The organism is Labrys sp. F242 (genome assembly GCF_057813875.1).
The window spans coordinates 845,124-1,300,691 of sequence record NZ_JBVASG010000001.1 but is presented as its reverse complement, the minus strand read 5'-3'; the positions used below and the strand labels follow the sequence as shown (position 1 = coordinate 1,300,691).

Annotated in this window: 408 protein-coding genes, 9 tRNA genes, 1 pseudogene, 2 riboswitches and 1 other annotated feature (2 of these 421 running past the window's edge); of the genes and pseudogenes, 152 read left to right on the top strand and 266 right to left on the bottom strand. The window is 63.1% G+C overall.

What is annotated here, in order from left to right; all coding sequences use genetic code 11:
• The 3 genes from ACZYTC_RS06045 to ACZYTC_RS06035 all read right to left on the bottom strand — a co-directional run.
• A protein-coding gene (locus tag ACZYTC_RS06045; protein WP_068292206.1) for a hypothetical protein crosses the window boundary here: on the bottom strand, positions 1 to 323 show its 5' portion. It extends 109 nt beyond the left edge of the window; the window shows 323 of its 432 coding nt (coding positions 1–323); its start codon is at positions 321 to 323; its stop codon lies off the left edge, out of view.
• 102 nt (positions 324 to 425) lie between these two features.
• Positions 426 to 1,100: a Crp/Fnr family transcriptional regulator gene (locus ACZYTC_RS06040; RefSeq protein ID WP_434956941.1), complete on the bottom strand. Its 675-nt coding sequence runs from the start codon at positions 1,098 to 1,100 to the stop codon at positions 426 to 428.
• 159 nt (positions 1,101 to 1,259) lie between these two features.
• On the bottom strand, positions 1,260 to 3,275 hold the full coding sequence (locus ACZYTC_RS06035; protein WP_488989115.1) for an acetyl-CoA carboxylase biotin carboxylase subunit: 2,016 nt from the start codon (positions 3,273 to 3,275) through the stop codon (positions 1,260 to 1,262).
• 221 nt (positions 3,276 to 3,496) lie between these two features.
• On the opposite strand from ACZYTC_RS06035, the gene ACZYTC_RS06030 reads away from it, so the two are divergent.
• The gene (locus tag ACZYTC_RS06030) at positions 3,497 to 5,383 is read left to right on the top strand and encodes a caspase family protein (RefSeq protein ID WP_488989114.1); all 1,887 of its coding nucleotides are present in this window, start codon (positions 3,497 to 3,499) and stop codon (positions 5,381 to 5,383) included.
• A 339-nt stretch (positions 5,384 to 5,722) separates the two neighbouring features.
• On the opposite strand, the gene ACZYTC_RS06025 is transcribed toward ACZYTC_RS06030, so the two are convergent.
• The 4 genes from ACZYTC_RS06025 to ACZYTC_RS06010 all read right to left on the bottom strand — a co-directional run bounded on the left by ACZYTC_RS06025 (position 5,723) and on the right by ACZYTC_RS06010 (position 10,629).
• On the bottom strand, positions 5,723 to 6,481 hold the full coding sequence (locus ACZYTC_RS06025) for a hypothetical protein (RefSeq protein WP_441773420.1): 759 nt from the start codon (positions 6,479 to 6,481) through the stop codon (positions 5,723 to 5,725).
• Positions 6,482 to 7,002: 521 nt separating this feature from the next.
• A complete protein-coding gene (locus ACZYTC_RS06020) occupies positions 7,003 to 8,535 on the bottom strand; it encodes an acyl-CoA carboxylase subunit beta (protein ID WP_434956945.1) in 1,533 nt (510 codons plus the stop codon).
• 70 nt (positions 8,536 to 8,605) lie between these two features.
• A complete protein-coding gene (locus ACZYTC_RS06015; RefSeq protein ID WP_441773419.1) occupies positions 8,606 to 9,826 on the bottom strand; it encodes an MFS transporter in 1,221 nt (406 codons plus the stop codon).
• Positions 9,823 to 10,629: a GNAT family N-acetyltransferase gene (locus ACZYTC_RS06010; RefSeq protein WP_434956947.1), complete on the bottom strand. Its 807-nt coding sequence runs from the start codon at positions 10,627 to 10,629 to the stop codon at positions 9,823 to 9,825. The genes ACZYTC_RS06015 and ACZYTC_RS06010 overlap by 4 nt, the downstream gene beginning before the upstream one ends.
• 118 nt (positions 10,630 to 10,747) lie before the next feature.
• Here ACZYTC_RS06010 and ACZYTC_RS06005 point away from each other — a divergent pair, with 118 nt between their 5' ends.
• Complete coding sequence (locus ACZYTC_RS06005; protein WP_488989113.1) at positions 10,748 to 11,623, top strand: LysR family transcriptional regulator; 876 nt, start codon at positions 10,748 to 10,750, stop codon at positions 11,621 to 11,623.
• Between the two features lie 87 nt (positions 11,624 to 11,710).
• On the top strand, positions 11,711 to 12,988 hold the full coding sequence (locus ACZYTC_RS06000; RefSeq protein WP_488989112.1) for an aspartate aminotransferase type Ic: 1,278 nt from the start codon (positions 11,711 to 11,713) through the stop codon (positions 12,986 to 12,988).
• Between the two features lie 37 nt (positions 12,989 to 13,025).
• Here the strand turns inward: ACZYTC_RS06000 and ACZYTC_RS05995 are convergent, their stop codons facing one another.
• The 5 genes from ACZYTC_RS05995 to ACZYTC_RS05975 all read right to left on the bottom strand — a co-directional run bounded on the left by ACZYTC_RS05995 (position 13,026) and on the right by ACZYTC_RS05975 (position 16,303).
• Complete coding sequence (locus ACZYTC_RS05995; protein ID WP_434956950.1) at positions 13,026 to 13,811, bottom strand: ATP12 family chaperone protein; 786 nt, start codon at positions 13,809 to 13,811, stop codon at positions 13,026 to 13,028.
• Positions 13,808 to 14,485, bottom strand: coding sequence for an HAD-IA family hydrolase (locus tag ACZYTC_RS05990; protein WP_488989111.1), 678 nt, complete (start codon positions 14,483 to 14,485; stop codon positions 13,808 to 13,810). Before ACZYTC_RS05990 ends, ACZYTC_RS05995 begins: the two co-directional genes overlap by 4 nt.
• A 3-nt stretch (positions 14,486 to 14,488) precedes the next feature.
• Complete coding sequence (locus ACZYTC_RS05985) at positions 14,489 to 15,484, bottom strand: RluA family pseudouridine synthase (RefSeq protein ID WP_434956952.1); 996 nt, start codon at positions 15,482 to 15,484, stop codon at positions 14,489 to 14,491.
• 254 nt (positions 15,485 to 15,738) lie between these two features.
• Entirely contained in the window at positions 15,739 to 16,071 is a 333-nt protein-coding gene (locus ACZYTC_RS05980; protein ID WP_434956953.1) for an ArsR/SmtB family transcription factor, read from the bottom strand.
• Positions 16,046 to 16,303 carry a YjiS-like domain-containing protein gene (locus tag ACZYTC_RS05975; RefSeq protein ID WP_434956954.1) on the bottom strand — a complete coding sequence of 86 codons (258 nt, stop codon included), beginning with the start codon at positions 16,301 to 16,303 and terminating at the stop codon, positions 16,046 to 16,048. Before ACZYTC_RS05975 ends, ACZYTC_RS05980 begins: the two co-directional genes overlap by 26 nt.
• A 71-nt stretch (positions 16,304 to 16,374) precedes the next feature.
• On the opposite strand from ACZYTC_RS05975, the gene ACZYTC_RS05970 reads away from it, so the two are divergent.
• Positions 16,375 to 16,803, top strand: coding sequence for a GFA family protein (locus ACZYTC_RS05970; RefSeq protein WP_488989110.1), 429 nt, complete (start codon positions 16,375 to 16,377; stop codon positions 16,801 to 16,803).
• A 64-nt stretch (positions 16,804 to 16,867) separates the two neighbouring features.
• Positions 16,868 to 17,290, top strand: a complete 423-nt coding sequence (locus tag ACZYTC_RS05965; protein WP_488989109.1) for a GFA family protein — start codon at positions 16,868 to 16,870, stop codon at positions 17,288 to 17,290.
• Here the strand turns inward: ACZYTC_RS05965 and pdxR are convergent.
• A complete protein-coding gene (gene pdxR / locus ACZYTC_RS05960; RefSeq protein WP_488989108.1) occupies positions 17,285 to 18,673 on the bottom strand; it encodes a MocR-like pyridoxine biosynthesis transcription factor PdxR in 1,389 nt (462 codons plus the stop codon). The genes ACZYTC_RS05965 and pdxR overlap by 6 nt on opposite strands.
• Before the next feature lie 112 nt (positions 18,674 to 18,785).
• Between pdxR and ACZYTC_RS05955 the strand changes: the two genes are divergently transcribed.
• Positions 18,786 to 19,526: a pyridoxamine 5'-phosphate oxidase family protein gene (locus ACZYTC_RS05955; RefSeq protein ID WP_488989107.1), complete on the top strand. Its 741-nt coding sequence runs from the start codon at positions 18,786 to 18,788 to the stop codon at positions 19,524 to 19,526.
• Between the two features lie 163 nt (positions 19,527 to 19,689).
• Here the strand turns inward: ACZYTC_RS05955 and ACZYTC_RS05950 are convergent, their stop codons facing one another.
• The 37 genes from ACZYTC_RS05950 to rplJ all read right to left on the bottom strand — a co-directional run bounded on the left by ACZYTC_RS05950 (position 19,690) and on the right by rplJ (position 51,374).
• Positions 19,690 to 21,000 (bottom strand): replication-associated recombination protein A, encoded by a 1,311-nt coding sequence (locus ACZYTC_RS05950; RefSeq protein WP_434959655.1) that lies wholly within the window; start codon positions 20,998 to 21,000, stop codon positions 19,690 to 19,692.
• Positions 21,000 to 22,394 (bottom strand): Do family serine endopeptidase, encoded by a 1,395-nt coding sequence (locus tag ACZYTC_RS05945; RefSeq protein WP_488989106.1) that lies wholly within the window; start codon positions 22,392 to 22,394, stop codon positions 21,000 to 21,002. Before ACZYTC_RS05945 ends, ACZYTC_RS05950 begins: the two co-directional genes overlap by 1 nt.
• 196 nt (positions 22,395 to 22,590) lie before the next feature.
• Complete coding sequence (rplQ, locus tag ACZYTC_RS05940) at positions 22,591 to 23,007, bottom strand: 50S ribosomal protein L17 (RefSeq protein WP_434956960.1); 417 nt, start codon at positions 23,005 to 23,007, stop codon at positions 22,591 to 22,593.
• Positions 23,008 to 23,046: 39 nt separating this feature from the next.
• Positions 23,047 to 24,078, bottom strand: a complete 1,032-nt coding sequence (locus tag ACZYTC_RS05935; RefSeq protein ID WP_434956961.1) for a DNA-directed RNA polymerase subunit alpha — start codon at positions 24,076 to 24,078, stop codon at positions 23,047 to 23,049.
• A 67-nt stretch (positions 24,079 to 24,145) separates the two neighbouring features.
• Positions 24,146 to 24,538 carry a 30S ribosomal protein S11 gene (rpsK, locus tag ACZYTC_RS05930; RefSeq protein WP_068292125.1) on the bottom strand — a complete coding sequence of 131 codons (393 nt, stop codon included), beginning with the start codon at positions 24,536 to 24,538 and terminating at the stop codon, positions 24,146 to 24,148.
• 56 nt (positions 24,539 to 24,594) lie between these two features.
• On the bottom strand, positions 24,595 to 24,963 hold the full coding sequence (gene rpsM, locus ACZYTC_RS05925; protein WP_434956962.1) for a 30S ribosomal protein S13: 369 nt from the start codon (positions 24,961 to 24,963) through the stop codon (positions 24,595 to 24,597).
• Between the two features lie 218 nt (positions 24,964 to 25,181).
• The gene (locus ACZYTC_RS05920) at positions 25,182 to 25,772 is read right to left on the bottom strand and encodes an adenylate kinase (protein WP_434956963.1); all 591 of its coding nucleotides are present in this window, start codon (positions 25,770 to 25,772) and stop codon (positions 25,182 to 25,184) included.
• Positions 25,772 to 27,112: a preprotein translocase subunit SecY gene (gene secY, locus ACZYTC_RS05915; protein WP_434956964.1), complete on the bottom strand. Its 1,341-nt coding sequence runs from the start codon at positions 27,110 to 27,112 to the stop codon at positions 25,772 to 25,774. Before secY ends, ACZYTC_RS05920 begins: the two co-directional genes overlap by 1 nt.
• A 76-nt stretch (positions 27,113 to 27,188) precedes the next feature.
• Positions 27,189 to 27,668: a 50S ribosomal protein L15 gene (rplO, locus tag ACZYTC_RS05910; RefSeq protein WP_434956965.1), complete on the bottom strand. Its 480-nt coding sequence runs from the start codon at positions 27,666 to 27,668 to the stop codon at positions 27,189 to 27,191.
• A 12-nt stretch (positions 27,669 to 27,680) separates the two neighbouring features.
• Complete coding sequence (gene rpmD / locus ACZYTC_RS05905; RefSeq protein ID WP_068292106.1) at positions 27,681 to 27,872, bottom strand: 50S ribosomal protein L30; 192 nt, start codon at positions 27,870 to 27,872, stop codon at positions 27,681 to 27,683.
• A gap of 17 nt (positions 27,873 to 27,889) precedes the next feature.
• Positions 27,890 to 28,447, bottom strand: a complete 558-nt coding sequence (gene rpsE, locus ACZYTC_RS05900; protein WP_434956966.1) for a 30S ribosomal protein S5 — start codon at positions 28,445 to 28,447, stop codon at positions 27,890 to 27,892.
• Between the two features lie 12 nt (positions 28,448 to 28,459).
• Entirely contained in the window at positions 28,460 to 28,822 is a 363-nt protein-coding gene (gene rplR / locus ACZYTC_RS05895; RefSeq protein ID WP_434956967.1) for a 50S ribosomal protein L18, read from the bottom strand.
• A 12-nt stretch (positions 28,823 to 28,834) separates the two neighbouring features.
• Positions 28,835 to 29,368 carry a 50S ribosomal protein L6 gene (gene rplF / locus ACZYTC_RS05890; protein ID WP_434956968.1) on the bottom strand — a complete coding sequence of 178 codons (534 nt, stop codon included), beginning with the start codon at positions 29,366 to 29,368 and terminating at the stop codon, positions 28,835 to 28,837.
• Positions 29,369 to 29,385: 17 nt separating this feature from the next.
• Positions 29,386 to 29,784 carry a 30S ribosomal protein S8 gene (gene rpsH / locus ACZYTC_RS05885; RefSeq protein WP_068292097.1) on the bottom strand — a complete coding sequence of 133 codons (399 nt, stop codon included), beginning with the start codon at positions 29,782 to 29,784 and terminating at the stop codon, positions 29,386 to 29,388.
• Positions 29,785 to 29,796: 12 nt separating this feature from the next.
• Entirely contained in the window at positions 29,797 to 30,102 is a 306-nt protein-coding gene (gene rpsN / locus ACZYTC_RS05880) for a 30S ribosomal protein S14 (RefSeq protein WP_068292095.1), read from the bottom strand.
• Positions 30,103 to 30,144: 42 nt separating this feature from the next.
• Positions 30,145 to 30,732 (bottom strand): 50S ribosomal protein L5, encoded by a 588-nt coding sequence (gene rplE, locus ACZYTC_RS05875; protein WP_149254719.1) that lies wholly within the window; start codon positions 30,730 to 30,732, stop codon positions 30,145 to 30,147.
• Positions 30,725 to 31,042 (bottom strand): 50S ribosomal protein L24, encoded by a 318-nt coding sequence (gene rplX, locus ACZYTC_RS05870; RefSeq protein ID WP_149254718.1) that lies wholly within the window; start codon positions 31,040 to 31,042, stop codon positions 30,725 to 30,727. The genes rplE and rplX overlap by 8 nt, the downstream gene beginning before the upstream one ends.
• A gap of 1 nt (position 31,043) precedes the next feature.
• Positions 31,044 to 31,412, bottom strand: a complete 369-nt coding sequence (gene rplN, locus ACZYTC_RS05865; protein ID WP_149254717.1) for a 50S ribosomal protein L14 — start codon at positions 31,410 to 31,412, stop codon at positions 31,044 to 31,046.
• Between the two features lie 340 nt (positions 31,413 to 31,752).
• Positions 31,753 to 32,004: a 30S ribosomal protein S17 gene (rpsQ, locus tag ACZYTC_RS05860; protein ID WP_149254716.1), complete on the bottom strand. Its 252-nt coding sequence runs from the start codon at positions 32,002 to 32,004 to the stop codon at positions 31,753 to 31,755.
• A gap of 11 nt (positions 32,005 to 32,015) precedes the next feature.
• Complete coding sequence (rpmC, locus tag ACZYTC_RS05855) at positions 32,016 to 32,219, bottom strand: 50S ribosomal protein L29 (RefSeq protein ID WP_149254715.1); 204 nt, start codon at positions 32,217 to 32,219, stop codon at positions 32,016 to 32,018.
• Positions 32,220 to 32,229: 10 nt separating this feature from the next.
• The gene (gene rplP / locus ACZYTC_RS05850) at positions 32,230 to 32,643 is read right to left on the bottom strand and encodes a 50S ribosomal protein L16 (protein ID WP_149254714.1); all 414 of its coding nucleotides are present in this window, start codon (positions 32,641 to 32,643) and stop codon (positions 32,230 to 32,232) included.
• Positions 32,644 to 32,673: 30 nt separating this feature from the next.
• On the bottom strand, positions 32,674 to 33,384 hold the full coding sequence (gene rpsC / locus ACZYTC_RS05845) for a 30S ribosomal protein S3 (protein WP_149254713.1): 711 nt from the start codon (positions 33,382 to 33,384) through the stop codon (positions 32,674 to 32,676).
• 10 nt (positions 33,385 to 33,394) lie between these two features.
• The gene (gene rplV / locus ACZYTC_RS05840; RefSeq protein WP_068292065.1) at positions 33,395 to 33,775 is read right to left on the bottom strand and encodes a 50S ribosomal protein L22; all 381 of its coding nucleotides are present in this window, start codon (positions 33,773 to 33,775) and stop codon (positions 33,395 to 33,397) included.
• A 3-nt stretch (positions 33,776 to 33,778) separates the two neighbouring features.
• On the bottom strand, positions 33,779 to 34,057 hold the full coding sequence (gene rpsS / locus ACZYTC_RS05835) for a 30S ribosomal protein S19 (RefSeq protein ID WP_068292063.1): 279 nt from the start codon (positions 34,055 to 34,057) through the stop codon (positions 33,779 to 33,781).
• Positions 34,058 to 34,068: 11 nt separating this feature from the next.
• The gene (gene rplB / locus ACZYTC_RS05830; protein WP_149254712.1) at positions 34,069 to 34,902 is read right to left on the bottom strand and encodes a 50S ribosomal protein L2; all 834 of its coding nucleotides are present in this window, start codon (positions 34,900 to 34,902) and stop codon (positions 34,069 to 34,071) included.
• A 28-nt stretch (positions 34,903 to 34,930) separates the two neighbouring features.
• Positions 34,931 to 35,227, bottom strand: coding sequence for a 50S ribosomal protein L23 (locus tag ACZYTC_RS05825; RefSeq protein ID WP_434956969.1), 297 nt, complete (start codon positions 35,225 to 35,227; stop codon positions 34,931 to 34,933).
• Positions 35,224 to 35,844, bottom strand: coding sequence for a 50S ribosomal protein L4 (gene rplD / locus ACZYTC_RS05820; RefSeq protein ID WP_149254710.1), 621 nt, complete (start codon positions 35,842 to 35,844; stop codon positions 35,224 to 35,226). Before rplD ends, ACZYTC_RS05825 begins: the two co-directional genes overlap by 4 nt.
• Before the next feature lie 10 nt (positions 35,845 to 35,854).
• Complete coding sequence (rplC, locus tag ACZYTC_RS05815; protein ID WP_434956970.1) at positions 35,855 to 36,559, bottom strand: 50S ribosomal protein L3; 705 nt, start codon at positions 36,557 to 36,559, stop codon at positions 35,855 to 35,857.
• Positions 36,560 to 36,590: 31 nt separating this feature from the next.
• Positions 36,591 to 36,899 (bottom strand): 30S ribosomal protein S10, encoded by a 309-nt coding sequence (gene rpsJ / locus ACZYTC_RS05810; protein ID WP_068292049.1) that lies wholly within the window; start codon positions 36,897 to 36,899, stop codon positions 36,591 to 36,593.
• Between the two features lie 69 nt (positions 36,900 to 36,968).
• A complete protein-coding gene (gene tuf / locus ACZYTC_RS05805; RefSeq protein WP_434956980.1) occupies positions 36,969 to 38,159 on the bottom strand; it encodes an elongation factor Tu in 1,191 nt (396 codons plus the stop codon).
• 54 nt (positions 38,160 to 38,213) lie between these two features.
• A complete protein-coding gene (gene fusA / locus ACZYTC_RS05800) occupies positions 38,214 to 40,289 on the bottom strand; it encodes an elongation factor G (RefSeq protein ID WP_434956972.1) in 2,076 nt (691 codons plus the stop codon).
• A gap of 28 nt (positions 40,290 to 40,317) precedes the next feature.
• Positions 40,318 to 40,788, bottom strand: coding sequence for a 30S ribosomal protein S7 (rpsG, locus tag ACZYTC_RS05795; RefSeq protein WP_068299564.1), 471 nt, complete (start codon positions 40,786 to 40,788; stop codon positions 40,318 to 40,320).
• A 14-nt stretch (positions 40,789 to 40,802) separates the two neighbouring features.
• The gene (gene rpsL, locus ACZYTC_RS05790) at positions 40,803 to 41,174 is read right to left on the bottom strand and encodes a 30S ribosomal protein S12 (protein ID WP_068299562.1); all 372 of its coding nucleotides are present in this window, start codon (positions 41,172 to 41,174) and stop codon (positions 40,803 to 40,805) included.
• 481 nt (positions 41,175 to 41,655) lie between these two features.
• Positions 41,656 to 45,858 (bottom strand): DNA-directed RNA polymerase subunit beta', encoded by a 4,203-nt coding sequence (gene rpoC / locus ACZYTC_RS05785; protein ID WP_434956973.1) that lies wholly within the window; start codon positions 45,856 to 45,858, stop codon positions 41,656 to 41,658.
• Positions 45,859 to 45,992: 134 nt separating this feature from the next.
• The gene (gene rpoB / locus ACZYTC_RS05780; RefSeq protein ID WP_434956974.1) at positions 45,993 to 50,114 is read right to left on the bottom strand and encodes a DNA-directed RNA polymerase subunit beta; all 4,122 of its coding nucleotides are present in this window, start codon (positions 50,112 to 50,114) and stop codon (positions 45,993 to 45,995) included.
• 313 nt (positions 50,115 to 50,427) lie between these two features.
• On the bottom strand, positions 50,428 to 50,802 hold the full coding sequence (gene rplL / locus ACZYTC_RS05775) for a 50S ribosomal protein L7/L12 (protein ID WP_434956975.1): 375 nt from the start codon (positions 50,800 to 50,802) through the stop codon (positions 50,428 to 50,430).
• Positions 50,803 to 50,855: 53 nt separating this feature from the next.
• On the bottom strand, positions 50,856 to 51,374 hold the full coding sequence (gene rplJ / locus ACZYTC_RS05770; protein WP_434956976.1) for a 50S ribosomal protein L10: 519 nt from the start codon (positions 51,372 to 51,374) through the stop codon (positions 50,856 to 50,858).
• Between the two features lie 569 nt (positions 51,375 to 51,943).
• Between rplJ and ACZYTC_RS05765 the strand changes: the two genes are divergently transcribed.
• Positions 51,944 to 52,279 carry a hypothetical protein gene (locus ACZYTC_RS05765; RefSeq protein ID WP_488989105.1) on the top strand — a complete coding sequence of 112 codons (336 nt, stop codon included), beginning with the start codon at positions 51,944 to 51,946 and terminating at the stop codon, positions 52,277 to 52,279.
• Positions 52,280 to 52,335: 56 nt separating this feature from the next.
• Here the strand turns inward: ACZYTC_RS05765 and rplA are convergent, their stop codons facing one another.
• From rplA to ACZYTC_RS05720, 9 genes are all read right to left on the bottom strand, one after another.
• Positions 52,336 to 53,034 carry a 50S ribosomal protein L1 gene (rplA, locus tag ACZYTC_RS05760; RefSeq protein ID WP_434959656.1) on the bottom strand — a complete coding sequence of 233 codons (699 nt, stop codon included), beginning with the start codon at positions 53,032 to 53,034 and terminating at the stop codon, positions 52,336 to 52,338.
• A gap of 4 nt (positions 53,035 to 53,038) precedes the next feature.
• Positions 53,039 to 53,470, bottom strand: a complete 432-nt coding sequence (rplK, locus tag ACZYTC_RS05755; RefSeq protein ID WP_105865683.1) for a 50S ribosomal protein L11 — start codon at positions 53,468 to 53,470, stop codon at positions 53,039 to 53,041.
• 159 nt (positions 53,471 to 53,629) lie between these two features.
• Positions 53,630 to 54,163: a transcription termination/antitermination protein NusG gene (gene nusG, locus ACZYTC_RS05750; protein WP_434956978.1), complete on the bottom strand. Its 534-nt coding sequence runs from the start codon at positions 54,161 to 54,163 to the stop codon at positions 53,630 to 53,632.
• Between the two features lie 12 nt (positions 54,164 to 54,175).
• Positions 54,176 to 54,373: a preprotein translocase subunit SecE gene (gene secE / locus ACZYTC_RS05745; RefSeq protein WP_434956979.1), complete on the bottom strand. Its 198-nt coding sequence runs from the start codon at positions 54,371 to 54,373 to the stop codon at positions 54,176 to 54,178.
• Positions 54,374 to 54,657: 284 nt separating this feature from the next.
• Positions 54,658 to 54,733 (bottom strand) — tRNA-Trp (locus ACZYTC_RS05740).
• 167 nt (positions 54,734 to 54,900) lie between these two features.
• Positions 54,901 to 55,221, bottom strand: coding sequence for a YbjQ family protein (locus ACZYTC_RS05735; protein ID WP_105865681.1), 321 nt, complete (start codon positions 55,219 to 55,221; stop codon positions 54,901 to 54,903).
• Between the two features lie 159 nt (positions 55,222 to 55,380).
• Positions 55,381 to 56,571 carry an elongation factor Tu gene (gene tuf / locus ACZYTC_RS05730; RefSeq protein WP_434956980.1) on the bottom strand — a complete coding sequence of 397 codons (1,191 nt, stop codon included), beginning with the start codon at positions 56,569 to 56,571 and terminating at the stop codon, positions 55,381 to 55,383.
• A 139-nt stretch (positions 56,572 to 56,710) separates the two neighbouring features.
• Positions 56,711 to 56,784, bottom strand: a tRNA-Gly gene (locus ACZYTC_RS05725).
• Positions 56,785 to 56,811: 27 nt separating this feature from the next.
• Positions 56,812 to 56,896 (bottom strand) — tRNA-Tyr (locus ACZYTC_RS05720).
• A gap of 214 nt (positions 56,897 to 57,110) precedes the next feature.
• On the opposite strand from ACZYTC_RS05720, the gene ACZYTC_RS05715 reads away from it, so the two are divergent.
• The gene (locus tag ACZYTC_RS05715) at positions 57,111 to 57,884 is read left to right on the top strand and encodes a TrmH family RNA methyltransferase (RefSeq protein WP_434956981.1); all 774 of its coding nucleotides are present in this window, start codon (positions 57,111 to 57,113) and stop codon (positions 57,882 to 57,884) included.
• 51 nt (positions 57,885 to 57,935) lie between these two features.
• Here ACZYTC_RS05715 and ACZYTC_RS05710 read toward each other — a convergent pair whose 3' ends face one another.
• The 9 genes from ACZYTC_RS05710 to pyrE form a co-directional block, all read right to left on the bottom strand.
• Positions 57,936 to 58,457, bottom strand: coding sequence for a hypothetical protein (locus tag ACZYTC_RS05710; RefSeq protein WP_434956982.1), 522 nt, complete (start codon positions 58,455 to 58,457; stop codon positions 57,936 to 57,938).
• A gap of 65 nt (positions 58,458 to 58,522) precedes the next feature.
• Complete coding sequence (gene recO / locus ACZYTC_RS05705) at positions 58,523 to 59,254, bottom strand: DNA repair protein RecO (protein WP_434956983.1); 732 nt, start codon at positions 59,252 to 59,254, stop codon at positions 58,523 to 58,525.
• Positions 59,255 to 59,303: 49 nt separating this feature from the next.
• A complete protein-coding gene (gene era / locus ACZYTC_RS05700; RefSeq protein WP_441772277.1) occupies positions 59,304 to 60,218 on the bottom strand; it encodes a GTPase Era in 915 nt (304 codons plus the stop codon).
• A gap of 396 nt (positions 60,219 to 60,614) precedes the next feature.
• Entirely contained in the window at positions 60,615 to 61,328 is a 714-nt protein-coding gene (rnc, locus tag ACZYTC_RS05695; protein ID WP_434956985.1) for a ribonuclease III, read from the bottom strand.
• Positions 61,325 to 61,996: a signal peptidase I gene (gene lepB / locus ACZYTC_RS05690; protein ID WP_488989104.1), complete on the bottom strand. Its 672-nt coding sequence runs from the start codon at positions 61,994 to 61,996 to the stop codon at positions 61,325 to 61,327. Before lepB (ACZYTC_RS05690) ends, rnc begins: the two co-directional genes overlap by 4 nt.
• A complete protein-coding gene (lepB, locus tag ACZYTC_RS05685; RefSeq protein WP_434956987.1) occupies positions 61,996 to 62,796 on the bottom strand; it encodes a signal peptidase I in 801 nt (266 codons plus the stop codon). The genes lepB (ACZYTC_RS05690) and lepB (ACZYTC_RS05685) overlap by 1 nt, the downstream gene beginning before the upstream one ends.
• Positions 62,797 to 63,093: 297 nt before the next feature.
• On the bottom strand, positions 63,094 to 63,492 hold the full coding sequence (gene acpS / locus ACZYTC_RS05680) for a holo-ACP synthase (protein WP_434956988.1): 399 nt from the start codon (positions 63,490 to 63,492) through the stop codon (positions 63,094 to 63,096).
• Positions 63,489 to 64,256, bottom strand: coding sequence for a pyridoxine 5'-phosphate synthase (locus tag ACZYTC_RS05675; RefSeq protein WP_434956989.1), 768 nt, complete (start codon positions 64,254 to 64,256; stop codon positions 63,489 to 63,491). The genes acpS and ACZYTC_RS05675 overlap by 4 nt, the downstream gene beginning before the upstream one ends.
• Positions 64,257 to 64,258: 2 nt before the next feature.
• Positions 64,259 to 64,849: an orotate phosphoribosyltransferase gene (gene pyrE, locus ACZYTC_RS05670; RefSeq protein ID WP_434959657.1), complete on the bottom strand. Its 591-nt coding sequence runs from the start codon at positions 64,847 to 64,849 to the stop codon at positions 64,259 to 64,261.
• Positions 64,850 to 65,082: 233 nt separating this feature from the next.
• Between pyrE and ACZYTC_RS05665 the strand changes: the two genes are divergently transcribed.
• Entirely contained in the window at positions 65,083 to 65,427 is a 345-nt protein-coding gene (locus ACZYTC_RS05665) for a hypothetical protein (RefSeq protein WP_434956990.1), read from the top strand.
• 55 nt (positions 65,428 to 65,482) lie between these two features.
• Here ACZYTC_RS05665 and ACZYTC_RS05660 read toward each other — a convergent pair whose 3' ends face one another.
• On the bottom strand, positions 65,483 to 67,675 hold the full coding sequence (locus tag ACZYTC_RS05660; protein ID WP_434959658.1) for a RelA/SpoT family protein: 2,193 nt from the start codon (positions 67,673 to 67,675) through the stop codon (positions 65,483 to 65,485).
• A 177-nt stretch (positions 67,676 to 67,852) separates the two neighbouring features.
• A complete protein-coding gene (gene rpoZ / locus ACZYTC_RS05655; protein WP_434956991.1) occupies positions 67,853 to 68,230 on the bottom strand; it encodes a DNA-directed RNA polymerase subunit omega in 378 nt (125 codons plus the stop codon).
• Between the two features lie 433 nt (positions 68,231 to 68,663).
• Between rpoZ and ACZYTC_RS05650 the strand changes: the two genes are divergently transcribed.
• Both ACZYTC_RS05650 and ACZYTC_RS05645 read left to right on the top strand, forming a co-directional pair.
• Positions 68,664 to 69,332, top strand: a complete 669-nt coding sequence (locus ACZYTC_RS05650; protein ID WP_434956992.1) for a LabA-like NYN domain-containing protein — start codon at positions 68,664 to 68,666, stop codon at positions 69,330 to 69,332.
• Between the two features lie 212 nt (positions 69,333 to 69,544).
• Complete coding sequence (locus ACZYTC_RS05645) at positions 69,545 to 70,189, top strand: uracil-DNA glycosylase (protein WP_434956993.1); 645 nt, start codon at positions 69,545 to 69,547, stop codon at positions 70,187 to 70,189.
• A 32-nt stretch (positions 70,190 to 70,221) separates the two neighbouring features.
• Here the strand turns inward: ACZYTC_RS05645 and smpB are convergent, their stop codons facing one another.
• The gene (smpB, locus tag ACZYTC_RS05640; protein WP_488989103.1) at positions 70,222 to 70,695 is read right to left on the bottom strand and encodes an SsrA-binding protein SmpB; all 474 of its coding nucleotides are present in this window, start codon (positions 70,693 to 70,695) and stop codon (positions 70,222 to 70,224) included.
• A 134-nt stretch (positions 70,696 to 70,829) separates the two neighbouring features.
• Positions 70,830 to 71,720: a 4-hydroxy-tetrahydrodipicolinate synthase gene (gene dapA / locus ACZYTC_RS05635; RefSeq protein ID WP_441772283.1), complete on the bottom strand. Its 891-nt coding sequence runs from the start codon at positions 71,718 to 71,720 to the stop codon at positions 70,830 to 70,832.
• Between the two features lie 509 nt (positions 71,721 to 72,229).
• Here dapA and ACZYTC_RS05630 point away from each other — a divergent pair.
• Entirely contained in the window at positions 72,230 to 74,308 is a 2,079-nt protein-coding gene (locus ACZYTC_RS05630; RefSeq protein ID WP_488989102.1) for a lytic transglycosylase domain-containing protein, read from the top strand.
• 9 nt (positions 74,309 to 74,317) lie between these two features.
• Here the strand turns inward: ACZYTC_RS05630 and ACZYTC_RS05625 are convergent, their stop codons facing one another.
• On the bottom strand, positions 74,318 to 75,508 hold the full coding sequence (locus ACZYTC_RS05625) for a porin (RefSeq protein ID WP_488989101.1): 1,191 nt from the start codon (positions 75,506 to 75,508) through the stop codon (positions 74,318 to 74,320).
• A gap of 297 nt (positions 75,509 to 75,805) precedes the next feature.
• Here ACZYTC_RS05625 and ACZYTC_RS05620 point away from each other — a divergent pair, with 297 nt between their 5' ends.
• Complete coding sequence (locus ACZYTC_RS05620) at positions 75,806 to 77,476, top strand: ATP-grasp domain-containing protein (RefSeq protein ID WP_488989100.1); 1,671 nt, start codon at positions 75,806 to 75,808, stop codon at positions 77,474 to 77,476.
• A 265-nt stretch (positions 77,477 to 77,741) separates the two neighbouring features.
• Here ACZYTC_RS05620 and ACZYTC_RS05615 read toward each other — a convergent pair whose 3' ends face one another.
• The 3 genes from ACZYTC_RS05615 to ACZYTC_RS05605 all read right to left on the bottom strand — a co-directional run bounded on the left by ACZYTC_RS05615 (position 77,742) and on the right by ACZYTC_RS05605 (position 82,702).
• A complete protein-coding gene (locus tag ACZYTC_RS05615) occupies positions 77,742 to 79,085 on the bottom strand; it encodes a porin (RefSeq protein ID WP_488989099.1) in 1,344 nt (447 codons plus the stop codon).
• A gap of 958 nt (positions 79,086 to 80,043) precedes the next feature.
• Complete coding sequence (locus tag ACZYTC_RS05610) at positions 80,044 to 81,354, bottom strand: porin (RefSeq protein ID WP_488989098.1); 1,311 nt, start codon at positions 81,352 to 81,354, stop codon at positions 80,044 to 80,046.
• A gap of 796 nt (positions 81,355 to 82,150) precedes the next feature.
• Positions 82,151 to 82,702, bottom strand: coding sequence for a glycosyltransferase family 2 protein (locus ACZYTC_RS05605; protein ID WP_434957001.1), 552 nt, complete (start codon positions 82,700 to 82,702; stop codon positions 82,151 to 82,153).
• Positions 82,703 to 82,795: 93 nt separating this feature from the next.
• Between ACZYTC_RS05605 and ACZYTC_RS05600 the strand changes: the two genes are divergently transcribed.
• Positions 82,796 to 82,984 (top strand): hypothetical protein, encoded by a 189-nt coding sequence (locus ACZYTC_RS05600; RefSeq protein ID WP_488989097.1) that lies wholly within the window; start codon positions 82,796 to 82,798, stop codon positions 82,982 to 82,984.
• A gap of 261 nt (positions 82,985 to 83,245) precedes the next feature.
• Here the strand turns inward: ACZYTC_RS05600 and ACZYTC_RS05595 are convergent, their stop codons facing one another.
• The 6 genes from ACZYTC_RS05595 to ACZYTC_RS05570 form a co-directional block, all read right to left on the bottom strand.
• Positions 83,246 to 84,223 carry a phosphotransferase gene (locus ACZYTC_RS05595; protein ID WP_488989096.1) on the bottom strand — a complete coding sequence of 326 codons (978 nt, stop codon included), beginning with the start codon at positions 84,221 to 84,223 and terminating at the stop codon, positions 83,246 to 83,248.
• Between the two features lie 21 nt (positions 84,224 to 84,244).
• Positions 84,245 to 85,411, bottom strand: coding sequence for an iron-containing alcohol dehydrogenase (locus ACZYTC_RS05590; protein WP_441772290.1), 1,167 nt, complete (start codon positions 85,409 to 85,411; stop codon positions 84,245 to 84,247).
• 81 nt (positions 85,412 to 85,492) lie between these two features.
• The gene (locus tag ACZYTC_RS05585) at positions 85,493 to 86,878 is read right to left on the bottom strand and encodes an aldehyde dehydrogenase family protein (RefSeq protein ID WP_488989095.1); all 1,386 of its coding nucleotides are present in this window, start codon (positions 86,876 to 86,878) and stop codon (positions 85,493 to 85,495) included.
• Positions 86,879 to 87,073: 195 nt separating this feature from the next.
• Entirely contained in the window at positions 87,074 to 88,447 is a 1,374-nt protein-coding gene (locus tag ACZYTC_RS05580; RefSeq protein WP_434957006.1) for a glutamine synthetase family protein, read from the bottom strand.
• 98 nt (positions 88,448 to 88,545) lie between these two features.
• Positions 88,546 to 90,138: an amino acid permease gene (locus ACZYTC_RS05575; protein ID WP_434957007.1), complete on the bottom strand. Its 1,593-nt coding sequence runs from the start codon at positions 90,136 to 90,138 to the stop codon at positions 88,546 to 88,548.
• Positions 90,139 to 90,252: 114 nt separating this feature from the next.
• The gene (locus ACZYTC_RS05570) at positions 90,253 to 91,056 is read right to left on the bottom strand and encodes an N-formylglutamate amidohydrolase (protein WP_434957008.1); all 804 of its coding nucleotides are present in this window, start codon (positions 91,054 to 91,056) and stop codon (positions 90,253 to 90,255) included.
• A gap of 119 nt (positions 91,057 to 91,175) precedes the next feature.
• On the opposite strand from ACZYTC_RS05570, the gene ACZYTC_RS05565 reads away from it, so the two are divergent.
• Entirely contained in the window at positions 91,176 to 92,048 is an 873-nt protein-coding gene (locus ACZYTC_RS05565) for a MurR/RpiR family transcriptional regulator (RefSeq protein ID WP_434957009.1), read from the top strand.
• 20 nt (positions 92,049 to 92,068) lie between these two features.
• On the opposite strand, the gene ACZYTC_RS05560 is transcribed toward ACZYTC_RS05565, so the two are convergent.
• The 9 genes and pseudogenes from ACZYTC_RS05560 to ACZYTC_RS05520 form a co-directional block, all read right to left on the bottom strand.
• Positions 92,069 to 92,899, bottom strand: a complete 831-nt coding sequence (locus tag ACZYTC_RS05560; protein WP_434957010.1) for a carbohydrate ABC transporter permease — start codon at positions 92,897 to 92,899, stop codon at positions 92,069 to 92,071.
• A complete protein-coding gene (locus ACZYTC_RS05555; protein ID WP_488989094.1) occupies positions 92,896 to 93,759 on the bottom strand; it encodes a carbohydrate ABC transporter permease in 864 nt (287 codons plus the stop codon). Before ACZYTC_RS05555 ends, ACZYTC_RS05560 begins: the two co-directional genes overlap by 4 nt.
• A 155-nt stretch (positions 93,760 to 93,914) precedes the next feature.
• Positions 93,915 to 95,258 carry an extracellular solute-binding protein gene (locus ACZYTC_RS05550; protein ID WP_488989093.1) on the bottom strand — a complete coding sequence of 448 codons (1,344 nt, stop codon included), beginning with the start codon at positions 95,256 to 95,258 and terminating at the stop codon, positions 93,915 to 93,917.
• 25 nt (positions 95,259 to 95,283) lie between these two features.
• A pseudogene (locus ACZYTC_RS05545) lies at positions 95,284 to 96,761 on the bottom strand (putative N-acetylmannosamine-6-phosphate 2-epimerase).
• 159 nt (positions 96,762 to 96,920) lie between these two features.
• Positions 96,921 to 97,736, bottom strand: a complete 816-nt coding sequence (locus ACZYTC_RS05540; RefSeq protein WP_441772294.1) for a GntR family transcriptional regulator — start codon at positions 97,734 to 97,736, stop codon at positions 96,921 to 96,923.
• 71 nt (positions 97,737 to 97,807) lie between these two features.
• Entirely contained in the window at positions 97,808 to 97,951 is a 144-nt protein-coding gene (locus ACZYTC_RS05535) for a hypothetical protein (RefSeq protein ID WP_434957014.1), read from the bottom strand.
• 14 nt (positions 97,952 to 97,965) lie between these two features.
• Positions 97,966 to 99,117, bottom strand: a complete 1,152-nt coding sequence (locus ACZYTC_RS05530) for a LysM peptidoglycan-binding domain-containing protein (RefSeq protein WP_441772295.1) — start codon at positions 99,115 to 99,117, stop codon at positions 97,966 to 97,968.
• Positions 99,118 to 99,258: 141 nt separating this feature from the next.
• Positions 99,259 to 101,379, bottom strand: coding sequence for a penicillin-binding protein 1C (pbpC, locus tag ACZYTC_RS05525; protein WP_441772296.1), 2,121 nt, complete (start codon positions 101,377 to 101,379; stop codon positions 99,259 to 99,261).
• 11 nt (positions 101,380 to 101,390) lie between these two features.
• A complete protein-coding gene (locus ACZYTC_RS05520; RefSeq protein WP_441772297.1) occupies positions 101,391 to 106,616 on the bottom strand; it encodes an alpha-2-macroglobulin in 5,226 nt (1,741 codons plus the stop codon).
• Between the two features lie 352 nt (positions 106,617 to 106,968).
• Between ACZYTC_RS05520 and ACZYTC_RS05515 the strand changes: the two genes are divergently transcribed.
• Positions 106,969 to 107,044, top strand: a tRNA-Phe gene (locus ACZYTC_RS05515).
• A gap of 290 nt (positions 107,045 to 107,334) precedes the next feature.
• Here the strand turns inward: ACZYTC_RS05515 and ACZYTC_RS05510 are convergent.
• The 6 genes from ACZYTC_RS05510 to ACZYTC_RS05485 form a co-directional block, all read right to left on the bottom strand.
• The gene (locus tag ACZYTC_RS05510; RefSeq protein ID WP_441772298.1) at positions 107,335 to 108,093 is read right to left on the bottom strand and encodes a hypothetical protein; all 759 of its coding nucleotides are present in this window, start codon (positions 108,091 to 108,093) and stop codon (positions 107,335 to 107,337) included.
• 324 nt (positions 108,094 to 108,417) lie between these two features.
• Positions 108,418 to 109,467 carry an ABC transporter permease gene (locus tag ACZYTC_RS05505; protein WP_434957019.1) on the bottom strand — a complete coding sequence of 350 codons (1,050 nt, stop codon included), beginning with the start codon at positions 109,465 to 109,467 and terminating at the stop codon, positions 108,418 to 108,420.
• A 138-nt stretch (positions 109,468 to 109,605) separates the two neighbouring features.
• Positions 109,606 to 111,138: a sugar ABC transporter ATP-binding protein gene (locus ACZYTC_RS05500; RefSeq protein WP_441772299.1), complete on the bottom strand. Its 1,533-nt coding sequence runs from the start codon at positions 111,136 to 111,138 to the stop codon at positions 109,606 to 109,608.
• A gap of 142 nt (positions 111,139 to 111,280) precedes the next feature.
• Entirely contained in the window at positions 111,281 to 112,210 is a 930-nt protein-coding gene (locus ACZYTC_RS05495; RefSeq protein WP_434957021.1) for a sugar ABC transporter substrate-binding protein, read from the bottom strand.
• Positions 112,211 to 112,388: 178 nt separating this feature from the next.
• Positions 112,389 to 113,219 (bottom strand): TIM barrel protein, encoded by an 831-nt coding sequence (locus ACZYTC_RS05490; protein WP_434957022.1) that lies wholly within the window; start codon positions 113,217 to 113,219, stop codon positions 112,389 to 112,391.
• A gap of 291 nt (positions 113,220 to 113,510) precedes the next feature.
• A complete protein-coding gene (locus ACZYTC_RS05485; protein ID WP_441772301.1) occupies positions 113,511 to 114,536 on the bottom strand; it encodes a LacI family DNA-binding transcriptional regulator in 1,026 nt (341 codons plus the stop codon).
• Between the two features lie 155 nt (positions 114,537 to 114,691).
• Between ACZYTC_RS05485 and ACZYTC_RS05480 the strand changes: the two genes are divergently transcribed.
• The 4 genes from ACZYTC_RS05480 to ACZYTC_RS05465 are packed head-to-tail and all read left to right on the top strand — an operon-like array spanning position 114,692 to position 118,257.
• Positions 114,692 to 115,807 (top strand): fatty acid desaturase family protein, encoded by a 1,116-nt coding sequence (locus ACZYTC_RS05480; RefSeq protein ID WP_441772302.1) that lies wholly within the window; start codon positions 114,692 to 114,694, stop codon positions 115,805 to 115,807.
• Between the two features lie 36 nt (positions 115,808 to 115,843).
• A complete protein-coding gene (locus tag ACZYTC_RS05475) occupies positions 115,844 to 116,158 on the top strand; it encodes a MocE family 2Fe-2S type ferredoxin (RefSeq protein WP_434957025.1) in 315 nt (104 codons plus the stop codon).
• A 16-nt stretch (positions 116,159 to 116,174) separates the two neighbouring features.
• On the top strand, positions 116,175 to 117,398 hold the full coding sequence (locus tag ACZYTC_RS05470) for an NAD(P)/FAD-dependent oxidoreductase (protein ID WP_488989092.1): 1,224 nt from the start codon (positions 116,175 to 116,177) through the stop codon (positions 117,396 to 117,398).
• Positions 117,399 to 117,450: 52 nt separating this feature from the next.
• Positions 117,451 to 118,257: a 3-methyl-2-oxobutanoate hydroxymethyltransferase gene (locus ACZYTC_RS05465; protein WP_454814455.1), complete on the top strand. Its 807-nt coding sequence runs from the start codon at positions 117,451 to 117,453 to the stop codon at positions 118,255 to 118,257.
• A 255-nt stretch (positions 118,258 to 118,512) separates the two neighbouring features.
• Here ACZYTC_RS05465 and ACZYTC_RS05460 read toward each other — a convergent pair whose 3' ends face one another.
• The 6 genes from ACZYTC_RS05460 to ACZYTC_RS05435 all read right to left on the bottom strand — a co-directional run bounded on the left by ACZYTC_RS05460 (position 118,513) and on the right by ACZYTC_RS05435 (position 124,986).
• Positions 118,513 to 119,553 (bottom strand): Gfo/Idh/MocA family protein, encoded by a 1,041-nt coding sequence (locus ACZYTC_RS05460; RefSeq protein WP_488989981.1) that lies wholly within the window; start codon positions 119,551 to 119,553, stop codon positions 118,513 to 118,515.
• A 123-nt stretch (positions 119,554 to 119,676) separates the two neighbouring features.
• A complete protein-coding gene (locus tag ACZYTC_RS05455; protein WP_434957028.1) occupies positions 119,677 to 120,462 on the bottom strand; it encodes a ThuA domain-containing protein in 786 nt (261 codons plus the stop codon).
• 204 nt (positions 120,463 to 120,666) lie between these two features.
• On the bottom strand, positions 120,667 to 121,758 hold the full coding sequence (locus ACZYTC_RS05450) for an ABC transporter ATP-binding protein (protein ID WP_488989091.1): 1,092 nt from the start codon (positions 121,756 to 121,758) through the stop codon (positions 120,667 to 120,669).
• Between the two features lie 4 nt (positions 121,759 to 121,762).
• Positions 121,763 to 122,584 (bottom strand): carbohydrate ABC transporter permease, encoded by an 822-nt coding sequence (locus tag ACZYTC_RS05445; RefSeq protein ID WP_434957030.1) that lies wholly within the window; start codon positions 122,582 to 122,584, stop codon positions 121,763 to 121,765.
• Complete coding sequence (locus tag ACZYTC_RS05440; RefSeq protein WP_434957031.1) at positions 122,581 to 123,507, bottom strand: carbohydrate ABC transporter permease; 927 nt, start codon at positions 123,505 to 123,507, stop codon at positions 122,581 to 122,583. The genes ACZYTC_RS05445 and ACZYTC_RS05440 overlap by 4 nt, the downstream gene beginning before the upstream one ends.
• 219 nt (positions 123,508 to 123,726) lie before the next feature.
• Positions 123,727 to 124,986, bottom strand: coding sequence for an ABC transporter substrate-binding protein (locus tag ACZYTC_RS05435; protein WP_434957032.1), 1,260 nt, complete (start codon positions 124,984 to 124,986; stop codon positions 123,727 to 123,729).
• A gap of 564 nt (positions 124,987 to 125,550) precedes the next feature.
• Here ACZYTC_RS05435 and ACZYTC_RS05430 point away from each other — a divergent pair.
• Positions 125,551 to 126,567, top strand: a complete 1,017-nt coding sequence (locus tag ACZYTC_RS05430; RefSeq protein ID WP_434957033.1) for a substrate-binding domain-containing protein — start codon at positions 125,551 to 125,553, stop codon at positions 126,565 to 126,567.
• Here the strand turns inward: ACZYTC_RS05430 and ACZYTC_RS05425 are convergent, their stop codons facing one another.
• Entirely contained in the window at positions 126,568 to 127,461 is an 894-nt protein-coding gene (locus ACZYTC_RS05425) for a DMT family transporter (protein WP_488989090.1), read from the bottom strand. It abuts the gene before it with no gap.
• A 264-nt stretch (positions 127,462 to 127,725) separates the two neighbouring features.
• Entirely contained in the window at positions 127,726 to 128,373 is a 648-nt protein-coding gene (locus ACZYTC_RS05420) for a cyclic nucleotide-binding domain-containing protein (protein WP_441772305.1), read from the bottom strand.
• 478 nt (positions 128,374 to 128,851) lie between these two features.
• Here ACZYTC_RS05420 and ACZYTC_RS05415 point away from each other — a divergent pair, with 478 nt between their 5' ends.
• A complete protein-coding gene (locus tag ACZYTC_RS05415) occupies positions 128,852 to 129,748 on the top strand; it encodes a tyrosine-protein phosphatase (protein WP_488989089.1) in 897 nt (298 codons plus the stop codon).
• Between the two features lie 41 nt (positions 129,749 to 129,789).
• Here the strand turns inward: ACZYTC_RS05415 and ACZYTC_RS05410 are convergent.
• Positions 129,790 to 129,865: transfer RNA gene (locus ACZYTC_RS05410), tRNA-Ile, on the bottom strand.
• A 148-nt stretch (positions 129,866 to 130,013) separates the two neighbouring features.
• Between ACZYTC_RS05410 and ACZYTC_RS05405 the strand changes: the two genes are divergently transcribed.
• Together ACZYTC_RS05405 and ACZYTC_RS05400 are read left to right on the top strand one after the other, a co-directional pair.
• Positions 130,014 to 130,727, top strand: coding sequence for an SIMPL domain-containing protein (locus ACZYTC_RS05405; protein WP_488989088.1), 714 nt, complete (start codon positions 130,014 to 130,016; stop codon positions 130,725 to 130,727).
• 191 nt (positions 130,728 to 130,918) lie between these two features.
• A complete protein-coding gene (locus tag ACZYTC_RS05400; protein ID WP_434957038.1) occupies positions 130,919 to 131,404 on the top strand; it encodes an Lrp/AsnC family transcriptional regulator in 486 nt (161 codons plus the stop codon).
• A gap of 49 nt (positions 131,405 to 131,453) precedes the next feature.
• Here ACZYTC_RS05400 and ACZYTC_RS05395 read toward each other — a convergent pair whose 3' ends face one another.
• From ACZYTC_RS05395 to ACZYTC_RS05380, 4 genes are all read right to left on the bottom strand, one after another.
• The gene (locus ACZYTC_RS05395) at positions 131,454 to 131,939 is read right to left on the bottom strand and encodes a hypothetical protein (protein ID WP_434957039.1); all 486 of its coding nucleotides are present in this window, start codon (positions 131,937 to 131,939) and stop codon (positions 131,454 to 131,456) included.
• A 177-nt stretch (positions 131,940 to 132,116) separates the two neighbouring features.
• Positions 132,117 to 132,590 carry a transcription elongation factor GreA gene (greA, locus tag ACZYTC_RS05390; protein ID WP_149254640.1) on the bottom strand — a complete coding sequence of 158 codons (474 nt, stop codon included), beginning with the start codon at positions 132,588 to 132,590 and terminating at the stop codon, positions 132,117 to 132,119.
• A gap of 122 nt (positions 132,591 to 132,712) precedes the next feature.
• The gene (gene carB / locus ACZYTC_RS05385) at positions 132,713 to 136,018 is read right to left on the bottom strand and encodes a carbamoyl-phosphate synthase large subunit (RefSeq protein WP_488989087.1); all 3,306 of its coding nucleotides are present in this window, start codon (positions 136,016 to 136,018) and stop codon (positions 132,713 to 132,715) included.
• A gap of 235 nt (positions 136,019 to 136,253) precedes the next feature.
• Positions 136,254 to 136,478, bottom strand: a complete 225-nt coding sequence (locus ACZYTC_RS05380; protein ID WP_441772309.1) for a hypothetical protein — start codon at positions 136,476 to 136,478, stop codon at positions 136,254 to 136,256.
• A gap of 160 nt (positions 136,479 to 136,638) precedes the next feature.
• Here ACZYTC_RS05380 and ACZYTC_RS05375 point away from each other — a divergent pair, with 160 nt between their 5' ends.
• On the top strand, positions 136,639 to 137,088 hold the full coding sequence (locus tag ACZYTC_RS05375) for a hypothetical protein (protein WP_488989086.1): 450 nt from the start codon (positions 136,639 to 136,641) through the stop codon (positions 137,086 to 137,088).
• Between the two features lie 90 nt (positions 137,089 to 137,178).
• Here ACZYTC_RS05375 and ACZYTC_RS05370 read toward each other — a convergent pair whose 3' ends face one another.
• The 3 genes from ACZYTC_RS05370 to carA all read right to left on the bottom strand — a co-directional run bounded on the left by ACZYTC_RS05370 (position 137,179) and on the right by carA (position 140,772).
• The gene (locus ACZYTC_RS05370; protein ID WP_488989085.1) at positions 137,179 to 138,048 is read right to left on the bottom strand and encodes a LysR substrate-binding domain-containing protein; all 870 of its coding nucleotides are present in this window, start codon (positions 138,046 to 138,048) and stop codon (positions 137,179 to 137,181) included.
• Positions 138,049 to 138,487: 439 nt separating this feature from the next.
• Positions 138,488 to 139,552, bottom strand: coding sequence for an extensin-like domain-containing protein (locus ACZYTC_RS05365; RefSeq protein WP_434957044.1), 1,065 nt, complete (start codon positions 139,550 to 139,552; stop codon positions 138,488 to 138,490).
• Positions 139,553 to 139,572: 20 nt separating this feature from the next.
• Entirely contained in the window at positions 139,573 to 140,772 is a 1,200-nt protein-coding gene (carA, locus tag ACZYTC_RS05360) for a glutamine-hydrolyzing carbamoyl-phosphate synthase small subunit (RefSeq protein WP_454814474.1), read from the bottom strand.
• 245 nt (positions 140,773 to 141,017) lie between these two features.
• Here carA and ACZYTC_RS05355 point away from each other — a divergent pair, with 245 nt between their 5' ends.
• The gene (locus tag ACZYTC_RS05355; protein WP_434957046.1) at positions 141,018 to 141,479 is read left to right on the top strand and encodes a GatB/YqeY domain-containing protein; all 462 of its coding nucleotides are present in this window, start codon (positions 141,018 to 141,020) and stop codon (positions 141,477 to 141,479) included.
• A gap of 74 nt (positions 141,480 to 141,553) precedes the next feature.
• Positions 141,554 to 142,693, top strand: a complete 1,140-nt coding sequence (locus tag ACZYTC_RS05350) for an alpha/beta hydrolase (protein ID WP_434957047.1) — start codon at positions 141,554 to 141,556, stop codon at positions 142,691 to 142,693.
• A 3-nt stretch (positions 142,694 to 142,696) separates the two neighbouring features.
• On the opposite strand, the gene ACZYTC_RS05345 is transcribed toward ACZYTC_RS05350, so the two are convergent.
• Positions 142,697 to 143,623 carry an NAD-dependent epimerase/dehydratase family protein gene (locus tag ACZYTC_RS05345; protein WP_488989084.1) on the bottom strand — a complete coding sequence of 309 codons (927 nt, stop codon included), beginning with the start codon at positions 143,621 to 143,623 and terminating at the stop codon, positions 142,697 to 142,699.
• A 56-nt stretch (positions 143,624 to 143,679) separates the two neighbouring features.
• On the opposite strand from ACZYTC_RS05345, the gene ACZYTC_RS05340 reads away from it, so the two are divergent.
• The 4 genes from ACZYTC_RS05340 to rpoD all read left to right on the top strand — a co-directional run bounded on the left by ACZYTC_RS05340 (position 143,680) and on the right by rpoD (position 151,184).
• On the top strand, positions 143,680 to 144,618 hold the full coding sequence (locus tag ACZYTC_RS05340) for a LysR family transcriptional regulator (protein ID WP_488989083.1): 939 nt from the start codon (positions 143,680 to 143,682) through the stop codon (positions 144,616 to 144,618).
• 498 nt (positions 144,619 to 145,116) lie between these two features.
• Entirely contained in the window at positions 145,117 to 146,445 is a 1,329-nt protein-coding gene (locus ACZYTC_RS05335) for a porin (RefSeq protein WP_488989082.1), read from the top strand.
• 308 nt (positions 146,446 to 146,753) lie between these two features.
• A complete protein-coding gene (gene dnaG, locus ACZYTC_RS05330) occupies positions 146,754 to 148,661 on the top strand; it encodes a DNA primase (RefSeq protein ID WP_488989081.1) in 1,908 nt (635 codons plus the stop codon).
• A gap of 513 nt (positions 148,662 to 149,174) precedes the next feature.
• Positions 149,175 to 151,184: an RNA polymerase sigma factor RpoD gene (rpoD, locus tag ACZYTC_RS05325; RefSeq protein WP_488989080.1), complete on the top strand. Its 2,010-nt coding sequence runs from the start codon at positions 149,175 to 149,177 to the stop codon at positions 151,182 to 151,184.
• A gap of 317 nt (positions 151,185 to 151,501) precedes the next feature.
• Here the strand turns inward: rpoD and ACZYTC_RS05320 are convergent, their stop codons facing one another.
• The 3 genes from ACZYTC_RS05320 to ACZYTC_RS05310 all read right to left on the bottom strand — a co-directional run bounded on the left by ACZYTC_RS05320 (position 151,502) and on the right by ACZYTC_RS05310 (position 156,444).
• Positions 151,502 to 154,675, bottom strand: coding sequence for an efflux RND transporter permease subunit (locus ACZYTC_RS05320; RefSeq protein ID WP_488989079.1), 3,174 nt, complete (start codon positions 154,673 to 154,675; stop codon positions 151,502 to 151,504).
• Between the two features lie 11 nt (positions 154,676 to 154,686).
• Positions 154,687 to 155,838, bottom strand: coding sequence for an efflux RND transporter periplasmic adaptor subunit (locus tag ACZYTC_RS05315; protein ID WP_488989078.1), 1,152 nt, complete (start codon positions 155,836 to 155,838; stop codon positions 154,687 to 154,689).
• A 363-nt stretch (positions 155,839 to 156,201) separates the two neighbouring features.
• Entirely contained in the window at positions 156,202 to 156,444 is a 243-nt protein-coding gene (locus ACZYTC_RS05310; protein WP_434957055.1) for a hypothetical protein, read from the bottom strand.
• 196 nt (positions 156,445 to 156,640) lie between these two features.
• Between ACZYTC_RS05310 and ACZYTC_RS05305 the strand changes: the two genes are divergently transcribed.
• The 4 genes from ACZYTC_RS05305 to ACZYTC_RS05290 all read left to right on the top strand — a co-directional run bounded on the left by ACZYTC_RS05305 (position 156,641) and on the right by ACZYTC_RS05290 (position 159,853).
• Positions 156,641 to 156,940 (top strand): HlyU family transcriptional regulator, encoded by a 300-nt coding sequence (locus ACZYTC_RS05305; RefSeq protein ID WP_434957056.1) that lies wholly within the window; start codon positions 156,641 to 156,643, stop codon positions 156,938 to 156,940.
• 85 nt (positions 156,941 to 157,025) lie between these two features.
• A tRNA-Arg gene (locus ACZYTC_RS05300) sits at positions 157,026 to 157,102 on the top strand.
• Positions 157,103 to 157,332: 230 nt separating this feature from the next.
• Positions 157,333 to 158,955 carry an ABC-F family ATP-binding cassette domain-containing protein gene (locus ACZYTC_RS05295; RefSeq protein ID WP_481272491.1) on the top strand — a complete coding sequence of 541 codons (1,623 nt, stop codon included), beginning with the start codon at positions 157,333 to 157,335 and terminating at the stop codon, positions 158,953 to 158,955.
• Positions 158,956 to 159,094: 139 nt separating this feature from the next.
• Positions 159,095 to 159,853, top strand: a complete 759-nt coding sequence (locus tag ACZYTC_RS05290; protein WP_434957058.1) for a YbaY family lipoprotein — start codon at positions 159,095 to 159,097, stop codon at positions 159,851 to 159,853.
• A 13-nt stretch (positions 159,854 to 159,866) separates the two neighbouring features.
• Here ACZYTC_RS05290 and ACZYTC_RS05285 read toward each other — a convergent pair whose 3' ends face one another.
• Positions 159,867 to 160,757 carry a LysR family transcriptional regulator gene (locus ACZYTC_RS05285; protein WP_434957059.1) on the bottom strand — a complete coding sequence of 297 codons (891 nt, stop codon included), beginning with the start codon at positions 160,755 to 160,757 and terminating at the stop codon, positions 159,867 to 159,869.
• Between the two features lie 110 nt (positions 160,758 to 160,867).
• Between ACZYTC_RS05285 and ACZYTC_RS05280 the strand changes: the two genes are divergently transcribed.
• From ACZYTC_RS05280 to ACZYTC_RS05265, 4 genes are all read left to right on the top strand, one after another.
• Positions 160,868 to 161,542 carry a cysteine hydrolase family protein gene (locus ACZYTC_RS05280; RefSeq protein WP_434957060.1) on the top strand — a complete coding sequence of 225 codons (675 nt, stop codon included), beginning with the start codon at positions 160,868 to 160,870 and terminating at the stop codon, positions 161,540 to 161,542.
• Positions 161,539 to 161,874: a GYD domain-containing protein gene (locus ACZYTC_RS05275; protein ID WP_434957061.1), complete on the top strand. Its 336-nt coding sequence runs from the start codon at positions 161,539 to 161,541 to the stop codon at positions 161,872 to 161,874. The genes ACZYTC_RS05280 and ACZYTC_RS05275 overlap by 4 nt, the downstream gene beginning before the upstream one ends.
• 114 nt (positions 161,875 to 161,988) lie before the next feature.
• A complete protein-coding gene (locus tag ACZYTC_RS05270; protein ID WP_434957062.1) occupies positions 161,989 to 162,798 on the top strand; it encodes a transporter substrate-binding domain-containing protein in 810 nt (269 codons plus the stop codon).
• A 20-nt stretch (positions 162,799 to 162,818) separates the two neighbouring features.
• Positions 162,819 to 163,490 (top strand): amino acid ABC transporter permease, encoded by a 672-nt coding sequence (locus ACZYTC_RS05265; RefSeq protein ID WP_441772326.1) that lies wholly within the window; start codon positions 162,819 to 162,821, stop codon positions 163,488 to 163,490.
• Between the two features lie 4 nt (positions 163,491 to 163,494).
• Here ACZYTC_RS05265 and ACZYTC_RS05260 read toward each other — a convergent pair whose 3' ends face one another.
• Positions 163,495 to 163,962 (bottom strand): GNAT family N-acetyltransferase, encoded by a 468-nt coding sequence (locus ACZYTC_RS05260; RefSeq protein ID WP_454814509.1) that lies wholly within the window; start codon positions 163,960 to 163,962, stop codon positions 163,495 to 163,497.
• Between the two features lie 198 nt (positions 163,963 to 164,160).
• Between ACZYTC_RS05260 and ACZYTC_RS05255 the strand changes: the two genes are divergently transcribed.
• Positions 164,161 to 164,604 carry a VOC family protein gene (locus ACZYTC_RS05255; RefSeq protein ID WP_441772327.1) on the top strand — a complete coding sequence of 148 codons (444 nt, stop codon included), beginning with the start codon at positions 164,161 to 164,163 and terminating at the stop codon, positions 164,602 to 164,604.
• A gap of 6 nt (positions 164,605 to 164,610) precedes the next feature.
• On the opposite strand, the gene soxR is transcribed toward ACZYTC_RS05255, so the two are convergent.
• Positions 164,611 to 165,054, bottom strand: a complete 444-nt coding sequence (gene soxR, locus ACZYTC_RS05250; protein WP_434957066.1) for a redox-sensitive transcriptional activator SoxR — start codon at positions 165,052 to 165,054, stop codon at positions 164,611 to 164,613.
• Positions 165,055 to 165,175: 121 nt separating this feature from the next.
• Between soxR and ACZYTC_RS05245 the strand changes: the two genes are divergently transcribed.
• A complete protein-coding gene (locus ACZYTC_RS05245; RefSeq protein WP_488989077.1) occupies positions 165,176 to 166,609 on the top strand; it encodes an MFS transporter in 1,434 nt (477 codons plus the stop codon).
• Between the two features lie 59 nt (positions 166,610 to 166,668).
• On the opposite strand, the gene ACZYTC_RS05240 is transcribed toward ACZYTC_RS05245, so the two are convergent.
• The 5 genes from ACZYTC_RS05240 to ACZYTC_RS05220 form a co-directional block, all read right to left on the bottom strand.
• Positions 166,669 to 167,706 carry an NAD(P)-dependent alcohol dehydrogenase gene (locus tag ACZYTC_RS05240; RefSeq protein WP_454814515.1) on the bottom strand — a complete coding sequence of 346 codons (1,038 nt, stop codon included), beginning with the start codon at positions 167,704 to 167,706 and terminating at the stop codon, positions 166,669 to 166,671.
• 183 nt (positions 167,707 to 167,889) lie between these two features.
• Entirely contained in the window at positions 167,890 to 169,419 is a 1,530-nt protein-coding gene (locus ACZYTC_RS05235; RefSeq protein WP_488989076.1) for a sugar ABC transporter ATP-binding protein, read from the bottom strand.
• Between the two features lie 2 nt (positions 169,420 to 169,421).
• A complete protein-coding gene (locus tag ACZYTC_RS05230; protein ID WP_434957070.1) occupies positions 169,422 to 170,381 on the bottom strand; it encodes an ABC transporter permease in 960 nt (319 codons plus the stop codon).
• Positions 170,381 to 171,415 (bottom strand): ABC transporter permease, encoded by a 1,035-nt coding sequence (locus ACZYTC_RS05225; protein WP_488989075.1) that lies wholly within the window; start codon positions 171,413 to 171,415, stop codon positions 170,381 to 170,383. Before ACZYTC_RS05225 ends, ACZYTC_RS05230 begins: the two co-directional genes overlap by 1 nt.
• Before the next feature lie 109 nt (positions 171,416 to 171,524).
• Positions 171,525 to 172,550, bottom strand: a complete 1,026-nt coding sequence (locus tag ACZYTC_RS05220) for a sugar ABC transporter substrate-binding protein (protein WP_488989074.1) — start codon at positions 172,548 to 172,550, stop codon at positions 171,525 to 171,527.
• Between the two features lie 202 nt (positions 172,551 to 172,752).
• Between ACZYTC_RS05220 and ACZYTC_RS05215 the strand changes: the two genes are divergently transcribed.
• From ACZYTC_RS05215 to ACZYTC_RS05205, 3 genes are read left to right on the top strand one after another with little or no spacing between them, the layout of a single operon-like run.
• Positions 172,753 to 173,478 carry a GntR family transcriptional regulator gene (locus tag ACZYTC_RS05215; RefSeq protein WP_434957073.1) on the top strand — a complete coding sequence of 242 codons (726 nt, stop codon included), beginning with the start codon at positions 172,753 to 172,755 and terminating at the stop codon, positions 173,476 to 173,478.
• Between the two features lie 4 nt (positions 173,479 to 173,482).
• The gene (locus tag ACZYTC_RS05210; protein WP_441772334.1) at positions 173,483 to 174,952 is read left to right on the top strand and encodes a mannitol dehydrogenase family protein; all 1,470 of its coding nucleotides are present in this window, start codon (positions 173,483 to 173,485) and stop codon (positions 174,950 to 174,952) included.
• Complete coding sequence (locus tag ACZYTC_RS05205; RefSeq protein WP_488989073.1) at positions 174,949 to 175,959, top strand: zinc-binding alcohol dehydrogenase family protein; 1,011 nt, start codon at positions 174,949 to 174,951, stop codon at positions 175,957 to 175,959. The genes ACZYTC_RS05210 and ACZYTC_RS05205 overlap by 4 nt, the downstream gene beginning before the upstream one ends.
• A gap of 131 nt (positions 175,960 to 176,090) precedes the next feature.
• On the opposite strand, the gene ACZYTC_RS05200 is transcribed toward ACZYTC_RS05205, so the two are convergent.
• From ACZYTC_RS05200 to ACZYTC_RS05150, 11 genes are all read right to left on the bottom strand, one after another.
• On the bottom strand, positions 176,091 to 177,461 hold the full coding sequence (locus ACZYTC_RS05200; protein WP_441772336.1) for an FAD/NAD(P)-binding protein: 1,371 nt from the start codon (positions 177,459 to 177,461) through the stop codon (positions 176,091 to 176,093).
• Between the two features lie 115 nt (positions 177,462 to 177,576).
• Complete coding sequence (locus tag ACZYTC_RS05195) at positions 177,577 to 178,026, bottom strand: RrF2 family transcriptional regulator (protein ID WP_149254599.1); 450 nt, start codon at positions 178,024 to 178,026, stop codon at positions 177,577 to 177,579.
• A gap of 135 nt (positions 178,027 to 178,161) precedes the next feature.
• Positions 178,162 to 179,583 carry an LLM class flavin-dependent oxidoreductase gene (locus tag ACZYTC_RS05190; RefSeq protein ID WP_488989072.1) on the bottom strand — a complete coding sequence of 474 codons (1,422 nt, stop codon included), beginning with the start codon at positions 179,581 to 179,583 and terminating at the stop codon, positions 178,162 to 178,164.
• A gap of 100 nt (positions 179,584 to 179,683) precedes the next feature.
• Positions 179,684 to 180,877, bottom strand: coding sequence for an FMNH2-dependent alkanesulfonate monooxygenase (gene ssuD / locus ACZYTC_RS05185; RefSeq protein ID WP_434957078.1), 1,194 nt, complete (start codon positions 180,875 to 180,877; stop codon positions 179,684 to 179,686).
• Between the two features lie 191 nt (positions 180,878 to 181,068).
• Positions 181,069 to 182,328, bottom strand: coding sequence for an SfnB family sulfur acquisition oxidoreductase (locus ACZYTC_RS05180; RefSeq protein ID WP_488989071.1), 1,260 nt, complete (start codon positions 182,326 to 182,328; stop codon positions 181,069 to 181,071).
• Positions 182,329 to 182,429: 101 nt separating this feature from the next.
• On the bottom strand, positions 182,430 to 183,668 hold the full coding sequence (locus ACZYTC_RS05175; RefSeq protein ID WP_434957080.1) for an SfnB family sulfur acquisition oxidoreductase: 1,239 nt from the start codon (positions 183,666 to 183,668) through the stop codon (positions 182,430 to 182,432).
• Positions 183,669 to 183,689: 21 nt separating this feature from the next.
• A complete protein-coding gene (locus tag ACZYTC_RS05170; RefSeq protein ID WP_434957081.1) occupies positions 183,690 to 184,199 on the bottom strand; it encodes a flavin reductase family protein in 510 nt (169 codons plus the stop codon).
• A 258-nt stretch (positions 184,200 to 184,457) separates the two neighbouring features.
• Positions 184,458 to 185,270 (bottom strand): MetQ/NlpA family ABC transporter substrate-binding protein, encoded by an 813-nt coding sequence (locus tag ACZYTC_RS05165; protein WP_454814536.1) that lies wholly within the window; start codon positions 185,268 to 185,270, stop codon positions 184,458 to 184,460.
• 148 nt (positions 185,271 to 185,418) lie between these two features.
• Positions 185,419 to 186,084 (bottom strand): methionine ABC transporter permease, encoded by a 666-nt coding sequence (locus tag ACZYTC_RS05160; RefSeq protein ID WP_434957083.1) that lies wholly within the window; start codon positions 186,082 to 186,084, stop codon positions 185,419 to 185,421.
• The gene (locus ACZYTC_RS05155; RefSeq protein WP_434957084.1) at positions 186,074 to 187,177 is read right to left on the bottom strand and encodes a methionine ABC transporter ATP-binding protein; all 1,104 of its coding nucleotides are present in this window, start codon (positions 187,175 to 187,177) and stop codon (positions 186,074 to 186,076) included. Before ACZYTC_RS05155 ends, ACZYTC_RS05160 begins: the two co-directional genes overlap by 11 nt.
• Entirely contained in the window at positions 187,174 to 187,401 is a 228-nt protein-coding gene (locus ACZYTC_RS05150) for a hypothetical protein (RefSeq protein WP_488989070.1), read from the bottom strand. The genes ACZYTC_RS05155 and ACZYTC_RS05150 overlap by 4 nt, the downstream gene beginning before the upstream one ends.
• 44 nt (positions 187,402 to 187,445) lie before the next feature.
• Here ACZYTC_RS05150 and ACZYTC_RS05145 point away from each other — a divergent pair, with 44 nt between their 5' ends.
• Both ACZYTC_RS05145 and ACZYTC_RS05140 read left to right on the top strand, forming a co-directional pair.
• Positions 187,446 to 187,655: a hypothetical protein gene (locus ACZYTC_RS05145; RefSeq protein ID WP_441772342.1), complete on the top strand. Its 210-nt coding sequence runs from the start codon at positions 187,446 to 187,448 to the stop codon at positions 187,653 to 187,655.
• Between the two features lie 695 nt (positions 187,656 to 188,350).
• Positions 188,351 to 189,676, top strand: coding sequence for an NCS2 family permease (locus ACZYTC_RS05140; RefSeq protein ID WP_434959660.1), 1,326 nt, complete (start codon positions 188,351 to 188,353; stop codon positions 189,674 to 189,676).
• An 81-nt stretch (positions 189,677 to 189,757) separates the two neighbouring features.
• Here ACZYTC_RS05140 and ACZYTC_RS05135 read toward each other — a convergent pair whose 3' ends face one another.
• Genes ACZYTC_RS05135 through ACZYTC_RS05125 form a run of 3 tightly spaced genes read right to left on the bottom strand, consistent with a single transcriptional unit; the run spans position 189,758 to position 192,341 of the window.
• Entirely contained in the window at positions 189,758 to 190,603 is an 846-nt protein-coding gene (locus ACZYTC_RS05135; protein ID WP_488989069.1) for an ATP-binding cassette domain-containing protein, read from the bottom strand.
• Positions 190,558 to 191,370 carry an ABC transporter permease subunit gene (locus ACZYTC_RS05130; protein WP_488989068.1) on the bottom strand — a complete coding sequence of 271 codons (813 nt, stop codon included), beginning with the start codon at positions 191,368 to 191,370 and terminating at the stop codon, positions 190,558 to 190,560. The genes ACZYTC_RS05135 and ACZYTC_RS05130 overlap by 46 nt, the downstream gene beginning before the upstream one ends.
• A gap of 14 nt (positions 191,371 to 191,384) precedes the next feature.
• A complete protein-coding gene (locus tag ACZYTC_RS05125) occupies positions 191,385 to 192,341 on the bottom strand; it encodes a sulfonate ABC transporter substrate-binding protein (RefSeq protein WP_488989067.1) in 957 nt (318 codons plus the stop codon).
• 285 nt (positions 192,342 to 192,626) lie between these two features.
• Here ACZYTC_RS05125 and ACZYTC_RS05120 point away from each other — a divergent pair, with 285 nt between their 5' ends.
• The 17 genes from ACZYTC_RS05120 to ACZYTC_RS05040 all read left to right on the top strand — a co-directional run bounded on the left by ACZYTC_RS05120 (position 192,627) and on the right by ACZYTC_RS05040 (position 209,738).
• The gene (locus ACZYTC_RS05120; RefSeq protein ID WP_488989066.1) at positions 192,627 to 193,670 is read left to right on the top strand and encodes an isopenicillin N synthase family dioxygenase; all 1,044 of its coding nucleotides are present in this window, start codon (positions 192,627 to 192,629) and stop codon (positions 193,668 to 193,670) included.
• 43 nt (positions 193,671 to 193,713) lie between these two features.
• Positions 193,714 to 195,045 carry an O-acetylhomoserine aminocarboxypropyltransferase/cysteine synthase family protein gene (locus tag ACZYTC_RS05115; RefSeq protein ID WP_488989065.1) on the top strand — a complete coding sequence of 444 codons (1,332 nt, stop codon included), beginning with the start codon at positions 193,714 to 193,716 and terminating at the stop codon, positions 195,043 to 195,045.
• Positions 195,046 to 195,229: 184 nt separating this feature from the next.
• Entirely contained in the window at positions 195,230 to 196,249 is a 1,020-nt protein-coding gene (locus ACZYTC_RS05110) for an ABC transporter substrate-binding protein (protein ID WP_322431304.1), read from the top strand.
• Between the two features lie 9 nt (positions 196,250 to 196,258).
• Complete coding sequence (locus ACZYTC_RS05105) at positions 196,259 to 197,278, top strand: ABC transporter permease (RefSeq protein ID WP_441772347.1); 1,020 nt, start codon at positions 196,259 to 196,261, stop codon at positions 197,276 to 197,278.
• Positions 197,278 to 198,045 (top strand): ABC transporter ATP-binding protein, encoded by a 768-nt coding sequence (locus tag ACZYTC_RS05100; protein ID WP_434957094.1) that lies wholly within the window; start codon positions 197,278 to 197,280, stop codon positions 198,043 to 198,045. The genes ACZYTC_RS05105 and ACZYTC_RS05100 overlap by 1 nt, the downstream gene beginning before the upstream one ends.
• Entirely contained in the window at positions 198,042 to 198,335 is a 294-nt protein-coding gene (locus ACZYTC_RS05095) for a hypothetical protein (RefSeq protein ID WP_434957095.1), read from the top strand. Before ACZYTC_RS05100 ends, ACZYTC_RS05095 begins: the two co-directional genes overlap by 4 nt.
• Positions 198,336 to 198,553: 218 nt before the next feature.
• Positions 198,554 to 199,429 carry a glycine betaine ABC transporter substrate-binding protein OsmF gene (gene osmF, locus ACZYTC_RS05090; protein ID WP_434959661.1) on the top strand — a complete coding sequence of 292 codons (876 nt, stop codon included), beginning with the start codon at positions 198,554 to 198,556 and terminating at the stop codon, positions 199,427 to 199,429.
• A gap of 74 nt (positions 199,430 to 199,503) precedes the next feature.
• Positions 199,504 to 200,646: an ABC transporter permease gene (locus ACZYTC_RS05085; protein WP_488989980.1), complete on the top strand. Its 1,143-nt coding sequence runs from the start codon at positions 199,504 to 199,506 to the stop codon at positions 200,644 to 200,646.
• On the top strand, positions 200,643 to 201,605 hold the full coding sequence (locus ACZYTC_RS05080) for an ABC transporter ATP-binding protein (RefSeq protein WP_441772348.1): 963 nt from the start codon (positions 200,643 to 200,645) through the stop codon (positions 201,603 to 201,605). The genes ACZYTC_RS05085 and ACZYTC_RS05080 overlap by 4 nt, the downstream gene beginning before the upstream one ends.
• Positions 201,602 to 202,351, top strand: a complete 750-nt coding sequence (locus ACZYTC_RS05075) for an ABC transporter permease (protein ID WP_488989064.1) — start codon at positions 201,602 to 201,604, stop codon at positions 202,349 to 202,351. Before ACZYTC_RS05080 ends, ACZYTC_RS05075 begins: the two co-directional genes overlap by 4 nt.
• Positions 202,352 to 202,490: 139 nt before the next feature.
• On the top strand, positions 202,491 to 203,330 hold the full coding sequence (cysE, locus tag ACZYTC_RS05070; RefSeq protein WP_434957098.1) for a serine O-acetyltransferase: 840 nt from the start codon (positions 202,491 to 202,493) through the stop codon (positions 203,328 to 203,330).
• A gap of 275 nt (positions 203,331 to 203,605) precedes the next feature.
• Positions 203,606 to 204,649 (top strand): amino acid ABC transporter substrate-binding protein, encoded by a 1,044-nt coding sequence (locus ACZYTC_RS05065; protein WP_434957099.1) that lies wholly within the window; start codon positions 203,606 to 203,608, stop codon positions 204,647 to 204,649.
• A 48-nt stretch (positions 204,650 to 204,697) separates the two neighbouring features.
• Positions 204,698 to 205,888, top strand: a complete 1,191-nt coding sequence (locus ACZYTC_RS05060) for an amino acid ABC transporter permease (RefSeq protein ID WP_488989063.1) — start codon at positions 204,698 to 204,700, stop codon at positions 205,886 to 205,888.
• Positions 205,885 to 206,985 carry an amino acid ABC transporter permease gene (locus ACZYTC_RS05055; protein WP_488989062.1) on the top strand — a complete coding sequence of 367 codons (1,101 nt, stop codon included), beginning with the start codon at positions 205,885 to 205,887 and terminating at the stop codon, positions 206,983 to 206,985. The genes ACZYTC_RS05060 and ACZYTC_RS05055 overlap by 4 nt, the downstream gene beginning before the upstream one ends.
• Before the next feature lie 192 nt (positions 206,986 to 207,177).
• Positions 207,178 to 207,759 carry a TetR/AcrR family transcriptional regulator gene (locus ACZYTC_RS05050; protein WP_434957102.1) on the top strand — a complete coding sequence of 194 codons (582 nt, stop codon included), beginning with the start codon at positions 207,178 to 207,180 and terminating at the stop codon, positions 207,757 to 207,759.
• A gap of 96 nt (positions 207,760 to 207,855) precedes the next feature.
• Positions 207,856 to 209,340 (top strand): MFS transporter, encoded by a 1,485-nt coding sequence (locus ACZYTC_RS05045; RefSeq protein ID WP_434957103.1) that lies wholly within the window; start codon positions 207,856 to 207,858, stop codon positions 209,338 to 209,340.
• A gap of 14 nt (positions 209,341 to 209,354) precedes the next feature.
• Entirely contained in the window at positions 209,355 to 209,738 is a 384-nt protein-coding gene (locus tag ACZYTC_RS05040; RefSeq protein ID WP_488989061.1) for a DUF427 domain-containing protein, read from the top strand.
• A gap of 24 nt (positions 209,739 to 209,762) precedes the next feature.
• On the opposite strand, the gene ACZYTC_RS05035 is transcribed toward ACZYTC_RS05040, so the two are convergent.
• The 6 genes from ACZYTC_RS05035 to ACZYTC_RS05010 form a co-directional block, all read right to left on the bottom strand.
• A complete protein-coding gene (locus tag ACZYTC_RS05035; RefSeq protein WP_488989060.1) occupies positions 209,763 to 210,608 on the bottom strand; it encodes an ABC transporter permease subunit in 846 nt (281 codons plus the stop codon).
• Positions 210,605 to 211,387 (bottom strand): taurine ABC transporter ATP-binding protein, encoded by a 783-nt coding sequence (locus tag ACZYTC_RS05030; protein ID WP_488989059.1) that lies wholly within the window; start codon positions 211,385 to 211,387, stop codon positions 210,605 to 210,607. The genes ACZYTC_RS05035 and ACZYTC_RS05030 overlap by 4 nt, the downstream gene beginning before the upstream one ends.
• Positions 211,388 to 211,543: 156 nt before the next feature.
• Complete coding sequence (gene tauA / locus ACZYTC_RS05025) at positions 211,544 to 212,554, bottom strand: taurine ABC transporter substrate-binding protein (RefSeq protein ID WP_488989058.1); 1,011 nt, start codon at positions 212,552 to 212,554, stop codon at positions 211,544 to 211,546.
• Between the two features lie 383 nt (positions 212,555 to 212,937).
• A complete protein-coding gene (gene ndk, locus ACZYTC_RS05020) occupies positions 212,938 to 213,360 on the bottom strand; it encodes a nucleoside-diphosphate kinase (RefSeq protein WP_149254567.1) in 423 nt (140 codons plus the stop codon).
• Positions 213,361 to 213,575: 215 nt separating this feature from the next.
• Positions 213,576 to 214,283: an aquaporin Z gene (aqpZ, locus tag ACZYTC_RS05015; RefSeq protein WP_434957108.1), complete on the bottom strand. Its 708-nt coding sequence runs from the start codon at positions 214,281 to 214,283 to the stop codon at positions 213,576 to 213,578.
• Positions 214,284 to 214,647: 364 nt separating this feature from the next.
• Entirely contained in the window at positions 214,648 to 215,070 is a 423-nt protein-coding gene (locus ACZYTC_RS05010; RefSeq protein WP_441772358.1) for a VOC family protein, read from the bottom strand.
• Positions 215,071 to 215,229: 159 nt separating this feature from the next.
• Between ACZYTC_RS05010 and ACZYTC_RS05005 the strand changes: the two genes are divergently transcribed.
• Together ACZYTC_RS05005 and ACZYTC_RS05000 are read left to right on the top strand one after the other, a co-directional pair.
• Positions 215,230 to 217,089, top strand: coding sequence for an ABC-F family ATP-binding cassette domain-containing protein (locus ACZYTC_RS05005; RefSeq protein WP_488989057.1), 1,860 nt, complete (start codon positions 215,230 to 215,232; stop codon positions 217,087 to 217,089).
• 41 nt (positions 217,090 to 217,130) lie between these two features.
• Complete coding sequence (locus tag ACZYTC_RS05000) at positions 217,131 to 217,592, top strand: ester cyclase (RefSeq protein WP_454814577.1); 462 nt, start codon at positions 217,131 to 217,133, stop codon at positions 217,590 to 217,592.
• 36 nt (positions 217,593 to 217,628) lie between these two features.
• On the opposite strand, the gene ACZYTC_RS04995 is transcribed toward ACZYTC_RS05000, so the two are convergent.
• The 6 genes from ACZYTC_RS04995 to ACZYTC_RS04970 all read right to left on the bottom strand — a co-directional run bounded on the left by ACZYTC_RS04995 (position 217,629) and on the right by ACZYTC_RS04970 (position 223,202).
• On the bottom strand, positions 217,629 to 218,405 hold the full coding sequence (locus tag ACZYTC_RS04995) for an amino acid ABC transporter ATP-binding protein (protein WP_441772361.1): 777 nt from the start codon (positions 218,403 to 218,405) through the stop codon (positions 217,629 to 217,631).
• A 1-nt stretch (position 218,406) separates the two neighbouring features.
• Complete coding sequence (locus tag ACZYTC_RS04990) at positions 218,407 to 219,063, bottom strand: amino acid ABC transporter permease (RefSeq protein ID WP_434957113.1); 657 nt, start codon at positions 219,061 to 219,063, stop codon at positions 218,407 to 218,409.
• Positions 219,063 to 219,791: an amino acid ABC transporter permease gene (locus ACZYTC_RS04985; RefSeq protein ID WP_434957114.1), complete on the bottom strand. Its 729-nt coding sequence runs from the start codon at positions 219,789 to 219,791 to the stop codon at positions 219,063 to 219,065. The genes ACZYTC_RS04990 and ACZYTC_RS04985 overlap by 1 nt, the downstream gene beginning before the upstream one ends.
• A gap of 74 nt (positions 219,792 to 219,865) precedes the next feature.
• Positions 219,866 to 220,687: a transporter substrate-binding domain-containing protein gene (locus ACZYTC_RS04980; RefSeq protein ID WP_434957115.1), complete on the bottom strand. Its 822-nt coding sequence runs from the start codon at positions 220,685 to 220,687 to the stop codon at positions 219,866 to 219,868.
• A 236-nt stretch (positions 220,688 to 220,923) separates the two neighbouring features.
• The gene (locus ACZYTC_RS04975) at positions 220,924 to 222,057 is read right to left on the bottom strand and encodes an acyl-CoA dehydrogenase family protein (protein WP_488989056.1); all 1,134 of its coding nucleotides are present in this window, start codon (positions 222,055 to 222,057) and stop codon (positions 220,924 to 220,926) included.
• Positions 222,054 to 223,202, bottom strand: coding sequence for a CaiB/BaiF CoA transferase family protein (locus ACZYTC_RS04970; protein WP_488989055.1), 1,149 nt, complete (start codon positions 223,200 to 223,202; stop codon positions 222,054 to 222,056). Before ACZYTC_RS04970 ends, ACZYTC_RS04975 begins: the two co-directional genes overlap by 4 nt.
• A 90-nt stretch (positions 223,203 to 223,292) precedes the next feature.
• On the opposite strand from ACZYTC_RS04970, the gene ACZYTC_RS04965 reads away from it, so the two are divergent.
• Positions 223,293 to 224,222: a LysR family transcriptional regulator gene (locus ACZYTC_RS04965; protein ID WP_454814586.1), complete on the top strand. Its 930-nt coding sequence runs from the start codon at positions 223,293 to 223,295 to the stop codon at positions 224,220 to 224,222.
• Positions 224,223 to 224,350: 128 nt separating this feature from the next.
• On the opposite strand, the gene ACZYTC_RS04960 is transcribed toward ACZYTC_RS04965, so the two are convergent.
• The 3 genes from ACZYTC_RS04960 to ACZYTC_RS04950 are packed head-to-tail and all read right to left on the bottom strand — an operon-like array spanning position 224,351 to position 226,924.
• Positions 224,351 to 224,797, bottom strand: coding sequence for a DNA polymerase III subunit chi (locus ACZYTC_RS04960; protein ID WP_434959663.1), 447 nt, complete (start codon positions 224,795 to 224,797; stop codon positions 224,351 to 224,353).
• A 13-nt stretch (positions 224,798 to 224,810) separates the two neighbouring features.
• Positions 224,811 to 225,431 carry a glutathione S-transferase family protein gene (locus ACZYTC_RS04955; protein ID WP_434957119.1) on the bottom strand — a complete coding sequence of 207 codons (621 nt, stop codon included), beginning with the start codon at positions 225,429 to 225,431 and terminating at the stop codon, positions 224,811 to 224,813.
• Positions 225,428 to 226,924, bottom strand: a complete 1,497-nt coding sequence (locus ACZYTC_RS04950) for a leucyl aminopeptidase (protein ID WP_454814590.1) — start codon at positions 226,922 to 226,924, stop codon at positions 225,428 to 225,430. The genes ACZYTC_RS04955 and ACZYTC_RS04950 overlap by 4 nt, the downstream gene beginning before the upstream one ends.
• A gap of 176 nt (positions 226,925 to 227,100) precedes the next feature.
• On the opposite strand from ACZYTC_RS04950, the gene lptF reads away from it, so the two are divergent.
• The 5 genes from lptF to rsmA all read left to right on the top strand — a co-directional run bounded on the left by lptF (position 227,101) and on the right by rsmA (position 233,824).
• The gene (gene lptF, locus ACZYTC_RS04945; protein ID WP_434957121.1) at positions 227,101 to 228,267 is read left to right on the top strand and encodes an LPS export ABC transporter permease LptF; all 1,167 of its coding nucleotides are present in this window, start codon (positions 227,101 to 227,103) and stop codon (positions 228,265 to 228,267) included.
• Entirely contained in the window at positions 228,264 to 229,343 is a 1,080-nt protein-coding gene (gene lptG, locus ACZYTC_RS04940) for an LPS export ABC transporter permease LptG (protein ID WP_488989054.1), read from the top strand. The genes lptF and lptG overlap by 4 nt, the downstream gene beginning before the upstream one ends.
• Entirely contained in the window at positions 229,343 to 231,787 is a 2,445-nt protein-coding gene (locus ACZYTC_RS04935) for an LPS-assembly protein LptD (protein WP_454814594.1), read from the top strand. The genes lptG and ACZYTC_RS04935 overlap by 1 nt, the downstream gene beginning before the upstream one ends.
• A 27-nt stretch (positions 231,788 to 231,814) precedes the next feature.
• Positions 231,815 to 232,873, top strand: coding sequence for a 4-hydroxythreonine-4-phosphate dehydrogenase PdxA (gene pdxA / locus ACZYTC_RS04930; RefSeq protein ID WP_488989053.1), 1,059 nt, complete (start codon positions 231,815 to 231,817; stop codon positions 232,871 to 232,873).
• 108 nt (positions 232,874 to 232,981) lie between these two features.
• Complete coding sequence (rsmA, locus tag ACZYTC_RS04925; protein ID WP_488989052.1) at positions 232,982 to 233,824, top strand: 16S rRNA (adenine(1518)-N(6)/adenine(1519)-N(6))-dimethyltransferase RsmA; 843 nt, start codon at positions 232,982 to 232,984, stop codon at positions 233,822 to 233,824.
• A gap of 36 nt (positions 233,825 to 233,860) precedes the next feature.
• Here rsmA and gmk read toward each other — a convergent pair whose 3' ends face one another.
• The 15 genes from gmk to mobA form a co-directional block, all read right to left on the bottom strand.
• Positions 233,861 to 234,526, bottom strand: coding sequence for a guanylate kinase (gmk, locus tag ACZYTC_RS04920; protein WP_434957126.1), 666 nt, complete (start codon positions 234,524 to 234,526; stop codon positions 233,861 to 233,863).
• On the bottom strand, positions 234,523 to 235,410 hold the full coding sequence (locus tag ACZYTC_RS04915) for a YicC/YloC family endoribonuclease (protein ID WP_488989051.1): 888 nt from the start codon (positions 235,408 to 235,410) through the stop codon (positions 234,523 to 234,525). The genes gmk and ACZYTC_RS04915 overlap by 4 nt, the downstream gene beginning before the upstream one ends.
• Before the next feature lie 161 nt (positions 235,411 to 235,571).
• Complete coding sequence (gene mltG / locus ACZYTC_RS04910) at positions 235,572 to 237,014, bottom strand: endolytic transglycosylase MltG (RefSeq protein ID WP_488989050.1); 1,443 nt, start codon at positions 237,012 to 237,014, stop codon at positions 235,572 to 235,574.
• Between the two features lie 347 nt (positions 237,015 to 237,361).
• Positions 237,362 to 238,621, bottom strand: coding sequence for a beta-ketoacyl-ACP synthase II (gene fabF / locus ACZYTC_RS04905; RefSeq protein WP_434957129.1), 1,260 nt, complete (start codon positions 238,619 to 238,621; stop codon positions 237,362 to 237,364).
• Between the two features lie 255 nt (positions 238,622 to 238,876).
• Entirely contained in the window at positions 238,877 to 239,113 is a 237-nt protein-coding gene (locus tag ACZYTC_RS04900; RefSeq protein WP_068287214.1) for an acyl carrier protein, read from the bottom strand.
• A gap of 243 nt (positions 239,114 to 239,356) precedes the next feature.
• Positions 239,357 to 240,094 carry a 3-oxoacyl-[acyl-carrier-protein] reductase gene (gene fabG, locus ACZYTC_RS04895; protein ID WP_434957130.1) on the bottom strand — a complete coding sequence of 246 codons (738 nt, stop codon included), beginning with the start codon at positions 240,092 to 240,094 and terminating at the stop codon, positions 239,357 to 239,359.
• A 103-nt stretch (positions 240,095 to 240,197) separates the two neighbouring features.
• Positions 240,198 to 241,142 carry an ACP S-malonyltransferase gene (gene fabD, locus ACZYTC_RS04890; RefSeq protein ID WP_488989049.1) on the bottom strand — a complete coding sequence of 315 codons (945 nt, stop codon included), beginning with the start codon at positions 241,140 to 241,142 and terminating at the stop codon, positions 240,198 to 240,200.
• Positions 241,143 to 241,379: 237 nt separating this feature from the next.
• Positions 241,380 to 241,976, bottom strand: a complete 597-nt coding sequence (locus tag ACZYTC_RS04885) for an NAD(P)H-dependent oxidoreductase (RefSeq protein ID WP_434957132.1) — start codon at positions 241,974 to 241,976, stop codon at positions 241,380 to 241,382.
• A 186-nt stretch (positions 241,977 to 242,162) separates the two neighbouring features.
• Positions 242,163 to 243,866: an adenine deaminase gene (gene ade, locus ACZYTC_RS04880; RefSeq protein ID WP_488989048.1), complete on the bottom strand. Its 1,704-nt coding sequence runs from the start codon at positions 243,864 to 243,866 to the stop codon at positions 242,163 to 242,165.
• 154 nt (positions 243,867 to 244,020) lie between these two features.
• The gene (locus ACZYTC_RS04875; protein WP_434957134.1) at positions 244,021 to 244,653 is read right to left on the bottom strand and encodes a thiamine ABC transporter ATP-binding protein; all 633 of its coding nucleotides are present in this window, start codon (positions 244,651 to 244,653) and stop codon (positions 244,021 to 244,023) included.
• Entirely contained in the window at positions 244,637 to 246,193 is a 1,557-nt protein-coding gene (locus tag ACZYTC_RS04870; protein WP_488989047.1) for an ABC transporter permease subunit, read from the bottom strand. Before ACZYTC_RS04870 ends, ACZYTC_RS04875 begins: the two co-directional genes overlap by 17 nt.
• A 91-nt stretch (positions 246,194 to 246,284) precedes the next feature.
• Positions 246,285 to 247,286, bottom strand: a complete 1,002-nt coding sequence (gene thiB, locus ACZYTC_RS04865) for a thiamine ABC transporter substrate binding subunit (RefSeq protein ID WP_488989046.1) — start codon at positions 247,284 to 247,286, stop codon at positions 246,285 to 246,287.
• Between the two features lie 65 nt (positions 247,287 to 247,351).
• Positions 247,352 to 247,464, bottom strand: a riboswitch (TPP riboswitch).
• Positions 247,465 to 247,565: 101 nt separating this feature from the next.
• Positions 247,566 to 248,228, bottom strand: coding sequence for an HAD family hydrolase (locus ACZYTC_RS04860; RefSeq protein ID WP_488989045.1), 663 nt, complete (start codon positions 248,226 to 248,228; stop codon positions 247,566 to 247,568).
• Positions 248,225 to 250,030, bottom strand: coding sequence for an ABC transporter ATP-binding protein (locus ACZYTC_RS04855; protein WP_454814617.1), 1,806 nt, complete (start codon positions 250,028 to 250,030; stop codon positions 248,225 to 248,227). The genes ACZYTC_RS04860 and ACZYTC_RS04855 overlap by 4 nt, the downstream gene beginning before the upstream one ends.
• 132 nt (positions 250,031 to 250,162) lie before the next feature.
• A complete protein-coding gene (gene mobA / locus ACZYTC_RS04850; protein ID WP_488989044.1) occupies positions 250,163 to 250,795 on the bottom strand; it encodes a molybdenum cofactor guanylyltransferase MobA in 633 nt (210 codons plus the stop codon).
• Positions 250,796 to 251,117: 322 nt separating this feature from the next.
• On the opposite strand from mobA, the gene ACZYTC_RS04845 reads away from it, so the two are divergent.
• From ACZYTC_RS04845 to ACZYTC_RS04835, 3 genes are read left to right on the top strand one after another with little or no spacing between them, the layout of a single operon-like run.
• On the top strand, positions 251,118 to 251,420 hold the full coding sequence (locus ACZYTC_RS04845) for a sulfurtransferase TusA family protein (protein WP_488989043.1): 303 nt from the start codon (positions 251,118 to 251,120) through the stop codon (positions 251,418 to 251,420).
• The gene (gene mobB, locus ACZYTC_RS04840; RefSeq protein ID WP_434959664.1) at positions 251,420 to 251,938 is read left to right on the top strand and encodes a molybdopterin-guanine dinucleotide biosynthesis protein B; all 519 of its coding nucleotides are present in this window, start codon (positions 251,420 to 251,422) and stop codon (positions 251,936 to 251,938) included. The genes ACZYTC_RS04845 and mobB overlap by 1 nt, the downstream gene beginning before the upstream one ends.
• A gap of 60 nt (positions 251,939 to 251,998) precedes the next feature.
• The gene (locus ACZYTC_RS04835; protein ID WP_488989042.1) at positions 251,999 to 252,751 is read left to right on the top strand and encodes an SDR family oxidoreductase; all 753 of its coding nucleotides are present in this window, start codon (positions 251,999 to 252,001) and stop codon (positions 252,749 to 252,751) included.
• A 183-nt stretch (positions 252,752 to 252,934) separates the two neighbouring features.
• Here ACZYTC_RS04835 and ACZYTC_RS04830 read toward each other — a convergent pair whose 3' ends face one another.
• The 3 genes from ACZYTC_RS04830 to ACZYTC_RS04820 all read right to left on the bottom strand — a co-directional run bounded on the left by ACZYTC_RS04830 (position 252,935) and on the right by ACZYTC_RS04820 (position 260,797).
• Positions 252,935 to 257,239, bottom strand: a complete 4,305-nt coding sequence (locus ACZYTC_RS04830) for a translocation/assembly module TamB domain-containing protein (RefSeq protein WP_488989041.1) — start codon at positions 257,237 to 257,239, stop codon at positions 252,935 to 252,937.
• Positions 257,239 to 259,224, bottom strand: coding sequence for an autotransporter assembly complex protein TamA (locus tag ACZYTC_RS04825; protein WP_434957143.1), 1,986 nt, complete (start codon positions 259,222 to 259,224; stop codon positions 257,239 to 257,241). The genes ACZYTC_RS04830 and ACZYTC_RS04825 overlap by 1 nt, the downstream gene beginning before the upstream one ends.
• Before the next feature lie 475 nt (positions 259,225 to 259,699).
• A complete protein-coding gene (locus ACZYTC_RS04820) occupies positions 259,700 to 260,797 on the bottom strand; it encodes a TRAP transporter substrate-binding protein (RefSeq protein ID WP_454814629.1) in 1,098 nt (365 codons plus the stop codon).
• 215 nt (positions 260,798 to 261,012) lie between these two features.
• Between ACZYTC_RS04820 and ACZYTC_RS04815 the strand changes: the two genes are divergently transcribed.
• Positions 261,013 to 261,510 carry a hypothetical protein gene (locus ACZYTC_RS04815; RefSeq protein WP_488989040.1) on the top strand — a complete coding sequence of 166 codons (498 nt, stop codon included), beginning with the start codon at positions 261,013 to 261,015 and terminating at the stop codon, positions 261,508 to 261,510.
• Positions 261,511 to 261,525: 15 nt separating this feature from the next.
• Here ACZYTC_RS04815 and ACZYTC_RS04810 read toward each other — a convergent pair whose 3' ends face one another.
• From ACZYTC_RS04810 to ACZYTC_RS04800, 3 genes are all read right to left on the bottom strand, one after another.
• A complete protein-coding gene (locus ACZYTC_RS04810; RefSeq protein ID WP_488989039.1) occupies positions 261,526 to 263,481 on the bottom strand; it encodes an ABCB family ABC transporter ATP-binding protein/permease in 1,956 nt (651 codons plus the stop codon).
• A gap of 116 nt (positions 263,482 to 263,597) precedes the next feature.
• Positions 263,598 to 265,310, bottom strand: coding sequence for a LysM peptidoglycan-binding domain-containing protein (locus ACZYTC_RS04805; RefSeq protein ID WP_488989038.1), 1,713 nt, complete (start codon positions 265,308 to 265,310; stop codon positions 263,598 to 263,600).
• 42 nt (positions 265,311 to 265,352) lie between these two features.
• Positions 265,353 to 265,814 carry a hypothetical protein gene (locus tag ACZYTC_RS04800; RefSeq protein ID WP_488989037.1) on the bottom strand — a complete coding sequence of 154 codons (462 nt, stop codon included), beginning with the start codon at positions 265,812 to 265,814 and terminating at the stop codon, positions 265,353 to 265,355.
• A 196-nt stretch (positions 265,815 to 266,010) separates the two neighbouring features.
• Between ACZYTC_RS04800 and ACZYTC_RS04795 the strand changes: the two genes are divergently transcribed.
• From ACZYTC_RS04795 to ACZYTC_RS04785, 3 genes are all read left to right on the top strand, one after another.
• On the top strand, positions 266,011 to 266,820 hold the full coding sequence (locus ACZYTC_RS04795) for a hypothetical protein (protein WP_488989036.1): 810 nt from the start codon (positions 266,011 to 266,013) through the stop codon (positions 266,818 to 266,820).
• Between the two features lie 56 nt (positions 266,821 to 266,876).
• The gene (locus tag ACZYTC_RS04790; RefSeq protein ID WP_434957149.1) at positions 266,877 to 267,479 is read left to right on the top strand and encodes an LOG family protein; all 603 of its coding nucleotides are present in this window, start codon (positions 266,877 to 266,879) and stop codon (positions 267,477 to 267,479) included.
• A 90-nt stretch (positions 267,480 to 267,569) separates the two neighbouring features.
• Positions 267,570 to 268,154, top strand: a complete 585-nt coding sequence (locus ACZYTC_RS04785; RefSeq protein ID WP_488989035.1) for a YceI family protein — start codon at positions 267,570 to 267,572, stop codon at positions 268,152 to 268,154.
• Positions 268,155 to 268,187: 33 nt separating this feature from the next.
• Here the strand turns inward: ACZYTC_RS04785 and cimA are convergent, their stop codons facing one another.
• The 4 genes from cimA to ACZYTC_RS04765 all read right to left on the bottom strand — a co-directional run bounded on the left by cimA (position 268,188) and on the right by ACZYTC_RS04765 (position 273,095).
• A complete protein-coding gene (gene cimA, locus ACZYTC_RS04780) occupies positions 268,188 to 269,783 on the bottom strand; it encodes a citramalate synthase (RefSeq protein ID WP_441772387.1) in 1,596 nt (531 codons plus the stop codon).
• Positions 269,780 to 270,277, bottom strand: coding sequence for a GNAT family N-acetyltransferase (locus tag ACZYTC_RS04775; protein ID WP_488989034.1), 498 nt, complete (start codon positions 270,275 to 270,277; stop codon positions 269,780 to 269,782). The genes cimA and ACZYTC_RS04775 overlap by 4 nt, the downstream gene beginning before the upstream one ends.
• A 26-nt stretch (positions 270,278 to 270,303) precedes the next feature.
• Entirely contained in the window at positions 270,304 to 271,746 is a 1,443-nt protein-coding gene (gene cysS / locus ACZYTC_RS04770; protein WP_488989033.1) for a cysteine--tRNA ligase, read from the bottom strand.
• A gap of 320 nt (positions 271,747 to 272,066) precedes the next feature.
• Positions 272,067 to 273,095, bottom strand: a complete 1,029-nt coding sequence (locus ACZYTC_RS04765; protein ID WP_434957154.1) for an acyltransferase family protein — start codon at positions 273,093 to 273,095, stop codon at positions 272,067 to 272,069.
• 511 nt (positions 273,096 to 273,606) lie between these two features.
• On the opposite strand from ACZYTC_RS04765, the gene ACZYTC_RS04760 reads away from it, so the two are divergent.
• Positions 273,607 to 273,909, top strand: a complete 303-nt coding sequence (locus ACZYTC_RS04760) for a hypothetical protein (protein ID WP_434957155.1) — start codon at positions 273,607 to 273,609, stop codon at positions 273,907 to 273,909.
• A 67-nt stretch (positions 273,910 to 273,976) separates the two neighbouring features.
• Here the strand turns inward: ACZYTC_RS04760 and ACZYTC_RS04755 are convergent, their stop codons facing one another.
• Positions 273,977 to 274,492, bottom strand: coding sequence for a CreA family protein (locus ACZYTC_RS04755; RefSeq protein ID WP_434957156.1), 516 nt, complete (start codon positions 274,490 to 274,492; stop codon positions 273,977 to 273,979).
• A 111-nt stretch (positions 274,493 to 274,603) separates the two neighbouring features.
• Positions 274,604 to 275,929, bottom strand: coding sequence for a glutamate--tRNA ligase (gltX, locus tag ACZYTC_RS04750; RefSeq protein WP_488989032.1), 1,326 nt, complete (start codon positions 275,927 to 275,929; stop codon positions 274,604 to 274,606).
• A gap of 361 nt (positions 275,930 to 276,290) precedes the next feature.
• Here gltX and ACZYTC_RS04745 point away from each other — a divergent pair, with 361 nt between their 5' ends.
• Both ACZYTC_RS04745 and ACZYTC_RS04740 read left to right on the top strand, forming a co-directional pair.
• Entirely contained in the window at positions 276,291 to 277,124 is an 834-nt protein-coding gene (locus tag ACZYTC_RS04745; RefSeq protein WP_434957158.1) for a MipA/OmpV family protein, read from the top strand.
• Between the two features lie 143 nt (positions 277,125 to 277,267).
• A complete protein-coding gene (locus ACZYTC_RS04740) occupies positions 277,268 to 279,229 on the top strand; it encodes an oxidoreductase (protein WP_488989031.1) in 1,962 nt (653 codons plus the stop codon).
• Between the two features lie 52 nt (positions 279,230 to 279,281).
• Here the strand turns inward: ACZYTC_RS04740 and ACZYTC_RS04735 are convergent, their stop codons facing one another.
• The gene (locus tag ACZYTC_RS04735; protein ID WP_488989030.1) at positions 279,282 to 279,986 is read right to left on the bottom strand and encodes an SDR family oxidoreductase; all 705 of its coding nucleotides are present in this window, start codon (positions 279,984 to 279,986) and stop codon (positions 279,282 to 279,284) included.
• Positions 279,987 to 280,114: 128 nt separating this feature from the next.
• On the opposite strand from ACZYTC_RS04735, the gene gcvA reads away from it, so the two are divergent.
• Complete coding sequence (gcvA, locus tag ACZYTC_RS04730; protein WP_488989029.1) at positions 280,115 to 281,026, top strand: transcriptional regulator GcvA; 912 nt, start codon at positions 280,115 to 280,117, stop codon at positions 281,024 to 281,026.
• A 167-nt stretch (positions 281,027 to 281,193) separates the two neighbouring features.
• On the opposite strand, the gene ACZYTC_RS04725 is transcribed toward gcvA, so the two are convergent.
• Positions 281,194 to 282,930: an NAD+ synthase gene (locus tag ACZYTC_RS04725; RefSeq protein ID WP_434957162.1), complete on the bottom strand. Its 1,737-nt coding sequence runs from the start codon at positions 282,928 to 282,930 to the stop codon at positions 281,194 to 281,196.
• A gap of 34 nt (positions 282,931 to 282,964) precedes the next feature.
• A complete protein-coding gene (locus ACZYTC_RS04720; protein WP_434957163.1) occupies positions 282,965 to 283,312 on the bottom strand; it encodes a diacylglycerol kinase in 348 nt (115 codons plus the stop codon).
• A gap of 243 nt (positions 283,313 to 283,555) precedes the next feature.
• Here ACZYTC_RS04720 and ACZYTC_RS04715 point away from each other — a divergent pair, with 243 nt between their 5' ends.
• Positions 283,556 to 284,089 (top strand): hypothetical protein, encoded by a 534-nt coding sequence (locus ACZYTC_RS04715; protein WP_488989028.1) that lies wholly within the window; start codon positions 283,556 to 283,558, stop codon positions 284,087 to 284,089.
• A gap of 103 nt (positions 284,090 to 284,192) precedes the next feature.
• Here ACZYTC_RS04715 and mmsB (ACZYTC_RS04710) read toward each other — a convergent pair whose 3' ends face one another.
• The 17 genes from mmsB (ACZYTC_RS04710) to ACZYTC_RS04630 all read right to left on the bottom strand — a co-directional run bounded on the left by mmsB (ACZYTC_RS04710) (position 284,193) and on the right by ACZYTC_RS04630 (position 304,124).
• Positions 284,193 to 285,395 (bottom strand): multiple monosaccharide ABC transporter permease, encoded by a 1,203-nt coding sequence (gene mmsB, locus ACZYTC_RS04710; protein WP_434957165.1) that lies wholly within the window; start codon positions 285,393 to 285,395, stop codon positions 284,193 to 284,195.
• A gap of 2 nt (positions 285,396 to 285,397) precedes the next feature.
• Positions 285,398 to 286,975, bottom strand: coding sequence for a multiple monosaccharide ABC transporter ATP-binding protein (gene mmsA, locus ACZYTC_RS04705; RefSeq protein WP_434957166.1), 1,578 nt, complete (start codon positions 286,973 to 286,975; stop codon positions 285,398 to 285,400).
• Between the two features lie 121 nt (positions 286,976 to 287,096).
• Positions 287,097 to 288,116: a multiple monosaccharide ABC transporter substrate-binding protein gene (gene chvE / locus ACZYTC_RS04700; protein WP_210250091.1), complete on the bottom strand. Its 1,020-nt coding sequence runs from the start codon at positions 288,114 to 288,116 to the stop codon at positions 287,097 to 287,099.
• Positions 288,117 to 288,505: 389 nt separating this feature from the next.
• Positions 288,506 to 289,570, bottom strand: a complete 1,065-nt coding sequence (gene chvE, locus ACZYTC_RS04695) for a multiple monosaccharide ABC transporter substrate-binding protein (protein ID WP_488989027.1) — start codon at positions 289,568 to 289,570, stop codon at positions 288,506 to 288,508.
• Between the two features lie 175 nt (positions 289,571 to 289,745).
• On the bottom strand, positions 289,746 to 290,777 hold the full coding sequence (gene tdh, locus ACZYTC_RS04690) for an L-threonine 3-dehydrogenase (protein WP_434957168.1): 1,032 nt from the start codon (positions 290,775 to 290,777) through the stop codon (positions 289,746 to 289,748).
• Positions 290,778 to 290,780: 3 nt separating this feature from the next.
• Positions 290,781 to 291,125, bottom strand: coding sequence for a type II toxin-antitoxin system prevent-host-death family antitoxin (locus ACZYTC_RS04685; RefSeq protein WP_488989026.1), 345 nt, complete (start codon positions 291,123 to 291,125; stop codon positions 290,781 to 290,783).
• Positions 291,126 to 291,170: 45 nt separating this feature from the next.
• Positions 291,171 to 292,367 (bottom strand): glycine C-acetyltransferase, encoded by a 1,197-nt coding sequence (locus ACZYTC_RS04680; protein WP_454814666.1) that lies wholly within the window; start codon positions 292,365 to 292,367, stop codon positions 291,171 to 291,173.
• 175 nt (positions 292,368 to 292,542) lie between these two features.
• Positions 292,543 to 293,463: a polyphosphate kinase 2 gene (ppk2, locus tag ACZYTC_RS04675; RefSeq protein WP_434957171.1), complete on the bottom strand. Its 921-nt coding sequence runs from the start codon at positions 293,461 to 293,463 to the stop codon at positions 292,543 to 292,545.
• 141 nt (positions 293,464 to 293,604) lie between these two features.
• Positions 293,605 to 295,203: a GMC family oxidoreductase gene (locus ACZYTC_RS04670; protein WP_488989025.1), complete on the bottom strand. Its 1,599-nt coding sequence runs from the start codon at positions 295,201 to 295,203 to the stop codon at positions 293,605 to 293,607.
• A 183-nt stretch (positions 295,204 to 295,386) separates the two neighbouring features.
• Positions 295,387 to 296,238 (bottom strand): metallophosphoesterase, encoded by an 852-nt coding sequence (locus ACZYTC_RS04665; protein ID WP_488989024.1) that lies wholly within the window; start codon positions 296,236 to 296,238, stop codon positions 295,387 to 295,389.
• A 289-nt stretch (positions 296,239 to 296,527) separates the two neighbouring features.
• Positions 296,528 to 297,424, bottom strand: coding sequence for a metallophosphoesterase (locus ACZYTC_RS04660; RefSeq protein ID WP_488989023.1), 897 nt, complete (start codon positions 297,422 to 297,424; stop codon positions 296,528 to 296,530).
• A gap of 175 nt (positions 297,425 to 297,599) precedes the next feature.
• The gene (locus ACZYTC_RS04655) at positions 297,600 to 298,985 is read right to left on the bottom strand and encodes a class II 3-deoxy-7-phosphoheptulonate synthase (RefSeq protein ID WP_434957175.1); all 1,386 of its coding nucleotides are present in this window, start codon (positions 298,983 to 298,985) and stop codon (positions 297,600 to 297,602) included.
• A 251-nt stretch (positions 298,986 to 299,236) separates the two neighbouring features.
• Positions 299,237 to 300,439, bottom strand: coding sequence for a tetratricopeptide repeat protein (locus ACZYTC_RS04650; RefSeq protein ID WP_488989022.1), 1,203 nt, complete (start codon positions 300,437 to 300,439; stop codon positions 299,237 to 299,239).
• A gap of 207 nt (positions 300,440 to 300,646) precedes the next feature.
• Positions 300,647 to 302,008 carry a glutathione-disulfide reductase gene (gene gor / locus ACZYTC_RS04645; protein ID WP_488989021.1) on the bottom strand — a complete coding sequence of 454 codons (1,362 nt, stop codon included), beginning with the start codon at positions 302,006 to 302,008 and terminating at the stop codon, positions 300,647 to 300,649.
• Positions 302,009 to 302,252: 244 nt separating this feature from the next.
• Positions 302,253 to 302,897 (bottom strand): DUF2059 domain-containing protein, encoded by a 645-nt coding sequence (locus ACZYTC_RS04640; protein ID WP_434957178.1) that lies wholly within the window; start codon positions 302,895 to 302,897, stop codon positions 302,253 to 302,255.
• A gap of 17 nt (positions 302,898 to 302,914) precedes the next feature.
• Positions 302,915 to 303,613: a ribose-5-phosphate isomerase RpiA gene (gene rpiA / locus ACZYTC_RS04635; RefSeq protein ID WP_454814680.1), complete on the bottom strand. Its 699-nt coding sequence runs from the start codon at positions 303,611 to 303,613 to the stop codon at positions 302,915 to 302,917.
• A 157-nt stretch (positions 303,614 to 303,770) separates the two neighbouring features.
• Positions 303,771 to 304,124: a hypothetical protein gene (locus tag ACZYTC_RS04630; RefSeq protein ID WP_434957180.1), complete on the bottom strand. Its 354-nt coding sequence runs from the start codon at positions 304,122 to 304,124 to the stop codon at positions 303,771 to 303,773.
• A 197-nt stretch (positions 304,125 to 304,321) separates the two neighbouring features.
• Between ACZYTC_RS04630 and ACZYTC_RS04625 the strand changes: the two genes are divergently transcribed.
• From ACZYTC_RS04625 to ACZYTC_RS04615, 3 genes are all read left to right on the top strand, one after another.
• Positions 304,322 to 305,020 (top strand): HAD family hydrolase, encoded by a 699-nt coding sequence (locus tag ACZYTC_RS04625; protein WP_434957181.1) that lies wholly within the window; start codon positions 304,322 to 304,324, stop codon positions 305,018 to 305,020.
• 13 nt (positions 305,021 to 305,033) lie between these two features.
• Positions 305,034 to 305,108: transfer RNA gene (locus ACZYTC_RS04620), tRNA-Val, on the top strand.
• 193 nt (positions 305,109 to 305,301) lie between these two features.
• Entirely contained in the window at positions 305,302 to 305,577 is a 276-nt protein-coding gene (locus ACZYTC_RS04615) for a hypothetical protein (RefSeq protein WP_434957182.1), read from the top strand.
• Between the two features lie 134 nt (positions 305,578 to 305,711).
• Here ACZYTC_RS04615 and ACZYTC_RS04610 read toward each other — a convergent pair whose 3' ends face one another.
• Complete coding sequence (locus ACZYTC_RS04610; RefSeq protein ID WP_488989020.1) at positions 305,712 to 306,650, bottom strand: DMT family transporter; 939 nt, start codon at positions 306,648 to 306,650, stop codon at positions 305,712 to 305,714.
• Between the two features lie 97 nt (positions 306,651 to 306,747).
• On the opposite strand from ACZYTC_RS04610, the gene ACZYTC_RS04605 reads away from it, so the two are divergent.
• The 3 genes from ACZYTC_RS04605 (at position 306,748) to ACZYTC_RS04595 (ending at position 310,952) form a co-directional block, all read left to right on the top strand.
• Positions 306,748 to 307,371 carry a CGNR zinc finger domain-containing protein gene (locus tag ACZYTC_RS04605; protein ID WP_488989019.1) on the top strand — a complete coding sequence of 208 codons (624 nt, stop codon included), beginning with the start codon at positions 306,748 to 306,750 and terminating at the stop codon, positions 307,369 to 307,371.
• A gap of 174 nt (positions 307,372 to 307,545) precedes the next feature.
• A complete protein-coding gene (locus ACZYTC_RS04600; protein WP_488989018.1) occupies positions 307,546 to 308,835 on the top strand; it encodes a glycerate kinase type-2 family protein in 1,290 nt (429 codons plus the stop codon).
• Between the two features lie 257 nt (positions 308,836 to 309,092).
• Positions 309,093 to 310,952 (top strand): ABC transporter ATP-binding protein, encoded by a 1,860-nt coding sequence (locus ACZYTC_RS04595; RefSeq protein ID WP_488989017.1) that lies wholly within the window; start codon positions 309,093 to 309,095, stop codon positions 310,950 to 310,952.
• Between the two features lie 193 nt (positions 310,953 to 311,145).
• Here the strand turns inward: ACZYTC_RS04595 and ACZYTC_RS04590 are convergent, their stop codons facing one another.
• The 14 genes from ACZYTC_RS04590 to ACZYTC_RS04525 form a co-directional block, all read right to left on the bottom strand.
• Positions 311,146 to 313,389 carry an MGH1-like glycoside hydrolase domain-containing protein gene (locus ACZYTC_RS04590; RefSeq protein ID WP_488989016.1) on the bottom strand — a complete coding sequence of 748 codons (2,244 nt, stop codon included), beginning with the start codon at positions 313,387 to 313,389 and terminating at the stop codon, positions 311,146 to 311,148.
• A gap of 1 nt (position 313,390) precedes the next feature.
• Positions 313,391 to 314,446 carry an ABC transporter ATP-binding protein gene (locus ACZYTC_RS04585; protein WP_441771937.1) on the bottom strand — a complete coding sequence of 352 codons (1,056 nt, stop codon included), beginning with the start codon at positions 314,444 to 314,446 and terminating at the stop codon, positions 313,391 to 313,393.
• Entirely contained in the window at positions 314,433 to 315,212 is a 780-nt protein-coding gene (locus ACZYTC_RS04580; RefSeq protein ID WP_441771938.1) for an ABC transporter permease, read from the bottom strand. The genes ACZYTC_RS04585 and ACZYTC_RS04580 overlap by 14 nt, the downstream gene beginning before the upstream one ends.
• A gap of 9 nt (positions 315,213 to 315,221) precedes the next feature.
• Positions 315,222 to 315,989 carry an ABC transporter permease gene (locus ACZYTC_RS04575; protein ID WP_434959665.1) on the bottom strand — a complete coding sequence of 256 codons (768 nt, stop codon included), beginning with the start codon at positions 315,987 to 315,989 and terminating at the stop codon, positions 315,222 to 315,224.
• A gap of 349 nt (positions 315,990 to 316,338) precedes the next feature.
• Complete coding sequence (locus ACZYTC_RS04570) at positions 316,339 to 317,403, bottom strand: ABC transporter substrate-binding protein (protein ID WP_488989015.1); 1,065 nt, start codon at positions 317,401 to 317,403, stop codon at positions 316,339 to 316,341.
• Between the two features lie 87 nt (positions 317,404 to 317,490).
• Positions 317,491 to 318,462 (bottom strand): PfkB family carbohydrate kinase, encoded by a 972-nt coding sequence (locus ACZYTC_RS04565; RefSeq protein ID WP_488989014.1) that lies wholly within the window; start codon positions 318,460 to 318,462, stop codon positions 317,491 to 317,493.
• Complete coding sequence (locus ACZYTC_RS04560; RefSeq protein WP_488989013.1) at positions 318,459 to 319,505, bottom strand: ADP-ribosylglycohydrolase family protein; 1,047 nt, start codon at positions 319,503 to 319,505, stop codon at positions 318,459 to 318,461. Before ACZYTC_RS04560 ends, ACZYTC_RS04565 begins: the two co-directional genes overlap by 4 nt.
• 430 nt (positions 319,506 to 319,935) lie before the next feature.
• Positions 319,936 to 321,039 carry an autoinducer 2 ABC transporter substrate-binding protein gene (locus ACZYTC_RS04555; protein WP_434957193.1) on the bottom strand — a complete coding sequence of 368 codons (1,104 nt, stop codon included), beginning with the start codon at positions 321,037 to 321,039 and terminating at the stop codon, positions 319,936 to 319,938.
• A 160-nt stretch (positions 321,040 to 321,199) separates the two neighbouring features.
• Positions 321,200 to 322,168 carry an ABC transporter permease gene (locus ACZYTC_RS04550; protein WP_488989012.1) on the bottom strand — a complete coding sequence of 323 codons (969 nt, stop codon included), beginning with the start codon at positions 322,166 to 322,168 and terminating at the stop codon, positions 321,200 to 321,202.
• Positions 322,169 to 322,180: 12 nt separating this feature from the next.
• Positions 322,181 to 323,176 (bottom strand): ABC transporter permease, encoded by a 996-nt coding sequence (locus ACZYTC_RS04545; protein WP_488989011.1) that lies wholly within the window; start codon positions 323,174 to 323,176, stop codon positions 322,181 to 322,183.
• On the bottom strand, positions 323,176 to 324,684 hold the full coding sequence (locus ACZYTC_RS04540; protein WP_488989010.1) for a sugar ABC transporter ATP-binding protein: 1,509 nt from the start codon (positions 324,682 to 324,684) through the stop codon (positions 323,176 to 323,178). The genes ACZYTC_RS04545 and ACZYTC_RS04540 overlap by 1 nt, the downstream gene beginning before the upstream one ends.
• A 387-nt stretch (positions 324,685 to 325,071) precedes the next feature.
• Positions 325,072 to 325,854 (bottom strand): DeoR/GlpR family DNA-binding transcription regulator, encoded by a 783-nt coding sequence (locus ACZYTC_RS04535; RefSeq protein WP_454814708.1) that lies wholly within the window; start codon positions 325,852 to 325,854, stop codon positions 325,072 to 325,074.
• A 54-nt stretch (positions 325,855 to 325,908) separates the two neighbouring features.
• Complete coding sequence (locus tag ACZYTC_RS04530) at positions 325,909 to 326,496, bottom strand: class GN sortase (RefSeq protein ID WP_488989009.1); 588 nt, start codon at positions 326,494 to 326,496, stop codon at positions 325,909 to 325,911.
• Positions 326,497 to 326,669: 173 nt separating this feature from the next.
• Positions 326,670 to 328,946 carry a marine proteobacterial sortase target protein gene (locus ACZYTC_RS04525; RefSeq protein WP_488989008.1) on the bottom strand — a complete coding sequence of 759 codons (2,277 nt, stop codon included), beginning with the start codon at positions 328,944 to 328,946 and terminating at the stop codon, positions 326,670 to 326,672.
• Between the two features lie 227 nt (positions 328,947 to 329,173).
• On the opposite strand from ACZYTC_RS04525, the gene ACZYTC_RS04520 reads away from it, so the two are divergent.
• Positions 329,174 to 329,944 (top strand): helix-turn-helix domain-containing protein, encoded by a 771-nt coding sequence (locus tag ACZYTC_RS04520; RefSeq protein WP_488989007.1) that lies wholly within the window; start codon positions 329,174 to 329,176, stop codon positions 329,942 to 329,944.
• 86 nt (positions 329,945 to 330,030) lie between these two features.
• On the opposite strand, the gene ACZYTC_RS04515 is transcribed toward ACZYTC_RS04520, so the two are convergent.
• Positions 330,031 to 330,432: a rhodanese-like domain-containing protein gene (locus ACZYTC_RS04515; protein WP_488989006.1), complete on the bottom strand. Its 402-nt coding sequence runs from the start codon at positions 330,430 to 330,432 to the stop codon at positions 330,031 to 330,033.
• Between the two features lie 80 nt (positions 330,433 to 330,512).
• Positions 330,513 to 330,866 (bottom strand): ArsR/SmtB family transcription factor, encoded by a 354-nt coding sequence (locus ACZYTC_RS04510; RefSeq protein WP_441771949.1) that lies wholly within the window; start codon positions 330,864 to 330,866, stop codon positions 330,513 to 330,515.
• Between the two features lie 78 nt (positions 330,867 to 330,944).
• Between ACZYTC_RS04510 and ACZYTC_RS04505 the strand changes: the two genes are divergently transcribed.
• Together ACZYTC_RS04505 and ACZYTC_RS04500 are read left to right on the top strand one after the other, a co-directional pair.
• Positions 330,945 to 331,691 (top strand): SDR family oxidoreductase, encoded by a 747-nt coding sequence (locus ACZYTC_RS04505; RefSeq protein WP_488989979.1) that lies wholly within the window; start codon positions 330,945 to 330,947, stop codon positions 331,689 to 331,691.
• Between the two features lie 190 nt (positions 331,692 to 331,881).
• On the top strand, positions 331,882 to 332,466 hold the full coding sequence (locus tag ACZYTC_RS04500) for a L,D-transpeptidase (RefSeq protein WP_434957201.1): 585 nt from the start codon (positions 331,882 to 331,884) through the stop codon (positions 332,464 to 332,466).
• Between the two features lie 65 nt (positions 332,467 to 332,531).
• Here the strand turns inward: ACZYTC_RS04500 and ACZYTC_RS04495 are convergent, their stop codons facing one another.
• On the bottom strand, positions 332,532 to 333,320 hold the full coding sequence (locus ACZYTC_RS04495; protein WP_488989005.1) for a 3-hydroxybutyrate dehydrogenase: 789 nt from the start codon (positions 333,318 to 333,320) through the stop codon (positions 332,532 to 332,534).
• 182 nt (positions 333,321 to 333,502) lie between these two features.
• Here ACZYTC_RS04495 and ACZYTC_RS04490 point away from each other — a divergent pair, with 182 nt between their 5' ends.
• Positions 333,503 to 334,249 carry an acetoacetate decarboxylase gene (locus ACZYTC_RS04490; protein WP_488989004.1) on the top strand — a complete coding sequence of 249 codons (747 nt, stop codon included), beginning with the start codon at positions 333,503 to 333,505 and terminating at the stop codon, positions 334,247 to 334,249.
• 29 nt (positions 334,250 to 334,278) lie between these two features.
• On the top strand, positions 334,279 to 335,442 hold the full coding sequence (locus ACZYTC_RS04485) for a patatin-like phospholipase family protein (protein WP_454814721.1): 1,164 nt from the start codon (positions 334,279 to 334,281) through the stop codon (positions 335,440 to 335,442).
• Positions 335,443 to 335,536: 94 nt separating this feature from the next.
• Here the strand turns inward: ACZYTC_RS04485 and ACZYTC_RS04480 are convergent, their stop codons facing one another.
• Entirely contained in the window at positions 335,537 to 335,953 is a 417-nt protein-coding gene (locus tag ACZYTC_RS04480; RefSeq protein ID WP_488989003.1) for a gamma-butyrobetaine hydroxylase family protein, read from the bottom strand.
• 300 nt (positions 335,954 to 336,253) lie between these two features.
• Between ACZYTC_RS04480 and moaA the strand changes: the two genes are divergently transcribed.
• The 6 genes from moaA to ACZYTC_RS04450 all read left to right on the top strand — a co-directional run bounded on the left by moaA (position 336,254) and on the right by ACZYTC_RS04450 (position 341,681).
• Positions 336,254 to 337,261 carry a GTP 3',8-cyclase MoaA gene (gene moaA, locus ACZYTC_RS04475; RefSeq protein ID WP_488989978.1) on the top strand — a complete coding sequence of 336 codons (1,008 nt, stop codon included), beginning with the start codon at positions 336,254 to 336,256 and terminating at the stop codon, positions 337,259 to 337,261.
• A gap of 182 nt (positions 337,262 to 337,443) precedes the next feature.
• Positions 337,444 to 338,574, top strand: coding sequence for an N-methyl-L-tryptophan oxidase (gene solA, locus ACZYTC_RS04470; protein WP_488989002.1), 1,131 nt, complete (start codon positions 337,444 to 337,446; stop codon positions 338,572 to 338,574).
• 113 nt (positions 338,575 to 338,687) lie between these two features.
• Entirely contained in the window at positions 338,688 to 339,572 is an 885-nt protein-coding gene (locus tag ACZYTC_RS04465; RefSeq protein WP_434957207.1) for a DMT family transporter, read from the top strand.
• A complete protein-coding gene (locus tag ACZYTC_RS04460; RefSeq protein ID WP_434957208.1) occupies positions 339,572 to 340,501 on the top strand; it encodes a DMT family transporter in 930 nt (309 codons plus the stop codon). Before ACZYTC_RS04465 ends, ACZYTC_RS04460 begins: the two co-directional genes overlap by 1 nt.
• 14 nt (positions 340,502 to 340,515) lie before the next feature.
• Complete coding sequence (locus ACZYTC_RS04455) at positions 340,516 to 341,301, top strand: enoyl-CoA hydratase-related protein (protein WP_434957209.1); 786 nt, start codon at positions 340,516 to 340,518, stop codon at positions 341,299 to 341,301.
• A gap of 167 nt (positions 341,302 to 341,468) precedes the next feature.
• Positions 341,469 to 341,681, top strand: a complete 213-nt coding sequence (locus ACZYTC_RS04450; protein WP_149254465.1) for a hypothetical protein — start codon at positions 341,469 to 341,471, stop codon at positions 341,679 to 341,681.
• A 286-nt stretch (positions 341,682 to 341,967) separates the two neighbouring features.
• Here ACZYTC_RS04450 and cml read toward each other — a convergent pair whose 3' ends face one another.
• The 6 genes from cml to cobS form a co-directional block, all read right to left on the bottom strand.
• Positions 341,968 to 343,170, bottom strand: coding sequence for a CmlA/FloR family chloramphenicol efflux MFS transporter (gene cml, locus ACZYTC_RS04445; protein ID WP_488989001.1), 1,203 nt, complete (start codon positions 343,168 to 343,170; stop codon positions 341,968 to 341,970).
• 268 nt (positions 343,171 to 343,438) lie between these two features.
• Positions 343,439 to 343,774, bottom strand: coding sequence for a hypothetical protein (locus tag ACZYTC_RS04440; RefSeq protein ID WP_434957211.1), 336 nt, complete (start codon positions 343,772 to 343,774; stop codon positions 343,439 to 343,441).
• Between the two features lie 28 nt (positions 343,775 to 343,802).
• The gene (locus tag ACZYTC_RS04435; RefSeq protein WP_488989000.1) at positions 343,803 to 344,678 is read right to left on the bottom strand and encodes an NAD(P)-dependent oxidoreductase; all 876 of its coding nucleotides are present in this window, start codon (positions 344,676 to 344,678) and stop codon (positions 343,803 to 343,805) included.
• 42 nt (positions 344,679 to 344,720) lie between these two features.
• Complete coding sequence (locus tag ACZYTC_RS04430) at positions 344,721 to 345,506, bottom strand: transporter substrate-binding domain-containing protein (protein ID WP_488988999.1); 786 nt, start codon at positions 345,504 to 345,506, stop codon at positions 344,721 to 344,723.
• Positions 345,507 to 345,613: 107 nt separating this feature from the next.
• Positions 345,614 to 345,862 (bottom strand): DUF1289 domain-containing protein, encoded by a 249-nt coding sequence (locus ACZYTC_RS04425; protein WP_441771956.1) that lies wholly within the window; start codon positions 345,860 to 345,862, stop codon positions 345,614 to 345,616.
• A 36-nt stretch (positions 345,863 to 345,898) separates the two neighbouring features.
• Positions 345,899 to 346,705, bottom strand: coding sequence for an adenosylcobinamide-GDP ribazoletransferase (gene cobS / locus ACZYTC_RS04420; RefSeq protein ID WP_441771957.1), 807 nt, complete (start codon positions 346,703 to 346,705; stop codon positions 345,899 to 345,901).
• A gap of 183 nt (positions 346,706 to 346,888) precedes the next feature.
• Here cobS and cobT point away from each other — a divergent pair, with 183 nt between their 5' ends.
• The 3 genes from cobT (at position 346,889) to ACZYTC_RS04405 (ending at position 349,521) form a co-directional block, all read left to right on the top strand.
• Positions 346,889 to 347,914 (top strand): nicotinate-nucleotide--dimethylbenzimidazole phosphoribosyltransferase, encoded by a 1,026-nt coding sequence (gene cobT / locus ACZYTC_RS04415; RefSeq protein WP_434957216.1) that lies wholly within the window; start codon positions 346,889 to 346,891, stop codon positions 347,912 to 347,914.
• Positions 347,915 to 348,155: 241 nt separating this feature from the next.
• Positions 348,156 to 348,455 carry a porin gene (locus tag ACZYTC_RS04410; protein WP_434957217.1) on the top strand — a complete coding sequence of 100 codons (300 nt, stop codon included), beginning with the start codon at positions 348,156 to 348,158 and terminating at the stop codon, positions 348,453 to 348,455.
• 307 nt (positions 348,456 to 348,762) lie between these two features.
• Positions 348,763 to 349,521, top strand: coding sequence for an MBL fold metallo-hydrolase (locus tag ACZYTC_RS04405; protein WP_434957218.1), 759 nt, complete (start codon positions 348,763 to 348,765; stop codon positions 349,519 to 349,521).
• Positions 349,522 to 349,614: 93 nt separating this feature from the next.
• Here the strand turns inward: ACZYTC_RS04405 and ACZYTC_RS04400 are convergent, their stop codons facing one another.
• On the bottom strand, positions 349,615 to 350,217 hold the full coding sequence (locus ACZYTC_RS04400; RefSeq protein WP_454814747.1) for a hypothetical protein: 603 nt from the start codon (positions 350,215 to 350,217) through the stop codon (positions 349,615 to 349,617).
• Between the two features lie 110 nt (positions 350,218 to 350,327).
• A complete protein-coding gene (gene dusA / locus ACZYTC_RS04395; RefSeq protein ID WP_488988998.1) occupies positions 350,328 to 351,314 on the bottom strand; it encodes a tRNA dihydrouridine(20/20a) synthase DusA in 987 nt (328 codons plus the stop codon).
• A 509-nt stretch (positions 351,315 to 351,823) separates the two neighbouring features.
• On the opposite strand from dusA, the gene ACZYTC_RS04390 reads away from it, so the two are divergent.
• Positions 351,824 to 353,191, top strand: coding sequence for an outer membrane protein (locus ACZYTC_RS04390; RefSeq protein ID WP_441771960.1), 1,368 nt, complete (start codon positions 351,824 to 351,826; stop codon positions 353,189 to 353,191).
• A 273-nt stretch (positions 353,192 to 353,464) separates the two neighbouring features.
• Here ACZYTC_RS04390 and ACZYTC_RS04385 read toward each other — a convergent pair whose 3' ends face one another.
• Positions 353,465 to 354,403, bottom strand: a complete 939-nt coding sequence (locus tag ACZYTC_RS04385; protein ID WP_488988997.1) for a LysR family transcriptional regulator — start codon at positions 354,401 to 354,403, stop codon at positions 353,465 to 353,467.
• A 116-nt stretch (positions 354,404 to 354,519) separates the two neighbouring features.
• On the opposite strand from ACZYTC_RS04385, the gene ACZYTC_RS04380 reads away from it, so the two are divergent.
• From ACZYTC_RS04380 to ade (ACZYTC_RS04370), 3 genes are all read left to right on the top strand, one after another.
• On the top strand, positions 354,520 to 356,316 hold the full coding sequence (locus tag ACZYTC_RS04380) for an adenine deaminase (RefSeq protein WP_488988996.1): 1,797 nt from the start codon (positions 354,520 to 354,522) through the stop codon (positions 356,314 to 356,316).
• A 175-nt stretch (positions 356,317 to 356,491) separates the two neighbouring features.
• A complete protein-coding gene (locus tag ACZYTC_RS04375; RefSeq protein ID WP_434957224.1) occupies positions 356,492 to 357,895 on the top strand; it encodes an NCS2 family permease in 1,404 nt (467 codons plus the stop codon).
• Between the two features lie 66 nt (positions 357,896 to 357,961).
• Positions 357,962 to 359,752, top strand: coding sequence for an adenine deaminase (gene ade / locus ACZYTC_RS04370; RefSeq protein ID WP_488989977.1), 1,791 nt, complete (start codon positions 357,962 to 357,964; stop codon positions 359,750 to 359,752).
• A 24-nt stretch (positions 359,753 to 359,776) separates the two neighbouring features.
• On the opposite strand, the gene ACZYTC_RS04365 is transcribed toward ade (ACZYTC_RS04370), so the two are convergent.
• From ACZYTC_RS04365 to ACZYTC_RS04350, 4 genes are all read right to left on the bottom strand, one after another.
• Positions 359,777 to 360,424, bottom strand: coding sequence for a glutathione S-transferase family protein (locus ACZYTC_RS04365; RefSeq protein WP_488988995.1), 648 nt, complete (start codon positions 360,422 to 360,424; stop codon positions 359,777 to 359,779).
• 10 nt (positions 360,425 to 360,434) lie between these two features.
• Positions 360,435 to 362,201, bottom strand: a complete 1,767-nt coding sequence (locus tag ACZYTC_RS04360; RefSeq protein ID WP_488988994.1) for a PDR/VanB family oxidoreductase — start codon at positions 362,199 to 362,201, stop codon at positions 360,435 to 360,437.
• A 126-nt stretch (positions 362,202 to 362,327) separates the two neighbouring features.
• Positions 362,328 to 363,233, bottom strand: coding sequence for an aromatic ring-hydroxylating dioxygenase subunit alpha (locus tag ACZYTC_RS04355; RefSeq protein ID WP_434957227.1), 906 nt, complete (start codon positions 363,231 to 363,233; stop codon positions 362,328 to 362,330).
• A gap of 34 nt (positions 363,234 to 363,267) precedes the next feature.
• Positions 363,268 to 364,134 (bottom strand): aromatic ring-hydroxylating dioxygenase subunit alpha, encoded by an 867-nt coding sequence (locus ACZYTC_RS04350; protein WP_488988993.1) that lies wholly within the window; start codon positions 364,132 to 364,134, stop codon positions 363,268 to 363,270.
• A 195-nt stretch (positions 364,135 to 364,329) separates the two neighbouring features.
• On the opposite strand from ACZYTC_RS04350, the gene ACZYTC_RS04345 reads away from it, so the two are divergent.
• The 15 genes from ACZYTC_RS04345 (at position 364,330) to ACZYTC_RS04275 (ending at position 384,671) form a co-directional block, all read left to right on the top strand.
• Complete coding sequence (locus ACZYTC_RS04345) at positions 364,330 to 365,100, top strand: GntR family transcriptional regulator (protein WP_434957229.1); 771 nt, start codon at positions 364,330 to 364,332, stop codon at positions 365,098 to 365,100.
• Positions 365,101 to 365,163: 63 nt separating this feature from the next.
• Positions 365,164 to 366,258, top strand: coding sequence for a BMP family ABC transporter substrate-binding protein (locus ACZYTC_RS04340; RefSeq protein WP_488988992.1), 1,095 nt, complete (start codon positions 365,164 to 365,166; stop codon positions 366,256 to 366,258).
• A 92-nt stretch (positions 366,259 to 366,350) separates the two neighbouring features.
• Entirely contained in the window at positions 366,351 to 367,889 is a 1,539-nt protein-coding gene (locus ACZYTC_RS04335) for an ABC transporter ATP-binding protein (RefSeq protein WP_488988991.1), read from the top strand.
• The gene (locus tag ACZYTC_RS04330) at positions 367,873 to 368,940 is read left to right on the top strand and encodes an ABC transporter permease (protein ID WP_488988990.1); all 1,068 of its coding nucleotides are present in this window, start codon (positions 367,873 to 367,875) and stop codon (positions 368,938 to 368,940) included. The genes ACZYTC_RS04335 and ACZYTC_RS04330 overlap by 17 nt, the downstream gene beginning before the upstream one ends.
• Entirely contained in the window at positions 368,940 to 369,860 is a 921-nt protein-coding gene (locus ACZYTC_RS04325) for an ABC transporter permease (protein WP_488988989.1), read from the top strand. Before ACZYTC_RS04330 ends, ACZYTC_RS04325 begins: the two co-directional genes overlap by 1 nt.
• Before the next feature lie 95 nt (positions 369,861 to 369,955).
• Positions 369,956 to 371,251 carry an amidohydrolase family protein gene (locus ACZYTC_RS04320; protein WP_488988988.1) on the top strand — a complete coding sequence of 432 codons (1,296 nt, stop codon included), beginning with the start codon at positions 369,956 to 369,958 and terminating at the stop codon, positions 371,249 to 371,251.
• 161 nt (positions 371,252 to 371,412) lie between these two features.
• Entirely contained in the window at positions 371,413 to 372,447 is a 1,035-nt protein-coding gene (locus ACZYTC_RS04315) for a BMP family protein (RefSeq protein WP_434957235.1), read from the top strand.
• Between the two features lie 238 nt (positions 372,448 to 372,685).
• The gene (locus tag ACZYTC_RS04310; protein ID WP_488988987.1) at positions 372,686 to 374,197 is read left to right on the top strand and encodes an ABC transporter ATP-binding protein; all 1,512 of its coding nucleotides are present in this window, start codon (positions 372,686 to 372,688) and stop codon (positions 374,195 to 374,197) included.
• A 13-nt stretch (positions 374,198 to 374,210) separates the two neighbouring features.
• Positions 374,211 to 375,266, top strand: coding sequence for an ABC transporter permease (locus ACZYTC_RS04305; protein WP_488988986.1), 1,056 nt, complete (start codon positions 374,211 to 374,213; stop codon positions 375,264 to 375,266).
• On the top strand, positions 375,263 to 376,207 hold the full coding sequence (locus tag ACZYTC_RS04300; protein WP_434957238.1) for an ABC transporter permease: 945 nt from the start codon (positions 375,263 to 375,265) through the stop codon (positions 376,205 to 376,207). The genes ACZYTC_RS04305 and ACZYTC_RS04300 overlap by 4 nt, the downstream gene beginning before the upstream one ends.
• Positions 376,208 to 376,311: 104 nt before the next feature.
• Positions 376,312 to 376,367 (top strand) — a sequence feature (sul1 is cis-regulatory element that is thought to sense ions involved in sulfur or methionine metabolism; They are found in Alphaproteobacteria).
• Between the two features lie 69 nt (positions 376,368 to 376,436).
• Entirely contained in the window at positions 376,437 to 377,921 is a 1,485-nt protein-coding gene (locus tag ACZYTC_RS04295; RefSeq protein WP_434957239.1) for a SulP family inorganic anion transporter, read from the top strand.
• A 326-nt stretch (positions 377,922 to 378,247) separates the two neighbouring features.
• The gene (locus tag ACZYTC_RS04290; protein ID WP_488988985.1) at positions 378,248 to 378,970 is read left to right on the top strand and encodes an ImuA family protein; all 723 of its coding nucleotides are present in this window, start codon (positions 378,248 to 378,250) and stop codon (positions 378,968 to 378,970) included.
• Positions 378,885 to 380,603: a Y-family DNA polymerase gene (locus ACZYTC_RS04285; RefSeq protein WP_488988984.1), complete on the top strand. Its 1,719-nt coding sequence runs from the start codon at positions 378,885 to 378,887 to the stop codon at positions 380,601 to 380,603. Before ACZYTC_RS04290 ends, ACZYTC_RS04285 begins: the two co-directional genes overlap by 86 nt.
• Positions 380,600 to 383,926, top strand: a complete 3,327-nt coding sequence (locus ACZYTC_RS04280) for an error-prone DNA polymerase (RefSeq protein ID WP_434957242.1) — start codon at positions 380,600 to 380,602, stop codon at positions 383,924 to 383,926. Before ACZYTC_RS04285 ends, ACZYTC_RS04280 begins: the two co-directional genes overlap by 4 nt.
• A gap of 10 nt (positions 383,927 to 383,936) precedes the next feature.
• Positions 383,937 to 384,671, top strand: coding sequence for an endonuclease III domain-containing protein (locus ACZYTC_RS04275; RefSeq protein ID WP_488988983.1), 735 nt, complete (start codon positions 383,937 to 383,939; stop codon positions 384,669 to 384,671).
• A gap of 81 nt (positions 384,672 to 384,752) precedes the next feature.
• Here ACZYTC_RS04275 and ACZYTC_RS04270 read toward each other — a convergent pair whose 3' ends face one another.
• Together ACZYTC_RS04270 and pgi are read right to left on the bottom strand one after the other, a co-directional pair.
• Positions 384,753 to 385,835, bottom strand: a complete 1,083-nt coding sequence (locus ACZYTC_RS04270; protein WP_488988982.1) for a dipeptidase — start codon at positions 385,833 to 385,835, stop codon at positions 384,753 to 384,755.
• A gap of 161 nt (positions 385,836 to 385,996) precedes the next feature.
• The gene (pgi, locus tag ACZYTC_RS04265) at positions 385,997 to 387,634 is read right to left on the bottom strand and encodes a glucose-6-phosphate isomerase (RefSeq protein ID WP_488988981.1); all 1,638 of its coding nucleotides are present in this window, start codon (positions 387,632 to 387,634) and stop codon (positions 385,997 to 385,999) included.
• 98 nt (positions 387,635 to 387,732) lie between these two features.
• Between pgi and ACZYTC_RS04260 the strand changes: the two genes are divergently transcribed.
• The 3 genes from ACZYTC_RS04260 to ACZYTC_RS04250 are packed head-to-tail and all read left to right on the top strand — an operon-like array spanning position 387,733 to position 391,975.
• Positions 387,733 to 388,893, top strand: coding sequence for a M20 aminoacylase family protein (locus ACZYTC_RS04260; RefSeq protein WP_441771985.1), 1,161 nt, complete (start codon positions 387,733 to 387,735; stop codon positions 388,891 to 388,893).
• A 35-nt stretch (positions 388,894 to 388,928) separates the two neighbouring features.
• Positions 388,929 to 391,010 carry a prolyl oligopeptidase family serine peptidase gene (locus ACZYTC_RS04255; protein ID WP_488988980.1) on the top strand — a complete coding sequence of 694 codons (2,082 nt, stop codon included), beginning with the start codon at positions 388,929 to 388,931 and terminating at the stop codon, positions 391,008 to 391,010.
• Positions 391,007 to 391,975 carry a threo-3-hydroxy-L-aspartate ammonia-lyase gene (locus tag ACZYTC_RS04250; protein WP_488988979.1) on the top strand — a complete coding sequence of 323 codons (969 nt, stop codon included), beginning with the start codon at positions 391,007 to 391,009 and terminating at the stop codon, positions 391,973 to 391,975. The genes ACZYTC_RS04255 and ACZYTC_RS04250 overlap by 4 nt, the downstream gene beginning before the upstream one ends.
• A 12-nt stretch (positions 391,976 to 391,987) precedes the next feature.
• On the opposite strand, the gene ACZYTC_RS04245 is transcribed toward ACZYTC_RS04250, so the two are convergent.
• Positions 391,988 to 392,905 (bottom strand): LysR family transcriptional regulator, encoded by a 918-nt coding sequence (locus tag ACZYTC_RS04245; RefSeq protein WP_488988978.1) that lies wholly within the window; start codon positions 392,903 to 392,905, stop codon positions 391,988 to 391,990.
• Between the two features lie 143 nt (positions 392,906 to 393,048).
• Between ACZYTC_RS04245 and ACZYTC_RS04240 the strand changes: the two genes are divergently transcribed.
• The 3 genes from ACZYTC_RS04240 to ACZYTC_RS04230 all read left to right on the top strand — a co-directional run bounded on the left by ACZYTC_RS04240 (position 393,049) and on the right by ACZYTC_RS04230 (position 396,181).
• Entirely contained in the window at positions 393,049 to 394,035 is a 987-nt protein-coding gene (locus tag ACZYTC_RS04240) for an aldo/keto reductase (RefSeq protein WP_441771988.1), read from the top strand.
• Positions 394,036 to 394,178: 143 nt separating this feature from the next.
• Positions 394,179 to 395,369, top strand: a complete 1,191-nt coding sequence (locus tag ACZYTC_RS04235; protein WP_488988977.1) for a M23 family metallopeptidase — start codon at positions 394,179 to 394,181, stop codon at positions 395,367 to 395,369.
• Positions 395,370 to 395,392: 23 nt separating this feature from the next.
• Positions 395,393 to 396,181, top strand: a complete 789-nt coding sequence (locus ACZYTC_RS04230) for a bestrophin-like domain (RefSeq protein ID WP_488988976.1) — start codon at positions 395,393 to 395,395, stop codon at positions 396,179 to 396,181.
• Positions 396,182 to 396,205: 24 nt separating this feature from the next.
• Here ACZYTC_RS04230 and ACZYTC_RS04225 read toward each other — a convergent pair whose 3' ends face one another.
• The 9 genes from ACZYTC_RS04225 to ACZYTC_RS04185 all read right to left on the bottom strand — a co-directional run bounded on the left by ACZYTC_RS04225 (position 396,206) and on the right by ACZYTC_RS04185 (position 404,964).
• Positions 396,206 to 396,673 (bottom strand): YiiD C-terminal domain-containing protein, encoded by a 468-nt coding sequence (locus tag ACZYTC_RS04225; protein WP_441771991.1) that lies wholly within the window; start codon positions 396,671 to 396,673, stop codon positions 396,206 to 396,208.
• A gap of 9 nt (positions 396,674 to 396,682) precedes the next feature.
• Positions 396,683 to 397,291: an ASCH domain-containing protein gene (locus ACZYTC_RS04220; RefSeq protein WP_441771992.1), complete on the bottom strand. Its 609-nt coding sequence runs from the start codon at positions 397,289 to 397,291 to the stop codon at positions 396,683 to 396,685.
• A 40-nt stretch (positions 397,292 to 397,331) separates the two neighbouring features.
• Positions 397,332 to 398,573: a Zn-dependent hydrolase gene (locus ACZYTC_RS04215; RefSeq protein ID WP_441771993.1), complete on the bottom strand. Its 1,242-nt coding sequence runs from the start codon at positions 398,571 to 398,573 to the stop codon at positions 397,332 to 397,334.
• Positions 398,574 to 398,590: 17 nt separating this feature from the next.
• Positions 398,591 to 399,187, bottom strand: coding sequence for a DUF1349 domain-containing protein (locus ACZYTC_RS04210; protein ID WP_441771994.1), 597 nt, complete (start codon positions 399,185 to 399,187; stop codon positions 398,591 to 398,593).
• A gap of 261 nt (positions 399,188 to 399,448) precedes the next feature.
• On the bottom strand, positions 399,449 to 400,903 hold the full coding sequence (gene hydA / locus ACZYTC_RS04205) for a dihydropyrimidinase (protein ID WP_488988975.1): 1,455 nt from the start codon (positions 400,901 to 400,903) through the stop codon (positions 399,449 to 399,451).
• Between the two features lie 219 nt (positions 400,904 to 401,122).
• Positions 401,123 to 402,121 (bottom strand): ABC transporter substrate-binding protein, encoded by a 999-nt coding sequence (locus ACZYTC_RS04200; RefSeq protein ID WP_488988974.1) that lies wholly within the window; start codon positions 402,119 to 402,121, stop codon positions 401,123 to 401,125.
• A gap of 32 nt (positions 402,122 to 402,153) precedes the next feature.
• Complete coding sequence (locus ACZYTC_RS04195) at positions 402,154 to 403,278, bottom strand: ABC transporter permease (protein ID WP_488988973.1); 1,125 nt, start codon at positions 403,276 to 403,278, stop codon at positions 402,154 to 402,156.
• Positions 403,275 to 404,204: an ABC transporter permease gene (locus tag ACZYTC_RS04190; RefSeq protein WP_488988972.1), complete on the bottom strand. Its 930-nt coding sequence runs from the start codon at positions 404,202 to 404,204 to the stop codon at positions 403,275 to 403,277. Before ACZYTC_RS04190 ends, ACZYTC_RS04195 begins: the two co-directional genes overlap by 4 nt.
• Positions 404,194 to 404,964 (bottom strand): ABC transporter ATP-binding protein, encoded by a 771-nt coding sequence (locus ACZYTC_RS04185; protein WP_434959672.1) that lies wholly within the window; start codon positions 404,962 to 404,964, stop codon positions 404,194 to 404,196. The genes ACZYTC_RS04190 and ACZYTC_RS04185 overlap by 11 nt, the downstream gene beginning before the upstream one ends.
• A gap of 498 nt (positions 404,965 to 405,462) precedes the next feature.
• Between ACZYTC_RS04185 and ACZYTC_RS04180 the strand changes: the two genes are divergently transcribed.
• From ACZYTC_RS04180 to ACZYTC_RS04170, 3 genes are all read left to right on the top strand, one after another.
• Complete coding sequence (locus ACZYTC_RS04180; protein ID WP_434957260.1) at positions 405,463 to 406,182, top strand: GAD-like domain-containing protein; 720 nt, start codon at positions 405,463 to 405,465, stop codon at positions 406,180 to 406,182.
• Between the two features lie 142 nt (positions 406,183 to 406,324).
• The gene (locus ACZYTC_RS04175) at positions 406,325 to 406,984 is read left to right on the top strand and encodes a dihydrofolate reductase family protein (protein WP_434957261.1); all 660 of its coding nucleotides are present in this window, start codon (positions 406,325 to 406,327) and stop codon (positions 406,982 to 406,984) included.
• A 343-nt stretch (positions 406,985 to 407,327) separates the two neighbouring features.
• Positions 407,328 to 408,929: a phosphoenolpyruvate carboxykinase gene (locus ACZYTC_RS04170; protein ID WP_488988971.1), complete on the top strand. Its 1,602-nt coding sequence runs from the start codon at positions 407,328 to 407,330 to the stop codon at positions 408,927 to 408,929.
• Positions 408,930 to 409,038: 109 nt separating this feature from the next.
• Here the strand turns inward: ACZYTC_RS04170 and ACZYTC_RS04165 are convergent, their stop codons facing one another.
• Positions 409,039 to 410,454, bottom strand: coding sequence for an amidase (locus ACZYTC_RS04165; protein ID WP_488988970.1), 1,416 nt, complete (start codon positions 410,452 to 410,454; stop codon positions 409,039 to 409,041).
• A 95-nt stretch (positions 410,455 to 410,549) separates the two neighbouring features.
• On the opposite strand from ACZYTC_RS04165, the gene ACZYTC_RS04160 reads away from it, so the two are divergent.
• Positions 410,550 to 411,320: a helix-turn-helix transcriptional regulator gene (locus tag ACZYTC_RS04160; RefSeq protein WP_488988969.1), complete on the top strand. Its 771-nt coding sequence runs from the start codon at positions 410,550 to 410,552 to the stop codon at positions 411,318 to 411,320.
• Positions 411,321 to 411,332: 12 nt separating this feature from the next.
• Here ACZYTC_RS04160 and ACZYTC_RS04155 read toward each other — a convergent pair whose 3' ends face one another.
• Together ACZYTC_RS04155 and ACZYTC_RS04150 are read right to left on the bottom strand one after the other, a co-directional pair.
• A complete protein-coding gene (locus ACZYTC_RS04155; protein WP_434957265.1) occupies positions 411,333 to 412,670 on the bottom strand; it encodes an APC family permease in 1,338 nt (445 codons plus the stop codon).
• A gap of 134 nt (positions 412,671 to 412,804) precedes the next feature.
• Entirely contained in the window at positions 412,805 to 413,794 is a 990-nt protein-coding gene (locus ACZYTC_RS04150; protein ID WP_434957266.1) for an AraC family transcriptional regulator, read from the bottom strand.
• Positions 413,795 to 413,959: 165 nt separating this feature from the next.
• Here ACZYTC_RS04150 and ACZYTC_RS04145 point away from each other — a divergent pair, with 165 nt between their 5' ends.
• From ACZYTC_RS04145 to ACZYTC_RS04105, 9 genes are all read left to right on the top strand, one after another.
• The gene (locus ACZYTC_RS04145; protein ID WP_441772004.1) at positions 413,960 to 414,727 is read left to right on the top strand and encodes an SDR family NAD(P)-dependent oxidoreductase; all 768 of its coding nucleotides are present in this window, start codon (positions 413,960 to 413,962) and stop codon (positions 414,725 to 414,727) included.
• A 60-nt stretch (positions 414,728 to 414,787) separates the two neighbouring features.
• Positions 414,788 to 415,972, top strand: coding sequence for an acetyl-CoA C-acyltransferase (locus ACZYTC_RS04140; RefSeq protein ID WP_441772005.1), 1,185 nt, complete (start codon positions 414,788 to 414,790; stop codon positions 415,970 to 415,972).
• A gap of 88 nt (positions 415,973 to 416,060) precedes the next feature.
• Positions 416,061 to 417,782, top strand: coding sequence for an AMP-binding protein (locus ACZYTC_RS04135; RefSeq protein WP_441772006.1), 1,722 nt, complete (start codon positions 416,061 to 416,063; stop codon positions 417,780 to 417,782).
• A gap of 136 nt (positions 417,783 to 417,918) precedes the next feature.
• The gene (locus ACZYTC_RS04130; RefSeq protein WP_488988968.1) at positions 417,919 to 419,415 is read left to right on the top strand and encodes a CoA-acylating methylmalonate-semialdehyde dehydrogenase; all 1,497 of its coding nucleotides are present in this window, start codon (positions 417,919 to 417,921) and stop codon (positions 419,413 to 419,415) included.
• 180 nt (positions 419,416 to 419,595) lie between these two features.
• The gene (locus tag ACZYTC_RS04125; RefSeq protein ID WP_441772008.1) at positions 419,596 to 420,738 is read left to right on the top strand and encodes an isobutyryl-CoA dehydrogenase; all 1,143 of its coding nucleotides are present in this window, start codon (positions 419,596 to 419,598) and stop codon (positions 420,736 to 420,738) included.
• Positions 420,738 to 421,802 carry an enoyl-CoA hydratase/isomerase family protein gene (locus tag ACZYTC_RS04120; RefSeq protein WP_441772009.1) on the top strand — a complete coding sequence of 355 codons (1,065 nt, stop codon included), beginning with the start codon at positions 420,738 to 420,740 and terminating at the stop codon, positions 421,800 to 421,802. Before ACZYTC_RS04125 ends, ACZYTC_RS04120 begins: the two co-directional genes overlap by 1 nt.
• Positions 421,803 to 421,859: 57 nt before the next feature.
• A complete protein-coding gene (gene mmsB / locus ACZYTC_RS04115; protein WP_441772010.1) occupies positions 421,860 to 422,747 on the top strand; it encodes a 3-hydroxyisobutyrate dehydrogenase in 888 nt (295 codons plus the stop codon).
• 95 nt (positions 422,748 to 422,842) lie between these two features.
• On the top strand, positions 422,843 to 423,616 hold the full coding sequence (locus ACZYTC_RS04110; protein ID WP_441772011.1) for an enoyl-CoA hydratase: 774 nt from the start codon (positions 422,843 to 422,845) through the stop codon (positions 423,614 to 423,616).
• A 318-nt stretch (positions 423,617 to 423,934) separates the two neighbouring features.
• Positions 423,935 to 424,966: a lysozyme inhibitor LprI family protein gene (locus ACZYTC_RS04105; RefSeq protein ID WP_441772012.1), complete on the top strand. Its 1,032-nt coding sequence runs from the start codon at positions 423,935 to 423,937 to the stop codon at positions 424,964 to 424,966.
• 218 nt (positions 424,967 to 425,184) lie between these two features.
• On the opposite strand, the gene ACZYTC_RS04100 is transcribed toward ACZYTC_RS04105, so the two are convergent.
• Positions 425,185 to 426,681, bottom strand: coding sequence for a CoA-acylating methylmalonate-semialdehyde dehydrogenase (locus ACZYTC_RS04100; protein ID WP_434957276.1), 1,497 nt, complete (start codon positions 426,679 to 426,681; stop codon positions 425,185 to 425,187).
• 232 nt (positions 426,682 to 426,913) lie between these two features.
• Complete coding sequence (gene aptA, locus ACZYTC_RS04095; RefSeq protein ID WP_441772013.1) at positions 426,914 to 428,239, bottom strand: omega-aminotransferase AptA; 1,326 nt, start codon at positions 428,237 to 428,239, stop codon at positions 426,914 to 426,916.
• Between the two features lie 284 nt (positions 428,240 to 428,523).
• Here aptA and ACZYTC_RS04090 point away from each other — a divergent pair, with 284 nt between their 5' ends.
• From ACZYTC_RS04090 to ACZYTC_RS04065, 6 genes are all read left to right on the top strand, one after another.
• On the top strand, positions 428,524 to 429,075 hold the full coding sequence (locus ACZYTC_RS04090; RefSeq protein WP_434957278.1) for a cupin domain-containing protein: 552 nt from the start codon (positions 428,524 to 428,526) through the stop codon (positions 429,073 to 429,075).
• 38 nt (positions 429,076 to 429,113) lie between these two features.
• Entirely contained in the window at positions 429,114 to 429,758 is a 645-nt protein-coding gene (gene rutR / locus ACZYTC_RS04085; RefSeq protein ID WP_434957279.1) for an HTH-type transcriptional regulator RutR, read from the top strand.
• Between the two features lie 16 nt (positions 429,759 to 429,774).
• Complete coding sequence (locus ACZYTC_RS04080; RefSeq protein WP_434957280.1) at positions 429,775 to 430,338, top strand: hypothetical protein; 564 nt, start codon at positions 429,775 to 429,777, stop codon at positions 430,336 to 430,338.
• A gap of 374 nt (positions 430,339 to 430,712) precedes the next feature.
• Positions 430,713 to 430,781: transfer RNA gene (locus ACZYTC_RS04075), tRNA-OTHER, on the top strand.
• Between the two features lie 4 nt (positions 430,782 to 430,785).
• Positions 430,786 to 430,848 (top strand) — tRNA-Ile (locus ACZYTC_RS04070).
• A gap of 319 nt (positions 430,849 to 431,167) precedes the next feature.
• Entirely contained in the window at positions 431,168 to 432,328 is a 1,161-nt protein-coding gene (locus ACZYTC_RS04065) for a slipin family protein (RefSeq protein WP_488988967.1), read from the top strand.
• A 32-nt stretch (positions 432,329 to 432,360) separates the two neighbouring features.
• Here the strand turns inward: ACZYTC_RS04065 and ACZYTC_RS04060 are convergent, their stop codons facing one another.
• The 6 genes from ACZYTC_RS04060 to ACZYTC_RS04035 form a co-directional block, all read right to left on the bottom strand.
• Entirely contained in the window at positions 432,361 to 433,035 is a 675-nt protein-coding gene (locus ACZYTC_RS04060) for a hypothetical protein (protein WP_488988966.1), read from the bottom strand.
• A gap of 258 nt (positions 433,036 to 433,293) precedes the next feature.
• Positions 433,294 to 434,613, bottom strand: a complete 1,320-nt coding sequence (gene preA / locus ACZYTC_RS04055) for an NAD-dependent dihydropyrimidine dehydrogenase subunit PreA (protein WP_434957283.1) — start codon at positions 434,611 to 434,613, stop codon at positions 433,294 to 433,296.
• Positions 434,614 to 434,624: 11 nt separating this feature from the next.
• Positions 434,625 to 435,974 (bottom strand): NAD(P)-dependent oxidoreductase, encoded by a 1,350-nt coding sequence (locus ACZYTC_RS04050; RefSeq protein ID WP_488988965.1) that lies wholly within the window; start codon positions 435,972 to 435,974, stop codon positions 434,625 to 434,627.
• A gap of 203 nt (positions 435,975 to 436,177) precedes the next feature.
• Positions 436,178 to 437,011 (bottom strand): anti-sigma factor family protein, encoded by an 834-nt coding sequence (locus tag ACZYTC_RS04045; RefSeq protein ID WP_434957285.1) that lies wholly within the window; start codon positions 437,009 to 437,011, stop codon positions 436,178 to 436,180.
• Positions 437,008 to 437,535, bottom strand: a complete 528-nt coding sequence (locus ACZYTC_RS04040; RefSeq protein WP_441772017.1) for an RNA polymerase sigma factor — start codon at positions 437,533 to 437,535, stop codon at positions 437,008 to 437,010. Before ACZYTC_RS04040 ends, ACZYTC_RS04045 begins: the two co-directional genes overlap by 4 nt.
• 146 nt (positions 437,536 to 437,681) lie before the next feature.
• Positions 437,682 to 437,951 (bottom strand): (2Fe-2S)-binding protein, encoded by a 270-nt coding sequence (locus ACZYTC_RS04035; protein WP_434957287.1) that lies wholly within the window; start codon positions 437,949 to 437,951, stop codon positions 437,682 to 437,684.
• A gap of 273 nt (positions 437,952 to 438,224) precedes the next feature.
• Here ACZYTC_RS04035 and bfr point away from each other — a divergent pair, with 273 nt between their 5' ends.
• A complete protein-coding gene (gene bfr / locus ACZYTC_RS04030; protein ID WP_434957288.1) occupies positions 438,225 to 438,707 on the top strand; it encodes a bacterioferritin in 483 nt (160 codons plus the stop codon).
• Positions 438,708 to 438,789: 82 nt separating this feature from the next.
• Here bfr and ACZYTC_RS04025 read toward each other — a convergent pair whose 3' ends face one another.
• From ACZYTC_RS04025 to ACZYTC_RS03995, 7 genes are all read right to left on the bottom strand, one after another.
• Positions 438,790 to 439,281, bottom strand: coding sequence for a GreA/GreB family elongation factor (locus tag ACZYTC_RS04025; RefSeq protein WP_434957289.1), 492 nt, complete (start codon positions 439,279 to 439,281; stop codon positions 438,790 to 438,792).
• A 24-nt stretch (positions 439,282 to 439,305) separates the two neighbouring features.
• Positions 439,306 to 440,280, bottom strand: coding sequence for a transaldolase (gene tal / locus ACZYTC_RS04020; RefSeq protein ID WP_441772019.1), 975 nt, complete (start codon positions 440,278 to 440,280; stop codon positions 439,306 to 439,308).
• A gap of 349 nt (positions 440,281 to 440,629) precedes the next feature.
• On the bottom strand, positions 440,630 to 441,409 hold the full coding sequence (locus tag ACZYTC_RS04015) for a class I SAM-dependent methyltransferase (RefSeq protein WP_488988964.1): 780 nt from the start codon (positions 441,407 to 441,409) through the stop codon (positions 440,630 to 440,632).
• A 35-nt stretch (positions 441,410 to 441,444) separates the two neighbouring features.
• Complete coding sequence (locus ACZYTC_RS04010; RefSeq protein WP_488988963.1) at positions 441,445 to 442,248, bottom strand: ABC transporter ATP-binding protein; 804 nt, start codon at positions 442,246 to 442,248, stop codon at positions 441,445 to 441,447.
• A complete protein-coding gene (locus tag ACZYTC_RS04005; RefSeq protein WP_434957293.1) occupies positions 442,245 to 443,267 on the bottom strand; it encodes a FecCD family ABC transporter permease in 1,023 nt (340 codons plus the stop codon). The genes ACZYTC_RS04010 and ACZYTC_RS04005 overlap by 4 nt, the downstream gene beginning before the upstream one ends.
• 1 nt (position 443,268) lies before the next feature.
• Positions 443,269 to 444,312: an ABC transporter substrate-binding protein gene (locus ACZYTC_RS04000; protein ID WP_488988962.1), complete on the bottom strand. Its 1,044-nt coding sequence runs from the start codon at positions 444,310 to 444,312 to the stop codon at positions 443,269 to 443,271.
• Positions 444,313 to 444,503: 191 nt separating this feature from the next.
• A riboswitch (cobalamin riboswitch) is annotated at positions 444,504 to 444,734 on the bottom strand.
• A 108-nt stretch (positions 444,735 to 444,842) separates the two neighbouring features.
• Positions 444,843 to 445,811, bottom strand: a complete 969-nt coding sequence (locus ACZYTC_RS03995) for a CobW family GTP-binding protein (RefSeq protein WP_488988961.1) — start codon at positions 445,809 to 445,811, stop codon at positions 444,843 to 444,845.
• 289 nt (positions 445,812 to 446,100) lie between these two features.
• Between ACZYTC_RS03995 and recQ the strand changes: the two genes are divergently transcribed.
• The 3 genes from recQ (at position 446,101) to ACZYTC_RS03980 (ending at position 452,465) form a co-directional block, all read left to right on the top strand.
• Positions 446,101 to 447,957, top strand: coding sequence for a DNA helicase RecQ (gene recQ, locus ACZYTC_RS03990; RefSeq protein WP_434959673.1), 1,857 nt, complete (start codon positions 446,101 to 446,103; stop codon positions 447,955 to 447,957).
• 274 nt (positions 447,958 to 448,231) lie between these two features.
• The gene (locus ACZYTC_RS03985) at positions 448,232 to 451,906 is read left to right on the top strand and encodes an acyl-[ACP]--phospholipid O-acyltransferase (protein WP_488988960.1); all 3,675 of its coding nucleotides are present in this window, start codon (positions 448,232 to 448,234) and stop codon (positions 451,904 to 451,906) included.
• Entirely contained in the window at positions 451,899 to 452,465 is a 567-nt protein-coding gene (locus ACZYTC_RS03980; protein ID WP_488988959.1) for a TetR/AcrR family transcriptional regulator, read from the top strand. Before ACZYTC_RS03985 ends, ACZYTC_RS03980 begins: the two co-directional genes overlap by 8 nt.
• A gap of 50 nt (positions 452,466 to 452,515) precedes the next feature.
• Here ACZYTC_RS03980 and ACZYTC_RS03975 read toward each other — a convergent pair whose 3' ends face one another.
• Genes ACZYTC_RS03975 through ACZYTC_RS03965 form a run of 3 tightly spaced genes read right to left on the bottom strand, consistent with a single transcriptional unit; the run spans position 452,516 to position 455,163 of the window.
• The gene (locus tag ACZYTC_RS03975; RefSeq protein ID WP_488988958.1) at positions 452,516 to 453,853 is read right to left on the bottom strand and encodes a sensor histidine kinase; all 1,338 of its coding nucleotides are present in this window, start codon (positions 453,851 to 453,853) and stop codon (positions 452,516 to 452,518) included.
• Positions 453,850 to 454,527 carry a response regulator transcription factor gene (locus ACZYTC_RS03970; protein ID WP_434957300.1) on the bottom strand — a complete coding sequence of 226 codons (678 nt, stop codon included), beginning with the start codon at positions 454,525 to 454,527 and terminating at the stop codon, positions 453,850 to 453,852. Before ACZYTC_RS03970 ends, ACZYTC_RS03975 begins: the two co-directional genes overlap by 4 nt.
• A 33-nt stretch (positions 454,528 to 454,560) precedes the next feature.
• A complete protein-coding gene (locus ACZYTC_RS03965; protein WP_488988957.1) occupies positions 454,561 to 455,163 on the bottom strand; it encodes a class I SAM-dependent methyltransferase in 603 nt (200 codons plus the stop codon).
• Between the two features lie 184 nt (positions 455,164 to 455,347).
• Between ACZYTC_RS03965 and pepN the strand changes: the two genes are divergently transcribed.
• A protein-coding gene (gene pepN / locus ACZYTC_RS03960) for an aminopeptidase N (protein ID WP_488988956.1) crosses the window boundary here: on the top strand, positions 455,348 to 455,568 show its 5' end (the start). The gene runs 2,401 nt beyond the window's last position; 221 of the gene's 2,622 nt are visible here — the first part of the coding sequence; its start codon is at positions 455,348 to 455,350; its stop codon lies beyond the right edge, outside the window.

Sequence of the window (455,568 nt, the reverse complement as noted above, 5' to 3'; positions counted from 1 at the left end):
TGTTGCCAGGACGCCAGGGCACCCCGGTCGAGAAAGAAGATCGCGATCGCGACGGCCAGCAGATAGAGGCTCAGAAAGGCCGGGATCACCAGGCCGGACCAGCCGAAATCATGCAGGCGCTTGCGTGAAAGGCAAATGGCGGACCAGGCAATGGCCGCAACAAAGGCGAAGGAGCCCAAGCCATAGGGGCCGCTCCAGCCTTGCAGGGCATGGTGACCGCCGACCGTAAGCGCCGCCAGCAGCACGACACCGGCGGTGAAGGCAACGCGATCGATCGCCCCGGAAGGCGATAGCAGCAAACGCAAGATGACGACTGACAGCATTGTCCTGACAACGTACTGAACCCAAGCTGGATATGTCTGTAACATCCGGGGGTTAACGTCGCGTTTCGAAGTTTTGAGTCGACTTGCCGGCATCTTGCCTTGCTACAGCCGCCCCGTTGCCACCCGCATCTTGTCGGCCAGCCCGCCGCCGATTCGCCGATAGAGGGCGTGGGCAATCTGCTCGTCTCGCTTGCACAGCGCCTTGAGCTTGTCCTGGTCGAAGGCCAGCACGCGCACGGCATTTTCCGTGATCACCGTTGCGGTCGCCGGTACGCCGGTGGCAAAGGACACGTCCCCGACGAAAGCCCCGGCACCGACGTGGGCAACGAGTTGTTCGCGCACGCGCACCTCGGTCTGGCCTTCACAGATGAAAGTGAGCTCATGCACCGGATCGGCCTCGGTGGTCACCACCGAGCCCGGTTCCAAAGTGCGCCATTCGGCCGTCCGCAGAAGCTGGGCAATCTGCGCCTTGTCGAGATCGCCGACGATCGGCTTGATGAAAGCCTGTTCGTCGGCGGAGAGCTTGAGACTGAGACGGTCGCGCAGGAGAATGCCGAGCTGCACCAGATTGATCAGGATGAAGGCGCTGTCCCAGGCGATCGACGGCCAGACAGCCGAGCCGCTGAACAGGAAATAGACAACCTCCAGGGCAATGCCGACCACCGCCGCCAGCCGCAGCCAGAAGATGTTGGTCAGGAGATAGGAGATGGCGATGATGGCATAGGCGATGTGGCCAGGGAGCGCGCCCCAGCTGAAGAACTGGTCCCAGACGCTCAAACCCACTCTCCCTCGACCGCAAATGCCGGAATGACATACCAAGTCTCGAAAATGCTGACGCATCCGAGATGCAAACACCTGACGGTTTTCGAGACCAAATCAAAGATTTGGCGAAAACCATCAGATAGAACCAAGACGCATTGAAAATGCCTCTCGGTATCAGGCAAAATCCATGATCACCGCATCGACCGCCAGCGTATCACCCGGCTTGACGCGGATCTTCTTGACGGTGGCGTCGCGCTCGGCACGCAGAACGTTCTCCATCTTCATGGCCTCGACGACGCAGAGCGCCTCCCCGGCCTTGACCTCCTGCCCCTCGACGACCTCGATGGCCCGGACCAGTCCGGGCATCGGACACAGCAAGGCCGTCGTAAGCGCCGTGCTGTTCTTGACCGGCATCAGGCGGGCTAGTTCGGCTTCGCGCCGGGTGTAGATGCGGATATCGGCGGCGGTGCCGCGATGGGCCAGCACCACACCGTTGGGAATCGCCCGTACCAGCATGGACACCGGCTCGCCGTGGATGCGGCCCGACCATACTGGCTGGCCGGGCTTCCAGTCCGAGGTGAGTGTCACCAGGCGCTCCGGCGCCCCTTCCGGCGTGAGGAAGGTCACCTGCATCTCCCCGCGCGCCTCGTCCACCTCGACGGTAAAGGCGGTGTCGCCGAGAACCGCCATGCGGCGGCGCTCGAATACCACGGGCTTGCCGACCATCTGCCCACTGATGCTGCGCTTGCGTTGGTTCTGGATATGGTCGATTGCCGTCGCAACCGCCGCCAGCCTGTCAGCAACCGCCCCCTTGGGCGGGCTGACCGAAAATCCGCCGGGGAACTCTTCGGCGATGAAAGCGGTCGACAGCCGTCCTTCCTTCCAGCGTTCATGCTGCATGAGCGCCGAGAGGAAGGGAATATTGTGGCGAATGCCTTCGATGGCAAAGCCGTCGAGCGCATCCGACATGGCGGCGATCGCGCCGGCACGCGTCGGGGCATGCGTGCAGAGCTTGGCGATCATCGGGTCGTAGTGGAGCGAGATCTCGCCTCCCTCGAACACGCCGGTGTCGTTGCGAACCGTCACGCCCTTCTCGCGCCGTTCGGCCGGTGGGCAATACTGGGTCAGGCGGCCGATCGAGGGCAGGAAATTGCGCAGCGGGTCCTCGGCGTAGACGCGTGATTCCACGGCCCACCCGGAGAGCTTGATGTCGGACTGCTTCAGCGCGAGCTTTTCGCCGGCAGCGACGAGGAACATCTGCTCGACCAGATCGATACCCGTCACCAGTTCGGTCACTGGATGCTCAACCTGCAGACGAGTGTTCATCTCCAGGAAGTAGAAGCTCTTGTCCTGCCCGGCCACGAACTCGACGGTGCCGGCGGAATCATAATTGACCGCCTTGGCGAGCGCGACGGCCTGGGCCCCCATCAGTGCCCGCGTCTCTGCATCCAGCAGAGGCGACGGCGCTTCTTCGATCACTTTCTGGTTGCGGCGCTGGATCGAGCATTCACGCTCCCCCAGATGGATGACGTTGCCATGCTTATCGCCGAGCACCTGGATTTCGATGTGGCGGGGCTCGACGATGAACTTCTCGATGAAGACGCGGTCGTCGCCGAAGCTCGCTTTCGCTTCGGAACGCGCCAGGCGGAAGCCCTCCTCCACCTCCGCGGCCGAATGGGCGATGCGCATGCCCTTACCGCCGCCGCCGGCGGAGGCCTTGATCATCACAGGGTAGCCGATCTCCGTAGCGATGCGGATGGCAGCCGCGCTATCCTCGATGATGCCGAGATGGCCGGGTACGGTGGAAACGCCCGCCGCCGCCGCGGCCTTCTTGGATTCGATCTTGTCGCCCATCGCCGCGATGGCATGCGGATTGGGACCGACGAAAATGATGCCGGCCTCCTTGAGCGCCGTGGCAAAGGCCTCCCGCTCCGACAGGAAGCCGTAACCAGGATGCACTGCATCGGCGCCGGTCTGGCGGCAGGCCTCAATGATCTTCTCGATCTGGAGATAGGATTGAGCCGCGGCCGGCGGGCCGATATGGACGGCCTCGTCCGCCATCTCGACGTGCAGGGCATCGCGATCGGCATCGGAATAGACGGCGACCGTGGCGATGCCCATCCGGCGTGCCGTCTTGATGATGCGGCAGGCAATTTCTCCGCGATTGGCAATCAGAACTTTGGAAAACATGCCCGCAATCACCCAGGATGGCTCGAATGGGCTCGCTGCCCTTCATTAGGGCGTCTCATAGATTTCGGCCATACGCAATAAGTCGGCTTGGAGATTCAGGCGACGTACACCGCTGATCGCGGCATCGGGGTGCTTCCGGCCATATCCCTGTTCCCTCCACGCTTTACGCTCCCCGCCCCTTTGCTAAGATCCAGCCCGGCTTCAAGGGTGGTGGGGACCGCATGCATATGAGGATCGTCCTGGCGCTCGCGATATTCGTGGGCACGTGGTGCGCCGCCGGCGCGGCCCATGCCGACAAGCGCGTTGCCCTGCTGATCGGCAATGCTCGCTATCAGAACGCCACGGCACTGATCAATCCGCCCAATGACGTCAGTGGCATGAAGGCGGCGTTGAACCAGGCCGGCTTCACCGTGATCCAGCCCGAAAACGACCTCAGCCGTCAGGGCATGGTGCAGGCGCTGCGAGCGTTCGAAACGCGAGCTGCAACGGCGGACGTGGCCGTGATCTATTACTCGGGCCATGGCATGGAACTCAACGGCATCAATTATCTGCTGCCAGTGGATGCACGCCTTGCTACGGACCGGGACGTCGAGGATGAGGCGGTGACCCTCGACAGGGTGCTGCGCTCGCTCGAAGGAGCCTCCCGCCTCAAGCTGGTGATCCTGGATGCCTGTCGCAACAATCCCTTCCTGCCGCGCATGGGCCGCAGCAACAGCAATCGGGCGGTCTCGCGCGGCCTGGCTCGTGCCGAGCCGGCCAGCACCAACACGCTGATTGCCTATTCGGCAGCAGCCGGCACCGTGGCCGCCGACGGCAATGGCCTGAACAGCCCTTTCACCGCCTCGCTGATCAAGCGCATCATCGAGCCCGGCATCGATGTCCGCATCATGCTCGGCAATGTGCGCGACGATGTCATGGCCGATACCGGGAACCAGCAGCAGCCCTTCGTCAACGGATCGCTCGGCGGCGGCGTCCTGTCCCTGATGGCAGCACCGGCCCAAGCCGGCGCCCCTCCCGCCACGGACGCGCTTTTCGGCGAGGCTTCGCAGATCTGGCCGACGCTGCGGGGCAGCACGGATATGGGCGAGCTCGAAACTTTCCGCAGGCGCTATGCCAACACCTTCTTCGGCGAGTTGGCCGACAAGCGCATTAAGGAACTCTCGGCGCTGGCGACCACCAAGACCGTACCGTCCGTCATCCCACAGACAGCTCCCGAACCCGGCCCCGTGCAGAAGCAGGCGGCGGCCGTCCCCCCGGTGAGACCGGCAGTTCCACCGCCTGAAACCGAATGCGACAGGCTGGCCGCCAGCCCCCTGGATCCGGACCGGGTCGGCGCCGGCGTGCTGTTCGGGCAGATCGATGCCGCCCGGGCCGTCGCGGCCTGCAACGGCGGCCTGCAGCAATATCCCGGGACCAAGCGGCTGCTCTTTCAATATGGACGCGCCCTCGATGCCGCAAAGCGCCACGCCGAAGCCTTCGCCACCTATCAGCAGGCCTTTGCGGCCGGCAGTCTCGCCGCGGCCCACAATCTGGCCTTCCTCTATCGCGAGGGCACCGGTGTGCCGCGCGATTATGCCGAAGCCATGCGCTGGTTCCGCAAGGCGGCCGATGGCGGCTATGCCAATTCCTATGTCAGTATCGGCTATCTCTACGAGCTCGGGCTCGGCGTGCCGCGGGACTATGCCGAAGCCATGCGCTGGTATCGCCAGGGCGCCGACCGTGGCGATGTGGAAAGCCACGCCAACATCGCCTTGCTCTATGAGGGCGGCAAAGGCGTGAAACGCGACTTTGCCGAGGCTCTGCGCTGGTACCAGAAGGCTGCCGATCTCGGCGACACCAACAGCTTGGCCAGCCTCGCCTCCTATTACAACAACGGTCGTGGTACCGTGAAGAATCCGGTGGAAGCCGCCAACTACGCCTTCAAGGCCCTGGAGCGCGGTTCCGAGTTCGAGCTCAATGAGCTCTTGACCAACGCCAAGGCGTGGTCGCCGCGCTTCCACTCCGAGATGCTGCTCAAGCTCAAGGCCCGGGGCTATTACAACGGCCCGGTCACCTCCAGCTTCAACGAACAGGCCCGCTCCGCCCTGCGCAAGCTGGCGGGCCGGTGAAGCCTGGAGCGTTTTGCGATTTGGCGGAATCGCCTGGAATCGCAAAGACGCGTCGAAACGAAGCGTTAGAGCAAACGAGCGTTCCGTCATGAATGCGCTTTGCTCTAAGGATGAACAGCCTCATATCGAGAGTCATCCCTAAGCAGAGTTTCCTGACGAGGCCCACGGATGGGGCTCGTCAGGAAACTCTGCAAATATCTGAAATCCTGCAGATTCTTCCTGATCGTGCCCGTGGCCGGACCAGGAAGAATCTGCTTGGCAACCAACACCTTGCTGGAAAAGCAGAATGCCGGCCCTGGGGCCGGCATTCGATGACATCGGTTAATGGGCTCGAGCCGGTCAGATCATCTGGCTGATCGGCTTGTCCCAGCTGTTGGTCGCCGCCATCTGGCGCGGATCGACCAGGGCCAGCAGAGCCCGCTCCGCGCGGCTTACCCGGCCATCGTGCTGGATGCGCCGGTTCAGCCAGGCGCTGTCGCGATCGGCCAGAACCACGGGCGTGGTCAGCGAGCGGCCACCCGTATTGCCTGGCTGGTTGGTGGCCAGCAGATGCGCTTGAATGGTTTCGGCAAACAGTCCGTCCCAGGCCGGATCTTCACTGTTGCAGCCTTCGGCCATATCGAACAGCATCTCGGCTTCCTGGCGCGAGATGATACGGCGCTTGGCGCCCTTCTCCACCTGGAAAAGACGAGCCATGCTGGCGATATCCTGCGTGTCGATCACGCGGGAGAAATGGATGCGGCCCTTGGCGGCCGGTCCCTCGCCCGTCATCGCAGCGTGCTGGATTTGGTGCAGCGCGAAGCTGGCCAGTTCGTCGGGCACGCTGTCAGCCTGCTCGACCAGTCGGATCAGCAGACCGAGTTCGGCGGCATTGGCCACCAATCCCTCGCCGCCATCGAGCATCGAAAGGAGCCAGGCTCCCTGCTCCTTGGAAATGCTGCCCTTGGGTTCGTTACGATCCAGGACGAAAGCCGTCAGCATTTCCTCGAAGAGGGCGTTAAAATTCTTGTTGCGTCCTGCCAATACGCCCTGAAGCGCAAAGAGTGCGTCGGCATCGGCGGCCTGGAGCAGCGCGCCGTCCTGCCAACGCTGACGCATTTGCTGAACTTCGGAATCCTCGATCGAACCGCGCTCCAGAGCGGGCTCAACTAGAGTTGCGATAGGTGACGTCACCATGGGGTCGTGCCTTGCCTTGGTTTGCGCCTAACTCGCGGCGCCTCATGAAACCCAATTTGAGCCTGGATCACTCAAACTGGCGTTAATGAGTCTCACCCTAAGGGCCGCACATGGCCAAAGAATGTGCTGTTCGCCACAATCCTGTGGCAATGTCGGGCCGAAATCCGATCATTCACAGCTTTGAGCTTGGCGGCCGCCGAGGGTTCGACGAGAGAGCTGATGTAAAGAGGCCGATCCGATACACCCGATATCTATCTGATATCAAACCCTTTTCAGGGTTCAGCCATGCCGCATCCGCAGGCCTGCCCTGCGGGGTGCGCCTCGCCCAGCGGACATGCGGGAAACGCCGCTCGCGGGATTCACCATGTTTTGTTATTTTCCCCTACGGCAAGCAAAATAACCGGTGGAGCCATCCCGGTCAGTCTCAAGTTTGAGACTGACCGTTATAGCGGGATGTTGTCATGTTTCTTGCGCGGAGCCTCGACATGCTTGTTGCGCAACATGGCCAAGGCGCGTGCCACGCGTTTGCGCGTCTGCGAGGGCTGGACCACTTCGTCAATATAGCCGCGTTCGGCGGCGACGAAGGGGGAGAGGAATCGGTCCTCATAGCCCTTGACGTGCTTGGCGATCTTTTCCGGATCATCCATGTCCTGGCGGAAGATGATCTCCACGGCTCCCTTGGCGCCCATCACCGCGATCTGGGCGGTCGGCCAGGCATAGTTGACATCGGCCCCGACATGCTTGGAAGCCATGACGTCATAGGCGCCGCCATAGGCCTTGCGGGTGATCACGGTCACCAGTGGCACCGTGGCCTGCGAATAGGCGAACAGGAGCTTGGCACCGTGCTTGATCAACCCGCCATATTCCTGCGCCGTGCCGGGCAGGAAGCCGGGAACGTCGACCAGCGTGACGATCGGGATCTCGAAGGCGTTGCAGAAGCGCACGAAACGAGCAGCCTTGCGGCTGGCGTCGGAATCGAGCACGCCGGCCAGCACCATCGGCTGGTTGGCCACGATGCCGACGGTCCGCCCGGCAATGCGCGCGAAGCCCGTGATGATGTTGCGCGCGAACTTCTCCTGGATCTCGAAGAAGTCCCCCTCGTCCGCCAGCTTGGTGACAAGCTCCTTCATGTCATAGGGTTTGTTGGGATTGTCGGGCACCAGCGTGTCGAGCGAGGGTTCGAGCCGCTCGATATCGTCGAAGGACGGGATCTCCGGCGGCCCCTCGCAATTATTGGCCGGCAGGAAGTCGATCAGTCGTCTCATCTGAAGCAAGGCCTCGACATCGTTCTCATAGGCACCGTCGGCCACGGAGGAGCGTACGGCATGCACCGAAGCGCCGCCGAGTTCCTCGGCCGTCACCGTCTCGTTGGTCACCGTCTTGGTGACGTCGGGGCCGGTGACGAACATGTAGCTGGTGTCCTTCACCATGAAGATGAAGTCGGTCATCGCTGGCGAATAGACGTCGCCGCCGGCGCAAGGACCCATGATCAACGAGATCTGCGGGATCACGCCGGAGGCCAGCACATTGCGCCGGAACACCTCGCCATAACCACCGAGCGCAGCGACGCCCTCCTGGATACGGGCACCACCGGCGTCGAACAGACCGATGATCGGCGCCCGGTTCTTGAGTGCCATATCCTGGATCTTGTTGATCTTGGTGGCGTGGGTCTCCGACAGCGAGCCGCCGAACACCGTGAAGTCCTTGGCGAAGACGAAGACCTTGCGGCCATTCACCGTACCCCAGCCGGTGACGACGCCATCGCCAGAGATATGCGCACGGTCCATGCCGAAATCGACGGCGCGATGCTCGACGAAGGCATCGAATTCCTCGAAGGAACCGGCATCGAGCAGCAATTCCAGGCGCTCGCGTGCGGTAAGCTTGCCCTTGGCGTGCTGTGCTGCGATGCGTTTTTCGCCACCGCCCAGCAGGGCCTGGGTGCGGCGTGACTGGAGTTCGGCCAGGATATGCTTCATGAAGGGCGCTTCCCGCGGCTCTTGTTTGAACCTGCCGCGCCTTGTTCCATACAGCGATATCGCCCGGATTTCATCGTGCTCCGCCATTCCCCGGCGAAATTCCACAGGAACCGGCGCTTGCCGGCGCAAAACGCAGCTTGAGCAGGAAGGCCGCGGCCAGCGTGATGCCGGCCAGCGCCAGGGAGAGGACGAGCGCCCCCTCTTGGCCCCACCATTCGATCACGCGGGCATAGATGACAGGCGCTCCGGCCGAAACGACGAAGCTCGGCGCCAGCAAGCGGCCGGTGATGGCGCCATAGGCGCGATGGTCGAACAGAACGAGCGGGACCGTGCCCCGCGTAATCGTTGCGAGGCCGTTGCCGGCGCCATAGCCAAGGGCGAACAGCATGGCGGCCGCCAACGAGTAGCCACCGGCGAACCCTGCGGCAAAGGAGAGCGGCAGAAGAGAGCAGGCCAGGAGATTGAGCGCGAGCGGATGCAGGCGGGTGCCGAACAAGATCTCGGCAAGCCTCGCGGCGGACTGGCCGATGCCCCGCAGCGTCGCGACCCAGACCGCCGAGGTCTGAGCGAGGCCAAGCCCCGCCAGGATGGCGATCATGTGGGATGACATGCCGGCGTTCAGAAAATTCATGATGGTAGTGATCAGGGCGTAGAGCACGCCGGCAAGAAGGAGGCCGGAACCGGTTCCGCCGAACGTCGGCCGGGAGTCCTCCGCATTGGGTACCGGCCTGTCGCGATGACGAATTGCAGGTAACGCCAAAGCGAGCGGTGCCGTCGCCAGCATCAGGCCGGCATAGACGAGGACGGCTCCCCGCCAGCCTAGACTATCGGCCAGCGCCGTTCCCAACGGCCAGAACGCGGTGGAAGAAAGTCCGCCGGGCAGTGTGATCTGGGCCATCGCGCGGCGCGCATCGGCCCCACCGACGCGCGCCAGGGCGGCGAAGGCGGCATCGTAAAGCGTCAACCGCATGGCCACGCCCAACACCAGCCAAGCGGCGAAATAAGCCGGCAGGGAATGGCTGGTGGCCAGCCCCAAGCATCCCAAGGCGGCGAGCACCGATCCGGTCGTCATCATGCCGCGGCCGCCGTGACGATCGATCAGCCGCCCGCAGAGCGGCGAAACCAGTCCCATCACCAGCAGAGCCAGGGCAAAGCCGCCATAGACGATGTCGCGCGACCAGCCAAGGTCCTCGGCCATCCGCTCGCCGAAGCCGCCGACCAGATAATAGGTGGCGCCCCAGGCCACGAACTGGAAAAGGCCGAGACAAAGGACGGTACGACGCTCGATCACCGCCCGGCCTCGCTGTCGAGGGGCGGCGCGCCATTCCCGATCCCGAGGGAACGCTGCATCAGCACGGTATCGACCCAACGCCCGAGCTTGAAGCCGACCGATGTCAGCACGCCCGCCTCGGAAAAGCCCAGGCGCCGATGCAAGGCGATCGAACCGGTATTGCCGCTATTGCCGATGACGGCCAGCATCTGACGCCAGGGGCCGGCCTCGCAGCGGGCGATCAGTTCCTCCAACAGGAGGCGGCCGACGCCTCGCCCACCCATGTCCGGGGCGACATAGACGGAATCCTCGACGGTGTAGCGATAGGCCGGGCGTGGCCTGTAGGCCGTGGCGTAGCTGTAGCCCACCACGCGCCCTTCCGCCTCCGCCACGAGATAGGGCAGTCCCTGGGCGAGAACGCCGCGGCGGCGCGAAACCAGCTCATCCAGGCTTGGCGGCACTTCCTCGAAGCTCGCCAGCCCCTGCAGCACGTGGTGGGCATAGATCGGCTGCACCGCCGCCATGTCGCTCTCGCGGGCATCCCGCACGAGGATCGCAGCGGCGTTGGCGGTTGGATCCATCCGATTCGCTGTCATTGCCATCGCCTGATTGCATCCCTTCATAGCAGGATCGCTCCTCGTCGCCACGGGGTGACCGGCCAGCGCTCCCCGCCGGGTGACGCCGATATCGGCCAGCAACCGATCGTCGAGTTCTCGCAATGCCGCCCGCTGATGCAGGCGCGACCGGGGAGACAAAGCGAGATAGCGCCCCGTTCCCCTGACAGCTGCCATGAATGCCATCGGCAGCGACAGGTGCTCTGCCATCTCGCGTTCTTCCCGTTTCGTGAAACCGGCCGGATTGTTGCTCCTCGCTTGAAATAAATGAAGCTTTGGAAAATCATGCAAAGCATAAGGAAATTTTTGGTACGAGAATAACTCCGATATGAACAACCTCAATCTCGACCACCTCAAAGCCTTCGCCGATGTCGTCGAGCTCGGCAGTTTCTCGGCGGTGGCGGAACGGCTGAACCTGACGCAACCCGCCGTCAGCCTGCAGGTCCGTCAGTTGGAACGGCGCTTCGGCACCTTGTTGGTCGAGCGCGTTGGCCGCCGGACAAGACCGACGGCGGCCGGCGCAGACCTCCTGCTCCACGTCGCCCAAATCGATGCCGCAGTGCAGGCGGCGCTGGAAGCCGTGGCGCGCCATGACGGAAAGGTCATGGGAAAGGTACGCATCGGTACGGGCGCGACGGCTTGCATCTTCCTGTTGCCACCGGTTCTCAAGAAATTGCGGCAAGCCTTTCCGAACCTGGAAATTATCATCTCCACCGGCAATACGGCTGAGATCGCCAAGGCAGTCGAAGACAATCGCCTCGACATTGGCCTGGTCGCATTGCCGCTCTCCAGCCGTTCCCTGGAGATCGTTCCCGTGCTGGATGACCCCTTCCTGCTGATCGGCCCGCCGGGCATGACGCTCCCGCAGGAGGCGACGGCAGCAGTGGTCGCCGAGTTGCCGCTGCTGCTTTTCGAGCCAGGAGGCAATACCAGGCGCATCGGCGACGAATGGTTTGCTCAGGCAGGATTGTCTCCCAAACCGGTGATGTCGCTGGGCAGCGTCGAAGCGATCAAGGAACTGGTCAAGGCAGGGCTCGGATGCTCTATCCTGCCCGAAATGGCGGTTCGGGCAGAGGTAACGGCTTTCACCGTACGAAGCCTGACTCCCCTCCTGCATCGAACTCTGGCAGTGGTGCTCCGACGCGACAAGCCACTTCATCGCGGCCTGAAAGAAGTCTTTCGAGCCCTGCAGACCTTGGCGTGAGATGAGCGAGGAATTGAAACCAGCGCTTGAACCTTTCGCTGCAGCGCGTTAGTTCGACGTGCTCATCCTCATCGATAGGAAAAACCCATGTCGAGCCTGGCCGAACTGCGCCCCGATGCCCTCGCTGCCCTCCACGGCGAACTGACGCGCGAATATGAGGCCTTGAAAGACCGCAAACTCTCCCTCGACATGACGCGCGGCAAGCCGGCACCCGAACAGCTCGACCTTGCCGAAGGCATGCTCGCTCTGCCCGGCAACCGCGACCATCTCAGCGAAGCCGGTGAGGACACCCGCAACTATGGCGGCCTGCAGGGACTGGCCGAGGTGCGCAACCTGTTTGCGCCGGTGCTCGGCGCGCCCGCCGCCCAGGTCATCGTCGGCAACAATTCCAGTCTGGCATTGATGCATGACGTCCATGTCTATGCATTGCTGCGCGGTGTCCCCGGCGGGCAGAAGCCCTGGAGCAAGGAAGAGGAGATCGCCATCCTCTGCCCGGTGCCGGGCTATGACCGGCATTTCGCCTTGAGCGAATCCTTCGGCATCAAGCTCATCCCGGTGCCGCTCACCGGCGAAGGCCCCGACATGGACGAAGTCGAGCGCCTGGCCGCCGACCCGAAGGTCAAGGCGATCTGGTGCGTACCGCAATATTCCAACCCGAGCGGCGAGACCTATTCGGATGCCGTGGTCGAACGCCTGGCGCGCATGAAGACGGGAGCCGCGGACTTTCGCATCCTATGGGACAACGCCTATGCGCTGCATCATCTCGGTGACACCCGGCCGCATCTCGCCAACATCCTGGAGGCCTGCGCGGCAGCAGGCAATGCCGACAGGGCTGTTGTCTTCGCCTCGACCTCGAAGGTCACCATCGCCGGCGCGGGCCTTGCCTTTATTGCCGCCTCCCCCGTCAATGTGCGCTGGTATCTCGACAATGCGAGCAAGCGCACGATTGGCCCCGACAAGCTCAACCAATTGCGCCATGTCCGCTTCCTGCGCGATCTCGACGGCATCCACGCCCATATGGAAAAGCACCGTTCCTTGATCGCCCCGAAATTCGCGGCAGTCGAGGAAGCCTTCGAACGCCGGCTCGCCAGCCATGGCTTCGCGCGCTGGACCAGGCCTGCCGGCGGCTACTTCATCATTCTGGATGTGCTAGAGGGCACGGGCTCCCGCGTAGTGGCGCTCGCCAAGGCCGCCGGCCTGGCGCTTACCCCGGCCGGTTCCACGCATCCTTACGGCAGGGACCCTGAGGACCGGACCTTACGCATCGCGCCGACCTATCCGAGCCTCGCCGAGGTAAAGCTGGCCGCCGATGCCGTGGCACTCTGCACCTTGCTGGCGGCGTGTGAAAAGCGCATGGCTGCGTAAAGGATCTGGAGCGCGGACAGGATGTCCGCGCTCCAGATTACCGTCCCAGTGCCAGCAGGCGCGACGCCGCTTCCATCTCGCGCCAGCGCCAGGCGCGGCGTTTCTGAGCCTCTTCGTCCTGGCCCCAGAGCTCGGCCTGATAATCTTCGTCGACATGGGCCGCGGCCCAGGCCGCCTCCGGCTCCAGATAACCGTCTGCAACCGCCAGTGCCAGGATGACGGAACCGGTCAGCGTGGTGACCGCGTGGAGGCTGGCGAGGCCGTATTCGTCATGGCGGGCCACGGCCTCGGCAATGGCGGCCAGGGCTTCCGGGGATTGCTGCTTGTGCTGGATGCCGCGCGTGACGACGAGCTTGGCACCCAGATGACCGGCTGCCCAGGCCAGCACCGGATCCCAGGCTTCGTCCTGGCGCCGAACCAATTCTTCGGGCTGGTCCGCCCTGTAGCAGAGCGAATCCGAGCCGCCATATTTGGCGATCTCGTCGATCACGGCCTGCCGCGACGTGCGCACGCCATCGATCGCCGAGTTGGCGATACGGGTGATCGGCATGGAGAAGGGATCGATATGGCTTCCCTGCCCGTTCCACTCCGCTGCGGCAGCTTCTGCCATTTCAGGCCTGACAAAGGCCAGCAAGGCCTTGGCGGGGGTACGGGCGACCCGTCCGTCCAGTGCCACGGCATGCTGCCCTTCCCGCTCGACCACGCTCGCCTGACTGTAAAAGCGCTTGGGCAGTTCGGGCTTCATGCCCTTCTGGGCGGCATGCATCGGATCGGGCGTGGCGCCGTCGCGGAACCAGTCGCTATAGAAATCGCGGTCGCTCATTGTGGCTGAGGCACCCTGAAAGCTTCGACGAGCGGCAGCAATTGCCCGAAGTCGTCGATGATATTATCGGCCCCCGCCTCGGCGAGCTCAGAAACCGGGTGATTGCCCCAGCTGACGCCGATAGTGCGGGCACCGGCGCTGCGCCCCATCAAGATGTCGAAACTGGTATCGCCGATCATGATGGCATCCTCTGGGCGCAGGCCCACCTCGCCAGCCCCCTGCACGACCATGCCGGGATCGGGCTTGGAGGGCGCGGTATCGGCGGTCTGAATCGTGGCGAACAGCCCCTCCCAGCCGAAACTTTCGAGGATACGATCGACGCCGCGGCGTGACTTGCCGGTCGCCAGGCCCAGGATCACATCATCGCGCCGGCGCAACTCGGCCACCGCCTCCGCCGCACCCGGAAACAGCGGCGGCGCGAAGGCTGGGTCGTTGACGCGGGCGAGAAAGGCTTCGCGATAGAAGCCGGCAGCCTTTTCGATATCGCCGGTGCTGGTGTCGTCGCCGAACAGGCGCTGGATTGCAGGCACCAGCGAGAGCCCGACGATGCTTAGCATCTCCGCGCGCGGCAGCGGCTGGCGCCCCATGCCCTTGAAAGTCTCGACCAGGCAGGCGTGGATCAGGTGCTGGCTGTCGAGCAGCGTGCCGTCGACGTCAAACAGGACAAGTTTCACGTCTCAATCCTCCGGAGCGTCGACGATGGGATCATAGGCCGAGGTGTCGAAGCCCAAAATCTCGAAGCTCTGCTTCATATGCGGCGGCAAGGGTGCGGTGACGTCGAGCGTGCCGCCACGCGGATGTGGCAGGGTGATCCGGCGCGCATGGAGGTGCAGCTTCTTCGGCAGTTCCTCGGGAATGTTTTCCATGGCTTCCCCATATTTGGGGTCGCCGATAATGGGATGGCCGATATGGGCGGTATGGGCGCGCAGCTGATGGGTGCGGCCGGTCACAGGCTTGAGCGAGAGCCAGGACACCGAATTGGCAGCGCGATCGACCAGCGAATAATAGGTGATCGAATGCACGGCTTCTTCATCGCCATGCTTCATCACCCGGACCTTCTCGCCGTCCATGCCGAGCTGCTTGGACAGGAAGAGCGAGATACGGCCCTGCTTGGGCGCAGGCACGCCCTTGACCAGGGCCCAATAGATCTTGCGGGCCGAGCGGGTGCGGAAGATCGCGCCCAGATCGGAGGCCGCCTTGCGCGTCTTGGCCAGCACCAGCACGCCGGAAGTATCGCGATCGAGACGGTGAACGAGACGGGGCTTCTCGCCATCCGGCCCGGCCAGAGCCGCGAGCATGCCGTCGACATGACGCTCGGTGCCGGAACCGCCCTGGACGGACAGGCCATGCGGCTTGTTGATCACCAGGACGTCGCTATCCTCGTGCAGGATCAGGGAGCGGATGAAATCGGCGTCCTTCTGGTTCTGCGACGAGCGCTTGACGCTGGTGATCGCCGGATCGGAACGCGGCAGCGGCGGCACGCGAACAGTTTGATCCTTGCTGAGGCGGTCATTGGTCTTGACGCGCGCGCCGTCGACCCGGATCTGGCCGGAACGCAGCAATTTTTGCAGATGGCCGAAGGCGAGCTCCGGGAAATGCGTCTTGAACCAACGGTCGAGACGCATGCCGTCCTCATCGGCGGTGACAGTACGGGTTTCGACCAGAAAGGACATCAAGGTTCCGACAGTGATTAAGGGATCGCGTCCCTATAAAGCAGCGCGGCGCCGCTGTCTGCCGGAAATCTCCCAAAGGCGCGTCGCCTGCCTGTTGAACCTGCGAATGGGTCGACTTGCTAGGCTCGATGCAGTTCACCCGAGGGAGAAACGCTCCGATTTGTCATAGCCAGGCTCGGCCCAGCTATCCAGAAGCTCCCGCGCAACCGGGCAAGGCTGGATTGCCGGGTCATGCCCGGCAATGACAAGGGCCGCTAAGCCCCGACTTCCAGGCCCTCGATGCCCGGCAGCCCTTCACAGCAGTCGGCCACGAAGAAAGTCACGAAGGCGCTGGCCTTGCCGGCGGCGATGCGGCAGCGCTGTACCCGGCCCTGCCGCTCTTGCGTCATCAGGCCAACGGCCAATAATTGCGCGATATGATGGGCCAGCGTCGATTTGGGAATGCCAAGTTCCCTTTGGATGTCGCCGACAGCCAGGCCATCGTCTCCCGCCTTGATCAGCAGTTGAAAAATCTGAAGCCTGTGCGGGTGGCCGAGCTCAGCCAAACACCGCGCCGCATCGTCAAATGCCATATCCGCCAGCGCCATTGTGTTTTCGTGCGCCTCCAAAATGCTTCAAGATCGTCCAGGAATCGGCCAAGGACCGTCTGCGCCCCTGCCAGAAAGGATCAGCCCGGTCGAAAACTTTTTCAAGTTCGCTTCTCTCAATGCCGATATCACGCAACACCCGATCGCTCAGGCCATCGAAGTACTCGATATTGGCACGGCGCTGGCGCTCCGCAAGCAAATCCCCGAGAATGTCTTTGATCCAGCCAAACATGGTCGCCTCCTGAATAGCACCATAGTTCTAGAAATGTAGTCCTATTTTTCGAATTTACAAGGGGGCATGCGATGAAGCAGGAGGAGGACAAGCCGATACGGGCCAAGGGCGGCTGCCTGTGCGGATCGGTGCGTTATGTCGTCCGCGGTGCCCTGACGGACGTGAAGGCTTGCCATTGCCTGATATGCCGGCGTCTGCACGGCTATTGTTGCGCCTACACGGCCTGCGATGCCGCCGATCTCGAGATCCTGCCCTCAACGCGACTGCGTTGGCATCGCGCTTCCCCAATGGCCCGGCGTGGCTTCTGCTCCAAATGCGGAGCACAGCTTTTTTCGATCGGCACCGGCCGCAATCATGTCTCCCTGACGGCCTCGAGCCTTGACGAGCCCACAGGCCTCAAGCTCGCCAAGCATGTCTGCGTGAATCAGAAGGGAGATTATTACGAACTTGCCGACGGCCTACCCCAAGAGGGTGGACGAGACCCGGGAGGTGGGCATTGAAGGGCCGGCCAGTACCCCTCAACCCCATCTCCCCACGACAAGCGACAACAAAGGAAGATTGGTCATGTCCATAGGCCAGGAGCGTGCGATACGGGCGACGGGCGGCTGTCTGTGTGGTTCGGTGCGCTATACCATCCGCGGCGCCGTGCGAGACGTCTGGGCTTGTCACTGCATCTTATGCCGAAGGCTGCACAGCCATTTTGCGGCCTATGCGGCCTGCGATCCCGCCGATCTCGAAATCGCTCCGACGAACAAGCTGCGTTGGTACCGATCTTCGCCAACCGCCCGCCGCGGTTTCTGCTCCAAATGCGGTGCCCAGATCTTCTGGGATGGCAAGGGCAGCGACCACATATCCATTGCGGCCGGAACGCTCAACGAACCGACCGGCCTCAAACTGGTCAAGCATATCTGCGTGAATCAAAAGGGAGACTACTACGAGATTGGCGATGGCCTGCCGCAGGAAGGGCAAGAACGCGACTGTCTATGAACGCGCGGGCGTACCGGCTTTCAGAACATCGCCAATACGCCTGGCGGCGCTCGCCAGGACGTCCGCCTCAAATCCCGAAAAGCCGAGCACGAGGCCCTGACGGGCTGGGGCGTCCAAATACATGGGTGACAAGGCCCGCGCACCGACGCCTTCGGCGAGCAGTCGTTGGACCATGTCGCGATCACCCGCCGAAGCAGCCAGCGCCGCCACCAGATGGAGCCCATGCTCCGGCACGGCAAAGTCGAGTTCCCCTGCACAATGATGTTGGAGGGCGGTGACGAACCCATCCCGCGCGACCTGCACGCGGCGGCGGGCCCGGCGCAGATGGGCCGTGAAATGGCCATCGTTGAGGAAATCGGCGACGGCGCCCTGCACCAGGGTGGGCGGTTGGCGGTCGGACAGGGTTCTCAGGCGCAGCACCCTGTCGAGCAGGGCCGCAGGCAGCACCGCATAGCCGATGCGGATGCCGGGGAACAGGACCTTGGAGAACGTACCGAGATAGGCGACCCGATCGGCGCCGTCCATGCCCTGCAAGGCGGTGAGCGGCGGACCCGAGAACCGGAATTCGCTGTCATAGTCGTCCTCGACGATCCAGGCATCGTTGCGATCAGCCCAGTCGATGAGAGCCAGGCGGCGGCGCATGGTCATGGTGACGCCGAGCGGGAACTGGTGGGAGGGCGTGACATAGACGAGACGCCCCCCAGCTTCGAGCGTCTCGCCCCTGGCGGCGTCGACCCCTTCCGCGTCGACGGGAACACCAATCAGCCTGGCGCCCGCTGCCTCCAGCGTGGCCCTGGCCAGAGGGTAGCAAGGATCCTCGATCCAGGCGGCATCGCCCGGCTTGAGAATGGTGCGCACGACAAGATCGAGCCCATGCATGGTCCCGGTGGTGACGACGATCTGCTCGGCATCGCAGCGCACGCCCCGTGCTGCGCGAAGATAGGCCGCGATGGCCTCCCGCAGCTTGCTTCCACCGCGCGGATCGCCATAACGGAAATGCTCCGGCCCCGGCTGGGCGAGGTTTCGCGAGAGCAGGCTGCGAAAGACACGCATGGTCTTGTCGTCGATGGTGGCCACGCCTAGTTCACAGGGGAGTGCCGGCGAGGCCGAGGCCTGCCCAGGCTCGCCGCCGGGCCGCTCCGAGACTGCCGGCACCTGCGCCGCGACGAAGGTGCCCGCCCCGATGCGTGCCTCGGCGAAGCCGTCGGCGACGAGCATCTCGAAGGCGGCGACCGCGGCAGCCCGCGACAGGCCCAGCCGCTTGGCGAGATCGCGCGTGGTCGGCAGTTTGGCGCCCGGCCGTGCCAGGCCCGTCTCGATCAGTCTACGTATGGCGACATAGAGTTCGCGCCTGCGCGGCCCTCGGCCTGGCAACACTGGCATGAGGGTCGACCAATCGGGCAAATTGGTTCGAATATTTTTATCCAAATTGGATCTTTCTTGAACCAATGCGATGACGCACCTTGCCCATATTCATCTTTGAAAGCAAGGCACCATGAAAGAACAGGAAGCCACGCCGGAGCGCTTCGCCGTCAGCGCCCGCAATCGCCTGAAGCGGCGGCACGACCGCGGCCGCTATGATCACGAGGCGGTTTATGCCGTGCTCGATGCCGGCCTTCTGTGCCATGTCGCCTATGTGATCGACGGCCAGCCCTATTGCACGCCGACCATTCACTGGCGCGAGGATGACTGGCTCTATTGGCACGGTTCCTCGGCCAGCCGCATGCTGCGCAACCTCAAGGGCGGCGTCCCGGTCTGTCTCACGGTCTCGCATCTCGACGGGCTGGTGCTGGCGCGTAGCGGCTTCAATCATTCGGCAAATTATCGCTCGGCAATCTGCTTTGGCACCGCTCGTATCATCGACGATCCGGACGAAAAGGCGAAGGCGCTGCTCAGCGTGGTCGATCGCTTCTACCCCGGCCGTGCCGAGGAACTGCGCCAGACGCATGGGCAGGAGAGCAAGGCGACCATGGTGATCGGCATGCGCATCGAGGAGGCCTCGGCCAAAGTGCGCGCCGCCGGCGTCGGTGATGACGAGGAGGATTACGGCCACCCGGTATGGGCCGGCGTCATCCCGATCCAAACGGTGATTGGCGCCACCGAGGCCTGCCCTCGTCTATTGCCCGGCATGGCAAAAGGCGCTGGCCTGGCCGGCTATCGTGCCGGACGGCGGCTCGATGAGGCTTTGCTCGAAGCTCAACAGCTCTATGAAGGGGAAGAAGAGGTGGCAGCCTGACCCGGCGTTCCGGCACCGACTCGGGATCGGAGTGTCAATCTCCAGATTGACACTCTTAGAAACCGTCCCATTGCAGAAAGAGATGTCAATCGGGAGATTGACACTCCTATTTTCCGCGTCTTCGACCGCAAAGCTGACGCTCGCGGAAAGGCTTCCTCCCTGCCTACCCCTCGCCGCGCTCGCGCCGGATCTTGTCCCAATAGTCCAGACGCTTGCGGATCTCGCGCTCGAAGCCGCGCTCCACCGGTTCGTAGAACTGTCGCCGGCCAAGGGCATCCGGGAAGTAGTTCTGGCCGGAGAAGCCGTCCGGCTCGTCGTGATCGTAGCGATAGCCTTGGCCGTAGCTTTCGGCCTGCATCAGCTTGGTCGGCGCGTTGAGGATGATCTTGGGCGGCATCAGCGATCCCGCCTCCTTGGCGAGGCGCATGGCCGCCTTGTAGGCATTGTAGGCCGCGTTCGATTTCGGCGCCGTCGCCACATAGATCACCGCCTGGGCGATGGCGAGTTCTCCCTCCGGGCTGCCGAGGAAGTCATAGGCGTCCTTGGCAGCGTTGGCGACCACCAGGGCCTGCGGATCGGCGAGGCCGATATCCTCCACCGCCATGCGCACCACCCGCCGCGCGATGAACAGCGGATCCTCGCCGGCGTCGAACATCCGGGCGAGATAATAGAGCGCTGCGTCGGGATCGGAGCCGCGCACCGATTTGTGCAAGGCCGAGATCAGGTTGTAATGCCCGTCGGCCGACTTGTCGTAGATCGGCGCACGGCGCTGCAGCACCTGCTGCAGCTTGGCCGCGGTGAAGACCTCACCGGGCTTTGCCGCACGCCAGGCCTCCTCGGCCAGGGTCAGGCTGGCGCGGCCATCGCCATCGGCCATGCGCACCAGCGCCGCCCTCGCCTCATCGTCAACAGGCAGCTTCCTGCCCTCGACTTCCTCGGCATGATCGAGAAGACGCAGGATCGCCATGTCGTCCAGTGCATTGAACACCATGACGCGGGCGCGTGACAACAAGGCCGCGTTGAGCTCGAAAGACGGATTCTCCGTGGTCGCGCCGATCAGTGTCACGGTGCCGTCTTCCATCACCGGCAGAAAGCCATCCTGCTGCGCCCGGTTGAAGCGATGGATCTCGTCGACGAAAAGTAGTGTGCCGCGCCCCATCATGCGCCGCGAGCGCGCCGCCTCGAACACCTTCTTCAGATCGGCGACCCCGGTGAAGATCGCCGAAATCTGCTCGAAGGCGAGATCCGTTTCACCGGCCAGCAGGCGCGCCACCGTGGTCTTGCCGGTACCGGGCGGGCCCCAGAAGATCAGGCTGCCGACAGAGCCCGACGCCAGCAGCCGCGTCAGCGCTCCCTCGGGACCGACGAGATGATCCTGCCCGGCTACTTCTGAGAGGTGCTTGGGGCGCATCCTGTCGGCGAGCGGCCGTGGCGCCTCCTTCTCCAGACCCGCAGCGGAAAACAGATCCGACATCATCCCCCCAGGATCGTCGAAATTTGCTGGCCATCCCTGACGATGGTGATGCGCCACAGCCGGCGCGGTTCCTGCACCAAGGCGTCCAATGCCTTGGCATCATCGACCTTCTGGCCGTTGATGACCTGGATCACGTCCTTCTTCTGAAAGCCGAAATTGGCGGCGGCGCTATCGTCTTCGACATTGGTGATCACCACGCCATTGGTATCGAGCGGCATGCCGAGGGTTTCGGCTGTGGCGGGCGAGAGATTGGCGACCGTGGCACCGCTGAGCGGCGAGCGTCCCTGCAGCACCGTCTCGTCGCGCGGCGTGCTCTCGGGGGCGGCCGCAAGCTTGACCGAAACCTTCAGGCGCTCGCCCTTGCGCAACACCTCGAGCTGGGCTTCCCCTCCCAGGGGCTTGGTGGCGAAGCGATAGCCGAATTCGTCGGGGTCGGAGACCGCCACCCCGTCGACGGCCAGTACCACATCACCCGTCTGTAGCCCGCCTGCAGCCGCCGGCCCGTTCTTGGCGACCTCGGTCACCAGGGCACCAGCCGGCCGTTCCATCGACAGCGACTCGGCGATCTCGGACGAAACGTTCTGCATGCTGGCGCCGATCCAAGGGCGCAGGACCCGATCGGAACCGGCCTGGGCCGAAGCAACCACCACCTTGACCATGGCAGCGGGAATCGCAAAGCCGATACCGATATTACCGCCCGAACGCGAGACGATCGCGGTGTTGATGCCGACCAGCCTGCCGTTGAGATCGACCAAAGCGCCGCCGGAATTGCCCGGATTGATGGCTGCGTCCGTCTGAATGAAGGATTGAAAGTCGGACTGGCCGACCTGGCTGCGCGCCAGCGCCGAGACGATGCCGGAGGTCACCGTCTGCCCGACACCAAAGGGGTCACCGACGGCCAGAACCAGATCCCCCACCTGCACCTTGTCGGAATCGGCGAAATCAAGCGTGGCGAGATCAGCCTTCACGCCCTTGAGGCGGAGCACGGCAAGGTCGGCGCGCTGGTCCTTGAGAATGATATCGGCATCGAATTCCCGCTTGTCGGACAGGGCGACACGGACTTGCGTGGCATTGGCGATCACGTGGTAATTGGTGACGATCATGCCATCCTTGGCGACGATCACGCCCGAGCCGAGCGAGCGCTCCACCCGCTCGCGCGGCGCCGCTCCGCCGCCGAAGAACTGGCGGAAGAAGGGATCGTTGAACATCGGATTGGCCTGCGCCTTCTCGACATGCTGGGCATAGACGTTGACCACCGCGGCAGTCACGCTCTTGACCACTGGGGCAAAGGACAGCTTCACCTGCGCCGCGCTTTCGGGAACTACGCTTTCCTGAGCCTGCGCCGGCACGAGGCCTGCTAAGAGCACGAATGCGGCATAGGACAGTAGACGCATGGATGAACTCCGAGTGGGACAGTTTGATCGGCTTCGCAGATCCTTCTGAACCAGATCATGCGCAAAGCCAATGGTGCAAATGTGGTGATTGTCGCCGCAGATCACAGGTCTGACGCTAGATTTCCACGGCGTTTCAAAACGAAAAAGGGCGGTGCTTGCGCACCGCCCTTCAAATCTTGGATCCTGGATCGAAAGATCAGGCTGCTTCGGCCTGCTCATTGGCAACCGGGCCGGAGTCCTGGCCCTTTGCCGAGACGTCACGATCGACGAACTCGATCACGCCGATCGGCGCGGAATCGCCATGGCGGAAGCCGGCCTTCAGCACGCGGGTGTAGCCACCCTGACGGTCCTTGTAGCGGGTCGCCAGCACATCGAAGAGCTTCTTGACGATGGTCTCGTCCTGAAGCGTCGCAATGGCCTGGCGGCGGGCATGCAGGTCGCCACGCTTGCCGAGCGTGACCAGCTTCTCGACGATCGGACGCAGGTCCTTGGCCTTGGGAAGCGTGGTGACGATCTGCTCATGCTTGATGAGCGAGGCGGCCATGTTCTCGAACATCGCCTTGCGGTGTTCGGCGGTACGATTGAATTTGCGGTGAGCCTTGCCGTGACGCATTGCCCTGTTCCTTCAAGTTTGGCAGCGCGATGCGCCAGATCAATAATGTTCTTCGAAGCGCTTGGCGAGCTCTTCGATGTTTTCCGGCGGCCAGCCGGGCACTTCCATGCCCAGATGAAGACCCATCTGAGCCAGCACTTCCTTGATCTCGTTCAAGGACTTGCGGCCGAAGTTCGGCGTACGGAGCATTTCGGCTTCCGTCTTCTGGATCAGATCGCCGATATAGACGATATTGTCGTTCTTCAGGCAGTTTGCCGAACGGACCGACAGTTCCAGCTCGTCCACCTTCTTGAGCAGCGCCGGGTTGAAGGCGAGTTCCGGAATGGCCGGGGCCTCGGATTCCTTCTTCGGCTCCTCGAAGTTGACGAAGACTTCGAGCTGATCCTGGATGATGCGGGCCGCATAGGCGAGCGCGTCTTCCGGGGTGATCGCACCGTTGGTCTCGACCGTCAGCGTCAGCTTGTCGTAGTCGAGGATCTGGCCTTCACGGGTGTTCTCCACCTTGAAAGCCACCTTCTTCACCGGCGAATAAAGGCTGTCGACCGGGATGAGACCGATCGGAGCATCTTCAGGCCGATTGCGGTCAGCCGCAACGTAGCCCTTGCCGGTGTTGATGGTGAATTCCATGCGGATCTCCGCACCCTCGTCCAGCGTGCACAGCACGTGCTCGGGATTGAGGATCTGGATGTCGCCGGTGGTCTGGATATCGCCAGCGAAGACCTGACCCGGACCCTGCTTCTTCAGCACGATCCGCTTGGGTCCCTCGGCCGCCATCTTGACGGCGATCTCCTTGATGTTGAGGACGATATCGGTCACGTCCTCACGCACGCCGGGGATCGACGAGAACTCGTGCAACACGCCATCGATATGCACCGAGGTCACGGCCGCGCCCTGCAGGGACGACAGCAAGACACGGCGCAGCGCATTACCCAAAGTCACGCCAAAGCCACGCTCCAGCGGCTCGGCAACGGCAGTTGCCTGGCTCTTCGGATCTTCTCCCGGAGTCACTTCGAGCTTTTGGGGCTTGATAAGTTCCTGCCAGTTCTTCTGAATCACGACGACACCCTTCAATCGGTCTCGGTGCGGCCAATAAGCCCGGCACGCTCGAATAGCGGCCGGGCCATCTCAAATCGCGAAATTAGACGCGACGACGCTTGCGCGGGCGGCAACCATTATGCGGAATTGGCGTCACGTCGCGGATCGACGTGATCGTGAAGCCCGACGCCTGCAAGGCGCGCAGAGCCGATTCACGACCCGAACCCGGACCAGAAACTTCAACTTCCAACGTGCGCATGCCATGCTCGCTGGCCTTACGGCCGGCATCTTCGGCGGCCATCTGCGCAGCATAGGGGGTCGACTTACGCGAGCCCTTGAAACCCATCGTTCCCGAGGAGGACCAGGCAATCGTGTTGCCTTGGGCGTCGGTGATGGTGATCATGGTGTTGTTGAAGCTCGAATTGACGTGAGCAACGCCAGAAACGATATTCTTGCGTTCGCGACGGCGAACGCGACCAGCGGCTTCTTTTGCCATAGTATGGATCCTTCAAGCGCGCCCGTTGTACCAGGCGCTCGGGATTGAATAAAAACTTACTTCTTCTTGCCGGCGATCGGCTTTGCCTTGCCCTTGCGGGTACGGGCATTGGTATGGGTGCGCTGGCCACGAACCGGCAGGCTGCGGCGATGACGCAGACCGCGATAGCAGCCCAGATCCATCAGACGCTTGATGTTCATCGCGACGTCACGACGAAGATCACCTTCCACGATGTAATCGCGGTCGATCGCCTCACGGATCTGCAGGACCTCCTGGTCCGACAGCTGGTGGACACGGCGCTCAGGCGCGATGCCGACCTTGGCAACGATCTCCTTGGCCTTGGCGGAGCCAATGCCGTGGATATATTGCAGCGCGATCTCGACGCGCTTGGCGGTGGGAATGTTGACACCAGCGATGCGGGCCAATTTCCGGTCTCCAAATCTTTGATCCGGCGTGAGGCCGAATATCAGTTCAATCATCGCCGGCGAACCGGCAGCGCAAAAACGAGCCGTTCGCTCTAACCGAGCGATCGACCCGCGCGTCTTTGACGTGAGAGCCGTCTTCTAGAGATTCTCTGCGAAGACGTCAACTCGTAAAGACAAACTTCATGCATATCGCCTCACGGCATATGCGAAACGGCGAATCAGACCGAGACCGCCGACAGGGTAGCGTCGATCTCGCGAGTGACCTCGTCGATCGACTTCATCGCATCGACCGGACGAAGATCGCCGCTCTTGCGATAATAGTCAGACAGCGGCGCCGTCTGGGCACGATAAGCTTCAAGACGAGTCTTGAAAGCTTCCGCATTGTCGTCCGGGCGTACCTTCTCGCCACGAGCGACCGTCTCGGCAGCCCGCTTTTCGATACGCGACAGCAGCACCGACTCGTCGACCACGAACTCGATCACGGCGTCGAGACGCAAACCCTTCTCCGCCAACATCTTGTCGAGGGCCGAAGCCTGCGCCACGGTGCGCGGGAAACCATCGAGAATGAAGCCATTGGCCGCGTCCTTCTCCTCGATGCGGTCGGCGACGATGCCGACGACGATGTCATCCGACACCAGTCCGCCGGAATCCATGACGGCCTTGGCCTTAAGCCCAACCGGCGTACCGGCCTGCACGGCCGCGCGCAGCATGTCACCCGTCGAAAGCTGCGGAATGCCATGCTTTTCCGACAGTCTGACGGCCTGGGTTCCCTTGCCCGCCCCCGGCGGACCCAGCAGAATGAGCTTCATCAGCGACGGCTCCCCTTCAGCTTGGTCTTGCGTACCAGCCCTTCATACTGATGGGCAAGTAGATGGCCATGAATCTGGGCCAGCGTGTCCATCGAAACACTCACCGTAATGAGCAGCGAGGTACCGCCCAGCACGAAGGGAATCGAGGGGACCAGGTAATTCTGGATCTCCGGCACCATGCAGACCAGCGCAATATAGATCGCGCCGACCACGGTGATACGCGTGAGCACATAGTCGATGAACTTGGCGGTGTTCTCGCCCGGACGGATGCCGGGAATGAAGCCGCCGTGCTTCTTGAGATTGTCGGCCGTCTCGGTCGGGTTGAACACGATGGCCGTATAGAAGAAGCAGAAGAACACGATCAGCAGTGCGTACAGCACCATGAACAGCGGCTTGCCGTGATTGAGATAGATCGAGACATTCGCCAACCAGGAGTTGGGATTGCCCTGTGCCACGAAAGCGGCAGCCGTGGTCGGCAGCAGCAACAGCGACGAAGCGAAGATCGGCGGGATCACGCCCGACGTATTCAGCTTAAGCGGCAGATGAGAGGACTGGCCTTCATAGAGACGATTGCCGACCTGGCGTTTGGGATATTGGATCAGCAGGCGACGCTGTGCCCGCTCGAAGAACACGATGGCCAGCACCACGGCAACCGCGACGACGATCGACATCAGCAGCGTCACCGGCGACATGCCGCCCGTGCGCGCCAGATCGAGCATCTGGCCAAGATGAGCCGGGAACTCGGCGACGATGCCGGCCTGGATGATCAGGGACGTACCGTTGCCGATGCCGCGCGAGGTGATCTGCTCGCCGAGCCACAGCAGGAACATGGTGCCGCCGACCAGCGTGATGGTGGTCGAGATCTTGAAGAACAGCCCGGGCGCGAGCACGATGCCCCCCTGCCCGCCTTCCAGACCGATGGCAATGCCCCAGGCCTGCGCCGTCGCCAGCACCACCGTGAGGTAGCGCGTGTACTGGTTCATGATCTTGCGGCCGGCCTCGCCCTCTTTCTTGAGGGCCTCGAGCTGCGGCACGACAGTGGTCAGCAGCTGGATGATGATCGAGGCGGAAATGTAGGGCATGATCGCGAGCGCGAAGATCGCCATACGCGAAACGGCGCCGCCCGAGAACATGTTGAAGAGGCCGAGAATACCACCGGCCTGACCGTCGAAGGCAGACTTATAGGCATCGGGGTTGATTCCGGGCAGCGGGATATAGGTACCCAGCCGGTAGATGACCAACGCGCCAAGCGTAAACCAGATACGCTTCTTGAGTTCGTCAGCCTTGGAGAACGAACTCCAATTGATGCTCGCAGCAAGCTGCTCGGCCGCCGATGCCATGTGGTGCTCCGCCGTGTCGAAAGCGCGCCAAAAAAGGTGCGGCCCGCCAGACGAGGCGGGCCGCTTTCATATAGGATCAGGCTTCCGCCTTTGCCACAGCCTTCAGCACCTTGACCGAGCCGCCAGCCTTCTCGACCGCAGCCACGGCGCCTTTGGTCGCACCGGCGACTTCGAAGGCGAGCTTGGCCTTGATCTCGCCACGGCCCAGCAGGCGCACGCCGTCAAGAACACGACGGATCACGCCGGCCTGCACCAGAGCCTCGGCGGTGACCGGAGCCTTGGCGTCGAGCTTGCCGGCGTCGACGGCGACCTGGATACGGTCGAGGTTCACCTCGGCGAAGTCCAGGGCAAAGATGTTGTTGAAGCCACGCTTGGGCAGGCGGCGATGCAGCGGCATCTGACCACCTTCGAAGCCCTTGATGGCGACACCGGTGCGCGAGGTCTGACCCTTGACGCCACGGCCGCCGGTCTTGCCCTTGCCAGAGCCGATACCGCGTCCGACGCGCATACGGGCCTTGGTCGCGCCTTCATTGTCGCGAAGATCGTTGAGTTTCATCGTCGCGTCTCCTTACTCGGCCTCGACCACGCGGACGAGGTGGCCGAGCTTGGCGATCATGCCACGCACGGCCGGCGTATCTTCCAGCGTGCTCTTGCGGCGGATCTTGTTAAGGCCCAGGCCGACGAGGGTCGCGCGCTGGTCCGAGGTGCGGCGGATCGGGCTACCGATCTGCTCGACCGTAACGGTCTTGGTCTTAGCCATCGCTCATCCCTCTCCGATCAGTCCGTCGACTCGGCGTCGATACCCTGACGCCGGTTCTGGATCTGCGACACCTTGAGGCTGCGACGAGCTGCGACCGAACGCGGGCTGTCCTCATGCTTCAGGGCGTCGAAAGTGGCACGCACCAGGTTGTAGGGGTTGGACGACCCCAGCGACTTGGCGACGACGTCATGCATGCCGAGCGATTCGAACACAGCGCGCATCGGGCCGCCGGCGATGATGCCGGTACCGGCCGGTGCAGCGCGCAGAATGACCTTGCCGGCGCCATGACGACCATTGACGTCATGATGCAGGGTACGGCCTTCGCGCAGCGACACACGCACCAGACCACGCTTGGCCTGGTCGGTCGCCTTGCGGATGGCTTCCGGCACTTCGCGAGCCTTGCCATGGCCGAAGCCGACGCGGCCCTTCTGGTCACCAACGACGACGAGCGCCGCAAAACCGAAGCGCTTGCCGCCCTTCACCACCTTGGCAACGCGGTTAATGTGGACTAGGCGGTCCACGAACTCGCTGTCGCGCTCTTCGCGCTGACGATCACGTTCACGTTCACGAGCCATAGAATCCGTTCCTTAGAAGTTGAGGCCGCTTTCGCGGGCCGCATCGGCGAGCGCTTTGACACGCCCGTGGAAGATGTAGCCGCCGCGATCGAAAAAGACGTCCTTGACGCCCTTGGCAACCGCACGCTCACCGAGGAGCTTGCCGATTACCTTCGCGGCCTCGATGTCGGCACCCGTCTTCAAGCTGCCGCGCAGATCCTTTTCAAGCGTCGATGCGGAAACCAGCGTGCTGCCGTTTGCATCGTCGATGACCTGTGCGTAGATGTGCTTGGAAGAGCGGAAAACCGAGAGGCGCGGCCGTCCGTTCGCCACCGAGCGCAGCTGCCGGCGGACACGCGCCTTGCGGCGCTCAAGAGCTTGCCTTGCATTTGCCATTGATTGGCTCCGTTACTTCTTCTTGCCTTCCTTGCGGAAGATGAATTCGCCAGCATACTTGACACCCTTGCCCTTATAGGGCTCGGGGCCGCGATATTCGCGGATCTCAGCCGCGACCTGGCCGACCTTCTGCTTGTCGATACCCGACACGACGATTTCCGTCGGCTTGGGCGTCACCACGGTGATGCCTTCCGGAATCGGATAGTCGACGTCATGCGAATAGCCGAGCGACAGCTTGACGACCTTGCCAGCAACGGCGGCCTTGTAGCCGACGCCGTTGATCTCAAGACGCTTCTCGAAGCCCTGAGTCACGCCCACCAGGATGTTCGACACCATGGTGCGGGACATGCCCCACTGGGAGCGAGCGAGCTTGGAATCGTCCTTCGGGTCGACCTTGAATGCACCGTCCTTGAACTCAACCGAGATGAGATCGGGAACGGTGAAGCTGAGTTCGCCCTTCGGGCCCTTGGCCTTGACGGTCTGACCATCCAGGCTGGGGGTGACGCCGGCGGGAACGGCAACCGGCTTCTTACCGATACGAGACATACTATTTCTCCTCCGGCTCAGAATACGGTGCAGATCACTTCGCCGCCGACATTGGATTCACGGGCCTGATGATCGGCCATGACACCACGCGGGGTCGAAACGATGGACACGCCCAGTCCGTTGGCGACGCGCGGAATGTCCTTGACGGACACGTAGACGCGGCGGCCGGGCTTGGAGACGCGGGCGATCTCACGGATCACCGGTGCGCCATCATAATACTTCAACTCGATCTCGAATTCGCTGCGGCCGTTGCCGAAATCGGTAACGGTGTAGTTGCGGATATAGCCTTCCGCCTGCAGCACATCGAGAACGCGAGCGCGCTGGCCGGAACCGGGCGTCGAAACGCTGGTCTTGCGGCGCATCTGCGCGTTACGGATACGGGTCAGCATATCGCCGACAGGATCATTGATCGCCATGACGATATCTCCTCACCAGCTCGACTTCACGAGGCCGGGAACCAGCCCCTTGGAACCGAGTTCGCGCAAAGCAATACGCGACATCTTCAGCTTACGGTAAACGGCGCGCGGACGGCCGGTCACTTCGCAACGGTTGCGCACGCGTTCCTTGGCGGAGTTGCGCGGCAATTCCGAGAGCTTCAGACGAGCGGTGAAGCGCTCTTCCATCGACAACGATTCATCATTGGCGATGGCCTTCAAGCGGGAGCGACGGCCAGCGTACTGCTTGGCAAGCTTCTCGCGGCGCTTGTTCTTCTCAATCGAACTTTTCTTAGCCATGTAGGTCTCCAACGTTCCGCGTTTGAGGGCGGATCAACCGCCTCACTGCCGGAAGGGGAAGTTCATCAACTTCAGAAGCGCACGCGCCTCGTCATCGCTCTTGGCCGTGGTGCAGACGACGATGTCCATACCCCAAACCTGATCGACCTTGTCGTAGTTGATCTCGGGGAACACGATGTGTTCCTTGAAGCCCATGGCATAGTTGCCACGGCCATCGAAGCTCTTCGGGTTGAGGCCACGGAAGTCGCGAACGCGCGGCAGCGCGATCGTCACCAGGCGATCGAAGAACTCATACATGCGGGTCTTGCGAAGGGTCACCTTCGCGCCGATCGGCATGTTCTCACGCACCTTGAACTGCGAGATCGCCTTGCGAGCCCGCGTGATCACCGGCTTCTGACCCGCGATCAAAGCGAGGTCGGCGGCCGCAACGGTGACCTTCTTGGTATCGGCGGTGGCTTCGCCCACGCCCATGTTCAGCACGATCTTGGAGATCGTGGGAACTTCCATCGGGTTCTTGTAGCCGAACTGCTTGATCAGCTCAGGACGAACCACATCATTGTAATAGGCCTTCAGACGCGGCGAATAGGCATCGCCATTCGCGGTCTCGGCTGCGGCTGGGGACTTAGCCATCGATCTGCTCTCCCGAACGCTTGGCGACGCGAACCTTCTTGCCGCCATCGAGAACCTTGAAACCAACGCGGGTCGGCTTGCCATCCTTGGGATCGGCAATGGCAACATTCGACAGGTGGATCGGCGCTTCCTTCGAAATCACGCCGCCTTCCTGGCTCGCAGTCTGGCGCTGATGGCGACGGACGACGTTCACGCCGCGGATGATCGCACGGTTCTCTTCCGGGAAAACCTGGATCACTTCACCGACACGGCCCTTGGAACGGCCGGTCATGACGACGACCTTGTCGCCCTTCTTGATCTTAGCGGCCATGTTACAACACCTCCGGGGCCAAAGAGATGATCTTCATGTGGTTCTTGGCGCGCAGCTCGCGCGGAACCGGCCCGAAGATGCGGGTGCCGATCGGCTCTTTCTGATTGTTGATCAGCACGGCCGCATTGCGGTCGAAACGGATCACGGAGCCATCGGGACGACGGATGTCCTTGGCCGTACGTACGACCACGGCCTTCATCACATCACCCTTCTTGACGCGCCCGCGCGGAATGGCTTCCTTGATCGACACCACGATGATGTCGCCGACGGAGGCATATTTCCGCTTCGAGCCGCCCAAAACCTTGATGCACATCACGCGTCGGGCACCTGAATTGTCCGCGACGTCGAGATTCGATTGCATCTGAATCATGACGTACCCTCTTATTCTTCGCAGGCTGGTATCCGCTCACGGCGGACCCGGCCCAACCTCGGGTTTGGCGGCAGGATCGCAACCCAACCGCCGTGAAGTTCTCCACCTGCTCGGCTTTGAACCCACTTCGCCAACCTCACGGCCGGCAAATCATTTCACAAGCACGAAAGCGCGGCCAAGGCGGTGGAGACCTCCACCCCTTTCGCCAACGCTCCAGGAAAGCCGGTCTTCTAGCGATTCCTTCGTCCAACCACAAGCACAAAGCCGGCTTCCGCCGGCTTTTATTTTCACCGTGGTGGTGCGAAGGCGCAGAAAACGCCCCCCCTCCCCGGCCTGACGATCAGGCCTTGGCTGCTTCCGCCGCCTGGTCGACGACGACCCAGCGCTTCAGCTTGGACATCGGGCGACCTTCTTCGATCCACACGATATCACCGACCTTGTGGCCGTTGCCCTCGTCATGAGCATGGTAATTCTTGGTGCGACGCACCGTCTTCTTCAGCAGCGGATGGGTGAAGCGGCGCTCCACCTTCACCACAATCGTCTTATCGTTCTTGTCAGAGACGACGACGCCTTGCAGGACGCGCTTGGGCATAAACTATCTCCTCAAGCCTTGGCTTTGGTCGCGGCCTTCTGGCTCTGAACCGTCTTGATCTTGGCGATGGTGCGACGGACTTTGCGCACTTCTGCCGTGTTTTCGAGCTGACCGGTGGCCTTCTGGAAGCGCATGTTGAACTGCGACTTCTTCTGCTTGGCGAGTTCATCGGCAAGCTGGTCGTCGGACAGCACCCTGATGTCAGTGGTCTTCATGGTGTTTTCCTCACTCGGCGATGCGCTGGACGAAGCGGGTCTTGATCGGCAGCTTGGCGGCAGCGAGCGTCAGGGCGGAGCGAGCGATTTCCTCGCTCACGCCGTCCAGTTCGAACATGATGCGACCCGGCTTGACGCGGGCGACCCAATGATCGGGAGCACCCTTGCCTTTACCCATGCGCACCTCAGCCGGCTTCGCCGAAACCGGCACGTCCGGGAACATGCGGATCCACACGCGACCCTGACGCTTCATTTCGCGGGTGATCGCACGACGAGCGGCTTCGATCTGACGCGCGGTGATACGTTCGGGCTCAAGAGCCTTCAGGCCGAACTGGCCGAAGTTCAGGAGCGCGCCCGAGGAGGCCACACCGTGAATGCGGCCCTTGAACTGCTTACGGAATTTAGTGCGCTTGGGTTGCAACATGGTTCTATTCTCTCAGATCCCCGCAGCCGCTCAAGCAGCTTCGTGACGGGGGCGCGAAGACGAACGGCCGGTGTCGGCCTCCGCCAGGCGCTTGTCCTGGGCCATCGGATCATGCTCGAGGATTTCACCCTTGAAGATCCAGACCTTGATGCCGCACGTACCGAAGGTGGTGAACGCCGTCGCCGTGCCGTAATCGACATCGGCCCGCAGCGTATGCAGCGGCACGCGACCTTCGCGGTACCACTCCAGACGCGCGATTTCGGCGCCGCCCAGACGGCCCGAGCAATTGATACGAATGCCCTCGGCGCCCAGACGCATAGCCGACTGAACGGCACGCTTCATGGCACGACGGAAGGCAACGCGACGCTCGAGCTGCTGCGCGATGGAGTCGGCAACCAGGGTCGCATCCACTTCCGGCTTGCGCACTTCAACGATGTTGATGTGCACTTCCGAGGTGGTGAGCTTCGACACGGCCTTCTTCAGCTTGTCGATGTCAGCGCCCTTCTTGCCGATCACGATGCCCGGACGAGCCGAGTAGATCGTGACGCGGCACTTGCGGTGCGGACGCTCGATGACGATGCGCGACACCGCGGCCTGCTTCAGGAGCTTCATCAGCGCCTGACGGATCGCAATATCTTCGTGCAGCAGCTTGCCATATTCGCCCTTGTTGGCGAACCAGCGGGAATCCCAGGTCCGGTTGATGCCCAGACGCAGGCCGATCGGATTAACTTTCTGTCCCATCGCTTGCTCCTTACGCCTTGGCTTCGACCTGGCGGACAACGACCGTCAGGTTGGAGAAGGGCTTCTCGATGCGCCCTGCCCGGCCACGGGCACGAGCGTGGAAACGCTTGATGACGAAGGCCTTGCCGACATAGGCTTCGGAGACGATCAAATCGTCTACGTCGAGGCCATGATTGTTCTCGGCATTGGCGATGGCGCTCTGCAGCGTCTTCTTCACGTCGGTGGCGATACGCTTGCGCGAGAAGGTCAGGTCGGCCAGAGCCGAGTCCACCTTCTTGCCGCGGATCAGCGACGCGACGAGATTGAGCTTCTGCGGCGAAACGCGCAGCATGCGCGCAACCGCCTTCGCCTCGTTGTCAGGCAGGGCCCGTTCGGACTTCGGCTTGCCCATCGTTTACTTCCTCTTCGACTTCTTGTCCGCCGCGTGACCATAGAAGGTCCGGGTCGGAGCAAATTCGCCGAGCTTCATGCCAACCATGTCTTCGGTCACCTGAACCGGAACATGCTTCTGGCCGTTGTAGACGCCAAAAGTCACGCCGATGAAGTGCGGCAGAATGGTGGAGCGGCGGCTCCAGGTCTTGATGACTTCGCTACGGCCGGAGCCGCGCGCGGCATCCGCCTTTTTCAGGAGGTACCCGTCAACAAACGGGCCTTTCCAGACTGAGCGGGACACGTGTGGTCTCCTTACTTCTTCTTAGCGTGACGGGACGAGACGATGAACTTGTTCGTCGCCTTGTTCGAACGCGTCTTCTTGCCCTTGGTCGGCTTGCCCCAAGGCGTGACGGGGTGACGACCACCGGAGGTACGGCCTTCGCCGCCACCATGGGGATGGTCGATCGGGTTCATGGCAACGCCGCGGACGGACGGCTTGATGCCGAGCCAACGCGAACGACCCGCCTTACCGAGCGAGATGTTCATGTGGTCCGGGTTCGACACCGCACCCACCGTGGCAAAGCAGCTCGACAGAACCAGGCGCTGCTCGCCCGAGTTCAGGCGCAGGATGACATAGGCGCCATCGCGGCCGGCGATCTGGGCATAGCTGCCGGCGGAACGAGCCACCGAGCCACCACGGCCGAGCTTGAGCTCGACATTGTGGACGATGGTGCCGACCGGCATCGCAGACATCGGCATGGCATTGCCAGGCTTCACGTCGGCCGAAGCAGCCGCGATCACCTTGTCGCCGACAGCCAGACGCTGCGGAGCCAGGATGTAGGCCTTCTCGCCATCGGTATAGTCGATGAGCGCGATGAAGGCCGTGCGGTTGGGATCATACTCGATCCGCTCGACCGTACCCTCGACATCAAGCTTACGGCGCTTGAAATCGATGATGCGGTAGGCGCGCTTGTGCCCGCCCGACTTGCGGAACGAGGTGATGCGGCCCGTATTGTTGCGGCCACCCGACTTGGTCAGGCCTTCGGTCAAGGTTTTGACCGGTGCGCCCTTGTAGAGGGCGGAACGGTCGACCAGCACGAGCTGGCGCAGGCCCGGCGTAACCGGCTTGTATTTCCTGAGAGCCATTGGTCTCTCTCCCTTTCCGGCCCGCGCCTCAGAGGCCCGTCGTCACGTCGATCGTGTGGCCTTCGGCCAGGGTCACGATCGCACGCTTGACATCGCTCTGAGTGCCCAGAATGCCCTTGAAACGCTTGGTCTTGCCCTTGCGAACGAGCGTGTTGACGCCCATCACCTTGACATTGAACAGCTTTTCGACGGCGGCTTTGATCTGCGGCTTGGTCGCATCCGGAGAAACCCGGAACACCACCTGATTATGCTCTGAGTGAGCGGTCGCCTTCTCGGTGATCACCGGCGACACGATCACGTCGTAATGCCTGACATCGGTGCTCATTTGAAGCGCGCCTCCAGCGCATCGACAGCCGCCTTGGTCAGCACGAGGCTGTCACGGCGGAGAATGTCGTAGACGTTGATGCCCTGAACCGGCAGCACATCCACGTTTGGAATGTTGCGGGCGGCCAGCGCGAAGTTCTGGTCGAGTTCGGCGCCATCGATGATCAGCACATTGGCCAAGCCACGCTTGCCGAAGGTATCCTTCAGCGCCTTGGTCTTGATCACTTCGGCGACGGCCTTGTCGACGATGATCAGCTGCTGCGTTTTCGCTTTGGACGAAAGCGCATGCTTGAGGCCGAGAGCGCGAACCTTCTTGGGCAGGTCGTGGGCGTGGGAACGCACGACCGGACCGAAGGCGCGGCCACCGCCACGGAACTGCGGAGCCGAGGCTGCACCGTGACGAGCACCACCGGTGCCCTTCTGCTTGTACAGCTTCTTCTTGGTCCGGTTGATTTCGGACCGGCCCAGCGTCTTGTGCGTACCGGCCTGGCGCTTGGCCAGCTGCCAGCGCACGACGCGCTGCAGGATGTCGGTGCGCGGCTCGAGACCGAAGATCTCGTCCGACAGCGTGACAGAACCGGCTTCGGAGCCTTCGAGAGTGGTAATTGCGAGTTTCATCGGCTCCTCCTCACTCGCCAGCAGCTGCGGCTGCAGCTTCAGGCAAGCGGAATGCGCCGGGCTTCGGCGCTGCTTCCGGCAGCTGCTTCTTCACGGCGTCGCGCACCAGGATCCAGCCGCCCTTGGCGCCGGGAACGGCACCCTCGACCAGGATCAAGCCACGCTCGACGTCGGTGCGCACGACCTTGAGGTTCAAGGTGGTGATGCGCTCGTCACCCATGTGACCCGCCATCTTCTTGCCGGCGAACGTCTTGCCCGGATCCTGCCGCTGACCGGTCGAACCATGGGCACGATGCGTGATCGAGTTACCATGGCTGGCTCGGTGGCCGGCAAAGTTCCAGCGCTTCATCGAACCGGCAAAACCCTTGCCGATCGAAGTACCGGTGACGTCGACGAACTGGCCGGGGACGAAGTGGTCCGCGGTGATCGTTGCGCCAACCGGAATCAGGTCGCTTTCCGGTACGCGGAATTCGACGACCTTACGCTTGGGCTCCACGTTGGCAACAGCGAAGTGGCCGCGCTGCGCCCTGGTCGTGTTCTTGACCTTGGCGAGGCCGGCACCGAGCTGAAGCGCGGTATAGCCGTTCTTATCGTTAGTCCTGTGAGCGACGACCTGGCAATCGTCGATACGGAGAACCGTGACCGGGACATGCTCGCCAGCGTCGTTATAGACGCGGCTCATGCCGATCTTCTGTGCAATGACACCAGAACGCATGGCGTTCGTTCCTAAGCCTAGAGGAGCCTGATCAGAGCTTGATCTCGACGTCCACGCCTGCGGCGAGGTCGAGCTTCATGAGCGCGTCCACGGTCTGCGGGGTGGGGTCTACGATGTCGAGCAGGCGCTTATGGGTGCGCATCTCGAATTGCTCACGCGATTTCTTGTCCACGTGCGGCGAGCGGTTCACCGTGTATTTTTCGATCCGCGTTGGCAGCGGGATCGGTCCGCGGACGGCGGCGCCAGTGCGCTTGGCCGTCGATACGATCTCGCGGGTCGACGTATCGAGAATACGATGGTCGAACGCCTTGAGACGGATGCGGATGTTCTGGCCGTTCATTGCCCTGACTCCGAAAATTAAATGGCGCGCCGCTCAACGGCGCGCCGAAAGACGCGCTTTGATGAGCTCTTATTCGATGATTGCGGCGACGACGCCGGCGCCGACGGTACGACCGCCTTCACGGATGGCGAAGCGCAGCTTCTCTTCCATGGCGATCGGCACGATCAGGTTCACTTCCATGGCGATGTTGTCGCCAGGCATCACCATCTCCGTACCCTCAGGCAGCGTCACCACGCCCGTCACGTCCGTCGTGCGGAAGTAGAACTGCGGACGGTAGTTGCCGAAGAACGGCGTATGACGACCGCCCTCTTCCTTGGTCAGGATGTAGGCTTCGGCCTTGAACTTGGTGTGCGGCTTCACCGAACCGGGCTTGCACAGCACCTGCCCGCGCTCCACGTCCTCACGCTTGGTGCCGCGCAGCAGCGCGCCGATGTTGTCGCCAGCCTGGCCCTGGTCCAGAAGCTTGCGGAACATCTCGACGCCCGTCACCGTCGTCTTCTGCGTGGCGCGGATGCCGACGATCTCGACTTCCTCGCCAACCTTGACGATGCCGCGCTCGACACGGCCGGTCACGACCGTGCCACGGCCCGAGATCGAGAACACGTCTTCAACCGGCATCAGGAAGGGCTGGTCGATCGGACGCTCGGGCTGCGGGATGTAGTCGTCAACCGTCTGCATCAGCTTCAGCACCGCGTCATGACCAATCGCCGGGTTGACGTTGTCCAGAGCAGCCTTCGCAGAGCCCATCGTGATCGGAATGTCGTCGCCGGGGAACTCGTACTTCGACAAAAGCTCGCGAACTTCCATCTCAACCAGCTCAAGCAGCTCCGGATCGTCGACAAGGTCGACCTTGTTCAGGAACACGACCAGCGCCGGAACGCCGACCTGGCGGGCCAGCAGAATGTGCTCGCGCGTCTGAGGCATCGGGCCGTCCGCTGCCGAAACAACCAGGATCGCGCCGTCCATCTGCGCCGCGCCCGTGATCATGTTCTTAACATAGTCGGCATGCCCGGGGCAGTCGACGTGGGCGTAGTGACGGTTCTTCGTCTCATACTCCACATGCGCCGTCGAGATCGTGATGCCACGAGCCTTCTCTTCCGGTGCCTTGTCGATCTGGTCATACGCCGTGAACGTCGCACCGCCCGTCTCGGCAAGCACCTTCGTGATCGCCGCTGTCAGCGACGTCTTGCCATGGTCAACGTGACCAATCGTGCCGATGTTGCAGTGCGGCTTGTTGCGTTCAAATTTCTCTTTGGCCATCGGGGCCTCCTTCACCTGTCGCCGAAACGGCGGATGAAACTCAAATCAAGGGGATCAGGCGTACTTCGCCTGGATTTCAGCAGCGACGTTGGACGGCGCCTGTTCGTAATGATCGAACTGCATCGTGTAGCTGGCGCGGCCCTGGGTAAAGGAACGCAGCTGGTTGACGTAGCCGAACATGTTCATGAGCGGAACCATGGCGTTCACGACATTCGCGTTGCCGCGCATGTCCTGGCCCTGGATCTGTCCACGCCGGGAGTTGAGATCGCCGATGACCGAGCCGGTATATTCTTCCGGGGTAACGACTTCGACCTTCATGATCGGCTCGAGCAGGACCGAATGGCCCTTCTGCAAACCTTCACGAAGAGCGGCGCGCGAGGCGATTTCGAAGGCCAGAGCCGACGAGTCGACTTCGTGGAAGGCACCGTCGATCAGCGTGACCTTGACGTCGACAACCGGGAAGCCGGCGACGATGCCCGCACCCAGAACCGAGTTGAGGCCCTTTTCGACGCCGGGAATATATTCCTTGGGCACCGAACCGCCGATGATCTTCGATTCGAATTCGAAGCCCTTGCCGGGTTCGTTCGGCTCGACGACGAACTTGACGCGAGCGAACTGGCCGGTACCGCCGGTCTGCTTCTTGTGGGTGTAGTCGATCTCGGCCTTTTTGGTGATCTTCTCGCGGAAGGCCACCTGCGGCGCGCCGACATTGACCTCGACCTTGTGGGTACGACGCAGAATGTCGACCTTGATGTCGAGATGGAGTTCACCCATGCCCTTGATGATGGTCTGGCCGGATTCCTGATCGGTCGACACACGGAAGGACGGATCCTCCGAAGCGAGCTTGATCAGGGCCAAAGCCATCTTTTCCTGGTCCGCCTTGGTCTTGGGTTCCACGGCCATTTCGATGACGGGCTCGGGGAATTCCATGCGTTCCAGGATGACGGGCTTGTTGGGATCGCACAGGGTGTCGCCGGTGCGGGTGTCCTTGAGGCCAACCAAGGCGACGATGTCGCCAGCATAGGCTTCAGCGATTTCCTCGCGGTTGTTGGCATGCATGAGTACCATGCGGCCGACACGCTCGGTCTTCTCGCGGGAGGAGTTGAGCAGCGAGACGCCCTTCTCGAGCTTGCCCGAGTAGATGCGGCAGAAGGTCAGGACACCATACTGGTCGTCCATGATCTTGAAGCCGAGAAGAGAAAGAGGCTCGGAGTCCGAAGACTTGCGCTCGATTTCTTCTTCGGTCTCCGGGTCGATGCCCTTGATGGCCGGCACGTCGACAGGCGACGGCAGATAGTCGACCACGGCATCAAGAAGGGTCTGTACGCCCTTGTTCTTGAAGGCGGAACCAGCGAGAACCGGATAGAAGGCGCCCGTGAGGACGGCCTTGCGGATCAGACGCTTCAGCGTCGCTTCATCCGGCTCCTGGCCATCGAAGAAGGCAGCGAGAACCTCGTCATCGAGTTCCACAGCAGCTTCGATGAGCATGTTGCGGTACTCGACGGCCTTCTCGACCATGTCTTCCGGGATCGGCAGATCGGCGTCGAACTCGGCGCCCAGCGATTCACCCGACCAGATCACGGCCTTCATGCGAACGAGATCGATGATGCCCTTGAAGTTCGACTCCGAACCGATCGGCAGCTGAATGGCGATCGGCTTGGCGCCAAGGCGCTTCACGATGTCGTCGAGGCACTTGTAGAAGTCGGCGCCCGTCTTATCCATCTTGTTGGCGAAGACGATACGCGGAACCTTGTACTTGTCACCCTGGCGCCAGACGGTCTCGGTCTGAGGCTCGACGCCTTGGTTGGAGTCGAGCACGCAGACGGCACCGTCGAGCACGCGCAGCGAACGCTCGACTTCGATGGTGAAGTCGACGTGACCGGGGGTGTCGATGATGTTCAGGCGCTTGCCGGCCCACAGAGCGGTCGTCGCGGCGGACGTGATCGTGATGCCGCGCTCCTGCTCCTGGGTCATGAAGTCCATGGTGGCGGCGCCGTCATGGACTTCGCCGATCTTGTGGGACTTGCCGGTGTAGTAAAGGATCCGCTCGGTCGTCGTGGTCTTACCGGCGTCGATATGCGCCATAATACCAAAGTTGCGGTAGTCCTCGATCGCGTGGGTGCGGGCCATCGTGTGATCCTCAGTCCTGTCTTCCGGCTTACCAGCGGTAATGCGAGAAGGCGCGGTTGGCTTCCGCCATCCGGTGCGTGTCTTCGCGTTTCTTCACGGCGTTGCCGCGATTGTTGGAGGCGTCGAGCAGCTCGCCCGACAGCTTCTCTTCCATGGTCTTCTCGTTGCGGTTACGGGCCGCGCTGAGGATCCAACGGATGGCGAGAGCCTGGCGGCGCTCCGGACGAACTTCGACCGGGACCTGATAGGTCGCACCACCAACGCGGCGGGAGCGAACCTCGATCGCCGGGGCGACATTCGACAAGGCAGTCTGGAACACCGTGATCGGGCTCTGCTTGGCCTTGGCTTCGATGGTGTCGAAAGCGTCGTAGACGATCTTCTCGGCAACCGACTTCTTGCCATCATACATGATGGCATTCATGAACTTGGTCACGACGAGATCACCGAACTTCGGATCCGGAATGATCTCACGCTTTTCTGCACGATGGCGACGGGACATGGTGAAATCTTCCCTTACTTCGGACGCTTCGCGCCGTATTTCGAACGGCGCTGCTTACGGTTCTTGACACCCTGGGTATCGAGAACGCCGCGGAGAATGTGATAGCGGACGCCGGGCAAATCCTTCACGCGGCCGCCGCGGATCATGACCACGGAATGCTCCTGAAGGTTATGGCCTTCGCCGGGGATGTAGCCGATGACCTCGAAGCCATTGGTGAGACGCACCTTGGCAACCTTACGCAAAGCCGAGTTCGGCTTCTTCGGAGTCGTCGTATACACACGAGTGCACACACCGCGCTTCTGCGGGCATGCTTCCAGGTGGCGCGCCTTCTCGCGATACACTTTCGGTTCGCGCGGCTTGCGGATCAGCTGGCTAATGGTTGGCATCGTTCGCCCTTCAACATCGATTAGTACGCCCCTACGAACGCACTGCTTTGCCCTGCGTGAGCAATCACGCAAAACGAAACCGCGCCAGCTTCCCTATTAGGGGATGCAAGCGCGACACCCACAGAGGATCGCAACGCAGAGCGTACGATCATGACCGGAACTGTGTCTGGTAGCCCGGAGGCAGCGTTTAAGCGATCAGTTCCGCGTCTTGTCGACTGCAGGAACAATACGGCTTACGGCCCGCCCTGAAAGTGATGTGGTCTTTAACTGCCGACTCGCCTCTCGTCAAGCGCGAAGCGTGTCAAATTTACCAATAAATGAGGTTTTTGAGCCGATAGGGCCTTTCGCATAGCCCCTTTGCCGTTTTGCATGACTTCGGGCTTCGGGTCTGCCCCTCCCTCGTCATGATCACGGCTCCCTCAAAGACGAAAGGGCGGCTCTTACAAGCCGCCCTCCCATTCAACCGATCGGTTGAATTTTCTTACTCCGCCGCGGGCAATGCCACGACTTCGGCTTCGGCCGCCGGCGTAGCCGGAACACCGGCCTCGGCCTGCTTCTGCTGCAGGATGAGATCGTCGCGGCGCTTGGCGATCTCGCGGACCCGAGCAACCTGGGCACCAGTACCGGCCGGGATGAGGCGGCCGACGATGACGTTCTCCTTGAGGCCCTCCAGCGTATCCGACTTGCCGTTGACGGCAGCTTCGGTGAGCACGCGGGTGGTTTCCTGGAAGGAGGCCGCCGAGATGAACGAACGCGTCTGCAGCGAAGCCTTGGTGATGCCGAGCAGCACCGGATGGCCCACCGCGGGCTTCCTGCCCTCCTCGACCGCCTTGAGGTTGGCCTCTTCGAACTCGATGCGGTCGACCTGCTCGCTGGGTAGGAACTCGGTCTCACCGGCGTCGGTGACCTCGATCTTCTGCAGCATCTGCCGGACGATCACTTCGATGTGCTTGTCGTTAATCTGCACGCCCTGCAGGCGGTAGACTTCCTGGATTTCGTTGACCAGGTAGGCCGCCAGTTCCTCGACGCCCTTGACCGCCAGAATATCGTGCGGAGCCGGGTTACCATCGACGATGAAGTCACCCTTCTCGACGACGTCGCCGTCCTGGAGATGGATGTGCTTGCCCTTCGGGATCAGATATTCGACCGGCTCCTGATCAGCCTCATGCGGCTGGATCACGAGACGACGCTTGTTCTTGTAGTCGCGACCGAACTGGATCGTGCCGGTGATTTCGGCGATGATCGCCGCATCCTTCGGACGACGAGCCTCGAACAACTCGGCCACGCGCGGCAGACCGCCCGTGATGTCGCGGGTCTTGGCGCTCTCCAGCGGCACGCGGGCGATGACGTCGCCGGCATTCACCTTCGAGCCTGGATCGACCGAGATGACGGATTCGGCCGCCAGGAAGTAGCGGGCGTCGCCGCCGCGCGACAGCTTGGCGATCTTGCCGTCGCCGCCCTTGATCACCAAGGCCGGACGCAGATCCGCCGAGCGGCTCGACGTCCGCCAGTCGGAGACCACGCGCTTGGTGATGCCGGTCGACTCGTCGGCGCTCTCGTTAACCGAGATGCCGTCGACCAGATCCTCATAGCCGATCACACCGTCGAGTTCGGTGATCACCGGGCGGGTGTAGGGATCCCACTCGGCGATACGCTGGCCGCGCTTGATCTTGTCACCGTCATCGACCTTGATGCGGGCACCATAGGGGACGCGGTTGACCGAGCGCTCCGTGCCGTCATGGTCGAGGACCACGACAGCCAGGTTGCGGGCCATGGCAATCAACTCGCCGTCCGTGTTCCGCACCACGTTGCGGTTACGGATCTTGACCGTGCCCTCGAAGGTCGACTCGATGTTCGACTGCTCGTTGATCTGCGCCGCGCCACCGATGTGGAAGGTACGCATGGTGAGCTGCGTACCCGGCTCGCCGATCGACTGCGCCGCAATGACACCGACAGCCTCGCCCATATTGACGCGCGTGCCGCGTGCCAGGTCGCGACCATAGCAGGTGGCGCAGACGCCGTTCTTGGTCTCGCAGGTGAGCACCGAACGGATCTTGATCTCCTGCAGGCCCGAGGCACTGATCAGGTCGACTGCCTTCTCGTCGATCATCTCGCCCTTCGGCACGATGACGGTGCCGGTCGAGGGGTCGGTGATGTTCTGAGCCGCGGTACGACCGAGGACGCGAATGCCGAGCGAAGCCACGACCTGGCCCGCATCGACGATCGCACGAACACCGATGCCGCCTTCCGAGCCGCAATCGGTCTCGGTGATGATCGAGTCCTGGGCGACGTCGACGAGACGACGCGTCAGATAACCCGAGTTCGCCGTCTTCAAGGCGGTGTCGGCCAGACCCTTGCGGGCGCCGTGGGTCGAGTTGAAGTACTCGAGCACGGTGAGGCCTTCCTTGAAGTTCGAGATGATCGGCGTCTCGATGATTTCACCCGACGGCTTGGCCATCAGGCCGCGCATGGCGCCGAGCTGACGCATCTGGGCCGGCGAACCGCGGGCCGAGGAGTGCGCCATCATGTAGATGGAGTTGATCGGCTTGTCGCGGCCGCTCTCGTCCTTCTTCACGGCCGAAATGCGGTCCATCATCTCCTTTGCGAGACGATCGGCACACTTGGCCCAGGCATCGACGACCTTGTTGTACTTCTCACCCTGGGTGATCAGACCGTCATTGTACTGCTGCTCGTAATCCTTCGCGAGAGCGTCGGTCTCGGCCACGATCTTCCACTTGTTTTCCGGCACGACAATGTCGTCCTTGCCGAAGGAGATGCCCGCCTTGAAGGCGTTGGAGAAGCCGAGCGTCATGATGCGGTCGCAGAAGATGACCGCCTCCTTCTGACCCACGTTGCGATAGACGACGTCGATGAGGGCGGAGATTGCCTTCTTCGTCATCAGATTGTTGGCGGCCTCGAAGGAGATCTTGGGATTCTTCGGCAGCAGCTCGGCCAGCTTCACGCGGCCGGGCGTGGTGTCGTAGATCTTGGTGACCTCGTTGCCTTCGGCATCGATGCCCCTCCAGCGCCACTTGATCTTCGAGTGCAGCGTGACGACTCTGTTGTCGATCGCATGATCGAGTTCGCCGACGTTGCCGAACACCATGCCCTGCCCGGGCTCGCCGTCCGACATCAGCGTCACATAATACAGGCCGAGCACGACGTCCTGCGACGGTACGATGATCGGCTGACCATTGGCCGGATGCAGGATGTTGTTGGTCGACATCATCAGCACGCGCGCTTCCAGCTGCGCTTCGAGCGACAGCGGGACGTGCACGGCCATCTGGTCACCGTCGAAGTCCGCATTGAAGGCGGTGCAGACAAGCGGATGCAGCTGGATGGCCTTGCCTTCGATCAGCACCGGCTCGAAGGCCTGGATGCCAAGGCGATGCAGCGTCGGAGCACGGTTGAGCAGCACCGGATGCTCGCGGATGACCTCGTCGAGGATATCCCAGACTTCCGGCTTTTCCTTCTCGACCAACTTCTTGGCCTGCTTGACGGTCGCGGAGAGCCCCTTGGCGTCGAGACGCGAATAAATAAAGGGCTTGAACAGCTCCAGCGCCATCTTCTTGGGCAGGCCGCACTGATGCAGCTTCAGCTCAGGACCGACGACGATGACCGAACGGCCGGAATAGTCGACGCGCTTGCCGAGCAGGTTCTGGCGGAACCGGCCCTGCTTGCCCTTGAGCATGTCGGACAGCGACTTCAGCGGGCGCTTGTTGGCGCCGGTGATGACGCGGCCACGGCGGCCATTGTCGAACAGCGCGTCCACAGCTTCCTGCAGCATGCGCTTTTCGTTACGGATGATGATGTCAGGCGCACGCAGTTCGATCAGCCGCTTCAGACGATTGTTGCGGTTGATGACACGGCGATAGAGATCGTTGAGGTCCGAGGTCGCGAAGCGCCCACCGTCGAGCGGGACGAGCGGGCGCAGATCCGGCGGGATCACCGGCACGGCCGTCAGGATCATCCATTCAGGCTTGTTGCCCGACTGGACGAAGGCCTCGATGATCTTCAGGCGCTTGGCCAGTTTCTTAGGCTTGAGCTCCGAGGTGGACTCGGCGATCTCGACGCGCAGATCCGCCGCGATCTTCTCCAGATCCATGGAGCGCAGCATCTCGCGGATGGCCTCGGCGCCGATCATCGCGGTGAAGCTGTCCTCGCCATACTCGTCCTGAGCGCGCGCATACTCATCCTCAGAGAGGAGTTGACGCTCCTTCAAGGGGGTAAGGCCGGGCTCGATCACAACGTAATATTCGAAGTACAGGATGCGCTCGAGATCCTTGAGCGTCATATCCATCAAGAGGCCGATGCGGCTCGGCAGCGACTTCAGGAACCAGATATGGGCGACGGGCGCAGCGAGTTCGATATGGCCCATGCGCTCGCGGCGGACGCGCGACAGCGTGACTTCGACGCCGCACTTCTCGCAGATGACGCCCTTGTACTTCATGCGCTTGTACTTGCCGCACAAGCACTCGTAATCCTTGATGGGTCCGAAGATGCGCGCGCAGAACAAGCCGTCACGCTCGGGCTTGAACGTACGGTAGTTAATGGTCTCCGGCTTCTTGATCTCGCCGTAGGACCAGGAAAGAATCTTTTCCGGCGAAGCGATCGAGATCTTGATCTGATCGAAGGTCTGCGGCTGCGCTACCGGATTGAAGAGATTCATGACCTCTTGGTTCATGGCCGTCTCCAGGTTTGCGCTAAGGCGGGGCCAACGCCCCTGCCCGCGCGGATAAAAATGGGGGGCGGGTCTTCAGACCCGCCTCATTCGCGGCACGGTCACGGCGGGTCCGAAGACCCGCCTCCCGGGCAATGTCACTCGGCAGCTTCGGCCGGCGGCAGCATCTGGTCGGCGTTGCGCAGGCCGGTGAGCTCGACATTGAGGCCCAGCGAACGCATTTCCTTGACCAGCACGTTGAACGATTCCGGAATGCCCGCCTCGAAGGTGTCGTCGCCGCGCACGATGGCCTCGTAGACCTTGGTGCGGCCCGCCACGTCGTCCGACTTGACGGTGAGCATCTCCTGCAGCGTGTAGGCGGCGCCGTAGGCTTCCAGGGCCCACACCTCCATTTCGCCGAAGCGCTGACCGCCGAACTGCGCCTTGCCACCCAGCGGCTGCTGCGTGACCAGCGAGTACGGGCCGATCGAACGGGCATGGATCTTGTCGTCGACCAGATGGTGCAGCTTCAGCATGTAGATGTAGCCGACTGTCACCTTGCGGTCGAAGGGATTGCCCGTGCGCCCGTCATAGAGCTGCACCTGACCCGAGGCGTCATGCCCCGCCATCCTGAGGAAGTCGACGATGTCGCTTTCCTTGGCGCCGTCGAAGACCGGGGTCGCGATCGGCACGCCGCGGCGAAGCGTCGAGGACATGTCGACGAGCTCACGCTCGTCCATGGACTCGATCTCTTCATTTTTGCCGTAGATGCGGTCGAGCGTATCCTTGAGCTGCTTGGCCCCCTTGCCCCTCTTATAGGCGTCGATGGCATCGCCAACGAGTTTGCCGAGACCGGCAGCTGCCCAACCCATATGGGTTTCGAGAATCTGACCGACATTCATGCGGCTGGGAACGCCGAGCGGGTTGAGCACGATGTCGACCGGCGTGCCATCCTCGAGGAAAGGCATGTCTTCGATCGGCATGATGCGCGAAACCACGCCCTTGTTGCCGTGACGGCCGGCCATCTTGTCACCCGGCTGGATCTTGCGCTTCACGGCGACGAAGACCTTGACCATCTTCATCACGCCGGGCGGCAGTTCGTCGCCACGCTGCAGCTTCTCGACCTTGTCCAGGAAGCGCTGTTCAAGGCGCTTCTTGGATTCGTCGTACTGCTTGCGCATGGCCTCGACCTCGCTCATCAGAGCGTCGTCGGCCACGGCGAAGTTCCACCACTGCGAGCGCGGATACTCCTGCATCACGTCGGCAGTAAGCACCGTCTCCTTCTTGAAGCCCTTAGGCCCGCCAATCGCCGCCTTGCCCTCGAGCAATTCGACGAGACGCTGATAGACGTTGCGGTCGAGGATCGCCTGCTCGTCGTCACGGTCCTTGGCCAGGCGCTCGATCTCTTCGCGCTCGATCGCCTGGGCACGCTCGTCCTTGTCGACGCCGTGGCGGTTGAACACGCGCACTTCGACGATGGTGCCGGTGACGCCCGGGGGAACACGCAACGAGGTATCGCGCACGTCGGAGGCCTTTTCGCCGAAGATGGCGCGCAGGAGCTTTTCTTCCGGCGTCATCGGGCTCTCGCCCTTCGGCGTGATCTTGCCAACCAGGATGTCGCCGGCCTGCACCTCGGCGCCGATATAGACGATGCCAGCCTCGTCCAAGTTCTTCAGCGCCTCTTCCGAGACGTTCGGAATGTCGCGCGTGATTTCTTCCGGACCCAGCTTGGTATCGCGGGCCATCACTTCGAATTCGTCGATGTGGATCGAGGTGAACACGTCCTCCTTGGCGATGTTCTCGCTGAGCAGGATGGAGTCCTCGAAGTTGTAGCCGTTCCAGGGCATGAACGCGACGAGCACGTTACGGCCAAGCGCCAGCTCGCCGAGTTCGGTCGAGGGACCGTCGGCGATGATGTCACCCTTCTTCACGACGTCACCGACGCGGACCAGCGGCTTCTGCGTAATGCAGGTCGACTGGTTGGAGCGCTGGAACTTCATCAGGCGGTAGATGTCGACGCCCGACTGCGTCGGATCGAGATCGGCGGTGGCGCGGATAACGATACGCGTCGCGTCGATCTGGTCGACGATGCCGGTGCGGCGGGCGCCGATGGCAGCGCCGGAGTCACGGGCCACCACGCTTTCCATGCCGGTGCCGACGAACGGCGCATCGGCGCGCACCAGCGGCACGGCCTGGCGCTGCATGTTCGCTCCCATCAGCGCCCGGTTGGCGTCGTCATTCTCGATGAAGGGAATGAGCGCGGCGGCAACCGAAACCAGCTGCTTAGGCGACACGTCCATGTAGTCGACGCGGTCAGGCGTCACCATGACGTTTTCACCGGCATGACGGCAGACCACGAAGTCCTCGGTCAGCCGACCTTCCTGGTCGAGCGGGATGTTGGCCTGGGCGACGTAGTATTTGCCCTCTTCCATCGCCGACAGATAGACGACCTCGGGCGTGACCTTGCTGTCGCGGACGCGACGGTAGGGCGCCTCGATGAAGCCGTATTTGTTGACGCGAGCAAAGGTCGCCAGCGAGTTGATCAGACCGATATTCGGGCCTTCCGGCGTCTCGATCGGGCAGATGCGGCCGTAGTGGGTCGGATGCACGTCGCGCACTTCGAAGCCGGCACGCTCGCGGGTCAGACCACCCGGGCCAAGCGCCGACAGGCGACGCTTGTGGGTGATTTCCGACAGCGGGTTGGTCTGGTCCATGAACTGCGAGAGCTGCGAAGAGCCGAAGAACTCGCGCACGGCGGCAGCCGCCGGCTTGGCGTTGATCAGATCCTGCGGCATTACGGTGTCGACGTCGACCGAGGACATGCGCTCCTTGATGGCGCGCTCCATGCGCAGCAGGCCGACGCGATACTGATTTTCCATCAGCTCGCCGACCGAGCGCACGCGGCGGTTGCCGAGATGATCGATGTCGTCGATCTCGCCCTTGCCGTCGCGCAGGTCCACCAGCGTCTTGACCACGGCCAGGATGTCGTCCTTGCGCAGCACGCGGACGGTATCCTCGGCATCGAGGTCGAGGCGCATGTTCATCTTGACGCGGCCGACCGACGAGAGGTCGTAACGCTCGGAATCGAAGAACAGCGACTGGAACATCGCCTCGGCGGAGTCGATCGTCGGCGGCTCACCCGGACGCATCACGCGATAGATGTCGAACAAGGCCTCTTCGCGCGAGTTGTTCTTGTCGACCGCCAGCGTGTTGCGGATGTAGCCACCAACCGTGACGTGATCGATGTCGAGCACGGGAATCTCGTCGAAACCCTCGTCGCCGAGCAGCTTCAGGTTCTTCTCGCTGAGCTCGTCGCCAGCTTCCAGATAGACCTCGCCCGTGTTGAGATTGACGATGTCCTCGGCGACGTAACGGCCGATCAGATCCTCATCCGTGACGCGCAGGGCCTTGAGGCCCTTGTCGGCCAGCGCGCGGGCAGAACGCGCCGTCAGTTTCTTGCCGGCTTCAACCACGACTTCGCCGGTATCGGCGTCGATGAGATCGATGGTCGGCTTGACGCCCTTCAGACGGTTCCAGTCATAGGGAACGCGCCAGCCATCCTTGTCGCGGACATAGGTGATGGAGTTGTAGAAGGTACGCAGAATTTCTTCGCCATCCATGCCGAGGGCAAAGAGCAGCGAGGAGACCGGGATCTTGCGGCGGCGATCGATGCGCGCATGCACGATGTCCTTGGCATCGAACTCGATGTCGAGCCAGGAGCCGCGATAGGGAATGATGCGTGCGGCGAACAGGAGCTTGCCCGACGAGTGGGTCTTGCCCTTGTCGTGATCGAAGAACACGCCCGGCGAACGGTGCATCTGGGAGACGATGACGCGCTCGGTGCCGTTGACGATGAAGGTGCCGTTCGAGGTCATGAGCGGCATGTCGCCCATGTAGACGTCCTGCTCCTTGATGTCCTTCACGGAGCGGGCGCCGGTTTCCTCGTCGACATCGAACACGATCAGACGCAGTGTCACCTTGAGAGGCGCAGCAAAGGTCATGCCGCGCTGGCGGCACTCGTCGACGTCATATTTCGGCGCTTCGAATTCGTAGCGGACGAATTCGAGCATCGCCTTGTTGGAGAAGTCCGAGATCGGGAAGACCGACTTGAATACGGTCTGCAATCCCTCATCCGTCCGCCCGCTCTCGGGCTCCAAGACCTGGAGAAACTGGTCGTAGGAAGCCTTCTGAACCTCGATCAGGTTCGGCATCGTCGCGACTTCGCGGATCTTTCCGAAAAACCGGCGGACGCGCTTGCGGGCATTGGTCGTCTGAGCCATGTGGTCCTCGTCCTTTCAAGCAGGCCCGGCACCATTGCACCGATCCTGCAGGCATTTGAATCGCAGGGAAGATTGCCCTCCCCGCCCGGCACAGCGCCGCTGGTGCGGCCCGGTGCTGAAACTGTCGGCCGGATCACCGGCCCTCGCCATTCTCGTCACGGCAGACCGGAAAATCCCGAACGATCTCATCCAATTGGATCGAAATCTCGAAGATTCTCTGGTCCGCCGTTCCGGCATCTGGTGCGCAAGGCCCCAAAACGCCGAAAAGGCCCCGGGGGAAACCCCGGGGCCAAATCGCCTGAAGCAAGCTCGCTTACTTGAGCTCGACCTTGGCGCCGACCTTCTCGAGGGCAGCCTTGATCTTGTCGGCTTCTTCCTTGGCCACGGCTTCCTTGACGGGCTTCGGAGCAGCTTCGACCAGGTCCTTGGCTTCCTTGAGGCCGAGGCCGGTGATCGCGCGGACTTCCTTGATGACCTCGATCTTCTTGTCGCCAGCAGCAGCCAGAACAACGGTGAACTCGGTCTGAGCTTCAGCAGCCGGAGCGGCCGCAGCAGCCGGGCCAGCCGACACTGCAACAGCAGCAGCAGCCGAAACGCCCCACTTCTCTTCCAGGGCCTTGGCGAGGTCAGCGGCTTCCAGAACCGTCAGGCTCGAGAGGTCTTCAACGATCTTTTCAATCTTGGACATTGTCCGTAATCCTTAGTTTAGGTTCGTACCGGTTTATCGGGTTGCGAACGGCCTTACGCCGCTTCGTCTCGCTTGGCATAGGCTCCGAACACGCGAGCCAGCTTGGCAGCCGGTGCGTTGACGACCTGAGCGACCTTGGTAGCCGGGGCCTGGATAAGGCCGATAAGCTTGGCGCGCAGTTCGTCCAGAGACGGCAGAGACGCAAGCGCCTTGACACCATCCTGGTTCAGAGAGGTCTTGCCCATCGCGCCGCCGAGGATAACGAACTTGTCGTTGGCCTTGGCGAAGTCGACGGCGACCTTCGGAGCAGCCACAGGATCGCTGGAATAAGCGATCAAGGTCGGGCCCTTCATGAGGGGCGCGATGGAGGCCACATCCGTGCCATCGAGAGCGATCTTGGCGAGGCGGTTCTTAGCGACCTTCACGGTCGCACCAGCTGCCTTGGCCTGCTTGCGCAGGTTCTGCATCTGGGCGACGGTCAGGCCGGAATAGTGAGCTACGACGACGACGCCAGAAGCCTTGAAGACTTCCTGGAGAACGCCGATGAACTCCTGCTTTTCCGCTCTTTCCACGTTGCTCTCTCCGGTTGCAGCTTTCCCAAATTCAAAGGAAAGCCGACCGTTGCATTTGCCGCCTTAGGGATACCGGCGAACCGGAACCTTGAAAGGCGACGCTCGATTGCCTGTCCCTCGTTATCGGACGTGCGTCAAAATGACACATGCCATCACAACGAGCGAGTCGGATCGAACCAATTCACGAGGCAGCCGCGAGGCGGATACCGAAAACCGGTCTTCCCCGTCTATGCAGGCCAAAAGGAGCGCTTTTCAGGGCCTCTCCCGGCGATTAAGCAGGTTTCCCTGCGCCTGCAGTCTCGGACAGGACATGGCCGTCAAGGCTCGAAAACCCTTCCGACCAGCCTACCGTCCAAATTGCTTTGGACAGCAAAAATCCCGGGCTGTTTACACATCCCAGGGTCATGAACCTTTGATCAGTTCAGTGAGAAGCGCGATATAGTCCCTCTTGGCCGAATTGCCAAGGGGGAATTTGATCGTTACCCCAATTTTTCAAGACGCGATCGAAACACGTTGACCTGCCAATGTCGCAGCAGCTTGCTTGCCCCCAGGATACCAAGGCGACGGGGATGTACAAGTTGGAAATCTCGGGAGCGACGATCAATTGCCTCTTTACGGAAAGCCCGCAGAGGGGTGCTGCGCTGGGGTTGCTGGCACTGATGAGGGGTATCAGCGAGCAATGCTACTACGCCGGCTGGATGTCAGATCTGGAATATGACCTTTGGCAAATCGCCCGGGAGGCGCCATACGGCCATGGAACGATAACCGCAAGACAGGCGCAGCTCCTGCGCCTTCTCACCGAAGAGGCGGATGGTTGGTGTACCTACTCGGATGGTGACGATCCAGTCTTCCTGGATCTTGCGTCATGGCGCGAAAAAGCTGCCTCTAGACCAACTCGAACATAGAAAACCCCGCCGAAGCTGCTTCGGCGGGGTTTTCAAATCGTTCGATGCAAAACGGATCAGGCGCTGAGCACGCTGGCCGGATCGATCTTCACGCCGGGGCCCATGGTCGAAGACAGGGCGACGCGCTGGACATAGGTGCCCTTCGCGCCAGTCGGCTTGGCCTTGACCACGGCGTCGGCGAAAGCCTTGATGTTCTCGGCGAGCTTGTCGGCCGAGAACGAGGCCTTGCCGATGGCGCCATGCACGATGCCGGCCTTCTCGACACGGAACTCGACCGAACCACCCTTCGAAGCCTGCACGGCCGAGGTGACGTCCATGGTCACGGTACCGACCTTCGGGTTCGGCATCATGCCGCGCGGGCCGAGCACCTTACCCAGACGACCGACCAGCGGCATCATGTCCGGGGTGGCGATGCAGCGATCGAAATCGATCTTGCCGCCATTGACGATCTCGACGAGATCCTCTGCGCCCACCACATCGGCACCGGCAGCGCGGGCTTCGTCAGCCTTGGCGCCCCGGGCGAACACGGCCACGCGCAGCGTCCGGCCCGAACCGTTGGGCAGGTTGCAAACACCGCGGACCATCTGGTCGGCATGGCGAGGATCGACGCCCAGATTCATGGCGATCTCGACGGTTTCGTCGAACTTGGCCTTGGCGCGGTCCTTGATCAGGGCCACAGCCTCATCCAGGCCGTAGAGCTTGATGCGGTCAATGCCTTCCTTGGCCGCGCGAATACGCTTTCCTTGATGTGCCATCATATCACCCGACGATCTCGAGGCCCATCGACTGGGCGGAACCCTTCACCATGGCCATAGCGGCCTCGACCGTATCGCAGTTGAGGTCGGGCAGCTTCTTCTCGGCGATCTCACGGATCTGGGCGATCGTGATCTTGCCAGCCTTGGCGCCCTTGCCGGGGGTCTGTGAACCCGACTTGATGCCGGCAGCTTCCTTGACCCAGTAGGACACCGGGGGAAGCTTCAGTTCGAAGGTGAAGGAACGGTCCTGATAGGCCGTGATGATGACCGGGATCGGCATGCCCTTGGTCATCTGCGCGGTCTTCGCATTGAAAGCCTTGCAGAATTCCATGATGTTCAGGCCGCGCTGACCGAGCGCGGGGCCGATGGGCGGCGACGGGTTCGCGGCGCCGGCCGGAACCTGAAGCTTGACGTAGCCCGTAATTTTCTTCGCCATTTGTTGCTCCTATGCGGGTTGCCCCGCGGTTATCAGCCATCAAGAGGATGGCAGGCCATCGAGAGGATGGCAGGTGACCATCGAGATGGCCGGAGTTTCGCGGTTCGGTTTCATCGGGCGGCGATCGGCCCGATGTCTCCTCCCGCGTATGGAATCAGGTCAAACCTTCTCGACCTGCCCATATTCGAGTTCGACCGGGGTGGCCCGGCCGAAAATGGAAACCGCCACCTTGAGGCGGGCACGCCCCTCGTCGACTTCCTCGACGATGCCGTTGAAGGATGCGAACGGGCCGTCCGCGACCTTGACCTGCTCGCCGACCTCGAAGCTGACGGAGGGCTTGGGACGCTCGACGCCATCGGCGACCTGCCCCTTGATGCGCTCCGCCTCACGGTCGGGAATCGGCACGGGCTTGGCCTTGTCGGCACCCAGGAAGCCGGTGACCTTCGGCGTGTTCTTGATGAGGTGATGCACCTCGTCCGTCAGGTCGCACTTCACCAGCACATAGCCGGGGAAGAACTTGCGTTCGGTGTCGACCTTGCGGCCGCGGCGAACCTCGACGACCTTTTCGGTCGGCACCAGGATCTCTTCGAACAGATCGGAGAGCCCACGCTGGGCGATCTGCTCGCGAATCGACTGCGCGACCTTGTTCTCGAAGTTGGAATAGGCGTGAACGATGTACCAGCGCTTGGCCATTATGGATTTTCCCTAGCGGCCCAGATTCACGATGAAGGAGACGGCACGGATCAACACGGCATCCGTGATGGAGAAGAAGATGGCCATGGCGATGGTGAAGATGACGACCATGAGGGCCGTGATCATGGTTTCCCGGCGGGTGGGCCAGGTGACCTTGTTCGTTTCGTTGCGAACCTGTCGCAAGAACTCCATCGGAGTCGTCTTTGCCATCGTTCTACCGCCTTGACCGAAACAGGATTGTTCCGGCACTCATTTCGAAATCCTACCTTGCAAATGCAAGGCCGGGCCTGAGCGGAGCGTGGATGAAGCGGACATGATCCGGCCAGCCAGGCTCTGCGACGACTGTGAACCTCGCAGGGTCTGCGATCCCGCCCAGCGGGCTTGCAAATCCTGTCCGGCCGTTTTTGCCAACACAAAACCGAGGGTGCGGCCAAGCCCCATCCCCCGGCTTTCATGACAGAGCGAAAAAAGCTAAACGCCTCATCCGCGTAAATTGGCAGGGGCAGCAGGGATCGAACCTGCGACCTACGGTTTTGGAGACCGTCGCTCTACCAGCTGAGCTATACCCCTACGCGTTGCTCGCGCGGCGCCTACATAGCCGCGCAAATGATTTGGCGCAATCCCACAGATGGGGATCGCTGTGTAAATTTTCATCGCCGCCAGGGCAGAAGTGCGACGGACCTGCAGGCGCTCCGCATTTCATGGCAGTTTTCATACCCGGGCTGCCCCGGCCTCGCTTAGACCGGCTCGACGGCCACCGCGGTGCCATAGGCCAGCACCTCGGTGATTCCATCCATGATCTCATTGGCATCGTAGCGCATGGCGATGATGGCATTGGCGCCCAGTTCCTCGGCATGACGCACGAGAAGCTCATAGGCTTCCTGCCGGGCGGTTTCCGCCAGATTGGTATAGACCGACAGCTTGCCGCCGAACACCGACTGGATGGCGCCACCAATATTGCCGATCACGCTGCGCGAACGCACGGTGATGCCCCGCACCACGCCGAAATGCTTCACGACGCGGTAACCTGGGAGATCATTGGTAGTGACGACGATCATGACCTGTTCCTCGAATGCGGATAGAGCGTTTTTCAGAAAGGTTGATAGACTTTTCGATTAAGAAAACGCGTCAAAAACACTTTACGCAAAAGCCACCAATACAAACAAAAACGGCGCAGCCAAGGCTGCGCCGTTCCGAACTCAAGCTTTCGCCCGTTCTTATTCGATGATTGCGGCGACGACGCCGGCGCCGACGGTACGACCGCCTTCACGGATGGCGAAGCGCAGCTTCTCTTCCATGGCGATCGGCACGATCAGGTTCACTTCCATGGCGATGTTGTCGCCAGGCATCACCATCTCCGTACCCTCAGGCAGCGTCACCACGCCCGTCACGTCCGTCGTGCGGAAGTAGAACTGCGGACGGTAGTTGCCGAAGAACGGCGTATGACGACCGCCCTCTTCCTTGGTCAGGATGTAGGCTTCGGCCTTGAACTTGGTGTGCGGCTTCACCGAACCGGGCTTGCACAGCACCTGCCCGCGCTCCACGTCCTCACGCTTGGTGCCGCGCAGCAGCGCGCCGATGTTGTCGCCAGCCTGGCCCTGGTCCAGAAGCTTGCGGAACATCTCGACGCCCGTCACCGTCGTCTTCTGCGTGGCGCGGATGCCGACGATCTCGACTTCCTCGCCAACCTTGACGATGCCGCGCTCGACACGGCCGGTCACGACCGTGCCACGGCCCGAGATCGAGAACACGTCTTCAACCGGCATCAGGAAGGGCTGGTCGATCGGACGCTCGGGCTGCGGGATGTAGTCGTCAACCGTCTGCATCAGCTTCAGCACCGCGTCATGACCAATCGCCGGGTTGACGTTGTCCAGAGCAGCCTTCGCAGAGCCCATCGTGATCGGAATGTCGTCGCCGGGGAACTCGTACTTCGACAAAAGCTCGCGAACTTCCATCTCAACCAGCTCAAGCAGCTCCGGATCGTCGACAAGGTCGACCTTGTTCAGGAACACGACCAGCGCCGGAACGCCGACCTGGCGGGCCAGCAGAATGTGCTCGCGCGTCTGAGGCATCGGGCCGTCCGCTGCCGAAACAACCAGGATCGCGCCGTCCATCTGCGCCGCGCCCGTGATCATGTTCTTAACATAGTCGGCATGCCCGGGGCAGTCGACGTGGGCGTAGTGACGGTTCTTCGTCTCATACTCCACATGCGCCGTCGAGATCGTGATGCCACGAGCCTTCTCTTCCGGTGCCTTGTCGATCTGGTCATACGCCGTGAACGTCGCACCGCCCGTCTCGGCAAGCACCTTCGTGATCGCCGCTGTCAGCGACGTCTTGCCATGGTCAACGTGACCAATCGTGCCGATGTTGCAGTGCGGCTTGTTGCGTTCAAATTTCTCTTTGGCCATAGCCCCGTTTCCAGCATTGGAGGATTGGGTATTTCGCCGGTGCGAAATATCGGGCGGCTCGATAGGGGTTTTTGCGGCAACGCGCAAGAAGAGAATGGAGCACGGCGCGTGTGCGGCCCAAAATCCGACCGGAAGGGAGTGGAGCGGGTGAAGGGAATCGAACCCTCGTATTCAGCTTGGAAGGCTGCTGCTCTACCATTGAGCTACACCCGCGACCAAGCACAGTATTCTTTGGACGTTTGGTGGAGGGGGTTGGATTCGAACCAACGTAGGCTGAGCCAACGGATTTACAGTCCGTCCCCTTTAACCACTCGGGCACCCCTCCAAAACGTCCTTCCGCAACGCTGTGACACCGCTGCGAAATCGAAGCGGCCAAGTGGCGCGACCGCTTCGTTCAGAGGGCGCCGTTATGGTGAGGGGATCGGTGCCTGTCAACCTAAAAGGCGAAGATTGACGACGAGTTTTTACACTTAATCGCGGACGGGGCTTTTTTTGGCGCGCCGGGCATGTCATGGGCAGTCTCCGGAACGGAGAAAAACATGAAGGACAGGGACCGCAGAGGCCATCGCGGCCACCATCGGGGCTACGCTGGCGAAGCGACGCCGGAAACCGTGGTGATCTATGGCTGGCACCCGGTGCGTGAAGCGCTGCAGAACCCCAACCGCAAGCTCAAGCGGCTACTCGCCACCGAAAATGCCCTGAAAAGGCTGGCCGACGAGAAGGTCGAGACGAGAATCAAGCCAGAAACCGTCCGTCCCGGCGACATCGACCGTCTGCTCACGCCCGATTCGATTCACCAGGGCCTCTATCTGGAGGCGGCTCCCCTGCCCGCTCCCGCCTTCGGCGAGCTCGGCGCGCAAGATATCGTCCTGGTGCTCGACCAGATCACCGATCCCCATAATGTCGGCGCCATCATCCGCTCGGCCGCCGCCTTCAAGGTGGCTGCGATCATCACGACCGAGCGCCATTCACCAGCCGCCACCGGCGTGCTCGCCAAATCGGCCTCGGGCGGCCTCGAACATGTACCGGTCGTTTCCGTACGCAATCTCGGCGACACGCTGGATGAAATGGAAGCGAGCGGCGTGACGCGAATCGGTCTCGACTCGGAAGGACCGGCAACATTGGAAGGCACCGTGTTCGCCGGGCCGCTGGCCCTTGTGCTCGGCGCCGAGGGCAAGGGCCTGCGTCAGCGCACCCGTTCGCTCTGCGATGCCTTGGCCCGGCTCGACATGCCCGGCGAGATCAAAAGCCTCAACGTCTCGAATGCCGCCGCCCTCGCACTCTATGTGGCTCGAACGAAGATACCGGCCTGAACGCTTTTACTATTTGACCGATCACCGGGAGCCGTAAGGACGAGCGCTGTTCTATTTCGCGGGCTCGAAATCCATACTTTCGAGATTCGGCCGCGGCACCGGCAGGGCTCTTGCCTCCTGAACCGGCTCGGGGCGCGGTTTGGGCGCAGCAGCGAGCGGCAGAGTTTTGGCCGGTTCGAGCTTTTTCGGTGCAGACAGGGCTGCGCTGCGCGGTTTGGGCAGAGCCGGACGCGGCAGGCTTTGCGGCGTCCCGACAAGACGGCGGGGCGGCCGCAGCGGTCGCATCGCCGGGCCACGCTCCTCCGGCAGGACGTCATAGGGGGCGTCGAGATCCGGAGCATAGGCCGGCCCCCTCACCCACGGGCGCGGATAGAAGCTGCGGGTCTCGTAGCCTCCATCATCCTCGCGATAGATGGGCCGCGGGTGATAGGGGCGCATGGGCGCCTCGAACTCGCCGCCCCATCCTCCGTCGTCGTAAAAGGGAGCGTCACGCCAGCCCGCCTGGGCCTGTGTCATCGGCAGAGTAACGAGACAGAACGTAATCGCCAACAAGGAAACAGGACGGATCGTCACGGCGGCATCCTCGAGAACTTCATCCCGGCGGTCGTAGCCAACGACTTTGGCGGAATAAGGATTGGTTAACCTTTTTCTTTCGCCACCACCAGGTCTTCCAGCAGCACACGCCTACCCTCGGGCATGGCAAGACCGCGCGGCGCAAAGACATCGCGCTCCAGGAAATATTGGGTGAGGCGCAAGCCATCCGCGATGTCGCCAGCGCCAGGCACGCCTTCCTCTCCGCGCAGAAAGGCTGGCAAGCGCAACAGCCTGTCATGCCAGGGAGTTCCAGCTTCCCGGCAGACCGCCCGCCCACTCTTGGGCGAGACATAGATCAGGTCGTCCCGCCGGCCGGTGACGGCGCAGGCGGCCAGATCGAGGCCGAAGCCGAGGTCCGACAGGATTTCAAGTTCGAATCTTGCGATCAGCGCCGGCGCCAAGGCGGGGTCTCCAAGCACCTCTATGAGGTGGCCGAAGGCCTCGTGGAGCCCTGGATGTGGATCGCGCTCGGGCAGCAGGCGGACCAGGGCCGCCACATGGGTCATGGCGAACAAGGCCAGCCGGGAGGACAGGAACCGAGCAGCATGCAAGGTCAGTCCCTCGACGGCGAAATGACCGAGATGACCTTCGATCCGGGCGCGCCAGGTGAGTTGCACCTCGTTGCCAGGCTGCAGCACAGGCTGCAAAGTCCGCGAGCGCCCTCCCCGCACCATGCCGAGATGACGGCCGTGATCCCGGGTCATAGCCTCCAGGATCACGCTGGATTCGCCGTGGCGGCGCACGCCCAATATGTAACCGCTGTCGATCCATTCCATCGGGTTGGTATTTTCGTCAAATCGCAAAACGCATTGGAAGGCGCCTGCCTCAGGGTTTCTCCACCGGGAAGTCCAGGCCCATTTCACGATAGCGCTCGGGGTCGTCAGACCAGTTCTCGCGCACCTTCACGAACAGGAACAGATGCACCGGCGCCTCGGCCATGGCCGCGATTTCCTTGCGTGCCGCCATCGAGATCGCCTTGATGGTTTCGCCACCCTTGCCGATGACAATCTTCTTGTGTCCCTCGCGCGTGACATAGATCGTCTGCTCGATGCGGGCGGAACCATCCTTCATCGACGTCCACGCCGTGGTTTCCACCGTCGATTCGTAGGGCAGTTCATCATGCAGTCGCAGGAACAGCTTCTCGCGCGTGATCTCGGCCGCCAGCGAACGCAGGGGCGCATCCGAGATCTGGTCCTCGGGATAGAGCCAGGGTCCGGCTGGCATGATGGAGCCGAGATGACGGGTGAGATCTTCCACGCCGCTGCCGGTCAGCGCCGATAGCATGAAGGTCTGTTCGAAGGGCAGCCGCGCATTGACGGCCTGGGCAAGCTCCAGCAGCTTTTCGCGCTTCACCGCATCGATCTTGTTGAGGATGAGGATGCGCTTCTGCTTGGTTGCCGAAAGCTTTTGCAGGATGGCCTCATTGCCTTCGTCGAGCCCGCGCTGGGCATCGACCAGCAGGCAGACGGCATCGGCATCGGCCGCTCCGCTCCATGCGGTAGTGACCATGGCCCGATCGAGCCGGCGCCTGGGCTGGAAGATGCCAGGCGTGTCGACGAAGATGATCTGTGCTTCGCCTGTGATGGCGATGCCGCGCACGATCGCACGCGTCGTCTGCACCTTATGGGTCACGATCGACAGCTTGGCGCCGACGATGGCGTTCATCAGCGTGGACTTGCCGGCATTGGGTGCGCCGATCAGGGCGACGAAGCCGCATCTTGTTTGCGTAGTCTCGTTCATTTGCTCTTTCTAGGGAAAACTGCGATTTCTTCGCATCGCAATTTTCCCTAACTCTTTGTTTTAACGCATTTTCTCAATCGAACAGTCTATCGACTCTTCCGGAAAATGCTCTTGGATCAATCCGGCTCAAGCAGAATGTCCGAACGCGTCCGCGAGGAACGGGCTCGGACATTCTACCATTGTCGACGTTCTAGCAGACATTCGCGCTCCGAAATACGGCGCGATACGCCCTGGAACAAAGTTCGATTTTACCGAATCGCACTTTGCTCCAACTCATCGTTTCGACGCGTCTTTGTGGTTTGACCCGTTTCCGACAAACCACAAAACGCTCCGGGCCGCCGCAAGCCGGTTTTGTTCATGTCCCGGGCAGGCCAGTCGGCCATATCCGCCGAAAGTTCAGCTCCGCCGCCCCTCCAGAGAGATGCCTTCGCGTGCCATGAAGGCGGTGGCGGCGGCCTGCTCGGCCAGGCGCTTGGACTTGCCTTCGCCCTCGGCCGAGGCCAGCGTCTCGATATCGACGGCGATTACGAAACGTGGATTGTGATCGGGCCCGGTACGCGAAACCAAGCGATAGGTCGGGGCCTTCAACGCACGGCCCTGCGCCCATTCCTGCAAGGCGGTCTTGGCATCGCTCGGCGGCCTGACCGGAGCGTGAAGCCGCTCGCGCCAGGCGTTCTCGACCACGGCGCGCGCTTTATCATAGCCGGCGTCGACGAAGACGCCGCCGATCAAGGCCTCGCAGACATCGCCAAGCGTGGTGACACGCTTGCGCCCGCCCGAATGGGCCTCGCCAAGGCCGAGCTTGACATGCGGGCCTACCCCCCAGTCGTTTGCGACGGCAGCGCAGGTCTCCTTGCGCACGAGGTCGGAAAGCCGGCGCGACATTGCGCCCTCCTCGTCATCGGGGAAGACGCTGTAAAGCATGTCGGCAACCGCCAGCCCGAGCACACGGTCGCCGAGAAACTCCAGGCGCTGATAACTCTCCAGCCTAGCCGGCCCGTCGAGAAAGCTGATATGCGTCAACGCTCGCTCCAAGACAGAGCGATCGGCAAAGACATGGCCGAGCGCGGCTTCCAGAGTTTCAAGCGGAGGTTTCTTCTTCGAGCTCATTGTACGATCTTAAACAGGCGCATTTGTCCCTTGGCCGTCGAGAACAGGACCCGCCAGGGTTTGCCCACGAAATTCTCAAGCGGAATATAGCCGACACCGGCGAGATCGCGCGAGTCATCGGAATTGTCGCGATTGTCGCCCATCGTGAAATAATGGCCGGCCGGAACGACATATTCATCGGTATTGTCGTAAAAGCCAATGTCTTCACTGACCTCGATGACTTCATAATTCCGTCCGTTCGACAAGGTCTCCCGATATTTCGGCACCTGTTTGTCGACGCTAAACGCCATCTCCGCTTTGTAGCTGCCGGCCGGCTCGCGCGGCACCCTGCTTCCGTTGATGAACAGATGGCCATCGCGCATCTGGATGCGATCTCCCGGCAGGCCGATCACCCGCTTGATGAAATAGGTGGAGCGATCCTTGGGCAATCGGAATACCGCCATGTCGCCACGAGCGGGGGCCCCGACTAAAGGTCCCTCGCCGAAGGGCAACACCATCACGACGTCACCCACGAGCAGCGTAGGAATGTTGGAACCACTCGGCACCGAGAAATTGCGGCAAGAGGCGAGCAACAGCATAGCGCCACCAGCAAACAGCAATCTGTTGGAGCGGCTCGCATGAGGCCAAATTCGACGCAACACTCCGTCAGACGTGGTCTGATCCGCCATTATCGAATGAGCGAGAACAAACGGCTGCCGCGCACGGTCCACGGCCACTGCCAGAAAGCGAGAGGCGAGGCGTCATCGGCGACGGAGAAGAAGATGATCTGGCCCTTGCCGACGAAATTATCGAGCGGCACGTAACCGACGGCGGCAAGATCGCGCGAATCATCGGAATTGTCGCGGTTGTCACCCATCATGAAGTAGTTGCCCGGCGGCACGACATATTCATCGGTGTTGTCGTAATAACCGCTGTCGCCCTGGATTTCGATGACCTCGTGCTTCACGCCATTGGGCAGGGTTTCGATATACTTCGGCACCTGCTTGTCGCGCCCGAATTCGTCCTTGACCAGATAGGTGCCCGCCTGTTCGCGCTGAACCATGGTGCCGTTGATGAACAGTCGGCCCTGGCGCACCTGGATCCGATCGCCGGGCAGGCCGATGACGCGCTTGATGAAATCGGTCGAATTGTCCTTGGGCAGCTTGAACACGGCGATGTCGCCGCGCTTCGGCCCCTCGCCCGCCCACAAGCGGCCGGAGGGCAGGAAGCCGGAAATCACCGGCACCGAATAGCGCGACCAGCCATAGCTGTATTTCGAGACCATGACGTAGTCGCCGACCAGAAGCGTCGGGATCAGCGAACCGGACGGAATGTTGAACGGCTGGAACAGGGCCGTGCGGACCACCAGCGCAATGATAAGGGCGTGAATGATGATCTTGATCAGTTCGCCGATACCGCCATCCTTCGACGTCTTCTTGGCGGCGCCGCTGGTGTCGGGCGTCTTGTTCGGTTGGCTGGCCACGCTCATCGGTCTTCCATCTTTGGAGGCGGTCCTTGGCGGGACCGGAGCCTCGGAATATCGCTCCGGTCCAAGATTCCACAAGAACCTTGAAATTACGCAAAGCTTCCGGAGTCGGCCTTGAGGCAAGCTCCGGAAGCTTTGTAACGAAACAACTCTGTTGCGGCTGCTATAACCCCTGCGGATTGAGGGTGCAACGCCGGAGCCTGCCTTCGAGATGCCCTGACGAGGTCAATCATTCACAGGCCACGTCCGCCACAAACAGCATGATTTCGGCAATTGCGCGGCAAACGGCCAGCCCCGCGTTCAAACACGCAGTCGGGCCTCGATCACCACGAAGGCCTGCGCCAGAGGATGCTCGTCGGTCAGGCTAAGATGAATATGGGCTTCATGTCCTGCCGGCAGCAGGCTGTCGAGCAGTTGCAAAGCCGCGCCGGTCAGCCGCAATTCGGGCCGGCCGCTCTCCGCATTGAGGATTTCCATGTCATGCCAATGGATTCCGCTGATGCCGGTCCCCAGCGCTTTCGAGCATGCCTCCTTGGCAGCGAAGCGTTTGGCCAGCGTGCCGGCCTTGTCGGCACGGCCGGCCGCCTTGGCGCGCTCGGCCTCGGTGAAGCAGCGCTGTTGAAAACGCTCGCCATAGCGCGCGAGGGCAGCCTCGATCCGTCTGATGTCGCAAAGATCGCTGCCGATGCCGATGATCATCCGGCCCGGCTCCGTCCGGCCGCCATCGCCGCCTTGACGGTACGGATGCTCTCCGCGAGCCCGACGAATATAGCCTCTCCGATGAGGAAATGCCCGGTATTGAACTCGGCGAATTCGGGCACCGCAGCCAGGATTTCGGAGGTCTCGAAATCAAGCCCGTGCCCGGCATGCACTTCCAGCCCGAGCCCGGCAGCGATGGACGCACCAAGCTTCAGACGCTCGAACTCCGCGGCGGCGTGGCCGGTCTCCCCCGAGGCGACCGCCTCGCACCAGGTTCCCGTATGCAGTTCCACGATATCGGCACCCAGAGCGGCGCACGCCTCCAGCACCGCCCTGTCCGGTTCGACAAACAGGGAGACGCGGATGGCGCTTTCCTTGAGCTGTGGGATCGCCGCTCTCAGATTGGCTTCGGCGGCCCTGACGTCCAGTCCTCCCTCGGTGGTGCGCTCCTCACGCTTTTCCGGCACCAGGCAAACAGCGTGGGGCTTCACGTCCAGCGCGATTGCCAGCATTTCGTCGGTCACCGCCATTTCGAAATTCAGCGGTGCCTTCACCTCGGTGCGGATGCGGCGGATGTCGGCATCGCGGATATGGCGCCTATCCTCGCGCAGATGCGCGGTAATGCCGTCAGCGCCAGCCTCGACCGCCAGATGCGCGGCGCGGACGGGATCGGGCCAGGGGCCGCCGCGCGCATTGCGCACGGTGGCGACGTGGTCGACATTGACGCCGAGACGAAGAATCTTGGGCAGAGCGGCGGAGGTCATTTTCAAGCCTGTCCCGCAAGAGCGCGGCTGCCGGGCTTGACGGCCGGCTGGTTGGCGAGTTCCGGCGGCAGCTTGTCGGCCTCGAAGGTCGGGATGTCGAGGGTCGCCAGGGCCACCAAGGGTTTGCCGAGATCGGCCTTGCCGCCCGAGCGGTCGATCAGGCAGGCCGCGCCCACGATCTCGCCGGGCTGGTTGGCGATGGATGCCAGGCATTCGCGCGAGGACAGGCCGGTGGTGATGATGTCCTCCACCATCACAACGCGCGCACCCTTGGGAATGGCGAAGCCGCGCCGCAACTGGAATTGGCCGTTCTCGCGTTCCACGAACACCGTCTTGGCGCCGAGCGCACGCGCGGTCTCGTAGCCCGGCACGATGCCGCCCACGGCCGGCGACACCACCATGTCGATGGGCCCGAAGGCGGCACGGATGCGCTCGGCCAGGGCGCGGCACAGACGCTCGGTGCGGGGGGGATCCATGAAGACGAGATTCTTCTGCAGGTAGACCGCCGAATGGCGCCCCGACGTCAGGATGAAATGTCCTTCGAGCAATGCTCCCGCCGCCCGGAATTCCGCCAGCACCTCATCCTGCGTCATCATCATCTCCTGGTTTTTCCGGCTGTACGGGCTACGCTTCCAGGGCGTGCAGATCAATGGCCGATACTGGTCGGAGGGCGAAAATTTCGCGAAAAGTCAACAACGGTGCCCCGCCTTTCGGTTGCTGACGGGAGATCTTAGACATGGCTTTGCGATTCCGAGAGACTTCATCTAATCGCAACACGGTTTAGCCGCCAATTTCCCGTTTTCTCGAGGTATGGAGTGCGAGTGCTGTGAGAAAGTTGATCTTCTGCCTGTCGCTGCTGCTCAGCGGATGCGCGATCGGCGATGGCGGAATCCGGCCGCTGTTCTCGATGGGCTCGTCGGAACAGGCCTTCGTCGAGCGCTACGGCAAGCCGGATTTTCGCGCAGAGGAAGGTGGCACCATTCGTCTGGTCTATCTGGGCAATCGCCTCGACTTCCGCCAGCGCGGCGACACGCCACCCATCCCGCTGCCCGAGCAGAAGCGGATCCTGGCTCGCTACGGCCTTGCCTACGACCGCACCTGCGCCGTCCTCGTCAGCCTAATGTTCGGGCGCGTAATCGGGATGACCAGCATCGGTGGGCAATGCAGCTGATCGCGTAGCGCCGAACGCCCGCAGATGAAGGTCCCATCAAAGGTCGAGCCGGCCGTCAGATCACCCGTTGCACCTCGCTCACCACCTTGCGGGCCCGCAAGCCGTCGATGATGGCCAGCAGATGCTTGAGGTCGTAGACCTCGAGATCGATGATCATCTCGGTCATGTCGAAGGAGCGGCGCTGCATGGCGAGATTGTCGATGTTGCCGTCGGTCTCGGCGACAACCTGGGCGATCTGGGCAAGCGTGCCGGGCTCATTGATCGACACCACCTGGACCCGGGCGGGATAGCGCTCGGCGCGGGCCGCTTCCAGATCCCAACGCACGTCGAGCCAAAGCTCGGGCCTGTCTTCGAAATCGGCCAGCGCCTGCGACTGAATCGGATAGATGGTGATCGCCTCGCCCGGGGTGAGGATGGCCACGATACGGTCACCCGGCACCGCCCCGCCTTCGGCAAAACGCACCGGCAGATCACCCATCAGGCCACGCACGGGGATGGCGGCCTTGGCGGGATCACCGCCACCTTGCAGCTTGAAGCGCAGATTCTGTCCGCCCTGCAGGCCGAACCAGGTCTCGTCGAGCCCGGCAGCGGCATGGCTCGACTGTTCGAGCTTGAAGTCGGGGAACACCGCCCGCACCACATCCTGCGAACGCATTTCGCCACGGCCGACGGCTGTGAGCACATCGTCCACGCTTTTGCGGGCGAGGCGCTTGAGCGCTCCCTGCAAGGCATCGGGGCTGTAGGTCTTCTCCAACCGCTCGAAGGCGCGTTCGATGATGCGTTGGCCGAGCCCGGCATATTGCGCCCGCACCGCCGTGCGCGTGGCACGGCGAATGGCGGCGCGCGCCCGGCCCGTGACCACCAGCGTTTCCCAGGCCGCCGGGGGCGTCTGCTGCTTGGCGGTGATGATGGCGACCTCGTCGCCATTGTAGAGTTCGGAGACCAGCGGCGTAGTACGGCCGTTGACGCGGCAGCCCACCGCCGTGTTGCCGACGTCGGTATGCACGGCATAGGCGAAATCGATGGCATTGGCCCCGCGTGGCAAGGTGATCAGCTTGCCCTTCGGCGTGAAGCAGAACACCTGGTCCTGGAACAGCTCGAGTTTGGTATGCTCGAGGAATTCTTCGGGGTTGTCGCCCTCGGCAAGCATCGCCATGGTCCGGCGCAACCAGGCAAAGGCCCGGCTCTCTCCTTCCAGGCGCAGACTATCACCAGCCTTGTTCTCCTTGTAGAGCGCATGGGCGGCAATGCCGAGTTCGGCGATGCGGTGCATCTCCTCGGTTCGGATCTGCAACTCGACGCGCTGATGACCCGGGCCGATCACCGTGGTGTGCAGGGACCGGTAATCGTTCTGCTTGGGTGTGGAGATGTAGTCCTTGAAGCGCCCAGGCACGAGCGGCCATTTGGTGTGGACGAGCCCGAGGGCGCGATAGCAATCCTCCACCTTGTTCACCAGCACGCGGAAGGCAAAGATATCGGAGAGCTGCTCGAAGGCGACCTGCTTCTGCTCGGTCTTCTTGAAGATCGAATAGGGCCGCTTCTCCCGCCCTTTCACCGTCGCTTCGATGCCGCGTTCCTGCAGCCTCTCGCGCAGATCGTTCTCGATCTCGGCAATCAGCGCGCCATTGCGGCGCTTCAAGCCTTCCAAGCGGCGCACGATGGTTTCGTAATGGGCCGGTTGCAATTCGTGGAAGGACAGGTCCTCCAACTCCTCGCGCATATCCTGCATGCCCATGCGCCCGGCCAGCGGTGCATAAATGTCCAGCGTCTCCTGGGCAATGCGGGCGCGCTTTTCCGCCCTCATGAAGTTGAGCGTGCGCATGTTGTGCAAGCGATCCGCCAGCTTGACGAGGAGAACGCGAACGTCCTCGACGATGGCCAGCAAGAGCTTACGCAGGTTTTCGGCCTGCTTGGCTTCCTTGGAAACCAAATCGAGCTTCTTGATCTTGGTCAGCCCGTCGACGAGAGCCGCAATTTCCTTGCCGAAGCGACGTTCGATCTCGCCGCGCGTGGCATCGGTATCCTCGATGGTGTCATGCAACAAAGCGGCTGCGATGGTGGCATCGTCGAGCTTCAGATCGGTAAGAAGCGAGGCTACCTGAAGGGGATGGGAAAAATAGGGATCACCAGAGGCACGAAATTGCGCGCCGTGCTGCTGCATGGCGTAGACATAGGCAGCGTTGAGCAGATCCTCGTTAACAGCAGGGTTATACGCCCGCACCTTGTCCACGAGTTCATATTGCCGCATCAGGCGAAATGGCGCCGTCACTCACAGTCTCCCGCCGGCCGCCTTCAAGCGCCCGGCTTCATCATTGCCAGCTCCCGGCCAAACCGAAGCATGGCGCTATTCAATACGTCCGCGGCACAAAAGAAAAGCGGGCCGGCAATGCCGACCCGCTGAAATCTTCGGGATTGATGGAGGAGTTTATTCCTCGTCGTCCGAACCGTTGTTGGCTGGCGGAACCAGGCCTTCCAGGCCGCGCAGCAGATCCTCTTCCGACATGCGGTCAAAGGCGACGTTGTCGTCGGAATCACCGGAAGCAAGAGCCGCCGGATCCGATTCGGGCTCGTCCACCTCGACGTATTTCTGCATCGAGTGGATCAGGTCTTCCTTGAGGTCATCCGGGGTCAGGGTCTCGTCCGCGATCTCACGCAGAGCCACCACCGGGTTTTTGTCACGATCGCGATCAATTGTCAGTGCAGCGCCGCCGGCAATCATGCGGGCGCGATGGCTGGCCAGCAGAACCAGCTCGAAGCGGTTCTCGACCTTGTCGATGCAATCTTCCACCGTGACGCGGGCCATGGCGACGCCTTTCTGTACCGTGTTTTGGGATCAAGCGCGCCAACTACACCGCCAAGCGAGTTTGTGCAACCCTAAAAGACCGATCCGTGGTATCCTCCCGCCTCCGAGGCAGAGAGATTGACCGCAAGTTCTACCTCATTCGACTTACATATCGAGGCTGCTCGTCTCGATATTGCAATAATCCTGTAAACACTCTCATTGGAATACGCTCAATCTAATGATAATGCAGACGAACTTGACATTCTATACCGCGATGGGCACAAGCTAGTTGCATCGGACCTAAACTTGTCGTTGCTACCATTCCGCTGACGTTACACAGAGAGGCCCTTCTCGATGTGGTCCTTGGGATTAATATTAGACTGTAATTTAGACCGATTTCAATCGTATTCAAACAGACCGATCATCAGCAGAACGAACCCTAACTGGCAGAAGAATGAACAACACCCAGGAACGCATCGCTCTTTTTATTGATGGCGCCAATCTTTACGCAACGGCGAAAAGCTTGGGGTTTGATATCGACTATCGGAAAATGCTCAAGGAGTACCACAGCCGCGGCTATCTGGTGCGAGCGTTCTATTATACCGCCCTTGTGGAGGATCAGGAGTATTCCTCGATCCGCCCGCTGATCGACTGGCTGGATTATAACGGCTATGCCGTCGTCACCAAGCCGACCAAGGAATTCGTCGACTCCACCGGCCGCCGTAAGGTGAAGGGCAATATGGACATCGAGCTCGCCATCGATGCCATGGAGCTGGCCGATCACATCTCGCACATGATCCTGTTTTCCGGCGACGGTGATTTTCGCTCCCTGGTCGAAGCCATGCAGCGCAAGGGGGTGCGCGTTTCCGTCGTGTCCACCATATCGACCCAGCCTCCGATGGTCGCCGACGAATTGCGGCGCCAGGCGGATGAGTTCGTGGACCTCGTCACGCTTCAAAGCAAGATCGGCCGTGATCCGTCCGAACGCGCCGTGCGCTCGCAGGCCGGTGGCAACTTTCCGGCCGGTCCCGGGCCAACCCGCCAGCCGCCCCAGCAGGGTTTCGCCGGCCAAACCCCCGGCTTCATGTCGGCGAGCCCAAGCGGCCAGGCCGACGATCAATAGATCAAGAACGTTGCCTCGAACGATCGGGTCGTTCTATTGACGGAGCCTTCACGACAGCTCCGTCCGAACCACTTTTCGTTCCAAGCAGATTTCTGTTGATCGGGCCACGGGCATGATCAACAGAAATCTGCAGGATATCAAACATTTGCAGAGTTTCCCGGCGAAGCCCGTCCGTGGGACTCGCCAGAAAACTCTGCTTAGGCCCAATATTCATGATCGCCAGCCAATTCCAAGAACCCGGACGCGATTGCCCGCTTTGCGAGAGGCTCGTCGCCTTTCGCCTGCAGGCGCGCGCCAAGCATCCCGATTGGCACAATGCCCCGGTTTCCAGTTTCGGTCCGGCCTCGGCCCGCCTGCTGATCGGCGGCCTGGCGCCCGGGCTCCAAGGCGCCAATCGCACCGGCAGGCCTTTTACGGGCGATTGGGCCGGCGATCTGCTTTACGAAACATTGGGCGATTTCGGCTTCGCCACCGGCACCTATGACGAGCGCCCCGATGACGGTCTCGAACTCGTCGATTGCCGCATCACCAATGCGGTGCGCTGCGTACCGCCCGAGAACAAGCCTGTTGGCAGCGAGATCGCCGCTTGCCGCCCCTTCCTGGCCAACACCGTGAAGGAAATGCCGAATCTCAAGGTGATATTGGCGCTGGGCAAGATCGGGCATGACAGCGTGGTCACGGCCCTCGGCCGCAGGCCCGCCCACTATCCTTTCGCCCACCATGCGCGCCATGAAATCGGCGGCCTGACGCTCGTCGATAGCTACCACTGCTCGCGCTACAACACTAATACAGGCCGCCTGACCACACCGATGTTCCGGGCGGTCTTCCAGACGATCCGAGATATTCTCGACCGCTGAAACCCGCCTTGCGGGGGTTTATCTTGTAGGCGTCAGCCCTTGTCCCGCAGCAGACGACCTTTTTCGCGCTGCCAATCGCGCTTCTTTTCCGTGTCCCGTTTGTCGCCCAAAGTTTTGCCGCGGGCGAGAGCAAGCTCGATCTTGGCCCTGCCCTGCTCATTGAAATAGAGCTTGGTCGGCACGATCGTCAGGCCGTCGCGCTGCACGGCACCGATCAGCTTGCTGATCTGGCGTTTATGCAAAAGTAGTTTGCGCGGACGCTTACGCTCATGGTTGAAGCGGTTGGCCTGCAGATATTCGGGAATGTCCGCGTTGAACAGCAGCAACTCGTCGCCCGACGGCCCAGCATAGGATTCGCCGATCGTTGCCTTGCCCAGGCGCAGCGATTTCACCTCCGTTCCGGCCAGCACGATCCCGGCCTCGAAGGTATCGATCAATTCATAATTGAACCGAGCCTTGCGGTTGTCGGCAACCAGCTTGCGAGCACTGTCCTTCTTGTCCGCCACGTCATCACCCAAAGAGAGCCTTCGAGCGAAACACTCGAAGCAGACTCTACCTTCTTGTTTTCGAAGCGTTTCCTGAGACAGGCAAGATACCCGTGCTTCAGATGGAGAGGCTTTATCTCCCCCGCTTCAACGTTTCAATTGAGCAGCCCGGCATGCACCATCGCCTGCTGGATCTGCGTACGCGCCACGTCCGTCACCGGCAGCAGCGGCAGGCGCACCTCTTCCTTGAGGCGCCCGAGCATGGCCAGACCGCATTTTGCTCCGGCGAGCCCCGGCTCCAGGAAGGTTGCCCCATGAAGTGGGATCAGACGGTCCTGAATTTCAAGGGCCGAGGCATAATCTCCACGCAGCGTCGCTTCCTGCAAGTCCGCGCACAGGCGCGGTGCGATGTTGGAAACCACCGAGATGCAGCCCTGCCCGCCTGCGGCGTTGAAGGCGAGCGCCGTCATGTCTTCACCGGAGAGCTGGATGAAATCAGCCCCGAGTTGCTGGCGCTGCTGCGACACACGGGCGAGATTGCCGGTGGCATCCTTCACCCCGACGATGTTCTTGAGTTCGTAGAGGCGCTTCATCGTCTCCACCGACATGTCGACCACCGAGCGCGGCGGGATGTTGTAGATGAAGATCGGAATGCCGATGGCGTCGTTGACCGCCTTGAAGTGCTGGTAGAGGCCTTCCTGCGTCGGCTTGTTGTAATAGGGCGTCACCACCAGCACGGCATCGGCGCCCGCCTTCTCGGCATGAACAGCCAGATCGATCGCCTCGACGGTGTTGTTCGAGCCGGCACCGGCAATCACGGGAACCCGGCCATTGGCCTGGGAGATGCAGATCTCCACCGCCTTGTGATGCTCGGCATGGCTGAGCGTCGGGCTTTCACCGGTGGTCCCCACTGGTACCAGACCGCTCGTCCCTTCGGCGATCTGCCAGTCGATCAGATCACGAAAACCTTTCTCGTCGATGGCGCCGTCGCGGAACGGCGTCACCAAAGCGGTGAGCGACCCTCTGAACTTTGCCTTCGACATCATCTCAACTCCACGATCCCTGGAGCAAAGCGCGTTCTGGTGGAACCGCACTTTTGCTCTCGCTCTTTGGTTCCAAGCCAATCCGGCCGATTGGCTTGAGCATCTTTGCGTCTCTTGGTGATTCCACCAAATCGCAAAGCGCTTTGCCGGATGGCCGCCTCGGTGCACGCGGCAGCCGGGCGCCAGACATATACGAGCCACCCGGTCACGAAAAGAGCATCGACGGCGATTTGCGGCCGAAAACACCCCGTTTCAACGGGATGATCTTCGCATCGCTCTGGTTAATGGAATGAGTCGGGCCTTCATTGCCGCTTTTTAAGGCAGCAGCCGCGAATCCGCCGCCTTCGGGCCTTGAAAATCACCTTTTCCTCGTGCCTCACTGATGGCGAGAATGCGGCATTCCAACGTCGTCATTCACGCTTCGTCAATCAGAGGACGCGACAATCGCCAAACCGGATCACCTGGCAAATCAGGTCATCTGGATTGGCGTGGCGGCAATGCTCTTGCGGTTCATGACGGGTACATCCCTCTTCGTGGCGGTGCTGACCGGCGCTCTTGCCGCGCCGGTCACGCGCCCGGGCGATGCCACCCTCAAGCCTCCCTCCCGCACCGTGGCTCTGCGTACGGATGCCGATACCGCGACGACCTCGACGCGTTCCGACACGGAAATCACCGGCTCCATCATCGTCCCCTCGCCGCTGGTGAACCAGCTCGACACCCTGCGCCAGGCGATCACGGCCTATGAAAGCAGCGACCGCTCTGGCGGCGACAGCCTCGCCCGTTCGCTGACCGATCCGGCCAGCCAGGCCGCGGCGGAGTGGATCGCCATCCGCAGCGCCGCACGCCATATCGGCCTCACCCGAATCAAGGCCTTCCTCGCCGCTTATCCAAGTTGGCCCGGTAACGGCCTGATCCGCCGGCGCGGCGAAGAGGCTCTTTACAATGAGAAGGCCGACGCCGACACGGTGCGAGCCTTCTTTGCCTCGTCCCAGCCAGAGACCGACGAAGGCAAGGTCGCTCTTGCCGCCGTGCTGCAGCGCGACGGCAACCAGGACGGAGCCACAGCCCTCATTCGCGACGCCTATCGCAATGACAGCCTGTCGGGTCAGCTCGAAGGCGATATCCTGCGCGACTACGGCGCCCTTCTTTCACCAGCGGACCACAAATATCGGGCCGATCGTCTGATCTATGATGGCAATTATGACGATGGCTTGCGTGTCGCGGCCCGTGCCGATCCGGCTGCGGTGACGCTTGCCAAGCTGCGCATTGCCGTCGCCAGGCAACCCAAGAACGCCGGCGCCCTGCTGGCTGCCAACGTGTCGACCGACCCGGCCTACATCTTTGCCCGTATCTCCTATCTCAGGCGCCAGAAGAAGCCGCGCGATGCCGCCACCCTGTTGCTGAAAGCACCGCGCGACGCCGCTGCGCTGGTGCGCCCCGACCAGTGGTGGACGGAACGTCGCCTGGTGGCTCGCGCCTTGCTCGATCAAGGGGATGCGCGGACTGCCTATGCGGTCGTTGCCGGCTATACCGCCGAGAGCGATACGACCCGGATGGAAGCCGAGTTCCATTGCGGCTGGATCGCCCTGCGCTTCCTGAACGACCCTCGCAGTGCGGCCCGGCATTTTGCCAATCTGAGCGCCGAATCCCAGCGGCCGATTTCAGTTGCGCGCGGCGCCTATTGGCAGGGCCGCGCCGCCGAAACGGCCGGCGACAAGGCCGGGGCGACGGGGTTCTACCAGGCGGCCGCGCGCTATCCGATCACCTATTATGGCCAGATCGCCCGGGCGCGCCTGGGCATGCGTACGCTCGACCTGAACGCTCTGCCCGAAGCCACGCCGGCCAGCCGCGCAGCCTTCGACGAACTTCTGGCGGTGCGTGCCATCAATCAGCTCTACACGCTCGGCAAGCGAGACTACGCTCGCATCCTGGTTGCCGATATGGGCCGACAGCTCCAGGACAGCCAGCAATTGGCCCTGCTCGGCCAGATCGCTCTCGACAATCTCGATGCCAAGACGGCACTCACGGTCGGCAAGTCGGCGACGCAGCGCGGCCTGCCCCTCGATGCGATCGCCTTTCCGATCGGCGCCATTCCCGGCTTCGAGAGTTCCGGCACGGTCGAACGGGCTGTCGTTTACGGCATCGCCCGGCAGGAAAGCGAATTCGGCCATGAGGTGGTCAGCACGGCCGGCGCCCGCGGGCTGATGCAGGTGATGCCTTCGACCGCCAAGGCAACCGCGCGTTTGGCCGGAATCGCTTTCGACGCCAAGAAGCTGACCAGCGATCCGGTCTATAATGCGCGTTTGGGGGAGGCCCATCTGGGTGATCTGATCGGCCGCTTCCGGGGCTCCTACGTCATGACCTTCGCCGCCTATAATGCCGGCCCGGGCAAGGTGGCCGACTGGGTAAAGGCTTATGGCGATCCGCGCGACCCCAAGGTTGATCCGATCGACTGGGTGGAGCGCATCCCCTACACCGAGACACGCAACTACGTGCAGCGCGTGCTGGAGAATGTGCAGGTCTATCGCTCGCGCCTCGATACCAAGAGCATTTTGCTGATCGAAGCCGACATGCGCGGCAAGAGCCGTTAGGATCGAACCTCAAAAGGTGCGTCGAATTCGCATCACGCCCGTCCAGCCCCTCACCTCTTCCTCATAGGGGAAGAAATCCTGTCCGCCCTTGGCCCGATAGGATGAATAGAAGGCTTCCAGGCCAAAGGAGAGACCGCGGGTGACCGTGTAGACGGCATTGCCTCCGGCAATCCAGCCCCTGACATCGGGCGCCGCTGGATTGACAAAATCCCGCGTGGTCGCGCCGCTATAGTCGAGATAGGAACCGAGCAGATTCAACGTCAGCGCCGGGGTGACGTTCATGCCCACCTCGCCGGTAACAGTCCAGCCACGGCCGAGATCCTTGCGCCCGCTGAAATTCTCATAAGCGGCATCGATCTGCTGCCAGCCGAGATAAGAGGAAGCACCATCGGCATAGGTCCCCTCCACTACGACATGCGCACCGGAGCGTATCGGCAGGTTGAGACCGAATGCACCGCCGACGGCATAGCCATAGTCCGATCCGCTGATCTGCGGTGGCCCGGGATAGCGGATCTGATGGGCGGCGCCAAATACGGCCAGTGTGCCCCAATCGCGGTCGAGGCGGAGATTGCCGACGAAATCGGGCATTGCAGTTCCTCCCGCCGGGCGCCGATCGGGAAAACCGAAGAAGTTCAGCACATCGCTGCGCGTGCCGCGTGCATCCTCGAGCGCCAGTGTTGCCGAGAAACCGCCGCCGAATTCCTGCGTATAGGCGATGAGGTTGGTGGTGGCGGCATAGCCGAAATACGGCTGCAGGAGATCGTTGCCATAGTCGAGGTCATAGATGCCGAAGAAACTATGGGCATAGCCGGCCGTCAGCCCACCAAACTGCAGAAAGGCCTTGTCGACCACGAATTCCGTCTTCGCCCCCGGACCGACATAGGCATCCGTGAGGAAGAAAGAGCGCAGCAGGCCGTAATCGGTCTCGGTGCGGGCATCGAAGCCGATCTGGCCGCGCGTGGTGAATCCGGTGAAGTCATCCTCACGGGTTCTCTGACGGGTGATGACATAGTCCGCCCGCACTTCGCCGCTGATTTTGACGCAGGTATCGCTGCCCGGAAGTTGCCAGAAGCCCACGCCCATGGCGACACAGGCCTGAAGATAGCTGTCCGGCGCACCCTTGCCGGCCGGCAGATCCTGCGCATGGGCGATACAAGCCCCCATCAATGCGCCGGCAAGGCCAATCGCCGCTGCCTTCATCGCTCTCCCCCAAGGTGACGACTCCACGCTCCAGCCGCACAACCTTTGGCTGCAGAGTGCGGCAAAAGCCGAGGCAACTCAATGAAATGCCGCAGGTCGGACCTCCGCAGACCGACTATTGAGAAGACGCGTTGCAAAAAGAGCACGCCGCAACGTCAACCTCATCCTGCCTGAAATCGCGTTAGAAGGTCGTGACGTGGCGCAGTCAATTCAGCCTTCCACACGTCGAAACAGTTTCGTTTGGCTGAAACCCTCATTACGTTGGGAGGGAAGTACCGCACAACCAGAGGTTCCTTGATGTCGACCCCTTTTCAGGCCAGCCGGGACCATGCCGTCGGGCTGCATCGCAATGGACACATTGACCAGGCGATGTCCGCTTATGAGGAACTTCTGAAGCAACAGCCCGACAGCGCCGATCTTCTAGGCCTTCTCGGTGTGGCCAACGAGCATATCGGTCGCCTCGACCGGGCTGAGAGCCTGCTGCGGCAGAGCCTAGGAGACAGGACATCGGTTCCCCTCGCTTATCGCAATCTCAACAACCTGCTCGGTCTTCTGATCGAATCCGATCGGCTGGAGGCGGCGAAATGCGCGGCCGAAGATTATTTACCCGGCACCTGGCCGTCCGGGCGCAGACCAGACACCATCGAGCAGGGTACGATCGTCAGCCTGGTCAGTGCCCTGAAGGATCTCGGTCTCGCCGAGCAGGCTCTCGCTACGGGCTTTCCTTTTCTCCCCATTCTGGAGCAGGACGTCGACTTCGGCCTGCTGATCGCCGAAATGCTGCACGACGCCGGCCGGAACGATGAAGCCTTTGCCGCGCTTGATCGGGATTTCGGTCCAGGAGAGGAGCTGCCGAACCTGCATGCGGTTCGTGCCGCACTTGCCTATGAGCGCCATGATCGTGCCGCCTGCGACCAAAGCAGTCAGCGCTTCGTTGCCAGCATGCCCATCCTGCTCGCCGAGGCCGCCCCCTGCCAGCAATTTGTGCTCGCCGTATTCAACCCCTCGCCTGAACTCATCGTTGATTTCCGCGAGCCTCACGGCCACCATTACAGCGGCAACTTCCCGTCGCAATTGGCACAGGCCTTCGCCGATCGTTTCCGCTTCCTCTCCATCCTGGCAGAATCCCCCACCGCCAACGACGCGTTGCGCGGCATGCCACGCCCGGCTCTGGCAATCAACAATGTCGTCAATGCCGAACAATTGATGGTAGAGGACACGCTACAGCGTGTGAGCACCTTCGAGGACAGCCTCGGCGTCAAGGTGATCAATCATCCAAGGCTTGCCGTACAAGCAACGCGCCAGAAGAATTCCGAACGCTTCGCCAATATCCCCGGCATCATTATTCCGAAGGTCTACCGCTATCGCAGCAACAGGGAGCAGAGGCCCGCGCTGATCGAGGATATCGAAAGTCGCTGCGGCTATCCGGTCATCATTCGCACCGTCTTCCAGCAGATGGGTCAGGGAACCTGGCGCATCGACGATCGACAGGGCCTTTGTGAAGCCCTGAGCAAGCTGGAGGGTCTGCAATTTTACGCCATCACCTATATCCAGACCCGCCATGCCAACGGCAGGTTCCGCGCATTGCGGGCGGCTTTTGTCGACAAACAGCCCCTCATCGTCCGCGCCGACTTTAGCGCCCATTGGAACGTACGCGCCCGTCGAGCCTCCGGGCAGCAGGCCTTCTATGGTGAGAACCCGGATCTGTTGGAGACTGCCAATCGTATCGTCCTCGATCCAGAACCAGAACTGGGAGCGAATATCTATGGCAAACTTCGAACGATTGCAGAAAGGATACCGCTCGAGATTTTTGGTATGGATTTCGATCTCACGGAAGAGGGTAATCTGCTGATTTTCGAGATCAACGCGACAATGAATCTGCTTTCGACCGCACCTTCCGGACTTGAATATCCGCCGGAGAGCGAGAAAAAACTCTTGCGTTACATAGAGGGATTTTTCTTTCAGTAGAAAGCGTGAAATTTATGCTTTGCACAGTTATAAAAAAACAACACTAGGACACGCTATCTCCAACAACTGAAAATACTCAACGAAAATATAAATTTTAGCTATAAAATATACTATTTCGCTCAAATAAATAGAACAGACCTTGAATTGGGTAAGCGTTATCGCATTATTCTCACGCCTCAATCCAGCCAGCGTGGTTGCGGCGGTAACCAACAAAAAACCCAGCTGCTTGCGCAGCCGGGTCTTTTTTGTGAATGATCGAAAACGATCAGAACACGCGCTTCAGACGGACACCAGCCTGCCAGATATTGGCCTTGTCGCTACGGATCGCCGTCGTCGGCTCCGCGGCGGTACCAGCCACGAAGAGGCCATTGTCGACCTTGACGTGGGTATAGGAAACTTCACCAGCAATCGTCAGGCCCTTAACGATCGTGTAAGTCAGATTACCCGCGACCGAATATTCCTGGACCTTGAAGTCCTGTCCCACAGCGAACGCATCGCCATACTTGGTGTCGATATAGCTACCAACCAGGTTGGCGTTCAACACGGGCGTGATGTTGCCGCCGAGTTCGGCCACGATCGACCAACCCTTGCCACGCTCGAAATTAACGCCAGCGCGGGCGTCTCGGTAGACATCCGTTGTTCCAAGTACCGTGTTGTCGGCTCCGAGATAGTGCGTGGCGCCGTCAGCGTACTGACCTTCAACGACGAAGTGGCCGCCATCGATTGCCGGGATCTTAATCAGCAGGGTACCACCAGCAGCGAAGCCGTACTGGTTTTTGTGCGGCCCGGGGACCACGTTGCCAAAGCTATCAAGGGTGTCGCCGGTACGGCTCTGATGCGCTGCAGCCTGCACTGCGAGCGAACCCCAGCTAGAATCATAGCGAAGCTGGCCAACAACATCCGGAACCTGCTGGCCGCCCGAAACGAAGCCGTTGATGGTGGCGCCGGAGCGATGGTCGCGCCCATCTTCGATCGACAGCGTGGCGCTGAAGCCGCCACCGAACTGGGCGGTGTAGGCGAGCAGGTTAACCGTGCTCGATTCTGCATAATAGGGCGCCCAGATGGTGTCGCCGTACTCGTTGTCGTAGAAGCCGAAGAACGAGTGGGCATAACCAGCCGTCAGGCCACCGAACTGGATGAAGGCCTTGTCGATGCTGAACCGGTTTCCGTTATAAACGCCTCCGCGGCCCCCGCCACTGATCGGATGCGAGTCGGCATTGATTTGGAAATAAGAGCGCAGCAGGCCCCACTCGGTCTCGGTGCGGGCATCGAACCAGATTCGAGCCTGGGTATTGAATGCCGAGCGATCGTCGTTACGGTTAAACTTGCCTTTCGCAAGGCCACTGACAGATGTGTTCCCGTCGGTGGAAGTAACCCTGCGAGAACCGATCGAATCGCCGCCGAACACGCGGTAGTCGGCGCGGATTTCGCCGCCGATCTTGAGGCAGGTATCGCTGCCGGGGATGTAGAAGAAGCCGGGACCGAAGGCCGAGCAGACCTTCACATATTCAACGGCTTCACCCTTGGTCATGGGCAGATCGGCAGCCTGGGCAGTGCCGATGGCGGCAATACCAGCAGCGGCGCCGAGGAGAAGGGACTTCATCGTCATTAGATGACCTCCAAGACAGTTATTATTTGATCGAAAGCGCCGCTTGGTGCTTCGATCGACTCGCGAGACCCCGATCACACGTTAAACTTGCAATCTGGACACGACCCATCGAGTGAATCGTTGTCATGACATTGCTTTACTCCTCTAGGTTGCACAATAGCGATTGCACCCAACAACCTGGGGTCGTGACATTTTGGCAAAGCTGTGTAGCAAAAAGGACACACGCAGCATTTTCGCCACAATTTGGGCGGGTCTCGGCGAAAATTCGGGATTTTCCGGCGATATTCGCATTCGAATGACACAATTGCGCTTCACCAGGCGGGGCCTGGGTCTTGCTATCGGCTGGTGTCGCTTTCGGAAGTTCGAAGGAACGGCAATCGTTCTGTGCCCTATAGATCGGCGATTCCAATCTAATTCCGCCTTGAGAGCATCAATCTGGAATCGCCATCGTCGAGTCACCCCCCAGCGGTAACGCGTCTCCATTGACTTTCGCTTGGAAGAACGACTGGCGATGCGCCATCATTGAACGGGCAGGCGCCGGACTACATACAAAATGCGCAAGTCCACGGCCGCGGGAATGAAGAATTCGGAGTGCCCGCGAATGCCAGGTGCGATCGCAAAGCGGTACTCGGAGATGTTGCGAAGCCGGCGGCAAAGGCCTCGGGCAACACCTTCTTCCGACACGGACGGGCGAAACCCTCGATCCCGTCTCTGTATCCCCGCAGCTCATCCGAGAGTGCGATACCCCTCGCTATCGCTTTTTCTCGTACTTCTGATGCGCGCGACGACTCCCGAGGAAGCACTGGAACGGGGCTCGTACCATGACCGGCGGCAGGAATTTTGGCGGTCACAGGACATGAAATTGACCAATGCCGTAATCACAAGACAATGGCGTGTCTCGCCCATAAAAAAGGCCCGACTTTCGCCGGGCCTTCTCTCGAATATTCGAACTGAGTGATCAGAACTGGCGCGTGATGCGCATGCCGGCCAGCCAGTTGTTGTAGCTGTCGCGACCTGCCAGCTTCGGATTGTCAGAAACAATTCCACCGTGGTCGGTTTTGCCGTGGGTATAGCCAACTTCACCAGCCACCTTCAGGCCCTTGACGATCGTGTAGGTCAAGTTGCCGCTGACGGTGAACTCCTTGATGCCATAATCACCCAGGCCGGAGAACCTATCAAACGAGGTGTCGATATAGCTGCCGACCAGCACGGCCTGCAATTGCGGCGTGATGTGACCGCCCAATTCGCCGGTGATCGACCAGCCCTTGCCCGAATCAACCCGCCCCGCAGCGTTCACATAGCGGTCTGACTGAGCGAGGAAGGTGTTGTTAGCACCCAGATAATCCAAAGCTCCGTCGGCATACTGGCCTTCCACGACGAACCAGCCATCGATCGCGGGGATCTTGATCAAGCCGGTGGCGCCAACGGCATAGCCGTACTTGTTGCTACGTCGAACGACAACCGGAGTCTCAACCGCTGGATCACCAGGATTAACACCGGGAACGAGGACCGAGTAGTTCTCCCCCGAGCGGGATTGATGGCCAGCCGCCTGCACGGCGAGCGAACCCCACGACTGATCCCAACGCAGTTGGGCAACGACATCAGGAACCTGCTGACCGCCTGCCCGGTAGCCATACAGCGTACCGTTGACGTCAACCGGCGTCGACGTACCATCAACGCGATGATCGCGACCGTCTTCAATCGACAGAGTGGCGCTGAAGCCACCACCAAACTGGGCGGTGTAAGCGAGCAGGTTAACGGTCTTGGTCTGGCCGTAGTAGTTACCCTCGAGGGTATCGCCGTATTCGTTGTCGTAGAAGCCGAAGAACGAATGGGCATAACCAGCCGTCAGGCCACCGAACTGGATGAAAGCCTTGTCGATGGTGAAGTCGTTGCGCTTGCCATCACCACCACCACGGCCGGTCAACCGGTTGGAGTCGGCATTGATCTGGAAATAGGAACGCAGCAGACCCCAATCGGTCTCGGTGCGAGCATCGAACCAGACGCGGGCCTGGGTGTCGAAAGCCGAACGATTATCGTTGCGGCCATAGCCCGTACCGCCGAAAGCGTAGTACTTCGCACGGATTTCACCACCGATCTTCAGGCAGGTGTCGGTGCCGGGGATATAGAAGAAGCCCGGACCGAAGGCCGAGCAGACCTTCACATATTCAACGGCTTCGCCCTTGGTCATGGGCAGATCGGCGGCCTGGGCAGCGCCGATGGCGGCGATACCGGCGGCGGCGCCGAGAAGAACTGACTTCATCGTCATGAGATGACCTCCAAGACATTTTTACTCGGTCGGTAGACTTGACCTCTCCGACCGGCTCGCGAGACCCCGGCCCCAACCTCTGGCGGCGGCCCGGAGACGACCCATTGCGTGAATCGTTGGATGTGACAGTGCGGCAGGGAGGTGCTTTTCACAATCTCAAATTGCCACAATTGAGCGTATTCACATCGCTTTGCGTAATACATGTCACCCAAAAGACACAGGAGCGCCACATGTGGAGAGTCTACATAGAGGAATTTCAATTCTTGGTTGTATTTAATTTCCAAAATCAACCGCAAATTTCAGAAATCCGCCGAACAGCTTTTATATTGAAAACACCAAGAACTACACGTATAGGTTTGGTTGCTAAAAATACAAAAATTATTACTTAAAGTTGATAAAAATATATATTACAACTTTTAAGAGCGTCGATCATCAAGCCAAACAAAAGGCGTGCTCGATCTCGCCAGATAGGATGGCATGATGAAGCCTGGGATGGGGTGTTTCGGCTGAGATATTCGGCGCTGAAATGCAATGATCGTCGCCGCAGTCGCTTGAAGAACCTGGTGGCGCAAACGCAGCGCTAAATGCGACCGGTAAGGCCACCGCCAACTTGAGGCCCATCGCAGATGGCAATCTGCCCGCGCCTTTCCGAACGACGATCTTGTATTCGAAGGGGCATCACTGCTGCGCCGCCCTGCTTATCAGCGCGATGGTTTCAGGGCTCGAACGCTATAGTGCCAACGCCATGAGCCGGATGGGGAGAAGGCATGCCACCAGCCTCGGCGTGTTTTTAGGCTCAAGCCTCGCCTTGGCTCAGGGCCCGTCGCCGCAGATCCAAGGTTTCAGCGAGATTGCCGCGATAGGAATGGTGGCCGTTGTGGCGGATCGTTGCCGTGGTATCGACCCACAACTCGCCGCCACATTCGCGCCATCGGTCGCAAAACGCATAATCCTCGCCAACCGCCTCGCCATTCACCACCGGGATGTTGAACAGCGGAAACAAGCGAAACGGGACGTTATGGTAGAAGTAGCCTTCGTCCCTATAGTGTGCGGCCATGGTCTCGAGCATGTCGCGGCGGCAGAGCATGGCCCCCGCCCCCACTCTGACGGCGCGCGCAAACCCGTTGCGCATGTCGAGCCGCCCCTGTCCCGTCAATGCCGTCGGGTCCTCGAAGACCACGTTCCAGCGCGACGTGACGGCATGAAAATCATCGAGATCGCGAGCGAAAACCTTGCTGGTCTTCTCATTGTCATAGCCCTTCGAGACATAGGGCGCCGCTGTGAAGGGCTTGTCGTGGAGTTGGCTGAACTGCAGCAAGCGCCCGATCGTCTTGGGCGACACCTCCATATCGGAATCCAGACACAGGAGATAATCGCCCCGTTTTTCCAGGAAATAGCTGACGACCGCGTTCCGTGCATGCTCTAGGTGGGGAATGCCGGATTGACCGAGAAAGTCGACCTCGATCTTTCGCTCTTTCAAATCCAGCGCAATGCCGAGAAAGGAGCGCACAGCATCGATATCGACAAAACGGTTTCCGCATACGCAAGCGATAAGGACACTGGCTCTTTTCATCTCAACACCGAACAAGTAATTATTTCAATACAGCTCAAATATTTAAATTTACAATGATCGATCAACCCAGAGTTGCATAAGCAATTAGATCGATATTAATCGTAAAAAGGTCAGAATCGCCGATCTACTTGAGATAATAACTGACGAAATCCACCACGTGCAACATAGGCGTAGCCACGCGACTAGCGTCTCACTTAAAATTGAAATGATGTGAACACTCAAATCTCTCGGTGAACTATCATCGTACCTATCGTATCGACCTCAATAGTCTTTGGGCGCTGGAGCCTCACCAGGCTCGTTCCATCGTTTGATAGATCTTCAGATCGGAGCGGCAGCTGCGTTCACCCGCCCTTCGTTGATCGATATGTAGTCATCGAGCTTGCCCGGCTGATCGGCCACCAACCCATCCTGGGCATAGCCCCAGAATAGGTCACGCATGGCTGCAGCGAGCCGCATGGCAGCAAAGTCTTCTCCATCGCTGTGCGTGGGTGCATGGCCGAGCCAGTCGGCCAAGCCGATCTCAATGGCCTCATCCCCCAGGCCGGCATTGTTGACGAGGCTGGCGAGATCGACGAGAGGTTGGCCATACCCCGCATATTCCCAATCGAGCAGCCAAAGGCGCTTGCCATCATCGATGATGTTATCGCCATGAACATCATTGTGGGCAAAGCCGGATGGCAACAGCTCCAACCGCGCGCGCAGGCGTTCGACAAGCGGCCGGTAGCGATCAATGGCTTGCTGCCAGCGATTGGGCTCTGCTGCGAGACGTTTGGCATAACCGGTGAGGAGCGCAATCGGGCTCCGGTCTCGCCGCGCCCCATCATAGCGAGCGGGCATCTCCCGACGGACCCGGCCCAGCAAAGCCAGGCTCCGGCGAAGCTTAGCAGCACCGGCAAGATCGGCCGAACGAAGCGTTTTTCCATCAACGTATCGCAGGATCATCAATCCTGGCTCCGCCCAAACGAGTTCCGGGCCGAGCCCGCATTCGGCCGCCGCCCGCGTCGCCGCCTGTTCGGCCGCGCGATCGATGTCATGCGCAGCATTGTCATCGGAGATGCGCGCAACGAAGCGGCCCGTCCTCGCGGTAATCAGCAGATTGCGGTTGGTCAGGCCACCGGTCATGGCCTCGATGGCGACGGAACCGCCCCACAAGGGCAAGGCTGCAAGGCGATCCTGATAGTGGCGCATAGCTGGCATCGTGCAATCGAACGTGGCGTTCCGATCGATGACCGACACGCCACGTTTTCGGCTCCGGCATCGTGTTGCTTTTGCCAAAACTGGCACCCGCTCTTGCACGACACCCTAGAGCAGTACGCTCTAAAGAGCACCCTCCAGTGTCTTGCGATAGAGTTTCAGCGCACCGGCCTTGGTGAGCGTGACGGGATTGCCGCCGGCGGTCGGATCCTTCGGGGCCATCTTCGACATCAGGTCGAATTTCTGGTCGTCGACCTTGAGGCCCGCGAGCGTATGCGGCACGCCGAGTTCCTCGCGCAACGCCAGCGTCCAGTCGAGAAATGCCGCATAGCGTGGCTTCAATCCGATATAGGCCGCCAGCCGCTCGATCTTCTCCTTCACCGCTTTTTTGTTGAAGGCGATGACATAGGGCATGAACACCGCATTGGTCAGGCCGTGATGGGTGTCGTAGAGCGCCCCGACCGGATGGGAGAGCGCATGGATGGCGCCAAGGCCCTTCTGGAAGGCGGTGGCGCCGATGGCCGCGGCCGACATCATGTGGGCCCGGGCTTCGAGATCCGTGCCGTCCTTGTAGGCGCGCGGCAGGAATTCCTTGACCAGGCGCACGCCCTCGACCGCCATGCCTTCAGCCATCGGATGGTAGAAGGGCGAGCAATAGGCTTCCAGGCAGTGTGCCAGCGCATCGAGCCCGGTGCCGGCGGTGATGTGCTTGGGCATGCCGACGGTGAGTTCGGGATCGCAGATCACCACCTTGGGCATCATCAGGGGATGGAAGATCACCTTCTTGGTGTGGGTCTTTTCCTGGGTGATCACCCCTGCCCGGCCGACTTCCGAGCCGGTGCCGGCCGTGGTCGGCACGGCCACGATCGGCACGATGCCGTTGGGATCGGCCCGGGTCCACCAGTCGCCGATGTCCTCGAAGTCCCACATCGGCCGCTTCTGGCCCGCCATGAAGGCGATGACCTTGCCGGCGTCGAGCCCGGAGCCACCACCGAAGGCGACGACGCCGTCATGTCCGCCCTTACGCAGGACTTCCAGGCCTGCATAGACGTTGGACTCGATCGGGTTGGGCTTCACGTCCGAAAAGATGGCGGCATGCAGCCCGGCCGCCTTGAGGCTTTCCAGCGCATCCTTGGTCATTTTCTGGGTGGCGAGGAAAGGATCCGTCACCAGCAGCGGCGCGGTGATGCCGGCGCTCTTGCAGGCTTCTGCCAGTTCCGAGATGCGGCCGGCGCCGAAGCGGATGGCGGTGGGGTAGCTCCAATTGGCGCGGGGAGAGGTCGTGGTCATGGTTGGGTTCCGAAAATGGGGGCGGGTCTTCAGACCCGCTATGGGCGTTGTGAAGGCGGGTCTGAAGACCCGCCCCCCAATTCACAGGCTACGCAGGTGATAGCTCTTGGGTTGGGTCAGCGAGTCGTAACCAAGCCGTGACAAGCCCGTACCGCGGCCGGTATCCTTCACGCCGGTCCAGGTCAGGCCGGGATCGAGATAGTCGCAGCGGTTCATGAAGATGGTGCCCGTCTCGATCTCCCCGCCGATGCGCTCGGCTGCATCGAGATCCTGGGTCCAGATCGCGGCCGTGAGGCCATAGGGCGAGTCGTTCATCAGAGCGATCGCCTCTTCGTCCGACTTCACCTTCATGATGCCGACGACTGGGCCGAAGCTTTCTTCCATCATCACGGACATGGAATGGTCGACATTGGTGAGGATCTGCGGGGCGAGATAGGCCGTGCCGGCCACGTCAGCCGCAAATTTCGACGTATCGATGTGAGCCTTGGCTCCCTTGGCGAGGGCTTCGGCCGTCTGCTTGCGCACCCAGTCGGCAAAGCGGACATTGGCCATCGGGCCGAGCGTCGTCGTCTCCTCGAGCGGGTTGCCGAGCACATATTGGCTGGTGAGATTGGTAAAGCCGTCGACGAAGCGGTCGTAATGGCTCTCGTGCACATAGATGCGCTCGATGCCGCAGCAGCACTGGCCCGAATTGAAGAACGCGCCGTCCACCAGGTTTTCGATGGCATGCTCTACATTGGCGTCGGCCCGCACATAGGCTGGGTCCTTGCCGCCGAGTTCGAGTGCAAGCGTCATGAAAGTGCCGGCAGCCGCCTTCTCGATGGCCCGCCCGCCCGCGACCGAGCCGGTGAAATTGGTGTGGTCGACCAGTCCCTTGGCCAGGATGTCGCTGGTCTGCTCGTGGGTGAGCACCAGATTCTGGAACACGCCCTTGGGCAGGCCGGCGGCATCCATCGCCTTCTGGAAGCGCTCGCCGACCAGTATGGTCTGCGCCGCATGCTTGAGGATCACGGCGTTGCCGGCGATCAGGGCTGGGGCGACCGTGTTGACCGCTGTCATGAACGGGTAGTTCCAGGGCGCCACCACGAAGACCACGCCGAGCGGCTCGCGCTTGATCATGCGCTTGAAGCCGGGACGGTCGTCGTCCGGAATGGTCGGAGCCAGACTGTCCTTAGCAATGCGTGCCATATAGCGCACGCGCTCCTCGAAACCGCGGAATTCGCCGCCATAGCGCACCGGCCGACCCATCTGCTGGGCAAGTTCCGGCACCACTTCCTGGTTCATCGCCAGCATGGCGTCGAGGAACTTCAGGACATAGGCGCTACGCTCCTCGATGGAGAGCCGGCGCCATTCCTTCTGGGCCTTGCGGGCCGCGGCCAGGGCCGCGTCGATCTCGGCAGCACTGGCGGCCGTGCGACGTACCAGCTCCTTGCCGTCGATGGGAGAGATACAGACGATATCGGACATGATTGAGAACCTCGGACGGCTTGGCGCACCGTCATTGCGAGCGCAGCGAAGCAAGCCGGCTTCGCCCCGCATGAAGAACCGAGTTGCTTCGCCGAGCCAATCCGGCCGATTGGTAGGGCTCGCGACGACGAAACATCCCTGTAATACGCAGAAATGATCACGGGTCGACCCGGGCCATTCCCTTTGTGATCACATCTAGATGATTTCGAAATAGCGTTCCAGCTGCCAATCCGAAATCGTGCGGCGGAATTCACGCTCCTCCCACTCGCGCGTCGCGGCGTAGTGTTCGACGAAGGCATCGCCGAACAGCGAACGCGCCGCCTTGGAGGCCTTCAGGCGCTGAGCCGCGTCCCAGAGCGAGCGTGGCAAATGGCGCGCCTTGGGGAATTTCTTATCGTAGGCCGAGCCCTCGACCGGCGCATCGGGCTCGATGCGGTTTTCGATGCCCCACAGGCCCGAGCCGATCGCCGCGGCCAGGGCGATGTAAGGATTGATGTCGGCGGCAGCCACGCGATACTCGACCCGCTGGGATTTTTCCGAGCCGGGAATGACGCGCAAGGCGCAGGTGCGGTTCTCCACGCCCCAGCTCGCATCCGTCGGTGCCCAGAAGCCCGGGATCAGGCGGGTATAGGAGTTCACCGTGCAGGCAATCATCGCCAGCAATTCGGGCATAAGCGCCTGCTGGCCGCCGACGAACCAACGCATCTCGTCCGACATCGCATGTGGCTTGGAGGGGTCGTGGAATATCCCCTTGCCGGTCTTGAGATCCGAGAGTGAGGCATGCAGATGCCCGGACTGGCCCGGCCAGTCATGCGACCACTTGGCCATGAAGGTGGCCATCCAGCCGCGCTTCTGCGCGAGGATCTTGGTGTAGGTCTTGAACAGCGCGGCCTTGTCGGCCATGGCCAGGGCTTCGTCGACCTTGAGTGCCGCTTCGAGCACGCCAGGGCCGGTTTCGGTGTGCAGGCCTTCGATCTCCATGTCCATATCGCGGCACATCTGCAGGAGATCCTGGTAGAAATCGGCATGCACGCCGGCCCGCAGCATGGAGTAGCCAAAAAAGCCCGGCGTAATGTTCTTCAGATTGCGGAAGCGCTTCTCGCGCACGCTATGGGGCGTTTCGTCGAAGACGAAGAACTCAAACTCCGCCGCAGCGGAGACCTTGTAACCCATGTCGGCGGCGCGCTTGAGCACCCGACGCAGCGTGCCGCGCGGACAATAGGCCTCCGCCTCGCCGGCGAACTCGCCGATGAAGAGCGGCATGCCGTCTTCGAGCGGGATGACGCGCATGGTTTCAGGCAGGAACCGGGCCTCGGCGTCGCGATAGCCATTGTGCCAGCCGGCGAAACTGGTGTTGTCGTAGAGCTGATCGTTCGAATCCCAGCCCAACACCACATTGCAGAAGCCGAAGCCCTTTTCGAGGGTACTCTCGAATTTCTCGCGAGCCATGTATTTGCCGCGGAAGACGCCGTCTATGTCGAAGACACCGACTTTCACATCGGAAAATCCGTGCTCACGCACATAGGCGATCGCCTCGGCTGCATTGGTTGGTCTCGCTGGGTTCGCCATGATCCGCTAGTTCCGTCTCTCTAGGTCTGTTCTTGGTGGATGGTTCAATGCCCTGGAATGGCCGGCCCCGGCGACACCGGGGCCGGCCGTCGTCACGATCAGGAGCTCTGACCGACGGCCTTTTCGGCTTCTGCGATCTCGCTGGCCCGCTTGGCGATGTCACCACCGATTGGCGGTCCCTTGAACCGGCGCGCCTCGATGCCGAACCACAACACCAGCAGCAGCACCAGCAAGCCGATGGCATAGTTGATCAAGATGTCAAAGGGCGGCTGGATGCCGGCATACATCAGGACGAGCACGCCGAGCACGGCGATCACGCCGAGAGGCTTGGACCAGATACCGAGGCGGAAGGGGCCGAACTCGGTCCAGGTCTTGCCCTCCGCAAGCAATCCGGCTGCGATCGGCATCGCATAGGAGACATAGAGGAACAGCGCGCAGCCCGCCGCCAGGGCCGCGAAGGCGGGCGAATAGAGCGTGGCGGCAATCGAGAGCACCGCTCCGAGCCAGATCGCTGCCACAGGCGTGCGCCAGGTCGGGCTCACGCCCTTCCAGATGCCGGAAGCCGGCAGGCCGCCGTCACGGGCAAAGGCATAGATCATGCGCGAGGTCGAAGTCAGACCGGCCAGGGCGCAGATGAAATTGGCCAGCACGATGCCGATGGCCAGCACATCCTTGAGCAAGCCCGGCGCGGGCAGGTTGTTGAACAAATTGAACCAGCCTGCGCCCCCGTCCTTGGCGGTCTGGGCCAGGTCGGGGCTGGCCAGTACGAAGGATACTGCCATGGCAAAACCGAATACCAGCGACCAGAACACCGAATGGATCATGCCGCGCGGCACCGCGACGCGGGCATTCTGAGTTTCCTCGGAGGTGTGCGCAGAGGCATCGAACCCGGTGATGGTGTAGAGTGGATAGAGCAGGCCGACCAGGAAAGCGATAAAGGCGGGCCGTGCTTCAGGCACATAGTTGCCACCCGGATCACCCGTGTTGTTCACGAAAGTGGTGAGACGCGAGAAGTCCCAGCCGGCTCCCCAACCCAGGAAGGTCAGCGTCAGCACCACGGCAATCACCAGAATGAGATAGCCCGAAAAGTCAGTCAGCAGCGTAGTGAGCTTGATGCCGAAATGGTTGATCAAGGCCTGGGCCAGCGTGATCAGGCAGACAGCAACGACCTGTGCGGCATAGGCGGAATTGTTGATCGCCGTTGCCTGTTCGGCCGTCATACCTGATGGCAACGGGTCCGTGGTCACGGCGGTCCACGCCGTTACGTCGACATGGAAGACGCCCGACAGCACCAGATCCCTGAAGAGCAGCCAGACGCCGACATTGACCGAGGCGACCACGAAGATCAGGCCGAGCAGGTTGATCCACGCCGTTGCCCAACCCCAGCCGCGCCCACCGAGGATCGAGGACCAGTGATAGAGACCGCCCGCCGTCGGGTAAGCCGAACCGATCTGCCCGAGACAGGCGGCGACCACGAGGGCGAATACGCCGCCGATGACCCAGCCGATCGTCGCTTCGAAGCCAGAACCGGTCCCCATCGCCAGCGGAAACGAGGTGATGCCGCCTGCGAGGATGCAGATGATGGAAAAGGAGATCGCAAAATTCGAAAAACCGCCCATGCGGCGCGCCAATTCCTGCGCGTAGCCCATGGAATGGAGGACTTTGACGTCCTCGTCAGTCGATCCGCTCATAGAAAGTCCCCCGACTTATGGTCCAGGATCGGTCGACATTGGACCGATAGACATTGGACCGATGGATGTTACCTTTCACGCAGCTATCGTTTTCGGCCGGTCGTTCCGGCTCTCTCATTTTGGCGAATCGCCTTCCGGCAGGCCGATCCGCTTCAGGATGGTAGCAAGTTTCATGCCCCATTCTTCCTGCTGATTCGGCGCTGCCAGAAGATCGTTGCGGATTTCGATCATCACGCTGGGAAGGCCTTGGCTTTGGCCATGGCGATCGAGCGTGTGATAGACGCGGTCTCCCGGGCTGTAGGGCTCATTGACCCCGACCACCAGACTCGGATCTTCGCGCAGGGCGGCGACCATCGGCGCGGACAGGCTCTCGTCGCGGTCGAAGAGAATGCCGACATGCCAGGGGCGCCGGGTGCCGTTATAGACCGGGGTGAAGCTGTGAATGCCGATGACAGCCACCGGTCCGGCCAGTCGCTTGGCCGACACGACGTCGGCAACCTCGGCGTGGAAAGGCTCGTAGACCTCGCGAACCCGCCGTGCCCGCTCCGCATCGCTGACATCCGTATTGCCAGGAATGACAGTGCCCTCGCTCCTGAGCGTGATGGCATCGAATACCGCAGGGTCGCGGTTGCAATCGATCACGAGGCGACTGACGGCACAGGACACCAGCGGCGCATCGAGTTCGCGCGCCATCACACGCGCCACGCCAAGGGCACCCGGATCCCAGGCGATATGGCGCTGCAGGTCGGCATCGGACAGGCCGAGCTGGCCATATCGCGCAGGAACGAAGTTGGATGCGTGCTCACAAACGAGGACGTGAGCTCCCCTGCCCCGACCATTATCCAGGATAGCGGTTTCGGGCTGGGTTTCCCCATCCGAGGTTCCTCTAGCGGCTCTCTCGGTGAGCGATTCTAACATTCATTACGTCCGAGCTTATTTTTGTATTGAGTGTTATTTTGAGTACAGCCGTAGCCGACTTGTCAATTGTGAAAATTGTGTCCACCTTCCACTCTCGCTTTTCCAGAGGGAGTCGCCTGATGACCAAACGCCCGGACACGGCGACCACGGCAAGCGATGAGACCTTGGCGACGACCATCCGCAGCAGGCTCGGTTCGCTGACCCCTACCGAGCGGCGCGCCGCCCATGTTCTTTTGTCGAACTACCCGTTCGCGGGCCTTGAGACCGTTGCGCAATTTGCCTCTCGAGCCGGTATTTCGGCGCCCTCGATCCTGCGCTTCATCGCCCGGCTCGGCTTCGGGGCCTATGCCGATTTCCAACGTCATCTGAAGGACGAACTTGAGGCGCAGTTGCAGTCGCCGCTGATGAAGCAGGCACCGGAACAAGCGAATACAACGCCGTTCTCCGCCTTCGCTGCCGCCGTGGTCGCCAACATTACACACAGCTTCGAGGCCATGGCGCCGACCGAGTTCGACGCGATTCTCGCTATCATCGTCGACACCAAGCGTCGGCTGCATATCGTCGGGGGGCGCCTCACGGAAGCCGTGGCGCTCTATACCGTGCGCCATCTCAGGGTCATCCGTCCCGACGTCACGCTGGTCGAGGGACAGGCGGCAACCTGGCGTGACCAGGTCATCGATTTCGGAAAGCGCGACGTCCTGATCGTCTTCGACATCAGGCGCTACCAGGACGATGTGATCCTCCTAGCGCAGGAAGCCTCCGAGCGCGGCGCCACCATCGTGCTGTTCACCGACCAGTGGCTGTCGCCGATCGCCCGCTTTGCGCGCCATGTCATTTCCGCACGCACGGGCGTGCCGTCGAACTGGGATTCGAACGCGGCGATCCTGGCCATCATAGAAGCCCTGATGGCGGCGGCCACCAAGACGCTATGGGACCTTTCCAAGGCCCGCATGGAGGCCCTGGAGGTCCTGCGCAAGAACGCACCGCGATAAGCGTCTTGGCGGGGCCACGCTTATCCCTTGACGGCTCCGGCGGTCAGGGAGCGGCCGATATAGCGATAGGCCAGCAGGCTCATGAGCAATGGCGGCAGCACGGAAAGGATCATCACCGCCGCCGCCGTGCCCCATTGTACCCCACCTCCGCTTGCCGCGAAGAAGAACGAGGCTCCGACGGTGATCGGCACGGCGCTCTGTGTCGTCAGCATCAAGCCGAACAGGAACTCGTTCCAGGCATAGATGAAAGCGAGGATTGCAGAGGAAGCCATCGCCGGCGCTGTCAGGGGCAGCACCACCCGCCACAGCACATAGAACGTGCTGGCGCCATCGACCAGAGCCGCCTCCTCGATCTCGAGCGGCAGGTCCCTGATGGCATTGGCGATCAGCACCAGCACCAAGGGCAGGTTGACGAGGCAGAGGATCAAGGCGAGCCCGAAACGGGTATCGAGCAGTGCAAGACGCTGATAGATCAGATAGATCGGGATGGAGAAGATAATCAGCGGAATGGCACGTAGATTGGTCACCCCGGGCAGCAGCCAGCGCTGCCCGACGCCATGGCGCACGATGGCGTAGGCTGCCGGAAAACTGAGCACGATCGCGAACAAGGAGCCCAGAGAGGCGGCAATCAAGCTGTTGACGAGATAATGCGTGATGTCGAAGCGATCGGAGATCTCCAGCACCTTGGCGAAATTCTCCAGCGTCGGCGCCTCGATCAGCAGAGACGGGTTCTCGGCGATTTCCGCTTCGCTCTTGAACGCGGCGATCAGGGTGGCGATCAGCGGAAAATTCAGGGCGAAGGCCGCGACGAGAAAGACGATCCAGCGCAGGATGGTGAGAAGCCGTGTCATGCGCGCCGCTCCGCCAGCGTCATCAGCCCAGCCACCACGACATAGGACATCACGAGCAGGATCAACGAGGCAGCGACGGCAACCCCGATGTTGCTGCCACGGAAGAAGGCTTCGTAGATATAGATGCTGATGGTGGTCGTGCTGCCGCCGGAACCGCTGCCGGTGAGCACATAGACATTGTCGAAGACCCGGAAACTGTCGATGAAGCGGAAGAAGAAGGTGATGGCGATGGCCGGCGCCATATAGGGCAGGTCGATCCAGCGCAGCCGGCGGAAATAGCCGGCACCGTCAATGGCCGCCGCCTCCCTGATTTCGAGGGGGATCGACTGGTAGGCCGAATAGAGGATCAGCAGGGCAAAGGGCGTCCACTGCAGGACCTCGATGGTGACGAGCGTGGCGAAGGCATTGTCCGGGCTGAGGAAAGCCGGGCTGTCCCCGGTGAAAAGCAGGAAATAATAGGGGATCACGCCGACGAACTCCTGCAGCACCAGGCGATACATCAGGCCGACCAAGGCCGGGGCCAGCATCATCGGCAGCATCAGAGCCGCCATCAGCCAGGGCCGCTTAGCCAGGAGCGGGCTGAGAAAGATGGCAAGGAACAGGCCGAGCAGGATTTGCGCAATCGAGGCGGCAACAGCGAACTTCAGCGAGAAACCCATGGCCCTCCAGAACGCGCCATCCTGGAGCACGTTGACGAAATTGCCAAAGCCCTGCAGGCTCGGACTGCGGAGGGTTTCGAAGGTCACCTTCGAGAGCGAGTAGACGATGTCGATGCAAAGCGGCAGCGCCACCAAAAAGATCAGGAATCCGGTGATCGGTGCGATGAGCAGATAGGGTGTCTTGCTCTTGGCGAGCGCCATCAGGCTATCTCCGGGCAGGAGCCGCTCGATAGGGCGGCCGTAACGGCAGGCGGCATGCAAGAGCCCTCCGCCTGTTGCGGCCGCCTTGCCCCACCCGCACAGAGTTCTCATGCGGAACGATGACCAAAGCCACCGCTCCGCTACAGGAAGACCGATTATTTCTTCAACAATTCCTGCATCTTGGCAGCGGTATCCTTCAGCGCTGCGTCAAGATCGGTCTGTCCCGCCCAATAGCCAGTGAAGTCCTTGGCCTGGGTCTCGTAGACCTGCAGCGCGCCGGCCGAGGTGCCGCCTGTCATCACGAAGCCGTACTGGCCGGCAAAGTCGCCGATCTTGGCGAGGTCCGGCCGCTTCGGCAGGGACGCGGTGAGACTGGCGTCGAGCGCCGGCGAACCGCCCGCATCGGCGTAGATCTTCATCGCCTCCGCGCCTGCGAGCCAGTTCAGGAATTTGACGGCCCCCTCCTTATGGGGCGAGGCCTTGTTGAGGCCGAAGCCGAGGCCGTGAATATGGGTGGTGCGTCCCTCCGGCCCCTTGGGCGGAGCCAGCGTGTCGATCTTCCCCGCCACGACGGCGTTCTTGGCCGGGTTGTCGAGATCGGCCGCGGCGGCATTCCATTGCAGCATGGTGGCGACCTGCCCGGCACGGAAGGCGGCATTGGCCTCGGCATATTCGTAGGAGAGCGAATCCTTGGGGCTGGCCCCGGCGTCGTAAAGCTTCTTGTAAAGCTCCAGGCTGGTGCGGTAGGCGGGCGAATCCACCGTGATCTTGCCGGCGGCGTCCTGCCAATCCGCGCCATAGGACCGCGCCATGGTCTGGAACACCATCATGTTGAACAACAGGTTCTTCATCTGCAGCACGGTGCCGTACCGCGTCGGGCTGGCGTGATTGATGCTCTTGGTGAAGAACAGGGCCGTCGCCGCATAATCGTCCCAGGTCCACGCCTCCGGTTTCACCGGCTGCAGCGGCCTGCCGAGATATTTCTGGGCGATCTCGCCATAGGTCTTCTTCCAGCCGTCATCGGCCAGGAGCTTGGCCATCAGGTCCTTGCGCACATACATGAAATGCAAGGACAGATCCGTCGGCACACCATATTGCTTGCCGTCGAACTGCATGGTCTTCAGCACCTTCTCGCCGAAGACCTTAGCGCTGTCGGCCGGCAGATCCACCGGCTGCATGAAAGGCGCATATTTGCCCAGTGAATAGGTAGCGATCAGATTGAGATCGAATTCGGTCGAACCCGCCGCGAGATCGGCCTGCAGCTTGTCCCAGAACCCTTCGCGGTTGAAGAAGATCAGCTTGACCTTGTCGGCATCGGCCAGGCCCGAGCGCTCGTTATAGGCTTTGGCCGTCGCGCGCAGGGCCGTCTCTTCCGGCCCACCCGGCCAGCCGAGAACGGTGACCTCGGCCAAGGCGCTGGTACTGCCCGCCAGCGCCAGAGCCAGACCGGCCAGCAACGCCCTGCATCTGTTCCTTCGGCCTCGCTTCATCTCAAACATGATCCACCTCCGGTGCGCTTTCTGGTTATGGGTCGACGAGATCGGCCACGCCGATCAGTCCCGCTTCGGCGCCGAGCGCGGCAGCGCGGAATTCGGGACGGTATTGGGGAGGAAGCGCGGCGGCGTGGCTGCGCAGCCGATCGAGGAAGCCTTCGGCCAAACCGAGGCCTCCGCCAATGACGAAGCAATCCGGATCGATCAGCATCTGCAAGGAGCGGGCGGCACGAACCAGCGGGAGCACGGCACCGCCGATCAGGGCTTCGGCGCCAGCATCCCCGGCCCTGGCCCCCGCCAGCAGGGCCGGCGGGTCGGGCCACCGCCCGCTGCCGGCCGCCAATCGCGCCAAGGCAGAACCGGCTGCGATATCCTCCAATCGCTGCTCGCCTGCCGTGAGATCGGTAAGGATCTGGCCAACATGTCCTGCCAGACCGCTGCGGCCGATCAGCAGGCGCCCGCCCAGGACCAGGCCCCCACCCACGCCCGTCGAGACCGTCATGAAGACCATGTCGGCCCCCTGCCCCGCGCCGAAGCGATATTCGCCCCAGGCGGCGGCCTGGGCGTCATTGACGGCGGTGATGGGCACGCCGAGGCGCTCGGTGAGAACTTCCACGAGAGGATAACCATCCGGCACCGGCAGGATGGCTTGATTCAGCGCCGACCAGCGACCTCCTGCTATCCGGCCGGTGACGGCGATGCCGGCCGCGGCATAGCGCCCGCGCCAATCGGCTATGCTCGCGACGACGGCATCCAGCCAGGCTTGCGGGCCGCCCTCGCGCGCGGTTTCGACACGGCGCTGCTCCAGTACCCTTTCACCATCGACCAAGGCCGAAAGCGTCTTGGTGCCGCCGATATCGATCGCAAGGACAGGCCGCGGCTGCATGAGCATTCCTAGGAGGATGGGGCGGAGGACGACTTCACCGCCTCGACGAACCAACTCGTGATGTGCTCGGGCCGGGTGATGGCGGATCCGACCACCACGGCATCGGCGCCGGCCTGACGAGCGGCCTGCACCTGTGCGAGCGTGCGATAGCGCCCCTCGGCGAAAACTGGCCGCCCGAGAGCGGCGACCCGGCGTACGAGGTCGACATCCGGATCCTCCGGCACCGGCCCGCCAACATAGCCGGACAGGGTGGTGCCGATCACGGATGCCCCCGCCTCTGCCGCAGCGACGGCATCCGCGAGCCCGGCGCAATCGGCCATAGATTGGCGTCCGGCGGCATGAATGGCCCCGATCAAGGCAGGCACAGAAACCGGGCGGGGCCGCTGTGTGGCATCGAAGGCGATGATGTCGGCACCGGCTTCCGCCAGATCGGCGACGTCCTGCAGCAGGGGTGTGATGAAAACGGGTGTGTTTGCTTCGGCCCGCTTGACCAGGCCGATGACCGGCAGCGATGTTGCCGCACGCACGGCCCTGACATTGGCCAGGCCCTCGATACGCAAGGCAGCAGCCCCCCCTGCCACGGCGGCCAGTGCGAAGCCGACGACGATCTCGGTCCGGTCCATCGCGCCACCGATTACCGGCTGGCATGACACGATCAATCCGTCGAGCGTTCGTTCAACTGCAGATGCCACCCCATGCTCCTCGCTTGCTGATGAGGAAGCCTGACACCGATAGGACCAGAATGCAACCTGTTTAATACCAGTTGCAAAATCACTTGCGATTCAGCCGCGGCGGGCCAGTTCGACCATGAAATCATAGGCATCCCCGCGGTAGCGGCTGCGGGTCAGTTCGACCACGCGTCCGTTTTCCAACGAGCAGCGGCGCTCCATTTCAAGGATGGGCGCACCCGTTTCGATCTCGAGCAGGCGCGCCTCATGGGCGGTCGCCACATCGGCCCTCACTCGCTGGAGGGCCCGCACCGGCTGACAGCCACGCTGATCGAGCGTCACATAGAGCGAACCTTCGATCAGGTCGGGGCTCGGCAGGAACTCGGCCGGCAGCACCGAATACTCGATCGCCATCGGCACGCGATCCGCCAGCCGGAGCCGATGCAGGCGGCAAACCCCAGCACCCGGCGACAGGCCCAGCGCCATGGCTTCGGCCGTGTCGGCCATGCCGACCTCGCGACGTAGCCAAGTGGTGCCGGGCACACGGCCCCGCGCCTCCATGTCCTCGGAAAAGCTGGTGAACACCGTCATCGGCTTTTCCAGGCGCAGCGCCACGCTGGTTCGTGCGCCGTGGCGCTGGACCAGCAACCGTTCCTCGACCAGCCCCTTGATGGCATTGCGCACGGTCACGCGCGACAGATCAAGGCGTTGGGCCAGTTCACGTTCGCCCGGGATCATGGCGCCCGCCGGAACGATGCCCTCCGAAATGGCGCTCCGCAGGGCATCCTGCAGGCGCCGATAGAGAGCCGTCGGGCTTTCGGTTTCCAAGCGTCCCTTGCGCTGCAGATAATCGATCAGCAGCCCGACTTCAGCGCTCTCCGCCGGCTCTGAGCGATCGGCGGTCTGGTCGGGCGAGAAAGATGAAGGCATGCATACACCGATATTTTCAGGCGAGGACACACGGCGATGCCGCGGAGCGGCCGTCAATTATTCGGCTTTGTCTAACACGCAATTTCGATTGACGCATCGGCGACAAGAAAAGGCCGGCCAGCGTTGCTGACCGGCCTGTAAAACTCTGAAACCGCATCGAAGAACAAATTTCGTGCTGAAAGAGCGAAAGAGGCGATGAAGAAGCGTTCAGTCATGAACGCACTTTGCTCTAGTAGGCCAGCGCCGGCGCCAGTCTCGGCGCTGCCTGTACGGCTGCCCGGCGCAAACCCCAGCGCAGCAGGGCGCCCGCCGCCGCGAAGCTCGCCGGATCGTCGGCCACGCCGCCACCGGCAGTAGCGGCATCCTCGAGCAGGGTCAGTCCCACAATGACCACGGCCCCGACGATGGCCACCGTTGCCTTGCCCCAATGGATACCTGACGAGGGCTCCGGGGAAGGCGCGGGCCTGCGATTGGAGAGCACGGGCTCGGGACGCCAAACCCGTGTTGCATCCGGGACGGGACGATAGCTGGGTACGAGAACCGGCTCAGGCAGGGGCGGACGCAGGTGCTGATCCGGCTTCAGCTCGATCTCGACCTTGAACTCGCTGGCGACATAGACGTAGTCGCGGATTCGCCCGGTCATGCGTGGATAGGTCAGCGTGGCCTTGAGCACCGGCTCTCCCGTGCTCGATATGCCGGCAGAAAACTGGGCACCCGGCGAATGGGCATTCGCGCGCAAGGTGAGCTGGCATTCATAGGTGACGCTGTTGGACTTGCGGTCCCAGCTCAATTTGCCGCCGGACACCAGTTCGCCGAGCACGGTCGAGGTCTGCCGGCGCGCCTGCGACTCCAGTCCGCGGTTGCTGTAGACGAGTAGCGGCACCTTGTCGGTCGGCTGCAGGAAGATCGCCCCCTTCAGCTTGACCCTGGCCGAAAAACCATTGCCCTTGATCTCGATGATCGACAGGTCGTCAAGCTGATAGCCGAAACCGAAATTGTTCGCGAGCGTCCTGGCCGCAGGATTGCTGCCGGCATCGGGCTGCACATGCGTGTGAGAAGGGGTCGAGCTGCCCCTCGGGGCGGGTACGGAGGCAGGCGAGTTGGGCGCAGGCGGATTGGCTGACTGGGCGGTCGCTGTCGCCGCCGGAGTACCTGCCGGGGCGCCGCGCAGCACCACGCGACGGTGCTGCCTCGGCAGGTAGATCACCGCTCCTGCCCTGATGAGGTCGGGATTGACGATGCCGTGTCCCGTCTTGGCGACGATAGCCGGCTCATTGTTGTAGGCATAGATCTCCGGCCAGCGCACCGGATTGCCATAGTAACGGCCGGCGATTCCCCACAAGGTATCGCCTTGCTTGATCACGTAACGCCCTGCCTGCACGATGCGTTCTCCCGGAAAAATGGATTTCAGCCAATGAATGGAATGCCGGTACCTGAGGCTAGGCTCGCTTCTTGACAGGAATATTATGGTTCCGGCCGAAAAAACTCGTACTGGGTCATCGAGGCGCCGCACAAACCGCCGTCAATCCAGCCTGATCTGCACACTGGCCGTATGTCCCCTGGCGTCGATCACCGAGAGGCGGGCGAAGCCCTTGCCCGGCTTGTCCCAGATGGCCTCGCGACGCTGTTCGCCGATCACGATCGGCAGGCCATCGGCGAGCCAGGTGAAAGGTGGAGCGCCGCCCATGGCCTTGAGAGAGAGTGTGGCGTCCGGTTCGTCGGCCGAGACCTCGACCCTCGCGCCATCGGGCGGAAAGGAGATCACCAGCGGTGCATCGCCCGAACCGGCGGCCGCGACTTCGGGCAAAGCGCCCGGGCGGAACCGTTGCAGGGCGGGCGGCAGCTCCGAGGTTCGCGCGAAGACCACACCGGGCGGCGGGGACTTCAGCGGCACGCGCCGCTCGCCGATGCGTTGGAAGGCATCGAACAGGATGGGAGCAGCGGCCTTGCGCCCGACCAGGTCCGAAACGGGCGCACCATCAGGCCGCCCGACCCAGACTGCGACGGTGTTGGCACCGTCGAACCCGACGGCCCAGGCATCGCGATAGCCATAGGAGGTGCCCGTCTTGTAGGCGATCTTGCCGCCCACGGCGTTCTCCGGCGGCGGCGCCCCGATCAGGACATTGCCGACCTGCCAGGCCGCGGCCTTCTCGAACAGGCGATGGGGCTGCGCACCGAGCGCCCGGTCCTGCGCCCGCCAGATCAACGGGAGCGCCTCGCCATCCCGCGCCAGCGCCAGATAAAGGGTGGCAAGATCGGTGAGCTTCACGCCGGCGCCGCCAAGACCGACTGCCAGGCCCGGCACGGCGTCGGGCGGCAAGGACGGCTCGGCACCGGCACTCTTCATGCGGGCAATCAGCCGGTTCGGCCCAACGGAATTGAGCAGCATCACCGCCGGCACGTTGAGGGATTGCTGCAAGGCGCGGCGCATCGTGACGGTGCCCTGGAAGGCATCGTCGAAATTCTCGGGCTTGTAGACCCCGAAGCGCACGGGACGATCGTCCACCAGCGTCTCGGGATGGGCAAGGCCGTCCTCGAAGGCGAGGCCGTAGATGAAGGGCTTGAGGGTGGACCCCGGCGATCGCAGCGATTCGGCGAGATCCATCTGGCCGGCCCGCGCCTTGTCGAAATAGCCGACCCCGCCAACATGCGCCCTCACCTCGCCGGTCGCGTTGTCGACGGCGACGATGGCAATCGAAACCCCGCCGCCCAGAGCCGTCGCCCGCTCACGCGCCAGATTTTCGAGCTGCTCCTGCAGGAAGCGCGCAATCGTGGTTGTTAGCACCGGATTGGGATCGCGCTTGCCGGCCTGGACCTGACGCATAAGGTCCTGGCGCACAAGCCGTTCGGCGACATGAGCCGCCAGGATCGGGAAGGGCTTGCGCCCCTGCGGCGCCGCTTCCAGCGTGGCGGCCTCGGCCTGGTCGGGATGGAGCGCGCCTTTGCCGGCGAGAAGCCGCAATACCCGATTTCGGGCGGCCTTGGCCGCGGCAGGAACTCGGTCCGGCCGACGCGATTCAGGAGCCTGCGGCAAGGCCACAAGCATGGCCGCCTCCGCCGTCGAAAGGCGCTTGGGTTCCTTGCCGAAATAGGCCAGCGAAGCGGCCCGCGTTCCTTCCAGATTGCCGCCATAGGGCGCCAGCGCCAGATAGAGGCCGAGGATCTGCTCCTTGCTCAGCCGGTTCTCGATCTGGACGGCACGGATCATCTCGGCCGCCTTGTCGGCAAAGGTGCGATCCGGTCGCGGCTCGAGCAGGCGGGCAACCTGCATGGTCAGGGTCGAGCCGCCAGAGACGATGCGCCCGCGGCTCAGCATCTGCCAGGCCGCCCGGATCATCGCCACCGGATCGATGCCGTGATGGGAATAGAAGCGCTTGTCCTCATAGGCGACCAGCATCGACAGGAAGCGCCTGTCGACCTCCTCCGGCTTTGCCGGCAGTCGCCAATAGCCGTCCGCGGTGGTGAAGGGGCGCAGCAACCTGCCGTCACGATCCACCACCAGCGGAGAATAGGTCACGCTTTCGCCCAGCGGCACCGGGCCGAGGCGCCGCACTGCCTCCGAAAGCGCAAAGCCGCCGGCGTTCACGGCGATAAGGGCCGTGAACAAGAGCGCGCATAGGATATGGACGCGCCGATTGGTCATCTCAGTCCGTTCTACCTCTCGGTGACGGTGAGCGTGCCGGTGGCAAGCGTGGCATTGCGCTCGGGCTGATACATGTCCTCAACCGTGGTGCCGGGCAGGATGTAGCGGCCAGGCGCTACCGCGCGGACGACATAGGCGACCTTGGCGGCCTGATCGGTGAACGCGGCGACGAAGCGGTCGTCGCGGAACTCCGAATGGGTGACGTCGGTGAGGTCCTTCAGCCAGGCCATGCTGCCCGTCTCGCCGGTGACGACCAGATTCGGATTCTCGATCTCGAAACCAGCCGGAAGCCGGTCCACGAGCAGGAAGTTGCCAGTCTGGTTGTCGCCGCTCCGGCTGGCATTCAGCACCACCACCAACCGGGTGTTCTGCTTCACCTCCGCGGGGTCCACGGCCTTGCCGTCGAGCGAGAAATAGGTGCGCGTCAGGTTCATGCCGTTGTTGGCGGCCGGCTCGGGCACCACGGGCGAGCCGGAGACCGCGACCACGGCTTGCAGAGCCGAGGCGCCGGGATTGGAGACGGAATGCGGGGTCTTGAGCGCCTCGCCGCGATAGACCTTGTAGAAGGCGCCCTGCTGTTCCGAGCCATCGGCGATCAGCCTGACGGAACGGGCCTGGTCGGCGACACTGCGTGCCGCGAGCACCATCCAGGTCATCTCCTGGGTCGAGGCATAGCGGGATCTGGAGCGCGCATCGGTGATGACCTTGAGCGCCGCCTTGATCACCGGCAGGCCTGCATTGCCGTCACCCGCAAGCGCCACCACCGCCGCGGCGTCGCGCAGCGGCGAGCCGTAATTGCGATAGGCTTGGCTGGCATCGACAGTCTCCTTCTGGAGCGCTTCGGCAGCCGAGCCGAATGCCTCGCCGGCCCGCGGCTTGTCGCCGAGCATGCCGAGGGCCGCGGCGATCTGGGCCCGCGCCATGGCGCTGCCGAACTGGCCGATCTTGGTATCGGCGAGATATTTCAGATCACCTGCCGGCGCCCTGCCGGCCCGAGCCAGCGTGTAGAGCGCGTAGGCGATGTCCTCGCCCTTGCCCTCTTCCACGTCGGGCGCATTGCCGACACGGTTGCGCAGATAGTCGACCGCCTGGTTGAGCGCCAGTTCCGGCACGGCGAAACCCTTCTCGCGGGCCCGCAGCAGGAAGTCGGTGACATAGGCCGACAGCCACAACTCGCCGCTGTCGGCATTCCACAGGCCAAAGGCGCCGTTCGAATCCTGGCGTGCGAGCAGGCGCTGAACCGTATCGCCCAGGCGCTCCTTCACCGTGCCGTCGAGATCGATGGCATTGCCGCCGAGCTCACTGAGATAGAGCAAGGGCAGCGCACGGCTGACGAGCTGTTCCGAGCAGCCATAAGGATAGCGATCGAGATCGCGAAGCAGGCCGGGCACGTCGAGTGCGCTGAACGGCCCCACTGAAAGCGAGACCGCGCCGGTGCCGGGTACCATTTCGGCAACCAGGTCGGCATTGACGGTGATGCCGCCGCCATTGGCGGCAATCGTCTGGATCGTGCGGCGTGTCACCGGCGGATTGGCCGGCAGGATGCCGAGCGTGAAGCTCTGGTCGATGGCGACATTGCCGGGACCGGCCAGGGTGGCGACCAGCTTGCCGGTGCCGATACCGTTGGCGGTAATGGGAATGTTCACCGGCGTGCGCGAGCCCGCGGCCCCGATCTTCACGGTCTGGTAGAGAGCTGATGGCTCGGCGCCAACGGGTCCTTCCATAGTGACGGCGAGCGTGTAGTCGCCCGGCGCGGCCTCGGCATTCACGAGGTCCAGGCGGAAGCGCGACTGGTCACCTACCGCAAGGAAGCGCGGCAAGGTGCCGGCGATCACCACCGGATCGCGCACTTTGACGTCCGCCGACGCATGGCCGACCTTGGTTGGCGTCCAGGCCACCGCCATCACGCGCACCAGGCCGTTAAAGGCAGGGATATCGAAGCTGATCTCGGCCGTGCCGTCGGCACCGACTTCGATCATGCCCGAGAACAGCGCCAGGGGTGCCTGAGTCGGCGGCGGACTGTTGAAATTGGCCCCGCCGTCGCCGCCGGTGCGTATCCGCCCCTTCGCTCCTTCCATGCCGTCGATCAACTGGCCATAGAGATCGTGCAGCTCGGCCGAAAGGCGCTTCTGGCTGTAATAGAAAGTCTCGGGCTCCGGCGGCTTGTAGCCCGTCAGGTTGAGGATGCCGACATCGACAGCCGCCACGGTGACATAGGCTTTCTCGCCGGCGAGGCCCTCGACCTTCACCGGCACTTTGAGAGGCTGGCGCGGCTTCATAAGCTCGGTCGGCGTGAGCGTGACCTTGAGCGTGCGCTCATTGCGGTCGATGCCGAACCAGGCGAGGCCGATCGCGCGCGTCGGCATGCGCTTGGCGGCGACGTCCATCGGCCGGAAATGGGTGACCACGATATAGGCGCCCGTGCCCCAATCCTTGCCCACGGTGACGGGAACGGTGGTCCCCTTCTCCGGCACGTCGACCAGCGTGGAGGACAGCAGTTTCTCGCCGACCACCTGCACAGCAGCCTTGCCAGCGAAACGGGCATCGATCTTGACCTGCAGTGTGTCGCCGGTCTTGACGCTGGTCTGGTCGAGGGCGACCGGCAGCATATCGGGCGTGTCGGCCTTCTCGCTGGTGTAATAACCCGCATAGAAGGAGCTGGAGGAAGAAGCCAGTCCATCCGCCGAGATTTCGAGGCGGTACTGGCCCCACTGCACCTGCGCCGAGATCTGAGCGGGCTTGTCGGCCGCGAGGTCGACCGTGCCGCCGCCGACCTTGCGCGCGGTGGTGACGGCTTCATAGTTCCAGCGATTGTTGCTCTTGTACCACTGATAGGTCGTGGTGAGACGCTTGAGCGTCCAGGTCGCGCCCTTGGCCGCTACCTGGTTGCCCTGGGGATCGACGGCAATGGCGTCGAACAGGGCCTGCTGCCCCTCGGGCACCGTGCCCTCGGCGAAGCCGGGCTTCAAGGCCAGCATCGGGCCGGTGGAGGCGATCGGCAGGGAGGCCGAGCGTACGACGCCGCGGCCGCCGCCTTCCTTCATGCGGATGACGAAATTGGCCTTGAGCGGACGAGTGGTCGTCGGCAGTTGCGGCAGCGGCACCGTGAACTCAGCGTGGCCCTTGTCATCGGTCTGGGCGAGATCGTCGACGGTGTTTTGCACCGTATCGACACTCTCGTCCGACAGGCCGAAGGCATAGTTCTTCCATTGCGAGAAGGGCTGGCTGTCGGTCGAGACCGAAACGTCACCCTCGATGTCAAGGCCGGCAGCCGGGGCGCCGAAGAGATAGCGGCCGTCCACCTTCAGATTGGCGCCGCTGGTGCGGTCGATGCGGGTGCCGGAAGTGGCGAGGTCGAACTCGATGCGATCGGGCACATAGTCTTCGACCAGGAAGGTGGTCTCGCCGACCGGTGACGCCTTGGGATCGGTGTAGGCGACGACGCGCCAAGTGCCGCTGGCGGCGGAGGGAATGATGGCGATATCGGCCGTGCGGCCGCCGGCGCCCTGGTCCTTCAGCACGGTGCGGGAATATTCGACGCCGTCGGGGCGCTGAACCACCATGGTCACCGGCACGTCGGCCAGGGCGTTGGCATTGCCGTCGCGCAGCAGGATGGCTGCATGCACCGTCTCGCCACGGCGATAGACGCCGCGCTCGACATAGACGAAGGCATCGGCCGGGCCTGGCGGATCGCGCCCGGTGACGCCGCGATCGGTGAGGTCGAAGGCCTGCTGGGTGAGATCGATGAAGGCGTAGTCGTTCTTCTCGTCGGAAGCCACCACCAGAGCCGGCTCCTGGCCTTCGCTGCCCTTGGTCAGGCCGGCATCGAAGAAGGCGGCGCCATCGGCACCCGTCTTCGCCGAGCCGAGAATCTCGTTGTTGCGGGCTAGCAGGCGCACCGTGACATTGGCGAGCGGATCGGCAGACGCGATCGAACGCAGGAAGACGTGCAGTCCATCCTTGCCCTTGAGAGTGGTCAGACCGAGATCGGAGACCACGAACCATTGCGTGGCGAGCTGGCTGTCTTCGTCCTCCTTCACCTCACCTGGCTGGGCGGTCATCACATAGAGGCCGGGCTCGATCTTGCCGAGCGCCTCGTCAACCGGAAAGGCGGTGGTGACATCCTGATTGGCGGTGCTGGCAAGGTCCATCGTACCCTGCCAGACCTTCTTGCCCTTGGTGCGGGCGATCTCGCCGGCCTGAGAACCGTAGATCTGGTCGAGGAAGTTGGAATCGATCACGGCCGAGATCAGGCTGCGGTCGCCGACCCGATAGAGGGCGAGCCGGGCCTGGGTGGAGTTGACCGAGACCAGCGGAATGCCGGCCTGGCCGGTGCGCGGCAGGACATAGCTCTTGCCGACGAACTGCACAGACGGCAGGCGGTCGCGCACATAGATCTCATAGTCGGCGTTCTTGAGCAGGCTTTCGTCCACGGCTGAAGGCAGGCCCTGGCGCACGGTGACCTTGTAGCGCCCGCCATGCTTCAGTCCTTCGACGCACAGCTTGGTACCGTCGACGGTAACGGCCGAGACAGGGCCAGGCTCCTGGGTGAAATAAGGGGCATAGTCGCTGACCGCGTTGCTCAGCGGATCGGAGAATTGGAAGCACAGGCGCGGTTGCGGCGCATCGCTCTCCACCGTGTAATCGATGATGCGGAAGCCGTGATCCTTGCGCACCTCTTCATAGGTTTCGCGAATCTCCGCGTTATCGACCAGATCGAGGCTCGCCCGATAGGCGTTGAGGGCCGGGCGCCAGTCCTCGCGCTTGACCAGGGCCTGGGCGACATCGTTCAGCGCCTCCGCTTGTTCCTGCGGTGTCCTGGCAAGCTGATAGGCCCGAATCGAGGCACCGAGCGCCTTGTAGGGCAGTTCATACCGGTCCTGGCTGTTGAAGGGCTCGGCCACCAGCAGCAAATCGGCGAGGCGCTTCCACATCGCGCCGTCATTAGGTGTCAGGGCGATGAACTGTTCCACCACCACCGCGGTGTTGCGGGCATTGTCGGAGCTGACGGCGGCCTTCAGCTCCTCCTGAAGCTGCGGCGCGCTCTTCTTCATGGTCTTGGCCAGCTTGGCGATGCTGTCCTTGTAGCTGTCCGCCGCATAGGAATAGCTGTCGGCCTGGAACAGCGGGGCCGCTTGCGCCGGACCAGCAGCCACCCAGCTCAACACGGCGAGCATGAGCACGAACGCTGAGAAAAACCGCACGAAAACGCCGTGGCGCGCTGCCTGCTTGACCATCTTGCCTGTCCTCTTAGCCGCCCCTCGGCCTATGGCGGCGGTCCTTTCCACGCTAGCGTGCCGGCGTGACCGGGACGTGTCGTCAGCTATGGAGGGACGCAATCCATAACTGACGACACGCCCCGGTCACGCGATACGCATGGGGAGCGGGCCACCGAGCCACAAGACTAAGGGCGCCCCGGGTCGGCGGCAATCATGATTCAGAGAGTTTTTACCATCTGTACCGGTGGGAACAGCGCGCGTACCGGTGTTTTTGCAGCCGGCTTATTTTTTCCGCGCGAGAGGGCTGGACAACCTCGGAGGCGCTGGCTATAAGCCCGCTCTCGCTTCGGCCTCGGCTGACGCGCTGGATGCCTAGGTAGCTCAGTTGGTAGAGCATGCGACTGAAAATCGCAGTGTCGGCGGTTCAATTCCGTCCCTAGGCACCATCTCCCCTTTCCAATTTTGGCGACCGACAAGAAAGATGCATGGCTGCTGCCGTTTGCTGGCCGGTGTCGGCGCGATAGCCGCGGTCCATTTCAGCCAATTGGCGCCCGGGCCCGGCAGAACGAGGTCCTGAACCGTCACCGGGGCGACAAGCAAAACCCGGTCAGAAGAAGCCTTGTGCTTCTAACCGGGCAGGAGTCTGAAACGGCCGGGCCAATTCGCACGCATCCGGCCGAATCTCTCACGAGTTCCCGTCCGAATACGCGCCGGCCCTGCCCTCCAGCGGTAAAAGCTATTGCCAGGTCCAACGATTGTTCAGGACCGCTCCGCGCTCCAGTGTCGGATTGCCACCCCATTTGCGCTCGCCCCAGGTCTCGTAGAGGGCCAGATCAAGGGCGTTGTCCTCCCGGATCTTCTGGCGCAATGCCTCGCCGATATCCTGGCTGCGCAGCGCATTGGCAGGCGCGGCATTCTCATGAGGCAGTTTTTCGAATTTCCAGCCGATATCCTGGGTCATCTGCTCCATCACCGCATCGCAGTTGCGATAATCGCCGACGAACCAGAACGTCTCGAACTGCCTGGAGAGGAATTCGAACCTCTGGCGCTGGCTCATCTTGCGGATGCCCAAGGAGGACAAACCGAAATAATGCCTGAAATAGAAGCGGCTGATGCGGTTGTGCTTGTTGGTCGGATACCATTGCTCGAAGGACATGCCCACGATCCGATGTCTCTCGGGCGTCTTCTGCAGGAAATTGTAAAGCGAGACATAGAAGGACACCGGCTCCCTGAGCAGGCCGATCTCGCGAATGATGCGGCCGTCGAAGCCCCTGGCTGCGGCGCGCGGCAATCTATGCCCGAACAGGATGCGGATTTCGTCGCGATCGGCCTGAGGTACACGAGCCTGCGGATCGAGCCAGGGCCGTTGTTCGGGCTTGGAATAGATCACGGCGGAACCGCGCGGCGGGACATCGTGCAGGAGATAATCCCTGACGCTCAAACCGGCGCATTTCAGAATATGCGGAAACAGGTAGACTGTTGTGTTGCTGCTCATCAAGTCTCGCAGGCTCGCTCCTCCCGCCCACAGGCCGGAAGTCTTGAACCGCTCACCCCTCTTTCTTGGCCAGGATGACATTCATCGTGAATGCTCCTGGTGCCATGGAAACCATCGCCCCCGCGACAGTGCCAAGGCTCATCCAGTCAATCGCTTGAAGGACCCGCCGGCGTCCGTCACCGTTGAGATCGAATAGATATAGAAAGTTTCCGGCATGGCAACGGAACTGTCCGGGTAATCGAGCTCGATCGCAACCGACCGTATCTGTGGAAGCAGATTGCAGCCCCTCCTCGCGAAGGAGCTGCTCGATGGTTTCGCCCCGTTTCAGACCTTTCGGCGGCGACGGTACTGATCGATCACCACGGCGGTGACGATAATGGCACCGAGCACGATCTGCTGCAGAGAGGCCGGCACGCCCAGGAAGGTGAAACCCGACTGCACGACGCTGAGGATCAGCAGGCCGATCACGGTGGAGGTGATGCGTCCCACGCCGCCCGACAGGGACGTTCCTCCGATCACCACGGCTGCGATCGCCTGCAGTTCATAGCCCAGGCCTGCACCGGCCTGGCCCGAACCGCCGCGGGCGATCATCACCACGGCCGCCAAGCCCGACAGCAGGCCGGCAATGCCATAGACCTTGACCAGATGCTTCTTCACGTCGATGCCCGACACGCGCGCGGCCTGCATGTTCGAACCGATCGCATAAGTGAACTTGCCGTAACGGGTGTAGCGCATGGCGATGTGGAAGATCAGCGCCACCACCAGGAAGATGGTGATCGGCAAGTTGATCGAGAAATCGCCGAAGATCTTGGTCGACGAACCAATCATGCTGAAGGAGGGCGTGAAAGTGCTGATTGGCGCGCCATTAGTATACCAGGTGGCAAAACCGCGGGCCGAAACCATCATGCCGAGGGTGGCGATGAAGGGCGGCACATTGGCATAGGCGATCAGTGCACCATTGACGACGCCGGCGAACAGCCCGGCCGCCAGCCCTGCCAGCACCGGCACGATGAAGGGCAGGTCGGACAGATGGGGATAGACGATGGAACGGGCCGTCGAGACCTGCGCCAGGCTGGCCGCAATCATCGCCGTTGCCCCCACCACCGAACCGGAAGACAAATCGACGCCGCCGGTGATGATGGTCTGCGCCACCCCGACGGCGATGATGCCCACCACCGCCGTCTGCAGGAAGATGATGCTGAGACGATCCGCATTGAACAGGAAGCTCTGCTGCTTGACCGGCCAGCCCAGTGCCTCGAACAGCAGGCCGATGCCGATCAGCACGACCAGAATGCTGACTTCCTGTGGTATGCGCCGGCGCGGCGACGTCGTGGTGGTTCCCGGTGCCTTGTTCGCAATCTCATTGGTCGACATGACGTCCTCCGTTTCCCCATTCCCGGACTTCGTGCATTTCCATTTCGAAGCCACTGCGCCGATCCATCAGGAATCGACCGGGCAGCGCCTCTTTTCCATGCGCGGCTACCAGCCGTGTCTGTCGTGTTCTTATCCCTCTCATCGCGCTGCCAGCTCCATGATGCGGACCTGGTCGGCTTCCGACCGATCGAGGATACCGGTGACGTGACCCGCATGCATCACGACGACCCTGTCGCTCATGCCCAGAACCTCGGGCAGTTCGGACGAGATCATGATGACTGCGACGCCTTCTCCGGCGAGCTTGCTGATCAGGCGGTGGATCTCCGCCTTGGCGCCGACATCGATGCCGCGCGTCGGCTCGTCAAGGATGAGAATGCGCGGCTTGGTCAGCAGCCAGCGGCCGATCAGAACCTTTTGCTGATTGCCGCCAGAGAGATTTTCGATGCGCTCGTGCATGTTGGGAGTCTTGACCCGCAGGGTCGAACTCATTTCGCTGCAAGCCGGCACCACTTCACTGGAGGCGACGAAGCCAGCCTTGACATAGCGTTGCGTCAAAACCGCCATCTGCATGTTCTCGAGGATATCGAGAATGAGGAAGCAGCCGGTGTCCTTGCGGTCTTCGGTGAGAAAGGCCATCCCGTTGCGCATCGCGACGGAGGGCGACCCGATGCTGACCTGCTTGCCGTTGATCGCGATGGTGCCGCTCGTCGCCGGCGTGACGCCGAAGAGCGTCTCCGCGACATTGCTGCGCCCTGCCCCGACCAGCCCTGCAAAGCCGAGGATCTCGCCGGCGCGCAGGTCGAAGGAGACATCGGAAAAGACCCCTTGGAGCGTCAGATTCTTGACCGACAGCACGACCTCGCCGATCGGAACCGTCTCCTTGGGGAACATCTGCGTGATCTCGCGCCCGACCATGCGCCGGATGATCTCGTCACGGGTGAGGTTCTCAGCCAGGTCGGTTCCGATATATTTTCCGTCCCGGAAAATCGAAACCTCGTCAGAGATCTCGAAGAGCTCGTTCATCTTGTGGGTGATGTAGACGATGCCCTTCCCGGCCGCCTTGAGATCGTGGATGATCTCGAACAGATGCGAGACCTCGGTCTCGGTCAACGCCGAGGTCGGCTCATCCATGATGAGCACGTCGGAGTTGTAGGAGATGGCCTTGGCGATCTCGACCATCTGCCGATTGGCTACGCTGAGCGTGCCGACCTCGGCCGCAGGGTCGATCTTGATCTTCAATTGCTCGAACAGCTTGGAGGTGCGGCGATTGAGTTCGGCATGGTCGACGAAGCCGAGCCGGGTCAGCGGCTCACGCCGGATCCAGACATTCTCCGCCACCGTCATGTACTGCATCAGGTTGAGTTCCTGATGGATCATCGCCACGCCGTTTTCCAAGGCATCGAGCGGTCCTGAAAAACGCACTTCCTGTCCGCGAAGCTTCATCGTGCCGGCATCGGTCTGATAGACGCCGGCGATGATCTTCATCAGCGTCGACTTGCCGGCTCCGTTTTCACCCATCAGGGCGTGCACCGTGCCCGGGCGCAGCTTGAACGAAACATTGTCGAGCGCGAGAACGCCGGGGAACCCCTTGCGAACGCCCTCCACTTCGATCAGGTAATCGGACTTGGCTTGCCCGGCCCTTTCGGGCGCGGTCGATTGTGCGACGGCCATCCTCATTTCCCCTCTGCCAGCGCCATGCTGCCGACGTGCGTTCTGGTCGCCCGAAGCTTGGCTCCGGACCTGCGGCCAGACAGGCGGTGAACATTTCCAGGTCCCTCCGGCATCGACCGGAGGGACTTTGGCGCGATTGCGCTCAGTTCTTCTTGAGGTACTTGTCCATATTGGCAGGCGTCACGAGTTCAAAGGGCACCCACACCATCGGATCGGCGATCTTCTCGCCCTTGGCCAGCTTGAGCGCGGTATCGACGGCGCCCTTGCCCTGTCCTTCGGCATTCTGGAAGACGGTGACTTGGAGATCGCCATCCTTCATCGCGCCGAGGCCGTCCTGCGTCGCGTCCACACCACCGACGATGGTCTTGCCGCCGGCAATCCCTGCCTGCTTCAGCGCCTGAATGGCGCCGATCGCCATTTCGTCATTGTTGGAAACCACGGCCGCCGGCTTGATGCCCGAGGTGATCCAATTGGTCATCAGATCGATGGCCGCGGTCCGGTCCCAATTGGCCGTCTGCTTCTGCAGGATCTTGATGCCGGTGCAGGGTTCCTTGGCGATGACGTCCTCGACGTCCTGCGTGCGCTGGCGGGCCGCTTGGTTCGACAATTCGCCCATGATCACCACGATGTCGCCCTTGCCGCCCATCAGCTTGCAGATCTCCTGCATCTCGAGTGTGCCGGACTGGGCCTCGTCGGAGCCAACGAAGGCGACCTTCTCAGGCAGCTTGGTATCGGACGGCATGCGGTTGACGAACACCAGGGGAATACCCGCCTCGGTGGCGAGCTTGGTCATCTGCGGGGTGGCATCGGTATCGACGGGATTGACGATGATCGCGTCAACCTTCTGGGCGATGAAGTTCTGAATCTGGCTGAGCTGCTTGTTGACGTCGTTCTGGCCGTCCTCGACCTGCAGCTTCACGCTCGGCAGCGTCTTGGCGTAGTCCGTCATGCCATTGCGCAGCACGGTGAGGAAATTGTCGTCGAACTTGGCCATGCTGACGCCCACGCTCTGGGCGGACGCCGTGCCACACAGCAAAGCCGTCGCGGCGAGGGCAAAAAGGGTCCGTTTCATCGTGTCTCCTCCCTGGGTCGGATGTCCGGCAGCACCCGTCATTTTCCGGATAATCCCCTTGCGGGGAATTGGTAGACCGTCAAAACACCTTGCGATTTGCTGGAATCATCCAGAATTACAAAGGCCCGTAGAAACAAAGGCTTGGAGCAAAACGCGTTCATGCTCGAACGCGTTTTGCTCAGGACATCAACCCTGCCGCGATCAGAGCCATGCTCGCGGCGATGCGATCCTGGATCTGCCCGGCATCCATTTTCTGTATGCTTTCGGCGAAAGGCTCGAAGGAGAGCGCACCGGTATAGCCGCCGGCGCGCAGCGCCTTGATCTGAGCGATATTGCCCAGACGATCGTCCGCCCCGACAAGGCCGCGATGGCTGTCCCGCATCTCCTCCACCGCTACGGACGTGTCATCCACGCCGGAGATATGGACCAGCCCAGTGCGGTTCGGGAACAATGCCGCCTCACCGGCAAGATGATGATGGAACGTATCATGCACCAGTTTGAAGGTCCGCGCACCATCGACCGTATCGATACCGGCGACCGCTTCCGATTTCAGGCGCAAGGAGCAGATTTCGAAGCCGAGCGGTTCGACGAGACCGCTCAGCCCGCGTGACGACAGGATCGGCTTGAGCGCCTCCAATGCCTCGATCAAATTGGGAAGGCGCTCGCCATCGCCGCACCCGTCACCGTCATTGCGCGGCACCAGCACGAGGGCCTTGGCGCCTGCACCGGCCGCATAATCGGCAAGCTCTTCCGCTTCCGATGCCCGCGCCGCGGTCCACTCGTTGAAGCGTTGCAGGGCATTGATCGACAGGATTTCGACACCGGCTCGCCGCGCTTCCTCCCGCATCGAAACCGCGGATGTCCCATCGAGTATGGCGTTGCCGGCGAGATCGTTGCGGATCTCGACCTCGGCGATCCCCAGATTGCGGGCGAGCGCGAAGAATTCCGCAGGCCGCAGCTTCGGCGCGGTCATATGGTTGAGAGCGAAGGATTCGGCTCCGCCTGTCATGAAACACTCCTTGCAGGCGCAAGCGCCTGATTTCCAACCTCGCCAGCGCCGGTTTCCGACGCCATGTGCTTTCCGGTACCTGTCATCAAAATAGAATGATTGGACCGTTTTTGATCTTAATTGGAATTAATATTCTATTTTTGCACTGCCCTGTCAAGTGCGCATTTCTTTTGCGCGCTCGCTCGCGCGCGCTGCACCATCGGTCGCCGGGATCGCGCGCACCATTGCTGTTGGCCGGGCCCGGCAACGTGCCCGGCCGCGCTCCGCAAGGCCGAGCAGGCGTCAAACGTTTTAGATATTTTCGGGAAGATAGAGATTGAAGGGCAGGAAAATCTGTCCGGCTCCTTCCACGCTGCCCGTAAGGCAGGCCTGCGCCATGACGCGGATGAGTTCCACGGGCAGTTGCGGCAGCGGTGTCGCGATGACGAAGGAAATCACCTCTTCGCTCAAGGCCAGGCGCGAGCCCGGCGTCAGCTCGGGGCAAACCGCCACCAGCCCTTCCGCCTTTTCCTCGCGCAAGGCGGCAATCACGCCCTCCATGCCGCCGCCGGCCACATAGAGCCCCGCCAGATCCGGATGCCGCCTGATCAGGCCGAAGGTCGCCTCATGGGCGATGCTCGGTTCCTCGAGATTGACACGGCTGTCCAGCACCTCGAAATCGGGCGCATGCTCGCGGAAATAGCTGCGCAGCCCGATTTCCCTGAGTTCATGGCCGTGGAAACGATGGCTGCCGAGAATGATGCCGACCTTGCCGGGTCGGCGTGCCGTCCGCGCGATCAGCCAGCCAGCGGTGCGTCCTGCCTTGCGATTGTCGAGGCCAACATAAGCCGCCCGATGTTCGGCGGCGAAATCGGACAGCAAGGCGAAGACTGGCACGTTGCGGGCCTTTAATTCGGCGACGGCCACGGTGATCTGGGGATGGTCCACCGACACGACGGCCAAGGCCTGGCACCGTTCACCCAACCGGTGCATCCGCTCGGCCACCACGGCCGGCGAGGTGTCGCCATGATGCTCGATGATGGCGGAGATGCGATAGCCGGGCGCCGAAGCGGCCGCTTCGGCGATGGATTGGGCCAGCAAGCTGTAGAAGGGAGACTCGGATTTGAGCAGCAGGAAGCCGAGCCGCAAATGCGGCGTATCGCGATCGAGGCGCTGCTGGATCAGCCCAGCGGCGTAGTAGCCGAGTGCCTTGGCCGCCTCAGCCACGCGCCGGGCTGTTTCCGGCCGGACCGGAAGCCTGCCGTTTAGTACACGGTCAACGGTTGCGGGACTGACACCCGCCTCCCTCGCGACATCCTGGATCGTGGGCCTTGCCATGGCTGTCTCTGATGGAATTACATCATGATGATAGTCGTTTTGACGTGTTTTGATAGAAACTGTCAACCGCCCATTGAGCCCCGCACCGGTGCGACATAGCATCGATGTCAAGGATGAGGCCTGATCGGAACCGGGCCGGACAAGGGAGCTCCGCAATGATGCCGACCCGGCGCGACTACAGTCTGATCGGGCGCGATGCCCAGGCCGCCGTCGAGAGTGGCCTGGCCGCCGCCGAATGGTATCGGTGCGATATTCCCCGCAAGCGCATGAAGGAACTCATGCAGCGCAAGGATGCTCCGGCGATCCGCGACACCGCCCTATGGCTGGCCGGGCTGTTGGTGAGCGGCCTTGCCGCCGGAGTGCTGCGGGGAAGCTGGTGGTGCGTGCCGTTCTTCGCACTTTACGGCATTCTCTACGGTTCGGCTTCGGACTCACGCTGGCACGAATGCGGGCATGGCACCGCCTTCCGTACGCGCTGGATGAATGATGTGATCTATCACATCGCCTGCTTCATGATCATGCGCGAGCCGACGATCTGGCGCTGGAGCCATACCCGACACCACACCGATACCATCATCGTCGGCCGCGACCCCGAGATCGCCGCCATGCGGCCGCCGGCACTGCTGCGCCTCGTCTCGAATGTCTTCGCGATCTCCTCGACCTGGGCTGCTCTCAAAAGCCTCGCCCTGCATGCCACCGGCAGGCTCAGCGAGGAGGAAGAGACCTTCGTGCCGGAGATGGAGCGCGGCAAGGTCTATCTGGTCGCCCGCATCTGGCTCGCCATCCATGCCGCTACCGTCGCACTCTCGCTAGCACTGCAATCCTGGCTGCCGATGATGTTCGTGGGTGTGCTGCCTACCATGTATGGTGGCTGGCTCACCCTCTATTTCGGGCTGACGCAGCATGCGGGCCTGGCCGAGAACGTGCTCGACCACCGCCTCAACTCGCGCACCGTCTACATGAACCCGTTTTTCCGCTTCGTGTACTGGAACATGAATTATCACGTCGAGCATCACATGTTCCCGATGGTGCCCTATCACGCGCTCCCGGAACTGCATAAGGCCATGCTTGCCGACACGCCCACGCCCTACCGCAACACGATCGCGGCCTATCGCGAGATCATCCCGGCCCTGTTTCGACAGAGGAGGGATCCCGAATATTTCGTGCGCCGCGTGCTCCCTGCAAGCGCCCAGCCCTATCGCCCCGACCTGCATGGCGAGGTGGTCACGCCCGACGACCCGCGTGCCCGTTTCGCCGGCCAGCACCACTGACAGACACAAGACGCAAAATCACATCGGGAGGAAAAAATGAGCACCTGGATCGACGCCTGCGATAGCGAGGATATCGAGCAGGAAGATGTGCTGCGCTTCGATCATGCCGGCCGCACCTACGCACTTTATCGCAGCCCGGACGATGAATATTTCGCGACGGACGGGCTGTGCACCCATGAACAGATCCACCTCGCCGACGGCCTGGTGATGGACGACATCATCGAATGCCCCAAGCACAATGGGCGCTTCAACTACAAGACCGGAGAGGCCAAGGGCGCCCCCGTCTGCATCAACCTGAAGACCTATGCCGTCCGGCTCGCCGACGGCAAGGTCCAGATCCAGCTCGGTTGATCCGATGCAACCGGGCATGGTCATCGTCGGCGCCGGCGAGGCGGGCGCCAGGGCCGCCTTCGCCCTTCGCGAGAACGGCTGGGCAGGCTCCATCACCCTGATCGGGGACGAAGTCCACGCCCCCTATGAGCGTCCGCCCTTGTCGAAGGCGACGCTGCTGGACGAAGCCGGCCCTTCCCCGCGCTATATCGTGGCGGAAGAGCGCTTCGAGGCCGATGCCATCGTCCATCTGGCCAAGCGCACCGTCGCAACGATCGAGCGGGACAGGCGGCTGGTTCGGCTCGATGACGGCAATGCCCTCACCTATGAAAAGCTGCTCCTTGCCACCGGCGCAGCGCCACGCCGGCTGCCCCTGGCTGGCGCGAACAGGCCCGGATGCGTGACGCTGCGGCGCTTCGAGGATGCCCTGCATCTGAGGGAACGTTTTCGTCCGGGTGCGGAAATCGTCATCATCGGCGGCGGCTTCATCGGGCTGGAACTCGCTGCCAGCGCCCGCCAGCGCGGCGCGGCGGTCACCATCATCGAGGCACTTCCACGGCTGCTCAGTCGGGGGGTGCCCGCCGATATCGCCGAGGTCGTGCAAGAGCGCCATCGAGCGGCAGGCTGCACGCTGCTGTGCGGCGAAGGCATCTCCGCCATCGAGGAGGAGCCAGACGGCCTCGCCGTCCGCCTCACCAGCGGAAAACTGGTGCTCGCCGACCTCGTCGTTCTCGGCGTCGGTGCTTCACCCAGCACAATGCTGGCTGAGGCGGCAGGCCTTGTCGTCGACAACGGCATCGCCGTCGACGCCAGGCTCCGGACAAGCGACGAAGCCATCTTCGCGGCCGGCGATTGCTGTTCTTTTCCCCTGCCCGTCTATGGCGGACGGCGCGTGCGTCTGGAATCCTGGCGCAACGCCCAGGAGCAAGGCGCGCATGCCGCCCGCACCATGCTGGGCGAAGACGTCGCCTTTGACGCCGTTCCCTGGTTCTGGTCGGATCAGTATGACCTATCCCTGCAGGTCGCCGGACTGGTCGACGAGGGGCGCCATACCATTCGCCGAGACGGTGCGGACGGTTCCTTCATCCTCTGCCATCTCGACGATGGCGGACGCCTGGTCGCCGCCAGTGGCATCGGCCCCGGCAATGCCATCGCCAGGGATATCCGGCTTTGCGAGATGCTGATTGCCAGGCGCGCGCACCCGGACAGGGACAAGCTCACCGATCCCAACACCCGCCTCAAATCCCTTCTCGCTGCCTGATCCGTCCTGCGCCTCGACGATGCGATCTTGCCGCAGCCCCCTGGAGACCGTCATGGCCCGCCTTCGTCCCACCGTCGCCGACCTGCTTGCGCTTCGCGGCAAGAAGCAGATCGCCAAACTGAGAGTCACCACACTGGAAGAGGCCGAGGCGGCCGAGCGCGCCGGCATCGGCATGCTCTCGGTTCCCCCCAAGCTGATCGCCGAGCCCGCTTTCCGTGATGCGGCACCGACGGCCTTTGCGGTGACCGGGCTGGAACATGGCCACTACGTCAGCGCGGAAGACTATCTGCGGGCCGCCTTCCTTGCCAGGCAGCAGAGTTCAGACGCCGTCTATTGCGCCGCCAGCCTTGCCACCATCCGGCGGCTTCGCGACGAAGGCATTCCCGTAGTGAGCCATGTCGGCCTGATCCCCTCGCATCGGACCTGGACCGGCGGCTTCAAGGCTGTCGGCAAGACCTTCGAGACGGCCTGGCAGGTCTGGCAGCAGACCAAGGCTCTCGAGGAAGCCGGTGCTTTTGCGGCGGAGATCGAAGTGGTGCCGGTGGAGGTCGCCGCGGCCATCGGCCGCCGGACCAGCCTGTTCATGATCTCCATGGGTGCCGGCGGAGGATGCGATGCGCAATACCTGTTCGCAGACGATGTGCTCGGTGTCCATGACGGGCATTATCCGCGTCATGCCAAGGTCTATCGCAATTTCCGCGCTGAATATGAGCGCCTGCAAAAGGAACGCATCGCGGCATTTTCCGAATACAATGCCGACGTCGCCAATGGTGCCTTCCCGGCGCCGAACCAGGTCGTCGGCATTGCCGGCGAGGAACTCGAGCGCTTCCTGAAGGCGCTCGACGCCGACGCGGCCTGATCGCAGGCACTGTGAGGCCGCTCCCGGGGACGCAGGCGTCTCGCCCATGGGCGCTAACTTTGCGGCCAGAGGCGCAGGTAGCGGGAGGGTCGATCTCCACAGCTCCATCAATTGATGGAGCGAGATCGACCACCTTTGTCCTCTATCTGGCTCGACATTTCCAAGATGGTCGATCTGGAGATCGACCCTCCAATCTGGTGCCACCACCCAAAGTTAGCGCCTATGGGCGTCTCGCCCCCCGCACCCGAAAAACGATCAGGCGATCGGTGGGGCCGAGGCGATATCCGTGTCGAAGCAGCGATCGATCACGCGTTGCAGATTGGCGGCGTGGCGGAAGCTGGGTTCGGCGTTCTCTCCGCTCTGCACCGCCGCGATGAAGCGCTGGTAATTGGTCTTCACCGGATCGGCGTGCAAATCGCGCCAGGCCTGGGTGTGGATGCCGTCCCCGGTGCAGATGCGCAGGCTGGTGAAGGGGCCGTGATTGATCTCGATCGCGCCCTTGGTGCCGAAGACACTGAGCTTCAGCGTGTTGGCATAACCAGTCATGAAACGGCTGGTATGGATCACGCCCAGCGCGCCATTTTCGAAACGCACCGACATCACCGCGCTGTCATTGGCATCGAGCGGATAGTCGCCGATCCGGTCGCCCGATGCCTTATGGAAAGTCGCGAGTTGCGCCTGCAACGCGACCGGCGTCATGCTCACGGCATAGCTGGCGAAATCCAGGATGTGGATGCCGACATCGCCCAGCACGCCCTTGGAGCCATGCTCCTCCGACAGACGCCAGAGCCAGCGGGGCTCGGTCGACCAGTCACCCCAGTGATTGCCCACCAGCCAGCTCTGGCGATAGGAGGCCTCGACATGGCGAACCTCGCCGATCTCGCCGCGCGCAATGATGCCGTGGGCCGCCTGCAGCGCCGGCACATCCCGATAGGACAGGTTGACCATGGCAATCAGGCCGGCGGCCTCGGCCGCCGTCGACATCTCGTCGGCCTGCGGGAAGGTTTCGGCCAGCGGTTTCTCGCACAGGACATGCTTGCCCGCGAGGATCAGCTTCATCGTGGTGGGATGGTGAAACCTGTCGGGCGTGACATTGGCTACGGCATCGAAGCCGCCCCAGGCGATCGCCTCGTCGAGATCGCCGAAGGAGTGCGGGATGCCATGCTCGTCGCTGAACTGGCGCGCCCTCGCATCATCGATGTCGACGCCCGCCACCACCTCGGCATCGGGAGAGGCCTGGAAGTGCCGGGCGTGATTGGCCGCCATATTGCCGGTGCCGAGCACGAGAATGCGGATCTTGGACATGGAATGATCTCGGGAGCGCGGACATCCCGTCCGCTCTTGGAAACGTCAGGCGCGATCAGGAAGTGCGGACATCGCGACGTGCAAGCATGTCGCCGAGATGTCCGCGCTCCAAATTCACCGGAAGCCTTCTTCACCATCCTCGTGGAGCCGCGGCCCCTTCACTTCCAGAGGCACGGGCGCCTTGTCATGCGGCGTGTTGGGCGCTTCGTTGACTCGCTTCCAGGCCGTCGCGGGATTGAAAGCCCATTTCACCGCGTTGCCGAGCACCTTGCGCACGGTGGCGTTGTGGTAAGTCGGATAGGCCTCGTGGCCCGGACGGAAGTAGAAGATCTTGCCGGCGCCGCGCTGATAGGTCAGCCCCGAGCGGAAGACTTCGCCGCCTTCGAACCAGGAGATGAACAGCGTTTCCATCGGCTCGGGCACGGTGAAGGGCTCGCCATACATCTCTTCATGCTCGATCTCGAAATATTCCGGCAGGCCTTCGGCGATCGGATGGTTCTTGTTCAGCACCCACAGCCGCTCGACTTCCCCGGCCTCGCGCCAGGACAGCGCGCAGGGCGTGCCCATGAGCTGCTTGAAGATCTTGGAAAAATGGCCCGAATGCAGAACGATCAGGCCCATGCCCTCCCAGACGCGCTCCTGCACGCGCTTGACGATCTCGTCCTTGACCTCGCCGTGGGCAGTGTGGCCCCACCACAGCAGAACGTCGGTATTCTTGAGCTTCTCGACGGTCAGGCCATGCTCGGGCTCGTCGAGAGTCGCGGTACCGACACTGATGCCGCCGGCCTCCTCCAGCGCCGCCGCTACCTCGCCATGGATGCCCTTGGGATAGAGCTGGCGCACCAGGGCGTTGGTCTGCTCATGCCGGTTCTCGTTCCAGACGAGTGCGCGGATAGTCATGTCGGGTTTCCTTTGCCGTCAACGGCGATTCAAAGCGCTTTAATAAAAATCTCTGCCACATCCTGGGGCATGATTGAAGGTGGGATCTGAGGATATTTTCAGGTCCGGCGAAGCTCGCCGGGACCGATGCTCGTTGCACCGGTGGCGGGCGGCTACGCGAAGGGTTCCCGAAGGACGCCCCTGGTGCCGTCCGCCGAGATCGTTCTAGGCCTGGAGCCGCCGCAGGGCCGCCCCGTCGGCCTTGAAGACATGCGACAGTTCCCCCGGCACGCCGATATTCACCTTGGTCGCGGCGACCACGGGTGCGTCCCCGGCATGGCGCAATGTCACCAGCCTGCCGTCCGCCGTGCGCACATATAGGAAATGGCTTTCGCCGAGTTCCTCGACCACTTCGACATCGCCGGTGAACGAGGCCTCCCCGCCGGCTTCCTGCAGATGTTCGGGCCGGATGCCGAGCTTCACCTTGTCGCCGGCGCGCACGCCGTTGCCGTCGACCTTGACCACCACGCTGCCCCCGCCTGGCAAGGCGACTTTCACGCCGGAGGCGTCGGCCGCCTGCACCTCGGTATCGATGAAATTCATCTGCGGCGAACCGATGAAGCCGGCGACGAACAAATTGTGCGGGTTGTGGTAGAGTTCCAGTGGCGCGCCGACCTGCTCGACATTGCCCGCGTTCAGCACCACGATCTTGTCGGCCAGCGTCATGGCCTCCACCTGGTCATGGGTGACATAGACCATGGTGGCGCCCATCTGCTTGTGTAGCTTGGCGATGGAAATGCGCATCTGCACGCGCAGCGCCGCATCGAGGTTGGAGAGCGGCTCGTCGAACAGGAAGACCTTGGGGTTGCGCACGATGGCGCGGCCGATGGCGACGCGCTGGCGCTGGCCGCCGGACAGCTGCTTGGGCAGGCGCTCGAGCAGCGGCGTCAGTTCCAGGATCTTCGCTGCCTCGCGCACCTTCTGGTCGATGGTCTGCGTATCGGTCTTCGCCAGTTCCAGGCCGAAGGCCATGTTCTGATAGACGTTCATGTGCGGATAGAGCGCATAGGACTGGAACACCATCGAGATGCCGCGATCCTTGGGGGTCTTGTCGTTCACGCGCTGTCCGTCGATCAGGAGGTCGCCGGACGTGATGTCCTCCAATCCGGCGATCAGGCGCAGCAAGGTCGACTTGCCGCAGCCCGACGGACCGACGAAGACCACGAAGTCCCTGTCTTCGATGTCCAGGTTGACGCCATGCAGGGTCTCGATCCGGCCAAAGGCCTTGCGGATATTCTTGAGTGTCACACTCGCCATTTGCTTAACCCTTGACGGCGCCAGCGGTGAGACCCGCGACGATCTTGCGTTGGAAGATGAGGACGAGGACGATGAGGGGCAGCGTCACGATGACCGAGCCGGCCATGATGTTGCCCCAGGGCAGTTCCTGCTGGCTGGCGCCGCTCATCGAGGCGATCGCCACCGGCACGGTGCGGTTGTCGGGCGAGAAGGTCAGCGCGAACAGGAATTCGTTCCAGGCCGCGATGAAGGCGAGCAGGCCCGTCGTCACCATGGCCGGCCACATCAGCGGCATGAACACGCGGCGTACCACCGTCCAGGGGCTGGCGCCGTCGACGAAAGCCGCTTCTTCCAGTTCCCGCGGCAGTTCCTTCATGAAGGTGGTGAGCACCCATACGGTGAAGGGCAGCGTCAGGATCAGGTTGGAAAGCACCAGCGCCGGCATGGTGTTGTAGAGGCCGAAGGCGCGCACAACCTCATACATGCCCGACAGCACCGCGACCTGTGGGAACATCGACACGGCCAGGATGGTCATCAAGAGGAGGCCCCTGCCCTTGAAGTGGACCCGGCCCAGCGCATAGGCGGCCGTCACCCCCAAAAAGAGCGAGATCAGCACCACCGTGACGGCGACGAGGATCGAGTTCCAGATGTTCCAGGCAAAGGGCTGCTGCTCGAACACGCCGACATAATTGGAGAAGTCCAGACTGTCGGGCAGCAGCGAGGTCGAGAACAAAGCCTGGCCCGTACGCATCGAGGTGATGATGGCGTAGTAGAACGGAAAAACGGCGTAGAGGACGATGACGACGACCAGCAGCCAGAATCCGATGGGTTTGAGGACCTTGGTCATCGCGTTGCATCCTCCGAAACACGCACCTTACCCACGGTCATAGCCAGCACGGTGATGATGCCGATCACCAGGAACAGCAGCGTCGCCGCTGCCGAGCCGAGCCCCGTCTTGGCGAAGTCGACCAGTTGCAGCCGGGCAAAGCCCGACATCGAGATGGTGTCCCGGCTACCCGAGGTCAGCACATAGATCAGGTCGAAGATGCGCAACGCATCGAGGGCGCGGAAGACCACAGCCACCATCAGGGCCGGGCGGATCAGCGGCAGCGTCACCTTGAAGAACACCTTCACGGGGTGGATGCCGTCGACCTTGGCCGCCTCATAGCAGTCGGATGGCATCATCTGCAGTGCAGCCAGGATCAGCAGGGCCATGAAGGGCGTCGTTTTCCAGACATCCACCATGATCACGGCCCACATCGCTGTCTGCGAATTGGCGGTCCAGGCGACCGGGCTCGAAATGATGTGCAGGCTGAGCAGGATGTGATTGAGAATGCCGAACTGGTCGTTGAGCATCCACAGCCACATCTTGGCCGAGACGATGGTCGGAATGGCCCAGGGGATCAGCACCGCGGCACGTACGAAGGCGCGCCCCTTGAAATTGGCGTTCAGCACCAGCGCGACGATGGTTCCGAGCACCGTCTCCAGGGCCACGGATACCAGCGAGAACCACACCGTGTTCCAGACCGAAAGCCACCACACCTTGTTGGCGAGCAGGCCGATCCAGCGCCCGTCGACATTGGCCAGATAGTTCGAGAAGCCGACGATCTTGTAATTGCCGGGACTGCTCAGCTTGGCATCGGTGAAGCCGAACCAGATGGTGCGCAGCAGCGGCCATCCGGCGACGACAGCCAGCACGACCAGCATGGGCAACAGGAACAGCCATGCCGACCGAACCCTTGTCCGTGTCAGTTCTGATTGACTTGCCATTGGGGACTCCCAGAGGGAAGCAGGAAGAGTTGGCCAGCGGATGCGCCACCACCCAAGTCGAAATTCTTGAAGTCGGAGCGCATGAAGTCGAGATGCGACCTGCCAATAGCCACGCCCACGGGGTCAGGACCCAGGCTTCGGCCATGCGGCTGGAGAGGGAAGGAAGGAAGAAGAAAGAGCGCCGCGAACCGAGGGTTCGCGGCGCAGTCGGGGAGGATGTTACCAGCCCGAGCCCTTGATATTGGCGAGTTCGCCGTCAAGGTCCTCGAGAGCCGTCTCTGCTTTCGCCTTGCCGGACAGCACGCTGGCAATCGCGTTCCAGAAGGCATTCGAAACTTCGTTGTAATTGGCGCCGGTGATCTTGGAGGGACGGGCGACCGCGCTAGTGAAGGTCGCTTTCAGGTCGCCGAAGAACGGTACGGCCTTGAGCACGTCCGGGTCCTCGTAGAGGCTGGCGATGGTGGGATTGTAGCTGCCTTCGATGGCGCGGCGTTTCTGCTCCTCCTTCGAGGTCAGATAGACGGCGAGGTCGGCGGCAAGATCCGCCTTCTTGGAATATTTGGAGACGGCGAGTTGCCACCCGCCGAGCGTACCCGTGTTCTTGCCGTCGGCACCGCCCTTGGGCAGGGCCACGACCCCGATCTTGCCCTTGACCGGGCTGTCGGCGCCATTGCCCAACGACCAGGCGTAGGGCCAGTTGCGCATGAAGGCGGCGTTGCCCGACTGGAACACGCCACGCGCTTCCTCCTCGCCGTAATTGAGCACGCCATCCGGCGCAATCTTGCCGATCCAGGAGGAGGCCAGCGTTACCGCTTCCGCCGCCTTGGGATTGTTGATGGTGATCTTGCCTTCCGCATCGACGATGGTGCCGCCGCCGTAGGAGTCGATCCATTCCAACGCATCGCAGGTCAGACCCTCATAGGCCTTGCCCTGGAACACGAAGCCCCAGAATTTGTCGTTGCCGCCCTTGCGCTCTCCCTCCTGAACCTTGGCCGCGGCCTCGGTCATTTCCTGCCAGGTGGTTGGCGGCTTCAGCCCGTTCTTCTCCAGAAGATCCTTGCGATAGTAGAGCACGCCCGCATCGGTGAACCACGGCATGGCGACGAGCTTGCCGCCCACCGTGTTGTTGTCGATGATCGCGGGGAAATGCTCCTTCTCGGCACCCTTGGTGTAGGGGCTGAGATCAATGAAGTGATTGGCGAGAATGCCGGGCCAGATCACGTCGATCTGGAAGACGTCGATGTCGCTCGCACCAGCCGACAGCAGCTGCTGATAGAGCGCCAGCCTTTCATTGGTATCGTTGGGGGTCGAGACGATCTTGACGGTATTGCCGGTCTTCTTGGCCCAGGCTTCCGCGCCGCTCTTGCACAGGGCCAATTCCTGGCCGACTGCGCCGCAGGAAATCGCGACTTCGGCAGCGCTGGCAAAGCTCGTGAGAGCGATAGAGGCAGTCGCGGCCAAGGCCCAACGCATGAACATGCGGTCTTCCTCCCTTTAATGTGCCGCAGCTGCCTCCTCTATGGCAGGTCAGCATAGGCAACCGACATTTCCTCGTTCGAGGTCTCTTTTAGCAGAGCTTCTATAATCTACTTCAAAGCGCTTTGAATTCTAATTCCGACAAAAGTCTGCCTTTGTCAAGGCAACCACATGGCAAAACTGCGTAACAACTGGGGCGCCCGAACAGATCCTCCGAAAGTGGCATGCTCCATTGAAATATTTTGATTGAAATTCAATGCCGCTGATGTTTTTTGAGCGAATGCGTGAGAAACTTGTGAATTTCCCAACAAATACGGCGGTTATGCTACCTATTTGACGGAAAAGAACTAAGCTGACTCAGAAAAAATAATAGAAAGCGTTGGCCCAAAGCGCTTTAATGAACAGATGCGGTCTCATCGCTGCTTGCGGCTGGGGGAATTGCCTAGAAGGGTGCGCAGTATCGCGAGCTATTCGCTGTGCCCGACGGATATTTCTCTCCGATCCCCGGCAAAACGGGTCCGCTTCTGTTCATCGAGAGAAACGAGAAGGCCTGGAAGGAACGTTGCGGTGAACTTGAAGGAACTGTCACAGCATCTGGGTCTGTCCCAGACGACTGTCAGCCGCGCGCTCAACGGCTTTCCGGAAGTTGGCGAGGCGACGCGCAAGCGCGTGCTGGAGGCGGCCGAGACCTACCAATATCGTCCCAATGCCAGCGCACGCAAACTCGCGACCGGTCGCGCGGGGGCGATCGGCATCGTGTTTTCGTCCGAACGCAACATGCTGCTCGATCCGATCTTCACCGATTTTCTCGCCGGCGTCGCCACCCAATGCTCTCGATCCGACAATGACGTGCTGGTCTCTTCCGCCCAGGGCGACGAGGCCGGCACCTATCGACGCCTCGCGCGCGTCCGGTCGGTCGACGCCGTGCTGCTGTCTTCCCCGACGATCGACGATACGCGCATCGCATTGCTGCAGCGGCTGGGCATGCCCCTGGTCATGCATGGACGCACACAGACCGGCCTGCATTATCCCCATCTCGACATCGACAATGAGGGGGCCTTTCACAAGGCCACCACGCTGCTGATCGATCTGGGGCACCGGCGCATCGGCCTGCTCAACGAAAACCTGCGGTTCACCTTCGCTACGCATCGTTCGCAAGGCTGGCGCCGAGCGTTGACCGCCCGGGGGCTCACCGCCTCTCCGGAACTCGAAGGCGGCGCCCGCATGACTGAGGAGAACGGCTACCGCATGGCCCGCGGCCTGTTCGAGCTATCAGACCCGCCGACGGCCCTGCTCTGCTCGTCGATCTTTCTCGCCCTCGGGGCCATGCGGGCGGCCCGGGAGACAGGCCGGGTCGTCGGCAAGAACCTGTCGCTGATCGCCCATGATGACGGCCTCGACGCCATCCGGCCGGAGACACTGACGCCAGCCCTCACCACCACTTTCTCCTCGATCCATGCCGCCGGAATCCGGGTGGCCGAGATCGCCATGGCCTTGGCCAACAGCGCCAATCCCGCCGCCATCGCGGAGATCTGGCCTGTCGATCTCGTCTTCCGCGGCTCCACCGTGCCGCCCGCGCCCTGATTACTCGGCCGGCGCGGATACAGCAGCTCGATCACGATAGAAGACGAACAATCCGCTGCCGATGATGATGCAATTGCCGATGACGATCGGCAGCGTCGGCACATCGCGCCAGACGATCCAGCCCATCAAAGTGGCCCATACCATGGCCGAATACTGGAACGGGGCGAGCAAGGCAGCCGGCGCCATGGCCAGCGCGCGGGTGATGCATACGAAGCACACCATGGCGACGATGCCGACGAGGAACATCAGGGCAAGATCGAACCAGCCTGGCGTAACCCAGGCGAACGGTATCGTAGCCGCGCCGATGACGCCCGCCCCGGCGAACTGCCAGACCACGAGGGAAAGCCAATGCGTGCGCCGCAACTGCCGCGTCACGGTGACCGCCAGGCCGAACATGACGGCGCCGATGAGAGCGATGGGCGAGGCCGAGGAGAACAGTTCCGCCGAAGGCTGGAGCGCCACGAGAACGCCGATGAAGCCGGCGATGACCGCTCCCCAGCGGAACGGCTCCACCCTTTCGCCGAGTAGGGGAACCGACAAGGCGGTGATGATCAGGGGTGCCGCCATGTAGAAGGTCATGACGTCGGCGAGCGGCATGCTGCGCGTGGCGAAATAGAAGCAGTAGGTGTCGCCGGCCATGCACAGGATGCGCAGGATCTGGAGCCGCCACTGGCCGAAATCGAAGAGATCGACCTTCAGGTGCCAGACCATCGGCACGAGGACGATGGCCGCGCCCACCGAGCGCAGCAGCAACAGCTGGCCGACGGAATAGTCGGCAACCAGCCATTTGCCGAGGGCATCGTTCAGGGCGAAAAAGAACACGCCGGTGAGAAAGAGCGCGATGCCCATGCCGACGCTCGCGGCCCCGATACCGGCCTGGCGGGGGGAAGTCATTTCGGTTTCGTTTCCTGCCGGAACAAGGCGCGTTCGGCGATGAATGCGCTTTGCCCAATTCTTGGTTCGAGTTCTTTGGTTCGAAGCGTCTTTGCGAGTCTTACCGAGTCCGTCAATTCGCAAAGCGTTCCAGGCAAACATGGCATGGAGTTTGAAGCGGTCCGGAAGTCGGCCGGGCGTCGCCCCATCCGCCCCGAACGGTCATTTGTCGTACCAATATCCGGACATTGCGGAAAGAGGCAATCTTTCGAGCCCGTAGGGAAATCAGGCGGCCGTCATCTTCGCCGCCATGTCCGAGGCGAGCAAGCCGTCGAGCGCGACCTTGATCAGGGGGCGGCGCATCCGCAAGGCGTTGAGGGCTGCAACCGGCCATTCGACATAACAGGCGCCTGGCTCGACCGTCACAGTGGCCGAGGCCGGCTGGCGACGCAGGAAGCCGACCTCGCCGATGAAGGACTGCGGCCCGATGACCAGATTGCGGCCAGCCTTCTCCACATGGGACCGCCCGTCGAGCACATAATAGACCTTCTCGACCGCTTCCCCCTGGCGCAGGAGGGTGTGGCCATCCTCGCTGCGTCGCCAAAGACCGATCTTCATCAAGGATCGGAACTCGCCCGGCGACAGGCCGCCCAGGGCAGCAAACAGCCGTCGCTCTTCGGCGCTCAGACGAAACTGGGTGCGAGCAAAAACCAGCCTGGCCATCATCAGAAGATTCACGCCCAGATTGACCACGGTCCAGAACAGCGCATCCCACAGCATGATCTCGGGAACGACCAGGTAATAGAGAATGTAGAGCAGGGTCGAGACCACGAGGAGGGCACGCAAGACCAGCTGGTCGCGGCAGGTCAGCGCCGCAACGGCAATGAGGGCGGCGGCATGGATCAGGCCGAGCCGGACAATTTCGAAGAACATTTCAGCACCAGGGAGGGAAGACCGGATGCAGTGTCACGCCGCCATCCGCGGCATCCACATGGTGCGCTCAGCGCAAAAATGCTGTGCGCCCTCGCACGGGTCGGCCGATGTGGCCCCAACCCGGAGCCGACTCGCGCCCATGCAAGGCGCATCGGCTCTAGAACCCCGATAACCGCCTGGTTGCCATTGCGAGTTTGTCGGCTGGCCTCGAATACGGCGACGCCCTCGCCCGGCGCGCTGCTCTGGATGCGCTGATGGGAAACCCTCCGCCATAGTCCGCATGGTTTTGTCGGTTTCGGCAGTGGCGGGCACCTCTCCGAGATGACATCCCCCTCTTGTCGCGCGCCATCGACATAACCACGCAATGTCCATGCAATAATAATCAGCAGTATAGATTTATCGCCGGCGACACTCTTGCAACGCACTTCCCATTAAGCCGGCACATCAATCTCAAAAATTCGGCTTCAGGATGCAAAAAATGCCACCCTTTTTCATGAAAATAAGGGACATAATCAGGGATATATTTAGAAACATTGATAACATAATCTCATTTATTCTAATAAATCTAATGATAATTGCGGCAATTTTCGCATCAATTTATGAAAAAATAAGTACGGATCGCTCCATCGCCCTTGCATCGCTGTCGATCCTGTTCGCGCTGCTGCTGTCTTATTACAGATTGAAACAACATGTCCGCTACAACCCAGGATCTTCCCTGAGACACCTGCTTCCACGCGTCTTGCTTGCACGGTCGAAAGGGGGCAGCCGTGCCTGCGGATGGCTCTCCAGAACCTTGTTCTGGAGCATCTCCGCCGTGGCTATCTATGTCGTGGTGCTCATCTGCTGGGGCAATTTCGGCACGGTGATTCGCGGACAGGTCTATCGGTCCGCTCAACTCGGCAGCGCCACGATGTCATTCAACGTCCAGCGCTATGGCATCAAGGCCATCATCAATCTGCGCGGCAGCAATCCCGGCCAGGATTGGTATGATAGGGAAGTCGCCGATGCGAAGGTGCTCGGCATTCACCACATCGATTTCCGGATGTCGGCCAAGCGGGGGCTGAGCCGGGAACAAGCCGAAGAACTCATCGCCTTGATGGCGCAGGCGCCAAAACCGCTGCTGATCCACTGCGCTTCCGGAGCCAACCGCACCGGCCTTGCCGCCGCCCTCTATGTCGCCGCAATCGCCAAGGCCGGCCGCGAGAAGGCGCAAGCCCAATTGTCTCCCTTCTTCGGGCACTTGTCCCTGCCCTTTTTGCCCGGCTATGCCATGGACAGAACCTGGGAGGAATTCGCCCAGTGGCTGAACAAGGTTGGGCACGAACCACACCCTGCGCTGGCTAGGTCGGACGGCAACACCACCGACCTGCAATGACCGATAATCGCGCCAGGCTAGCGAATTCCTGTAAGGAGTTCTGGTGGGCCCGGAGGGACTTGAACCCCCAACCAGACCGTTATGAGCGGCCGGCTCTAACCATTGAGCTACAGGCCCGGCTGTGCCAGACGGGGCATCTATAGGCAGAGTCTTGTCCAGGTTCAATCGGCTATCCGCAATTGCGATGCCTGCCGCAAGCCCGTCATCATGCCGCCGCCTTCGATTGCAAGGTTCCACTCGCAATTTTTATCACTGGAGTTCATCGATGCTACCGTCCTTCGTCGCCCGCCCCGCCCTCGCCGCCTTGCTGCTGGCCGGAGCGCTCGGCGCCGCCCAAGCCGAAGATTTCAAGCGCGTGATCGCCATCAATGGCGAGGCGACGGTCGGTGCCAAGCCGGATCTGGCCTATGTCAGCGTTGGCGTGCAGAGCGCAGGCAAGGTGGCGCGCGACGTGCTGACCGCCAATTCCAAGGCGACCGGCGAGGTTCTCGCCGCGCTCAAGGCAGCCGGCATCGATCCCAAGGACCTGCAGACCTCGGGCTTCAGCGTGCAGCCGGCGAGCCCACAGAACGGCAAGTTCTCGTCGAGTTCCGAAGATGGCCCGGCCATTGCGGGCTATACTGTCTCCAATACCGTGAACGTGACGCTGCGCGACCTGCCCAAGCTCGGCGATATCCTCGACAAGGCGGTGAGCGCCGGCGCCAACAGCGTCGAGGGCATCCAGTTCGTCGTCTCCGACCAGTCGGTCCTGCTCGACGGGGCTCGCAAGACCGCCCTGGACGATGCGAGGCGCAAGGCCGAGATCTATGCCAAGGCCTCCGGTCTGCGCTTGGGCAAACTGGTGGATCTGAGCGAGAATACTGGCCCGATCGGCGGCGGCCTCTATCGCGCCAAGGCCGTGCAGGATTCGGTGCCGATCGAGTCCGGAGAGAGCGCGCTGAACGTCACCGTATCCGCACGCTTCGAGCTTGAAGACTGACCCTTCGCGCTCCGCCAGTATCGAACAAGACTCCACGGGCCAGCACGGCATTTGCCGCAGTGCTGGCCCGCCGATTTTCCGCACACGCAAGTTTGTTTCACGCAGCAAGGCCGATTGGGTAACAAAGATGCTTGCCTGGCTGTTCTCCCCGGTTTAGGACGGCTTAACCGCTCTTAATCGGAATGCTTATCGTGCGCGCACGCCTTGATGCTGTTGACTGGAAAATCCTGCAGGAACTACAGGCCGATGGTCGCATGACCAATGTGGAGCTGGCCAAGCGCGTCGGCATTTCCGCGCCCCCCTGTCTGCGGCGTGTGCGGGCCCTCGAAGATGCCGGCGTGATCAAGGGTTACCGTACCCTGCTCGACGAAACCTCGCTCGGTTACGAGATCACCATCTTCGCCATGGTCAATCTGACCTCGCAGGCCGGTGCGGATCTGCAATCCTTCGAAACCTATGTGAAGAATCAGCCCCTGGTGCGCGAATGCTGGATGCTGTCCGGCGACGTCGATTTCGTGCTCAAATGCGTGGCGAAGGATCTGCGCTCCTTCCAGGCTTTCGTGGCCGAGCTGACGGCAGGGCCGGCCGTGCGCAACGTCAAGACGGCGCTGACTCTGCGTTCCATCAAGGACGATCCGATCGTTCCCCTCGAACTCGACGTGAGCGAAGGGGCCTGACCCCGATGCGGTTCAGCTGGGCGTGCTTGCCCATCTTGAGGGAACCGTATCAAGCCTGAACCAGCTTGCTCAGCAGCCAATGCGCGTAGCTGGAAGCCAGCCAATCATACCGGCGCGGTGTCGGATCAGGCACTTCAGCAGCGGCATCCACCGAGGTCGTGGTAGCGAAGAGCGGGAAGCTCTTGATCACGCCCCCCGATGACGACAGCGTGATGCGGCCATCGAGCGTGTCGACACTGTCGAAGCTGACCAGGCCACCGTCGGAATCCACAGGAAAACTGATGTCGGTAAGCACGACCGACAATGTCGCTCCGCCCTTTGCGCCGGGCTGGTAGCGCGAGCCGAGCTGACGGACGAGATTGCGCTGAAGATAGGGCGGCATGCGCTGGAGCCAGAGATTGCCGCTCCCGCTGACCTGAACCCTGCGGATGACGGGAATGGCGGGATTGTCGCCATAAGAGGTGGCGCAACTGGTGAGCAGCAGACCGGCGCCAATGGTCAGGAAGCCCCTGCGCCCGATACGTTCCGAAGTCATGGTACCCTCCTGCTCGCGATACGCGCTCTCTATAGATACTCGCTCTCTATAGAACGTGCCGTCTCCCCAATCGAAGCAAATTCATGCGACCATGTCGTCCTGTATCCAACAGCAAAACGCCGCACCCGGCGAGGATGCGGCGCACTGCGTTACAGGGGCCTGAAATCAGCGGTCGGCTCAACGCCAGGCGACGTTGGCGATCTCATAGGCCTTGGGGCCTTTGGGCGTGTTGACCTCGACGGAGACCCCGATCTTCTTGCCCACCAGAGCGCGGGCGAGCGGCGAACCGATCGAGATCTTGCCGGAGCGGACATCGGCCTCGCTCTCGCCGACGATCTGATAGGTCTTCTTTTCCTCGGTGTCTTCGTCGATCAACGTGACAAGGGCCCCGAATTTGACGGTGTCGCCGGACAGCTTGGAAATATCGATCACTTCGGCGCGAGACAAAGCATCTTCGAGTTCGGCGACACGGCCTTCATTATGGCCCTGAGCTTCCTTGGCCGCGTGATATTCGGCGTTCTCGGAAAGGTCGCCATGGGAACGCGCTTCGGAAATCGCCGCGATGATGCGCGGCCGTTCAACCTGCTGGCGTTCCTTCAATTCTGCCTCGAGCGCGGCATAGCCTGCCGGCGTCATCGGGATCTTGTCCATTGCTTCGTCTTCTCTTTCCAAACGCAAAAAAGATACGCGCCGGACGGACTTTCCCGGCGCGGCTGACATATCGGTTTTGCAATTTTACGGTACCCTCCCCCCACGGGAGAGGGTGCCTCCTTTCAGAAATAGGATTGCAGCGGCCGCACTTCCAGATCCCCGCCCTTATGGGCTTTGATCCCTTGCGCAGCCGCCACCGCTCCGAAGAGAGTGGTGTAATATGGGACTTTATGCAAGAGGGCGGCACGTCGCAACGAACGCGAATCCGCCAGGGCCTGGGCCCCTTCCGTGGTGTTGAACACCAGCTGGATGCTGCCATTCTTGATGGCATCGACGATGTGCGGACGCCCTTCCAAGACCTTGTTGATACGCGTGGCGTTGACGCCATGGCCGGCAAGGAATTGCTGCGTGCCGTCGGTCGCGACGATCGAAAAGCCGAGCTCGGCGAGCAGCCGCATCGAATCGAGGATACGCGGCTTATCGCTCTCCTTCACCGACACGAACACCGTGCCGCCTGATGGCACGGTGACACCGGCTCCAAGCTGGCTCTTGGCGAAGGCGACGGCATAGTCGCGGTCGAGACCGATGACTTCGCCGGTCGAGCGCATTTCGGGGCCCAGCACCGTATCGACACCAGGGAAGCGCGCGAAGGGATGCACCACTTCCTTGACCGCGATATGGTCGAGCTTCTTGGCTTTCAGGTTGAAGGAAGCCAGGCTTTCGCCCGCCATGACCCGGGAGGCGATCTTGGCGATCGGCTCGCCGATCACCTTGGCCACGAAGGGCACCGTGCGCGAAGCGCGCGGATTGACCTCGAGCACATAGATCAGGCCGTCCTTGATGGCGTATTGCACATTCATCAGGCCTCCGACATCGAGGGCCAGGGCCATGGCCTTGGACTGGCGTTCGAGTTCGTCCAGGACCTCGGGACTCAGCGAGCGCGGCGGCAGCGAACAGGCCGAATCGCCGGAATGGATACCCGCCTCCTCGATATGCTCCATGATGCCGGCGACGAAGACATCCTTGCCATCGGCGAGCACGTCGACGTCAACCTCGACCGCGTCGGAAAGATAGCGATCGAACAGCAGCGGGTTCTTGCCCAGCAGCGTGTTGATCTGGCCCGTCTTGTCGTTGGGATAGCGCGTCTTGATCTCCGGCGGCACCATCTGCGGCAGGGTACCGAGGAGGTAATCGTCGAAGGCAATTTCGTCGCGGATAATCGCCATGGCGCGTCCGCCCAGTACATAGGAGGGACGCACCACCAGCGGCAGGCCGAGATCGGCGACGACCAGGCGCGCCTGCTCGACCGAATAGGCGATGCCGTTCTTGGGTTGGCGCAGGCCGAGCTTATCGAGCAGGCGCTTGAAGCGGTCGCGGTCCTCGGCAAGATCGATCGCGTCGGGCGTGGTGCCGAGGATAGGAATGCCCGCCTCCTCAAGCGCCGCCGCCAGCTTCAGCGGCGTCTGCCCGCCGAACTGCACGATCACGCCGTGCAGGGTTCCCTTGGACTTCTCGACGCGCAGGATCTCCAGCACGTCCTCGGCCGTCAGCGGTTCGAAATAGAGGCGGTCAGAGGTGTCGTAGTCGGTCGACACCGTCTCGGGATTGCAGTTGACCATGATGGTTTCATAGCCCGCATCCGAAAGCGCGAAGCAGGCGTGGCAGCAGCAATAGTCGAACTCGATGCCCTGGCCGATGCGGTTGGGACCGCCGCCGAGAATGACGATCTTCTTGGCGTCGGACGGATTGGCTTCGTCGGCCGGCGCGCCAGCGAAGGGCGGCGCATAGGTCGAGTACATATAGGCGGTGGGCGAGGCGAATTCGGCGGCGCAGGTATCGATGCGCTTGAAGACGGGATGCACGGCAAGTTTCGTGCGCAGGTTCTTTACCGTTCCTTCCGGAACGCCGGCCAGTGCATCGAGGCGACGGTCGGCGAAGCCCATGGCCTTGAGGCTGCGCAGGGCACCCTGGGTCTGGGGCAGGCCGATCGCGCGCACCTTCTGCTCGGTCTCGACGATGCCGCGGATCTGGGCCAGGAACCAGGGATCGACTTTGCACACGCCGTGGATCTCGACGTCGGACAGGCCGAGGCGCATGGCCTGGGCGATGTTGAGCAGGCGGTCGGGCGTCGGCTTGCCGAGAGCGGCACGGATGGCGTTCTTGTCGTCACCCTGGCCAAGGCCGTCGATCTCGATCTCGTCGAGGCCGTTGAGACCTGTTTCGAGCGAGCGCAGTGCCTTCTGCAAACTCTCCTGGAAGGTGCGGCCAATGGCCATCGCCTCGCCGACCGACTTCATCGCGGTAGAAAGGATCGGCTCGGCGCCCGGGAATTTCTCGAAGGCGAAACGCGGGATCTTGGTGACGACATAGTCGATCGTCGGCTCGAAGGAGGCCGGCGTCGCCCCGCCGGTGATGTCGTTCTCGATCTCGTCCAGCGTATAGCCGACGGCGAGCTTGGCGGCGACCTTGGCGATCGGGAATCCGGTGGCCTTGGAAGCCAGCGCCGAAGAGCGCGAGACGCGCGGATTCATCTCGATGACGACGAGGCGTCCGGTAGCCGGGTCGACGGCAAACTGCACGTTGGAGCCGCCGGTTTCCACCCCGATCTCGCGCAGCACCGCGATCGAGGCGTTGCGCATGATCTGGTATTCCTTGTCCGTCAGCGTCAGCGCCGGTGCGACAGTGATGGAGTCGCCGGTATGCACGCCCATCGGATCGATGTTCTCGATCGAGCAGACGATGATGGCATTGTCCGCCTTGTCACGGACGACCTCCATCTCGAACTCCTTCCAGCCGAGCACGCTCTCCTCGACCAGGACCTGGCTGGTCGGCGAAGCATCGAGGCCGCGCTCGATGATGTCGATGAACTCGGCCTTGTTGTAGGCGATGCCGCCACCCGTGCCGCCCAGCGTGAAGGAGGGACGGATGATCGCCGGCAGGCCGACATGGTCGAGCGCCTCCAGCGCTTCGGTAAGGCTGTGGGCCAGGCTCGAGCGCGGCGTCTCCAGGCCGATCTTGGTCATGGCCTCGCGGAAGCGCTGGCGGTCCTCGGCCTTATCGATGGCGTCGGCATCGGCGCCGATCATCTCGACCCCGAATTTCTCCAGCACGCCCATCTCGGCAAGCTTCAGCGCGGTGTTAAGCGCGGTCTGGCCGCCCATGGTCGGCAGCAGCGCGTCCGGGCGCTCCTTCTCGATGATCTTGGCGACGATCTCGGGCGTGATCGGCTCGACATAGGTCGCATCCGCCAGATCCGGGTCGGTCATGATCGTGGCCGGGTTGGAATTGACCAGGATGACGCGATAGCCCTCCTCGCGCAGGGCCTTGACGGCTTGCGTGCCCGAATAGTCGAATTCGCAGGCTTGGCCGATGACGATCGGGCCAGCGCCGATGATCAGGATGGAGGAAATATCGCTACGTTTTGGCATCGCTCGTCCGATTTAGGAGGGCCGGCATGAAAAAGCCGCGGAGGGGACTCCACGGCCGGATATTCACGGTACCAGCCGATCTCAATCGGCCCGAACACGATTCGGGCCGATTGAGATCGGCTGCGGCGGATCGAGCGGTTCGACTAAACCATTTTGGCGTCTTGCGAAAGGGGCCGAATGCCGACCTGAGCGGAAAGTGACGATCGTAACAGAAATTGTGGGCTCGATGGGCGGCTCAAAGCGGCCTGCGCGTGGTGCATTTCGTCGTCTGGCCGCCGGGCATGCGCACGATATGGACATAGAGCTTGTCGCCCGAGCCGAAATCCATGACATAGGTGTCAATCACCTTGCCACCGCGTTGCAGGAGGCTCTGACAGCTGTCCTTGGTCTGGGCCTGAGCCGCGACCGGTGCGGTGATCAGTCCGGCTGCCAGGACGGCGCGAATCAAACGTAGGCCCATGTCATTCCCTCCTGGCGGTGAGATCCTGTTCGGGACCGATGAAACCTGCCCGGCCACGATAACGCAAGGGAAGCATGTGTCAGCCGCGAAAATGGCCTAATCGTGCCATCATGGTTGGCCATCTCCGCGAGATCTGCCCATTTGGCCGTGGAAAACGCCCATGATCAGCCTACGCCTCGCCATCCTCGCCAGTTGCTTCGTTCTGAGCGCCTGTCGTCTCACCGAGGCCCCCGTTTCAGGCCAGGCCGGGGCACTCGCAGGCTTCGGCGCAACGGGCCTGTTGCTCGACCAAGGCAAGCCCGTTCCGAATATCCGCATTCGCGCGACCTCCTCACACCTGCCAAGCCACAGCATGCTTACCACCACGGATACGCAAGGACGCTTCCGCCTCGATGCGAGCGGTATCGGCGGCAACCGTGACGTTCTGCGAATCGAGGCGAGCGGCGAGGATTATCATGCCGTCGGTGAGATCTCGCTCACCTCCCTGGCCTTCACCTGCGAGCTCGAAAGCAATGCTCTCTATGCTTCGGACAGGCAGGGGCGTTTCTGGAGCGGCAATGACATAGAATGGAAGCCCGGCCAGCCGATCAAAGCGTTGAGATGCCGATAAGCTGCTTCGGACATCCTGTCCGCCCTTCCTTCCAATAAAACCCTGCGCTCGTGGAGATGAAGGGCGGACAGGATGTCCGCGCTCCGGCCCTCACCGCGCCTGCGACAGCACGAAACGCCGAAAGGCCGCTACCTTGGGCAGAGCCAGGGCGCCGGCTGGATAAGCGAGATAATACCCATAGCCGAGCGTGACTTGTCGGTCGAACAGCGCCACCAGGCGCCCCTGGCGGATCAGCCCCTCAACCACACTGCCGACGACCAGACCGACCCCCTGACCGGCCATGGCAAGTTCGATCAGCACGTTCTCGTCGTCGAATACCGGCCCGGCCTGTGCCAGAGCCGGATCGAGGCGTGCCACGGCAAGCCATTCGCGCCAGTCGCTGCGATCCTGATCGTGCAGAAGGCTGGCGCGGGCAAGGTCGGCGGGTTCGGCCAGGCGCAGACGCTCGGCATAATCAGGCGCGGCCACTGGCAGGGTGACCGACGGGCCGATCAATTCCGCCGTGAGGCCCAGCCATTTGCCGAGGCCGCCCCGAATGGCAAGGTCGATGCCTTCGGCCACGATATCCAGCGGCGTCTCGGTATGACGCACCGAAATCTCGATTTCGGGATGGAGCTCGGCAAAGCGGGGCAGGCGTGGTGCCAGCCAGCGGGCGCCGAAGGAAGGCGTCGTGGTGATCGAGAGGAGGCTCTGCGCGCGCCTGATGCCGGCAACCGCCCGCTCGATCTCGCCGAAGGCAGCCACGGCTGCCGGCAGCAATTGCTGCCCGGCAGCGGTTAGCTGAAGGCTGCGCGTGGTGCGCTGGAACAATTTGACGCCGAGTTGCTCCTCCAGCACCCGAATCTGATGCGAAACCGCCGCCTGGGTGACGTTCAGCATCTGGGCTGCGCGGGTGAAACTCAACGCCTTTCCCGCCACGGCGAACACGCGCAAGGCCGGCAGGGATGGCAGTGTTTCCATACGCTTCACTCACAAGAAAAACTTATGAAACAGGCACAATATTCAAACTGAACTCGTTTGCCGATTACCCAATATTTCCTGAGAATGGCTGCCATGTCACCAAGCTTTTGCAAGCGGTGAGGAGGTAACCTATCATGATTGATTCTTATCTAACTGCCGGCCTGACCAGAGGCCTTAGCCTTGCCCTGTCACCGCAGGCTGCGCTGCGGGGCACCGAAGTGGCACAGATGGAGGAGCGACGAGCTTATCGAGAAGAAAATCAGCCGCACAGGCGGGCGAGAGCCACAATCACGACGCGCCTGGCCCGGTTCATGCGTCTGTTCCGAGCCAAACCGGAGCCGTCATCGCGGGAGATTGCGAAGACTGCCGGCTGCCGCGGCTGAGGGCCGGCCCGCCGGCAAGAGCGGGCTCGGCGCGCGGACCAGCAATGAGGCTGGTTTTACCGGCAGCTCTTCCAGCGGCCGAGATCCATATGGAAATGGTCTTCGTGGTAGCCATCCGAACCGGGGCCCAGCACGACCTGGAACACGCCGCAGGTCACGCCATGCACCTGTTTCAGGAAGGCCGACTTGGCACCCCCGCCCTTGAAGTCATGACGGACGGTGATTTCCTTGCCGCTCGCGGTAATATAGCCGGAAATGTCGATGGCATTGCCCTTGGCATGCTCGGAGAGCTTGGCGCCGCGAATGTTGTTCATGCCCCGGCAGACATAGGAAGCAGCCACCTTGATGGCAACGACGTTCTCGCCGAGATACTGCTTGGCGGCAGCCTGCATGCCGGCCTCCCAGCGCACCAGCCCGTTGACCATGGCGTAGTCGACGGTCGCGGCCGGCACCAGCGTGGTGCGGCTGCCCGGCCCCAACGCCATCAGGCGATAGGGCTGCCCCACGCTGCAAGCCCCCTTGACGATGGCGGCCTCGGGGACCGCACGCGCCAGATTGTTGATGGCAATGCCCGCGCCCGGCAAGGCACCCAGCATGGCGACCTTGGTTTCCGGCGGCGGTGCATTGAGGCCAGGATTGGTGGTCATGCGGTCATCGATGCCACCGGGCCGGCGCACGGGCAGCGGCACGAAGGCATGTGACAAGGTTCCGGGTGGCAAGCCACCGTCGGGCTTGGCATTCGATGCGGCGTTGGCTTGCGCCGGCGCCCCATCGGGCTCTGGCCCGGCCACGTCGATATCTGTATCGGGGCGCGCAGGCGGCAAGGGTGTATCGGCGGCATAGGCGGACACCACGGGAGAGTCATTGCCGCGGGGTCGCTCCGGTGGGGTGGGCACGCCGCCATGGACGATCAGGTCCGGCAGGCCTTCCAGCCCGGTCGAAGCCCGGATGGCCCGCATTTGATTGGGCTTGGGCTTGAGGGGCGGCAACGGCTTGGCGTTCGCCGCGGCGATGCTCTTCTGAAAGTAGTCCGGCAGGGGGACCAACGGTCCATCTGCCGTTTGCGCCACCGCAGTGCCGCAGAAAACAGTCAGGAAGAGACAGGCGACGCTTGCTCGCATGCACACTGCTCCGTTTTCGATCAGGCGTTGTGTTGCGCAACTGCGGCAACACCATGGCGAGACGCCATGTTTTCGACAAACCGCTTAAAGAGGTAGTGACTATCCTGTGGGCCGGGCGAGGCCTCGGGATGATGCTGCACAGAGAAGACCGGCTTGCCGGTGACCGCGATACCACAATTGGAACCGTCGAACAGCGAGGCATGGGTTTCGACCACGCCAGCCGGCAGGCTGTCGCGATCCAGCGCGAAACCATGGTTCATCGAGACGATCTCGACCTTGCCGGTGGTGAAATCCTTGACCGGATGATTGGCGCCGTGATGGCCCTGCTTCATCTTGGCCGTACGGGCGCCAAGAGCGAGGCCGAGCATCTGGTGGCCGAGGCAGATGCCGAAGATCGGGATATCTTTTTCGAGCAGCGCCTTGATCGCCGGCACGGCATATTGGCCGGTCGCCGCAGGATCGCCGGGGCCGTTGGAGAGGAAAATGCCATCGGGTTCAAGCGCGATGATCTCCTCGGCCGGTGTGGTGGCGGGTACCACGGTGACGGCGCAGCCGGCCGCGGCCAGCAGGCGCAGGATGTTGCGCTTCACGCCGTAATCGATGGCGACCACCTTGTATTGCGGCGCCTCCTGCTTGCCAAAGCCCTGCGACCATTCCCAGGTGGTCTGGTCCCAGTCGAAGCGCTGCGCGGTCGTGACCGGGGGCACTAGATCGAGGCCGTCCATCGAAGGAAGGCCGGCGGCCTCGCGCTTCAGAGCCTCGACGTCGAAATTGCCGTTGGGATCGAAGGCGAGCACTGCATTGGGCATGCCGCCCTCGCGGATGCGTGCCGTCAGCGCCCTGGTATCGATGCCGGCAATCCCGGCGATGTTGCGAGCCTTGAGCCAGGCATCGAGATGGCGGCTGGCACGGTAATTGGCGGGCTCAGTGATCGGCGCATGCAGCACCACACCCCTCACCCCGGAGGAAGAGGCCATGTTGACCGTCTCGATGTCCTCGTCATTGACACCGACATTGCCGATATGGGGGAAAGTGAAGGTGATGATCTGGCCGGCATAGGAAGGGTCGGTGAGGATTTCCTCATAGCCCGTCATCGCGGTGTTGAAGCACAGTTCGCCCGCCGCCTTCGTCACGGCGCCGAGCCCGATGCCTTCGATCACGGTGCCGTCTGCGAGGACCAGGAGCGCGGTCGCCTTGGGTTCCGCCCAGCCATTTTCCATGTCTCTGTCCTTCGCGCTCGCTTGTGTGACGGTCATTTTCATCTTAAGTGCCGGATGAATGGCGGCGGCACATTTGGCTCCGCCCGGCAGGCGCGGCGGAAAGTAGGGGGCGGACGGCTTGCCGTCAACCCTTGGTGACGCTCAAAATCGTAAGCAAATTCAATGATTTGAGACGGAGCTACCAAATATTTCGCTGCTGCGTGCCGCTCGGTGAACAATTTTGATTCCAGGAAAGGTAGGGCACCATGTCTCTGCGCGACGATTTCACCACCGCCGTCAAGGACGCCATGAAGGGCGGCGACAAGGCCCGCCTGTCGGTCGTGCGCATGATCCAGGCCGGGTTGAAGGACCGCGACATCGCCGCCCGCGGCGGCGAGCATGACGGCAAGATCCCGGAAAGCGAGATCCTGTCCATGCTGCAGAAGATGATCAAGCAGGCCCAGGAGACGCTGGAGACCGCCGTCAAGGCAGGCCGCGAGGAAATGGCCGCAGCCAGCAAGGCCGAGATCGAAACCCTCTCCTCCTTCCTGCCCAGGCAGATGGACGTGGCCGAGACCAAGGCCGCCATCGCCGCCGTGGTGACCGAAATCGGAGCCGCCGGCGTCAAGGACATGGGCAAGGTCATGGCCGCGCTGAAGGAGCGTTTCGCCGGCAAGATGGATTTCGGCAAGACCAGCCCGCTGGTCAAGGAAGCGCTCGGCGGTTAAGGACGTCTAAATTCCAGGCTTTCCCGAGACCGGCGCGCCCGCTAGATTGCCGGCCGTGCAACAATGAGGCCGGCATGGCGCCCTTCCCACGCTTCCTGGTTCGGTTTTCGGTGGTCCTGCTCGCCGTGGCCGGCTTGGCGTCCTGCGCCGACCGGCCCGGTGCGCTGATGCTGCATCCGGTCTCGGCATCGCCGGGTATCGGTACGCCGGTCAACATATTGGTCGCCACCACGCGTCAGCGCTCCGCCACCGACAAGAACGACTTCACCACCAAGCGCAATTTCGGCGTGAGTTATGAGGCCTACACGATTTCGGTGCCGCCCAACCATGTCGTCGGCAATATCGAATGGCCGAAGAAGCCTCCCGGCAATCCTGCCGTGAACTTCGTCGTTACCGGTTCGACGGCCCTGGACCAGGCGCGTTTCGACGCAGCCGTGGCAAAGGACACCAAGGGCAGTGGCGAGGTCATCGTCTTCGTGCATGGCTACAACACCAACTACCAGGAAGCCGTCTATCGGGTTGCCCAGCTCGAGAAGGACAGCGGCTTTCCGGGAGCGGTCGTAGCCTTCGCCTGGCCCTCGCTCGGCACCTTGACCGGCTATGTCGCCGATCGCGAGAGCACCACCTATTCGCGCGACTATCTTGAAGCCACCCTCAACGGCCTCGCCCGCACGCCGGGTGTGCGACGCATCCACATCATCGCGCATTCCATGGGTAATTGGCTGGCGGTGGAGACCCTCCGCCAGTCCAAGATCCGTGGCAACTCGGCCTTCATTCCCAAGCTCGGCGAAGTCTTCCTGATGTCGCCGGACATCGACATCGACGTCTTCCGCACCCAACTCGACACCATCGGTAAGCTGAACCAGCCTATCACGGTCGGGATCTCACGCGACGACAGGGCACTCGGCTTCTCGCAGCGACTGGCAGGGGATGTGCCGCGCGTCGGCAATGTTCTGATCGACAACAAGGAGGCCCAGCAGGCCATCGCCCATTACGGCCTGCGGGTGATCGACATGTCGGATGCCCAGAGCCTGGATTCGATGAATCACAGCAAGTTCGTCGGCCTGCTGCCCTCCCTCAGCCAGATGGCCAAGAGCGACGCGGCGGCCGCCCGCGGCAATCCGATCTCGCGCACCGGTCTGTTCGTCGTCAATACGGCCGGCACGCTGCTGCAGACTCCTCTGCGTTTGGGTGAAGCCATCGTCGGGCAGTGATTCTCAGGATTTGAGAAAGCTGGCCGCAGTGGCCGAAATCCCCTGCTCGAGCGGCATCGGCCTGAAGCCGAAAGAACGCTCGAAACTGCCGCCATCGACCAGAAAGGGGCGGTCGTGCTGATAGGCCGTCTCGGTCCACTCCCGTAGAAAAGGCACGAACGCCCCCATCAACCTCTGCAGCCAGCAGGGGAGCGCCTGCAGGCGAGGTTTTACGCCGAGCGCCGTAGCGGCCATGCCGATGATCTCGCGCGGCGTGCGCGCCGGCGCACAGGGCATCATCCAGGCCCGGCCATAGGCCTCGTCCGAAGCATCGGCGAGCAGGATCGCGGCCGCAGCGACATCCGGTGCATAGGCAAAAGCATGGGGCTCGTCGGCGGCGATGCCGAGTTGGGCGGAGCGGCCGGCGGCAAGACGGCCGATGGCCTCTTGGCCAAGCACCGAAAGCGTCACGCCGGGGCCGTAGAAATCCGTCACCCTCAAGGCTGTGGCCGTCACCGTGCCGGCAGCCTGCCATTGCTGGGTGATAGCGGCGCGCACTCTGCCCTTGCGACCGGGCGCATCGAGGGGCGTGTTCTCATCGAGCGGCCCGGGCTGGGGGCCGTGCATGTAAAGGTCGTCGACAAAAACCAGACGTGCCCCGTTCGCCTCGCAAGCCGCTAGCATATTGGCCATCAGGCGGGGCCAGTCCCTCTCCCAGACGGCCGCGTCATAGGCGAGCCCGATGGTGCAGATCAGCACGTCGTGCCCGTGCAGCGCGGCCGTCAGGCTGGCCCGGTCAAGAGCATCGCAGGCATGGAAATGCACGCCGGACGGCAGATTGGCTGGTTCCCGCCGCTGAGCGACCAGCGCCTCGCGGCCGGCCTCCGAAAGCTGCTGTGCGATGGCGCGGCCGATGGGGCCGTAACCCAGGATCATGATTTTGGCAGACATGGTGCGTTCTCCTTGATGAGGAGACGCTAGCAAGTGCCCTATCATAACTCCAATGCATGGTTTATATTTACTATATGCGCGACGTGCATTTGAAATCGATCGATCTCAACCTGCTGACGGCGCTCGGCGCCCTGCTCGCCCAGCGCAGCGTCAGCCGCGCGGCACGCGAGATAGGCCTCAGCCAGCCGGCGATGAGCCGGGCACTCGATCGTCTGCGCCATCTGTTCGGCGATGAACTGATGCTGCGCTCGGGAGCCGGCATGGTGCTGACAGCGCGCGCCGAGGCGCTGGTGCCGCAGGTGCAGGAGATCCTGGCCGATATCCGCGCCCTCGTTGCCGAACCGCTCTTCGATCCCTCGACCGAGCGCCGCACGCTACGGATTGCGGCCGTCGATTCGCTGACCACCCTGCTCTTTCCCGGCGTGATGGCCCGTCTGCTCGAAGAAGCGCCGCATGTCGATCTGCGCGCCATGCCGATCGGAACGGACATCGCCCGCCGTCTCCAGAGCGGTGATGTCGACCTGACCTTCGCTCTGGCCAACTACCCGCTCGCGGCCGGAACCCATAGCGAGATGCTGATGGACGATCGCCTCGCGCTGATCATGCGGCGCGATCATCCAGCCGCCCGGAACGGACCGCTCAGCCTCGGCGCCTATGCCGCCCTCACTCATGTCACCGTGTCCGTCTTCGGCGACGGCAGCACCGAGGCGGATGCGGTGCTGGCCGCGGCTGGGCTGGAAAGACGCATCGGCCTGACAACGCCGCATTTCACCTCGGCGCTGATGGCCGTAGCCCGCACCGACATGGTGACCATGCTGTCTCGTGCCTTCGCACGCCAGTTCGCTCCGGCCTTCGGGCTCATCCTCCTGGAGCCCCCGATTCGGCCGACGGCCTTGGCCGTCACCATGGTCTGGCATGCATCCCGCAAGCATGACCGCCTGCTTGCCTGGCTGCGGGACGTCTTCAGGCAGGTCGCCGCCGAAACCGCGGAGTGAACGCCTCCGCGGCACTGACCGTTTACGTCCCGCAATCAAATTCAACTTCTGAGCGTAATCACGTAAAAACGCAGATCACGCGCGAATATCCGTCTGCAATTGCGCCCTGTTTTCGCGGTGAAGGCTGTTCCATTTCTAGAACAAATCGGTCGAAAACATGGGGGATTTTCCTTGCGATGCCTGAGCATTTCCCCCGGACCGCAATAATAATCAGTTTATCTTCAATTATATACAGTTTTAATAAAACATATCTTTAGTTTCATCAAATTGTCACAAAACACAATGTGGCTTTTTAGAGACACTATTCAGTTATTAAAACGTCATATCAGTTGTCTGTTGCAAACGTTGTTGTGAATCTCCTCGGGATTTCGCAAAGACACTTCGGCTCTCGTTTCACGAGCATCCGGCTCCAAACGCCCTTTTTGGGCGAAAGCCTGTGCCCGGCTCGAGACGAGCCAGCCCAAAGTACCCAACTCAATTTGCTCAGTGAGCCTTCAGATGACGATGAAATCTCTCCTCCTCGGCGCCGCGGCTGGTTTCGCCGCCCTTGCCACCGCCCAGGCCGCCGACCTCCCCATGACCAAGGGGGAAGCCGTCGAATATGTGAAGGTCTGCTCGGCCTTCGGCCCCGGCTTCTTCTACATCCCTGGCAGCGATACCTGCCTCAAGATCGGCGGCGAAATCCGTGCCGACTATCGCTTCTACAACCAGAGCGGCGACGGTGTTACTGGCCGAAACAATTTCAGCGGCGACCGTTACAAGCAGAACCGCAACAACCATAGTAGCGCCTTCAACACCGAGGCTCGCATCTCCTTCGACGCCCGCACGCAGACTGAATTCGGCCTGCTGCGCTCTTTCTTCCAACTCAGAGCCAATAGCCATCCAATTCCGAGCAATTGGAGTGTCGGCAGCGATACGTCTGGCAACACCTTCTCGATCAAATATGCATACATCCAGTTCGGCGGCCTGACAGCCGGGTATGCTCACTCCTTCTTCGGCTTCTATGACCTCGACTACGGCAATACGATCTGGGGGCCTTACTACGCCCAATCCAACGTCGTGAACCTGCTGGCCTACACGGCCGATTTCGGCAGCGGCTTCACAGCAACGCTGTCGGTCGAGGACGGTCGTGACCATCGCCAGAACGCCTTCCAGACTATACAGGGCGGGCAACAGGTCCCCGACATTGTCGGCCAGATCCGTTTGAAGCAGGATTGGGGTTCGATCGCCGTCCAGGCCGCTGCGCATCAATATCGTACGGCCGAGCCCGCGGTTGACGCCGCCGGCATCCCGATCGCCCCTGGCACCGTAGGCTACTATCCTCGCTCCAATAAATGGGGATACGCGGTCGGAGGAAGCTTGCTGCTGAACATTCCAGCCCTCGACAAGGGTCACTTCGTAATCGAAGGCCAGTATGCCGACGGCGCTCTCGATTATCTCGGAATCGGCAGCACCAAGCTCAAGGGCCAGGACTACTTCGTGACGTCCAACAATCGGACGATCGATGGAGGCAAGGGCTGGTCGGTAACCGCTGAACTTGGCGGCAACTTCACGCCGCAATGGGGGGCCAACCTGGTCGGCGCCTATATCGACACCACCTATGACAAATTCAGCAATCTCGGCGACCGCAAGGTCCAGGAGTATTCGCTGACGGGCAATCTGACCTATACGGTCGTCAAGGGCCTGACCGTCACCGGCGAAGTTACCTACACCCATCAGCAGATCGACAATCTGGCCTTCGTGCCAGCGGCCGGTGCGCCGGCCATCGCCCGCGACGCCAAGTCGGATTTCTGGATGGGTGGCGTGCGCATCAAGCGCACCTTCTGATCCGTCATTGCGATCATCGCATCAAGGGAGGCCCGGCTTGCGCCGGGCCTTTTTTTCGTGCGCTCCGCGCCATGCCGGGATCAGGATCAAAAGAAATCCGCAAGATCTCGGCCAACGGTTCCTCCCTGCGCGTGACGATCACACGCAATCATCGAGAGCGGCGTTTTCATGTCCGCAAGCCGCCATTCTGCTACCTCAGGCGTGAACGGAAGGTGCGCCCTGAGGACAGCGGGGAAAGATTCGACTCATCCCTTCCGTGCTAGAGTGACACTCTTGCGCCTGCGGCCTGCGTCCTCACATAAGAGCCCATGAAATATCCGCCTTCCCTGCTCGACGAAATCCGCGCCCGGCTACCTGTGTCAGAGGTGGTGGGCAGGCGCGTCAAGCTCAAGAAACAGGGCCGGGAATGGCGCGGTCTTTCCCCTTTCAATGCCGAGAAGACGCCCTCCTTCTATGTCAATGACCAGAAGGGCTTCTATCACTGCTTCTCTTCGGGCAAGCATGGCGACATCTTCCGCTTCCTGAGCGAGGTCGAGGGGATCTCCTTCCCCGAAGCCGTGGAGCGTTGCGCCAACGATGCGGGCGTCGCCCTGCCCAAGATGACGGTGGAGGATGTCCGGCGCGAGGAGCAGCGTGCCTCGCTGCACGAGGTGATGGAACTCGCCGCCGCCTTCTTCCAGTCGCGCCTGCAGGCGCGCGAAGGTGCGGCGGCACGCGGCTATCTCGCCGATCGCGGCCTGACGCCGGCGATCCAGGCCGAGTTCGGCATCGGCTATTCGGCGAATGAGAAATTCGCCCTGCGCGACCATCTCGCCGGCAAGGGTGTCGACCGCGACGCCATGATCGAAGCGGGCCTGCTCATCCATGGCGAGGACATCCAGGTCCCCTATGATCGCTTCCGCGACCGCATCATGTTCCCCATCCATGATGCGCGCGGCAAGGTGATCGCTTTCGGCGGCCGCGCCATGGACAAGGAAGCGTCCGCCAAATATCTCAACTCGCCCGAAACCTCGCTCTTCCACAAGGGTGCCTGCCTCTACAACCATCACCGCGCCCGCAAGGCTGCCCATGAGAAGGGTGGCGTCATCGCGGTGGAGGGCTATGTCGACGTCATCATGATGAGCGTGGCGGGGTTCGGTCACACGGTCGCGCCGCTCGGCACGGCCTTGACTGAGGATCAGCTGAACCTGCTCTGGCGCATGAGCGAGGAACCGGTGCTGTGCTTCGACGGTGACAAGGCCGGGCGGCGCGCCGCCTATCGCGCCGTCGACGTCGCCCTCCCGCAGATCGCGCCCGGCAAGACGCTGAAATTCGCGCTTCTTCCAAGCGGCCAGGATCCGGACGAACTGGTGCGCAGTTCCGGTGCGACCGCCGTGTCGGAAGTCCTGCAGGGCGCCCTGCCGCTGTCCGACATCCTCTGGGAACGGGAAACGCAAAGCGGTGACTTTTCCACGCCGGAGCGGCGGGCCGCGCTCGAACGCAAGCTGATGGATACGCTGGCGCCGATCCGCGACGAGACGGTACGCAAGCACTATCGCGCGGAAATGGACAACCGCCTGCGCAGTTTCTTTGCCTCCGCCCGGGCCACCCAGTCCGGCTTCGGCGGTGGCCAGCAACGGGCCTGGCGCCAGAGCGGCGGCCGGCGCGAAACGGCCCAGACTGCCCATGTGGTGACACCCGCCGTACGGGAAAGCGCGCATATGCGCGGCGGTCATGGCACCATACCAACCCGTGAGGCCTTGATATTGGCGGCTCTGGTGGCACATCCGCATTTGCTCGACGCCCATTGCGAGTTGCTGGCCGGGCTCGAATTCGACAATGTCGAAGCTGGCCGGTTGCGCAAGGCGTTGATTGACTGCGTGGCGCACGGCTTGCGCGAATCAGTTGAGATCGAAGCCGAACTCAAGACACTTGGATTCGAGCGTTTGCTGGTGCATACCGCCGCTCTGACCGTTCCGGGGCATTTTTGGGTGCGACGGGACGCCGCATTTCCTGACGTTCGGGACGGTTTCCTGCATACAGTGGCCTTGCATCATAAGAATCGCGCGCTACATAAGGAGCTTAAGCACGCTGAGGCGGCTTTGGATCGGGACTTCACTGAAGAGAATTGGGCTCGGCTCACTGATATCAAGGCACAAATCGCCGCGATGGAAGGAACCGAGGCAGTGATCGAAGGGTTTGGAGCTTCCTCCGGGCGGACTTCGCGGGCTGTGTAGGAACCATCAGGGTTAACGGCGGATTAGCCTTTACCCGGGTAGTGATAGCACCAGTTCCTGGAACTGGAATTTCGATTCTACCAGTCGCCGCAAGGCGTTGCGAGGTTGAACGGAAGGTCTTCCCAGGGCTCTGGAGCAAGGCTGTGACAAGTCGGGTGGCTCCGGATACCGGATGCTGCCCTTTTTGGTGTTGGCAAACGGGGTGCCTGTGGCGGGAACCCCTCGCCAGGTCAGGGTTTGGAACTGGAGTTTAGGCTCGAGGCCAGGATCCTGCGCCAAGGCCTTGAAGTTGTTTGGAATTATTCGGAGGCGCCTTCCGGCGAATCTGAAGATTTCCATATCGGGTGTCGCACAGGGTGTGCGGATGCGCCAGTGCTTACGGGCCGAAATCTGTGGCCCGGGGGAATTGGTAGTGGCCAGGCTGGTCCTGGTGGAACGTTGTGCGGGATTTCCGAGCTCTACCCGGCGGGGCGAGCTGCGAAATCCTGCTTGAGCGAGTGAGGGAAAGCAACGATGGCGAAAAAGGAAGCTGACAAGGAAGAAACGCCGGACACCGAAGCGCCGAGCCAGGACAGCCCCTTGCTCGACCTCTCGGATGCCGCGGTTCGCGCCTTGATCAAGCGCGCCAAGAAGCGTGGCTACGTCACGCATGAAGAGATCAACAACGTCCTGCCTTCCGATCAGGTCGACGGCGACCAGATCGAGGACGTGCTCGCCATGTTCTCCGAGATGGGGATCAATGTCGTCGAGAACGAAGAGAACGAGGAGCCCGAGGAGGCTGCTCAGGGCGAGGAGGAGGAAGCCGAAGGTGGCGACCTCGTCGAAGCCACCACCTCTTCGCGCGCGATCGCTTCCACCACCACGGCCAAGGAGCCGACGGATCGCACCGACGATCCCGTGCGCATGTATCTGCGCGAGATGGGAACGGTGGAGCTGCTGTCGCGCGAGGGCGAAATCGCCATCGCCAAGCGCATCGAGGCCGGCCGCGAGGCGATGATCGCGGGGCTTTGCGAAAGCCCCCTCACCTTCCAGGCCATCATCATCTGGCGCGACGAGCTCAATGACGGCAAGATTCTCTTGCGCGACATCATCGACCTCGAAGCGACCTATGCCGGCCCCGACGGCAAGAATCCGCCGGCAGTGGCGGGCGAAGGCGAGGCTGAGGCCGGCGAGGCCGAGCAGCAGCAGCAGCAGATGGACGACGACGCCTTGCCGCCGATGGACAGCGACATGGACGAAGACGACATGGAGAACAACGTGTCGCTCTCGGCCATGGAAGCCGAGCTCAAGCCCAAGGTGCTCGAGACCTTCGATCGCATCGCCGATGACTACAAGAAGCTGCGTCGCCTGCAGGACGTGAATGTCGAGAGCCGGTTGCAGAACCGCTCGCTCTCGCCGTCGCAGGACCGCAAATACAAGAAGCTGAAGGAAGAGATCGTCGTCAACGTCAAGAGCCTCTCCCTCAACCAGGCCCGTATCGATGCCCTGGTCGAGCAGCTCTACGACATCAACAAGCGCCTGATCAGCTATGAAGGCCGCCTGATGCGCCTGGCCGAGAGCTATCGCGTCGATCGGACGGACTTCCTCAAGACCTATCAGGGCTCGGAGCTTGATCCCAAGTGGATCCTGCGCGTCTCCAAGCTCGGTTCGAAGGGCTGGCGGGAGTTCGTGGCCCACGAGCTCGAGACCATCAAGACGATGCGCGAGGATATCCATAACCTCGCCACCGAGACCGGCCTCGAGATCACCGAGTTCCGCAAGATCGTGCATATGGTGCAGAAGGGCGAGCGCGAAGCCCGCCAGGCGAAAAAGGAAATGGTGGAGGCCAATCTGCGCCTCGTCATCTCCATCGCCAAGAAATACACCAATCGCGGCCTGCAGTTCCTCGATCTGATCCAGGAAGGCAATATCGGTTTGATGAAGGCGGTCGACAAGTTCGAGTACCGTCGCGGTTACAAGTTCTCGACCTATGCCACCTGGTGGATCCGGCAGGCGATCACCCGCTCGATCGCCGACCAGGCCCGCACCATCCGCATCCCCGTGCACATGATCGAGACGATCAACAAGATCGTGCGGACGAGCCGGCAGATGCTGCACGAGATCGGACGCGAACCGACGCCGGAGGAACTGGCTGAGAAGCTCGCCATGCCGCTCGAAAAGGTGCGCAAGGTGCTCAAGATCGCCAAGGAGCCGATCTCGCTGGAAACTCCGATCGGCGACGAGGAGGATTCACATCTCGGCGATTTCATCGAGGACAAGAACGCCATCCTGCCGATCGACGCGGCCATCCAGTCCAACCTGCGCGAAACGACCACGCGCGTGCTGGCTTCGCTGACCGCCCGTGAGGAACGCGTGCTGCGCATGCGCTTCGGCATCGGCATGAACACCGACCACACGCTGGAAGAAGTCGGCCAGCAGTTCTCGGTGACGCGCGAACGTATCCGCCAGATCGAAGCCAAGGCTCTGCGCAAGCTCAAGCATCCGAGCCGCTCGCGCAAGCTCAGGAGCTTCCTCGACAACTGATCCCTGCCGGGATCACCGGCATCTCAGCGACAATCTTCGGTGAAGATTGTCGCCATTGCTGGTCCTTCAGACGGAAAAGGGCTTCTCCGACATCGGAGAAGCCCTTTTTGTTGCGCAGAACAATCTGCGTGGCACCCGGCTGGGACCGCGGACGTCTCGTCCGCTTCTTCCCATCCTCGCATGGCGTTTCCAAGAGCGGACGGGATGTCCGCGGTCCCAGCCCCTGCGTTTCCTGCAAGGATATGGGCACCAATGAAAAGGGCTTCTCCAACACGATGGAGAAGCCCTTTGTACTTGGGTGAAGCGACCGTTCGCCCCTACTCGGCTGCTGGCGCCGCCTCTGCCGGCTTGACTTCCTTGCGCTTCTTGCCCGGGGCAAGCATGCGCAGTGCGACATAGAACACCGGCGTCAGGAACAGGCCGAAGAAGGTCACCCCCAGCATACCGAAGAACACGGCGGTGCCCAGCGCCTGGCGCATTTCGGCGCCGGGACCGGTGGCGATCAGGAGCGGTACCACACCCAGGATGAAGGCGAAGGCCGTCATCAGGATCGGGCGCAGGCGCAGGCGGCAAGCCTCCACCACCGCTTCGATCGGCGTCTTGCCTTCCCGTGCCTCGGCCTCGCGTGCGAACTCCACGATCAGGATGGCGTTCTTGGCCGCAAGACCGACCAGCACGATCAGGCCGATCTGGGTGAGGATGTTGTTGTCCAGGCCACGCGCCATCACCCCGAGCAGGGCGGAGAGCACCGCCATCGGCACGATCAGGATGATGGCGAGCGGCAGCGACCAGCTCTCATACTGGGCGGCCAGCACCAGGAAGACGAAGAGCACCGACAGGGCGAAGATGAAGATCGCGGTGTTGCCCGTCGCACGTTCCTGGAAGGCCAGTTCCGTCCACTGGAAACTGGTTCCCTGCGGCAAGGTCGCCTTTGCCAGAGCCTCCATCTCGTCCAGGGCCTGGGCGGTGGAGACGCCTGGGCCGGCATTGCCCTGCAGCGGCACGGACGGATACATGTTGTAGCGCTGGATCAGCTGTGGGCCTGAGACCTCCTTCACTTCCACCAGCGTACCGAGCGGTACCAGGGCTCCGGAGGCCGAGCGTACGCGCAGGCCGCCGATCTGTTCAGGATCGTTGCGGAAGCGCTGATCGGCCTGGGCCTGCACCTGGTAGACGCGCCCGAACGCATTGAAATCATTGACATAAGCTGTGCCGAGATTCTGCTGCAGCGTGTCAAAGATGTTGGTAATCGGGACGTTCAGGATCTCGGCCTTCTGCCTGTCTATGTTGAGGAAGAGTTGCGGCGAGTTGGCCGAGAAAGTGGTGAACACGCCGGAAAGCTTCGGGTTCTGGCGTGCCTTGCCCATCATCTCGTAGGTCGAAGCGAGGATACGCTGGATATCCGAGCCGAGCCTCTCCTGCACCTGCAGCTTGAAACCACCGGCATTGCCGATGCCGCGCACCGGGGGCGGCGGGATGGCGATGATGAAGGCTTCCTCGATCACCTGCATGCGGCCGAACAGATCCTTGATGATCTTGTCCGCGGTCAATCCTTCCTTCAGGCGCTCCTCGAAAGGCTTGAACGGCACGAAGATCGCGGCCGAATTGGTGGCGTTGGTGAAGGTCGCACCGGAAAAGCCGGCAAAGGCCACGGCATCCTGCGCACCGGGCGTTGCCCGCGCAATTTCGGAGACCCGCCGGGTGACGGCGTCGGTGCGCGAAAGCGCGGCACCGTCCGGTAGCTGCACCACCACGATGGCATAGCCCTGGTCGAGCGTCGGAATGAAGCCCTGCGGCACCTTCTGCACCGCCCAGACCGTACCGGCCAGCAATCCTGCATAGAGCGGCAGCATGATGATCTTGCGCCGGACCACGCGATTGACGCTGGAGGCGTAACCGTTGGACAGACCATCGAAGCTCCGGTTGAAACCGCCGGCCAGGCTCTTTCCGAGCCGTGTCAGCGGATTGCGCGGCGGTTCATGGCTGTGCGGCTTGAGCAGGATGGCCGCAAGCGCCGGCGACAATGTGAGCGAGACAAAGGCGGAAATGAAGGTCGAGACCGCGATCGTCAGTGCGAACTGCCGGTAAAACTGGCCTGATATGCCGGGAATGAAGGCGGTGGGAATGAACACCGCGCCGAGCACCAGGGCGATGGCGATCACCGCCGTGCCGACCTCGTCCATGGTCTCATGCGCCGCATCGCGTGGGGACATGCCCAGACTGATATTGCGCTCGACATTCTCCACCACGACGATGGCGTCATCGACCACGATACCGATCGCCAGCACCATGCCGAACAAGGTCAGCGTGTTGAGCGAGAAGCCGAAGATGGCCATGATCGCGCAGGTGCCGATCAGCGAGATCGGGATGGCGATCACCGGGATGAGCGCCGTGCGCCAGCTTTGCAGGAAGATGATGATCACCACCACCACCAGCACCACGGCCTCGCCGAGGGTGTGATAGACGGCGTTGACCGACTCCGCGATGAACTGGGTGGGATTGTAGACGATGGAATAGGCGACGCCCGGCGGGAAGGACTGCTTGAGCTCCTCCATCTTCTTGATGATCTCGTCGGCGGCCTCCAGCGCGTTGGTATTCGGGCGTTGGAAGATCGCCAGCGCCACCGCCGGCTTGCCATTGAGGTAGGAATTGGTGACGTAATCCTGGGCGCCGAGTTCCACGCGCGCCACGTCCTGGACCCGGATGAGTTGCCCGTCCGGGGTCGAGCGCACGATCACGCGCCGGAACTGGGCGACATCCTGGAAGCGCCCCTGGGTGTTGATGGTGACCTGGAAGGCGCCGCCCGAACTTGTCGGCTCCTGGCCGATGGCGCCGCTGGAAACCTGGACGTTCTGGGCCTGGATCGCGGTCACCACGTCGGACGAGGTCAGGCCGTAGCTGGCGAGTTTGTCCGGATCGAGCCAGACGCGCAGGCTGTATTGGCGCTCGCCGAAGATGGTGAGGTCGCCGACGCCGTCGAGACGAAGCAGGTCGTCACGCACGTTGTTGCGGGCGTAGTTGGAGACATAGAGCTGATCGTAGCGGTCATCCGGCGAAAACATATGGATGACCATCATCAGATCGGGCGAGGATTTCAGCGTGGTGACACCGAGGCGCCTGACATCATCCGGCAGGCGCGGCGTGGCGATCGCGACGCGATTCTGCACCAGCACCTGCGCAGTATCGAGGTCGGTACCGAGCTTGAAGGTGATGGTTAGCGACATCGAGCCGTCATTGGAGGCGTAGGAGGACATGTAGAGCATGTTCTCGACGCCGTTGATCTGCTGCTCCAAAGGCGTGGCCACCGTAGCGGCGACGGTCTGGGCATTGGCGCCCGGATAACTGGCGCGCACCACGATGGTGGGCGGCGCGATCTCGGGATATTGCGCCACCGGCAGGCCCAGAAAGGCGATGGTGCCGACGAGCGTGATCACGACCGCCAAGACCGATGCAAAGATCGGCCGGTCGACGAAGAAATGGGAAAATCGCATGGACCGCTCTCTCAGTTCGCGGCCGCGACAGCGGTGGCCGGCAAGGTCGTCAGCTTGGGATCGACCTTGATGCCGGGCCGCACCCGCATCAGTCCGTTGACGACGATGGTCTCGTCACCCTTGAGCCCCTCGCGGATGACGCGATAGCCATCCACGCGCGAGCCGACACGGACCGGCTTCAGCGAAATGGCGTTGTCGGCGCCGACGACATAGACGACGCGCCGATCCTGGTCCGACCCGAGTGCGTCCTCCGGCACCAGTACGCCCTTGTATTTGTCGGAACCGAGGATGCGGATGCGGCCGAACAGGCCGGGCACCAGGGCCAGATCCTTGTTCTCGAACACGGCGCGGGCCCGCATGGTGCCGCTGGCGGCATCCAGACGGTTGTCGGTGAAGTCCATATGGCCCTTGTGGATGGGCTCGCGCTCATTGGAAGTGGCGACCAGGACCTCGTTGAGATTGCCATCGCTCGAAATGCGCAGCGACCCGGTCGAGAGCTTCTGATAGGCAAGATAGGAGCGCTCATCGACGTCGAAATAGAAGTTGATCGGGTCCATCGACACCACATTGGTGAGGACCGTCTCATTGGCATTGACGAGGTTGCCGAGCGAAACCAGGCGCCGAGACATCCGGCCGGGGATCGGAGCCCTGATCTCGGTGAACTGCAGGTCGAGCTTGGCGCGGTTCAAGGTCGCCTGGGTCCGGTTGAGATCAGCCTTTGCGGTGGCGAGCGTCTGCGTGCGTTCGTCATAGATCTGGCCGGTGATGTTGCCCGACTTGCGCAGGTTCTCGGCGCGGCCGACGTCACCGGCGGCGAAATCCACCCGCGCCTTGGCTGCCTCGACACTGGCCTGTGCCTCTTCGAGCGCGGCCTGATAAGGACGCTGGTCGATGGTGAAGAGCAGATCCCCCGCCTTGACGATGGCACCGTCGATGAAATGGATCTTGTCGACGTAACCCGAGACACGGGCGCGGATGTCCACCCTGTCGACCGCCTCGAAGCGGCCGATGAAATCGTCATATTCGACGACGTCCTTCACGATGGGCTTGGCCACCGCGACGGGCGGCGGCGGCGCGTTCTGGGCGAGCACCGTGGTGGAGAACCCCAAAGCCAGCAGGGTGCCGATCACGGCATCGCGGCCACGCAAATTTTCTAGTATCATTCTACCTTCACGCATAGCTGCCTCTTCGCGGACCCTGGTGAAAAATCAATAATTTAACGAGAGTCGGCATCAGGCATGCCGAAGCCCCCGTGCGCCGGGCTCGTCGGCAATTCCGATGCCGGCTCCCTTGTCCGGCAAACTGAAAATGAAATCCCCCCGCGGCTCCCGCCGTCTTGTGGGGTTCCTTGATTTTGGTCTTCCTGCGGCAATTTCAAGGCCACCGGCTGAAGACCGATGCGGAAAAAAACGAGAGCGCCTGCTTTAGCGAGGCGCTCGCGGTTCCGGAATCGGAACCAATTGAGAGCATTCTTGCGGTTGCATCGTTCTTGCCGAAAACCGCAATCCACTTTTCGGCACGATACTCTAGCGGCGCCAGCCGCGATGCCGATGGCCGCGATACTCCCATGCGTGGCCATTCTTGCCATCGGGCGCATCCTGGATCGCCTCGTCACAGGCGCCGAAGAAGCGATACCACGGCAGGATGCATTCGATCCTGGCATTGTCGGCGTAGCGCTCACCCTGTTGGCGCGAGGCTGCCTGTCCCGTACCTGTTCCAGCATAGAACCCACCCATCACGATCATGCCGGCGAGAATGAGCTTGTTCATGTCTGTATCCCAGGAATCGCCGCCGCATCTCGTCGCGGCTGGCGAATTCTAGTGGAGCGCGCAGGCAGGAGCAAATCGCCCGCAGCTTCTGCGCGAAAGCCCGTCCTCCCACAACCGGGCGGAACATGCGCCCATTGGCGACAAGCGTCAATGCAGCTATCGTGCGGGCCTCGATCAATCATATTGGGACTTTGCCGTGGCCTCCTTCCTTAAATCCCTCTCCTCCCTGTTCGGAGGCAAACGCGAATCGGATGGTGACCCCACCCCCAAGGGTGATGGCGAGGAATATAACGGCTTTACCGTGCGCCCTGCCCCCTACAAGGAAGGCGGCCAGTATCAGACCTGCGGCTTTGTGGAAAAAGAGATCGGCGGCGAACTCAAGAGCCATAAGTTCATTCGGGCCGATCGTTTCGCCAGTTTGGACGATGCCGTGCAGTTTTCCCTGACCAAAGGCAAGCAGTTGATCGACGAGCAGGGCGAGGGTTTATTTCGATAATATGAAAAAAAGCGAGAAGGGGGCTTGCATACCCCGCTAGGCTTGGTTATCAGACCGGCCATGGAAGCGCCGGTCGCTTCCCAGTGCGCCCGTAGCTCAGCTGGATAGAGCATCAGACTACGAATCTGAGGGTCAGAGGTTCGAATCCTTTCGGGCGCGCCATTCTTTCTATTTTTCATCACATTGTCAGTTGCTTGTGGGCATGATTTCATATCCTGCCTCATGGTGATCGACTGATTGTGAACCTGCCGTCCAGTGTGGATGACAGGTGTCCGCCGTTCCCATGATCCGGATTCGTCATTTTCCACGGCACGTCCGGCCTGCTGGGATCTTTCTCCTGTTTCCGGCATCGCGTAAGAGCGTGCTTCCCTCCGCATTGACCGCATCGCTCCATGATCCGCCTCGAAAATATCTCCAAGCAGAACGGCCACCAGATTCTGTTCATCGAAGCCTCCGCCACCCTGCAGAAGGGGGAGAAGGTGGGGCTTGTCGGCCCGAACGGGGCCGGCAAGACCACGCTGTTTCGCATGATCGCCAGCGAGGAAGAACCCGATGAAGGCCGTGTCTCCGTCGATCGCGGCGTCACCATCGGTTATTTCAACCAGGATGTCGGCGAGATGGCCGGCCGTAGCGCCGTCGCCGAGGTGATGAATGGTGCCGGCCCCGTCAGCGAGGTGGCGGCCGAGTTGAAGGAACTCGAAACCGCGATGGCCGACCCGGACCGGGCCGACGACATGGATGCCATCATCGAGCGTTATGGCGAGGTACAGGGGCGATTCGAGGAACTGGGCGGCTACGCGCTCGAAGGCCGCGCCCGCGAGGTTCTGGCCGGGCTGAGCTTCAGCGAGATCATGATGGACGGCGATGTCGGCGCCCTTTCCGGCGGCTGGAAAATGCGGGTCGCCCTCGCCCGCATCCTGCTGATGCGTCCCGACGCCATGCTGCTGGACGAGCCAAGCAACCATCTCGACATCGAGAGCCTGATCTGGCTGGAGGGGTTCCTCAAGGGCTATGAGGGCGCCCTGCTGATGACCTCGCATGACCGCGAATTCATGAACCGCATCGTCTCGAAAGTGGTGGAGATCGATGGCGGCACGCTGACCACCTATTCGGGCGACTACGAGTTTTACGAGCAGCAGCGCGCCCTGAACGAAAAGCAGCACCAGGCGCAGTTCGAGCGCCAGCAGGCGATGCTCGCCAAGGAGATCAAGTTCATCGAGCGCTTCAAGGCGCGCGCTTCCCACGCGGCGCAGGTACAAAGCCGGGTGAAGAAGCTGGAGAAGATCGACAAGATCGAGCCGCCGCGCCGGCGCCAGAGCATTGCCTTCGAGTTCCAGCCTGCACCGCGCTCGGGCGACGACGTCGTCAGCCTGAAGGAGGTGCACAAGGCCTATGGCGATCGCATCATCTATGAAGGCCTTACCTTCCAGGTCCGGCGCAAGGAGCGCTGGTGCGTGATGGGCATCAACGGCGCCGGTAAATCCACCTTGCTCAAGCTCGTTGCTGGCACCGCCGAACCCGACAGGGGCGCGGTCGTGCAGGGCGGCAGCGTCAAGATGGGCTATTTCGCCCAGCATGCCATGGACCTACTCGACGGCGATTACAGCATCTTCGAGACGCTCGAGGATGCCTTTCCCCAGGCAGGCCAGGGCTCGCTACGCACCCTGGCTGGCTGTTTCGGCTTTTCGGGCGACGATATCGAGAAGAAATGCCGCTTCCTGTCGGGCGGCGAGAAGGCCCGGCTGGTGATGGCCAAGATGCTCTACGATCCGCCGAACTTCCTGGTGCTGGACGAGCCCACCAACCATCTCGACCTGGCGACCAAGGAGATGCTCATCGCGGCCCTGTCGCAATATGAGGGCTCGATGCTGTTCGTTTCGCATGACCGGCGCTTCCTCGCCTCTCTCTCCAATCGTGTGCTGGAGCTGACGCCGGACGGCGTCCACCAATATGGCGGCGGCTACACCGAATATGTCGCCCGCACCGGGCATGAGGCGCCCGGTCTGCACAGCTGAGGCGCGGCGCACCTCTGGGACGGCTCGGCTGACGCCTGCCCCAGCCAAAGGCTGCGAAGGCAGCGTCAGGCTGATAGGGTGACCGAAGAAGCCCGAGGATCGGAACGTGCCGGTCCCATCGCCCTGAGGAGTAGATCCGATGATCAATCGCTGGTGGCCCGTCGTACTAGCCTGCGCTCTGCTCGGCCTGATGCTTCCCGCGAGCGAGGCTTTCGCAAGACAGCGTATCTTGACCGGCACAGTCAGCTATCGAGAGCGCATCGCCTTGCCTCCCTCCGCGATGATCGAGGTCAAGCTCGTCGACGTGTCCCTGGCAGACGCCCCGGCCCGCACGCTGGCGCGGACATCGGTTCGGTCCGGCCGGCAGGTACCCATTCCCTATCGCCTGCGCTATGATGACAGGTCCCTGAAGCCGACCGGCCGCTATGCCCTGGAGGCACGCATCAGCGTCAATGGCCGCCTCTGGTTCCTCAATACCACCCACCACGCCGTCACCGCGGGCGAGCTCGTGAATGGCGACATCCAGGTCGATCGCGTGGGGCAAGAGGCTGAAGCCAGCCCGGCCGGTCCGAGCGGACGCTGGCTGGCCGAGGACATCAATGGCCGCGGTGTGGTCGACAATGCGCAGAGCGTGCTCGAAATCGCCGCCAATGGCGCGATCTCCGGTCGCGGGGGCTGCAACGGCATGGGCGGCAGGGCCACCATCAGGGGCTCGCGCATTCGCATCGGACAGATCGTCAGCACCCAGATGGCCTGCCCGCCGGCCATCATGGATCAGGAAGGCAAGTTCATCAAAGCCCTGGAGTCCGCGCGCAGCTGGCGCATCGATGCGGCCCGCAACAAGCTGCTGCTCCTGGACGCAAGGGGACGCTCGATCCTCGTCCTCGCTCGCATGTAGCCATTTCGGGAACTCACAACCCGACGCGTTCGACGAGCCGCTCCATCAGCGCCTGCAGGAGCGGCTCCTCCGCCCGGTCGACCGAACAAAGGATGTAATAAGCCGCCGCCGCATTGATCGAGGTGGCGAAGGGCTGAATGAGCCGTCCCTCGCGCAGCAGATTGCGCGTGAGCACGTCCGAGACAAGCGCCAGCCCCTGCCCTTGCACAGCCGAGGCAACCGCCTGTGCCACCGAGGCCACGCGCACGCTGGCACTTCCCTGCAGATTGACCCGTGCCGCCACGGCCCACCGTGCCCATTCCTCGCCGCGGTCCTCGTGCAGCAGCGTGATGCCATTGAGTTTGCGCTCACGATGCTGCAGGTCGAGCCGTGGAAACAGGATCGGCGAGCATACCGTCCGTAAGCGTACCTCGCTGAGCAGGCGCCAGTACCGTCCCGGGAAAGGCGGATTGTCGTAGACGATGGCGACATCGCTGGCCTGCCAATCCACCTCGGCGGCGGTTATCGCCTCGTTGATGGCCAAATTGGCGATGTTACGGCTTTCCGCGAACTCCACCACCACCGCGCTCAGCCAGGCGACCCCGAGCGCGGTCGGCAGGGATAGCGACAGGTTCTGCTGCGGGGTGGCAGCGCCTCGGCTGCGGCAGTCACGTGCAGCCGAATCGAGCTGGCCGAGGCTGACGGCAACCGCCTGGGCAAAATCGCGGCCGGCCGGCGTCAGCGCGATGTTGCGTCCCGCCTTTTCGAACAGGGGGATCCCGATCGCCTCTCCGAGCTTCTTAAGCTGCAGCGAGACGGCGCTTGGACTGAGATTGAGTTCCTCCGCCGCCCGGCGAAGGCTTGCCAGCCGGGCCGTCGCCTCGAAGGTCGGCAGATATTGCAGATAGACCAGGGGTCGAGCCATGATGCCTCGCGCGGTGATCGATGAGATTATTAGAACAATTTTGATTAAAACAAATCGTTTTTTGAGAACAATTTCGGGTGCTATCCAGGATGGCGAAAGGAAGCACCCCGATGATCCAGGCGACACCATTCGATTATCCCTATGACGGCAGGCTCGACGCGCGCTGCACGGCGCTGATCGTCATCGACCTGCAAGAGGACTTCCTCTCGCCGACGGGCTATTTCGCCAGGCAGGGCTATGATCCCAGCCCACTTCGGGCCATCCTGCCGACGGTCAACCGGCTGATCGACGCCGCCCGCGCCGCCGGCATCCGCATCATCCATACCCGCCAGGGCTATCGCGGCGATATGGCGGACATGACCCCTTACGAAAAATGGCGCCGTAAGCGTGCCGGCCTCGACGGCACGCAGGTTCTGCTGCGTTCAAGCCCAGGCTTCGAGATCGTCTCCGACATCGAGGTGCGCTCCGAGGACATCATCGTCGACAAGACTTGCAACGGCGCCTTCACCTACACCGATTTCGAGCACGTGCTGCGGGCCCAGGGCATCACCCATCTGCTTTTCTCGGGCTGCACCACCGATGTATGCGTCCATACCACCTTGCGTGAGGCCTGCGACCGTAACTTCCAATGCCTGACCATCTCGGATGCCTGTGCCAGCGGTGACCAGCGCGCCCATGAGGCAGCCCTACACATGGTGACGGTGGAGAACGGCATCTTCGGCGCCCTGACGGATTCGGCCGCTGTGCTCGCCGGCCTTGCCAAGCTGCCGAGGGCCGGCGCGTGAGCCAGCACCACGGCGCGCCCCAGCGCTACGTCTCGCTGATGCGTCTCACCGCCAAGGGCCTGGCCGAGCTCGGTGACAGCGCCGGGCGCAGGCGTATCAGCGAAGAGCGTGTGGCGGCGTTGGGCGGGCGCTCCATCGCCTTCTACGCCCTGCTCGGCGCTTATGACTTCGTACAGATCTTCGAAATGCCGAGCACCGAAGCGATGATGCAATATGTGCTCACCGCGCGCCGCGACGGCCATGTCGATCCGCTCATCCTCCCCGCCTTCGACACGCAAGCCTATGGCGGGATCATCGAACGCATCCAAGCGGCGGACATCCGGACAAGCTGAAGCATCTTGTGATGAGACGGCATCGCCAAGAATCATAAAGACATGTCGAAACAATGAATTAGAGCAAACAAGCGTTCTGCCATGGACGCAGTTTGCTCCAAGGGGGAGACAGTCATGACAGCGAAATTCGTGACCATGGTCGCACTGGCGACGCTTGCCAGCACCGCGGCATGCGCGGAACAGCCGAGCTTCGTTTCGGACGGATCGATCAATATCTGCACCACCGCGGCATTTCCACCCCTGAGCTACAAGCGCTCACCGGGCGACCTGACGCCCGTCGGTATCGACATCGAGATCGCCGAGGCGCTGGCCAAGACCTGGGGCGCCAGCACGAGCTATACCGTCACCGACTTCTCGGGCCTGCTGCCGACGCTGGGTTCGGGGCGCTGCGGCCTGATCATCAGCGGCATCTATGTCAATGACGAGCGCCGCAAGACCTATGACGGCGTGCGCTACATGAAATCGGCCACCGTGCTGGTGACCAAGGCCGGCAACGCGGCGATCGGCAAGCCGGACGACCTCAGCGGCCGCGACGTCGCACTGGAGGCCGGCACCTATTACAAGGAAGAGCGGCTGGATCCCCTGAACAAGACCCTGGAAGCGGCCAGCAAGCCGCCCGTCGCCATCCACAATTATCCGACCCAGCAGGCAGCCTATCAGCAGGTGATGGTGGGCCGCGTCGACGCAACGCTGACCGAGGAGGCCGAGGGTGCCTTCCGCGTTGCCGACGCCAAGGACACGCTACAGATCGCCTATACATGGCAGTCCGACTTCACCTACGGCATCTATATGCGTCGCAAGGACGGCGACCAGGCGCTGGTGCGCAACTCCCTGAGGAAACTTCGCGATGACGGCTTCTTCGCCGCTCTCGCCCAGAAATACGGCCTCAACGCTGCTGTCTTCGACGTCGACTACGACAAGTAGCCGGGAGCAGCGGCGCCGACATGTCCTTCGATCCGGCACTCCTCCTGACGGCACTGACCAACCCGGCCATGCTGCAGGGCGCCGCCATCGCCCTCATCCTGTCCGTCATCGTCTTCGCCGTCTCGTTCTTCCTCTGCCTGCCGCTGGCGCTGTGCCTGAATTCACGCAAGGCGATACGCAATGGCTCGGCGCAGCTCTATGTCTGGGTGTTCCGCGCCGCACCGCTCATTCTGGTGCTGCTCCTGGTGTGGAATGGCTCGCCGCAGTTGATGCCCTTTCTGCTCAAGGCAGGCTGGTTCACGCCCTTCGTGGCGGCGGCAATCTCCTTCACCTTGGTCACATCAGCCTATATGGCGGAGATCATGAAGGGAGCCCTGCGCTCGATCGGCGCCGGACAGGGGGAAGCCGCGACCGCGCTCGGCCTCACGCGCCTGCAGGCCTTCAGGCTGGTGATCCTGCCGCAGGCCCTGCGTGTCTCGCTGCCCGCTTTGGTCAACGAGTTCATCAACCTTCTGAAGGTGACCTCGCTCGCCTATGTCATTTCGCTGCGCGAGATCATGGCGGTGGTCAATGACGCGATAGCAGCATCCTTCCGCTTCGTGGAATGGTATTGCGCCGCCCTGATCTACTATCTCGTCATCGTCTCGCTTTTCATGATGGCACAGTCGCTGATCGCCCGCCGCCTGCAGTGAAGCCTCACGGCTTGACGAAGAGGATGGTGGTCAGCCCGCTCTGCCATTCCTCGTCGGGATAGCGACCGGCCTCGCGATAGCCCCGCGAGAGGTAGAAGGCCTGGCTCGGCTGGTTGAAAGTGTCCGTTTCCAGGCGCACCTGTGCAAAGCCAGCCGCCTTGATCGCGGCCTCCGCCGCGTCCATCAGCCGGTGTCCGATACCCTTGCGAGCGTGGCTGGAGTGGACATGCAGGGCATCGATGAAATCGCCTTCCCAGCGCACGAAGCCTGCCACCTCGCCGTCGAGTTCGGCAACCAGGCATTCCTGCCCATGCTCGTCGATGAAGCGATCGGCGAGGCCGGAGGTGAGATAGCGCTCGACAGCTGCTGGCGTGATGTTGGGGCGCCAGGTGCTGTCGAACGTATCCCGGAGGATCGCCTTCAACGCCGGCTTGTCCGCCTCGCTGCCCTGCCTGACCACGACGACACCCATTACCATCTACCCCGATTGCAAGCCCGCCCGACCCGGGCTCTTGCGCTTCACACTGCCTTAACCTGATTCTCAGCGGCGTAAGCGCCCGAAGCACGGAGAGATGACCGGCCCATATTCTCGCCATGTCACCACGGAAATTCTCGTTATGTCACCATGGAAGGAAGTACCGACTGACGCCGGATAAGCGCTAGAATGACGATGAGCGCCCTTTTGGAGGACATGCCGATGACACTGACGGTCCAGCCTTTCCTGATGTTCCAGGGGCAAGGGCAGGCGGACGCCGCCATGAACCTCTATGTTTCCTTGTTTCCGGACGGCAAGATTCTCGACGTCGAGCGTTACGGCCCCGGTGAAATGGGGCTGCAGGGTTCGATCAAGAAGGCGCGTTTCAGCATCGCCGGCCAGAGCGTGGTCTGCATCGACAGCCCGGTGCAGCACAATTTCACCTTCACGCCATCCTTTTCGTTCTTCATCGATTGCGAGACGAATGAGGAGTTGGATCGTCTCTTCGCCACCCTCTCGCAGGACGGCACTGTCTTCATGGCCCTTGACGATTACGGGTTCAGCCGCCGGTTCGGCTGGATCGCCGACCGTTTCGGCGTCTCCTGGCAGATCAACCTGCCGTTCGAGCCGGTGGGCTGACACAGGCTACGCCTCCGCCTCCTGCATCAGCCTGACCGGCCCACTGCCTGCACCCGCGAGCCGGTCATCGGTATTGAGCAAGGTGCAGCGTTCCATCGACAGGCAGCCGCAACCGATGCAGCCCGTCAGTTCGGCGCGCAGGGTCTGCATCAACGCGATGCGATGGTCGAGCTCGTCGGCCCAGTGACTGGCGAGTATTTCCCAATCGTGCCGGGAAGGCGGACGATCGTCCGGAAGCTCGGCCAGGCGAGCTGCGATCTCCGCCAGCGAGAAGCCGAGTTCCTGCGCCACCTTGATCAGGGCGACGCGGCGCAGCACCGCCCGGTCGTAGCGGCGCTGATTGCCCTGGTTGCGCCGGCTGCGGATCAACCCCTTGCGCTCGTAGAAATGCAGCGCCGTGACCGACACGCCGCTGCGGTGAGCGAGATCGCCGACGCTCAATTCAACCATGGTTCGTCTCCCAAAAACAGCTTGACCTTAACTTAAGTAGAGGTTGTAGGCCAGACGATGTCGGGATGCAGAGGTTGCATCGGACACCGTTCGAGACGGATGCTGGAAGTTGGAGCTGAAGATGGACACGCAAGTCAGCACGGGAACGGAAGCCCGTTGGCGCGAGATCGCGGTCGGCAGCTATGCCGGTGCGACGGCGACGCTTTGCCTTGGCGTTGCCCTGTTCGCCTTCAACAGCTTCCTGGTTTCGACCGCCCTGCCCTCGGCGATCGACGAGCTGGGCGGCGCCTCGTTGATCGCCTGGTCGGTCAGCCTCTATCTGATCTTCGCCATCCTCGGCGGCTCGATCGCGGCGTTGCTCAAGGCCCGCCATGGCGCACGGGCGGCACTGATCGGGGCAGCCCTGCTGTTTACGGCGGGAACGCTGTTCGCGGGCCTTGCTCCCGCCATGGCCGTGCTGCTGGTCGGCCGCGCCTTGCAGGGCTTCGGCGAAGGCCTGATCGCCGCGATCTGCTACGCGCTGATCCCGGAGATCTTTCCCTCCCGCCTGGTTCCCAAGGTGTTCGGCGCCGAGGCGATGGTCTGGGCAGCGGCGGCCTTCGGCGGCCCGGCCGTCGCCGGCATCATCAGCGAGACGGTGTCGTGGCGGGCGGCCTTCCTGGTCAACGTACCGCTGTCGCTGATCTTCATCGCCCTCGTCCTCAAAGTGGTGCCGCATGCAACCCGGCAGGAAGCGGTGCCACTTCCACTCGTCCAGCTCGGCGCCATCGGAGCCGGCATGGCGGCGGTGATGATCGCCGACGTGGCCGGCGGCACCGGCGCGGCCATGCTGCTGCTGGTGCTCGCCGCCCTGCTGTATGTCGGCGCCGTCTACAGCGACAGGCGCTCGCCGGCCCGGCTCTTCCCCAAGGATGCCTTCCGGCTCGGCAAGCCGATCGGCCTCGGGCTTTGGATCGTCTTCCTGATGCCGATGGCCCATTCGGCGGCATCGGTCTACCTCGTCTATCTGATCCAGCATCTTTGGGGGTACGGCGCCACGCTGGCGGGCGCGCTCAACGCGGTGATGGCGGTGTGCTGGAGCCTCGTTGCCATCGCTGTGGCGAGTGTGGCCTCGCAGAGGATCCGCCGCCAGCTGATCTGGCTGGGCCCGCTGTTCCTGGTGCTTGGCCTCAGCGCCATCATCGTCGCGCTCTGGCGGACCGACATCGTGCTGCTCGTCGGCGGCCAGATCCTGATCGGCGTGGGCTTCGGGGCAAGCTGGGGCTATCTGAGCCAGGGCCTGATGGAAGCCTCGCCGGCGGAGGAACGCAACCGCACCTCGGCCCTGCTGCCCACCCTGCAATCGGCGGCCTATGCCATCGGGGCCGCCGTGCTCGGCTTCGTGGCCAACGCCAACGGTGCCGGCTCCGCCACCACGGGTCCACAGCTTCAGCAAGCCATGCTGGCCGTGTTCATCCTGGCGATCGCAATCGCCCTGCCCGGTGTTTTCGCCGCGCTGAAACTGGCGCCGCTTCTGTTCAGGGAGAGGGAGCGGGCTCAGGGCTGCACGAGTTGAGAAAATCCAGCCCTCCCGCGAGGCCCTCGCCTCTTTCAGCAAGAGGGCAGGAAGACGCTTCAGTCCTCCATCAGGATCTGCAGCTTCACGTCTGTGGGCAAGGCCTTGGCGGCCCGCTCGAAGGCGGCGATGGAATCCTGGAAGGTATAGGTGCCGGTGATCAGCGGCTTGAGATCGACCTTGCCCGAACCGATCAGCGCCAGAGCGCGATCATAAATGTTGGCATAGCGGAACACCGTCTCGATGCGGACTTCCTTGGCGATGGCGCCAGGAACGTCGAAATTGACCGGCTCCACCGGCAAGCCGACCAGCACCAGCGCGCCGCCGGGCCGTACCAGGTCGAAGATGCCGTTATAGGCCTTGGCGCTGCCGCTCGCCTCGAACACCACGTCGGCGCCCCACTTGTCGGTCTCCCGCGCGATGGCGGCGGCGAAGGTTTCCTTGGTCAGGTCGACGGGAATGATACCGTCATAGCGCCCGGCAATCTCAAGCTTTTCCTTGCTGAAATCGGAGATCAGCACCTTGCTGCAGCCGCCGGCCAGGGCAGCAAGCGCGACCATGATGCCGATCGGGCCGGCACCGATCACTGCGCCGACATCGCCAGGTGCGATGCGGGCGCGTGCAGCTGCCTGCATGCCAACGGCGAAGGGCTCGACCATCGCACCTTCGGCGAAGGAGACATTGTCGGGTAGTTTGTAGGTGAAGGCGGCCGGATGCACCGTGAAGGGCGTGAGCACACCGTGCACCGGCGGCGTCGCCCAGAAAACCACGGACGGATCGACATTGTAGATGCCGAGCTTTGAGGCCCGAGAACTCAGATCCGGTATGCCGGGCTCCATGCAGACGCGGTCGCCAGCCTTGAGGTTCGTCACCTTCGAGCCGACCTCGACGACCGTGCCGGCCGCTTCATGGCCCAGCACCATCGGCGCGTTGACGATGAAATTGCCGATGCGGCCATGGGTGTAATAATGCACGTCGCTGCCGCAGACGCCGACGGTGTGCAGGGCGATCTTCACATCTGTGGGGCCGACCTCGAGCGGGAGATCGATTTCGCGCAGCGACAATTCGTGCTGGCGTTCGAGGACAAGTGCACGCATGGGTTTCCTCCGGTTTCGGGCAAACGTCGCCGAAGAGCCGGCGCGTATTCATCCGACATTATCGTCAGTTTGTTGCGGCAATCAACCAACTCCGGCAACCAACTCCGGCAACCGACGACGGCGAGCCGACAGAGATATTACCAGCTATCCGTGCGGGCCGATCCGTCAGAAATAATCCGGCCCTCACGCTGCATCGAGCTTGTGGATGAGGTTCATAATGCCTTCGCTCATGGCACCATAGTCGCGGCTGTTGTGCAGGTCTCCCGCCACCCGGTAGCCGTTCATCACCACGATGCGGTCGGCCAGGGCGATCATCTCCGGCATGTCTGAGGTGATGAGCAGGATGGAGGTGCCGGCATCCGACAGTTCGCGAATCAATTCATGCAGATAGGCCTTGGTCTTGATGTCGATTCCAACCGAGGGCTCGTCGATGATCAGGAGCCGCACACCCGCAGCCAGCCATTTAGCCACGCTGATCTTCTGCTGGTTGCCACCGGAGAGATTGCCGACGAGCTGCCCTAGGGAAGGCGTGCGAACCTCCAGCTTGCGGATATAGGGCTCGGTCGCCTTGCGCACGGTACGGTCGGTGAGCAGGCCGCCGAAACCGGCGAGCTTGCGCCAGATCGCGATGCCGGCATTGTCCAGCACCGAATGCAGGAGGATGAGGCCCTCCTGCTTGCGGTCCTCGCTGACATAGCCGAGCCGATGGGTATGGATCGCCTCGCCGACGCTGGTAATGGCCACCTCCTTGCCGTCGAGCCGGATGGTGCCCGACGTCGCCGGCTGCAGCCCCATGATAGACTTGGCGAGTTCGGTGCGCCCGGCTCCCACCAGGCCATAGAGCCCGACGATCTCGCCGCGGCGGACGATGAGATCGATGTCGCGATGGCCGAAGGGCGTGGCGACCTTCTCGAGCTGCAGCACGGGCGCTGCCCCGGCATGGTCGCGCGGCTTCCAGTCCGGGATCTGCTCGCTGCGCCCGATCATCAGGCGCACGAGATCCTGGCGCACGAGCCCTTCCATCGACCGGCTGTCGCAGGCATTGCGCCCGTCGCGGAGCACGGTGACCTGGTCGCAGATCTCCTGCACCTCCTCCAGTTTGTGGCTGACGAAGAGCATGCTGACACCCTCGTCCCTGAGCTTCTTGAGCAGAGCGAACAGGGCGACGGTCTCATGCGGAGTCAGGGAGGCCGTCGGCTCGTCGAGCAGCAGCACGCGCGAACGCAGGGACAGCGCCTTGGCGATCTCGACGAGCTGCATCTTGGCGACGCTGAGCTGCGAGACCGGGGTGGCCGGGTCGAGGTCGAGCCCGAGGACGTCGAGCCAGCGCCGCGCCTCGGCATTCACTGCGGCATAGTCGATCGGCTTGAACGGGCTGGCGCTCAGGCGCTCCAGCATGATGTTCTCGCCCACCGAAAAGCGCGGGATGAGGTTGCGTTCCTGATGCACCACGCCGATACCCCTGGCGATGGCGTCGCGGGTCGAGGTGAAATGCACGGGTTGCCCATCCACCACCAGTTCGCCCTCGTCGGGCCTGAGCACCCCCGTGATCAGCTTGATCAGTGTGGATTTGCCGGCACCGTTCTCGCCCAGCAAGGCGTGGATGGAGCCCGGGCGTAGCGAGATCGAGACCCCTTCCAGCGCCTTGACGCCCGGGAAGAACTTGCTGACGCCGCGCGCCTGGAAGACTGAGGCTGGTGTCTCTGCCGCCATGGTCAGATCCTCTTCAGGCCGCGGCTGACGCGGATCTCGCGCCAGCGGTTGATGCCGACAGCCCACAGGATCAGGCCGCCGAGAACGACCTGCACCAGGAAGGGATCGATATGGAAGAGCACGAGCGCCTGGGTGATGATGGCGACGATGATCACGCCGAGCAGCGTGGCGAAGCTGGAGACATGGCCGCCGGCGAGCACGGCACCGCCGATCACCGGCGCGGCAAAGGAAAGGATCAGCCAGTCATCGCCGATGGTCGGCTGCCCGATCTCCAGCCGCGCCACCAGCGCGATGCCGGCCAGGGCCGCCAGCAGGCCCGAAATGGCATGGGCGGTGACGACGGTCCGCGACACCGAGATGCCGGAGAGTTCGGCCGAATGCGGATTGCCGCCTACGGCCAGGATGAAGCGCCCAAGCGGCAGGCGGTTGAGCAGATACCACATCGCCGCGAACACGATGGCCGCCGGGATCACCAGCCAGGGCAGCGGACCCAGGAAGGTGGTGTTGCCGAAATCCTTGACGCTCTGAGGCACGCCGTAGAAGGGCTGGGCCTTGGTGATGGCGAGGTTGATGCCCTTGAACACCGACAGGGTGGCCAATGTGATGACGAAGGCAGAGATACCGGTGCCGGCGATGAAGGCGCCATTGACGATGCCGGCCAGGAGGCCGATCCCCGCCGCCAGCAGCGCGGCAAGCGGCGCCGGCAAGCCCCACACCTGCATCATGCCGGCAAAGGAGATCGCGGCCAGTCCGCCGATGGCCCCGACCGCCAGGTTCATCTGCCCGATGGCGATGATGATCATCTGGGAAAAGGCGATCAGCATGTTCACTGTGATGGCGAGCAGCAGCACCTGGATGTTGAGCGGCGACAGGAAGGACGGGTTGAAGCTGCCGATGAAAGCAATCGCCACGACGGCGATCGCCAGCGGCCCGAACCAGTCGGTCTGCATGAAGCGGGGCATCACACCATCCTCCGATGGGCGAGATAGGAACGGCGTGCCTTATCGATCAGCACGGCTGACAGCAGCAGGCAACCCAGGCAGGCCTGCACCCAGAACTCCCCGATCTGCAGGAGAAGCAGGCCGTTGGTCAGCATCGTAACCAGGATGGCGCCGAGCACGGTGCCGCTCACCGAGACGCGGCCACCGCTGAGCAGCGTGCCGCCGAGCACCGGGCCGAGAAAGGCCGGCAGCAGCCAGTCCTGCCCCAGTTGTCCGGCCATTGAGGGAATGGCCGCGCCGGTACGCGCCACCACGAGCATGGCCGTGATGGCGGCGAGCCCCCCCGACAGCATGTGGCAGAGGATGAAGACACGCCCGACGCGCACGCCGGAAAGCTCGGCGGCCTCGGGACGGGCACCGGCCGCCAGCATCTCGCGGCCGAGAACGGTGAAGCGATAGAGCATGCCCAGCGCGATCGCCACGATGAGGGCGACGACGAGAAGCGGTGAGACCAGGCCGAACAGGCGCAACCGCCCGAAATTGGAGAAGTCGGCCGGAATGCCGCGGAAGGATTGAGCCTTGGTCAGATAGATCATCGTCCCGAAGAAGATGCTCATGCTGGCAAGCGTGATGATGAAGCTGTGCAGGCCGGAGCGTACCACGACGAAACCGTTGATCCAGCCGAGCGCCGCCGCCAGGGCGATGGCGCCGAAAGCGGCAACAGGCCAGGGCAACCCCGCCAATTCCACCAGGGCGCCAAAGGCCATCGCCGCGCAGACGCCAATGGCGCCGACCGCCAGGTTCAACCCACCGGTGACGATCACCACCATCATGGACAGACCGACCATGATGTTGACGGCGGCGACGCGCCCCAGCGTGAACTGGTTGAAGGGTGAGAAGAACCCTTTGGTGGCGAGGCCGAACAGGCAAGCGAAGACCACGATCAGGACCAGCAGGCCGAATTCGTTTGTCAGGTAGAAGCGCACCGTGCCGCTTTGCATCGGCTTGCCGGTCGCCGGCGCGAGTGTTGCGATTGGGGATTCGTCACCGGCCATCGGCGGATCTCGGCTCCGTAGGAATAGAGTTGCGTCCGGTCGTCACTGCGGGTCTTTTCGATCCTGTGATCGGCGCGGCTCGCAATGACGAACAGTCCCTCCGGCGCGCTTACTTGCAAGCCAGGTAAGTTTTCTCGAAGCTCGCCAGCAGCGTCTTGGTGATGCCCTGCATGGCGGAGATGTAGTTGTCGACACCCGAGGCATCGACGAAAACCGTGCCCGAATCGATGAAGTGGTTGGTCAGTGCATTGGATTTCCAGGGCGCATCGGCCTTCACGGTGCAGCCATTGCGCAGCTTGTCGGCCGCGAAAGAACCGATATAGCCCTGGCCATAGGGGTTCTGCAGCATGGTGCCGTTGACGAAGCCGTCCTTGATCGCCTTGAGCACCACCTCGTCATGGTCGATGCCGACCATTTTGATGCGCTTGTCGCCGATCTTGCGCAAGGCGTTGGAGGCGACCACCGCCGGCACCCAGGCCGTGGTGACGATGCCGTCGATCTCACCGGCATGGGCAGCAAGATAGGCGTTGATCTTCTCTTCCGCCGGCTCGGGCGCGTCGATATCGGCGATGACCTGCACCACCTGCCCGCCTTCTTCCTCGGCAGCCTTCTTTACGGCGTCGATGCGAAGCTGCGTGTTGGGATCGACCAGGAAGCCGGTGAAATGGGCGATGCGCTTCTTGCCGCCCATCGCCTTGAACAATTCCTTGGTGCCGAGATAGGCCGAATTGCCGGTATCGGTACCGAGGCAGAAGGCCGCCTTGGAAGGGTCCTTCAGGCAGCCGGCCAGTGCCATCACCGGCGCGCCGGTATCGGCCAGCTCATTGGCTGTGGCCACCGAACCGACTGGATCGCCCGGGAAGATCAGGAAGGCATTGTAGCCCTGCGTTACCAGGCTTTCGAGCAGTTCGTTCTGCTGGCTGAGTTCCCATTTCTGCGGAACCTTGTAGTCCGCCGCACCGAGGCCGAAATCCTTGGCCGCATCTTTGCCGGCCTGATCCCAGGCCGAAAAATAGGGATGCGGACCGCCGGGCACCAGCGCCACCTTGGTGTCGTTGGCGGCCAAAGCGGGCAAAGCACCGCCGAACAAGGCAGCCACAGCCGCGCAAGCAAAGAGCTGACGTCGAATGAACATGAAATTCCCTCCCTCTGGGGATGACGTGCTGCGGGCGCTTCTCGACTTCGCTTGGCCCGCTTGACAGGTGTGGATACTAGGATCCAAGGTCAATCTATGCAACCATGTTTGCAAGATAATGGTAGCGATCTTGGTCCTCCCCCCATGCCATTCCGATTCAGGATGGAGCACCATATCATTGCGGTTTTGAAGGAGCCGGCCGATGTCTGCCTTGCCCAACAAACAGTCCGGGCCGGACGAAGACGGGCTGGGCTTTGCCGTCGACATCAATCGCAAGCATCCGGTGGGCGACCAGATCTACGAAGCCTTGAAGCAGGCCATCATCACGGTCAGGCTGATGCCAGGCACCTCGATCAGCGAGAACCGCATCTGCCGCCATTTCGGCGTGTCGCGCACGCCCGTGCGTTCCGCGGTGGTGCGGCTGAGCGAGGATGGCCTGATCGATGTCTATCCGCAGCAGGGCAGCTTCGTCTCGCCCATCCGCCTTGCCGAAGTGCGCGATAGCCATTTCATCCGCAAGCATCTGGAACTGGCTTTGCTGCGCGAGGCTGCTTCGCGCTGGACATCGGCCAAGAGCGTCGAGGCCCGCGCCATCGTGGAAACGCAACGCCAGGCCATGCTCGCCGATGACAAGGACCGCTTCTTCGAGCAGGACGAACGCTTCCACTACGCCTTTGCCGGCTTCGCCGAGCGCGAAGGCGTATGGCCGACCATCCTGCAGGTCCGCGCCCGCCTTGCACGCTTCGTGCGGCTGTTCGGCACGCCTTCCCGTCTGCCCCTGGTGCTGGAGGAACATCTGGCCGTACTCGATGCCCTCGACGACGGCAGGACGAACGAAGCCGCCGCCCGGCTCGAACAGCATCTCGACATGATCTTCACCATGCTCGCCCAATTGCCGGACGAGTATGGACCCTATGTTACGGAGTAGCCCGATGCGTCTCGGCACCAGTACCCTCGCCCAACTCAAGGCTGATATCGCCAAACCGCGCTATGATCGGGCCGCGATCCGGCCCGGTATCCTGCATCTGGGCACGGGCGCCTTCCATCGCGCGCATCAGGCTGTCGCCATCGACGATTGCCTGGCCCGCGGCGAGACGGATTGGGCCATCCTCGGCAGTTCGCTGCGGGGCACCCAGACGCGCGACGCCCTCGCTCCCCAGGATGGGTTGTACACACTCGCCATACGCGACAGCGGCCGCGAGGATCTGCGCGTGATCGGATCCGTGCTCGGTGTCACCGTCGCACCGGAAAATCCCACTCTTCTCCTGGACCAACTCGCCGCCCCGGCTATCCGGATCGTCACGCTGACGATCACTGAAAAAGGCTATGCAGTCGATCTCGGCAGCGGCGGCCTGAGGCAGGATCATCCCGATATCGTCCATGATCTCGCCAACCCGCAGGCGCCCCGCTCGGCCCTCGGTTTCCTGGTGGAAGCGATCGCGCGCCGCCGCCGGGAGGGCGGTCGCCCCTTCACCGTCCTGTCCTGCGACAACCTTCCGCAAAATGGACGCACGCTGAAACGCGTGCTCGCCGAATTCGCTGCCCTGCGGGACAAGGACCTGGCGGCCTATATCGCCGGCGAGATCCCCTGCCCCTCCTCCATGGTCGACCGCATCGTGCCGGCGACGACCGACGCGGACCGCACCGCCATTTCCGCCTCGCTCGGCCTCGAAGACGCCTGGCCGGTGCTGGGCGAGCCGTTCAGCCAGTGGGTGATCGAGGATCGCTTTGCCGCCGGCCGGCCGCGCCTGGAGGAAAGCGGCGTCGAGTTCACCGACGATGTCGAGCCCTTCGAGCATATGAAGCTGCGCCTGCTCAACGGCACGCATTCCACCATCGCCGCGGTGGGGCGGCTGGCCGGCCATGAATTCGTGGCGCAGGCGATCGCCGATCCGGTGATCCGCGATCTGATCGAGCGCTATTGGCAATGCGCCATCCCGACCCTGTCCATCCCGGCCGGCAGGGCCTTCGCCTATACGAGGCAGCTTCTCGGCCGCTACGAGAACACCTCCCTGCATCACCGCACCGCACAGATCGCCTCCGACGCTTCGCAGAAACTGCCGCAGCGCATTCTGTCGCCCCTGCGCGATTGCCTCGCCAAGGGACTGCCCTGCGGCCCACTGATCTTCGCTATCGCCGCCTGGATTCGCTCCTGCGGTGGCAGCGACGACAAGGGCCGTCCCCTGCCCCTCAACGATCCGACCTTCGAGGCCTGGACCGGCCAGCCGGACCAGCGCAGTGCAGCGCCCCAGGCTGTGGTCGAGGCTTTTCTCGGCCTTTCTGCTGTTTTCGGCGACGACTTGCCACGCAACGCGGCCTTTGTCGGCGATCTGCAGGCGGCTTATCGGGCGATCGCCACCCAAGGCGTCCTGGGCGCCGCCCAATCCTGGAGACAGACATGAGAGCCCTGAGCTGCGACGAGCCCGGCAAGCTGAGCATCATCCAGCGCGACGAGCCTCGCCCCACCGGGAACGAGGTTTTGGTGCGCATTCGCCATGTCGGCGTCTGCGGCACCGACTATCACATCTTCCATGGCAACCAGCCTTATCTGAGCTATCCGCGGGTGATCGGACACGAGCTCGGCGCCGAGGTCGTCAGCGCGCCGGCGGGATCGGCCCTGCGCACCGGCCAGATCGTCTCGATCATGCCGACGATCTATTGCGGCCACTGCCGTGCCTGCCGGATGGGCAAGACGAATTGCTGCCAGCACCTGGAAGTCCTCGGCGTCCATCGCGACGGCGGGGCCTGTGACTTGATCGCCGTGCCGGAGGCCAACGTCATTCCGGCCGACGGCCTGACGGCAGGACAGGCGGCCATGGTCGAGTTCCTGGCCATCGGCGCCCATGGCGTGGCGCGCGGCGGCATCGGGCCGGGACAGCGCGTGGCGATCGTCGGCGCCGGGCCAATCGGCATCGCAGCCGCCGTCTTCTCCAAGGTGGCTGGCGCCCATGTCAGCGTCGCCGACATCAATCCCCACCGCCTCACCTTCTGCGCGGACGAATTGGGGGCGGATGGCGTCTTCGAGGCCTCCGCCGATATCCGGGATCGCCTCGGTCAGGCAACGGGCGGCGATTTCTTCGACTGCGTCATCGACGCTACCGGCAGCCCCGGCGCCATGCAGAAGGGTTTCGATCTCGTCGGCCATGGCGGCGCCTACGTGCTGCTGTCGCTGGTGCGCGCGGACATCACCTTCAATGATCCGGAATTCCACAAGCGCGAGACCACGCTCTATGCCAGCCGCAATGCCATCAGGCAGGATTTCGAGACCGTGCTGCAGGCGATGCGGGCCGGCAAGGTGCCCCTGCAAGCCCTGGCCAGCCATGAGGGCAGCCTGGACGATGCGCCCGGCCTGATACCGGAATGGTCCAGGCCGGAAACCGGCGTGATCAAGGCGATCCTGACCGTATAGGCGGCCTGCGCGTCTCAAACCAGGCGGTTGCCACACTCCCTGCCGAAGAAGGCCTGTCGCGTCTTGCTTTGTCAGCCCCGCCTCGTCCGCCGGGACGTCCGTGCCCGCATCAGCCAGCAAGCTGCAGATTTCTAGGACGGTGCCGTCAGCAGATGGCCCGCCAGCTTGGCCACCTGCTGGCGGATATCCGGCACGGCTACGATCTCCCAGAACGTGCCGGAGGTGATCGGTCCCACGGCAAAGAGCCGATCCGAGGGCGTGCCATCCACCCCCAGCACACCGCAGTCCAGGCCGACATCCAGGCCGAGGCCGAGGCTGTCGGGCCGCACCCTGCCATCGGCGAGCAATTGGCGCAGAATCGGGTTGTCGGTCGCCGTGACGTCAGCCGCGCGCCCGCGGCACTCGAAGACGGCATCCGCATCGATCTGCATTTCGGACGCACCAGTGCGGGCGGTGTAGCGTACCGTTACACCGCCTGCCTGCGGATCGAATCCAGTAACCCGTCCCGCCACGATGGCGAGCTGCCCTGCCCGGCGAGCTTCTTCGATCCGCGCTGCGGCGTCCGGTGCCATGCGATGACGATGGATGTCCCACCAGGCCCGGGCATGGCGCAGAAAACGTCGGCGCGCCTCCTGAGACAGGCTGCGCCACAGGGGCTGTGTATAGGGCCGCAGCCCGTCGACGATGGCACGCCAATCGCCCCCCGCTCTCTGGTGTTCAGCCACGAGCCGACGCAGCCAGCGCGTGAGATAGACGATACCCGTGCCATAGGGGATGTCGGCGGCGTCGAGGCGCAGAGGCTGGACCGGCTTGTGCGCCTGCGGGCTGAGGCCGCGCCTGGAAATCGCGGTGATCCGGCCTCGATGTCCGGCATGCAGCAGGGACAGGACCCGGTCGGCCATGGTGAGGCCGGTACCGACGATGACGACAGCGGCATCGGGGGAGAAGGCCGCCGGCCCGGCATCGAACCAGCCATCGAAACGCCAGGGGGCCGGCGACAGCCTGGGACCCTCATTGCCGGTCGCCAGAATGGCGATGTCGGCATTCAGCCTGCCGCCCCCGCTCAGATGGACGACAACGCCTTGCCCGGTTTCCGCGATGCCGACCGCCTCGTCCTGCACGATAACCAGACGCCGGCTACCCGGCCGCTGCACGAGATGCGGCGAGAGCAGATCGGCGAGGTAATCGCGATAAAGGCGCCGGGGCGCGAAGGACTGGGAGTCCGGACAATGGCTGCTGCTATGCTCGCCAACCCAGCGCCAGAAATGGTCGGGATCATCGGGATAGGCGCTCATATTGGCAGCGCGAACATTCAGGAGATGATCGGGATGGCTGGTGCCATAGGCAATGCCGGCGCCGAGCTCCCGGCTCTTCTCCACCAGGGTCACACGCAGATCCGGATGATGATGACGCAGCAGATGGGCCGTCATCAACACGCCGCTCGCTCCGCCTCCGATGACGACGATATGCCTGGAGGAGGCGGAATGGACAGTGGGCGGCATGCTGCAAACTTCGATTAATCTAGTATTTTGATAGATCAATCACACACAGCCGACAAGGTGCTCAGCTGGTGAATTTCAAAGCAGGCCGTCTCAGACACCGATCCAGATGGGCGGATCAGATATGATACATCAAAGTCAGGTCGTCGAGATCGGCGAGCGCCCGCATCTCGGCGAGATTGCGATTGTCCAGCACGGTGGAAATCGCCTGCCGCACTTCCAGCATCATCAGACGCACCGCACACTGGTTCTCGTCGGAACAGTCGTCACAGCGCTGATAGGCCGTGCGGCTGGCGCAGGGGATCGGCGCGAGCGGCCCGTCCAGCACGCGCACGATGTGGCCGACTCGGATTTCGCTTGCGGGCCGGCCGAGAACATAGCCGCCGCCCTTGCCCTTCTTCGAATGCAGGAAGCCAGCATTCTTCAGCTCGCCCAGAATCGTATCGAGGAACTTCTTGGGAATGCCATTCTGTTCAGCGATATCGGAGACAAGACATGGCTTGCCCGGCTCTGCACCGGCCAGATGCACCATTGCCTTGAGGCCGTATTTGCCTTTTTTCGTCAGCATGCGGCCCCCGGACTGCGATTCGGAAATCCACTTCAGCCTTCTGGTAATAGCAAAAGCACTGATTTGCTACTCATGCCGTCGCCAAAGCTTGCCAAAACTAGAGCAAAGCGCGTTCAGGCGTGAACGAGCTTTGCTCTAGCTCCTTGCTTTGGACGCGTCTTTGCGATTCGACGTGCTCCCGTCCAATCGCAAAACGCTATGGCGATAAGCCGACGCCGCATGACTTTCGGGCAGCCGCGGCGAGCCGCCGAAAAGCTTCTCGCGCAAGGTTCCCTCGGCATAAACAGTCTTGTAGCGTCCCCGCCGCTGCAGCTCCGGCACCAGCAGATCGGCGACATCCGCAAAGGTCTCCGGGCGCACCGCGAAGGCGAGGTTGAAGCCGTCAATGCCGGTTTCATCGACCCAGGCTTCCAGCTCGTCGGCCACGCTGGCAGGTGAGCCGATCACCACAGGCCCGATGCCGCCGATCGCCACATGCTCGGCGACCTCGCGCACAGTCCAGCGGCGATCGGGATCGGCGCGGGTGATGTTCTCGAGCGCCGAGCGTCCGGCCTCATTCTCGACATGCTCCACGATCGCATCGCGGTCGAGTTGCGAAAAATCGACACCGGTCCAGCCCGACATCAAGGTCAAGGCTCCCTCGTGATCGGCATAGCGGCGATAATCGGCGAACTTGGTCGCCGCCTCCTCATTCGTGGGCGCCACGATCACCGTCAGCAGGGTAAAGATCAGGATGTCGGCAGGGTTGCGTCCGAGCCGCGCAGCGGCCTGCCGAATGGCAGCCACCCGGCCGGCGATCACCTTGCGGCTCGGCCCGGAAATGAAGACGCATTCGGCATGCCGCGCCGCGAAGCCGAGCCCCGCCGGCGAGGTTCCGGCCTGATAGAGCACGGGCGTGCGCTGTGGCGAAGGTTCGCTCAGATGCACGGCATCGATGCGAAAATACGGTCCGTCATGCTGGACTTTGCGCACCCGCCGGGGATCGGCGAAGACCCCGCTCTGCGCATCCGCAACCACGGCATCGTCAGCCCAGCTTCCTTCCCACAGCTTGTAGACCGCAGCCATATAGTCCTCGGCGATGGCATAGCGGTCGTCATGCGCTGTCTGCTTGTCCTTGCCGGCACCGCGGGCCGCACTATCGAGATAGCCGGTGACGATGTTCCAGCCGATGCGCCCCTCCGTGAGATGGTCGAGCGTCGACATGCGGCGCGCAAAACCATAGGGCGGCTCGTAGCTGAGATTGACGGTGACGCCGAAACCCAGATGCCGCGTCACCGCCGCCATGGCCGGCACGAGCAGCAAGGGATCGTTCACCGGGATCTGCGTGGCGTGGCGCAGGGCCGCTTCGCCATTGCCGCCATAGACGTCGTAGACACCCAGGACGTCGGCCAGGAACAATCCATCGAACAGGCCCCGTTCCAAGATGCGGGCGAGATCGAGCCAATAATCGAGCCGGTTATAGGCGCGCGAACGATCGCGGGGATGGCGCCACAACCCGGGGGACTGATGCGCCAGGCAGTTCATCTCGAAGGCATTGAAACGGATGGGTTTGGACATCACTCGGTGTGCCGGTCTTCAGACCGGCAATCCTTGTTGGAAGAAGATTGATGCCGGTCTCGCTCCATCACTTGATGGAGCTGAAAAGACCGGCACACCATTATCCTGCTGCCGCCTTACGATTGGAAGGCGCCACGACATTGGCGATGACCTCGCCGAAGGGGCCGGCATTGCGGGCGGGCCCAAGATCGTTGCCGGTGGTCTTCTTCAGGGGAAGCTTGGGGAAGACCAGTTCGGCGAAGCGATAGCATTCCTCCAGATGCGGATAACCAGAGAGAATGAAGCGGTCGATGCCGAGCGCCATATATTCCTTCATGCGCTCGGCCACCTCGTCGGGATTGCCGACCAGCGCGGTGCCGGCCCCGCCGCGGACCAGGCCGACACCGGCCCACAGATTGGGGCTGATCTCCAGCTTGTCACGCGACCCACCATGCAAGGCCCGCATACGGCTCTGCCCCACCGAATCCATGCGTGCGAACACCTTCTGGGCCGTGGCGATGGTCTCGTCGTCGAGCTTAGAAATCAAGGCATCCGCCGCCTGCCAGGCCTCGGCCGAGGTTTCGCGCACGATCACATGCAGGCGGATGCCGAAGGTGAGCGTACGGCCATATTTGGCGGCGACCGCCTTGGCATTGGCGATCTTCTCCGCGACCTGCTGGGGCGGCTCGCCCCAGGTCAGGTAGACGTCGACATGCTTGCCGGCGACCTCGTTACCCGCTTCCGACGATCCACCGAAATAGAGCGGCGGATAGGGCTGGCTCACCGGAGGATAGAGCAGCACACCATCTTCGATGCGCAGATGCTTGCCCTCGCGAGTGATCTTGCCGCCCTGCAGGAGGTCGCGCCAGATATCGAGGAATTCGTCGGTGACCTCGTAGCGCTCCTTATGGTCGAGGAAGACGCCGTCCCCCTTCAGCTCCACCGGATCGCCGCCGGTGACGACATTGATGAGCAGCCGCCCGTCGGAGAGCCGGTCGAGCGTCGCTGCCGAGCGCGCCGCGAAGGCCGGCGTGGTCAGGCCGGGACGGATCGCCACCAGGAAGCGCAGGCGCTTGGTCAGCGGCACCATGGCCGAGGCGATGACCCAGCTGTCCTCGCAGGAACGGCCGGTGGGCAGCAGCACGCCGAAATAGCCGAGTTCGTCGGCGGCCTTGGCAATCTGAGAGAGGTAGCCGAGCGAGACATGCCGCGCGCCCTCCTCGCTGCCGAGATAGCGCCCGTCGCCATGGGTCGGCAGGAACCAGAGCACATCGGTTTCCTGGGCGGGCGGGGGCAGGTCGAGATCATAGGGCATGGTAAAGTCTCTGGTCGTATATTGGAGGGTCGATCTCCAGATCGACCGTCTTGGAAACGTAGGACGAGATGGGGCGCGAAGACGGTCGATCTGGAGATCGACCGTCCATGCTCCCGGCGCCTTCGGCGGTTAAGTCAGCGCTTATGGAGGTCGGGCCAATTCGGTTCGCGTGTTCATGAACGGGCTTTTGCTTAGATGGCGCCGTGGCGCGGCGGATTGATGCCGTTGAGCCAGTAGTCGCCGATGGCGCGGTATTTCCAGCGCACGGGATCGTGCACGGTGTGGGTGCGGGCGTTGCGCCAGAAACGGTCGAAGCCGAACTGGGTCTGGGTGGCGCGCGAACCGGCGAATTCGATCAGCTTGCTGCCGGCGAGCAGCGAAGCCTCGGTGGAGGCAACCTTGGCCTCGGCGACGGCTATCGAGGCGGCCGCGACCGTCTCCACCGTGGGATCGGCCACGGCGATGTCGGAAAAGCGCCCGGCCCGCTCCAGCAGCGCATCGGAGGAGGCCACACGGATCTTCACCTCGCCAATGCCGGCGATCGTATAGGGATCCTCATAGCCATGATCGAGGCCGCTGTCCTTCCAGGGACGGGCATGCTTCTTCACGAAGCTCAGCGTCTCGGCGAGCGCGGCCCGCGCGATACCGGCCTCGACGGCGGCGTGCATGATCTGCGCCACCGGCCCCATCGAGGTCGGCCGGTCGAAGACCGCCTTCAACGAAATCACCGAGAAGGGATGCACCTCGACATTATCGAGCGTGGTCGTGCCCGAGCCGGTTACCCGCTGGCCGAAGCCGGCCCAATCGTCGATGACATCGAGCCCCGGTGTCGACCGCGGCACGAAGGAGATGGTCGAACGCCCCTCATCGTCATTGGCCACCACGGCCACCCAATGGGCGAACAGGGCACCGGTGCAATAGAATTTGCGCCCATCGAGGCGCAGCACCGGCCCGTCTTTGCTGAGGCGGGTGTTGTGGTCCTGGGCCGTCTTGGTGCCGATTTCGGACAGGGCATTGCCGATGCGCTCGCCGGCCAGAATGCGGCCATAGAAGAAGCGCTTCTGCTCCTCGCTGCCTTCCAGGCGCAGGGCATGCAGGATGAAGAAGTGGTTCTGCGGAATCTGGCCGATCGAACCATCCGCCGCGGAGAGAAGCGCAATCACCTCCGCCAGAGTGCCGGATGATACCTCGGCGCCGCCATAAGCCTTCGGCACGGTGATGGCGAGCAGGCCGGCATCGGACAGCCAGTCGAGTTCCTCATAGGGCAGGCGCCGCTCGCGATCCCGTTCGATCGCGGTCTCGGCGATGCGGGCCGCGACCTTGCGCGCGGCAGCGAGTGCCTCGGCGTCATCCTTGATGATATGGGCCTTGCCGGCCCGTAAGGGCGGTGCCTTGAACGCAACCAGGCGCTCAGGTGGGGTATCGGCGGTCAGGGCGGCGGCAGTGGGCATGATTTAGTCCTATTCCGGGTGCGCGGGCGTCTCGCCCGCTCTTCCTTCCGGCTTATTCGATGTTTCCAAGGACGGGCGAGACGCCCGCGCACCCGGAGAAATCAACTCCAGGGGTGGCGCGGCGGGCTCACGCCGTTCAGGGCGTGATTGCCGACATGGAAGAATTTCCAGCGTACCGGATCATGCAGCGTGTGGGTGCGGGCATTGCGCCAATGCCGGTCCAGATTGTACTGGCCCAGGGTCGAGCGCGTACCGCCGAGTTCGTGCAGCTTGTTGGTGGCGAGGATGGCGATCTCGGTGGTCAGCACCTTGGCCTCGGCAACCGCGACGGCAGCCGCCGTCACGCCCTCCTCGGTCGGCTGCTCCACGATCGCGTCGACAGCCCGCCCGGCCTTCTCCAGCAGGGCCTCGGCGGCATGCAGCTTGATCTTGAGATCGCCGATCTGGGCGATGGTGAAGACATCCTCATAACCGTGCTCCTGGCCGCTATCGATCCAGGGCCGGACATTGTTGCGCACGAACTTGATGGTCTCCTCGATAGTGCCGCGCGCAATGCCGGCATCGACGGCGGCCTGGATGATCTGGGAGACCGCCCCGTTGGTCGAGGGATTCTCGCCGCCGAGATAGGCCGGTATGACGCCCTCGGGGCCAACCCGGACATTGTCGATGCGGACATTGCCGCTCGCCGTGGTGCGCTGCCCGAAACTCGACCAATTGTCGATGATATCAAGGCCTTCGGCATCGCGGGGCACGATGGCCAGATGCACCTTGCCGGCGGGATCGACGGCGCCGATATGGATGTAATGCGCGAACAGCGCTCCGGTGGCGTAGAACTTCTCGCCCTTGACCCGGTAGCCGTCACCATCGGGCGTGAGCGTGGTCTCGAAGGCACCGACATGCTTGGACTTGGCCTCGGAGAAGGCGTTGCCGAGCCGGTAGCCCGAGAGCACGCGGCTAAACCACAATTTCTTCTGCTCTTCCGACGCGGTAGCCCTGATAACGTCCACGGCGGCGAGATGGTTCTGCGGGATCTGGCCGATGGAAGGATCCGCCGCCGAGATCAGCTTGATCACCTCCGTCAGCGTCACCCAGGAGACGCCGGCACCGCCATAGGATTTGGGAATGGTTATTCCCCAAAGGCCGCTCTTGGAGAAACGGTCGAGTTCCACCGCCGGCAGAAGCCGTTCGCGATCGCGCAGCGCCGCCTCGGCCGCGAATTCCGCCGCCAGAGTCGTGGCAATCTCGATCGCCTCGGCATCGGACGTGATGACATGGGCCTTAGGCTGGAGATCGAATTGAGGTGGCTCGGAGGTGAGCGGCGGCGCAACGGAAATGGTCATGGTGATCCCGGTCTTCTTGAATCAGGCAGGATGGAAGCCGCCATAGCCGCCCTGGGCATAGACGAGCGGCCTGCCATCGGCGGTGCGAATACCGCGTACGGCACCGATGATGATGGAATGGCTGTGGCGGTCGATGAACTCCTCGACCTCGCAATCGACGGAGGCGAGCGCGCCCTCCAGCGCCAGGGCGCCGGTGAAGAGGCGGTTCCAGCCGGCGTTTTCGTACCGGGCCACCCCCTTGATGCCGCCCCGCCCCGCAAAGCGATCGGCGACGTGGCGCTGGTGGTCGGCGAGGATGTTCACGCAATAATGGCCATAGCGGCGGATGACGGGCCAGGCCGAGGCATCGCGGTTGACGCAGATGATCATGGTCGGTGGCTCGACCGACAGCGACACGGCCGACGTCGCCGTGAGGCCGGTACGCTCGTCCCCCTCGCCCGCGGTGATGACGCTGACGCCGCCAGCCACCAGCCGCATGGCGTCGCGCAGATTCGGTGCCGTAACCGGCGGCAGCTTCACGGCGATATTCATGTTCGTATCCGTCATCTGAAAGAAGCAGTGGAGGCCTCGCCTCCCCTTTCGCTGGCACCCAACGGCGCATCGTGGGCGGATGGTGCAACAGCAACAATCTTATGTCTATAGATTTTATAGAATTTATGGCCAAAAAAATTCGAGAGCTTCTGCTCTCGCCTGGGGCCCGACCCGCTTGCAGCCGATGACGATCATCGGGCTGAGTGCGGTCCGGAAGTGGGTGCGCCGACCGTCAGCCGGCGCACCCCTGAAACGATCTTACCAGGCCGGCTGGATCGCGCCCTTGAAGTTGGCGTTGATGAAATCGGCCACTTCCTGATTCTGGTAGGAGGCGACCAGCTTCTTGAAGATCGGCTTGTCCTTGTCGGCTTCGCGCACGGCGATGAAGTTGCCATACGGATTGTTGGTGCGGCTCTCTTGGATCAGCGCATCCTTGGCCGGCGTCAGGCCGGCGCCGAGGGCGTAGTTGGTGTTGATCACCGCGCCGTCGAGATCGGGCAGCAGATTGGCGAGCTGCGAGGCCTCGATCTCCTTGAATTCCACCTTCTTGGGATTGTCGGTGACGTCGAGCACGCTCGGCACCTGGCCATCGGCGGTCTTCAGCTTGATCAGGCCATTGGCCTCAAGGAGCTTGAGGGCGCGGCCGCCATTGGAGGGATCATTGGGAATGCCGATGACGGCGCCTTCCTTCAGGTCGGCGAAGGCCTTCAGCTTCTTCGAATAGAGGGCGATCGGCTGCACCAGCGTATAGCCGATCGGCACGATCTTGTAGCCGCGGGCCGCGATCTGGCTGTCGAGATAGGGCTTGTGCTGGAAGGCGTTGGCATCGAGATCGCCCTTCTCCAGCGCCTCGTTGGGAATGGCGTAGTCGGAGAAGGAAACCAGTTCGATGTCGAGCCCATCCTTGGCGGCGACCTTCTTGGCCACCTCCCAGATGCGCTCCTCGTCGCCACCCATGACGCCGAGCTTGAGCTTGTCGGCGGCAAAGGCCGCGCCGGCAGGAGCGAGGGCAAAGACCAGGGCCAGCGCAGCACCGGCGAGGCGGCGGCGCGTCAATGTGTAGGCGGACATGGGAGTCTTTCCTGTTTTAGATAGACGTTGAATCATGTCGAGAGGCACTGGAAATGACTCTCGGTTCCGTCTCGCAAATCACTGCGTTTACCCAATAATTTGCGAGGTGTTCAGGTCTCGGATGCCTCGGCATCTGCGAGACTTGATATCAGTCCTGTCGCACGCGCTTGTTGAGTTTCCGAGCGGCCAGGTCACCCGCCGACTGCACGCCCTGCACGAGCAGGATGAGGATGACCACCACCGCCCCCATCACTTCGGGCATGAAGCGCTGATAGCCATAGCGGATGGCGACATCCCCCAGGCCACCGCCACCGACTACGCCGGCCATGGCCGAATAGCCGATCAGGCTGACCGTGGTGAGGGTGAGGCCGAGCACGAGACCCGGCAGGGCCTCGGGAAACAGCACCTTGCGGATGATCTGGAACGGTGTGGCCCCGAAGGAGCGCGCCGCCTCGATCAGCCCGGCATCGACCTCGCGAATGGCGCTTTCCACGATACGGGCGATGAAGGGAGCGACCGCGATCGTCAACGGCACGATCACGCCTTTCAGGCCGATCGAACTGCCGACCACGAAACGCGTGAACGGAATGATCGCGACAATGAGAATGATGAAGGGCACCGAGCGCACGGCATTCACGATGGCACCGAGCACGGCATTGGCCTTGGGTGAGGCCAGCAACTCGCCACGCCGACTGGTGGCCAGGAAGATGCCGAGGGGCAAGCCGAAAAGAGTGCCGAACAGGATGGAGACACCCACCATGATCAGGGAATCGCCGGTGGCATCGCGAATGACTCTGAGGATTTCAGGCGACATAGCCAATCACCTCCCCTTGCAGATTGAGCCTCTCCACCGCCGCGACCACGGCAAGCCGGGTTGCCTCGTCGCCTGGCACCGAAACCAGCAGTGCCCCGAAGGGCTCGCCACCGATCGTATCGATGCGACCGGCCAGGATATTGATGTCGATGCCGAGAATGGTGGTGAGACGGCTGACCACCGGCGCTGTAGCATGCGAGCCGGTGAAGGTGATGCGCAGCACCGCGTGGCTGCCCGGGCTCGGCTGGTCGGCGAGGCGCCGGGCCAGATCGGCCGGCAGTTCGACACCGGTGACACCGCGCACGAAACTGGCCGTGGTGGCATGGCGCGGCTGGGTCAACACCTCGAAGGCGCGCCCGGTCTCGATCAGCTTGCCGGCCTCGAGCACGGCAACCCGATGGCAGATCTCCTTGATCACCGACATTTCATGCGTGATCAGTACGATGGTGACGCCGAGGCGCTGGTTGATATCGGCGAGCAGGGCCAGGATGGAGGCCGTCGTCTCCGGGTCGAGCGCCGAGGTCACCTCGTCGCCAAGCAGGATCTTGGGCCGGGTCGCCAAGGCGCGGGCGATGCCGACGCGCTGCTTCTGGCCGCCCGACAGCTCCGCCGGATAACGGTTGCGCTTGTCTGCCAGCCCGACCAGATCGAGCAGCGGTTCGACGCGCTCCCGGATCTCCGCGGCGGCGATACCGGCCACTTCCAGGGGAAGCGCCACATTCTCGAAGACTGTGCGCGAGGATAAAAGATTGAAGTGCTGGAACACCATGCCGATGGACCGGCGGACCGGGCGCAACTGGCTTTCGCTGAGGGCATCGACCTCGATGCCGTCGACGACGACGCGACCATTGGTCGGCCGCTCCAGCCCGTTGATCAGCCGCAGCAGCGTCGATTTGCCGGCACCACTGCGCCCGATCACGCCGAAGATTTCGCCGCGCGGAATCTCCAGGCTGAGATCGTCGAGCGCGAACACGGCAGAACTGCCCTTGCGCGCGGCGAAGGAACGCGACACGCGTTCGAAGCGCACGATCGGTTCGACTGCCTCCACCTCACCAGGCAAGGTCAGGCTTTCCACTCTCACAGGTGCGTTCACGCCACCAACTCCTCCATGAGGGAGTGCAGGCGCCTGGCAACCTGGCCAGAGAGATAGCGTTCGGCATCACGCGGACCCACGAAGGTCATGCCCTCGAAACGGCTGAAGCGCCGGCTCGCAGCATGAAACGCAAAGCGGCGCGCCTGGGGTTCGCGCACCACGATGCCGACGGCGGCACCGGAGATCTCAATAACATAGGATTCGGAATTGGAGGGATGAGACATGATAAGGCCGCCACTTGGTGGCGCTCCGGAAAGACAGGGAATGCATGCGTTCAGACCAGCTTCAACAACAACAGCTGCAACACATCTTTCCGTCTGGCTTTTTGATACCTGTCCCGCTGATCGCGATCATGGGTCACTTCCTGTTTGGAGCCCACGACATCAGCCGTGGCGCTTTAGCGTTTGATGACGCGGCGCAAGCTGCACGCTCAAATGCCCGCGATCGACTCCCTGAGAAGCCGATGACACAAAAATAAATAGTCCACAAAATTAGTCAACTGTTGTTCGTGGATTTTTTTGGTCTCCACGAACTTCGTTTGTTCCCTCCATAGACACTGACTTGCATGAACTCAATGTGCCGTAATGATCGGACAAAAAGACGGTCGGCCAGTCAGTAACTCATCGGACCAATGGCCAATCCCACAGGCACGCTGTATACTGGGCGTAATTTCAGGCTGTATGCCAGCAAGGCCGCTGCGCAAGGTGGATGAGAGCCCAGCGCAGCCCGTGCAAGGCGGATCGAGAACGGCGCTCATCCCCGAAGGCCTCTGCAAGACGCGCGGAAACCCTCCACTTCCCTCCCCCTTCTCTTACAAATAATTGCGAAAGACCTTCCAGCTTAGCCGGCTGTTGAAAGCCTTGTGTCTCAAGGCAAAGCAACGGAGAAAGGAATGGTTTGAAGCTGGTATCTTGCCGCGTCAAACGAATGGTAGCCGCGATCCCGTCCGGGAAGAACAATCCGGCGCGGGCCTCAGCTGATGTTTTCGGATCGGAACATGGTTCCCGCCCGAAAGCACCAGCAAAGAACTTGAGAAGACGCAGCAATTTCTGGTCTCATCCTTTGGGTTGAAGCAGAAATGCTGCTTAGGGAGTCATAACGCTCGGCAGAGGCCAGCCTCGAACAGGCGATCGAGATCGCTTTACAGGGATAGCCAGACGCGCAACCAAGGTCATGCGCGTGCCGCAAGAGAGGAAGCAAACCGTGCTGGACGCGTTTTTCAAACTGAAGGAACAGGGCACCTCGGTGCGGACGGAGGTGATCGCCGGCATCACCACCTTCCTCACCATGGCCTATATCATCTTCGTCAATCCGGAGATCCTGTCGACCACCGGCATGGACCGCAATGCGGTCTTCGTCGCGACCTGCCTGGCCGCGGCCCTCGGCTCGCTGATCATGGGCTTGGTCGCCCGCTGGCCGATCGGCATGGCGCCGGGCATGGGCCTGAACGCCTTCTTCGCCTTCACCGTCGTCGGCACCATGGGCTTCACCTGGCAGCAGGCGCTGGGCGCGGTGTTCATCTCCGGCTGTATCTTCCTGGTCCTGACCGTCACCGGCGTGCGCAGCTGGTTGATCGCCGGCATTCCGCACTCGATGCGATCGGCCATCGCGGCCGGTATCGGCCTGTTCCTCGGCATCATCGCCCTCAAGAGCTCGGGCATCGTGGTCGCCAGTCCCGCCACACTGGTTACCCTGGGCTCGCTCAAGGAGACCGGCACGCTGCTGGCCATCCTCGGCTTCTTCATCATCGCGGCGCTCGACGTACTCAAGGTTCGCGGCGCCATCCTGATCGGCATTCTCGTCATCACCGCGCTTTCGATCGCACTCGGCGTCAGCAAGTTCGGCGGCGTCATCTCCATGCCGCCCTCCATCCTGCCGACCTTCCTGCAGCTCGACCTGGTCGGCGCCATGCATGCGGGCCTGGTGCATGTCATCCTGGTATTCGTGCTGGTCGAGGTGTTCGACGCCACCGGCACGCTGATCGGCGTTGCCAAGCGCGCCGGCCTGATCCAGCCCGACAAGCCCAACCGCCTCGGCCGCGCTCTGCTGGCCGACAGCTCCGCCATTCTCGCCGGCTCGCTGCTGGGTACCTCCTCAACCACCGCCTATGTTGAAAGCGTGTCCGGCGTGCAGGCTGGCGGGCGCAGCGGCCTCACCGCCATCGTCATCGCCATCCTGTTCCTGGCCGCGCTGTTCTTCTCGCCGCTCGCCGGTTCCGTGCCTGTTTACGCCACTGCGCCCGCTCTGCTCTACGTGGCCTGCCTGATGATGCGCGAACTGCTCGAAGTGGAGTGGGACGACATCACCGAGGCCGCTCCGGCCGCGCTGACCGCGCTGATGATGCCCTTCACCTATTCGATCGCCAACGGCCTCGCCTTCGGCTTCATCAGCTATTGCGCTCTCAAGACCCTCACCGGCCGGCCGGGCCAGGTGCATCTCGCCACCTGGCTGGTCGCCGCGCTGTTCGTCGTCCGCTTCGCCTTCTTCGCGGGCGGTTGAGCCTCCGATCCTCGGACATGGCACAAGCAAGAAGGCCAGGGCAGCATGCTTGCCCTGGCCTTTTTCATATCGGCAGAAAGATCAAACGTAGGACAGCACGCGGCTCGCCAGCTTGGCCGTCCGCTCGTCATCGCGACGCGGGCGCGGCAGGTCGATGGCCAGGTCAAGCGCCACGGCGCCTTCGCGCAGCACGATCACCCGATCCGCCAGCGCTACCGCTTCCGACACGTCGTGCGTGATGAGGATGGCGGTGAAGCCGTGCTCGCGCCAGATCCGCGACAGCAATTGATGCATCTCCACCCGCGTCATGGCGTCGAGCGCGCCGAAGGGCTCGTCGAGCAGCAGGATGTCGGGCCGGCTGACCAAGGCGCGCGCCAGCGCGACACGCTGCCTCTGGCCGCCCGACAACACGCTCGGCCATTCATTGGCCCGATCCCCCAGCCCCACCTCGTCGAGGGCAGCTTGGGCCAGGCCGCGCCAGCTCGGACCGCGGGCGATGCCGACATTGCCGATCACGCGCTGCCAGGGCAGCAGCCGCGCGTCCTGGAACATCAGACGGGCTCCGGCATGTGCGCCTCGCGCGGCCGTTCCGCCGATCTCCACCTCGCCGGCGCTGGGACGGTCGAGGCCGGAAATGAGACGCAAAAGCGTGGATTTGCCGCCGCCCGAACGCCCGACGACGGCGACGAACTCGCCCGGCTTGATGGTGAGATTGAGCCTGTCGAGCACGACGCGGTGATCGAAGGCTTTGGATGCCCCTTTCAGCTCGATCGCCAATCCCTTGGGTTTGGGGGACGGCGCGACGAAATTCGACGGCGCCAGGCTGTTGCGGGTCAATTCGGGAGTGAAATAGCCGTCTTCGACATGGAGCAGAGCGTGGGTCAAGCTAGTGCCTCCCGGCGGGGTCGCGCATAGGTGGGATGCCATTGCAGGGCGGCCTGTTCGAGCAGCTTCACCAGCGTGTCGGAGAGCTTGCCGAGCACGGCATAGATGATCACGCCGAGCAGGATGACGTCCGTCTGCAGGAATTCGCGGGCATTCATGGTCATGTAGCCGATGCCCGATGAAGCGGAGATGGTCTCAGCCACGATCAGCGTCAGCCACATGATGCCAAGGCCGTAGCGCAGGCCCACGAAGACCGACGGCAGGGCGCCTGGCAGGATCACCCGCCAGAATCGCGCCACCGGGCCCAGGCCGTAGACACGAGCCATCTCGGTGAGATGCGGATCGATGGTGCGGATGCCGTGATAGGTATTGATGTAGACGGGAAAGAGCACGCCGAGGACGACCAGGAAGATCTTGGCGCTCTCGCCGATGCCGAACCACAGGATCACCAGCGGAATGATGGCAAGGTGCGGCACGTTGCGCAGCATCTGCAGGGTGGAGTCGAGCAAGAGCTCGGCCGGGCGCCAAACGCCATTGGCGACGCCGAGCGCGAAACCGATGAGGCCGCCAATGGCAAGGCCCTGCAATGCGCGTCCGGCGCTGACGCCGACATTGTGCAGGAGGCTGCCATCCTGGAGTGTCTGCCAGAAGGCGAGCGCCACCGCACTCGGTGCCGAGAGCACCCGCGCCTGCAGCCAGCCGAGATCGGCGGCAAGCTCCCAGCCGGCCAGCAGCAGCACGGGCAGCAGCCAAGGAATCAATCGTCTAACCAGGCGCTGGGTCAGCCCATTGATGCGTTGCGATGCCATCGGCCCCTCCCCGCTCAGAGTGTCACGCCGGGACGTAGCGCGTCCGCGATCTTGATCGCCTTCGGGATGAGGCCGAGCTTATGGAAGGTGTCGGCAATCTGCTGCTGGGCGGCTACCGTCTCGGCAGTGATCGGCTGCACGTTCCAGGACTGCCGGCCGAGCGCCAGCTTGAGCACCGGCGCGGGAATGCCGACGGCGGGGGCGAGTTCCTTCGCCGCCTCGTCGACATGGTCCTTGGCCCATTGGTCGATCTCATTGATGGCGGCCAGGACGGCGTCGATCGCAGCCGGATTGGCCTCGGTGAAGGAGCGTTCACCCAGATAGAATTGCCGGTTGGCGACCAGTCCCTCGCCATTGGCGAGCTGGCGCGCTTCGACGGCGATCTCGGCCGCCGCCTGGAAGGGGTCCCAGATCACCCAGGCATCGATGTCGCCATGCTCGAAAGCGGCTCGTGCGTCGGAAGGCGTCAGGAACACGGTCTGAATGTCGCCATAGGCCAGACCCGCCTTCTCCAGCGCCTTGACCAGAAGATAGTGAACGTTCGATCCCTTGTTGAGCCCGACCTTCTTGCCCTTCAGCTCCGCCACCGATTGCAGCGGGCTATCCTTGCGCACCAGGATCGCCTCGCTGAGGGGGGCAGCCGGTTCGTTGGCGACATAGACCAGGGGTGCGCCAGCGGCCTGGGCAAAGATCGGCGGAGCCTCACCGGTGATGCCGAAATCGAGCGCACCGACATTCAGGGCTTCCAGCAATTGCGGCCCACCGGGAAACTCCGTCCAGGTCACGCCGAAGCCGAGTGGCTCGAGCTTGCGTTCCAGATTCCCGCGCGCCTTGAGCAGTAGGAAGGTGCCGTATTTCTGATAGCCGACGCGCACCGTCTTCGTCGCGGCGCGCGCGGGTCCAAGGGCGGCGGTCACGGCAAGTGCGGGCGCGGCGGCAAGCAGGAAGCGGCGGGTCCAGAGCGGGGTCATCAGGTCATCCTTAGGCATATCGGCCTCTATAATCCTAATAGTTGATAGATTTAGTCAATAATTAATTTCCCGCCCCGGCTGCATGGAATTTGGCCTGCAATCCGGCCTCTTCTTCCAGTGCGGACCGTTCACGATCTGATTCCGTTCTGGTACCTAACTCCCTGGCAGAAAAGTGTTATTTCGGCAGCTCGTCGTTATAATTCTATATAGTCTATAAAATCAGTTGACTTATAAATACCGCCATGGTCGATTTCACACAGAGATTCAACCAGACGGTCCAACGCCATGACGACTTCAGCCGAAAGCCTGCCTATCCTCGATTTCCGCTGGTTCGAGGCCGGGCCGGCAGAGCGCAAGGCCTTCCTGGAGGACCTGCGCGAGGCAGCCCGCGGCCCCGGCTTCTTCTACCTGACCGGTCACGGCATCCCCCAGCAGTTGATCGGTGACGTGCTGCGCCTGTCACGTCGCTTCTTCGACCTGCCCGAACAGGACAAGCTGGCGATCGAGATGATCAACTCGCCGCATTTCCGCGGCTATAACCGGGCCGGCTTCGAGCATACGCGCGGCAAGCCGGACTGGCGCGAGCAGGTCGACATCGGCGCCGAGAAGAGGGCCCGTCCCCTCGACCCCGCAACCCCGGCCTGGCACCGCCTGCAAGGTCCCAATCAATGGCCCGCAGCCCTGCCCGAATTGCAGCTCATCACGCTGCGCTATCTCAGTGAAATCACCCAGCTCGGCGTTCGTGTCCTCAGTGCCTTCGCGCTTGCCTTGGGCCAGAAGGCTGATGCCTTCGAGCCGATCTACACACCCGAACCCAACCAGCTCCTCAAGATCGTGCGCTATCCCGGCCGCGAGGCCAGCGAGGGCGACCAGGGCGTCGGTGCCCACAAGGATTCGGGTTTCCTCACGCTGCTGCTGCAGGATGTGCAGGGTGGCCTGCAGGTCGAGGGAGAGCATGGCTGGATCGAGGCACCGCCCATTCCCGGCACTTTCGTCGTCAATATAGGCGAGATCCTTGAACTGGCTTCGAACGGCTATCTGCGCGCCAACATCCATCGCGTCGTCTCGCCGCCCGCCGGAACCGACCGCCTGTCGGTGCCCTTCTTCCTCGGCGCCAATCTCGAAGCCGAAGTACCGTTGCTGACACTTGCACCGGAACTCGCAGCCGAAGCACGCGGCTTGACGCAGGACCCGCTCAATCCGCTCTTCCGCGAGGCCGGACGCAACTATCTCAAGAGCCGCCTGCGCTCTCACCCCGACGTCGCCCGCCGCCACCATTCCGACCTGATCGATACCAGCAAAACCGCACAGGTCGCGTCCGCCTACTGAACCGAAACTACTGACCTCAAGCCCCTCCTCCGGAGCCATTCGCATGACCACCGACTCCCGGCATTTCGAAACCCTCGCTCTGCATGGCGGCAGCTATCGCGCCGATCCGGCCACCGGTGCGGTGGCGGTGCCGATCTACCAGACCACCTCCTACCAGTTCCAGGATACCGGCCACGCCGCGCGCCTCTTCGCGCTCGAGGAGCTCGGGAACATCTATACGCGCGTGCAGAACCCGACGACCGACGCGCTGGAACAGCGCATTGCCGCCATCGAGGGCGGCGCGGCCGCCCTGGCTGTCTCGTCGGGGCAGACGGCCTCGGCCTATTCGATCCTCAACCTCGCCCAGGCCGGCGACAATATCGTCTCGTCCACCGACCTCTATGGCGGCACCTGGACCCTGTTTGCTTCGACCCTCAAGCAGTTCGGCGTCGAGGTCCGCTTCGTCGATCCCTCCGATCCGGAGAATTTCCGCCGGGCGAGCGACGACAAGACCCGCGCCTTCTATGCCGAGACGCTGCCCAATCCCAAGCTGCAGGTGCTGGCAATCCGCGAGATCGCCGACATCGGCCGCTCGATCGGCATTCCCCTCATCGTCGACAATACCGCCGCGCCGCTGATCGCCCGCCCGCTCGAACATGGCGCAGCCGTCGTGGTCTATTCGGCGACCAAATACATCGGCGGCCATGGCACCTCCATCGGCGGGCTGATCGTCGATGGCGGCAATTTCCCCTGGGAAGACCATGCCGAACGCTTCCCGCTGCTGACCCAGCCGGACGAGGCCTATCACGGCGCCATCTGGACCGAGGCCGCCAAGCCGCTCGGGCCGATCGCCTATATTCTGCGCGTGCGGGTGAAGCTCCTGCGCGACGTCGGCGCGGCCCTGTCGCCCTTCAACGCCTTCCAGCTGCTGCAGGGGCTGGAAACCCTGCCGCTGCGCCTGCGCCAGCACAATGAGAACGCCATCAAGGTGGCGGACTTCCTCGCCAAGCACCCAGGCGTCAGCCATGTCATCTTCCCCGGCCTGCAGTCGGACGAGAACCGCCGTCGCGCCGAGGCCTATCTCAAGGGTGGCTATGGCGCCTTGGTCGGCTTCGAGCTCAAGGGCGGTGTCGAGGCCGGCAAGCGCTTCATCGACGCACTCAAATTGCTCTACCACGTCGCCAATATCGGCGATGCCCGCTCGCTCGCCATCCACCCGGCCTCGACCACCCATCAGCAGCTGACGCCGGAAGACCAGCTCGCGACCGGGGTGACGCCCGGCTATGTGCGCCTGTCCATCGGCATCGAGCACCCGGACGACATCATCGCCGACCTGACGCAGGCCCTGGCCACTGCCGAAGGCGAGCACGACGCCGCGGAACGTAAGGCGGCCTAAAACATCGCTCGAGAATAGCGCCTGTCATCCCCGGCCGAGCCTCACAAGCTTGCTTGTGAGTGCGAGGGGAAGGGGGTCCAGGGACTGAAGGGCTCGACTGATGGCCCCTGGATCCCCTTCCCTCGCTTCGCTCGCCGGGGATGACACAGTCTTTTCACCGCCCAGCCGGCCACGGATGAAACCCATGTCCAAACTTCCCACTTTCTCGCGCCGCAGGGCGCTCAAACTGGCCGGAACGGCCGGTGCCCTCGCCTCCCTCGGCGCCGTCGGCGGCCGGATCTTCTCGCCCGCCATCGCGGCGCCAGCGCCCAAGATCCGCCTGGCCTGGACGGAGGTGGCTGCCTGCCACTCGCCGCTCGGCTTCGGCGTGGCCAAGGGCATCTACGCCAAGCACAATCTCGACGTCGAGTTGTTCTACCAGGGCGCCAGCGGCCAGACGCTGATCCAGGCTCTCGCCACCGGCAAGGCCGATGCCGGCGCCGGCCTGATCGGAGACTGGCTGAAGCCCCTGGAGCAAGGTTTCGACGTCAAGCTCTTCGTCGGCTCCCATGGCGGCTGCCAGCGCCTGCTCACACGCAAGGATTCCGGCATCAAGACGCTGGCGGACGCCAAGGGCAAGACCATCGCCACCTATGGCATCGGCGCTCCGCCCCAGGTCGCTTTCCAGGTCAGCTTCGCCAAGGCCGGGCTCGATCCGGAAACCGACGTGACCTGGAAGGCTGTGCCCTTCGATCTCGTCGGCGAGACGCTGAACCGAGGCGATGTCGATCTTGCCGCCCATCTCGATCCCTGGGCCTGGGCCATCGAGAAGCAATTCGGCTTCACCAAGATCGCCGACACCCAGACCGGTTATTACGAGAACCACACCTGCTGCGTCCTCGGCGCCAACGGCCCCTTCCTGGAAGCGAACAAGGATGCGCTGCGTCGCCTCGCCGAAGCGAATATCGAGATCCATGAATATACCGCCAACCATCCCGACGAGGTGGCGCAATGGTATTTCGAAACGCTCAAGCCCGCTGGCCTGACGACCGCTCAGCTCACCGAAATCCTGGGAACGCTGGTCTACCACAACCATCCGATCGGCCAGCCGCTGATCGACCAGATCCGCCTGGCGGCTGAAGATCTCAAGCTGGTCAAAGTGCTCGATCCCACCACCGATCCCAAGGAGTTCGCCGAGCGGATCACCATCAACCTGCTCGCCTGAGGCCTTGTCATGAGCGATACCCTGCGCGCGCCCAACTCCGGAGTCCTCAAGGCGAGGCCGCCTTCACAGGCTTCCCTGCAGGCCCTCTGGAACGGCGTGTGGAAGCATGGGCTGCTTGCCTCGGCCGCTCTGGCGGCCACTGCGGGCATCACGATCGGCTTGCCCGACGTGGTCCCCTGGGGCAGCGCTGGTCTGTTCGCCGCCCTTACCGGCACGGCGGCGCTGGTCTTCCTGGCCCTAGCCTTTGCCGTGCACCGTCTTGGCGGGCTGGGACGCACGCTGCTGTATTACGGTCCCTGGTTCGCTGCCATCGGCGTCTGGCTGGCGCTGTGGGAACTCTCGACAGCCAAGACCGGCTGGCTGCCCAAGCCGTTCTTCTCGCCTCCGCATGGCCTGCTCCATGTCTACGTCACCGAGAGCCAGCGCCTTCTGATCTGCATCGCCTATTCGCTGCGCCTATGGTCCGCCGGCTTCTTCTGCGGCATCGCCGTCGGCTATGGGCTCGGCATTGCGCTGGGCTGGTCGAAGCGCTTCAGCTATTGGGGCATGCCGATCCTCAAGCTGATCGGCCCGGTTCCGGCCACGGCCTGGATCCCCTGCACCTTCTATTTCTTCCCCAATACCTTCGATGCCAGCGTGTTCATCGTGGCGCTTGCCTCCGGCATTCCCGTCGCCATCCTGACGGCCTCCGGCGTCGCTTCGGTCAACCGGGCCTATTACGACGTCAGCCGCATCTTTGGCGCCAAGAGCTGGTACCTGATCCGCAACATCGCCATTCCCGCCTCCCTGCCACATGTCTTCGTTGGCCTGTTCATGGGCCTCTATTACTCATTCGCAGTCCTGGTGGTCGCCGAGATGCTCGGCGCCAAATACGGGCTCGGCTGGTACATCCAGTTCCAGACCGCCTATTCGGGCTATGCCAACGTCTACGCAACGCTGCTGATCATGTCCGTCATCTGCGCCGGTATCGTGAAGCTGCTCTTCGTGCTGCGCGATCGCCTCCTCACCTGGCAGAAGGGCTTCATCTGATGGCTGTCTCCGGCCACAGCATCGGCATCGACGTCCACGGCGTCAGCCATCATTTCGATCTCTCGGGCGCGGAACTGCCCGTACTGGATGGCATCGATCTCAAGGTCGCGCCCGGCGAATTCGTCGCCCTGCTCGGTCCCTCGGGGTGTGGCAAGTCCACCCTTCTTCGCCTGATCGCAGGATTGGAGCCTCCCGCCACCGGCACGATCCTGGCCGACGGCAAGGCGGTCGGGGCACCCGATCCCTCCCGCATCCTGGTCTTCCAGGACCCGACCCTGTTTCCCTGGCTCACCGTCCGCAAGAATGTCGCGGCCGGGCTGGAGGCGCGCGGCGTGCTCGCCCGTCAGCGCCATCGCATAGGCCATGCCTTGTCTCTGGTCGGGCTCGAGCGCTTCGCCGATGCCTATCCCCACCAGCTTTCGGGCGGCATGGCCCAACGAGCCTCGCTCGCAAGGGCCCTGGTGCACGACCCCGCCCTGCTGCTGCTCGACGAGCCGCTGGGCAAGCTCGATTCCCTGACGCGCCTCGCCCTGCAGGACGAGTTGGTGTCGCTATGGCAGCGCACGGGCTTCACGGCGTTGCTCGTGACCCATGACGTCGAAGAGGCGCTGCTGCTCGCGTCGCGCGTTATCGTGTTCTCCGACCGGCCCGCGCGGATCAAGGCGGAATTTCCTATCGACAAGCCCTATCCCCGCCATCGCGACGACGTGGACCTGGTGCATCTGCGCCGGGAAATTCTGGCGGCGCTGGGATTGGTCCTTTCATGAGCGTCCTGCCCTTATATCCGCGAATTCTCCTCATCCTGGGAGTAGCCATCGTCACCCTGTCCCTGCTCTGGTGGTGGATTACCTACAGGGATGTGATCGGCTACAATTATCTCTCGCTTCCCGATGCCGGGCTTTGCCTTGTCAGCAACAGCGATATTTGCCAGCTTGCGAAATCGCTGTGTCGCGGCACCCACCCTCTGGCGATCGTGGCCTATTGGTCGGCCAGCCTGTGGATCGGTGTCGCGGCGCTCTGCGCCAGCCTCGCGACGGGGACGGCACGAGACGCCTGAACAAAGACTGCCGGTACGAGTTCCGGAGTCGGATCAACAAGATACGGGGCCTCGCTCAACTTCAGAATCTGAATCATCGACCGTCGGCACAACCCTTACAGCTTCCGGCGTCGTTCAAAGGACACCAAGAGGATCACAAGATGCCATTCTCGCTCCCCCTCCGCTCCCTCATCGGCAAGCGGGCGGCCCGGCTGACATCCGCGGCGGCTGCCGTCGCCATGATGGCGACCGCCGGCATGGCCCAGGCCGCCGACGTCACCGTCGCCTCCAAGATCGATACCGAAGGCAATCTGCTCGGAAACCTGATCGTGCAGGTGCTGGAATCCCACGGCCTGTCGGTCAATAACCGGGTCGGGCTCGGCACCACGCCGATCGTGCGCAAGGCGCTGGTCGCGGGTGATATCGACCTCTATCCCGAATATACCGGCAATGCCGGCTTCTTCTTCAACAAGGCCGATGACGGCCTGTGGAAGGATGCGGCCAAGGGCTATGCCGAGGCCAAGAAGCTCGACTACGACGCCAACAAGCTGGTGTGGCTCGATCCGGCCCCCGCCAACAACACCTGGGCCATCGCCATCCGCAAGGATGTGGCTGACACCAACAAGCTGAAATCGCTCGACGATTTCGGTAAGTTTGTCACCGGCGGCGGCAAGGTGAAGCTGATTGCCTCGGCCGAGTTCGTCAACAGTGCCGGCGCCCTGCCCGCCTTCCAGACCACCTATGGCTTCAAGCTCTCGTCCGACCAGCTCGTGGTGCTTTCGGGCGGCGACACCGCCTCCACCATCAAGGCGGCGGCCGAGCAGACGGACGGCGTCAATACCGCCATGGTGTATGGCACGGATGGCGGTATCGCCGCGGGCAACCTCGTGGTGCTCGACGACGACAAATCGGTCCAGCCCGTCTATGCGCCGACCCCGGTCATCCGCGAATCCGTACTCAAGGCCCATCCCGAGATCGCTGAATGGCTGAAGCCGGTCTTCGCCAGCCTCGACCTCACCACGCTGCAGGAGCTCAACGGCCGCATCCAGGTCGACGGCGAGGCCGCAAAGGACGTGGCAACCGACTATCTCAAGAAGAAGGGTCTGGTGAAGTGAGTGCAGGCGCCGGGGAGGTTCAAGCCGACAACGGTGCTTTCCCGGCGCCGCCCGCCGCCACGGGCACGCGTGCCCTGGCCTTCGACAAGCTCGGCGTCGTGATGGCCGTCATCGCCACCGCGGCGCTGTTGCTGCCTTTCGCCAATTTCCGGCCGAGCCGCATCGGCCAGGCCCAGGGCATCGGCTTCATCCAGGCGCTTCCCGCAAGCCTTGCCTGGGCCAGCCTGGCCCTGCTCGTCCTCTGCCTGATCTTGCTCCTGCGCCGGAGCTCCCCGCGGCTCCGGCTCTCCCTGGCGGCCGGTGCCTTGGTGCTCCTGGCCGTCCTGATCGGCCTGGTGCCTGAGGTCCTGATCCCACCAGGCAATGCCAGGCCGCGGGTCGGCCCTGCCGCCGGGTTCTGGCTGCTCGCCTTCTCCTTCGCCATCCTGCTCACCGACGCGTTGGTCAAGCTGTCGCTACGCCCGGCCCAGAGGATTGTCGCCCTGCTGCTCACGCTGGCGGTCTTCCTGGCCTTCCTGCTTTCGGGGCACTGGAGCGGGCTGTCGATCATGAAGGAATACAACACCAACGGCTCGGGCTTCGCCGCCAATGCAGGGGTGCACGTCACGCTTGCCCTCACCTCCCTGCTCGGCGCCCTGATCGTCGGCCTGCCGCTCGGCATTCTCTGCCAGCGCCAGCCGGGATTGCGCAGCGTGGTGCTGCCGGTGCTCAACATGATCCAGACGATCCCGTCGCTGGCGCTGTTCGGCCTGATGATTGCGCCGCTGACCTATCTGGCCAAAACCTATCCCATCGTCGAAGCCATCGGCGTGCATGGCACCGGCGCCTCGCCGGCCTTGATCGCGCTGTTCCTCTATTCCCTGCTGCCGGTGGTTTCCAACACGGCGATCGGCCTCGACTCCGTTTCCTTCAACGTCGTGGATGCCGCCCGCGGCATGGGCATGACGCAGTGGCAACGCCTGTTCCAGGTCGAGTTGCCCCTCGCCTTCCCCGTCATCCTGACAGGTGTTCGCATCGTGCTGGTGCAGAATATCGGCCTGGCCACGATCGCCGCCTGGATCGGCGGCGGCGGCTTCGGCGTCTATGTGCAAAACGGCATGGGCGCCACGGCCATCGACCTCGTTTTGCTCGGTGCCATCCCCACCATCGCCCTCGCCTTTTCGGCAGCCATCATCCTCGATGCCATCGTCGACACACTTAAAGGACGGCACGCATGATCGAAGTCAGGCAAGTCAGCCGCCGTTTCGGCTCCCAACTGGCCGTCGACGATGTCTCGCTCATCATCGAGCGCGGCACGATTACGGTGCTGGTCGGCACCTCCGGCAGCGGCAAGTCCACGCTGCTGCGCATCATCAACCGCCTGATCGAACCGACTGCCGGCACAGTCCTGATCAATGGCCGCGACACCTCCAGCCTGTCGGGTGAGGAGCTGCGCCGGGGCATCGGCTATGCCATCCAGGGCCACGGTCTCTTCCCGCATTGGACGGTGGCCCGCAATATCGGCACCGTGCCGGGCCTGCTCGGCTGGGACCAGGCTCGTATAGCCAAGCGCGTCGACGAACTGCTCCGCCTGTTCGATCTCGACCCGGCCACCTATGCCGAAAAACTGCCGCATCAATTGTCCGGGGGCCAACAGCAGCGCGTCGGTGTCGCTCGCGCTCTGGCCGCCGAGCCGGCGGTCTTGCTGATGGACGAGCCCTTCGGGGCGCTCGACCCGATCATCCGGGCCAAGGCGCAGGAGGATCTGCTCGCTCTGCAACGCCGGCTCGGCATCACCGTCGTCCTGGTCACCCACGACATGGAAGAGGCCATGCTGCTGGGCAACCGCATCGGCGTGATGGATGGCGGCAAGCTCCTGCAATATGCCACACCGACGGAAATCCTCACCAATCCGGCTCCCGGTTTCGTCGAACGCCTGATCGGCGGCCCCGACCGCTCGCTGCGCCTGCTCTCCTTGCTCAAGGTCGCCGATTCCGTGCAGCCGGGTACCGCCGAGGGCAAGCCCGTGCAGGAAACCGCGACGCTGCGCGATGCACTCTCCGAGTTGCTGTGGGCTGGCACGCAGGCACTGCCGGTGGCGGCAGCGGATGGCACGCCGCGCGGCCGCATCACCCTGCCGGCCATCCTGGGCCAGGCAGGCGCGGAAGCGCATCGCGTGGAAAGCTCGCCCGCATGAAATGGCTCGGTTACGGCGCCAGGGCGCTCGCCCTCATCCTGCTGCTGCTGCTGCTGTTGGACACGGAGCTGTTCACGCCGGTCCTGGCACCGCTCAACGACAATGGCGCACCGGCTGTCTATCGCCAAGGCAGCCTGCTGTTCCTCGCCCTCAGCCATCTCGGCCTGGTCGCCGTCTCCACCCTGATCGGCGGCACATTGGCCCTGGTCGCGGGTATCTTCGTGACACGGCCGGCGGGCGCCGAATTCCTGCCGCTGTCGCGCACCATCGTGAATATCGGCCAGACCTTCCCGCCGATCGCCGTGCTCGCCATCGCCGTGCCCTCGCTCGGCTTCGGCGCTGAGCCCACCTTGCTGGCCCTCACCCTCTACGGGCTGCTGCCGATCTTCGAGAACACCATGGCGGGCCTGAAGAGCGTTCCGACCACCGCTCTCGACGCGGCCCGCGGCATGGGCATGACCGGCTGGCAACGCCTGAGCAAGGTGGAGCTGCCGCTCGCCCTTCCGGTGATCCTCACCGGCATACGCCTTTCCTTCGTGGTCAATCTCGGCACGGCCACCATCGGCTCCACCGTCGGTGCTAAGAGCCTCGGCGAAGTGATCATGGCTGGCATCACCACTACCAATACCGCCTATATCCTGCAAGGCGGCGTCATCGTCGCGCTCCTCGCCGTGCTCATCTACGATGCGCTCGGCAGCCTCGAGCGTTCTCTCGCCAAGCGTGCCGGCACAGCCAGCGCACGTTGATCCCAAGCGTTTTGCGATCTGGCGGTCATGCCAGCAATCGCAAAACGCTCCAGCCAATCCGTCGGATTGGCTTGGAAACAAAGAGTTAGAGCGAAAGCACCTTTCCTTCCCAACGCGCTTTGCTCCTGAGGAAGTTGCCATGAACGCCTCGAACAGCCGCAAGCTCTCGCGCCGGACCCGAAGTCCGGGTGCCGTATCCGACCTGATCTGGGACAGGCTGGTGGACGAAGCACAGGAGGCCATCGTCGCCGAACCGCAGCTCGCCACCCAGTTCTACGCCAGCGTGCTCGACCACACATCCTTCGAGGATGCGCTCATCCAACGCCTGGTCCAGCGCATCGAACATCCGGATATGCCTGCCTCCGTGCTGCGCCATGCCTTCCGCACGGCGATGGCCGCCGATCCCGGCATCTGCCTCGGCATACGCGCCGATATCCAGGCCGTGCTTGAACGCGACCCGGCCTGCAAGCGCTATCTGGAACCACTGCTTTACTTCAAGGGCTTCCATGCCCTGCAATTGCATCGCCTCGCCCACTGGCTCTGGCATCATGGCCAGCGCAACTTCGCGCTCTATCTGCAAAGCCGGATTTCCGAGGTGCTGCAGGTCGACATCCACCCCGCCGTTCCGATCGGGCGCGGCATCTTCTTCGACCACGCCACCGGCATCGTCATCGGCGAGACGGCAGTGATCGAGGACGATGTCTCGATCCTGCAATCGGTGACGCTGGGCGGCAGCGGCATCCGCTCCGGCCAGCGCCATCCCAAGATCCGCAAGGGCGTCCTCATCGGCTCGGGCGCCAAGCTGATCGGCAATATCGAAATCGGCGAAGGGGCCCGCATCGGCGCCGGCTCGGTGGTGACGGCTCCGGTACCGCCGCACAAGACGGTGGCGGGCGTGCCGGCCCGCATCATCGGCGACACGCCGAGTGCCGAACCGGGGCGGACCATGGACCAGATCTTCTTCGACGTCGGGCTCTGAGGCGGGGCACAACATCCAGTTTCATATTGTTCATTAGTTTATAAAACTAGTAGACAGTGTGTAATAAATCATTCTACGATCACATTCTGCTGAATGGATGAAACAGGTCGCTGCCGATCTTGCCATCGCGGTGTAATCGCCCGATCATGCCTGGAGGCAATGGCATCCTTCCGAAAACCACTGATCCCGGCGCATGCTGCCAGGCCGGTGACATAAGAGAGCAACGGGGCGCCCTGTCGTGGATACCGACCGCGCAGGGAATGAAAGGGACTTTCATGCTGAACTCAGTCAAACGCGGCTTCAGGCGGAACGCCGGCATCGCCATCGCCGCGCTCGCGGCCGGCTTCATCGCGGCGGCGCCGGCTCAGGCCGGTCCCACGCTCGACAAGATCAAGGAGCGCGGCGTCATCAAGGTCGGCGTCGGCAGCCAGGCCGGATTCTTCGCGCCCGACGCCAATGGCCGCTGGCAAGGCTTCTTCGTCGATTTCGGCCGGGCTCTCGCCATTACCGTGTTCAACGATCCCGACAAGGTCGAATTCACCAATTCTTCGCCCCAGCAGCGTCTCCCCGCCCTGCAGGCCGGCCAGTTCGACATCCTGCTCTCGGCCGTGACCCAAACCATCACCCGCGCCTTCAAGCTCAATTTCCATTTCGGCCCGGTGGTGTTCTATGACGGCCAGGGCATCCTGGCGAAGAAGTCGCTCGGCGTAACCAAGGCCGCGGAGCTCGACGGCGCCACCATCGGTGTGCAAAGCGGCACCACGGGTGAACAGAACATCGCCGATTTCTTCAAGAAGGCCGGCAAGACCTACAAATCCGTGGTGATCGAGGACACCGCAACCTTCACCCAGGCCCTGACCTCCGGCCGCGTCGACGCGCTGACGCAGGACGGTACCGATCTCGGCCTGCGCCGCGCCGCCCTGCCGAACCCGGACGAGTATGTGCTGCTGCCCGAGCGCCTGTCCAAGGAACCCCTGGCACCGGCAGTGCTTGGCGGCGACGACCGCTGGCTGGAGATCGTGAACTGGACCGTTTACGCCACCATCCAGGCCGAGGAATTCGGCATCACCAGCGAGAACGTCGATTCTTTCCTTACCAGCGAGGATCCGGCGATCAAGCGCTTCCTCGGCGTCGACCCATCGCTCGGCCAGGCCATTGGGCTCGATCCGAAATTCGCCTACAACATCATCAAGAAAGTCGGCAATTACGGCGAGATCTTCGAGCGCAATCTCGGCAAGAGCACGAAGATCGGCTTCGATCGCGGTCTCAACAATCTCTGGACCAAGGGCGGCCTGATCTATTCGCCTCCCTTCCGTTGAGATGCAACGGGGAGCGGGTCTTCGGACCCGCCCCCATGGGATGCCTTTATGGCCGATACGATCAGCATAGTGTCCCCTGATGTTCCCGGCCCCATCGGCAGGATCCGCCGGTGGTGGGGCGCGCACCCCTATGGTCAGCTCCTGCTGATCGCCGCTTTGGCACTGTTCCTCGGTCTCATCTGCCATAACATCCTGGGCAGCATGCATCGCCTGGGCATGGCGCCCGGCCTCGACTATCTCTGGCAGCCGGCCAATTTCGACATCACCGAAAGCCTGCTCGTCTATCAGGCCGGCGACAGCTATGCGCGTGCCATCGCGGTCGGCCTTCTCAACACGCTCAAGCTCGCCGTGCTCGGCTGCCTGTTCGCCACCATTCTCGGCACGAGCCTGGGCATTGCCCGCCTGTCCGGCAATCTGCTGCTCTCACGCCTCGTGCAGGCCTATGTCGAGTTGATCCGCAACACGCCCCTGCCGCTGCAGCTTTTCTTCTGGATCGCGATGACCCAGGCCTTGCCCTCCACCCGGCAGGCCCTGCAGCCCTTCTCCTCGACCTTCCTGTCGGTGCGCGGCATCTTCCTGCCCTGGGTCGAGATCGGCAACGGCGATAGCCTGTGGTTGCTGGCCCTCGTGCTGATACTGCTCGCCTTCGCCGTGAGGGCCTTCCTCCGTCGCCTGCAGCATCCCCTGTCGGCTCTCGGCCTTTTGGGCGTATCAGCCCTCTTTCCCGCCATCGCCCTGGTTTGGATCTTCATCGCCAACGTCACCTTCACGCCGGACCTGCCGGTGCTGCAAGGCTTCAACATTCGCGGCGGCATCACGCTGACACCGGAATTCGCCGCCATGCTCGTCGGGCTGACGATCTATTATTCCGCCAGCATTTCCGAAAGCGTGCGCAGCGGCATCGAATCCGTCAACACAGGCCAATGGGAAGCGGGCCGGGCGATCGGGCTGCCGCGCGGGCGCATCATGCGCCTGATCGTGATGCCGCAGGCGATGCGCGTGATCACGCCCTTGATGACCTCGAGCTATCTCGACCTCACCAAGGACACCACGCTCGGCATCCTGATCGGCTTCACCGAGGTGACCGCCATCATCAAGACGAGCGCCAACAACACCGGCAATGCCGTCGAGACCATCATCGTGCTGGTCGCCGTCTTCCTGGCCGTGAGTATGCCGACCTCATACCTGATCAATCTCTATAATCGCCGCATGGCCCAGCGCGGGATCATCGCCAAATGAGCACGGTGTCCCTCCCCGATGCGCTCCGGCCACGCTCGGCCCAACGCTGGCAGACGATCAAGGCCGGCCTGTTCTCCTCGCCGCTCAACACGGCGATCACGCTCATCGTGCTGGGCCTGATCGCCTGGGTCGGCTCGTATCTGATCGATTGGGCCTTCATCCGGGCGACCTGGTCGGGCACCGCGCAGGACTGCCAGGCCAATGGGGGCGCCTGCTGGGCTTTCGTCGGCGTCAACCTCAAGCTGATGCTGTTCTGGACCTATCCCTCGGACCTCATCTGGCGCCCGATTCTCGGCCTGGTCCTGATGTTCGGCCTGGCCGGCCTCAGCACCATCCCGCGCTTTTGGGGGCGCGGCCTGATCCTCGCCTGGATCGCGGTGCCCCTCGTCACCTGCCTGCTGCTGCGCGGCTATTTCTCCGGCATCATCGTCTCCACCAATGATTGGGGCGGCCTGCCGCTGACCATGCTGATCTGGACGATCGCTTATGCCTCGTCCTTCCTGATCGCCATTCCCCTGGCCCTGGGGCGCCGTTCGAGCATGGGCGGCGTGCGGTTGGTGAGCACCAGCTTCATCGAGATCGTGCGCGGCATGCCGATGCTGGTGGTGCTCTATGTCTCCAGCCTGATCGTGCCGATGGCCCTGCCCTATTTCGACGTGAACCTGTTCTTCAGCGTCGAAGTCGCCCTCACCCTCTTCATCGCCTGCTATCTGGCGGAGGTGATCCGCGCCGGCATGCAGGCCCTGCCATCAGGCCAGAACGAGGCGGCACGGGCCTTGGGCCTGAGCTATTGGCAGACCACCGGCCTGGTGATCCTGCCGCAGGCCCTGCGTGCCATCATCCCGCCACTGGTCAATCTGGGCATCGGCGTCCTCCTGAGCACGCCGCTGATCGGCTTCATCGGAATGATCGACTTCCTGACCGCCGTCAGGAACACGGCCGCTACCAATGAGCAGATCTGGCCGCACGCCTATCCGGAGGCCTATGCCTTCGCCGCCCTGGTCTATTTCCTGATCTGCTTCCCGGCCTCGCGCTACAGCCTGTGGCTCGAGCGACGCCTGAAGGCATCGACCAGCCATCAGGCCAAGGACAAGTAGAACCTACACCGAAGCGCAACTTCTTGGGGGGCGGACATCTCAGCCCCGTGAAGTCATGGGGTGATGTCCGCTCTTGGAAACGTCGTATTCGCGGCAAGGGAAGAGTGGACAAGATATCAGCGCTTCCGGGAACAGAACCTGCTCCCTGGAAATCGCGCTTGACAAAATAATACGGTCGTACATATTGAAATCATGGCACGTGCTTCCAACCGTGAAAAACTTCTCGTCGCCGGGCTCGGTCTGATACACGAGCATGGCTTCACCGCTACCAGTGTGCGCGACGTCGTGCGCGCGGCGGGTGTGCCTCAAGGGTGCTTCACCAACCACTTCACGTCCAAGGAGGCTTTCGGCCTGGAAGTGCTGGGTCTCTACCGTAGCGAAAAGCGGGAAGATGCCCACAAGACGTTGCTCGACGACAATAGCCCACCCTTGCAGCGCGTGAGGGCCTATATCGACGCCAGGACAGAGCGGTTCAAACAGAACGGCATGCGCTGCGGCTGTATGTTCGGCAATTTTGCCGCCGAATCCAGCAGCGACAGCGAGGCCATTCGCCATGAATTGCTCGACATCTTCGCCGAGAGCCGGGGCGCCATGAGCTATTGCCTGGAGGCCGCCGTGCGGATGGGCGAACTGCCGGAAGAGTTCGACTGCCACGAGGCGGCCGCCCTCATTCTCTCCTCTCTTCAAGGAGCTTTCCTGACCGCGAAGACGGAGCGCAACGCCGAACCCGTCGAACGCCTCAAGAAATTCCTGTTTGGTTCGATTTTGCGTTGAGGCCGCTCCACGCCCGGGCCTCGATTCGAAAATCCATTGATGCCGCAAAATAATACGTTCGTCCGTATTTTATATCTTTCAGAACGAGGTCCTGCAATGCCAGACTCGGCACTCAGTGTTTCCGATATTACCCGGCCGACCAGCCCTGCGCCCGATCCCCGCCGCTGGTCGGCCCTGGCCATTCTGCTGACTGGCGCCTTCCTGGCCCCTCTCGACTTTTTCATCGTCAACGTCGCCATGCCGGCCATCACCACCGGCCTCCATAGCACCGCCGCCGACGTACAGATGGTGATTTCCGGCTATGCGGTGGTTTATGCCGTCTTTCTGATCACCGGCGGGCGGCTCGGCGACATCTTCGGCCGCAAGGCGATTTTCATGATCGGCCTCGCCGGATTTGCCGCCGCCTCCGCCCTTTGCGGCCTGGCCTGGTCCCCCACCGTGCTGATCGCCGCGCGGATGCTGCAGGGGCTCGCCGCCGCCGCCATGGCTCCCCAGGCGCTGGCTTCAGTCCATGCGCTCTTTCCGGCCCATGAGCGTGGACGCGCCCTCAGCATCTACGGTATCGTGCTCGGCGTATCCTCCATCATCGGCCAGTTGCTGGGCGGCGCGCTCGTCGGCGCCGATCTCGACGGTTTCGGCTGGCGGCTGATCTTCCTGATCAACCTTCCCATCGCTTTCGTTGCCTTCCTGGCGGCGATCCCGCTTTTGCGCGAAACCCGCAGCGAAAAGCGGCCCCGTCTGGATCTTGGCGGCGTGGTGCTTTCGAGCCTGGCGCTCAGCAGCCTGGTGGTGCCGCTGGTCGAAGGGCGCGAGCGCGGTTGGCCCTGGTGGTCGATCGTGATGCTGGCGATGACGCCCATCTTCGTGGAACTGTTCCGACGTTACGAGCGGCGCCTCGCCCGGGCCGGCGGCGATCCCCTCATCGATCTCGGCATCTTCCGCCTGCCCGGCCTGGTGCGCGGTATCAGCGCCATCCTTGCGCTCTACGCCATGGCGACCTTCTTCCTGACCTATTCGCTCTATCTCCAGGGCTCCCTCGGCTACACGGCCTGGGAAGCCGGGCTCGCCATCTTGCCTTTCTCGGCCGGCTTCCTGGCCGGATCGACCTTCAGCCCCGCGATCAGCCGCTTGGTTGGCGGCTCTGCGCCCGCCTTCGGCTTCGCCAGTTCGGCCTTAGGCACGGCGCTGACAGCCCTGCTCGTGCTGGCCTTTCCGGCCGGAATCATGCCGCCGCTCCTGCTGATGGCACCCGCCATCGGCTTCATCGGCCTGGGCATGGGCACGTCGATGCCGACCATGATGCGTGCGATCGTCGAACGGGTCGGGCCGCATCACGCCGGCCTGGTCGGCGGCATCGTCAATTCGACGCTGCAGGTCAGCGCCGCCATCAGCGTGGCGGTGCTGGGCGGGCTGTTCTATACATTGGTAGGCACGAGAACCGATGCTGCCAGTATCGGACATGCCTTCGCCTGGACCCTGCTGGCCATCGCAGCCTGTCACACCGTCGGCGCCTATCTCGCGGCCGGCCTGGGTCGGCGCAAGGCCATGGGCCCGCAGGCGGTTCCCTCCGCGGCGGATTGAGGAAAGGACAGGTCATGACGAACAAGGTGATGAAGATTCCGGGTCCCGATCATCCCATCAGCGTCGAGCCGAGCGGGGAACGTATCGTTGTCAGCCTCGGCGGCCGGGTGATCGCCGACAGCCGGCGGGCGCTGCGTTTGCAGGAAGCCTCCTATCCTGCCGTCCTCTACATTCCGCGCGGCGACGTCGACATGGGGGCGCTCACACGCACCGAGCATGCCACCTACTGCCCCTACAAGGGCGAATGCTCCTATTTCAGCCTTCCGGCAGGCGGTGATCGCTCAGTCAATGCCGTCTGGAGCTATGAGACGCCCTACCCCGCGGTATCAGCCATCAAGGACCATCTCGCCTTCTACCCGGACCGGGTGGACGCAATCGAGCGACTGCCGATCGGCTGAGGCCGCTTGATCATCCCGGATCTTTCATGCCTTGCCGTGCCAGGGCACCAGCAACTTCTCGGCCAGCCTGACGATCCACTCGAAGCCGATCGCCACCAGGGCGATCACGAAGATACCGAGGACGACGATATCGGTCTGCAGGAAGTCCGACGCCGTCTTGATCATGATGCCGAGCCCTTGGGAGGCGGCGACCAGTTCGGCAGCGATAAGCGTGGACCAGCCGACACCGAGCCCGATGCGAACACCGGTCAGGATCGATGGCAGGGCATTGGGCAGGATGACATGCCAGAGCACCTGCCAGTGACGCGCGCCCAGGGCCCGCGCCGCATCCACCCGGTCCGACGGCACGGCGCCGACACCGGCGGCGGTGGTGATCGCCACCGGTGCGAAAACTGCGATCAGGATGATCAGCACCTTGGTGGTTTCGCCGATGCCGCACCAGATCACCATCAGCGGCAGATAGGCAAGCGGCGGCACCGGGCGCAGGAATTCGATGATTGGATCGAGAATGCCGCGGGCGATCGGGCTGAGCCCGATGGCGATGCCGGCCGGTACGGCAGTGACCAGCGCAATCAGCAGAGCTGCGAGGATGCGCCAGAGGCTGGCATCAAAATGCTGCAGCAGGGTCGCGTCGGCATAGCCTTCCGTGGCGACCGTGAAGAGTTGCTCCACCACGGCCCGGGGCGACGGCAGATAGAAGGCCGGCAACCATTCGAAATAGGTGGCGAACGACCACAGCAGCAGCAGAGCGAGAATGGTGAGAATGCGTACCGGTGTCGCGCCGAGGGGTGCGCTGGATCTTGTCAAACGGCCCGTGCCGCCCTTTTCCTCGATCTCGTCCAGGCCGGCGGAGTTGGCGAAATCGCTCATGCATCAGCTCCCTGCAGGACAGCTGCCAGGACTTGCTCGCGCAGGGCGATGAAGGCAGGATCGGACTTGATCGACCGGCTGTTCTCCCCGGCCAGAACCCGCCGCGAGAAATCGGTATGAAATTCGCGCGTGATGCGTCCCGGGCGCGGCGACAGCACCACGATGCGGGTGGCCAGGAAGATGGCCTCCTCGACGCTATGCGTGATCAGGAAGACGCTGCGCCGCGTGCAGTCCCACAGCCGGATCAGCAATTCCTGCATTTTCTCGCGCGTCAGCGCATCCAGCGCGCCGAGCGGTTCGTCCATCAGCAGGATTTCCGGCTCGTTGGCGAGCGCCCGGGCCATGCCGACGCGCTGACGCATGCCCCCGGACAATTCCCAGATCCTGTGATCGGCGAACTCGGCCAGCCCCACCAGGTCGATGATGCGTCCGCAGCGCTGCTTGCGTTCGGCAACATCGAGCCCGGCAAGCCTCGGACCGAACTCGATATTGCCGCGCACCGAAAGCCAGGGAAACAAGGCATCGTCCTGGAAGACCACGCCGCGCTCGCCGCCGGGCCCTCGAACGGGCTTGCCGCCGAGGGTGATGGCGCCCGAGCTCGGCGGCAGAAAGCCAGCGAACAGCTTGAGCAAGGTGGTCTTGCCACAGCCGGACGCACCCACCGCCACGACGAACTCGCCGGATTCGATGGTGAGGGAGACGTTGCTGAGGGCCGTAACGGACCGCCCTCCTCTTCCGGAATAGACGACGTCGACGTCACGGGCGGACAAATCGGACACGGGAACCTCTTTCGGCCCCTGGAACGTCATTGCGAGCTCTGCCAATCCTGCGGATTGGCAGAGCTCGCAATGACGATGCGGGCCACCGTTTCAAGCCATTGAATAAGGCCCGCCCCGGAAGGGAGGAGATCCCGGGGCGGGCGAGCCTGCGAAAATCTATTGGGAGGAGAGTTTCGTCAGGGCTTGTGCGGCGAAGGCCTTGTTCACATAGGCGGAATAATCCGGCAGCACCGCCGGGATCTTCTTCTGCTCGGCGAGGAATCCGGCCGTGTCGGCGATGGCCTTGATCGTGGCACCGCCCAGCAGGTCGGGCGAGGATTGCTCCGCCAGGAGCGGCCAGACATTCGCCTTCAGCAAATCCGGCACGTCCTCGGGCTTGGAGCCGGTGAGCCGGGCGATCGCCTTGGCCTGATCGGAGGCGGCGATCCAGGCCTCCGGTTTGTCCCGATAGGTCTTGTAGGCCTCGCCGGTGACTTTGACGAAGGAGGTCACCACATCGGGATGGGCCTTGGCGAAATCCTTCGAAGCGATCCAGGCGTCGAAGGTCGGCGCACCCCATTTGGCGACATCGGCCGAGGATACCAGCACCTTGCCCTTTTCCTTGAGCTTGCCCAAGGCAGGATCCCAGACATAGCCACCGTCGATGTCCCCGCGCTCGAATGCCGCCGCCAGTTCCGGCGGGCGCAGATTGAGGATCTGTAAGGATTTTGGCGCGATGCCCCAATGCTTGAGTGCCGCCAGCAGGCTGTAATGCGAGGTGGAGACGAAGGGCACGCCGATCTTCTTGCCGGCAAGGTCCTTGGGCTCCTTGATGGTGTCGCGCACCACCAGTTCCTCGGAATCGCCCAGGAGGGCGGCGACGAAAATCGTCTCGATCGGCAATTGGCGGCTGGCGGCGGCAGCGAGCGGGCTCGAGCCGACATAGCCGATCTGCACGTCGCCCGAGGCGATGGCGGCAATCACGTCGGCGCCGGAATCGAATTTGCGCCAGGCGATCTGCCAGCCGGTCGCCTTTTCATAGGCACCAGCGGCCTGCGCCGCCTTGGCTGGGTCCACGCCGGTCTGGAAGCCGATGGTCACCTTGTTGTCGGCCGCATGGGCCGTGCCGAGGGCGGTGCCGAGAGCCAGGCCAGCAGCCAGGAACAGTCGGCGGTTGAGCGATGTCATGTGAGATCCTTGAAGACGCGATCCGTCATGCGCTGCGCAAGAGCGTCGCAAAACGCTCGGCAACGTCGATGCGGTGATGAAGGGTATGCGAGATGCGACGCCGGTCAGGCGCCCGAATGCAAAGGACTCAGCAGCGACAATAACTGGTCATGGTGATCCCCTTCCACAGGTTCGGCTTGCGGGGAAATCAGGGCTGCCCGCTCCTCATGACTGAAGGGTGCGACGGCGGCGCGAGCGTGTCAATTATTTTCTATAGAATTAGTAGAAAATTAAAATCGGGAAAAGGCGGACCCAATGGATCCGCCTTGAAGGATGCCTGCCCCGCCTGAAGCAAAGCGCGTTCGAGCTGAACGTGCAATCAGGCCGGCAGCCCGTCGGCCAGCTTAGCCGACGATCTCGTTGCCCGAGAAGAACTGGCCGATCTCGATCTTGGCATTATCGAGCGAGTCCGAGCCATGCACCGAGTTCTCGCCGACCGACAGAGCAAAGAGCTTGCGGACGGTGCCTTCGGCGGCATTGGCCGGATTGGTGGCGCCCATCACTTCGCGATGCTTGGCGACGGCGTTCTCGCCTTCCAGCACCTGCACGACGACGGGGGCCGAGATCATGAACTCGACGAGTTCACCGAAGAAGGGACGCTCCTTGTGCACGCCGTAGAAGGTCTCGGCCTGCTCGCGGGTCATGCGGACGCGCTTCTGGGCGACGATACGCAGGCCAGCCTTCTCGAACACGGCATTGATGGCGCCGGTGAGGTTGCGGTTGGTCGCGTCGGGCTTGATGATCGAAAAGGTGCGCTCGAGAGCCATGATCGTCCTGGTTGCTATGAGTTGAGGTGAGCGGCTTATAGCCATGCCCCTGCCCGGCTTCAAGCTCTAGCTCTTTGTCTGGGCGCGTCTTTGCGATTCTTGGCGATTCCGTCGAATCGCAAAACGCTCCGGCAATGCTCAGTTTCCTCGCTGCCAAGCAAAAGCGGCGACCGGAGGGACCGGTCGCCGCTTGCTTGTCTTGTTGCGGGTCAGTCTCAGGCCTGCTCAGGCTCCAGCAACACCTTCCAGATCAGGCCGCCCACGATGGCACCGACCAGCGGCGCGACCCAGAACAGCCAGAGCTGGTTCACCGCACCGGTCTGCGCAAAGAAAGCGACCGCCGTCGAGCGAGCCGGATTGACCGAGGTGTTGGTGACCGGGATCGAGATCAGATGGATCAGCGTCAGGCCAAGGCCGATGGCGATCGGCGCAAAGCCGGCCGGCGCGACCTTCGACGTCGAACCCAGGATGATGATCAGGAACGCCGCCGTCAGGACGATTTCGGTGATCAGGGCAGCGACCATGCTGTATTTGCCGGGCGAAAGGTCGCCATAGCCGTTGGACGCAAAGCCTCCAACCTCGAAGCCGGGCTTGCCGGTGGCGATGGCATAGAGCACCGCCGCGCCAGCGAGGCCGCCGACGACCTGCGCAATCCAGTAGGGAATGAGCTCGGCCCAACTGAACCGACCACCGACGGCCAGACCCAGCGAGACGGCGGGGTTGAAGTGTCCGCCCGAGATACCGCCAACGGCATAAGCCATGGTCAGCACGGTGAGGCCGAAGGCAAGTGCGACGCCAACAAAGCCGATGCCGAGCTGCACGTTACCCGGACCGAGAAAGAGGGCAGCGAGGACAGCAGAGCCGCAGCCACCGAAAACCAACCAGAACGTTCCGAAGAACTCTGCCGCGAGTTTTTTAATCATGTCTCATCCATTTGGGCTTGTCTAATGAGAGGTTGCTTGGTTCACGCCGTGAATGACTCATCTTCATGGACCAATTTCGATGTCGCCCGGTATCCTAAATTGACGCTGGGGAATGCATTAATATTTTACCTCCCCAATCGCCACAGACAGATGAAGTATCATGATTCTGGCGCAACGCCATGAAACAAATGCCGGATTTGCGAGTGAAACCTCAGCAATTGGTTAAAAACGGGGATCATACACTGCCAGCTTCGGCAAGACCAAGCTGCTACCTCACGGAGCGGAAGGACCGAATAGTTCTCCGCGCGGACTACTGAAAGGGGCCCCAGCCTCCCGCGTATTCCCCCGCTCCGGCACCAGGTTTTCACGCAGCCGGCAGAAAGGCTGGATTGAAAACGATCTCCCACAAATGGTCGTCAGGGTCCTGGAAATAGCCGGCATATCCGCCCCAGAAGGTCTTCTGGGCGGGCTTTACCAGGCGCGCACCCGCTGCGATCGCCCGCTGCATCACAGCATCGACCTCGGCCTCGCTGCCGACATTATGGCCGAGCGTGAATTCGGTCGGGCTGCGCGCCGATTGCATGATACCAGCGTCGTGCGCGATGTTGGCGCGGGAGAAGATCGCAAGCTTCAATCCGCCCTGCAGATCGAAGAAGGCGACGGCGCCATGCTCGAATTCACGGCCGATGATGCCCTCGGTGGGCAGACCGAGGCCGTCGCGGTAGAAACGCAGGGCGGTTTCCAGATCGTCCACACCGATGGTCAGAACGCTGATATGCGGTTTCATCGCGATAACTCCTTGTTCGGTTCCCGCAGGAACGCTCTTTTCCGGTATGCCATGCATGCCATGCGCAAGCCTTGAAGATTTCGGCCATTTGCCGGCCGATCGCCATCGGCAGGCATTGCATGATTGCCCTGCCGCCCGGCTCATGCCAAAAGCCCGGCCATGTTGCATGTGAACGGCCTCACTTTTCGTCTTGGTTCCCGCGTCCTGTTCGACAACGCCACGGTGGCGCTGCCGCCGGATGCGCGCGTCGGCTTTCTTGGGCGCAACGGCACCGGCAAGACCACCTTGTTCCGTATGATCATGGGCGAGGTCTCCCCCGATCTCGGCAGCGTCTCGGTGCCGCGCGGCATGCGCATCGGCCGCGTCGCCCAGGAAGCGCCGGGTGGGCCCGAAAGCCTGATCGAGGTGGTGCTGGCGGCCGACGAGGAGCGCACGGCCCTGCTGGCCGAGGCGGAGACCGCCAGCGATCCTCATCGCATCGCCGAGATCCAGACCCGCCTCGCCGACAAGAATTCCCATGCCGCGCCGGCCCGCGCCGCCACCATCCTGGCAGGTCTGGGCTTCGACCATGCCGCACAAAGCCGTGCCTGCTCGGAATTCTCGGGCGGCTGGCGCATGCGCGTGGCGCTGGCCGCCCTGCTCTTCACCGAGCCGGATCTCCTGCTGCTGGACGAGCCCACCAATTATCTCGACCTCGAAGGCACGCTCTGGCTTCAGGATTATCTCGCCTCCTACCCGCATACCGTGGTGGTGATCAGCCATGACCGCGACCTCCTCAACGCCTCGGTCGACTACATCCTGCATCTGACCGAGGGCCGGCTCGAACTCTATCGCGGCGGTTATGACGGCTTCGAAAGACAGCGCCGAGAAAAGCAGGCGCTGAGCCTGAAGCTCAGGAAGAAGCAGGAAGACCAGCGCCGCCACATCCAGTCCTTCATCGACCGCTTCAAGGCCAAGGCCACCAAGGCGGCCCAGGCCCAGTCGCGCATGAAGATGCTGGCGCGCATGGAGCCCGTGGCGGCAATTGTCGACGAGGAAGTCAGGCCCTTCGACTTTCCGCCGCCCGCCAAGCCGCTGTCACCGCCGATCATCGCGCTGGAAGGCGCCAGCACCGGTTATGGCGAGCGCACGGTGTTGTCGCGGCTCGACCTTTCTGTCGACAGCGAGGATCGCATCGGCCTGCTCGGCTCCAACGGCAACGGCAAGTCGACCTTCGCCAAGCTGCTGGCCGGGCGCCTGGCGGCGATGGCTGGCCGCATGCGGCGCTCCTCTGCGCTGAAGGTCGCCTATTTCGCCCAGCATCAGCTCGACGAGCTCAATCCGGCGGCCTCGGCCCGCGACCATGTCGCCGAGATGATGGTCGGCGCCACCGAAGCCCAGATCCGCGCCCGCACCGCCCAGATCGGTTTCGGCGCCGATAAGGCCGACACCCCGGTCTCCAACATTTCCGGCGGCGAGAAGGCACGCCTGCTGATGGGTCTGGCCACCTTCGGCGGCCCGCATCTGCTCATCCTGGACGAGCCGACCAACCATCTCGACATCGACAGCCGCCAGGCCCTGATCCAGGCGCTCAACGACTATCCCGGCGCGGTCATCCTGATCAGCCATGACCGCTATCTGCTCGAAGCCTGCGTCGACCGGCTCTGGCTGGTGGCCGACGGCACGGTCAAGGGCTTTGAGGGCGACATGGAGGATTATCGTCGCCTGGTCCTGGCCAAGCCGGCCGTGGAGAAAAGCGAGCGCAACGGCGAGCCGACGCAGCGCCAGACCAATGCTGCGCGGCGGGCGCAAACCGCGGCTGACCGCGAGAGGATCCGCCAGATCGAGGCCGCCATGGAGAAGCTGCAGGCCATCATCGCGGATCTCGACGAGAAGCTGTCGCGTCCCGGCCTTTTCGAGCGTTCGCCCGACAAGGCGGCCGAGATGGCCAAGGCCCGCGCCACCGCCGAGGAAAGACTTCTCCTCGCCGAAGAGGCCTGGCTGGAAGCCAGTGCCGCCCTGGAGGACGCGTCTTCCTGACGCAAGAACGGAGGCCTGATATGGATTGTGGACGCAGACTGATGATCCTGGGCGGGCTCGCCCTGGCGGGTGGCACGAGCCTGCCGGCACTGGCGCAGGAGCCCAATGCCGCCGAGCGCTTCGCGGCTCGGCTGAATGCACACGATATCGACGGCTTCGCCGCTCTGTTCGCCGAGACCTACATCAACAACCAGGCCAGTGCCGCCGCTCCGGCTCGCAAAGAGCTGAGTGCCAAGCAGGCGACCGTGGCCTTCTTCCAGGCCCGCCTCACCGCCATGCCGGACCTGCAGGTCGCGATAGAGACGCATGTGAGCCAGGGCGCCAAGGTCGCCGCGAGCTTCGTCTATACCGGCACGCATAAGGGCCCTTATTTCGGCATCGCCCCCACGGGCAAAACCTTGCGCTTCACCTCTTGCGACATCTTCCGCGTCGAGGCCGGCTTGATCGCCGAGCATTGGGGCATGGGCGACATTGCCGGCGTCATGGCGCAGTTGAAGGGGTAGGCCTGCGGCAAGCCTCGTGCAGCAAGGCTTGCCGCGCTAGAAACTGTTGCGCTCGTTATAAGTCCGCAGGAAAGACTGGATACGCCTGTCGGCCGGGTCGTGGAAGATGGCCGCCGGCGTATCGACGGCAACCAGTTCGCCCGCTTCCATGAAGCCCACCTGGTCGCCGACATGGGCGGCAAAGCCCATCTCATGGGTGACGACCACCATGGTCATGCCTTCCGCGGCAAGCTGCTTCATGACATTCAGCACCTCACCGACGAGTTCGGGATCGAGCGCCGAAGTCGGCTCGTCGAACAGCATGAGCTGGGGTTCCATGGCGATGGCGCGGGCGATGGCGACGCGCTGCTGCTGCCCGCCCGAAAGCCGGCCGGGGTGGCTCGCCATCTTGTCGGCCAGTCCGACCTTGCGCAGCGCCTCAGCCGCGCGCGCACCAGCCTCGGATTTGGAGAAGCCGCGTACCTGGACAAGTCCTTCGGCGACATTCTGCAGCGCGGTCATATGCGGCCAGAGATTGAACTGCTGGAACACCATGCCGATGCGCCGGCGCATCTCGCGCAGTTTGCCCGAGGCCATGCGGCGGCCACCCGGGGTCTCGTAGCCGATCAGCCGGCCGTCGATGCGGATCTCGCCGGCATCATACTCTTCGAGGAAGTTGATGCAGCGCAGCAGGGTCGACTTTCCCGATCCGGAGGGGCCGATCAGGCAGGTGACCTTGCCGGGGGGAACCGAGACGGAGATCTGCTTCAGCGCCTGGAACGGCCCATAGAACTTGTCGACCTTGTGGATCTCGACGGAGGAAGCCTGCTCCATATCAGCGTCTTTCGATCATGTAATGGGTGACGCGGCTTTCCAGCCAGCGACCGAGCCGGGAGACGAGTTCCACTAGACCCCAGAAGAACAGAGCCAGCGCCAAAGTGGCCTCGAAATAGCGGAAGGTCTCGGTGATCATCCGGTCGACCTGATAGCGCAGCTCGGGCACCGTGATGGTGGAGAGCACCACCGTTTCCTTGGTCAGGATGATGGCGAAATTGACCAGCGCCGGCAGGGACGAAACCAAGGCGAGCGGCAGCAGGATGCGCCGCACGATGGCGAACTCGCTCATGCCGATGGTTCGCGCCGCCTCGATCTGCCCCACCGCGACCGCATTGAAGCCCGAGCGGAAGATCTCGGCGAAATAGGGACTGCCATAGATCGACAGCCCGATCAGGCCCGCCGGCAGGGCATCCAGCCTCAAGCCGAAGGCGGGGCCGCCATAATAGAGCACATACAGCTGAACCAGGAAGGGAGTGCCGCGAATGGCCTCGACATAACCGACGAGCAGCCAGCGCAACGGCGCCGGCCCGTAGCGCTGGGCAAGCGCGATGACGAGGCCCAGGACCACGGAACAGGCGGTTCCGACCAGCCAGCACAGCACCGTCATGCCGAAACCGCGCAGCAGTGCCGGCCCGTAGTGAACGATCAGCTCCATTATGCCGCCGCCCTTCGTTCCAGGTACCGGCCAAGCGTGGCCAGGCACAGATTGATCACGAGATAAAGGCATCCCGCCGCGACATAGGCTTCGAGCGGGCGATAGCTCGCGCCAGCCTCCGCCTGGCTGGCTCGCGTGATCTCCCAGATCCCGACCAGGGAGACCAGCGAGGAGGCCTTGACCAAGAGGATGAGTTCATTGACGAGCGCCGGCAACGACAGGCGGACCGCCTGCGGCAGGATGATCCGGGTCCAGATCGCGTGCGGCAGCATGCCGATGGCGACCGCCGCCTCGGCCTGTCCGCGGGGCAGCGCATTGATGGCGCCCCGCCAGATTTCGGCAACATAGGCGCTGGAGCACAGGCCGACGGCCAGCACCGCCGCCACCATTGGCGGCACGTTGATGCCGGTCACCGGCAGGAGGTAGAACATCAAAAGCAACTGTACCATCAGCGGCACGCCGCGAAAGAAACTGATCCAAACGGCGGCTGCCGACCGCAGCGTACGCGAGAGCGACAGGGCGCCGGCGCAGATCATCGCGCCGACGAGGAGCCCGATCGCAATGCCCAACAGGGAGACGATCAGGGTACTGGGCACTCCCAGCGCCAGCGCGTGGAAGCTCTTGATGAAGGCATTCAGCGAGAACATGCGGGGAGGCCCAGTGACCGAAGCACGGCGCCGCCAGGCGGCCATGCGTTCCCAGAGCAAGGCACGATTCCTGCGAATCACACCCTACTCCAGCTCTTCTTTGCGACGCGCCTTGGCGATCTGACGGGATCCGTCAAATCGGAAGACACTTCAGGTCACTTGGCCGGCACCTCCAGCGGCAGCTCGGTATATTTGCCGAGCCATTTTTCCTGGATCGCCTTGACGCGCCCGTCCTTGGTCATCTTGACGATGGCATCCTTGATGGCCCCGGCAAAGCTCGCGCTGTCGTCGCCCTTGCGGAGCACCCAGCCAAAATAGGTCGGCTTGCCGAAGGTCGACACTTCAGGCAGGGCGAACACATCGCCACGCTGCTTGACAAGATAGGCAAGATTGGGCGCCGAGCCCGCCACGGCATCGAGGCGACCGGCGGCAAGATCGGCATAGGCCTCGTCGGTGGTGCCGTATTCCTTGACGGTCACATTGCCGACCTTAGCACCGAATTCCTGCAACTGCTTGAACTGCGCCGTGCCCTGTTGCACGCCGACGGTCTTGCCGGCGATGTCCTCGGGCTTGTTGATGTCCTTGTTGGCGGCGGCCTTGACGATGCCGACGGTCGCGTCGGCGATCGGCAGGGTGAAGGTGTAGCGCTCGAGCCGTTCCGGCGTGATCGTCACCGGCGCGATGACGATGTCGAATTTCGACACTTCCAGGCCCGGAAGCTGGGAGGTCCAGGGCAGGTCCTGATAGACGGGTTCGACGCCGATCTCCTTGGCGACATTGTCGAACAGGTCCTTGGTCATGCCCTGATAGGTGCCGTCGACGACCATGTCGAACGGTGCATAGTGCATATCCGTCGCCGTCACGATCTTACCGGCACTTTTGACATTGCTCAGCTGATCGGCCGACGCTGCCATTCCCGAGAGCCCGCCAAAGGCAAGCCCAAGCAGCGCGCCACACAATAAGGTTCCGATTTTCATTATGTTCTCCACCTGGATAGCCATTGGATTGAAGCCGCTTTTTAGCGCACCGTCGAGAGAGGATTTCGCCTTCGCCCGACGACAGTTTTATGGTTCACGGCCTCGCGTTAAATCATGAGGAGGTATTACTATCAGGACGCCGGGAGCAAAGCGCGCTTTGATGAAGCCACGTCCTTGCTCTCCCTTCGTTGCGACAAGTCTCTACGATTTGCGGTAGTCGTCAGATCGTACAACACTCAGGCAAGCACCATGCGCGCTATGATGTTGCGCTGTACCTCCGAGGAACCCTCGTAAATGCGCATGATACGGACATCGCGCGCCATCCTCTCCAGGGGCAATTCCTGGGAATAGCCATAGCCGCCATGGATCTGCAGGGCGCGGTCGATGATCGATCCGGCCTTTTCCGAGGCAAACAGCTTGGCCATGGAGGCTTCCTTCGAAAAACGCTCACCCTTCTCGCGCAGGGAGGCGGCCCTCAGTCCCATCAGGCGAGCGGCATCGAGTTCGGTCGCCATGTCGGCGAGCATCCATTGCAGGCCCTGGAACTCGGCGATCGGATGGCCGCCGACGTGGCGGGTCTTCGCCCATTCCACCGCCATGGCCAGCGCCTCGCCGGCCATTCCGGTGCACATGGCAGCGACTTCGGTGCGACCATTGTCGAGCGTCTTCAGGGCGGTTCTGAAGCCACTCCCCTCGGGTCCCAGCCTGGCCTCCTCGCCGACGCGGCAGTCGAACTCGACCTCGAACACATGTCCACCGCGCAGGCCCATCGTCCTTTCGGGCGGACCGACTTTCACCCCCCCTTTCGCCGGTTCGACCACAAAGGCGCTGATGCCGCGCGCGCCTGCCGCGGCATCGGTCTTGGCGAATACGACGATGAAATCGGCATGCGCCGCGTTGGAGATGAAATGCTTGACGCCTCGTAGATGATACGACCCTCCGTCCCAGACGGCTCGGGTCGTCATATCGGCCGGATTGGAGCCCGCAGCCGGTTCGGTCAGGCCGAATGCGCCAACGGTCTTGCCTGCAGCCGCATCTGGCAGATAGCGGCTGCGCTGCGCATCGTCGCCACCGATGAGGATCGCATCGGTCGCCAGGAAATGCGCCGTCATCATGGAGACGGTGGAACCGCAACCGGCCGCCAAGGCCTCGACGGCAAGATAGAGCGCCACCGGCGAGAGGCCGGGGCCGCCCCATGCCTCCGGCAGGTTCATGCCCATCGCGCCCAGTTCGGCCAGAGCCGGAATATGCCGCGACGCGAAGATCCCGTTCGCATCGATCTCACGGGCATTCGGCTTGAGGACGTCCTCGGCGAAGCGGCGGATCTGTTCGACCACCGCGAGGGTGTCGGCATCCGGCTCGAAATTCATGAGCGCTCCTCCTGTGCGGCCAGACCGGCGAGGATGTCGTGCGTGTGCTCTCCGAGCCGCGGCGCTCGCATGGGCCGGCCACGCCGGGAGCCGGAGAAATGGGCAGGCTGTTCCGGCAGGGGGACAATGCTCCCTTGCCGAAAAAGGCCACGCCCGCGCGCCTGCTCCGAATCGATCGCCTGCGCCACGGTGCTGATCGGTGCCACTGGGATGCCGGCGCTGGCCAGGACCTTCACCACCTCGTCGGTCGACCGCCCCCCCGTCCATTGCTCCACGCAGACGCGCAAGGCCGGCTCGTTGTCCGAGCGCAGAGAATCGGTATGATAGCGCGGATCGCTCGCCAGTTCGGGCTGGCCGATGGTCGCGGCGAAATGGGCAAATAGCTTCTCATTGAGGACCGCAATCACCGCATGGCCGTCAGCGGTTCGATAGGCCCCGAAAGGCGCCGAGAGCGGGTGGCGGTTGCCGGCGCGCATCGGCACGCGGCCCGTCGCCAGATAGCGGCACGCTCCGGTCGGCAGCAGCGAAAGCAGCGCATCGAACATGGCGAGGTCGATATGGCAGCCACGCCCGGTGCGCTCGCGCTGCCACAGCGCGGCGGTGACGGCCCAGGCGCCATACAGACCGGCGGCAATGTCGCCGATGGCCTCCCCGATCAAGGTGGGCGGCCCGTCGGACGTGCCCGTCAACGCCATCAGCCCGCTCTCCGCCTGCACGATGATGTCATAGGCCGGCCGATCGCGCCCGACACCTTCCTGTCCGAAACCGGAAATGCTGAGATAGACGAGATCGGGATTCTCACCGACGAGGTCGGTATAGGCGATGCCGAGCCGCGATGCGACGCCCGGCCGGAAATTCTCGACCACGACGTCGGCCCCGGCCGCCAGCCGCCGCGCCGTGGCACGGTCGGCCTCGCTCTTAAGGTCGAGTACGATGCTGCGCTTGCCGCGATTGGCGAATTCGAACAGGGCGCTGTCGTTGCCGACGAACGGGCCGACATGGCGATAGTCGTCGCCTTCGCGTCCCTCGACCTTGATGATGTCGGCGCCAGCATCGGCGAGGAGAGCGGTGGCGAAGGGCCCCGCGAGCACGCGCGAAAAATCGAGCACGACGAGGCCCTCGAGCGGCAGGTCAAATCCAGTCATGACTATTCCTTGGTTCTTCCGCAGGATTTGACAGTTCTTGAATAGATGCAAATAATCTTATTGCATCAACAGAATAAGTTTTTCCTATTCATGGTCACAGTACGCCAGCTGAGCTATTTCGTTGCTGCCGCCGAGCATGAGGGCACAGCCCAGGCGGCCCGCGCCCTTCATGTCTCCCAGCCGGCGATTTCCGTGGCCATCCGCCAATTGGAGGAAAGGGTCGGTCAGCCCCTGTTCGTGCGCCGCCACGCCCAGGGCCTCGTCCTCACCCAGGCCGGGCGCGACAAGCTTGCCGAAGCTCGCTCCATCCTCTCCCAGATCAATGCCTGGGCCGCCTCGCCGGGCGTTTCGTCCGGGCGGAAGACTTTCGTCGACGTCGGGTGTCTCGCAACGCTGGGCCCACTGCACATGCCGCCCATCATCCGCGCCTTTCGCCAGTCCCATCCGCATGTCGAAGTCCGGATGCGAGAGGGCGATATCGAGGAACTGCACCGGCTGGTCGACAACGGGTTGATCGAGGTTGCGCTTCTCTACGATCTCGATCTCGGCCGCACCGGCACGGCCGAGACCGTCGCTGAATTCAAACCCTACGTGCTCGTTCCGGCCGGCCATCCGCTTGCCGACAAACGCCGCGCCCGGCTACAGGATCTCGCGGCCTGGCCGCTGATCCTGATCAATCTGCCGCACAGCCGCGACTATTTCCTGGCACTGTTCCGCCAGGCGGGGGTGACACCCACCCTGGGGATGGAGGCACGCACGATCGACATGGTGCGCGGCCTCGTCGCCAACGGCCTCGGTATTGCCCTGCTGACCACGCGCTCCCGGTCCGGTGTCAGCGAGGATGGCCTCCCGCTGGCCATCGTGGAGCTCGAGGATGTGCTGCCCCCGCAAAAGGCCGTGATCATCACACCGCGCCAATTTCCCATTACCTGGATGGCAAGCGCCTTCATCGACCATGTCCGCGCGCATTTCGGGCAGGGTCCGGAAGTTTCGTCAGCCGGGGGGCAGGAATGCGCTTAGAGCAAAGTGCGATTTCTCCGAACCAGACTTTTCTCTAACTCTTTGTTTCGACGCGTCTTTGCGATTTGAAGTGATTCCGCCAAATCGCAAAGCGCTTTAGATCGATTTCCGATTCGATCAGGTCTGGCCTACGCCTTCTTTTCCCAGCGCCCCTCGTCGCTCTGCTGCCAATAGGTCGCGGCAAAGCCGAGTTCCTTGGCCTGCTTCCACTGATCCCGCGCCCCCTGCACGGCGTCGGCGTCGTTGCCGTCGAACATCAGCACGATGCGTTCATAGCTCGGCGCATCCGTCGGCAAGGGCGCGCCATCGACGAGGAAACGAATCACGGCCCCGTTGGGATTGCCTTCATGCGCCACCAGCACGATCGGCTGGGCCGGACCATCGTCACTCTCCAGGCCATGCGGCAGGAAGGCTTCGTCATTATAGGTCCACAATACGTCGTCGAGCGCGCGCAGGCGCTCCTGTGGCCCCTGCACCGCGCAACGCCAGCCGCGCTGCAGGGATTTTTCCAAAAGGCCCGGCAGAATCCGTTCAAGCGGGGCTCTCTGCAGATGATAGAAGAGCAATTCCGTCATCATCTCCCCTTTCTCAATAGTCGCTTTCCGGCGAGCGCGTCCGCAGCATGGCAGGCGCGTTTCGGATAGAATGCCACCATTCCTTCAGCGCCGGCACGCGATCGATCAATTCGCTTCCAGCCGAGACACTGTCGGCAACGGCCAGGACGGGTGCGAGGTAACACCAAGCCAAGTTGGGAGAAAGCCCGACACCCCCCTCGCATACCAATTCCTGCAGGGCACGCAATGCCACCTCGGCCTGCGCCAGAGTCTCCGGGGTGGGCATCGTGCCATCGCGCCACCATTGTGGCACGTAGATTCCCCATACGAGAGGCCGATAGGCGTAATTGTCGACCACGCGCATGATCTGTCGCATGCGTACAGCCGCGCGAGGATCGGCCGGTATCAGGAAAGGATCGGGCAGCAGCGCCTCGAGATAATGCGCAATGGCGTCGGTCTCATAGACGACCGTACCATCGATCTCGATGCTCGGAATACGCCGGAACGGATGCAGCCGCTCATACTCATTCGGCACGCCCCTGTCGTCGAAAATATCAGCCATGACAAAGTCATGACCGACATTCTTGAAATCCAGGATCAGCCGGATGATCCGTGTATAGACGCTGTCAGGCGTGCCGAACAGTGTGATCCTCACCCCTCGTAATGCTCAGCCACCAGCCGGTCGAGCAGGCGCACGCCCCAGCCCGAAGCCCAACTGCGGTTGACGTCGCTGGCGGGCGAGCCCATGGCGGTGCCGGCGATGTCGAGATGGGCCCAAGGCGTCTCGTTGACGAAGCGCTGCAGGAACTGGGCCGCCGTGATCGACCCGCCATTGCGGCCGCCGGTGTTCTTCATGTCCGCGAATTTGGAATCGATCAGCTTGTCGTATTCAGGGCCGAGCGGCATGCGCCAGACCCTCTCGCCCGTCGTCTGCCCTGCCACGAACAGGCGCCCGGCGAGCTCGTCATTGTTGGAGAAGAGGCCGGCATATTCCTGGCCGAGCGCCACCATGATGGCGCCGGTGAGCGTGGCGAGATTGACCATGAATTGCGGCTTGTACTTGTCCTGGATGTACCAGAGCACATCCGCCAGCACGAGCCGGCCCTCGGCGTCGGTGTTGATGATCTCGATGGTCTGGCCCGACATCGAGGTGACGATATCGCCCGGACGCTGGGCCTTGCCGTCTGGCATGTTCTCGACCACGCCGATGGCCCCGATGACGTTGGCCTTGGCCTTGCGGGCGGCAAGCGCGTGCATCAACCCGACCACGCAGGCCGCACCGCCCATGTCGCCCTTCATGTCTTCCATGCCGGAAGCCGGCTTGATGGAAATGCCGCCGGTGTCGAAGGTCACGCCCTTGCCGATGAAGGCAACAGGCTTGGCCTCGCGATTCTTGGCGCCATTCCAGCGCATCACCACCAGCCGGCTGTCATGCTCGGAGCCCTGGCCGACACCGAGCAGCGCCCCCATGCCGAGTTTCTTCATGGCCTTGACGTCGAGAATGTCGATCTCGACGCCGAGTTCCTCCAGTTCGGCCGCGCGTTTGGCGAAGGCCTCGGGATAGAGCACGTTCGGCGGCTCGTTGACGAGATCGCGAGCAAGCCTGACGCCGTCGGCGATCGCCTCGCGAGACTTGCCAGCCTTCTTGGCCGCGCCGTCGACACCGCTGGCGATCGTCAGTTCAAGCACCTTGCTCGCCGCATCGTCCTGCTTGCGCGTCTTGTAGCGCTCGAACTTATAGGCCCGCAGCCTGGCCCCGAGGGCGAAGTCCGCCACCTGATCGGCGGTGATGGCCGCCTCCGGCAGGTCCAGCACCACGGTAACCGTCTTCGCCGAGACCGGCAGCTTGCCGATCACATTGCCACCGGCCTTGACCCAATCGGTGCGGGCGCTTTCTTCAGCCTTGCCGAGAGAAACCGCGATCACCCGGTCCACCGGCAGGCCGGACGGAGCAAGAATGTCGAGGGAGGCCAGCGCCTTCCCCTTGAAATTATCGGCGGAAGCCGCACGTTTGACCAGACTGCCGATACCCGGTAGAGCAGCTTCCGTTTCAGGCGATACGGCCAAATCGATATTTGTGAATATGACGGCAATGCCGTCGGCAATTTTCTCGACTTTTGAAAAAGACAGTTTCAATTCGGAAACCATAATTGATGCCCATTCTAGGAAGCTGCCGCGCGGTTGACGGCTTGTTGGGACTTTTGCATGTCAATCCGTAACCATGTCTACAACAAATCGCTCGCAGCCTCGGTCCTGCCATACAAACGTCTCGCCTGCCACCTAGCAGGAGGATACAAGCAACGGGTAGGAGACCCGAGAAGGCAATGAACCTCGTCAGCCGATATATTGCCAGACAGTTTGGCTTTGCCTTTCTGGTCTGCCTCGTCGTGCTGACGCTCCTGGCCTGGATGGTCGGCGCCCTGCGCGAGTTCAATGTCATGACGGCACAGGGCCAGTCCGTCCTGGTCTTCCTGGCCATCAGTTCGCTTGCCCTGCCTGCGCTTATGGTGGTGGTCGCGCCACTTGCTGTCTTCCTGGCCGCAGTATGGCTGCTGCAACGTCTCAATGCCGGTTCCGAACTTGTCGTTCTCAATGCGGCGGGCTATTCCCCCTCGCGGCTGATCACGCCCTTTGCCGGCATTACCGGCCTCGTCGCCGCGGGGATCGCCGCCGTCACCCTCTATATCCAGCCTGCCAGCCAGCATGAGCTGACCGCCTGGCGTGTCGCCGCCGCGGCCGACGTGGTGCAGCACTTCCTCAAGGAAGGCCAGTTCACCGCTCTGCGCGGCTTCACCTTCCATATCCGTAAACGCCAGGAAGATGGCACGCTGCTCGGTATTTTCGTGCAGGATGCTCGCGACAAGGGCAAGACCAAGACCTATATCGCCGGGACCGGCAAGATCGTCGATACCTCGACGGGATTGGTGCTGGTCCTGAACAACGGCTCGCTGCAGCAGCAGGAAGGCGGCGCCTCCTCGGATGCCTCGATCGTCACCTTCGAGCAATATCAGTTCGACCTCTCCCAGCTCGCCCGCGACGACAACGATGCCATCAACTACAAGCCGCGCGACCGCTACACCAGTGAACTCTGGAACGCCCAGCCATCCGAGATGAAAGGACCGGCCGAGCGTGGCCGCGTTCGCGGCGAACTTGTGGACCGGTTTACCGCTCCCCTCTATCCGATCGCCTTCATGCTGATCGCCCTCGCCTTCCTCGGCCAGGCGCGCACAACCCGCCAGGGTCGGGCCAGCGCGATCGGTTTTGCCATTCTGAGCGTCGTGGTGGTGCGCATTCTCGGCTTCATCGCCACGCAGAGTCTGAGCGTGCACACGGCTGGCGGCGTCTATATCGCATTCGGCGTGCCGGTCCTGACGTCCCTGATCTGCCTTGCCGTCATTACCGGCCATTTGCGCCTGTCGCTGCCGCGCAGCTTGACGAACTGGTACAATGACCTGACTTCGCGCCTCGCCAACCGGACGGCGCGCGCATGATCATGACCTCCACCCTCGGTCGTTACCTCAGCAAGCGCTTCCTGATCGCCATTTTCGGCGTGCTCGCCTTCCTGTTCGTCATGATCTTCCTGCTGGATTTTGCCGAGACCAGCCGGCGCGCCAGCGACTTGCCACATGTATCCGTAGGCTCGATCGCCACTCTGTCTCTGCTGCGGACGCCCTCCATCATCGAGCAGACCCTGCCCTTCGTCTTCCTGTTCGGGGCCATCATCTGCTTCGTCAATCTCAGCCTACGGCTCGAACTGGTGGTGATGCGCGCCGCCGGCCTGTCGGTCTGGCAGTTCCTGGCCCCGCCGATCATCTGTGCCGTCCTCCTCGGCCTCCTTGCCGCGATGGCCTTCAACCCGCTCTCGGCAGCGCTGAAAACCAGAAGCGACGTGCTCGATACGCGTGTCTTCGGCTCTCGCCAGGTGCGCGACGACGACAAGAGCCGCTGGATCCGCGATGGCCAGGCGGTCATCCATACCTCGGCCGAGAATAGCGACAACGGCGCGCTGACGGGGGTCACCATCTATGCCCTCGATGCCGATGGCCGCTTTATCAGGCGCATCGAGGCGGATACCGCAAAACTTGACAACGGTGCCTGGCATCTATCCAAGGTTCAGGAATTCATCCCCAACCAGTCGGTAAAAACCTCAGAAACCGTTGATTTTCCTAGCAATTTGACCAAGTCTCAGGTTGATCAGCAATTTGCGGTGTCGGCAGACAGCGTGTCTTTCTGGAGACTCCCTTCGTCAATCGAACAACAGGGCGCCGCGGGACTTGAAGCAAATGACTACCGGTTGCAATATCAGACGCTTCTTGCTCGTCCCCTGCTGCTCGTGGCGATGGTGCTGATCGCCGCGACGGTATCGCTTCGGTTTGCTCGCCTGGGTGGTATTGGTGTGATGATCTTGAGTGGAATCGGGGCGGGTTTCTTGCTGTATGTCGTAACCAAAATGGCCAAGGACCTGGGCATTGCGGGGCTGGTTGCGCCGGCCGTCGCCGCTTGGACTCCGGCCGCCATTGCGGCCCTGATCGGATTTACCGTGTTGCTTAACCAGGAGGATGGCTGATGCGCGTATCAGCTCGCCACTTCCTTACGACCATGCTGTGCACCACCGTTGCGGTTGCAGCGCTGTCGTTTGCGTTGTTGCCATCGAAAGTTCACGCCCAGGAGAACCTGCTCGGGCCCTTGGGTGCACGTTCCGATGGTGCCGGAGGCCAAGGCAGCTCCAACATGGTCCTCAAGGCCAGGGAGATGCAGTATGATCAGGACAACGAGGTCGTAACGGCCATCGGCACGGTGCAGATCTACTACAATGGCCGCGCCCTGCAGGCAGACCGTGTGGTCTATGACCGCAAGGGCAAGCGCGTGCGCGCCAACGGCAATGTCGTGATCACCGAAGCCGACGGCACGAAGACCTATGCCGATAATTTCGACCTCACCGACGATTTCAAGGACGGCTTCGTCAATTCGCTGAAGACGGTGACGGCGGACGAGCTCTATATCGCCTCCAACCGGGCCGAGCGCACCGGCGGCAACGTCACCGTGTTCCAGAACGGCATCTATTCCGCCTGCTCGCCCTGTGCCGACAATCCGCAAAAGCCGCCGCTGTGGCAGATCAAGGCTGTCAAGGTCATCCACAACCAGCAGGAGAAGATGATCTATTTCGAAGATGCTCGCTTTGAGTTCTTCGGCATGCCGATCGCCTACCTGCCCTATATGTCGACCCCCGACCCGACCGTCACCCGCAAGAGCGGCTTCATCACGCCGCGCTATTTCCATAGCTCCCGGATCGGCTATGGGGCCGAACTGCCCTATTTCATCGACCTCGCTCCCAACTACGATCTGACGCTCACGCCCGGCTATGCCAGCAGTCAGGGGCCGACGGGCCAGATCGAGTGGCGCCATCGCACGCTGAATGGCGCCTACTCGGTGATGGCATCGGGTGCCTTTATCAGCGACCCGGACAAGTTCGCCAATGAGGATATTGGCAAGCCGAATTGGCGCGGCTCGATTTCGTCCAAGGGCGAATTCTGGCTGAACGACAAATGGCGCTTCGGCTGGGACGGCTCGCTGCTGAGCGACAAATATTATTGGCGCGACTACCGGCTCGACAATCTGCGGGGCAAGACCGAGGCGACCTCCACCGTCTATCTGACGGGCGTGGGCACCAAATCCTGGTTCGATCTGCGCGCCTATTATTTCCAGGGCCTGACCACGGCCGACGTACAGAAACAATTGCCCGTCGTCGCGCCAGTGCTCGACTATGACTATATCGTCGACCACCCGGTGCTCGGCGGCGAACTGGGCTGGAACTTCAATCTGACCAGCCTGACGCGTCAGCAGGCTGCCTTCGACAATATTCTGGGCTACAACTGCGACAACCTCTCTCCGAAAACCCGGACGAACTGCCTGCAGCGCGGCATTGATGGCACCTATACCCGCGCCTCGATCAACGCCTATTGGAAGAAGACCTTTACCGACACCTATGGGCAGCAGTGGACCCCCTTCGCCTATGTCCGCGGCGATCTGGGCTTCACCCAGCTCGACGGCAACCCTGCCGACCAGTTCGTCAGCAACAAGAAGAACGATACGGCCGCACGCCTGGTGCCGGCCATCGGCCTCGACTACCGCTATCCCTTCATCTCGCAGTCCGATTGGGGTACGCAGATCATCGAACCGATCGCCCAGATCATCCTGCGCCCCAAGGCGATGCAGAGCGGCGTCTTCCCCAACGAAGACGCACAGAGCCTGATTTTCGACGACAGCAACCTGTTCGCCTGGGACAAGTATTCCGGCTATGACCGGGTCGAGGACGGCTCTCGCATCAATGCTGGCCTGCAATATTCGCTGACCACCAATGGCGGCGGCTACTATAACGCCATGTTCGGCCAGTCCTATTCCTTCGGCGGCACCAACCCCTACACCACCGGCGACATGGCCAATACGGGCCTGCAGTCGGGACTGGATCGCAACGTTTCCGACTATGTCGGGCGTGTCTATCTGCAGCCGGTGAACAATTTTGCCGTGATGTCGGGTGCCCGCTTCGACCAGAAGAACTGGGACATGCGGCAGTTCGAGATCGGTGTCCTCGGCACCCTCGGACGCCTGAAGGCCGATGTCACCTATGCGCGCTACGATGCCCAGCCCCTGCTTGGGCTCGACGATCGCGAAGGCGTCAACGGCAAGGCCGCCCTGAAGCTGAGCGAGAACTGGATCGCCAGCGCCGGTGCTCTTTACGATATGAAGACGAAGAAATTCGCGTCGAGCTATGCCGGACTGACCTATGTCGACGCCTGCATCGCGCTCGGCATGAGCGTCTCGCGTTCCTATGACACCACGTCGTTGAAATACGACACCACGGTGCAGTTCCAATTGCAGCTGCGTGGCCTCGGCGTCAGTGGTAGCCCGAAGGAATTCACCAACAAGGTCTGGAACAGCGACTTCGACGATCTCAATGTCACCAAGCCGAGCAGCTATACCGACCGCTACGGCAATCTGAAGACCTTCTGAGATCAAGCGAGCCCATCTGACCTGACAATGCCGACCGAACAGCCCGCCCTGCCGATTGTCTTGACCATGGGAGAACCGGCTGGCATCGGGCCCGAACTGATCGTGATGGCAGGTGCAGCCCGCCGGGAAGAGGCGCCCTTCTTCGTCTATGCCGACCCCGCCCTGTTGTCGGCGCGCGCCAGACGGATCGGCCTGGACCTTGCCATCATCGAGACCGACGAAGCCGGCGCGCCTGCAGCCTTCGCGCGCGGCCTTCCCGTAGTCCCCCTGCTAAATCCGGTACCCGATCGGCCCGGCAAGCCCGATGTCGCTGGTGCCGGTGCGGTCATCGAGTCGATCGAACGAGCCATACTGTCAATTCGCGAGAACCATGCTCGGGCCGTGGTGACGTCACCAATCATGAAGGAGGTGCTCTACCGCGCCGGTTTCGGCCATCCCGGGCACACCGAATTCCTGGGCGAACTGGCCCGGCGCCATTGGCAGGGCGATGGCAAGCCGATTCTTCCCGATCGAGCCACTGATGGGCAATATCGAGAAGCAGCCTTTAGGCCCGTGATGATGATCTGGTCCGAAACCGTCGCGGTTGTGCCGGTCACCATCCACATCCCCCTGGCCGACGTGCCCACGGCCCTCACCGAGGACTTGATCTACGAAACAGGCCTGATCGTTGCCCGGGACCTCGGGGCTCGTTTTGGCATCGCCGCACCGCGCCTCGCGGTTGCCGGGCTCAATCCCCATGCCGGCGAGAACGGCACTTTGGGCAGCGAGGACAACGCCGTGGTCGCACCCGCCGTCGCCAGGCTCAGGGCCGCCGGCATCGACGCCCGGGGTCCCCTGCCCGCCGACACCATGTTTCATGCCCGGGCGCGGCAGACCTATGATGCGGCCCTGTGCATGTATCATGATCAGGCCCTGGCACCGGCCAAGGCGCTGGCCTTCGACGAGGCCGTCAACGTGACCCTGGGCCTGCCCTTCGTTCGCACTTCGCCCGATCATGGCACGGCCTTCGATCTTGCGGGCACAGGCAAGGCCAACCCTTCCAGTTTCCTCGCCAGCCTGTCACTGGCCGACAGAATATCACGTTAGAGCAGAGTGCGATTCCATCGAATCGCACTCTGCTCTAACTCCTTGTCTTGGCGCGTCTTTGCGATTCCGGGCAACGCCGTCAGATCGCAAAACGCTTTGGGGCCCGTCATGGTGCAGATCGATACTCTTCCCCCGCTGCGCGAGGTCATCCGCCAGCATGAATTGATGGCCAAGAAGTCGCTTGGCCAGAACTTCCTGCTCGACCTCAATCTCACCGCCAAGATCGCGCGTGCCGGCGGCTCGCTGGAGGGGGTGAATGTCGTGGAGGTCGGCCCCGGCCCTGGCGGCCTCACCCGGGCGCTGCTGGCCTGCGGAGCGAGGCACGTGGTTGCCGTGGAACGCGACGAGCGCTGTCTGGCGGCCTTGGCCGAAATTGCCGCTCATTATCCCGGCCGGCTGACCGTGCATGCCGGCGATGCCCTCGAAGCCGATTGGCCGGCCTTGATCGCAGGACTGGAAGGGCCGGTCCGCATCGCCGCCAACCTGCCCTACAATGTCGCCACGCCCCTGCTGATCGGCTGGCTGAAGACCGAGCCTTGGCCGCCCTGGTTCCAGTCGATGACGCTGATGTTCCAGAAGGAGGTCGCCGAACGTATCGTGGCAACCGAAGCGGACGATGCCTATGGCCGCCTCGGCGTCCTGGCCGGGTGGCGGACGGAAGCCGAAATCGTTTTCGACGTACCGCCAAGTGCCTTCGTGCCGCCGCCCAAGGTCACCTCTTCGGTGGTGCATCTGCGTCCGCGATCGACGCCCCTGCCCTGCACCGCAGCCGCCCTGGAACGGGTCACGCAGGCGGCCTTCGGCCAGCGGCGCAAAATGCTGCGCCAGAGCCTCAAAGGGCTTGGTGACGATCTGGTGGCCGCGTTGGCCGATACGGGCCTGCGTCCGGAGATGCGAGCCGAGGAAGTTCCCGTGGCCGCCTTCGTCGCCCTCGCGAACACCTTGAAATAGAATCAGGAAGCCAGGGGGATCGACGCCCCCTTCCCATCAACGCCCGCGCGTCAGGGCGTCGAGATCCGCCTTCAAAGTGTCGACTAGGCGGCTGACCTGCGACTTGTCCTGGCGCTTCATGCGCTCGACGTCGAGGATTTCCTTGAGCTTGGCATAGGTGGTCTGCAGGTCGGTGTTGACCAGCACATAGTCATATTTGGTCCAGTGGCTGATCTCGACGCGGGCATTCTGCAGGCGCTGCAGAATGATCTCCGCGCTGTCCTCGGCCCGCCGCTCGAGCCTCGCCTTCAGTTCGGCCACCGATGGCGGCAAGACGAAGACGGACACGATGTCGGGCCTCATCTTGTTGTAGATCTGCATGGTGCCCTGCCAATCGATGTCGAAGAGGACATCGCGTCCAGCGGCCAGCGCCTCCTCAACCGGCCTTGCCGGCGTGCCGTAGTAGTTGCCGTGGACCTTGGCCGATTCCAGCAATTCGTCTCTTTCGCGCATGGTCTCGAAGGTGCCTGCGTCGATGAAGCGATAATGGACGCCATCGATCTCGCTGCCGCGACGCGGGCGGGTGGTAACCGAGATCGACAGATGCATCGATTTGTCCTCGGCCAGAAGCAGGCGCGTCAGCGTGGTCTTGCCAGCGCCGGAGGGCGAGGAAACGATCAGCAGGAGGCCCCGGCGCTGAGGAACGGACGCAGTGCTACTCATTCGATATTTTGAACCTGTTCGCGGAATTGCTCGACCACTGCTTTGAGAGAAAGGCCGGTCGCGGTCAAGCTGACATCATTCGCCTTGGAGCAAAGGGTGTTGACTTCCCGGTTGAATTCCTGGGCGAGGAAGTCGAGGCGCCGTCCCACCGGCCCGCCCTTGGCCAGGAGATCGCGAGCAGCGGCAATATGGGCGTGCAGCCGGTCGAGTTCCTCGCGTATGTCGGCCTTGGCGGCCATCAGGATCGCCTCCTGGTGCAACCTATCGGGATCGAGCGACGACGACGCATCGAGGAGAGCGGCAATCTGCGCGGCAAGCCGATCGCGCACCGCCGCGGGCTGGCGCGCCGGATTGGCGTCCGCTGCATGCGTGAGGGCTTCGATCTCGTCGATGCGACCGAGCAGGACGCGGGCGAGTGCCTGCCCCTCCTGGCGCCTCATCTCGGCGCATTGGGCAATGGCCTTGGCGAACCCCTCCAGCAGGGCCCCCTGCAGCGCGGTGCGCCCAGCCTCGTCCTCCTCCTGGTCCTCGACCTCGAGCACGCCCTTGATGGCAAAGAGGCCATCGAGGCGCGGTGCTGCCGCATCCACCTTCTGCGAGGCCTCGGCCATCGCCGTGACGATGGCATCGAGCACCGCTTGATTGATGCGGACCACCGGCGCCACGGCGTCACGCTTCAGCGACAGGCCGATCTGACACGAACCACGGGCAAAGGCCGCACCCAAAGCGGCACGCGCCGACGCCTCCAACACATCGAATCCCGGAGGCAATCGGAAGCGGACATCGAGGCTTTTGCCATTGACGGTCTTGATTTCCCAGGCCCAGCGGTTCGCGCCGGTCTGTCCTTCTACCCGGGCAAAGCCGGTCATGCTGACAACGGACATCTTCCTACATTCCATACGGTGATTTCAGCGTCCGGCCGGATGATTTTACCGGCAACGAAAACTGAGCGCTCGCCCTCGACGCGCCGTAAGCGCGCCGAACAGAGCCTGACGGAAGATAGAGCCCAAGGGCTCCGCGCTCAAGCCAATCCCATGCAGCCGGCTTACTGCACCGTCTGCGGCGAGTTCAGATCGAAGGTCTTGTCGAGCAGCGGATCATGGGTGGTGTTAGCGACGGGATCGTCAAAGCCACCCTTCTTGGGCTTTGCGGCCTGGGTCGGGTCAGCATTGGGAGCGGCCGGCGCCTGGGCGGCCGGAGGCGTCGAAGGGGCTGGAGACGCCGACGGAGCCGATGGGGCAGGCAGCGGGATATCGGCCGCGGGCGCAGGCGACGGGGCAGGTGCCGGCGGCGGCGTGGGCGCGACCGGAGCCTCGGCCTCGGTCTGCTGCTTGCAGGCCTTGCTGCCCTTCTTGCAGGGCTTGGCCGGGGGCTTGGCGACGGGTGCCTCAGTCGGGGCAGGTGCCGGCGGCGCAGCAGCGTCCGGTTCGGGCGCAGGCGGGGACGGCGCTACTGGGGCGTTGCTGCCCTGTTGCTGGAACTGGCGCCATTTGGCGACATTCTTGTTGTGCTCGTCCAAGGTGGGGGCGAAGGCATGCCCGCCCGTACCGTCGGCGACAAAATAGAGATCCTTGGTGGCCAAAGGCGTCGCCACGGCCTGCATTGCAGCCTTTCCGGGATTGGCGATGGGGGACGGCGGCAGGCCGGATATGGTGTAGGTGTTGAAGCGCGTCGGCTGCGTGAGGTCGGCGCTGGTCAAGGCCCTGTCGAGCTTGCCCTTGCCGCCGACCATGCCATAGATCACGGTCGGATCGGATTGCAGGCGCATGTTCTTCTGCAGCCTGTTGATGAAGACGCTGGCGACATGCGGACGTTCGTCCGCTTGGCCCGTCTCCTTCTCGACGATCGAGGCGAGCGTTACCATTTCCGCCGGACTCTTCAGCGGCAGGTTGGCGGAGCGCTGCTTCCAGATCTGGTCGACTAGGGCCCGTTGCTCTTCCTGCATCTTGCGCACCATGGCCGAACGGGTGGTGCCGCGCTCATATTTGTAGGTATCGGGCAGCAACGCCCCTTCGGCCGGCACCGGCGGGGCATCACCCGTGAGCAGGTCGTCCTGGTTCAGCCGGTCGATGATCATCTGGCTGGTAAGGCCCTCGGGGATGGTGATCGAATGCTGGATCACCTTGCCGTCCACCAGAATGTTCATGACGTCATACATGGAGACGCCCGGCTTGAAGGCATACTCGCCGGCCTTCAGATCATTGCCGTGGCCGAGCATGTAGACGCCGGTGGTGAAGGTGGTGGCGCCATCGATCACACCCTGGCGTTCGAGGGAATCGGCGATCTCGTCGCGGCCGCTGCCCTTTGGCACATAGACCGTCTTGGCTTCCGCCAGCGGCCCGGCCGACGTGAACTGACGCAAACCGAAATAACCACCGATAGCGACCAGCATCAGCAGGACGAAGACGGCATTGCCAGCCACCACAAAGGGATTGCGCACCGCGCTCGAACGTGTCGGCGGCTTGGCGACAGCATCGGGCTGGATCATGTTGCGGGATCCGCGCGAGCCGGCTGCGCCTTTCCCGAAGGAGCGCGAGCGTTCGTTCGCTAGTCCCGAATCATCCCGATCATCGACCATAGAAACCTCGTACGCCTACATAGATGCCCGGCCAGGCCCCGCGAGCGTTACATCTCGCCAAAATGCCAACCTGATTGTGCCGCGCTTGGAAGTAGCAATTTGTTTCGGCAAAAATGCATCAAAATACGAACAATAAGGCGGCCTCCGATTCCGGGAATCGGAAGCCACATCGCGTTTGTTTCAACCGGCATGCCTCGCGAATATGGCGAAAATGCCAGCCGGGCCTCTGCAGCCGCGCGCCGATTCCCGGCGAGACGTCAGTCTGCCTTGCGCAAAATGATGGAGGCGTTGGTGCCGCCAAACCCGAAGGAATTGGAGAGCACCACGTTCACCTCGCGCTTGCGAGCCGTCAACGGCACCAGATCGATCGGGGTCTCCACTTCGGGATTCTCCAGATTGATGGTGGGTGGCACGATCTGATCGCGAAGGGCCAGGATCGAGAAGATTGCCTCGATCGCACCGGCAGCGCCAAGCAAATGGCCGGTCGCCGATTTGGTCGACGACATCGAGGCCGTCGCGGACGCATTGCCGAGCAGGCGCTGAACGGCGCCGAGCTCAATCGTATCGGCCATCGTGGAAGTGCCGTGCGCGTTGATGTAGTCGATCTCGCCGACGGAGATCCCCGCCCGCTTCACCGCCATCTGCATGCTGCGGAAGGCGCCGTCACCATCTTCGGACGGTGCGGTAATGTGATAGGCGTCGCCCGAAAGACCATAGCCGATGACTTCGGCATAGATCTTGGCGCCACGCGCCTTGGCGTGCCCATACTCCTCCAGCACGACGCAACCGGCACCCTCGCCCATGACGAAACCATCGCGATCGCGATCATAGGGGCGCGAGGCGCGGGCCGGTTCGTCATTGAAGGAGGTCGACAACGCGCGGCAGGCGGCAAAACCAGCAAGGGCGAGACGGCAGACCGGAGATTCGGTACCACCGGCTACCATCACCTCGGCATCGCCGAGCGCGATCAGGCGGGCGGCATCGCCGATGGCGTGTGCGCCAGTCGAGCAGGCCGTGACCACCGCATGGTTCGGCCCCTTCAGGCCATGGCGGATGGAGACCTGGCCACCGGCCAGATTGATCAGGCGGCCGGGAATGAAGAAGGGCGAGATGCGCCCTGGGCCGCGATCCTTCAAGGTCAGCGCGGCGTCTTCGATGCCCTGCAGGCCACCGATACCCGAGCCGATCAGGACACCGGTCTCTTCCTGATCCTTCTGCGAAGCAGGATGCCAACCGGCATCGTCGAGAGCCTGGGTCGCGGCGGCCATGGCAAAGACGATGAAATCGTCGACCTTGCGCTGCTCCTTGGGCTCCATCCACTGGTCGGGATTATAGGTGCCGTTGCTGCCATCGCCAGCCGGGATCAGGCCGGCAATCCGGGCCTTGAGATCCTCCGTCTCGAAACGGTCGATCTTGACGATGCCGCTCTTGCTCGCAAGGAGATTGGACCACGACGTTTCGACATCGCCACCCATCGGGTTGACCATGCCGAGACCAGTTACGACAACGCGCCTCATAGAACCTCCAAAGGCCGGGGAATCGCCCTCCCCGGCTACTCAAACCCGATTGATCGCAAGATTGCCTGGCGCAAAGCTAGCACAGAATGCGGACGCTCCGAGGATCGCCCCTTCCAATGCTTCGAACGCATTGCCCTTACGCTGAACTGGCAGCCTCTATGTCTGCTGACACTCCAGACCTCCCGGCAATGATGCAATCTCGTCCCCCGGCCGGTCGATGGATGGATATCGGGGAGCCTGCGCTCCCCGATCGTCTCAGGCCGTAGCCTTGGTCAGGAACTTGACAGCATCGCCGACGGTCAGAATCGTCTCTGCGGCATCATCGGGGATTTCGCAGTTGAACTCTTCCTCGAAAGCCATGACCAGCTCAACCGTGTCGAGAGAGTCAGCGCCCAGATCGTCGATGAAGCTCGCATTCTCGGTGACCTTGTCCGGATCGACGCCGAGGTGTTCAACCACGATCTTCTTCACGCGGTCTGCGATATCGCTCATTTTTCGTTCCTTTGATAAACCAAGACTGCCTGCCGGCACTTTATTCCGCCGCCGGTTAGGCGGTCGGTATTTGATAGTTCCTTGAGCCGGGGCCAATCCTTCGATCGGCCTCCGATTATCCCGGACAATCACATTCATAGGGGCCATCGGAATGTCCCTCGGCGGTGATTAACACACTTCAAATGCCATTGCCAGCGGGCATCCCACCAGTGGAAACCACTGTGGAATTGACTTCTAACTCGTTCAAATCATTGCCATTCCGCCGTTAATATTCAAAGTTTGCCCGGTGGTGTAGGCAGCCTCCGAAGAGGCAAGGTAAACGGCTGCGGCCGCAATCTCGTCGACATGGCCGAGCCGATGCACGGGGATAGCGGCAAGGATCGGCTCCATTTGCTTCTCGTTGAGGGCATCCGTCATCGCCGTTTCGATAAAGCCCGGCGCGATGCAATTGACGGTGATTCCGCGGCTGGCCACCTCGTGGGCCAGTGATTTGGACATGCCGACCAGGCCGGCCTTGGAGGCGGCATAATTGGTCTGCCCCGGATTGCCGATGACACCGGACAGGGAAGCGATGTTGATGATGCGTCCGGTGCGGCGCTTCAACATCCCCTTCACGGCGGCTCGCGACAGATGGAAAGCGGCGGAAAGATTAACGGCGATGACGCTATCCCAGTCCTCGTCCTTCATGCGCAGCATCAGATTGTCGCGGGTGAAACCGGCATTGTTGACCAGAATGTCCAACTGACCGAGGGCTGCCTCGACATTCGGAACCAGCGTGCCGAGCTGTTCCTTATCGGTGAGGTCGCAGGCGAAGACATGAGCACGGTCACCGAGCTTGGCCGCCAGTTCCTCCAGCACCGCCTTGCGCGTGCCCGAAAGCGCTACTGTAGCGCCCTGGCGGTGCAGGGATGCGGCAATGGCCGCTCCGATTCCGCCCGTGGCTCCGGTCACCAGGGCTGTCTTGCCAGTAAGGTCGAACATCGTCATCCCCAATCGAGTGCTGCCGGTCGCTGCGGGCGCACCTTTATTGTTTATCCTCACCCGAAATGGCCACCTGCCGTCGGACGGGTGGCCGCGGGCCCTTTCATCGCAAGGTCGGCGCGAATGCCGCGACATCGTCCGGCGTGCCAATGCTCACCGCTTCTACGCCGGAGGCTATGCGCCTGACCAGCCCGCTCAGAACCTTTCCGGAGCCGACTTCCACCAGCTTGGTGACACCGGCTCCGGCGAGATATTCGACGCTTTCGCGCCAGCGCACCGTTCCCGTCACCTGCTCGACGAGACGACGGCGGATCTCGGAAGGATCCACGATCGGTTGGGCGAGGACATTGGCGACCAGGGGCACGGCCGGGGCCGCGATGGCAACCTTTTCGAGCGCTTCGGCCATGGCATCGGCGGCCGGCTGCATCAGGGCGCAATGGAAAGGCGCTGAAACCGGCAGGAGGATGGCTCGCTTGGCACCCTTGCCCTTGGCGATCTCCAGCGCGCGCTCCACCGCTGCCTTGGTGCCTGAGATGACCACCTGGCCCGGTGCATTGTCGTTGGCGGCCTGGCAGACTTCGCCCTGCGCCGCCTCGGCGGCGACGGCAACTGCCTGCTCATAGTCGAGGCCGAGAAGAGCGGCCATGGCGCCAGTACCCACCGGCGTCGCAGCCTGCATCGCCCGTCCACGAATGCGCAGCAGCCGAGCCGTATCGGCGATCGTCAGTGCACCGGAGGCAGCCAGGGCCGAATATTCGCCGAGCGAATGGCCGGCGACGAAGCTGGCATGTTTCTTGAGGTCGAGGCCGGCCTCGTCCTGTAGCACGCGGAAAGCCGCCAGCGAGACGGCCATCAGGGCCGGCTGGGCGTTCTCGGTAAGAGTGAGGTCGTTCTCCGGGCCATCCCAGATCACGGCCGTCAGCTTCTGGCCAAGCGCAGCGTCGATCTCGTCGAAGACGGCGCGGGCGACGGGAAAGGCATCGGCTAGCGCCTTGCCCATACCCACGCTTTGGCTTCCCTGGCCGGGAAACGTGAAGGCGATACTCATGCAAGAACCCCGTTTGAGACGGCGCGTTGAGACAATAGGCTGGTGCCTAAGTCAAGTCCGAAGCATGACAATACCCGTACATCTCGCATAAATTCGGCAAAACTCGGCCTTTTGTGGCCGTCGGCGGAGGCGTTCGGCAATTCGGCTCACGAGGATGGCATCAGCGCCAAACTTCCCTGTATCGAGAACTGATCGAACTTGCTCCAGATACCCGCGGATATTGCGCCTCGGGGGTTCTCAATTCTTGAGGGCCGCCATCTTCTTCTCGACTTTCGCAAGAAAATGACGACGTTGCGTTTCACTGGCTTCGTCCAGGCGGTGCAAGGCCAGCCACAAGGTGCGGCAGCGCGGCGCGCAAAGTGCCCGCAAGCCACGCAGAAGAATGTTTCGGCCTGGCGCCTTCATGAACAACGTCCACCACCACCAGGGCGATCCCAACGTGGAGATAACCGCCAGCAAGCGGATCTGTGTTAGCACCGGCCCGATCGCCTTGCCATTTTCGGGCATGGTGAAAGTGGCATGCGGCACCCAGACCCGCTCGAGCCAGCCCTTGAGCATGGCGGGCGGTCCGTACCACCAGGTGGGGTAGATGAAGATCAGGCCCTCGCACCAGCGAAGGTGTGCCAGGTGCTCAGCCACGGGCGCCTCGTTGCTTCCACGTTCGTGGTAGCCGCGCCGCTCCTCCGCGCTCATGACCGGGTCGAAATTCAGGGCGTACAGGTCGATCAGTCGCACCTCATGCCCCGCCCTTTTCAGCGTTTGCAGCGCCGTATCCCGAATGGAGGCGCCAAAGCTTTCCGAACACGGATGGCAGTAGACGACGAGCAGTTTCATCGCGAGCACTCTGAGTATCGTGCCGAAAAGTGGACACCTGTTTTCGGCAAAAATGATGCGACAACAATAACCTATGGCTCGGACCCGATTCAGAAATCGGGTCCGAGCCATAGTCGGAAAATGATTCCGGATCCCTGCATAAGAGCCCGGAGTACGGCGCTTTTCCAGTACAGCGGGAAGCGTGACTCAAGCGGTGATCAGCTCGAAGCGATCGACGTCGACCATGCCCATGTCGGTGATCTTGAGATGGGGAATTACCGGCAGGGGCAGGAACGCAACCTGCAGGAAGGGCTCGGCCAGGGTGACGCCGAGGGATTTGGCGGCCGCGCGCAGAGGGATCAGGCGATCACGCACCTCCTCGAAGGTGAGCAGGCTCATCAATCCCGCTACCGGCAGTGCCAATTCGGCCAGGATGACGCCATCCTGGGCTACTGCGAAGCCGCCGCCGATCTCACCGAGATGGTTGACCGCCAGCGCCATGTCCGCGTCGTCGGCGCCGACGACGCAGATATTGTGCGAATCGTGCCCCACTGAAGAAGCGATCGCCCCCCGCTTCAGGCCGAAACCCTTGACGAAGCCACGCCCGATATTGCCATTGACGCCGTGCCGCTCGACCACGGCCACCTTCACCACATCCTGGTCGAGGTCGATGTCGCGATAACCATTCTGATAGGGCAGGGTCAGCCGCAGATGCTCGGTGATGATCTTGCCGGGCGCCACTCCCATCACCGGCCCCGTCGGTCCGCTCGCCGCCACACGGAAATCGGCGGCCGAGACACAGGGTGCTCTAATAGAGCCTAGACCCACCGGCGCAATTCGGGTCCGTCCCTCGAACAGGCCGTCCTCCACCAGCCGGCCCGCACTGATCACCTGTCGTACAGCGCAATGATCGAGATCCTCGATGAGCACGATGTCGGCCCGCTTGCCCGGCGCGATCACGCCGCGATCCTTGAGCCCGAAGGCCATGGCCGCCGACAGGGTGGCGGTGCGATAGACCGCGAGCGGCTCGGCACCGAGGGCGATGGCGGTGCGGATCATGAAATCGAGATGGCCCTCTTCGGCAATGTCGAGAGGATTGCGGTCGTCGGTGCAGAAAGCGAGATAGGGCGAATTACGGATGGTGATCAGTTCCGCAAGAGCGTGCAGATCCTTGGAGACAGAGCCCTCGCGGATCAGCAGCGTCATGCCCTTGGCGAGCTTCTCCCGGCCCTCCCTGGCCGTCGTCGTCTCATGGTCGGTGCGGATGCGAGCGGCGAGATAAGCGTTGAGATCGGTGCCTGACAGCAGCGGGGCGTGACCATCGATGTGGCCGTCCTGGAACGGCAGAAGCTTGGCGAGGCAAGCGGGATCGGCGTTGATCACCCCCGGAAAATTCATGAATTCGGCCAGGCCGATCACGCAAGGGTGGTTCATGAACGGCTCGAGGTCCGCGGCCTCGAGCCTCGCACCGGCGGTCTCCAGATGGGTCGAGGGCACGCAGCTCGAAAGCTGGACGCGCAGATCCAGGGCCGTATGGCCGGCGGCTTCCAGGAAGTAGCGGATGCCCTCGACACCGACAACATTGGAGATCTCGTGCGGGTCGCAGATGGCGGTGGTCACGCCATGGCGGAGCACGCAGCGATCGAACTCGGCTGGCGTGACCAGCGAGGATTCGACATGCAGATGCGTATCGATGAATCCGGGCACGGCCACGAGCCCCCGCCCATCGATCTCGCGCCGGCCGCGATAGCTGGCATAGGTCCCGACGATGCGGTCCCCGCCGATGGCGATGTCGGTCTCGGTCAGATCGCCGCTGACGAGGTCGAGCAGGCGCACATTCTTGATCACCAGGTCAGCCGGCTCGGTGCCTCGCCCCTGGGCGATCAATCGGGCGAGTTCACTGGCGTCCATCCGGGCGATTCCTTCTGCTTGCAAGCGATCAGCTTAGACCTCGGAGCGCGGACTTCCAGTCCGCTCTTGGAAACGTCGTGCTTTGGAAGAAAGGAAGAGCGGCTATCGCGACATGCCCGCATGACGCTGAGAAGTCCGCGCTCCAGGCTTTGCCTCAGCCCACCACCCGTCCATCCGCCACCGTGATGACCTTATCGGCTCTGCCGTCGACGTCCTCGGGCGTATGCGTCGTCATCAGTACGGTCAGGTTCTTTTCCCGGCGCAGCGTGTCGATGAGATCGACCATGTCGGCGCGCATGGCGGGATCAAGCCCCGTCAACGGCTCGTCGAGCAGCAGCAGCGGGCGCGTGGTCAGCATGGCGCGTGCGAGCGCCACGCGCTGGCGCTGGCCGCCGGAGAGCTCGGAAGGCAGCCGCGCTTCCATGCCGCCCAGGCCGACATGATCGAGCATCGCCGAGATGGCCTGACGATTGGCCGCGGAGAGCCTCAGGGATGGCGACAAGGCCAGGCCGGCGTTCTGCAGGGCGGTGAGATTGGGCAGGAGATTATGGTCCTGGAAGACGATGGCCACGGGCCTGTCGGCCGGCTTCAGAGGCAGGAGATCGACACCATCGAAGCTCAATCGGCCGCTCTCCGGCTTCTCAAAACCGGCAATGGCGTGGAGCAAGGTGGACTTGCCGCCGCCGGATGGACCGACCATGGCCGCCAGCGCGCCCCGGGAAACGGTGAGGTCGTAGCGCCCGGTCCAGTCGTCGATGGTGATGGTGAGACTATCCACGACGAGCATATCGGCCTCCAAACCGCCCAGCCACCAGAAACAGGACCAGCACCAGCCCGGCGAGCAGCGCGGCGATGCCATCGGCCTCGGCGACACGATAGGAACCGAGCTTGGCGTAGAGCAAGGCCGGCAGCGTCACCAGACTCTGCGAGCCGAACAAGGCCACGACACCGAGATCACCGAGCGACAGCGCCATGGCTAGGGCGAATCCCGCCGTTGCGGAGGGTGCCAGCAACGGCCATTCGACCAGACGCAGCCGGGTCCAGCCAGTCAGGCCGAGATTGTCGGCCAGTCGGCCGTAACGCTCCTGCGCCAGGGCCATGGGCGGATCGACGAGCCGGTGCACGAAGGGCAGCGCCATCATCGCGTTGACCAGCACGAGAGCCGGCATGGCCACGAAGTCGGTGACGCCCAAAGCCCGGGCGATCACGTAGAGGCCGGCGGCGAAGGCCAGTGGCGGTGCGGCCAGCGTGAGCAGGGGAGCCGCCGTCATCAGCCTGGCAAGGCGCGGCCAGCCCTGCCCCATCAGGGCCAGGCGCGAGCGCGACAGCAGGAGGGCGGCCGCCAGCGACAGCGAGGCAGCCGCCAATGCGACCACCAGGCTGGTCGCCAGAGCCCGGGGTACCTGCGGGTCAATCCCTGCCAGCAGCGTGCGGCCGGCATGGAGGACGGCCAGCAAGGGAGGCAGCAGCAAAAGCAAAGCGAGGCCGATGACCACCGTATCCGCCAGCCGCAGCCAGCCTGCTTCCCGATCGGGCCGCTCCAATTTGCGCCCGAGGCTGGCGGCTTCGGGAGGACGCACCAGCAGGGGCGCCGCAAGCGTCACCAGCACTGCCATGGCAGCAATCTGCAGCAAGGCCAGCACGGCGGCCCTGGCGAAATCGGCATCGGAATGGATGGCCTGGTAGATCGCAACCTCGAAAGTGGCGCTGCCGGGGCCTCCTCCGAGCGTGAGGGGAATGGCGAAAGAGGTTGCGCAGGCGATGAAGATCAGGAGGGCCAGCGCCGGCAGGTCCCGCTGCAGCACTGGCCAGTCGATACGGCGAAAAATGGTTGAAGGCGGCAGGCCGAGCGAGGCCGCCAGCCGCCAATGCTCCCCCGGCACGGTCTCCAGTGCCGCGAGGAACACCCGGCTCGCGAAGGCTCCGTTGAAGAAGACATGCACCATCAGAATGCCGGTAAGCCCGTAGAGCGAGATGCCCGGCAGGCCGATGGCCCCCAGCACGGCGTTGACGATGCCGGCCCGGCCATAGATGCCGGCAAAGGCGAACACGGCCACGATCGAAGGCAGCGCGGCCGCGACGCCGAACAGAGCCAGCAGCAGGCGGTGCCCTGGGAATTGCCGCCGGGCCAGCGCCAGGGCAACCAACGCCCCGAACGACAACGACAGCAAGGTGGAGAGCAGCGCCTGATAGACAGTGAAGCCGGCAATCGAGACGAGATAGCCGACATTGCCCTGCCAGGCATCGCCGCCAGCCGCGAGGAACAGGCTGGCGAGCGCTGCGAGCACGAGCGCGGCAAGGGCGCCAAGGAGAATCAGGCCGGGCATTCAGGATGGAGCGCGTTTATCCTCCCCTGGAGGGGGAGGGTGGAGGCTCGGCGTTTCGGAGCCACTGTCAGCTTCATTCGTCTCTCGTTCGTCACTTGGCCATGGCGGCCAGCCATTCGTCGATCCAGGCCTTACGATTCTCGGCGAGCTTGGCGGGATCGGCCATCAGGGCCTTGGCCGGAACGGCAACGGCCTTGAAGCTCTCCGGAAGTCCTGCCGCCGGCGTCTTGGCCGGATACATCCAATTGGTCTCGGGCAACGCAGCCTGGGCCTCGTCCGAGAGCAGGAAGGTGAGGAATTGACGCCCGAGCTCCTGTTGCTTGGAACTCGCAACCACCCCGGCGACTTCGACCTGGGTCTGATGGCCTTCCGGGAACATCGCGGCCTTGTAATTGGTCTTCTTCTCGGCGCCGATGTGATAAGCGGGCGAGGTCGAATAGGAGAGCACCATGTCGGCCTCCCCCTTCAGGAACAGGCCATAGGCTTCCGACCAGCCCGAGGTGACGGTGACGATGCGCGGCTTCAGCGACCTCCAGGCCTCGGGGGCCTTGTCGCCATAGACGGCCCTGACCCAGGCGAGCAGGCCGAGGCCCGGCGTGGAGGTGCGCGGATCCTCGATCACCAGCTTGGGGCCGTTCTTGTCGTCGACCAGTTCCTTCAGGCTGGCCGGCGGGGTCTTGAGCTTGTCGCTGTCATAAACGAAGGCGAAATAGCCCCAGTCATAGGGAATGAAGGTCTTGTTGGTCCAAGGTTCGGGCAGAGAGAGCTTCTCGGCTGCCACGCCATGCGGCACGAAAAGACCGGACTTTTCCGCCTCTCCCATCAGATTGTCGTCGAGACCGACGACAACATCCGCCTTGGTCGAGGCGCCTTCAAGCTTGAGCTTGGCGAAGAGAGCGCCGCCGTCATCGGCGGTGACATAGGTCAGTTTGCAGTTGCACTTGGCCTCGAAGGCGGTTTGCAGCGGCTTGCCGGGACCGTATTCGCTCGAAAAGCTCTCATAGGTGTAGACGGTGAGCACCGGCTTGTCCTCGGCCGAGGCCGTCGTGGCAACGGTGGCCAGTGCGAGAGCGGCGAGCAGTTTCCTCAGCATAGCGTCCTCCATGTCGAAAACGGTTCGATACGGACGACGGCGGTGAAGAAAATTGCGGTGAAGCTGAAAGCTTCGAAGCTCATCCCTCCGCCGGCACGACCCGGATCAGGTTCGATGGGTTAGACGAAGCTTGCGGCCACCGTCTTCTCAGCCCTTGCGGGCACCCCATGAGACGATTCCCGTGTTAGCGCTTTCCCGAGGCAAGGGAAAGCCCGTTTCGTGGCGGAGATCGCCCACGGCCGACAAGGCGCAAAACTGAAGAGGTTTATCTGCCTGCCATCAAGCGATGCCGAGCCGGGCCGCTGCGAAGGGCCGAAGGCGCGGATCCTCATAATCGGGAATCGCCAGTTCCACGCCCACAGCCAGCAGTGCCTCCTCGCTCATGCTGGTAGCAAGACCGATCACGGCAAGGCCGGCTGCCTTGCCGGCCGTGATACCCGAACGTGAATCCTCGAAGGCCAGGCTGGAAGCAGCCATTCCCTGCAGGCGTTCCAGGCCAACGAGATAAGGGTCCGGATGGGGCTTGGGATTGGTAACCTCGGCGCCGATCACCACGGTAGGGAAGCGCTCCACCAGGCCCAGATTGACGAGTTGATGCTCCGCATTGTCCCGCGGCGCATTGGTGACCACACCGATCGGCACGCCGTTCTTTTCGAGCCAGTCGAGAAAATCCGTCAGCCCCTTTGCCGGCTTGAGCCCGACGAAGAGGCTGCGAAACATCGCCTCCTTGTCGTCGACGAGCTTGAGGGCGACATCCTCGTCCAGATCCTTCAGGAAGTTCCTGGCGAGCAGGCTGTTGGGCTGGCCCATGATCTCGGAGACATAGGTATCGAGGGAGAGTTCGATGCCATGTGGCGCCACCATCTCGCGCCAGGCCTCGTAATGCAGGTGATCGGCATCGACCAGAGTGCCATCGAGATCGAAAAGGGCAACGGACTTCACGAAGCAAAACCTTCCAAAACAGGCGAGAGCTGAGGCTCTTCGCGGAACTGCACGGCATGGAGGGCGGCATAGCGCCCCCCTTTGGCGAGCAGCTCTTCATGGCTGCCCTCCTCGACCAACCGACCGCCGTCGATCACGCAGATCTTGTCCGCCTCCTGGACGGTCTGCAGCCTGTGGGCGATCACCACGACGGTACGGCCAGCGCAGAGATCGTCCAGAGCGTTCTGGACGGCCTGCTCGGACTGGGAGTCGAGCGCGGCAGTGGCTTCGTCCAGGAGGATGACCGAGGCATCGCGCAGAATGGCGCGCGCAATCGCGATGCGGGCGCGCTGGCCGCCGGAGAGCTGCAGGCCGCGCTCACCGACCTCGGTGTCGTATTCTCGGTCGAAATCCACGATGAAATCATGGGCATGGGCTGCTTTGGCGGCGGCCTCGATCGCCTCCTGTGACGCGCCTGGCCGGCCGAAGGCGATGTTCTCCCGGATGGTTCCGGCGAACAGGAACACGTCCTGCCCGACATAGGCCATGGCGCTGCGCAGACTGGCGACGGAAACCGACGCGATATTCTGCTCATCGATGCGGATCGTCCCGGAGCCCGGTTCGTAGAAACGCAGGATCAGGTTGAGCACGGTCGACTTGCCGCTACCCGACGGCCCGACCAGGGCCGTGGTCTTGCCGACTTCCGCAATCAAGGAGAGATCCTGCAGGACCGGCTCGTCCGGCTTGTAGCCGAAATTCACACGGTCGAAGACGATGTGGCCACCCTTGTTGACGAAAGCCGGCTTGGCCTCCTCGATCGGCCCTTCGCGGGCCGGCTCATCGACGATATCGTAGAACATGCTGACGCCGGTGACGGCCGCGTTCAGATCGACATTCACACGGGCCAGGGCCTTGGACGGGGCATAGGCAGTGAGGAAGGCGAAAAGGAAGGAAATCAACTCGTCGACGGTAAGCTGGCCGGCGGTGATGCGCCAACCGCCATAGACGATCACGGCCGCAACGGCAAAGCCGGCCATGGTCTCCATGATCGGGCCGGTCCGGTTGCCAAGGCCGGCCATCTTGTTGGCAGCCGATTGCGCTTCGGCGACCCCGGCCGCCATGCGCTCGCGCATCGCCTCTTCCATGCCGAAGGACTTGACCACCCGGATGCCCTGCGAGGTCTCCTGGATGATGCCGGTGATGCGGGCAGTGCTCTGATATTGCCGGGTCACCACGCGCTTGATGCGCTTGGTGATGTAGCGGATGCCGAGCACCGCCGGCGGCATCACCACAATGGCGGACAGGGCCAGCAAGGGATCGCGGATGATCATCACGGCGATCAGGGCCGCGACCTGAAGAACGTTGGAAACGGAGGTGACCAGCAAATTGGAGGCGATGCGCGAGCAATTGGCGATGAAGCTATTCGAGGTCACCATCTCGGTGGAATGGCGCGCGGTAAAATAGGCCATGTCCTGCTGGACGACATGGTTGAACAGCCGCTGCTGCACGCTGGCGATGATGGAATTGCCGATACGGGCGAGCACGGTGTCCTTGGTATAGGCGGCCGCACCGCGAACCAGGAAGACCGCAACGACCATCAAGGCAAAGCCGGCGATCTGCCCCATGCTCTGCTTGTCCCACATGGCGCGGATGACGGGGCCGATCAGCCACGCCACCAGACCGCCCATCGAGGCTTCGATGGCGCCGGCCGCGATCGCCAGGCCATAGGCGCGGGTATGCTTGCTCCCCTCGTCGGAGAACAGGCGCCGCAGCAAGGGTATGGCAGGCACTGAATTCTGGGCCTTGGTCGAAATGGTGGTCACTCCTAAGCGGATTTGCGACTCCTGGTGAACCCAATAAATCGCAAAACGCTCTGACAATTGCCGCGCTTCTATCACCGGCGTGAAATTAAGGCCAGATGGGGGCACTGGTACGGCGCCAGACAAGGTCGGTGATCAGGCAGCCGGAAAACGGGCAAGAAGAGCCTGCGCCTCCACCATGCCGTCGGGATCATTGACATTGGCAAAGGGGTCGAAGGGGGCCGCCGACCATACCACCTCCGTAAAATCGTGCCGCCGCAGAATGGTCTCGACCCGGCGCTGATCTTCCTCCACCAGGGCCTGCCGCAGAGCGGCACGCAGATGAACGGGCCAGAGCGCCGCGGTCGGGTGACGCCGGCCGGCGGAGACCGCGACGGCACCTCTCCCCGTCTGCGTACCGGCACGCAATCTTGCCACCAGGTCTTCAGGCAGGAAGGGCGCGTCGCAGGGCACCGCGATCACCTCGGCAAAACCGGCCTGCGCCGCATGATCGAGACCGGCGAGCACGCCGGCCAGGGGTCCCGGGAAATCCGGCACGCCGTCCGGCAGGATGGGGAGGCCCAGCGTTTCAAAGCGCCCGGCATCGCCATTGGCGTTGAGAAAAAGCGCATCGACCTGAGGACGCAGGCGGCCAGCGATGCGCTCGAGGATCGTTTGCCCGCCCAGAAAGGACAGTCCCTTGTCACCGCCGCCCATGCGCCGCGACAAGCCGCCGGCGAGGATCACCCCCATGACGGCGCCATCAGCTTTCTTGATGTCCTCGTTCAAAGTCACTGCCCCTGCGGTTTTCTAAAGCGTTTTGCAATTAGACGCTATCACCAAGGATCGCAAAGACGCTTCGAAACAATAAGTTAGAGCAAACAAGCGTTCAGTCTTGAAAGCGCTTTGCTCTAGGACCAGGGAAGGCAACAGAGCGACGCGCCGCCGCCTCGATATTCCATGTCCGTGCCATTCCCCGCAAGTCTCGGATACATTCGTCCCTCATTCCGGGCTGGGCTCCTCTCCGGGCCATGCCGCACCGGTGCGACGGATGCGCCGCGACGACGCACAATGGTTGAATGGCGGCCTCCGGCTCGCTACAGCGATAGATATGTCCGCTCTTCCGCCCTCGCCACCGGCCGCCGACCAAGCCTTGCACAGCAATCCGGCCTTGCGCAGCAACCCGGCCTCGCGCATCGACCTGCGCGGTCTCAAATGCCCGCTGCCGGTGCTGCGCGCGCAAAAGGAACTGGCACGCCTTGCTCCCGGCGACCGTCTCATCCTCGAATGCACCGATCCGATGGCGGCGATCGACCTGCCCAATCTCATGCGCGAGACCGGTGACATCTATGAAGGCCGCAGCGAGGAGCCCGGCTTCACCGCCCACCATATCCGCAAGGCGCCCACGCCATGATGCGGCTGATGGGCCTGTCGGGCTGGAGCGGCGCCGGCAAGACGACTTTGATCGCCGCCTTGATCCCGGCCTTGCGCCGTCGAGGCCTGACGGTGTCGACTATCAAGCATGCCCACCACGCCTTCGATGTCGACAAGCCGGGCAAGGATTCCTACATCCACCGCGAATCGGGGGCGCAGGAAGTGCTGGTCGCCTCGGCTCATCGCTTCGCTCTGATGCATGAGCTGCGCGGGGCGCCCGAACCCTCGCTCGGCGAACTGCTCAAGCGCCTGACGCCAGTCGACCTCGTCATCGTCGAGGGCTTCAAGCGCGATCCGCATCCCAAGATCGAGGTGCACCGCACCGCGACCGACAAGGACTACATCTATCCGGCCGACCCTTACATTCGCGCCATCGCCACCGACGCGCCCGGCCCCTTCCCGATGCAGCGCTTCGACCTCGACGACATCGAGGGGATCGCCGATTGGGTCATCCGCGAGGCCGTTCCCATCGAACCTGGGGGCGTCTTCGCTCTCTGAGCAATCAGAGCGCCTCCATTCCCTCAGCCAGCCAAGGCAGATCACAGCCGGGAGTTCTCCATGTCGATGCGCCCTCTCCTCCTCGTCACCGGCGGAAGCCGCGGCATCGGGGCCGCAGTCTCACTCAAGGCCGCCGCAGCAGGCTACGACCTCATCATCAACTATCGCAGCGACCATGAAGCTGCCGAGGCCGTGGCGCGGGCCGCCCGTCATGCCGGGGCGCGGGTTCTCGTCCTCGCCGGCGACATGGCCAGGCAAGATGACATCGCGGCCTTGTTTGCCGCCATCGACGATTTCGGCAGGTTGACCCACCTCGTCAACAATGCCGGCATTACCGGCAAGTCCGGCAAGCTCGCCGAAACCGATCCATCCATAATCCGCGAAACCATCGATCTCAACGTCACCGGCGCCATCCTGGTGGCGCGCGAGGCCGCCAGGCGGCTTTCGACCCGGCTGGGCGGATTGGGCGGGGCCATCGTCAACATGTCATCCGCCGCAGCCACCTTGGGCTCGCCCGGCGAATATGTCTGGTATGCCGCGTCCAAGGCGGCGATCGACGGCTTGACCTATGGCCTTGCCCGCGAGCTCGCCAATGAGGGCGTGCGTGTCAACGCCATCCAGCCCGGCATGGTCGATACCGAGATCCATGCCCGCAGTACGGGCGACGCCGGACGTGTGGAACGCATCAGGCCAAGCATTCCCATGCAGCGCATCGGCTCAGCCGAGGAGATCGCCGACGCGACACTTTATCTGTTGTCCGAAGCCTCGAGCTACGTCACCGGCTCGATCCTGCGGGTATCGGGTGGTCGCTGAGGCATTGGCTGGAAACAACTAAAACGCTGCCTTTGTCATGCCCGGGCTTGATCCGGGCGTCCCGCGCCTCCCGTCTTCAACGTCTGGAGGGGCCGTGGATTGCCGGGTCAAGCCCGGCAATGACAAAGGTCGGGCCAATTCGATCCGTTTATTGACGGACGAATCCCAAAGCAAATACCGGCCTTAATATTCGCGTTCGTAGTAGATGCCGCCCTTGGAACCGTCGGTGCCGGCCTGGCCGCGCAGTTTGAGGTTCTTGGTGACGTCGAGATTGATGGTGGCGTCTGTCTGGCCGCCCACGCCTGAGGTTACGCCGAGATAGATCTTGTCGCCGATATAGGTGCCGGCCTGCACGGCCGCGTTGCCGCTGGAATCGGTGACCACGCCGAGATTGTCGAGCCCGGTCGACTTGCGGATCTTGTCGAGCAGGCCGGGGCCGGAAGGACCGCCAGCGAGCTGGGCCACGGCGGTGGCAAGCTGGGCGAGCTGCAGCGGCGACAGGTCCTGGATGCTGCGACCGAACAGGAACCGGGCCATCACCTCGTCCTGCGGCAACTGGGGCACCGAGGAGAGTATGATCTGCGGATCGGAGGCGCGTCCGGTCACGCGTACCGTCACGGTGATCGCGCTGTTACGGGTGGACGCGGCGAAATCGATGTTGGGATCGAGATCGCCGACAAGGGTCACCTTGCCGCTGTCGAACACGATGTGCTGGCCGATGACGTCGAGCGAACCGCGCCGCATCTCCAGGAAGCCCACCGGCGCGATGTTGGCGACCGAGCCCTTCAGCGCCATCTGGCCGCCGAGTTCGGCATCAATGCCGCGACCGCGCACGAAGATGCGGGCCGGCGCGTCGATGGTGAGATCGAGCACCACATTGGGGCCGGAACTGGCTTTGCCCTTCTTGGGCTTGCCAGCCGCAGCGGTGTCCTTCGCCTTTGCGAGGGTCCGGGCCACCTCACGCGGCGGCTTGAGATGCTTGACACCGAGCATGGCGGCATTGGCGGCAAAGCGTTCGGGAATGGTGATCTCGGCCCGCTGGATATCGATACGGCCACCGATAACCGGCCTGGCCATCAAGGGCCCGCGTATCGTGATGTCGCTGGAGACGATTGCCGTCGCCAGATTGCCGTCGGTGAGCTTGGCGTTGCGCGTGGTGATCTTCAGGTCAGCGGCGAAATCGGGCTTCAACCCGACCGAACCGCTGACGCCGATGCTGCCGCCGCCTTGGGTGGTGGCACTGAACTGGGCAATGGTTGCCCGGTCGCGGTCGAAGCGGATGGTGCTGCCGATTCCCGTCAGCTTCATGCCGGTCTCGGGATCGGTCACCGTGCCGCCGGCGATCACCGCCTGGCCTGATACTGATGGCGCCGAGATCGATCCGCCGGCCTTGGCATTGAGGGTAAGCGTGCCGGTCACGCGGCCGCCACGGTCACGCAAGGCGCCATTGGCCAGAGCGAGCGGCGCCGAGGCCTGCACGTCGACGGAGAGGCCTGCTCCCTGCAAAGGGACACGGCCGCGCGCCGTGACCGACAGACCTCCGGCTCCCGTCAGGCTGGCATTGCCGATGGTGACGGCCTTGCCCGCATAGCGGCCATTGGCGGCAAGCTGCAAAGCCGGAATGCCGAAGCCCTTGGTGGCGGCGACGCCGAGGCCGGCGCCCTTCACGTCGAACTCCGCCACCGGGTCGGCCGGTTTGCCGGAGAGTTTCACATTGGCCGACAGCGTGCCGGTGGCACCGAGGCCCGGGGAGGCGATATTGGCGAGCGACAACGGCAATTGACCGACGACGACGTTCATCGCCAGGGTCTCGCCAACCTTGCCGTCGATAGAGACGACACCACCCTGCCCGATCCGCAGCACGGCCCTGGGGATCGAGACCCCGCTCTTGCGGCTGGCGATGGTGACGGGAGACTGGAGGGAGGCTGAGATGCCCTCCTGCGAGACGTTGAGCGTATCGAGCCTGGCGTCAAGTCCATCCCCGGCTGGCTTCACCGCACCCGACAGGGCCAGTTTGCCGCGAGGCATCGTGCCCTGGAGCTGGAAGGCGGTCGCATTCTCGCCTTCTGACTTGGCGGTGGCCTGCAACTGATTGAGGATGAAGGAGCCGGCCTGAACATTCGACGCGTTGACGGTGCCCGAGAGTGCCGGCACACCTGTGAGGTCGCGGCCAGTCAAGTCGACCGTCGCGGAGCCGATGCTATTGGCTTCGACCTTGAGCGCCTTGGCCTGTGCCTTGATCGCGGCGTTCTGCTTGGTGCCATCGACCGAGAGCCCGATATTGGCGGTGAGCGATCCCGATGCCTTGACGAGCAGAAGCGGCGCGATCGCCGCCATATCCGGGATCGCGGCGTTGAGCTGGCCGCTGGCGCGCCCGTTCGGGGTCACGGCAAGGTCGCCGGCGAGCTGGGCCGCGCCGGCTCCGACATTCAGGCCGTTGATCTGATGTGTGCCATCCGGCAGGGTTGATATCGTCGCCCCCGCCTTCACCGGCATGCGGTCGAGCTGGCCGGCGAGCGAAAACACGCCATTGACGGCGGCACCGGCAACGCTGCCGGTGAAATTGGCTTTGCCATCGGTGAAGGGCTTGCCCTGAAGCACCAGCCTGGGCGCGATGAGATCGGCGACGACATCGGGTTTTTCGGCGCTGCCCTTCAGGCTGGCATTGACCTCGACGGCACCGGAGGCACGGTCCGTCACCAGCTTGATATCGGACAGGTTCGCGGTGGCCTTGAAGTCCATCGCCTTGGCACCATAGAGCCCATCCGCCGAGGCGTTGAACTGCTGGTTGACGAGGGTGATCTTGTCGAAATGCAGTCCTTCGGTATCGCGCCGGACGCCGCCCTTGAGGCTGGTTGCCCCCTTGAGGACGGCATCCAGGCGCGGATCCCCGAGCACGATGTCACTGGCCTTGCCCTCGACGGTCAAGGCGAGACCGCCGCCTGCCACCGCGACGTCACCCTTCGCGGTCAGGTCTGCCTTGCCGCGCAATTCGCGTCCCGCCAGACCGGAGAAGACCGAGATATCGGGCGTGGCCAGCGAGTAGATGCCGCTCATCTTGGCGCCGACGATGCCGGTGAAGCCGGCCTGGAAAGCATTCGCTGCCAGGCGCACGCCATCGACGACCACCGGCTGCCCCGCCTGCCATTTGCCGGCGGCGGTGAGGCCGAGGCTGCTGCCGAGCGCCTTGGCCAGACCCGGATCGGAGGAACTGAGCTTGTCGCCGCGTCCATCCACCTTGAAGGTGAGGCTGCGCTTTTGCGGATCGGCGAGGTTCCAGGCATCACCGCCGGCCTTGATGGTGGCGCTCTCGGCGGCGACCGTGCCGGCCGCCAGCTTCTGCAGATCGAAATTCGCCGTCCAGCCGCCGTCACCGAACTGGGCCGCCAGCGTCATGCCCTTGATGCGGGCGTTGCCGCCCGGCAGCAGGATGTCGTGGCCATCCTCGGCACCGAACTTGCCGTCGAGCTTGAGGTTGGTCGGAAAAGCATCGGCCGAGAGGGCGCCCGACAAAGCGAGGTCGAGTACGCCGGATTTGATGGTGGCATGCTTGAGCGCATAGCCCCCGCCGGCCACCTGCCCGCCCTCGACCGAAATGGCCGACTGGCCACGGACGAAATCGGCATAGGCGGGATCGACCAGCCGCTCCAGATTGCCGCCGAGATCGGCCTTGAAGGTGACGCCATCGGTCCCCTGCGCCAGCATGGCCTTGCCGCCGAACAGCTTGTTGCCATCGGCCGAGAGAGCGATGTCGGCAGCGAAATTGTCCAGGGGTCCCGAACCGACGATGGTGAAGCCGAGCGGCGGCGAGCCCGGTACTTTCAGCATGCTGGTCAGGAAGCCGCCATGCGGTTCCTGCAGCGAAAGATTGAGACCCAATTGCTTGGTCGCATTGTCGAAGTCGGTGGTGAAAGTGAGATCGCCACCGGCGGGCTGCGTCCGCTTAATCAGCAATTCCGAATGCAGCTTGCCGTCTGCCAGCAGGGCATTGCCAGCAACGTCGAACACCGTGTCCTCGCCCGCCAGTGCCGCCGAGATCTTGACCACGGGTACGGCAAGCTTGCCGAGCTTCACCGAAACCGGTAGCTCGGGCAGGGAGAAACCACCCTCGCCCGCGGCCGGCTGCACTCCCTGAGGCGGATTGGGCTTGCGGGTGATCTCGATCGAACCCGCCTCCAGAAGGTCGACATCGAGCTTCTTGCTCATCAGGGCGAGCCGGCTCCAGACCAGATGGGCGTCCTTGATGGTCAGCCACACGCCCTGCCGATCGGCGATGGTGATGGAAGAGATTTTCACATCAGACGACAGGGCGCCATCGATCTGGCCGAGCGAGATCTTCTGGTCGGGCGTCGAGATGGTGTCCTCGACATAGGTGATGAACCAGGACTTCTCGCTGGCGTCATCAGCCCGCGCCGGCGCAAGTTCCCTGAGGCCGAGGGGCACGGCCACGACTGCGACGGCCGTTAAGAGAATGATCCGGCGCCGCATCAGAAGCTCTCTCCCAATCCGATATAGAGGGCGAAAGGCGGCGTGTTCTTCTTCTTGACCTTGCCATCCTCGATGACGAAGCCCTTCACGGGTGTGAGGCCCCGGGCGATGTCCACCCGGATCGCCCCGAGACTGGTATAATAGCGCAAACCGACGCCTGCGCCGATCTTCATGTCCTCGTCGAAGGAGGGATAGGAGGTAGAGAAGGCGCTGCCTGCGTCGACGAAGGGGACGATGCCGATGCTGTCGGTCACCTTGATGCGCATTTCGAGCGAGCCCTCCAGCAAAGAGCGGCCGCCCACCACGAAGCCATTGTCGAGCTTGGGACCGAGGCTGCGGAAATTATATCCGCGCACCGAGCCGCCACCGCCGGCATAGAACATGCGATCGCCTGGCAATTCGTTGGCGGGCGCCCCGACGATGGAGCCGACCGCAACCCGGCCAGCCAGGACATAGCGTCCCATCGCGTCGAAGGAGAAATAAGCCGAGCCGTCGATACGGGTCATCGCGCCGAAATTGCCGAACTTGGCCTCGTAGAACGGCTCGAGCGTGCCCTTCAGGCGATAGCCGCGCGTGGGCTCGAGCTTGTCGTCGGTGGTGTCATAGGCGAGTTCACCGGGCAGGCTGAACAGCAGGAGATTGCGCTTGCCGTAAAAGTCTTCGACCTGGTCATATTCGCCGTTCAGCGCGATCTTGCCGGTCAATCGCTCCGAGAATTCGTGGGCAAGCCCGATGCGCGCACGGAAGGTGTTCTGCGAATAGGGATCGTAAACCTCGCGCTTGGCCAGCAATTGCGCGGTAAGATCCGTAAACGGATCGAAGATCCCCGGCTTCACGAAGGTGACGCCGCCCGAATAGGTGAACTTGGTCGGATCGGTGGAATCGACGCCCGCCACGGTCGCATCGAAACGCAGGCGCTCGGCTTCGCCGAACAGATTGCGGTGCTCCCAATAACCGTTGAGGCCGATGCCGTCGGTGGTGGAATATTCGGCACCGGCACCGAAGACATGCAATGGGCGCTCCGACACGGTGATCATCAGCGGCATGGTGCTGTCGGCCGCAATCGCGTCGCCCTCGACGATGCTGGTGGTCGAGAACACCTGCAGGCGCTGCAGGCGCCGCTTGGCGAGTTCGATCTCGGCCGGATCGTATTGGTCGCCCGGCCGGAGGCCGGTCTGACGCGCCACGAAGGCTGGATTCATGTCCTTGGTGCCATCGACGGTCATGCGCCCGTAATGGGCCAGGCGCCCCGGCTCGACCGCCAGCGTGACATCGAGCCTGTTGTTGACGTGGTCGGCGGTGATGACGCGTGGCAGGGCCTTGGCCTTGGGGTAGCCCTGGCGTCGCCAGGCATCGATCATCGCCTGCTCCGCCGACAGTACGATGTCCGAATTGGCCTGGTGGCCCGGCTCGAGGCCGAGACGCTCGGGCGTCTTGGTCTTGGGAATGTCGTCGATCGGGCTGTGCGGCGCCCGGTTTTCCAGCCGGATCCGGCCGAAGGTGAAGACGGGACCGGGATTGACGTTTACAACCACCGGGACCGGGTGAGGCAGGGTGGCGTCGACGGGAATCTCTTCGAGCTTGCGCCCATTGACCAGGATCGAGATCGAAGCGCCATAGCGTGCATTGGCATAGAGCGTACCGAGGATACGATCATATTCGGTCCGCGCCTTGGAGAGGAAGGCAGGCGTGCTCGGCGGCGGCGTTTCGTCCTTGCCGCTATACAGAGAGGACGCCCCCTCAACCGCCGACTTGATATCCTTGTCCCCGCCCGCAATCACCACTTCGATCTTGTAGGTCTGGGCGTCGGGCGAAACCGGCTTCTCGTCCGATCCGAAGAAATTATAGCCGAAAAGCTTGAAAGCTGCGGCGGGCTGGGGCTTCGCCCCGGCAATGAGCGCCATAACGGCCACCGACAAGGCCAGCCCCTTGGCCAGACGCTGCCGCGCCGGCATCAGGCGTTCGAGCCTGCTGAGCCCCCTCATCGCCTGTCGATCGCCCCACGCCATAGACCAGCGCCCCCACTAAACCCCGATACGGGGGCGCCGCCCCGGAGGTGAACCTTACGCCAAACGACCTCTTCCGATCAACCCATCACCGTATATCATCATGAACAAACGGTTAATTACGTAATCAATCGTATCGATCGAATAAACTGTTCCGGTACGACATGCGCTGAAGTTTGAACATTACCCGTATGCTTAGGCACGTAATTCACACTAAATGGCACATATTTTCATTCGCATGTAATCGGCAGATGTTTTTCTACAGAACGCTTATCGAAAACCTGGAAATCGCGCTGCCATAGGGCGTAAAAATAACTTTACGTCACATCAATCGTATACAAATGGTAAAAACCAACGCTACGAGGCAAACCGCCGCTCCATCTCCCGCGACCCAATCCGGAAGGCACACAAAACCGGCCAGATCAGAGCCCCCACCCGGCGAACAAAGACGCGATCAACTGCCTTTGGGATAGTCGTAGGCGAGCAGGCGCATATTGGCATAGCCCTGGTCGCCGATCCGGGTCCAGAGCAAGGTCTGCTGGCGAAAGCCGAAATAGGAGGCGGCGAGACGGCGCATGAACTCGTCGCCATTTTCGATGATTTCACTCAACACCTGACCGCTGGCCGTGCCGAAGGCCTGAAACACCTCGTCGGGGAATTGCTTGAGAACAACGCCTTGCTGCGTTACCGCCTGGGCGATCGCGGCCGGCGCCCGGGCGCCATATTCAGCCAGCGAGCGAGTATTCTCCTCGGCACAGGCGACTTCGATCGCCACTTTGTGAGTTGCCGGCAATTCATCGTATTTCGCGCGGTTGATCTGGAGTTGCAGAGCGGCGCAGGGCTCCTGGAAGCCCGGCCAGTAGCAGAACTTGGCGGCATTGTGGAAACCGAAGCTGAGATCGTTGACTGGCCCCATGAACTCGGCCGCATCCAGTTCCTCGGCCTGGAGCTTGGGCAGGATCTGCGAGCCCGGCATCAGCACCTGCTGAACGCCGAGCTTGGCGAGAGCCTGGCCGGCCAGGCCGCCGATGCGGAAACGCAGGCCCTTGAGATCGGCGACACTGTTGATCTCCCGGCGGAACCAGCCGCCGAGGCGCGCGCCGGTATTGCCGGCCGCAAAGGCCTTGATGCCGAATTGCCCGCCCAGTTCATCCCAGAGCGCCCTGCCCCCGCCGGCATAGAGCCAGGCATCGAATTCCTGGGCGATCAGGCCGAAGGGAATGGCAGAGAAAAAGGCGAAGGCAGGAGACTTGGACAGATAATAGGCCGACATGTCGTGCGACATCTCCACATCGCCCGACATCACGGCCGCCATGTTCTGGTCACCCGGCACCAGTTCGCCGGCCGCGTAGAGCTTGATGGTGAGCTGGCCCTGGGTGAGCACGCCGATCCGGTCGGCCAGGCGCTGGGCTCCCGTGCCCGCTCCCGGCAACCCCTTCGGCCAGGCCGTCGCCATCCGCCATTCGATCAGGTTCTGCGCCAACGCCGGAGCGGCAAGCATGGTGGCGCCGGCGGCGGCAGCTCCAGCGAGAAAACGACGTCGGGTCGACATGAAGAGGGTTCCTGTTACGCAAGACTAACACCCAGCCGGGGCGAGTAAGCAGCGTACAAGATGAACCGGGGCTGAACTGAGGCCGTCAGAGACCCCGCAGCCTTAACCTCCCCGTGAATCCACATCCCCAAAGCGGCTTTCCACGCCCCCTCCATATTGGCTGCAACTGGCAGCTATAGGACACAGGCCAGAACATCAATCCTCGGAGCTCGGCCTTGCAGCCCTTCAAGAGACTAGCCAGCGTGTTGGCCGCAGCGTCGATCGTGACGGCGTGCATGGACCATCCCGACCGACTGCGTCATCTGCTTCCCAAAGAAGTTCAGGTTGGCTCTACACTGAGCTTCCGAACAAAATGGGGGAGCTGCGCAACAGCCGTCTTCGCCCTGGATTTAGGTTTTCAGATCAAACTGCTGAAGAGTGAAGGTGTACTGTATTCCCTGAATAAATTGAATGCCTCTGCATACGACCACGACGATCACCTCAGATGGCAGCCATGGCAAAAAACTCCAATAATAACAGATATTTATGACATGGGCATCGTCGCCGCAAACTTGGCGCAATCAAGTGAATGTCTCCAATACTCGTCTGAATTCAACATAAAAGCTGAAAAATACTCCTACACGAGTGCGGGCGCCTTCTACTCGACCAGCAACTATTCCGACATTGCGCTCTTAATTCCGGAGGATGGCATTCTCATCATCTTCGGCCATTGACATAATCTCCCCTGATCACCCCGCCAGGACGTCCCGATAATCGGCAGTTGGCGACGCATCGTCCTGGGTGCGCTGAAGCTTCTCGCGGGCCTCGTCGGCCTCGCGCTGGCGGTTCCACATGCCGGCATAGACGCCACCGTGAGCCAGCAACTCCTCATGATTGCCGCGCTCGACGATCACGCCCTTGTCGAGCACGATGATCTCGTCGGCATTCACCACCGTCGAGAGACGATGAGCGATCACCAGCGTGGTGCGGTTCTCCGAGATGCGCTCGAGCGCAGCCTGGATCTCCATTTCAGTGTAGCTATCGAGCGCCGAGGTCGCCTCGTCGAGCACCAGCACCGGCGGCCCCTTCAAGATGGTGCGGGCAATGGCGACGCGCTGCTTCTCCCCGCCCGACAATTTGAGGCCGCGCTCACCGACTTCCGTTTCGTAGCCCTTGGGCATGCGCCGGATGAAGGTGTCGATCTGGGCAAGGCGGGCCGCCTCCTCAACCTCCGCATCGGTCGCATCCCAGCGACCATAGCGGACATTGTAGCGGATGGTATCGTTGAACAGCACCGTGTCCTGCGGCACCATGCCGATGGCGGCGCGCAGCGATTTCTGGGTTACGTCGCGCACGTCCTGCCCGTCGATCAGCACGCGCCCGCCATTGACGTCATAGAAGCGGAACAACAGTCGCGAGATCGTCGACTTGCCGGCGCCCGAGGGACCGACGATCGCCACCGTGCGGCCTGCCGGCACGTCGAAGGAAAGCCCCTGCAGGATCGGGCGGTCGGGATCATAGTTGAACACCACATTCTCGAAGGTCACGCGGCCCTCGCGCACCTCGAGCGGCGCTGCGCCCGGCCGGTCCTTGACCTCGGTATCCTTGTCGAGCAGCTCGAACATGGTCTCGATGTCGGTGATGCCCTGCTTGATCTCGCGATAGGCAAAGCCGAGGAAGTTCAAGGGGGTTGCCAACTGCAGCCACATCACGTTGAGCAGGGCGATGTCGCCGACGGTATTGACGCCGTGGTAGACGCCCAGGCCGGCCAGCAGCAGCGAGCCCAGCATACCCGCCATGAAGATGATGCCCTGGCCGATATTGAGCCAGGTCAGGGTGATATAGGTCCGGATCGCCGACTGCTCGTAGGAAGCCATCGCGCGATCGTAACGGGCGAGTTCGCGCTCCTCGTTGGAGAAATACTTGACCGTCTCGTAGTTGAGCAGGCTGTCGATCGCCTTCTGGTTGGCGTCCGTGTCGGAATCGTTCATCTCGCGGCGGATCGAGATGCGCCATTCGGTCGCCTTGATGGTGAACCAGACATAGAAGGCCGTCGTGGCGAGCACGATCAGCGCGTATCGCCAGTCGAACTGCAGCAGCAGCATGATCAGGTAGAGCGTCAGCTCAACGATGGTCGGCAGTATGTTGATGGTGGCGAAGCGGACGATATTCTCGATGCCGGTACGCCCGCGGTCGATCACCCGCGACAAGCCGCCGGTCTTGCGCTCGAGATGATAGCGCAGGCTGAGATTGTGGATGTGCTCGAAGGTCTCGATCGCCAGCCGCCGCACGGCATACATGAACACGGCAGCGAACAGGCCGTCCTTCCACTGCGAGATCGCCGTCATCAGGATGCGCGCCGCGCCATAGGCCACCAGCATGGTGAGCGGCACGCCGGCCAGCATCACCGCCAAGGTATGGCCCGTAAGCTCGCGGTCGCCGCCGACGGCGGCCAGCCCATCGGTCGCCCATTTGAGCGTGTAGGGTACGACCAGGGTGATGAGCTTGGTCAGCAGCAAGAGCACGAAGGCCCATATCACCCGCATGCGCAGATCCGCACGATCTTGTGGCCACATATAGGGCCACAAATGCTTCATCGTCTGGAGAAAGGCACCCTGGTCGGCGCTGATGCGCTTGGGAGCGGTGGAAGGGTCGGCGGATGGCATGAACGGGCTTTCGACCGGCGAGCGGAAGATCGCCGGCATCAGGAGTTTTCTGGCAATGACGCTGCGTAGTTAGGTCTGCAGCGGCATGACCGCAAGCGTCTTGCGATGAAATCTCGCTGCGCCAGGCCTCGTACAAGGCCCGCATCCCACTCGGCTCAAGGCGTTTTCTTATCCGGCATGACGAAGATCTGGCCCGGATAGATCAGATTGGGATTGCGGATCTGATCGGTATTGGCGTCATAGATCCAGGTATAGCGGATGCCCTGGCCATAGACCTTGCGCGAAATCCGCCAGAGATTGTCGCCCTGGAGGATCGTCGTGGTGCGGATCTCGGGGATCACGGCCACAGAGGGGGGTGGCGACGGCTGGGCCGGCTTGGCCTCGCTCGTCTGCACCGGTGCCGTCGCGGGGGTCGCGGGGTTGGAGGCGGATGGCGTCGTGGCGGATCGTGGCACCACGGTATTGCCGGAGGCCGGCGGCACGGCCTCCGCCTGTGCCGGCGACGAGGCGGCTCCCGTGGTTCCCGCCCCCTGCGTGCCGGGCTCGATGGCCGGAGAGGCGCCTTGGGCCGGCGCGGAAGCCGCCGCTGGCTGCGTCTTGTCACCCGGGGCCGGTGTGGCGGCGCCGGGCACCGCGGTAGAGGGCGTGGTCGCCGCTTGCGGCGGCGTTGCAGCGGGCTGGCCGCCACGGGTGGAGCCTGAACGCGACGGCGTGGCGATCGCCGCCACCACGGCCGGAGCCGAGGCCGAGGGTGCCTTGTCGACCATGGCGAACGGGACTTCGGCCCGTGTCAGCACCTGCCCGTTGGCAGCCGCGACATCGTCGACGCGAACCCGGTAATTGCCCGGCTGCATGCCCTTCTCGATCGTCATGCCGAAGGTGCCGTCCTTGGCCGCCGTCACGCCGGTCACCAGCGTATCGTTGAGATAGATGCGCAAGGCGGCCCCCGGCTCCGCCCGACCCGTCACGAAGAAACGACCCATCTCGTCCGCCTCGACGGTCCGGATCGAAACATTGGCTCGTGAAGATCCCTTGTCCGCCTCGACAGACGCGGTTGCACCTGCCGGAGATGGCGCTGCCGGCTGCTCGGTTGGCTTGCTCGTCGGCGGCGCCGCGTCGGTCAATACCTTGGAGGGCTGGTCGGGCGAGTTGAGCACGACCACCACCTCTTCGCCCGGCTTTTCAGGAACGCGGACAGAGAGGGTTTGCTCGGACAAGGTCACCCGCCCGTCGGGCGATGTGGTGCGCAGGGTCAGTTCGCAGGGGCCCTTCGGCAAAGCGGGCGGCGTGATCGCCCAGGTACCGTTGATGTCGGCAACGACGCGGGCATAGGGGTTGCCATTGCGCAGCAGTTCCACCGTGGCGCCGGACGCGGCTCGCCCTGCAATCACCGCGCTGCCGGCCGGCTCGATGCGGGCAATGTCGAAGGTCGGGGCGGTCTGTCCTTTGGCCGCATCCGGTTTCGGCGCCTCGGGCTTGGGAGGCTGGGGTTTGGCGGCTTCAGTTTTGACGGGCCCCGGCTGAGCCGCCTCCGTCTTTCCAGAATCGGGCTTGCCAGAATCGGGCTTGCCAGGATCGGACTTGGCTGTCTCGTTGCCAGTTGCTGGAACCTTCGCGGCTTCGGTTTTCGCCACTTCGGTATTGCTTCCCGCAGTCCTGGCCGACTCCGGCTTGACGGCTTCGCCGGTCAGCGCGGGCTTCTGCATCTTGTCGGCGGGGGGATTGGCGGTAACTGCCGGCTTGGCATCGCCGACCAGCGGCGACGGCGGCCGGGCAGGCTCGCGCACCAGCACGCTGTAGAGCGTACCGACGCTGACGACGCTCGCGGCTCCCACTATTCCCGCCAGACTCTTCCAGCCCACTGCCATCTTCTACTCCCGATGCAAGAACGCGCACCGTTTCATCAGATTTTACTTACCCGCTTCACCTGCCGGACGAAAGACCTGCACCATCACAATGCTGTCGAACGAGCAAAGTATCGCGCCGACATTTCTTGCCGGCGCCCTTGTCAGGACTTGTACACCGAACTGCAGCGCCATTGCTGCAGAATTGTGATGAAAATCCAGGAACGCACGATATTCTTCATCGGACGGGGCTTGATCGGAAGGTTCCATGAAACGAGCGGCGCTCTTTGTATCTGCTCTTTGCCTGACCGTTCTCTTTGGAACCATGCCATCGCAAGCCGGCCAAACAGAGGCTGGAGCACGCCCGAAGAGCTCCGCGATGCGCATTCTCATCGTGCGCAGCGCCGCCGTCGATTGTGAACCCAATTGCGCCGAATGGATTTCCGCCGACGGTGATATCACCGCCGCGACGCCGGCGCTGCTGCGCAAGGTTCTGAAAGCCAGTGGCGGCAGGAAGCTGCCCTTCATCCTCACCTCGCCTGGCGGAGACGTTACAGCCGGATACGCCATCGGCCGCCTGATTCGTCGGGCAGGCCTGGAGGTCACGGTCGGCCGGACCATGCTGGCTCCCTGTACGCCAGAAGAGAGGAAATGCTCCGACACCATGATGAAGGGCCGTCGCGGCTTCGCCAACAATGCGGGAGCCTTTTGCAATTCGGCCTGTGTGTTCGCGCTGGCCGGAGGAGTTGCACGTCACGTCTTTTGGGTCAGCCCGGTCGGTGTTCATCAATTCGCCAGCTCGCGGACTCTGACACGCTGGCGCCAGACCACTCTGAACGGGCGCGTCATCCGGCGAGAGATTCTGTCGGTCAACCGGATCAAGGTAAAGACGACACCGGCGCAATATGACCAGGCCGCCCGCTATTTCGCCGAGATGGGAATTGATCCACGTATCAACGGGCTGCTCCAGCTCGCCGACAACAAGAACATTCACGTGATGAACCGCAGTGAATTGCTGGAGACGAAGATCATCACCGACGACCAGGATGCGCGGGGCGAGGTCCTGAAACTTCAGGCGGCGCTGAATGCTCAAAAAATGTCCGAGCGCATCGCTGCCTTCACTGTGACCGCCGCCGACGTGCCGGCGGGGCTCTATCAGGGCAAGGCTATCATCTCGCATGTCAATTTCCGGCAGGATCCGAAAGGCACTGGCGTCGTGGCGAGCGTTACGCCGACGATCGGGACGCTCCCCTTGCCCACGGCTGACCTGCTCGCCATCATCCAGATCGGCAACCGGTTCGAGTTATCGGACCGGCCGGGCGGAAGCGCCCGGCCGGATTCCGAGCTGACGATCGCCATCGCCCCCGCGACCTTCTGCGTTCTCGAGCACAGCCGCTCCTTGAACTTCACCATCGGCCCGAAACGACGCAGCCCTGTGACGTCTGAAACCGTGTGGGTTTCGACGGGCCGCTTCCGCGATCTCGATCTCCTGTTGGGCAAGGTTTGCGGCAGGCAAGGGAACCTTGCCGATTGATCCGTGCGGCGGCAAAGCAACTTGACCCACCCATGCCGCAGTGCGAAACCGGGGATATGACAAAGCTTCGTTCGATTTGCGTCTATTGTGGCTCCAGCAATGGCACCCGCCCCGATTATGTCGCCGGCGCCGAGCGTCTCGGCCGGGACATGGCTGAAGGCGGCATCCGCCTCGTCTATGGTGGCGGCAATGTTGGCCTGATGGGCACCGTCGCCCGCGCCGTCATCGAGAATGGCGGCCAGGTCACCGGCATCATCCCGACCTTCCTGCAGCGCCGCGAGCGCATGCTCACCGAGGTCGAGGAACTCATCGTCACCAAGGACATGCATGAGCGCAAGCGCCTGATGTTCGAGCGGGCTGACGCCTTCGTCGCCCTTCCGGGGGGCGTTGGCACGCTGGAGGAACTGGTCGAGCAGTTGACCTGGGCCCAACTCGGCCAACACAAGAAGCCGATCCTGCTGGTCAATATCGACGGGTTCTGGACGCGCTTCCTCGACATTCTCGACCATATGCGCGAGGAAGGCTTCATTCGTCCCGAGACCGCGGTGGAGGTCTTGGTGGCCAACACGCCAGAAGAGGTCGTGCCGATGGTCAAGGCTGCGATCGAGAAGATCTCGCGGGCCGAAATGGCGATGAGCGTCGCGCCCGAGACGCTCTGACCTTCGCATTGCGAGGCTGCGATCGAATAGGATTGCGCCCTGCGGTGTTCATGCTCCGGCGTTTCGCGGCCTGGCAGTATGGACAATGCAATGAAGAGGTCTTTCCACGTGACTGTGGCGGCACTGTTTTTCAGCGCCGGCCTTTCGCCTCTCGTATTCGCAGGCGATCTCTACGATCTCGATCCCGAGCATACCCAGGCGATCTTCCATATCGACCATCTCGGCTATTCCACCGTCACGGGCAGCTTCCGCCAGTTGAAGGGCATGCTCACGCTCGATGAAGAACATCCCGAGCAAAGCCTGGTCGAGGCAACGATCGAGGCTTCGAGCATCGACACGGGGGTGCCGACGCGCGACGAGGATCTGAGGTCGAGCCAGTTCTTCGACGTCGCCCGCCATCAGACGATCACTTTTCGGACCGTAGAGGTGAAGCGGCGTGGTCCGCGCAGCGCCGATCTCAGCGGAGAGCTGACGCTGCTCGGGATATCCAGGCCCGTGACATTGCGGACCACCTTCAACCAGATCGCGCCGGATCCGCTGCGCGGCAGTCGCATGGTGGCCGGCTTCACCGCGACCACGAGCATCCGTCGCACGGATTATGGCATGAAGGCCTTCATCCCCCTGATCGGCGACGTCGTGCGCATAGACATCAATGTCGAGGCGATCCGCCGTTGAGGAAAAGCCCGCTCGCCGCAACGGGCTCGATCCTCAAACCTCCGCGCCAGCCTTGAGCAGCTTGTAGGTCATCGAATCAACCAGCGCCTGGAAGGAGGCATCGATGATGTTGTCGGAGACGCCCACGGTGGCCCAGCGATCGCCGGCGGCATCCTGGAATTCGATCAGCACCCGCGTCACCGCATCGGTACCGCCTTGGAAGACGCGGACCTTGTAGTCGATCAGCTTCAGGTCCTCGATGACGGACTGATACTTGCCGAGATCCTTGCGCAGCGCCGTGTCGAGGGCATTGACCGGGCCATGTCCCTCCGCTGCCGAGATCAGTTCATCGGCGCCGACCTTGACCTTGACGATGGCCTCGGAGAAAACGCCGAGTTCGCCGCGCTCGTTCCAGCGCCGCTCGACATTGACGCTGAAGCGCTCGACGAAGAAGAACTCCGGCACGCTGCCGAGAATACGCTTGGCCAGCAGGAAGAAAGAAGCATCCGCCCCCTCATAGGCATAGCCTTGCGCTTCCTTGTCCTTCAGTGCACCAAGCAATCTGGAGAGACGGGGATCATCCTTGTCGACGGCCAGCCCCAGGCGTTCCAGTTCGGCCAGGATGTTGGATTTGCCGGCCTGGTCCGAGACCAGCAATTTGCGCCGGTTGCCCACGCTTTCCGGCGGCACGTGCTCATAGGTCGAGGGATCCTTCACCACGGCCGAGGCATGGATGCCGGCCTTGGTGGCAAAGGCCGAGGAGCCGACATAGGGCGCATGATGGTCGGGCATGCGGTTGAGCAGTTCGTCGAGCTTGCGCGAGATGCGCGTCAGGTTCTCGAGCCCAGCCGCATCCACCCCGATCTCAAAGCGCTCGGCATAGGCGGGCTTGAGCAGCAATGTTGGGATCAGCGAGGTGAGGTTGGCATTGCCGCAGCGCTCGCCCAAACCGTTCAGCGTGCCCTGGATCTGCCGCACGCCCGCCCTGACGGCCGCCAGCGAATTGGCGACCGCCTGCTCGGTGTCGTTATGGGCATGGATGCCGAGATGGCCGCCGGGGATCGTCTTGACGACCTCGCCGACGATGCGCTCGATCTCATGTGGCAGGCTACCGCCATTGGTATCGCACAGGACCACCCAGCGCGCGCCGGCCTCATGGGCCGTACGGGCGCAGGCGAGCGCATAATCGGGATTGGCCTTGTAGCCGTCGAAGAAATGCTCGCAGTCGAGCAGCACTTCGCGCCCACGTGCCTTGGCCGTGGCGACGCTATCGCGGATCGAATCGAGATTGTCTTCCAGGCTGATGCCGAGGGCCATGCGCACCTGATGGTCCCAGCTCTTGGCCACGAAGCAGATCGCGTCCGCCTGCGCATCCAGCAGGCCTGCGACACCGGGGTCGTTGGCGGCCGAGCGCCCTGCCCTCTTGGTCATCCCGAAGGCGGTGAACTTCGCCTTGAGGCCGTTGGGCTGGCTGAAGAACTGCGTGTCGAGCGGATTGGCGCCGGGATAGCCGCCCTCGATATAGTCGACACCGAGATCGTCGAGCAGCCCGGCGATCGCCTGCTTGTCGGCGAGGGAGAAGTCGACTCCCGTGGTCTGGGCGCCGTCACGCAGAGTGGTGTCGAAGAGATAGAGGCGATCGCGCGTCATTGCCTGACAGCCTCGGGCGGGGCCGAAAGCACCTTCTTCATGGTGGTGTTGCCGAGCCACTCGTCGCCAAGCGACACCGTGTTGCGCTGCTGGGGCACGAAACCCTGCTTGAGGAAAAAGTCCCGGGCAGTATCACTGGCGTCGACCGTCAGATGGTCGGCGCCACGCGCCTTGGCGAGCTGTTCGATGGCGCCGTAGAGCGTCGAGGCCACGCCCTGCCCGGCGACCGCCGGATGGACATAGAGCAGGTCGACCAGTTCCTTGCCTTTCAGCCCGATGAAGCCGACCGGCGAGCCGCCGACCGTTGCCACGATGGTCAGACAGCCTGCAAGGCGTTTCACCCAGGCCTCCTCGTCGTCGGCCGCCTCGGCCCAGGCCTCCTGCTGGCCTTCGGAATAATCCTCACCTGTCAGCTCTTGGATACTGGCTCGGAAAATCTCGGCCAGGATCGGTGCGTCGGCAGGCAGGAACGGGCGCAGCCCAGGTTTCGGCATAGCAGGATTCGACGTCGACTTGGCCATCAGAGCTTGACCTCCCAACTGGTAGTACCGTCCTTGTTGTCCTTGACGGTGATGTTCAAGCGGGCGAGTTCGTCGCGGATGCGATCGGATTCCGGCCAGTTCTTCTCGGCACGCGCAACCTTGCGCGCAGCCAGAAGCGCCTCGACCTCCCGCCTCAGCCCATCGCTGACATGCGTGTCACCCTTCAGGGCCGCCGCATCATTGCTGAAGCCCAGAAAGGCAAGCGTCGCCGCCCTGTCGGCCGGATCGGTGATCTGGTGCAGGCGGGCCAGCATGGCCGGCGTGTTGAGATCGTCCGACAGGGCCTCGATCACACCGGCATCGACGCCTCCGCCCGCAGGCACCTCCTCATACCAGCGCAACAGGGTCTGCTGGGCCTCGGTCAAGGCTTGCAGGGTCCAGTCGATCGGCTGGCGATAATGGGTGCGCAGCATGGCCAGGCGCAGCACGTCGCCATGCCAGGCCCGCCCGCCGAAGCGGTCGCTGCCGAGCAGTTCGCGAATGGTGATGAAGTTGCCCAGGCTCTTGGACATCTTCTCGCTCTCGACCTGCAGGAAGCCGTTATGCATCCAGACATTGGCCATCACCGGCGTATCGAAGGCGCAGCAGCTCTGGGCGATCTCGTTCTCATGGTGCGGGAAGACGAGATCGATGCCGCCGCCATGGATATCGAAGACGTTGCGGGCCGGGTCGTCGCAGCCGATGCCGCCGCCATAGGGGGTGAGCAGCGTCGCCATCGACATCGCCGAGCACTCGATATGCCAACCGGGGCGTCCGGGCGTGGCGATGCCCGAGGGGCTGGGCCAGCCGGGCTGGCGGCCATGGGAGGGCTTCCACAGCACGAAATCCATGGCATCGCGCTTATAGGGTGCAACATCCACCCGCGCACCGGCCAGCATTTCGTCGAGCGAGCGGCGGGCGAGTGCGCCGTAGCGCGGCACCTTGGCGAGCTTCTCCATGGCATGGACGGAGAACAGTACATGTTCTTCAGCGACATAGGCGACACCGCGCGCCACCAGGCGCTCGACGATGGCCTTCATCTCCTCGATATGGTCGGTCGCCCGCGGCTCGACCATCTGCGGCAGCTGCCCCGGCTGGTTGACCTGATCGGGCATCAGTACGCCGAGTTCCCTGATGTCCCGATGGAACTGGGCGAGCGTGCCGTCGGTCAATTCACGGATGGTGATGCCGCGCTCGGCCGCGCGCTCGTTGATCTTGTCGTCGACGTCGGTAATGTTGCGCGCGTAGCTGACGTGCTCGGCGCCATAGGTGTGGCGCAGCAGGCGGAACAGCAGGTCGAAGACGATGATCGGGCGGGCATTGCCGATATGGGCAAAGTCGTAGACGGTCGGGCCGCAGACATACATACGCACCCGATCGGGATCGATCGGCGTGAAATCGACCTTGGAGCGCGTACGGGTATCGTAGAGCCGTAAAACCATGAGTTCCCCACCTCGGCTGGCCGGGGGCGTCCTGCGCTCAAGATTTTGGGCGAATGACGGCGCCAGCCAGCGTTGCTGCTAGCTGCAAATAATCCGCGAAAGGATGGCCGTCTTTGTCATCGCGGGGAGCAATGTGCCATGCGGGCGGCGTTGTCAAGCGACAGGATGGCGTGTCCTTCGATCGACCAGGTGATGACGCGCATCAGACCAACGCGTTTTGTGAATTGACGGTAACGGGTAGAATCGCAAACGCGCGCCGAACCATAGAGCGAGGGCAAACAAGCATTCTGGCTCGAGCGCACTTTGTTCCGGAGCCGGGCTCATCCGGCTCGGGCAATGATCCGTTTGCCCAAGGCCTGCCCTGGCAATTCGATCAGCCGATAGCCCAGCACGGCGAAAAACAGGGCAAACAGCACGCTCACCACGGCGAAGAGGCTGGAGGGCACCAGGGCGCCCGCCAGGCCGATGGCGAAGGGATGCAGGAGATAGGTCGAGTAGCTGACGCTGCCCAGCCATCCGGTGATGCGATTGTCGACCAGCGCTGAGCGGCGGATGCTCGGAATGCCGGCGACCAGCACGAACACGATCGGCGCGACCAGCCAGGGAAACAGCGACTGGTTCATGGTGATATTCGGATGGCTGAAATAGCCGAAGGAGACGATGTTCGAGAGCGCCATGATGACGACGAAGACTCCCGTATCGACAAGAAGGCGCGTCAGCGGCAATTCCCCGGCCTGGGTGCGGAACGCCCGGCAACCCAGGATGGCGGCATAGATCATGCCGATCCGTCCGAGCGGCAGGCGGTGCCCGATCACGAGCGAGATGCCGACCAAGGCGAGCATCACGAGCGGGGCGGCGATGGCCAGCTTGTCGTCGAACTTCCGTCCAAGGCTAAGCAGTGCAACGGCGAAGATCGCATACCAGGCGAATTCGATGCTGAGGGTCCATGTCACACCCAGCAGCGGCGTGGCGCCGACATAGTCCTGTATCAGCAGGAGATTGGCGAGCCAGTCACCCAGCGTGGCGGACTTCACCGCCGAAAAGTCCGGAATAGCGGTGCAATAGCCGAGGAGTGCCATCAGCGCAAAGGCGGCGAACACCAGAGGATAGATACGAAACACGCGCCGAATCATGAACGTTTTGAGGTCGAACCGGCGTCCGGCCGTCATGGGAATGACGAAGCCGCTGACGATGAAGAACAGGACGACACCGAACACACCGGGCGAAAGCATACCAACGATCCACTGGCCGAACCCGCTTTCCTTTTCCGCCACATGCTGAAACAGCACGGCCCCGGCGGCGATGAAGCGCAGCGTGTCGAGAAAGACCACGCGCGGCATGGTGGCCATGGGCCTATCCTCGACGCGTGGTTCCAGCGTGGCCGCAAGTACCGGTGCCGGGAGCGCGTCACCGTTTCTTCCCTGGTTTGGCATGGGGCGGTCCATGGAAGAAACCAGGGGATGGTCAGTCGGCACTTGGGATTTCCTAACAACGTTCAGACGACGGCTCGAGGGCAGTCCGAATATTGAAGGAGAGCAGGAACGGCCTCCCCAGTGCAAGTCCACCTGGCTAAGGAATTGGGACGATGGCCGCTAAACAATAAGGCGCGGGATCAGCCATAATCGTCTTGTCGAAACGTTGCACGCCCTGGCTGCACAAGCCCCATAGTACCAAAGTGGGCCCTCGCCCGTTGAAACGCCGACAAAGGTGGAGCCTTTGCATGTCGGCACTGATGCAGCCCGGCAACAGAGTTTCGCCAAAATTAAACACGTAGATTTACCGATGTTTAAAAACGCACGGCGATGATAGGCAAGCTCCGCTATCCGGACGGGGCAGACCCCGTTCACATGTGTGATTTCGATGAACCTGCGTACCCTCTCCTTCATCGCGGCTTGCCTGGCTTTCGCCAGCCCCGCCTCCGCCCAGAATGTGGCTTCCTTCGTCGTCAGCGCCGATGATGGCTACGGCGTCGATACCTGCCTGGAAAGCGGCGCCCCCTGCGGCCAGCCGATTGCCAGCGAATGGTGTGTCGCCAATGGCTATGCCAAGGCGGTCGCCTTCCGCCGGCAGACCGAAACCGACATCACTGGCGCCATCAACGCGCCCACGCAGGTCGCTGCTGCCTCGCAGCCGCACGCTGTCGTGATCACTTGCGAAAAGTGAAGACCTGCGAGAAGTGAAGCCTTGCGAGAAGTGAGGATGCGGGCGGTGGCCCTGCTGGGCCCTGCACTCAGTCCGTGACGAAATCCGCACATTTCTGGGGCGGCTCGCCGGCCCAGGGCATTACCGGCACCGACGAGGTCGAGTTCTTCGGAGATCCTTCGATCAGTTTGTCGGTATAGACCAGATAGACCAGCACGTTGCGCTTGGCGTCGCAGCCGCGCACCACCTGCATCTTCTTGAAGAACAAGGAGCGGGACTGGCGATAGACCAAGGCGCCCTGCTCGAATTTCTCCTTGAACTTGATCGGCCCGACCTGGCGGCAGGCCAGCGAGACGTCCGACACCTCCTCGGCCACCCCGAACATACCCTTGAGACCACCCTTCTCCGGCACGGTGAAGTGACAGGCGACCCCTTCGACATCGGGATCGTCGATACCGTAGACGGCGAGCTTGTCGTCCGGGGTCAGGAATTTCCATACCGTCGACTTGCGGAAGATCAGGTCCGGTTCCTGGGCCTGGGCAGCGACGGGAACTGCAAGGGCAAGTCCGATCGCAGCGAGGCCGAAGCAGATTCTACGCAACATGCGGGGTCTCCTCATCGGCCCCCATATGGGAAGGCATCCGGCCGGGCGCTAGAGTGGAGTGTCGGCCTCGCTCCATCACTTGATGGCGTTGTGGAAGTCGACACTCTGGCCTCACCCGAGCCGCGCCAATACACGCTCACGGCCGATCAGCGGCAGCAGCGCCTTGAGTTCGGGGCCATGATCGAGCCCGGTCAGCGCCTGGCGCAACGGCATGAACAGGGCCTTGCCCTTCGCGCCGGTGGCTTCCTTCACGGCCTGCGTCCAGGCGCCCCAGGTGTTCTCGTCCCAGGGCCCGCTCGGCAACAGCGCGGCGGCGCGGCCGAGGAACTCCCGATCCTGCTCACCCGCGGCGACCGGCCCCGTCACCACGTCCCACCACAATTTCGCATCGGCCAGCCTGACGAGATTGGAGCGCACGGCGAGCCAGAAGTCCTCGCCGCCATCGACGCCGAGAGCCGTCAGCCGCTGCGAGACGTCTGCAAAGGCCGTCTCATGCAGCAGCTTGGCGTTGAGTGTCTCGATCTCGGCCGGATCGAAGCGCGCCGGCGCCCGCGAGATGCGCGAAAGATCGACCAGCGCGGCCAGCTCCTGCAGCGACGCAATCGGGCGCACGGCCTCGGCCGTGCCGGTCAGCACCGCCAGGCTCGCTACCGCCATCGGCTCGAAGCCGGCCTCGCGCAGCGAACCGATCGACAGCGCCCCGCTGCGCTTGGACAGCCCCTCGCCGCTCACCGTGGTAAGCAGATTGTGGTGGGCGAATTCCGGCACCGTGCCGCCCAGGGCTTCGAAGATCTCGATCTGCACGGCGGTGTTGGTGACGTGATCCTCGCCGCGGATGATGTGGCTGACGCCAAGATCGATGTCATCGACCACGGATGGCAGCGTGTAGAGATAACCGCCATCGGCACGGATCAGCACCGGGTCGGACAGGGAGGAGGTGTCGACATGCGCGGGGCCGCGCACGCCGTCCTGCCATTCGACGATGCGGTGGTTGAGCAGGAAGCGCCAATGCGGACGCCGCCCCTCGGCCTCCAGAGCCGCCTTCTGCTCGGCGGTCAAGCGCAGGGCCGCCCGGTCATAGACCGGCGGCAGGCCGCGAGCCTTCTGCAGCGTGCGCCGGCGCTCAAGTTCCTCCTCGGTCTCGTAGCAGGGATAGAGTCGACCGGCCTCACGCAGGCGGCCGGCGGCGGCATCGTAAAGCGCCATGCGTTCGGACTGGCGCGCCTTCACGTCCGGGACCATGCCGAGCCAGGCAAGATCCACCGCGATGGCATCCGCATATTCCTGGCGCGAGCGGGCCATGTCGGTATCGTCATAGCGCAGGATGAAGCGTCCGCCCGCGCGCTTGGCCACGCACCAATTCAGCAAGGCGGTGCGGATATTGCCGATATGGATATAGCCGGTGGGGGACGGCGCAAAGCGGACGACAGGCGGCATGACGGGCTTTCGAAATTGGAAATATGGCCTGTCCTATACCGCGAGGCCTCCCTTTTGAAGGAGAGATTATGAACAGGCTCCTGCCATTTTTGCTGGCCATGAAATCGCCATCGTGTTTATAACGGAGACGATAATCAATCGCAGCCGGCTCATAGCACCCTTTCCCGGCTGATCATCGCCACTCAGTGAATGCCATCAAAACGGGCATCACGAAACTGACGATGCCCTCGGCATCCAAAACATGACGTTAGGGAATTCGTTGATTATTCATGCCAGCATTCATTGTTTGTTGTCACCTCGAAGGCATTGTGCGGCCAAGTTCGCGGTCGTTCCTGCCGCGACCGGAAATGGGAATAGAGTGATGTTGCGTACCTCCCTGAAGACTGCCGCAGCGGCAGGGGTTCTTGCCGTTCTGGCGACGCCGGCACTGGCCCAGTCCTCTTCCTATACGCCGACGGGATTTTGGGACAACTACATCGCTGGTGGCTGGTCGCTGGAACTCGGCGCGACCGCCGCCATGGGCCCCAACTATGAGGGCGCTAAGGATTTCACCTTCCTGCCCTCGCCGATCATCTCGCTGTCCCGTCAGGGCAAGGGGACCGCTTTCAGTTCGCGCAACGACAATCCGGGCCTCGGCATTCTCGACAATGGCTTCCTGCGCATCGGCCCCGTCGGCAAGCTTCTGCTCAAGCAGGACGGTTCCACCGACGACGATCTCAAGGGCCTCAAGCCGGTACGCTGGGGCGGCGAACTCGGCATCTTCGCCGACATCTATCCGGTCGAGTGGCTGCGTTTGCGCGCCGAATTGCGGCACGGCATCCGTTCGCATCACGGCCTGGTCGCCGATATCGCGGCGGACGCCTTCTATGACATTGCACCGGATTGGCGTATTTCCGGCGGCCCCCGTGTCTCCTTGGCTACGCGCAGCTATTTCGACGCCTATTATGGCGTGAATCTACAGGAATCACTCGCTTCCGGCCTCAGCCCCTATTCGCCCGGCGGTGGCCTGAAGTCGGTTGGCGTCGGCGGTGCGCTCACCTGGAAGACCACGGACAAGATCACCACCAGCGCCTTTGCCGAATATAGCCGTCTTACCGGTCCCGCCTCCAAATCGACCCTGGTCAAGGAGCGCGGCTCCCCGAACCAGTTCACGATCGGCGTATCGGCAAGCTATCGCTTCGACTTCAATCTCTGAGTCGCCCCGAAGCTATCCCCGAGTGCCTGGGCACCGGGGAAATACCTCATCGGCGTTGAAGTGTCCGCGTCGCGACAATCGGCCATGTTGATTGCGGGATCGGTCCCGTGCACCCAGTAGGGGTCCAGCTTCTGCGAGGCCCCGTGAGCCAGTCCGCCGCCCTCCCCCACCTCTATTCGCCGTTCACGATCCGCAATCTGCGCATCAAGAACCGCATCATGTCCACCGGGCACGACACCACGCTGCCCACGGCCTTCGTGCCCAATGACGCGCTGATCGCCTATCAGCAGGCGCGCGCCCAGGGTGGCGTCGGCCTGATCGTGCTGCAGGTTGCCGGCGTGCACGAGACGGCGCGCTACACCTCCCATCTCCTGATGGCAACCAGCGACGACTGCATCCCCGGCTATCGCCGCCTCGCCGAGGTCTGCCATGCCGAGGGGGCGGCGGTGTTCGGCCAGCTCTTCCATCCCGGCCGCGAGATCATGGAGACGGCCGAGGGCACCGCCCCCGTCGCCTACGCGCCCTCCGCCGTGCCCAACCAGCGCTTCCACGTCATGCCGCGCGCCATGAGCACGACGATGATCGGCGAGATCGTCGAGGGCTATGGCGAGGCTGCGCGCCGGCTCGAACAGGCCGGGCTCGACGGCGTGGAGATCGTCGGCAGCCACGGCTACCTGCCCTCGCAATTCGTCAATCCGCGCGTCAATGTGCGCGAGGATGCCTATGGCGGCTCGCTCGACAATCGCCTGCGCTTCATCCGCGAGAGCCTTGCCGCCATTCGCGCCAGGACGGGGCCCGACTTCGTCGTCGGCCTGCGCTTTTCATCCGAGGACAGCGATCTAAACGGCCTTACCGCCGAGGAGGTGGCGGAGGTGCTCACCGCCCTCGATGGCAGCTTCGACTATTTCAACCTGACGGTCGGCTCCTCCGCCAGCTTCGGGGGTGCCGTGCATATCGCCCCCGCCATGGCCTTCTCCAGCGCCTATGGTGCGCCATCGGCGGCAGCGGTGAAGCGCAAGGTCAAGACCCCGGTCTTCTATGCCGGTCGTGTCAACCAGCCCCAGGATGCCGAACAACTGATCGCCAAGGGCGAGGCCGACATGGTCGGCATGACGCGGGCGCTGATCTGCGACCCCGACATGCCTTCGAAGGCCGAGCAGGGCCGTTTCGACGACATCCGCGCCTGTATCGCCTGCAACCAGGCCTGCATCGGCCATTTCCAGCTCGGCGTGCCCATTTCCTGCATTCAACACCCCGAGACCGGGCGCGAGTTGCGTTATGGCAAGGTGCTGCCTGCCAGCTCGGTGAAGAAGGTGCTGGTGGCCGGCGGCGGCCCGGCCGGCCTCAAGGCCGCCAGCATCGCCGCCTCGCGCGGCCATGACGTTACGCTCTACGAGGCCTCGGGCCGGCTCGGTGGCCAGGCCCTGCTGGCACAATTGCTGCCCCGGCGCATGGAGTTCGGCGGTATCGTCACCAATCTGACCCGCGAGGCGGAGCTTGCCGGCGTCGCCGTGGTGAAGAACATCAGGGTCGATCGCGCTTTGGTCGAGCGCGAGCGTCCCGACGTGGTTGTCATCGCCACCGGTGCCACGCCTCGCCATCCCGAATTGCCCGGCGCGGAAACCGCGCATGTCGTCGACGCCTGGCAGGTGCTACGCGACGAGGCCAATGTCGGCAGTTCCGTGCTGGTGGCGGACTGGCGCTGTGACTGGATCGGCATGGGCGTCGCCGAGAAGCTGGCGCGTGCCGGCTGCAAGGTCCGCCTCGCCGTTAACGGCTACATGCCGGGCCAGCGTATCCAGGCCTATGTCCGCGACCACTGGGCCGGTGTCCTGCACGATCTCGGCATCGAGGTCATCCCCTATGCCGATCTCTACGGCGTCGATGGCCAGACCGTCTATCTCGCCCATGTTACCGGCCGCGAGCCGATCATCATCGACGGCATCGACACGCTGGTGACCTCGCTCGGCCATGAAGCCGTCAATGCTTTGGAAGCCGAGCTGGAAGGCCTGGCTGCGGAGATTCACAGCATCGGCGACTGTCTGACACCCCGCACGGCCGAGGAAGCCGTGCTGGAAGGCATGAAGGTCGGCTGGGCGATCTAACAGCGATGCCTTCCCGCATACGCGGGAAGGCATCGCTCCGAAGGCGGCTATCTCAGAGCGAGCGCATCAGCCCGCCATCGACCCGGATGTTCTGGCCGGTGATGTAGCCGGCGCCCTCCGAGGCGAGGAAGGCGATGGTGGCGGCGATCTCCTCGCTGGTGCCATAGCGCCCCATCGGCACGCTGTCGCGACGTTCCTCGGTAGCCGGCAGACTGTCGATCCAGCCCGGCAGGACGTTGTTCATGCGCACATTGTCGGCGGCATGCTGGTTCGCAAAGAGTTTGGTGTAGGCGGCAAGCCCGGCGCGGAACACGGCCGAAGTCGGAAACATCGCCGTCGGCTCGAAGGCCCAGGCCGTGGAGATGTTGATGATAGTGCCGTTCTTCTGGCGGATCATCGCCGGCGCCACTAGGCGGGTCGCCCGGATCACGTTCATCAGATAAACGTCGAACCCGGTGTGCCACTGCTCGTCGGTGATCTCGAGAAGCGGCGCGCGCGGGCCATGGCCGGCGCTGTTGACCAGCACGTCGACCCGCCCCCAGCGCTCGAGCGTGAGATCCGTCAGGCGCCGCAGGTCCTCGTTCGACTGGTTGGATCCGGTGACACCGAGGCCGCCCAATTCCTGCGCGATGGCCTCGCCCTTGCCGGAGGAGGAAAGAATGGCAACCCTATAGCCATCCTTGGCCAGGCGCCTTGCGGCGGCCGCTCCCATGCCACTGCCGCCCGCCGTGACGATCGCTACTTTTTCTGCTGCCATTGAAATCATCCTTCCATATCCCGAAGCGGCGGGAGGCCGCGACAAAGAGCTCATGCTCCTGATATACTGGCAATTCAGGCCTCATTCGAGCCAGAATAGCTGTTCTTATCCTGTAGAAAAACTATTGCATGCTGGACACGTTGCCTCGCCTTCCTCCGCTCAGGGCTCTGCGAGCCTTCGAAGCCGCCGCGCGCCATCTGAACTTCCGCCTGGCCGCCGAAGAGCTGAATGTGACGCAGGGCGCCGTTGCCCAGCATATCAGAGGTCTGGAGATCGACCTCGGCGTGAAGCTATTCGAGCGCCTGCCGCGCGGGCTCGCGCTCACCCATGCCGGGCATAGCTATCTGCCAAATATCCGCCGAGCATTCGAACTCATCGCCGATGCGACATTGGGCCTGCGCCCCGAACCTGCCAGGTTGACGATCAGCGTCACGCCGAGCTTCGCCACCAAATGGCTCATCCCAAGGCTGCCTCAGTTCGTTGCCGAGCATCCGCTCGTCGACCTGCGCATTCTGGCCAATGAAGGCTTGTCTAATTTCCAAAGCGACGGCGTCGATATCGCGGTGCGGCAGGGGCGGCTGCCCTTCGGACCGGGGTTGGTGGTCGAGCGCCTTTTTTCGCAGCAGGTAATCGCCGTCTGCGCCCCCACCTTGCTGCCAGCCGGCGCGAACGGCATCGCACCTGCCGAGATCCCGAACCACACCCTCCTGCACGACACCCACAATCTTTGGCCGGAATTTCTCGAAGGGGTGCTCGGCTTCAAACCCGCTGCCGAACCCAAGCGCATGCGCTTCAACCAGACGGGACTGGCGATCGAGGCTGCCGCCGCTGGCCAGGGCATCGCGCTCGCCAGCCGCTTCCTGGTCGCCGGCGATCTCGCCAGCGGCAGGTTGATCCAACCGCTGGCGGCCGAAATGTCCGGCACCCATGACTTCTACGTGGTGCTGCCGCGCCGGCAGCGCCATCCCGAGCCGACGGATGCGGTTCGGCGCTGGCTCATCGAGACGGCACGGGCGGAAGCGCAGGCAGACGACCCATAGGCGCCAACTTTGCGGAACTCGGTGCTTATCTGGTGGGTCGATCTCCAGATCGACCATCTTGGAAGCGCCGTGCTTGCCGGCAGGAAGATGCCGATCTGGAGATCGGCACACCTCGTTTCAGGCGTCTCCACTCGCAAAGTTAGCGCCTATGGGCGGACGACCGACGCTCAGAAATCCACCGCGTCCGCGCTCGCGGTGGTGGAGACGCGATAAAGCGCGGCATCCGGCACGAAGGCAGGCTTGTTGCTGTCCCGGAACCGATTGGTGATCGGATAACGGCGATCACGGCCGAAATTCTTTTCGGTCACCTTCACGCCGGGAGCGGCCTGGCGGCGCTTGTACTCGGCGAGATAGAGCAGGCGTTCGACCTTGCGCACGGTCTCTTCGTCATGGCCGCGCGCCACGATCTCCGCCACCCGCATCTCGCTTTCGACCAGACAGCGCAAGATATCGTCGAGCACGTCATAGGGCGGCAGCGAATCCTGGTCCTTCTGGTTCTCTCGCAATTCGGCGGAGGGCGCCTTGGTCAGGATGTTCTGCGGAATCACCACGCCATCAGGCCCCCTGGCATCCACCGGTTTCCAACGGTTGCGCAGTTCGCACAGGCGATAGACCTCGGTCTTGTAAAGGTCCTTGATCGGATTGAAGCCACCATTCATGTCGCCATAGAGCGTGCAATAGCCCACCGACATTTCCGACTTGTTGCCGGTGGTCACCACCATGGCGCCGAACTTGTTGGAAACAGACATCAGGATGGTGCCGCGGGTGCGGCTCTGCATGTTCTCCTCGGCGATGCCGCGCGGCTGCCCCTTGAACAGCGGTTCGAGCACCGCCTCAAGCCCGCTCACCGGGGCCTCGATCGGCACGACGTCATAGCGCACGCCCAGCGCCGCGGCGCATTCGAAGGCATCCTTCAGGGATTCTTGCGAGGTGTAGCGATAGGGCAGCATCACGCAATGCACCCGCTCCGGCCCGAGAGCGTCCACCGCCATGGCCGCGACCAGGGCGGAATCGACACCACCGGACAGGCCGAGCACCACGCCGGGAAAGCCGTTCTTGTCGACATAGTCGCGCAGGCCCAGGACGCAGGCCTGGTAATCGGCCTCCTCGCCCTCCTCCACTGTCTCGACCGTAGCAGGCTCGCAGGCCCAGCCTTGCGGCCCTCGCCGCCAAGTGGTGGTGACGACAGCCTCCCTGAAGGCCGGCAGTTGTAGCGCCAGGCGGTGATCGGCATTGAGGGCGAAGGAAGCACCGTCGAAGATCACCTCGTCCTGCCCGCCGACCTCATTGGCATAGAGCATGGGCAGACCGGATTCGGTGACACGCGCCACTGCGACATTGAGGCGGATGTCGGATTTGTCGCGGTGATAGGGGGAGCCATTCGGCACCAGCAGAATCTCGGCGCCCGTCTCGGCAAGGCATTCCACCACGTCATGGCCCCAGATGTCCTCGCAGATTGGCACGCCCAGGCGCACGCCGCGAAAGGCGATCGGACCCGGCAAAGGGCCCGGCTGGAACACGCGCTTCTCGTCGAACACGCCATAATTGGGCAGGTCGTTCTTGAAGCGAACGGCAGCGACGACGCCCTTGTCCACCAACGCCACCGCATTGTGGAGCTTGTCCTTCTCGCGCCAGGGCAGGCCGATCAGGCCGGCCGGCCCACCATCGGCAGTGTCGCGGGCGAAATCCTCCAGCGCAGCACGGCAGGCGTCCTGATAAGCGGCTTTCAACACCAGATCTTCGGGCAGATAGCCGGAGATGAAGAGTTCTGTGAACAATACGAGGTCGGCGCCCTGATCGCGCGCGCTTGCCCGCGCCGCGCGGGCCTTGGCAAGATTGCCGGCGATGTCGCCAAGCGTCGGTTTGAGCTGGGCAACGGCAATACGCAGAATATCGGTGCTCATGGTCTCTTCAAAGGCGGATGAGGATCCGCCATCCTTACACCAGCCTTTCGGCCAGCGCGAGAATCCAGGTCAGCCCCGCCAAGGCCAGGGCCGTGAACACCGCCGCCGAGCCGAGATCCTTGACGATACGGATATGGGGATGGCGGTCGGGTGTGACATGGTCCGAGAGCGCTTCGATGGCGGTGTTGAGCAATTCCACCATCAACACCAGCAGGATGACGCCGATGAGGGCAAGGCGCTTCCACCAGTTCTCGGTAACGAAGAAGCTCGCCGGCAGCGCAATGAGCAGGACGACGACCTCCTGACGCACCGCCAATTCGTAGCGGACGGCGTGGGCAAGACCCGCTGCCGAATTGAAGAATGCCTTGACGATTCGCTCCATGACCACTCCCGAAAGTGGAACGCGTTTTAAGGCCAGCCGGGTTCTCTCGCCAAGCGGCAAATGGAAATCGGCCGGGCGCGGAGGTAAATGGCTCCACGGATCGAAGCGCAGCGGCAATTGAAGCTGTGTTCTCCACGAAACATCGGCCTGTCGTGCCCAGGCGCCATAGACGATACAACGGGGCACCGGACGAGGCGGAAAGCGTCAACCCGTCGCCCCACACAGACATTCGATGGCATTCGCATGAACGAAACGACGACATATCCGTACCGGCCCAAATCGCTGCTGGCCGCGCTGGCCACCGGGTTCTTTCTGCTGTGCACGCTGTTCATGGGGCATGAGGCGCTGAACAACCACGTCGGCTTGGTCATCAACGGCCTCATCGAGCTCGATTCCACAGGCGCCACCGGCTTCTATTGGCTGATCGCCCTGCTCAGCCTGGGCCTTGTCGCTTTCGGGCTGGCAAGCGTGCGAGCCTCGCTCATGCCGGAGCGCAATGTGACCCTCGCACCGAACGCCGTCATCGTCCCCGCCTCGATCCTGAGCCGGGCAACGACCACCATTCCCCTCGCCGACATTGTCAATCTCAGCCTGCAGACCGGCAGATACCCCCTGCTGCATATCCACCACAACGGTGGAACCACGAAACTGGCGCAGCGCTTCTTCGAGGACAAAGACCGGTTCGGGGATTTCCTGGCGCGCCTGCAGGCTGCCATCCAGGCCTTGAATGCTGCCTCGCAGGTCTCAGTGGGCCCGACCCGTTGGGAAGATCGATGAAATTCCTTTTGCTCTCTGGGGAGACTGAACGAAAAACGGCGGCCGCAAGGATTTGCGACCGCCGGAAAGAGAGCCCAATTTGCCGGTGCTTTCGCCAGGCTTCTCAGCGCTTCTTCTTGTAGTAGACGTCAAGGCAGACGGCGAAGAGCAGCACCAGGCCCTTGATCCATTTCTGGTCGTCGATGCCGAGGCCGAGGATCGACATGCCGACATTCATCACGCCCATCAGCAAGGCGCCGATCACCGCGCCGGTGATCTTGCCGACGCCGCCCGAGGCCGAAGCGCCGCCGATGAAGCAAGCCGCGATGACGTCGAGTTCATAGCCGTCGCCCGCCTTGGGGGTCGCCATGCCGCCGAAGCGCGAGGTGACGATGAGCCCGGCCAGCGCCGCCAGCGCCCCCATATTGACGAAAGTCAGCATGATGAGGCGGTCGGTGTTGATGCCGGAGAGCTTGGCCGCCTTCTCGTTGCCGCCGAGAGCATAGATGCGCCGGCCGATCACCGTACGGCCGGTGACGAAGACATAGAGCAGCGTCAGCACCAGGAGGATGATCAGCACCATCGGCAAGCCGCGATACATCGCAAGGAGGTAGCCGACATAGATGGCGGCAACCGCCATCAATGTGTTGCGGCCGAGGAAGATTGCCATCGGCTCCTCCTCCACCCCATGCTTGAGCCGTGTCAGGCGCCCCTTGATGTTCATCAGCACGAACAGCGCCGCGGCGACGAGGCCGAGGACGAAGGTGGTGGTATAGAAGCCGGGGGCGGCGAAGGGGTCAGGGATCCAGCCGGCACTGAGCTGATTGAACTCCGCCGGCAACGGACCGACATTGGTGTTGCCGAGCAGGCGATAGGTCAGCCCGCGAAACACCAGCATGCCCGCCAGCGTGACGATGAAGGAGGGAATGCGCAGATAGGCGATGAAATAGCCCTGGATGCCCCCGATCAGCGCGCCGACCACCAAGGTGGCGATTGCCGCCGGCACATAGTGCCAGCCCATCTTCACCATCAGTGTCGCCGCCACCGCGCCCGTGAAGGCGCAGACCGAACCGACGGACAGGTCGATATGGCCCGACACGATCACCAGCAGCATGCCGAGCGCCATGACGATGACGTAGCCGTTCTGGTTGGGGATGTTGTTGATGTTGGACGGCGCCAGCATCCGCCCTTCCGTCATGTATTGGAAGAAGCCGACGATGACGACGAGCGAGATCAGCAGGCCATAGTCGCGGATGTTGCCGCTGATATATTCGAGGATCGATTTCTTGGGCGAAGAGCCTTGAGCTTCCACAGTGTTTGTCGTCATCGTCAATGCCCTTCCGCCCGCATGATGGCGCGCATGATCTTCTCTTGGGTGGCCTCTGCCCCGGGGAATTCGCCTACGAAGCGACCGGCATTCATCACATAGATGCGATCGCACATGCCGAGCAGTTCCGGCATCTCGGAGGAAATCATCAGCACGGCTTTGCCATCATTCACCATCTCGTTGATGATACTGTAGATTTCGTATTTCGCACCGACGTCGATGCCGCGCGTCGGCTCGTCGAGCATCAGCAATTGGGGATTGGAGAACAACCATTTGGAGAGCACCACCTTCTGCTGGTTGCCGCCCGACAGATTCACCGTCTTCTGGAAGACGTTCGGGGAACGGATGTTCAGCTTGCGCCTGTAGTCGTTGGCAACCCGCAATTCCTTGATGTCGTCGATGACGGAATTCTTCGACACGCCCTCCAGATTGCTCAACGTAATGTTCTTGATGATGTCTTCTTCAAGGACAAGGCCGAGTTGCTTGCGATCCTCCGTGACATAGGCCAGGCCGTTGGCAAGCGCCTTCTGGATGGTGGAGAGATCGACCGGCTTGCCATGCATCAGGGCCTGGCCGCTGATGCGCTGGCCGTAGGAATGGCCGAAGATGCTCATGGCCAGTTCCGTCCGCCCTGCCCCCATCAGACCTGAGATGCCGACGACCTCGCCCTTGCGGACGGTGAGATTTACGCCCTTGACCACCTGTCGATCGGAATGCTCGTGGTGGTGCACCACCCAATCCTTGATCTCGAGGACCGGCTCGCCGATCTTGGGTTGCCGGCTGGGATAGCGGTCCGCCATCTCGCGCCCGACCATGCCCTTGATGATGCGGTCCTCGCTGATCGCCTGGCCGCGGCAGTCCAGGGTTTCGATCGAGGCCCCGTCGCGAATGATGGTGATCTCGTCGCAGACCTTGGAAATCTCGTTGAGCTTGTGTGAGATCAGGATGGAGGAAATGCCCTGCCTCTTGAACTCCAAAAGCAGGTCGAGCAGCGCATCGCTGTCGCTTTCGTTGAGACTGGCCGTCGGCTCGTCGAGGATCAGGAGCTTGACGTTCTTCGACAACGCCTTGGCAATCTCGACGAGTTGCTGCTTGCCGACGCCGATATTGGTGATGAGCGTGTCGGGCGATTCCCTCAGCCCGACCTTGTCCAGCACCTTGCGGGTCTTGCCATAGGTCAGAGGCCAGTCGATCAGGCCGCCCGTGCCCTGCTCATTGCCCAGGAAGATATTCTCGGCGATGGAGAGCAGCGGCACCAGCGCCAGTTCCTGGTGGATGATGATGATGCCGAGCTCTTCGGAATGGCGGATATCCTTGAAACGGCACTCCTGGCCGCGATAATGGATCTCCCCTTCATAGGAGCCATAGGGGTAGACCCCGCTCAGTACCTTCATCAGGGTCGATTTGCCGGCGCCATTTTCGCCGACCACGCCATGAATCTCGCCCTCGTTGACCGTGAGGTTGACGTTGCTGAGCGCCTTGACCCCCGGAAAGGTCTTGGTGATGCCCCGCATTTCCAAGATAGCTGTCATAGTGGATGACCTGTGAAAAGGGCGGTTGGCGCTGTCGTGCAAAAGCATTTTCCGACCCTTCGAGATCGGAAAATGCTTCTGTTCGTGGGAGCCCGGGCATCATTCGATCCAGGATGATCGAATGATGCTCCTGCCGCCCGATACCCTAACATGGTTCGGGAGCGACCACTTATTTCAGCTGGTCTTCCTTGTAATAACCGCCATCGACCAGGACCTGCTTCCAATTGTCCTTGGTGACCAGCACGGGCTTGAGCAGATAGGTCGGCACGACCTTCTTGCCGTTGTCATAGCTCTTGGTGTCGTTGGTCTCGGGCTTGGAGCCGGAGGCCACAGCATCGACCATGTCGACCGTCACCTTGGCGAGCTGGCGGGTGTCCTTGTAGATCGTCGAGTACTGGTCGCCGGCGATGATCGCCTTGACGGAGGCGACTTCCGCATCCTGGCCCGAGATGAAGGGCATGGGCTTGTCGCCCGAGCCGTAGCCGGCCGCCTTCAGCGAGGCGATGATGCCGCGCGACAGGCCATCATAGGGAGACAGCACCGCATCGACCTTCTTGTCGGTGTAGAAGGCGGAGAGAAGATTGTCCATGCGCGACTGGGCGAGCGAACCATCCCAACGCAGCGTGCCGACCTTGTCCATGCCCGTCTGCTTGGACTGCACCACCAGCTTGCCGCTGTCGATGTAGGGCTGCAGCACCGAGATGGCGCCGTTGTAGAAGAAGAAGGCGTTGTTGTCGTCCGGCGAACCGCCGAACAGCTCGACGTTGAACGGGCCCTTACCGTCCTTCAGGCCGAGGCCGCTCTCCAGCGACTGGGCCTGCAGCACGCCGACCTGGAAATTGTCGAAGGTGGCGTAATAGTCGACATTCTCCGAATTGCGGATCAGGCGGTCATAGGCGATGACCTTCACGCCCTTGGCTGCCGCTTCCTTGAGCACGTCGGCGAGCGTGGTGCCGTCGATCGAAGCGATCACCAACACCTTGTCGCCCTTGGTCAGCATGTTCTCGATCTGGGCAAGCTGATTGGGGATGTCGTCGTCGGCATATTGCAGATCGGTGGCGTAGCCCTTGGCCTGGAGCTGCTTGACGACATTGTTGCCATCGTCGATCCAGCGCTCGGAAGTCTTGGTCGGCATGGCGATGCCGACAGGCCCCTTATCCTGGGCAAGGGCCGGCGATGCGACGGTCATCGCGCCGAAGGCGGCAGCCAAAAGCAAGGATTTGAACAGTTTCACGTCTCTCTCCCAAGTTGACGTTTTCCCGATCCAGGACGGACCGGGTCTAGAAATAGCCCCTCAGCCGACGTCGAGAATCGAAGCGATCCCAATGGCATCTCTTCTCACCCTCGGAGCATGGCCGAATGCGCGCAGAACCATGCCGCCTGAGGGTGTTTCTTCCCAGCCAAGCTCAGAATTCATAAAAGCTTTCCGATGCTTGTCAATTGGTATTACAATTAGCAAACAGATGTTGCGCCACCGCCCCACAAGAAGGGCAGTGGCGCCTCTGGTCATCGCATGTCAATCCGTCATGCGAACGGGCGGCGTTGCGGTCTCAGGTTACCGCCCAGGACGCAGAACCGTTATTTCAACTGATCTTCCTTGTAATAACCGCTGTCCACCAGCACCTGCTTCCAATTGTCCTTGGTGACCAGCACGGGCTTGAGCAGATAGGTCGGCACCACCTTCTTGCCGTTGTCGTAGCTCTTGGTGTCGTTGATCTCGGGCTTGCCGCCGGAGAGTACGGCATCGACCATGCCGACCGACACCTTGGCCAATTCGCGGGTGTCCTTGAAGATGGTGGAATATTGGTCGCCGGCGATGATCGCCTTGACGGAAGCGACTTCGGCGTCCTGGCCTGAGATGAAGGGGATCGGCTTGTCACCCGAGCCGTAGCCGGCCGCCTTCAGCGAAGCGACGATGCCGTGGGCCAGGGTGTCGTTGGGCGAGAGCACCGCATCGACCTTCTTGTCGGTGTAGAAGGCCGAGAGGAGATTATCCATGCGCGACTGGGCAAGCGAACCGTCCCAGTTCAGCGTGCCGACCTTGTCCATGCCCATCTGCTTGGACTGCACCGCCAGCTTGCCACTGTCGATGTAAGGCTGCAGCACTGACAGCGCGCCGTTATAGAAGAAGAAGGCATTGTTGTCGTCCGGCGAACCGCCGAACATCTCGATGTTGAAAGGGCCCTTGCCGTCCTTGAGGCCGAGAGCGGTCTCCAGCGATTGGGCTTGCAATACGCCGACCTGGAAATTGTCGAAGGTGGCGTAATAGTCGACATTCTCCGAATTGCGGATCAGGCGGTCATAGGCGATGACCTTCACGCCCTTGGCGGCGGCGGCCTTGAGAGCATCGGCCAGCGTGGTGCCGTCGATCGCCGCGATCACCAGCACCTTGTCGCCCTTGGTCAGCATGTTCTCGATCTGGGCGAGCTGCCCCGGAATATCGCCATTGGCATATTGCAGATCGGCGCCATATCCCTTGGCCTGGAGCTGGGTGACGACATTCTTGCCGTCGTCGATCCAGCGTTCGACCGTCTTGTCCGGCATGGCGATGCCGACAGTCCCCTTATCCTGCGCGAAAGCTGGCGTCGTGAGGATACCGGCGGCCAAGGCGCTCGCCAGCCACAGTTTTTGAAACAATCCCATAGTGCCTCCCGATTTAATGAGTTACGTACCTCAATTTTTCGTCATTGCAGCGGCAACCCCTCCACCACAATGGGACGATGAATGATAAATTAGCGCCCCGGCGTGTCAACGATCCATGATGGACGGACCTCATGGATCGTTAGCGCTGACACTCAAGCGGCCGGCTCGGTGCCTATCACGCTCCCCAGTCGAGCACGATCTTCCCGCATTCGCCGCGCGCCATCGTCTCGAAGCCCTCGAGATAATCGGCGACGGCCAGGCGATGGGTGATCACGGGACGGATATTGAGCCCGCTCTGCAACATGGCCAGCATCTTGTGCCAGGTCTCGAACATTTCGCGGCCATAGATGCCCTTAATGGTCAGCATCTTGAAGACGATCTTGTTCCAGTCGACGGCGAAGGGCGTGGCGGGGATGCCCAGCATGGCGATCTTGGAGCCCATCAGCATGACATCCAGCATCTGCTGGAAGGCTGCCGGCGCGCCACTCATCTCCAGGCCGACATCGAAGCCTTCCTTCATCCTCAGGCGGGTCATCACGTCGCGCAGATCTTCCTTGGCGACATTAACCGGCACGATGTCGGCCACCTTGGCGGCAAGGTCGAGGCGGATGGGGTTGATGTCGGTGATCACCACATGGCGCGCGCCGGCATGGCGGGCCACGGCCCCCGCCATGATGCCGATCGGCCCGGCGCCGGTGATCAGCACGTCCTCGCCGACGAGATCGAAGGAAAGCGCGGTATGCACGGCATTGCCGAGCGGATCGAGAATAGCCCCGAGTTCGTCGTCGACTTCCTCGGGCAGCGGCACGATGTTGAAGGCTGGCACCTTCACATATTCGGCGAAGGCGCCGGGCATGTTGACGCCGATGCCCCGCGTGTCGGGATCGAGATGAAAGCGCCCTGCCCGCGTCGCCCTGCTCTTCATGCCGATGACATGGCCTTCGCCCGACACCCGCTCGCCGACCTTGAGGCTGTGCACGGCCGAGCCGATCTCGACGATCTCGCCGGCATATTCATGGCCGACGATCATCGGCACCGGCACCGTCTTCTGCGCCCAGGCATCCCATTTGTAGATATGGATGTCGGTACCGCAGATGCCGGTCTTCTTCACCTTCACCAGGACATCGTTGGGTCCGAGTTCGGGCGTCGGCTCATTGTCCGAGAACCACAGGCCAGGTTCGGGTTTGGATTTGACGAGGGCTTTCATCTGTCAGGGCTTTCTTGGGAGGCCTTCAGGCTTGCCAGGAGTTGAGAACGGAAAACGCGGCGGGTTAAAATCGAAATCGGCTCCAGGCTCATCTTGTCGAAGCAGGTCCGCGATATTCTGATCAGGACTGCCGTCGCGAATGCGTGAGAGATCGAAATCAGGGGTCGACTCGTCATGCAACAGGTCGAACATGGTGGGACGGATCGGATTTCGGCCGCGATGGCGATCGTAGCCGGTCAGTACAAAGGCAGGCCGACCGCGATGAGTGACAATCAAAGGCTCACGCCGCGCGGCTCGTTTGGCCCTCGCAAGATTGCGCTCCAAGGTCCGACTGGAGATGAACTTCATCGATGACCTCAATATTCCAGGTGGCCACAATCTGCTGTTGTATCATCAGATCACGCCCAAAGCCTTGCCGGCATCGGTGAAGGCGTCGATGGCAAAATCGATATCGGCCTCCGTAAGCCCGGCCGACATCTGGGTGCGGATGCGTGCCCTGCCCTTTGGCACCACCGGGAAGAAGAAACCGGCGACATAGACGCCGCGCTCATCGAGCGCCCGGGCCATGTCCTGGGCGCGGCGGGCATCATGCAGCATCACCGGGATGATCGGCGTCTCGCCCTGCAAGAGCTCGAAGCCGGCCTTCTCCAGTCCGGCGCGAAAACGCCTGGTGTTAGCGAACAGCCTTTCGCGCAGATCATCGCCTGCTTGCGCCAGTTCGATCGCCTTCATCGAACCGGCCGCGACCGGCGGGGCCAGCGAATTGGAGAACAGATAGGGCCGTGCCCGCTGGCGCAAAAGATCGATGATCGGCTGGCTCGCGGCGACATAGCCACCCATGGCCCCGCCAAGCGCCTTGCCCAGCGTGCCTGTGAGGATGTCGACCTTGTCCTCCACTCCGGCCCGGGCGGGCGTGCCGCGGCCCTCGGGACCGATGAAGCCGGTGGCATGGCAATCATCCACCATCACATTCGCCCCGTAGCGCCCGGCAAGATCGGTCAGGGTCTTCAGGTCGGCCAGATAGCCGTCCATCGAGAAGACGCCGTCGGTGGCGATGACGATGTGGCGGGCATTGTCCGCCCGAGCCGCCTGCAGCTGCACCTCGAGATCGTTCATGTCGCCATTGGCGAAGCGATAGCGCTTGGCCTTGCACAGGCGCACGCCATCGATGATCGAGGCATGGTTCAGGCTGTCGGAGACGATGGCGTCCTCGGCGCCGAGCAGCGGCTCGAAGACCCCGCCGTTGGCATCGAAGCAGGCGGCGAAGAGAATTGCATCATCCTTGTTGAGGTAGCGGGCGATGGCGCGCTCCAGCTCGCGATGCAGGGTCTGCGTGCCGCAGATAAAGCGCACCGAGGCCATGCCGAAGCCATGGCCGTCCATTGCCTGCTTGGCGGTGGCGATGATCTCGGGGTTGTCGGCTAGACCCAGATAATTGTTGGCGCACAGATTGAGCATCGGCCGACGCCCGGCTTCATTAGCCACCTCGATGCGGGCGCGCTGCGGGCCCGCGATCTCGCGCTCGCTCTTCCACAAGCCATCCTTGGCAATATCAGCCAGGGTGGATTTGACATGATCGACGAGCGACATCGGACGGCTCCTTGCACCTGTTCGGGTTCACAGGCCTAAGCCAAAACCGGCCGCGCTTCAAATGATGAGATCATGCCAAAAGCGGATGGCGCCCCGCTTCGGCTGGCTGCGAAGCGAGGCGCCATGATGGCAGGCGATGTCCTGCAATTATCGCCGGAATTCAGGGCAAGACGCTTCAGAAGGCTTTCGGCACATACATTTCCAACGGCACGGGATGGCGCACATAGTCCTCATGCCGCTCGCGCTCCGGCAGATTCACAGGCGGACGCTCCACCTCGCCATAGGGAATCTGGGTCAGCAGATGACTGATGCAGTTCAGGCGAGCGCGCTTCTTGTCAACAGCCTCGACCACCCACCAAGGTGCCTCCGGAATATGGGTGCGCTCCAACATCACTTCCTTGGCCCGGGTATAGTCTTCCCAACGCCGGCGGGATTCGACATCCATCGGGCTCAGCTTCCACTGCTTGAGCGGATCCTGGATGCGCATATTGAAGCGGAACTCCTGCTCCTCGTCGGTGATCGAGAACCAGTATTTCAGCACGAGGATGCCCGAGCGCACCAGCATGCGCTCGAATTCAGGCACCGAGCGGAAGAATTCCTCATATTCGGCATCGGTGCAAAAGCCCATGACATGCTCGACGCCGGCCCGGTTGTACCAGCTGCGGTCGAACAGCACCATTTCGCCGCCGGCTGGCAGATGGGCTGCGTAACGTTGGAAATACCATTGCGTACGCTCGCGCTCGTTTGGCGCCGGCAAGGCCGCGACGCGGCAGATGCGTGGATTGAGGCGTTGGGTGATGCGCTTGATCACGCCGCCCTTGCCGGCTGAATCGCGCCCTTCGAAGATCACCACCACACGCAATTTGTGGTGCTGAATCCAGTCCTGCAGCCGCACCAGTTCGTGCTGCATGCGAAAAAGCTCGCGGAAATAAAGCCTGCGATCGAGCGTATCGCCGCCCTCTGCGTCGGGCACGCCTGTCAGGATACGATCCAGGCGCGCCTCCTCCAGCTCCAGTTCCAGTTCCTCGTCATAGCCGTCAGCGATCTCCTGCTGGATACGTTCGAGGTTGGCTCTGCTATCCGCTGGCGTGATCATGCGAATACTCCTTGCGCGAGGGGGCTGGTCCATGGTGCTGGATCGTCGTCCGGACGCATAAGCCCAGACTATGATGAAGCCCGTAGTGCAGGAATATTTCAGTTATGTGACATGGGCGATAGGCGCTTCTCGCGGAATGCCTCAGCCTGCCTTCAGCCACTCCACCGCACGATGGGCGATGGCCATCACCGGGGCATTGGTATTGCCGCTGACGATCTCTGGCATGACCGAGCAATCGAACACGCGCAGGCCTTCGATGCCGCGCACGCGCAACTGGGAATCGAGGACCGCCATCGGATCATCGTCCCGGCCCATGCGCGCTGTACCGACCGGATGATAATTGGTCTTGACCATGCGCTTACAATGGGCGTGCAGATCGGCGTCGGAGACCTTATCGGCTCCAGGCAGCATTTCGTGGGAGATCTTCTCCTTGATCGGCGAGGCCGTGAGGAAGGAGCGGGCAAAACGCAGACCCGCTATCATCAGGCGGATATCCTCCGAATGTTTCAGGAAGCCCCCGTCGACGACCGGTGGCTCGAGCGGATCCGCCGAGCGCAGCTTCACCGTTCCCCGCGATTTCGGCCTGAGCAGGCAGGTGGTGAAGGTGACGCCGTCACAGGCGGCGACATCGGTGACGTCGCGGTCGAGATAGACGGTCGGCACACAATAGATCTTCAGGGAGGCGTCAGCCTCGGCATCGTCAGGATTGGTGAAGACGCAGGCCTCCACCCCCGTGGTCGTCACCGGCCCCTGCTTGCGCAAGAGATAGTCCAGGCCATTGCGGATCATGTTCCAGCCCTTGTCCTGACCGAAATAGCCATAGCGGCCGTTGGAGGCGGCGATCACCGGCACCTCGCAGTGATCCTGCAGATTCTCGCCCACGCCCGGCAGGTCCGCCTTCGGCTTGATGCCATGGCGCAGGAGCTGATCGGCCGGGCCGATGCCCGACAGCATCAGGAGCTGGGGGGTGACGTAGGTCCCGGCGGCGAGAATTACCGTGGCGGCGGACGCCCTGCGGGTTTGCCCCCCCTCGACATAGTCCACGCCGGTGCAGCGGTTACCCTCGATGACGAGGCGCGTCACGATCGCCTCCGTGGCGATGGTGAGGCGTTCATCGTCGCGCACCAGCGGCAAAAAGGCGTCCACTGCCGAGCAGCGGCGCTTGCGCACCGGATCCATGGTGCCCTGCATGAGGCCCACCCCGCGCTGGCGCCCGGAATTGAAGTCGGGATTGAGCGGTTCGCCCAATGACGGCAGCGCTTCGAGGAACGCCTTCGTCATCTCGCAGGTATAGAGCGGCTTGGTGACCTTGAGCGGACCGGTGGTGCCGTGCACCGGCGTGGCGAGGTCGGCGTTGCCCTCCATCGCGATGAAATGCGGGAGGATATCGGCATAGCGCCAGCCCTCCGCCCCATAGTTCTCCGCCCAATTGTCGTAATCACCAGGCTGGCCGCGCATATAGACCATGGCGTTGACAGAGGAACCGCCGCCGAGCACCCGCCCCTGCGGCACGATGGTGGCGCGCCCATCGAGCTGGGGCTGGCGCTCCATCCTGTGCATGGTGAGATAGGTGTCCTTGGCAAGATATTTCATATAGCCGGCGGGCATATGCATGATCGGGTTCATGCTCGCGGGGCCGGCTTCCAGCATCAAGACGCGCTGGCCGAGATCGCGCACGAGCCGCATGGCGGTGACGCAGCCCGACGAGCCGCCGCCGACGATGATGGTGTCGTAAGTCATTGCAAATCCGAACCCGTGCCAATTGTCTGACGAGTTCGTTGTGTTTCACAACTTTGCGGGGAGCGCAAACAGATTAGACTGCCGGCGCCGCCCCTGCCCCTAGAGCAAAGCGCGTTCGCGCACGAACGCCCGTTTGCTCTAGCTCTTTGTTTCGACGCGTCTTTGCGATTCTTGCCGATAACGTCAAATCGCAAAACGCTTTAGCGTGATCAGCACGATCTCGGGCGGCACGCCGAAGCGTACCGGCAGGCCGGTCATGCCGAGCCCCCCCGAGACGATGAGGTGGCGATCCTCCTCGATGACATGGCCATAGGCAAATCGCTTGCCGAAGCGCGAGGGAACATGAAGCACCCCGACACCGGGCAGGACCACCTGTCCGCCATGGGTATGGCCGCAGACCGTCAGCGCGATGCGATCGGGCACATCGACGAAGATATCCGGTTCATGCGCCAGCAGGATCGCCGGTGCGTCGTCGCCGATTTTGGCGAGAGTGCCCGGCAGATCATCCAGGCCGTAATTGCCGTCACCCAGGCCGAGCAGCCAGAACGGCCGCCCATCCTTGGTGAGGCGCAACGCCGCATTCTCCATCAGCTGAATGCCATGGGCCTTGAAGGCACGGCGGACATTGTCGCCGTCATGCCAGCCGATATCGTGATTGCCGAGCACGGCATGCACGCCGAGCGGCGCGCGAAGGACGGAAAGCGCCCTGGCGCACTCCGACATCGGCACGAAGGAACCGACACCGAAGCGCCCCATGCCGGCCTCATAGTCGCCTGCCAGCAGCACGATGTCGGGCTTCAGGGCGTTGGTCGTCAACGCGATCTGCTCGATATGGGCGGGCGTCATCCAGGGATTGATGGCGTGGATGTCGGCGAGCACGGCAATGCGCAGCGTCGGGCCGCCCCTCCATTGGCGCGGCGCGGGCTGGTACTGCGTCGCCAATAGTCGCCGCGGCTCGACGCCGAAGGCATAGCCGCCGAACAAAAGAGGCGTAGCGAGGCCGGCCTTGAGGAGGAAATGGCGTCGGGAGAGCATGCGGAACCGTGGCGTATTTCAACGAGCGGGCACATACTGACGCCTCTTTGTGGCGCTGCAGCAGCAGCGATATGCAGAAGCGATGGAAAGAAGGCGCATTCGTCGTGGGTGTGACGAGCGAAGTACGGGCCTATGACTACAGTCATAAACTCGTTACTCGGCTGTCGTTGCGAGCGTAGCGAAGCAATCCAGAAGCCGCGATTGCCATGTTTCTCGACCCCTGGATTGCTTCGCTTCGCTCGCAATGACGTAGGAAGATCGCCTGGAAATCAAGATTCCGACCGTAGTGCTATGCTGCTGGTGAACCTCCTGCCCCCAGCGTGATCATCACGATCTCCGGCGGCACGCCGAAGCGTACCGGCAGGCCGGTCATGCCCAAGCCACCGGAGACGACGAGATGACGATCGTCCTCGACGATATGGCCGTAGACAAAGCGCCTGCCATAGCGTGACGGCACGCCTCGCGGGCCATAGAAGGGGATGCGAACCTGCCCGCCATGGGTGTGCCCGCAGATGGTGAGGGCAACACGGCGTCCGCGGTCGAGCATCGGCAGTTCGGCAAAGATGTCCGGCTCATGGGCCAGGAGGATCGCCGGCGAGCCATCGCTCATTTGGGCCAGGGTGCCCGGCAGATCGTCAAGCCTCCTGAGATGGATTCCGCCCCATTGGTCGCCCAGGCCGAGCAGCCAGAAGCCCACGCCACCCTTTTCCAACCTGACCGCCTCATTCTCCAGCACGGGAATGTCGAAAGCGGCGAAAGCGCGCCGAACGTTGTCGCCGCCCCTGCCCCTCCGCCCCAGATCATGATTGCCGAGCACGGCATGCACACCCAAAGGCGCTCGAAGCAGCGAGAGCGCCTTGGCGCAGTCCTCCATAGAGACATAGGAGCCGATGCCAAAGAGCGGCATGCTGGCCTCGTAGTCACCGGCCAGCAGCACGATGTCCGGATCGAGTGCGTTGGTCGCCCGCGCAATCCGCTCGATATGAGAGGAACTCATCCACGGATTGATGGCATGGATATCCGCCAGCACGGCGATCCTGAGCATCGATCCGGCAGGCCAGCCCTCCGGCACGACCCGATAGCGGGTAACCACCAGGCGTTGAGGCTCGACGCCAAAAGCGTAGCCGCCGAAGAGGAACGGCGTTGCGAGACCTGCCTTGAGCAGGAAATGGCGTCGGGAGAGCATGGCGATCCATGGTTGCCTTCGGGAACGGCAACCATGGCCCACGCCTGTGATGCATCGATCGCATCGACATGCAGCGTCGAAGGAAAATCCGCGGAATCACCGCTCGTTGAAGATGCCGCTTTTCTGGGATCCCAGGCAAACATGTCTGCCTGGGAAGAGGCCCGGCGTCCTCGCCTTACTCGGCCGCGATGATGCTCGGCTTCACCTGGCCTGAGCGTTCCTTCTTGACGAGATCCGCCACCATGAAGGCAACCTCGATGGCCTGTTCGGCATTGAGGCGCGGATCGCAATGGGTGTGGTAGCGGTCGGCGAGATCGGCCTCGCTCACGGCGCGGGCGCCGCCGGTGCATTCGGTGACATTCTTGCCGGTCATCTCAAGATGCAGGCCGCCGGCATAGGTGCCCTCGGCCTGGTGCACGGCAAAGAAGCTCTTGATCTCGCCGGTGATCTGGTCGAACGGCCGGGTCTTGTAGCCGTTCATCGCCTTCACCGTGTTGCCATGCATGGGGTCGCAGGACCACACCACCGAACGGCCCTCGCGCTTCACGGCGCGGATGAGCTCCGGCAGATGCTGCTCGACCTTGTCGTGACCGAAGCGCGCGATCAGGGTCAGGCGGCCCGGCTCGTTTTCGGGGTTGAGGATGTCGATCAGCTTGATCAGTTCGTCGGGCTTGAGCGAAGGGCCGCATTTCAGGCCGATCGGATTCTTGACTCCACGGAAGAACTCGATGTGCGCGTGGTCGAGCTGGCGCGTGCGATCGCCGATCCAGACGAAGTGGCCCGAAGTCGCGTAGGGATCACCCGAGGTGGAATCGATGCGCGTCATCGCCTGCTCATAGCCGAGCAGCAAGGCCTCGTGGCTGGTATAGAAATCGGTGATGCGCATCTCCGGATGAAGCTCCGGATCGATGCCGCAGGCGCGCATGAAGTCGAGCGTCTCGGTGATGCGCTCGGCCAGCGCCTGATATTTCGAACTCTGCGGCGAGTCCTTGACGAAGCCGAGCATCCATTGATGCACATGGGCGAGATTGGCATAGCCGCCGGTGGCGAAGGCACGCAGCAGGTTCAGCGTCGCCGCCGACTGGCGATAGGCCTCGAGCTGGCGGCGCGGATCTGGAATGCGGGCCTCGGCCGTGAATTCGGTGCCGTTGACGATGTCGCCGCGATAAACGGGCAGCTCGATCTCGCCGACCTTTTCGGTGGGCGCCGAGCGCGGCTTGGCGAACTGGCCGGCGATGCGGCCGACCTTCACCACTGGCGAGGAGCCGGCAAAGGTGAGCACCACCGCCATCTGCAGGAAGACGCGGAAGAAGTCGCGGATGTTGTCGGCGCCGTGCTCGGCGAAGCTCTCGGCACAGTCGCCCCCCTGGAGCAGGAAGGCCTCGCCGGCCGCAACCTTGGCGAGCTGGCGCTTGAGCTTGCGGGCCTCGCCGGCAAAGACGAGCGGCGGGAAGGTGGCGAGCGTGGCCTCGACGTCGTTGAGAGCCTTTTCGTCGGGATAGGCAGGCGACTGCTGAATCGGCCTGGAACGCCAGCTCTGCGGTGTCCAACGCTCGGACATGAGTATACTTCCTGTTCTCAGGGCGAACCGGCTATAGCCGCCCTGCACGACTACGATACTTTCACGAGGCCGGCGTTTTCCGGCGAAGGCCGGTTCTATACGCGCCCGGCAAATAGAAAACCAGCGTAAAGCCGCGGTTTTCAGTTCCATTTACGAAATCTTCGAGCAAATTTCGGCAGTTTCCGACAAATCGCAGGGCGTGTCCGATACCAAGCCGCGTCGAGATCGGCTTTTCTCGGGAAGCCCTACCCTCAACTCTCCCGCCCCGCCAGGATCTTGAGTGCTTTCAAGGTCTCCCGATTGAGCGTGCCCCTGGTCGTGCCGCTGTAGAGGCCGCGATCGACCAGGATCGACTGTACCTCCATGCGGGTATCCAGATTCCAGGCGCCCCAATGATCGGTGAGCTGGTTGAAGCTGTATTCGTTGCCGGCAGCGAGCGCCCGCATCAGCCACAACGCCGCCGCCTTGCCGTCGGCCGGAATGCCCGTGCCATTGGCATAGGCAAAGGCAAGGCCCGCCATGCCGTCTGTATTGCCGCGATCGGCGGCGAGCCGGTAATAGGTCACCGACTTGGCGTCATCCTTGGGTACCCCGTCGCCGCTAAGATAGGCATAGGCGATTTTCACCAGAGCATCGTCGTCACCCTGGTCGGCGGCTGCCTGGAACAGCGCCACCGCCTTGGCGCCGTCCTTCGGCACGCCCTGCCCGCTCTGATAAGCCAAAGCGAGATTGCGTGCGCCAGCCGGGTCGCCCTTGTCGGCCGCCGCCTGGAACTGCCGGGCGGCCTCGGCGAAATCCTGCGTGACGCCCTCGCCGTCCCGATAGAGAAAGCCCAGATTGACATTGGCGGTGGCCAGCCCCGCCTCCGCCGCTTTCTTGTAGAGTGCCAGGGCTTCAACCGGATCCACCTTCACGCCGCGCCCGACCTGATATTGATAGGCCAGGGAGTTGAGGCAATCGGCATCGCCCTTGTCGGCGCACAGCTTGAACAGGCGGTTTGCCTCGGCGTCATTGCTCGGAGTGCCGACGCCATCGCGCTCGCGCACGCCCGCCGAGAAGGCGGCGATCAGGCTGCCGAGATCGGCCGCCTTGCGATAGGCATCGAGAGCAGCCTGGTCGTTGCCGAGCTTTTCCTGGGCCCGGCCGAGCTGGAACTGAAAGCGCGCAACAGCAGGATAGCGGCTGACGGCCTCCTGGCAACGTGCCAGGGCCAATGTGCCGTCGAGCGTCTCCATGGCGACGCCATCCACCAGTTTCTGGCTGTCTTCGGGACTGGTGGCCAGGCGATCGCAATCGGTGATGGCCTCTTCCGACTGGGGTTGGGCGGGCACAACGCGCAAGGGAGAAACATGCCGCCCATGGGGCGGGGTGAGATTGAGTGCCGAAGCCGTGTTCGCCAGCAGAATCATGCTGGCCGTCACCACGCCGAACATTGCCAAAGGAGCCCGCATCATGCCCTCCCCGAACCGCCTGCCCTACCGCCCGTATGCGACTGGCCTTGGGTCAGGTCCCGCCACAGAGCAGGGCCGGCAACCTGCAACCGGGCAAAGCGTTCTCGCGATTTAACGGAGTTGCCACGAATCGCAAAGACGCGTCGAAACAAAGAGCCAGAGCAAAAGTGCGTTTTCGCCAAAATGCGCTTTGCTTTGGTAAAGACCAGCTTAGCGGACGGGGGTGCGCAGCGTCACCAATTCCTCGGCCGCGCTCGGATGCAGCGGCATGGTGGCATCGAAATCAGCCTTTGTCGCGCCCATCTTGACACTGATCGCCAGCAGTTGGGCCATTTCGGCAGCCCCCTCGCCCACGATATGCACGCCGAGAATTTTGTCGGTCACCTTGTCGACCACCAGTTTCATGAAGACGCGATCGCCGCTGCCCGACAGGGTGGCCTTCATGGAGCGGAACGAGGTCTGGAAGATGGTGACACCGCCTCCGCATTTGGCACGCGCCTCATCCTCGCTCAACCCGACAGTACCGATTTCCGGGGTCGAGAACACGGCCGTCGGCACAAGGCGATGGTCGGCGAGCCAGGGCTTATGGCCGAAGACGCTATCGGCAAAGGCATGGCCTTCGCGAATGGCGACGGGGGTAAGATTGATGCGGTTGGTGACGTCACCCACCGCCCAGATTCCCGGCGCTGTGGTGCGCGACTGGTCGTCGACCGCGATGGCGCCGGCGGTATTGACCTCGACCCCCACCGTTTCGAGACCGAGCCCCGCGGTATTGGGCCTGCGCCCGGTCGCCACCATGATCTCGCCGACATGACGCGTCTGGCCGTTGGTGAGAACAACCCGCCGCCCGCCAGCCTTGTCCGCCTCGATACGATTGAGATCGGTGCGGATCAGGACCTCGATGCCGGCTGCGCCCATCGCCTCCGTCAGTACCCGGCGGACGTCGTCGTCAAAGCCACGCAGGATCGCCTCGCCGCGATAGACCAGGGTCACCTTCACGCCGAGACGCTGCAGCAGGCAGGCGAACTCGACCGCGATGTAGCCGCCACCGACGATGATTATCGTCTCAGGCAGGGCCGGCAGGTCGAAGACTTCGTTGGAGGTGATGGCAAGATCCGCGCCCGGCACGTTCGGCTTGACCGGTGCTCCGCCAGTCGCGATCAGGATCCGGCCGGCGGTGAAGCTGCGTCCGCCATCGAGCTGGATGGTATGCGGCCCGGTGATCTTGGCGCGGCTCGGGAAGGTCGCGACCGAGGATTTTTCCAGATTGGCCGAATAAGCGCGCTCCAGCCGGGTGATCTCGGCTTCCTTGGCGGCGACGAGCTTGGGCCAGGAAAATTCGGCCTGGGGTACCGTCCAGCCAAAGCCGGCCGCCTCGCGGAACTCGTCGGCGAAGCGGCTCGCCAGCACATAGAGCTTCTTGGGTACGCAGCCGCGGATCACGCAAGTGCCGCCGACCCTGAACTCTTCGGCGACAGCGACCCTGGCACCGTGGGAGGCCGCGATACGGGCCGCACGCACACCGCCGGATCCGGCGCCGATCACGAACAGATCAAAGTCGAATTGCGACATGGTACCCGCCTGATTTCCGGAGCAAAGCGCGTTCACGCCGAACACCGCCTGCTCGAACTCGTCGTTTCCAGCCAAACCAGCGGATTGGCCACAGCGTCTTTGCGATTCTTGCCGATTCCGGCAAATCGCCCCCTTCGTGCCCAGCCGGCTGGTAAAGGCCTACGGAGCGTTCGAAGGAGGCCTGAACGTAAGAAGCGGGACTGATGTGATCAATCCCGCTTCCCGACAATGCTGATATTCGGATTTATTGGGCCGGTGCAGCGGGCTTATCGGCTGCGGCCGGCGCATCACCGGGCGCGTCGGTCGGCGACGGGCCGAGCTTGCCGCCCTTCTTCTCCACCTCTTCGCGCACCCGCTTCATCACCCCGTCCTGCAGATCGCGCGTCCAGCCCTGCACCACCGGCATCGAGTCGCGCAGGATGACCTGCTGCTGGGTAGCGAGCTTCTTGCCGACCGGGCTCTCATAGAAAGTGATCAGCTGCTTGAGCTCGTCCTCGCTGAAACGCGTGGTGTAGAACTTGGCGAGGCTGTTATCGAGCTCGCCCCGCCTCTTCATGAATTCGGGTACCAGCGAGATCGCGGCCTCGTTGATGATCTGGCTGAGCTCGGGACGCTGGCCGGCATAGATGGCGGTCGCCTGCTGCAGATATTGCGGAATGATGTCGTCGAAACCGACGGTGAGGCCGGAAGCCTTCAGAAACTGCACGGCCGTCGCCAATTGCTCGGGCGTGGGCTGGGCGGTATTGCCCGTGGGCACCTCGGCCGTAGGCGCCGGCGTGGCATTTTGCGCCGAAGCCGGCAGCACAGCAGCGCTTGCAAGCAGTCCGGCGACCATGGCGGCGGCCAAGACGCGGACCTGCCCACAAACATGGCGTTGACGAAGCATCATGGAACTCCCATCACAAATCAGGCTGGCCCGATGAAGCGGACTCCCGAAGAGCCGGCGACGTAAGCGCCCTTGGCATATCCGAGAAACAGTCCGTGTTCGACGACACCGGGAATGGTGGACAGGCCCGCCGCCAAGGCAACGGGATCGGGGATCTGTTGAAAGTGGCAATCAAGAATGTGGTGCCCGCCATCCGTGACGAAAACAAGGCCATCGGACTGCTGACGCAGGCGCAATTCACCGGAAAGTCCAAGTTTTGCGGCAATATGCTCGACTGCCGCCCGGGTTGCGCCGAAACCGAAGGGAATGACCTCGACCGGCAGCGGAAAGCGCCCGAGCATCGGGACGACCTTGGATTCGTCGGCGATCACCAGCATCGAAGCCGCCGCCGCGGCGACGATCTTCTCGCGCAGCAACGCGCCGCCACCGCCCTTGATCAGCCCGAGAGCCGGACCGATCTCGTCAGCCCCATCGACGGCCAGATCGAGTTCGGGCGTCTCGTCGAGCGTGGTCAGGGGAATGCCGAGGCTCTTGGCCTGATCGTGGGTGAATTCGGATGCCGGCACACAAATGACATCAAGCCCGTCGCGTACCTTCTCGCCCAGCAGGTCGACGAAATGCTTGGCCGTCGAGCCATGGCCCAGGCCCAGCCGCATGCCACTTTCGACATGGGCGAGCGCGGCTCGGGCTGCTTCGCGCTTCATGTCGTCAGGGTTCATGGCAACCTTGTGCTGTTCGGGTTATCGGGTGGGGGTTATAACGGCTTTGCTGCCGATTGCATCAGTTAAGTTTGAGAAGCAAGGGGCTAGACACAAGGAAAATCGGCCCCACCCCTTCTACCAAGTGAGCCGGCCATGCGCCGATTGCAGCCTTTGCCTATTTACCCGGCGGCGTGCAGATGACCTGATCCTTCCAGACATAGCACACGCTCATCGTGCCGGTACGCTGCTCAACCCGGAACACCGAACTCTCGCGCTCATGGCTGGAGGCGATCAGCGTGTAGTCGCCGGGCTCCTGCTTGCCGGCCCCTTCACCGGCCGGAAAACAAAGGGTGACACCGGTGTTGTCCTCCTTGACGCCATATTGGCAGGCTCCCACCTCGCCGGTCAGCCGGTCGACCCGGTAGATCCGGTTGAGGTCCTTTTGCGGCGCCGCGACGAAGACATAGTCGGCGGCAAGCGCGGGACCGGCGGTGAGAAGAAGGGCAGCAAGGCCTAGCGAACTCTTCATGATGACTGGCTCATCGTTTCCTCGGCGGAGCACATCGTCCCGAATGCCTGGGGCGTCGTGTCACACGCCCTAGTCAGGCGTGATCGAAGCCGGTTACATTCATATCGACGATAGGGTCCTATCTCGAATCGTGAATTTTCGAATCTCCGCTTGCCACCCAGACATGGCATTTTCCAGACCAAGCCGGAAAGAACAGCATGATGCAGCCGCGGACAGCGATCTTCGATCTCGACGGAACATTGGTGGACAGTGCCCGCGATCTGATGGGAACGCTGAACTTCATCCTGGCCCGCGAAGGGCTGCCCGCCCTGCCGGTCGAAAAAGCGCATAGCCTCTTGGGCGCCGGTGCCCGTGCCCTGCTGGAACGCGGTTTTGCCGAATGCGGCCAGACCATCGAACCCGCCCGCATGGATGTGCTCTATGGCGACTTCCTCGACTATTACGGCGAGCATCTGGCCGATGAGACGGTGGCCTTCGACGGTGTCGAAGAAGCCTTGCAAACGCTCAAGGCACGAGGCTGGGTGCTCGGCGTGTGCACCAACAAGGTCACCGAACATTCGGTGCGCCTGATCGAAGCCTTGAAGCTGGCCCCCTATTTCAGCGCGATTTGCGGGCGCGACGCCTTTGCCTGGTTCAAGCCCGATCCGCGCCATCTCACTCTCTCGATCGAAGCTGCCGGCGGTGATCCCGCCCACGCCATCATGGTGGGCGACAGCAAGACCGACATCGATACGGCGCTGCGTGCCGGCCTGCCCTCGGTCTGCGTGGATTTCGGCTATACCGACATTCCTGCCACCCAATTGGGGGCAACACGCGTCATTTCTCACTTCGATGAACTGATTTCTGCGATCGATGCGATTACCGGCTTGACAGCGCAGCCGGCTTTATCCAAATAGGCCTTCCCTTCGGGGGCGCGTAGCTCAGCGGGAGAGCACTCCCTTCACACGGGAGGGGTCACAGGTTCAATCCCTGTCGCGCCCACCATTCAAACTCCGCAAGTCCATCGCCCGATAGCTGTATTCATCGCCCTGTTTTAAGGGGCGATGCAATGGATCAATTTGCGGGCCTGCCTCGATATACATCGTCATCCCATGCGGAACTTTCTCCCTGCCCATGCGTTCAATCGAGCGTTTCGATCAAATGCGTGTTTTTCGTTTCATTTCGACAGGAGAGGCCCATGAGATTTCTTATTGCCGCCGCCATCGCCCTAGGCGCCACCTTTGCCCTCGCCGGGCCTTCCTCAGCCATGCCTGTGTCTCAGCCGGACAATCCCTCGCTCGTGCAGACCGTCAGGGACCGGACCTGCAACGCCCCGTCCCGCACTGCCCGCTGCAAATGGTATGGCATGCCGGGCGTGCATCGCGGGCCGCGCTGGCTGCGCCAGCATGGCGGTGAAGGCTATCGGCATCGCCATCACCAGCGCCGGCATTATCGCCACCATCGGCGGACCTGACCTTTCTCAGGGACTCCGACGAAGCCCTTGACTGGAGCAAAGTGCGATTTACGCCAATTGCACTTTGCTCCAACTTCCTGTTTTGACACCTTTTCCGATCCGAGACGTCCGAGCTAAAGGTCCGCCCTGGCTCTTCAGTTCGTGGCGGGTTTCAGCTGCGATTTTGGCTTGGGCTCGGCCATCGCCAAGCCAGCCCCTGCCAGCATCACCGCCATGCCGAGCATGTCGAGCAGGTGAATCTGTTCGCCGAAGCACACCATGCCGAGCAGCACGGCGATGATGGGCGAGATGAAGGCATAGGTTCCTGCCCGCGTGGCGCCGATTTCCCTGAGAAGCGTCATGTAGATGGTGTAGCCGATCAGCGAGCCAAACAGCACGAGAAACAGCCATCCCGCCCAGGCCGCTGCGCCCCATTGTCCCGCCAGGGCAGGAATTGCCCCCGGTTCGCTGGCGAGCGACAGGCCCAGCAGCAGCAGGCCGCCGAAGAGAGTGGTGCTGGCGGCCACGAAGGTCGAGGAGTAGAGCCGCAGCAAGGGACGCGCGACCACCGAACCCCAGCCATAGACCACGGCCGCCCATGACACCGCCGCCGCCCCTGCCAGACGCAACCCCGCGCCATCGCCCGCCGTAACGGACCAGTTTCGAAGCGCAGTCGGCCCGAACAGGATGGCCAGTCCCACCACTCCGAGAACCAGGGCACCGAAACGCCGCCTGTCGAAGCTTTCTTCCCGCAGTCCGAGCGCAAAGGCCATCAGCGCGATCGGGGTCAGCGACATTTCGAGCACGGCCGCCGTGCCCGAATCGACGTGCGCCACGCCCCAAAACAGCGCCGCGTAACACAGCGTGATCATCAGCAGGCTGGTGGCCGCGAGGCGGGGCAGGTCCTGCCATGCCAGTCGCGGCAATCCTTCACGCCAAGTCGCGAATCCCAGCAGAAGCACGCCGGCAGCGATGAAGCGGGTTCCAGCGAACAGCAAAGGCGGCACCGCCTCCACGCCAGCCTTGATGCCGATCCAGGTGGTTCCCCAGATCACACAAAGAACCAGGAACAGCAGTGTGGTGCGGCTGGGCATGGTGAAACCTCCGTCGACTTGTTGTAACGGTTATATATCATTATAATCGTTACAATGCACCCTTGAGTTTCGAGCCTGGGCGCTGGAAAGTGCGAAGATGAGCCAGAACAAGACCATTGCCGCCGCCCGCCTCGTCGGCGGACATCCGGCCTTGGACTTCGTCAACACGGTCGACGCGTGGCGCGATCGATGGGGGCCGGACCTGCTCGTCTCCTATGACGACCTCCTCACCTGGGCCGAACGTGTCGACCTCATCGATTCGGCCCTTTCGGCCCACCTGCGGCACCAGGCCGATACTGAGCCGGCCGAGGCGGACGCGGCGTTGATGCGAGCCCGGGCCCTGCGCACGACGTTGAGAAATCTCTTCCTCGCCGAAACCATGGGCGAAGCGGCACGCGAGGAGGATGGCGCTCGCCTCAATGGCGTGCTGCGGAGCGCCAACCATCAGCGCGAATTGCGTCTGGTCGCCGGCTCTTTCGAATGGGGATGGCGCGAGGGCGAGGATCTCGACGCGATTCTCCATCGCATCGCCTTCGCCGCAGCCGACCTGCTCACCAGCCGCAACGGACGCCGGGATGTGCGGGAATGCCATGGCATCAATTGCGGCTGGCTGTTCCTCGACACCTCGCGCGGCGGGCGCCGGCAATGGTGCTCGGAAGAGGCCTGCGGCACCCATATGCGCGTGCGCCGCTTTCGAGAAAGAGGCGGCCCGGGATCCTGACCGCCGGCGGATTTTAAATTTACCGCCAATGGGCTGGCTTCACCGCGGCTCCATGGGTTAAGGGACATGGCAAGCCATCGCCGCCAAGACATCGCGAAGGTAGACGCAAGAACAAGTATGGAGCACGACGCGTTTTCTCATCCGCGTCCTGCCGCGAGGGAGCCCGAAGCCGCAATGCCTGACCGTGTCGATGCCCGCCGCCAGACTCTCGACGCCATTTTCACGGGAGCGGTCGCCGCGTCCCATCCGGCAGCCTTCCTGCCACAACACCTGCCGCCACCGCCCACCGCGGGACGTCTGATCCTACTCGCTGCCGGCAAGGCAGCCGGCAGCATGGCTGAGATCGCCGAGGCCCATTACACCGCACTCGGCATCCCGGCCGACCGAATCACCGGCGTGGCGGTGGCCCGTCATGGCTATGGCCGCCCTCTCAAAACTCTGCCGATGATCGAGGCCGGCCACCCCGTACCGGACCAGGGCAGCATCGACGGCGCCGAGCGTGCGCTCGCCTTGGCGGCCGAGGCGGGCGAGGACGACCTCGTCCTGGTCCTGCTCTCGGGTGGCGCTTCCGCCAACTGGGTGGCACCCGCCGGCGCCCTCACCCTGGACGACAAGCGCGCCATCACCCGCCATCTGCTGCGCTCCGGCGCCGCCATCGGCGAGATCAACGCCCTGCGCAAACGCCTGTCGCGCATCAAGGGTGGGCGCCTGGCCCAGGCCGCCTACCCGGCTCGTCTCCTCACCCTTGCCGTCTCGGACGTGCCGGGCGACGATCCCGCCGTGATCGGATCCGGCCCCACCGTGCCCGATCCCGTCAGCAATGCCGAGGCCCTCGCCATTGCCGAACGCTTCAACACGCCTCTCGGCGCCGCCCGCGCCCTCTTCGAGGATGCCGGCAACGAGACACCCAAGCCGGGCGACGCCGTGTTCGCCCGCAGCGAGTTTCGCATCGTCGTCACCCCCGGCGACCTGATCGCGGCGGCGACCGCCCTTGCCGAGCAGCATGGCTACGAGCCGGTCGTGCTCGGCGCCAATGTCGAGGGCGAGGCCCGGCAGGTCGCCGCCGACCAGGCCCGGCAGGCGCGCGCGCTGAAGGCCTCCGGCCGCCGAGCCGCCCTGATCTCCGGTGGAGAGTTGACGGTGACCATCGCCGGCAAGGGTCGCGGTGGCCCGAACCAGGAATTCAGCCTGGCCCTTGCCCTCGCCCTCGACGGCGAAACGGGTATCAGCGCGCTCGCCGCCGACACGGACGGCACCGATGGTGGCGGTGGTCTCGCCACCGATCCGGCCGGCGCCATCATCGACGAAACCACGCTCGCCCGAGCCCGCGCTGCCGGGATCGATCCGGCCACCTATCTTGCCGACAACGACTCGACCGGCTTCTTCGAAGCCATCGGCGATCTCGTCGCACCCGGCCCGACCTTTACCAACGTCAACGACCTTCGGGTCATCCTGGTGGGCTGAGGCAGGAAGCGCTGGTCGTCCCGTGCGCGTTGCGACACGCAGTGTCGCGGTGCAGACACGGGACCCCTTGGGGATAAATCATCCCCACCCTCTTGCGATCCCGGATCTGCGAAGCGGCACTACGCGCCGCATCGCGTCCGGGATGACGAGGCCCTCCCCACAGCAAGAAGGCTGGCGCGACTCGTAATTTGACCTGAAACTGGTGATTTGGTGTCGCCTCGAAGCGATTCCGACATTGTTTCAAGGTCATATTTTCGATGTTTGCGCGCTTATTCCGGTTTTTCGAAAGCCGCATAGATGTATTCGCCGCTTTCGACGAGCATGACACGCCCCCCACGGGGGTGTGGCGTTTCATGTGGCATCACCTCAAGCCTGTAAAGGGCTGGCTCCTCGCCATCATGGCGATCGAACTGGCCTTCAGCGGCGTGGAGGCCGGCATCTATCTGATGGTCGGCTGGTTCGTGGACCTGCTCAACAAGGGATCGCGGCAGACCCTGCTGCAGGATCATGGCCTATTGCTTACCGGCGCCCTGTTCGTGGTGCTGTTCCTGCGGCCGGTCCTGTTTTTCGTGACCCAGGCCGTCACCAATCTGATCGTGGTACCGCCACTCACCAACCAGATCCGCTGGCGCAACCACATCTACACGCTCGGCCATTCGCTCACCTATTTCCAGAACGATTTCGCCGGGCGCCTATCGGCGCGCGTGATCCAGGCCGGACAATCGATCCGCTCGGCCATCATCGCGGTGATCGGCGACCTCTGGTATGCCCTGGTCTTTGCCGGGGTCACCATCGGTTTTTTCGGCTCGGTCGATGCCTGGCTGGTGCTGCCCGTCCTCGTCTGGCTGGCAGCCTATGCCACGCTGCTCTCCTTTTTCGTGCCACGCGCTCTGAAGCGCTCGGAAGCCAATTCCCTCGGCCGCTCAACCACGACAGGCCGCATCGTCGATTCCTACACCAACATCCTCACCGTCAAGCTGTTCGCCCGTTCCGATCTCGAACGCTCGGCGGTCAAGGAAGCACTCAAGCGCTGGAACGAGAGCTTCCTCGACCTGATGCGACTGATCCTCGGCGCCAGCTTCGTCCTGCAGGTGCTCAACAGCCTGCTGCTGGTGGTCATCGCCGGCATGATCCTCGTGCTGTGGAGCCAGGCGAGCATGACGGCCGGCGCCGGCGCGGCGGCCCTCACCTTGGTGCTTCGGCTGATCCAGCTTTCGGGCTGGTTGATGTATCTGATCCGCGACGTCTTCGAGAATATCGGCGCCGTGCAGGAAAGCATGCTCACCATCGCCAAGCCGCATGACCTCGTCGACGCCCCGGATGCCGCCACACTCTCGGTGCCTCGCGGGGAAATCGTCTTCGAGCATGTCCGTTTCGGCTATGGCGGAACGCTGCCGGTGTTCTCGGATCTTTCGCTCACCATTCGCGCCGGCGAGAAGGTCGGCATCGTCGGCCCGTCCGGCGCTGGCAAGTCGACGCTCGTCAACCTGCTGCTGCGCCTCTATGCGATCCAATCGGGTCGGATCCTGATCGACGGGCAGGACATTGCCGGCGTCACCCAGGACAGCCTGCGCCGGCATATCGGCGTGGTGACGCAGGACAATTCGCTGCTGCATCGCTCCATCCAGGACAACATCGCCTATGGGCGTATGGAAGCGAACCAGGATGCCATCGAGGATGCGGCGAGGCAGGCCGCTGCACATGACTTCATCGTCACGCTCGGGGACCAGGATGGTCGCGCCGGCTATGAGTCGCGCGTGGGCGAGCGCGGCGTGAAGCTCTCCGGCGGGCAGCGCCAGCGCATCACCATCGCCCGCGTGCTGCTCAAGGATGCGCCCATCCTGGTACTGGACGAAGCGACCTCCGCGCTCGATTCAGAGGTAGAGGCAACGATCCAGGGCCAGCTTCGCCGCCTGATGCATGACAAGACGGTGCTGGCCATCGCCCATCGTCTGTCGACGATCGCGGAACTCGACCGGTTGATCGTGCTCGATGGCGGCCGCATCGTCGAACAGGGGCGGCATGAGGATCTGATCGAACGCGACGGCCTCTATGCCAGGCTGTGGCGACGCCAGTCCGGCGGCTTCCTGGCTTTGGAAGATAGTTCGGCAGCCTGAGGCAATGTCGAAAAAATGCATTCGTCATCCCCGGCTGAGCCGCTCGCGAGCGCAGCGAGAGAGGGCGAAGGGAAGGGGATCCAGGAGTCGAAGGGAACAGCCCTTGGCCCCTGGATCCCCTTCCCGGGATCTTTGACCCCGCCGGGGATGACAATCCGTTCGATTCAATTATCGAGGAACGGCTCCTCCAGCCTCATGGCTGCATTGACTTGATTGGCGCACGCCACCACAGCTCGAAATCAACCGCCTTGGCACTCGCGGGAAGGCTAACCCGGAGGCCACCCTCCTCCGTGGTTGCAACCACCTCGCCGTCGAGGCTCGCCTGAGGCTTCATCCCGGCACGAAGATACGGGAAGCGCAGGGAGCATGCTCTTTCCAGCGGCGGCAATCGCAACGATATCGCACCGGCAGCAATCGAGAGCTGGCAGATCCGGCCAGCGACATCGGTGTCCAGCAGAGTGCGCTCGCCCTGGATCAAGCTCAGGCGGCCCTGCGAAATAGCGAGGCGAACCTGTCCCATCGGGCTTGCGAAAGGCCCGAACTCGCCCTCCGAACCCGGATTGGCGATCTCCCAGCCATGCCAGGGCGTGACGTCGGTCACCGCGGCGATGCCGAGCTTGGCCATCAGCGCCCCCCAGCTGTAGAAGCGCTCGGTGTCGGGCTGGTCGAGCGGCTCACCCGTCTCGGCATTGTAGTTTTCCGGGCAGATGCGGCAGCTTTCCCAGACGGAGCGGAACAGGGCGAAACTGCGCTGGGCTAGAGCTGAGGCCCTGTCGTCGAGACCGTAGCGCCGCAGCCCGTGATAGACGAGATAGTTGAAGGGTGGCCAGATCCGGCCACGCCAATAGGAATTGTCGCCGAAGGCAGGATCCGCACGGCTGACGCCGGGGATGACCGGGTCACCGCCAAAGGCCATCGGATCGTCGAGATGCTCACACAACCGGCCGACCTGCTCGGGCGTCGCCGCACCGGCAATCAGAGGATAGAAACTGGTCGGCGCCAGGCTTTTCACGAAGCCACCACCACACCGGCGATTGGCGAAGATGCCACGCTCGCCATCCCATAAACTCTCGCGAATACGAGCTTTCGTGGCTTCAGCGCGAGCGAAATGGGCGACCGCCTCCGTCTCATGCCCCAGTTCCGCGGCCATCCAGGCGAGCATTTCGGCATCGAGGGCCAGCAGGCTGTTGAGGCCGACATCCCAGCTATCGAGCGTGCGCGTGACTTTGTCGTAGCAGGCCTCATCGTGGACAGGCGAATTGTCCATTGCCGATTCATTGCGGGCCCCGAAATGGGTGCCCTTGTAGAGGCCCTCGCCCACATCCGAGGTGCCGAAGGAGGCAAGGCCCGTCCCGCCCGGATCGCGTTCTCGCCACCACCAGGCATGATTGCGGGCCAGCGTGGCATAGGCACCCTCGATCAGGTCTCGGGCGCGATGGCGCAGATAGAGTTGCCAGACCACGAAGCCGCCGATGGGGCTTTGGCTGCGGTCGACCCAGGCATCATTCGCCGTCAGCAGGCAGGGCAGATTGCCCTGCGGCGTTGCGCCCGAAAACACGGCAGCGAGATTATCGCGCGCCAGGCCGGCATCGAGCTCGCCGGCCATCAGGGCAGCATAGAACTGGTCGTTCAGCCAGACGCCGAAGCCGCCGAATTTCCCAAGGTCCCAGTTGCGGCTGATGGCGGTATAGGGGCGCTGGTTGATGCCGTCCCAGATCGTGTTCCAGGCGACGACGTCGCGCAGCGCCGCCAGCGCGACGGCGGGCTCGCCATCCGGTTGGAGCGGCACCACCTCAGGCCGCGCCAGCAGGGCCCGCGCCTGGGTGATCGCAAGATCCTGCCTGTCGGCAATCGCGAGTGCGAAGCGATTGTCGCGCATCATTTCCAGGTTGAAGCGCAGCACGAGGACCGGCGCCGCCTCGGCCCGGGAAGCGGTATGGAAATAGCCGTGCGTTTCGTAGTCCTGCATCGCGTCGGCGAGGCAAGCGTGGCCGGTCACCTGCACGGCTGGTTCCTCGCTGACGAGCGCCGCGAAGCGGTGCCCGACACGGATGATGGCAGCGCCGTGCGTTTCGTCGAAACGAACCTCCTCGCCGTTATCCGACGAGAGGCAGAGATTGATCCAGAAGCGCAAACCCCATTCGCCGGTCTTGGCCGTATGCCAGCTGCCTGTAAGGCTGAAGGGATCGGGTTTGGTGTAACGCCAGTCGAGGGTGGTTCCGGCGTGGGAGAGTTGGAGCTCCACCAGCGAGGCATCGAGGGCGTGCCGCCCCAGCGCGAGGGCATCGCCCGGCTCGAACAGGCAGGCCTTGCCCGTGCTGGCCGCGAAGGCAAGCGGGGTGAGCCGGAGGCCGAGCGGAAGGAACACCATTTCCGCCGGCCGCGACGACCAGCTGTTCCAAGCGCGTTCGAGAGGAATGTTGAGGCTTACCGGCATGTCAGGCCTGTAGCAGCACGGTGTTGGCCGGCGACCAGGCCAGCGTGATGGCCTGCCCGGGCGAGACCGACGAGATCTCCCGGTTCTGCGACAGGACCTTGATGTCGCTGCCACCAGGCCCTTCGGCGATGAAGGTCGAGACAGCGCCCGCATAGATGATCTCGCGTATCCTCGTGGCGAAGACATTGTCGCCCTCGGGTCTTTCTCCGGGCGCGAGAAGTCGCATTTTCTCGGGTCGCACCGCCGCCGTGGCCTGGCTGCCGGGGCTCGGCAGCCCATCGTCCGTGCGAATGACGCCGCTCCCGATCGCGATCCCCTCACCGGTCACGCTGCCCTCGAAGAAATTGGCGTCTCCCAGGAAGGAGGCGGCAAAACGGGTGCGTGGGCGCTCATAGATCTCGAGCGGTGCCCCCTCCTGCACGATGCGCCCGCCATCGAGGATGGCCACCGTGTCTGATAGTGTCAGCGCCTCCTCCTGGTCATGGGTAACGAAAATGGTGGTGAGCCCGCTCTCGCGCTGGATGCGGCGCAGTTCGATCTGCATGTCCTGGCGCAGGCGCCTGTCGAGCGCGGACAGTGGCTCGTCCAGGAGGAGAACCCTCGGCTTGGTCACGATGGCGCGGGCCAGCGCCACGCGCTGCTGCTGGCCGCCCGAAAGCTGCTTGGGCTTGCGCTGCTCGAAGCCGGTGAGATGAACCATCTCCAGCACCCGGGCCACCTCCTTGCGTGCCGCCTCGCCGCGGATGCCCTGGCGGTTGAGCCCGAAGATGACATTGTCGAAAACGCTCATATGCGGGAACAACGCATAGGACTGGAACACCATGCCGATCTTGCGCTGCCATAGGGCGACCCCGGTGACGTCCTCGCCCCCGAACAGGATGCGCCCCTCATCGGGGTCGACGAAGCCGCCGATGATGCGCAGCAGCGTGGTCTTGCCGGAGCCCGAAGGGCCGAGCAGGCTGGTGAACTCGCCCGCCTTGAAGGCGGTGCTCACCTTGTCCAGCACCCGCAGGGACCCATAGTCCTTGCTGATCGAAGCGACTTCAACGCCGATCACGACTGCCTCCCAGATTGGACAATTGGGCGAAGATCAGCACGAGAACGGCCGAGACGCCGAGGAAGATGGCGGAGATCGCATTGATCTCCGGCGTGAAGCCCTTGCGGATCGAGGTATAGATCTCGACCGGCAAGGTGGAGACGCCTGGTGTGGCCAGGAAATAGGAGACCACGAACTGGTCCAGCGAAACCGCGAAGGCGAACAGCAGGGCCGCGATGATGCTCGGCGCCAGCAAAGGCAGCGTCACCGCAAAGAAGGCATGAATCGGCGTCGATCCCAGACTCATCGCCGCCTCCTCGAGATCGGCCCGCAATGTCTGCATGCCGGTGCCGACGATCAGGACGACATAGGGGATGGCCAGGGCGACATGGCCGATCAGCATGGCATGCAGGCCGCGCCCGATGCCCGTCCAGAAGAAGAACACCAACATGGCCGTGCCGGTGATCAGCCAGGGAATGGCGATCGGCGGCAGCAGCAGCACCTTGAGCAGCGACTGCCCCCGGAAAGTGCGGCGGTTGAGGGCAAGCGAGGCCAGCGTACCTACGGCCGTGGCGATGATCGACGTTGCCAGGGCAATCAGCAGGCTGTTGTAGGTGGCCGAGAGCAGCGGCCCGTTCTCGGCCAACACGCCGAACCAGTGGAAGGTCGGCTCGATCGGCAAGGTGTAGAGGGGCGAGGCGTTGAAGGCCATCGCCACCATCACCGCGATGGGCAGATAGAGGAAGATCAGGGTGGCGGCGAGGAAGGTACGGCCGAGAGCGATCATGGTCCCCTCCTACGGCGTTGCCGCGCGGCCGGGCAGCACGCGCGAGGAGACGGCGAAGATCAGTAGCACCACTGCCAGCATGGTGAAGGACAGGGCCGCGCCCAGCGGCCAGTTGAAGGCCGCGGTGAACTGGTCCTCGATCACGGTGCCCATGGTGACGCCGATGCGCCCGCCCAGGATGCGAGGCTCCATGAAGCTGCCGATCACAGGCACGAAGATCAGGATCGATCCGGAAATCAGGCCGGGCATGCAGAGCGGCAGCAGGATCTTCCAGAATACCACCGGTGTGCGCGCACCGAGGCTACGGGCGGCCTCGATGGTCGAGTCTTCGATCGCCGTGGCGGAGAGGTAGCAGGTCAGGATCATATAGGGCAGATAGGCATGGACCAGGCCGATGATGATGGCCGGAAAGCTGTAGAGAAGCGACACCGAGGGCGCCGCCGGCACGATCCAGTGCAGGGCATAATCGAGAATGCCCCCTTCCCTCAGCACCATGGTCCAGGAGAACACGCGCACCAGCCCATTGGTCCAGAACGGCAGGATGATGAGGAGGAACAGGATGTGCCGCGAGCGCCCGGCCGTCGCTCGCGCCAAAGCGATTGCGGCGGGAAGGCCGATCAGTGCACACAGGCCCGTGGTCCACAAGCCGATCTGGATCGAGGTCCAGGCGACGTTGAAGAGATAGGGCCGCTTGATGAAGGCAAGGTAGTTGTCGACGGTGTAGACCAGCGCCCGCCCCGGGACCGGCGAACTCTTCAGGAAGCTGAAGAACAGCATGGCGCAAAGCGGCAGGAAGACGGCCAGCAGCAGCCAGCCATAGGCCGGCGTCAACAGGGCCGCCGTCGTCCAGCCCTGCCCCAGGCGCCTTCGGGGGCCTGCCTTGCCGCCATCGGCTTTCGACACGATCTCCACCTGTGCTTCCCCTTTCGGTCCCCCCGGCCACGCTGCAGCACGCAGGGCAGCGGCGCAGATCCGGGATCGCGAGCAGAACGATGCTTGTTTCAGCACGACCTTTGCCATTGCCGGGCTTGACCCGGTAATCCAGTCCACCTTCCCATGCTGGAAGGGCCGAAAATCTGGATGCCCGGGTCAAGCCCGGGCATGACAAAGGTCGGCGCCATCCGCCCTACTTGGCGTAGAACGCCTTCACTTCTTCCCACAGATCGTTGAAGGCCTGGCGGCGATCATCCGGCAGGGCGGCCATGAAGGTCAGCTTCGGCAGGTAGTCGGCCTTGTGGATCTGCCGGTTGAGATCATCGGCCGGCAGCTTGTTCATCGCCCCCTCATTGGCTGAAGCCGGGGCGCCCGCCTCCTTGGCCCAGGTCAGGTAGAAGGTCGGGTCGATCATGTAGTTGAGGAATTTGAGTGCATCCTCCTTCTTGGTGCTCGACGTCGGCACCGCCAGGCTGTCGAGCCAGCCGATGGCGCCTTCCTTGGGCACGATGAATTCCACCGGCAATTTGTGCTGGCGGATGGAGCGCACCGCCGCGCCGGACCAGTAGACGGAGATGTCGAAGGAATTGGCGGCGAAGGCCTTGTTCCATTCGTCCTCGCTGGACCACATCAGCTTGACGTTCGGCTTCATCGCCTTCAGCACCTCGGTGATCTTGGCGAGGTCCTTGGGATCGTTGGCATCCTGGCCGGTCAGCAGGGCGCCGATGCCGACGGAGGTCACGGCATCGTCGAACAAGGCCAGCTTGCCGGCATATTTGGGGTCGGAGAAGATCGTCCAGCTGTCGGCGCTGATGCCCTGGCGCACGGCGAGGGAATTCATGCCCCAGAGCCAGGCGAGACCATAAATCTTGCCATCGGCCTTGAGATTGGCGTGATCCTTCAACGCCGGGGCCAGATCCTTGGCATTGGCGATGGTGGCAAGATCGACCGGATCGATCAGGCCTTCGGCCTGGGCCTGCTGGGTACGGGCGCTGTTGATCAGCACCACGTCATAGGCGCCGGGATTGGTACGCAGCTTGGTCAGCATCTCCGGCTCGGAGTTGAAATAGTCATGCTTGACCGTGATGCCGGTCTGCTCAGCAAAGGCCTTGAGCGCGAAGGCCTCGTCGGTGCCGTAGCCCTTCCAGTTGAGCACGGTGATTTCCTTGGCCTGGGCGAAACCCGGGCGTGTCCACAGGCCGGCGACGGCGGCGGCTCCCAAGGCGGTGAAATGACGGCGCGTGATCCGATATGTCATCTTTCCAATTCCCTTCGTCGATGGCGACATTCTGCTCTCGATTTTCTTATCATTGGCTGGGCGTTCGTGCTTGCGGGGGCATCCACCCTATCGTGTTGTTGTCTTGTCGTGGTCCTGCCTGGCGAGAAAAGCGTTCAGTTCTTCCGTGCCGGGCGCGGTCGCCGGCCCCTTGCGCGTGACGGCAATGGCGGCGGCGGCGTTGGCCCGCCGCGCGGCCTCGGCAGCCGGATAGCCGGCCGCAAGCGATGCCAGGAACACGCCGGTATGGGCATCTCCCGCTCCGGTCGCATCGACCATGCGCACGGCCGGCGCCGGAACCTGCAGGCCGGACTGGCCAATGTCACCGCCGAGCAGGAAGCACCCGGCTGGGCCATCCCTCAGGATCACCAGCGTGTCCGGCAAAAGGCGATCGTGAACCCGCTTGGCGGCCTCTGTCTTGTCATCGGCTCCGGTGAGCAGGGCGGCCTCGCGGCGGTTGAGGGAGACGATGTCGGCCCGCGCCAGCACCGCGGCCATGATGCCGGGTGGAATGTCGGCGACCAGGGGACCGGGATCGATCATCACGGTGACGCTGGCCGGCAAACCGGCGACCCAATTGGCGATGACGGGCCCAAGCTGCGGGTAGCAGAGATCATAGCCCGAAGCGAAGAGCGCATCCGCAGCGCCCAATCGCAGCCCGGAAAGCGGCTCCCGTCCCGGCCGCGCCTCGACGCCGGGGCTGGTGACAAAGGTACGCTCGCCGTCGGGCTCGACCAACACGATGCAAAAGCCGCTGTCGCCGTCCGCGCTCACCGGCATCAGCGCCTCGATGCCTTCGGCTGCCAGTTCGGCACGGATGCGCTCGCCATAGGGACCCTTGCCATGCTGACCGGCAAAGGCGGCCCTGAGCCCGTTGCGGGCCGCCGCCGTGAGAATGTTGAAGCCCCCACCCGCACTGATCGTCGCCTCGGACCCCAGCACGTCGCCACCGCGTTGCGGCAGGCAGGGCACGTCGAGGCGGACATCGGCCAGGATGCTGCCCACGGACAGGAGACGGGTGGGAGTCGGCCTGCTGCTCATGCCGTGGAAGCCCCCTTCCCGGCGGGAGGCAGGATCGATGCCCTGCCCCGCAGCGCCAGCAGGCGATCGGCCAGGCCGACAAGATCGAGATCCGGATTGGCGGCCTCGAGGGCTGCGATCACCGGCGCGGGAAAAGCTTCAACGCCATGGCAGGCACCCGCTACCGCGCCGGCAATGGCAGCAACGGTATCGCAATCGCCACCAAGGCTCGCCGACAGGCGGCAGATGCGCCAGGGGTCCTCGGGCGCCAGCGAGATGATGGCCATCGCCGCCGGCACGGCCTCCTGCGTGGCGACGCCGGTGCCGACGATGTCATAGATGAGTTCGAGAGCCTCGGCCTCGCCTTTGCCCCGCACCAGCTCGATCGCCCAGCGGATGCGGGCGGCGATGTCCCCGCCGGCGAAATAGAAGCCGCGCCTGGCGCCGTGCCGGGCACCTTCCACGGCAGCCTGCAGCGCCTCATCGATGCTTGCGCCGTCGATGGCCGCGCTGACGGCAGCAGCGACGGCCGAGGCGCCGGCAAGACCGATGGTGGTGTTGTGGGTGACATGGCCGGACTGGAAGACGGCATCGACCAGCGCCTCGACGGGACGCGCCGGGAAGACGATGCCGACCGGGGCAACGCGCATCGCCGCGCCATTGGTGGCGCCGGTGCGCCCGGTCTCGTCGGTGGGCATGCCTTCGGCGATCAGTGTCAGCGCCTTGCGGGTGGAAGGGCCGAGGAGATCGGCAGAGCCCGCCGCGATCATGCGGGTTTCCCAGGCGAGGAGTTCATCGGCGAAACGCCGGGGATCGACATAGCCTTTGCCGTCGACCAGGAGTTCGCCAAGGATGACGGCCTGGTCGGTATCATCGGTCACCCGGCCGGCCGGCATGCCGCGGCTGATCGGATTGTCGTCGGGCGCCGGCTCGAAGCGCTCGAGAATGCCGTAACGTGCCGAGACGAGGGCTCGCGGCATATATTGCGTGGGCATGCCAAGAGCGTCACCGATCGCCAGGCCGACCAGCGCCCCCCGAGCACGGCTTTGAGCGGAAACGGCCATGACTCCCCTTTCGAGAAAGCGCCTAAAATTCGTTTGTGTACAAACGATCTTCCCGTGCAATTCGCCCCCTGTCAAGGGGCATCCGGCCAGAGCGTTTTGCGATTTGGCGGTTACATCAAGAATCGCAAAGACGCGTCGGACCAAAGAGCTAGAGCACGTTTCCTTCAAATTGAATCACCAGGAACCGCAAAATGCTTTTGATATCAAAGCGCCTCTCTCGAAGACCGTTTCGGTAAGAACGCATTTTGCCCTAGAGCAAACAAACGTCTCCGTCTAAACGCGCTTTGCTCTAGGTAGCCGGATACTGCTCTCTCCACACCGATTCCGGATCGGCGTCAAAGGAAAAGCCGGGATTTCTCCCGGCTTCGTGTTCGTTCCTGGCGCCGCGACAAACCGATTCGGAAAAGACGCCTACAGCCTTGATCTTTCGTCAGAAATCGAACTTCTCGATATTCTCCTTCGTGAACACGAAGGGCGAGCCGAGCAGTACTTCCGAGCCATTGATCACGTTGAGCTCACCGAGCTTACCGGCCTTGACCTTGGTATCGCCGGGCTTGAGCGAACCATCCGCCGTGGCGCGCAGGACCTGCATGGCGGCATAGCCGAGATCGACGGGATTCCACAGCACCACGGATTTCACGCAATCCTTGGCGACATAGGGCTTCATGGCATTGGGCGTGGCCAGACCGATCACCGCCACCTTGCCGCATTGGCCGGCCTGGGTGACAGCCTCGGCCGATGCCGGCGTGGCGACGCTGGTCATGCCGAAGATACCCTTGAGATCGGGCCCGTATTTGTTGATCAGCGTGGTCGCCTGCGAGAAGGAGAGCGCATTGTCCTCCTGCGCTTCCACCGTCTCCAGAAGCTTCAGCTTGGGATGGCACTTGGCGGAATAGGCTGCCATCTCGGCGATCCAGCGAGCCTGGTTGGGCGTGGTGAAGGTCGAGGTGACAATAGCCACGCCCGCATCCTCGCCGCTCTCCTTGACCATGGTATCGACCATGGCCTTGGCGATCCCGTTGAACTCGGCCTGGTTGACGAACCACTGGCGGGAGTCCGGGGTGGAATTGGCGTCATAGCCGACGACGTTGATCCCCTTGGACAGGGCCTTCTTCAGCACCGGGGCGATCGCGACGGGATCGTTGGCGGCATAGAGAATGCCGTCGACGCCGGAGGTGATGTAATTGTCGATGAAGGTGATCTGCTCGTCGATATTGGCCTTGGTCGGCCCGTCGGTCTTGGCATCGACATTGCCGAGTTCCTTGGCCGCGTCGGCAATACCCTTGGAGGTGGCGTTGAAGTAACCGATGCCGATGAGCTTGGGTACGTCGACCACCTTGATCGGCTTGCCCTTGCGGTCGGGCGCGCCGGTGACGGCACCGCCATCATAGGGCTTGCTCGTCGCGCTGGCCGGCGTGGCATCGCAGGCGAGCGGATTGGTGGGCAACTCGTCGCCGCCGGTCCAGGCCGAGGCGGCATGCGCCAGGCCCACCAGGGATACGCTCAGAGCGAGCGCCAGGGATATGCGGATCATGGTCTTCCTCCACTGTTCGCCGGCCTTGGGCCGGCTGCCATTGCCGTCCTCGTTGCCGGAGAAACCGATTCCGGAACAAGGGCCAGATCGTTGAAATTGCACGTCTTACACTTGCATACCCTTTCAGGCAGGAGCGCTAGCCCCGCCCGAAAGGCCTTCGTCAGGCCTGCCGCTTGCGACCGGCCATGCGGCTCAGCAGGGGAACCAGATTGCTGAGCAATACGGTGAGGATCAGCGCCGTGCCGATCAGGATGATGGTGCTGTCGCCCTTGTAGCCCTGCAGCAGCAGGCCGTTCTTCAACGCCTGCATCAGGGCCAGGCCGAGCACCGTGCCGATGATGGTGCCGCGGCCACCGAAGATGCTGGTGCCACCCAGCACCACCGCCGTGATGGCATCGAGCTCCCAGCCCGACCCCATGTCCGAGCGCGTGGTCGTCACCCGGGAGACGAAGATCACGCCAGCCAGCGAAGCGCAGAGACCGGAGGCGCCGTAGATCAGGATCTTGGTACGGTCGACCGCGATACCCGAGAAGCGCGCGGCGATCTCGTTGGAGCCGATCGCATAGGTGGCGCGACCGAATACCGTCAGGCCGAGGACACAGGCCGCCACGACCGCCGCCAGCAGGAGCAGCCAGACCTGCACCGGCACGTCGAGCACCTGCCCCTGCCCCAGCACCAGGAACCAGTCGGGATAGCCCCGCACGGACCGGGCCTGGCTGATGCTCTCAGCCAGGCCGCGATAGAGGGCGAGCGTGGCCAGGGTGGCAATCAGGGGCGGCACCTTGAAGCTGGTGATGATCAGGCCGTTGACGACGCCGCACAGGGTGCCGAGCGCCAGTGCCAGCACGATGGCGACCGGCAGCGGCAGGCCGAGATTCTGCCAGAGCACGCCGAGCACGATGGCGACTACGCCGACGATCGAACCGACGGACAGGTCGATGCCGCCGGTGACGATGACGAAGGTCATCGCCAGCGCGATCAGCCCGATCTCTGTCATCAGCCGGGTCTGGTTGAGCAGGTTGTCTAAGGTGAGGAACCTATCGGACGATTGTGCCAGGAAGACGAGCACCACCGCCAGCAGCACAGCCAGGATGCTCTCGTGACGAAGCAGGAGGGAACGCCAGTTCATCTTGCCCTCCCCTCAGAGCATGCGGTGGCGGCGGACCATATCCGCCAGCACGGTGATGAGGATGAGCACGCCGACGATCGCCTGTTTCCAGAACACCAGCACGTTGGAATAGGGCATGAAGGTCAAGGCCGAGGTGATGGTGGCGAACAGCATGGCTGCCAGCGTGGAGCCGATCACCGTGCCGGTACCGCCGAGGATGGAGACGCCGCCGATCACGGCCGCGGTGATGACGGTGAGCTCGAGGCCGGGGGGTACCGTCGACTGGATCACCTGCAGCTGCGTGGCAAAGAGCAGCGCCGCCAGACCGGCAAAAAAGCCGTGAATGGCGAAGACGGCAACGGTCACGGGCCTGGCCGGAATGCCGGCCGCGCGTGCGGCCTCGGGATTACCGCCGACGGCATAGATGGAACGCCCGAAGGCCGAATAGCGCATCCAGAAGGCAACGGCCGCTGTCAGCACCACCATGATGACGATCGGCGAGCGCACGCCGAACCAGTTCGCCTGGGCGATCATGAAGTCGGGCGGCAGGTTGTTGATCCAGTTGCCGCTGGTCGCCAGGATCAGCCCGCCCTTGAGGATCGAGAGCATGCCGAGTGTGACCACGATGGAAGGGATGCTGGCATAGGCAACCAGCACGCCGACGAAAGCATTGATGGCAATGCCCACCAGCACCGGCACGAGCCAGGCGATCCAGATGGGATACCCCTTGGTGGCCAGCGTGCCGGCAATAGTGGCGAGCACGCCGATCAGCGAGCCGATGGAAACGTCGATGTGCCCGGAGATGATCACCATGGCCATGCCGATGGCGGCCACCGCGATATAGGCATTGCCGGCGAAGATGGCGTTGAGGTTGCTGGCACCAAGGAAGCGCGGATTGTAGAGGCCGATGGTGGTGATCAGCACCACGAGCGCGCCGAGCACCACCATCTCCTGGCCGAGCCCGCCGAAGAGGCGTGCCAGAGGACCGCGCGAGGGCACAAGGGCGGAAGAGGATGCAGTTTCGCCCATCAGGCCGCTCCCTGCAGGGGCTGGGCATTGGTCATGGCAGCGCCGACGGCATCCGGCGTCGCTTGGGCGCGATCGAATTCGGCAACGATGCGCCCGCCATTGATGACCAGGACCCGATCGCTCATGCCGAGCACCTCCGGCAGTTCGCTCGATATCATCAGGATGGCGACACCCTGCTGCACCAGCCCTCCCATCAGGGTGTAGATCTCGGCCTTGGCGCCGACATCGATACCGCGGGTCGGCTCATCCATGATCAGGATGCGCGGATTGGCCTCCAGCCACTTGGCCAGCACAACCTTCTGCTGGTTGCCGCCGGAGAGTTGGCCGACGATCTGCTCGGGGCCGCGGGTGCGGATGCCCAGGCGCTTGATCGCCTCCACCGAGCGGCGGATCTCGTCGCCGAAGCGGATAGAAAAGCCGTTCGACATCTTGTCGAGCACCGCCATCGAGACGTTCTCCCGGATAGTCATCGGCCGCACCAGGCCCTGGGAGCCGCGATCCTCCGGCACATAGGCGATGCCGAGGTCCCGGGCCTTGCGCGGGCCGTCGATCACCACCTTGCGACCATTGACCAGGATCTCGCCGGTGCTGGCCGGGGTGATACCGAAGACGGTCAACGCCAGTTCCGTGCGCCCCGAGCCGATCAGGCCGGCGAGGCCCAAGATCTCGCCGGCCCGCAGGCTCAGCGAAATGTTCTGCACCTTGCGGCCGAAACTCACGTCGCGCAGCTCGAGTGCGACCTCGCCGAGCGTTGCCTCCACTTTTGGGAAAAGCTGCTCGATCGAGCGGCCGACCATCATCGAGACGAGCGAGGCTTCGGTCACATCGCCAATGTCGCGCGTGCCGATATAGCTGCCGTCACGCAGCACCGTGACCCGGTCCGCCAGCTCGAAGATCTCGGGCATGCGATGGGAGACGTAGATGATGGCGACGCCGCGCTCGCGCAGCTTCTTGACCACGCTCATCAGGCGGCGCACATCGGCCTCGACCAGGGCGGCCGTCGGCTCGTCCATGATCAGCAGGCGGGCCTCCTGCGACAGTGCCTTGGCAATCTCGACCCGTTGGCGATTGGCCACGGAAAGGGTGCCGACCTTGGCATCCACGTCCAGATCATGGCTATCCAGGGAATCCAGGAGCTGGCGAGCCCTAAGGCGCATCGCACTCCAATCGAGCCCTCCCCAATTGCGGCGCGGTGCATTGCCCAGGAAGATGTTCTCGGCCACCGTCAGTTCCGGGAACAGCAGGAGCTCCTGATAGACGGTGGCGATCCCGTGGCGGCGCGCATGCCGTGGCGAGGTGAAGCGGACGGTCTCGCCGCCGACCGTCAGCGTACCCGTATCCGGCTGATGCACGCCGGCGATCACCTTGATCAGGGTCGACTTGCCGGCACCGTTCTCGCCGAGCAAAGCGTGGACTTCACCGGGACGCACGTCGAAATTGACGTCGCGCAGCACCTTCACGCCGGAAAAGGATTTGGAGATGTCGCGAAGGCTGACGACGGCCGTCATAGCGCCCTCCGAGTGACTGCCGCCATGAAACGCCCCAGGCGCGACCGAAAGGCTTGCCCGGTGGCGATCGCCATCCGGCCGACCCGCGTCTCCCCCATGTCCGCGCCTCTCCTCACGCTTTTTTGTAAGACATATCGCCAACTAGATCAAAAATCGTCTTTCAGCAAGCGGGATAAAGCATGATGTGCAATAATTAACTCATGTGAGATCAAGAATCATCATTGCCGCAAAGGCCCAATTTACGAGAGAAATTGACTTTATCTCTTAGATTTCAATGTTTAGAGATAAAGCGGTAGCTGGATGGAGGTGCGTAGCGCCGCCAACGCATGCAAAGATCTGAGCACCAATTCGATTGACCTCAATCATAAGGATCAGGATGGAGCCAAGTCAGACCGCATCGGGCGCAAGAGAAACGATCCGGATCGTGATGCCGGCATTCTCCAGCATCTTGGCATCCCGGTCGGACAAGCCGTCATCGGTGATGAGCACGCCCACCCGGGAAAGCGGCAGGGCGACGCTGCGTGCACGGATGGCGAATTTCCGGCTATCAGCCAGCACGACGACCTGATCGGCATTGGCGCTCAGGTCGATGATGGTGCGCACCAGCAAGGGATGGGATTCCAACAGCCCGTCGCGACCGATGCCTTGGGCGCCGAGGAAGAATTTCGATGCATAGAACGGCGGCGCCGGAGCGGTCGGGTGAATGATGCCCGGCTCCCGATGCAATTCGCCGCCGGCGATCGTCAGGCCGCAACTGCCATGGTCGCTGAGAAAGGCGACAAGGGGCATCGAATTCGTGTAGAGGCGGACATTGCGATGGGCGAGCTTCGCGCCGAGATAGAAGCAGGTGGAGCCGCCATGGATGATGACGGAATCGCCATCGCGCACCAGAGTTGCCGCATCCTCCGCGATCGCCTGCTTGGCTTCCACGGCAAGGTCGCGATTCTCGTCATAAGGCTTGGCCGCATGACGGCCTGGCGCGGCTGAACCGTCGAGCGCGGCGATACCGCCATAGACCTTCTGTGCCTTGCCGGACTGGTCGAGCTTGTCGATATCCCGCCGGATGGTGGCGGCCGAGACGCCCAGTTGCCCCTGCAGGTCACGCACCGTGAGGAAGGGGCGCTTGCCCAGAACCTCGATGATCCGGTTCTGGCGGTTCAGTTCACTCAAGGTTCGCTCCCCTCGGACGTTTTGTGAGCAAACTAGATCATGGCGAGCGCCGCTTCAATCGATCTTCCTCATGCCTTCCTGCACCATCTCGGCGTAAACGAGATAACGCAAGGGGCCGCTGGTGACGGCATTGAACGGCCAGCAGGTCGCCAGCACGAGATGACGGCCTGGCGCGGCGGGGTCGATCCCCGAACCATCCCAGCGGCGGATGTCGTGACCGGTGACGCGATAGCGAACCGCGATGCCGTCGCGGTTGGTGACCTTGATCTCGTCGCCAATCCGCACCCCGCCGAGGAAGGCGAAATGCGTATCGCGATGGGCGGCGTAGACGGCGGTACCCTCCTCCCCGGCGGCCGGCGTACCGGCGACATGAGCCGGCCCGAACGCCAGGGCCTGCCCGCTCGCCCCTTCAAGAGCCACCGCGCTCTTGGCAAGGCGAGGCACCTCGATGCGGGCGGCCGGATAGGTATCCAGCCAGGACCAGGGCTTGACGATGGCGCCGCTGGCGACGGACTGGTCGAAGGCCCGGTCGAGCAGGATCTGGGCCAGGAAGGCCTTGGTGTGGATCCACCCCCCCTGCCCTGCCAGGACTAGGCCGGCGCAGAGCAGCAAACCGGTTATTATGAGGCGGAGAACCCGCACCCTCCCCTGGAGGGGTCGGCCATTCCTCTTGGAATGGCCTATCGCACCGCTTGGCTCGTCGCTCAAAGTGGAGCAATCACCCCACCCAGGCCTGTCAGACCTACCCTCCCCCTCCAGGGGAGGGTAGGAAGGCCCCGCCGCTGCGGGCGGGAGCCTTTCGAGTTTGAGCGCGATCATGCTGGAGCCCCGCGCCGGCGGGTCAGGAAGCCGAAGCCAAGGCCGCCGGCGAGTAGCAGGCCGCCGATGATCAGGCGCAGTTCGGCGTCAGTGGCGGTTTGCGGCAGGCTGATCGTACGCGAGGCATCGATCGTCTGCACCTTTCTGCCATCAAGATCGAGCAAGGCCTGGCGCTGCTCGCGGTCGGCAGCCGTCTCGCCCTTGATGCCGAAGACCTTGTCAAAATCCCAGCCGGCCGGCAGGTTCAGCGGCACGTCGGAACGGGACAGGCGCACGCCGCGTGGGCGGACCGGGGTCTTGTCCACGGCCACCAGGCTGGTGAGGCGGGTGACGAGGTGATGATCGAGGGCAAGAGCCAGGATGCGCTTGTCGGCATCCTCGCGGCTGATCTGGCGCAGTGTCTGCGCCACTTCGGTATCGTCGATCTTGCGTCGCGCCCACAGCTTGGAGATGCCGGCTCCCTCAGCGGCGCCGGCAACCGGCAGCGTGACTGACCAGCCCTTGCCGTCGATGAGGCCACGAACCTCGACATTGCCCTTGAGATGCCCGATCTTCGCGGCCAGCACCAGCGTCTCGCCGTGGTAGAGATCGGGCAGGATGCGCGGCGTCACATCGGCGGAGCCGGCTGAAATGGCGACGTCGACATTGGTCATCGCCGGGCTTTCCAGCTTGTCGACCAGTTGCTTCATGCGCTCCTGCACCTGATCGACCGAGCCGATCTGCATGAAGGCGCCGCCGCCGAGTTCCGCCGCGCGGGTCATCAGGTAGGAATTCGGCGCCGAGCCGATGCCGACCATGAAGACACGGGAGCGGCCGCGATGCGAGGCGATGGTGTCGAACAGTTCCTGCTCATTGTCGATGCCGCCATCGGTGATGAACACCACCTGGCGCAGGAATCCCAGATTGGCGGTATTCTGGTCGTCGACATGGTCGTCCTTCAGGGCCTCCAGCATGGGCGCGACCATCATGGTGCCGCCATTGGCCTGGAGACGCGAGACATAGTCCTGGGCCCGCGCGATGTTCTCTGCCGTGGCCGGCAACGTGCCGCCGAACAGGTTGGTGAAGGTGTCGTCGAAGCGGATGACGTTGAAGCGATCGGCCTGTGACAGGCGGCTCAGCGCATAGCCCAGGCTGGCCCGGGCCTGCTCGATGGAGGTGCCGCCCATCGAGCCGGAATTGTCGATTACGAAGGTGACGTCGCGCGGACGCTGGTCGGCCTGCGCGGTCTTGAGGCTGGGCGGCGTGACATAAGCGATCAGATAATCGTCGCTGCCGACCCGTTCGCGGAACAAACCGACGCCGGGCGTCTGGCTGGGCTGGGCCTGCCAGGTCAACTCGAAATCGCGATCAGCCGGCACCGATCCCGAAGCCAGCTCGATATGGCGGGCCTGAGGTCCCTTGTCGGTGATGTTGATGGGATGAAAAGCGCTCTTCACCTCGCCCAGCGCAAAGCCGGCGTCGAGATCGATACGGATCTGTACGGGATTGACCGGCGCGTTCTCGCGCGGGTCGAGGACGGGTGCCTGCGGTACCGGGCTCGACGCTGGAGCCGGCGTAACGGCACCCCAGCCCGACTTGTCCTGGAAGGTCACGGTCTGGGCCGAGCCGGCGCCGACCGCGTTCGGCGAGAAGCGCGGCGCCACCACCAGCGGCACGCGGAGCGAGAAAGTGTTGTCGGCCTGGCGCACCGGCTCCTGATACTCGATCTGGATCACCACCGTGTCACCGGGGCCGATATTGGCGATCGAGTTCATGAACATGTTCGGCCGCTGCTGCTCGACCAGTGCCGCCTTCTTGCCCTCGGCTTTGGCACGCTCGTAGACGAGCTTGGCCTGCTGCTTTTCCTTGATGTCGGCCACCACGACGCGCTGGCCGATCACCATCTTCATGGTATCGACCGCGGCCCCATCGGGCAGCGGGAAGACGTAGACACCCTCGACCCAGGATTTGCTGGGGTTGTGGAACATCTGCGTCAGCGTGGCGCGGATGGTGGGGCCGCTGACATTGAGCTGCACGTCTGTGGCCGTCCTGACGGCCTCGACATAGCTGCCGGGATCCTCGGTGCGCATCAGCAGCGAACCCGCCTTGACGTCGTCGACGGTGATGCGGGGAGCGGCATAGGCGCCGACCACGAAGATGAGGAAGGTCGCGAGGATCAACACCGCCATGAGGAAACGTTCGGCGAGCGCGACCAGCGCTGCGCGACCGATACCGGAATGAGGATGCCGTCGTCTGCCGGTTTGGCGGCCGGCAACCGCTTGGTTCATGTTCATGTCGTCCTCGTTGAACGCTGTCGGGCCTCATGCAGCCTCGTTCTGTTCTGCTCCTGCGAGGACTGTGCGTACGAGCTTCATTAACCGCGTTTGTTAGGCATAAACCGTCACAAAGCGCCTTGCCGGCGGTGAACTCCTGCGGCAATGTCCGGTTTTGTACGTGATTGTGCGCGATGGCCTGTCGTTAGGCCTGGATACAGCGTGATCGCACCAGCAGGATCAGCCCCGTGACGTCGGACAGCGAGTTTTCCAGCGAGCAAGCCCACCAGATCACGCTCGCGGTCCGCGAGACCCTGGCGCGCCGGCGCATTTCACGGCAGACCCTGGCCGAGAAGGCCAAGATCAGCCTGTCGACCCTGGAGAAGGCGCTGTCCGGCCGGCGCCCCTTCACGCTGGCAACCGTCATTCGGTTGGAGGAGGCGCTCGGGACGAGCCTGCGCCCTACTGATCACACCGTACCGCCAGCCACCGTCCAGGGAGGCGGGACGGCACCGGAGCATCTGGGTTCCTACACCAAGGCGGCCGTATCCTGGCTCACCGGCAATTATCTCACCTTGCGTCCGTCCTTCGGCGAAGCTGGCGCGGTTTTCGCCTACCGCACCGAAATCACCTGGAACGACAGCACGTCCCGCCTGATCTTCCGCGAAGCCGAGCGCCTCGACACCGGCTTCAACCAGGCGGGCGAAGTCTCGGTGCCGAACCAATCAGGCCATGTCTATCTGGTGACCTCCATCAGCGGCCAATATCGAGTGGCCGTGGTCGGCCGGCCGATGAACACGGGCGAGATGTACGGCATTCTCACCTCGTTGCGCGCCGGCCGAGGCACGCAGCTCACGCCCGTCTCGGCTGCCATCGCACTGGTCCCGATTCTGCCCGGTCGCGAGGGCGATCTCTCCTTCGGCCGGATCGGCCCCTCCCATCGCCATTATCAAGCCTATCGAGACCACCTCGACCGCGTGACGGCAGACGAGTTCGCGCTGTTCAAGGCGGGGCCGTAACGGGCGGCTGGTCTTCAGATCAGCCTGATATCTCCACGCCCGCCGAATGGAAGAGGCGGGTCCGAAGACCTGCCTCCCGATGAGTTTCACCCCTCCCCATCCGCGAAGGCCAATCCCTCGTCGGCCCAGCCGGTGAGGCCTCCGATCATGATCTTCACCGGGCGGCCGAGCCGGGCGAGCTTGAGGGCGGCCTGGTCGGCGCCATTGCAATGCGGCCCGGCGCAATAGGCCACGAACAGCGTGTCGACAGGCCATTGCGCCATGCGCTCCGCATCGATCTCGCGATGCGGCAAATGAAGGGCCCCCGGAACGTGCCGGCGACGAAAGGTTTCCGGCGACCCGACGACATGCAGGAGAACGAAGTCCCGTTCCTCCGAGGCAAGCGCCTGGGCCACGTCGGAACAATCGGTTTCGACCGAAAGGCGCCGCTCGAAATGCGCAATGGCATGATGGGGTGGTGCTGCGGGGATGGCGCTGACCAGGCTCATTGATCGTCTCCTGCTGTGGGGCTGCCATCCTCATAGGTCACGCGCACCGTGATGGCAGCTGGCGCGATTGCCAGACAGCGTCAAGATCTGGCCAGAATGGCTTCAGGCCGCCGCGACACGTCTTCGATATCCGCCGCAACCAGGCTCAACAGTCCGGGAAAACGCGCCTCGACATCCTGTCGGCGCAGGCTGGCGGTGCGACTGTTCCCGCGATCGACCTGCCGGATGAGGCCGGCTTCGCGCAACACCCGGAAATGATGCGTCAGCGTCGCCTTGCTGACATCGAAACCGAAAGAGGCGCAACTGCGCGCCGTACCCTCCGGCGCCAGCGCCAATTCGGCAACGACGCGCCGCCGCAACGGGTCGGCCAGAGCAGCCATGAGGCGGCCGAGCTGCATCTCCTCCGGTTCCGGATGGCCCTCGCGATCCGCCATGGAAAACACTCCAAAGGTAAGCCTTGCGTCGTACCTAAATCATCTGCTAGGTAAGGCGAACATCTTACCAAGGAGGCGATCATGATCAAGACCCTGTCGGGCAAGGCAGCCATCGTGACCGGAGGAAGCCGCGGTATTGGCGCTGCCATCGCAGTGCGCTTGGCGGAACTGGGCGCCGATGTCGCGATTACCTATGCCAGCCGGACCGACAGTGCCGAGGCCGTCGCGGATCGAATCCGGGCGAATGGCCAGCGCGCCTTGACACTCCAGGCCGACAGCGCCGACGCCGTGGCCGTACGGGGCGCCGTGGACCAGGCCGCTGCCGCGTTCGGCCGTCTCGACATCCTCGTCAACAATGCAGGCATCTTCACCAGCGGTACCGTAGAGCAGGTCACCCTTGAAGATTTCGACCACATCATTGCCGCCAATGTGCGCGGCGCCTTCGTTGCCTCCCAGGCCGCCGCCGCGCACATGGGCGAAGGCGGGCGCATCATTTCCATCGGATCCAATCTGGTCGGACGCGTCGGACGCGCCGGCATCGGTCTCTACGTGATGAGCAAGGCCGCCCTCACGGGCCTCAGCCAATCCATGGCCCGCGACCTCGGCGCGCGCGGCATCACCGTCAACATCGTCCACCCCGGCCCGACGGATACCGACATGAACCCGGCCTCCACCGATCGTGCCGCCCAGGCACGGACGGCAATGGCGATCCCCAAATATGGCGAACCTGCGCAGATCGCCGGTCTCGTCGCCTGGCTCGCCAGTCCGGAAGCGCAATATGCCACCGGCGGCGCCTATACCATAGACGGCGGCACCAATACCTGACCGGCGCGTGTCGATACGCACAGCGGCGCCCCGCCATGTGTTGTTGAGAGGACACAGCCTTCGATTTTCATGTGACGGTTGCCTGTAAACACTCAGGCAACGATTGAAGAATCCAAAGATCGAAGCGCAGTTTATTGCGTCGACTACAATGAGATCGAAGAATTTCGATCGGACCATTCGGGGCTTCAACATGCGTCGTCTTTTGACCGGCCTGGTCTTGGTGTCGAGCTTGGGCATCGCCTCAAGCTCGGCGAATGCGGCCAGTATCTTCGAGAAATTGTTCGGCGGCCCACGCCAGCCCGCCAATGCCGGCGCCGTTGCCGCCGTCTCGCCGATTCCACGCGAGGTGGTGGCTTACAACGGTCGGGAGAAGCCCGGGACCATCGTGATCAATTCGCCGGAACGACGGCTTTATCTCGTGCTCGATGATGGCACGGCCCTGCGTTATGGCGTTGGCGTCGGCCGCAAGGGCTTCGAATGGGGCGGTGCGCACCGCATCTCGCGCAAGGCGGAATGGCCGGGCTGGACCCCGCCCCCACAGATGCGCAAACGCCGGCCGGACTTGCCCGCCTACATGGCTGGCGGCATCCAGAACCCGCTTGGCGCCCGTGCGATGTATCTCGGTTCTTCGCTCTATCGCATCCATGGCTCGAACGAGCCGCAGACCATTGGCCAGGCCGTGTCGTCGGGCTGCATCCGCATGACCAATGACGACGTCACCGACCTCTACGATCGTGTAAAGGTCGGCACCCGCGTCGTTGTGGTCCGCGGCTGAATTTCGTGTCATCCCGGACGCGCTGCAGTATGAAATGCTGCGGCATAGATCCGGGATGACCCGTACTATTGCGCCGTCCAGCCTCCGTCGACCGGCAAGGTGGTGCCGGTAATCTGCCGGGCGGCATCACTGCACAGGAAAACCGCGACAGCCGCGATCTCTTCGACCGTGACGAACTCCTTGGTTGGCTGAGCGGCCAGCAGGACATCGTGCTTGACCTGCTCCTCGGTCAGGCCCCGCGCCTTCATCGTGTCGGGGATCTGCTTTTCCACCAGCGGCGTCCAGACATAGCCGGGGGCGATGGCATTGGCGGTGATGCCGTGCTCGGCAACCTCGAGCGCCACCGTCTTGATCAGGCCGGTCACGCCATGCTTGGCGGCAACATAAGCCGATTTGAAAGGTGAGGCGACGAGCGCGTGGGCCGACGAGGTGTTGATGATGCGCCCCCATTTGCGCTCTTTCATGCCGGGGAGCACCGCCTTGATCGCATAAAAGGAGGCGATCAGGTTGATGCGGGTGATCGCCTCCCACTTGTCATCCGGAAACTCGTCGATCGGCGCGACATGCTGAATGCCGGCATTGTTGACCAGGACGTCCAGGCTGCCGAAGGCTTCCTCCGCCTCATGGATCATGGCGGTGATCTCCGCCCCAACCATCATGTTAGCGCCGCTGTAGCGGCACTTCACGCCGAAATCCTTCTCGATGCCGGCCCGCTCATGCTCGATGGCGTCTGCATCGCCGAAACCGTTGATGGTGATATTGGCCCCTTCGGCTGCGAGAGCGCGGGCGACGGCGAGGCCGATGCCGCTGGTCGAGCCGGTGACCAGGGCATTGCGGGAAGACAATTGGGCCATATTCATCTCATGAGACAGGAAGGCGGGAAGGCGCGGCATCGACGTGCCACCGGCCCGGAAGCTGGCACGGCCAGATGTCGCCCTTATTACAGTTCGGCCCTGTGCGCGGCGGACACGGACCTGTCATGCTGCCGTGCAACATAGCGGCGATCCCTTCCCTGCTTTCTCATGAAGGACATCCCGTGGACCAAGCCGACGTCGTCAAGCGCGCCTATGCCATGCCGCTGACCAATCCCTCCTTCCCGCCCGGCCCCTACCGCTTCTTCGATCGCGAATACATCATCATCACCTATCGCACGACGCGCGAGGCGCTGGAGGCCGTGGTTCCCGCGCCGCTGGAGATCGACGAGCCGCTGGTCAAATACGAGTTCATCCGCATGCCTGATTCAACCGGCTTCGGTGACTACACCGAGACCGGGCAGGTCATTCCCGTGCGTTACAAGGGCCAGCACGGTGCCTATGTGCATTCGATGTATCTGGACGACGATGCCCCTATTGCCGGCGGGCGCGAATTGTGGGGCTTTCCCAAGAAGCTGGCGACGCCCAGGATCGTGCATGAGGGCGAGGTCATCGTGGGGACGCTGCATTATGGCAGCGTGCTGTGCGCGACCGGGACCATGGGCTACAAGCATCGCCTTGCCGACCGGCAGGCCGTGCTGGACTCGCTCGCCGCGCCGAACTTCCTCATCAAGATCATCCCCCATGTCGACGGGTCGCCGCGGATCTGCGAACTCGTGCTCTACCACCTCACGGATGTGACGCTCAAGGAGGCCTGGACGGCCCCGGCAGCGCTGGAACTCCATGCCCATGTGATGGCCGACGTCAGCCGCCTGCCGGTGCTCGAAGTCGTCTCGGCCGTGCATTTCGTCGCCGACCTCACGCTCGGTCTCGGCGAGGTGGTGCACGACTATCTCGCCACCGCCCGCTGATCCTGCCTGTCTGACCGGAGTTTTCCATCGTGCTCGAACGCAACAGAGACAAGGCCGCGCGCGCCACCATCGAGGAAATCTCGGCGCAATATGATCGCATCGCTCTGGTGTTCCAGGGCGGCGGCGCGCTTGGTGCCTATCAGGCCGGTGTCTATGAGGCGCTGGCCAATGCCGGCTGCGAACCCAACTGGCTCTCCGGCGTCTCCATTGGCGCCATCAACGCCTCGATCATCGCCGGCAACGAGCCGCGTCACCGGCTGCAGCGGCTCGAGCAGTTCTGGCAGACGATCTCCGGCCGCAAGATCTGGGCCTACACGCCGGAAGGCGATCTGTTCCGCGACATCCGCAACCGCACCAGTTCCTGGATCACCATGTCGCAGGGCCAGCCCGGCTTCTTCAAGCCGCGCCTGCCCAATCCCTGGCTCGAACTCCCGGGTGCGGATGGCGCCACCAGCTTCTACGACACCTCGGAGTTGAAGCGGACGCTGGAAGAGGTCATCGACTTCGATATCCTCAACGACGGCCGCAAGCGCCTCAGTGTCGGCGCGGTCAACGTGCGGACCGGCAATTTCATCTATTTCGACACCGACCAGGTTCGTATCGGTCCCGAGCACATCATGGCCAGCGGTGCGCTGCCCCCTGCCTTTCCCGCCATCCGCATCGAAGGCGAATATTACTGGGATGGCGGCATCGTCTCCAACACGCCGCTGCAATATCTGCTCGACCAGGAAGAAGAGCGCAGTTCGTTGGTGTTCCAGGTCGATCTCTTCAGCGCCCGCGGCACCTTGCCGCGCAGCATGCCGGACGTGCTCTCGCGCCACAAGGACATCATGTATTCGAGCCGGACGCGGCAGAATACCGACAATTTCAAGCGTATCCATGGCATCAAGACTCATCTGATCGATGCGCTGAAGCGCCTGCCCAAGGACCTGCTGACGCCAGAGGAACAGGCGCTTATCGACAGCCACGCCAGGCTCGGCGTCGTCAACATCGTGCACCTGATCTATCAGCACAAGAATTACGAGGGTCACGCCAAGGACTATGAATTCTCGGGCACCTCGATGCGCGAGCATTGGGATATGGGGCTGGAAGACACCCAGCGCACGCTACGCCATCGCCAATGGCTGCTGCCGCCCGTGGACGCCGAGGGCGGCATGGCCATTCACGACCTCCATCGCGAGGACCCCGTCTGACGAGGCACTATCCCCCTCACCGGCCAACGCCGTGTCGCCGGGCAGTGGTTGGTCTCCAGCAGGCCGAGCGGACTTTCGCTCGGCAGGCCCTCGCTCAGCGCTGCCCCGGCCTTTCGCGCGACAGGCCCTTCTCCTGGAGATCGGCGAGATAGGAGGCCCAGCGGCTCTCCTTCCCCCGGCCCAATTCCGCAAGATAGGTCCAGGTAAACAGGCCGGTGTTGTGCATGTCGTCGAAGGAGATGCGTACGGCGTAATTGCCGACCGGGTCGAGGCTCAGGATCGCCACATTGATCTTGCCCCCAACCGTCTTGCGTTCGGCGGCACTGTGGCCCTGCACCTCGGCGCTCGGCGACATCACGCGCAGCATCTCGGCGCTGAACGCATGGGACCGACCGTCGTCGAAACTCACGGTCAGGGTCTTCTTGTCCTTGGACAGGCGCAATTCGGTTGGCCAGGCCTTCGCGACGTCTTCGCTCACGGCATCTTCCCTTTTTCGTTCTGATCGCCACATAGGGAGAAGGCGGATGCTGCGCAAGCAGCAAACCCATGTTGTCAGAGCACTCGGTTCGATCTCTGCGACATAATGGCAGTTTCCGTAGACAATCATTGGTGTTTGGGCCGCTGTCGGCTTAGAAACATACCAAAGGGGACATGCCCCTAAAGCGTTTTTCGATCCGGCGCTTCGGCAACATTCGCAAAGGCGCTCTGGCCAATCCGTCGGATTGGCTTGGAAACAGGGAGTTGGAGCAGAGCGGCATTTCCGCAAAAACGCTTTGCTTCCGGGAGTATGGACGTGCTGGATGATCATGAAATGGCGGATGTGCCGCCGATGATCGACCCTTTCGGGCGCGCGATCAATTATCTGCGTGTTTCCGTGACGGACCGCTGCGACTTTCGCTGCGTCTATTGCATGTCGGAGGACATGACCTTCCTGCCCAAGAAGGATCTGCTCACCCTCGAGGAACTCGACAGGCTGTGCAGTGCCTTCATTGCCAAGGGCGTCAGGAAGCTGCGCTTCACCGGCGGCGAGCCCCTGGTGCGGCGCGATATCATGACGCTGTTCCGCTCGATCTCGCGCCATCTCGACAGCGGCCGGCTCGACGAACTGACCGTGACCACCAATGGCTCGCAGCTTGCCCGCTACGCCGCCGAACTCAGGGATTGCGGCGTCAAGCGCATCAATGTCTCCCTCGACACGCTCGATCCGGCCGCATTCAAGGCAATCACCCGCTGGGGCGATTTCGGCAAGGTGATGGACGGCATCGACAAGGCCCAGGAAGCGGGCCTCGCGGTGAAGATCAATGCCGTTGCGATCAAGGGCATGACCGAGGACGAAGCGGTCGGCCTGATTGAATGGGCGCATGGCCGCGGCATGGACCTCACCTTCATCGAAGTGATGCCGATGGGCGACGTCACGGGGCACCGAGTCGACCAATATCTGCCGCTTTCGGTGCTGCGCGCCCAACTTCTCGACAGCTACACGCTGGATGACATTCCCTATAATACGGGTGGCCCGGCCCGGTATGTCCGCGTCCGCGAGACCGGCGGCCGCCTGGGATTCATCACGCCGATGACGCATAATTTCTGCGAGAGCTGCAATCGCGTACGCGTTACCTGTACCGGCACTCTCTATATGTGCCTGGGCCAGGAAGACGCCGCCGATCTGCGGGCTCCGCTGCGCGCCTCCGAGGCGAACGATCTTCTCAACGCCGCCATCGATCGCGCCATCACCCGTAAGCCCAAGGGACACGATTTTGTCATCGACCGGCGCACCAAGCAGCCCGCTGTTAGCAGGCATATGAGCGTGACGGGCGGGTGAAGCCCTTCCTGCGCCCGCCAGCATCCTGCTGGCTCCTGGAAAACGTTACCCCCGCAAGAAGGGAGAGCCGGCAGGATGCTGGCGGTCCCAGGCGAATAACGCTCCCAGAGCGTTTTCGTCCAAACGCGCTTTGCTCCAGGGGTTGAAGACTCGGCCGGTTTGCCTTCCACTTGGCCCCCATAATGTCCAAGACCTTTGATGTGATCGTCGTCGGTGTCGGCGGCATGGGATCGGCCGCCTGCTATCAGCTCGCCAAGCGGGGCGTGCGTGTGCTCGGCCTCGAGAAATTCGAAATCGGCCATGCGATGGGTTCCTCGCACGGGTTGACGCGCATTCTGCGCCTCGCCTATTTCGAGGGCGCGGCCTATGTGCCGCTGGTGCAGCGCGCGCGGGAACTGTGGATCGAGACAGGCAAGCTCACCGGCGAGCCGCTCTTCTTCGAGGTCGGCGCGCTCGACATCGCCCATGAGGGCAGCGGCATCGTCGAGAAGGCGCTCGAAGCCAGCCAGGCCCACGGCCTGGAGCACGAATTGCTCGACCGCGATGCCATCGAGGCACGCTATCCCTTCACCCTCGATCGCAATCATATCGGCCTCTACCAACCTCAGTCGGGCTTCGTGGCTTCCGAGCGGGCCATCCTCGCCCATACGGCACTCGCCTTGCATCACGGCGCCGAGATTCACGGCTGCGAGGCCTTGATCGACTGGGAGCCGACCGCAGGCGGCGGTGTGCGTGTGAGAACCGACCAGGGCAGCTACGAAGCAGGCAAGCTCATCCTTTCGCCCGGCGCCTGGATCGGGGATCTCGTACCCGCGCTCAAGCCTTCCACCGAGGTAGTGCTGCAGACGCTCGGCTGGTTCGCCCCTGCCCGGCCCTCCCTATTCGATCTCGCCCATTTCCCGGTTTTCACGCTCGAAGCCGACGAAGGCCATTTCTATGGCTTTCCGCTCTGGCAGCATCCGGGCTTCAAGCTCGGCTCGCCGCATTATGGCGGAGAGGCCTATGATCCCGATACCCCCACCCGGGAGCCCTCGCCCCGGCATCGCGAGCAGCTACGCGCCTGCCTCGCCAAGCACATTCCAGGCGCCAATGGCGACCTGCTCGGCCTCAAGGCCTGCATGTACACGATGACGCCTGACGAGCATTTCGTCATCGATACCCTGCCCGGCCATGAGCAGGTCATCGTCGCATCGCCCTGCTCGGGCCATGGCTACAAATTCGCCAGCGCCATCGGCGAAGCCCTCGCCGAACTCGCCACCACGGGCCGTAGCCGCCTTGACCTCGGCATGTTCAACCTCGGGCGCTTTTCTTGAGATTGTCTCGGTTTGTCTTTGCCAAATCGTCGGACAAAGTATAGGTAAGTATTATTCTCTTACCCTCCTGATTGCCCGCTGCCTGCCGGCGGCGATCTTTTGATTGCGCCTCCATGCCACCCGCACAATCGCACTGGTCCGGAATCGTCGCGATGGTTCTCGCGACAGGGTTGTTCGTCGTCAGCGACAGTCTGATGAAGCTCACGGCGCAGGGCCTGCAACCGTTCCAAGTCCTGTTCATGCGCGGTTTCTTCGGGCTGTTGTCCTGCAGCCTCCTGCTGATCGCGACCGGACAGGTGCGCCAGCTCGGTGGCGCGTTGCATTGGCGCGCCGTGCTGCGCGCCCTGCTCGAGGCGACGGCCACCTTCTTCTACATGGCCGCGCTGTCCGCCATGCCGATCGCCGATGCGATCGCCATCGGCCAGACCGCACCGCTGCTGGTCATCGTCGCCATTGCAGTCATCTTCCGCGAGCGGATTAATGCGATCCGCCTCGTCCTGGTCTGCACCGGCTTCCTTGGCGCCCTCCTGGTGGCACAGCCCGGTGGCTCGGGCCTGTCGGCCGCAGCGCTCTATGCTTTTCTGACTGCGATGATGGTGGCGACGCGGGACCTGCTCACCCGTGGCACACCGTCCACCATTCCCACTTTCGTCGTCCTCACCACCACGACCGTCGTGCTGACGCTCGCCACCGGCTGCGCCACCTTGATCCATGAGAGCTGGATGCCGCCCTCGCTTGACCAGTGGCTGACCATGGCCGCGTCGGGCTTCATCGTCACGCTCGGCCAGATGGCAATCTTCCTCAGCTACCGCCGTGCGCCGGCCGGGATCGTGGCGCCCTACTATTACAGCTTCACCGTTTGGGCGGTGATCGGCGGCTTCCTGGTCTGGGGCGAAGTACCGAACGGGCTCGCCGTCACCGGCATGGTGATGATCGTGGCGAGCGGGCTTGCTTTGCTCTTCGTCAAATCGAGACGAACACAGGAAGCCATCGCCTGATGACCACGGTTGCGTTCACCGAGGCCGATCTCGGCCGTCAGCGGGCCAATCAGCGAGGCATCGTGCTGATGATCGGCGCCATGGCCTGCTTCGTGGTGAACGATTCCGTCGCCAAACTCGCCACGGCCCGCATGCCGGTCAGCGAGGTGATTGCCATCCGCGGTGTCTTCGCGACGCTTTTCGTACTCGCCCTCATCCTGGCGAACGGCCTTCAGCGCCATTTCCGCCTGATCTGGCAATGGCGGGTCGCGGCTCGCGGCGGCATGGAGAGCATAGTTGCCTTCGCCTCCATTCTCGGCCTCAGCCATGTGCCGCTCGGCATCGCCACCGCCATCGGGCAGATCGCGCCGATCCTGCTGCTCGCCTTTTCGGCCCTGTTGCTCAAGGAGAAGGTCGATGCCAGGCGATGGGCCGCCGTGTTCGTCTGTTTCGCCGGCGTGATCCTGGTTGCCCGTCCGAGCACGGAGGGCCTCAACCTCTATGTGCTGGCAACCCTGGCTTGTGCCGTACTGGCCGCGCTGCGCGACCTGGTCACCCATCGTATCGGCTCCAGCGTGCCGACCCTGCTGGTGACGCTTGGCACCACCACCATCGTCTCCCTGGCCGGCTTCGCAGGCTCGGCAGTGTCCGCCTGGCAGCCGCTCGCCCTTGCCGACCTTTCGCTGCTGATGCTGGGCGGCCTGAGCCTGGTCGGCGGTCATGCCCTGGTGATCGCAGCCTATCGCGGTACGGACGTCTCGGCCGTCAGCCCGTTCCGCTATTCGGCCATCGCGCTCTCCGTACTGGCCGGACTTGTGGTGTTCGGCGATTTGCCCGATGCGTGGACGGGCGCCGGCATGATATTGATCATCCTCAGCGGCCTTTATGCCGCCGGACGCGAGATGCGGCGCCGGCGTGCGATCGAGGCTGCTTTGGATAAGGGTGCCTGAGCAGGGAGTATGGCATGAGCGAGTTGGTGGTGGAGAATGTGGGTTCGGTACGCACCCTGACGCTGAACCGGCCCACAAAGCTCAACGCCTTTACGGCAAGCCTTCACGCCGAACTCCGCGCGGCCCTCTCGGCGGCAATCGCCGATGACGGCGTCAAGGTGGTCGTACTCACCGGCGAGGGGCGCGCCTTCTCTTCGGGCCAGGACCTCACCGAGGACCTGCCGCGCGACGACAAGGGCGGCATCGATCTCGGCCCTGCCCTGGAGCGGGACTACAATCCCCTGATCAAGCAGATCGTCACGTCGCCCAAGCCGACCATCGCGGCGCTCAACGGGCCGGCCGTCGGCGCCTCCATGAATATCGCGCTCGCCTGTGACATCGTATTGGCGGCGCGCTCCGCCACCTTGCAGGAAGCGTTTGCCAAGATCGCCCTGATCCCCGATGCCGGCGGCACCTGGCTGCTGCCGCGCCTGATTGGCCCCAAGCGGGCTCTCGCCCTCATGCTGACGGCCGAACCGGTGCCGGCGGAGGAGGCCCTGCGCATGGGCCTGGTCTACAAGCTCTTCGAGGATGCGAGTTTCCGCGATGACGTCGCCGGTTTCGCCGCCAAGCTTGCCCAAGGCCCGGCCCTCGCTTTTCGCATGATCCGCGAGGCGATCCTGGCCAGCGCCGGTAATGATCTCGATACTCAACTGGCCTTGGAAGCAGCCCTGCAGCGCAAAGCCGGCGCTTCGTACGATTTTGCCGAAGGCGTTGCGGCCTTCCTGGCTAAGCGGGCTCCACAGTTTCAGGGGCGCTGACAACGCGTTTTGCGATTTGGCGGAAGCGCAAAGGCGCGTCGGGACAAGGAACCCGAGCAAAAAACGTTCAGTCATGAACGCGCTTTGCTCTAGAGTTGCGCTTTCTTAACGTGAAATCGTCGGCATTCCGGCCGAGAATGCAACCAAGTTGAAGTTGAGGATCTGATTTGTTTCGTTCACGCTGGATCTGGCTGGTACTGGCCGCGATACTCGGCATCGCCGCCATCTATGTCGGTAGCAATCCCGAAATGGCGAGTCGCTATGCCCAGGCGCAGCGCGACGCGGCCCTGAGCGCGGATACCAAGCAGACGGTGATGCTGCTGATCGCCCTGGCGGTCGGCGGCTATCTCGCCTGGTTCTTCCTCATCCGCAAGGAGTGAGCGCTCGGCGTTCCGAGCCAGGGACGCCAGAAAACAGGCGCCAGAAAAACGAAACCCCGCCATTGCTGACGGGGTTGCCTTGCGACAAAGACCAGGATCAAACCCGAAGGCGAAGCACCAGCCTATTCATTTTGATCGACCCATCCCCCAGTACATCCGTGGTAGGACTGCCTTTCAATCAGGCACCCGACGCGTCCGCCGAATCACCCTTGAGTGACTATATAGAGAGCCTTTGTGACGGGAACAAGATGGGCTGGAGCAAAATGCTTCAGCCCGCAGATGAATTTCAGACGTCGGCCTCCAAGAGCCTCTCGCGCTTTGCTCCGGCAAGCAGGAGAACCAGGCCCGCCATGCCGGCGGCATAGGCGACCAGCGGCCAGGCGGTATCCCCCGGCAGGATCAATACAGCCAAGGTACCGCCGATGCTGACCAGCAGGCTCTGCACACAGAAATAGAGCGCGACCGCAGCACCGGCGATGTCATCGAAGCCTTCGAGCGCGCCATTGGCGGCAACACCGCCGGCGAGGACGATACCAACGGCGATCACCCACATCGGCGCGAGGAAGCTCCACCAGGACGGCGCCTCCATGATCTCGCCCGCAGCGAGCAAGCCGGCGCCAGCCAGGATCGTCACCATCGCCCGCTTGAGACAACCCAGACGCCCCCAGCGCTCGACACGGCCAGGCACGAAGCGCGTTGCGGCCATCATCGCCAAGGCTGCCGTAGCGAAGGCAAGGCTGAAAGCCAGGGGCGAATAGCCGGCCCTGTCGATCAGCACGCGGGGCGCGGTGGAGAAGAAGACGAAGAAGCTTCCCATCGCCGTGCCGAAGCCTGTCGTATAGGTCCAGAATGCATAGCTGCCGAGAACCGAGGTGGCGGGGCGCCGGGCGCCATCCACCACTGCTCGCCGGGTCTCGGGCCAGCGCCATACCGCATGGACGAAGGCTGCCGCCATCAGCAGTCCGAGCGTGACGAAGATCGCCCGCCAGCCGAAATGATCGGCAATGAGCGCCCCGGCAATCGGTCCCAGGGCCGGCACGAAGGCAAGCATGGCGCTGAACAGGCTGTAGATGACCGCACCTTCAGGGCGTTCGGCGTAGACGTCCCGCACCGTGGCGAAGGTTGCCACCAGGGCGGCGGAGGCGCCGGCCGCTTGCAGGAAGCGCAGGGCCACGAAGGCGGTGGCGTTCGAACTGGCCGCAAGTCCCAAAGAAGCGAAGAGGAACACAGCGGCGCCTCCGATCAGAACCGGCCGGCGGCCGATGCGGTCGGACAGCGGTCCGAAGACGATCTGCCCCACGCCCAGCATCACCATATAGAGGCTGAGGGTCAGTTGGATCACCGATGCGCTGGTTGCCAGCGTCACCGGCATGATGGGCACGATGGGCAGATAGATATCCATGGCCAGGGAGGCGAGGATATCGAAGGGTGCCATCAGCAGCAGGGTCGACGGCAGGGTATAGCCCCAGACGGGGTTTTTGGCAGGCATGACAAAACATCCGCTCAAATGAAAACATTCGGCGGCGGTCTGCCTTTCAGCGCGAAACCGGACGGGATCGGACAGAACGCCGCAACAACATCGACATGTCGTTGCGGCCTAGCGGTCCGACGATTTGAGGCCCTTCATGTCCGGCTCCTGGCTGTCATTGCAATGGATGAGCGGCACGGCTTTATCAAAATGCTGCCGGGCGAACAATCCTCGGCGGGCATTTCCTCGACCGGCTACAGTGAGAGCCACCTTGTCAGGCCCCTGCCCCTCAGGATTGCAGGCCATCCAGATCGGAGACCAGGCGCAGATAACCGCCGCGATAGTCGCCGAAATCCGTTAGCTGAGCATCCGCTAACTGGCCTGCATTCGTGCATCGCCCCATCCAGCTGCGCACACCGGCAACGTCCTCGGACGTGGTTTCCACCGTGGCACCGAGATGGCGTTCGAGGAAGGCCGTGAGGGCTGCCACGGCCTCGTCGAGACCGGATGACGTCGCCAGCATCAGGCTTTCATAGAGCTTGCCTTCCTCCTCGTCGGTCTCGGCATTGTAGTCCGGCTCGCCGTCGAAACCTGACGGCGAGCCCATATCCTCGAGGGTCTTCATGAATGCGGCTTTCCCATCATCGCCTGATTCAGCTGCGCTGCTTTTCGAGCCGGGCGACGAGGCTGCAGGTATCCCAGCGCCGGCCGCCCATGGCCTGGACCTCCGCATAGAACTGGTCGACCAGTGCCGTCACCGGCAATTGGGCGCCATTCGCCCGTGCGGTATCCAGGCAGATGCCCAGATCCTTGCGCATCCAGTCGACCGCGAAGCCGAAATCGAACTTGCCTTCCTGCATCGGCTTCCAGCGGTTTTCCATCTGCCAGGATTGCGCGGCCCCCTTCGAGATCACACCGATCACCTTTTCGAGGTCGAGCCCGGCCTTGTTGGCGAAATGGACGCCCTCGGAGAGGCCCTGTACCAGCCCGGCGATGCAGATCTGATTGACCATCTTGGTCAATTGACCGGCGCCCGAGGGCCCCATGAGCTGGCAAGCCTTGGCATAGTGGGCGATCACCGGCTCAGCCCGGGCATAGACATCGGCATCGCCGCCGCACATCACGCCAAGCGCACCGTTTTCCGCGCCGGCCTGCCCGCCCGAAACCGGGGCATCGATGAAGCCGAGGCCGAGCTTGCCGGCCGCTTCGTACAATTCGCGCGCGACCTCGGCCGAGGCGGTGGTGTGGTCGACGAAAACCGCCCCCTTCTTCATGCCGGAAAAGGCGCCTTGCGGACCCGTCGTCACCGAGCGCAGGTCATCGTCATTGCCCACGCAGGCAAAGACGATGTCGGCGTCCGCAGCCGCTTCGGCCGGCGTCGGCGCGGAAGCGTTGCCGTATTTTTCCACCCAGGCCTGTGCCTTGGCGGGCGTGCGATTATAGACGGTGACCTGATGACCGCCGCGTACGGCCAGATGGCCCGCCATTGGAAAGCCCATCACGCCAAGGCCGAGAAACGCCACTTTCATCGCAGAACTCCTTTATCCCAGCGCTTCCAACAGCTGCCAGGTTCAATAGATCGAGAAGGGGAAATATTTGTCGTTGATTGTCTTGTAGGTACCATCGGCGACGATATCGGCAATCGCCTTGTTGAATTTTTCGACGAGATCCCCATCGCTCTTGCGCAAGGCAATGCCCTCGCCCTCGCCGAAGAAGCTGGGATAATCAGCCACGTCGACGTCGGCCTTGAGCTCGCAGCAAATGCTTTCGGGCTTGGCCAGCCAGCCGGCCAACGCCAGCTTGTCGGCAAGCACCGCATCGAGCCGCCCGGTCACCAGATCGGCATTGGCCTCGGCCTGGCTGCCATAAAGCTTGATCTGGGCGCCTCCCGCCTGGATCTCCGCCTGCAGGAAGGCGGCCTGCGCCGTGTTGGCCATCACACCGACCACCTTGTCCTTCAATCGCGCAGCGTCCCAGGCGGCGATCTTGCTATCCTTGCGGGCCACGAAACTGGTGGGCCGGTCATAATAGCGATTGGTGAAAGCCACCTGTCGCCGGCGCTCCGGCGTGATCGCCATGGACGAGACGATGGCGTCGACCTTGCCCGCGTTCAAGGACGGAATCAGGGCGTCCCAATCGAGGACTTCGAAACTGCAGGTCGCTCCCATCTTCTGGCAGAGCGCCTTGGCGATATCGATATCGAAACCGATGGGCTGATCCTTGGCATCGAGCTGGTTGAAGGGTGGATATTCGCCTTCGGTGGCGATGCGGATCGATTTCCACTCCCTGGCCGAGACAGTGCTGCCGGCAAAGGCGACGAGGGCGACAGCCAAGATGAAAGTGCCGATCCGCGTCATGCCGTCTCCTCGATGATTCCCCGAAATGTCTGGCGATTTGGCGGAATCACCAGCAATCGCAGCGGCACCTCGAAGCACAAAAGAGTTCAGCCCTTCAAATGTGGCATTCATGCGCGGTTGCGCCGCCCGGTCCGCCTGCGCGCCGCCATCGCAGCGTCGAAAGCATCGCGGGCGGCCTGCAAGGCCGGCGTTTGCGCGAAACGCTCCGGCAATCTCGCCATCAGCGCCAAGCGGTCCTCCTCGCTCATCTCTACCCAGCGGCCGATTTCCAGGCCGGAGCGTCCGCAACCGATGCAAAAGCCGCTCGCCGCCTCGATGCGGCAAATGGCGATGCATGGCGTGGAGGTGATCTGCATGGCGTTCACAATCCAGATAGCGCGATATCGAGTAATCTAGGCATACCAGCCCAGCGGCGCCAGAGCACCTGCCAGAACCGCCACTTCGGCAAGCATCACGGCGGCACCGCAAACGTCGCCGGTCTGTCCGCCGATCTGCCGCTCCGCCAGCCTGGTGACAGCATAGGCCGCCGCAAGCCCGACCAAAGGCGCGAGAACCGACATGAAATGGCCGGTTCCGGCCCAAGCCAGGAGAGCCGCCACGACCATGGCAGGGACGGCTCCCGAGCGCCAGGCATGGCTGGTCAAACGGCCCACCGAGGCACCGGCGCCGTCCCGGCGCGCCGCCCCCAGCAAAACCAGCGGCAAAAGCCCCACGATACGGGAAACACCGACGGCAGCGGCCAAGATCAGGCCCGCGCGCCAGACGCTGCCCGTCGCCGTCAGCAAGGAGGCGAGCAACGACACCCGGGCGGCGAGGGCCAGCATCAGGGCCGTCGCTCCATAGGCGCCGATGCGCGAATCACGCATGATTTCGAGCTTGCGCTCCAGCGTGCCGCCACCGCCGAATCCATCCGCGACATCCGCAAGTCCGTCCTCATGCATGGCGCCGGTCATCACGGCCAGGGCGGCGACTGCGAAGATGGCGGCAACCGTTGCGGGCAAGCCGGCAAGATGGGCGATGGCCAGCACGATGGCGGCAGCCAGGCCGAGCACGGCGCCTGCCAACGGCGTGACCGGCGCCAGCCGCTCCATATCAGGCCGACCATGCGGATCGACTTCGAAGGACAGGACGGGCACCGGAAGGCGCGACCAAAAGCGCAGAGCCTGCGGAATGCTGGCGAAAAGCGATGAATGCATCATGGCGATGACCTGCATGCCATGCTGGCGCACATCAAATCAACGGTGCGATGACCCCTGCGGCTTTTCCTTGCACCGCCTCCCGTGTCGACGCCGGGGTATCAACCGTCGTCACACGACCTTTCCGCCTCGCAGCCATCGGTCTATAAGCGCGGCAAATCATTTCTCCTGCGCTGGAACATCCCAATGGCTTTTGCCGGCACCGCCCTGCCCTTCGACGACATACGCGAGCTTGCCCGCAACATGCCCGCCCTCGACGACAACGCCGTGGCAGGGGTGAAGCAGCGCGACAGCCAATTGACCAAGCCGCCGGGCAGCCTCGGTCGGCTGGAGACCATCGTCGAATGGCTCGCCGCCGTGCAGGCCACGCCCTCTCCCACGGTCTCGCGGCCCCTGGTGGCGATCTTTGCGGGCAATCACGGCGTGGTCGCCCGCGGCGTTTCGCCCTATCCGCAGGAAGTCACGCGCCAGATGCTGGAGAATTTCGCCGCCGGGGGCGCCGCGATCAACCAGATCTGCTCGACATTCGACATCGGCCTCAAAGTGTTCGATCTCGCTCTGGATATCCCCACCGGCGACATCACCTGCGAAGCCGCCCTCGACGAAAAAGCCTGCGCGGCCACCATGGCTTTCGGCATGGAGGCGGTTTCCGGCGGCATCGACCTGCTGGTTCTGGGTGAGATGGGCATCGGCAACACCACGATCGCCGCCGCCATCTACCATGCTCTCTACGGCGAGGAGGCAGCCCATTGGGTCGGCCGCGGCACGGGCATCGACGATGCCGGCCTGGCCCGCAAGATCGCGGCTGTCTCCGCCGCGGTCGAGTTTCACCGCGACCATCTCAAGGACCCGCTCGAAGTGCTGCGGCGTCTCGGTGGCCGCGAAGTCGCGGCGATGGCCGGCGCCATCCTGGCGGCCCGCAGCCAGCGCGTGCCGGTAGTGCTGGACGGCTATGTCGTCTGCGCCGCCGCGGCCATCCTCCATGCCATGGATCCCGCCTTGCTGGACCACTGCATCGCCGGGCATGTCTCCGCCGAGGGAGCCCATGCCGATGTACTGGTTCGTCTCGGCAAGAAGCCCCTGCTTGATCTGGGCATGCGACTCGGCGAAGCATCCGGCGCTGCCCTGGCGGTGTCTCTCATCAAAGCAGCTCTTGCCTGCCATACCGGCATGGCGACCTTCGCTCAGGCTGGTGTCACCGACAAGGCGTGAGCTGCGCTTGATGATACAGATAGGGCGGGACGACGACGAAATGTAACAAACCGTTACATCTCGTGTTCCACCCGCAAAAGCTTTGCCGCGAAGTGGTCACGATCGGGCGCTAGGCCTGAGTCGATGCTAGAGTCGGGTATGTCTCGGTAAAAATGCCTGCTGTGCTCTAATTTTTGTTTCGACGCGTCTTTGCGAATGTCGGTGATTCCGCCAAATCGCAAAACGCTTTAGGAGCCTATTCATGTTCAGGACGATCAGCGCCGCCATTGCCGTGTTTGCCTTCACGGCACCTGGCTTTGCCGGCGAGAAAACGGATCCCCGCTGCAGTCAGTATGGCGAAGGGTTCGTCTATTCGGCCGATACCGGCATGTGCATCAGGGTCGGCGGCGAGTTCAGGGCCGATTACGGCTTCAGGAAGCAGAGCGGCCTCGGCCAGCAGAGCGGCTTCGGCTCCTCCGTCAAGGGCCATGTCGATGCGCGCGGCAACACCGATCTCGGCCCCTTCCGCATCGTGGTCGAACCGACCGCACGCAAGTTCTGAGCCAGGCAGACTCCCCTGATCGAACTGCAGGGTCTCAAACGCCCGCTTTGTGCGTTTTCGCACAGACAGTTTCGGCATTTCGTGGGCTGGCCTCTCCTGGCCCATTCTCGCCGGTTTTGGCTGCTTTCTTTGAGTTGAAGTCCCGGGACTTTTCGGTTCATACCGGTGGATGACTTGACATGCATCACCCGGCTGAAGCCTCGCCGACCTGCGAGGTTTCCGATCGAAATAGAACAGACTTCGGCATGAGGCAGATACTTCTTCGCTCCCCCCAGTTCTCGATGCCCCGGCAGCAGGGGATCCTGTCATGCGTGTGACGGTGATCGGTTGCGGCGATGCATTCGGGTCAGGTGGACGGTTCAATACCGCCAGCCTGGTCGAAATCGAGGACCCGCAGGAGGGCCGCACCGTCTGCCTGCTGGATTGCGGCGCGACGACGATGACGGCGCTCAGCGCCATCAACATCGACCCCGACCAGATCGATTTGATCATGCTGACTCATCTGCATGGCGATCATTTCGGCGGCATTCCTTTCCTGCTGCTCGATGCGCAATGGGTCCGCAAGCGCACCCGTTCACTGCGCATCATCGGCCCTCCCGGTACGATCGAACGCCTGTCCACCACCATCGAAGCCCTGTTTGCCGGGGCGACCATGGAGACGCCCTGGAGCTTTGCCTGGAGCGTGGAGGAAATGGCGCCGGGGACGCAGCGCGAAGCCCAGGGCTTCACGATCCGTACCGTCGAGGTGGTGCATCCCTGCGGCGCGCCGGCCACCGCGGTGCGGCTGGAAGGCGGCGGCAAGATCTTCGTGCATTCCGGCGACACCGAATGGACCGAAGTCCTGCCTGAGATCGCCGACGGCGCGGACCTGCTCTTTCTCGAATGCTTCGCCATCGAGGAAACCCCGCCTCACCTCAACTATAATCGCCTGCTCGCCCGCCGCGGCGATTTCAACGCCAAACGCGTCGTGCTCACCCATATGGGCCCGACCATGCTGGCCCATCATGACAAGGTCGACCGCACCTTGTTCGACCTTGCCGAAGACGGCATGGTGATCGAGATATAGGCTCTACCTTGGAGCGCGGACATCTTGCCCGCTCTTCTCGCCCTGCATTCGGCGGTTCCAAGAGCGGACAAGATGTCCGCGCTCCGATTCTTCTCACATCGGCGGCGCGGCGCCGTTCTGGCCCGTAGCGACGCTGTTTGTCCGCCAGTCCTTGCCGTCGGGCTGGGCCACGACGAAAACCGCGATCCCCGGCTTGATGATCGTGCGCTCGGCCGCATTGAACTGCACGACGGGAACCTCGGGCGGGATCACGATCTTGCGGCTGCCACCGGGAAAGCTGAGCATGACCTCCCGACCCGCCGCGGTCGAGACGACCTCGCCGCCAACCGTGCCATTGGTCATGCGCGCGCCCGGCTTGGAATCCCAGTCCCGCTCGCCCTCGCCACTCTTGACGCCGGGCGGAAAGACATGGACCTCCAGCGATTTGCCCGAACCGTCTGCCTGGGGGATCTGCGCCGTGCCGATGAAGCTGCCGGCATGGATGGCCTCGACGCTGATGGGCGCCACCAGCCGGGCCTTCCAGTCAGGCGCAAGATGGATCGAAATGCTCTGGCCGTCCGAGGTCTTGAGGCTGAGCCCCTTGCCATCCAGCGACTCGATCGTGCCGCGGAAGATCTTGCGGGGGGCCTCCTGCGCCTGGGCCGGAAGGATGAAGGCGAGCACCAGCAAGCCGGCAAGCCGATAGGGTTTCGTCATGATGCAAACTCCGCGCCCCCGCGACGCAACAGCGTCCCCGATGACGCAGCATAGCGCCGCGGCGAGACGAGGCGATTCACTTTGACGGGAGCAGAGGGTCGGCGGCCCGATCAGGCGGCCTTGGCCTCGATCGCGCGGCGGACATGCGCAGCCGCCTCGAACAGCACTTCGAGCCCGGCTCCCGGCTTGACCGCCTCGGTGGCGAGGTGGCGCCGATAGAGCCGCGCGCCCGGCCGCCCCGGGAAGAGACCGATCATGTGGCGGGTGATAGAGCTCAGCCGCACGCCCTCAGCCAACTGCCCCTCGATATAGGGCGCCATCGCCTCGATGGCCTCGAAGCCGTCGGCGACAGGCGCGGCCACACCAAACAGCGTGGGATCGACGGCGAGCAGGATCTCGGGATTCTGATAAGCCTCGCGCCCCACCATCACGCCGTCGAGACGGGCGCGATGCGTGCTCCATTCCTCGACGGCCTTGATGCCGCCATTGATGGAGATGGAGAGATCGCGATTGGCTTCCTTCAGCCGATAGACACGGCCGTAGTCGAGCGGCGGCACGTCGCGGTTTTCCTTGGGGCTCAGCCCCTTCAGCCAGGCCTTGCGCGCGTGCACGATCAGGGCATCGACGCCGGCAGCCCGGACGGTCGCGGTAATGCGATCGAGTGCGACCTCGGGATCCTGCTTGTCGATGCCGATGCGGCACTTGACGGTGACGGGCAGATCGACCGCGGCCTTCATCGCGGCCACGCACTCGCCGACGAGTTCCGGTTCCGCCATCAGGCAGGCGCCGAACCGCCCCTCCTGCACGCGATCGGACGGGCAGCCGACATTGAGATTGATCTCGTCATAGCCGAAATCGGCGCAGATGCGGGCCGAGGTGGCCAGGTCCTTCGGATTGGAGCCGCCAAGCTGCACGGCGATGGGATGTTCCTCGCCGGAAAAGCCGAGCAGACGCTGCCGGTCGCCATGGATCACGGCACCGGTGGTCACCATCTCGGTGTAAAGAAAGGCCTTCGCCGAGAGGATACGATGGAAGAACCGGCAATGACGATCCGTCCAGTCCATCATCGGGGCGATGGAGAAGTCTCGTTCCAACATGCTGCTTTCGTCGCTCTTTCACACTCGCGGCACCCATCCTGAGGGCGTCGGGCCGCTGAGCGCCGCAGGCTCTTACAGCATTTTCCTGTTTTTTTCAAAGAGTTGATCGCCGTCCATTCAGCCGACGCGCTGGACATAATAGCGCGGGATCTGCCCTTTTCCTCATCTCGATAGAAATCGGCGCAGAAACGGCGCGAGATGTGCCGACATCAGGAAAGGAGCCATGACCATTCCGCTGAAGCCACCTCGACCAGACCGACACGCGCGTTCTGGTTGGCAACATGAAGAACCCAGGCGAGAAGGTCGGCAACGAAACCTGAAGCGATCTGGTGCCAGCAACCGCTTGAGCGTTGCTTGTTTCATAAGCAGTTTAAAAGGCCGCTCTGACTAAGCTGAATGGAATGTAACCTTGAAACTGCCATGGCTTTCGGCCGTTTTGGAATAATAGACTTTGCGTTTAGCAGTGCGCGATGCCATAATTCTCCGGCAATGCGCGGCTGGAGAGTTTCATGCGCCCGAATCGTGATGCCAAACATTCTCGATCAAAGATAGCCTATCAAGTATTATTGGCGACAACAGGACTTCTAGCCATCCCAATAGACGGACAGGCGCAAGAATCAACTGCTCTCTCCCTGTCCTCTTCGCCATCCTATTCTTGGTCCGGGGCCTATTTCGGGGCGCAAACCGGCGGCGGATGGGCGCGTGCTCATTACAGCCTGGGTCCTGCCACCCGAAGGCGACCGGCTCAACCAATCGACATGGCCGGCGGTTTGGCCGGGGTCTATGCGGGATATAATTTTCAGTCGGGCCCATTGGTGGCCGGCATGGAGGCTGACTTCGCAAAGACATGGATTCGCGGAGATCGCTTCGTCGTACCGCTCAATGCCATGTCCGTCGGTTCGCAGATCGATTGGAGCGTTTCCGTTCGGGGGCGGCTGGGATACGCGATCGGCAACTTCCTGCCCTATGTAGCCGGCGGAGTGACGTTCGCCGACGCAAATTTCCCGACCGTCCTGTATGGCGGGCAGGCACCCCGCAACGACCACCAGTCGCATGTCGGATGGACCATCGGCGCAGGCATCGAATACGGGCTATCCGAGAACCTGATCCTTCGCACCGAGTACCGCCATACCGATTTTGGCAAGAAATACGTATTCCGAACGATGCCCGATGGTTCCGCCGATCGCCCGGCGCAAACCTCAATCGCCACCGACGAGATCCGGGTCGGCATCGCCTGGAAACTTGGAGCCCCGTCTGGATGGGGCGAGCAAGCTCTTCCTTGGGCGAAACTCCCGCCCTTTGATTGGAGTGGCCCCTACGCCGGCGCCCAGGCCGGCTTCGCCTGGGAACGGTCCAGCTATTATCCGCTCACGGCAATATCGTCACGGGTTCAGTTGAACACGTCGACCACCGTCCCGTGGATTTTCGCCGGCTATAACTGGCAGGTTGGAAGGATCGTCCTGGGTGGGGAAGGCGACGTTCTCCTATCGAAAATCAACTCCCGCGGGGTCCTAAGGGATGCCCATGGCACACCCTACCCAGACTTCCAGGTCGCGTCCGCCCTGGATCATGCTTGGTCGGTTCGGGGTCGGCTCGGTTTCGCTTTCGGTCGATTTCTTCCCTACATTACCGGAGGCGTTGCCGGAGCCAAATTCAGTCATACCGTCGAGACCCCCTTCGAGCAGCGGAAGTTCAACCATCATTTCACGCGTTGGACGGCGGGAGCCGGGGTGGACTACGCACTTACCAATCATCTGCTCGTCAGAGTGGAATACCGCTACACCCCTTATGGAGAAGTCACTCCGCACAGAGGGCCTAGCCATATGGTCGACATCAGGACGGATGAGGTTCGCATCGGCGCCGCCTTCAAACTGTGAGGGCATGGGTCGCAACAGCCGAGGCAGTCTTTGAGCGCCGGCGACGGCGCATCTCTCGCCGAGCGGAGAGCTCCGAATATGCAGATGAAAGGGAAGTTCTCAGTACGGTTGTGGGACACCGCTTTCGCTGCTCTTTACGCCTCTAGAGCAAAGCGCGTTCACACGTGAACGCTTTTTTCTCTAACTCTTTGTTCCGACGCGTCTTTGCGATTCTCGGTGATTCCGAGAAATCACAAAACGCTTTAGCGCCCAACACGATGATATCGCCCGTCCTCAGCCGACGCGCTCGACATAATAGCGCGGAACCCGCCCCCTTTCCCGGTCGCGATAGAAATCGGCGCAGAAATCGGCGAAGGCCCGGAAGCGGCGCGAGACGTGGCGGCGCCGGGAGTATATCAGGTTGATCGCAGTCTCCGGCGAGCGCCATTGCGGCAGGACAGGCGCGAGCAGGCCATGCTCGCATTCGGTTTCGACGAAGAAACCGGGCAGATAGGCAATGCCTTCGCCGGCCACCGCGAAATATTTGAGGGTCCAGTAGTCGTTGGTCATGCAGTTCACCGCCGGCAGGATGTCGGTCTCGGCGCCCTGCGCATCGGCGAGATACCAGGATTGCGGGCGGGTGGGCTGGCGGAAGATCAGGCCGCGATGGCGGGCGAGATCGTCGGTCGTTTCAGGCAGGCCGTGGCGGTCGAGATAATCAGGGCTGGCATAGAGCCCGTAGGAGGCCGTCGCCAAGCGGCGGCTGACATAGTCGATCTCGGACGGCTCTCCCCAGTGGAAGATACCGTCGAGCGCCAGTTCAGTGACATCCGAGAAAGGCTGCCGCGAGGTCAGGAACATCACGTCGAGCACCACCTGCGGATAGTTCTGGCGGAAGGCGAACAGCAGCTCGGAGGTGATGGTGGTGCCGAACTCGCCGGTGGAACCGACCCGCAGCGTGCCGGCGACCTCGTGGCGCATCTCGGCCATGGCCGTCGCCGCATCCTCGCAGCTTGCCTGGATGCGTCGGGCGTGACGCAGCAATTCGGAGCCGGCATCGGTCACGTGGAGGTGATGGCCTTCGCGCACGAAGAGTTCGACGCCGAACTCGTCCTCGAGTTGGCGGATGCGATGGCTGAGCGTGGATTTGGGCAGGCGGTGCAGCCGCGCGGCCGCTGAAATCGAGCGGGCATCCGCCACCTTCACGAAGCAATCGATGATGGAAAGATCCATGCCGGCCCCAATTTCGTTCAAAGAATTGGACGATCAGTTCATCGGATAGCCTAATTCGACCAGTTGTGTAAACGATCGGCGGCCGAAATACTCCCTTTCAATCCAGGGAGGTTTCAGTGACGGATATACGGGAGTTCATTCGCGCCGCGTCGGGCCATGGTGCCAAGGCGAGTCTGGCGGTTCGCGGCGGCCGGCTGGTCAATGTGGTGTCGGAAGAGATCTACAAGGCCGACATCGCCATTCTCGGTGACCGCATCATCGCCGTGGGCGATATCGCCGACCATATTGGGCCGCAGACCGAGATCATCGATGCCAGCGGCAAATATCTCTGCCCGGGCATGATCGACGGGCATCTGCATGTCGAATGCTCCAAGCTCTCGATCACCAGCTTCGCCAAGGCCGTCGTGCCGCTCGGCACCACCTCGATCGTCACTGGCCTCGACCAGATCATCGTGGTGGGCGGCCCGGCCGCAGCCCGCGAATTCCTCGACGAGGCCCGCCAGACGCCGCTGAAAGTGTTCTGGGGCGCGCCCTGCAAGACGCCATACACCATGCCCCGCTCGACCGTCGGGCATTATTTCGGCCCGCAGGATCACCTCGCCACCCACCACTGGCCCGAATGCGTCGGCATCTGGGAGACGGTGCGCGAGTTCATCCAGGAAGAGGATGCCGACGTGCTCAAGGCGATCGAGATCGCCGAGGCCAGCCGCCTGCCCCTGCTCGGCTGCTGCCCGATGACGCGCGGTGCCCGGCTCGACGCCTATCAGCAGGCCCGTGTGCGCGCCGACCATGAGAGCTACACGCCCGAGGAGATGCTGGAGAAGCTGCGCGCCGGCATGCATGTGGTGGTGCGCGAATCCTCGATCTCGCACTTCCTTTCCGACAATCTGCGTATCGTCACCGAAATGGGCGTGAAAGCGCTGCGCCGTATCAGTTTCTGCACCGACGACGTCGTCGCCAGCGATATCCTGGCGCGCGGCCATCTCGACAACATGGTGCGCATGGCGATCGCCATGGGCATCTCGCCGATGGCGGCGATCCAGATGGCGACGATCAACGGCGCCGATGCCCTGAGGATCGACGACAAGGTCGGCTCGATCTCGCCGGGCCGTGCCGCCGATATCCTGCTGATCAACGACCTGCGCGACTTCAAGATCGAGGCGGTGATCGCCAAGGGCGCCCTGGCGGCGCGCGACGGCAGGATGGCCGTCGATCTCGCGCCTCCCCCACGCAGCGAGGCCCTGCTGCACTCGATCAAGCTCGAGCCGATCAAGCCTGAAGAAATCGCCGTGCCCGTCACCGGCGCCGGCGACAGTGCCGACGTCCTGGCGATCGCGGTAACGCCGGAGAAGATCTTCGTGCGCACGCGACGCGACGTGACGCTGCCGGTGAAGGACGGGCGCGTACAAGCCGATATCGGCCAGAACGTGCAGTACATCACCGTGGTCGAACGCTACGGCAAGACGCGCAACCGCCCCGTCGCCTTCACCTCCGGCTTCGGCCTGAAGGCCGGCGCCATGGCCAGTTCCACCGCCCCGGATGACAACAACATCATCTGCATCGGCACCGATGCCGAAGACATGGCCGTTGCCATCAACCATCTCATCGCCAACCAGGGCGGCCAGGTGGTGGTGCGCGATGGCAAGGTGCTCGAATTCCTGCATCTGCCGATCGGCGGCATCGTGGCGGATATCGAGCCTCAGGCGATGGCCGAGAAGGAATTGCGGCTCGACGACGCGGTGCGGAGCCTCGGTTGCGACCTGCCCTGGCCGTTCATGTACATGTTCGTGCTGCAGATCACTGCGATTCCCGACTACGCAATCACCGATCTCGGCATGGTCGATTGCGTCAACTTGAAGGTGATCTCGCCGCTGGCCGATGCGGCCGGCAAAAAAATCGAGGCGGCGGCATAACGCGCTGTCGAAGGCTTAGAGCCGCTCCACGAACAAGCAGGTTGATAAGATTGTCATCCCCGGCCGAGCCTTCACAAGCTTGCTTGTGAAGGCTCGGCCGGGGATGACAAAACGCCGATCGCAAACGGCATCTGGTAACGACGGCAAGAACGACAATAATTCCTGGGGAGGAGAAATGGGCTATCAGACCGACATCGAAGCCAGACACGCAGGCCAGGGGCAATCCTGGCTCGCGGCTGCGCTCGACCGCTATTTCGGCATATCCCGGTTCGGATCGACGGTTCGCACCGAGATCCTGGCCGGACTGACGACGTTCCTGGCCGCGTCCTATGTCATCGTCGTCAATCCCTCGATCCTGTTGCCGGCCGGCATCCCGTTCTCGGCCGGCGTCACCGCCACCGTGCTGGTCAGCTTCATCGGCAGTTGCGCCATGGGGCTCTATGCCCGCAGCCCGATCCTGGTGGCGCCCGGCATGGGCATCAATGCCCTCTTCACCTATACGATGGTGCTGGGCGCCAAGGTGCCGCTGGAGATCGCGCTCGGCTGCGTGCTGTGGGCCGGCGTGCTCTTCACCATCATGGCGCTCCTTGACCTGCGCACGGCGGTGATCGAGGCGATACCGACAGACCTTCGCTATGGCATTGCCTGCGGCATCGGCCTGTTCATTGCGCTGATCGGCCTGGTCAACGCCAAGTTCATCGTCTCGAATGCCGACACCATCGTCGGGCTCACCCATTTCTCGCCCGTGACGCTCACCTTCATCTCCGGCTTCATCGTCACGGTGGCGCTGGTGGTGCGCCGTGTGCCCGGCGCCATGATGGCGGGCATGATCCTCACCACCCTTCTCGCCATCCCGATCGGGCGCTGGTGGGGGGATGGCGCTGCCTTCAATGCCGGCACGCCCGACCTGCACACGTTGGTCAATTGGAGCGGCCTGAGCGCGGCCCCCGATTTCAGCTTCGTCGGCAAGATCGATCTCTTCGGCGCTCTGCAATTTGCCTATGCGCCCTTCATCTTCGTGTTCCTATTCACGAATTTCGTCGAGGCCTTGTCGACCTTTCTCGGTCTCGCCGAAGCCGCCGATCTCAAGGACGAGAACGGCATGCCGCGTAACGTCAAGCAGTCGATGCACGTCGATGCCGTTGCCGCCCTGATCTCGGCGCCGCTCGGCACCAGCCCGGCCACGGTCTATCTGGAATCGGGTGCGGGCATCGCCCAGGGCGGGCGCACGGGCCTGGTCGCGCTGGTCTCGGGCCTGCTCTTCCTGCCTTTCCTGTTCCTGTCGCCGCTGCTTTCGCTGGTGCCGGCCATCGCCACGGCGCCGGTGCTGATCCTCACCGGCCTGTTCATGTCCGAGCCGATGGGCCGCATCCAATGGTCGAGCATGGAGGATGCCATCCCAGCCTTTCTCGCCATCGTGCTGATCCCCCTCACCTTCTCGATCACGCTCGGCCTGTCGCTCGCGGTCATCGCCTATGTGCTGCTCAAGCTTCTGGCCGGCAAGCCGGGCGAAGTGAAGCCGGTGATGTGGTTCGTGGCGGTGCTTGCGGCCATGCTGGTCTTGCAGGTGCAATCCTGATGAGCCGCGCGGGTGGGCGTCACCACGCCCGCCCGTTTCTTCCCCGAACTGAAAGGACAGCAGGACATGCTGAAGCCCTGGTCTGAAATCGCGCCCCGGCTGGTCGACGTCGCCATGGGCCGGACACCGGCCGATCTGGTCATCCGCAACGGGCGCTGGGTGAACGTCTATTCCGGCGAGATCGTACCGGGAACCGACATCGCCATTTCGGCCGGACGCTTTGCCTATGTCGGGCCTGACGCCAGCCACACCGTCGGCCCTGAGACCAAGGTCGTCGACGCCACCGGCCGCTATCTCGTGCCGGGCCTGTGCGACGGCCACATGCATGTCGAAAGCGGCCTGGTCACGGTGACCGAGTTCGCGCGCGCCGTCATCCCGCACGGCACCACCACGATGTTCATCGATCCGCACGAGATCGCCAATGTGCTGGGCCTGCCCGGCGTCAAACTGATGAACGACGAGGCCCAGAGCCTGCCGATCAACATCCTGGTGCAGGTGCCGAGCTGCGTGCCGAGCGCCCCCGGGCTGGAACGCGCCGGTGCCGAGCTCAGCGCCGATGATGTCAGGCAGGCCCTGTCCTGGCCCAACATCATCGGCCTCGGCGAGATGATGAATTTCCCGGGCGTCGCCTCGAACGATGCCAAGATGCTGGCGGAAATCGCCGCGACGCAGGCGGCCCGCCTCACGGTCGGTGGCCACTATGCCTCCCCCGATCTCGGCCGCGCCTTTCATGCCTATGCGGCCGGCGGCCCGGCCGACGATCACGAGGGCACCACCGTGGACGACGCCATTGCCCGGGTGCGCCAGGGCATGCGCGCCATGCTGCGCCTCGGCTCGGCCTGGTATGACGTCGCCGCCCAGGTCAAGGCCATCACCGAACGCGGCCTCGATCCGCGCAACTTCATCCTGTGCACCGATGACAGCCATTCCGGCACGCTCGTCAATGACGGCCACATGAACCGGGTGGTGCGCCATGCCATCGCCCAGGGCCTGAAGCCCGTCACCGCCATCCAGATGGCAACGCTCAACACCGCCCAGCATTTCGGCCTCGAACGCGAGCTCGGCTCGATCGCGCCCGGCCGCCGCGCCGATCTCATCATCAGCTCCGACCTTGCGGCGCTTCCCATCGAGATGGTGTTCGCCCGCGGAGAGCTGCTGGCCGAGCATGGGGCCCTGACGGCGGAGATCCCGCGCTACGCCTATCCGGACAGTGCCTGCAACACGGTGCGCCTCGGCAAGCACCTGGAGGCTGAGGATTTCGATATCGCCGCTCCCGGCGCATCCGAGGTCACGGCCCGGGTGATCGGCGTGGTCGAGAACCAGGCACCCACAAGGGCGCTGGAAAGGAAGTTGCCGGTCAAGGATGGTATCGTCGGCATGAACAGGGCCGACGATGTCTGCCAGATCGCTTTGGTCGAGCGTCACCGCGCCACCGGCGAGGTGGTCAACGCCTTCGTGTCCGGCTTCGGCTACACCAGGGATTGCGCCATGGCGTCCACCGTGGCGCATGACAGCCACCACATGATCGTCGTGGGCACCAACAAGCGCGACATGGCGCTGGCCGCCAACCGGCTCGGGGAAGTCGGCGGCGGCATCGTGATGATCAGTGAGGGCCGCGAACTCGCTTTGATCGAACTGCCCGTGGCCGGACTGATGTCTGACGAGCGGGCCGAGATCGTGGCCGGGAAGGCGAGCCGGTTGGTCGAGGCGATGCGTGACTGCGGCTGCACGCTCAACAACGCCTATATGCAGCACTCGCTGCTGGCGCTGGTGGTCATCCCGGAGCTGCGCATCTCCGATAGGGGGTTGATCGACGTCACCCGTTTCGCCAAGACCTCGGTGCTGGTGGAGGGTTAAGTCGGGCTCGAGGCGGCGTGCCGATCACGCCGCTTTCGCCGGGCCGGCGGGGAAGACGCCGGACATCACCGAAAAGCCCTTGATGCGCTTGACCCGATCGGACCAGCGGCGGATCGCCGGATAGTCCTGGCGGGGAATGCCGCCCTCCTCCGACAGCATCACATAGGGAAAGCAGGCAATGTCGGCGATGGTCGGCTTGGACGCGCTGCAAAGCCAGTCGCGCTTTTCCTGCTCGCCGAACCACAGATGCTCGTCGAGGATGCGGAACAGGCGATGGGCGCCTGCCCGCGCCGCCTCGACATCGAGTTCGTAGAAAAGGCCGTCATGCAGCCGCGCCGCCGAAGCCGTGGCGGTGATGCCGTCGGCAAAGGCAAGCCATTGGCTGATCTCGCCGAGCAAAGCCGGGTTGCCCTGTGGATACCAGCTGCCCCCTGCGTCATATTTGGCGGCGAGATAGACGAGGATGGCCTGGGCGTCGCGCAGCACCAGCCCGTCATCGTCGATCACCGGCAATTGGCCGAGCGGGTTGATCCTGAGGAACCAGTCCGACTTGTGCTCGCGGCCGGGATAGAAATCGACCGGCACGGTTTCATAGGGGATGCCGAGGATCCCCATCAGCAGGCGAAGCTTGTAGCAATTGCCCGAGAGTTCGTAGTCGTAGAGTTTGATCACGGCTTCAATCCTACAGATCGAGAATGAGGCGGGCGGATTTGGCGCGCGACACGCAGGTCATGATCTTGGTGCCCGATTTCTTCTCGGCCTCGGTGAGATAGACATCCTGGTGATCGGGCTCGCCCTCGATGACCGAGCACAGGCAGGTGCCGCAGGCGCCCTGCTCGCAGGAGGAGGGCATGTCGATGCCCGCCTCGCGCATGACTTCGAGGATGGTGCGGCCGGCCGACACCTTCAGCGTCACGTTCGAACGCGCCAGGGCGATCTCGAAGCTGGAGCTGTCGTCGATCGCCTTGGTGTTCTTGAAATATTCGAAATGCACCGCCTCTTCCGGCCAGCCGAGTTCGGCGGCGATGGCGCGTGCTGCCTCCAGCATCGGCCCGGGGCCGCAGAGATAGAGATGCCTGTCACCGCCATAGGAGCCAAGAATTTCGCGCAGCTTGCCCGCCGTCGCTTCCGGGTCGAGCCCGAGATGCGGCACCAGCGTCGCTTTCAGAAGATCCAGGCGATCGCGAAAGGCAAGCTGTGACTCGTTCTGCGCGAAATAATGGAACTCATGCGCCAATCCCTGATGATGCAGCGCCTGGGCCATGGCCAGCATCGGCGTCACGCCAATGCCGCCGGCGATGAAGATGGTCCTCAAGGCATCCCGGCGCAGGGGAAAATTGTTGCGCGGATCGGAAATCGCCAGCACGTCCCCTTCGCGCACACTGTCATGCAGGCAGGTCGAGCCGCCCTTGGAATCCCGCTCAAGCTTGACACCGATGACATAGCGGTCGCTCTCGCCTGGCCCATTGGTGATGGAATATTGGCGGATCAGGCCGTTGGGCAGGTGTACGTCGATATGGGCGCCAGGCTGGAAGGTCGGCAGCAGCCCCTTCACCGGACGCAGTTCAAAACCGACAATGCCATCGGCCACCTGCCATTTGCGTGCCACCTCGACACGAATGGTGGCCTTGCGGCCATGCGCGGTGAGTTCGGGCATCTCCGCAAGCTCGGGCGAGACGCGCTCGATCACTGCCTCGAGGGGAGCCGGCGCCGGCCGGGCAGCGGCCTCGCGCTCCAGCCTGTCGCGCAATTTCGACAGAAGCTCGTTGTGATGACGCAGCACCACCAGGCGGCCGGCCCCTTCCGGGATGGCATCGAGCACGCCCCGGATGACGGAGCGATTGGAATCGACCGGCTGCACGAAGAACACCGCCAGGGTCGAGTGCTCGCTCTCCTTCGAGTGCAGCGTCACGCTGAGCCCATCGGCGGCTTCGACCGTCACCTCAGCGGCCGAACCCATGACAGCGTCGTTCGGCTGGAAGCGGTAGGCCTTCAGCGCTTCTGCCACCAATTCCGGCTGCGCATTCACCGGGATGCCGCGCAAGGCCAGGAAATTGCCTTCCGGCAGTCCGTTGATCTCCGGGAGCTCGCCGAGCGGCTCCTCGGTCGACCAGATCAGGCCGTAGCGCTCCACTGAAGCGAAGGTGCGGTTGGTGATGGTGCGCGCCGGGGCATCGGCCGGATGGGCGGGGATATAGGTGCAGCCTGCCGTGCGGTTGGAATAGCGCCAGCCGTGATATTGGCATTTGAGCTCGCGCCCGTCATTGATGCCGATCGACAGGCGCACACCGCGATGCAGGCAGCGGTTTTCCCAGATATTGACGTAGCCGTCATCGGCGCGCCAGACGGCGAATTCGCGGCCGAGCAACTGGCCATGGAAGACATGGCGGCATGGCAGGTCGTGAGACGCGGCAATGGGATGCCAGCGGGTCTTGGCGGTCTCGAGCATGGTTGTCTCCGGAATTCGGCAAAGCGTTTTGCGATGAGACGTAGTCACGTCGAACCGCAAAGACGCGTCGAAACAAAAAGCTAGAGCAAATAAGCGTTCACGCCTGAACGCGCTTTGCTCTTGTCGTCAGGTCGCGGCCGGGATGACGCCATAGGTCACGCCCTTCTGGCTGAGCCAGCGGCGATAGGCGATTGCCGACTTGTCGGCGCGGATCGGCGTTTCAGCCCTGGGATCGAGCGGCAGGCGCTTGGGGAACTGGTTTTCCAGGATCGGCTTGTCCTGCCCGAAGATGGTCTGCTGGAAACGCTTGATCACCTTGTCCTCGTTCTCCTCGTCAAGGACACACAGCATCATGTGCGCGCGGACATGCTCCTGGTCGATCGGCTGCAGGAAGACGGCGATCACGTCGCGCCGATTCTCGTCGGCCGGGCTCGATTTGTAGAGCACCGAGCAGAAGGGATGGGGCACGCGATAGACATAGTCGACATCGGCGCCGCCGGTCGAAACGGTTGATGCCATCGGCTGAAAGAAGCGGCAGCGCGTTGCCAGGATCTCGTCGCGATCCACCGAGATCTCGACGTCGTATTCCTTCACTTCCGTATGCGGCTCCGCACCGAGGATGTCGGTGTGGACATAGGGAAAATGGCCCATGTCGAGGAAGTTCTCGATCGCGCGCGGCGCCGAGACATTGACGCCGACGGTCGCGGCATTGAGCCGACGGCGATCCGGCTCGGCGAATTCCGGGATGGGGAAGAGATCGGCGGGCGGGGTGCCGAGCGAGGTCCAGACATAGCCATAGGCGACCTTGACCGGCAGTGTGCCTTCCAGCGATCCGATATCGATGGCGTCGCCGAGCTTTAGTGTGGGCCGCGCGCGCCAGACGGCGGCATCGCCCCGCTCGTCGACGGCATAGCCGAGCCTCTCCTCGAGAAGCACGGTCTCAGCGACCCTGCCGGCAGGTGTCTCGACAACCGCTGCGAGCGGGTGCCACAGATTGAGCGTCACCAGATCCTTGCATCGTGTCTCGGTCATTGCTGTTCCTCTCATATCGCGGCGGCACAAGGCATCACGGCCGCGCCGGAATGGCGCCATAGGAGACCGAATGGTCCCTCAGCCAGCGCCGGTAGTGGATGGAGACGGCGTCGGCGCGGATCGGGGTTTCGGCACGCGGATCGAGCGGCAGCCGTTTCGGCACCTGGTTTTCCAGGATCGGCTTGTCCTGGGCGAAGATCAATTGCATGAAACCACGGATGGCGGCCTCACCAGTCCCGTCCTTCACATAGCAAAGCAGGGGGTGTGCAATGCAATTCTCCTCATCCACCGGCTGGACGAACAACACGATCACGTCCGAGCGATGCTTGTGCACGGAATTGCTCTTGTAGAGTGCCACTGTATAGGGCCTGATCACCTTGTAGACATACTCGACCAGGAAGCCACCCTGCGCGGAAGGCGAGGCGAAGGGCTGGAAGAACTTGCATTCGGTCGCCAGGATCTCATCGGCCTCGGTCACCCGTACATTGTAGGGCGCCACCTCCGTATGGGGTTCCTCTCCCAGGGTACCCGAATGCACGAAGGGGAGATGGCCCAGATCCAGAAAATTCTCCACCGCCCGCAGTCCAGAGGCGCGGACGGCGATCGAGCCGCCGGTCACCAGATAGCGATCCTCCTCCTCGGCTTCCGGCACAAGCGGGATGTCACGCTCGGGCACGCCCAGGCATGCCCATAGAAAACCGTATCGGCAGGTCGAGGCGACCGGTTCACCATCGTGCTGGCGGATCACTCGCCAGCAGGCGCCGTCTCCGGAGCGGATATTCAACGCCACGCCCAGCAGGCGGGTTTGGAAGGGCTTGTCGGGTGCCAGGTTGGTCAGGTCGGCGATCACGTGCCAGTCGTTCAGAAGGAACCGGTCGCGACAAAGGGTTGCTGTGTTCATCGCACCCTCCCTTGGCTAGCTCTTCCCCATGAACCTAGCTCTGTTACGGCTCATTGGAACCACAGGATTGGATATCAATCAATTAAAAATTGCACAACAAAGAAGGATTCTTGATTGACACAGAGAGAGGATTGAATACCGATATAACGGAGGCAGTTCGCATATGGCGCGTTGCCGGCGCGGGAGGTAATGGGCATGAGCAGCCGCTCGCAGGCGATAGCCGACATCCTGACCCGGGCCATCATCGAGCACCGGCTGGTGCCCGGCTGCAAGCTCGGAGAGCGTGACCTCGCCGAGATCTTCGATGTCAGCCGCATCGTGGTGCGCCAGGCCCTGATCCGGCTCGCCGATGACGGCCTCGCGCAGATCGAGCGCAATCGCGGTGCCTTCGTCGCCCGCCCCGGCATGCAGGAAGCGCTGGAAATCTATGACGCGCTGACGCTGGTGGAACAGGGCGTGGCGGCCCAGCTCAGCGATCGGCTGGGGCCGGCCGGCTGGGCCGAATTGCGCCAGCATGTCGAACGCCAGAGGCAGGCCATCGCGGCTGGCAATGATGCCCTGGCGGATGTCCTCGGCCAGGAGTTCCACACGATCTTCGTCCGCCTGAGCCGCAACAAGGTGATGCAGGATATTCACGCGCAGCTGGTCCGCCGTACCACGCTGCTGCGTTCGCTGGTCACCGCCGATTTCGACTATTGCAACCTGATCGACGACCATTCGCGGGTGATCGACCTGCTCGAAAAGGGTCGCCTCAAACAGGCGATGGAACTGATCGACACCCATCATCGCAGCGTGGTGCGCGGCTATATCATGGATCGGCAGGTCTTTCCCGAGTTGTCGCCGCGCGAAGCGCTGGCGCCCTATCTCGAGCACAAAGCCGGCGAAGCTTCGCAAGCCAGGCCGCAACTCGCCAGAAAGAGCAATGGTGAGGCGGCAAAACATCGTCACAGCCACACTTCGAAATAGACACTTCCATACAGACTCGGCAACAAGCCGGGCAATCACCGAGCCAACAGAGGGACTGCCACCATGATCGACCTGACCAGGCGAAAATTCCTGCAATACTCCGGCATGGCCGGCGCTGCTTTGGGCACCGGCAGCTTTGCAAGCCGCGCTTACGCCGAGGAGCAACTCAAGATCGGCGTCGTCTATGTTTCGCCCATCGCCGATATCGGCTGGACCAAGCAGCACAGCCTCGGCGTCGAGGCGATCAAGAAGGAATTGGGCGACAAGGTCGCGATCACCGTCATCGACAACATCTTCATGCCGCAGGATGCCGAGCGCGTGTTCCGCGAGCTCGCCTCCTCGGGAAACAAGCTGATCTTCGGCACCAGCTTCTCACACGGCACCCCGCTGCAGAAGGTGGCGCCGCGCTTCCCCAAGATCGCCTTCGAGCATTGCTCGGGCATCGTGCATCTCGCCAATCTCGGCACCTTCGAAGCCAAATATTACGAAGGCACCTATGTCGCCGGCGCCGCTGCCGGGCATATGACCAAATCCGGCAAGATCGGCTTCATCGGCGGCTTCCCGATCCCCGACATCGTCGGCCCGGCCAACGCCCTGCTGCTCGGCGCCCAGAGCGTGAAGCCCGAGATTACCTGCAACGCCATCTTCCTCAATTCCTGGTTCGATCCCGGCAAGGAAAAGGAAGCGGCCAAGACCCTCTTGTCGCAAGGATGCGACGTCATCTGCTCAATGACCGATACCGCCACGGGCGTGCAAGTTGCCGGCGAGGGTGGCGCCTGGTCGATCGGTTACGCCAGCGACATGGCCAAGTTCGGCGCGGGCAAGCAGCTCACCTCCTTCACGCTGGACTGGTCGAGCGATTATGTGCGCGCCGCCAAGGGCGTGGCTGCCGGCACTTGGAAGCCCGAGGCCCGCTGGGATGGCCTGGCTGGCGGCGTGGTCAAGATGGCGCCCTATAACGAAGCCATCCCCAGCGACGTGGTCGCCAAGCTCAAGCAGCTCGAGGCCGATATCGGCGCTGGCAAGATCCACCCCTATGCAGGCGAGCTCAAGGACCAGGCCGGCACTATCAAGGTCGCGGCCGGTGCGGTGGCCGCCGACGCCGACATTCGCGGCATGAACTGGTTCGTCAAGGGCATGATCGGCAAGCTCGGCTGAGGCTCCGGCGGCAAGATCCTCACCGGAGGGCCCGCTCTCCGGTGATGCCTTGCCGTGCCCATCCATCACGTCCAGCCAATGCAGGATCGGCCATGACCCCGCGTCTCGAACTGCGCGATATCACCAAGAGCTATCCCGGCGTCGTTGCCAATGACCGCATCTCACTCTCGATCATGCCTGGGGAAATCCATGCGGTGCTCGGCGAGAACGGCGCCGGCAAATCGACGCTGATGAAGATCATCTACGGCGCTGCCCAAGCCGATACCGGCGAGATCCATTGCGACGGCAGGCTGATCGAGGCGCATGATCCGGCGAGCTCGCGCGCCCTCGGCATCGAGATGGTCTACCAGCATTTCGCCCTGTTCGAGTCCGTCACCGTCGTCGAGAACATCGCCCTCAGCGCCCCCGGCCCCTTTCGCCTGGATGCCCTGGCCGGGCAGATTATCACCCTGTCGGAACGCTACGGCATGCCGATCGACCCCTGGCGCCGGGTGCACGACCTCTCCGTCGGTGAACGCCAGCGCGTCGAGATCGTGCGCTGCCTGCTGCGCACGCCCAAGCTGCTGATCCTGGACGAACCCACCTCGGTGCTCACCCCGCAGGCCGTGGTGAAATTGTTCGAGACGCTGCGCCAGCTTGCCGCCGAAGGCTGCAGCATCCTCTATATCAGCCACAAGCTCGACGAGGTGCAGGCGCTCTGCGACTCCGCCACCGTGCTGCGCAATGGCCGGGTGACCGGCACCGCCAAGCCCAAGCAGAGCACCTCGGTGGAGCTGGCGCGGCTGATGGTCGGCGCAGCCTTGCCCGAGATGAAGGTCACGCCCTCGACACTCAGCGCCGAACCGATCCTCAAGGTGCGCGGTCTGTCGGTGCTCGCCGACAAGGGCAGCGTCGCCTTGCACGATGTCGGCTTCGACGTGCATGGCGGCGAGATCGTCGGCCTTGCCGGCGTCTCGGGCAATGGGCAGGCCGAGCTGATCGCCGCCCTCAGCGGCGAGCGGCCCGTCGCAAGCCCTGAGGCCATCCATTTCGGCGACCAGCCCGTCGGCCGGCTCGATGCTGCCGCCAGGCGCCGGCTCGGCTTCGCCTTCGTGCCGGAGGAAAGGCTCGGCCGCGGTGCCGTGCCTCCTCACTCGCTTTGGGAGAACGCCGTGCTCACGGCCCATGGCAAGGGCCTGGTGCGCCATAGCCTGGTCGACCGCAGGCGGGCGGCCAGCTTCGCCGGCAGTATTATCGACAAATTCAAGGTCAAGGCGAACGGCCCGCGGGCGAGCGCACGCAGCCTGTCGGGCGGCAATCTGCAGAAATTCATCGTCGGGCGAGAGATTGCGCTTGCCCCGAAGCTGTTCCTGGTCTCCCAGCCGACCTGGGGTGTCGATGTCGGCGCGGCGGCCTTCATCCACCAGACGCTGATCGATCTCAGCCGCGCCGGTGCCGCCGTGCTGGTGATCTCCGAGGAACTCGACGAACTCTTCGAGATCTGCGACCGGCTGTTGGTGATCTGCCAGGGGCGGGTCTCCTCGCCTCTCATCCGGGACGAGACCAATCGGGAGGAGGTCGGCCTGCTCATGACCAGGATCGGTGGCCGGGGCCAGAATGGTGGGAGCGGTTCCGTTGCGCTTCAAGATTGAACAAAGACCCGAACCATCCGCCGCCGTGCGCCTCGCCGCGCCCCTGGTCGCGATCATGCTGACTTTGCTGGTCGGCTCCATCCTGTTCGCGGCGCTGGGCCAGGATCCGCTCCAGACCCTGCAGGCCTTCTTCATCGCACCGCTGAATTCGCTGAACGGCGTGTCGGAGTGGCTGCTGAAAGCCTCACCTTTGATCCTGATCGCCTGCGGCCTGGCCGTCGGTTTCCGCGCCAATGTCTGGAACATCGGTGCCGAAGGCCAGCTGATCGTGGGAGCGATCGCAGCCTGCGGCGTCGGCCTGTTCTATCCCGATCCGGAAAGCCGGCTGCTGCTGCCGCTGATGATCATGGCCGGGGCGCTGGCCGGCATGGCCTGGGCCGCAATCCCCGCCTTCCTCAGGGCACGGATGAACACCAACGAGATCCTGGTCACGTTGATGCTCACCTATATCGCCGGCCTGCTGCTGTCCTGGCTGGTGCATGGTCCCTGGCGCGATCCTGCCGGCTTCAACTATCCGCAGACGGCGCTGCTGCCTCCCGCCGCTATGTTTCCCGTCTTCGACGATGCCTATCGCCTCAACACCTCGATCATCCTCACCGTGATCGGCGTGATCGCGATGTGGCTGTTCACCGACCGCAGCTTTCTCGGTTACAAGATGTCGGTGAGCGGCGCGGCGCCCCTGGCCGCCCGCTATGCCGGCTTCCGCGAATCCGCTGCGGTGTGGACGGGCCTGCTCGCCGGAGGCGCGGCCGCGGGTATTTCAGGCATGGCCGAGCTTTCCGGGCCGCTCGGACAATTGTCTCCGCAGATCTCGCCGGGCTACGGTTTCGCGGCGATCATCGTCGCCTTCATCGGCCGGCTCAACGCCTTCGGCATCGTCTTCGGTGGCCTGTTGATGTCGCTTCTCTTCCTCGGCGGCGAAAGCGTGCAGCTTACCCTGGGCCTGACCTCGTCCCTCACCCGCATCTTCCAGGGCATCCTGCTGTTCTTCCTGCTGGCCGCCGACTTCTTCATCTTCTACCGGTTCAGCCTCGTGCGGGAGCATGCCTGATGGATCTGTTCATCGCGATCTTCACCGGCACCATCATTGCCGCCACGCCATTGATCTATGCCGCACTCGGCGAATTGGTGGTGGAGAAATCCGGCGTCCTCAATCTGGGCATCGAGGGCATGATGCTGATGGGTGCCGCCTTTGCCTTCTGGGCGGTGATATCGGGCCTGCCGATGCCCGTCGCAATCCTGATCGGCGCGCTGGCCGGTGCCGCAGCCTCGCTCCTGTTCGGGGTGCTCGCCCTCACCTTCCTCACCAATCAATATGCCGCCGGCCTGGCGCTCGCCATCTTCGGCTCCGGCGTCTCCGCCTTTGTCGGCCGCAATTTCGGCAGCGCCCCGATCGAGGCCCTGAAGCCGCTCGACATCCCCGTGCTCTCTGCGCTTCCAGTGGTCGGGCCGATGTTCTTCCGCTTCGACGCTCTGGTCTATCTGGCTTTTGTGCTGTTCGCGGCGATCACCTGGTTCCTTTATCGGACGAAGGCGGGCCTGGTCCTGCGCACCATGGGCGAGTCGCCGGAGACCTCGCATGCGATCGGCTATCCGGTCGTGCGCATCCGCTACATGGCCGTGCTGTTCGGCGGGTTGATGGCGGGCCTTGCCGGTGCCTATCTCTCGGTTGCCTATACCCCGCTCTGGGTCGAGAACATGACATCAGGCAAGGGCTGGATCTCCCTAGCCCTGGTGGTCTTCGCCACCTGGCGGCCGCTCCGCGTGCTGCTCGGCGCCTGGCTGTTCGGCGGCATGACCATCCTGCAATTGCAGGGCCAGGCGCTCGGCATAGCGGTTCCCTCCGAGCTGCTATCGGCCCTGCCCTATCTCGCCACCATCGTGGTGCTGGTGCTGATCTCGCGCAACCGCCAGATGCTGGCCCTGCATTTCCCGGCCTCGCTGGCCAAGCCGTTCAGGCCGGCAGGATGAGGGCAAGGCTACTTGCGCCATTGGCCGAATCCGTCAAACCGCCCATGATGGCAACCGCCCTTCCCTTCTGAACGAATTGCAACGGAACCGCCCCGATGTCGCTCGACCTCATCGTCACCAACGCCACCCTGCCCGACGGACGCACCGGCCAGGACATCGCGGTTTCGGCTGGACGCATCACCGCCATCGAGCCTGGAATCATCGGCGAGGCGGCCCAGCGTATCGATGCCGGCGGGCAGCTGGTGGCGCCGCCTTTCGTCGACTGCCACTTCCACATGGACGCCACTTTGTCGCTGGGCCTGCCGCGGCTCAACCAGTCGGGCACGCTGCTGGAGGGTATCGCCCTGTGGGGCGAGCTCAAGCCCATGCTGACCCATGAGGCCGTGATCGAAAGGGCGCTGCGCTATTGCGATCTCGCTGTCAGCCAGGGCCTGCTGGCCGTGCGCAGCCATGTCGACATCTGCGACGACCGTCTGCTCGCGGTCGAAGCGCTGCTCGAGGTCAAGGCCAGGGTCAAACCTTATCTCGACCTGCAGCTCGTCGCCTTCCCGCAGGACGGTTATTACCGCTCGCCCACCGCCGCCAGGAACCTCGAGCGGGCGCTCGACATGGGCGTCGACGTGGTCGGCGGCATTCCCCATTTCGAGCGTACGATGGAGGACGGCGCCGCCTCGGTGAAGGCGCTATGCGCTATCGCCGCCAAGCGCGGCCTGATGATCGATTTGCATTGCGACGAGAGCGACGATCCCCATTCGCGCCATATCGAGACGCTGGCGGCGGAGGCCCAGCGCCTCGGCCTGGGCCGGCGGGCCGCAGGCTCGCATCTCACCTCCATGCACTCGATGGATTCCTATTACGTCTCCAAGCTGCTGCCGCTGATCCTGGAGGCGGGCATCTTCGCGATCGCCAATCCGCTGATCAACATCACTTTGCAGGGCCGTCACGACAGCTATCCCAAGCGTCGCGGCCTGATGCGCATCCCTGAGATGCGGGCGCTCGGCATCCCCGTGGCGCTCGGCCAGGATTGCGTGATGGATCCCTGGTACGGGCTCGGCGGCGCCGACATGCTGGATGTCGCGCATATGGCGGTGCATGCCGTGCCGATGACCAGCCGCGAGGCGATACGCTGGGCCTTCGAGGCGGTGACGTCGGTGCCGGCAGCCGTGATGGGGCTGGAAGATTATGGCCTCGCCAAGGGCTGCCATGCCGATTTCGTCATCCTGCAGGCGGCCGACACCATCGAAGCGGTGCGTATGCGTCCGACCCGCCTCTTCGTCGTGCGCCGCGGCAAGGTGATTGCGCAGACCCCGGCCCGACGCAGCGCACTCGATCTGCCGGACCGTCCCGCCAGCCTCGATCCGGCGAGCTACGCACCGAAGGCGGCGGGGTGAACCCGGTGCGCCGGTCTCCGAACCGGATTTGACCATCTGGACAGACGTCACGCCAAAGGGCACATTGCTCTGGCAAGAGCCGACAAGTGCTTGGCAAACCAGACGTTCCATCCCGTATTTCGAACCGTTACAAACGTCATCCGACAAGAGAGGGGAATGACATGTCGCGCAAAGATCGCAATCCGCTTCACGGGGAATCAGGCCTGTCGCGCCGCCATTTCATCGGGCTCGGCGCTGCCGGCCTGGTCGCGGCGGGCCTGCCGCTGCCGGCTTTCGCCGCCTCCGACAAGAAGCTCAAGGTTGCGGCTATCTTCGCTACCCCGATCGAGGAACCCTGGGACAAGCAGATCCACCTCGCCCTCACCAAGGCGGCCAAGGAACTCGACATCGACTACAAGTTCTCCGAGAAGGTCCAGGCAGCCGATTTCGGCCGCGTCATGCGCGAATACGCGCAGGGCGGCTATGAGCTGGTGATGGGCGATGCCTTCGCCGCCGAGCGCGAGTCCCGCCGCACCGCCAAGCAGTTCCCCAAGACCGCCTTCCTGTTCGGTTCCGGCGCCGGTCCGGCCGAGCCCAATTTTGGCGTGTTCGACAACTGGATCCATGAACCGGCCTATCTGTCGGGCCTGATCGCCGGCAAGATGAGCAAATCCAATACCGTCGGCGCCGTGGCCGCCATGGGCATTCCCGAGGTCAACCGCCTGGTGAACGCCTTCTTCGCCGGCGCCAAGGAAGCCAATCCGCAGGTGAAGAAGAAAGTCACCTTCATCGGCTCCTTCTTCGATCCGCCCAAGGCCAAGGAAGCCGCCATTGCCCAGATCGACGGCGGCGTCGACGTCATCTATGCCGAGCGCTTCGGCGTGATCGACGCGGCCAAGGAAAAGAAGATCTATGCGATCTCCAACATGTCCGATCAATCAGACCAGGGACCGGACACCGTGATTACCGGCCCGGTCTGGGACATGTATCCCACCGTGCAGCAGGCCATCAAAATGGTGCGCGCCGGCGTGTTCACCGCCCAGGACTATGGCGACTTCTCGCGCATGGCCAAGGGCGGCTCCTCGCTCGCGCCCTATCACAAATTCGACAAGCTGCTGCCGGCCGAGGTGAAGGATCTGGTGGAGAAGAAGAAGGCGGAGATCCTCGCCGGCACATTCCGCGTCGACGTCGACGAGAACACCCCGGTCTCGGACTGAGCTACCTTTACCCTCCCCTGGATGTCCGCAACTCTCTTGAGTTGCGCAGGGAGGATCGACGCGCAGCGTCGGGGTGGGGTGGCCGGCGCCCCCTCAACGACAGTGTCGACATTGATGGTTTGGAAGAAAATCACTGCCAGCCATCACCCCACCCCGGACTTCGTCCGACCCTCCCTGCGCAACTCAAGAGAGTTGCGGACATCCAGGGGAGGGTAGAAACCAGGTGCGCCTTCCACCCATGCCCCCTTCCCCTCCCCTCGTCGAGATGCGCGGCATCTCCAAGCGCTTCGGCACCGTCCAGGCCAATGCGGACGTCGATCTCCTGGTGCGCCCGGGCGAGATCGTCGGCCTGCTCGGCGAAAACGGGGCGGGCAAGACCACGCTGATGAACATCCTGTTCGGCGCCTATGCGGCGGACGAAGGCGAGATCCTGATCGACGGCCAGGCACGGTGCATCCAGAATTCCGCCGATGCGCTCAGCGCCGGCATCGGCATGGTGCATCAGCACTTTCATCTGGCTCCCCGCCTCAGTGTGCTCGAAAACCTGCTGGTCGGTCTGCCAGGGCGGGGTGGACGGCTCGATCGGACAGGCGCCCTGGTCCGCCTCGGCGAGATTGCCGCCAAGTTCAATCTCCGCCTCGATCCAGACAGGCCGGTCTCCTCGCTTGCCGTCGGCGAGCAGCAGCGCCTGGAGGTGATCAAGGCCCTGTTTCGCGGCGCGAGACTCCTTATCCTTGACGAACCCACTGCCGTCCTCGCGCCCGAAGAGGCGGAAGGATTGTTCAAGGCGCTAAGGGCGATGACGGGCGAGGGCCTCGGCATCATCTTCATCTCGCACAAGCTCACCGAGGTACGCGCCATCACCGATCGCTGCGTGGTGCTGCGCCATGGCCGCGTCGTCGGCTCGATCGACGAACCCGCCAAGACCTCCTCTTCCGAGATGGCGCGGCTGATGTGCGGCCAGGAGATCGTGCCGCCGCAGCGCCCCATCTCCGAGCCTGGCGCCGTGGTCCTGTCCTTGGAAAACATCTCGACCGACCGGCATGGCGGCATGCGGCTTGCCAGCGTTTCCCTTTCCGTGCGCGAGGGCGAGATCCTCGGCATCGCGGGCGTGACCGGCAATGGCCAGCGGGCCCTGGCGGATGTGGTCGCCGGCATGCTCGCTCCCTCGGCTGGGACGCTGAAGATCGCGGGCGCCGAAGTCGTGCCCTATGGCCCGCGCCGCGTACAGGAGATGGGGCTCGGCCGCATCCCCGAGGATCGCATGACCCAGGGCATGGTCACGGCCCTGCCCCTGGCCGATTCGATGGTGTTGCCCCGCATCGGCACTTCCGCCTTCTCGGCGCGCGGCCTCCTCAAGCCCGGCGCCATTCAGGCCTTCGCCGAGGGACAGATCCGGGCCTTCGACATACGCTGCCCCGGGCCCATGGCGAGAGCCGGTTCGCTGTCCGGCGGCAACATGCAGAAGGCCCTGCTGGCGCGCGAACTCGCCTTCGATCCCAAGGCGTTGATTGTCGCCCAGCCAACCCGCGGCCTCGACGTCGGCGCCGCTCGCTTCGTGCATGAGCGGTTTCTCGACCTGCGCGCCCGCCGCCGCGGCCTGATCGTGATCAGCGAGGACCTAGAGGAATTGCTTACCCTCTCCGACCGCATCGCCGTGCTCTATGAGGGGCGCGTGGCCGGTATCCTGCCGGCCGCCGAAGCGACGATCGAGAAACTCGGCCTGTTGATGACAGGAGCCAAGAACTGATGTTGAGGCACTGATGTTGAGGCTGGAACCCCGCCAATCCACCCCTGTCTGGTTCAATATCGCCCTGCCCATCCTGGCGGTGCTGGTCACGCTCGTCCTCTGCAGCGGCCTGATCGTCCTGGCCGGCGCCAATGTCTTCGAGGCCTATGGCCTGATGCTGAAAGGTGCCTTCGGTGATTTCTACGCCCTCACCGAAACGCTGGTGAAGGCCGCGCCGATGATCTTCACCGGCCTCGCCGTCGCCGTCGCCTTCCGCGCCAAGTTCTGGAACATCGGCGCCGAGGGCCAGTTGATGGCCGGAGCGGTGGCGAGCTGCTTCGTCGGCAGCTTTGCGATGCCAAGCGCCCTTGCCTACATCGCCATGGCGCTGGCGGGTGCGGCAGCCGGAGGCATCGCTGCGCTGGTGCCAGCTTTGCTCAGGGTGAAGCTCAAGGTCGACGACGTTGTCTCCTCGCTTCTCCTCAATTCGGTAATCCTGCTTGGCGTGCTCGCCCTGATCGAAGGACCCTGGAAGGATTCGCTCAGCGGCTATCCGATCTCGCCGCCGATCGAGGACAGCGCCAATTTCCCGATCTTCTTCGAGGGCACGCGGCTGCATCTGGGCGTGCTGGCTGCCCTCGTCGCGGCGCCGGCCATCTGGTTCCTGATCACGCGTACCACCCTGGGCTTTGCCATCCGCGTCACCGGCGAGAATGCCGAGGCGGCCGCCTATGGCGGCATCAAGGTCAATGCCATCCTGGTCGCCACCGCTTTGCTTTCCGGCGGACTGGCGGGCCTGGCCGGTGTCGGCGAGGTCGGCGGCGTGCATTTCCAGGTAATGGGAGACCTGTCGCCGGGCTATGGCTATAGCGGCATCGTCATCGCCATGCTGGCCCGCCTCAATCCGCTCGGCGTGGTGCCGGCGGCCCTGTTCTTCGCGGCGGCGATGACCGGCGCCGAGGCGATGTCGCGCGCCACCGGCGTGCCGGTCTTCCTGGCCGACGTCATCCAGGGCACCTCCCTCCTGACCATGCTGGTCGCACTCCTGTTCACCTCCTATCGCCTGCGACGCTCGGGGGTTATGGCATGAACCTGATCCTCGAACAGATCTTCCAGGTCGGCTTCTTCGCGGCGACCTTGCGCATCGCCACCCCCCTGATCTTCGCCACGCTCGGCGAACTGATCTCCGAGCGCGCGGGCGTGCTCAATCTCGGTATCGAAGGCATCATGCTGCTCTCGGCCATGACCGGCTTTACCGCCGCCTATTTTACCGGCAGCCCCTGGCTCGGCGTCCTCGCCGCCATCGCAACCGGCGCCCTGCTCGGTGCGCTGCACGCCGTACTGACGGTGGCGCTCGGCCTCAGCCAGCATGTCTCGGGCATCGGCATCACCTTGTTCGCCTCGGGCCTTGCCTATTTCTTCTATCGCCTGGTGTTCGGCCAGCAGGCCTCGCCGCCGACCATCGCGGCCTTCCAGCCGGTGCCGATCCCCGGCCTTGCCGAGATTCCGATCCTTGGGCCGATCCTGTTCCAGCAATACGCCCTGGTCTATCTGGCGCTGATCGGCGTCGCCCTCACCGCTTTTTTGATCTATCGCACGCCCTGGGGCCTCGGCCTGCGCATGGTGGGGGAAAACCCGCGCGCCGCCGATTCCGCCGGCATCAGCGTGATCGCCCGCCGCTTCGAAGCCGTCATCCTCGGCGGTGCCCTGATGGGCCTCGGCGGCGCCTTCCTCACCATGGCCCAGTTCAACGCCTTCACCTTCGGCGTGATCTCGGGACGCGGCTGGATCTGCATCGCCCTGGTGGTGTTCGGTCGCTGGGATCCCCTGCGCGCCACTGGCGCCGCCTTGCTGTTTGCCTGCGTCGACGCGCTGCAACTGCGCCTGCAGGCGGTGGGCCTGGGACATATCCCCTACCAGATCTTCCTGATGCTGCCCTTCCTGCTCACCATCGTCGCCATGGCGATGATGTCGCGCAATGCCATGGCACCATCAGCCCTGCTGAAACCCTTCCGCAAGGAGGAGCGCTGAGAGCGCGACCGCCCTAGGTTTGCTGCCGGCCGCAACAAAATGTAGCCAGCGCTGCCTTTCGCCTTGCCTCAGCCCGTGCCTTGCCGATAGAAGAGCCTTATTCAGAAGGACCCGGTGAAATTCCGGGTGGCTCTTCCGGCCGCCGATCCGCCGGATAACGCAAATGGCGCGACAGCATCATCCAACCCGTTTCACCGGGTATGGCCGCATGTCCCTTGCGAATTTTCTCATGAACAAATTGTCTGCCTATTCCCGGGAATGGTTTTCCAATCCACGCGGCGACGTGCTTTCCGGCATCGTCGTCGCCCTCGCCCTGATCCCCGAAGCCATCGGCTTTTCGGTGATCGCGGGCGTCGACCCCAAGGTCGGCCTTTATGCCTCCGTGGTGATCGCCTGCGTGATCGCCTTCACCGGCGGACGCCCCGCCATGATCTCGGCGGCAACGGCCTCCACGGCCGTGCTGATGACGGGCCTAGTGCGCGACCACGGCGTGCAATATCTGTTTGCGGCGACCATCCTGATGGGCGTCTTCCAGATCATCGCCGGCTTTCTCAAGCTCGGCCGGCTGATGCGCTTCGTCTCCCAGTCGGTGATGACGGGCTTCGTCAACGCCCTGGCGATCCTGATCTTCCTGGCCCAACTGCCCGAGCTCGTACATGTGCCGGTGGCGACCTACGGCCTGATCGCCCTCGGCCTCGCCATCATCTATCTGTTTCCCTATGTCACCAGGGCCATTCCCGCACCCCTGGTCGCGATCGCCGTGCTCACCGCCATCGCCTGGGGTCTCGGACTGGACGTGCGCACGGTGGCCCATCTGGGCGAGCTTCCCTCCACGCTGCCGAGCTTCGGCTTGCCTGAGGTGCCGCTGACGCTGGAGACGCTCAGGATCCTGACGCCGGTGGCGCTCACTCTGGCGGCCGTGGGCCTGCTTGAATCCCTGCTCACCGCGCAGATCGTCGACGACATGACGGATACGCCGAGCAACAAGAACCGCGAATGCGCCGGCCAGGGCATCGCCAACATGGCCTCAGCCGTGTTCGGCGGCATGGGCGGCTGCGCCATGATCGGCCAATCGGTGATCAACGTCTCCTCCGGCGCCCGCGGCCGTCTGTCCTCGCTGGTCGCCGGCGGCTTCCTCCTGGTCCTGCTGGTGGCGCTGCAGGACCTGCTCGCCATCGTGCCGGTCGCCGCCTTGACGGCGGTGATGATCATGGTCTCGGTCAACACCTTCTCCTGGCGCTCGCTCCTGCAATTGCGCAGCAATCCCGTGCCCTCCTCCGTGGTGATGCTGGCAACCGTCGGCACCGTGGTGGCGACGGCCGACCTCGCCAAGGGCGTGCTGGTGGGCGTGCTCCTGTCGGGCGTGTTCTTCGCCGGCAAGGTCTCGCGCCTCAGCCGCGTGCGTTCGAGCCTCTCGGCCGACGGCAAGGAGCGCGTCTATCGGGTCGAAGGGCAGATCTTCTTCGCATCGGCGGGTACCTTCAGCGATGCCGTCGACGTGCAGGAGCCCATCGAGCGCATCGTCATCGACGTCGGCGCGGCGCATTTCTGGGACATCTCGGCGGTCGGCGCGCTCGACCGCATCGTCCTCAAAGCGCGCCGCCAGGGGCGCGAGGTCGAGGTCGTCGGCCTCAACGAGGCCAGCGCCACCCTGGTGGAACGCTTCGCCGTGCACGACAAGGAAGGCCAGGCTGGTTCCCTGCCGTCACATTGAGGCGCGTTTCGCACGATCTTTGAAATCGGGGACTCTGCCATCCCGTCATGGAAGAGTCCCTTTACCATGCCGCGCTCTTTTGCGGTCGGATGGAGCGTGATCGAAGACTCCGCTTGAAATGTTCTTGTTTTGTTCTAATCTGAACGAAACGGATCATAGCCATGACGATACGCGTTGCCCCTCCTCCTGTTCCAAAACATTTTCCAGAAAAGTTGGCAGGCTTTTCGGTTAAGAAAATGCGTCAAAACAATGAGGTAGAGAAAAATCGGGATCCAGCGGAATCGCAATTTTCTCTCGCCGGCCAACGGGCCGAGAAGCTGGCGGAATTGCGTGCTCTGCTGCCCCGGCTCGATCATGTGCATGCCGATGCCGGCGTGCTGCCTTTCGGCATCGGGGAGATCGACGCGCGCCTGCCCGGCGGCGGCCTTGCCTTGGACGGCCTGCATGAAATTGCGCCGCAAACCATTTTCGACAATGGCAGCGCGCTGGGTTTCCTCGCCTCCCGCCTGTGCCTGCGACAGGCCAAGGGGACGATCTGGCTGGTGACATCACCGCGCGGCATGGCCGGCCTCGGGCGGCTCCATGGCCATGGCCTCAACGCCCTCGGCCTCGATCCTGCCGGGCTTATCGTGACGACGGCCGGCGACGAGACCGAGGCTGCCTGGGCCCTGGAGGAGATCCTGCGCTCCGGCGCCGCCGCTGCGGTGGCAGCCGTGACGGGTGGCGGCATGGACGCCGCCACCAGCCGCCGCCTCCAGCTCGCGGCCGCCTCCGCCCCCTGCCCCCTCTTCCTTTTGCGCCCGCCCCTCGCCGCGCCTTCCCTGGCCGCGATGTCCCGCTGGCGCATCGGTGCGGCCACCGGTCCGCGCGATCGTTTCAGCCTTCTCACCGCCTGGCGCTGGCACGTTCGGCTCGAACGCAGCCGCAACGGGCAAAGCGGATCCTGGCTCATGGAGTATGACCATGCCTCGCATCGTCTCGATCTATCTGCCACGCTGGCCGATCCAGCGCTTTCTCGTCGCCCAGAACAACACGCCAAGGTCGCTTGATACGATCGACGGCCATTATCCCTTCGTCCTGACGGTCGATGCTGCCGGGGGCCCGCGCATTGCCGCTGCCAGCAAGCCGGCCGAGATCGAAGGCCTGGCGGCGGGCGGGCTGGTTGCGGATGCCCGCGCCAAGGTGCCGGGGCTGCAGACCCGGCCGGCAATGCCGGAGGCCGATGCCCGGGCTCTGCACCGGCTCGGCTTGTGGGCGATGCGCTACACGCCCTCCGTGGCCCTCTATCGCGATGCCGACGGGGCCGACGGCCTGTTCCTCGACGTCACCGGCGCCAGCCATCTAGCGGGCGGCGAACAGACCCTCACCGCCGATATCGTCAAGCGCCTGCGCCATCTTCGTCTCGGTGCACGCGTGGCGCTGGCCGAGACGCCCGGTGCGGCCTGGGCTCTCTCCCGCTTTCATCCCCAGAATGGCTGCATCCTGGCCGAGGGGAGCGATCCCGGGCCGGCTCTTGCCGATCTGCCCCTGGCAGCCCTGCGCCTTGGTAACGACCTCGTCCAGACCCTGCGCCGTCTCGGCTTCACCCGCATCGGGGATCTCATCGGCAAGCCACGGGGGCCCTTCGCCGCGCGCTTCGATGCGATCCTGCTCAAGCGCTTCGACCAGGCCATGGGGCGGCGCGAGGAAGCCCTTGCCCTGATCGAACCGCCGCCGCTCTACCATCGTAGCCGCCAGCTCCTCGAGCCGGTGGTGAGCCAGGCAGCCGTGGTGCATGTCGCCACTCGCCTGATGCAGGACCTGGTTCCCGCCCTCGTCGCCGGCGGGGTGGCAGCGCGCGCTTTGCAGCTCCGCCTGTTCCGGGTCGATGGCGAGGTACGCACCATCCATATCGGCCTTGCCGCCGCCACACGCGATCCGGCCCATATTGCCAGGCTGGTGGAGCTCGACCTGGAAAGGCTGGGCGAGACCATCGATGCCGGCTTTGGCTTCGAGACCATCAGCCTCACCGCGACCGTCACCGAGAAATTCGGCCAGCGCCAGGCTCGTCTGTCCCTGCGGGAGGGACGCCGGGATGCGCCGCCGGCCGATGCCGGCGAACGCCGGGCCGAATTGATCGACGCTCTCCGCCAGCGCCTCGGCCCCGGCAGCGTGCGCCGGCTCCATCCCGTCGCCCGACACGATCCGGCCTTCGCCGAGGAGGCGCGCGATGCCGCCGATCCTGCACCGGCCTGGCCGGCGGCCGATGGCTTGCGTCAGCGGCCACCCTTGTTTCTGGACCAGCCCGAGCCCCTGCAGATCCTCGCCACCCGTCCAGACGGCCTGCCCGATCATGTCCGCTGGCGCGGTTCGTCCCATCACATTACTGCGCTGCAGGGACCGGAACGCATCGCCGGTCCCTGGTGGGAAGCGGCTCCCCCGGTCCTGCCCGACAAGTCGGGCAAGGAGGAATATGGCTGGGGCAAGATGGGCGAGGAAGCTCCTGCCCTCCCCAACGGTGAGAGCCCAAGGAGCCAGAAGCGCAACCGTTTCGAGGACGGAGAAGCCAGGCGCGAGCGCGCCGTCCTGCTGCCCGCGCCGACCTACCAGGACTATTACGTCGCCGAGACGCAGACCGGCCAACGCTTCTGGCTCTGCCATGACGGCCGGCAGAGCTGGTCCCTGCGAGGTCTGCTCGCATGAGATATGAGAGAGAGGCCGACAGCGGCTATGTCGCCCTTCCCGGCAGGGTGAAAGACCAGACGCTTCCTGTGGATTTGCCGACACCAGCCCCATCCGCCTATGCCGAGCTCGCCGTCACCACCAATTTCTCCTTCCTGCGCGGCGCCTCCTTCCCGCAGGACATGGTGAGGCAGGCCCAGAAGCTCGGCCTGGCCGGCATCGGCATCGCCGACCGTAACTCCTTCGCCGGCGTGGTCAGGGCCCTGCGCGAGGCCAAGAAATATCCGTCCCTGCGCTATCTGCCCGGCGTGCGCCTCGTCACCATGGATGGTTTCGAGGCCATCGCCTATCCCACCGACCGCGAAGCCTATGGTCGGCTCTGCCGCCTGCTCAGCGACAACAACAAGCGCATGGTGCGCGCGAAAGGCGAATGCCAGTTCGGCTTCGAAGCCATTCTCGACGCCTGCGAGGGGCAGAGACTGATCGTGCTGCCGCCCGACAGGCTCGATCCGCTCTTCGTCGAACGGGCAACCACGCTCGCCGAGGCCGCGCCAGGCTCCGTCTATCTCGCCGGCTGCCATCGCCTCAGGGGAGACGAACCCCGCCGCCTCGGCCTGATCGCCGAGCTGGGCGAGAGGATCGGCGCGCCGATGGTCGCCGTCAACGACGTGCTCTACCACGTGCCGGCCCAGCGGCCACTTGCCGACATCCTCACCTGCATCCGCGAAAAATGCACCTTGGCCGAGGCCGGCTTGCGACTTGAGATCAACGAGGAGCGCCATATCAAGTCGCCCGTCGAGATGGCCTTTCTCTTCGCCGACCATCCCGACGCACTGGCGCGCACGCTCGAAATCGTCGAGGCATGCACGTTCGACTTGCGGCAGCTACGCTACGAATATCCGGACGAGCCCATCCCACCGGGCAAGACCGCTCAGCAGCACCTGGAAGACCTGGCCTGGGCTGGCGCTAAGCGGCGCTTCGCCCGAGGTATTCCGGACAAGGTCTCCAAGCCAATGCGCGAGGAGCTTGCCCTGATCGCCAAGCTCGAATTCGCGCCCTATTTCCTGACCGTGCACGATATCGTCGATCATGCCCGCAACACCCTCGGCATCCTCTGCCAAGGGCGCGGTTCGGCTGCGAACAGCGCCGTGTGCTATTGCCTGGGCATCACCGAAGTCAATCCGAACGAAACGGAAGTACTGTTCTCTCGCTTCATCTCCGAGAACCGCGGCGAGCCACCGGATATCGACGTCGATTTCGAGCACGAGCGCCGCGAGGAAGTTATCCAACGTATTTATACGCACTATGGTCGCCGCCGTGCCGCCATCTGCTCGACGGTGATCCATTATCGCTCCAGGCGGGCGGTGGGCGAAGTTGGCAAGGTGCTGGGGTTGACGCCCGACGTGACAGCGGCTTTGTCGAAGACGGTCTGGGGCATGGGCATGCAGACTTGGACACCGAGCCGCGTGCGCCAGGCGGGCCTCGATCCCGACAATCCGGTGATCCGCCAGGCGCTGCATTTCACCGCTGCCCTCACCGGCTTTCCCCGCCATTTGTCGCAGCATGTCGGTGGCTTCGTGCTCACACGCCGAAGGCTCGACGACACTGTGCCTGTCTGCCACGCCACCATGGAGGATCGCACCTTCGTCGAATGGGATAAGGACGATATCGACGAAGTCGGGATGATGAAGGTCGATGTGCTCGCACTCGGCATGCTCAGCTGCATCCGGCGCGGGCTCGAACTGATCGAGCGCCATTACGACCGCGATCTCGGCGTGATCGCCGCCCTGCCCCGCAACGACAAGGCCACCTACGACATGCTCTGCAACGCCGATTCCGTCGGCGTGTTCCAGGTCGAGAGCCGGGCACAGATGTCGATGCTGCCGCGCTTGAGACCCGAAAAATTCTACGACCTCGTCATCGAGGTCGCAATCGTCCGTCCCGGCCCGATCCAGGGCGGCATGGTGCACCCCTATCTGAGACGTCGTGACAAACTCGAGCCTGTAAACTTTCCTTCCCCATCGTCCGAGTTCGGTGAGAAGGATGAACTCGAAGCAGTCCTGGGCCGCACGCTCGGCGTTCCCCTCTTCCAGGAACAGGCCATGGAGATCGCCATCAAGGCTGCCGGCTTCACGCCAGACGAGGCCGATGGCCTGAGGCGCGCCATGGCGACCTTCCGGCACACCGGCACGATCGGCAACTACAAGGAGATGTTCATCGGCGGCATGGTGCGCCGCGGCTATGAACAGGCCTTCGCCGAGCGCTGCTTCAGCCAGATCGAGGGCTTCGGCGAATATGGCTTCCCCGAAAGCCATGCCGCCAGCTTTGCCGTGCTGGTCTATGTCTCAGCCTATATCAAATGTCACTACCCCGACGTCTTCTGCGCCGCCATCCTCAACAGCCAGCCCATGGGCTTCTACCAGCCGGCGCAACTGGTGCGGGACGCCGAGAAGCATGGCGTCGAAATCAGGCCCGTCGACGTCAACTCCAGCGAGTGGGATTGCACGCTGGAACCGGCCAGCGATCCCATCAAACATCGCTTTGCCGTACGCCTCGGCATGCGGCTGGTCTCCGGGCTGAACGAGGACGAGATCACGGCAATGACCGGCCGGCGCGGCAACGGTTTTTCCAGCCTGGAGCGCTTCGGCACGGCAAGCGGCCTGCCACTGGCGGCAATGCAGAAACTGGCCGAGGCCGATGCCTTCCGCTCGCTCGGCCTGGACAGGCGCGAGGCCCTGTGGGCCGTGCGCCGCTTCGAGACCATCGGCATCGGCGTCACTAAGACGAGCCGGGACATGCCATTGCTGGCCGCCGATTTCGACGATGCCCTGTTTCCCGAACCTGCCGTCGCCCTGCCCGTAATGTCGCAAAGCGAGCATGTGCTGGAGGACTATCAGTCGACGGGCCTGTCGCTCAAGGCCCATCCCTGCTCCTTCCTGCGCCCGCAATTGCAGCATCTCGGCGCCATCACCAACGAGGCGCATCGCGACGTCAAGCTCAAGCAGGACAGCCTCGTCACCGTCGCCGGCCTGGTGGTGACGCGCCAGCGCCCCGGCACGGCCAGCGGCGTCGTCTTCATGACCATCGAGGACGAGACCGGCATCGCCAACATCATCGTGTGGTCGCGAACCTTCGAGAGGAACCGCCGCGCGGTGATGAATGCCCGCTTCGTCGCCATACGCGGCCGGCTCCAGCGTGCCAGCGATGTCGTGCATGTCATCGCCGAGGAGGTACTCGACCTCTCCGCCGAACTCGCCCGCTTGCGCGATATGACGGATGGCGCTTCACCGCCGCCGCCAGCCCAGCTCGAACTGAGCCTGTTCAAGAGCCGGGATTTCCATTGAGGAATTGGGTATGCCTGCCATCAGGGAGCAGATCCAGCTCGGGCTCGATTTCGGCCAGGAAGAGCCCATCGTCGTGCTGCGTCAGCGCCTGCTTGCGGCCTATGGCCCGCAACGCGACGCCCGGCGGCACACGCCGCCCGAACAGTTCGTCAAAGCACTGATCAGCTCGGAAACCTATGACTCTGCTTCCAAAAAAGCCTTCCAGGCCCTGTGCGAGCATTTCCGCCCCCTCGACAGGCTGGGGCAGAGCGATCCCCGCCAGGTACTCACGCATCTTGCCACCGTCACCCATCCCGAGAAGAAAGCCAGCCAGCTGGTTGCTTCGGTCGGCCGCATCGTCGAGCAGCGGGGACGGTTCGATCTCTCCCATCTCGCCGCGCTGTCGATCGAGGCCGGGATGGAACTGCTCCAGCTTTACGATGGCATCGGCCCCAAATGCGCGGCGGCCATCCTGAATTTCTCGACGCTCAGGCGGCGTGTCTTCGTGGTTGACAGGCACATCAAGCGTTTCGGCGAGCGCTTCGGCCTGTTTCCGCAAAGTGTGAGCTTCGCCATGGCCCATCGGATCATGCTGCGCCTGATGCCGGCGGCCTGGGACGCCGACGATCTCTATGAACTGCACTGGCTGATCAAACGCTTCGGCCAGAAGGTCTGCACCAGCCAGAGGCCGCTCTGCCCACGGTGCGAGATGGCGGCTCTATGCCGCCATGGATCCACCTCAATGCCGCGGGTTCCGACGCGTTAGGACATCGTCGCGCATAGCGTGGGAATCCTTCCCCGACTTTGGGGAAGGATTCTTGCGCTTTCTATTGGTCTCGGCTCGATCTCAAGCCTGCCCCTGCGTCCGCTCCAGCAGGGACAGCCAATTCTCATGGCCGATCTTGTGCAGCAGGGCCGACGAATATCCCGCGCCGCGCATCCTCTCGATCAGGCGCGGCAGGCCGGCGACGCTGCCGATGGCGGCGGGGATCACTGCACCGTCGAAGTCCGATCCGAAGGCGACGCCGTCCTCGCCCAGCCGTTCGACCAGGTAGTCGAGATGGCGCACCATGACGTCGAGATCGGTATCCGCGCGCATGGCGCCGTCCGGCCGCAGGAAGCAGGTGGCGAAGTTGAGGCCGACCACGCCGCGGCTCTCCCTGATGGCATCGAGCTGCCTGTCGGTGAGATTGCGCGTGGACTGGCACAGGGCGTGGACGTTGGAATGGGTGGCGACGAGCGGCGCCGTACTCAACCCGGCGACGTCCCAGAAGCCCTTCTCGTTGAGATGCGAGAGGTCGATCATGATGCCGCGCTTGTTGCACTGCCTCACCAACTCGCGGCCGGCCTCGGTCAGGCCAGGGCCGGTATCGGGCGAAGCAGGGAAGCGGAAGGGCACGCCATGGGCAAAGATGTTCGGGCGGCTCCACACCGGCCCGATCGAGCGCAGGCCGGCGGCGAAGAGCACGTCGAGATTGGCGAAATCGGCATCTACAGCCTCCGCCCCCTCGATATGCAGGACGGCCGCGATCTTGCCGGCCGCCATGGCGGCTCGGATCTCGACGGCGCTGCGGCAGATGGCGACGTCGTCAGGAAAGGCCCGCTCCAGCCGCAGCATGATCGACAGCATGGCGATGGTCGAAGCCTGCGCCTTTTCCAGGGGCAGCAGCGGCGGCAAAGGCAGATCGTAGCTCGTCCCCTTCATCTCCTCGTCCATGTTCGCCATGCTCAGGGGCGGCGGGAACATGGCGAAGAAGCCGCCGGCAAAACCGCCGGCGCGCGCTCGCGGCAGATCGATATGACCGGCACCGTCGCCCTCGCCGAACACCGTCTCTGCCGGTTTTGCCTTGTTGGAGGCCAGGTGCAGCAACGTGTCGTTGTGGCCATCGAAGACAGGGACGATGGCTGACGGTTCGACGGTCGGGTTCATGGGGGATTTCTTTCCAGGCTGGCAGCACGATCATTCGGCCCGGAAGGGGCCGACCTTCTCACCCAGGCGCTGCCACAGAGGATGCCTGAGAGATAACAAGCCCGGCCGTCGCGGCCGGGCTTGTTTCGTGGAGCGGATGTCGGACAGGAGATCCTGTTCGATCAGCCTCGCAGCGACTTCAGATGGGCCACCAGGCCCTTGGTCGAAGCATCGAGCCCGTCGACCGTCGCGCCCTTCACCACCGGCAGCAGGCGCGAGGCGAGTTCCTTGCCCAGTTCCACGCCCCATTGGTCGAAGGAGTTGATGCCCCAGATCACGCCCTGCGTGAACACCTTGTGCTCATAGAGCGCCACGAGGCGGCCGAGTATGCGTGGGGTGAGCTTGCGATAGGCGATGGTGGTGGTGGGACGGCTGCCGGGGAACTCCTTGTGTGGGGCCAGAAGCGCGATCTTCTTGTCGTCGAGCCCCTGGGCCTTCAGCACCGCCGTCGCCTCCTCTTGCGAACGGCCATGCATGAGCGCCTCGGTCTGCGCCAGGCAGTTTGCCATCAGGATGGCATGATGATCGCCCATTCCGGCTTCATGCGGCTCGGCCGCGATGAGGAAGTCGGCCGGGATCACATTGGTGCCCTGATGGATGAGCTGGTAGAAGGCGTGCTGGCCGTTGGTGCCAGGCTCGCCCCAGACCAGGGGGCCGGTCTCCGAGGTCACCGGCGAGCCGTCGAGATGCACGCGCTTGCCGTTGGATTCCATGTCGAGCTGCTGCAGATAGGCCGGGAAGCGCCCGAGCCGCTGGTCGTAGGGCAGCACGGCATGGGCGGCATAGCCCATGAAATTGCGGTGCCAGATGCCGATCAGGCCCATCAGCACCGGGATGTTCTTCTCCAGCGGCGTGGTGGCGAAATGGTGGTCGACCTCATGGCCGCCGGCCAGGAACTCCGAAAAGTTCTCCGGCCCGACGGCGATCATCAGGCCGAGGCCGATGGCCGACCACATCGAGTAGCGCCCACCGACCCAGTCCCAGAAGCGGAACATCCGGTCCTTGTTGATGCCGAAGGCCTCGACCGCGACGATATTGGTCGAGATCGCCGCAAAATGATCGCCCACCGCGGTCTCACCGAGCGATTTGGCGATCCATTGCCGCGCCGACTGGGCGTTCGTCATGGTCTCGATCGTCGTGAACGTCTTCGACGAAACCAGGAACAGAGTACGCGAGGGGTCGAGGCGCGACAACGTGTCCGCCATGTCGGCGCCGTCGACATTGGAGACGAAATGGGCGCGCGGGCCGTCGGCATAGGGCGAGAGGGCGCGGGCCCCCATGGCCGGGCCGAGGTCGGAACCACCAATGCCGATATTGACCACGTCGGTGAATTTGTCACCGGTGGCGCCGCGCAGCTCGCCCGAGCGAATCTTCTCGGCGAAGGCGTAGCAGCGCGCCAGTTCCTCATGCACCTCCGGCACGACATTCTTGCCGTCCACGCGAATGTCGGCATCAACAGGCGCGCGCAGGGCCGTGTGCAGCACTGCCCGCCCTTCGGTGGTGTTGATCTTGTCGCCCTTGAGCATCTCGTCCCGGCGGGTCTCGATGCAATGCGCCCGCGCCAGCTCGAGCAGCAGGGACAGGGTTTCGTCGGCGATGCGGTTCTTGGAAAAATCCACCAGCACGTCGTCGAGCGTGAAGGAGAATTTGGCGAATCGGTCGGGATCCGCGGCGAAAAGGTCGCGCGTCGTCGTCGAGGCCAGTGTCTGCTTATGGGCTTCGAGATCCTGCCAAACCTTTGCGGCCTGTGAATGCTCCATATCCGTTTCCCTTCCTCATTGTCCGAAGGCGTGTCAAACTGCGGGCTGTGTTTGTCGCCCGGAGCGGGTGCATAAATCAATATTGGAACTGACTGCAGATGACGATTTCGGACAGCATCAAGGTTTTGGCTTCGGAAGCGACGCAATGGCGCCGCGACATTCACCGCCACCCCGAGCTGCAATATGACGTGCAGCGTACGGCCGGCCTGGTCGCGGGCCTGTTGCGTGATTTCGGCTGTGATGAAGTCGTCGAGGGAATCGGGCGCACCGGCGTGGTCGGGGTGATCAAGGGGCGCCCCGGTTCGCGCGCGATCGGCATGCGCGCCGATATGGATGCCTTGCCGATCCTCGAGGAGAGTGGCGTGCAATATGCTTCCACCGTGCCCGGCAAGATGCATGCCTGCGGCCATGACGGCCATACCGCCATGCTGCTCGGCGCGGCGAAAAATCTAGCTGATACCCGCAACTTCAACGGTGACGCCGTGGTGATCTTCCAGCCGGCCGAAGAAGGCGGCGGCGGCGGCAAGGCCATGGTGGAAGATGGCCTGATGGAGCGATTCGCCATCGGCGAAGTCTATGGCATGCACAATCTGCCGGGCCTGGCGCCAGGTCATTTTGCCATGTGCCCCGGGCCCATCATGGCCTCCAGCGACGTGTTCGACATCGACATCACCGGCAAGGGCGCGCATGCCGCCCGCCCGCACGAGAGCGTCGATCCGGTGCTGGTGGCGGCCCAGATCATCAATGCCCTGCAGACCATCGTCTCGCGCAATGCCGATCCCCTTCATGGCGCCGTCGTTTCAGTGACGGCGATCAAGGCGGGGGACGCTTATAACGTCATCCCCTCCACGGCCCATCTGCACGGTACCTGCCGCGCTCTGACGCCGGAAATTCGCGACCTGCTCGAAACACGCGTCGTCGAGGTGGCGGAGTTGACGGCGAAGGCTCTGGGCGCCAGTGCCAAGGCCGTCTATCAGCGTCATTATCCCGTCACCCGCAACCACGCCACACAGACCGTGTTCTGCGGGGAAGTCGCTCGCATGGTGGCCGGCCATGACAATGTCGATGTTGCCGCTCTTCCCATGATGGGCGCGGAGGACTTCTCCTTCATGCTGGAGGCGCGCCCCGGCGCCTTCATCTTCATTGGCAATGGCAACAGCGCCGGACTGCACAATGCCGCCTATGATTTCAACGATGCCATCATCCCTGCCGGGATCAGCTACTGGACACAACTGGCGGAAACGCGGCTCGCCGGCTGAGACCTCTCGGCCTCCCTATCTCAAGGAACTCCCGCATGTCCGATCTCGTCTCCCGGCCCACTCTGGCCGCGCCCGACGACGACCCTCATCTCTGGCTGGAGGACATCGAGGGCCAGGACGCCCTTGCCTGGGTGAACGAGCGCTCGCAACGAACGCTGGCCCGCTTCGGCACCGACGGCTTCGAACGCGATCGGGACGCCTTGGCTGCGATCCTTGATCGCCCCGATCGCATTCCCGGCATCGGGAGGCGCGGCGAGTTCGTCTATAATTTCTGGACTGATGCCGCCAATCCACGCGGCCTGTGGCGCAGGACCACTCTTGCCTCCTACCGGCAGGCGGAACCGGCCTGGGATATCCTGCTCGATCTCGATGCCCTCGCCAAGACAGAGGGCGAGGACTGGGTCTGGGCCGGGGCCTCGCTCGAACCCCATGGGCGGCAGCGCGCCATCCTCAGCCTGTCGCGCGGCGGCAGCGATGCGGCGGTGCATCGTGAATTCGACCTGGCCTCACGGCGTTTCGTCCCCGACGGCTTCATGCTGCCGGAAGCCAAGGGCGGCATTGCCTGGCTCGACGCCGACACGCTGCTGCTCTCCAGCGCACTCGGCGAGGGCATGGCGACGACCTCCGGCTATGCCCGCACGGTGCGCCTGTGGCGTCGTGGCGAGGATCCCCTGAAGACGGCGGTGGTCTTCGAGGTCCAACCCCAGTCCATGTCGGTTTGGGCCGGCATCGACCGCACCGGCGGCGGCGAGCGCATCTGGTTTCTCGAAAAGCCCGTCTTCTTCGAAACGCGGGGCTGGCTCGGCGACAGGAATGGCCCGAGCGAGGCCATCGACCTGCCGGCCGACTCGCAATGGGACGTGTTCGGCGACTGGCTGGCGGTTAAGCTGCGCACGAATTGGGCTCCCGCCGGCACAAGTTTTGCCGGCGATACCCTTCTCGGCATCTCGCTTGCCGCCTTCCGGGCAGGCAGCCGCACTTTCCAAGTGCTGTTCGAACCTGCCGAACGGCGGACCCTGGACGGCTTTTTCTGGAACCAGGGACAGCTCGTGCTGTCGATCCTGGACAATCTCCAGCCCCGATTCGAGCTCGTCACGCCCTCCCCCGACTCCTGGGCCAAGCACGCCATCGACGTGCTGCCCTCCACGGGCGTCGTGCATATCTGGTCGCTCGACGCGGAGGAGGCCGACACCAATGGCGAGGTGATGGTGTCCCTGCAGGATCCGATCACGCCGCCACAAATGCTGCTGCTCGATGTGAGCAGGCCCGAGGCGGTGGCCAGTCCCCTGCTCCTCAAGCGCAGTCCCGATGCCTTCGACAGCAAGGGGCTGCAGGTCGTCAAGCACGAGGCTGTCTCGGTCGACGGCGAGAAGATCCCCTATACGCTGGTCGGCCCCGCCGGCGAGACCGGCGAGTCACCGGTGCATCTCACGGCCTATGGCGGCTTTGGCGTTTCCGTCCTGCCCAGCTACAGCGCCTCCATCGGCAAGCTCTGGCTCGAACGGGGCGGCACGTCGGTCACCGCCAATATTCGCGGCGGCGGAGAATTCGGCGCCCGCTGGCACGAGGCGGGCCGCCGCGAGGGCAAGCATCTCGCGCATGAGGATTTCGCGGCGGTGGCTGCCGATCTGGTCAGGCGCGGCATCACACAGCCGGAGCGGATTGCGGCAGAAGGCGGCTCCAATGGCGGCCTGCTGATCGCCAATATGCTCACCCGCCATCCCGAGAAATTCGGCGCCCTGTTCTGCACCATCCCACTGATCGACATGCGGCGCTACACCAAGCTCCTGGCCGGCGCGAGCTGGATCGACGAATATGGCGACCCGGACAAGCCAGACGACTGGGCCTTCCTACAGAAGATCTCTGCCTATCATGTCGCCGATGCCGGTTCCTATCCGCCCATCTTGCTGGCGACCACGCGCCGCGACGACAGGGTTCATCCCGCCCACGCCCGCAAGATGGCGGCCAAGCTGGAGGCACTTGGCCACCGCGTGCATTTCTACGAGCCCGAGGCCGGCGGCCACGGCTACGGCAAGGACAGCCGGGAGCGCGCCTCCTTCATCGCACTCGGCTACACCTTTCTGCGCCAGGCCATCGGCTGGGAGAGCCAGGCATGAGCGAACCAGTCCTGCCTGTTTATGCCGATGTCGCCGCCGCCGCCGAGCGCATCCGTGGCCAGGCCCATCGCACGCCGGTGCTGACCTCTCGAAGCTTCGACGAGGAGCTCGGCGCGCAGGTCTTCTTCAAATGCGAGAATTTGCAGCGCATGGGCGCCTTCAAATTCCGCGGCGCCTTCAATGCCCTGTCGCGTTTCGACGAGGAGCAGAAGCGCAAGGGCGTGGTGACTTTCTCTTCGGGCAACCATGCCCAGGCGATCGCCCTTGCAGCGCGCATCCTCGGCATTCCCGCCACCATCATCATGCCGCATGATGCGCCGAAGGCGAAAGCCGAGGCCACAATGGGCTATGGCGGCAAGGTCATCTTCTATGACCGCTATACCGAGGACCGCGAGGTGATCGGGCGGAATCTGTCGCACGAACATGGCTTCACGTTGATTCCACCCTATGATCATCCGGACGTGCTCTGCGGCCAGGGCACCGCTGCCAAGGAACTCTTCGAGGAGGTCGGCGAACTCGACGCCTTCTTCGTCTGTCTCGGCGGCGGTGGGCTGCTCGCCGGATCGGCGCTGGCGACGCGGGCACTGTCGCCCAACTGCCGGCTCTACGGCGTCGAGCCCGAAGCGGGGAATGACGGACAGCAATCCTTCCGCGCCGGCCGGATCGTCAGGATCGACACGCCCCGCACCATTGCCGATGGCGCGCAGACCCAATATCTGGGCGCCCATACCTTCCCGATCATCAAGCGCGATGTCGACGACATCCTCACCGTCTCCGATGCCGAGCTGGTCGAATGCATGCGCTTCGCCGCCACCCGCATGAAGCTGGTGATCGAGCCGACCGGCTGCCTCGGTTTCGCCGCCACCCGTGCCATGAAGACAGACCTCGCCGGCAAGCGCGTCGGCGTGCTGATCAGCGGCGGCAATGTGGATATCGACCGGTTCTGCCAATTGCTGGGAGAATAAGACGCACCCGGCTCACGCCAGCCTCGTCATGCCGTTCTGCATCCGGATGATGTTGATCAGGGTGCGCAAGGCCGGGTGATTGTGGCGCCGGCTCGAGTAATACATGTGAAAGGGATCGCCATCCGAGGCGTGGTCGTCGAGGACGATCTTCAGGCTGCCTTGCGCGAGTTCTCCGGCGATCCGCGCTTCCAGAACATAGGCAAGGCCAAGCCCGGCCTTGGCAGCCGTGATCGTGGTCGCTGTGTCGTTGAGGGTGATGAGGCCGGGCACGCGCAGCCGGCGCGCCTCCGCGCCGCTGCCGAGATCCCATCGATAGGCTGTGTTGTCGCCCAGGAGCAGTTGCAGGCAGACATGGCTGGCGAGGTCAGCCGGGGTCTGCGGCCTGCCATGCTCCCTGAAATAGGAGGGAGAGCCGACAACCACCCAGCGCTGCGGCCCCGTGAGCGGCACGGCGATCATGTCCTCCGGCACGTGATGGCCATAGCGCATGCCGGCGTCGAAGCCCTCGGCGACGATGTCGATGGGCCGGTCATCCACGGCAACGGTCAGGCGGACATCCGGGCATTGGCGGGCGAACTCCGGCAAGGCCGGCGAGATCAGGAGATGGGCGGCATCCCGGAACACGTTCAGGCGCAATTCGCCGAAGCGCACGTTTCCCGGCGCTTCCAGCACCTCCAGGGCCGAGCCGATCACATCGAATCCTTCTTCGAGGCGCTGGGCGAATTTGAGGCCGAGATCTGTCGGCGAGACCGCCCGGCTGGTGCGGTTCAACAACTTGGCCCCGAGCCTGGCCTCGAGGCGCCGCATCGCATGGCTAGCCGCTGACGGCGTCAGGCCGAGTTCGATGGCAGCCGTGGTGAAGCTGCGCCGGCGGACGATGGTCAGGAAGACGTTGAGGTCGCCGAGATCCGTTCGTTCGAGAGCCGCCATTGATGAAAAACTTTCAAAGCTTCTATGATTACCGTTCACACTAAACAATGAGCGCCCGGCCGGCTCAAGCCCTATCCTGCAAGAGGAACGCTGAAACACCGGCCGGCTCCTATTCGACGGCCATGAAACGCAGGAATGGAACGATGAAAGAACGCCTGTTCGGCAAGACCGCGCGCAACGTCTCGGAGATTGGCTTCGGGGCCTGGGCCATTGGAGGCTCCTGGGGCGATGTGCCGGATGACGATGCGCGCGCCGCCCTCCATGCCGCCCTCGATGCCGGCACCACCCTCATAGATACCGCCGATGTCTATGGCGACGGCCGTTCGGAGCGTTTCATTGCCGAGGTCCTGAAGGAGCGCGGCGGACCCCGCCCCTTCGTGGCAACGAAGGCCGGGCGTCGCCTCCAGCCCCACACCGCCGACGGCTATAATCGGGAAAACCTCACCGCTTTCGTCGAGCGTTCGCTGACGAATCTCGCCACCGACTGCCTCGACCTCGTCCAGCTTCATTGCCCTCCGACAGAGGTCTATTACCGGCCCGAAGTGTTCGGCGTGCTGGACGATTTGGTGGCCGCCGGCAAGATCCGCAATTACGGCGTCTCCGTCGAGAAGGTGGAAGAGGCGCTGAAGGCGATCGAATATCCCGGCGTCGTCTCGGTCCAGATCATCTACAACATCTTCCGGCAGCGGCCGGCCGAGCTCTTCTTCCGCGAGGCGAAGGCGCGCAACATCGCGGTGATCGCGCGCGTGCCGCTCGCTTCGGGCATGCTGACCGGCAAGATGAATGCCGCCAGCCAGTTCGCGGCCGACGATCATCGCGCCTATAACCGCAATGGCGAGGCCTTCGACAAGGGCGAGACCTTCTCGGGCGTCCCCTACGACGTCGCCTTGGCAGCCGTGGAGGAAATCAGGCCGCTGGTGCCCGATGGCATGACCATGTCGCAGTTCGCGCTGGCCTGGATCCTGGCTGATGATGCCATCACCACCGTCATCCCTGGCGCCAGGAATGCGGCCCAGGCCACGGCGAATGCCGCCGCCAGCGACGTGCCGGCTCTTTCGCAGGCGACGCTCGAAACACTGAAGAACCTCTACCAGCGCAAGATCGCCGGCTTCGTCCATCATCTATGGTAGGAAATGCTTGGCCGGGCGCCGGTCGGCGGCTCCCGGCCACGGCCGTCACCGCCCGGACATCGCTTGACAAAGGATGAGGCAAATGCGGGATTGTGCCTACAGGTTCTGCCTTCCGGTGCGGGGCAGCCGGTGGGGCATTTCCTATGCGTTTCCTGTCGCTTTCCGTTGCCTGTGCAGGGCTTCTGGCGGCCTCTGCCGCCATGGCCCAATCCCTCAAACCCGATGAGATCCTGAGTTCGGTCACCGTACAGCCGATCAGCGAGCCCAATCCGGTTCTCGGCGCCGATGGGCGCGTCCATCTCGCCTATGAACTGGTGATCAACAACCCAGGCAATGTGTTCGTGCGGCTCGACAAGGTCGAAGCGATCGACGACGCCGGCAAAAGCCTGTCCTCCCTCGAGGGCGAAGAGCTGGCGAAGATGATGCATCTTTACAGCGGCAGGGATCGCCAGCTGCCGCCCGGCGGCACCGCCATCGTCTTCATGGATGTCGGCTTTGCCCGGGATGACAAGCTGGCGCAGCGGGTATCCGCCCGCATCGAGGCTTTCCGTGAGAATGCAGGCGCAGACGGCAAGCCCACGCCTTTGCCGGCGGATGCACCCGTCTCCGCACACTACAGCTTCATCGGCGGCGCTACGACGGTCGGCAAGCCGGCCGTGGTGGTCGAGCCACCGTTGAGGGGCACCGGCTGGGTTGCAGCCGATGGTTGCTGCGGCGCCGTCACCGCCCACCGCGGCGCCGTCATGGCCGTGAACGGGCGTCTGCGCATACCCGAGCGCTTCGCGATCGACTGGATCAGGCTCGACGCCGGCAGCCGCCTGTTCACCGGCAATGCCCAGGATCTGGCCAGCTATTCCTTTTACGGCGCCGAAGTCCATTCGGCGGCCGATGGCGTGGTGGTCAATCTCTACGACCAGGCCGATGAACAGATCCCCAGCCAACCGGCCCGCGGCATCGTCCCCGCCAATATCGGCGGCAACATGCTGGTGACGGACATCGGCAATGGTGCCTTTGCCTTCTATGCCCATCTCCAGCGCGGCAGCCTCAGGGTCAAGCTGGGTGACCGCGTGAAAGCCGGCCAGGTCATCGGCCTGGTCGGCAATACCGGCAATTCCACCGCTCCCCATCTGCACTTCCAGTTGATGGATGGCCCCTCGCCGCTCAATGCCAACAGCCTGCCCTTCGTACTCACGCGCTTCTCCGGGCAGGGCGTGCTGGCGCAGGGGAACGAGGAGGAACTCGAGCAAGGCGCCGTGGCAAGGATCGAACCACGCTGGCGCGGAGAGCACGCCAATCAGCTCCCGCTGAACGACCAGGTCGTCGATTTTCAATAGATTCGTTCTTCCGGGGTCCACTCATGTTCATTCTGCTGCATCAGCTGTCACTGCCCGTCATGTTTGCGACGGTGCTGGGGATCTGCCTGGTGATCACCTGGATCGTCATCGGCCTCGTTCGCTTCGCCATTGCCAGGGGCGGCTACGCCCCGGACGAGGCGCTACCCATCCGCGAGTCGATCGTCGGTGTCTGCGCCACCATTTTCGGCCTGATGGTGGCCTTTTCGGCCGCAGGTCTGTGGGCCGATTCCCTCGCCGCCCGTAGCGCCGTCCAGCAGGAGGCCGATGCGGTCGAAAACGTTCTGGTGCTGTCGTCGGGCCTGCCGGCCGATCTCCAGACCAGCGTGCGCGACGGCCTGAAGGCCTATGTGGCTGAGGTCATCTCCGGCGATTGGCCCGCCATGGCCAACGGCGAGCACATCGAAAGCCCGGTATTCGACCGTTCCGGCAACATCCTCATCAACACGATCGGCCTCGTCTCGCGCCAGAACGGAACCACTGTCCAGCCAGCGGCCTATCAGCCTTTGGTCAATCAACTGCTGGCCGTGCGCCATGCGCGTCTGCTTCGGCTGTCGGCCTCGAATACCGGCATGAGCTGGGCCCAATGGATCGCGATCTGGATCATCTCGACAACGACCGTCACGGCTATCGCCATCTGCAACAACCATGTCTTCCGCATGCAGATCCTCGCCACCCACATCTTCGTCGTGGTGGTGACAGCAGCCTATTTCGTCATCCTCGCGCATGACCGGCCGTTCATGGGGCAGATCTCGGTGCAGCCCGCCGCCTTCCTGGCGGTCAGCACCAATTGACGGCTTGCCGCACTCAGGCCCGCTTCAGCGGGCCAACGCCGCGAAATCGCCCCTGAAGCGGGCCGCACAGCGACCGCCATACTCGATCTCGGCAAGGACCGGGATGCGTGCCTTGCCCTTGCGCGCGAAGGCCTCCAGCACATGGGCCCACTTCTCGGGTTCGGCCAGAACGGAACGGGCAGAGAAATCACCCTCCACCGGCGCTAGGTAATCCATGTGGACGGAGCCGACGACCAGGCTGCAGTCGAGCCCTGCTCCTTTGAGTTTGAGAAAAGCGAGCGACCAGGCGGCAAGCGTGGCTAAAGTGGCAAGGCTACCGCCGAACGCCGTGCGGTGATGGTTGATATTGGCGGAAAGCGGTGCGCCGAGCCGCACGGAATCCGGTCCGATTTCGAGAACGCGGACCTGCATGGCCTGTGTCAGCGGAATATTGCCATGGAGATCGGCTTCAAGCTCGGCGGGCTGCACAGCGGCCTCCTCTATCAGGGTCACCCGCCCGCTCTATCGCTCACCAGCCGTTTTCTCAACTAGCGAAATCCGTTCCTGGCGGTCGAGCAGGGCTCGCCCCCTCGGCGACAGGCGATAGCCCACCTGGAGGCTTTCGGTGAGGCCTAGGGCCTTGAGCTTGCGGATAGCGAGCTTGAGCGCTGCCTTGTCACGCCCCAACTGCCCAGCAATCTCGGCAGCGGTGATGCCGTCGCGCCCAGCGATCAGGCCGAGCACGGCGGCGGTCCAGGCGCCGCCGCGATGGTTGCGGTCAAGCTTGGCGAGCGCCGAACGCAGGCCATCGACGTCAGCCGCATCGAGGGCGGCCTCGCCACGCAAGGCAATACGGGGGTCGTCCCCCATCCGATGGAAGGCAATGCGGTAGAGCTGTCCCTCCGGCCGCAGATCGCGCCGAAGCGCGGCAGCCGAAGCATAGCCGGCCTGATCAGCCTGTTCGTTGGTGAGATCGGCGAGTTCGATTACATCCACCGCCTCGATGGCCAGGACACCGACAGCGGTGGTCAGCGTTCCCCCGGCGCGGACGGTCGGCCGCGTCCAGCGCCGGAAGGCCAGCGTCACCTTGCCGGCGGCAATGCCATCGAGCGCGGCCTGCTTGAACAGCATGTCTATGCCCCTCGGAGTGCGGACTTCCAGTCGCGCCCCATCAGCCCGCCAGGCGCCGGTCGTGCTCGATCACGGCATTGAGCAGCACCTGCGCGCCTGCCGCACATTCATCGAAGGAGGTCGATTCGGCCTCGTTGTGGCTCAGCCCTCCTTCGCACGGCACGAAGATCATGGTGGTCGGCGCGACACGGGCGATATAGGCCGCGTCATGGCCAGCGCCGGATACCATGCGGCGCATGGCAAAGCCGGCCTTGTCCGCACCATGTTCGACGCATTCGATCAGGTCCGGGGCGAATTTCACCGCTGGCGAGTTCCAGATGCGCTTTTCTTCATAGGCAAGCTTCATCGGCGGCAGCGCGGCCTCGAGGGCGGCTCGGAACTCCTGCTCCATCACTTCCAGCACCTCCTCGTCGGGATGACGCAGATCGATGGTGAAGAAGACCTCGCCCGGCACCACATTGCGGCTGTTGGGCTTGTTTTCGATCAGGCCGACGGTGGCGACGCCCGGCTGGTGCTTCTGGCCGATGGCATCGACCGCCTCGATGATGCGAGCGGCGCCCAGCAGGGCGTTCTTGCGCAGATACATCGGCGTGGCGCCGGTATGGGCATCCTGCCCGGTCACCGTGACCTCATACCAGCGCATGCCCTGCACGCCGGTGACCACGCCGATCATCGTCTTCTCGTCCTCGAGGATTGGCCCCTGCTCGATATGGAGCTCGAACATCGCCTGGAACTTGTGGGCGCCGGCCTTTTCCGTTCCGTGATAGCCGATGCGTTCCAGTTCGTCCTTGAAGCTGATGCCGTCACGGTCGAGGCGCTCATAGGCATAATCGGGCGTGAAGACACCAGCAAACACGCCCGAAGCCAGCATGGCCGGGGCGAAACGGGAGCCTTCCTCGTTGGTCCAGTTGATGATCTCGATGGGGGCATTGGTCTCGTAGCCCTGCTCATGCAAGGTGCGCATCGCCTCCAGCGCCCCGAGCACGCCGAGCACGCCGTCAAACTTGCCGCCGGTCGGCTGGGTATCGAGATGGGAGCCCATGGCGATCGGCGGCAAATCATTGTTCCTGCCTGCGCGCACCGCGAACATGTTGCCGACTTCGTCGACGCTCACCGTGCAGCCGAGTGCCTCGCATTGCGCCTTGAACCAGTCGCGGACCTTCTTGTCTTCGTCCGACAGGGTCAGGCGCTTGATGCCGCCCTTGGCCGTACCGCCAAACTTGGCGGTTTCCATCAGGCTGTCCCATAGGCGCTGCGGATTGATGTTGAGATTGGTGAGCATGGTGGGCCTTTCTGAAGTTACGAAAGATCGTGAAGCGCCTTGCCATTGGGCTGAGACAGGCGAAAATCCGAGAAGGAAACGGCAAGACCGGCCCTTTCAGGCGTGCAGCACATCGGGCCAACCTGATAAGAAACAGCCTTCGGGAACGGCGCCAGCCGCACCAGGGGCCAGACTATCCCGTCCGTCGAATATTGCAGCCTGATGACCCCGTCTGCGACGGTGAGGCGCAGGCGGAAATCCTGGGCGTCGCCCGGAAAGGGACCGGTCGCCCAATCCGACTGCCCCACGGTCAGCACGCTGCCCAGCATGGGCGCGTCGTCATTATATTCGATACCTGCCTTCAGCCAGGCCTCGTCATCGAGCCGGACCATCAGGCCCGCCTGGTCGTAGAGCGTTTCGAAACGCGCTCGCACGCGCAGCTCCGCAGTGAAATCGCCGCCACTGTCGAGGTGGAAGAAATGGCCGCTATGGCGGGTGAAGCCGTAATGGGTCTTTCGCCAGAAATCGGTGGCCTCGCCAGTCACGACCTCTAGCCGATCGCCGGCCAGCGACCAGGATGGCGGTTCGTTCAGCCAGCGGCCTTGCTTGAGGGAAGAGGAAGGCGTCGAATCCAAGATCTATCTCCTGCAACGCAGAACGAAAGCCTTCTCCACGAAGTGGGGAAGGTGTCAGTGCGAAGCACTGACGGATGGGGTGTGGCGGGCAGTGCACTGAATCCAACATGGTTGCACCACGGTCGCGCCATTCTTCAAAAAGGCGTCTCGCATTGCCCGCCACACCCCACCCGACCCGGCTTCGCCGGGCCCAGCGCGCACAAGTGGTGCGCGCGACCTCCCCGCTTCGCGGGGAGGGCTTTTTGCGCGTGACGCCCCCGACTACGGCGTCACCTCGATGCGCGAGACCGGCCTGGGCTTGCTGAGCTCCTTCCAGGTGGCGTTCGCCACCGCGCTGGCCGGGAACGGATCGCGTTGGACGAAGGCGCCGTCGCCCTTCTTGAGCTGGATCTGCTTGTCCTTCCAGGCGATGCGCCCGCGCGACAGGGTGACAACAGGCAGGCCCGTGCATTCATAGCCTTCGAACACATTGTATTCGACGCGGCTGAGTTGCGTCTTGGCCTTGATCGTCTTGGTGGCGGCGGGATCCCAGATGGTGAGGTCGGCATCCGAACCGACTGCAATCGCTCCCTTGCGAGGATAGATGTTGAGGATGCGGGCGATGTTGGTGGAGGTCACCGCCACGAACTCTTCCTTGGTCAGGCGCCCGGTCTTGACGCCGGCCGTCCACAGCACCGGCATGCGGTCTTCGAGCCCGCCCGTACCGTTGGGGATCTTGCGGAAATCGCCGAGGCCCATGCGCTTCTGCTCGGCGGTGAAGGCGCAGTGATCGGTCGCCACCACCTGGAGCGAGCCCGAGGCGAGGCCCGCCCACAGCGAATCCTGGTGCGACTTGTTGCGGAAGGGCGGCGACATCACCCGGCGGGCCGCGTAGTCCCAATCCTTGTTCTGGTATTCGCTGTCGTCGAGCACGAGGTGCTGGATCAGGGGCTCGCCATAGACGCGCTTGCCGGCCGCCCGTGCCCGCGCGATCGCCTCGTGGCTATCGCGGCAGGAGGTATGCACGACATAGAGCTGGCTGCCCGCCATGTCGGCGATCATGATGGCGCGGTTGGTCGCCTCGCCTTCCACTTCCGGCGGACGCGAATAGGCGTGGCCCTCGGGCCCGGTGACGCCCTGGTCGATATAATGCTGCTGCAGGCGGAAGACGATGTCGCCATTCTCCGCATGGACCAGCGGCAGCGCGCCGAGGCCGGCGCAGCGGCTGAAGGAGTGGAACAACTCGTCGTCATTCACCATCAGCGCGCCCTTATACGCGAGGAAATGCTTGAAGGTGTTGATGCCGTAGGTCTTCACCACGGTCTCCATCTCGTCGAAGACCTGTTTGTCCCACCAGGTGATCGCCATGTGGAAGGAGTGGTCCGAGACCGCCTTCTCGGCTTTATGCCGCCATTCCTGATAGGCCGCCAGCAGCGACTGGCCTGGCGCAGGCAGGCAGAAATCCACCACCATGGTGGTGCCGCCGGACAAGGCGGCGCTGGTGCCGGATTCGAAATCGTCGGCCGACACGGTGCCCATGAACGGCATTTCGAGATGAGTATGCGGATCGATGCCGCCCGGCAGGACGAAGCAGCCATCGGCATCGATGATTTCGGCACCCGCCGGCGCCGACAGCTTCGGCCCGATCGCCAAAATGGTTTCGCCGTCGATCAGCACGTCGGCCGGCTTGGAATGATCGTGGTTCACCACGACACCGCCACGGATCAGGATCGGCATAATAGTCCTCCAATAACGAGTTCGCCGCGCCTGTTACCTCGGCGCTGATTTTACCCTCCCCTGGAGGGGGAGGGTCGGCCTGAAAGGCCGGGGTGGGGTGATTAGGCTCGACTTGACCGGTCAGGTCATCAATACCTTCGAGATTACAAAGGTGGTGCCTTCTCACCCCACCCCGACGCTGCGCGTCGACCCTCCCCCTCCAGGGGAGGGTCATTCAGCTCACAGTTTCTTCATCGCGTCGGTGACCGCCGAACTCCAGCCGCCCACGGGCGCCTTGGTGATGGCCGGGCTATCGCCGCCGGCCCCGAGCAGCGTCTTGACCGTGCTATCCGCGGCGGCCGGATCGAGCGTACCATCGGAGCCTTCCGTCAGCTTGTTGACCTCGGCGATCATGTGGGTCTGGTGCACCTCGGTCTGGGCACCGGAGGCATCGTTGTCGAGCACGATCTTCACGGCCTCGTCGGGGTGGGAACGGGCATACTCCCAGCCCTTCATCGAGGCCTTGACGAACTTGGCCATCGTCTCCACGAACTTCGGATCCTTGAGGCGATCCTCCATGACATAGAGCCCGTCCTCCAGCACCGCCACGCCCTGGTCCGTATAGTTGAAGACGGTCAGGTCCTCGGCCTTCACGCCGGCCTCGATCACCTGCCAATATTCGTTATAGGTCATGGTGGAGATGCAGTCGGCCTGCTTCTGCAGGAGCGGATCGACGTTGAAGCCCTGCTTGATCACCTTGACGCCGTCGGCCGAGCCGTCGAGCTTGAGGCCGAGCTTGCCCATGAAGGCGTTGAACGGATATTCGTTGCCGTAGAACCATACGCCCAGCGTCTTGCTCTTGAAATCGGCCGGCGTCTTGACGCCGGACTCCTTGCGGCAGGTCAGCTGCAGGCCGGAGCGCTTGAAGGGCTGGGCGATGTTGACGAGACCGACGCCCTTCTCGCGGGCGGCGAGGGCCGCCGGCATCCAGTCGACGATCACGTCGGCCTGCTTGTTGGCGATCACAGTTTCCGGCGCGATGTCGGGACCGCCGGGGGCCACGGTGACGTCGAGGTCGGCCTCCTTGTAGAAACCCTTGTCCTTGGCGACGAGATAGCCTGCGAACTGCCCCTGGACCACCCATTTGAGCTGCAGCGTGACCTTGTCGGCTGCCTGTGCCGCGCTGATCGCCCCAAGCCCGAGCGCGAAAGCGACGCCGGCCAGTAGTGCCTTCTTCATTCCGTCCACTCCTCTGTTAACCTCGTCCTGCGTCACGCGCGCCGGTAAGAGGGATGCCAAAACGTCACCGCCCGCTCGACGAGGGCGATGAGGCCGTAGAATAGGGAACCGGCCACCATGGCCACCGCGATCTCCGCCCAGACGATGTCGGTCTGTGACAAGGCCGCCTGGGTGTTGATGCGAAAGCCCATGCCGATGGTGGGGCCGTCGAAATATTCGGCCACGATGGCGCCGATCATCGCCAGGGTCGAATTGATCTTCAAGCCGTTGAAGATGAAGGGCATCGCGGCGGGAAGCCGCAGGCTGATCAGCGTCGACCAATAGCTGGCACCGTAGGAACGCATGAGGTCGCGCTCCAGCGTGCCGCTGGCTGCTAGGCCCGCCACCGTGTTGACCAGCATGGGAAAGAAGGTCATCGCCACCACGACGGCCGTCTTGGAGGGCCAGTCATAGGTGAACCACCAGATCATGATCGGCGCTATGCCGACGATCGGCAGGGCCGAGACGACATTGCCGAGTGGCAGGAGGCCGCGGCGCAGGAAGGGAATTCGGTCGGCCACCAGAGCCACCAGGAAACCCGAGCCGCAGCCGATCAGCCAGCCGAGCAGGACTTCATGCAGGAAGGTCCAGACGAAGTCGGTGGCGAGGGTATTGGCCTGCACCACCACCGCCTGGCCGATGGCCGAAGGCGGCAGCAGGATGATGGGGGAGATGCCGAAACCGACGACCAGCCATTCCCAAAGAAGGAGTAACGTGGCGCCAAACAGCAAGGCGGGCGCCAGATCTTCCCAGCGAGAACGTCGCGTTCTTTCGCTGTTACTGACAATCATGTCGACCGTTATCCAGGCTGCCAGCCAAAGACTGACCGCTTTGAGCCAAAAACCCCAACCCGCAACGCCCGCTACTCCCGGTACATGCACTGCTGTCGTCATCATTCGGACACCGATACCCAATGCGAGTATCGGAATAATGGACCAAAAACCACGGCTTTGTTTTTGGCAGAGAATGGCAGCAACGATAAATATTGCACCCGACAAATAGATTTGTGGCGCCAAACCTATAGGCAAGATGAGGTCGTGTTCGCCCATGGGAAAGAGAGCGCTCAGGCAGATGAGCAGTCCGGCCAGGAACCAGCCGAGCGACTGGAACTTTGTCATGCCTGCTCTCCCCGGACGCCCATTCTCGCCAGAGTACGCCGCTCGATCAGGCTGATCAGACCGATCAAGACAGCCGAAAGCAACGCGGCGGTAAACAAGGCGGCCCACAGCACCAGGCGCAGATTATTGTACTGGTAGCCGGCGAGCAGACGCGAGCCGAGACCACCCTGCGCTCCCGTCGGCATCTCGGCGACGATGGCGCCGACGATGCAGCCGGCGATGGCGATCTTCAGGCTGGCGAACAGATAGGGTGTCGCCGCCGGCCAGCGCAGCTTCCAGAAGGTCTGCCATTTCGAGGCATCATAAGTGCGCATCAGATCGAGCTGCATCAGGTCCGGCGACATCAGCCCCTTCACCATGCCAACCGTCACCGGAAAGAAGCAGAGATAGGTGGCGATCAGGGCTTTCGGGACCAGGATCGGTGCGCCGAGCCGGCCGGTGATCGCTGTCAGCAGCGGCACCAACGCCAGGATCGGGATGGTCTGGGAGACGATCACCCAGGGCATCAGGCTCTGGCGCATCGAGCGGTAATGCACGATCAGCACCGCCAGCACGATGCCGAGGACGGCGCCCAGCACGAAGCCCGATAGCGCCGAGGAGAGCGTGATCAGGCCATGATAAACCAGGCTGCGGCGCCCCAGGGGCGGCTCGAAGAACAGGCCCTGCACCATCGCCATGACGATCTGGTGAGGCGCGGCGAGATTGCCGTCCGGCAGATTGATGGCGGCGATGAACTGTTCGATCAGCGGCCGGCTGGCGGCATCGGGCATGGCGCGCTGCAGCGCGGAGCCGTTCATCGGCAGGCAGGCGAGATACCACAACGCGAAGATCGCCAACACCACCACCGTCACCGGCCCGGCCTTGCCGACCATCAGGCGGCTCCACAGCGAGGGGGCGGTACGGGCTGAAAGCACCTCAGTCGTCATAGGAGTGCCCCGCCCTGAGGCCGTCGCGCACGCGATGGGCGACTTCGAGGAATTCAGGCGTCTCGCGGATGTCGAGCGTGCGGTCGCGCGGGAAGTTGCAATCGATGATGTCGATGATGCGGCCGGGCCGCGGCGACATCACCACGATCTTGGTGGATAGATAGACGGCCTCGGGAATGGAATGGGTGACGAACACCACCGTCTTCTTGGTGGTGCGCCACAGATGCAGGAGTTGGTCGTTGAGTTTGTCGCGGACGATCTCGTCGAGCGCCCCGAACGGCTCGTCCATCAGCATCAGCTTGGGATCGAAGCACAGAGCCCTGGCGATCGAGGCGCGCTGCTGCATGCCGCCGGACAATTGCCAGGGAAATTTCTTCTCGAACCCCTTGAGATTGACCAGTTCGAGATTGCGGGCCGCCCTCGCCTTGCGCTCGGCGGCCGGAAAACCCATGACTTCGAGCGGCAGCATGACGTTGCGCTCGATGGTGCGCCAGGGATAGAGAGCCGGCGCCTGGAAGACATAGCCGTAATGCCGGCCGAGACGTGCCTGCTCCGGGGTCAGGCCATTGACCTTGATCGAGCCGGAGGTCTGGCGTTCGAGGTCGGCGATGACACGCAGCAAGGTGGTCTTGCCACAGCCGGAAGGCCCGATGAAGGAGACGAAATCGCCTTCATTGACGGTGAGATTGACCTTGGAGAGCGCATAAACCGGCCCATCGCCGGTATCGAAGGTCAAGGAAAGATCCTCGACCGCAATCACGGGTTCGCCGGCGCCCGTTCGTTCCCGTACGGCACCAAGCTTCCGATCCACGCCCTCAACCTGCATGCCGGCCCTACCTCTGGTTCGTCCCCGGCGGACACGGTGAACCGTTCCGCCCTGCTCGCCCCCGTTCACAGCAATGATCGTGCCATTGCGACGAGAGTCTCTATTTTATCACGTTACCGGCTCACCGCCCCGGTTGGAATATTTCAAACCGAGCCGATTGCCCCTTGCGAGCAAAAAAGCGGGATCGTCCCCTGCTCTTCACCGCTCCCGAGGGCAACCCCGGATTGCCCGAACGGCTGGCAGCAATATTGACCTTATGGACAAAAAATAGGCAACCCCATTTGGAAGAGATTTAAGGAAGGAGGATCCACATCGCCGCGCAGCTCTCTTTCGAACGAGGCGGAAACCCAAACTCCCGATTGCCAGCCATCTTCCCTATCGTCACATTGTACATATTAGCCGTCGATGTCTGGCCGGCAGGAAGATTCCATCATGCGCACCCTTGTTATCCTCCTTGGCTTGTTGAGCTTGGGCTTGTTGAGCTTGCTCGTCGCGCCACGACCGGGCTTTGCCCAGGACAGACCGAAGGAGTTCCAAACCTTCCTGACCGACTTCCCGCCGGGAAAGGATGTGCACCCCTTTCGCGGCGAGTTGTCGCCAGCACTAAAGGAGCACGTCCACCCCAGATTGATCGAGTTCTGGCAAAGGGTTGGCTTCGGCTCTTTCGGCAATGGCTTCATCACCTTTTTCGATCCGCGCGACGCCGAAACGATGCTGGCGCGTTGGCTCCTGCTCCAACATCCCGACCCCACGCGGGTCCCCATTGCGCGCACCGCCTTCGGCGACCTGATCTATTTTCGGGATCTGCGGCAAAGGGCGGCGGAAAACGGACTGCCTGCCGACTGGAAGACCGGTAGCGACGTGATCTTTCTCAGCATCCACTATCGCGGCAGTTCGGCCATCACCTGGTCCGTGGACGACTTCTTCGCCAAGGATCTCAAGGGCTTCCTGCAGGAGAATCCGAAAGCCTTCCACCAGTTCTACTCGACGGTCGGCGGGCAGCCGCTCGCCCCTGGCGAATGCTTCTATTTCGTGCCGGCCCTTGCCCTCGGCGGCCAGGCGACCAAGAAATCCGTCGGCCGTGGCGACTGCCTCGTTCATCAGGAAATCCTGCTGCAATTGGCTCTTTCCTCCGGCCCCTCGCGCAAGTGACCCCATAGGGCGACGAAGAGCCGGGCGAAATATTGCGTTCCTTGTCGGGAGAGGACCTGCCCGCTCGTCCTTGGAGCATAACGCCATGCCTCCAACATAGCGGCCTCCCATCCAAACAAGGGCAATCAAGGGACATTTTCTCATGCGCAAGATCATCGGCGGCATATTCCAATCTCTCGACGGCGTGATGCAGGCCCCCGGCGGCCCACCGGAGGATCCGACCGGCGGCTTCGAGCTCGGCGGCTGGTCGGCGACCTTCTGGGACGGCACGATGGGCACCGCGATGGGTGGCCTGTTCAGCAATCCCTTCGACCTGCTGCTCGGCCGCAAGACCTATGAGATCTTCGCAGCCCACTGGCCCTTCGTCGGTCCGGAGGATCCCATCGGCCCAGCCTTCACCAAGGCAGCCAAATATGTGGTCACGCGCGGCAGCGAGCCTCTCGAATGGCAGAACAGCCATCGCCTCGCCGATATCGCCGCCGTCGCCAAGGTGAAGCAGGGCGAAGGTCCCGACATCCTCATCCAGGGCAGCACGACGCTCTACCCCCAATTGCTGGCCGCGGGCCTGATCGACCGGCTCTTCGTCATGACCTTCCCGTTGGTGCTCGGCAAGGGCAAGCGCCTGTTCGGTACCGGCACGCCGTCCGGCGCCCTGAAACTGACCAGCCATGACGTTTCGAGCACAGGGGTCGTCATCGCCACCTATGAACCGGCCGGCCCCGTGCCAACAGGCACCTTCGAGCTTGCCGAACCGAGCCCGGCGGAGATCAAGCGTCGCGAGCGCATGAAGCACGAGGGCTGAGATTGGACAGGCTTGCCGGTCCCATCTGCAAGACGGGACCGGAAATTGCGGCGTTCTCTCAAAGTATTAATCGGCATCGGGACGATCGCGGGCCTCTCTGCGATCGTCCTTTTCTGTCATTTGTCATAACAATACCAATGCCGGCCAGAATTCTGCCGCCGATGCATTTCGCCGCAACATTCGCATGACACTTCCGCCCGGCCGCCGTGCTAAGGTCGCATTTGGATGGGAAGCAGCCGCCCCCGCCATGCATCGCCATGGCAGCGAATGATTGGTGCGGTGCTGCCCGCGGGAACAAGGCCGGATAACGGGCCAGGCACCGGCAAATGTGAGGAAGCGTGATATGAAACTTCATGTTGTGGAAGGCGGCGCCAAAGACGAGATCGAGCCGATCCAGTTCAACAATCTCGGCGCGCTGCACGCCAATCTCGACGAGCCCTCGCTGATCGAGATTGCGATTCGCCGCGGCGAAGGCCTTCTCAGCCCCGGTGGCGCCCTGGTCGTCGATACCGGCAGCCATACCGGTCGCTCCCCGAAGGACAAATACATCGTCCGCGAGCGCGAGACCGAAGACTCTGTCTGGTGGACCAACAACAACGCGATCTCCCGCGCCGCCTTCGACACGCTGCTTGCCGACATGCTCTGGCATGCGACGGAAAAGCAGCTCTTCGTGCAGGACCTGCATGCCGGCGCCGATGAGGACAACGGTATCAAGGTCAAGGTCTATACCGAGCTGGCCTGGCACAGCCTGTTCATCCGCAATCTTTTGATTCGCCCCTCCGCCGACGACCTCGTCGGGTTCTATCCGGACCTCACCATCATCGACATGCCGAGCTTCAAGGCCGACCCTGCCAAATACGGCCTACGCTCGGAGACGGTGATCGCCTGCGATTTCACCCGCGGCGTCGTCTTGATCGGCGGCACGGCCTATGCCGGCGAGATGAAGAAGTCGGTGTTCTCCTATCTCAACTACATCCTGCCCGCGCACGGCCTCATGCCGATGCATTGCTCGGCCAATGTCGGCCCCAGCAGCGTCTCGGCCCTGTTTTTCGGGCTTTCTGGCACCGGCAAGACCACATTGTCCGCTTCCCCCGACCGTTCGCTCATCGGCGATGACGAACATGGCTGGGGCCCGAACGGCATCTTCAACTTCGAAGGCGGCTGCTACGCCAAGACCATCAATCTCGACAAGCAGGCCGAGCCGCAGATCTTCGCCGCTTCGCAGCGCTTCGGAGCAGTCCTCGAAAACGTCTCGATCAATCCGATCACGCGCAAGCTCGACTTCACCGACGGCCGCAAGACCGAGAACACCCGCGCCGCCTATCCGCTGCATTTCATCGAAAATGCTTCGAAAACCAGTGCAGCCGGCCATCCCGGTACGGTGGTGATGCTGACGGCGGACGCCTTCGGCGTGATGCCGCCGATCGCCCGCCTCACGCCGGAGCAGGCCATCTACCACTTCCTCTCGGGCTTCACCGCCAAGCTCGCCGGCACGGAACGTGGCGTGACCGAACCGCAGCCGACCTTCTCGACCTGTTTCGGCGCCCCCTTCATGCCGCGCCATCCGGTCGAATATGCGCGCCTGCTGAAGGAGCTGATCGACAGGCACCAGGTCTCCTGCTGGCTGGTCAACACCGGCTGGACCGGCGGCGCCTATGGCACCGGACGCCGCATGCCGATCAAATGGACCCGCACCCTCCTCAATGCCGCCCTCGACGGCAGCCTCGACAGGGCCAAGTTCCGCACCGACCGCCATTTCGGCTTCCAGGTTCCGACCGCGGTGGAAGGCGTGCCGAGCCACGTGCTCGACCCCTTCAAGTCCTGGGCCGACAAGGCGGCCTATGAGAACCAGGCCCGCAGGCTGGTGGGCATGTTCACCGAGAACTTCAAGCAGTTCGAGGTGGCAGCCGACGAGACGACGATGAGCGCGGCGCTCGGCGGCTAAAGCATCGCGCCGAAAAATGGATCCCGATTTTCGGCAGGAAACGATACGGCAATAAAAGCCAAAGCGGCGGCTCCCCTGGGCCGCCGCTTTCTCTTTCTGCAGGACGGATCTATCGCGGCAGCGCCAGGAGCTTTTCCGCGCCCAGCGCGATGGCAAGGACGTCCTCGTCCGCATGGCGCCGACCAACGATCTGCAGGCCGACCGGCATGTCCCCGGCGCGATGGACCGGCAGGGAGAGAGCCGGGCATTGCGGCAGGAGATTGAAGGGACAGGTCATGTCCAGTCCCTTCAGTCGCCCATCCGGCAGACTCTCGGCAAAATCGTCATCGCTTAGCCCTGCCAGGGGCGCTGTGATGGCGCAGGTCGGGCACAACAGGGCATCATAACTCCCGAACAGCTTCGCCATGTCGCGCCACATTTGGGTGCGCAGCAACTCGATGCGCTTGTAATGCGTGGCATCCATGGCAAGTCCCGTCTCCATCATCGCCACCACGGATGGATCCATGCGCTCTCGCCCTGCCGCGAGCCGGTCTCCAAAATAGGCCGACATGAACACGCACCAGATGTCGAACCATTGATCGACGACGGCCCGGCTCCATCCCATCGGGATCTCGTCGACGACGGCCCCCGCCCCGCGAAGGTCTTCCACCGCGCTGCGAATGGCCGTCTCCACCGCCGGTTCGACGGCATAGAAGCCGAGGTCGAGCGAGAAAGCGAAACGCCGGCCGGCCAGACCTGCCTTGCGCGCCCGCATGCCGTCGAAGGATAATGGCAGGGAAAGGATATCCTCGTCACTTGGCCCAGCCGTCACGGCCATGAAGGCGATGGCATCCTCCACACTGCGTGCGAGCGGTCCGAAATGCGAGATATTGTCGAAAACACTGGGCAGGATCGTCATCGGGATGCGCCCCAGGCTTGGTTTGAAGCCCACCACGCCGCAAAAGGCGGCGGGAATGCGCACGGAGCCGCCCATATCCGTTCCCTCCGCCATGGGCACCACGCCCATGGCCACGGCGACCGCCGATCCCCCGGAGGACCCGCCGCTCGTGCGCTCGGGATCCCAGGGATTGCGTGTCACCCCCCAACGCGGGCTCTGCGTAAAGCTGGAGAATGCGAATTCCGGCGTGGTGGTCTTGCCGATCAGAATGCCTCCTGCTGCCTCCAGGCGGCGGATGCACAGGGCGCTTTCAGCGGGAACCGGATCTCCGCTCGTCCAGGAACCCAAGGTGGTGAGATCGCCAGCCGTCGGCGTCATGTCCTTGGCAGCGAAAGGTACGCCATGCAGCGCTCCCAGAGACTGTCCGGCCCTGGCAACCTCATCCGCCTGGCTGGCCGAGGCCAGTGCGCGATCGCGTCGCAGAACTGTGAAGGCATTCAATTCGGGCTGACACGCCTCGGCCCGGTGCAGTGCTTCCGCCACCACATCTACGGCCCGGAATCGTTGCCGACGAATGCCGTCGGCAATCGCGTAAGCCGGCAGGTCGAGCGGATGAGTTCGGGATGTTCGCATGCCGGCTAGATTCATCGTCTTCTCCATTCCGGCTTGTTGGCGGCCCGACGTGGGCGCATAGGGTTGGCAGCCAAACCATCCACCTGTCCAAAAAGGTCCGAGGGAGCGCCATGCCGCCACCATTCCAGGCCTGGAGCCGCCTCCTCGCCCATGCCGTCGAGGCCATAGGCTCGCCGGGCTTTCCCGCGGCGCTGCAGACGGTCCTGCGCCTGATCGCCCCTTTCGAGATGATGAACGGCTTTCGCTATGCGCCGGACGGCAGGGCGCATGATCTTCACAACCCGTCCGACTTGGTGGATCGTGGCATCATCGTCGATCAATATCTCGCCGGCGCCTATGTGCTCGACCCCTTCTACGATGCCGTCCGGGGGAGCGACGCCACATCCCTGATCGTCATGCAGGATCTGGCACCCGATCATTTCAGACAGTCCGAATACTACCGGGTCCACTATGCCGCGACGACCATCAGGGACGAGATCGGCTTCGTGCTCGATCTCGGAGGCAGACATGTCGGGGTGCTCTCGATCAGCCGTCTTGGCACGAACCCGCTGTTCCGCCGCCGCCAGATCGAGCAATTCGGCGATATTGCCGGACTCATCTGCCGCCTTGCCGAGCGGCATTGGCAAACCACGCGTCCGCCCTCCCTCTCCAGCGAGGCGCTCCCATCGGCGGCTATCGCCCATCCTCAGTTGACGCCACGCGAGCGGGAAATCGTGGCACTGATCCTCAAGGGGCATTCGAGCCTCTCGGTCGGCGCTCTCCTCTCGCTCTCCCCGGAAACGGTCAAGGTCCATCGCCGCCACATCTACGCAAAGCTGAAGATATCGAGCCAGGGGCAGTTGTTCCGCCTGTTCCTGGCCGGGCAGTCCACTGCCGCCTGAACAAGAGCCTGCTCAGGCCGTCTCCTCCACGAAGTCCATTTCGGGTGGGGCCTGGCTGAACATGCGCGTAAGATAGGCGAGATACGCAGCCCCCAGCGCCAGCCAGATCAGGCCGAGCCATTTGGCGTGGGCATCGAGATTGAGGAGCAGATAGAGGTCGCAGGCCGCCGCGATGGCCGGAACGATCACACCCAGCAGCGCGCCCAGCGGCCTGACGCCTTCATGCCCGCGCAGATAGAGAGCGATCACCGAGAGATTGACCGCCGTGAAAGCCAAAAAGGCACCGAAATTGATGAAGGAGGTCGAGGTCGTGACATCCATCCAGATCGCGGCCAGCCCGACCAGACCGACGAAAAGCAGATTGACGAGGGGCGTCTGCCATTTCGGATGCAGGCGGGCGAACAGGCCGCTCGGCAGGACATTGTCGCGGCCCATGGCATAGAGAAGGCGGCCGACGCTGGCCTGAGCGGCGAGACCCGAGCTGAACTGCGCCAGGACGAGCGTCGCCAGGAAGATGACGACAAAGAAATCGCCGCCGATCTTCTGGGCGATTTCGTTGCCGGCGGCATCGACGGAGGCGAACTCGAAACCGGGATGGGCGAGCTGGACCACATAGGCCGCCGCCACGAAGATGGCGCCGCCGGCCAGGGCCACGATCAGGATGGCGCGCGGAATGGTGCGGCCAGCGTCCTTGGTCTCCTCCGTCAGCGTGGAAACGGCATCGAAACCGAGGAAGGAATAGGCCGCTATGGCGGCGCCTGCCACCGAGGCGGAAAAGGGCACATTGGCCTGGAAGAAAGGCGCCGCTGCCGCCAGGCCGCCCGTTCCGTTCGCCGCGGCGACGTAGCGGGCCGCCAACAGCATGAAGGCGACGACCACGACGAGCTGCACCAGCATCAGCACGAAATTGACCCGGCTTGCGAAGGCAATGCCGAGGATGTTGATCACGGTGGTGGTGAAGATGAAGGCAAGGATCCAGACCCAGCTCGGCACGGCGGGAAAGGCGGAGGACAGATAGGCCGCGCCGATCAGCCAGATCACCATCGGAAGGAAGAAGTAATCAAGCAGAACGGCCCAGCCGACCAGGAAACCGACGCCGGAACTCAACGATCGTCGGGCATAGGTATAAGCCGAACCCGCTACGGGATAGACCCGGGACATTACGCCATAGCTCAGGGCGGTAAGCAGGATGGCGCCAGAGGCCAGCAGATAGGACATCGCCGTGGTGCCCTGGCTCGCCGTCGCTAGCGGCCCGAAGGTGCCGAATACGATCATCGGCGTCATATAGGCCAAGCCGAATAATACCACCGACCACAGGCCCAACGCCCTGTCCAATTTCACGTCCTGCATCGCTTCTCTCCCCTGGCGACAAGTTCTCCGGTTTGCCGGCGCTCGTCCTATCGTTGTCATCGGGAAGCTTGTGCCGATGCCGGCGATCGAACAATAACCCCAAGGAGTTATGACGGAACCGGCCGGCCCATCCGTCATTTCCCACGCGAGCGCCGGAATTCCCCGGGGCTGCAGCCGGCCCATTTGTGGAAAGCGCGGTGGAAGGCGCTCGGCTCGGTATAACCGAGATCGGCAGCGACTTGTCCAACCGGCTTGGCCGTGCGGAGCAGCCAGTCCAGGGCCAGCTTGCGGCGAATCTCCTCCTTGATTTCGGAGAAACTCTCGCCGTCTCCAGCCAGATGGCGCCGCAATGTCGGTTCGGACAGGTCCAACCTCGCGGCCATCTCGGCGAAGGAAGGCCATTCGGTAGGAGGGAGCTCGCGCAGGAGACGTCGCGTGGCGGAGGCAGCGCCACGGTCATAGCGATAGCGCCCCAATATGTTGGCCGGAGCGCCGGTTATGAAGCCCTGCAGCGTCTTCTCGGTCTGGCGCACCTTCAAGGACAGCAGCGCACGGTCGAAGGTCAGCATGGTCTGTGGCCGATCGAAGTCGACCTTGGTGCCGAAGAAGTCGCGATGGTCTTCTCGGCCGCTCGGGAGGGGCCCGCGATAATGCAGCTCGCGGATCTCGAGCCGGCGCTTGACCAGCCAGCACACGACGCCGTGCAGCAGCAGGAAGTAGGTGCGATAGGCAAAGGCCGGCCGGGGAGGAGCGGTCTCGCGCAGGATCACGCTGGCGCTCGTCTCCTCGATCACCAGTTCGCCCTTGGGCTCTCCCAGCACCAGGTTGAGAAAGCGCAAGCTCCGCCTGACGGCATGCTCCAGCGTCTGGCTGGAGATCACGGCGTGGCAGAGCATGGCGAAACTGCCCGGCGCCATCGGACGGGCACCGAAGCCGAAATATTCGCAGCTCATGATCTGCGCGATGCTGAGCCACAGCCGGCCATATTGCTCAGCCGACAGGCGAAAGCCCGGCAGATCGAGATCGCTCTCGCTGAATCCACCCGCCTCCAGCGCCGTCGCGAGGTCGAAGCCGCCGCGCCTCAGGGGCTCGAGCGTATCCTCGATAAAGCCGACGCCGATCATGGCGTGAATCTCTGCGCTCTCCAGGCCATCCGCGCCCCTTACGATATGGCAAAACCGATCACGCTTTTAAGCACGAAGGGTCATCGAATGCCACCGCCGACGCGCGTAATATCGGTGCCAACGACAACGGCCCTCAAAGGGCCGACACGGGGAGAGTTCCGCGCCATGCAAATCCAAGATCGCGTCTTCCTGGTGACTGGTGGAGCGTCCGGGCTCGGCCATGCGGTAGCAGCCGGGTTCGTGAGCCGCGGCGGGCGTGTCCTGCTCTGCGATCTCAATGCCGAAGCCGGCGAGAAAGCCGCAGCGGCGCTGGGTCCTGCGGCCCGCTTCCAGCACACCGACGTCGCCAATGCCGGGGATGGGCAGGCCGCCGTCGAGGCCGCCCTCGACGCCTTCGGCCGGCTCGACGGCCTGGTCAACTGCGCCGGCGTCGCCCCCAGCGAGCGCATCGTCGGACGTGACGGCCCGCATGATCTCGACCGCTTCGCCCGCACCATCCAGATCAATCTCGTCGGCACCTTCAACATGACGCGCCTCGCCGCCCGGGCAATCTCCACCAATACGCCCGGCGAAGACGGCGAGCGCGGCGTCATCGTCAACACAGCTTCGATCGCGGCCTATGACGGCCAGATCGGCCAGGCCGCCTATGCCGCTTCCAAGGGCGGCGTCGCCAGCCTCACTCTGCCGGCAGCCCGCGAGCTCGCTCGCTTCGGCATCCGCGTCGTCGCCGTGGCGCCCGGCGTGTTCGAGACCCCGATGATGCAGGCCATGCCGGAAGAGGTCAGGACCTCGCTGGGTGCGACCGTCCCCTTCCCGCCCCGCCTCGGCCATCCGCAAGAGTTCGCCGCCTTGGTCTGCCACATCGTCGAAAACCGCATGCTCAATGGTGAAATCATCCGGCTCGACGGCGCCCTACGCATGGCGCCGCGCTGATCGACCACACATGTCGCCGAAATCGGCGTAAAATCCTCCTTCGCAAAAAGGGACCTCAAGATGAATGACCCTGTCGTGATCGTCGGTTCCGCGCGGACCCCGCTCGGTGGTTTCCAGGGAGCCTTCTCCAGCCTGCCGGCGGCACGCCTCGGCGCAGCCTCCATCTCGGCCGCGGTGTCTCGGGCCGGGTTGCCCGCCGAAGCCATCGAGGAGACCGTGTTCGGCTGCGTGCTCAGCGCCGGCCAGGGCCAGGCCCCGGCTCGCCAGGCTGCCCTGGGCGCGGGCCTGCCGATTTCGACTCCCGCCACCACCATCAACAAGATGTGCGGCTCGGGCATGCAGGCCGCCATGCTCGGCCATGACCTCATCGCCGCCGGCACGGCCGGCGTGGTGGTGGCCGGCGGCATGGAGAGCATGACCAACGCGCCCTACCTGCTCGACCGGGCGCGCAGCGGCTACCGCATGGGCCATGGCAGCGTGAAGGACCACATGTTCCTGGACGGGCTGGAGGACGCCTATGACAAGGGGCGACTGATGGGCACCTTCGCCGAGGATTGTGCTGAGGCCTATCAGTTCACCCGCGAGGCGCAGGACGAATTTGCCTTGCGCTCCCTGAGCCGAGCCCAGGCCGCCATCCGAGACGGACGTTTCGACAGCGAGATCGTGGCCGTTACCGTCGGTTCCGGCAAGACGGAGCAGGTCGTCGGCGTCGACGAGCAGCCGGGCAAGGCCCGCCCGGACAAGATTCCGACGCTGAAGCCCGCCTTCCGCGAGGGCGGCACGGTGACGGCAGCCAATTCGAGTTCGATCTCCGACGGCGCCGCTGCTTTGGTACTGATGCGCCGCTCCCAGGCGGAAAAGCGTGGTTTGACCCCGCTCGCCGCGATCGTCGGCCATGCCAGCCACGCCCAGGAACCGAACCGCTTCGCCACCGCTCCGATCGGCGCCATGCGCAAATTGTTCGAGCGCACCGGCTGGACGGCCGGCGAGGTCGATCTGTTCGAGATCAACGAGGCCTTCGCCGTGGTGACGATGGCGGCGATGCGTGACCTCGACCTGCCCGGCGACAAGGTCAATGTGCATGGCGGCGCCTGCGCCCTTGGCCATCCGATCGGCGCCTCTGGCGCCCGCGTGCTGGTAACGCTGCTGGCCGCCCTCGAAAGCCATGGACTGAGGCGCGGCGTCGCAAGTCTTTGCATCGGCGGCGGCGAAGCGACTGCCATGGCGGTGGAACGGTTGGCGTAAGTGGGGGGCGTGTCTTCAGACCCGCCTTCATCGAAGCACTGGCGGGTCTGAAGACCCGTCTCCCGACGGCAACAGCGAGGAAACTTTCATGCCAGACTTTCGGCAGGCTCGTGACTTTCTGCTCAAGCATCGTAGCGATTACCAGACGGCTCGCGCCGGCTTCCGCTGGCCGGATGACTCCCATTTCAACTGGGCGCTCGATTGGTTCGACGCCGAGCTCGCCACCGCTGCCGAAAGCCGGGACCGCACGGCCCTGCGGATCGTCGACACAGCCACCGGAACCGATACCCGTTTCAGCTTTTCCGAGCTCAGCCGGCGCTCCAACCAGGTGGCGAATTTCCTGCGCGCTCAGGGCCTGAGACGCGGCGACCACCTGCTGGTGCTGCTCGGCAATGTGCCGGCTATCTGGGAAACGACGCTGGCGGCGATCAAGCTCGGGCTGATCCTCATTCCGGCCACGACGCTGCTCACCCCGGACGAGCTCGCCGACCGTTTCGACCGCGGCAGGGCCCGCGCCATCATCGCCGAGCGCGACCAGCTCGCCAAATGCGAAGATGTGGCGCCACCGGAAGTCAAGCGCATCGCCGTCGGCCCCGGCGGAGGAGCCGGCTGGATCACCTATGTCGAAGCTTTCAACCAGCCCACCACCTTCACACCGGATAGCCCGACCCATCCGCACGATCCGCTGCTGCTCTATTTCACCTCCGGCACCACGGCCAAGCCCAAGCTGGTGCGCCATTCCCAGCGCAGCTATCCCGTCGGCGCGCTCTCGACCATGTACTGGCTCGGCCTGCAGCCGGGAGACGTCCATCTCAACGTGTCCACGCCCGGCTGGGCCAAGCATGCCTGGAGTTCGTTCTTCGCGCCCTGGAATGCCGGTGCCACGGTGCTGGTGATCAACCAGCCGCAATTCAGCGCCAAAGTCCTGCTGCGCGAACTCGAACGCTGCGAGGTCACCACGCTCTGTGCCCCGCCGACCGTCTGGCGCCTGCTGATCCAGGAGGATCTTGCCGCCACCAAGGTTTCGCTGCGCGAAGTGTGCGGGGCCGGCGAGCCGCTCAATCCGGAAGTGATCGAACGGGTCCGCAACGCCTGGGGGCTGACCATCCGCGACGGCTACGGCCAGACCGAAACCACGGCCCAGATCGCCAATTCGCCGGGACAGACGATCAAGGTCGGTGCAATGGGCCGCCCCCTCCCCGGCTACGACATCCGCGTCCTCGACGCCGATGGCAAGCCTGCCACGGAAGGCGAGGTCTGCCTGCCGCTCGGCGACACACGCTCGGCCGGTCTGATGCAGGGCTATCAGGGGATCGACGGCAAGCTCGGAGGTTTGGAGGACGAGGTCTATCACACCGGCGACGTCGCCTTCATCGACGAGGACGGCTACCTCACTTTCGTCGGCCGCGCCGACGACGTCTTCAAGTCCTCCGACTACCGCATCAGTCCCTTCGAGCTCGAAAGCGTGCTGATCGAACACGAGACGGTGGCCGAGGCCGCCATCGTGCCGGTGCCCGATCCCATCCGCCTGTCGATCCCCAAGGCCTATGTGCTGCTGGTCGGCGCGGCCAAGCCGTCGCGCGAGACGGCGCTGTCGATCTTCCGCTACACCAGCGAGCGGCTCGCCCCCTTCAAGCGCATCCGCCGCATCGAATTCGTCACCGAATTGCCCAAGACGATCTCCGGCAAGATCCGCCGCGTCCAGCTGCGTCGGCTGGAGGTGGAGGGCGATACGCAAAGCGCATTCCGGGGCGTTGAATTCGCCGAGACCGATTTCCCGGAGATGGCATCGGAGAGGAAGCGCGCATAGGGTTGCGGCAGAGGCGTTCCGGGTGCGCGGACGTCTCGTCCGCTTCTTGCTCTCGGCAGACACTGTTTTTCCAAGAGTGGACGAGACGTCCGCGCACCCGGAAAATGAAATTCACAACACGATGAAGGACCAAGCCATGCGACAGATCGGACATTTCATCGCCGGCAAGCGCGTCGAGGGCACCAGCGGCCGTTTTGCCGACGTGTTCAATCCCACCACCGGCGAGGTGCAGGCCAAGGTGGCACTCGCCAGCAAGGCCGAGTTGCGGGCCGCGGTCGAAAATGCCCGCGAGGCACAGGTGGTCTGGGCGAGCTGGAATCCGCAGCGGCGCGCCCGTGTGATGATGCGCTTCCTCGAATTGATGCGGGACGAGCATGACAGTCTGGCCGAACTCCTGGCGAGCGAGCATGGCAAGACCGTGCCGGATGCCAAGGGTGACATCCAGCGCGGCCTCGAAGTGGTGGAGTTCGCCATCGGCATCCCGCATCTGCTCAAGGGTGAATATACCGAGAGCGCCGGTACCGGCATCGACGTCTATTCCCTGCGTCAGCCGCTGGGTGTCGTCGCCGGCATCACGCCTTTCAACTTCCCCGCCATGATCCCCTTGTGGAAATGCGCCCCGGCGCTGGCCTGCGGCAATGCCTTCATCCTCAAGCCCTCCGAACGTGATCCCTCCGTGCCGATCCGCATCGCCGAACTGTTCCTTGAAGCGGGCCTGCCGGCGGGCGTGTTCAATGTGGTCAACGGCGACAAGGAAGCGGTCGACGCCATTCTCGACGACGAAGACATCCGGGCCGTGGGTTTCGTCGGCTCGACCCCGATCGCCGAATATATCTATGTCCGCGCCGCCCAGACCGGCAAGAGAGCCCAGTGCTTCGGCGGCGCCAAGAACCACGCCATCATCATGCCGGATGCCGACATGGACCAGGTGGTCGATGCCTTGATCGGCGCCGGCTACGGTTCGGCGGGCGAACGCTGCATGGCGATCTCGGTCGCCATTCCCGTCACCAAGCCGACGGCTGATGCCTTGATGGAAAAGCTGATCCCGCGGGTGGAATCGCTGAAGATCGGTCCCTCCAGTGACGGCTCCGCCGATTACGGCCCTCTCGTCACCCGCGAGGCGGTGGAGCGCGTCAAGCACTATGTCGAGATCGGCATCAACGAGGGCGCGAAACTAGCCGTCGACGGCCGCAATTTCCGCCTCCAGGGCTATGAGAACGGCTTCTTCATGGGCGGCTGCCTGTTCGACGAGGTCAAGCCGGAGATGACCATCTACAAGGAGGAAATCTTCGGCCCGGTGCTCTCCGTGGTGCGTGCGCACGATTACGAGGAAGCGCTGGCTCTGCCGACCAAACATTCCTACGGCAACGGCGTGGCGATCTTCACGCGCGACGGCGATGCTGCCCGAGACTTCGCCGCCAGGGTCAATGTCGGCATGGTCGGCATCAACGTGCCGATCCCGGTGCCGATCGCCTATCACACCTTTGGCGGCTGGAAGCGCTCGGGCTTCGGCGACCTCAACCAGCACGGGCCGGATTCGATCCGCTTCTATACCAAGACCAAGACGGTGACCTCGCGCTGGCCGAGCGGCATCAAGAGCGGCGCGGATTTCTCGATCCCGACGATGCGGTGAGGCAATCTTTACCCTCCTCTGGAGGGAGAGGGTCGACGCGTGGCGTCGGGGTGGGGTGTCTGCACGACCGATCCCAGTCTAGCGCCGCCCAATCTGGCAGAACGCTGCGCCAGTCACCCCACCCCGGCCCTTTGGGCCGACCCTCCCCCTCCAGGGAGGGTAGGAAACGAGGCAACCACCATGGATTTCGAACTCAGCGACGAACAGGTGGCCATCCGGGAGATGGCGACCGGCTTCGCGGCGGAGGCGATCGCCCCGCACGCCCTCGAATGGGATCAGAACAAGCATTTTCCCATCGACACGCTCAGGGCGGCCGCCGGGCTCGGCATGGCCGCGATCTATGTGCGCGAGGATGTCGGCGGCTCCGGCCTCACCCGGCTCGATGCGGCGTTGATCTTCGAAGCCCTGTCCTCGGGCTGCCCGGCCGTCGCCGCCTTCCTGTCGATCCACAATATGTGCGCCTGGATCGTCGATAGCTATGGTTCGCCCGAACAGCGCCAGCAATGGCTGCCGGCGATGACCAGGATGGAGACGATTGCCAGCTATTGCCTGACCGAGCCCGGCTATGGCTCGGATGCCGGCAACCTGGCTACCCGGGCGACGCACGAGGGTGATAATTACGTCCTCAACGGCCAGAAGCAGTTCATCTCGGGTGCCGGTGCCAGCGATCTCTACATCGTGATGGCCCGCACCGGCGGCGATGGCCCCAAGGGCATCTCCACCTTCATCGTGCCGAAGGACACGCCTGGTCTTTCCTTTGGCGCCAGCGAGAAGAAGATGGGCTGGCATGCCCAGCCGACCCGCGCCGTGATGTTTGAGAATGTCCGGGTTCCCGCCGCCAACCGCATTGCCGAAGAGGGCCAGGGCTTTCGCATCGCCATGGCGGCGCTCGACGGCGGCCGCCTCAACATTGCCGCCTGCTCGCTCGGGGGCGCCCAGGCGGCTCTCGACAAGGCGATCGCCTATATGGGCGAGCGCAAAGCCTTCGGAAGGAAGATCTCGGATTTCCAGGCCCTGCAATTCCGCCTTGCCGACATGGCGACGGAACTGGAAGTGGCGCGCACCTTCCTGTGGCGGGCCGCCTGCGCGCTCGATGCCAAGAGCCCCGAGGCGACGCGCTTTTGCGCCATGGCCAAGCGCTTCGTCACCGATGCCGGTTTCGAGGTTGCCAATCAGGCGCTGCAGCTTCACGGTGGCTATGGCTATCTGAGCGAATATGGCGTCGAGAAGATCGTCAGAGATCTCAGGGTGCACCAGATTCTGGAAGGAACCAACGAAATCATGCGCGTGATCATTGCCCGTGCCCTGCTGGGGAATCGCTAATGGCAGCAGAAGAGACGCTTCCGGACGTGATCGTCGAACGCACAGGCTCGCTTGGCCGCATTCGGCTCAATCGCCCCAAGGCGATGAACAGCCTCACGCGCGACATGGTACATCTGATCGCGCCGGCCCTCGACGCGTTCGAGAAAGATGCCGCCATCGCCGCCATACTGCTGACGGGCGAAGGCGAGCGTGGCCTGTGCGCCGGGGGCGACATCCGGGCCCTTTACGAAGGCGAACGCACGCCCGATGGTACGGGCGCGAAATTCTGGCGTGACGAATATCGCGTCAATGCCCGCATCGCCCGCTTTCCCAAGCCCTATCTGGCCGTGATGGACGGCATCACCATGGGCGGCGGCATCGGCCTGTCGGCTCACGGCGCCCACCGCATCGTCACCGAGCGCAGCCGCATCGCCATGCCCGAAGTCGGCATCGGCTTCGTGCCGGATGTCGGCGGCACCTGGCTGCTCGCCCATGCGCCGGGCGAGATCGGTACCTATCTCGCCCTCACCGGCGAGACGATCGGGCCTGCCGATGCTGTTTATGCCGGCCTGGCCGACCTCCAGATCCCTCAGGGCAGCATTCCCGCGTTGATCGACGAGCTGGCTCAGTTGATGCCTGGAACCGACAATGAGGCAATCCGCGCCGTGCTTGCAAAGCATGCCGTGCAGCCTGAACTCGCTCGCCTTTCCGAGCATCGCACGCTGATCGATCGCTGCTTTGCCGGCTCCTCCGTCGAGGCCATCCTGCAAGCTCTCGAAGCGGATAATACGCCCTTCTCCCTGAAGACGCGCGACCTCATCGCCTCCAAATCGCCGACCAGCCTCAAGCTCACCTTCCGCCTGATCCGTCTGGCCCGCGAGGCCGATGGCCTTGAAGAGGCTCTGGAACGCGAATTTGCTGCAGCGGTTGCGGTGGCCCAGGGCCACGATTTCTACGAGGGTGTGCGAGCGGCCATTATCGACAAGGATCGCAATCCGCGCTGGTCGCCGGCAAGCCTTGCAGAGGTCGATGACCACGATATCGAAGCCTGGACCCAGCCGGTGGCGGATCGGGTGTTTCCTTAAGCGCATGGCGGTGCGTAAGACACCGATCCTTATCGTATTCTCGCAAAGGAGTTTCCAATGGCCCGCAGCAAGATAGGTTTCATTGGTCTCGGCAATATGGGCGGACCGATGGCCGCCAATCTGGTCAAGGCCGGGCACGCGGTGCGCGGCTTCGATCTGTCCCAGGTCTCGCTCGACAGTGCGCGTGCTGATGGCGTCACCATCGCCGCCTCCGCCGCCGAAGCGGTCAAGGATGCCGATGCCGTGGTCACCATGCTGCCGGCCGGCGCCCATGTGCTGAAGGTATGGTCGGATCTGGCCAGCCTCGTGCCTGCGGGCGCGCTGCTGATCGACAGCTCCACCATCGACGTTGACAGCGCCCGCAAGGCCCATGAGATCGCGGCCGGACGTAACCTAGCCGCCGTGGATGCTCCCGTCTCGGGCGGCGTCGGCGGCGCCAAGGCCGGCACGCTGACCTTCATGGTGGGCGGCCCGGACGAGGCCTTCGCCCGGGCCGAGCCGCTGCTCACCATAATGGGCAAGCGCGTGGTGCATTGCGGCGGCGCCGGCGCCGGCCAGGCGGCCAAGATCTGCAACAACATGATCCTCGGCATTTCGATGATCGGGGTCTGCGAGGCCTTCGCGCTCGGCGAAAAGCTCGGCCTGTCGCAGCAGGCGCTCTACGATGTCGCCTCGACCTCTTCCGGCCAGTGCTGGTCTCTCACCGCCTATTGCCCCGTGCCGGGGCCGGTGCCGACCTCGCCCGCCAACAACGACTACAAGCCGGGCTTCGCGGCGGCCCTGATGCTCAAGGATCTCAAGCTCGCCCAGGCGGCCGCCAATTCGGTCGGCGCCAACACGCCGCTTGGCGCCGAAGCCGCCCAGCTCTATTCCCTGTTCGACGGCCTCGGCCACGGTACGGAAGATTTTTCCGCCATCATCCGGCTGCTTCGGGGCAGGAGCTGAGTTTCATCAACATAACAGCCGGCTCAATATTTCAAATGAAGGGCGCATTTCCCTCTCCTCGAGGACGGAAATGGCCAAAGGTTTGAGGACCAGACATGACCTATGAGACCATCATCACCGAAAAGCGCGGACGCGTATTGCTGATCACGCTCAACCGGCCCGAGGCCCTCAACGCCCTCAACCGCAAGCTGGCCGGCGAACTCCTGGCGGCGACCCAGGCGGCGGACGTCGATCCCGGCATCGGCTGCCTGGTGATCACCGGTTCCGCCAAGGCCTTCGCCGCCGGCGCCGACATCAAGGAGATGCAGGCTCAGAGCTTCGTCGACATGCACAGCAGCGACTGGTTCTCGGAATGGAACCATTTCGCCGCTTCTCGCAAGCCGAAGATCGCAGCTGTAGCCGGCTATGCTTTGGGCGGAGGCTGCGAACTCGCGCTCATGTGCGACTTCATCCTGGCCGCCGACACCGCCAAATTCGGCCAGCCTGAGATCAAGCTCGGCGTGATCCCCGGCATGGGCGGCAGCCAGAGGCTGGTGCGCTCGATCGGCAAGTCCAAGGCGATGGAATTGTGCCTCACCGGCCGGCTGATGGACGCCGCCGAGGCCGAGCGCTGCGGCCTGGCCTCGCGTATCATTCCGGCCGCCGATCTCGTCGAGGACGCGGTGAAGACGGCGGAAACCATCGCCAGCATGTCGCTGACGGCCGCTATGGTAATGAAGGAAGCGATCAACCAGGCCTATGAGCTGCCGCTCACCAGCGGCCTCACCTTCGAGCGCCGCGTTTTCCAAGCCCTGTTCTCGACGCAGGACCAGAAGGAAGGTATGGCTGCCTTCGTGGAGAAGCGCCCGGCGCAGTTCAACCGGGGATAGTTTCGGGGCTCTCACCGCGAAAACGTTGCAATAGCGGACTGGTCCCTGACCAGCCCGAAATTGCTCGCCGCGGGCATCCCATCTTCACGCCTATTCTCATAAGGACGATGGTGAAACCAAGCCCTTGTGGGAGCGCAAAGGATCAGTGCCCTAGTCAGGCAAGTTTCCATTCCGAAAGGACTACAACTTAGACGTTGCAAATCTCCTTCGGCTAGGTGAGGCTGCTGAACATCTAGGTATAAATGCGAGATGATGAGCATGGCACTGGTATAGTGACCTCCCTTACCTGTCGCTGCCTTTAATACAGAAGGACAAGGAATGAAGAAATTTTGCGTGCAACTCGCTCCCGTTGCCCTGGCAATTCCCGTCCTTCTAACGGCTCCGCTCTCCACCCATGCAGGATCCTGGGCGGATGCGAAGGCCGATCCGTCATTCTCGAAGTCGCAACAGATCTGCCGATCGGCGAAGACGTTGGACATTTCCGAACCAGCCCAACCTGACGACAAGGCCCCTTGCGACTCCGAGGCGCTCTACTACGGCATCGGGATGAAGGCAGACCTCGACGCGGCTCGGCGCTGTGCCGCACAGGAGGCAAAGGGACCCGACGGAAACGAAACGCCCTTCGGCGGCAACAGCCTTCTCATGATGATGTATGCCAATGGAGTCGGGGCACCGCGCGACCTCAATCGGGCAATCGCCCTTGCCTGCCAACTCAACGGTGCCGATTACGAAATGGATCTTCGCATCCAGCATCTCGCCAAGCTGCGCACCGAAGGATGGGCGGGCACGGATTTCAGCGTATGCGACGACGCCACGAGCGGCTTCCTCGGCGGCGCCTGCGAGGTCCATGCCTCCCGCATCGAGAACGCTCAACGCGATCAGGCCATCACGACCCTCTCCAGGGATTGGAACGATCAACAGAAGGCAGCCTTGGCCCGGCTTCAGACTGCATCGGCGGCCTATGCGGACGCCGTCGGGAAGAATGAGGTGGATCTCAGCGGCACACTTCGCGCGGCCATGCAGACCGACGCGACGGACGCGGCCAAAAAGGCCTTCCACGACGATCTTCGGCAGGTCGTCAACGGCAAGGTTCAGAAATTCAGCGCACCGCAACTGGCCAAGGCCGATGCCACCCTGAACACGACCTATCAGAAGGTCATGCGCCTGAAAAACTTCTCCTACGGCACGGTCCAGAAAAGCGGCATTCATGAGACCCAGCGTGCCTGGCTCACCTATCGCGACGCTTTCGCGGACTTTGTTGCCGAGGCTTTTCCAGGTCGCTCTGCCGATGACATCAAGGGCGTGCTGACCAATGAACGTATTGCCGCGCTACGCGAATTCCTGTCGTGACACTCGCTGAGCAGGGGGTGGGTCGGCAGCAGGGTTTGCTTGGAACCAGCAGGCGCGCGGCTCGGATAGGCGGGCCGGCAAGCCGCAGCCTTCTTGCCGAAAAAGCTGAAATCCCTCGACCACCCTGTAGCCGAAGCTGTCCCCGGCGGTCATTGCGGCGAAGCCGCACTCCATAAGCCAAGAAGGAGTGCGGCTCCGCCGAGTGTTTACGCCCGATCTCAGTTCGTCGAGGGGAAGTTGAGGTTCACGCCCGAGCGGATGCCGGTAGGCCAGCGGGCGGTCACGGTCTTCAGGCGGGTATAGAAGCGCACGCCCTCCATGCCGTAGATCGAGTGGTCGCCGAACAACGAGCGCTTCCAGCCGCCGAACGAGTGGTAGGCGACCGGTACCGGCAGTGGCACGTTGACGCCGACCATGCCGACCTCGATGCTGTCGGCAAAGGCGCGCGCCGCATCGCCGTCACGGGTGAAGATGGCGGTACCATTCCCATATTCGTGATCATTGATCATCTTGGTGGCATGCGCATAGTCGCGTGCGCGCACCATGGAAAGCACCGGCCCGAAGATCTCCTCCTTGTAAATGGACATCTCTTCTGTGACGTGATCGAACAAAGTGGCGCCGACATAATAGCCGTTTTCATAGCCCTGCAGCTTGAGCCCGCGACCGTCGACCACCAGCTTGGCGCCTTCCTTCACGCCGGCATCGATATAGCCAAGTACCTTTTCCTGGTGCTGTTTGGTGACCAGCGGCCCCATCTCGGCCTGCGGATCGGCGGCGGGGCCGACCTTGAGCTTGTTGATGCGCGGCAGCAGATGTTCGACCAGCACGTCGGCGGTCTTGTCGCCGATCGGCACGGCCACCGAGATCGCCATGCAGCGCTCGCCCGCCGAGCCGTAGGCCGCCGAGACCAGCGCATCGGCGGCCTGGTCCATGTCGGCATCCGGCATCACCACCATGTGGTTCTTGGCACCACCGAGAGCCTGGCAGCGCTTGCCGTTGGCAGCAGCCGTCGCATAGATATACTGGGCGATCGGCGTCGAACCGACGAAGCTGATAGCCTTGACGTCGGGGTGATGCAGCAGCGCGTCGACAGCTTCCTTGTCGCCGTTGACGACATTGAGCACGCCTTCCGGCAGGCCGGTATCGAGGAGGAGCTGAGCGACCACCAGGGCGGCCGAGGGATCGCGCTCGGACGGCTTGAGGATGAAGGTGTTGCCGGCCGCGATCGCCACCGGATACATCCACAGCGGCACCATGGCGGGAAAGTTGAACGGCGTGATGCCGGCGACGACGCCGAGGGGCTGGCGGTCATTATGGGTGTCGATGGCCGGGCCGACGTTGCGGCTGAATTCACCAGCCAGCAGATGCGGAATGCCGCAGGCGAATTCCACCACTTCGAGGCCGCGTTGCACCTCGCCGAGGGCATCGGAATGGGTCTTGCCATGCTCGGCCGAGATCGCCTGGGCAATCTTGTCGGCATTGGCCTCGATCAGTTCCTTGAACTTGAACATGTAGCGGGCCCGCTTGAGCGGCGCCGTGGTCGACCAGGCAGGGAAGGCCTTCTTCGCCGCCTGCACGGCGGCATCGACATCTGCGGTCGAGGACAAGCCGAGCTCACCGCTCTGCTCGCCGGTGGCGGGGTTGAACACGGGCGCGAAGCGTCCGCTGGTGGTGGCGGTCTGCTTGCCGCCGATCAGATTGTCGATACGGGCCATGGGTTTCCTCTGAAGGAGTTTGTCTTGCTGCGCACCTTAGGAGCGATCCATCCTTCTCCCCTGTGAGAAAAGGTGCTCCAAAAGGGCGGATGAGGGGTGGACGAGGCCCCTCCAATTGAAATTTCCGACGACGTCATCCCGTCAGGCGAGGCCGCAAGACCCCTCATCCCCCTGCCGGGACCCCGAGCGGTTCCGCAGGAACTGCGGAGTCCCGCAAGGGGAGACGGCAATATCAATCCAGCGTCTTCAAGACGTCGCCGAGCGTCGCGACCAACTCGTCGATCTGCACTTTGGAAATGATCAGCGGCGGCGACAGGGCGATGATGTCGCCGGTGGTGCGGATCAGCAAGCCCTTCTCGTAGGCCTTCAGGAAGGCCGAGAAGGCGCGCTTGGTGGGCTGGCCGGCGATCGGCTCCAGTTCGATGGCGCCGATCAGGCCGAGATTGCGGATGTCGATGACATGGGGCAGGCCCTTCAGCGAATGGATCGCGTCTTCCCAATAAGAGGCGAGATCGGCAGCACGGGTGAGCAGACCTTCTTCGGTATAGGTGTCGAGCGTGCCGAGCGCTGCGGCACAGGCCACCGGATTGGCCGAATAGGTATAGCCGTGGAAGAGCTCGATGAGGTGCTCGGGGCCCGTCATGAAGGCATCGTAGATCTCCTTCTTGGCGAACACCGCTCCCATCGGGATCACGCCCGAAGTGATGCCCTTGGCTACAGTCATCATATCCGGGGTCACGCCGAAATAGTCGGCGGCGAAAGGCGTGCCGAGGCGGCCGAAACCGGTGATGACCTCGTCGAAGATCAGGAGGATGCCATGCTTGTCGCAGATGGCGCGGATGCGCTCGAGATAACCCTTGGGCGGCAGCAGCACGCCGGTAGAGCCTGCGATCGGCTCGATGATCACGGCCGCGATGGTGGAAGCGTCGTGCAGGGCGATGACACGCTCCAGATCCTCGGCATATTCGGCGCCGTGCTCGGGCAGGCCGCGGGAGAAGGCGTTGCGGGTGAGGTCATGGGTATGGCGGATATGATCGACACCGGTGAGCAGCGTGCCGAACATCTTGCGATTGGATACGATGCCGCCCACCGAAATACCGCCGAAGCCGACGCCGTGATAACCGCGCTCGCGGCCGATCAGGCGGAAGCGCTGCCCCTCGCCGCGGGCGCGGTGATAGGCCAGGGCGATCTTGAGCGCGCTATCGACGGCTTCCGAACCGGAATTGGCGAAGAAGACGTGATCGATGCCCTGGGGCGTCAGCTGCACCAGACGCGAAGCCAGTTCGAAGGCAGCGGGGTGCCCCATCTGAAAGGCCGGCGCATAATCGAGCTCGGCCGCCTGCTTCTGGATCGCCTCTGTGATCTTGGGGCGGCCATGGCCGGCATTGCAGCACCAAAGGCCCGCCGTGCCGTCAAGCACCTGGCGGCCATCGGCCGTGGTGTAGTGCATGTCCTTGGCGGCGACGAACATGCGCGGATTGGCCTTGAACTGTCTGTTAGCCGTAAACGGCATCCAGAATGCTTCGAGGTTGTTGGTCGCGCGGATCGGGGCATTCATCGGGATCTCTCCGGAAGCTGCCGAGGTCCCGAAGGCTGGCGGGAAGCCCGGCTCGTTAAGCTGGCAATAGCTTTGCCTTGAATTTGGAAATTATGCCAACTCTTTGTTGTGGCAGCATCATTCCTATTTCGGCCGCACTTCAATACCCGAGTTTTTGTTCTAGAACGAATGTTCAATTACAAGCGTTAGGTTCGCAAATTCCGGTGCATTGAATGCAAAGTGGAATTGTCGACAGCGTTCATGATATTTAACATTCTAAACAGGACTGGACGAAGGGCGGCACCATGCAGAACGTCGATTTGGGGTCATTGCTGCGGCGCGTGCGCGAGGCGCGCGGATTGTCGCAGCGCCAGCTCGCCAAGCGGGCAGGCATCTCCAATGCCACCATATCGCTGATGGAATCGAATGCGGTGAACCCTTCGGTCGGCGCCTTGAAGCGGGTACTCGATGCCTTGCCGATTGGTCTGGCGGAGTTTTTCGCCCTCGATGCCAATCCCGGGCGCAAGGTGTTCTACCGCAACAACGAACTGATGGAGATTGGTCGCGGGCGCGTCTCCTATCGCCAGGTCGGTTCGGACCTGCGCGGACGCGCCCTGCAGATGATCTCCGAACTCTACCAGCCCGGGGCGGATTCCGGCAAAGTGCTGCTGCACCATCAGGGCGAGGAATGCGGCATCGTCATCCGCGGCCAGCTCGAAGTCACGGTGGGCGAGGATATGGCCGTGCTCGGCCCCGGCGACGCGTATTATTTCGACAGCCGTGAACCTCATCGTTTTCGTAATGTCGGCGACACGCCCTGCGAGTTGATATCGGCTTGCACACCGCCAAGCTTCTGAGCCATGAAGGGGTGGGGACAACGAAACAGGAAGCGCTCATGGCAGAGGGAGGAGAGGCCGGCCGGCAACGCAGCAAGACCAAGCTCGGCCTGGCCAATATCGACAAGATCCTCGACAGCGCCCTTTCGGCTTTCTCGAAACACGGCTTGCGCGGTACCCGTATCGATCAGGTCGCGGAAGCCGCCGGCATGTCGAAGACCAATCTTCTCTATTATTTCCGAACCAAGGACGCCCTTTACGAGGCCGTTCTCACCCGCACTCTGGAAGTCTGGGTCACGCCTCTGAAGGAACTCGATGCCGCACGCGGCCCGGTCGTGGCACTGACATCCTATATCGAGCACAAGCTCAAATGCTCTCGGCTCTATCCGGAGTCCTCCCGTCTGTTTGCCATGGAGATCATGCAGGGCGCCCCTCACCTGAAAAAGGTCCTGGCAACCGATCTCACCAACACCGTCCGGCAGAAATCCGTCATCATCCAAGGCTGGATCGCCGAGGGAAAACTGCGGCCGATCGAGCCTTATCACCTCCTCTTCATGATCTGGGCGACCACCCAGCATTATGCCGATTTCGCCACGCAGATCAGTGTCCTCACCGGCAAGGACCTCACCGACGAGGCCTTCTACCAGGAAACGCTGAAGACGCTGACCGAGACGATCCTGCGCGGCGTGCTGGCCGATCGCTGAAAGCGGGAGCGCACGCATGAAGCTGTTCAGGCGCCGATGGAGACAGGCCCGCTGGATCGCCAGAGAATCGGGCGCCGGCGCGCGCAGCTTCGCCAGGGGGTTCCTCAACGGTTTTCGCAATGGTTTCGGTGCGGCGCAGCGCGGCGAAGGCGACGCGTTCAAGCAGCGCAATCGCGAGGAATGGGACCAGTTCAAATCCGCGCTCGGCCCGATGATGCAGGAAGCCGGCGAAACCTTGCGTAACATCGACGAGGATCCATACCGCTTTCTCCTGGTCGAGCGTGGCTTCCCTGCCCTGTTGTTCGACACCAGCCTTTATCTCGACGAGAAATATGCTGCGAGCCGGCCGGCGCCCGAACTGGCCGCCAGCGCCGTGATGACCTCAGCGCGCGGCGATTTCGGTCTCGAATTCCGGCAGGTGCCACGCGACGATAGCCGGGCCCGGTTCGATGTCTTCGTACCACCGGTTGGCTTCGGTTCGCTCGGTGGGCCGGGCGCGCCGACGGAGCTAGTCCCGGCGGCTCTCGCCAGCATCGAGAGGCGCTGCGTTTATCGGATGTCCTTAGCTTCATCACGCTGAGCAACCGAGGCCGTTAATCAGCTTTCGCTCCAAAGCAGTCTTCAGAAATGCTCGCCAACTTTTTCAGCTAAGTGAGAATGCGTGGCTTCTGCCCAGGTCAGATCCTGCACAACAGCAACCAAATATAGCGCGCGCCCCCACAAGGCTGGGGGAGGCAGGTCGCGCCTTTGCTTGGAATATCCGGGTGCATGCACTCAACCCAAAAAGAATAAGGCCGAATTTTCTGTACTGGCCCCTTGCGTAACTTCAAGCGTGCAGCTATAAGCCGCGCCCCGGTCATCCAGCCGGAACGATATCAGCGGCCGGAGTTCGAAACCTCCGCCCGCGCAGGCGGCTCTGCCGTCCTGTGTACGGATGTCGGGACGGGATCGGTTTGGGTTGTAGCTCAATGGCAGAGCGCCGGCGGGAGCCGGAGGTCGCGGGTTCGATTCCTGTCAGCCTAACCTCGGATAGCTCAGTGGTCGAGCAGTAGACTGATACTCTACGCACGAAGGTTCGAATCCTTCTCCAAAGCGCCTGAAAAACGCTTCGCCCTTGACGGTCCGGGAATTGGCATGCCGACGGTCTTCCCAGGAGGCAGCGCCCACGGGTGTTACCTCTGACGGAGAGCCTGAAGCCGTTCGCCCGCAGCCTGGCTTGCGGATATGGGCAAGACGTCCCGTGGCCGGCGACGTATCTTCGGATCCGCGCCCGCCACTCGGCCTCGCGCCCCGCTGCCGCCGGCCCGCCACGGGCAGACGTCACCGGTTCCCGGATCTTTGCCGGGACCAATCATCAACAACGGAAGGAACGATCGGCAGATGATCTGAGCTTGCCGAAAGGAGACGACATGACTTTTCTCGACCTGATTTTGCGGCGCCAGCGCGTCGTCGTGAAGGAAACCGAGCGTGCCATCGTGCTGCGCAAGGGCGAGGTGCGTGCCATTCTGGAGCCGGGCGAGCACGTCCTGGCCGGCCGGAAGGACGATACCGAAATCCTGCGCCATGACATTGAAGCAGGGCCGTTCAACTCTCCTCTCGAGAAGGCGTTGTTCGACAAGCTTCCGGCCGTGGCCGAGCGTCATTTGCAGCGGTTCCGCACCGAGCCGGGCATGATTGCCATCGTCGAGCGCGATGGTCTCGTCCATGTGTTGCTGGGCCCCGATCGCAAGCTCACCGTGTGGAAGGCGGCCGGTCCCTGGACCTCGACGTCCATCGCTCCGCCGGCCGACCTCGTCGTCGAGCCGGGCCTGCTCCCTCGGCTGGTGCAGGCCCGCAAGGCCGAGCTCGTGATCCTGCACGCCGTGCAGGATGGCCAGGTCGGACTGCTCTATGTCGACGGTGCTTTCATCCGCACGTTGGCGCCGGGCGTGCATGGCTTCTGGAACATCGGAAAGCCGGTACAGGTCAAGGCACTCGACGTGCGGCTGCGTTCGCTCGACGTCAACGGCCAGGAGATGCTGACGCGCGACCGAGTGACCATCCGTGTCAACATCGCGGCCGAGTTCCGCGTCGTCGATCCGGTGAAGGCTGTTACCACCGTCAAGGATTGCGAGGATGCGTTCTACCGCTCCCTGCAATACGCCTTCCGCAAGGCTCTGGGCGCCCTGACGCTCGACCAGTTGCTGGAACGCAAGACCGTCGTCGATGCCGAGGCCACCGAAAAGGTGCGCAGCGACATGGCCGATATCGGTATCGAGGTCGGTGAGATCGCCCTGAAGGATGTGATCCTGCCGGGCGAGATGCGCGAGATCCTCAACCAGGTCGTGGCGGCTGAAAAGCAGGCCGAGGCCAATGTCATCCGCCGCCGCGAGGAGACGAACGCCACCCGTTCGCTGCTCAACACGGCCAAGGTGATGGCCGAGAACCCGGTGATGCTGCGGCTCAAGGAGCTGGAGGCCTTGGAGGCGATTGCCGGCAAGGTCGAGCGCCTGACCGTGCATAACGGGGTCAGCGGCCTGATGAACGATCTCGTCAAGCTGCGGGATCTGTCGCCGGCGGACAACAAGTGAGATGGGCGGGTCCTGCGACCCGCCCATTTTCGTCAATGCGCGGCCAGGAAGGCTTTCATGTAGAAGCCTGCTTCCTGGCTGCCATAAGCCTTGTCGGGTGCCACCGGGCAGGCCCGGCGCGCGAGGCAGCCGCCTTGTCTGCAGGCCGTACCCTGCGGCGAGCGCACATGGGCGGCACAGCGTTCCACATCATAGCCCGCCAGTGTGAAGGCGCCGACCGGACAGTTGTTAAGGCAGGGCTTGGCCGCACAGCTCTCACACGGATGGATCACCCTTGCGAGCGGGGGCAGCGCCAGCCTTTGCGCAAAGCCGAGCGCACCGCGATAGCTGTGCCAGAGACCATGCACGGGGTGCACATAGATGCCGAGCGGCGAAGCGAAGACAGTATCGCCGCGTTGCGCCCAGCGCTGAAACGGCAAATAAGGCGGGCCGCCGAAGGGATAGAGGGCGACGGCGCTAAACTCGTTTGCCATCGCGTCAATCACCCGCGCGGACCAACGATCCAATGGATGCAGTGCGCCATCGGCAGCCTCGTGCGAAGCCGCGAAGGCCGGCCATTGCCGGCCACCGCTCCAGCCGAGCAGTACCAGCGTTTCGACTGACCCGGTATCGAGCGCCGGGACGCCGTCCTCAGGTCGGGGATGGAAGGCGCCCCTCACTGAGAGACCGACGACTTCGGCGTGTTCTGCAATCTGATCCAGCGTCATGGGCCCGGCGTGATTTCCCGATGAGAGCGCTGCATCCTGTTGTGGGTGGAGAGAGATGACAATCTCATTCTGCGCTGTTGGGCTTCACCCCTCATCCGGCTGCCGCCACCTTCTCCCGCAAGGGGAGAAGGGAATTTATTGGGCCGGGATATTGTAGCGCGGCCCTGTTCAAGCAAACTCGCCTATCCGAGCAGAGCCCCTTCTCGATTTGTGGGAGAAGGTTCCAGCAGGGTGATGGGAGGTGAAGCAGCGTGCCACCTACTCCGCCGCGGCAGGAGCCTTGGCGTACACCGCCGGATTATTGGGATGCTCCTTCCAGGTGCGATGCCCGCCCACCGGCCTGCCGGTACGCTTGTCGACCCCGGAGGTCACCGGCTCGAGCGTGATGCAGTCCTCGATCGGGCAGACCACGGCGCACAGATTGCAACCCACGCACTCTTCCTCGATTACCTCGAACTTGCGCTCGCCGGCGACCATGTTGGTGATGGCCTGGTGCGAGGTATCCTCGCAGGCAATGTGGCAGCGGCCGCATTTGATGCAGGCATCCTGGTCGATATGGGCCTTGACCACATATTCGAGATTGAGGTGCTGCCAGTCGGTCACCTGGGGAATGGCCTTGCCGACGAACTGATCGACCGAGGTATAGCCCTTTTCGTCCATCCAGTCGGAGAGACCGGAGATCATCTCCTGCACCACCTTGAAGCCATAGACCATGGCGGCCGTGCAGACCTGCACGGTGCCGCAGCCGAGCGCCATGAATTCCACGGCGTCACGCCAGGTCTCGACGCCGCCGATGCCGGAGATCGGCATGCCGCGCGTCGCCTCGGCTCTCGCGATCTCCGAAACCATGCTGAGTGCGATGGGCTTCACCGCCGGGCCGCAATAGCCGCCATGGGTGCCGAAGCCGTCCGTATTTGGCCAGGGGCGCATAGTGTCGATGTCGACCGAGACGATGGAGTTGATGGTGTTGATCAGCGATACCGCGTCGGCGCCGCCGCGCCTGGCCGCCTCGGCTGGCTTGCGCACGTCGGTAATGTTGGGCGTCAGCTTCACGATCACCGGCATGCGGGTATATTGCTTGCACCAGCGCGCAACCATCTCGACATATTCAGGCACCTGCCCGACGGCCGAGCCCATGCCGCGCTCCGACATGCCGTGCGGGCAGCCGAAATTCAGCTCGATGCCATCGGCCTCGGTGTCCTCCACGAAGGGCAGGATCGACTTCCAGGCGTCTTCCTCGCAGGGCACCATCAGGGAGACGATCAGCGCCCTATCCTTCCAGTCGCGCTTGACCTGCTTGATCTCGCGCAGGTTGACCTCGAGCGGCCTGTCGGTGATCAGCTCGATATTGTTGAAGCCCATCACCCGGCGGTCCTGGCTATGCCAGGCGCCGTAGCGCGGGCCGTTGACGTTGACCACCGGCGGCCCCTGTTCGCCGAGTGTCTTCCAGACCACGCCACCCCAACCCGCCTTGAAGGCACGGACGACGTTGTATTCCTTGTCGGTTGGCGGCGCGGAAGCCAACCAGAACGGATTGGGGGACTTGATGCCCAGGAAATTGGTGCTGAGATCGGCCATGTCTTTTCTCCTCACGCAGCTTTGGCTTGGGACTTAAGGGCTTGATCGATCGAAAGCGCGGCCTGCTTGCCGTCCTCGACCGCAGCCACCGTCAGATCCTTGCCGCCGGCGATACAATCGCCACCGGCCCAGATGCCGGGCACCGAGGTGCGTCGTTCGGCGTCGACGGTAATCCGTCCCTTCTCCAGCGTGAGCGGCACGCCGTTGACCTCCCCAGGCAGAAAGGACTGCCCGATCGCGGTGAAAAGCTGGTCGCATTCGAGCCTGAGGGTCTCGCCGGTACCCGTGAGTCGGCCGCCCTGCTCGCTGGTATATTCGAGCTCGACAGCCACCAGCCTGCCATCCTCGGCATGCAGCCGCGCAGGCTTGAGCCAATGGCGGATGAGAACGCCGTCGGTCTGGGCGAGTTCCTGCTCGTAATCGGAGGCATTCATCTGCGGCTGGCCGCGGCGATAGGCGATGGTCACGCTTTCCGCGCCCAGGCGCTTGGTCTGCGAGGCGATGTCGATGGCGGTCATGCCGCCGCCGATCACCACGATGCGGCGGCCGACCGGCAAATCCGCAAGGTCTCCCGCCTGACGCAGCGCGGCAATGTAGTCGACAGCATCGATCACGCCCTCGATACCTTCTTCCAGGCCGAGATCGTTGGTGTCCCCCAACCCCATGCCGAGGAAGACCGCGTCGAATTGCTTGGCGAGATCCGAGAGTTCGATGTCGCGCCCGAGGCGCTTGCCATAGTCGATGGTGATGCCGCCGATCGCCGTGATGTAATCGACCTCGGCCTGCGCAAAGCCGCCGGTGCTCTTATAGGCGGCGATGCCGTATTCGTTGAGGCCGCCGGCTTTCTCACGCGCCTCGAACACCACGACCTCATGGCCCAATGTTGCCAGCTTGTGGGCACATGACAGGCCGGCCGGGCCGGCGCCGATCACGGCGACGCGCCTGCCGGTGGGAGCGCCGCGCTTGAACAATTGCCTGCCCTTGGCGAAGAGCTCGTCGGTGGCATAGCGCTGCAGGTTGCCGATCTCGACCGCCCTGCCCTCCGAGGTTTCCTTGACGCAGGCTTCCTCGCACAGCGTCTCGGTCGGGCAGACACGAGCACACATGCCGCCCATGATGTTGGATTCCAGGATGGTCCGCGCCGCTCCAACCGTGTTGCCGGTCATGATCTCGCGGATAAACATCGGAATATCGATCGAGGTGGGGCAGGCCTTCACACAGGGCGCGTCATAACAGAACAGGCAGCGCTCGGCGGCAACGCGCGCCTCATGCCTGTCGAAGGCCGGATGAAGGTCTGAGAAATTGCTGGCGAGCGTGGGGGAATCGAGACGGCCCCGCGCAATGTCGGATCGTGCAGTCATCTGAACCTCTGGTAATCAGCTCTTTATTTTTTACCAGTTGATCAAAAGAACGAGTCGCTGTCAATCACACTTTTGAACGGCTCCAGAGTAAGAATCCGCCTGCTCTGCCAGCTTGGCAAGCGCAATTGGGGGCAGCTCTTCAGACCGGCCTGGAACCGCTACACATTGCAAGAGGTGGGGCGGGTCCAAAGACCCGCCCTCTGTCACGCCGCGATCTGTTTTGCCAGCATGGCGGCAAGCTTTTGCATGATCTCGTCCGGCCCGTGGCCGATCAGCATGTAGGAACGCTCGGCATCCGACCAGTAGACCACGTTGAAGCCGTTGCGCTGTTCGAGCGTGGGTGCGCTCGCCGTGCCGGGATTGTTGGCATAGATGCAGAAGGCCAGCGGGCCCGTCAGTTCGTCGAGATAGGCGATCTCGACCAGGGGCGCATTGTCGTAATGGAAGAGTTCGACGCGCTTGAGCTCCTGGGCCGGCAGGTTGACCTTTTCGGGTGTCAGCGGGAAGCCGAGCCGGCGGGTCGCCGCGGCAAGATCGCGCTGCGCGGTGGAGACATCGTTCGGCATCCAGTCGAGCGTCTGCGACGTCGTCAGCCCCCAATATTCGGCCACCGTCGTGCGCCAGGCATCCGGCCCTTCATGGTCGCTGTGCTGCGCCGAAGGGAACGGCCACAGACCGGGCGGCGCGTAACGGCCAACCCCGGCTCCGACCACGAACAAGGCGAGCGCCGCCGCGACCGCTGCCGGCGGGATGCGCCAGCCCGAGCGCCGTGCATTGTCATTGACCACCGGCGCCGGAATCGCCGTCTGGCTTTCGGCAAGAAGCGCTTCGAGACGTTGCCGGGGCGCGTGCGCCGCCAGAGCATCGTAGCTCTGTTTGAACGGGAGCGAACCGGCCGCGAGCGCGTCCAGTCTCGCCTTCAGAGTCGGCTCCTGGGCAAGGCGGACCTCCAGCCCCGCGTGCTCTTCGGGCGACAGAGCTCCATCCAGAAAGGCGACGAGGCTGGCGTCATCGGGTCCCATCTCCTGCGTAGTCATGATGCCTCCCCCGCACCGCCCTCCGGCGTATCCTTGTTCAGATGAGCGAGCCTGAGCCTGGCCGAAGCCAGGCGGCTCATGACGGTTCCGATTGGTACGGCCAGCATGTCCGCCGCCTCGGCATAGCTGAGCCCTTCCGCATAGACCAGAAAGACGGTTTCACGCAGTGCTGCAGGCAAGGCCTGTACCTGCCTCAACACTTGGGCAGCCAAAATATTCGTTTCGAACTGCCGCGCACCATCAAAGGACAGGACGTTCTCGGCCTGCTCCAGCTCGACGGGGTTACGCACCTTGTTGGCCCGGACCTCGTTGAGCCAGATCGAACGCTCGATGGCGAACAGCCAGCGATCGAGGCGGGTCCCCGGGATGAACTGGTGCGAGCGCTCGAGCGCCCTGAGGCAGGTGGCCTGCACCAACTCCTCCGCGAACTGCCCATTGCCCGACAGCACGAGCCCGAACCGCCACAACGCCACGAGATGCGCAGCAAGGCCGGTCCGAACGTCCTGGTCACCTGATTGGGGCATGAATCGCCTATGCCGATAGGGAGCGGCATTATTGTGGCGCGGCGGACAGGAAACGCAACCGTGAGGGGGAACCAGGATTTCCGGCGATCAACCGCATTTGGAGGCTGCCTTGCGAGCGCCTCGCGCACAATCGCCCGGGATGCCGCCTATTCAGCGGCGTCGAGCATCACTTCGTCGGTATTGGCGGCTTCAACCATATCGCGCAGGGCGCAATCCTCGGTACACTCATGGCAACGCGCAGCCGCACGTGCATCGGCGAGAATCTGCCGCACTGTGATCAGGCAACGGCCGCATTCCGGTCCGCAGCCCAGGCAACGATAGGCTTCCGTAGCCGAACGGGGACAACCCGGCTGCTCGGTCGCGAGCGTGCTGGTGAAATCCTCATCGGTCAAAACACGGCAGGAACAGACGATCATTCGCAGCGATCTTGGGTTCGAGCAAAGGCAGTGACGAGAGTGATGTGGACGGACGAGCTCACCTTGTCAATGGCCCGACGCAACAATAGAATCGTTATAAATCAGTAGTTTAGAACGAGAATAAACTGGGAAACGCCTGGGTGGCCACTGGAGGCTTCGTGCCTTCCCCTCCCCTGGCAAAATCCTCCGGACAAATTTGCCGCGTCTGGGGGCTTGCCTAAATTTAGAATTCTTCTAATGTACTTTCAGTCCACCAAGTATGGAGAAACGCTCATGAAGGGCGACAAGAAGGTCATCGATTATCTCAACAAGGCCTTGCGGAGCGAGCTGACCGCGATCAACCAATATTGGCTGCATTACCGGATCTTCGACAATTGGGGCCTGCTGGGCCTTGCCAAGAAGTGGCGCGCCGAATCGATCGAAGAGATGCAGCACGCCGACAAGCTGACCACACGCATCCTCTTCCTTGAAGGCTTCCCGAACATGCAAACGCTCGATCCGCTGCGGATCGGCCAGACTGTGAAGGAAGTTCTCGAGTGCGACCTTGCCGCCGAGCGCGAGGCTCGCGCCCTCTATCAGGAGGCTGCGGAATATTGCCGCACCGTCAAGGATTTCGTCTCCGAAAATCTGTTCAAGGAGCTGATGACCGACGAGGAAGGCCATATCGACTTCCTGGAAACCCAGCTCGACCTGGTCGAACGCCTCGGCATCCAGAACTACTCGCAGAGCCATCTCGGCGGCTTCGCGGAAGAGTAAGCTTTCCTGATTGCAGGGATGTGCATAGCAATGGCGGCCGCTGGCCGCCATTTTCGTTGGTCGGGTCTTTGGGCCCGGCCGGCTATTGCGGCTTGCCCTCCGGCGTCGTGTCGATCCCCACGATCTCGGCCTCCTGTGGCCCGACGCGAATCACCTCACCGACATCCTTGCCGAACAATGCCTTCGCCAGCGGGGAGACATGACTGATCCGTCCCAATGCGGCATCGGCCTCATCCTCACCGACGATACGCCAGATGCGTTCGCGCCCGTCGGGATAGTGAAGCGTGACTGCCATGCCGAAGCGGATACCTGCATCGCCAGCGCCCGGCACCACCCGTTCCGCCGTTGCCCGGCGGGTGGCCCAGTAGCGGATTTCGCGTGATGCATTGCCCATGGCAATGCGATCGCCTGCGGCTTCGGCCGTGGCGAAAAGCGAACGCGCCTGTCTGAGCTCGGCCTCGATCATGCCAAGACCGCGCGCGGTAACGAGATTGCGCTCGCTCGAGACCGGCCGCTCGGGAAGGACCTGTGCGTCCTCCCCTTCCTGGCCGTCCTGGGTAAAGGCTCGGCTCACGATATGACGATCAAGCAGCCAAGGTCATGCGGCTTGGGCCGTGCCCTCGACGCGCTTGGCAAGGAGCGTACGCAGCTTGCCGAGATCCTTGGCGAAGCCGCGAATGCCTTCGGCGAGCTTCTCGGTCGCCATCGCATCCTCGTTCATCGCCCAGCGGAAGGCGCGTTCGTCGATCTTGCCCGTCGTGGGGGCCGAAGCATGATTGTCGGGGGAGAGCTTGCGCTCCAGCGTGCCCTCGTCCGCCTCGAGTGCCTGCAGCAGGTTCGGGGCGATGGTGAGACGATCGCAACCGGCCAGCGCCTCGATCTCGCCGGTGGAACGGAAGGAAGCGCCCATCACCACCGTCTTGACGCCACGTGCCTTGTAGTCGGCATAGATGCCCCTGACCGAGATCACGCCCGGATCTTCCTCCGGCGTGAAGGTACGGCCGTCATTCTTGACATGCCAGTCGAGGATACGGCCGACGAAGGGCGAGATCAGGAACACGCCGACATCGCCGCAAGCCACGGCCTGGGCCTGAGAGAACAACAGGGTCAGGTTGCAGTCGATCCCTTCTTTCTGCAGCACCTCGGCCGCACGGATCCCCTCCCAGGTCGAGGCGATCTTGATCAGGATGCGATCGCGCTCGATGCCGCGGGATTTGTAGTCGGCGATGATGGCATGCGCCTTGGCGATGGTCGCCTGCGTATCGAAGGAGAGGTCGGCGTCGACCTCCGTCGAGACACGGCCGGGAACGAGCTTGGTGAGTTCCGCGCCGAAGGAGACGGCCAGGCGATCGGCGATTGCTGCGACGGTGCCTTCCTTGCTGCCGCCCTGCTTGCCGCCCCAGCTCACGGCTTCCGCGATCAAATGGTCATAGGCCGGCATCTCGGCGGCCTTGAGCAGCAGGCTCGGATTGGTGGTGCAATCGACCGGCTTGAGCGCCTTGATCGAGTCGATATCGCCGGTATCGGCAACTACGACCGTCATGGCGCGCAATTGTTCGAGTTTCGAAGCCATATGTAACGTCCTTGTTCACAGACCTTGATAGCGTCCCGGCACGGACCATAAACCCCAGCCCCGGCGGCGTCATCAGTTATCGTGCTTGTTTTCTCGCCCCATTGCAGAGGGAAGAAAAGACGGGCTCTCTCGGTGCTTATCTGGTGGGTCGATCTCCAGATCGACCATCTTGGAAGCGCCGTGCTTGCCGGCAGGAAGATGCCGATCTGGAGATCGGCACACCTCGTTTCAGGCGCCTCCACTCGCAAAGTTAGCGCCTATGGCACTCTCCGCCTGAGGTCCTTCGAGACTGATCTCGATCATATGGTTCCTGCCGGACAGCCATGCAAGGCGACCGGTCGCGGAGGCCTCACTTGCGGCAGCAGATGATGAAGCGCTGGTAGAGATGGGTACGCAGCCGGTTGCGCAGATCGGCCTGGCGCCTTTGGGCAGCGGCAATCGGCCGATGCGAAGAGATCACGATATTCCTGAAACCGGCCAGCTCCAGGAACGGAAGGAGATCGGCGCTCCGTAGCCCCCTACCGAAAGGTAGCCTCTCCATGATGCGGGCATGGCGCTCGCTCATCGCGCTGTCATAATAGGGATCGGCACCGCCGAGGCGGTCGATCAGGGCGATGAGCTTGGACGCCATCCGGCCGACCCTGGTGGGCCTGGCCCAATCCCCGTCGAAGAATAGCAATCTGCCGCCCGGCTTCAGCACGCGATACCAATCGGCAAAGGCCTTCTGCGGCTCGGTCAGTGTCCAGACCAGATGCCGGCAGACGACCGCGTCATAGGCGCCTTCCGGTTCCATGGTGTTCTCGGCGTCGCCGAGCCGGAAGCGCAGGCGCTGCCGGCCGGCATGCTTGCGACGGGCCACCGCCAACATGGCCTCGGAGAAATCCAGGGCCGTGACCTCGTGGCCGAGCGCCAGCAGCAGCTTGGTGATCTCGCCCGTCCCACAAGCCAGATCGAGGATCCGGCGCGGTTCGGTACCGAGATGATCGCGGATCGCCGCGGCCCAGGCCTCGAATTCCGGCCCTTCGGGAATATGATGCCCGAAGGCGCGGTCGAAGGTTTCCGAACGCCTCGACCAATAATCACGGATCTCTTCCTTGAGATCGAAATTCGCTGAACTGGCGCCCGTCATCCGTCGGCCCTCCTCATCTGTCGGTTGAGCCCGCGTCATGACGCAGCCGCGACCCAGCCCGGCCGCGGCACTGGAAGATCCGGATGCCGATAGCGGATGAAACAGCCACCGGTACCGTCGTGGACAACCTCAGCGGCGACACCGAAGACCGACTGGATGCGCGAAGCCGTCAGCACCTCGGACGGAGGACCGATCGCCTCGATCCGCCCCGCCCGCATCAGCGCGATCCGATCGCAGAACATCGCCGCATGATTGAGATCATGCAGGGCCGCCACGACAGTGAGGTTCTGGCGATGAACCAGATGCAGCAGGCCGATCTGGTGGCCGATATCGAGATGATTGGTGGGCTCGTCGAGAAGCAGGATTTCGGGCTGTTGCGCCAAGGCGCGGGCGATGTGGAGGCGCTGGCGCTCGCCGCCCGAGAGCGTATGCCACAGGCGAGCGGCAAGGCTGGTCATGGCAACCTCCTCCAGTGCGAGGTCGACGATGGCATCGTCCTTGCCAGACCAAGGCATGAAGGCACCCAGATGCGGCGTCCGCCCGAGCTCCACGGCCTGGCGGGCGGTAATGCGATCGGCCGTCTCGGCCTGTTGCTCGACCAGAGCGATCCGGCGCGCGATTTCGCGGCGAGCCAAGGCGTGGAGTGGCTGGCCCGACAGCAACACCTCGCCGCCCTGCGGGCGGCGGATACCGGCCAGCAGGGACATCAGGCTGGTCTTGCCCGAGCCGTTCGGGCCGATGATGCCGAGCAACTCGCCCGGACGAACCTCCAGCGATACACCCTGCAGGATCGAGACCCCGCCCGCCGACCAGGACAGATTGCGTGCCGACAGGCTCATGCCGTCGCCTTTCTCTGGCTGAGGATGAGAGCGAAGGCCGGCGCGCCGACAAGGGCCGTGATCACCCCGATCGGCAGGACCTGGCCGGGGATGATGATCCGGGACAGAATGTCCGCGACGATCATGAAGACGGCGCCGATCAGGGCGCTGGCCGGCAGCAATCGCCCATGGCGCACGCCCACCACCATCCGCGCGGCGTGCGGAATCACCAGACCGACGAAGCCGATCGATCCGACGATGCTGACCATCACCGCCGTCATCATCGCCGCGACGCCGACGAGCACGACATAAGCGCGCCGGACGGAAATGCCGAGGGATGCCGCCGATTCCGTACCGAAGGTGAAGGCATCAAGCGCGCGAGCGTGCCAGAGGCAGACCAGCAGCCCCACGGCCGTGATCGGCAGGGCCAGCCAGACATCCGGCCAGCGCACGCCCGAAAGATTGCCCAGCAGCCAGAACATGATGCCCCGCGCCTGTTCGGCATTGGCCGCCTTGGTGACGATGAAGGAGGTCAGGGCATTGAAAAGCTGAGACCCCGCCACGCCTGCGAGGATCACCGCGCCGGTTCCGCGCCCCGATCGCATCGCCAGCAAGGCGACGAAACCGAAGGCCACCAGCGCACCGAGAAAGGCGCCGGCCGGCAGGCTCAAAAATCCTGCGCCGAGGCCGAGAATGGCGACCCCGACTGCCCCCGTCGATGCCCCGGCCGAGATGCCGAGCACATAGGGATCGGCCAGGACATTGCGCAGCAGCGACTGCAGCACGACACCCGACAGCGCCAGGGCCGCGCCGCAGCAGGCCGCGACGACGGCGCGGCTCAGCCTGTAGTTCCACACGATGCCTTCATCGATGCGATCGAGAATGTAGCCGGCGCCCCACAGGCGGTTGGCCGCCGTCTTGGCCACCACCTCCATCGGGATGGCCGTCTCGCCGATGGCGGCGCCCAGCCAGAGCGCCAACACCAGCACGGCCAGCGCCAGCATGCCGATTGCCAGCAATCGCGTGACAGCGCGGTTCATCTCAACGCTTCAGGCCGAAACGCTGGATGGCATCGGCGAGCATCTCGATGCCGTCGACGACACGCACGCTCGGCTGCATGGCCTGGACGTCCATTTCCACGACATGGCCCTGCTTGACGGCCGGCATCAGGCTCGCCACCGGATCGGTCTTGAGGAAATTGAGCTTCACGGCGATGTCGTCGGCGGGATAGCGGCGACGGTCCATCCTGCCGGCGACGATGATGGTGGGATCGGCCTTGGCGACGGTCTCCCAACCGACGCTCGGCCATTCCTCCTCGCTTTCCACGATGTTCCGGACAGCCAGGACGGACATGATGTAGCCTGGGACGCTGTTCTTGCCGGCCATATAGGGATCGACATCGACCTTGGCGCTCGAAAACCAGAAGGCGGCCGAGACCTTGCCATCGCCGGCGGCGATCTTGCGGCGGGCGGCTTCCTCGCGTGCCTTCAGGTCCGCGATGACCTTCGAGCCGCGCCCCTGCACGTCGAAGATCTCGGCGAGTTCCCTGATCTCCTGATAGACCAGATCCATGGTGAAAAGGGTGCCGCGGGTGCCGTCGCCACCGCTGGAATTGTCCTTGCCGACGCAATCGGCGGGCGAAACATAGGTCGGGATACCCAGTTCCTCGAACTGCTCGGGCTTGCCGACGATGCCACTGGGGCCGACATGCCACTGGAACTGGGCGGTCACGAGGTCGGGTTTCTTGGCGATCACGCTTTCGAAGCTCGGATCATTGTCGGCCAGGCGCGGAATCTTGGCGTTGGCCTCTTCGTAGCCCGGCAGAACCGGGCCGAACCAGACGGCCGTCCCCACCACCTTGTCGGCAAGACCGAGAAGGTAGAGAACCTCCGTACCGCTCTGACCGACGGAGACAGTGCGCTGCGGAGCATGGTCGAAGGTGACGGTGCGTCCGCAATTGGTGATCTTGAGCGGATATTTGGTCGCCTGGGCGGCGGCTGGATCGATGCTCAGCGTCAGGCTGAAGCCGGCCGCAAGCATGACGGCGAAGCTCGACCAGCAGGCCTTTGCCTTGGGAAAAGTCATGACGTTCTCTCGGTTCGCGATAGGAAGATGGCGCTGTTCGGCGCAGGGCCGAAAACGGGAAACGCCCTCAGGCCAGGCTATGGCAGAGGGTCTGATGGCGCGAAGCGGAGGGAACAGGTGGGCGACGGCCCGAGATGGCGGGAAGAAACGTCACATTGTCTCCTGTTCCGGGCATCCCCGCCCGTGACATGGGATTGATCGAGATGACGGCAGGTTTCCTGGCTCGCGGATATCGGCCTTGCCTCTGCCTTCCCATGGGGTCACCCACAGTGGCATGGCGCTTTTGGCGCCACGAGGATGCTCGGCAATCCGCCTACAGTTGCGGGGGCAGCCACGGCATGGGCTTCGAGAAAGCCGGACCGTGTTCCCTATTACTCCCATCGGGCTCGCACCCGACGGAAACCGTCAGTGCCACAGTTACCGGGGTGTCCCGATCGCGGTCAAGTGAATATGCAAAGCGGGTGGCGTCCGATGGCGAGCCCTGTTTTACCGCCCCAGCACGCGCCTTCCCTCACCTGGAGCAAAACGCTTTAGGCCCGACAGGCCAGGAACCCCTGTTCGATCACGTCTTTCGGCAGATTACGCCCGATGAACACCAGACGGCTCCTGCGCTCCTCTTCCGGCTTCCAGGGGCGCTGATGATCGCCCTCGATCAGCATATGCACACCCTGCACCACGAAGCGCTGGGGATCGCCTTCGAAGGCGATGATGCCTTTCAGCCGAAGCATGTCGGTGCCGAATTGCTGCACGATCGTGTTCAGCCAGGGCATGAACTTGCCGGGGTCGAGCGGCTCGCGGGCAACGAGGGCGAAGCTGCCGACATGGTCGTCATGCTCATGGTCATGGAATCCTGCAAGAAAATCGGGTTCGGCTTCCAGGATGCGGTCGAGGTCGAAGGCACCGCGATCCAGCACCTTGTCGAGCGCGATATCGCAGCGGCGTGTCTCGTGGAGGGTAGCGGTGGGATTGATGCGGCGGATCCGCTTCACCACCCGTTCGAGTTCCCCGGCCGTGACCAGATCGGTCTTGTTGAGGAGGATGGTATCGGCAAAGGCAAGCTGCTCCTGGGCCTCATGCGCTGTCTCGATTTCGCCAAGCAGATGCTTGGCGTCGACCACGGTGACGATCGAATCGAGCCTGGTCTTGGCGCGCACATCGTCGTCGACGAAGAAAGTCTGGGCGACCGGCGCGGGATCAGCCAGCCCGGTCGTCTCGATCAGGATGGCATCGAAGCGGTCGCGCCGGCGCATCAGACCCTCGATGATGCGGATAAGATCGCCGCGCACCGTGCAGCAAATGCAACCATTGTTCATCTCGAAGATCTCCTCGTCGGTATCGACGACGAGATCATTGTCGATGCCGACTTCGCCGAACTCGTTGACGATGACAGCATATTTCCTGCCGTGGCTCTCGGTCAGGATGCGGTTGAGAAGCGTGGTCTTGCCTGCTCCGAGATAGCCAGTGAGGACGGTGACGGGTGTCTGCGGCGCGGGCTGCATGATGTCGGAATTCCTTGATCCGTTGCAGGCGCCTCGGAGCATGTCGATACCACGGGCGCCAGAATGGGCTTCATTTATATGAAACGTTATAACATAACTATCTTTATCTCGGTAGACCGTCAACATCTCGGTAGACCGTCAACGGTGTTGCGGGTGTAACCCGCATTCTGGCCGAGGGGCACATTGCCGGCATTCGCGACCGCGACCGTTCCACCGCAATTGCCTGTCAGCGTGGGAAATCGACGCGGGAGATTTTCGAATCATGGCCCCTGTCGGGTAAGTGTCCATGATGTCCCTGGAATGGAATCAGGCTCCAAAGGTGCATCCTGCAGGCATGACCCGCTCTTCTCCTCAAGATCCTCTCTCCGTCCTCAACGCCATATTCGGCTACAGCGCCTTTCGCGGCCAGCAGGAGGCGGTGGTGCGGCATGTCACCGAGGGCGGCGATGCGGTGGTGCTGTTCCCGACCGGAGCCGGCAAGTCGCTGTGCTACCAGATCCCGGCTTTGTGCCGGCGCGGCGTCGGCATCGTGGTCTCGCCGCTGATCGCCCTGATGCGCGACCAGGTCGAGGCGCTCAAGCAGGCTGGCGTGCGCGCGGCGGCGCTCAATTCCTCGCTGTCGCGCGAGGAAGCCTACAAGGTCCGCCGCTCCCTGATGGACGGCAAGCTCGACCTGCTCTACGTCGCCCCCGAGCGTGTGGCGACACAGGGTTTCCAGTCGCTGATCGCCGATGCCGACATCGCGCTCTTCGCCATCGACGAGGCCCATTGCGTCAGCCAATGGGGCCACGACTTCCGGCCCGAATATCGCGAACTCGGCGGCCTCGCCGCTTCCTTCCCCGGCGTACCCCGCATCGCCCTCACTGCCACGGCCGACCCGGTCACTCGCGCCGACATCATCGAGCGGCTCGGTCTCAACGAGGCCGAGGTCTTCGCCACCAGCTTCGACCGGCCCAACATCAGCTACGCCATCGTCGAGCGTGACAACGCCCGCCGGCAATTGCTGGCCTTCCTGGCTGCGCACAAGGGCAATAGCGGTATCGTCTACTGCCTATCGCGCGCCAAGGTCGAGGAAACGGCGCAATGGCTGAACGAGCAGGGTATCCGCGCCCTGCCCTATCATGCCGGCCTGGAAGTGGCTGTTCGCAGCGCCAACCAGGACGCCTTCCTGGAGGAGGAAGATCTCTGCCTGGTCGCTACGGTTGCCTTCGGCATGGGCATCGACAAGCCTGATGTACGCTATGTCGCCCATCTCGATATCCCGGCCTCGGTGGAAGCCTATTACCAGGAGACGGGCCGCGCAGGGCGCGATGGCCTACCCTCGGATGCCTGGATGAGCTACGGCATGGCCGATGTGGTACAGCGCCGCCGCATGATCCAGGAGGGCAATGCGCCGGAGACGGTGAAGCGGGTCGAACTCGGCAAGCTCAACGCCCTGCTCGGCATCTGCGAAACCGCCGAATGCCGGCGCAAGGCCATCCTCGCTCATTTCGGCGAGACCCATCCCGGCCGTTGCGGCAATTGCGATACCTGCCTTTCGCCGGTCGAGAGCTGGGACGGCACCGATGCCGCGGTCAAGGCGATGGCCGCGATCTACCGCACCGGTCAGATGTTCGGCGCCGCCCATATCATCGACGTGCTCACCGGCAAGGTCACGGAGAAAGTCCAGCGCTTCGGCCACGACAACCAGCCCGTCTTCGGGGCCGGCAAGGACATCGAGGCGCGTACCTGGCAATCGGTGCTGCGCCAGCTCACCGCCGCCGGCCTCGTCAATGTCAACCACGAGGCTCATGGCGCCCTGATCCTGGCCGAAGAGGCGCGGGCCGTGTTCAAGGGCGAGCGGCAAATCGTCTTCCGCCGCGACCGGCCACGCAAGAGCACCGAGGCAAAACGCGCTCGGCGGGGTGAGGTCGAGATGTCGGAACGCGACGGCGCCCTGTTCGCCGCCCTTCGCACCGAGCGCAGTCGGCTCGCCCGCGAGCAAAGCGTGCCGCCCTACATGATCTTTGCCGACACCACATTGCGCGCCATGGCGAGCGAGCGCCCCGGCACCCTGCCCGAATTTCTGGCCCTACCGGGCGTGGGGCAGGCGAAGCTGGAGCGCTACGGCGAACTCTTCCTGGAAGTCGTCAGGCGCGAAGGCTAAAGCGTTTTGCGAAGAGACGGGATCACCAAGAATCGCAAAGACGCGTCGAAACAAAGAGTTAGAGGAAATAAGCGTTCACACTTGAACGCGTTTTGCTCTAGGATGGCCACACGATATCGATGGCTCCAGCCATTGTGCAGCGGCGCACATGCCGGACCTGCGCCAACCTCCCCCGCCTTGACGCCGTTTACCATACATTTTAAGTTAGTGAACGAACGCTAACTTAAATGCGATTCTCCCGCGCCCGGTACGCGCCCATCCAGGAACCACGCCGATGCTCGCATCGCTGATGTCCGCCCGCCGCTTCTGGCCCCTGTTCTGGAGCCAGTTCTTCAGCGCCTTCAACGACAATTTCATCAAGACTGCGCTCACCGTTCTGGCGGTCTACGGCATTGCCGGGACACCGGCTATGGAAGGCAGCGACAGCCTTGTCGCCATAGCTGGCGCTCTCCTGGTCCTGCCCGGCTTATTTCTATCCGGGCTCGCCGGGCAATTGGCTGACCGCTTCGATAAGGCACGCGTGGCCGAACGCATCAAATTTGTCGAAATTGTCATTGTTGCTGTCGCGGCTATAGGTTTCGCCATCCATTCCGTTCCGATCCTGCTGGTGAGCATGCTTACCCTAGGCATTATGGGCACGCTGTTCACGCCAGTAAAATACGGCATGCTACCGGACCAGCTCGCGCCGGAAGAGCTGCCTGCCGGCAACGGCCTGATCGAGGCAGGGACCTTCCTCTCTATTCTGATCGGCATCATCGGTGCGACCTTCGTGGCACCGCATCTCCCCAGCAGCCTAGTTGCAGGGATCATGGTGGTAGTCGCCTTTGCTTGTTGGTTGTTCGCGCGCGCCATTCCTCCGACGGCCCAGGGCGCACCGGATCTGAAGATCGACTGGAACGTATTGCGCTCGAGCTACGAATTGCTGGCTATGGTGGCGGCGGACCGAAAACTGCTGGTCGGCTCGATCGCGGTGGCTTGGTTCTGGATGAGCGGTATCGTCCTGCTCTCACTGACGCCCTCACTTGCCCATAGCGTGATCGGCGGTGACGAAACGGTAAACGCCCTATTCACCACGGCCTTTTCCATCGGCATTGCAATAGGCTCCGTTCTAGCCGCGCGGCTTGCCGCCGGGCGCATCATCGTGTTGCTCTCACCGATTGGCTGCATCCTTATGGGTCTTGCCGGCGTCTATGTCGCTTGGCTCGCCTTCGGCGCCACCGCTTCACAGGAGCCTCTGTTCTTCTGGGGCTATTTCACCAGCGTGGCTGGTTTGCAGATGACGCTGGCCCTTGCTCTCATGGCGGCGGCGGCGGGGCTTTTCATTGTTCCCATCTATGCTGCCGTCCAGCATTGGGCTCCCAAAGACGAGCGTGCGCGCATTATCGCCGGCGGTAATGTGATCACCTCCCTATTCATGGTGGTGGGTGCCGGCGGCTTGGCTATCCTGCAAAAGTTCGTCGGCTTGTCGACGCCGGCCGGCCTCCTTGGTATAGCCATCCTCAACATCATCGCCGGCATCGTCCTGCTCTACGTCCTGCCGATGAGCCGCTTCCGTGACCTCATCCTGCTGCTCTACCGGCTGATCTATCGCCTCGAGGTCAAGGGCATCGAGAACCTGGAGACGCCGACACCCCATCGCATCATCGCGATCAATCATGTCAGCTTTCTCGATGCCGGCCTGGTCCTGGCCCTCCTTGACAAGGACCCGGTGTTCGCCATCGATCACACCATCGCCAAGGCCTGGTGGGTCAAGCCCTTCCTGAAGATCTGCCGGGCCTATCCGCTCGATCCGACCAAGCCGATGGCGACGCGCGGGCTGATCAATGCCGTGAAAGCCGGCGAAACCCTGGTGATCTTCCCCGAGGGACGCCTCACCGTTACCGGCGCGCTAATGAAGGTCTATGACGGCGCCGGCCTGATCGCCGACAAGTCGCATGCCAACATCGTGCCGATGCGTATCGACGGCTTGGAGCGCACGCCCTTCACCAGGCTCGATGCCAACAAGGTCTCGCGCCGCTGGTTTCCGAAGGTGACGGTGACTTTCACCGAGCCGACGCGCCTTACGATCGACGATGACCTGCGCGGCAAGAAGCGCCGCCAGGCCGCCGGTGCCGCCCTCTACGACGTGATGTCGGACCTCATCTACAAGACGAGTTCCGTCGACACCGATCTCTTCCGCGCTTTGGTGGCGGCTGCCGACAAATATGGCCGCAAGCGGGTGGTGCTGGAGGATCCGGTCAGCGGCAGCCTCACCTATAAGCGCCTGCTCATCGGCATCAACGTGCTCGGACGCAAGTTCGAAGCCTTCACAGCGCCTGGCGAACATGTCGGCGTGCTCCTGCCCAACGCCAATGCCGTCGCCGTCACCTTCTTCGCCCTGCAGTCGATCGGGCGCCTTCCGGCCATGCTGAACTTCTCGGCCGGCCAGGCCAACCTGATCTCGGCCTGCAAGACCGCACAGGTGAAGACAGTGCTATCGTCCCGCGCCTTCGTGGAGAAGGGCCGGCTCGGTGACGTCGTGGCCGCGATGGAGGCGCATGTCCGCTTCGTCTGGCTGGAGGATGTGCGCGCCGAAGTCGGCACCGCCGACAAGCTGAGGGGCCTCCTCGGCGCCGGACGGGCCCATGCCAAGCCCACGCCGGACGCCCCTGCCGCCGTCCTGTTCACCTCGGGTTCGGAGGGGGCACCAAAGGGCGTGGTGCTGTCGCACCGCAACATTCTCTCCAACATCGCGCAGGTCGGCGCCCGCATCGATTTCGGCCCCGGCGACATCGTCTTCAACGTACTGCCGGTGTTCCATTCCTTCGGCCTGACCGGCGGCATGATCCTGCCGCTCGTCAACGGCGTCAGGCTCTATCTCTACCCAACACCGCTGCACTATCGCATCATTCCCGAGTTGATCTACGGCACCAACGCCACCGCCCTGTTCGGCACCGACACCTTCCTCGCCGGCTATGCCAAGATGGCCAACCCCTACGACTTCCGCTCGCTACGCTATGTCGTGGCCGGCGCCGAGCCGGTGAAAGTGGAGACGCGGCGGGCCTATAACGAGAAGTTCGGCCTGCGCATCCTGGAGGGCTATGGCGTCACCGAGACCTCGCCGGTGCTGGCGCTGAACACGCCGATGTTCAACAAGAACGGCACCGTCGGCCGGGCGCTGCCCGACATGGAGACGCGGCTGGAGGAAATCCCGGGCATCGAGGAAGGCGGGCGCCTGCATGTGCGCGGCCCCAATGTGATGCTGGGCTATCTCAAGGCCGATCAGCCAGGCGAGATCACCGCGCCCGAGGAAGGCTGGTACGACACCGGCGACATCGTCACCATCGACCCGCAGGGCTTCATCGCCATCAAGGGCCGGGCCAAGCGCTTCGCCAAGATCGGCGGCGAGATGGTTTCGCTCGCCGCGGTCGAGGCCATGCTCGCCGATCTGTGGCCGGAGAGCCCGGTCGCCGTGCTGGCGACCCCCGATCCGCGCAAGGGCGAGCGGCTGGTGCTGATCACGCCGCACAAGCAGGCCAACCGCGCCGATGTGATCGCGCATCTGCGCTACAAGCATGCCGCCGAATTGATGATCCCTGCGGAGATCATGATCATCGACGCCATGCCGGTGATGGGTACCGGCAAGACCGACTATGTCGGCCTTAACAAGATGCTGAAGGAGCGCCAGGCCAATGCCGGTGCGGGCACCGGCGAGGCCAAGGTCCTCCCCCCTGCTCCGCTGCCGGGCTTACCCGATTCGCCCAGACCTACCGAGAATTTGCCCGCGGCACCTTCATCTGCGCAGGGCAATGGCACCGAGCCTGACTCTCACCGCCCACAGCCCGCTCCGCTCGCCGCCCCGGCTCGTCCTGCCGCCGATTCCAAGACCCTCGCGGACAAGGCAGTCGAATCGGAAGCACCGGTTCCGGCCAAGGCCATCCAGGATGGAACGGGCGAGAACCATGCGTGACGGATCGAAGACCCGCGCCAAGATCGTGACGGAGGCCCTGCGCCTGTTCGCCGATAAAGGGGTGTCAGGGACCTCCATCCGCGATATCGCCGGCGCCGTCGGCGTGGCGGAGGCTGCACTCTATCGTCACTTCCCATCCAAGGACGCCCTGTCGCGCTCCCTGTTCCTGGATGGCTATGCCAGGCTTGCGGCCGATATCCTCGCCGCCGACCAGGCCCATCCCCGGTTCGATGCCAAGATCATGCGGATCGTCGAGGTCTTCTGCGAACTTTTCGACGAGGATCGGGCCCTGTTCACCTTCCTGCTGCTCTCCCAGCACACCCATCTGGCCGAAGTGCCCAATGAAACCGACAAGAACGTCGTCGAGGCTGTGCGCTCGATCTTTGCCGGAGCCATGCAACGCAGGGACATCCCCGAGCGAGACGCCGACCTCCTGACCGCGATGGCACTGGGCATCGTCGCCCAGCCCGCCATCTTCACCGTCTACGGCCGGCTCCAAGGCCCGCTGCGCAATCGCGCCCCGGACATGGCGAAGGCCATTCTCGCACTGATGGGCTAAAGTTAGGCGCTTGAAGGTCTTTCGGCCAGCGGCATAGGTTCACCGCGATTTCAGGCTTTCGGAAACATAAGCCTGCAGATGACCCCTTTTGCGCCGTTGCTTATCGTGACCTCACCACCATGCATCCGCATGATGTCGCGTACGAGGTGGAGGCCAAGGCCGGCTCCCCGCCCGTTCTGGTGGTGCTTGAAGAAGGGTTCGAAGATACGTTCCTGCAATTCGGCCGAGATCCCCGGCCCTTCGTCGCGGATCTCCACCCAGTTCGCCTCGACGATTACGCCGATCTCACCACGTCTGCCGCCATGGTCGACCGCATTCTGGACGATGTTCATCAGGGCACGCCTCAAACTGGATCGATCTCCCTGGGTGCGACCGCTCCCTCGGTTATCGAACTGCATCGTATAGCCAGCGGCAAAGGCGATAGGCGCCATGTCGAGACCCACTTCGCTCGCCAGCTCACCGATATCGATCGCCTCGAACTCCGCCTTGCCCTGCCTGAGACGCTGGAGGTCCAGCATCTGCTCTGTCAGGATGGTCAGCCGTTCGGAATCCTCCAGCAATTGCGAGCGTTCGGCTCCGTCCGGCAGCGCGCCGATCCTCGTGCTCAGGATGGCGATCGGCGTGCGCAGTTCATGCGCGGCATCGGCCAGGAAGCGCTCCTGGCGTTCGAAGCCTTCGTCCAGGCGATCGAGTGCCCGGTTCACGGCCTTCACCAGCGGGGTGACCTCACCGGGAATATCGTCCGTCGAAAGCCGGCCGCCCCTTTCGATGGCGTCGATGGCATCGGCCTGTTTCGCTGCCCGATCGACACCTGCCAGGGACTTTCGCACCACGAGCGGCGTTGCGATCAGGGCGCCGACGGCCATGACCAGAACGATGGGCGCGACCAGCTTGGCCAGGACGAGCGATGCCCCCATCATCACCAGCAATGGCGAGGCGAAGACTTCGGTGCCGGTGATGAATTGCAACCGGCCTGCAGATGTCTCGGCCCAGCGCATGCGCGCGGTCGGCCGATCGGGATCGCCGATGTTCCAACCAAGCCGCGCCTGCCCGATCTGATCGAGCGCCGTGCCGATACGGGCGTATTCCTCGGGGATGCGTCCTTCGCTGAGCCTTTGTCCCCTGGTGTCGCGAATGAGGAACCACAGATCCGGCTCCTGCTTGCGCAAGGCTTCCAGCGCAGGGGTCGCCTCGAGGGCCAGTGCACCGGACGGTTGTTGGATGACGGCATCACGCAGCATTTCGATGGTCGCATCGGTCGATCGCAGGCTGGCAAGCTGCCCGGAGCCGAAAAGCACCGCCACCACCATCAGCAGAACCACCGACTGCACCCCCAGCAGCCGCCAGAACAGGCGCTGGCGCAGAGAGTATGGCCCGCCGGAGCTCACGTTTCCTCGCGCAACATGTAGCCGAGCCCGCGCACCACATTGACGACGACGCCGGCCTGGGCCCCAGCCAGTTTGCGCCTGAGCCGCGAGATATGGGAATCCAGGGCGTTAGACTGAATTTCATCGTCCAGGCTGAACACCGCTTCCATGAGAACCGAGCGCGGCACCATGCGCCCGACCCTCCGCATCAGGCATTCCAGCACGAGAATCTCGCGCCTTGGCAGGTCGAAGGGCCTGCCATCGACCGATATCTCCTGAAACGTCATGTCGAAAGACAGCCTGCCGATGCTGATCCGACTCGGGCGCAAATCGCTGGGCCGGCGCATAACCGCGCGCAGGCGCGCCAACAACTCGTCCAAGGCAAAGGGTTTGGCCAGATAATCGTCCGCCCCAAGTTCGAGCCCGGTCACCCTCTCCGGCACTGCCCCCTTGGCGGTGATCACGATGATGGGAAGCATGACGCCCCGGCTTCGCAGCCTCGCCACCAGATCGAGGCCATCCCCATCCGGAAGCTGACGATCGAGCAGGATGGCGTCATAATCGATATCCCCCGCGACAAGTTCGGCATCGGCCAGCGTGGCGACATGATCCATGACCATGTCGTGCTTGACGGTGAGCGCTGAGCGTAACGCCGCCGCCATGCGTGGTTCATCCTCGACGAGCAAGACACGCATATCGCCCCTCAGCCTTCATGATCAGCCCTATCGTCATGGAATCGCGGCGTCATCGGCGGCGACCCGGCATCCCCGGCGACTGATACGATAGACGACAGCCGGAGGAAAATTGCGCAATGTCCAGCCGATCCTGTCGGAGCGCAGCCCCAGGGCTCGCAAGATCCTCTCAGGGATGGGGCATTTCAGTCCATAGGTGAACTGATAGAAAGCGCCCCCCTGGATCAGGCGTTCGAAACAGTCCCCAATCAGGGCATAGAGATCGTTGCGGCTGAGATTCGGCAAAGGCAACCCGCTGACGATGGCGCCGAAGCTGCGATTTCGCAAAGCCTCCTCGCGTGCGATCTCCCTGACATCGATCGGGAGCAATCGCGCATGCGGGAAGCGGTCTTGTAGGCCGGTGACGAAGGATTCTTCGCGCTCGATCAGGGTGATGTCGTCCTCTGCGATGCCCCGCGCCATGAGCGCCTGGGTGAAGATGCCGGTACCGGGGCCAAGTTCGAGCACCGGTGCCGACACGGCGGTGATTTCCCGGGTGATCAGCGCCGCCAGAACGGCACTGGAGGGCGTCACCGACGCAATGCGCAAGGGCCGCCTCAGCCAGGCGCGGAAGAACCGCGATCTATCGGAATTGAGCATCGAAACCTTCGTGTTGGCGTGGAAAGCACGCGTCACGAACGGCACCAACATTACGGCACTCTGGCGAAGACGATCGATACCATCCTCTCGAACCGGCGCGCCCCGGGTTGCGGTGCACGCCCCTCATCCGTCATGATGAGGGATAGCCGACGATTCAGATTGTCCCTGCCGGAATGAAGCCCCTATGACCGAAGCTGCCCTGGAACCCGTTCGCCTCGCCGACTATCGGGTCCCCGCCTTCCTGATCGATACGGTGCATCTCGATATCCGGCTCGAGCGGACGCAGACGCGTATCGTTTCCACCCTCACTCTGCAGCGCAATGCGCGCAGCTCGGGGCAGGATGCCTTGAAGCTCGACGGCGACAGCCTCGTCTTCGTGGAGGCCTGGCTCGACGGCGTGTCGCT

Excerpts from the sequence above, each read along its gene's own strand:
- ACZYTC_RS06035 (WP_488989115.1), bottom strand. The coding sequence starts at position 3,275 with ATGTTTTCCAAAGTTCTGATTGCCAATCGCGGAGAAATTGCCTGCCGC.
- ACZYTC_RS06030 (WP_488989114.1), top strand. The coding sequence starts at position 3,497 with ATGCATATGAGGATCGTCCTGGCGCTCGCGATATTCGTGGGCACGTGG.
- ACZYTC_RS06025 (WP_441773420.1), bottom strand. The coding sequence starts at position 6,481 with ATGCGTCAGCGTTGGCAGGACGGCGCGCTGCTCCAGGCCGCCGATGCC.
- ACZYTC_RS06020 (WP_434956945.1), bottom strand. The coding sequence starts at position 8,535 with ATGAAGCATATCCTGGCCGAACTCCAGTCACGCCGCACCCAGGCCCTG.
- ACZYTC_RS06010 (WP_434956947.1), bottom strand. The coding sequence starts at position 10,629 with ATGGCAGAGCACCTGTCGCTGCCGATGGCATTCATGGCAGCTGTCAGG.
- ACZYTC_RS06005 (WP_488989113.1), top strand. The coding sequence starts at position 10,748 with ATGAACAACCTCAATCTCGACCACCTCAAAGCCTTCGCCGATGTCGTC.
- ACZYTC_RS06000 (WP_488989112.1), top strand. The coding sequence starts at position 11,711 with ATGTCGAGCCTGGCCGAACTGCGCCCCGATGCCCTCGCTGCCCTCCAC.
- ACZYTC_RS05995 (WP_434956950.1), bottom strand. The coding sequence starts at position 13,811 with ATGAGCGACCGCGATTTCTATAGCGACTGGTTCCGCGACGGCGCCACG.
- ACZYTC_RS05985 (WP_434956952.1), bottom strand. The coding sequence starts at position 15,484 with ATGTCCTTTCTGGTCGAAACCCGTACTGTCACCGCCGATGAGGACGGC.
- ACZYTC_RS05980 (WP_434956953.1), bottom strand. The coding sequence starts at position 16,071 with ATGGCGCTGGCGGATATGGCATTTGACGATGCGGCGCGGTGTTTGGCT.
- ACZYTC_RS05975 (WP_434956954.1), bottom strand. The coding sequence starts at position 16,303 with ATGTTTGGCTGGATCAAAGACATTCTCGGGGATTTGCTTGCGGAGCGC.
- ACZYTC_RS05970 (WP_488989110.1), top strand. The coding sequence starts at position 16,375 with ATGAAGCAGGAGGAGGACAAGCCGATACGGGCCAAGGGCGGCTGCCTG.
- ACZYTC_RS05965 (WP_488989109.1), top strand. The coding sequence starts at position 16,868 with ATGTCCATAGGCCAGGAGCGTGCGATACGGGCGACGGGCGGCTGTCTG.
- pdxR (WP_488989108.1), bottom strand. The coding sequence starts at position 18,673 with ATGCCAGTGTTGCCAGGCCGAGGGCCGCGCAGGCGCGAACTCTATGTC.
- ACZYTC_RS05955 (WP_488989107.1), top strand. The coding sequence starts at position 18,786 with ATGAAAGAACAGGAAGCCACGCCGGAGCGCTTCGCCGTCAGCGCCCGC.
- ACZYTC_RS05950 (WP_434959655.1), bottom strand. The coding sequence starts at position 21,000 with ATGTCGGATCTGTTTTCCGCTGCGGGTCTGGAGAAGGAGGCGCCACGG.
- ACZYTC_RS05945 (WP_488989106.1), bottom strand. The coding sequence starts at position 22,394 with ATGCGTCTACTGTCCTATGCCGCATTCGTGCTCTTAGCAGGCCTCGTG.
- rplQ (WP_434956960.1), bottom strand. The coding sequence starts at position 23,007 with ATGCGTCACGGCAAGGCTCACCGCAAATTCAATCGTACCGCCGAACAC.
- rpsK (WP_068292125.1), bottom strand. The coding sequence starts at position 24,538 with ATGGCAAAAGAAGCCGCTGGTCGCGTTCGCCGTCGCGAACGCAAGAAT.
- ACZYTC_RS05920 (WP_434956963.1), bottom strand. The coding sequence starts at position 25,772 with ATGAAGCTCATTCTGCTGGGTCCGCCGGGGGCGGGCAAGGGAACCCAG.
- secY (WP_434956964.1), bottom strand. The coding sequence starts at position 27,112 with ATGGCATCGGCGGCCGAGCAGCTTGCTGCGAGCATCAATTGGAGTTCG.
- rplO (WP_434956965.1), bottom strand. The coding sequence starts at position 27,668 with ATGAAACTCAACGATCTTCGCGACAATGAAGGCGCGACCAAGGCCCGT.
- rpmD (WP_068292106.1), bottom strand. The coding sequence starts at position 27,872 with ATGGCTAAGACCAAGACCGTTACGGTCGAGCAGATCGGTAGCCCGATC.
- rpsE (WP_434956966.1), bottom strand. The coding sequence starts at position 28,447 with ATGGCTCGTGAACGTGAACGTGATCGTCAGCGCGAAGAGCGCGACAGC.
- rplR (WP_434956967.1), bottom strand. The coding sequence starts at position 28,822 with ATGGCAAATGCAAGGCAAGCTCTTGAGCGCCGCAAGGCGCGTGTCCGC.
- rplF (WP_434956968.1), bottom strand. The coding sequence starts at position 29,368 with ATGTCTCGTATCGGTAAGAAGCCGGTTGCCGTTCCCGCCGGCGTCACC.
- rpsH (WP_068292097.1), bottom strand. The coding sequence starts at position 29,784 with ATGGCGATCAATGATCCTGTCGGCGATATGCTGACCCGTATCCGTAAC.
- rpsN (WP_068292095.1), bottom strand. The coding sequence starts at position 30,102 with ATGGCTAAGAAAAGTTCGATTGAGAAGAACAAGCGCCGCGAGAAGCTT.
- rplE (WP_149254719.1), bottom strand. The coding sequence starts at position 30,732 with ATGGCTAAGTCCCCAGCCGCAGCCGAGACCGCGAATGGCGATGCCTAT.
- rplX (WP_149254718.1), bottom strand. The coding sequence starts at position 31,042 with ATGGCCGCTAAGATCAAGAAGGGCGACAAGGTCGTCGTCATGACCGGC.
- rplN (WP_149254717.1), bottom strand. The coding sequence starts at position 31,412 with ATGATTCAGATGCAATCGAATCTCGACGTCGCGGACAATTCAGGTGCC.
- rpsQ (WP_149254716.1), bottom strand. The coding sequence starts at position 32,004 with ATGCCCAAGCGCGTCCTGCAAGGCGTCGTCGTCTCTGACAAGAACGAT.
- rpmC (WP_149254715.1), bottom strand. The coding sequence starts at position 32,219 with ATGAAGACCACTGACATCAGGGTGCTGTCCGACGACCAGCTTGCCGAT.
- rplP (WP_149254714.1), bottom strand. The coding sequence starts at position 32,643 with ATGTTGCAACCCAAGCGCACTAAATTCCGTAAGCAGTTCAAGGGCCGC.
- rpsC (WP_149254713.1), bottom strand. The coding sequence starts at position 33,384 with ATGGGACAGAAAGTTAATCCGATCGGCCTGCGTCTGGGCATCAACCGG.
- rplV (WP_068292065.1), bottom strand. The coding sequence starts at position 33,775 with ATGGGCAAGCCGAAGTCCGAACGGGCCCTGCCTGACAACGAGGCGAAG.
- rplB (WP_149254712.1), bottom strand. The coding sequence starts at position 34,902 with ATGGCTCTCAGGAAATACAAGCCGGTTACGCCGGGCCTGCGCCAGCTC.
- ACZYTC_RS05825 (WP_434956969.1), bottom strand. The coding sequence starts at position 35,227 with ATGAGCACCGATGTCAGGCATTACGACGTGATCGTGTCGCCGGTGATC.
- rplD (WP_149254710.1), bottom strand. The coding sequence starts at position 35,844 with ATGAAACTCGCAATTACCACTCTCGAAGGCTCCGAAGCCGGTTCTGTC.
- rplC (WP_434956970.1), bottom strand. The coding sequence starts at position 36,559 with ATGCGTTCTGGTGTCATTGCACAGAAGATCGGCATGAGCCGCGTCTAT.
- rpsJ (WP_068292049.1), bottom strand. The coding sequence starts at position 36,899 with ATGAACGGCCAGAACATCCGCATCCGTCTCAAGGCGTTCGACCATCGT.
- tuf (WP_434956980.1), bottom strand. The coding sequence starts at position 38,159 with ATGGCCAAAGAGAAATTTGAACGCAACAAGCCGCACTGCAACATCGGC.
- fusA (WP_434956972.1), bottom strand. The coding sequence starts at position 40,289 with ATGGCCCGCACCCACGCGATCGAGGACTACCGCAACTTTGGTATTATG.
- rpsG (WP_068299564.1), bottom strand. The coding sequence starts at position 40,788 with ATGTCCCGTCGCCATCGTGCAGAAAAGCGTGAGATCATTCCGGATCCG.
- rpsL (WP_068299562.1), bottom strand. The coding sequence starts at position 41,174 with ATGCCAACCATTAGCCAGCTGATCCGCAAGCCGCGCGAACCGAAAGTG.
- rpoC (WP_434956973.1), bottom strand. The coding sequence starts at position 45,858 with ATGAACCAAGAGGTCATGAATCTCTTCAATCCGGTAGCGCAGCCGCAG.
- rpoB (WP_434956974.1), bottom strand. The coding sequence starts at position 50,114 with ATGGCTCAGACGACCAATGCCCGCAAGCGCGTCCGCCGGTTTTTCGGA.
- rplL (WP_434956975.1), bottom strand. The coding sequence starts at position 50,802 with ATGTCCAAGATTGAAAAGATCGTTGAAGACCTCTCGAGCCTGACGGTT.
- ACZYTC_RS05765 (WP_488989105.1), top strand. The coding sequence starts at position 51,944 with ATGTACAAGTTGGAAATCTCGGGAGCGACGATCAATTGCCTCTTTACG.
- rplA (WP_434959656.1), bottom strand. The coding sequence starts at position 53,034 with ATGGCACATCAAGGAAAGCGTATTCGCGCGGCCAAGGAAGGCATTGAC.
- rplK (WP_105865683.1), bottom strand. The coding sequence starts at position 53,470 with ATGGCGAAGAAAATTACGGGCTACGTCAAGCTTCAGGTTCCGGCCGGC.
- nusG (WP_434956978.1), bottom strand. The coding sequence starts at position 54,163 with ATGGCCAAGCGCTGGTACATCGTTCACGCCTATTCCAACTTCGAGAAC.
- secE (WP_434956979.1), bottom strand. The coding sequence starts at position 54,373 with ATGGCAAAGACGACTCCGATGGAGTTCTTGCGACAGGTTCGCAACGAA.
- ACZYTC_RS05735 (WP_105865681.1), bottom strand. The coding sequence starts at position 55,221 with ATGATCGTCGTCACTACCAATGATCTCCCAGGTTACCGCGTCGTGAAG.
- tuf (WP_434956980.1), bottom strand. The coding sequence starts at position 56,571 with ATGGCCAAAGAGAAATTTGAACGCAACAAGCCGCACTGCAACATCGGC.
- ACZYTC_RS05715 (WP_434956981.1), top strand. The coding sequence starts at position 57,111 with ATGAAGGACAGGGACCGCAGAGGCCATCGCGGCCACCATCGGGGCTAC.
- recO (WP_434956983.1), bottom strand. The coding sequence starts at position 59,254 with ATGGAATGGATCGACAGCGGTTACATATTGGGCGTGCGCCGCCACGGC.
- era (WP_441772277.1), bottom strand. The coding sequence starts at position 60,218 with ATGAACGAGACTACGCAAACAAGATGCGGCTTCGTCGCCCTGATCGGC.
- rnc (WP_434956985.1), bottom strand. The coding sequence starts at position 61,328 with ATGAGCTCGAAGAAGAAACCTCCGCTTGAAACTCTGGAAGCCGCGCTC.
- lepB (WP_488989104.1), bottom strand. The coding sequence starts at position 61,996 with ATGGCGGATCAGACCACGTCTGACGGAGTGTTGCGTCGAATTTGGCCT.
- lepB (WP_434956987.1), bottom strand. The coding sequence starts at position 62,796 with ATGAGCGTGGCCAGCCAACCGAACAAGACGCCCGACACCAGCGGCGCC.
- acpS (WP_434956988.1), bottom strand. The coding sequence starts at position 63,492 with ATGATCATCGGCATCGGCAGCGATCTTTGCGACATCAGACGGATCGAG.
- ACZYTC_RS05675 (WP_434956989.1), bottom strand. The coding sequence starts at position 64,256 with ATGACCTCCGCCGCTCTGCCCAAGATTCTTCGTCTCGGCGTCAATGTC.
- pyrE (WP_434959657.1), bottom strand. The coding sequence starts at position 64,849 with ATGACGCAGGATGAGGTGCTGGCGGAATTCCGGGCGGCGGGAGCATTG.
- ACZYTC_RS05660 (WP_434959658.1), bottom strand. The coding sequence starts at position 67,675 with ATGCGGCAATATGAACTCGTGGACAAGGTGCGGGCGTATAACCCTGCT.
- rpoZ (WP_434956991.1), bottom strand. The coding sequence starts at position 68,230 with ATGGCCCGCGTCACGGTGGAAGATTGCATCGACAAGGTCGAGAACCGC.
- ACZYTC_RS05650 (WP_434956992.1), top strand. The coding sequence starts at position 68,664 with ATGAACAACACCCAGGAACGCATCGCTCTTTTTATTGATGGCGCCAAT.
- ACZYTC_RS05645 (WP_434956993.1), top strand. The coding sequence starts at position 69,545 with ATGATCGCCAGCCAATTCCAAGAACCCGGACGCGATTGCCCGCTTTGC.
- dapA (WP_441772283.1), bottom strand. The coding sequence starts at position 71,720 with ATGATGTCGAAGGCAAAGTTCAGAGGGTCGCTCACCGCTTTGGTGACG.
- ACZYTC_RS05630 (WP_488989102.1), top strand. The coding sequence starts at position 72,230 with ATGACGGGTACATCCCTCTTCGTGGCGGTGCTGACCGGCGCTCTTGCC.
- ACZYTC_RS05625 (WP_488989101.1), bottom strand. The coding sequence starts at position 75,508 with ATGAAGGCAGCGGCGATTGGCCTTGCCGGCGCATTGATGGGGGCTTGT.
- ACZYTC_RS05620 (WP_488989100.1), top strand. The coding sequence starts at position 75,806 with ATGTCGACCCCTTTTCAGGCCAGCCGGGACCATGCCGTCGGGCTGCAT.
- ACZYTC_RS05615 (WP_488989099.1), bottom strand. The coding sequence starts at position 79,085 with ATGACGATGAAGTCCCTTCTCCTCGGCGCCGCTGCTGGTATTGCCGCC.
- ACZYTC_RS05610 (WP_488989098.1), bottom strand. The coding sequence starts at position 81,354 with ATGACGATGAAGTCAGTTCTTCTCGGCGCCGCCGCCGGTATCGCCGCC.
- ACZYTC_RS05605 (WP_434957001.1), bottom strand. The coding sequence starts at position 82,702 with ATGGAGGTGTCGCCCAAGACGATCGGGCGCTTGCTGCAGTTCAGCCAA.
- ACZYTC_RS05590 (WP_441772290.1), bottom strand. The coding sequence starts at position 85,411 with ATGACCACGACCTCTCCCCGCGCCAATTGGAGCTACCCCACCGCCATC.
- ACZYTC_RS05585 (WP_488989095.1), bottom strand. The coding sequence starts at position 86,878 with ATGTCCGATATCGTCTGTATCTCTCCCATCGACGGCAAGGAGCTGGTA.
- ACZYTC_RS05580 (WP_434957006.1), bottom strand. The coding sequence starts at position 88,447 with ATGGCGAACCCAGCGAGACCAACCAATGCAGCCGAGGCGATCGCCTAT.
- ACZYTC_RS05575 (WP_434957007.1), bottom strand. The coding sequence starts at position 90,138 with ATGAGCGGATCGACTGACGAGGACGTCAAAGTCCTCCATTCCATGGGC.
- ACZYTC_RS05570 (WP_434957008.1), bottom strand. The coding sequence starts at position 91,056 with ATGTTAGAATCGCTCACCGAGAGAGCCGCTAGAGGAACCTCGGATGGG.
- ACZYTC_RS05565 (WP_434957009.1), top strand. The coding sequence starts at position 91,176 with ATGACCAAACGCCCGGACACGGCGACCACGGCAAGCGATGAGACCTTG.
- ACZYTC_RS05560 (WP_434957010.1), bottom strand. The coding sequence starts at position 92,899 with ATGACACGGCTTCTCACCATCCTGCGCTGGATCGTCTTTCTCGTCGCG.
- ACZYTC_RS05555 (WP_488989094.1), bottom strand. The coding sequence starts at position 93,759 with ATGGCGCTCGCCAAGAGCAAGACACCCTATCTGCTCATCGCACCGATC.
- ACZYTC_RS05550 (WP_488989093.1), bottom strand. The coding sequence starts at position 95,258 with ATGTTTGAGATGAAGCGAGGCCGAAGGAACAGATGCAGGGCGTTGCTG.
- ACZYTC_RS05540 (WP_441772294.1), bottom strand. The coding sequence starts at position 97,736 with ATGCCTTCATCTTTCTCGCCCGACCAGACCGCCGATCGCTCAGAGCCG.
- ACZYTC_RS05535 (WP_434957014.1), bottom strand. The coding sequence starts at position 97,951 with ATGACTGAACGCTTCTTCATCGCCTCTTTCGCTCTTTCAGCACGAAAT.
- pbpC (WP_441772296.1), bottom strand. The coding sequence starts at position 101,379 with ATGACCAATCGGCGCGTCCATATCCTATGCGCGCTCTTGTTCACGGCC.
- ACZYTC_RS05520 (WP_441772297.1), bottom strand. The coding sequence starts at position 106,616 with ATGGTCAAGCAGGCAGCGCGCCACGGCGTTTTCGTGCGGTTTTTCTCA.
- ACZYTC_RS05510 (WP_441772298.1), bottom strand. The coding sequence starts at position 108,093 with ATGAGCAGCAACACAACAGTCTACCTGTTTCCGCATATTCTGAAATGC.
- ACZYTC_RS05505 (WP_434957019.1), bottom strand. The coding sequence starts at position 109,467 with ATGTCGACCAATGAGATTGCGAACAAGGCACCGGGAACCACCACGACG.
- ACZYTC_RS05500 (WP_441772299.1), bottom strand. The coding sequence starts at position 111,138 with ATGGCCGTCGCACAATCGACCGCGCCCGAAAGGGCCGGGCAAGCCAAG.
- ACZYTC_RS05495 (WP_434957021.1), bottom strand. The coding sequence starts at position 112,210 with ATGAAACGGACCCTTTTTGCCCTCGCCGCGACGGCTTTGCTGTGTGGC.
- ACZYTC_RS05490 (WP_434957022.1), bottom strand. The coding sequence starts at position 113,219 with ATGACAGGCGGAGCCGAATCCTTCGCTCTCAACCATATGACCGCGCCG.
- ACZYTC_RS05485 (WP_441772301.1), bottom strand. The coding sequence starts at position 114,536 with ATGGCAAGGCCCACGATCCAGGATGTCGCGAGGGAGGCGGGTGTCAGT.
- ACZYTC_RS05480 (WP_441772302.1), top strand. The coding sequence starts at position 114,692 with ATGATGCCGACCCGGCGCGACTACAGTCTGATCGGGCGCGATGCCCAG.
- ACZYTC_RS05475 (WP_434957025.1), top strand. The coding sequence starts at position 115,844 with ATGAGCACCTGGATCGACGCCTGCGATAGCGAGGATATCGAGCAGGAA.
- ACZYTC_RS05470 (WP_488989092.1), top strand. The coding sequence starts at position 116,175 with ATGGTCATCGTCGGCGCCGGCGAGGCGGGCGCCAGGGCCGCCTTCGCC.
- ACZYTC_RS05465 (WP_454814455.1), top strand. The coding sequence starts at position 117,451 with ATGGCCCGCCTTCGTCCCACCGTCGCCGACCTGCTTGCGCTTCGCGGC.
- ACZYTC_RS05455 (WP_434957028.1), bottom strand. The coding sequence starts at position 120,462 with ATGACTATCCGCGCACTCGTCTGGAACGAGAACCGGCATGAGCAGACC.
- ACZYTC_RS05450 (WP_488989091.1), bottom strand. The coding sequence starts at position 121,758 with ATGGCGAGTGTGACACTCAAGAATATCCGCAAGGCCTTTGGCCGGATC.
- ACZYTC_RS05445 (WP_434957030.1), bottom strand. The coding sequence starts at position 122,584 with ATGACCAAGGTCCTCAAACCCATCGGATTCTGGCTGCTGGTCGTCGTC.
- ACZYTC_RS05440 (WP_434957031.1), bottom strand. The coding sequence starts at position 123,507 with ATGGCAAGTCAATCAGAACTGACACGGACAAGGGTTCGGTCGGCATGG.
- ACZYTC_RS05435 (WP_434957032.1), bottom strand. The coding sequence starts at position 124,986 with ATGTTCATGCGTTGGGCCTTGGCCGCGACTGCCTCTATCGCTCTCACG.
- ACZYTC_RS05425 (WP_488989090.1), bottom strand. The coding sequence starts at position 127,461 with ATGACTTCCCCCCGCCAGGCCGGTATCGGGGCCGCGAGCGTCGGCATG.
- ACZYTC_RS05420 (WP_441772305.1), bottom strand. The coding sequence starts at position 128,373 with ATGTTCTTCGAAATTGTCCGGCTCGGCCTGATCCATGCCGCCGCCCTC.
- ACZYTC_RS05415 (WP_488989089.1), top strand. The coding sequence starts at position 128,852 with ATGCCACCCTTTTTCATGAAAATAAGGGACATAATCAGGGATATATTT.
- ACZYTC_RS05405 (WP_488989088.1), top strand. The coding sequence starts at position 130,014 with ATGCTACCGTCCTTCGTCGCCCGCCCCGCCCTCGCCGCCTTGCTGCTG.
- ACZYTC_RS05395 (WP_434957039.1), bottom strand. The coding sequence starts at position 131,939 with ATGACTTCGGAACGTATCGGGCGCAGGGGCTTCCTGACCATTGGCGCC.
- greA (WP_149254640.1), bottom strand. The coding sequence starts at position 132,590 with ATGGACAAGATCCCGATGACGCCGGCAGGCTATGCCGCGCTCGAGGCA.
- carB (WP_488989087.1), bottom strand. The coding sequence starts at position 136,018 with ATGCCAAAACGTAGCGATATTTCCTCCATCCTGATCATCGGCGCTGGC.
- ACZYTC_RS05380 (WP_441772309.1), bottom strand. The coding sequence starts at position 136,478 with ATGGGCCTACGTTTGATTCGCGCCGTCCTGGCAGCCGGACTGATCACC.
- ACZYTC_RS05375 (WP_488989086.1), top strand. The coding sequence starts at position 136,639 with ATGATCAGCCTACGCCTCGCCATCCTCGCCAGTTGCTTCGTTCTGAGC.
- ACZYTC_RS05370 (WP_488989085.1), bottom strand. The coding sequence starts at position 138,048 with ATGGAAACACTGCCATCCCTGCCGGCCTTGCGCGTGTTCGCCGTGGCG.
- ACZYTC_RS05365 (WP_434957044.1), bottom strand. The coding sequence starts at position 139,552 with ATGCGAGCAAGCGTCGCCTGTCTCTTCCTGACTGTTTTCTGCGGCACT.
- carA (WP_454814474.1), bottom strand. The coding sequence starts at position 140,772 with ATGGAAAATGGCTGGGCGGAACCCAAGGCGACCGCGCTCCTGGTCCTC.
- ACZYTC_RS05355 (WP_434957046.1), top strand. The coding sequence starts at position 141,018 with ATGTCTCTGCGCGACGATTTCACCACCGCCGTCAAGGACGCCATGAAG.
- ACZYTC_RS05350 (WP_434957047.1), top strand. The coding sequence starts at position 141,554 with ATGGCGCCCTTCCCACGCTTCCTGGTTCGGTTTTCGGTGGTCCTGCTC.
- ACZYTC_RS05345 (WP_488989084.1), bottom strand. The coding sequence starts at position 143,623 with ATGTCTGCCAAAATCATGATCCTGGGTTACGGCCCCATCGGCCGCGCC.
- ACZYTC_RS05340 (WP_488989083.1), top strand. The coding sequence starts at position 143,680 with ATGGTTTATATTTACTATATGCGCGACGTGCATTTGAAATCGATCGAT.
- ACZYTC_RS05335 (WP_488989082.1), top strand. The coding sequence starts at position 145,117 with ATGACGATGAAATCTCTCCTCCTCGGCGCCGCGGCTGGTTTCGCCGCC.
- dnaG (WP_488989081.1), top strand. The coding sequence starts at position 146,754 with ATGAAATATCCGCCTTCCCTGCTCGACGAAATCCGCGCCCGGCTACCT.
- rpoD (WP_488989080.1), top strand. The coding sequence starts at position 149,175 with ATGGCGAAAAAGGAAGCTGACAAGGAAGAAACGCCGGACACCGAAGCG.
- ACZYTC_RS05320 (WP_488989079.1), bottom strand. The coding sequence starts at position 154,675 with ATGCGATTTTCCCATTTCTTCGTCGACCGGCCGATCTTTGCATCGGTC.
- ACZYTC_RS05315 (WP_488989078.1), bottom strand. The coding sequence starts at position 155,838 with ATGATACTAGAAAATTTGCGTGGCCGCGATGCCGTGATCGGCACCCTG.
- ACZYTC_RS05310 (WP_434957055.1), bottom strand. The coding sequence starts at position 156,444 with ATGAACAAGCTCATTCTCGCCGGCATGATCGTGATGGGTGGGTTCTAT.
- ACZYTC_RS05295 (WP_481272491.1), top strand. The coding sequence starts at position 157,333 with ATGATCCGCCTCGAAAATATCTCCAAGCAGAACGGCCACCAGATTCTG.
- ACZYTC_RS05290 (WP_434957058.1), top strand. The coding sequence starts at position 159,095 with ATGATCAATCGCTGGTGGCCCGTCGTACTAGCCTGCGCTCTGCTCGGC.
- ACZYTC_RS05285 (WP_434957059.1), bottom strand. The coding sequence starts at position 160,757 with ATGGCTCGACCCCTGGTCTATCTGCAATATCTGCCGACCTTCGAGGCG.
- ACZYTC_RS05280 (WP_434957060.1), top strand. The coding sequence starts at position 160,868 with ATGATCCAGGCGACACCATTCGATTATCCCTATGACGGCAGGCTCGAC.
- ACZYTC_RS05270 (WP_434957062.1), top strand. The coding sequence starts at position 161,989 with ATGACAGCGAAATTCGTGACCATGGTCGCACTGGCGACGCTTGCCAGC.
- ACZYTC_RS05265 (WP_441772326.1), top strand. The coding sequence starts at position 162,819 with ATGTCCTTCGATCCGGCACTCCTCCTGACGGCACTGACCAACCCGGCC.
- ACZYTC_RS05260 (WP_454814509.1), bottom strand. The coding sequence starts at position 163,962 with ATGGGTGTCGTCGTGGTCAGGCAGGGCAGCGAGGCGGACAAGCCGGCG.
- ACZYTC_RS05255 (WP_441772327.1), top strand. The coding sequence starts at position 164,161 with ATGAGCGCCCTTTTGGAGGACATGCCGATGACACTGACGGTCCAGCCT.
- soxR (WP_434957066.1), bottom strand. The coding sequence starts at position 165,054 with ATGGTTGAATTGAGCGTCGGCGATCTCGCTCACCGCAGCGGCGTGTCG.
- ACZYTC_RS05245 (WP_488989077.1), top strand. The coding sequence starts at position 165,176 with ATGGACACGCAAGTCAGCACGGGAACGGAAGCCCGTTGGCGCGAGATC.
- ACZYTC_RS05240 (WP_454814515.1), bottom strand. The coding sequence starts at position 167,706 with ATGCGTGCACTTGTCCTCGAACGCCAGCACGAATTGTCGCTGCGCGAA.
- ACZYTC_RS05235 (WP_488989076.1), bottom strand. The coding sequence starts at position 169,419 with ATGGCGGCAGAGACACCAGCCTCAGTCTTCCAGGCGCGCGGCGTCAGC.
- ACZYTC_RS05230 (WP_434957070.1), bottom strand. The coding sequence starts at position 170,381 with ATGCCCCGCTTCATGCAGACCGACTGGTTCGGGCCGCTGGCGATCGCC.
- ACZYTC_RS05225 (WP_488989075.1), bottom strand. The coding sequence starts at position 171,415 with ATGGCCGGTGACGAATCCCCAATCGCAACACTCGCGCCGGCGACCGGC.
- ACZYTC_RS05220 (WP_488989074.1), bottom strand. The coding sequence starts at position 172,550 with ATGTTCATTCGACGTCAGCTCTTTGCTTGCGCGGCTGTGGCTGCCTTG.
- ACZYTC_RS05215 (WP_434957073.1), top strand. The coding sequence starts at position 172,753 with ATGTCTGCCTTGCCCAACAAACAGTCCGGGCCGGACGAAGACGGGCTG.
- ACZYTC_RS05210 (WP_441772334.1), top strand. The coding sequence starts at position 173,483 with ATGCGTCTCGGCACCAGTACCCTCGCCCAACTCAAGGCTGATATCGCC.
- ACZYTC_RS05205 (WP_488989073.1), top strand. The coding sequence starts at position 174,949 with ATGAGAGCCCTGAGCTGCGACGAGCCCGGCAAGCTGAGCATCATCCAG.
- ACZYTC_RS05200 (WP_441772336.1), bottom strand. The coding sequence starts at position 177,461 with ATGCCGCCCACTGTCCATTCCGCCTCCTCCAGGCATATCGTCGTCATC.
- ACZYTC_RS05195 (WP_149254599.1), bottom strand. The coding sequence starts at position 178,026 with ATGCTGACGAAAAAAGGCAAATACGGCCTCAAGGCAATGGTGCATCTG.
- ACZYTC_RS05190 (WP_488989072.1), bottom strand. The coding sequence starts at position 179,583 with ATGTCCAAACCCATCCGTTTCAATGCCTTCGAGATGAACTGCCTGGCG.
- ssuD (WP_434957078.1), bottom strand. The coding sequence starts at position 180,877 with ATGCCCTATGATCTCGACCTGCCCCCGCCCGCCCAGGAAACCGATGTG.
- ACZYTC_RS05180 (WP_488989071.1), bottom strand. The coding sequence starts at position 182,328 with ATGCCCACTGCCGCCGCCCTGACCGCCGATACCCCACCTGAGCGCCTG.
- ACZYTC_RS05175 (WP_434957080.1), bottom strand. The coding sequence starts at position 183,668 with ATGACCATTTCCGTTGCGCCGCCGCTCACCTCCGAGCCACCTCAATTC.
- ACZYTC_RS05170 (WP_434957081.1), bottom strand. The coding sequence starts at position 184,199 with ATGAATATCGCCGTGAAGCTGCCGCCGGTTACGGCACCGAATCTGCGC.
- ACZYTC_RS05165 (WP_454814536.1), bottom strand. The coding sequence starts at position 185,270 with ATGTCCGCCTACACATTGACGCGCCGCCGCCTCGCCGGTGCTGCGCTG.
- ACZYTC_RS05160 (WP_434957083.1), bottom strand. The coding sequence starts at position 186,084 with ATGTCGCCTGAAATCCTCAGAGTCATTCGCGATGCCACCGGCGATTCC.
- ACZYTC_RS05150 (WP_488989070.1), bottom strand. The coding sequence starts at position 187,401 with ATGTCTCATCCCTCCAATTCCGAATCCTATGTTATTGAGATCTCCGGT.
- ACZYTC_RS05145 (WP_441772342.1), top strand. The coding sequence starts at position 187,446 with ATGCGTTCAGACCAGCTTCAACAACAACAGCTGCAACACATCTTTCCG.
- ACZYTC_RS05140 (WP_434959660.1), top strand. The coding sequence starts at position 188,351 with ATGCGCGTGCCGCAAGAGAGGAAGCAAACCGTGCTGGACGCGTTTTTC.
- ACZYTC_RS05135 (WP_488989069.1), bottom strand. The coding sequence starts at position 190,603 with ATGGCATCCCACCTATGCGCGACCCCGCCGGGAGGCACTAGCTTGACC.
- ACZYTC_RS05130 (WP_488989068.1), bottom strand. The coding sequence starts at position 191,370 with ATGGCATCGCAACGCATCAATGGGCTGACCCAGCGCCTGGTTAGACGA.
- ACZYTC_RS05125 (WP_488989067.1), bottom strand. The coding sequence starts at position 192,341 with ATGACCCCGCTCTGGACCCGCCGCTTCCTGCTTGCCGCCGCGCCCGCA.
- ACZYTC_RS05120 (WP_488989066.1), top strand. The coding sequence starts at position 192,627 with ATGACGACTTCAGCCGAAAGCCTGCCTATCCTCGATTTCCGCTGGTTC.
- ACZYTC_RS05115 (WP_488989065.1), top strand. The coding sequence starts at position 193,714 with ATGACCACCGACTCCCGGCATTTCGAAACCCTCGCTCTGCATGGCGGC.
- ACZYTC_RS05110 (WP_322431304.1), top strand. The coding sequence starts at position 195,230 with ATGTCCAAACTTCCCACTTTCTCGCGCCGCAGGGCGCTCAAACTGGCC.
- ACZYTC_RS05105 (WP_441772347.1), top strand. The coding sequence starts at position 196,259 with ATGAGCGATACCCTGCGCGCGCCCAACTCCGGAGTCCTCAAGGCGAGG.
- ACZYTC_RS05100 (WP_434957094.1), top strand. The coding sequence starts at position 197,278 with ATGGCTGTCTCCGGCCACAGCATCGGCATCGACGTCCACGGCGTCAGC.
- ACZYTC_RS05095 (WP_434957095.1), top strand. The coding sequence starts at position 198,042 with ATGAGCGTCCTGCCCTTATATCCGCGAATTCTCCTCATCCTGGGAGTA.
- osmF (WP_434959661.1), top strand. The coding sequence starts at position 198,554 with ATGATGGCGACCGCCGGCATGGCCCAGGCCGCCGACGTCACCGTCGCC.
- ACZYTC_RS05080 (WP_441772348.1), top strand. The coding sequence starts at position 200,643 with ATGATCGAAGTCAGGCAAGTCAGCCGCCGTTTCGGCTCCCAACTGGCC.
- ACZYTC_RS05075 (WP_488989064.1), top strand. The coding sequence starts at position 201,602 with ATGAAATGGCTCGGTTACGGCGCCAGGGCGCTCGCCCTCATCCTGCTG.
- cysE (WP_434957098.1), top strand. The coding sequence starts at position 202,491 with ATGAACGCCTCGAACAGCCGCAAGCTCTCGCGCCGGACCCGAAGTCCG.
- ACZYTC_RS05065 (WP_434957099.1), top strand. The coding sequence starts at position 203,606 with ATGCTGAACTCAGTCAAACGCGGCTTCAGGCGGAACGCCGGCATCGCC.
- ACZYTC_RS05060 (WP_488989063.1), top strand. The coding sequence starts at position 204,698 with ATGGCCGATACGATCAGCATAGTGTCCCCTGATGTTCCCGGCCCCATC.
- ACZYTC_RS05055 (WP_488989062.1), top strand. The coding sequence starts at position 205,885 with ATGAGCACGGTGTCCCTCCCCGATGCGCTCCGGCCACGCTCGGCCCAA.
- ACZYTC_RS05050 (WP_434957102.1), top strand. The coding sequence starts at position 207,178 with ATGGCACGTGCTTCCAACCGTGAAAAACTTCTCGTCGCCGGGCTCGGT.
- ACZYTC_RS05045 (WP_434957103.1), top strand. The coding sequence starts at position 207,856 with ATGCCAGACTCGGCACTCAGTGTTTCCGATATTACCCGGCCGACCAGC.
- ACZYTC_RS05040 (WP_488989061.1), top strand. The coding sequence starts at position 209,355 with ATGACGAACAAGGTGATGAAGATTCCGGGTCCCGATCATCCCATCAGC.
- ACZYTC_RS05035 (WP_488989060.1), bottom strand. The coding sequence starts at position 210,608 with ATGAGCGATTTCGCCAACTCCGCCGGCCTGGACGAGATCGAGGAAAAG.
- tauA (WP_488989058.1), bottom strand. The coding sequence starts at position 212,554 with ATGACATCGCTCAACCGCCGACTGTTCCTGGCTGCTGGCCTGGCTCTC.
- ndk (WP_149254567.1), bottom strand. The coding sequence starts at position 213,360 with ATGGCTCTCGAGCGCACCTTTTCGATCATCAAGCCCGACGCGACCAAC.
- aqpZ (WP_434957108.1), bottom strand. The coding sequence starts at position 214,283 with ATGATTAAAAAACTCGCGGCAGAGTTCTTCGGAACGTTCTGGTTGGTT.
- ACZYTC_RS05010 (WP_441772358.1), bottom strand. The coding sequence starts at position 215,070 with ATGAAACCGCATATCAGCGTTCTGACCATCGGTGTGGACGATCTGGAA.
- ACZYTC_RS05005 (WP_488989057.1), top strand. The coding sequence starts at position 215,230 with ATGTTGCATGTGAACGGCCTCACTTTTCGTCTTGGTTCCCGCGTCCTG.
- ACZYTC_RS05000 (WP_454814577.1), top strand. The coding sequence starts at position 217,131 with ATGATCCTGGGCGGGCTCGCCCTGGCGGGTGGCACGAGCCTGCCGGCA.
- ACZYTC_RS04995 (WP_441772361.1), bottom strand. The coding sequence starts at position 218,405 with ATGGAGCAGGCTTCCTCCGTCGAGATCCACAAGGTCGACAAGTTCTAT.
- ACZYTC_RS04990 (WP_434957113.1), bottom strand. The coding sequence starts at position 219,063 with ATGGAGCTGATCGTTCACTACGGGCCGGCACTGCTGCGCGGTTTCGGC.
- ACZYTC_RS04980 (WP_434957115.1), bottom strand. The coding sequence starts at position 220,687 with ATGAAAATCGGAACCTTATTGTGTGGCGCGCTGCTTGGGCTTGCCTTT.
- ACZYTC_RS04975 (WP_488989056.1), bottom strand. The coding sequence starts at position 222,057 with ATGAATTTCGAGCCGGATGCCGACACCCTCGCGGTGGTCGAACAGATC.
- ACZYTC_RS04970 (WP_488989055.1), bottom strand. The coding sequence starts at position 223,202 with ATGACTGGATTTGACCTGCCGCTCGAGGGCCTCGTCGTGCTCGATTTT.
- ACZYTC_RS04965 (WP_454814586.1), top strand. The coding sequence starts at position 223,293 with ATGGTCACAGTACGCCAGCTGAGCTATTTCGTTGCTGCCGCCGAGCAT.
- ACZYTC_RS04960 (WP_434959663.1), bottom strand. The coding sequence starts at position 224,797 with ATGACGGAATTGCTCTTCTATCATCTGCAGAGAGCCCCGCTTGAACGG.
- ACZYTC_RS04950 (WP_454814590.1), bottom strand. The coding sequence starts at position 226,924 with ATGGTTTCCGAATTGAAACTGTCTTTTTCAAAAGTCGAGAAAATTGCC.
- lptF (WP_434957121.1), top strand. The coding sequence starts at position 227,101 with ATGAACCTCGTCAGCCGATATATTGCCAGACAGTTTGGCTTTGCCTTT.
- lptG (WP_488989054.1), top strand. The coding sequence starts at position 228,264 with ATGATCATGACCTCCACCCTCGGTCGTTACCTCAGCAAGCGCTTCCTG.
- ACZYTC_RS04935 (WP_454814594.1), top strand. The coding sequence starts at position 229,343 with ATGCGCGTATCAGCTCGCCACTTCCTTACGACCATGCTGTGCACCACC.
- pdxA (WP_488989053.1), top strand. The coding sequence starts at position 231,815 with ATGCCGACCGAACAGCCCGCCCTGCCGATTGTCTTGACCATGGGAGAA.
- rsmA (WP_488989052.1), top strand. The coding sequence starts at position 232,982 with ATGGTGCAGATCGATACTCTTCCCCCGCTGCGCGAGGTCATCCGCCAG.
- gmk (WP_434957126.1), bottom strand. The coding sequence starts at position 234,526 with ATGAGTAGCACTGCGTCCGTTCCTCAGCGCCGGGGCCTCCTGCTGATC.
- ACZYTC_RS04915 (WP_488989051.1), bottom strand. The coding sequence starts at position 235,410 with ATGTCCGTTGTCAGCATGACCGGCTTTGCCCGGGTAGAAGGACAGACC.
- mltG (WP_488989050.1), bottom strand. The coding sequence starts at position 237,014 with ATGATCCAGCCCGATGCTGTCGCCAAGCCGCCGACACGTTCGAGCGCG.
- fabF (WP_434957129.1), bottom strand. The coding sequence starts at position 238,621 with ATGAGGCGCGTTGTCGTAACTGGTCTCGGCATGGTCAACCCGATGGGT.
- ACZYTC_RS04900 (WP_068287214.1), bottom strand. The coding sequence starts at position 239,113 with ATGAGCGATATCGCAGACCGCGTGAAGAAGATCGTGGTTGAACACCTC.
- fabG (WP_434957130.1), bottom strand. The coding sequence starts at position 240,094 with ATGTTCGACCTTACTGGCAAGACAGCCCTGGTGACCGGAGCCACGGGC.
- fabD (WP_488989049.1), bottom strand. The coding sequence starts at position 241,142 with ATGAGTATCGCCTTCACGTTTCCCGGCCAGGGAAGCCAAAGCGTGGGT.
- ACZYTC_RS04885 (WP_434957132.1), bottom strand. The coding sequence starts at position 241,976 with ATGAAACTGCTCGTCGTCTACTGCCATCCGTGTTCGGAAAGCTTTGGC.
- ade (WP_488989048.1), bottom strand. The coding sequence starts at position 243,866 with ATGGACGCCAGTGAACTCGCCCGATTGATCGCCCAGGGGCGAGGCACC.
- ACZYTC_RS04875 (WP_434957134.1), bottom strand. The coding sequence starts at position 244,653 with ATGCTCGTCGTGGATAGTCTCACCATCACCATCGACGACTGGACCGGG.
- ACZYTC_RS04870 (WP_488989047.1), bottom strand. The coding sequence starts at position 246,193 with ATGCCCGGCCTGATTCTCCTTGGCGCCCTTGCCGCGCTCGTGCTCGCA.
- thiB (WP_488989046.1), bottom strand. The coding sequence starts at position 247,286 with ATGCTGAGGAAACTGCTCGCCGCTCTCGCACTGGCCACCGTTGCCACG.
- ACZYTC_RS04845 (WP_488989043.1), top strand. The coding sequence starts at position 251,118 with ATGTCCGCTCTTCCGCCCTCGCCACCGGCCGCCGACCAAGCCTTGCAC.
- mobB (WP_434959664.1), top strand. The coding sequence starts at position 251,420 with ATGCGGCTGATGGGCCTGTCGGGCTGGAGCGGCGCCGGCAAGACGACT.
- ACZYTC_RS04835 (WP_488989042.1), top strand. The coding sequence starts at position 251,999 with ATGTCGATGCGCCCTCTCCTCCTCGTCACCGGCGGAAGCCGCGGCATC.
- ACZYTC_RS04830 (WP_488989041.1), bottom strand. The coding sequence starts at position 257,239 with ATGCGGCGCCGGATCATTCTCTTAACGGCCGTCGCAGTCGTGGCCGTG.
- ACZYTC_RS04825 (WP_434957143.1), bottom strand. The coding sequence starts at position 259,224 with ATGAGGGGGCTCAGCAGGCTCGAACGCCTGATGCCGGCGCGGCAGCGT.
- ACZYTC_RS04820 (WP_454814629.1), bottom strand. The coding sequence starts at position 260,797 with ATGTCGACCCGACGTCGTTTTCTCGCTGGAGCTGCCGCCGCCGGCGCC.
- ACZYTC_RS04810 (WP_488989039.1), bottom strand. The coding sequence starts at position 263,481 with ATGCCGGCGATCTTCCGCTCGCCGGTCGAAAGCCCGTTCATGCCATCC.
- ACZYTC_RS04805 (WP_488989038.1), bottom strand. The coding sequence starts at position 265,310 with ATGGCAGTGGGCTGGAAGAGTCTGGCGGGAATAGTGGGAGCCGCGAGC.
- ACZYTC_RS04800 (WP_488989037.1), bottom strand. The coding sequence starts at position 265,814 with ATGAAGGGCAGCTTCCTGCCGCCACTGGCTTTCAGAACCTTGCGCAGC.
- ACZYTC_RS04790 (WP_434957149.1), top strand. The coding sequence starts at position 266,877 with ATGACAAAGCTTCGTTCGATTTGCGTCTATTGTGGCTCCAGCAATGGC.
- ACZYTC_RS04785 (WP_488989035.1), top strand. The coding sequence starts at position 267,570 with ATGAAGAGGTCTTTCCACGTGACTGTGGCGGCACTGTTTTTCAGCGCC.
- cimA (WP_441772387.1), bottom strand. The coding sequence starts at position 269,783 with ATGACGCGCGATCGCCTCTATCTCTTCGACACCACTCTGCGTGACGGC.
- ACZYTC_RS04775 (WP_488989034.1), bottom strand. The coding sequence starts at position 270,277 with ATGCCGAAACCTGGGCTGCGCCCGTTCCTGCCTGCCGACGCACCGATC.
- cysS (WP_488989033.1), bottom strand. The coding sequence starts at position 271,746 with ATGGTTTTACGGCTCTACGATACCCGTACGCGCTCCAAGGTCGATTTC.
- ACZYTC_RS04765 (WP_434957154.1), bottom strand. The coding sequence starts at position 273,095 with ATGGCCACCATGCCGCGCGTGGTCTTTCTCGACACGCTGCGCTTCATC.
- ACZYTC_RS04760 (WP_434957155.1), top strand. The coding sequence starts at position 273,607 with ATGAACCTGCGTACCCTCTCCTTCATCGCGGCTTGCCTGGCTTTCGCC.
- ACZYTC_RS04755 (WP_434957156.1), bottom strand. The coding sequence starts at position 274,492 with ATGTTGCGTAGAATCTGCTTCGGCCTCGCTGCGATCGGACTTGCCCTT.
- gltX (WP_488989032.1), bottom strand. The coding sequence starts at position 275,929 with ATGCCGCCTGTCGTCCGCTTTGCGCCGTCCCCCACCGGCTATATCCAT.
- ACZYTC_RS04745 (WP_434957158.1), top strand. The coding sequence starts at position 276,291 with ATGTTGCGTACCTCCCTGAAGACTGCCGCAGCGGCAGGGGTTCTTGCC.
- ACZYTC_RS04735 (WP_488989030.1), bottom strand. The coding sequence starts at position 279,986 with ATGGCAGCAGAAAAAGTAGCGATCGTCACGGCGGGCGGCAGTGGCATG.
- gcvA (WP_488989029.1), top strand. The coding sequence starts at position 280,115 with ATGCTGGACACGTTGCCTCGCCTTCCTCCGCTCAGGGCTCTGCGAGCC.
- ACZYTC_RS04725 (WP_434957162.1), bottom strand. The coding sequence starts at position 282,930 with ATGAGCACCGATATTCTGCGTATTGCCGTTGCCCAGCTCAAACCGACG.
- ACZYTC_RS04720 (WP_434957163.1), bottom strand. The coding sequence starts at position 283,312 with ATGGAGCGAATCGTCAAGGCATTCTTCAATTCGGCAGCGGGTCTTGCC.
- ACZYTC_RS04715 (WP_488989028.1), top strand. The coding sequence starts at position 283,556 with ATGAACGAAACGACGACATATCCGTACCGGCCCAAATCGCTGCTGGCC.
- mmsB (WP_434957165.1), bottom strand. The coding sequence starts at position 285,395 with ATGACGACAAACACTGTGGAAGCTCAAGGCTCTTCGCCCAAGAAATCG.
- mmsA (WP_434957166.1), bottom strand. The coding sequence starts at position 286,975 with ATGCTTTTGCACGACAGCGCCAACCGCCCTTTTCACAGGTCATCCACT.
- chvE (WP_210250091.1), bottom strand. The coding sequence starts at position 288,116 with ATGACCGTCGCATCGCCGGCCCTTGCCCAGGATAAGGGGCCTGTCGGC.
- chvE (WP_488989027.1), bottom strand. The coding sequence starts at position 289,570 with ATGGGATTGTTTCAAAAACTGTGGCTGGCGAGCGCCTTGGCCGCCGGT.
- tdh (WP_434957168.1), bottom strand. The coding sequence starts at position 290,777 with ATGAAAGCCCTCGTCAAATCCAAACCCGAACCTGGCCTGTGGTTCTCG.
- ACZYTC_RS04685 (WP_488989026.1), bottom strand. The coding sequence starts at position 291,125 with ATGAAGTTCATCTCCAGTCGGACCTTGGAGCGCAATCTTGCGAGGGCC.
- ACZYTC_RS04680 (WP_454814666.1), bottom strand. The coding sequence starts at position 292,367 with ATGTCGCTCGTCGATCATGTCAAATCCACCCTGGCTGATATTGCCAAG.
- ppk2 (WP_434957171.1), bottom strand. The coding sequence starts at position 293,463 with ATGATCACGCCAGCGGATAGCAGAGCCAACCTCGAACGTATCCAGCAG.
- ACZYTC_RS04670 (WP_488989025.1), bottom strand. The coding sequence starts at position 295,203 with ATGACTTACGACACCATCATCGTCGGCGGCGGCTCGTCGGGCTGCGTC.
- ACZYTC_RS04665 (WP_488989024.1), bottom strand. The coding sequence starts at position 296,238 with ATGCTCTCCCGACGCCATTTCCTCCTCAAGGCCGGCCTCGCTACGCCT.
- ACZYTC_RS04660 (WP_488989023.1), bottom strand. The coding sequence starts at position 297,424 with ATGCTCTCCCGACGCCATTTCCTGCTCAAGGCAGGTCTCGCAACGCCG.
- ACZYTC_RS04655 (WP_434957175.1), bottom strand. The coding sequence starts at position 298,985 with ATGTCCGAGCGTTGGACACCGCAGAGCTGGCGTTCCAGGCCGATTCAG.
- ACZYTC_RS04650 (WP_488989022.1), bottom strand. The coding sequence starts at position 300,439 with ATGATGCGGGCTCCTTTGGCAATGTTCGGCGTGGTGACGGCCAGCATG.
- gor (WP_488989021.1), bottom strand. The coding sequence starts at position 302,008 with ATGTCGCAATTCGACTTTGATCTGTTCGTGATCGGCGCCGGATCCGGC.
- ACZYTC_RS04640 (WP_434957178.1), bottom strand. The coding sequence starts at position 302,897 with ATGATGCTTCGTCAACGCCATGTTTGTGGGCAGGTCCGCGTCTTGGCC.
- rpiA (WP_454814680.1), bottom strand. The coding sequence starts at position 303,613 with ATGAACCCTGACGACATGAAGCGCGAAGCAGCCCGAGCCGCGCTCGCC.
- ACZYTC_RS04630 (WP_434957180.1), bottom strand. The coding sequence starts at position 304,124 with ATGAAGAGTTCGCTAGGCCTTGCTGCCCTTCTTCTCACCGCCGGTCCC.
- ACZYTC_RS04625 (WP_434957181.1), top strand. The coding sequence starts at position 304,322 with ATGATGCAGCCGCGGACAGCGATCTTCGATCTCGACGGAACATTGGTG.
- ACZYTC_RS04615 (WP_434957182.1), top strand. The coding sequence starts at position 305,302 with ATGAGATTTCTTATTGCCGCCGCCATCGCCCTAGGCGCCACCTTTGCC.
- ACZYTC_RS04610 (WP_488989020.1), bottom strand. The coding sequence starts at position 306,650 with ATGCCCAGCCGCACCACACTGCTGTTCCTGGTTCTTTGTGTGATCTGG.
- ACZYTC_RS04605 (WP_488989019.1), top strand. The coding sequence starts at position 306,748 with ATGAGCCAGAACAAGACCATTGCCGCCGCCCGCCTCGTCGGCGGACAT.
- ACZYTC_RS04600 (WP_488989018.1), top strand. The coding sequence starts at position 307,546 with ATGCCTGACCGTGTCGATGCCCGCCGCCAGACTCTCGACGCCATTTTC.
- ACZYTC_RS04595 (WP_488989017.1), top strand. The coding sequence starts at position 309,093 with ATGTTTGCGCGCTTATTCCGGTTTTTCGAAAGCCGCATAGATGTATTC.
- ACZYTC_RS04590 (WP_488989016.1), bottom strand. The coding sequence starts at position 313,389 with ATGCCGGTAAGCCTCAACATTCCTCTCGAACGCGCTTGGAACAGCTGG.
- ACZYTC_RS04580 (WP_441771938.1), bottom strand. The coding sequence starts at position 315,212 with ATGATCGCTCTCGGCCGTACCTTCCTCGCCGCCACCCTGATCTTCCTC.
- ACZYTC_RS04575 (WP_434959665.1), bottom strand. The coding sequence starts at position 315,989 with ATGCTGTTCTTCAGCTTCCTGAAGAGTTCGCCGGTCCCGGGGCGGGCG.
- ACZYTC_RS04570 (WP_488989015.1), bottom strand. The coding sequence starts at position 317,403 with ATGACATATCGGATCACGCGCCGTCATTTCACCGCCTTGGGAGCCGCC.
- ACZYTC_RS04565 (WP_488989014.1), bottom strand. The coding sequence starts at position 318,462 with ATGAGCAGCAGGCCGACTCCCACCCGTCTCCTGTCCGTGGGCAGCATC.
- ACZYTC_RS04560 (WP_488989013.1), bottom strand. The coding sequence starts at position 319,505 with ATGGCCGTTTCCGCTCAAAGCCGTGCTCGGGGGGCGCTGGTCGGCCTG.
- ACZYTC_RS04555 (WP_434957193.1), bottom strand. The coding sequence starts at position 321,039 with ATGATCCGCATATCCCTGGCGCTCGCTCTGAGCGTATCCCTGGTGGGC.
- ACZYTC_RS04550 (WP_488989012.1), bottom strand. The coding sequence starts at position 322,168 with ATGAACTGGCGTTCCCTCCTGCTTCGTCACGAGAGCATCCTGGCTGTG.
- ACZYTC_RS04545 (WP_488989011.1), bottom strand. The coding sequence starts at position 323,176 with ATGGGCGAAACTGCATCCTCTTCCGCCCTTGTGCCCTCGCGCGGTCCT.
- ACZYTC_RS04540 (WP_488989010.1), bottom strand. The coding sequence starts at position 324,684 with ATGACGGCCGTCGTCAGCCTTCGCGACATCTCCAAATCCTTTTCCGGC.
- ACZYTC_RS04525 (WP_488989008.1), bottom strand. The coding sequence starts at position 328,946 with ATGAACATGAACCAAGCGGTTGCCGGCCGCCAAACCGGCAGACGACGG.
- ACZYTC_RS04515 (WP_488989006.1), bottom strand. The coding sequence starts at position 330,432 with ATGAGCCTGGTCAGCGCCATCCCCGCAGCACCACCCCATCATGCCATT.
- ACZYTC_RS04510 (WP_441771949.1), bottom strand. The coding sequence starts at position 330,866 with ATGGCGGATCGCGAGGGCCATCCGGAACCGGAGGAGATGCAGCTCGGC.
- ACZYTC_RS04500 (WP_434957201.1), top strand. The coding sequence starts at position 331,882 with ATGCGTCGTCTTTTGACCGGCCTGGTCTTGGTGTCGAGCTTGGGCATC.
- ACZYTC_RS04495 (WP_488989005.1), bottom strand. The coding sequence starts at position 333,320 with ATGGCCCAATTGTCTTCCCGCAATGCCCTGGTCACCGGCTCGACCAGC.
- ACZYTC_RS04480 (WP_488989003.1), bottom strand. The coding sequence starts at position 335,953 with ATGTGGCGATCAGAACGAAAAAGGGAAGATGCCGTGAGCGAAGACGTC.
- moaA (WP_488989978.1), top strand. The coding sequence starts at position 336,254 with ATGGCGGATGTGCCGCCGATGATCGACCCTTTCGGGCGCGCGATCAAT.
- solA (WP_488989002.1), top strand. The coding sequence starts at position 337,444 with ATGTCCAAGACCTTTGATGTGATCGTCGTCGGTGTCGGCGGCATGGGA.
- ACZYTC_RS04465 (WP_434957207.1), top strand. The coding sequence starts at position 338,688 with ATGCCACCCGCACAATCGCACTGGTCCGGAATCGTCGCGATGGTTCTC.
- ACZYTC_RS04460 (WP_434957208.1), top strand. The coding sequence starts at position 339,572 with ATGACCACGGTTGCGTTCACCGAGGCCGATCTCGGCCGTCAGCGGGCC.
- ACZYTC_RS04455 (WP_434957209.1), top strand. The coding sequence starts at position 340,516 with ATGAGCGAGTTGGTGGTGGAGAATGTGGGTTCGGTACGCACCCTGACG.
- cml (WP_488989001.1), bottom strand. The coding sequence starts at position 343,170 with ATGCCTGCCAAAAACCCCGTCTGGGGCTATACCCTGCCGTCGACCCTG.
- ACZYTC_RS04440 (WP_434957211.1), bottom strand. The coding sequence starts at position 343,774 with ATGAAGACCCTCGAGGATATGGGCTCGCCGTCAGGTTTCGACGGCGAG.
- ACZYTC_RS04435 (WP_488989000.1), bottom strand. The coding sequence starts at position 344,678 with ATGAAAGTGGCGTTTCTCGGCCTTGGCGTGATGGGCTTTCCAATGGCG.
- ACZYTC_RS04430 (WP_488988999.1), bottom strand. The coding sequence starts at position 345,506 with ATGACGCGGATCGGCACTTTCATCTTGGCTGTCGCCCTCGTCGCCTTT.
- ACZYTC_RS04425 (WP_441771956.1), bottom strand. The coding sequence starts at position 345,862 with ATGCAGATCACCTCCACGCCATGCATCGCCATTTGCCGCATCGAGGCG.
- cobS (WP_441771957.1), bottom strand. The coding sequence starts at position 346,705 with ATGATGCATTCATCGCTTTTCGCCAGCATTCCGCAGGCTCTGCGCTTT.
- cobT (WP_434957216.1), top strand. The coding sequence starts at position 346,889 with ATGGCTTTTGCCGGCACCGCCCTGCCCTTCGACGACATACGCGAGCTT.
- ACZYTC_RS04410 (WP_434957217.1), top strand. The coding sequence starts at position 348,156 with ATGTTCAGGACGATCAGCGCCGCCATTGCCGTGTTTGCCTTCACGGCA.
- ACZYTC_RS04405 (WP_434957218.1), top strand. The coding sequence starts at position 348,763 with ATGCGTGTGACGGTGATCGGTTGCGGCGATGCATTCGGGTCAGGTGGA.
- ACZYTC_RS04400 (WP_454814747.1), bottom strand. The coding sequence starts at position 350,217 with ATGACGAAACCCTATCGGCTTGCCGGCTTGCTGGTGCTCGCCTTCATC.
- dusA (WP_488988998.1), bottom strand. The coding sequence starts at position 351,314 with ATGTTGGAACGAGACTTCTCCATCGCCCCGATGATGGACTGGACGGAT.
- ACZYTC_RS04390 (WP_441771960.1), top strand. The coding sequence starts at position 351,824 with ATGCGCCCGAATCGTGATGCCAAACATTCTCGATCAAAGATAGCCTAT.
- ACZYTC_RS04385 (WP_488988997.1), bottom strand. The coding sequence starts at position 354,403 with ATGGATCTTTCCATCATCGATTGCTTCGTGAAGGTGGCGGATGCCCGC.
- ACZYTC_RS04375 (WP_434957224.1), top strand. The coding sequence starts at position 356,492 with ATGGGCTATCAGACCGACATCGAAGCCAGACACGCAGGCCAGGGGCAA.
- ade (WP_488989977.1), top strand. The coding sequence starts at position 357,962 with ATGCTGAAGCCCTGGTCTGAAATCGCGCCCCGGCTGGTCGACGTCGCC.
- ACZYTC_RS04360 (WP_488988994.1), bottom strand. The coding sequence starts at position 362,201 with ATGCTCGAGACCGCCAAGACCCGCTGGCATCCCATTGCCGCGTCTCAC.
- ACZYTC_RS04355 (WP_434957227.1), bottom strand. The coding sequence starts at position 363,233 with ATGACCGAGACACGATGCAAGGATCTGGTGACGCTCAATCTGTGGCAC.
- ACZYTC_RS04350 (WP_488988993.1), bottom strand. The coding sequence starts at position 364,134 with ATGAACACAGCAACCCTTTGTCGCGACCGGTTCCTTCTGAACGACTGG.
- ACZYTC_RS04345 (WP_434957229.1), top strand. The coding sequence starts at position 364,330 with ATGAGCAGCCGCTCGCAGGCGATAGCCGACATCCTGACCCGGGCCATC.
- ACZYTC_RS04340 (WP_488988992.1), top strand. The coding sequence starts at position 365,164 with ATGATCGACCTGACCAGGCGAAAATTCCTGCAATACTCCGGCATGGCC.
- ACZYTC_RS04335 (WP_488988991.1), top strand. The coding sequence starts at position 366,351 with ATGACCCCGCGTCTCGAACTGCGCGATATCACCAAGAGCTATCCCGGC.
- ACZYTC_RS04325 (WP_488988989.1), top strand. The coding sequence starts at position 368,940 with ATGGATCTGTTCATCGCGATCTTCACCGGCACCATCATTGCCGCCACG.
- ACZYTC_RS04320 (WP_488988988.1), top strand. The coding sequence starts at position 369,956 with ATGTCGCTCGACCTCATCGTCACCAACGCCACCCTGCCCGACGGACGC.
- ACZYTC_RS04315 (WP_434957235.1), top strand. The coding sequence starts at position 371,413 with ATGTCGCGCAAAGATCGCAATCCGCTTCACGGGGAATCAGGCCTGTCG.
- ACZYTC_RS04310 (WP_488988987.1), top strand. The coding sequence starts at position 372,686 with ATGCCCCCTTCCCCTCCCCTCGTCGAGATGCGCGGCATCTCCAAGCGC.
- ACZYTC_RS04305 (WP_488988986.1), top strand. The coding sequence starts at position 374,211 with ATGTTGAGGCTGGAACCCCGCCAATCCACCCCTGTCTGGTTCAATATC.
- ACZYTC_RS04300 (WP_434957238.1), top strand. The coding sequence starts at position 375,263 with ATGAACCTGATCCTCGAACAGATCTTCCAGGTCGGCTTCTTCGCGGCG.
- ACZYTC_RS04295 (WP_434957239.1), top strand. The coding sequence starts at position 376,437 with ATGAACAAATTGTCTGCCTATTCCCGGGAATGGTTTTCCAATCCACGC.
- ACZYTC_RS04285 (WP_488988984.1), top strand. The coding sequence starts at position 378,885 with ATGCCTCGCATCGTCTCGATCTATCTGCCACGCTGGCCGATCCAGCGC.
- ACZYTC_RS04280 (WP_434957242.1), top strand. The coding sequence starts at position 380,600 with ATGAGATATGAGAGAGAGGCCGACAGCGGCTATGTCGCCCTTCCCGGC.
- ACZYTC_RS04275 (WP_488988983.1), top strand. The coding sequence starts at position 383,937 with ATGCCTGCCATCAGGGAGCAGATCCAGCTCGGGCTCGATTTCGGCCAG.
- ACZYTC_RS04270 (WP_488988982.1), bottom strand. The coding sequence starts at position 385,835 with ATGAACCCGACCGTCGAACCGTCAGCCATCGTCCCTGTCTTCGATGGC.
- pgi (WP_488988981.1), bottom strand. The coding sequence starts at position 387,634 with ATGGAGCATTCACAGGCCGCAAAGGTTTGGCAGGATCTCGAAGCCCAT.
- ACZYTC_RS04260 (WP_441771985.1), top strand. The coding sequence starts at position 387,733 with ATGACGATTTCGGACAGCATCAAGGTTTTGGCTTCGGAAGCGACGCAA.
- ACZYTC_RS04255 (WP_488988980.1), top strand. The coding sequence starts at position 388,929 with ATGTCCGATCTCGTCTCCCGGCCCACTCTGGCCGCGCCCGACGACGAC.
- ACZYTC_RS04250 (WP_488988979.1), top strand. The coding sequence starts at position 391,007 with ATGAGCGAACCAGTCCTGCCTGTTTATGCCGATGTCGCCGCCGCCGCC.
- ACZYTC_RS04245 (WP_488988978.1), bottom strand. The coding sequence starts at position 392,905 with ATGGCGGCTCTCGAACGAACGGATCTCGGCGACCTCAACGTCTTCCTG.
- ACZYTC_RS04240 (WP_441771988.1), top strand. The coding sequence starts at position 393,049 with ATGAAAGAACGCCTGTTCGGCAAGACCGCGCGCAACGTCTCGGAGATT.
- ACZYTC_RS04235 (WP_488988977.1), top strand. The coding sequence starts at position 394,179 with ATGCGTTTCCTGTCGCTTTCCGTTGCCTGTGCAGGGCTTCTGGCGGCC.
- ACZYTC_RS04230 (WP_488988976.1), top strand. The coding sequence starts at position 395,393 with ATGTTCATTCTGCTGCATCAGCTGTCACTGCCCGTCATGTTTGCGACG.
- ACZYTC_RS04220 (WP_441771992.1), bottom strand. The coding sequence starts at position 397,291 with ATGCTGTTCAAGCAGGCCGCGCTCGATGGCATTGCCGCCGGCAAGGTG.
- ACZYTC_RS04215 (WP_441771993.1), bottom strand. The coding sequence starts at position 398,573 with ATGCTCACCAATCTCAACATCAATCCGCAGCGCCTATGGGACAGCCTG.
- hydA (WP_488988975.1), bottom strand. The coding sequence starts at position 400,903 with ATGCCGATCCTGATCCGTGGCGGTGTCGTGGTGAACCACGATCATTCC.
- ACZYTC_RS04200 (WP_488988974.1), bottom strand. The coding sequence starts at position 402,121 with ATGAAGAAGGCACTACTGGCCGGCGTCGCTTTCGCGCTCGGGCTTGGG.
- ACZYTC_RS04195 (WP_488988973.1), bottom strand. The coding sequence starts at position 403,278 with ATGACAAAGTTCCAGTCGCTCGGCTGGTTCCTGGCCGGACTGCTCATC.
- ACZYTC_RS04190 (WP_488988972.1), bottom strand. The coding sequence starts at position 404,204 with ATGACGACTGAGGTGCTTTCAGCCCGTACCGCCCCCTCGCTGTGGAGC.
- ACZYTC_RS04180 (WP_434957260.1), top strand. The coding sequence starts at position 405,463 with ATGCGCACCCTTGTTATCCTCCTTGGCTTGTTGAGCTTGGGCTTGTTG.
- ACZYTC_RS04175 (WP_434957261.1), top strand. The coding sequence starts at position 406,325 with ATGCGCAAGATCATCGGCGGCATATTCCAATCTCTCGACGGCGTGATG.
- ACZYTC_RS04170 (WP_488988971.1), top strand. The coding sequence starts at position 407,328 with ATGAAACTTCATGTTGTGGAAGGCGGCGCCAAAGACGAGATCGAGCCG.
- ACZYTC_RS04165 (WP_488988970.1), bottom strand. The coding sequence starts at position 410,454 with ATGAATCTAGCCGGCATGCGAACATCCCGAACTCATCCGCTCGACCTG.
- ACZYTC_RS04160 (WP_488988969.1), top strand. The coding sequence starts at position 410,550 with ATGCCGCCACCATTCCAGGCCTGGAGCCGCCTCCTCGCCCATGCCGTC.
- ACZYTC_RS04155 (WP_434957265.1), bottom strand. The coding sequence starts at position 412,670 with ATGCAGGACGTGAAATTGGACAGGGCGTTGGGCCTGTGGTCGGTGGTA.
- ACZYTC_RS04150 (WP_434957266.1), bottom strand. The coding sequence starts at position 413,794 with ATGATCGGCGTCGGCTTTATCGAGGATACGCTCGAGCCCCTGAGGCGC.
- ACZYTC_RS04145 (WP_441772004.1), top strand. The coding sequence starts at position 413,960 with ATGCAAATCCAAGATCGCGTCTTCCTGGTGACTGGTGGAGCGTCCGGG.
- ACZYTC_RS04140 (WP_441772005.1), top strand. The coding sequence starts at position 414,788 with ATGAATGACCCTGTCGTGATCGTCGGTTCCGCGCGGACCCCGCTCGGT.
- ACZYTC_RS04135 (WP_441772006.1), top strand. The coding sequence starts at position 416,061 with ATGCCAGACTTTCGGCAGGCTCGTGACTTTCTGCTCAAGCATCGTAGC.
- ACZYTC_RS04130 (WP_488988968.1), top strand. The coding sequence starts at position 417,919 with ATGCGACAGATCGGACATTTCATCGCCGGCAAGCGCGTCGAGGGCACC.
- ACZYTC_RS04125 (WP_441772008.1), top strand. The coding sequence starts at position 419,596 with ATGGATTTCGAACTCAGCGACGAACAGGTGGCCATCCGGGAGATGGCG.
- ACZYTC_RS04120 (WP_441772009.1), top strand. The coding sequence starts at position 420,738 with ATGGCAGCAGAAGAGACGCTTCCGGACGTGATCGTCGAACGCACAGGC.
- mmsB (WP_441772010.1), top strand. The coding sequence starts at position 421,860 with ATGGCCCGCAGCAAGATAGGTTTCATTGGTCTCGGCAATATGGGCGGA.
- ACZYTC_RS04110 (WP_441772011.1), top strand. The coding sequence starts at position 422,843 with ATGACCTATGAGACCATCATCACCGAAAAGCGCGGACGCGTATTGCTG.
- ACZYTC_RS04105 (WP_441772012.1), top strand. The coding sequence starts at position 423,935 with ATGAAGAAATTTTGCGTGCAACTCGCTCCCGTTGCCCTGGCAATTCCC.
- ACZYTC_RS04100 (WP_434957276.1), bottom strand. The coding sequence starts at position 426,681 with ATGGCCCGTATCGACAATCTGATCGGCGGCAAGCAGACCGCCACCACC.
- aptA (WP_441772013.1), bottom strand. The coding sequence starts at position 428,239 with ATGAATGCCCCGATCCGCGCGACCAACAACCTCGAAGCATTCTGGATG.
- ACZYTC_RS04090 (WP_434957278.1), top strand. The coding sequence starts at position 428,524 with ATGCAGAACGTCGATTTGGGGTCATTGCTGCGGCGCGTGCGCGAGGCG.
- rutR (WP_434957279.1), top strand. The coding sequence starts at position 429,114 with ATGGCAGAGGGAGGAGAGGCCGGCCGGCAACGCAGCAAGACCAAGCTC.
- ACZYTC_RS04080 (WP_434957280.1), top strand. The coding sequence starts at position 429,775 with ATGAAGCTGTTCAGGCGCCGATGGAGACAGGCCCGCTGGATCGCCAGA.
- ACZYTC_RS04065 (WP_488988967.1), top strand. The coding sequence starts at position 431,168 with ATGACTTTTCTCGACCTGATTTTGCGGCGCCAGCGCGTCGTCGTGAAG.
- ACZYTC_RS04060 (WP_488988966.1), bottom strand. The coding sequence starts at position 433,035 with ATGACGCTGGATCAGATTGCAGAACACGCCGAAGTCGTCGGTCTCTCA.
- preA (WP_434957283.1), bottom strand. The coding sequence starts at position 434,613 with ATGGCCGATCTCAGCACCAATTTCCTGGGCATCAAGTCCCCCAATCCG.
- ACZYTC_RS04050 (WP_488988965.1), bottom strand. The coding sequence starts at position 435,974 with ATGACTGCACGATCCGACATTGCGCGGGGCCGTCTCGATTCCCCCACG.
- ACZYTC_RS04045 (WP_434957285.1), bottom strand. The coding sequence starts at position 437,011 with ATGACTACGCAGGAGATGGGACCCGATGACGCCAGCCTCGTCGCCTTT.
- ACZYTC_RS04040 (WP_441772017.1), bottom strand. The coding sequence starts at position 437,535 with ATGCCCCAATCAGGTGACCAGGACGTTCGGACCGGCCTTGCTGCGCAT.
- ACZYTC_RS04035 (WP_434957287.1), bottom strand. The coding sequence starts at position 437,951 with ATGATCGTCTGTTCCTGCCGTGTTTTGACCGATGAGGATTTCACCAGC.
- bfr (WP_434957288.1), top strand. The coding sequence starts at position 438,225 with ATGAAGGGCGACAAGAAGGTCATCGATTATCTCAACAAGGCCTTGCGG.
- tal (WP_441772019.1), bottom strand. The coding sequence starts at position 440,280 with ATGGCTTCGAAACTCGAACAATTGCGCGCCATGACGGTCGTAGTTGCC.
- ACZYTC_RS04015 (WP_488988964.1), bottom strand. The coding sequence starts at position 441,409 with ATGACGGGCGCCAGTTCAGCGAATTTCGATCTCAAGGAAGAGATCCGT.
- ACZYTC_RS04010 (WP_488988963.1), bottom strand. The coding sequence starts at position 442,248 with ATGAGCCTGTCGGCACGCAATCTGTCCTGGTCGGCGGGCGGGGTCTCG.
- ACZYTC_RS04005 (WP_434957293.1), bottom strand. The coding sequence starts at position 443,267 with ATGAACCGCGCTGTCACGCGATTGCTGGCAATCGGCATGCTGGCGCTG.
- ACZYTC_RS04000 (WP_488988962.1), bottom strand. The coding sequence starts at position 444,312 with ATGACTTTTCCCAAGGCAAAGGCCTGCTGGTCGAGCTTCGCCGTCATG.
- ACZYTC_RS03995 (WP_488988961.1), bottom strand. The coding sequence starts at position 445,811 with ATGCAGCCCGCGCCGCAGACACCCGTCACCGTCCTCACTGGCTATCTC.
- recQ (WP_434959673.1), top strand. The coding sequence starts at position 446,101 with ATGTCCCTGGAATGGAATCAGGCTCCAAAGGTGCATCCTGCAGGCATG.
- ACZYTC_RS03985 (WP_488988960.1), top strand. The coding sequence starts at position 448,232 with ATGCTCGCATCGCTGATGTCCGCCCGCCGCTTCTGGCCCCTGTTCTGG.
- ACZYTC_RS03980 (WP_488988959.1), top strand. The coding sequence starts at position 451,899 with ATGCGTGACGGATCGAAGACCCGCGCCAAGATCGTGACGGAGGCCCTG.
- ACZYTC_RS03970 (WP_434957300.1), bottom strand. The coding sequence starts at position 454,527 with ATGCGTGTCTTGCTCGTCGAGGATGAACCACGCATGGCGGCGGCGTTA.
- ACZYTC_RS03965 (WP_488988957.1), bottom strand. The coding sequence starts at position 455,163 with ATGCTCAATTCCGATAGATCGCGGTTCTTCCGCGCCTGGCTGAGGCGG.